This window comes from Chloracidobacterium validum, assembly GCF_018304825.1.
Taxonomy (GTDB): domain Bacteria; phylum Acidobacteriota; class Blastocatellia; order Chloracidobacteriales; family Chloracidobacteriaceae; genus Chloracidobacterium; species Chloracidobacterium validum.
Genome location: NZ_CP072648.1, coordinates 107501 through 568873 on the forward strand (window position 1 = coordinate 107501; position 461373 = coordinate 568873).

The following is a 461373-nucleotide window of genomic DNA, read 5'->3' on the forward strand; positions in this document are numbered from 1 at the left end:
AGAGTGTAAAGGCATAAGCCAGCTTGACTGTGAGACAGACAAGTCGAACAGAGACGAAAGTCGGGCTTAGTGATCCGGCGGTTCCGAATGGAAGGGCCGTCGCTCAAAGGATAAAAGGTACGCCGGGGATAACAGGCTGATCGCCGCCAAGAGTCCACATCGACGCGGCGGTTTGGCACCTCGATGTCGGCTCATCGCATCCTGGGGCTGAAGAAGGTCCCAAGGGTTCGGCTGTTCGCCGATTAAAGCGGTACGTGAGCTGGGTTTAGAACGTCGCGAGACAGTTCGGTCCCTATCTGGTGTGGGCGTTGGAAGTTTGACGGAGGCTGACCCTAGTACGAGAGGACCGGGTTGGACCAACCTCTGGTGTACCTGTTGTTGCGCCTAGCAGCACCGCAGGGTAGCTAAGTTGGGTATAGATAAGCGCTGAAAGCATATAAGTGCGAAGCTAGTCCGGAGATGAGACTTCCCAATCAGGTTGGTAGAAGACTACTACGTTGATAGGCGAGAGGTGTAAGTGCAGTAATGCATTCAGCTGACTCGTACTAATAACCGATCGGCTTAACCACAAAATTTGTCGAATATGAACTAACCCCGATGGGGTCAACACTTTCGGTGGCCATATCGCGGAGGACACACCCGTTCCCATTCCGAACACGGAAGTTAAGCTCCGTAGAGTTGATGATACTGCGTGGGCAACTGCGTGGGAAAGTAGATAGCTGCCGGATCCATGGGCGAGGCCTAACCAGCCTCGCCCTCTTTGCATTTGGCTAGCAAAGAAAGCATCAAATGTATCTGATGCTGGTTGCCTTGCCTGCGAACCTTGACGTGCGCCGTCATGCGCGTGGCAACCTTCTCGCCCTCTACAATTTGGTCATTGACTTCAAATGAGTCCTCGTCATAAATGAAAGGGTTGTGAAAGTGCAGGATGCTCTGTCGGAATCCTTCAAGGTCGCGGTCACCTGCGGATGCGTGACCGACGTAGTTCGGAGCGAGCACCTCATCCAGCGCGGATAAGTTGCCGGCTGCATAGATATTGACCAACCTACGAAACACCGCCTTCTTGGACTTGGGTGTGTCGTTCGCTGCTTGAGTGCTCACGGATCGCTCCTTGGAGAGTGCCCGCACATCGTAACGTTGGTAACACACGCTCATCGCCAATTCGCGCAGCATATGCCAATTCCAGACTACCAAGCCATAATGCTCCCATTGCTCCGGTTTGCCGGTGACGGCATAGAGCATTCGTTGCGCGACGCCATCGAGTCGCTGGCTGCCGAGTTCAAGCTTTCAGACGGGGAGCGACGCGAGCTGCTTACCAGCGACCAGCAAGAGGTTTTCGCCAATCGTGTAGGCTGGGCGCGCACCTACATGAAGAAGGCTGGTCTTTTGCGCTCGACGCGGCGAGGATTTTTCCAGATTACCGAGCGTGGACAAGCTGCCCTCGTACAGAAAGCAGCCCGGATAGACAGCAGGTTTCTCAACCAGTATCAGGAATTCAGAGCTTTTAGGGCATTGCGGAAGCTGCCCACCAACGGCGAGCCGGAAGATGATGAGCAGACGCGAACGCCGGAGGAGGCATTGGAGCGGGCCTACCAGAGTTTGCGCACTGACTTGGCCGCTGACCTCCTCACGCAAATCAAGCAGAATCCTCCGGCACTTTTCGAGCGTCTGGTCGTCGAGCTTCTCGTCAAGATGGGCTACGGCGGCAGCCGGAAGGATGCCGGACGGGCCATCGGGAAGAGCGGCGATGAGGGGATTGATGGCATCATCAAAGAGGACAAGCTCGGCTTGGACGTCATTTACATTCAGGCCAAGCGCTGGGAACATACGGTCGGCAGGCCCGAAATTCAGAAGTTTGCCGGAGCACTTCAGGGACAGCGAGCGCGGAAGGGCATTTTCATCACCACTTCCGATTTCTCGCGGGATGCACACGACTACGCTTCACGGATTGACAGCAAGATTGTGCTGATTGACGGCGAGCAACTTGCTCAGATGTTGATTGACCACAACGTCGGCGTCGCCGTCATCGCCAATTACGAGATCAAGCGAGTGGACTTAGATTACTTCACCGAACCCTGAGGCCTAACAAGCGTGCTGCACGAACCAGGGCCACGCCAGTTGCCACCTCGGGCGCGATTGGGTGCCCGCGTCGGTGAGCTTGGTCGTTCGGCCCCATAGAGTGGAGCGTTGTATGACATCTTCCGCTGCAACGCTGCCATCGCTGTACTCACAACATCGAGTCCAGTAGTCGCAAAAAACGCCCCTATGATCCGCGCTGTTTGAACAATCCGTAGTGCCAGTCATCCCGATAGCCGATGGCTTGATGAAGAAGCAAACCTCCCACGGCCGGTCTTTCAAGCCTTGTGATCGGTAGGATATAAACAATCGCCGCGCCTCGTCCCATCGTTGTTTTGGTTTTGCTCGGAACATCTCACTGCGCTGATTGCCTACCGTGGGTTCCCTCCACAAGTTCGACCTGCACACGCACATTTTGCCGCCGCGCTGGGAAAACCTGCGTGACAAGTATGGCTACCCTGGCTTCCCGCGACTGGAATATGTCAACTCGACCTGTGCGCGGATCATGATTGATGATCGCTTTTTCCGTGAAGTGCAGGAAAATTGCTGGAACCCAGAGGCCCGTATCAAGGACTGCCAGGCGCAGGGCGTCACGATGCAGGCGCTCTCAACCGTTCCCGTGATGTTCAGTTACTGGGCCAAGCCCGCCGATGCCTACGATCTGGCGCGCTTTCTCAACGACCACATTGCCGAAGTCGTCGCCCGTCACCCGGCGTACTTTGTGGGGTTGGGGACGCTCCCGATGCAGTCGCCCGAACTCGCTATCCGGGAACTGGAACGGTGCACGCAAGACCTTGGTTTTGCCGGCGTCGAGATCGGTACGCACATCAACGATTGGAATCTGGACGCCGCCGAGCTATTTCCCTTCTTCCAACGCGCCGCCGAACTCGGCGCAGCCCTGTTTGTCCATCCCTGGGAAATGGTCGGCCGCGAACGCATGCCAAACTACTTTTTGCCCTGGCTTGTCGGGATGCCAGCCGAAACATCACTGGCGATCTGTTCGATGATCTTCGGCGGCGTGCTGGAGCGCCTGCCCCGGCTGCGCTGCTGTTTTGCCCATGGCGGCGGCGCGTTCCCTTTTACGTTGGGGCGCATCACGAAAGGATGGGCCGCGCGACCGGATTTGTGCCAGCTCAACATTACGCAGCCGCCACGTACCTACCTGCCGCAAATGTACGTGGATTCACTCGTTCACGATGCCGATGCCCTGCGCTACATCATCAAGGTCTTCGGCATGACGCGCGTCGTGCTCGGCAGTGATTATCCCTTTCCACTCGGAGAAGATGAACCCGGACAGCTCATCTGCGCGATTGATGAGTTCTCCGATGATGATCGGATGCGCCTGCTGTGGAAGAATGCCGTTGAGTTTCTTGGGTTGGAGTCCGGCCACGACTGGGGCGATGACGCCGCACTCGCCTGAAACCGCGCCTGAAACGGTGACACCGACCTGTCCGGGCAGCGTCACCGATCCAGGACTGGCAATAGTAACGACGCCGGCTTCAAGCGGACTGGTTCAGACCCAACCAGTCCTGGGGTGTAAAAAAGGTCATGGCCTCGGCTTCACGCGAGCCGGGCAATGGGCGATGGTCATAAACCCACTTTGCCAGCGGCGGCAGTGACATCAAGATTGATTCGGTGCGTCCGCGAGTTTCAAGTCCAAAGACTGTCCCGCGGTCATACACAAGGTTGAACTCGACGTACCGCCCGCGCCGAATGAGTTGGAATTCGCGCTCGGCATCGCCGTACGGTTCTGCCTGCCGCCGCTCAACAATCGGTAGGTAGGCCGGCAGAAACGCCTTTCCGGCCGTCTGGACGAAGGCAAAGACAGTCTCCAGGTCGGTTTGCTCGTCGGCCTTGAGGTAGTCGAAGAAAATTCCACTCACACCACGGGTCTCATTCCGGTGCGGGAGAAAGAAGTATTCATCGCACCACTGCTTGAAGCGCGGATAGTAGTCTGGATGATGCTGGTCACAGGCGGCCTTGAGCGTCTGGTGGAAGTGAACGGCGTCTTCCCGGTACGGGTAGTAGGGCGTCAGGTCCGCGCCGCCGCCAAACCAGGCGCTGCTGCCTTGTTCAAGGTAGCGAAAGTTGGCATGCACGGTTGGCACCATCGGGCTCCGTGGATGAATAACCAGCGAAATACCGGTTGCGTAAAACGTTCGCTCTTCACCCGGCATCATCCGGGCTGCCAATTTTTCAGGCATGAGTCCGTGAACAGACGAAAAGTTGACGCCGCCCTTTTCAAAAATCCGGCCGTCCGCCATCACGCGGGTACGTCCGCCACCACCGCCTTCCCGTTCCCAGAGGTCTTCGTGAAACTTGGCGGCACCGTCGAGCTGGTCGAGTGCCGCGCAAATGTCATCCTGTAGGGACTTGAAGAAAGCTTCTGCCCGCTCGCGTAAGGTGGCGCTTGCGGTTACGGGCGCGCCACTTGGTTTCAACTCCGTAGCTATCATTCCAAATCAATCCTTTCCCCGTTGAGGTGCGACTCCTTCTTTTGCCAAGCTACACCACGCGCTAGGCTTACGTCAGACGAAAATCACGCGCCGAACAGGTTTTACGACAACCCCTTATGTTTGACCTTGAAACACAAGCTGCCGCCCCACCCACCACCGCCCGCCGAACCATGCTGCTCATCGTGGCCGTGACGTTCTGTCTGGTGTCCGTGGCCGTCGGATTGGTGATGTGGTGGGAAAAAAACAGCCGTGAAACGGCTGCCATCAAAATGGCCGAGGGCATGCTGCGAGCCGGAGCACCGGAATTTGATGACTACCTCCGGCGCGAAGGCGTCAGCCTGGTGACATTGGATCGCCTGGTGATCAATGGCGAAACCAGTGACCGCTACGAATATGTCTGCCGCATCGAAAATCGCGGTGACCGGACCCTTACCGGCCTTGAGCTACGGGTGTATTTGATTGATATGGAAGAAAAAACCATCGCGGAAAAGCTTGCCTATCCGCTGGCCGCTCAAAACGTCAAGCAACTTGCGCCAGGGCAATCCATCACGGCTCGCCCAACCATGACTGGCGTCAAAACGCCGGAGAGTGAAGTCCGCGACTTCTTCTGCGTCATCAACGGACTGCGCTTCGCCAAGCCATGATGATGCCACACACTGATAGCTGGCAGCCGGAAGTCGTGGTGATTGGCTCTGGGATTGGCGGTCTTGCCACGGCGGCGCGCTTGGCGCGGCAGGGCGTCCGGGTCTTGGTGCTGGAGCAGCACAGCGTACCGGGCGGCAGCGCATCGTACTTCACCCGCGCCGGGTACCGTTTCGACGTTGGCGCGTCATTGCTTTATGGGCTGGGCACGGAAGGCACCATCAACTTCGTGGCGGAAGCCTTGGCCGAAGTCGGAGAAGCCGTCGAGACGCAGCGCGATGACGTGCAGATTCACTACCACCTGCCGGATGGGATGGAAATTCGTGCGCACTATGACCGTGAGCAGTTTCTTGATGAGTTGACCGGCTATTTCCCACACGAACGCGCCGGCATCCGCGCTTTCTATGACGCCGCCATGGCGGCGTACCGAGTCATGGCCCGGGTGCCGCTGATCGCGCTCGATGACGTGCCGGGGCTTGTCCGGGGCGTGGCCACGGCCCCGTTTGACGCCCTGCGCATGAGCCAGGCAGCGTTGACCACGCTTGGCGATCTGGCGCGCCGGCATATCCGGGATGTGCGTCTGCGGCGGTTCATTGACATCGAGACCTTTTGCTGGGCGCTGACCGGCGCGAGCGCAACGCCGCTGGTGAATGCCGCGCTGGTCTTCGGCGACCGTCATGTGAACGGCGTGCGCTACCCGATGGGCGGGTGTAGCGTCATTGCGGAGAAACTGGCCGCCGGCATCGAGCGCCACGGTGGACGGGTTCGCTACGGGAGCCGCGTGAGCGCCGGCATCCTCGACCGTGGGCGCGTCCACGGCGTCAAGCTGGCGACCGGCGAAGACATCACAGCCCGCGCCGTCGTCTCAAACGCAACGCTGTGGGATACCTTCGGACGACTTTTCCGCCAGCATCCACTGGCCGGCGTGACGTTTCGAGAGCAGTCGTTGCGTTATGCCCAGGCCGATAGCTTCACGAGCTTGTTTGGCGGCGTCGCGGTGGCAAACCTGCCATGCGAAACGGTTGTCCACCACATTGTCGTCAATGACTGGGAAGCCTACGACCGGCCGCGTGGCATGCTGTTTGTCTCGCTGCCATCACTACACGATGCAAGTCTTGCTCCGCCGGGCTACCATAATGTCCATGCTTTCATGGTGGATCGCTATGATGACTGGTCGGCGCTGACGCAGGCCGGCGCCAATGGCGGTGGCCTGCGCCGGACGCCGGCCTACCGCGCTGCGAAGGAAACCGCTGCACAGCACATGCTCCAGATGCTTGAGCGGGTCATTCCAAATGCTGTGGAAACAGTGAATGTCGTGTCGGTTGGGACGCCACTGACCAATGAACGCTACTTGGCGCGTTCCCGTGGCACGTACGGCCCGCTTTTGCGGCGGGGTCCAGACGTGCTGCTCAAGCCGCAGGGTGGCTCGCTGATTCGCGGACTGTACTGCGCCGGCGATAGCTGTTTTCCAGGGCAAGGGGTGCCCTCGGTGGCGGCGTCGGGCTTGAGTTGCGCCAGCCGCATCCTCCGAGCGTGGTAAAACCTGAGCATCGGTTTGATTGTGTCCGACCGGATGAAGCGATAATGTGCGCGCTTGGAAGTTGCTTCGCGCCTCGAATTTTTCAACGAAAGCCATGCCGCCATGAAATTCGGTGTTGTCGTTTTCCCCGGTTCCAACTGCGACCACGACACCTATCACGTCATCAGCAAGCTCATCGGGCAGCCGGTGCGCTTTGTGTGGCACGCCGAAACCTCGGTTGCCGACTGTGATGTGGTGATTTTGCCCGGCGGATTTTCCTACGGTGACTATTTGCGCTGTGGAGCGATCGCAAGCTGCTCGCCGGTGATGCGTGCCGTGCGAGAGCATGCGGCTGGGGGGGGGTACGTGATTGGTATCTGCAACGGCTTTCAAATCCTGTGTGAAACCGGACTCCTGCCGGGCGTCTTGCTGCGCAATGTCAGCTTGCGCTTTTGCTGCGACTTGGTGCGCGTGCGGGTGGAACGTGCTGACACCGCGTTTACGCGCGCCTACGCCGCCGGTGAAGTCGTTACCCTGCCCATCGCGCACGGCGAGGGAAACTACTATTGCACGCCGGAGGACCTGGCCCAACTGGAGGCCGATGGGCGAGTACTGTTTCGATACGTGGACGCCCACGGCGCGCCAACTACGGCCGCCAATCCCAACGGGTCGCTGCACAATATCGCCGGTATCCTCAACGCCGAAGGCAACGTCCTGGGCTTGATGCCCCACCCTGAACGAGCCTGTGAAGAATCGCTCGGCAGCGGTGATGGCTTGCGGTTCTTCCAGTCGCTGATGCTCACGCTGCACGATGCCGAACGGCGACGCCGGGCCGGGGCTATGGCGACAATTTCAAGCTGATGTCCGCCGCTTTGACGCTGTGGGTCAACGCCCCGACTGAAATGAGGTTAGCTCCGGCTTCGGCATAGGCGCGAACGGTGTCGAGCGCCATGTTGCCGGATACCTCGATGAGGGTTTGGCGTCCGGGTGGCTCAAGTTCGCGGACGAGCGCTACGCACTCGCGCACTTGGTCCACGGTCATGTTGTCAAGCAAGATAACGTCCGCCCCTTCCGAAACGGCTTCGCGGGCTTGGTCGAGCGTACTGACCTCGACTTCAATTTTGAGCAAGTGTGAGGCGTTTTTCTTCGCCCGGCGCAACGCCGGCTCGATGCCGCCGGCCAGCGCAATGTGGTTGTCCTTGATGAGAATCCCATCATCGAGGCCAAAGCGGTGGTTGTGGCCGCCACCGACGTGAACGGCATATTTGTCGAGCAGGCGCAGCCCCGGCGCGGTTTTGCGCGTGTCGGCAATGACGGCTTCCGTTCCCTCGATGGCCTGGACGAAAGCGCGGGTCAGGGTGGCAATCCCGGACATCCGCTGGAGCAGATTCAGCGCCACCCGCTCTCCGGCCAGCAGCATGTGCGCCGGCCCGACAATGCGCGCAATCTCCTTGCCGGCGGGTACGGTGTCGCCATCCAGGTAGAAGGTCTGGATTTGAATTTCAGGGTCAAACCACTGAAACACCATTTCAGCGACTTCAAGGCCCGCAAGCGTCAGGTCTTGCTTGGCCAGAAAACGCCCACGGGCTTTGACGTCCTGGGTCAAAATGGCGTCAGTCGTGACGTCGCCGCGTCCCAGGTCTTCAGCGAGAAACTGCGAAATCAGGTTTTCAATAGCAATTGGGTCAAGTCGCATCGTGTCTTCTATGGGAATCTGTGGGATAGTCACGGGACAGCCAGGCGACGGTTGCTTGCGATAGCCTGCCCGCGCATAATTGCGCACTTCGCCTGAAAATCAAATGGAAGTGGAGGCAATGTGACGTGGAATTCTCGGTCGCTAAAGCTGATTTACTCAAGGAACTCGCCTTTCTCAACAATGTCGTCGAAAAGAAAACCACCATCCCGATCTTATCCAACCTGCTAATTACTGGGGCGTCAGGGGGGCAGCTTTCCCTGGCCGGGACAGACCTCGATGCGACACTCAAGACTTCCTGCCCGGCAACGATCAAGCAGGGTGGTACGATCCTTCTCCCGGCCCGGCGGTTGTTTGACATCGCGCGCAATCTCCCCGATGCCGACATTCATTTCAAGAGCGACGGCAGCGGCAACATGAACCTTACCTGTGAACGCTCGCGGTTTCGACTTTTCAGCCCCACACCGGAAAACTACCCATCGCTGCCTGAAACACCGCCGTTGCCACTGGCGGTGTCAGCCGGGATTTTGCGGACGATGATTCCGCGCGTGCTCTTTGCGACCTCACAGGAAGAATCGCGCTACCAGCTCAACGGCGTCCAGGTTGCGGTCAATGGCCGGCTCCTCCGCATGGTAGCAACGGACGGCCACCGCTTGGCTTTCATCGAGAAACCAGACAGCCTTTCGGTGGGGGAAGCTGGCAAGCCCGTCAACCTCCTCATTCCAAAAAAGACCTTGGCTGAAGTCGCGCGGCTCGCCGCGGATGCTACCGATGCCGACATTGCCTTTGGTCAGGATGACCACCACGTGTTCTTCCAGGTTGGCGCGCGAACCTTTGCTTCGCGGCTACTGGCCGGGCAGTTTCCAAACTACGAAGGCGTCATGCCTAAAAGCAATGACAAGAGCATCGTCTTTGAAACCGACCGGCTGGTGGCGGCATTCAAGCGGGTTGGCGTTGTCGCGGACGAGACGACGCATGCGGTCAAGCTCCACACGGCGGAAGGCCGGGTCGAGATTACAGCGCAGTCGCCAGAATCGGGTGAAGCGGTTGAGACCCTCAGTGTGGATTATCCAGGCCCATCCATGACGATTGCGTTCAATGTGAGCTACATGATGGATTTCCTCACGGCTGCGCACAGCACCCAAACGCGGTTTGAGTTCAAGGATGAAATTTCACAGATCGAACTGCGCCCGGTGGATGGGGATGGCTATACCTACCGGTATGTGGTCATGCCGATGCGGGCCTGAGTTTGCCGCCGGCTAATCATCCACGCTGAGCAACAGGCTTTTCAGGTAACTTCCCTCTGGATGAAAAATGCTGACCGGGTGATCGAACGCTTGCCGGTGACGGTGCAGCACGCGGACTTGCCGCCCAGTCTCGCCAGCCGCTTGAAAGACAATCTGCCCGAACAGTTTTTCATCCACGAAATGGGAGCAAGAGCAGGTCAGAACGAGTCCGCCGGGCGCAACGTTGGCGATGGCGAGTCGGTTGAGGTCTTTGTAGGCCCGTCCGGCGCGCAGCACATCCTCTTTTTTGCGCGCAAAAGCGGGTGGGTCGAGAATGATGACATCAAAGGCCCCAGTATCCGTTGTCCGCAGATAAGCAAACATATCAGCCTCGATGAAGTCGTCCAGTGCGGTGGAAAAGCCGTTCAGGGAAACGTTGGCCTGTGCCAGCTTGAGCGCCCCATCTGAGCTATCCACGGAAACTACCTGCCTTGCCCCGCCGCGCCGCGCGTAAACCGAAAACCCACCGGTGTAAGCAAATCCATTGAGAATGCGCCGGCCCGCCGACAGTGTTTCAAGCAGGGCGCGCATGTCCCGCTGGTCGAGAAACAGCCCGGTTTTCTGCCCACGCTTGATGTCAACGTGAAAGCGTAGTCCGTTTTCAGTGACAATCAGGGGACCGAAGTCGCGTCCGTGAAGCAGTCCGACAACATCGGTCAATCCCTCTTCGTAACGCGCGGCCACGTCGGATTTTTCGTAAACGGCGCGTGGCTTGACCAGTTCAACCAGGGTTTCGAGCACGAGCGGCTTGAGACGCTCCATGCCGAGCGTCGAAATTTGAACCACCAGCACATCGGCATACTGATCCACGATGAGGCCCGGCAGGTTATCACCTTCGCTGTTGACGAGCCGGACGGCGTTGGTTTGGTCTGGGTTGAAGTGCCGGTGACGGAGCGCAACGGCGCGCGCGAGGTGTTCCCGAATGGCAGCGTGCGGCTCGGTATCTCCAAACGAGACCATGCGCGCTGCCAGTGAGCACCGGCGATTGACGTAAGCATAGCCAAGGTGATCGCCGTTGTCCGCGACGACGGCCGCGAGTCCACCGGCTTCAAGGCAGTTGGGCCAGTCCGCGATGGCCCCGGAGAAAATCCAGGGGTGACGGTTGCGGACGGATTTATCCCGATTGACGCGCAATCGAAGGGCTGGGAACAGGGTGGTTTGGGTACGCTGGGTTGGTTGGTTGACGTTCGGCATTCGGGCGCGCTCCACGGGAACTGCTGGTTAGATTCGGCGTTTCTCAGTTAGCATACTTGGGCCGTTACGCCTTGTGGACCAACCCGTGCAAGCGCAAGGCGAGGAAGCCTCGACTAGAATGTACCTGTTGGGAGGGAAGTTATGAACGATTATCGCTATGATCAGTTCGACCGGCAGTCGCCACCAGCTTATGGTTTTGGCAGCACGCTGGCCGCGGCCGATGCCACCCTGGCCGCGCGCATGGGCTTTATCCGCAAGGTGTATGCGCTGTTTCTCGGCGGTATCTTCTGCGCCATCGCTGGCGTGGTGACCGCCATCGTGACCGGAATCTGGATGGCGATTGTCCAGTACTACTGGCTGGCGCTGCTTTTGCTCATTGGCTCGGTGTTCGCGGTAAGTGCCGTTCGCCGCGTCCGGGGCGTCAACTTGGCGGCGCTCTTTGCTTTTACCTTCTTTGAGGGCTTACTGATCTCGCCGCTCATCCTGTTTGCGCTCGGACGCAATCCGCTGTCGCTTCTGGCGGCGGGCGGGCTGGCGGTGGCGGCCTTTGGTGGGCTGACGGCGTACACGTTCGTCACTCGCAAGGATTTCAGCTTCCTGGGCGGTTTTCTTTTCACCGGTCTGATCGTCATTCTGATTGCTTCACTCATCGGTATTTTCGTTGGGTCAAGCGTGCTGTCACTGGCGATTTCTTCAGGCGCGGTGCTGCTGTTTGCCGGCTATGTGCTCTATGACACATCAAGCATCATGCGCGACCTGCCGACGGATGAATATGTAGCTGGTGCGTTGAGCTTGTTCCTGGATTTCTTTGGCATGTTCATTCACCTGCTCAACATCTTCAACATCCTGGGTGGGGACGAATAGTCCCGCCAGTTGCTGCTGCTGGTGAAACCGAGGCTGCCCTTCGGCGGCCTCGGTTTTCTTTTTTGGGCGTGCGCGGGGGATGGCGCTGTTTGGTGTGGGCACAGGCTTGCGTGCCACGGTCGGCCGGACATAAAACTTCAAATCAACCTGGCCAACACTTCAGCTCTCCACCCCGCGGAACGTCTATGCGCGACTTACTCACCGATTTTGAACGCGAGGAAATCGTCTTTGAGCGGCTCGATGCCTGGGCCCACACCTCACCGGATGCCGTGTACTTCTATTACGGTGAAGATGACCGCGCGCTGACCTTTGGCGAAGTGGCGGACATCACCGACCGGATTGCCGGAAACCTGACCCGCCTGGGCATCGGACGGGGCAGCCGGGTATCAGTACTCCTGCACAATCCGCTGGTAACGACGCTGGCGATGTTTGGCATCTGGAAAGCCGGCGCGGTCTTTTGTCCGATCAACTATACCTTCACCGGAAAGCTGCTTGCCTACACGCTCAACGATACGCAACCGGACTTGTTGCTGACCGAGCCAGGAATAATCCCGCGCTTGGCGGAAATCACCGCCGAACTGGCGCGGCCGCCGCGGGCCGTGGTGTATGACGCGCCGGACACCGCTCACGACCACGTGCCACCGTCCGAGCGTGTGCCGCTGCCGTCCGAGTTTCCGGCCTTGGACTGGGCGGAATTACTGGCCCCGGCCCCGCGCCCGGACCTAACCGTTCGGTACACCGATCCGGCCAGCATCGTCTATACCTCGGGAACCACTGGGCCGTCCAAGGGGGTCATCCTGCCCTTCCGCTGTCTGAACCAGTATTGCTTCCTGGCGCGCAAGTTGTTGACCCGCGAGGATGTCATCTACTGCGACCTGCCGATGTATCACATTGCCGGGGCTTTTGCGCTCATCGCGCGCGCTGCGTGGGTTGGGTGCGAAGTTGCCGTGTGGAATCGTTTCAGCCCACAGGAGTTCTGGGCGCGAATCGCAAAGCGCGGCGCAACGACGGCCATCTTGCTCGATGTCATGACGCCCTGGTTGATGAAGGCCCCACCACGCGCTGACGACCGCGCCACGCCGTTGGCGAAGGTGCATCTCCAGCCGTTGCCACTCAATCATCAGGAAATCGCGCGCCGCTTCGGATTTGACATTGTCACGACCGGCTTCGGCCAGACGGAGTCTGGCTTGGGGTTGTGCCTGGTCATCGAGGAAATGCCGGAAGGTGAAGGAACGCCACCCGAACACTGGAAAGGCGCGACCCGCGCCCACATCCGCCAAGTCGCCGAACGGTTTGGCGTGCCGGTGGTCGCGGGCGCGGCCGTGACGACCAAAGGGGCCATGGGCCACCCGATGCCCTTTCATGAGGTTGCCATTCTGGACGCCAACGGCTATCCCTGCGCGCCGGGCGAGCTGGGGGAACTCTGTTTTCGTCCCAAAATTCCGGGACTCCTGTTTGACGGCTATCTGGGCAAACCGGAGGCCACCCTCAGAGCCTTTCGCAACCTGTGGTTCCACACGGGCGATGCGGCCTACGTGAGTGCCGACGGTGAATACTTCTTCGTTGACCGACTGGGCGACCGACTCCGGCGACGTGGGGAAAACTTCTCCAGCTATGTTGTCGAAGACCTGCTGCATCAGCACCCAGAGATTGCCTTGTGCGCCGTGTTCCCGATTCCTGCCGTGGAAGGCGATGAGGACGATATTGTGGCGTTTGTCGTCCCAAAGTCGGATGGTGCGCTCACCGAGGCACAGCTTCTGGCGTGGGCGAATGAGCACTTGCCCAAGTTTATGCAACCGCAGTATGTGCGCCTGGTAACGGAGCTACCGCGCACGCTGACCAATAAGGTGGAAAAGTACAAACTGCGCGCAGCCGTCCTGCGTGAGCTAGGGCGAGCGTAAAACACTTTGTTTCCTACTTGGCGACTGTGTTACGAACGAACCGCCGCCAAGGCGCAGCTTGTCCCAGGAAGGTTCATCACATGCCGCAGTCGGATGTTATTGATTACCGTATTGTTGGGGATGATTTGCAGGGCGTGATCATCACCCTTGACCCAAATGAGCAAGTGCTTGCCGAAGCCGGCGTGATGCTCTACATGACGGACGGCATTCAAATGCAGACGACCATGGCGACGGATAGCTCCAAGGGCTTCTTCGGCAATCTGGCCAAGGCCGTTGGGCGCGTATTTTCCGGCGCAGGCTTTTTTATCACGACCTTTACCAACTACGGTCAGGCGCGGGCCGACGTAGCCTTTGCCGCGCCCTATCCCGGCAAGATCATCCCCATCGATCTGGCCAAGTTTGGCGGCGAAGTGCTGTGCCAGAAGGACTCGTTTCTCTGCGCCGCGCGGGGGACGGACATCAGCGTTGGCTTTCAGCAGCGACTTGGCGCAGGCTTTTTTGGCGGTGAAGGCTTTATTCTCCAGCGCCTGCAAGGTGACGGATTAGCCTTCATTCACGCCGGCGGGGCCATTATCTCCCACACGTTACGGCCAGGCGAAACCCTGCGCGTGGATACCGGCTGCGTCGTGGCTTTCCAGCCGTCGGTGCAGTTCAATATCCAGTTTGTGGGTGGCTTCAAAAATGCCCTGTTCGGCGGTGAAGGGTTGTTTTTGGCGTCATTGACAGGTCCCGGCTACGTCATGCTCCAGACGCTACCGTTTAGCCGACTCGTCGGACGAATTGCCACGACCTTGCCACGCGCTGGCAGCACGTCGAGCAGCCTGTTTGGCGACGACAACTAAGGACGCCAACGAAGTTAGCGCGCCTTTCAGGACTGAGTGCTGGTTGACTGGGGAGCCGGGGTCTCGGCAGCTTGGGCCGGAGTCTGGTCGAGCGGCTTCAGGTTCTGGTCGTCAAATGCCGCCGGCAGCAGCGCCGCCAGCGACCACTCGCCCGTTACACCCTGTGGGTTGGTGCTGACGATGCGGATGTCGCCGCAGAATTCCCACAAGACCTGTCGGCAGGCGCCGCACGGCGGCGTTGGGGTCGCGGCATCAGCGGCAATGACAACCGCGCGGAAAGCCCGCTCGCCTTCGGAAAGCGCCTTGAACAGCGCCACGCGCTCGGCGCAGACCGTGAGTCCAAACGAGGCGTTTTCAATGTTGCAGCCGGTGTAAAAGCGTCCGTCGCGCGTTTGAATGACCGCCCCAACGGAAAACTTTGAATAAGGCGCATGCGCGTGCCGCCGCGCTGCCTGTGCGGCGGCAATCAGTGCCGCATCGCTGAGGTTCGTTTTCGGCTCTGGCTTGACCGGGTCGGTCGTGGCTGATTCAGTCATGATGGTGGGCGCAGGAGCTTGCTGGCGATTACCTCGCGCACGGCGCGGGCAGCCTCAGCCGTTACTTCCTTCAAATCGCGGTCATTGGCTGAAAAGTACATTGGCGGGTGAAAGTGAACCCTGATTTTGCCTGGCCGGGGGAGCTTGCGGTACATGCTCCACGCTTCAAATCCGCCGTTGAGCGTGACCGGCACAATCGGCACCTGCATTTTGACAGCAATTCGAAAGGCCCCGGCTTTGAAATCCTGTAGGTCGCCGTGGGGTGTCCGTCCGCCTTCGGGGAAAATCATGACAATCTGGCCAGCGCGAAGCAGGTCTTGTGTGATCTTGAGCGCGCGTTTGTCGAATGGCTTGTCGTGGTCAACTGGAAAGCACTGGAAATAGCGCAGGAACGGACGTAAGTACGACACCCGAAAGACACGGCTCCAGGTCATGAAATGAATCGGACGGCGAATCGGCAGCCCAATCCAAAACGGGTCGGCGTAAGCCTGATGATTCGGCGCTAACAGCACGGGGCCGGTCTTCGGCACATGCTCGACGCCGGCGTACGTCATCCGAAAGAATGGGTGGAGCGCCAACCGCAAGGCCGGACGGGTCATATAGACGATAGTGCGCTGATGGAAATTCATGGCTTGTTTGGAGCCAGCAGTCATCCACCGCAACGGCATGCGCAACGCCCCCGCCAAGCTCGGCGAGGGCGTGAGCAATAATCCGACGCTGTGAACAGGCAGTGCTGCGGAAACCGTGTAAGCGTCTATTCACCTCGGACGCCCAGCGCCCGCGCGATGTTGAGGCGTCCACCCGTTACCAGTCGCCCGTCGAGTGCAGCAACCGGTGTTACCGAGCGGAGCAGTTGGGCTTTGAGCTGCTTGACCGACTGCTTTGGGTCCCGCGCCAGCACCAGGGCCGCTGCCCCGGCGACGTAGGGCGTTGCCATCGAAGTGCCTGAGAAGTGCTTGTAGCCTTGCCCGAAGATGTGGACGGGGACCGTGCTGTACACATCCACACCCGGCGCGGCCAGGTGAACCGTTTTCGTGCCATAACAGGAAAACGACGCCAGTGTGTCATTGGGCGCGAGTGCTGCAACCGAAAGCACATTGGCGACGTTGTAGGAAGCTGGGTAGTGTGGCACTCGGTCATTGTTGGTCCCGCTGTTGCCGGCGGCTGCCACGAAGAGGATGTCGTTCGCATTCGCCGTGCGGATGGCGTCTTCCAGTGCCCGCGAGTAGCCGCCGCCACCCCAGCTATTCGAGAGCACGCGCAGGTTGACACCACGCTGCTTCATTGCAATCGCGTAATCAATGCACTCCAGGGCGTCGTTGAGCGTGCCGCGCCCATTGGCATCAAGAAACTTCAGCGCCATGATGCGGACATCCCAGTTGACGCCGGCAATCCCGGCCCCGTTGTCACCTTTTGCGCCGATGACGCCCGCGCAGTGTGTGCCATGACCGTTGTCATCCATGGGATTGCCGCTGTTACCCACGGCGCTATAGCCATAGTAATCGTCCACGATGCCATTGCCGTCATCGTCAATCCCGTTGTTGGGGATTTCACGCTCGTTGACCCACATGTTGTCGGCAAGGTCTTCGTGCAGGTAGTCAACGCCTGTGTCAATCACCGCCACGACGACATCACGGTTGCCGGTGGTGACATCCCAGGCCGCGAGCACGGCCGAGTCCACGCCAGGAATCCCCGGACGCCCACCTTTGATGGGCTGCCCATCGTTGAAGTGTCCCCATTGCTCGGCGAAGCCGGGATCGTCGGGCCGCGTGTCGCCAATTTTGTACACGTAGTTCGGTTCGACATACTCCACGCCCGGATGCTTCCGTAGGCGCTCCAGAAAAGCGTCGGTCGCGCCGGCTTCGCTTTCCGGGTACATGCCAAAGGCGAACTGAGGGAGATTGGGGTAGCGATATGGATTGCGAACGTTCATCTGCTCAAGCATCTGCATGATCAGGCTGGGCTTGGCGGTTCGCTTGTATTTGACGATGAAGCCATAGCTTTCGGGGCGTTCCGCAACGGTTGCCGCCGAAGGCGGCTGGCTCGGCTTGACTTCGACTCGGCAAGATTTTATGCCACGCGGCTTCGGCGCTGGCAGGCGGCGCATCAGGCCAATCCCGCCAGCCGCTGCAATGACCGCGCAGCCAAGGGCAAGATGCTTGAGTGTAGATGGACGCATGACGTGATCTCCCATGGCGGAATGACAGCCGCGTAGCATCGAACGCAGCCCGTAATGGTAGAAAAAACGCTACACCTTCGTCGGCGCGACGGCAAGCGGGTCGTGGTAAGCCTCGGCGGATTGGCCGGCGTGAAAGCAGGTGCGGCCAGGCTTGTCAGACACCGCGCATCTCAGCCGGCCAAATGAGCTTGTGTAACTGCGCCTGAAACCGAACCTGAAGACCGTCGGCTAACAGACGCTCAACGATGGGTTGCCGCTCGACGCCATGCACTGTTGAAAACAGGACGTTCGTCCGCTGCTCCAGCCGGTAAATGCGGAGGATTTCGCGTGCCCAAAAGTAATCCGACAGGTCGGCGAGCACAAACTTGACCTCGTCGCGCCGGGTGATGTAGTCCAGATTTGACCACAGGTTTTTTTCCACCATGCCGCTGCCGGGGCACTTGATGTCGAGGATTTTGACGATCCGTGGGTCAAGTGCGGAGACATCCCGGTGTCCGCCGGTTTCAATCAGCACCGTGTAGCCTTCGTCGAGTAACTTTTCGGCAAGTTCGTGAATGTCTTTTTGCAGCAGTGGCTCACCGCCGGTGAGTTCGACGAGGCGGGTCGGGTAGGCATGCACCCGTTCCAGAATCGCTTCGACCGACATGTGCGTTCCGCCGGTGAAGGTGTATTCCGAGTCACACCACGTACACCGGAGGTCGCAGCCGGTCGTGCGCACAAACGCGCAGGGCAGTCCGGCATAGCTGGATTCCCCTTGGATGCTGAAGAAAATCTCGGTAACGCGCATGGGGAAAACGGCTCACTCCGAAAGCAAAGCTGACTCAGACAATCGGCTACTTCAGCACTATCGTTTCACGGATTGAGCTTCCTGAAATGTACGCCAGCATGCCACGTAGGTGCGCCAGTCCCATCATCCACCGGAAGCCAACGGCATGCTTGACTGCGGCGAGCACCAAGCGAAGTATCTCTGCCGTTGAACGACGGCGACGATTGGAGGCTTCGTCACAGAGGATGGCGCACAGGCCATCCGCCAGCCCGATGGCGACAAACAGCACCAGGAGCGCCACGAGTTCGCTGAAGGTGAAGCCCCCGGCAAGGGCCGCAATGTCCACCAACAGGATGGCGAACCATTCCCAGATAGGCGCGGCGATAGATGCGACAATAAAAATCGGTAGCGCCACCCGCGCGCGCCAGTCACCCTGCCCGCCAAATGTCAGGCCCAGATGGCGGACGATGACGCCAAAGGTTTCCCGCGTGGCAACGGCCCGTGCCGTCATGGCGCTATCCAGGGAGCTGGCAGGTGGAATGCGGGCCATGACTTCCGGCAAAAACAAGACCCTCCGCGTTTCTTCCTGTTTGCGCGCGGCGTAAGCCGTCAACAACAGGTCGAGCGTATCGGCTGCGCGTCCGGTTCGGTAGCCACCCGCTGCCACAATCTCAGTTTTCTTCAGGAGCGACACCACACCGGGCAGCAGCGCCATGTTTCCAACCCCGGCGCGGAGAAACCACTGGGCGTGAAACTGGGCCGCCCGGTCAACGCGTTGCAGGTCATCGAGCGGACGCGACGCCGGCGCGGTGCTCACCAACCGCTGCGTCATCACGTAAGACGGCGCGATACCATCGGCCGATAAACGGATGTCGGAGCTGCTTGGCGTCGAGGTGTCGCCTGGAAACTCGGCCAGGCAGCTCACCGCGACGGTTTGCGCTACCTCCTCGATAAAGCCTCTGGCAAGTTCAATGAGGGCGTCGGGGTCAAGGGTAACTTGCGCGTCGAGTGCGCAGATGAGCGGGTAGCGTGAGAGGTTGAGTCCGCAGTTGAGGGAATCTTCCCGTCCGGTTTCCGGTTTGGCGACAACTGTCAGATTGGCATGCTTGGCCGAGGCGTAAAGCGTCGGCTCGGCCTTCATGGGGACGCTTTGCTGAATGATGCGTGAGGTTGGGTGGAGTAAAAATGCTTCTTGCAGGCAAGCCTGCGTGCCATCCGTCACCCCATCGTTGACGACAATCACCTCGAAGCGTGGGTAGTCCAGCACCAGCAGGCGATCAATGGTTTCAACGGCTTGTTCCCGCCCTCCGGACAGCCACAGCACAATCGAAATCGGTCGAATCCGTTCGGAATTTGGTAGCGTCCACTCCATTTCAACGGCGCGCCGTTTCCGCCGCCGCCAGATTTCAACCAGCGAGCTGCCCATCGCCACGAGGCGAAGCCCCAGCGCCACCAAACTGGCTAGCACCAGTGCGGTCGCTCCACTTTTGAAACCGAGTTGAAACTCGAATCCAATCCCGCCCGGCGCGGCAACCACGAAGAAGGCCAGAAATGGCAGTATCCACCAAGTGAGGAGTAAGATGGCGAGCGCCTGCCCCAGCCGGGTTGGTGACGTGGTGGATGCCGTGGATGGACGTGTGACCGAGGAAACTGGCGGAGCGTCAAAAATCACAAGGTAACTCCTGCCGGCGCGGGAAACACCTGGCCAACGGCTTCTTCGCTCACTTGCCATAAGCGCGTCTGCGCCACTTGGTCTGTTGCGGCGGCGCTGGCGGGCGTGACGCGGCAGCGTTCAAAGTACTTGCCACTGACCCCTTCCACGTCGGTCGAGGTTGCCAAGTACAGCGAGGTCTCGGCGCCGCGCGCCGGAGAAATTCCCACCGCCCATTTGAGTGCTTTGGCCGTCAGCCGAAACCATCCGGTCGTGTTATCGGCAAAGTTTGACGCCACACCGCCCGGATGCAGGCTATTGGAAGTCACGCCCGTGCCTTCCAACCGCCGAGCTAGCATGTGGCTGAACAAAATGTTCATGAGCTTTGATTGCCCATAGGCCGTCATGGCGGCGTAGGGCTTCCTCTCAAACTGAAGATCAGCGAAATCTACCCCGGAAACAAAGCGGTGCGCGGTTGAGCTGACATTGACAATCCGGGCGGGTGCGCTGGCGGTCAGGCGGTCGAGAAGCAGGTTGGTCAGCAAAAAATACGACAGGTGGTTGAGCGCAAAGGTTTGCTCGAATCCGTCGGGCGTGACGCGCCGCGTGTCAAAGATCGCCCCAGCATTGTTGACCAGAACATCCAGCCGGGCATGGCGCGCGCAAAACTCCGCCGCCACGCGCCGGATGTCATCCAGGCGCGACAGATCGGCCGTCAGGGCTGTGATGTCGGGGTTGCCGGTGTCGGCGCAGAGTTCCTGGGCAACATCCGCACACTTTTGATGGTTGCGTCCGACCAAAACAACGGCGAGTCCGGCCCGCGCCAACCCGCGCACCGTTTCCTTGCCGATGCCAGCCGTGCCCCCGGTCACAAGCGCAATTCGTTTCATGTTTCAGTTGATGGCAACAAATTTAGTATGGTTAGGTTATCTAAGAAACTCCATCCGTCGTCAATTATTCTGTGTTTTTTAGACTGAAAACAAACGTCATTGGCGGCTGGCAGGTCGTGAGTGATGGTTAGGTCAGCAGGATCAGTCCCATGCGTTTGGTTGCGCGTCCGTGGACACTGGAACTCAAAGCGCCGTTTACCCTGGCGGTTGGCAGCCGGACGACCACCCCGGCCGTGCTCGTGGAGCTGCACCATGGCGGGTTGATTGGCTACGGTGAAGTTGCCCTGCCGCCGTACTTGGGATGGACACCATCCGGCGTCTGCGAGGCGTTGAGCCGGATTGACTGGGCAGACGATGCCGACCCCCTAAACCTGGATGCCCGGCTGGCGACGGCTGCCGCCGCAGTGGGCGAGCTGCCGCCCGCGCTGGCTGCGGTGGACATCGCGCTCCATGACTTGTTTGGCAAGGTCATCGGACGGCCGCTCTACGTGCTCTGGGGATTTGATCTGGCGCGGATTCCGGCGACGTCGTTGACCCTGGGACTGGATACGCCCGAAGCCCTTCGACGCAAGGCATCACAGGCAACTGACTATCGAATTCTCAAGCTCAAGCTGGGTGGGGCTGATGACCGGGCGCTGGTGCAGGCTGTGCGCGACGTGACTGACCGACCGCTTTCCGTGGATGCCAATCAGGGTTGGCAGGACCGCGTGGCGGCGCTGGATTTCATCGGCTGGTTGGCTGAACAAAACGTCCTGTTCGTTGAACAGCCGTTTTCGGCCGCGCGGGTCGCCGATCATGCCTGGCTGACCGAGCGCAGCCCACTGCCGATTATTGGCGATGAGGCCATTCGGACGCTGTCGGATGTCGTTCGCGCGCCGGGGGTTTACCACGGTGTCAATGTCAAGCTGGCCAAGTGCGGCGGGTTACGCGCCGCCCAGGCCATATTGACGACGGCGCGGGCGCTTGGGCTGCGAACCCTCCTGGGGTGCATGACTGAAACATCCTGCGCGATTTCCGCTGCCGTCCAGCTTTCGCCGCTTGCCGACTGGGCTGATTTGGATGGCGCGGCGCTCATTGCCCACGATCCCTTTGAAGGCGCGCGGTTGGTCAATGGGCGGATGCTGCCCCAGCCCGATCCGGGGATCGGCGCGCATCCCAGAACCAGTCAGTGAGCTCAGTCTGGGTCAGGAAGGCGCGCTGGGCCGCGCGATAGCGCGGAGCATGTCCACATCAATCTCGGCGTCGAGGCTGAGTTCGGTGCCATTGACCGATTGCCCGGCCAGCGACCAGCGTTCATTGGCTTCATAGTCCCGCAGGTCGCCCACGTCCATCACCCGCCCGCGCGTAATATCCGCCGGCGACGCCTGCCAACTGTCGTTGAGGTTGATGGCAATGTCGGCGGTGATTGGCGGAATGCCATTGCCGAAGTCAAGCTTGGCGGACTCAAAAATCAGGTCATAGAAGTGGTTCGTATTGGTGGGAAGCGCTTCATAGGCCGATACTTCTATCTCGTCACATTCGTCGCCGGCAATGGCGTGAAGCGCGCCTAGCAGCAGAATTGTGTTGAGCTTCCGCAGAAAAGCCTTTTCCGGATCATTGCGCCAGCCACCTGATTCGACCAGGACGACGCTCGTTCCCCAGCCTTGCATGGCATCGCCAAAGCTACGCGGCTCATGGGTATCGTCAAAGCGGGCCATGTGGCCGGAAATGTAAGGCGTCAAAAGCTGGACCAGCGCCGCTGCCAGCCGTTTGGCGCGGCGACGGGCGACGTTGTCCTTGCCGGAAGCATCGTGCGCGGGCGCGAGAAACGCCATGGCGGTCAAGCGGCGACTCTCCCCAACTGTGTAGCGTGGGTTTTGGTCGTGTAGGTTGAAGGCGTAGTCCGGGACGAAGGTATCGTGCGTCCGCTTGAGGGTTTGCGCTTCGACCGTCCGCAAGCAACGGGCATCCCGGTTGAGATCAATGCCCTGGGCTGTCCGCCGTTGGAAAACCTCTGCCCCGTCTGGGTTGAGCATTGGAAGGATGCAGACCTGGACTTCCCTGAGCGTCGTATCCAGTGCCGGGTCCTGTCCGAAGTAGTTGAGGGCGCTCAGGATGTCGAGCACGGCCAGGGTGGCGGTCGGTTCGTCGCCGTGCATCTGCGTCCACATCAGAACGCGCCGCCGGCCCTGCCCAACCATCACCCGGTGAATCGGCCGCCCGACGGCTGACCGACCCGCAACATCAACCTTGATGCGCCCGTCTTGAGCCGCGAGGTCTTGCAAGTGAGCCGCCAGCGCCGCCGCCGTCAGGCGGGGCGTGGCTCCCTGAACGACATAACGGTCATAGTGCGCGGCAAGCCGCTCGACAAAGGCGAGGGTTGCCCCGGATAAGCCCGGCATGGCAAGCGCGCTCCAGTCTGGCGCGACCTAGTGTCCCACTATCGGCTAGCGTTCCGCCATGGGGATGTAGTTCGCCTTTTCCGCTCCGGTGTAAAGCGCAAGTGGACGGATGAGCCGGTTGTCACGCAACTGCTCGACCGTATGGGCTACCCAGCCCGCGATGCGGCTGCACGCAAAAATTGGCGTGAACAGGTCTACTGGGATATTGAGCGTGTAAAAGACCGGCGCGGAGAAAAAGTCCACATTGGGATAGAGCTTCTTGCGGTCAAAAGCGAGTTGCTCAATCCGTTCGGCCATTTCGTACCACTTCGTGTTACCAACGTCTTCACCCAACTGCTTGGCAAACTTGCGCAGGACGGTCGCGCGTGGGTCCATCGTGCGATATACCCGATGCCCAAAGCCCATGATCTTCTTCTTATTGGCAAAGAGGTTGTCCACGTAAGCTTCGACTCGGTCGAGTTCCCCAATTTCGAGCAGCATTTCCAGCACGCGCTGGTTGGCCCCGCCGTGGAGCGAGCCGGCCAGTGCGCCAATCGCGCCAGTAACGGCCGCATGGACATCCGACAACGTTGACGCAATCACCCGGGCGGCGAAGGTCGAAGCGTTCAGCTCATGGTCGGCGTGCAGGATCAGGCATACGTCAAACACGCGGGCACTGGACGGATGGGGTTTTTCGCCCGTGAGTCCATAGAGGAAGCTTTCTGCCGTGGAAAGCGATGGGTCTGGTTGGATTGGGTCCAGTCCGCGCCGGATGCGGTCATACGCCGTGGTGAGCGTCGTCATCTGGGCGATGAGGCGCACCGCCTTGCGAACATTGGCCGCATCACTATTGTCGTGTCCGTCCGGATCGTAGGCCGAGAGCGCAGACGTTGCCGTGCGCAGCACTTCCATCGGCGTCGCCGTGGACGGCAACGTTCGCAGCAAGGTGTAGATTTCGGCCGGAACTTCCCGTTCGGTTTGCAGTTGCTTGATAAAGGCGTCCAGTTCAGTTTGCTGGGGTAAAGTGCCGAACAATAAAAAATACGCCGTTTCCTCGAACGTCGAGTTTTCAGCCAAGTCCTGAATATCAATCCCGCGATATGTCAGGCGACCCGCCGCGCCATCAATAAAACAAATGGATGATTGCGCTGCCAACACGCCCTCCAAACCTTTGACAAAGTCCTCGTGCGCCATGTCCGCTCCTTTGGAGATTGAGATTGTAATCTATTCGGCAACCCTGCCGTCATATCTCGAAACTCAACCCGGCCGAAGGGGGATTCCTGTATAAATAAACGTTTCTGGTGGCGGGCTGGTACCGAAGTGTACGAACCATAACAAAGCCTCATGCCGCCGGTCAACGCGCCGGTGGGAGCGCCGAGGTGGCTTGCCCGGCAAGCACTTCTTCCGGTCGGGCGGTCGCCGTGCCCAGTTTGCCTACCACCACACCGGCGGCGCGGTTGGCGATGTGGGCGGATTGGGGCAGGGTGAGTCCGGCACTCAGCCCAAGGGCGAGCGCCGCCAGAACCGTGTCGCCGGCACCGGTCACATCATAGACTTCGCGCGCGGCGGCCGGGATGTGCTGCATCTGCCCCGTGGCTTCATAGAGCGTCATGCCCGCTTCGCCACGTGTAACGAGCACATGAGCTGCGCCAATCATGGCGGAAAGGCATCGGCAGGCCGCTTCCAGTGACGCCTCGTCCGTGATCGGTAGTTGAGCAATGGCCGCGGCTTCGAGGTGGTTGGGCGTCACGACCGTGACCGGTTGATAAGCGGTGAAGCGGGCCGGCTTCGGATCAAGTGCCACCGGCAGACCACGCTGGCGCGCGCGCGTCAGCACCTGCCGCAAAAGATTCGGCGTGAGCGCGCCTTTATCGTAATCTGATACGGCGACGGCGCTCACCTGTGGCAACCAGTCATCAATCCTGGCCAGAAGGTCGGCTTCGATGGCGGTGGAAATGGGTTGCCGGGATTCGCGGTCGAAGCGGGCCAGTTGGTGGGCGTTGACCATCACGCGGGTCTTGCGCGTCGTCGGGCGGCTGGCATCCACGACCAGCCCCTGCCATTCCAGGTGCCAGCGCAGCATGGCGTCGCGGAGGTGCTCGGCGGCAAGGTCGTCGCCAACGACGCCAATCACAAACGGTAGTCCCCCCAGTGAACGGATGTTGGCTGCGACATTTGCCGCGCCACCCAGCGCGTAGCTCTCACGCTCAACTTCGACCACCGGCACGGGCGCTTCTGGCGCGATGCGGTTGGCGCGTCCCCAAAAGAACTCGTCGAGCATCACGTCCCCTAGGACGAGGATGCGCTGCCCATTCAGCGCGGCTAGGGCTGATTCATATTCAGGGTAGGTCGGCCAAGGTGGTTTCGGGAGCATCTGGGAAGTCGGCGAGCGCAAGCGGTTGATGTGACGCCGGCAGCGCCGGTACGCTCAATGGCTTAGTGTGACGAAGACCGCGAAGGGTCGTCAATGGTGGCGTTTGTAGAGTTCACGCGCCGTTTGACCGAGTCCACCGGCCTATTTGGTGGCGCAGACCCGGTTCTTGTCGTTCGCAGGTGGCTTGGGTAGTCTCTGCGGGCGAAATTTCTAAAGGTGGGAAGGTCTGATGAAACCGTTTGCGTTGCCGCGGTTTTCACGGCGGCATTTTCTACACGTTTTGGCGACCTGCTCGCCGTTCCTGGCATTGGCGCGCTCAGTGGCTGGACGCCCGGTTGCCGGTAAGGTCGTCGTGATTGGCGCGGGCATGGCCGGTCTCGCCGCGGGCCGCGCGCTGGCGGATGCCGGAGTTGAGGTCAAGGTGCTCGAAGCGCGGGACTATATCGGCGGACGCATTCACACCGATCGGTCGCTGGGCTTCCCATTTGATTTGGGCGCGGCTTGGATTCACGGCCCGGAGGGCAACCCGATTACCGAGTTGGCAACCAAGGCCAAGGGACGGATGTTTGTGACCGATGATGAAAGCGTTTTGATGTATGACAGCCGTGGCCAGGTTGTGGATGGTCCGTCCATGACCAAGGGCGAGCGGCGCTACCGCGATTTGGTCAAGCGACTCGAAGCTGACGCGCCAAAGCAAACTCGTGATGAGAGCGTCGCGCTGGCGCTGCGCCGAATCGCGCCGGAAGCCCTGGCTGATCCGCTGATGCGGTACTTTCTATCGGCCTACATGGAGTTTGACAGTGGCGGGAGCATCGAACGCCTTTCCGCTGCCGAATGGCAGAATGATGAGAAATATCCCGGCAAGGATGTCTTGATGATTGACGGCTACGATGCCGTGACGAACTGGCTGGCCCAGGGTCTTGATATCCAAACCGAAACAATAGTGGCGAGTATCGCCTACGACGACGAGCACGTGAGCGTGACCGACACGCATGGCGAAACCTATGAAGCCGACGCTGCCATTGTGACATTGCCGTTGGGCGTCTTGCAGTCCGGCGGCGTCACGTTTTCACCCGGCCTCCCGGCCCGCAAGCGTGAGGCGATAGCCCGGGTCAGGGTCGGCGTCGTCAACAAGGTTTGTCTGGTGTTTGGCCAGCCCCACTGGGATGTGAAAACCCAATACTTTGGCTTTCAGTCGAGCGTGATGGGAAAGTATAACTACTTCCTCAACACCCGTACGTTCTGCGATGTCAACGCCCTTGTCACCTTTGCCTTTGACAGCTACGGGCGGACCTTTGAGCAGCAATCAGACGCCCAGATTACGGACGACGTGATGGCGACGCTACGGACGATGTTTGGCGATGTGCCAGCGCCGGAGCGGGTTCTCGTCACGCGCTGGGGAAGCGATGCGTTTGCGCGTGGGGCCTATTCGTTTGCTTCCGTTGGAGCGACGCGCCAGGACTTCGAGTCCTTGGCCGCGCCGGTTGGCAAGCGCTTGCGCTTTGCCGGAGAGCACACGTCGGCGGCCTATCGCGGGACGGTTCATGGGGCCTATCTCTCCGGCTTGCGTGAAGCCACCCGCATCAAACAGTTGTTGAGCGCCTGAGCAGTTGTTGAGCGCCTGAGTGGTCGCAACGGGCTTACCGGTCGGCCTCGCCGTTGGTCACCAAGCGTTCGAGGCTGGCAACGCCAGAAACATTACGGATGGCGCGCATGACGCGCGACAGGTGCTTGGCGTCATGCACGTCGAGCGTGATGGTAATGCGCCCAAATCCATCCGAGCCAACATGCGCATGGGATTCGCGGATGTTGGTTTTGATTTCCGCCACGGCGGTGATCACGTTGGCGAGGATACCGGGACGGTTTTCCGTGGTGGCCGACAAGGTGACGGGATAGGTGGTCGTTCCTTCAGTTTCGATGACCCAGTCCACATCAATCATGCGTTCCCGGTTGATCATCAGGTTGGCCGCATTGGTACAGTCAGCCCGATGAATGGCTACCCCCTTGCCGCGGGTAATGTAGCCGATGATCTTTTCGCCCCGAATGGGCGAGCAACAGCGCGCCCGAAACACGAGCACTTCATCAATCCCACGCACTTGAATGCGGTCTGGGCCAAGACGCAGGTACTTCTTGACGAGGCGACTGACTTTGGCGAGTCCGTTGGCGGGGGTACGGGCGTCGAGTTCGGTCAGTTTGGACGGCGGCACGAATTTGACCAGCACATGCCGCGCTTCGAGCTTCCCGTAACCAACGGCGGCAATGAGGTCTTCGTCGCGCTGGTAGCCATGATCCTGGGCAACCCGATTGAGTTCGCCAGCTTCAAGTAACTTCCGCAGGTTGAGCTTGAGGCGGTCGGCTTCGCGTTCGAGCGACTTGCGGCCAATTTCGAGTGACCGCTGGCGTTCGGTTTCAACCAAATAGCGCCGGATTTTGTTGCGCGCGCGGGCCGTTTTGACCAGCTTGAGCCAGTCGCGGTTCGGTTTGCCATTTGGCGAAGTCAAGATCTCGACGACATCGCCGTTTTTGAGTTCGTATGAGAGCTTGACGATATTGCCGTTGACCTTGGCGCCGACACATTGTTGTCCGACATCGCTGTGGATGGCATAGGCGAAATCAATCGGACACGAGCCACGCGGCAACTCGAGTACTTTGCCCCTGGGCGTGTAGGTGTAAACCTCATTGGGGTAAAGGTTGATTTTCAGCTCGTCGAGAAACTCGCGTGAGTCAGAAACTTCCTGCTGCCACTCGACTAGGCGTTTGAGCCAGGCGTAGGCTTCGTGATCCTCCTTGACGGCAGAGCGCCCTTCTTTGTAGCGCCAGTGCGCCGCAATGCCTTCTTCGGCGATTTTGTGCATTTCGGCCGTCCGAATTTGCACCTCGAAAGCGTGCCCAATATCGCCGACAACCGAGGTGTGGAGCGATTGGTACAGGTTATTGCGTGGAATGCCAATCCAGTCCTTGAATCGCCCAGGAACGGGTTTCCAGATGTTGTGAACCACGCCGACGGCCGCGTAGCAGTCAGCAATATCCTGCGTGATGACCCGCACGGCCATCAGGTCATAGACTTGGTCAATCGAGATCGCTTGCTGCTTGAGTTTGCGGTAAAGGCTGTAAAGCCGCTTGATGCGCCCCTGGATTTCGACGACCTTGACGTTGTGTTCGGGGAGCTTTTCCTGGAGCGTGGCACGGACGTGCGCTAGGTCGGCTTCGAGCGCCGGACGCCGCTGATCCACGATGGATTTCAGGTGACGGTAGTCATCCGGGTAAAGATATTGAAAGCTGAGGTCTTCGAGTTCGCCACGGATCTTCCCCATCCCCAGGCGGTGGGCAATCGGAGCGTAGATGTCGAGCGTTTCCTGGGCTTTCGCCGCACGTTTTTCCGGCGGCATGTGGTCGAGCGTCCGCATGTTGTGCAGACGGTCAGCCAACTTGACCAGCACGACCCGGATGTCATCCACCATCGCCAGGAGCATCTTGCGGACGGTTTCAGCCTGGCGGTCTTCGCGCGAGGTGTACTCGATGTTGGAAATTTTGGTGAGCCCGTCCACCAGATGCGCAATTTCAGAACCGAACTGAGCCTTGAGTTCATCCAGTGTGACGTGGGTATCTTCGACGACATCATGAAGCAGTCCCGTCGTCACGCAGATGACATCCAGGCGCATTTCAGCCAGGATATAAGCCACGGTGAGGGGGTGCATGAGGTATGGCTCGCCGGACTTACGCACTTGGCCCTTGTGCATTTGCGCCGACAGCAAGTAGGCCCGGCGTAGCAGGTCGAGGTCGGCGTTTGGGTGGTAGCGCTCGATTTTTTCGGCAATGTCTTCAAATCGAATCACGGTCGTGCGCCTCGCGGAGTGTCTCAGCACTCGGCAACAATTGGGGACATCACTATAACGCGCCGCGCAAAAATTAGCTGTATGATTTACCTATCAACTTGGGAGATCGCGGATGGCTGGCAGAGCGATACGATACTGGATGGTCTGGGTTGGTTTTCTTCTGGTTGGCGGCAGTGGTCTGGCTGGACTTCCAGTTGGTGTCCAGGCCCAGGAAGACATTGTCCTGCGAAGCAACCTCGTGACCGTCGAAGTCACCGTTACGGATCCCCAAGGTCGCCCCATTGCCGGCCTGCGCCCGGATGACTTTCTGCTCTACGAAGATGATCAGCCACGCCGGATTGAGTTTTTTCAAGCCAACGGCGAGCGGGCCCTGCGACCACTCGCCGTGGTTTTTGCCTTCGATGTCTCTGGGAGCGTGACGCCCGAAGAAGCCGCACTCCAGCGGCGGGCGCTCGAAGCCTTCCTGGTGGAACGCCATCCCGACTCGATGTTCGCGCTGGTGACCTTCAACAACGAGGTGCGGGTTCTCGAAGGTTTTACCAAGGACACCTCCAAACTGTTGTCCAAGCTGGACCGCTTCAAGAATTTTGGCGGCTCGACCCGCCTGTTTGACGCGCTGGATCGGTCGGTCACGCTCTTGAGAAAAGTTCCCAGGCAACGCAACGGACGTCTGCTGCGGCGGTTGATCGTCGTGTTGACGGATGGTTTCGACAGCGCCAGTAACGTCAATCTGGATGACTTGCTGCGCCGGGTCAATGAACAGGAAGTGACTGTTTACAGCGTCACCGCGCCGTCCTACACCTTGACCGTGGCCGGCCGCATGCGCGTGCCGACGCCGCTCGACGCCACCCGTCTCATTTCGCTGACGGGCGGCCGAGACTTTCCCATGACGCCAGGAAAAGATTACAGTGACTCGTTTCGCGCCATCGCCAAGGACGCCGCAACCAGCTACACCCTGGCCTATGAGCCAGGCGATACCCCGGCCGGGCGAACTGGCTTTCGTCGGATTTCAGTCCGGTTGCGCCAGTTGGAAGCCAGGGTCCGCACCAGCCGTGAAGGCTACTACGTGCAGCCATGAGCTGGTGTGGCACTCCAGTTTTTTTCGGTCGCGGAAACTTGGCCTGCCGAAGGTGACACTAGACAAAAAGCGGACGAGTGTTGCCACCCGTCCGCTGCGATTTAGAGTCGTTAGGAAAATCCCAACGGTTCAGCGAAATTCGCCGTTCCAGTCACCCACGATGGGTTGGTCGCCGGCAGATCCAAAGTTGACCAAAAAGTCTGCATTGCCGCTTGTGTTTGAGTTGCGCAGGAAAAAGGCCCCGTTGCGGAAAACACCCACGGAGTCAAACCCTTTGCCGGTCCAATCGCCGGCGACGGGGCGGTCACCAGGCAGGCCATACCTGAACGCGAAATCGGCAACGCCAGAGGTGTTGGTGTTTTTCAGGAAAAACTCACCGTTACGGAACACGCCAACGCTGGTTTTCCCGTCACCATCCCAGTCGCCGACGACAGGCAGGTCTGTCGCTTGACCATAGTTGACGGCGCGGTCAGCTGGGCCGGCCGTGTTGCTATCTCTTAGGAAAAACACGCCGTTGCGGAAGACGCCCACGGAGTCGAAGCCTTTGCCCGTCCAATCCCCAACGACGGGGAGATCACCGGGTGCACCATAGTTGAACGCGACATCGGCGGGGCCGGGTGTGTTGGTGTTTTTGAGGAGGAACTGTGCCGTGGATGGACGGAAAACGCCGATAGTGTCCACTCCGTCGCCGTCCCAATCGCCAGCGATTGGAATATCACCGGGAAGCCCATATGCAAAGGCAGCGTCGGCAGGGCCGGACGTGTTGGTGTTGCGCACGAAAGCAGTCGCTGTCGTTGATCTGTAAACACCAATTTTGGTGACATCGGTGACCAACCGGCTCGCCACAGTCCCCCCGGCTAGCCCAGGAACATCGGGCGAGAACTGCGCCAGCAAGTTCGCGCGGCCGGTCACGAGATCCAAGCTGTAAATCTCGCTTCTCTCGCCTGTGCTCGTAAAGAGCAGTCCACTTCCGCCAAGGACCGGCACATTGCTGGACCGCGTGCGCACGTTCGGTGAAATGTCGAAGCCGTTGATGAAATCAACCGCCAACGGCAGGTTGTTGCTGGTGATGTTGGCCACAAAAAGTTGCGTCCCGGAATTGGGCGGGCTTTGGATGTAAAGGGCGCGACTGACGGCATCGATTGTGTACTGGGTCGTGGCCGTAGCACCACCAAAGGAGTTGGTGTAAGCCGTGGCTGACACCCCGGTTGAACCGGTTGGGAGTCCGTTGATGTTGGCATCGGTTTGCGTGCCAAGTGCGCTCCCATTGCCGTCAATGGGCAATCCATTGTCGGGATTCAGTCGGAAATTAAGTCCACTGTTGGTTGTGACGCGCACGCGATCCACAACCGGATTGAAGTCCATCCCATAACGCCCCGATGGAAGACTGACTGGCGTCGCCCCGTCATCCTGCACGAACGCGACAGCCGATGGGGCGATGGGACTGCAGGCGCCGGTCTTAGGGTCAGCCAAGTACAGCGTACCGTTGTTGGCGCTGCTATTGATGCCTAGCGCATAAAACTGTCCAGTGGCTGGGCGATAGTCAATCCCGACGAGCTGTTCACCGCCAATGACGCCAGAAATCAGGACTTCTTGGGCGAAGGGACTGCCCTGGCTGAATTGAATCAGGCTGGTCCCAGCTTGACTGAGCAAGACGGCAAATTCACCCCCGTCAATCGGCCTGGTCTGAATGGCCAGGCCCTGAACCGGGGTCATCCCGTTACCAACCGGACCGATGAGCCGTGCTGCGCCGGACGGAAGGGCTATTGCATACAGCTGATTGACGCCGTCCACCTGAAGAACAGCAAAAGCCAGGCCGGAGGTAACCGGTGTGCCCGATGAGCTTGTATTGACCCCGTCTGGAACATCGAAACCACCGACGCGGGTGAAGTCGAGAGGGCTTGCATCCACTGTCACAGGAAGCCCAAGGACCTGGGTTCCGCTGTTGGGCGGATTTTGGATGAACATCTGGTCAGTGCCAGGGTCAAGCGTGTATTGCGTGGTGACGGTTGCCAATCCTGCATTGTTGGTGTAGAGCGTGGAATCCACACTCGTCGTGCCGCCATTGATGTTGGCATCGGGCTGGACACCCGGCGCCATCGAGTCGCCATCAATCAACAGCCCCGTATTGGGGTTCATGCGAAAGTTTAGGCCAGTACTGGTCACGATGCGCAGCCGGTCCACCGCCGGGTTGATGTCAATGCCAACCGTTCCGCTCACCGGACGGGGCGTTATCCCGTCGGTGTCAACGAGGCCCTGCGCCGGAGCCAGTGGGGTCGCCACACCGTTTCGGTGACTGATGCAGTAAAGCCGAACCTGTCCGCTGGCATTGACGGCCAAGCCATACATCAGCCCGTTGATTGGGCGGAAATCAATGTCAACCAAGTTCTCACCCATCGCCAACCCAGTAATGGGGATTGGCACGCTCGGGCTGGATGGATTATCGAGACTAAGGGGAATGAGTTGGTTATTTGACAAGGCAAATGCGCCTTTGAGTCCGGTAACGTTGAATGTTCCGGCTGATGCGACGCGCGCGCCAGGTACGGCACGTTCGAGCATCACTTGCGGCGCAAGCGCCCAGCCCAGTAAGGCAATGGCGCTCACAACCAGCAATAGTCTTTGGTTTACGCGCATGTACTACGTCTCCTTATGTAAGATGGAAATGGGAGTTGGCTTGACCTGTCCACAATGTGCCGAGTTCTTCTCGGCAAACCTCTACCTGTCAGAGGTGCAGAAGAGACCCTTACAAGGTTGCGTAGGTGAAACTTTGGCGAACCAATCGTTCACTTTGGCTAAGAGATAATGAACCAAGCTACTTGTCCCGACATTCACTCAATTCAAACCCTAAGTCAAGTGATTCCCTAGCACAGGTTGGGTTTGGTGGCTTGTTTCCACTGGGTTTTCGAGGCCTATGTTGGGTGAGTCAAGTGTTGTTTAGAACAACGTTGCCTGAGCACGGCAATAATGCTCGGCCGTTGCTTCGGAAAAGCAGACGAGCGTGACCTGAAGTGTTGGGTAGGTCTTGGTGAGGTCCGTCCAAAGTGTTTGGACGGCAATCCGGCTGGCGCGCTCGACGGGAAACCCATAAGCCCCAGTGGAAATAGCCGGGAATGCTAGGGTTTGGAGGCCATGCTGAGCCGCCAGCGCCAAGCTGTTGCGGTGGCAGTCGGCCAGGAGTTCCTCTTCATGATGCTGGCCGCCGCGCCAGATTGGTCCAACCGTGTGGATGATCCACCGGGCCGGCAGGCGATAGCCACGGGTGATTTTGGCTTGTCCGGGTAAGCAGCCGCCAAGGGTGCGGCATTCGGCGAGGAGTTCGGGGCCAGCCGCGCGGTGAATGGCCCCGTCTACCCCACCGCCGCCAAGCAGGGAGGGGTTGGCGGCATTCACAATGGCGTCACCGACAAAGCACGTAATGTCACCAACGGTGACAAGCAAACGGTCGCGGTCCATCTTGGCGTCAGACTCCCAGAATGGTGAGCTTGTGGCGGTTGGCCAGGGCGACTGCCGCCTCGCGGTCAAACATCAACGTTTTTCCGGCTGTCACCGCCAGTGCCGTTGCCCCAGCGGCCAGCATCGTTTCAATCGTCGGCAGTCCGACAACCGGTACATCGAAACGCATATCCTGTTGTGGCTTGGCGACTTTGATGACGGTCAGTTCACGGCGGTGGGCAAGGTCACCAGCGCGAAGGATGGCGGCGTCAGTGCCCTCCATGGCTTCAACGGCCACCACGGCTCGGTTGCGTACGACAATGGTCTGCCCAAGGTCAAGCCCGCTGATGACTTGGGCAACTTCCAGCCCATAGTCGATGTCAGCTTGTTCACGGGCGTTTGGCCGCCGTTTGGTAAGGACTGCCTGAGGAACTAACAAGTGTGGGACGAACAGCGTCGAGTCCACCAGTTCAATGCCATCGGCGGCGAGTTCGGCAACAACAGCCCCGAGTAGCGAATCGGTGTTATTCCGTGCCAGCTTGAGCAGCATGGTCGCCATGCGCCAGTCGGGCAGTGCCCCACTAAAAATCTGGCGGTGTTTGACCTGTCCGGCCATGATGGCACGTCGAACGCCTTCCCGCCGAAAAAAGCGAATCATTTTGCCGAGTTGGCCAAGTCCACACCATTCAACCTTGACCCCGGACTGGGCAATGGCCGGCGAGGTCTCTTCCCGAATGGCCGCCACCACCAAGCGGACACCTGCCGCGCGCGCGCCATCCACGACGTAGAACGGAAACTGCCCATTACCGGCAATGAGTCCGTAGGTTTCCTGGCTAGCTACCGGCAACGCAAGCGAATCTGACATAACAGCCGCCGTTGTCTTCGGATTGAGTTTTCACCGGCTTCCCTCGGCTGGCTTGGTTTCCGCTGGTTTGGTTTCGGCTGGTTTGGTTTCGGCTGGCTTGTCCGCGCTGGAGTTGGCCTCCGGCGGTGCAGGGGCCGTCTCCGGCTTGGGAAGCAGGGCCGAACCAGCCGGACGGGCCGAGCCAAAGTTGACCGGGTTGTCCAGAATGCGCTGGGCGAGGTAGTTTTCGATGCGCGCATCATTCGTTGCCGAGGCCTGGAGCGCAGCCACCAGGATTTGTTCCCGTTGCTGGCGAATGAGGTCAACGATGCGTTTCCGAATTTCAGGATTGTCCAGCTTGGGTTCGATGGTCTCCGTCCGTTTTCCGGTCAGTTTGAAAATGTAGAGCCGGCCGTTCGAGCCGGGGATTGGTTCGGTAACTTGTCCTTCAGTCATCCCAAAGAAGCGTTTGGCCAAGGCTTCGCCAAAGGTTTGACGCAGGACGTCTTCCGGGAAAAAGCCGGCGTCGCCGCTGTTCTGAGCCGTCTGAATATCTTCTGAGACCGTCCGTGCAACAGTTGCAAAGTCATCACCCGCTTTGAGGCGTTCGGCGATTTTGGCAATTTTTTCTTTGGCCTGGGCTTCACCGATGGCGTCATTCTTCAGCCCGTTATCCGCTGGGTCCACGGCGATGATGCCCAGCGAAACCCCGCGGTCAAGGCGAAACTGTTCTTTGTTCTGGTTGAAAAACTCTTCGATTTCCTTGTCGGAAGGGGCCGGAACCTTGGCCTTGAGCTTTTCCTGAAGCTTGCTGACCAAGAGCGCCTGCCGGGTTTCAACCCGAAATTCTTCCTCGGTCAACCCAGCTTCCTTGAGCTTTTTACGGTAGTCTTCCTCCGACAGCCCTTCATCCGCAATCTGCCGCTTGACGGCCTGGTCAACTTCGGCATCCGTGACCTGGATTTGCTCGCGCTGCGCGCGCTGAAGCAGGATTTCTTCCCCGATGAGCGCGTCAAGGGCTTTGAGTTGGGCTGCCGCCAGTTCGATTGGGCTGAGATCGCTGAGTTTGGCGTTGGGTTGTTGTTGCTTGATGCCTTGCTCGATGCGGCGGTTGACTTTTGAAAGCGGAATGACAACCGCATTAACTTTGGCAGCAATCTCCGCCGTTCCGCCAGTTGCGCCATCAGTTTTATCGCAACCGGCCAGTAGTCCGGCGCTCCCGCCGGCAAGGGCGAAGGTCAGAATAAATGGGGCTAAACGCTTCACGAATGACTCCTTGGAAAGGCAACACAGGTTTGACTCGCCTGACCCAATTCTGGTACAAGAACGAGTTTCGCATACTAAAGGAAGACGAATCGAAGAGCAATCTACCAACCATCTGGCGCTCCCGTTCGTTTTGCCCGCATCGTTTTGGAGGGGACATATTCGTGGCACTCAGCGTAGAAGCTAAAAGCAGTATTTTGCAGGAATATGGGCGACATGCGACCGACACCGGCTCGTCGGAAGTGCAGATTGCCCTGTTGACCAAACGAATTGAAGAGTTGACACTTCATTTCAAAACGCACGTCAAGGATAACCACTCACGGCGCGGTCTGCTCAAACTGGTCAGCCAGCGGCGGCGGCTCCTCAACTACCTCAAGCGTCAGGACGCCGAACGTTACCAACAGGTTATTTCAAAACTTGGTATTCGGAAGTAGGTCTACTGGCTTCCGGCCGTTGGTGTGGCGTGCTGTGGCAGGTGCGCCACGGGCGTCTGGAAGTAGATTGTCAGGGGCGGTTCCGGCCGAGCCCGTCACCCGTCGAGCGTTCATACGCGCGACGTAGGTGGCGGGCTTGTCTTTTGGCGGTGTTACCGAGCCGGCCCACACGGGGTTATATCTGGGTTGTCGCTGATTTGATGGATGCAAGCCGTGAGGTGTTGCCATAGGAATTTTTAGGAATAGCACTAGCGTTTTCTCATGGGAGAAGGGAGATAAAAGGTTTATGTATGTCAAGCAAAGCATAAAAGTCGGTGGGCGCGAACTCTCGCTCGAAACTGGAAAAATCGCAAAACAGGCGGATGGCGCAGTTGTCATGACGTGTGGCGAAACCGTCGTTCTGGTCACGGCGGTTGCCGCCAAGGAAGCGAGCGCGCGGGGCTTCTTTCCACTGACGGTTGATTATCGAGAGTATGGATATGCTTCGGGACGCATTCCAGGCGGCTACTTCAAGCGCGAAGGTCGTCCGACGGAACGTGAGATTCTGACGTGCCGCCTGATTGACCGCCCACTTCGTCCATTGTTTACCGAAGGTTACGACAGCGAAACCCAGGTTATCGCGCTGGTCATGTCGGCTGACAAACAAAACGATCCAGATGTGCTGGCGATTACCGGCGCTTCAGCGGCGCTCTACATTTCTGACATCCCCTTTGAAACACCGATTGCTGGCGTTCGGGTTGGGATGGTGGACGGTAAACTGGTCATCAATCCAACCTACCAGGAGATGCGTGGATCGAACCTCAACTTGACCGTTGCCGGCAGTGAGGATGCAATTGTCATGGTTGAAGCTGGCGCGAAAGAAGTCAGTGAAGAAACCATGGTTGAGGCGCTGCTCTTCGGTCATAGCGAAATCAAGCGCCTGTGCGCGCTCCAGCACGAGCTGCGCGCCAAGGTTGGGAAACCCAAACGGGTGGTTGCTCCGGTTGTGCTGGATGAAGCCATGCTGCAATCGCTCACCGCCGACTACACCGACCGCCTGCGGGCAGCGCTCGACGTGCGCGGACGTGACAAGTTGGCGAGCTATGCCGAAGTGGATGCGCTTGAAAAAGAGGTCGTCGAGCGTTATCCGGCCGAGGCGCCAGACCAGCGCGCCATGGCGCGGCGGGTGTTTGAGTATCTAAAAGAGAAAATCTTTCGGGATGACATCTTGCTGAATCGGCGGCGTCCTGACGGGCGCAAGTTTTCTGAAATTCGGCCCATCGAGATTGAGGTGGGCGTTTTGCCGCGCGCCCATGGCAGCGCCTTGTTCACGCGCGGCGAAACCCAGGCCATCGTCACCGCAACGCTCGGCACGAGCCAGGATGTTCAATATCTGGACGACCTCGAGTCTGGCGAGGTCAAGCGCGACTTCATGCTGAACTATAACTTCCTACCGTTTAGCGTTGGTGAAGTTGGGCGCATGGGGAGTCCGGGGCGGCGGGAAGTCGGCCATGGCGCGTTGGCCCACCGGGCGTTGCAGGCCGTCTTACCGACCGAAGATTTTCCCTATGTCACGCGCGTCGTCTCTGACATTACAGAATCAAACGGCTCATCCTCAATGGCAACGGTCTGCGGTGGGGCGTTGGCCCTGATGGATGCCGGCGTGCCGATCAAAGCGCCGGTGGCTGGCGTCGCCATGGGGCTGGTGATGAGCGAGAAGCGATACGCTGTCCTGACCGATATTGCCGGCGCGGAAGATCACTACGGCGACATGGATTTCAAGGTTGCCGGGACGCGGCATGGCATCACGGCATTGCAGATGGACATCAAGGTCAAGGGCCTCAATGCCCAAATCCTTGCCGACGCCCTCCAGCAGGCCAAGCAGGGACGGCTTTACATTCTGGACAAGATGCAAGCCGCGTTGGCTGCCCCACGCCCGCAAATCAACGCGCTGGCCCCGCGTATCCTGACGCTGCAAATCCCGGTGGCCAAAATTCGGGATGTCATCGGCAGCGGTGGCAAGGTCGTGCGTGGGATTGTCGAAAAAACCGGGTGCAAAATTGATATTGAAGACTCCGGGCGCGTCATCATTGCCGCGGCTGACCAAGACGCCGGCCAGCGCGCGCGGGCAATGATCGAAGCCATCATCGAGGAAGCCGAACCTGGGAAGACCTACCTTGGCACAGTGACGCGCATTGCGGACTTTGGCGCGTTTGTCGAAATTTTCCCCGGCACGGAAGGGCTGCTTCACATTTCGGAAATTGCCAACTACCGGGTTCGTTCGGTGGCTGATGAGTTGCGGGAAGGGCAGCAATTGATGGTGAAGTGCCTCAGTACGGACCCGAGCGGAAAAATTCGGCTCAGTCGGCGGGCGTTGCTCGATGAGAATGCATCGGGCAATGGCGAAGTTGACCCATCGGCGGAACGTTCCTCGACGCCAGAGCGTTCAGCTTCGCCGGAACGGGAAGGCGACCGTCGTCCACGGCGTCGCTGACGTCACCGTCGCACAAGTCGCCACAGCGGGAAAAAGCCTGGCCTGACTCCAGGCTTTTTCTGTGAACTGGTTTCTGTAAACTGAACGTTTTGGAAGACTTGCCGAAGCTTCACGACTCTGCTAGCGTCTTGGCTATAAGGCGTATTTTTGAATCCTGAAGTATTTCATCCACAACACTGATTCCCACGTTCAAGGGCTGGAAGAGGCTGACCATGACGAAAGCCGAACTGGTGGAAGCGGTGGCGCGTGCTGCCGACCTGACGAAAAAGGACGCCGAAGTCGTCGTGGACGAGGTCTTCGCTGCCATTATCGAGTCCTTGAACCGCGGTGAAAAAATTGAATTGCGCGGTTTTGGTTCGTTTCGCATCCGGCAGCGCAACTCACGGCGTGGGCGCAATCCCAAAACTGGTGACGCGGTGGACATTCCAGCCAAAGCGGTTCCTTATTTCAAGCCAGGCAAGGAGTTGCGGGAACTGATCAACCACGAAGCGCATTAACCCTGAGCTGCCCTGGTGCTGGTCATCCGCTCTGGGCGGGGGACTGGTTTGGGTCTGGATGTTCGGCGCGGGGGCATTGGAGGCTGGCGTAGAAGCCCAATCCCTGGTCAGCCCTAGCCAAGGAGACATCTTGTGGACGTACTATGGAGTCCGTGGCGTTACCGGTACATTGCGGGCCTTGATCGCCAGGATGATCTCGTTGTGCCGCCTGACTGTCCCTTTTGTCGTATTCCGGCTGAGTCACGGGATGTGGATAACTTCGTGCTGTATCGTGGGCGACATAACTTTGTCATTCTCAACATCCACCCGTACATCAATGGTCACACGATGGTGGTACCCTATGCGCATGTCGCCACACTCGGCGCGTTGCCGACCGAAGCCGGTTATGAAATGTTTGATTTGACGCGGCATCTGACGGAAATTCTCACCAAAGAGTACCGTGCCATGGGGTGCAATGTGGGCATGAATCTCGGTCAAGCCGCCGGGGCCGGGATTGCCGACCACCTGCACATGCACATCATGCCGCGCTGGCTTGGCGATGTGAACTTCATTACGACCATTGGCGAAACGCGGGTGCTCCCAGAGGAGCTGGCGACGACCTACGCCCGCCTCCGTCCGTACTTCGACCACTACGTACCTGCTGACCAGTCGCCAAATGCAAGTTAGGTTTGGTTTCTCCGAAAGGCAGGGCCTCGCGCCTGTGAGCCTTTCGAGTCCTGATTGAGCTAGCCGCCATGCGCGAGATTCTTGAACCGATTGCCCATCAGCTTCAAAGCCCACAAGACCTGGATCGGGTGCTCTCTTCGATTGTGCAGCGGGCGGCGGAAAGCGTCACCGCTGTTTGTGCGCGGCTCTGGCTCATCCGGCGCGGCGATCTGTGCCAAACATGTCGGTGGGCAAATGACTGCCCAGACAAGCGGCGCTGCCTGCATTTGAAAGCCAACTTTGGCATTCCCGTGGACGCTCCCTACCGGCGCGCGCCGTTGACGGTGCTGTCCGGCGAACAGTTGGCACGGGGTGGGGTCGTGGCCTGGACGCCACCGCCTTCGGCCGCGGCCATGCTCCTTGATCCGCGGTTGGCCGACGAGCAGGGGGTGGTGTCATTTATGGCGCATCCGTTGCGAGTTGAAAATCGCGTGCTTGGACTCCTTGCCGTGTTCGGGGCGCGAATGTTTACGGCCGTGGACTTTGAGACCTGTGCTGTACAGGCGGCGGCGGCCTCAGCGGCCATACGGGTTGCCGAGCTGGCCAATCGCGTTCAGCGAGCTGATGCCACCGTCCGCGATAAAGCCCGCGAATCCGAGCAGCAGTCGCGGCTGCTCACCGCCGTTCTGACGCATTCATCCGACCGGGCAATTGTCATTGAAGACCTGGATGGCAACATTTTGGCCTTCAATGAAGGCGCGCGGCGTGCCTATGGCTACGAGCCTGAAGAGGTCATTGGACGGGCGACAGCAGAAAAGCTCCATGCGCCGGATGATTGGCGGCGTGGCGAGGTTTCAAAAATCTATCAACACGCGCTCGAACAAGGAACCTACACCGGGGACATTCGCCGGCGGCGGCACGATGGCCAAGTCTTTGTGGAGCGCACGACGCTAACCACCTTGCGTGATGAAGAGGGCGATCCGGCTGGCTTCATTGCTATTGCTCCTGTGGCGCCAGAGCCGGCGGCGGCGGTGCTGGCCGCGCTCGACGAGGTCGCTGCGGTCCGGCGGTTAGAAGACTTCGCCCCAGAAACTCTGGCGCAGATGTGTCAGTTGAGTCAGGCGGCGGGCGCAGCGCTGTTCGCGCTCGACGGAGGGGCCCTGTCCGCCCGTAGCCTTCACGGTGAGTCAGCTTTCGCGCCCGGTTTGCTTGGACAGAAATTGTTTCCAAGTGATGCGCCAGAATTATTCCGGTCGTTGGAGCAAGGGCAGGTCGAGTCGGTGGGCGCCACGGTGGGGCGGCTTCTCGCTGATGCTTCAGGCGGGGCCTTGGTGATTCCAATGCTGCGCCAACAAGTGCAAGCGGTGGTCGTGGTGGCGTCTCCACGTCCGGGTTTTGAAATGCCGCTACTCCGTTTGGCGCGTGGCGCTTCGGCGTTGCTGCGGTGGCAACTGCTTTCGGCGGACCTGAGCGCGCGTGAGCAGTCCCTAGCGGAGGCGGAGGCCGCCCAAACCGCCCGCTATGAGGCGCTTGTGCGCGACCGTGACATGGCTTTGGCAAAAGTGGCTGACCTAGAACAGCAGGTGCAGTCTGCGCAAGTGGCTGTCCAGCAAGCAGCCACGGCGCGACAGATCACTGAGGAACGGGCGGTGCAGCTCGAATCGAAGGTAGCTGAACTCGAGGCCGAGTATGGGCGACTGCAAGAAGTTTGCCGGCAGTCTGAGGTGGCGGCTGAACAGGCGCGCCAGGCAACCACTGAAGCGCTTGCTCGCTGTGAGGCGCTGAATGCTGGACAGGTGACGGCCCTACGCGAGCGTGACCTGTTCAAGGCGCGCGTCGAGTTGCTTGAAGCAGATTTGCGCCAAACCCGCCAGCGGGCGGAGCGTTCAGCGCACCAGCATGCCGAGGCGCTTGTGCGCATTCATGAGCTTGAAGGCCAGCTAGCAGAGCTTGCCCAGAAACGCCACGAGGATGAGCAGACCCTGGCGGAGGCGCAACATCACTATGAGGCGGCCCATCGCCAAATGATGGAGCGTTCGCTGCAACTCGAAGCCATGCTGGCTGAGTCACAACAGGTGCAGTCGGCGCACGAAGCCGAGATCGCACAGTTGGCAACTCGCTTGACTTCGCTCGCAACCGAGGTGACGGCTGCCCAGCAGGAGCGCCTCGATGCTCAACACCAGGCCGAGGCGCTGCGCCAGGACCTGGAAGCAACCCAGCAGTTGCTCACCGAAGCCATGGCTCTGCGTCAGGCGGCCGAGCGCGCTGTGGCTGAAATTGAAGAGCGGGCCGCGAAGCTGTTATCCGAGGTCATCGTCTCACAAGAAGAGCAAGCTCGACTCATCAAAGAGTATGAGCACTTGGAAGCCGAGCTGGCATCTGCCAAGTCCGGGATGGAGCAGCAAGCTCAAGCCATGGCGATGTTGGAAGGGCACATAGACCTGCTTGAACGCTCACTGGCGACCAGCGAAGTGGCGCGCGCTGCCCTGTCACAGCGCATCGAAACCCTTCTAGAAGAGCGGACGGCCTGGCGTCAGGTGATTGATGGACTGGAGGCTCGTCTTACGGCACTATCCACCACAGACCGGTCGGTCGAACACGGAACGCCCTCCACTGTGTCGGAAGCGATGGCGGCTCAGCTCACAGCGCTGCAAGCAACGCTTACCCAGCGTGAGGCTGAAAACGCCTCTCTGCGCCAGCGGCTGGCGCTGCTACAGGGCACCTATCGGGAAACGGTTGAAGTCCTGCAATCGCGCCTTGACGATCTCACCAAACTCTCTGCCATCACAGGCGCGCATCGCAAGCTCGAAGATGTTTTGCTGGGCACTTCGTCCGCGATGGAAGCTTCACCGGTCATTATCGTGGCGTGTGACGACGAACCATTTCGCGCGACCTTGAGTGGCTGGTGCCAGCAGTCTGGTTATCGGGCAAGTCCGGTGAGCGACGGAGACGCGGCCTTGGCGGCGCTCATGCTTGATCTGCCCCACGGTATCGTTCTGGCCGGCGATCCAGTCCATATCAGCGAGACGTACCGCCGGGTACGCCGCAACCCAGACTGGCGTAACCTGCCGATTGTCGTTGTAACGCCGGAGTCCTTTACCGGCGTTTCGGCTTCGCCTTCGACAACGACATTGGCGCAACACTCTGCTTCACCGACTGCCTTGCACAAAGCGTTACGTATGCTGGTCACTGAGCGAACGCGCCATCCATCAGTGCCCGGCTGATCCAAGGGTGCGGATGAGTCGAATGGCCATGGTCGGTCGAATACCATGGGGAAGCGTTCGCTCAACGCCAAGCCCAAATTGAAACGAGTACCGCCGCCATTCAACGTGGGTTTGGGGGAGAACCACCCAGTCGGCTCGGCGTCTGGCACCCAGCGCCAGGTTGGTCTCCAGTCCAAGCACGAGCCGGTCTGACACTTCCCGAAAGACCGTTGGGTTGAAAACGCCTTTTACGGCGCGTTGTTGTGCGGTCCGCTTGAACCGCGCGCCCTGCATGGTGAAAACCGACCAGCGTTGGCCGATGCGGTGCCCTGCCAAGTGCAGCATATCGAGCTGGAGGTCTCTGCCCAGCCGCGCCCGCTCAACAAGTGCCTGCCAGCCATGGATGGAGCGATGCTGGCGGAAGGTGCCAAGTGTGCCTTGAAGCCCAAATTTGAAAGCTTCCAACTGTCCGTCCTCAAACGGCAATTCAAATTCCACGGTGTGGCCGGGGGCGAAGGCAAACTCGATTTCTGGTGCCCAAGTCACGCTTTGTCCACGGCGTCCGACCGGTGGGCGCAGGAGCGTGTTGACTTCCAGCTCGCCGCGCTCCGCGCCAAGCGGGCGCATCAGGTCAAAGAGCAGTGGCTCTGGCATCCTGGGGATGTGGCTTGGCTTAACGGTCACTTTCTCTTGGTAGCGGCTTGGGGCACTATCCAGGTCGCTATCCGGCGTGCTTTCATCCCCGTTGCTCCGGAGATTGGTTTCGGAGGCGTCGTCCTGCGGCCCACTCGTCCGCGCGTCTCGGTGGCGCTGTCCGGTGATGGTGGGCGGCTCGGCTACAAGTGGAAGGTGTTGTCCGTGACTGATGGCCGGTGCGGCGTACAGCCCGCCGTACACAGTGAGCACGGCTGTGAGTCGTAAACCAAGACGAGTCAGTTGCGGCGTCAATTTCGGCATGGCGACATCCTTCAGGAACTGCGTTGCAGTCAAAGCTGGCTCGGACAAGCTCCGCCGAGCTAGGTGGGTGGACCGGCGGTGAAGCCGGGCCAGACCATCGGCAAGGTGATTTGGACAGGTTGAAAATGCGCGACTGCGTTCCGGCTAGCGCTTGAAGGGAGGGCCGCGAGAGGGCAGGGGAGCGAACAGGCCGCACTTCGCTTCAGCTCGATACTGGAGGTACTGGCAGGCTGGAAAAGCTGTTGCCGAAGCTACCAGGGCGGCAAGCTGGTAGTTCAAAACAATGTCTGGTTGAGGGGGGCGGGTTGCCTTGCTTGAAAGACTCACCGCCGCGACCGTTTCCTCTGGAACCGGTCCTGACCAGTGGGTTGGCTCGACATCAACGCGCGAGATGAACTGCCCGCGCCCATTGTTTTCGAGCTTGGTGAACGAACCGCCAAGCCCCTCCGCGACGAGGATGTCTGGAATATCGTCGGCGTTGACATCCTGAACGGCAAAACCAATGCCGTTGGCTTCGATAATGAGTTTGCTTGGTCGGCTGCTCAGGCAAACTTCAATACGGTAGCGTCCGTTGGCAACGGCTCGTCCCGCCGCGTAGTCTGGCAGGTGGTCTTCATCAAAGTGAGCGACAATTCGCCCCACTGGACCGGTAGGTTTGGATTGGCGTGCCGTGATGTCACGCCCCAGCGTTTCCGCGTAGTCCGCTGTTACTGGTAGGGGAGCCGGGTTGGGCGTCCCACCCCAGCCGACGCAAGTCCAGCCGACGAGCGCTAGACAGAGCAGCAAAACCAGCGAGCGTTGACGGAAGGAAAGCATGATTCGCTCAGTGCAGCGCAGGCGTATCAGTAAAACTTGACGGCACTTGACCAACAGCAATCATCGGCCATAGTGGGCCTTGATGTTTGTTAGGTTTTTCACATCTCCCCAGACTAGCGTCCGGGGATTTCAGTTGTGGACTGTTCCTCCGGCCCTTAGTACTTGTCTGAAAAGTCCCAACGTGGCACAGGCCTGCCTCCGAGCAGGTGGACGGCTGGCTTGGGCTGTTCCAATGGTCGCGTTTCTCGCATCCGATGTGTCGCGTTTCTCGCAGCTCGCCGCAACGGTGGGTAACGGTCCTCTCCGCTAGCTGTGGAAACATGGTTAGAAAAGGGCTTTTTCCTCGTTAGACCACGTGAGGGGCACGGATGTTGGCTCGAAAGCACTTGCTGATTTGCTCGGTTGCGCTATGCTTGGAACTTTTCCAAATCCCGCAGTGCATCGGAAGTTCACGACATGCGCGAAAATGTTCTCCAACGGGCCATTGTCATTCTGGTTGTGACGTTAGGGTGTTTGTATGTCACGCTGATTGGCTGGCGTTCCCCACGCCTCGATGACTTCAAGTCGTTTGATCAAATCAAACAGAACCTTGCGAACAACATCAAACTAGGTTTGGACCTCAAGGGCGGTTCCCATCTTGTGATGCAGGTGATGGTGGATGAGGCGCTCAAAAAACTAACGGATGACAATGCCGAGAAAGCCAAGAACCTTCTGGAGGGCATCGGCATCTCGGTCAAGGAAACCAAGACCCTCTCTCCGACTCAGCTTGCCATCACGGTGGCGGACGCCGGGCGCATTGGTGAGGCGCGTGACAAAGTACTGGAAGATTTTGGAAAGTCGGAGTGGGTCGCCACCCTGAGTGGCGATACCGTGACATTCTCGCTCGTTGAGCGGGTTGCCCAGGAGTATCGGCAGCGGGCGGTCGAGCAAGCCATGCTCATCATCGAGAACCGCATCAACGCTTTTGGCGTGGCCGAGCCGACGCTCCAGCGGTATGGTGGCGAGCAAAATCACCAAATCTTGCTCCAGTTACCTGGTGTGGATGATCCAGAGCGCGTCAAGAAGACCCTTGTTCTGGAGTCGAACTTGGAGTTGCGTCCGGTGGATGGCACATACCGGACATACGCGACGCTCGAAGAGGCGCGCCTGGCCGTGGGTGGCCGGACCGATGTTGAAGCTTTGCCGCTGGATGAGCGCGATGACGATGAAATGCTGGATGAGGAAGGCAATCCGGTCGCACAGCGTAAGTCGCGACCCAAGGCGGATGCGCCAACGCAGTATTTGCTCGTCCTGAAAACGCCAATCATCGTTGGGCGTGACCTGCGTGATGCGTTTGCTTCGTCAGGCAGTTTGGACGGTGAGGGCGACTACCGCATTGTCTTCAAGCTCAAAGATGAAGGAGCGAAAAAGTTTGCAGACTGGACCGGTCAAAACATTGGCAAAGGTTTGGCGATTGTTCTGAACGGTCGGGTTAAGTCAGCCCCAACCATTCGTGGTCAAATCCGGGAAACCGGTGAGATAACCGGGAACTTCACCAAGGCTTCAGCCGAGGACCTCGCCCTGGTGTTGCGCTCCGGTGCACTGCCGGCACGGATTGTTTACTTGGAAGAGCGAACGGTTGGCCCGTCCCTGGGGGCGGACTCGATTCGGCAGGGCGTGGCGGCGTCAATCGCCGGACTGATTTTCATCATGGTCTTTATGGTCGTGTACTACCGGTTGTCGGGCGTCAACGCCATCATTTCCCTTATTCTCAACTTGGTGATGTTGTTGGCGGTGATGGTGATGTTTGGTGCGGTGCTCACGCTCCCTGGCATTGCCGGCGTCATCCTCACGATTGGCATGGCGGTGGATTCGAATGTGCTTATCTTCGAGCGGATTCGTGAGGAACTACGGTTGGATAAACCAGTTCTCACTGCCGTTGAGCTGGGTTTCGACAAAGCGTTTGTGACCATTCTGGATACGCATGTCACAACGGTTGTGTCGTCATTGATTCTGTTTGTTTTCGGTACGGGACCGATTCGGGGTTTCGCCGTCACACTCTTAGCCGGGCTGTTGGCGAATATCTTCACGGCCACCTTTGTATCGAAGACGATGTTTGGGTATGTGTTGTCGCGTTCAGAGCGTCCATCTGAGCTCAGCATCTAGCGATTTCTCGGTTCTACCCGGGTGGAATGAACTTACCGGTCGGTTTCTCACTACAGCGTCATCATGATTGAACTATTTCGCAATCCTAGTTACGACTTCCTTGGCAAGGCCAAGTACTTCATCATCTTTTCGGCGATCGTTCTGGTCGCTGGGTGTATCTCGATGGTGGTGCGTGGCTTCAACCTCGGCGTGGACTTCGCCGGCGGCACAAAGCTCACCGTGCGCTTCGTCTCGCCACCTGATGAGAACCAGATTCGTGACGCCCTCCGCAAAGGCGGTTATTCGCCGGACAAAGTCGTGATTCAGCGAACGGGCAAGCAGTTGAGCCAGTCTGATCGCAATGAGGTCTTTATCAATACGCCCCAAACCGAGGCAGACGTGGATGGCGATAAGCGCAAAATCACCGAGGCGTTACAGCAGCACTATGGGACGCCGGTTCCGGCTGACAAGCTTGACCTCAACTTGGTTGGGGCGTCTACGTTGGCGGCCCGTTTGACTGAGCAAGACTTGCTAGAACTGAAGAAAACCCTGCCGCCCGGCGAAGCCGAAAAGGAATATCAGCGGTTTGCCGAGCAGGTAATTCAGCAGCGGGACGCGGCCGGCGGAACGCTGTCTGACATCAAGCGGATTTCACTTGCCAGCTTTGATCCGAAAATGGCCGAAGCCCTCGAACAGGTCGCCGCGATCGGTAGTTTCAATGTCGTCAGCGCCGAGATTGTTGGTCCACAAGTCGGCAAAGACCTGCGCAATCGCGCCATCATTGTAACCATCATCGCCTGCTTTGGGATGCTGCTTTTCATTGCTTTCCGGTTTGAGTGGGTTTACGGCGTAGCTGCCGTGATTGCGGTCGTTCACGATGTCCTGATTACCTTGGGACTCTTTTCGCTGTTCCAATGGGAGATTTCGTTGACGTTCATTGCGGCGATGCTGACGCTGGTCGGCTACTCGATGAATGACACGATAGTCATCTTTGACCGAATCCGCGAACAACTCGCCCAGCGACGACGCGAGGATTTTGCGGCGGTCACCAATGACGCCATCAATCAGACCCTCTCGCGGACGGTTATTACTTCTGGTTTGACTCTCCTCTCCGTTCTGGCCCTGGTGCTTTTCGGTGGTGAAGTGCTCAAGAGCTTCTCGTTGGCACTGCTGGTGGGCATTTTGTTTGGAACCTACTCATCCATTGCGATTGCCAGCCCGGTTCTGCTCTGGTGGAAGCGTTATTTCGAGCAGCGCCAGCCGATAGCGGCGCCGGCCGAGTCACCCTCATCCTCCGCCAGCAGCAAGAAGTCCGCCAGTCCGCGGGCAAAGTCAGCGCCGACTCGCTAATGACAAGCCAGGGCGACTAGCCAAGCTACGAACCAGGCGGAAAATGCCTAAGCCCGCCGGAACTTTCCTACGCCACACGTGTCAAAGACATGGAGAGAACAATTCAACGTGGCCAGTCCGCCTTGCTTGTCGTGCCTGGTGGTGGGATGGGCTGGCCGCTCGATGTGGTTTTGGTCGGGAAAAGCAGTACGAGGAAATGCTTGATGTTGTGGCGTGAGAGCTGAGGAACGGAAAGTTCTTGACTTAATCCCGCACTCGAAAGTAATGTCTGGCGCACTCACTACACGCCAAAAAGCGATGTGATAGTACTGCCGACAGGTTCGCTATTTCGGTTTAGCATGTCGAGACAATTGACTGAATGCTGATGCCGAGGCAATGCTACGGGGTTGCTCACACGCCTGATATTTAGATCGTACAATCTTCAACTATGCTTTACGGCCGACTCCGTCACTTGGGAACAAGCCGCCTGGTCACAGGGGGTATGTTTCTGGTTGCCTGTGGAAAATGAGGTAAAACATGTTCGACACGATGGTTGAATCCACTTCGCAAGTCAAAGATGCTGGTCGGCGCTCGGCCTTTATGGCTGTAACTTTCGTCATCTGGGTCGTTGGCTTTACCGGCCTAGTCATTTGGCAGGTTTGGACGGCGGCGGCTGAGTTGAGCCAATCTGCCAATGATGTCACCCTGCTCGCCCCGCCACCGCCACCACCGCCGCCGCCACCACCACCACCGGCCGCGACGACATCGGTGCCGCAGACCAAAGCGCCGGTCGTGGATGACACGTTTACGGCACCAAAGGAAGTGCCGAAGGAAATCAAGGAAATTCCCAAGCAGGCGCAACTTCGCTCACGGGTTGGTGATGCCAGCAGCAGTGATGCGGCTGGGATGGTTGGTGGTGTCCCAGGTGGTGTGCCGGGTGGTGTGCCGGGTGGTGTGCCGGGTGGTGTGCCGGGGAGCACTGGCGAGGCTGCCCCGCCACCGCCGCCAGACCCCCCGAAGGATGCTCAGGTGCCAACTGGCCCCGTACGCAAGAGTGAAGGGGTTCTCAAGGGGAATGCCATCAACCGTGTCCAACCCGATTATCCTCCGGTTGCCAAGTCGGCCCGGATTCAGGGCGCAGTGGTGGTTGAAATCGTCATAGACGAGAAGGGAAATGTCACGAGCGCACGTGCTGTGAGCGGCCCGGCCCTCCTACAGCAAGCGGCCGTCAGCGCTGCGCGCCGGTGGACATTCAAACCAACGGTTCTCAACGGTCAGCCAGTGAAAGTGGCCGGAGCGATTACATTCAACTTTGTACTCAACTAAGCTGATTGAAGTTGCCGTAGAGTCTAGTAAAGATTTTTTGGCGACAAGGTCACTCTGATGAGATTGATGGAATGGAGCGGGAGGTACTTGATTGCCTCCTGCCTGCCCAGTTCGGCGAATGTAAACCCCCGGACAATATCTTCGAAGCTCTCTCTCTATCTGGAGGATGACATCTCATGACGTTGCTTTTGACAAAATTCGGCTTGCTGGCAATGCAGGCGCTCATCACGTTTGCCCAGGAAGGCGGCAAGGCCGAAACGGAAGACTTCACCTTGCTCGGCATGATTCGGAAGATGGGTCCAACGGCGCTGGCTGTTGCCATCATCTTGTTTCTCATGTCGGTCTATTCCATCGCCATCATGGTTGAGCGGTTTCTGACCTACACCCAAGCCAAGACCCAGTCCCGTGAGTTTGCGCCAAAGGTGGCGCAAGCACTGAAGAATGACCGCATTGAAGAGGCGATCAACATTGCTGATCAGCATCGCAAGAGCCACCTGGCCGTTGTCGTCAACGCTGGGTTGCAGGAGTTTCGCGCTCACCAAAATGATACCCAACTTTCAGGCGATGTCATTGAAGCTTCCAAGCGGGCCCTCCAGCGTGCAGTCGCCGTTAAGATGGCTGAATTCAAGAAGGGGCTTTCAGGATTGGCCACAATTGGTTCAACGGCGCCCTTTGTCGGCTTGTTTGGTACGGTCATCGGTATCATCAACGCCTTCCAGGGTATGAAAGAAGCCGAAGGGGCTGGGATTGGAGCTGTGGCTGGTGGTATCTCCGAAGCCCTCATCGAAACCGCCTTTGGGTTGCTCGTGGCGGTTCCGGCTGTGTGGATGTTTAACTACTTTACCAGCAAGATTGAAGCCTACAACGTCGAGATGGAAAACTCATCGTCTGAGTTGATTGATTATTTCCTCAAGCGGCGAGGAGCGCGCTAAGCCATGGGAATGTCTGCTGGTGGTGGTGGTGGATATAACAGCGATATTAACGTGACGCCGATGGTGGATGTCATGTTGGTGCTGTTGATTATCTTCATTGTTGTGACCCCTCTGCTGTCTCAGGGTGTCAACGTCAACCTGCCGGAAAATGACAACCCGGATGAAGACCCGAATATCACCAAAGACACTTCGGTTGTGGTCTCGATTCCTGGGGCCGGACAGTACTTTGTTGGACGCGACGCTGTTCCCCGTACTGAGTTGGTTGAGCGCATCAAACGCTTGATGCGTGAAAAAGCCAAGAAAGAAGACCATGTGGTTTACATCCGGGCGGAAAAGACAGTTCCCTATGGTGAGGTCGTCATGACGGTTGATGCCATTCGCAATGCTGGTGTTGACCGAATTGGTCTAGTCACTGAAAAACGTAAGAAGAAGTGAAGCACTAAAACCCTGTCGCTGCTCGGTGTGGAGATGGGGTCATTGTGCCTTGAGCCTTATGGAGGGTATGCGCCATGGCTATGTCAACCGGCGGCGGACCAAGTGGTAGCGACACCAGCGGTCCACGTCCTGATGTCAATATTACGCCGCTTATAGACGTCTTGTTGGTGATGATCATTATCTTCATGGTCATCAAGCACAAGGATCCACACCGCTTTGAAAGCAAAATTCCAGAAAAACCTAAGGAGCAGCAGCAAACGCCGAGCGATACCATCTTTCCGGTACTGACGATTGATCGCCAGGGGGTCATCAAGTGGAACTCGCAAGAAAAAACTGAAGACCAACTCAAGCGCGAGCTAAAAGAGTTTATGGAGAAACGTCCATCAGACTTACGAGCTGCTTTCATCAAAGGGCCGCGGGATGTTCAGTATGAGCGCGTCATCAAACTCATTGACATTGCAAAGGGGGCGGGCGCGGCTCCGATTGGGTTACAAATTGATAATCTCGACTGAGTAACTTCACTATGACAATGCCGACACAGCCTGGCTATTCACATTGGTTCACTTCAGCCCTCCGGAAAGCACTACCGCTCGGTGGTGCACTTGTTTTGTCAGTTGGGATGGCGGGGTGCAATAAACTCATTGCTAAAGATTTACTGAACCAAGGGGCGCGTGAGTACAACAAGGGGCGCTATGAAAAGGCTGAAGCAATTTTCAAAGAAGCCATGGAGCGCGATCCGGATTTCTTGCAGGCAAAACTGTTCTATGCCACGGCCATTCGCTCCCGTGTCAGTAATGAAGACGGTGAAGAGCAAATCAAGACTGCCAAAATGGCGATTGAGGCCTACAAAGAATTGCTCAAGCCTGAGAATGAGCCACGGCTCAAGGAACGTGATCGTGACCAAACCTATGCTTTTATTGCTGACCTCTACAAAACGCTGGATGATCAAAAAAGCTATCAGGAATGGTTACAGAAGCGAGCTAACCTTCCAAATCAAAGTCCAACCACCAAGGCAGAGTGTTTATACTCAATTGGCGTGACCTATTGGAACGAGGCCACAAAGGTCTCGAAGAAATATGAAACCCAAGTTCCAGGCAAACTCCCGGAAGTCGCCAAGCCAGACAAGTGGAAGAAAGAAGATATAGACGCCCTGATTCAGGCCGCCCAGACTGGGCTGAAGTACATCGAGCAGGCCATTGCCGCCGATCCTAAGTATGCAAACGCATATAGTTACAAGTCTCTTTTGCTCAAGGAGCAGGCCAAGGCGACTGCCGATGCGCAGCTTGTCAGCCAACTCGAAAAGGATGCGCAGCTTGCGGTCGAGAAGTTTCAGGAGCTGAACCGCGAGGCAGCCGCGGAATTATCAGGTGGTAGTTAGGCACTTGCTTTGGCGCTACGTGGCGGTTTAGATCGTCGTTGACCGTAGCTACTACTGGCTACGGTCAATCTTTTTCCCTCATTCTCAACATTTTCTCAGCTCGCTTTTTTTCCGAATGCTCACTGGGGCCGCTTGGCTAAAGCTTCGCGTATGGAATCGTTCTTTGATCGGCAAGAACGTCTCGGTTGGTGGCGGCAGGATGTGCTTCGGTCAGCTCGTATTCTGGTAGTTGGCGCTGGCGCACTGGGTAATGAAACGCTCAAAAATTTGGCGTTGCTTGGCGCACGCTGGATGCTGGTTGTTGACCACGATGACATTGCGCCTTCCAACCTCAGTCGGACTGTGTTTTTTCAGCCAACTGACATCGGCCGTCGCAAGGCGGTGGTTGCTGCGGAGCGGACGCAGGCACTTTGCCGTGAAACATCGAGCACCGTCCGTGCGCTTGATGCTGACTTCGTTTGGGATATTGGGCTGGGCGTCTTTCGGCGACTTGACCTCATCCTGGGTTGCGTGGACAACGATGAGGCGCGGCTAGCCATCAATCGCGTAGCGCGCGCGGCTGGCGTGCCATGGATTAACGCTGGACTCTATGAGCTGACCGGGAGTGTGACTGCTTTCTCGTCGGATGAGGGGCCATGCTTTGAGTGCACGATAACACCGGATCAGGTGGCCGATGCTCAGTCGCGTTATGATTCCTGTGAGCAGGTGCGCCGCCGCTACTTGATCGAAGAACGCTTGCCGACCATTCAGGTAACATCGGCACTGACATCGGCGCTGCAAGTTCAGGAAGCGCTCAAAGTCCTGCATGGTGAGCCGGTCGCCTTTGGGGTTCGGCTTATCTATAACGGTCAAACCCACGGTTTTCATGCCATCCAACTACCCTATGATCCACACTGTTTAGCGCATGGTCGCCTTGGGGAAGTCGTTGAGCTACCAATTGGCGTGGACGCCTCGCTGGGGCAAGCCCTAGACGTGCTCGAGGCGCAGCTTGGTAGTGGTGTGACGGTACATCTCGGTCGGCGCTACATCCGCCGCCTCGCTTGTCGTCAGTGTAGTCGCCCGCTCACGGTTGAGCGGCCGGCCCATGCCCTTTACGAGGATGAGCTGAGATGTACATATTGTTCACCCTTAGCCTCTTTGGCGACCCAGGCGACCCTCCCAAGCCACGCTGTCACCGAAGGCTATATTGAAGTCGTGACTCAATTTTCACGAGCCCGATTTGGAGATGCACCCATGACGTGCGAAGATGAAAAGCGAACGTTGCGTCAGCTTGGGTTGCCGCCGTTGCATATCATGAGTGTGGAAGATCGCCATGGGCGTAGCTGGTCGTGTGAGCTGACTGGCGATCTGGCGCTCGTCCTTGGTGACTGGGGGATGGCATGAGACCACACCACCGCACTGGGCGGATGAGCCGCTAACGTACCAGTCTTTGAGCGTTTTTTTGAATATGATAAGGCAGCTTAGTCAAATTTCGGCTGAGGAAGGGGGCGAGCTTTATGGAAGGTGTGGCGGTTATGGGTTCGCTCCTATTCATGCTGATTTTGATTGTGTCTTGTGGTTTTGAATTCTATGAGCTCTACCTAGGGCGTCGGGAGCAGGAAGAGCGCGGTCGCTCTAGTGAGAGCTTGCTGTTCCCGCGTCGCTATTATGCTGACCTGCATCGGCGTAATTATGAAGCCCCCCTTCCACTTGATACGGGCAGCACATTTTTGGTCAAGCGCTCGGAGCGACCAGTCCGGTGCGAAGTGTGTCACCAGGATGATTGCTTTGAGATAAACACCGGACGTTGTGCCCGCTGCGACCATTACACCCTGTAATCTCACGTTACAAATTAGGAGTCGAGGTTGTTCCCATGTCGGATGTTGACATTACCTTTCGCAATGAAAACAACGGGAAGGAAGTGGAAGTCACAGTTTCTGACGACATGACCGCAGACGCCATCTTGCGAAACCTTGTTGAAGCAGGTGTGATCCCGAACATACCGGGCACGACGCTGGTATTTCGGAATATACAGCTACGTCCCGGTCAAACATTGGCTCAGGCTGGCGTTGTTTCTGGGGATGTAGTTGGGATTTTTCTCAATACACGCGGCGGGCAGAAGCTGTTTTCGCTATCCAGGGCGCTTGTTTAGGGCAATCGCCTTTACTGCACAGCCACCGCCGGGTCGGCTTGCGGTAGCACACGTAGCTCCTGCCGGATGTAATGCTCTTGGATGCTATTGCGAATAGCATCAATATACTCATCCCGATAAGTCCAAAATCCTTCGAAACGCCGCCTTCCATTGGTGTGTCCATTTTTGCCTGGAACTATCGGGGGTGGTCCCGGGTGCGGCCGCTCGCGGGCGAACAAGGCAATGCGGAATCGCGGGTCATCGCTCAGGACGATCCAGTAATCCCGGCACGCTTGGTCAGCGGGGCGGAAAAACTGGACGCTGTCAGCCAAAAAGGGTGGTAGGACGTCTGGCTCACCAATAATCCAGACGTCTTTTGAAGTTTTGGCAACGGCTGCGTAGCGCTCTTGCTGCGGTATGAACAGCGAAAGCTTCTGAAACGATGCAATAAATAGCCCAGAGAGCCGTTTTTCGATGAAGCGGTCTTCAATGTAGTGTGAAATACTGAGCATCAGTGAAAAGTTGAGCGTCCGAAACGTATCAGTCTCGGTAACCGGTAACCCTCCCCCATTCTGCTCCGCGCGCGCATCGAGGTGGTTTACAATGTTGTCGAATGTTGTGGCGATGGGTGCTGACATGGCGAAACTCCCATGGCAACCGCGCCCCCATCGGCGACCGGCGGGATAGGCTGCCGGGGACGTAACTCGTCGGAGCAAGCTTGGCATCTGCGACGGTTAAGTTTATTTTCGTACACTTTTCGATACAACACAACCCCTGTTCGTCAAAAAGTGTGCTTTTCTTCACGTTAGTATGATCGAGGGTGTGATCAAGGCTGGTGCCTAGTTGCCGAATCATGCAAAAGGCTTGACAAATTGGTCAGTGGGTACCATTATCCCGAATACCCGTAGGTTGCTTGGGGGCGATTGCGGGAGTAACTCAGTGGTAGAGTGCAACCTTGCCAAGGTTGAAGTCGCGAGTTCAAATCTCGTCTCCCGCTCCAAGTAAAGCACTGAAAAGACGACGAATGTAGTCTGATTCGTCGTCTTTTTGTTTATGATGCTCATGACTGCTTGACATCTATGAGGTGCGAGATGTAGAGTCACAGGCTTCCACAAGCACAACTTTAAAAAAGAGATTTCTGAACCCATGGCAGATAATGTGCAGCCGTCCGGCCCTGAAGGCGTGACCATCACGCCGCTTCGTGCGCCGGTCGTTACTTCTTCACCAGCACCGGAAGAATCCATCCCCGATGCGGAATCCACCGTTGCATCGGCCGGAGAAGCTTCGGATGACTCCGATTTTGCTTCAATGCTCGATGACTACGAGCAGACTTCGGCCACGGTTTCGCCGGGCGACATCGTGGTTGGGCAAGTCGTATCAATCACCGAGCGTGGTGTCGTCGTGGACATTGGCTTCAAATCCGAAGGACTGGTTCCGAAGGAAGAGTTCACTGGGCCGGATGGCGAGTTGACCATTGCCCGTGGGGCTTCGGTTGAGGTGATGGTCAAGCAAATCGAGGGTGGCGATGGGTATGTCGAGCTTTCCCATGCCGATGCGCGTCGCCATCACATGTGGGAAGTTATCGAGAAAGCCTTTACTGACAATCAAACGGTTTCTGGCAAGATAACGGAGCGAACCAAGGGGGGGCTACAGGTCGATTTGGGCGGCATCACCGCTTTTTTGCCCGGCAGCCAGGCTGACATTCGCCCACTGCGCAATTTGGATGCGCTCCTGGGCCGTGAGATGACCTTCCGCATTTTGAAACTCAACAAGAAGCGCAACAATATCGTCCTGTCGCGCAAAGTTCTGCTTGAGGAAGAGACATCAGCGCGGAAGGCTGAGACCCTACGCTTACTTGATGAGAATGTCATCGTTTCGGGGCAGGTAAAGAATCTGACGGATTATGGGGCATTTATTGACCTTGGTGGGATTGACGGGCTGCTGCACGTGACGGATATGTCGTGGGGGCGGCTGCCAAAGCCTTCCGACTTGTTCAGCGTCGGCGATACCGTCCAGGTCAAGGTGCTCAAGTTTGACCGTGAGCGTGAGCGCGTCAGCCTTGGTTATAAGCAGCTTCTCCCTGATCCCTGGGACACGGTCAACGAGCGCTTCCGTCGCAACGACATTGTCAAGGGGCGAGTGGTTTCCGTGACCGATTATGGCGCTTTTGTTGAGCTTGAAGATGGGATTGAAGGCCTTGTCCATGTATCTGAAATGACGTGGTCGAAGCGCATCAAGCATCCATCCAAGCTGGTATCGGTTGGTGATGAGGTCGAGGCGATGGTTCTGGAAGTGGATCAGTCCAATCGCCGGGTCAGCCTGGGGATGAAGCAAATCCAGCCCAACCCCTGGGACTCAGTTGCCCAGCGCTACTCAGTTGGCTCACGGGTTTCTGGAAAAGTTCGCAACTTGACCGACTTTGGTGCTTTCGTCGAAATCGAAGACGGGATCGATGGCTTGATTCATGTCTCCGATTTGTCCTGGACCAAGCGCGTCAAGCATCCTTCGGATGTCCTCAAGAAAGGACAGATCATCGAAGCCATTATTACGAGCATTGATACTGTCAACCGGCGGCTCAGCCTCTCTATCAAAGACCTTGAGCCGAATGCTTGGGAGCGATTCTTCCAAAATCACCGGTTGGGAGATGTCGTAACGGGCAAGGTCGTGCGGATTGCTGGATTTGGTGTCTTTGTGGAGATCGAGGAAGGCATTGAGGGGCTTTGCCACATTTCCGAGCTATCCGATCAACGGATTGATCGGGCCGAGTCAGTTGTCTCCGTCGGACAAGTTTTACCATTCAAGATACTCAAGCTTGACGAAGCCAATCGGAAAATAGGTCTGTCGGCGCGAGCGGTCGGCAAGGAAAATGACCCAGAGGATGTCAGCAACTACCTCAGTAGCGAGACTATGACCAGCCTGGGTGAACTGGCGCGTTTTGTGCGCAATGAGAAGGAATCACGCTAGGCGTAATCCAGCAAGGGTGCGGCCCTGCTTGGCGGCGCTCATCTGATCAGCATCGGTGCCAAGGCACGCGCTGTGTTGTTTCCCAGCCCATCGTTTTCTCTGGTGTATCAGCATGGGAAAGCACCGAGTCTTGATTTTGGGGGGTGGGTTCGGAGGCTTGTACACAGCCCGCGCCCTGTGCCGTTCAGCAGCAGCACCGGCCGTGGAGGTGACGCTTGTCAGTCGGACGCCGAACTTTCTTTTCCTGCCGCTTTTGTATGAGATTCTGACCGACGAAGTCACCGACTGGCAGATTGCGCCTCCGCTCACGGAAGTCCTGCCGTCCAACTGCCGTTTCATTCATGGGGATGTGGTTGGCGGGGAGTTCAGTGCGGGCCAGTGTCGGGTCCGCGTCCACCAGTCAGACAGTGATCTGCTGCTCGAAGCCGACACACTGGTGTTGGCGCTTGGTAATGTCTCGGACGACTTCGGGCTGCCTGGCGTCAAGACGCATACCCGTCCTTTTCGGTCGCTGGCCGATGCTCACGCGCTCAAGTCGGCGGTGGAGGAAGCTGTCCGGCGCGCAACCGGATCGCGTGAAACGGCGGCATTCGCCATCATTGGTGCCGGTCCAAGCGGCGTGGAACTAGCGGCCGTTGTGGCGGACAAGCTGCATGCCGAGTTACGAAAGGTTGGGTTGCCACCAACCCAGGTACACCTGCATTTGGTCGATCGTCTGTCTGAAATCTTGCCGCAGTATGCTTCGGCACTACGCCACTTTGCCGAGCGGGAACTGGCCCGGCGGGGGGTTCACCTGCACCTGGGTGTTGGTGTCGCTGCCTGTTCGGCCTCTGGAGTCGAGCTGGAAAACGGAGCGCACGTTGCGGCCGATACCATCGTGTGGACGGCCGGCAGTCGTCCGACACCGGTTCTTGCGGAGTTCCCATTTGTCCGCGACCGGCGGGGGCGGATTCCAGTTGCCCGGACGCTTGAGGTTCCCGGTTTTCCCGGTGTCTATGCGTTGGGGGATATTGCGGCGAGCGCCGCCGCGCCGGCAACGGCGCAGGTCGCCGTCAGGCAAGCGTTGGTAGTGGCTGACAATATCGCTGCTCGTTTGCGGGGTGCGCCGTTGCGGGAATACCACTATGAATCGCTCGGAGAAATGATGACACTCGGTCGTGGCACCGGCGCGGCAAATATCTTGGGACTCGCCTTTGATGGCGTCACCGGCTACTTGACCCGTCGTCTCGTGTATTTGCTCGCCATGCCTGACACCTGGCATGCGACACGGGTTGGACTAAGTTGGCTGGGACAATCCATTGAGGAAGTTTGGCAGGCTTGGTCGGTGCCGGCTGCGACGGATTGAGCCGATGTTGCGCTGGCAGCCAGCTTGACAAAGCCGGACTTGCCAGCTTATATCTAGAGTCAGTTTGCGGGTCGTTAGCTCAGTTGGTAGAGCAGCTGACTCTTAATCAGCGGGTCGTAGGTTCGAGCCCTACACGACCCACCACAAGCTCGAAAAAGGCAGGCAGCTCATTGAGCTTGCCTGTTCGCTTTTTAGGAAGCAAAATCCGCCAACGCTTTTCAGTCTTGTCTCAAAGGCTTACAGGTTATAGCCGGGCATGATTGCTTATCTTGTTGCGTGGCTTGGCTTGTCAATCCTGTGCGTGATGATTGGCACTTCGGTGGTGCGGCTTTTCGGTTGTCCGACAAGCATCGCGCGTCCAGCCGATCGACTAATCGCCTCACTTTGGGTCGGTTTGTTGACGTTGGCCAGTGCCCTACTGGCTACGTCACTGGTTGTTCCTCTTCGCCCAGCTTGGTGTTTGCTCGTTGCCTTTGGACTTTCCCTGCCAGCTCTATGTTCAAAAGACTCGACGGATACTCTATGGGACTACGCGCAGTTCCTGACGTTGCCTTTGATGTTGAGTGGCGTGGCCTTGGCTTTAGCGATGGCTTGGTTTGTCTTGCGTGGCACGCTCTTGGAAGATGCGCATATTTATCATATTCCTCGAATTCGTTGGTATAGCGAATATGGCACTGTCCCAGGTTTAGCTCTTCTGGAACCACATTTAGGCTATGCCAGTAGCTGGCACGCACTGACCGCCCCTTTTGATGCTGGTTTTTTGTGTGGGCGTGCTTATGCGCTTATCAATGGATTTCTTTGCACGCTATTTTCAGCCAATTTCATTCTTGTTGGCTGGAGATTATATCGAGCAAAGATGCAAGTTTCAGACTGGTTTTTGGCAACCGCATCTGTTATTTATTTTAGCACATGCTTTAGGCAATGGACTCAAATTATTTTTTCGCCTTCACCAGATATTGCTGTCATACTCGTGACCGTCATGATCGGCTGGATGTTGCTGGTTGAAGGTAAGCGGTCAGAACCTAGGCCACGAGCTGCCTTGTTTTGTAGTCTGGGTGCACTGAGCCTGAAACTTTCACTCGCCCCAGTCGTTGCCATCGTTACACTAGTTGAGTTATGGCAGCTTCACGTGTCGCCGCGGCAGCTCGTCCGCTTGTCGTTCGTGGCGGTTGGCTACGCGCTTCCTTTCTTGCTGGCACAGTTTATATCAAGCGGATTTCCACTTTATCCGATAACAGTTCCCAATCTTCAAGTTGATTGGGGAATTGATTTGATGACTGCTGAACTTGAGGCCAAATTGCCAGCACTTACTGTCCCTTACGGGTTTCATCCAACCTCTCCTTCAAACGCACCATCAGATTGGTCTGAAATGTTTTCAAATCTTTTTCACAATCAATCTTACTTGATGCTTTTCTCTACCGTAAATTTGATGATTTGCGGGGCGCTTGCATTTTCAACTCAAAAATTGAGCTCGATTAAAACATTGGCATGTATTGGACTGATTGGAAATATATTTATACTTTCCTCAGCTCCTGATATCCGTTATGGGCTTTGCTATGTTCACGTGGGACTCTCAACACTTGTCGCTTTGTTTGCATCTGAATGGCTCGGGAAAAAATTGCTCCTTGCCAACAAAGGTCTGCGTGTCAGAGTGTTTTACATATACTTGCTGGCCATTGCTCTGGCCTTCTTCCCCTTGAGAATTTCCGTGACGGTGCTCTTGCTGGCCTGGGTCGGGAGTATGGCACTCCTGTTTCGGGCAAGTCGCTTGGAAGCCCGGTTACGAGCGCTGAATTTACCGCTCCGGTGGACGCCGGCAGCGGCGGCGTTGACCGTCGCCGGTTGTCTGACGGCTACGTCCTATGCCAAAGATGCAACGGAGATGGTCATGGCATCTTACGCTGGCGCCGGCCTCTTCAGACTGCCGGATAATTCTGTTCCGAAGTGGTTGCTCCCACCTCCGACGGTACGTTACCGTTTGACTGTCAAGGGTCCAGAAGCCATTGTCCCGGTCAACGCCCGGTATGAGACCAAAATTGTCGGCGGGCATCGCTACCTATATCCCATAGTCGGGTTTTGCAGCGACGCTGAACTGCCATGCGGCTCGTATGGTATTCGTTCCGATATTCGGTGGCGTGATCCCCGGCGGGGATTGGCCGGTGGATTCTCACGCTCCAGATAGCGCACGGCTGGCGTGTGAGTGTCGTGCCTTGCCCTGAGTGCGCACTCCATTTGCCAGGATGAGCTGCCTATGCGTCTTGCCTACCTTCGCCATGCCTTGCGCCCCTCACCTTTCACGGCGGTGGTGGTGAATGACCTTGCTGTGGATGTCAGCCACACGCTGGCGACGCCAGTAGATAGCTTTGCCCTGGACCAACCCGCTCGCCAGGACTTGATGGAGCGCGCGAACGAAGCAGCCTGCCACCGGGAGGACGGGGTCGTACCGTTAGCGGAAACAGTCTTCTTACCACCCGTCCCGCGTCCGGGCAAAATCGTCGCCGTTGGGTTGAACTACCGCGACCACGCCGCCGAGCAAGGCAAAACGCCGCCAGCGGCGCCGGTGGTCTTTGCCAAGTACGCCAGTGCGTTGACGGGCCACGAGTCGCCCATTGTCTTGCCGCCCAACAGCCGCGAGGTGGATTACGAAGCCGAGTTGGCGGTCGTCATTGGGCGTCCAGCCCGACAGATCGCCCGCGAAGCAGCTTATGACTACGTTGGTGGCTACACCCTGCTCAATGACGTGAGCGCCCGCGACATGCAGCGCCAAGATAAGCAGTTTACCCGCGCCAAGTCCTGCGACACCTTTGCCCCGATGGGTCCGTGGTTGGTCACGGCCGACGAAATACCCGCTCCTCACGCGCTTGACATTCGCTTGACGCTCAATGGACAGGTGATGCAGTCCTCCAGCACGCGCGAGATGATCTTTGACATTCCCTACCTCATTTGGTTTTTGTCGCAGTCCATGACGCTCGAGCCAGGGGATGTCATTTCCACCGGCACGCCGGGCGGCGTCGGTGTTTTTCGCCAACCTCCGGTTTTCCTGAAACCCGGCGATGAAGTCGCTGTGACCATCGAGGCGTTGGGTACGTTGAAGAACCATGTCGTTGCCGCAGCGGTTGCCTGAGCGTGCGCGCCGGCTGCGCGCCCTGCCGTCTGTCGAACGCTTAGCGCAGACGCTCGATGCCGAGACCTCACTGGCAGGATTCACCGCCGCCGAGCGCCGCGCGGCCGCCCGTCAGGCCATTGCTCAACTGCGTACTGAACTGCAAAACCAGGCGCTTGAACGAAGCGCTGCCGACCTGTTCGCCCAGAGCCTTGCCGCGGCCCGTGCTTGGTTGGCAGCCCGTGGGGGCATGCGTCCGGTCATCAACGCAACCGGCGTTATCCTACATACCAATCTGGGACGTGCTCCCCTAGCGCGTGCGGCGCTCGAAGCACTGACAATGATTGCTGGCGGCTACTGCAACCTTGAGTACGACTTGGCTACGGGCCGACGCGACCGGCGCGACCGGCATGGCGAAGCTCACTGGCAGATGCTGCTGGGCTGTGAGGCGGCACTGGTGGTCAACAACTGCGCCGCGGCCGTCTGGCTGGTGCTCGATACCTTTGGCCGTGGGCAGACGGCGCTCATCTCGCGGGGTGAGTTAGTCGAAATCGGCGGTGGGTTTCGGATTCCCGACATCATGGCCAAAAGCGGCGTGACGCTGTGCGAAGTCGGGACGACGAATCGTACCCGCCTGGCAGACTACGCAGCCGCCTTGGAAACACTTTCCGATGCACGGCTCATCGTGCGCGTTCACCAGTCAAACTTCCGCCTACTGGGCTTTACCGAACGCCCGTCCCTAGCGGCGCTGGCCGTGCTGGCACGCCAGCGCGGCCTCCTGCTTTTTGATGATATTGGCAGCGGACAACTGACTGACTTGAGTGCCTATGGCGTGTTGGATGAGCCATCCCCAGCGCGGTCGTTGGCGGACGGCGCCGATCTCGTTACCTTCAGCGCCGACAAGCTCCTGGGCGGACCCCAGGCCGGCGTCATTGCCGGTCGCCGTGACCTCATTGAACAGCTCCGCCGCAACCCGCTTCTGCGCGCGCTGCGTGCCGATAAACTGACCTACGCGGCGCTCGAAGCCACGCTCAAGCTGTACTGCACCCGTGCGCCGGAGGCAATTCCGACCGTGGCCATGATTCGGCAAACCCCGGATGCCATCCGGCGGCGTGCCCGGCGATTGCGCCTTCAAATCCAACGCCGGTGTCCGGCTGAAACCCTGGCGGTACACCTGTCGCCAGGGCATTCCGTCATTGGCGGCGGCTGTGCCCCACAGGTACAACTGCCGACAACGCTTGTCCGGCTGACCTCGACCACCGTCGCCGCCGATGAACTGGCCACCCGGCTGCGGCAGCGGTCGCCGGCCATTGTGACACGCATCGAAAATGGTTGTGTCGTGCTTGATCCGCGGACGATTCTACCGGCACAAGAGCGCGCTCTGCTCCAGGGTATTGTCGAAAGCCTGGCATGAAGCGCCAGCGCGGGCTATCCACGGCGACGGCCAAGCCCATTTCGGCTATGCTCGCCACACCATCAAATTGTCCCGCTGTGACTTGCCATGCGCCTCGTTTTACCCGAACGCTTTGCGCCACTTTTCTCGTCCACGGTGATTGTCTCGGCCCTTGGCTACTTCGTGGATATTTATGACCTGCTGCTCTTTGGCATTGTGCGCGTGCCGAGCTTGCAGGCCCTTGGGCTGACCGGACAACGCCTGCTGGACGATGGCATCTTGCTGCTCGATGTTCAGATGGTCGGACTGCTCCTGGGTGGGATTCTGTGGGGCATCATCGGCGATAAGCGCGGGCGACGTTCGGTGCTGTTTGGCTCGATTCTGCTCTACTCCACGGCCAATTTTGCCAATGCCTTCATCATCGAACTGGCTGCCCTGCTGCCCGGCGGCGTCACCCCTTTTCAGCTGTATGTCATCCTGCGGTTTCTGGCCGGCGTCGGGCTGGCCGGCGAACTCGGCGCAGCCGTGACACTCGTCAGCGAAAGCCTTCCCAAGGAACTGCGCGGCTACGGAACGGCCATCGTCGCCGGGGTTGGCGTGTCGGGCGCGGTCGTCGCGGCGACGGTCGGTAAGTACTTCTCGTGGCAGGTGGCTTACATGACCGGCGGCATCCTGGGATTTTTGCTCCTGGCGACCCGCGCAACGCTGCTAGAGTCACGCATGTTCCACGCCCTTGAGCGCCAGGATGTTTCCCGTGGCAACTTCTTCGCGCTGTTCACCAACGGCGACCGTTTTCGGCGGTTTTTGTGTTCGATTCTCATTGGCGTACCGCTGTGGTTTGCCATTGGTATTCTCATCACCCTCTCGCCGGAGCTGACCCGTGAACTGGGGATTCCAGGGATTACGGCCGGCGAGTCCATCAAGTATGCCTACGCCGGGTTGGTGGTTGGCGATCTAGCAAGCGGAATCCTCAGTCAGTACCTGCGCAGTCGGCGGCGAGTCGTGTTTGCCTTTCAGACCATGACGCTCATCTTGACGTTCGTGTATGTCAGCGCGCGGGGCATCTCGCCGACGTATTTTTACGTCCTCTGCTTCCTGCTCGGTGTTGCCGCCGGATACTGGGCGGTGTTCATTACGATTGCGGCTGAGCAGTTCGGGACGAACCTGCGGGCCACCGTGGCGACCAGCGCACCGAATTTTGTCCGGGCCTCGGTTGTGCCGCTGACGCTGGCGCTCCAGTGGCTGACGCATCACACGGCGCTTGGGCTACTCTACAGCGCGCTTGCCGTGGGGATTGGCTGCACCGTGCTGGCCTATCTTGCCCTAGCGCTCCTGGAGGAATCCCACGGCAAGGCCTTAGATTTTGTTGAGGCGACGTAAATGACCAAACCAAAACGTTTTCTTTCGGGGATTCAACCGTCGGGCAAGCTGCACTTGGGGAATTATTTTGGCGCGATTGCCCAGCACATCGCGCTTCAGGAGGAAGGCGAAGCCTTTTACTTCATAGCTAACTACCATGCGCTGACGACCATCAACGACGCAACCCGCCTGCGCGAACTCACACGCGAGGTGGCGGCAACCTATTTGGCGCTGGGTCTCGATCCACAGCGCGCTGTGCTGTTTCGCCAGTCGGATATTCCTGAGTTGCATGAACTGGCCTGGCTACTGGCAACCGTTACCGGGATGGGCCTTCTGGAACGCGCCCATGCTTACAAAGACAAGGTGGCGCGTGGCCTTGCCCCGAAGGTTGGGCTGTTTTACTACCCGGTACTGATGGCGGCCGACATTCTCGCCTATCAGTCGGACGTCGTTCCGGTTGGGGCCGACCAAGCGCAGCACGTCGAAATGACACGCGACATGGCCGGTTTCTTCAACCACACCTATGGTGAGGTGTTTGTCTTGCCGGAAGCGCGCGTCAGTGAAGCGGCCGGCCTCGTGCCAGGAACCGATGGGCAAAAGATGAGCAAGTCGTATGGGAATGTCATCGAGCTGTTTGCCGACGACGCTACGCTCAAAAAAGCCGTCATGGGGATTGTGACCGATTCCGCGCCGGTTGAAGCTCCCAAGGACCCAGAACGGAACACCATCTTTCAGCTCTATGCCCTTGTGGCTTCACCTGAAGAAAAGGCAGCGATGGCAGAGGCTTTTCGGGCCGGCGGGTTTGGCTATGGAGAAGCCAAGAAGTTGCTTCTGGCCAAGTTGAAGACGCAGTTTGGGCCGGCGCGAGAGCGCTACCTCGCGCTGCTGGCGCGCCCCGACGAGATCGAGGATGTGCTTTTAGCCGGCGCGAAGCGTGCCCGCGCCGAGGCGCTGGCCACGATTCAGGCGGCGCGCACCGCCTGCGGACTGGCATGACACACCCGGCACCACCGGCGGCAACGTTGGCGGCCAAGTGGCAGGGACGCGCCCAGCGTCTGCGCGTTCCGCTCGGGTTCGTCACGGCCACGCTGTTTTTGGTCCTGGCGCGCCCAACACCGCTTGGCCTGACGGTCGGCGCCGGCATCAGCCTGCTTGGTCTTGGCTGGCGGGCGTGGGCGGCCGGCCATATCCGCAAGGATGAAGTACTGACGGTGCTTGGCCCCTATCGCCTGACGCGCAACCCGCTGTACTTAGGAAGCGCACTCATGATGCTCGGCTGTTTGGTCGCTGGTGCGCCCTGGCCGGCCGCATTGGCGCTTGCCACCTTGTTTGTCGGCATTTACTGGCCCGTCATGCAGGCTGAAGCCAAGCATCTAGCCAAGCTCTTCCCTGATGATTACCCGGCTTATGCGGCACAAACACCCCTTTTCGTGCCGGACTTGCGGCGATTTGGCGCGGCCTGGCGCGACGGTTTTGACTGGACTCGCTACCGACATCACCGTGAGTACCAAGCCGCGCTCGGATTACTGATGGTGTTTGTCCTCCTGGCGGTCAAGCTCTGGCGACAGGGCTGAAGGGGAAGGTTGGCGGGTATTCGGGCGCAAAACCATCAATCGAGTTCTGGGCAATTGGGTTCCGGGCGTCCAGATGATGGAAAGAAAAAACGAGCCGAGAACAAAGAATAGGCCGTAGTGACCAAGGCCTGGCGCGCCAATGGCGTATCCGCAGATGCCACCGTATGCGCGCAAACCAAGTGTGCTACTTTCCCACTGATGACCGACGCCGCCCACCACAACGCTTACGACCAGGCGTTCAAGTATCTCGCCGACGCCGATCCCTATGCCCTCCTCGTCTTGCTTGGCGTGCTCCCGGTCAATGTCCCAGCCACCATCACCCCGCTTGCCAAGGAACTCATCACCTCAACCCGTATCCCGGACGAAATCTACCTGATTGAATCCGGCCAGGACCGCTGGATTGCCCACATCGAGGTCCAAACCCGCTATGACCCGGAAATGCCGCGGCGGTTGGTGGATTACGCCGACCGGCTGCGAATCGTCCACGACGACTTGCCGGTGCGGGCCTTTCTGGTGTTGCTGACGGCGCGGGGCGCGCCAGACCCGGTGCCAACGGAAGCGACGCTGGAGCTTGGGCGGCTGCGGTTGAGCTTTGGGTACACGGTGGTGAAGTTGTGGGAGTTGGCGGCGGAGGCGGCGTTGGCGACAGAGCAGGTGGCGTTGCTGCCGCTGGTGCCGCTGATGCGTGGGGAGCGGTCGGCATTGGCACAGGCCGCAGAGCGATTGCAGGCAGTTTCAGACGAAGCGCAGCGACAGGAGCTACAGTTGCACTTTTTGGTGTTAGGTGGACTTCGGTATGATGTTGGAGAGTTGATTGGGGCGTTGGGAGGAACGGCAATGATTCGATTGGAGCAGCTTCGGGAGTCGAGCGTGTATCAGATGATTTGGCAAGAGGGTCAAGCCAAAGGACTGGCCCAAGGGTTAGAGCAAGGGTTAGAGCAAGGGTTAGAGCAGGGTTTGGAGCAGGGTTTGGAGCAGGGGTTAGAGCAGGGGTTAGAGCAGGGGTTAGAACAAGGCCTGGAGCGCGGGCTGGAGCATGAACGCCTATTGATGACGCGCTTGTTGCAGCGCAAGTTTGGCGTTTTGCCACCAGAAGTCATAGCTCGCGTGCAGACGCTGGGGTGGGAAGCACTCGAACAGCTAGCCGACGCTCTTTTTGACCTTGCCGATCCGAATGCCCTCACGGCTTGGCTCAACCGCACTGAATAGGTTGCCAATGACGCGGTGCATGTGGAGCGCCGCCAACTGTCAGGGCTTGAAGCGGGTAGTTCCGGGGGTCAGGACTTTTCAGATGCGCACTCGGAAAGGACCAACTCGAATAGGTCGCTCGGCTGTCGCACGCATCTTCCGGCCCGTCCTGTATAAGTTCTGGGGCTGATTAGCGTGGGGCTAGAAGATCAATGCCATTGGCTTGGGTGTATTCGCGCAACGCCACCGGCCCTTGCTGGGTCAGCACGAAGCTTTCGTATTCCGTCAGCGGAATGACGTAAAGGAGCTTGATCGAGCCATCCACGTCTTCAAGCGTATCGGGGTCGTCATCGGCAAACGCCGGATGCAACCATACTTCCTGGCAGCGGGCAAAACCGGGGACGCCCGCTGCCACTTGCGCGCGCGTTTGCCAGTCGAAGGCCGCGGCCGGCTGCGCGGCAGCGGCGGCCAACTCAGCTAAAAACGCAGCGGCCAGGGCCTGTTCGCCGGTGGAGAGCGCTTGCTTGACCAACCAGTGGAGTTCAAAGGGGCGTCCGTCGGCCGCGCGGGCAACCTCCGACAACCCAAGAGTGTTGAACGCCGTGGCTCCGCCGGCTGGGTCTTCCCAAACGGCAACGTGCAGCGCCGCCTGGACGTGCGCCGGTGCCGCCACGCGGGTCGGTGTCCCCCACCGCTCGGTAAGCTTGAAAAACAACCGGCGCATCCGGGGCGTTGGGCTGTTGGGCGTAGCAGGCGACATCAGGCGTTATGACTTCGGTTGGGGCAGGACGGCTTCAACGACGCCACTCCGAATGACGACCGAGCAGGTGGCGCCAATGCGAAATTGCGAAAACAGGTCGGCTGAGACAGAATGCTCATACACTTTGGCACTTTTGGACGACCGAACGCGCACGACATAGCGTTCGGTGCGCTTGCCGGCACGGTAGTCCGGCCCAGGTGGTAGTTCGGGCCAGCGCGGGTTTGGCGTCGCATCGGCTTCAGTCAGTTCACGGACCGCCACCCACCGTTCACCGGTTTCACCGGGCAGCAGCGGTTGGCGTTGTTCAAGCTGAATCGTTCGCTCCCATTCAAGGCCAACGACCGTCATGGGCATGGTCTGTGGGCGCGTAGCGTAATAGAGCAGGCCGGAAAAGACGACGACAATCAGCAATGTCACGCCGCCCACGGCGAGCAGGAATGACTTGAGTGGAAAACCGGCATCGGTTTGGGCTACCGGCGGCAGGGTTGAATCAGGTTGTGTCATGAGTCGTTTTTTGGTCAATGTCCACATCTGCCGAGGTCCACGGTTGACGTTCTGACAGAGCAGGCGCTTTCGATTTTGTGTGAACATGGTGTCCTAGGTCAAAAGCCGCTCCCTCACCTTGCCGAACGGCGCGTTGACGCTGACGGCTGGGGCGGACTATCGTCCGGTGTAGCGTTGCGTTTTTTGGTTTTATGGCTCATCCAGCACAGCGACTCCATCAGCTTACACACCACGAACTCGTTGAGATTTTCACACGCTGGCAGCAGTTCATTGCGCCGCGCGCGCGGCTGCCACGTGCCATTCAGGTGGTGTTTTACCCTTACGTGGGGATCAACAACACCATTCGTCTGCGGGATGGCGTGATGCACGTCCGGCTGTCGGACATGCTCACCCAGGCGCCAACACCGATTATCGAAGCGGTTGCCGGCATCCTGCTGGCGCGCTTGTTTCGCAAAGCCGTCCCGGCGCGCTGCACTGAGCTGTTCCGCGAGTACGTGCGCTCAAAGCCCGTGATGCGCATGGCAGAACAGCGCCGCCGTGAACGGGGTTTCAAGTTGGTTTCTGGCGCGCGTGGGCGGCACTATGACCTCGAACGGCTGTTTCAGTATCTCAACCGGCGTTACTTCGACGGACGCTTGGCGCACCCGGCGCTGACGTGGAGCCAACGCCGCACGCGCCGGACATTTGGCCATTACGACGCCGCGCATCACACCATTGTCATCAGTCGGACGCTTGATGACGGGCGTGTACCCCAGATGGTCGTTGAATATGTGCTGTATCACGAGATGCTTCACATCAAGCACGGCGTCACCCACATCAACGGACGGCGCTGTGTTCACACCCCGGCCTTTCAGGAAGATGAACGGCAGTTTGAAAGCTATGATCTGGCGTCAGCCTGGTTATGCAGATTGGCGGAGGCGTTGAGCGTCACCCGCCGCTCGTCCAAACCAAGAACGCGCAGCCGCCTCCCAGACTAGCATCTGCCCTGAGTCTGGCGGTCGCCCTGAGAAGGAACGATGATGACTGTGGACGAAAACGTAACTGGCGATAATGGACTGCTGTCAATGATCGGTTTGCTCTGCTGCGTGGTGTGTCGGGTTCAAGTTGGCTTGACGCCCGACCGGCAAGGGGTTCAGTGTCGGCGCTGCGACCGGGTGTACCCGATTGAGGATGGAATTCCCCAAATGCTCATCGAAAAGGCCAAGCTGATTGCTGAAGCGGCGACCGATGGGACGCCGCCCGCAACCACCTAACACGCCCCGCGCCTGATGGGCGTCAACGCATCCTGGAGTGCAAGCGAGGAGGTTAGACCATGGGATTCGCCACAGACGTTATTCACGCCGGTCAAGCTCCGGACCCGTCCACCGGCGCGGTCACCGTGCCGATTTACCAAACCTCGACCTACGTCCAGGATGGGCTGGGGCGCCACAAAGGGTATGAATACGCGCGCACCCACAATCCGACACGCGCCGCGCTTGAAGCCAACTTGGCGGTTTTGGAAGGTGGCGTTGCTGGGTTTGCCTTCGCCTCAGGCATGGCGGCCATTCACGCTGTCATGACCGCGTGCTTGAAGGCTGGTGATCACGTTGTCGTCTCTGACAACACCTACGGAGGTACCTACCGGCTTTTCGAGCGGGTTCTGACGGATTTCGGCTTGACGTTCGATTATGTGGACGCCAGTGAACCGGCCCAGGTCACGGCGGCACTGCGTCCGACGACGCGCATGGTGTTTCTCGAAACCCCAACCAATCCCGTCATGCGCCTGTGCGACATCGCAGCCATTGCACAGGTCGCGCGACCGCGCGGCATCCATGTGGTGGTGGACAACACCTTCATGTCGCCTTACTTTCAGCGTCCGCTGGCGTTGGGCGCCAACATCGTCGTTCACTCGACGACGAAGTACCTCAACGGCCACAGCGATAGCGTCGGCGGGGTGGTGGTCGTCACGGAACCGGCACTGGCCGAGCGGCTGGCTTTCGTCCAAAATGCGGCTGGCGCGATTCTGTCGCCCATGGATGCGTGGCTGACCTTACGCGGCATCAAGACGCTCGTCGTCAGAATGCAGGCCCATGACGCCAACGGACGCGCCATTGCCCAGTTCCTGCAAGAGCACCCTCGCGTTGAGCGCGTTTACTACCCTGGCTTGGCCGAACATCCCCACCATGCGCTAGCAAAGCGCCAGATGTCTGGCTTTGGTGGTATGCTGGCCTTTGACGTCGGCCGGCTTGAGGCAGCCCGCAAAGTGCTTGAAACGTTGAGCATATTTGCTCTGGCCGAGTCATTGGGCGGCGTGGAAAGTTTAGCCTGCCACCCAGCGACGATGACTCACGCCAGCGTTCCGCCGGATGAGCGGCAGCGCTTGGGGATTACCGATGGGCTTGTCCGCTTGTCCGTGGGCATTGAGGACCTAACGGACCTGCTTGCCGATGTTGATCGCGCACTGGCGCAAGTGTGAACCCTGCCCAGTCCGCCCCAAGCCACGGACAGACGTCGTCTAGACTCGTTTGTTACGTGGATTTACCCCCTAGTCGCCCTGCCCAGGTTAACTTATACTGCTGTATCCGTTCTTGCGATGAGCAAAACTATTTGGACTGACCGAGCCTATGTCGTCAGCTCGTACCGCAGGCTTACAACGTCGCCAATGGATAGTCACTGGCAGAGGCCGGCATCACGTTCTTGGCGTTGCCCTGGTGTCGGTGGCAACTTATGCTTGCGGCACGCGCTGGAAAGAAATGGTTGTGATTGAGACGATGATGACTCATGCGTTACGGTTCGGCGCCTACACTTTATGGAAACGATCCATTACGGGAATGAAAAATCCTTGTCACATCACGATGCTATGACCACTGCGACGACCGCCAATGGCTTGAGAAGAATCGAAGTCTATGCGCTAACCGATGTTGGTGTGGTGCGCCCGCACAACGAAGACAACTTTTTGATTGTCAATCTAGAAGATGGGCAGAGCTGGACGGCCGAAAGCCAGTTGCCAGACCATCCGTTGGTCGTGGAATTACGCCCACCTGATCAGGGTGTGCTCCTGGCAGTCTCAGATGGTATGGGGGGCGCGCTGGCGGGCGAAGTGGCCAGTCACCTGGCGGTGACGCAAGTTTGCGATAGCATGATGCGTCTTCAGAAAGCCGAGGAGTTCAAGCGCTTCGGTTTCCATGAGCACCTGCGCTTTGCCATCGAACGCGCCAATTTGTTTATCAATAGCCAGAGTCAGCGCAGTCCAGAATATGCCGGCATGGGCGCGACCTTCACGGGTGCTGGTTTGGATGGCACCATGCTGTACTTGGCTCAAGTGGGGGATTCACGCGCTTATCTATTCCGCCATGACCTCGCCGTCCAAATCACGACTGACCAGTCGCTCGTTGAGCAGTTGATTCAATCCGGGCACATTACCCGCGAGGAAGCGGAAACCCATCCCTACAAAAACGTCATCCTTCAGGCGCTGGGCGCCACGCCCAGTGTGACGGTCACGGTTGATAGCCTCCCGGTGTGCCGGGATGACGTCTTGCTACTCTGTAGCGACGGCCTATCTGGAAAGATCAATAGTGAAGACATGCGCAATATCCTGGCCGCCGCGGAGGGCAACCTGCGCGCTGCCTGTCAGCGCATGGTAGAACTTGCCAATGAACGGGGCGGTGAGGACAACATCACGGTTGTGCTACTGCGATTCACGGGCGATGGCTTCCCGGCACGCGGTGAAGTCGCGGGCGATGATCGTATCACCCCAATTGACCGGGACGATGAACTGCCCCACCCAACCGAGAGTAGTCTTGGGCTGGGTGACGAGCCAACCCAGGATGAGCCGGAGTCTTCGCCCACCATGGAACTTACGTCGGAAGGTGAGCCGGCTCGGGGGCCAACCCCAGCCGAACTCGCCATTACGGGGGGACTTGGGCTGACTCGTCAATTTTCGGCTGTCAGTTCACCACCAGCGGACTCGCCCGCGTTGTCTATTTCCAACGGGACCCCCACTGTCCCGCCGTCCCAATCCCCCACGGCGCACTGGTCTGGCGGCGGGACATCTGACGATGGGTTACGCACGTACCGCTTGGTCGCGGCGAGCCTGCTCGTAATTTTGTCAGTTTGCGCGCTCATTTGGACATTCTTCAATCGCAAGGCTGGCGTGCCGCCTGACGGGCCGGATCCGCCGCGCAACCAAACCCACGTCGCCGCCCGTCCTCCCTCCTGCTAGACTTTGCCTAAATCTGCTGCCGTTCATGTCCACTGCTTCACCCGAAGCTTCTACTACCGAACTCACGATTGTCATGCCGTGCCTCAACGAGGCCGAAACGCTTGAAACCTGTATTCGCAAGGCCCAGGGGTTTCTCGAACGATACGGCATTGCTGGTGAAGTCATCGTTGGAGATAACGGCTCAACTGATGGTTCACAGGCAATTGCCCAGCGGCTTGGTGCGCGCGTCGTCAACATCCCGACCCGTGGCTATGGCGCGGCCTTGTATGGGGCCACGCTGGCAGCACGTGGGCGCTACGTCATTATGGGTGACTCGGACGACAGCTATGATTTCTCCAATTTGATGCCTTTTCTTGAGAAGCTTCGGGCCGGTTATGACCTTGTCATGGGCAACCGCTTTCGGGGCGGTATTCGACCGGGCGCAATGCCCTGGAAAAATCGCTACATTGGCAATCCGGTGCTGACTGGAATTGGGCGCTTGCTATTTCGGTGTCCGGCTGGTGACTTTCACTGTGGTTTGCGTGGCTATTCGCTGACTGCCTTCAGGCGTCTGGACCTGCGGACGACGGGCATGGAATTTGCCTCTGAGATGGTCATCAAAGCCACGTTGATGGGGCTGCGAATTACGGAAGTTCCAACCACATTGTCGCCCGATGGGCGGTCGCGTCCGCCACACCTTCGGCCGTGGCGTGACGGTTGGCGGCATCTCCGGTTCATGCTGCTGTACAGCCCGCGGTGGCTTTTTCTCTATCCGGGCTTGCTGTTGATGGCGATTGGGTTGGTCGTCGGGGCGTGGCTCCTGCCCGGCCCACAGCGTTTGGCGGGCATCGTCTTTGACATCCACACCTTGCTTTATGCGGCGCTGGCCGTCCTGATTGGTTTTCAGTGCGTGACGTTTGCCCTGCTGGCGAAAGTGTTTGCCATCAACGAGGGTTTGCTACCTGAGGACTCGCGCCTCAATCACCTGTTTCGCTACGTCACGCTTGAAACCGGACTCGTTCTAGGCACACTTTTGGTACTGGGCGGGCTGGTTGGGTCTATCGTGGCGGTGGCTTCCTGGAATGAAGTGGACTATGGCCCACTCGATGCCAGCCGGACGCTTCGCTTGGTGATTCCCGCCATGCTGTGCCTGATGCTTGGCTGCGAAACTATCCTGGCCAGTCTTTTTCTGAGTATTCTCGGCTTGCGGATACGGCGGATGTGAACACTTTTTGGCTGCGCAATGAAACCCCTTGACTACCATCTCCAAAACTGGCGCATTGCCGTCGTGCGCCCGCATCTTTCCGCCACGGATCGTATCCTCGACATTGGCGCATTCGATGGCGCGCTGGCACGGCAGGTGCGGGAGTTCAGGGCGTATGTTGGGATTGATCCGGAGGCCGACCCGGCGCAGTCCACGGCGCGGATGCATTTCGTGCGAGGTCGCTTTCCACAGGATTTGCCGCCCAGTGAAGAGCCTTTTGACGCCGTGACCCTGCTGGCGCTGCTAGAGCATATCCCGGACACCGAGCTGGGCGCGTTTGCACGGGCATGCGCCGACGCCTTACGACCCGGTGGAAAGCTGCTCATCACCGTGCCGCATCCGTTCGTTGACCGTATTCTTGACATCCTGATGGCATTGCGCCTACTCGATGGCATGGAAACCGACGCGCACCACGGCTTCGACGTGGCACGCACCCGCGACATCTTTGAGCAGGCCGGGTTTGAACTCACCCTGCATCGCCGCTTCCAGCTTGGCCTCAACAACTTCTTTGCCTTCCGCAAAATCTGACCTTGCATTCTGCAAAACCTGACGCACAGCGGCGATGGTCGTCGGATTTTTTCGTCGTGCTTGGGCGCGGCCCGATATAGGCTAGTCTAGTAGTATTTGTAACTTTTCACACGGTTGACGCTCGCATGAATCTGACCGTTCCCACTACTCGACTCGATGCCGATCTCATCATTGGTTCCCGTGGCAGTGCTCTGGCGCTTTGGCAGTCTGAATGGGTGAAATCCCAGCTTGAGCAGGCGGTACCAACCCGCCGCGTCGCCATTCAGATCATCAAAACCACGGGTGACGCCATACTTGACGCGCCACTCTCCAAGATTGGCGGCAAGGGCGTTTTTACCAAGGAAATTGAAGAAGCGCTGCTGGCTGGTGTTGTGGATTTGGCCGTTCATAGTTTGAAGGACCTCCCGACGCGCCTTCCAGCGGGGCTAACCCTGGGATGTGTCACCCGCCGGGAGGACGTGCGGGATGCCCTGGTCGCGCGCGAGGGGGTTCAATCACTGGACGATCTCCCACCCAAGGCCGTGATTGGGACGAGCAGTCTTCGGCGGCAGGCGCAGCTTCTGGCGCGGCGTCCTGACCTCGAACTTGCCGACTTGCGCGGCAACGTTGGCACCCGGCTGCAGCGCGTTGCCGAAGGCCGCTATGACGCCATCATTCTGGCCTCGGCTGGACTGGTTCGCCTGGGCTTTGAGTCGCGGATCGCGCAGCGCATCCCGACCGACGTCCTGCTGCCGGCCGTTGGGCAGGGGGCGCTTGGGATTGAGATTCGGGAACACGATTCGGCAACGCAGGAAGCCGTACAAGTCATGGCTCACCAGACGACCTGGCGTGCCTGCGAAGCTGAACGAGCGTTTCTGCACGGGTTGGGCGGTGGTTGTCAGGTGCCGATTGCGGCCCATGCCGTGGTGGATAACGAAGGTCGCTTGCGGTTGCGCGGCCTCGTGGCCCGTACGGATGGGACGCGCATCATTCAAGACGAACTGACCGGTGACGCGCGCTTTGCTGAGGATATTGGCAAGGAACTCGCCGAGCAGGTGCTTGGGCAGGGCGCGGACGAACTTTTGGCGGAACTCGACGCCCACCCGCACTGAAAATCTGCCCTAAAACAGTAACGCCGTTTCGTTGTTGTCCAGCAACGCTTGACGGAGGCGCGCGGCCTTTCGCACGATACTGGCCTGGGCGGTCGTTCAAGCCGCTCGATGGAAGGAGTGTTCACTATCATGCACCTGTGCCGCCATGTTTTCTGGGCAAGCAGCTTGTTAAGCGCCTGCCTTGCGCTTTCATCCACGCCTGGCTGGGCGCAGACTGGAGCTGGTACGCCCAAGTCGGTCAAATCCAGGCCGGCGAAAAAACCAGCCAAAACCCCCTCGTCCACGGCTGCGGAGACCCCCACGCCGATCAACCCAAATGAGCTGCCGCTCGGTGTTCAGGACAATCTCGCTGAAGCCAAGCGGTTGCAGGAACAATATCAGCGTGAGGCGGCGGCGCGGCGGCGCGCGGAAGCTGAAGCTCGCAAGAAGGGGTTGCCCTGGCCGCCGCCAGAGGAAGTGAACCCAGAAAACCAGTCGCCACCAGCCGCGCCGGCGAGTTTACCAGCGTCGCAGCCAGCACCACCGCCTCAAGACACTTCGCCGCCACCGGCTGACCCACCAATGGAAAGTCAAACAGGAACACCCCGAAACACCTCAACTGGTGAGAATACTCAACCTGTAACTGAGCCGCCGCCTCCCCCGGCTGGTGGAAAAACAATCATTCGGACGTGGCCACAGGCGAAGAAGCCCAACCAGTCAAAATCGCCACAGTAAACAGTCCTGTAATACCCCGCGCGTATAACTGTGTAGCTCGGTTATCGGCGAGGCTACGGCGCGTCGCCACCAAGATGAATGGGCTTTGAACGATGGAAAAAGGAGTACGACCATGAGAGCTTTGAAGTATGGCATTTGGGGGTTCACCTTTGGCGCATGCCTGGTGTTCACCACGACCGATGGCCTGGCGCAACGGTTGCGGGTCGGACAGCAGCCTTCAAGCCGTGTCACCCCGTCCGCGAGCGCGCCAAAGCCGGCACCAACGGATGTCAGCGACTTGCCGATTGGCGTGCAGCAGGGGTTGTCTGATGCCAAGCGTTATCAGGAACTGCTCCAGCAAGCGCTCCGCCAAGGCCAGGCACCGCCGCCATTGCCTTATGCAATGCCACCTGTCCTCCCGCTGATGGTTCCCGGCTATCCACCACCGCAAGCGTCGGGTTCACCGGCGGGTGCGGCCCAGCCCTGGCTCATCTTGCCGCCAGGTGCCCCGTTTCCGGCAGAGACGCCACAGCCAATGCAACCGCTTCAGTCACCAACCTCTGGCCCGGTCAGCTCAAGCCTTACCCTCCGTCAGGTATCCCCGCCGCCACAAACTCCGGCATTGTCACCGTCCCTTCGGCAGCTACAAGAGTTGCAGCAGTACTTGGATGCACTGATGAATGGGCATGCCGACAGTGGCATGTGTGGAGATGGACAAGTGGTGGTGCCGAGCCAGCCCCTGCAACAGCCGCCACAGGGCGGAGGCATTCGGATGTCACCTCCAGCGCCGCAAGGGGTTCGACTTGGCACCCGTCCATAATGTTTTTAGACATAGATAGGGCACAAGTTTTGGGAGCGTGGGTATGCTACCCGCGCTCCCAGGCATTATGGCCGAAAAACCTTATGGCACGGAGACCGGCGGCGGTTTGGGTTGCCCATCCCAGTTCCCGATCAACGGCACATCTCCAGGCACGCCGTAGTTCACGCGAATGTCCGGCGGTCCGCTCGTGTTCGATGTCCGCAACTGGAACTGAATCGTCCCGTTCAGGTTCACCACCACCCCGACCGCCGCGAAACCCTGCCGCGTCCAATCTCCAGCTACCGGACGCACCACTGTCCCACTCGTTGTCACCGTGAAGGTCGCATCCGCTGGGCCGCTCACGTTGGCATTCTTCAGGAAAAACTGCCCCGTCCCCGGACGGTACAACCCTAGCCCGGTCACGTTGCTCGATACCGTCCACTGCCCGGCAATCGGCACGTCCATCGCCTGCGCACCCGTGATCACCACCGTCAGGTCGGGATTCCCCGCCGTGTTCGTGTTTCGCAGGAAAAACGTCTGCGCGCTCGGACGATACACCCCGCACGTCACCGTCCCGTTCCCGTCCCAGTCTCCCGCAATCGGCACATCCCCGACCCCACCAAACGCGAATGACACATCCGCGAACCCGCCCGTGTTGTTGTTGATGAGGAAAAACGTCATCGTTCCATTGACATTCCGGTAAATCCCCGGTGTGTCAACCCCGTCGCCGTTCCAGTCACCAGCAATCGGCGTATCCCCGGCCAGCCCATAAAAGAAGTCGTTGTCCGCGAAGTCTGAAATCAGCCGATTTTTCAGGTACATATACCCGTTCGACGGTCGAAACATCGCCATCGTCGAGCCGATGGGCGCACCCGGCCCGCTCGACCCAGCCTGCGTCACCGTCACGAACTGCCCGGCGACGAAGAACGTCCCCGCGCGTGGCGTCGCGCCGGGATTGCGCCCTACAGCAAAGGTTAACGTCGCATTGCCGATTCCAGAAATCGCCAGCCGTCGCGCTTCATCGCCAAGGTTGGCAACCATCCGGGGCGTGATGACTTGTCCACTGGCCAGTTGAGCAGAAATGAGCTTGATCCACGGCGCGTCAATGTTGCGGACGCGCGCCTCCCAAGCGCAGGTTGGGCCAGTTGTAATCGTCAAGGTTGCATTTGAAACGGCATCCCCACCAACGTTGATGCTGGTCGGTGTCACGGTAAAGGCACAAGCGCCTGCCTGAACCGTCACGGTCAGCGTTTGATTGGCAACGCCGGTGCCGTTGGTGGCTTGAATGGAGAGCAAAAACACGCCGGTCGTTCCGGCTGGTGGTGTCCCCACGAGCACCGCGCTGCCATCGCCACCGGTGAAGGTGATACCTGGCGGCAGTGTTCCCCCAACCAACGTGATAGTTGGGGTCGGCACGCCGCTGGCCGTAATCAAGAAGCTGGAGGGCTGCCCAGGCGTGAGTGTGACGTTTGGCGAACTGGTAATCGTCGGAGCCACATCGGCTGATCCGCTCTGCGTGATCGTGAACGTGTTGCCGCCAGGACTGAGCGTCAGCGTCGCCGTACGCTGTGCGCCCGGGTTCGCCGCCACCTGAAAACTCACTGTCGTCAATAAGTTGCCGGCTGCTGGAAAGCCCGTCACCCAATCGGGAATCCCCGATACTGTCCACGCCCCGGTTGCATTGATGGTAACGGACTGTGGCATGCCGGAGCCACTGGCCGGTAGGCCTACCCCTGGAGCTGAGAAAATCGGGTTGACCGTCCAACCGATGTCACGAAAGAGATTGAGCGTAAGGTCTTGCGTTCGCGGCAGGCGCGGCGTAATAGCCGGTTCCATGAGCAGCCGCGGTCGCACGGTGCTATCCCAGTGCGACACTGATGACCCCGCCTGGCGTGGATTCGGCGCAAACATCCGAATCCGCCCGTTGGTGGTGCCGGCCGGGCGCGTCGGATCAAGCAATAGCGTTGCCGTCACGCTTCCACTTGATAAAAAGTTGCGCAGTGTTGCGCCATCCGCCTGCGAAATGCCGACCACCGGAATGGTGATGTTGGGCGCCGTGCCACCTGGACTGAAGCCACCGGCGATGTTGTTGGCAATGATGAGACCTTGCGCGCCGGCCTGTTGCGCATTGGCGGCTTTGTCCACGAATGGGCAATCGCCCCGATCCACCAACGCGAAGTTCGTATTGACCGCGCCCGGATTGGATAGCGGCCCACAGGCCAGTGGCGGTTGGGCCGCCACGAGCGGGCGCGTCAATCCGCCTAGCGTAATCGCCCCCCCAAAGCTTGCCTGGTTGACTGCAATGAACTCCGGCGGCGTGCGCTCGACGCGCAGTACCGGGGCCGGGTCCAGGGTAAGCGGCAGTGCGCTCTGGGTCGTTGACCCGGTCCAGGTGAGGTTGCCGGTGTTGATAGCCGACGCTTGTCGCTGGTCGGCAGTCATTTGATTCCAGTTCAGGTTGAGATTTTCATCCCGTAGCAGGCGCGCATAGCAATCCGTAAAGCCACCGTTTGGGTCGGTGTCGGATGCGCCGTTGTTCCGTCCGTTGGCCGTATTGACAAAGGTGCTGAAGCCTAAGCCGTGGGAGAACTCATGCAGGACGACGGTCAACAAATCTACCTGGTCGGGCGGGGCATTGTTGTCCAAGCCAAGGTAAAAATTGGAGTTTGTGCTGAAGTTGGTGTTGATCTGCGAACGCGGAGGGTCTTGTACGGATAAATCCTGGCTCGCCAGTGCATTGGCGAGCGCATAGTGATACCACGTGTCCGTGAAGGGGGCATTGGGAAAGTTCCTGAAAATCACCGTTGTTCCGGCCGAACCAAGCACACCGCTGGGCAGCGACGTAAATTGACCGGCAATCACAATCGGCACATTGCTCCGCAGGGTAGCGCCCCAAATTTCAGCCGCGCGCTGAAAGACATTGAGCCGCTGCTGTCCAAGCGTTGTCCCGGGGTTGCCGCCGACCGGCGCAGTCGGTGTGGGATCGTTGAATCCGACACCGGGTTCGTTGGTGTTGCGAATGACAAAGGTCGAACCCTGGGCGTTCTCGCGGCTGGCGGCTGGGCCGGTGGCAGCGCCGACCTGCATGCGGTCCGGTGGCAGGACGAGGTCACGACCAGGGGACAGCTCCCGGTCAAAGGGATGGTCATGGTCAGCCGGATCGTCATGGGTTCCGTTACGTTCACCGCGCAAGAAGGCCTCCGCTTCGGGCAAGCTTCCAACGCAAGCGACCGTCACGCGACCATCTGGTTCCGTCCGCGCCAGCGCCACGTGCTGAAAACCATCTCCCAAATCCATCATCACCGTTCCATTTTTGAGTTGGCGAATGGGCTGGCCGTCTGCCTGCCGCCGCGTCACGTGCGCCACGAAGTCAAGCGTTTCACGGTATGGGTCGTCAGTGCGGCCGGCTGTGGCCTGGGTTGTCCCAAATGAAAAGGCTGAAGGCAGCCCACAGAGGGTCAGGAGACCAATCACAAAGAACACCCCAATCCGTGGGGCACGCGATGGCGTATGGGATTGCTGACGCATAATAGACTCCAGCGATGTCAAACCATCAGACGTTGATGGTTAGCCATGGTGATGCAAAGGCTCAATCAGAGGCATAACATAATGAGACCAAGCCATTTCAACAAGTGCGTCCGTGGACGAAAGAACGCCATTGCAGTCAAGTGAAGTCAGGTTCAAGCCAAAGTCCAGAGGCTTGACAGAAACCCCTGCTCGTCACTAGACTCCGGGCTTTGCCTAAAAGGTCGGGACTTCCGTGTTTGTCGGCGACGATTATAGGTTTATTGGAAAGCAGGAGATATGTCATGCCTTACGCCATTGTGACTACAGGTGGGAAGCAGTTTCGGGTTGCTGAAGGGGATGTCGTCCAAGTGCCAAGCTTGGAGGCTGAACCTGGGAAAACGGTAAGCCTCGAAGTGCTCGCCATGCACACCGGTTCGGAATTCAAAGTGGGCGCGCCCCGCTTGACAGGGGCAAGCGTGACAGCCTCGGTCATCGGGCATGGACGCGCCAAAAAAATCATCGTCTTCAAGTTCAAGCGGCGGAAGCAATACCGACGCAAGCGTGGCCATCGCCAGAACTTCACGGCGTTGCACATTCAGAAAATTGAACTGGCTGCCTAGTGGCGTCTCAATCGAATTTATACGCGAGGTTAACGGGTCATGGCTCATAAGAAAGGCGTTGGGAGTTCTCGGAATGGACGCGATTCACACTCAAAGCGACTGGGCGTCAAGCGCTTTGGCAATCAGTTTGTCAAGGCGGGGGAAATTCTCGTTCGGCAGCGCGGCACACGCTTCAAGCCCGGCCAGAATGTTGGCATCGGGCGGGACCATACGCTCTTTGCCTTGAAGTCAGGTCACTTGCGTTTCCGTGACCGTGGGCAGCTTGGTCGTTACATAGAGGTCATTCCGGTGGAAGCGCCGGTTTCCGCAGCCACGGCCGCGGCCTAGGCCGTAGTTAGCAACCGGATACAGTTCGGCTTCACGGCGGTGATACGTCGTTCCAAAGCCCAAGGTCGGTGGCCTTGGGCTTTGTGTTTTGCCTATGTTTGTTGATGAAGCCATCATTTACGTCGCTGGTGGTCAGGGCGGCAATGGGTGTATGGCGTTTCGCCGTGAAAAATTCGTGCCACGGGGTGGCCCGTCCGGCGGCGATGGCGGCGATGGCGGCACGGTCTATCTGCGGGCGAGCCATCACCTGAACACGCTGCTGGCGTTTCGTTACAACCCGCGCTATGCCGCCGAACGCGGCGGCCATGGTGAAGGCAGCAATCGCCACGGCCGCAATGGCGCGGATTGCACGGTTGACGTTCCGGTGGGGACGCTCGTCTATGATGCCGCCACCGGCGAGCCACTTGCCGACCTCACCACGCACGGGCAAACCGTCGCCGTTGCCCGCGGTGGACGCGGCGGGCGCGGCAACGCGCGTTTTGCCAGTTCGGTCAACCGTGCGCCGCGTCGCCACGAGCCAGGCCGTCCCGGCGAACAGCGCACGCTGCGCCTCGAACTCAAACTCCTCGCGGATGTCGGCCTGCTTGGCTACCCTAATGCGGGCAAGTCCACATTGATTTCAGCCGTCTCGGCCGCGCGTCCCAAGATCGCTGACTATCCGTTCACAACGCTTGTGCCGAACCTGGGCGTCGTTGGGCTGGACGACTACCGGAGCTTTGTGGTGGCCGACATTCCCGGCATCATCGAGGGGGCGCATGAGGGGCGCGGCCTTGGCTTGCAGTTCCTGCGGCATGTTGAACGCACGCGCTTGTTGCTTCACTTGGTGGATGTTTCAGTCCTTGCTGAACGCGACCCGGTTGCTGCTTATGACGCAATCGAGCGTGAGCTGGCGCTCTACGACCCGGAGCTGGCGGCGCGTCCCCGTCTCGCCGTTGCCACCAAGCAGGATGTCGCCGACCCCGACCGCGCGGCCGCACTCACTGCCCACTGCGCGCGGCTGGGCGTGGACTGTTTTCCGGTTTCGTCCGTCACCGGCGAAGGCCTCAAACCGCTCATTCGGCGCATTGCTCAACTGTTGTTCGACGAGCCATGAGCTGTGTCCGCAAGCACCGCCTGCGCCGCTGCCACGCCGGCGACGTAGCCGCTGGACCAGGCCCATTGAAAATTGAAGCCGCCGATGCGGCCGTCCACGTCGCAGATTTCCCCGCACAGGTACAGTCCCGGACAGCGCCGTGAGGCCATGCGCGCCAAGTCAAGCTCGCGCAGCGGAACACCGCCGGCCGTCGTCTCCGCGTAGGTAAATCCACGGTCGCCGATGACCGGCGCAACCCACTGCGTCAAGACACTGACAAGGGCCCGGCGTTCAGCGCGGGTGAGCTGCGCTCCGGTTCGGGTCGGCATGACTTCCGCCAGCAAAAGGAGGCTTCGCGCCAGACGTTCCGGGAGGCGCTCACTCAAAAAGCGCAGCACCGTTGACCGCCCCAGCGTCTGGAGCGACTGCTCCACATCGGCGTCTGGCAGAGCCGGTAGCCAGTTGATGACCAAATGCGCGGCTGGATCCGCGAGGCGTGCTGCCAGCCAGTGGCGACTCATATCGAGCGCGACCGGACCGGATAGCCCGAAGTGGGTACACAGCAGCGAGCCGGTCGCCGACGCCAGCGTTTTGCCCGGTCCAGACCTGACCCGTAGCGTGGCTGGTGTGGTGATACCGCCGAGTGCGCACAGGGGATGGTCTGGCGGCAGGACGAGCGGAACCAACGCCGGAAAGGTGGACGTTACGGTATGCCCCAAGGCTGCTGCCAGCCGGTAGCCGTGGCCATCCGAGCCGGACTTCGGCAGGCTTTTCCCACCCGTCGCCAGGATGACGTGCCGGGCCGTGAGCGCGCCCCAGTTGCCACACACGAGAAAACCATCGTCGGCACGCCGGATGGCTTCAACACGGCGTGGATGGGAGCAATCCACACCAGCGTCAGCCGCAGCTTTCAGCAGGGCATCGCGGATGGTGCGCGCTTGGTCGGTCGCTGGAAACAGCTTGCCGCTGGCTTCGCGTTTGAGCCGTACGCCCAGCGCCTCGAAAAAGGCAACGACCGCTGCTACATCAAAGCGCCTCAGCACGCGGCGAATGGCTTCCGGAGGCGAGCCGGCAAAATCCGTGGCCGTTACCCGTTCGTGAGTCACGTTGCAGCGCCCCCCACCGGCAACCAGAATCTTCGCGCCAAGGCGCTGGGCGCCATCGAGGGCGACAATCCGGGTGCGTGGTGCCGTTCGTCCGGCCCAGATGCCGGCCATGAGTCCGGCCGCGCCGGCCCCGACAATCACAATGTCGGCATCCCACCTTGCCATGGTGAGCTACGTATCCATCCGGGGCGCGGGCCGCAGGTCACGCAGCGTGTCCAGGGCCAGCAGGATGGCCCCCAGCGTGATGCAGCTATCCGCGAGGTTGAACGTTGGGAAGTGCCAGCTCCCCCAGTGGAAATCGAGAAAGTCAACTACCGCGCCGTGAACGACCCGGTCAACCGCGTTGCCCACGATCCCGCCAAGCAGGCAGACCAGCGTGAGGCGCAGGAGGCGGCGCTCGCCGGGTGTCCACCACAGATACAGCCCGACGCCCAGTGCGGCGCACAGGGCAATTGCCAGCAATGTGAGTCGCATTGTGGGCGTGCCACTGTCGAACAGGCTGAAGGCAATGCCGGGGTTTTCAGCGTAGCGCAAATGAAAAAAACCCGGCAGGACACGCACCACCGTGTCTTCTGGCCGCAGCGCCCAGTAAACCCACCACTTGCTCAACTGATCGAGTAGAACCAGCCCACCGGCTGCCAGAAAATCGCGGTAGGGCGGCCTGGCACCGCGTGCCGAAGGGGTCGTCACGCCACCCGGCGCTTGTAGTAGTAGTCATCCAGCGCCCGAACCGTAAAGTTCAGAATTTGGGCAACGTTGCCGTCTTCACGTCCGCCTTCCTTCGGATCGGTGTTGAGGGTTGCCACGATTTCGCCTTGGTCATTGGCCTGGCAGTCCACATTACCCAGCTTGGTTTTGACTTCAACCAGCGCCCCAAGCACATCCTGGTTGACGACGACAACACAGTCGAGATTTCCGAAGGCGTAAACAAGTTCGTCCCCGGCGCGGGTCGGGGAGGTTCGGTGTTCTTGCCACAGACGCTCGATGAGTTTGTAAAGCTGTTCGAGCACTTGGGCATGTTCGCCGCCAAACCGGCAGCTCGCAGCAGATTCAACGACAGGCACGATGGCTTAGGCTCCTTGCAAGACAAGCATTCCACATCGGTTCGGGATTATGGGAAGCCCTCGGCTTCACGACAAGGCCGGAATGGCGGCTCAGTCCGTTTTGGATCAGTGAAGCCAGTCAATCGGCAGGCTGAACACGCGCTACCCCACGCGCCAACGAGACAAAAAAAACGGTCGGACTCGCTCAAGTCCGACCGTGAGGTTGTGGATGATGCGGTTGTGGATCAGATGCTCCAGGCGGAGCATCTGATCCGTGTGGCGTTTGCCAGGCGAAGCTTTAGCGCCGGCCTGGGCCGGTCGCTCCGCGCGGCTTGGCTGCCGTATCCGGTTTGACGCGCGGCGCTTTTGGCTGGGCTGGGTCGAGTTCGAGTTCCAGCGGCTGCATCGCCAGGGCCGGCGTTTGCTTCGTCATCACTTCTGAGCCGCCGGTAACGCAGCCCAGAACGTTGACGAAGAAGCGGAAGCGCCGGACCGATGGCATGGCAATGCGGAAGGTGACATTGATGCTCTGGCCAGGCGTCAGGATGACGCTTTGCGGCAACGACTGGACAGAACCAACCAAGCCACCGCTGGTGCAGGTTGCCCCATCGGCGGTGAGGAGCCGGAATGGCACCGGTGGCACCGGCCCGCCCGATTCCTGCAATTCAGCGACCTGGAAGCCTGCCAACGACACCGTCTGCGTGCTGATGTTTTGGAACACCGCATTGATGAGGAAGTCGTTGGCGTAGCCTTCGGGCGCGCAGCTTGGCGCAACCACCGTGCTCGACGTGACATTGAGCGACACGCTGGAGTTGATGACCGCCGGCGTGCAGGCCGGTGTCGCCGTGCCGCAGATGACAAACGGCAGGTCCACCGGCAAGCCGGCTCCGGTATCCACCACGGTTGCCCACGCTGTGCCATTGCGCTGGCGCGCGTTTTCCGTGCCGTTGAAGACCGCGCGCGGTGGATAGAAGAGGCTGCCAGATGGTGGTGTCAGCGACCATTCGAGCCAGTACGTCCCTGGCGCGAGCGTGGCCGGGAAGGACGCCGGCCAGTTCGCCGTGACGGCAAAAAGCGGGCGTTGATTGTTGGTTGGCGTTGACTCCAACACCCGATAGACGCCGCTGAAGACGTTGGTTGTGATGGTCGCCGGCGTCAGCGCGGCAATCACGTTCCCACCCGCGCCGGGCGGGCCATCCCAAAGCTGGAGGCTTACGGCGCTAATGGGCGAGATCATAATCCCGGAGTTGGTTTGATAGGCATAGAGTGTGACCGCCGAGGGCGTCCAGGTCGAGCCACCAGGAACCGTGAAGTTGTCTGCCAGCGAGAAGGTGGGCGCTGTGACCGTAAAGCCAAAGACCGAGAATGGCGGTGCCAGCACGCTAATCGGCGCGCCGCCAAAGCCACCGGTGGGCAGGCTTTCGATTCCACCGTTTGTGAAGATTGGGGTCGTACAGGCCTGCGGCGGCACCGGCGGCACTGCGCCGGCAATGACCTGAATCACGTAGCTCCGGTCGGTAATGCAGCCACCGGCATCGGTGACCCGAACCGTGAAGCTATACAGCCCCAAAGCGGTTGGCGTGCCGGAAATGACGCCTGTGGTTGGATTCAGTGTCAGTCCTGGCGGGAGCAGGCCGGTTGTGACCGCAAACGTGTAGGGCCCGGTTGTCCCACTGGCGCTAATCGTTTGGGTGTAAGCCGAACCGATGACCGCGTTGGCCACCGTCGGTGGGTTCACGGTTGGATTCGTACAGCAGCAGACAAAACCATTGTCGGTGGTGGTCGTAATCGCCAGCGACCAACCGCCGGCAATCGTGCCACTGTCGCCGCCCACAAAGTCCTGAACAAACAGTTCCCAGGTGCCGTTCGGACTGGTGCCGTTGAACGTGGTCAGGAGGCTGTTGTACGGCGGCGCCGGCAGACTCGTGAAGGCGCGGGTTCCACCGTTATTGTTCGGCCGATAGGTGCCACTCGGTGGGAAGCCGGTCGTCGGCAGTACCGTCGGGGCATCCTGGTCAAAGGTGTAGGTGCGTCCCGTCACGCCGCCAGAGCCGCCAATGGCGGCGTTGAACAAGACGCAAATCTGCCCGCCTGGTCCGCGCAGCAGCACGCCGACATCGCTGGGCCAGGTATGGCTGAAGTTGTTGATGGTCACCGTTACTTTCGTGATCGTTCCGGTCAAGCCGGATACGGCGACGTTGGATGGATACGGTGTCGCGGTGCCCGAAGCCGGAATGGAGATACTGGCTGGATTGCTAAAGGTGGGCGGGTTGAAGAGGCCGAGGCGGAAGGTGTATGGGATTGGCCCATAGGTATTCACACCATCGGTCAGCGTCAGGTTGAGGGTGAGCAGATCGCCACAGCTTGCCGAAACGGTGAAGCTGAAATCAACCGTGCCGGTGCCACCCGGCGCAATCGAAGGCACGCTCTGGCTGGATGGCGTAATGCCTGTGGCGCCGCTGCTGGTCAGTGTCGCTGTGAGCGCTCCCGACGCTGCGCCACCACCGTTTTCAACAACGAACCGCACGGTCGCCGTTTCACCTGGGACCAGAATACCGTTGGCTGGCGTGCAGCTTTCCGCCAAAATCGTCGCGCCGCCGTTGCCGAGGATAGGCACCCCGGCTGTCGTCGTCGCATTGTAGATAACCAGCGCGTAATCCTGGTCGAGCGGGTCACTGTCACCCGGCACGCCGTCACCGGCGATGTTGAAAGCCCGGACCTGAATTGTCACCGGTGTGCCAGGCGGGTAGGTGCCGGCCGGAATGAAGACACTTTCCGCATTGTTGAGGCGATCAAAGGAACCGCCGGTAGTCGAGTTGGCGCCGGAGAAGTTATTGCCACGGTAGATGTCGCTCACCGCGGCCACCTGCAAGTCAAGGTCATTGACCAAACGCGGTCCGCTACCGGTGGTCGCGCCGGGTACATCAGTCCAGGCAAGGGTGACACGCAACGGCCCGGAAGCCGGGAACGCCACCGTTTGCACTCGAATCTGCCCGCTGGCCGTGAACTTGTCGGCAGGAACCTGGTCGCGGAGCACCCGCGGCGCGCTGTCAAACGCCCGGTTGAGCGCCATCCGTCCCATGCCTTGGTTGTTTGACCAGAGGGTATCGCCCGCGCCCGTGCCGGTCATGTACTGGGCGGAGTTCATCAAATAGGCCTTGGTCATGGCCGGGCTGGGCGCCGTGCCGTTGAAAGGCGCGCCCGTGTTGTCGAGGAAGTATTGACGCAACAGCGCCGCGCCGCCCGATACGGCCGGGCAAGCAAAGCTCGTCCCGGTGGAGGAGCGGTAGTAGCCGGTTGTCCCAGCCAGGAGTGGGCTGGTCACACACGGGTCGGCGCTGCCCGGTCCGGTTGGATTTGGCGTGCCAATCTGAAGTACGCCACCGGAGACGGATGTCGCTGGAGCCAGGACTTCCGGTTTCCGTCGCCCATCGGCGCACGGTCCGCGACTGGAGCTGCCATACATGTTTTCGGCGTTTTCACCACCAATGCGGGTGTTTTGGTTGCCGCCAACGCAGATGACATTTTTGCCGCTGGCCGGTGCGCCAACCGTGCCGGCGCCAGGCCCACTGTTGCCGGCTGCAAAGACAATCACCATTTCCTGATTGCCAGGGGTGGGAAAGACGGAGGTGGCGCTTTGGGCATCGCGCACGAGGAAGTCATAGGCTTGGGCATCCGGCGTGTAGGCGCCGCTCACCGGCGCGCCCCAACTGTTTGAGCTGATGCGTGCGCCATATTGATAGGACCGCGCCAGCATGTCGTTATAATTCGGGTTGGTAAAACCACTGGTCACGCCGTTGTTACCGAAAATAGCGGAGCTACCAATCCGCACGAAGGGCGCGACCCCCAAGCCGTAATAAAAGTTAGGTGACGCGCTTTCCGCATGGGGTAGCGCGCGTGACAGCGACGACGGCACGTTGCCGCCGATGATGTGGGCGCAGAGCGTCCCGTGACCGATGCGGCAGCCGCGTACGTCAACCGCCAGCGGCGTTGGGAAGGTGGTACTTTCCCACTTGGCATAGACCAAACGGCTTGGTTGGAGGATGTCACCGGCGCGGTAGAGCGCAAAGTGCGTCGTGTTGAGTCCGCTGTTGGTATGGTTGGGCGGCCCACCTGGCGGCGCCGTGGTTGAGCCGGCAACGGTGTTGCCGATGTCCACCATTTCATCGCCGACATCCACGACGAAGTCCGAGGTAAATGTTGAGTTGAGCGCCGGGAAGCCGGCCGCCGTCAAAAACGTTGCATAGGGCGTCGAGAGGTTCGGAATGCCCCCGGTCAGGCTGTTGATGAGAATTTGGTTTTGCCGTTCATCGAGCAGTGTCGGCTCGGTGTAGGGCATGATCGAAATGACGTCTTCCTGTGCCGCCAACGTCTGCAATGCACTGGGGGGGAGTTCGACGATGAAGTTCACAAAGTCGGCAATCTGGTATTTCTGGACGGCCGGTTTGCGGCTAAAGCTTTCAGCTAGCGACACCGTCGCATCATTCGTTCCGGGGTCGGCGACAAGCTGCACGGCATAGCGCTGGGATGGTTTGTCCGCTACATCGGCCGTGCTTGGGTCAAGCTTGAACGCGCCAAGATAAGGACCGTCCCACTGCTTGAAGCTACCGCTGCCGGTCGTGGTGTCCGCCGTCTGGGGTGTGTCTTGTCCAAGCCGGCTCACGCGCTCGATAACCGTGGCATCGCCATAAACGAGATAGGCGTTGTTCGGTAGGTAGTTGATAACCCGAACGCCCGTGCGCTGTAGAGCCTCAAACCATTCACGCCGCACCGGCCCGGCAAACTGGACGACATGCAAATGTTTGCCACTTCCGCGCAGGCGTTGCTGGGCAAGCTCCCGCGCGCCACGCGAGGTCGTGTTGATTGGAACATTCAAGTGGACGACGTTGAAATCGTCGGCCAGTTCGAGTCCATCAACCTTGGTCAATGCCGAAACGTCGGAACGGTTCGTACTGTAGAGCCGAAAGGTGCCGTAGTCGGCCACCAACGTCGCCCCGAGTCGCTCGGCTTCCTGGTGTGCACCGGTAGTGCGGGTGATGAACTTGTGACCATGGGTATCAGTGGCGAAGTCATACGGCGCGGCAAGTTGGAAGCGCCGTCCTTTGTCAGTTTCAGTCGAGCGGTTACCGCCGGCTTGCACCAACGGTAGCGCCGTGAGTCCGGCTAGCGCCGTTGTGGCGACCAGTCCGGCCAGCCAACGCGTGCGCCTGGGACGCCGTGGTGGAACTGAGGCAGGTGAAGGTAAGGACATGTTTGATGCTCCATAAAAGTGATTGGGTTGAGGGTTGGTCCGCCACGCATCGCTTGAACTCGGCGACAAGGGGCAGCGGTAAAACCAGGTCTGTTTCCACGATTTCACCAAGTCGCTGACGCGCCGTGACAGGGGTGTAATGCGAAACTCAGGTAGAAATGAACTTGATGGTTCAGACCAGACTATTGAAACAAAGCTTTATTGTTCATGCAACTGACTGGGCTGTAAAATCAAAGGTAGCACAGGCATTCCGGCCTGTAGCACGCTGGTGTCATACCCAAGGGGTAGCACAGGCATTCCTGCCTGTGGTGCGCCGTGGGGTTGGCTAGACGCCTAGGCGGCTAGCAAAGCGTAACCGATTACCGTCAGGGTCGGTGATAACCATCTCGCGCATGCCCCACGGCATGGCTTCCGGCGGGCAGGTGGTGATACCGTTTGCCGTGAAGCTCCGGTAGCAAGCGTCAACATCGGCGACCTGGAAGTACACTGCCCCGCCGACTTGGCAGTCGTCGGCGTGCTCGGTGAGAAAGATGGTTTGTCCGTCACGGGTGAGTTGGCAAAACAGCGGGGAGCCCGGCTCAAACTGATGCTGCCAGTCAATCTGGAAGCCCAGCCCCTGCGTGTAAAACAGAAGCGACCGCTGGGCGCTCAGCATACGAAGTTGTGGAATGACCGTTTGTGTCATCTGGATGCCTCTTGACTAGATGCCTTTTGATCTGGACGCCACCTGAGTGTGACCGGCAGGCGAGTGCCTGAAACGCCGCGCGGGAACAAACGCTTACAGGTACTACCTGACACGAACGGCGGCCGGTGAGTTTCCACTCGACCGGATCGCTGTGGCCGACGGCACAGGTAACGGTTGCCCAAGTCCACACCACCGCGTTTTGTCAGCGCGGTGAGTATCGCCTTGAGCCAAGCTGTACCAGTACGCATTGGGGCTGAATTTTTGCTACACTCTCTTTGCAGGTTGCGAAGTGAGTGTAGTTGTCACGCTGCGCGGTTTGGCGCACAATAGGACGCTCTCCCGCACAAGCTAGAGCAGTTTCGTGGAGACACCAGACCTTGACAACGATCCCCGATCCCTTCATCGGTGTCACCCTCGACGGCAAGTATCGCCTCGATGCCAAGATCGGCGTCGGTGGCTTCGGCGTGGTGTATCGCGCAACGCACCTGAACCTCAACCGCCCCGTCGCGGTCAAGGTGCTGCACAACAACGTCCACAACACCACGCCGGAAAATCTCGAGCGGTTTCGCCAGGAAGGCGTATCCGCTTGCTCGGTCTCCCATCCCAACGCCGTCGCCATTTTGGATTTCAGTATTACGCAGGATGGCTACGCCTACCTAGTCATGGAACTGCTCGATGGGCGGCCACTCAGCGATGAGCTTCAGGAGCGGTTCGTTCTGCCCCTTGAACGCTGCGTGGAAATCATCGTCCCCGTTTGTGACGTGCTGACCGAGGCGCACGCTTCCGGTATCGTCCACCGCGACATCAAGCCCGACAACATTTTCTTGCACAAAACCCGCCGCGGCGAGATTGTCAAGGTGCTTGATTTTGGGATTGCCAAGCTGGCCCGTCCGCCCAAAGAACCGGGCCAGCGCAACCTGACGGCAACCGGCATCCTAATGGGCACGCCGGAATACATGTCGCCGGAGCGCATGCGGAACAAGCCTTATGACGGTAAGGCCGATGTCTATAGCCTGGGCATCATGATGTATCAAATGCTCTCTGGAAAACTGCCCTTCGAGTCAGCCGACAACGACTTTGTCGCTGTCATGTGGATGCAGGTCAACGATCCGCCGCCGCCCATCCGGGCCTACAACGCGGCGATTCCAATCGAGGTCGAGCGCGTGATTTTGCACGCGCTCGAAAAAGACCCGGCAAACCGACCGACGGCTGAGGAACTCTCCCAGGAGTTGCTTGCCGCCATGGGAGAATCGTCATTTGGCTATTCGTCAGGAAAGTTTACGCTGGGAAGCGCCACGCCCACATCGCCCGCCTCCGCGATGAAGCTGCCGGCCCTGACCGCGGAGGGTTCATATACCCCGCTGCTGTTTGATTTGACCTCGACGCTCGAAATCGTTACCTCACCGCTCGCCGAAGTTTCTCCGGCAGTCACGAATGGTGCTGACCGGGATGCGCCACTGGAAGCCAAGTTATTGCCAGCCCCAGCGCGAGTTGCCGAGAAAGTCGGCGAGATTGCGGTCTTCACGGGGCATGCCTATCCCAACAGCATTGCTTTCTCGCGTGATGGGCGGTTTTTCCACTCGGCGCGGCGCGACCAAACCATTGGCATGTTTTCAACCGAAGATGGGCGAGAGATCACCCGTTTCGCTGCCGGGCGCATGTTTCCGGTGCGGTCTGTGGCGCTCAGTCCTGACAATCGAGTTGCCGTGTTCAGTGGTGCGGATGACAGTCTGCGTCTGCGTGATGCCCAGAGTGGGGGAGAACTGCGGCGGCTGTTTGGCCATGCGCATGTCACGACGCTAGCCTTCTCGCCGGACGGAAGGTGGATTGTGACGGGCGGCCAAGACAAAACGGTACGGCTCTGGGAAGCCGCATCGGGACGTGAGCTACGCCGTTTCACCGGACATGCCGATGAGATTGCTTGCGCGAACTTTTCCCCAGATGGGCAATCGGTCATCGTCCTCACGGTTCGGGGAGATATTCACCTCTGGGACGCGCAGGTGGGCCGCCAACTGCTTTATTTGCCGCCGGACGAGACGACGTACGACGCCCTCAGCGTCGCCATTTCCGATGACCGCCAACGTTTGGTGGGAAGCGAGTTCAAGCAGGTGAAAGCCACTGAAAACGAAGCGCGCCGCCGGATCAAACGCCTCGATGTGGGGCAAATTCCCTACGGGTCGTCGCAGTTCGTCTTTACGCCGGATGGACGGCAGGTGGCCTCGGTCAATCTCGATTCCACCATCCGGCTCTGGCAAGTGGACGACGGCAAGCCCCTCCAGGTGTTTGTCGGGCATGGCAACTACGTCAACAGCCTGGCGCTTTCGGCTGACGGCAAACGCCTGTTGTCCGGCAGCGATGACCGGACGATTCGGCTCTGGGATGTTGAAAGCGGTCACGAGATTATGTGCTTTACGGGTCACACGGATCGTGTCCACCATGTGATGCTGCACCCAGACGGTGTCCATGCCCTGTCTTGCGGGCCCGATGGCACGGTGCGTCGCTGGGGACTGCCGCCGGCGTAATCTTCCCCTACCCTGAGAGATAAGGCTGGCTTGTGTTCACCAGTTGATGAGTTTGGCGTTGTCGCCATCCAGTTCACGGGTGAACTCTTTTTCGAGTCCGTAGCGGCGGCGCTTGAGGATGAGTCCCTGCCGGGTGAGGCCTAGTTCGCGCGCGGCATGGGTGACGTTACCGTGGTGGCGCTCGAGGGCGCGGCTGATCATCTTGCGCTCAAGGGCTTCTACTGCTTCGGAGAGCGTCTGTCCGGCAGCAGCCGGCGGCTCCGGCATCGGGGCCACGGCACGGTGGCTTCCGCTTGGCATTGGCGGCGCGGAAAGCCACAACTCTGGTGAGAAGTGATCCGGGGTCAGGATGTCGTTCGGTTCGGCCAACGCCACCGCCCGCTCGACTTCGTTTTTGAGCTGCCGGACGTTGCCCGGCCACGGCAGCCGACTGAGGCGCTCAAGCGCTGCTTCAGAAAGGGAGACCGTCTTCCCTTCGCGCTTGGCGCACTCCCGGAGCAGGTGGCGGGTCAGGGCCGCGATGTCTTCCCGCCGTGCGCGGAGTGGTGGGACGTGCAACCGGACGACGTTGAGTCGGTGGAACAAGTCTTCCCGAAATCGGCCGTGGGCAACTTCGGCTTCGAGATCGCGGTTGGTCGCCGCAATCACCCGAACGTCCACGCGGATGGGCTGTTCGTCCCCAACGGGGTGAATCTCACGCTCCTGTAAAAACCGCAGGAGCTTGGGTTGAACGTGTAGGGCAAGCTCGCCAATCTCATCCAGAAACAGTGTGCCTCCGGCCGCTGCGCGAATGATGCCCAGGGCGTTTTTGTTCGCCCCGGTGAACGCGCCTTGGCGGTGTCCAAACAGTCGGCTCTCGACCAGTTCAACCGGAATGGCCGCGCAGTTGAACGGCAAAAAGACCCGGTCGCGGCGGCGGCTGGTGGTGTGCAGGGCGCGCGCCACCAATTCCTTGCCAACCCCCGATTCACCGGTGATGAGCACGGTGACATCCGATGAGCGAATTTTTTCGATGCGCTCCAGCACGGCCAGCATCGCCGGTGATTCCGCCACCAATCCGAGGTGGGCAAACCGATTGGTGGCTGAGTCGCTACTGACGACCGACCGTGTGGCACGCACCGTATTTCGCAGGCGGTGGTTCTCGAGGATGAACTCCACGACGTGGACGAGCGCCTCGAGGGTGGTGACCACATTGGGCGGCATCCGGCCCGCAACACAGAGAAAAAAGCGCCGCATGGGGGACAGTTCCGCACCGGGGCGCACGTCGTTGAACAGGCGCACCGTCAGGTCGTCTGGGAAGGAGCGCTCGTCATGCAGGCTGCTTTCCAGCGCGCGCCGCATCCGTTCTGCCTGGGGCGCGCTGCCGGCGTGCAGCCGGATGCCATCGGGCGTCTGCTCGAAAATCGCGGCGCTCAGGCGCAGCTCATCGCGGAGTAGAATCGCCAACTCGCGCAGAAGTAAGTCTGGCGAGCTGGACGCGGCAACCAGGCTCTCGATGAGCAGGGCATCCAGGCTGGGCGCTGCCGATGGAGAGGCAAGTGCGGCCGCAACCGGTGGGGTTTCAGCGAGGAGCTTTGCCGCCTGCGCTTCCCACCGCGCCGCACCAAGCTCGGCAAAGATCCGCTGTGCTGACTCCAGGTGCATCCGCGCCCGCGTTCCATTGGCCAGGGCCAAAAATGCCCGTCCTGCCCCCAGGTGACTACAGGCGGCATCATAGACGAATCCGGCGGACTCGAAGATGGACAAGCTTTGGGTGAAAGCCGCCACCGCTTCACTTGGGTTGTTGCGGGTGAGGTGCAGTTCACCGTCCAGCCGGCAAGCAAAACCCGTGGCATGCAGCTTGGGTGAATCGCCAAAGAGTTCGCGCGCGCGGCGCAGGTGTGCTTCGGCGCGGGTGGCATCGCCGGCTGCCAGGCAGGCTTCGGCCAGACGCAAGTGGCTGACCGGCAAGCGCGCAATCCGATTGATCTTGGCATTGATCCGCGTGGACTGCTCAAAGAGTGAGATGGCCTCCTCACTGCGCCCCTGCGCGAGCAGCACTTCGGCTAACGCCTCCCAGCCACCGGCCTCGGCTGCCGGCCGCCCGGCTGCCAAGGCCCGCTCAATAGCCAGCCGCGCCTGCCGTTCGGCTGCCTCGAGGTCGCCTTGCCAAAGGCGGAGCCGGCTCGCGGTGCGCCGCACCAGGCTTTCCGCTGCTTGGTCGGCCGCGACCAGGGACATGGCTTGCCCCAGGGCCTCTTGCGCTTCCCGCCACTTGCCGGCATACATCCGCACGTCGGCCACCAAGTCATAGGCGCGGCCCAACGCCAGTTTGTCTTCGGTTTGCGCCCAGTGCGCGATGGCTTTTTCCAACAGCGTCAAAGCTGCTGCCAGCTCACCTGACTCAAAGGCGACGAACGCCTGATGGTCAAGCAACTGTCCGATGAGTCCAATTGTTTGGGCTGGCAATCCACCGGGGAGGGCTTCCAGCAGCGCCAGGGCCTGCGCCGCCGCTTCGCGTGACTCAACGCCGCGCCCTTCGTGCTGGTTGATGACCGCAAGCTGCCAGTGACATTCGGCGACCCCGTGGATGTCACGCAGGCGTTCGAGCCGGCGCAAGCCCCGCCCTAAATGCTCACGGGCGATAGCGTACTCATCAATTGCGGCATAGATGCGCCCCAGTAGGGCTTCAGCCCGACCCATCAGGGCATCCGAACCCCGTGACTCCCCCAGCTTGAGCGCCAGGTTGGCTTCGTGGATGGCGCGTGGGATGTTGTGTTGTCGAAGGCACAGGTCTCCCCGTTGGAGGTTCACTCGCCCCACCAACTCAGTCTCCGGGGCGCGTTCCACGATGGCGTCCAGCACCTGCGCCGCTTCCTCAAAGCGTTGGTTATCGGCCAGCACCTCGGCCAACTCGAAGCGCCGTTCGAGTGCAAGCGGCGAACCCTGTTGGTCAAGCGCCTTGATTTCAAGCTGAAGTCGCGTCGCCAGCCACTCCTGGCGACCAAGGTGGGATGGCTTCACCGGGGTAAAATCAGGCATCGCGGCGACAGGGCAGCCTCCGAAACCATTGTGAAGATACTTGCTGTCAATGACGTTGACGGCAAGTCGTTTGACACGTTAGTGGCCATTGACGGGTTGGCGTGAGAGCGTATGAAGGTAATGTTAAGTCGCTTTTTTCTCAAGCCCGCGCCTCGTCCATTCCCATCGGGCCGGAGAAAATCTTTGAAAACACAAGGGTTCCGTTTGGTCGTGGATGCCCTGCGCGACGCTTGGCGGCACGGTTGGCAGGCGCTGCGCCGAGAAACGTCAGGTTTGGCACGCAACTTGTCTTAGGGTCAGAATGCGCACAGTGCATTCATCCACCTGCGCACCACAGATATTTCCGCTCAAATCATACGGAGGAATCCCGGTCGTGAAGAAGTCTCTCGTTTATGCGTTTGCCCTACTGTTTGCTGGAAGCTTGACGGCGACCACCTTTAGCCAAATCAACCGGCCACTGCCCCCTTCGGCAGGTGGCAGCACTGGCGATGAGTATCCGGTAGATGTGGAAGGCGAGCCGCGCTATGTCGCCAATCAAATCATCGTTCAATACTATGAAGATGCTGATGAGCGCAGCCGGATGCAGGTGCGGGCCTTGGTTGGCGCATCGCGGGCAAACACGCTGCTTTCGGCTGAGAATCGCCGCACGCTCGAAGCCGGGACGCCGCTGCGTAACGGCGGGCGCGCGGCTGGTGAAGTTGAACTCGACACCTTGCCACCAGGCCTGAGTGTCAAAAAGGCCTGTGAAATCCTCAAAGACAACCCGGCTGTCAAATCGGTTGAACCAAACTGGATTTACACGAAGCTGCAAGCGGCGCGCCCGAACGATCCCCTGTTTTTGAACGGTTCACTGTGGGGCATGTACGGCTTCAACACTGGCTCGGGCACGAGCAACCAGTTTGGCAGCGAAGCGGCGGCCGTCTGGTCAACCTCCGTTACGAACGGCACCGGCTCGCGCAATATCTTCATTGGCGTGATTGATGAAGGCATCCAGGTCAATCACCCAGACCTACAGGCCAACATGTGGGTCAACCCGTTTGATCCGGTTGACGGGCGTGACAACGATGGCAACGGCTACGTGGATGACACGCATGGCTGGGACTTCGCCAACAACGACCGGACGGTTTATGACGGCCCGGCCTCTGGTTCAACCAACGTTGACTCGCATGGGACGCACGTTGCCGGCACCATTGGCGCCGTTGGCAACAACGGGATTGGCGTGGTTGGCGTCAACTGGCGTGTGACGATGATTTCCGGCAAGTTCCTTGGCACGCAAGGTGGTACCACGGCCAATGCGATTCGCGCCATTGACTACTTTACCGACCTGCGCGTGCGGCACGGCCTCGACATCGTTGCCACGAACAACTCCTGGGGCGGTGGCGGCTATTCACAGGCGCTGTTTGATGCGATTTCGCGGGCGCAGGCGCGGAACATTCTGTTCGTCGCCGCGGCCGGCAACTCATCGAATAACAATGACACCCGCCCGTCGTATCCGGCCAGCTACTCGCACAGCCACATTATCGCTGTAGCCTCGATTACGAGCACCGGTGCGCTGTCATCCTTCTCGAACTACGGTCGCACCAGTGTTGATCTGGGTGCGCCAGGCTCCAACATTCAATCCACGCTGCCGGCCAGCCGTTACGGCTCACTGAGCGGCACATCAATGGCAACCCCGCACGTCACAGGCGTCGTGGCGCTTTACGCGGCTCGGCGTTCAGCCCGTGGCTTGACCATCAAAAACAACATCATGAGCAGCGTCTATCGGATTTCCTCGCTCAACGGGCGTTGCGTGAGCAATGGGACGCTGGACGCCAACGCGCTGTTTCGCAACTTCTAAACCAGCTTGTTCTAGACAAGCCGACGCATAAGCGCACTTCACGTAAGGCAACGAGGCGGACAAGCCTGTCCGCCTCGTTTCGTTTTGCTTTGACTTTTCAGATTGGCTCGATGTGGAGCGGGCGATGGGACTCGAACCCACAACACCCAGCTTGGGAAGCTGGTACTCTACCATTGAGCTACGCCCGCGCAGCCTTGTTGGACAGAGCAGAACATACGCTGCCATCCACCGCCTGTCAACGCCGTTCACAGGTCGTAGAGAAACTCGACCTTCGCCTCGATGTCGGGATGCAGGCTGTGGTGGACCGGGCAGGTCAGGGCCGCCCGTTCGAGCTTTGGACGGGCTGCAGTCGGGATGTGTCCCGGCAAGTGGAACGTAATCGGCAGGGCCGCCACTCGGCGCGGTGAAGTGGTTTGCATGTGCTTGACAACGCGGAAGTGCGCGCCGGAAAGATCAAGGCTGTCGCGCTGGGCGACAATGCCCATCAGGGTCATCATGCACGAGCCAAGGGCTGCGGCCACCAAGTCGGTGGGCGAAAAGCTGCTTCCATCGCCCTGGTTATCCGTTGGGGCAACGGTTTGAAGCACGGCTCCCGACGGTCCGTGGGTCATTTCGACGCGCAGTGCGCCAAGGTATTTGCCGGTGATTTCAACAGACATGAACGCTCTCCTCTATACAACGAATTCATCAGTCAATGCGACAAGCAACACCAAGCTTGGCCCGCCAATCGCCTGGTAGTCGGCAACCAATTCCCAATCGGGGGAAGGACTGGTATCGTGCCGCCCAATACCTAGTTTTGCACACAAGGGACTGCTTCAAAGGATATGCCTCTCACACTTGACATCGTTACGCCCGAACGGGCCTTCCCCTCGCAGGTGGTGGACGAAGTTGTATTACCTGCCCTGGATGGTGAAATCGGCGTCCTCCCCGGTCATGCGGCGCTGATGTCGCAACTTGGCGTGGCCGGTTTGTTGACGTACCGGCAGCAGGGCAAGGAAACGCTGGCCTTTGTCGCCCAGGGATTTGTCGAAGTCTTGAGCGACCGGGTGACGGTGCTGACCGAACGGGCCGAACTTGCCGAAGACATTGACATCGAAGATGCCCGCGCGCACTTGCGGGAAGCCGAGTTGGCGCTCAAGCAGGCTGAGTCGGAGCGTCCCAATGAAGACCTTTCGCGCCTGCGCGCCGAACTTGAATCTGCGCTGGTGCGGGTCAAAACGGCTGAGCGTTACCTGTCGCGTTAGCCTGAATGACGCCCCATGAGCTTCCCTTACGACATTCGGTTGCCGTGGGGCACCATCCCAATCCACCTTGTCTTTGAACTGTTGGCCTACGCCATTGGGTTTCGGCTGTACCTGCGCGCGCGTCGTCGCGCGCCGAGCGAGCTGACGACCGAGCAAGCGGTTTGGATCCTGGTGGGCTGTCTGGCCGGCGCCTGGCTTGGCTCAAAGCTGGTGGCCTGGTTGGAGCTGCCGACGCTGTACTGGCGCTTCCGTGCCGAGCCGCTGGTGTGGTTGCAGGGAAAATCCATCGTGGGTGGGCTGCTGGGCGGGTGGGTTGGCGTCGAGGTGGCGAAGACCCTGACCGGCGTTCGGCAGGCAACCGGCGATGCCTATGTCGTGCCGCTCATCGTCGGCATGGCCATCGGACGCCTTGGCTGTTTCTTCACCGGACTACCCGACGGCACCTGCGGCATTGCCACCAGCCTGCCGTGGGGCGTGGATTTCGGCGACGGGCTGCGCCGCCATCCGACGCAGCTCTACGAGATTGCCTATCTTGTCTTGCTGGGCCTCGCGCTCGAACATCACCCATCGCGCCCAGCGCCGGCCGGCGCACGTTTTCGCTGGTTTTTGCTGGGTTATTTGGCCTTTCGGTTCGTCGTAGAGTTCATCAAGCCCCGGCCGTTCCTGTATCCCTTTGGACTGACAGGAATCCAGACCGTGGCGTTGATGGGGATGGCGGCGGCAGCCGTCAGCCTGTGGCGGCAACCGCATCGTGCTCAGGCCACGCCGACTGTGGCCGTCGAAGGAGGCTCACCCCGTGGCTGATCGTCCGTACCTGTTCTATGAACTGACCAACGCCATCTGCTCGACGTGCTACCGCAAGGTCGAAGCCAAGATTGTCATCGAAGGCGAGCGCGTCTTCATGCACAAGTTCTGTCCCACGCACGGACGCGAACGGGTGCTGATTTCAACCGACGCCGCCTTCTACAAGCAGCAGCGCCACTTTTTGAAACCCGGCCAGCTCGTCAAGCAGTTCAACACGCCGATTCGCTACGGCTGTCCCTACGACTGCGGCATCTGCCCCGACCACGAACAGCATGGCTGCCTGACGATTGTGGAGATCACCGACCACTGCAACTTGACCTGTCCGGTGTGCTATGCCGACTCCGGGCCGCACCGGCCGGCCTACCGCAGCCTGGAGCAGGTGGCGTTCATGCTCGATTGTGTCGTCCGCAACGAAGGCGAGCCGGACATCGTGCAAATCAGCGGCGGCGAGCCAACGCTCCACCCGGCGTTCTTTGAGATTCTCGATGCCGCCCGCCGCCGTCCCATCAAGCACCTGATGGTCAACACCAACGGCATTCGCCTCGCCCAGGATGAAGCCTTTGTCGAACGGCTGGCCGGCTACATGCCGGGTTTTGAGGTGTACTTGCAGTTCGACTCGCTGCGCCCAGAGGTCCTGCGTGACTTGCGCGGCATGGATTTGCGGACCGTCCATGACCGCGCGCTCGAACGCCTCGACCGGTTCAACATTTCCACCACGCTGGTCGTCACGCTCAAAAAAGGCCTCAACGACGATGAAATCGGCGCGATCGTCAACGTTGCCCTACAGTACAAGTGCGTCCGGGGCGTGACCTTGCAGCCCATCCAGGTTGCCGGGCGAACCGAACGGGTTGACCCAGCCCGCGACCGCCTCACGCTGGGCGAAGTGCGCCAGCAACTGCTCCGGCAGGTGCCGTGGCTCAAGCCGGCGGATGTCCTGCCCGTGCCGTGCCATCCTGACTGTCTGGCGATGGCCTACGCGCTCAAGCTCGGCGGCGAAGTCATTCCGCTGACCGGCCTGATTGATCCCCAACTGCTGCTCGATGGCGAAGGCAACACGATTACCTACGAGCGCCAACCGGCGTTTCGGGAGCACTTGTTCAAGACCTTCTCAACCGGGCATGCGCCGGCATCGCAGGCGCTTTCGCTGAAACAGTTGCTGTGCTGCCTGCCGTTGGTCGGCGTCCCGGAAACACTCACCTATGAAAATGTTTTCCGGTTGCTTATCGTGCAGTTCATGGATGCCTACAACCTCGACATCCGCTCGGTGAAGCGGTCGTGCGTCCACATCGTTCACCCGGACGGGCGGATCATCCCGTTCGATACCTTCAACCTGTTTTACCGCGATGAACGGGAAGCACGGCTGGTGGCGCTGCGCCGCGGCGTGCTTCCCGACGCGGCAGCACTGCCGGATACCCCATCAGCCGAATATGTCTAGTGTCCGTGGCTTGCCGATGCCTGAAGACGCGGCGGCGGTCGTGTCGCCCGTTCGCGTCCGATACGCTGAAACCGACCAGATGGGCGTGGTCTATCACGCCAACTACTTGGTTTGGATGGAAATCGGTCGCACCGATTACTGCCGCGCCTGCGGAGCCGCCTACCGCGAGCTGGAAGCTGCCGGGTTGCGGCTCGTGGTCGCCGCAGCGCAGGTGCGCTACCACGCGCCCGCCCGCTACGATGACGACCTCTGCGTTGTCACGCGCCTGGTGGCGCTGCGCTCGCGGCAGGTAACTTTTGCCTACGAAATTTGGCGAACTGCCGACGGCACGCGCCTGGTGACAGGTGAAACCACGCACTTGCCAACCGATCCCCACGGACGCATCATCCGCTTGCCGCCAAGCGTGCAAGCCGCCTTGGCGTCCAAACTCGCGCCCGGCCATGGAGGCGACTAGTTTACTGCGATGCTCAGCGAACGCTACGACGAAGCTCTCCTGTTTGCCCACCACCTTCACCGGCAACAGAAACGCAAAGGCGGCACGACGCCGTACATTGCGCACCTGCTTTCGGTTTCGGCCCTTGTGCTGGAACACGGGGGAACGGAAGACCAGGCCATTGCCGCGCTGCTGCACGATGCCGTGGAAGACCAGGGCGGCGATGCGACCCGCCAGGAAATCCGGCGGCGCTTTGGCGCACAGGTGGCCGCCATCGTGGATGACTGCACCGACAGCGACCAAATCCCCAAGCCGCCGTGGCGCGCGCGCAAGGAAGCCTATCTGGCACACCTCCGTACTCGTCCGGCCACCTCACGCCTGGTGTCGCTAGCCGACAAGGTTCACAACGCGCGCGCCATTCTGGCCGACTACCGGGTGGTCGGTGAAGCCCTGTGGTCGCGCTTTGAGGGACGGCGCGACGGCACGTTGTGGTACTACCGGACGCTGGTCGAAGTCTTTGCCGGCAGTCAGCCAGCGGCGCTGGTCAATGAACTCGAACGCACGGTCAGGGAACTGGAACATCTGGCATCGTCCACAGCGCCCCAAGCCGAACCTCGGCCCTGAGAACACACCATGGCTGCTCCCGCTCCACAACCAGAAACCCGGCGTTGGAACCGCGACGACTGGGTACGCGGCTACACGTCGCTCACCGAAGAACGCGATTACTGGATTGACGACATCGAAGGAACGCTGCCGCCTGATCTGCGCGGCACGCTCTACCGAAACGGCCCAGGACTGCTCGAACGGGGTGGACAGTCTGTCCAGCACCCTTTCGACGGCGACGGCATGGTCTGCGTGTTTGACTTCACCGGCGATGGGCGCGTGCGGTTTCGGAACCGGTACGTCCAGACCAAGGGTTTCGTTGCCGAGTCCAAGGCCGGACGGTTCTTGCAGCGGGGCGTGTTTGGGACGCAAAAACCCGGCGGCTGGCTGGCCAATGCGTTTGACCTTCAGGCCAAAAACATTGCCAACACGAATGTCGCCTACGCGCCCAAAAAGCTGCTGGCGCTTTGGGAAGGCGGTAAGCCATACGCGCTGGATCCACAAACCTTGGAGACGCTTGGTGAAGATGACTTGGGTGGTGCTCTGGCTGGCAGCGCCAACTTTGCGGCGCACCCACGCTACGACCGCCGAACGGGGCAGATGGTCAACTTTGGCATCCAGCCGGGGCTTTCTTCCACGGTGACGCTCTACACGCTCGATGCCGACCTGGAGGTGACGGCACAGCATCGGTGGGAAGTGCCGGGCTTTGCGTTCATCCACGATTTTGCGCTGACCGATGACTACGCCGTGTTTTTTCAGAACCCGGTCACGGTCAATCCCCTGCCGTACTGGTTCGGCTTCCGGGGCGCGGCTGAATGCCTGGTCTTTCAAGCCAGTCGCCCGACGAAGATTCACCTGCTGCCGCGCGCCGGCGGGCGGATGCGCACCTATGAAACCGACGCCTGTTTTGTGTTCCACCACGTCAACGCGCACCTGGCGGATGACATCCTGACCGTGGATTCGATTGCCTATGAAACCTTCCCGTCGCTTGAGCCGGGGACAATGTATCGGCAGGTTGAGATTGAAAAGATCGCGGCTTCGCAGCTTTTCCGCTTCACAGTCAACCTGGCGACTGGTGAAACCAAGCGCGAACGTTTGATGGAACGCGCCGTGGAGTTTCCGAGCGTCCATCCCAAGCGCGTGGGGCAGCCGCATCGGTGGGCCTTTATGGCCATGGCGGACGCGCCGACCGGCAATGCGCCGCTCCAGGGCGTTTTGGCCTACGACACGAAGACCGGCACAGCTCAGACCTACAGCTTTGCGCCGAAGGGGTATGTCGGCGAACCAGTCTTCGTCCCGAAGCCCGGCGTGGCGGAAGACCAAGTAGAAGAAAATGCCGGTTACTTGCTCCAGATGGTGTTCGATGCGCCGCGCGCGACCAGCAGCCTGGCCGTCTTCGATGCCCAGAACCTTGCCAACGGGCCGCTGGCGCGACTGCATCTGCGGGACATCGTCCCCTATGGCCTGCACGGTCAGTTTGTCCCGGCACGCAACCCCTGACGAGTCCAGAACGACCGTCACGCTTCGTCGTCGCCCTCCAGGAACTGGCGTAGCGCGCGACTGCGAGCCGGGTGCCGTAGTTTGCGCATGGCGTCTGCCTCGATGCGCCGGACGCTGTCCCGCGGGAGCGCAAAAAACTGGGCGACTTCTTCAAGGGTGTAAGCTCTCCCATCCCGGTCTAGCCCAAAGCGCATCCGCAGCACCTTTTCTTCACGGGCATTGAGGGATTGGAGCGCCGCGTCGAGGTCTTGCCGGAGCTGTCTCCGCGCCGCATCGTCGAGCGGATTGGCCGCATGGGCGTCCGCGATGAAATCGCCAAGGGTGGTCTCTTCCTCGTCGCCAACCGGTGTTTCAAGGCTCACCGGTGGCTGCGCCAGCCGAAGCAGAGACTGGACTTTTTCGAGCGAAAACCCCAGCGCCTGGGCCAGTTCGGTCTGGTTGGGTTCACGGTGAAGCTGGAGCGTCAAACGGTGCATGGCCTCCAGCATTTGGGTGAGTTCGGCGCGAACGGCGGCTGGCAAGCGGATGAGGCGCGGCTGTTCACTGAGCGCCTGCGCCATGGCGCGCCGAATCCACCAGGTGGCATAGGAAGCGAAGCGTTCATTCCGTTGCCCGGTAAACCGCTCGGCCGCGCGCAACAGGCCCAGATTGCCCTCTTGAATCAAATCGGTCAGGTTCAATCCCCGGTGGTTATAGTGCCTGGCGACGGACACGACCAGCCGCAGGTTGGTTTCGACCAGCCGTTGGCGTGCCGCAGTTGCCCGGTCGAAGGCTTGCCGCGCGCCCTGCAACCACTGTCTGACGACCTCTGGCGTTGCCGCGACGACCAACCAGGGGGAAGCGGCGCGGTGCGCTTGTTCAAGCTTTTCGAGCAGCGCAACGTAGCCCACGCGCGACAGGGGCAGCCGTTGAACCAGGCGCGCCAAGTCAATTCGCGCCCGCGCCAAGCGCCGCCGCTGCCAAGCCGCCGCCGCTGGAACGTCCTGCACGGCGGCCAAACTGGCGTGCTCCTGCTGTACGGTTTCAAGGGCTGCGCGAAGCTGCGCTACCGCGTCTGGCCAGGCCACGAGTGGCGCGGTTTCAGTTGCCGGCGCACTGTCGGTCTGTGAGTCCTTGTCAGTCGGCGGCGTCCGCGGATCAAACCACACGGACGCACTGCCCGTTGAATCCTCGGCTTCGGCTTGCTGGAGAACCTGTCCGGCCGCGGCGGGAATGCGCGTCAGAAGCTTGCGAAACCTGGCATCGGCGCGCTTCAGCCCGGCGAGCAGCGCCGCTTCGTCTTCGGCGGACAGCTTGGCAATGCGGCCCATGTCTTGCAGGTATGGGCGCAACGGGTCTTCAAAAAACGCCGTTGGCGAAGCCGGCCCAGGTGGCGCCGGCGGGGCTTCACGCGCCGGTGAGGCAGCGGTTCGTGATGGGCGTTCGTGTTCTTCTCCGACGCGGACGCCACGCTGTTCCAAGGTCGCCAGCAGGTCTTCAATCAGCGCCACATCGGTGATGCGCGGCGGCAAGAGCGCGTTGAGTTCATCGAACGATAGAAAGGCCTTGCCGCGCGCTGCCCCGGCGATCCGTGCCAGAATGTCGTCGGTGTTGCCGTCCATCATCTTTGCTGCCGCTCCCGGAAGGCCGCCAACTGCGCGCGCTTGAGCTGCAATCGCTCGTGGGCATGGCGCAGGGCCAAGTCTCCATCATTCGGTTCAGTCTCTCGGACGCGCTGGTGGAGCGCGGCGCTCTGTCGCTCGATGTGCTGCTGCCGAAGCATGAGCAGCCCATCGTCCAACACGGCCCGGTAGCGGGCGGCCCTTTCTTCATCTTCCGGCGGCTCGGCGCGCAAGAGCAGTTCCGCCACGTAGTTTTCCATCTCCAGGTCGAGCGGCGTGGCGACGGTTGGCCCATCGGCAAAAAAAACGAATTGCCCGTGCGGGTCGGCCTGGGTTTCGGCCCGCTGCCACCGGGCGACGGCCGTGGCCAGGGCGGCATAGGTGAACGGCTCGCCGCGCTGGTAAACTTCCCGCACCGCCCGAAAAAACACGCGCCCCGGCAAGCCATCTATCAAGTCATCGCTCAACGCCGCAAAGGCCACGGCGCACAGTGGTGGATGCGCCAGCACCGCGCACAGCACGTCACGTTCGATCAGGGTGAGTTTGCCGGTGACTTCGATGGTTTCGGGCTGGATTTCCGCCCGTCGCTCACGGGCCGAGCGCCGCAGTTCATCCCGAATCAGCGCGGCGTCGAGCCGCAGCCGATCTGCCAGCCGTTCTGCCGCTAGGTCGCGCTCGATGGCATCGTTGATTTTGCTGATGTAGGGCAGCACAGCGTTGACTGCCTGCGCCTGCCCGGCCGGACGTGACACATCGTACTCAAACCGCGCCAAGTCGGTCAGGTACTCGATGAGCGGCTGCGACTGCTTGAGCCGTTCGCGGTATTCGTCCGCGCCACGCACGCGGATGAAATCGTCCGGGTCTTTGCCTTCAGGGAGATACAGCACGTTGACGCGAAAGCCTTGTTCCAGGAACAGCTCGAAGCTGCGGCGGGTCGCGGCCTGGCCAGCGCGGTCGCTGTCGAAGTTGATGACGACCTTGGGCGTTTCGAGATAGCGCCGCAACTGGCGTACTTGGGCTTCGGTGAGCGCCGTGCCGAGGGTCGCCACGACGTTGCGCACGCCGGATTGATACAGCCGCAGGAAGTCCATGTAGCCTTCTACGACGATGGCAAAACCGGCGCGCCGGATGGCTTCCTTGGTCAAGTGCAGCCCGAAGAGGTGCTTGCCTTTGACGTACAGCGGCGTTTCGGGCGAGTTGAGGTACTTTGGCTCGCCATCCCCAAGCACGCGACCGCCAAAGGCGATGATGCGTCCCTGGGCGTCGGCAATGGGGAACATGATCCGTCCACGGAAACGGTCATAATGGCCGGGGCTACCTTCCTTGAGCGTGACGAGTCCGCTGCGTTCGAGGTCTCCGGTGGTGGCGCCGTGTTCGCGCAGGAACCGGCTGAGTGATTCCCACCGATCAGGCGCGTAGCCGATGCCCAGGGCCGCAGTGGTGGATTCGTAAACCTCGCGCTGGGCAAGGTAGTCACGGGCGGCATAGTGCTCTGGCAAGGCGAGTTGGTTCTGGAAAAACTGGGCGGCCAGGTCGTGCAGGCGCAGCAACCGCTCCCGCTCTTCAGCCTCCCGCGCGGTATCCGGCGCGACGGCGCGGGCTTCCGGTGGCGGCAAGCCGCAGGCTTCGGCCACCAGGCGGACGGCTTCGGCGAAGCTGACGCTTTCCATGCGCATGACAAACGAAAACACGTTGCCTCCCACGCCACACCCAAAGCACTTGAAGACCTGCTTGCCGGGATGCACGTTGAAGCTCGGCGTTTTTTCGTGATGAAATGGGCAGCAGGCCAGGTAGTTCGCACCGCGCTTGCGTAGCGTGACATAGTTCGAGATCACGCGCACGATGTCGGCTTGAGCGCGAATATCATCTACGGTTTGACGGTCGAGCGGCATGGCAGTGCGATCGGTTTGAGCTGCCCATGGCTACTCCGCCAGTGGCGGAGATGCAAGCCTCTCCGTCCGGTTCCGGCAACCGGTTGGTGGGCCGGATTGACCGGCGCGCGCGGGCTTGCCCTTGTCAGATGGATTGGGCTTGGCTACAAGGCACAACGTCATGAAGGACCTCACGCTCACGGTCACTGAAAACCGCACTTTTGGCAGCTATGGTCACTTGACACTGGTGACGGAGGAAAAAATTGCCTTTACGCCAGGGCAATTCGCCATGCTCAAGCCGGCCGGCGCGCTCGAACCTCTCTGGCGGCGCGCCATGGCCATCTATCGCGTCCGCGCAACGACCCAAGCTGCCGTGTCAGGCAGTCAACTCGAGTTCATGTACCAAGTTTTCGGGCGCGGCACGCAGTCCCTACAACGCTTGCACGCCGGCGATGCGGTGCGCGCCCTGCTCCCGCTCGGCAAAGCGTTCGACACGGCGCCGGTGGCCGTCGGGGGACGCGAGGCCTTGCTGGTCGCCGGCGGTGTGGGCAGCGCCGCCTTGCTAGCCCTGGCCGAACGACTCAAGCGGGAACAGGTACCAACCCGGCTTTTTCTCGGTGGGCGCTCGCGGGTGGATTTGATCGGGCTGGAAGATTTCACGGCGCTGGGGGTGCCGGTTCATGTGGCGACGAATGACGGCTCGCAGGGCGTGACCGGGTTCGTCACCGTGCCGTTTGAGCGGTTTTTGCGCGAGCATCAGGCGGACGTTCGCGCCGGAAAGTTCGTGGTCTATGCCTGTGGACCGCATCCGATGTTGGCCCGGGTGGCAGCGCTGACGGCCGGGGCCTGCCTTCTCACCTACGTTTCCGTTGAAGAGCGGATGGCCTGTGGCTTTGGCGTCTGTGTTGGTTGCGTGGTGGCCGTGCAAAGCCAGGCGGGCGACGGCGATTACCGGCGGGCCTGTGTCGAGGGCCCGGTCTTTCGGGCCGATGAACTCAACTGGACGGCGTAGGGCGTCCGCCTGGTGGCTTACCCGGCGCGTTCATCCGGTCCTATGGTCTCCAAAAAGAGTGTCTCCAGCGATGGGCGTTGGACGCTTGCGCTGTGCACGCTCGCGCCCTGATTGACCAGCCAACGGATGATCTCCGGGACGCGGGACTCATCCGCAATCCGCATCCACACGTCGCGTTCGGTGGCATTGAGCACCGTTCCAAGGGTTGTCAGACCCTGGATCAGGTCATCCGAGACGCCGTCGAGCGTGAGGCGTAACTCTGGGGCAACGCCATCACGCAGTGATGTTTCATGGATGACGCGGCCGCGCTTGAGAAAAACGACCCGGTCGCAGACGGCTTCCACATCGCCCAGGATATGCGAGTTGAAGAAGACCGTGACGCCCTCGCTGCGGAGGCGCAAAATGAGGTCCCGCACGAGGATGCGTCCGATTGGGTCAAGGCCCGAAGTCGGCTCATCAAGAAAAACCAGCTTCGGCCGGTGGATGAGCGCTTGCGCCAGGCCAAGCCGCTGTTGCATGCCCTTGCTGTAGGTATGCAGGGGGCGGTCGGCGGCATCGGTCAAATCGACGTCGGCAAGGAGCTGGGTCAGGCGCTGGGCGCGGGTTGGGGCGTCGAGGCCGTACAACTGGCCGTGAAAGTCGAGCAGCTCGCGGCCAGTCATCCACTCGTGAAAACGGAAGTGCTCGGGCAAAAACCCAACCTCCCGGCGCGACTCGCGTGAGCCGACCGGGTGGCCCATGACACGCCCCGATCCACCGGTCGGGTGGACAAGACCTAGAAGCATCTTCATGGAGGTGGTTTTGCCGGCTCCATTCGGTCCCAGGAAGCCAAACACCTCACCAGCGGCCACTTGGAGCGAAAGATCGGCGACGGCAACTTTGCTTCCAAAGGCCTTACGCAGCCCTTCGGTTTCGATGACCCACGTGTCGTTCAAGCCACTCACGCACAGTCCGTTTGGACGCTACTGCAAGGCATTGGCAATGGCCAGGGCGTCCGACTCGGTCAGTCCACCAAGGAGGATCAAGACCTGGTTGCCTTCGGTCCACATCACGTTGATGACTTCATCATCCGGCCGCCGGCGCCGTCCACGGCGCGGTTGCTCCTCGTCCGTACTCAGGGAACGCGCCGACGAGGAGAACAGGAAGCCAGGTTGGCCGCGCACGATGACCTGCCGGATTTGTTGCGCCTCCGCCGGAAAGGGAACGACTAGGGTCGAACGCCAGTCGGTCGTGGCAGCGATTTGGTGAGCCTGCGCCGTGTCGAGGCCCAACATTCGCAAGTAGGCGTAGCCAATGGGGGTCAGGGACGCGCCTTCCGGGAGGGTGACTTCGGGCAACTGCCCCTGTAACAGTAAAATACGGTGCTTCCCACGGGCGATGGACGTTTCCACGCGGCTGCCCAGCTTGACTGCCACCGTTTGGCCGTCCATGGAGGTGGGTAGCAGGGCATCGTGGAGTCCCAGAAAATCCAGCACTTGGTTGGCAAAAGCCACATTGGCCTTGAACTGCACGGCTCCGCCGTCCGCCTTGACGGTGAGGTGCTCGACCGTCGCGCCATCGGGCAGCCACGTCGGCGTGCGAACGTGCACGCCCGCCAGGCGCTCGGCCTCGCTCGACGAAGCAACCTTGACGGACTGCGCCGCCGATGCCTGGACGGTCACGTTTTCGCCGATGAGTGCCGCCAGATCGAACTTGGACTCTATCTGGTTGAGACGCGCGTGCAGCCCTGTGAGCTGCTGGTTAGTGAGTCCAATCGCCGTCACGCGGGGCGCCCGAAAAGCCTCGAGAAACGATTGACCAACGGCACGCACGGTTGGCGAGAAGAAAACGGTCGTGACCAGCAGTCCGCCGCCCAGTGCGGCGGCCAACCGGAGGCGGTGGCGGGCTGAAGGATTGGCTTCTGACATGGCTCAAAGGCTCCTGACGGCGCAGAGAATGGATAGAACTGCAAAAAATAATAAGGATTTATGACACAGCCTGCGCTTTGTGGCAAGCGTCAACCGGGCCGGCCGGTGAGCCGGGCAACGGCATCGGCATACAGGTCGCTGATGGACCGGCGCCCGCGCAGCGCCAGCGTGAAGCCTTCGCGCCGACGTTCCCAAACCGCTTCCCGTAAGGCGTCCATCCGTTCGGTGAGACGCGCTTGCAGGTGGTGGGTCAGGGTCGTGATGTCCCGCGCGGCCAGGTCACGCCCCGCCTCGCCCGCGCCAAAATCAAGGAACACTTCCGGGCGCGGCTGGTCGTCAAACTCGTAGCGAATAGCTGCCGGAATGGCGATGCAGTCCGGCGCGCGCCGGACAACATGGGCGACACCGGGAAAGAAGGCGACCGGGCGCTTATCAGGGGGCACGATTGCTCCCTGGGGAAACATCCAAAGCGCCGTTGCCGGGCCGTCCAGCCGTTCGCTGGCATAGCGGATGGACTGCGCGACATCGCGGGCGTTGGTGCGGTCCACCGAAAAGCCCCCCATCCATCGAAAGAAGCGAAAGGTGCGCAGCGTCTTTTCCTCGCCCATCATGTAGCCATCCCGCTCCGTTCGCCGGACGACGAAGAAGGCGAGCAGTGGGTCCCACCATCCCGGATGATTGGCATAGATGAGCAGTGGGCGATGCGGTCGTGTGGTGAACGCCTCGATGCCGCGCCACCACACGGCATGGAAAGCGCGGCGCAACAGGCGTCCGTTGTAGTAGTGGGCTACCCGTTGAAACAGGGGCGATGGCTGCGCCGGAAGCACGACCGAAAGGAACTATGCCTCGTTCAGCGGACGATTGGCAGCATCCACCTTGACCACCCTGGGCGTGAGACCGCGCGCTTCCTCGTCCGTGAACAACCCATAGGAAATGATGATGACCAGGTCGCCGGGCGTTCCCAGCCGGGCCGCCGCGCCGTTGAGGCAAATGACCCCCGACCCGCGCGGCCCGGAAATGGCATAGGTTTCAAACCGTGCGCCGGTATTGATGTTGACGACCGATACTTTCTCGTTGGGCAGGATGTCGGCCGCGTCGAGCAAATTCTGGTCAACCGTCAAGCTGCCCGTATAGTTGAGATTGGCTTCCGTCACCGTTGCGCGGTGAATTTTCGATTTGTGCATCAAGCGAAACATAGGCAATCACATCACTGAGCCGGCGTCCGCCCGGTCGCCGCTCGGCGTCAATGGTCAACGCAGGAAAATATCAACGTAATCGGTTGCTGTGTCGCAGGGGTTTTGCATTTGCTGGAGTCGCCAGTAGCGGCGCTTGCCGGTGATGGCAAAGGTCATGTCGCCCTCGCGCGTACAGGGGTTGCCGCCGTTGATGTAGCTGACACGAGTCACGATTTTCCCCTGAAAGTCAAAGGTTCGGTCTTCTACGCGGGTCACGATGCCGTCAATTTCGATGTAATCTCCGGTCTTGCGATCACTGTACGCTCCCTTGATGACGAGCTGTCCGGCTTGGTTGGTAACTGTCAAGTCCCCAAACGTTTTCCATTCACCCCAACTGATCCAGTGCAACTGAAACTTGTGACGCCCCAGGAGTTGTTGGTGGCCGACCGGACTGTTGACCACTGTGCGGCTGCGGTCGTCCACGGCTTGGGCGTAAGTCCCCGCTGCCAACAGCGCCGTGACCAGGAGCGCCGACGCGCCAAGTTTTGACCAAGCTGCCTGAAGTGCGGAGTTCGGCATCGTTTTACCTTTCGTGGTGGCCGGTGGTTCGATGTGGCACATCCGAAATATCGAGTGGCTCGGACGCGGGCGGTTCGGGCTCCGATTGGGGCGGGGTCAGTACGACGCTGTCAATGAGGCGCGTGTCGCCAAGCCGGGCCGCGATGGCGACCAGCGCCGGTTGAACGATGTCGGCAATCGGTTCGAGCGTTTGCGCGTCAACGACCTCGACGTATTCAATCGAAGCCAACGGCTCGCTGAGGAGACAGTCCCGCACACGCGCTTGAATGGCGGCCGGGTTCGTTTCTCCGGCGGCGAACTGTGCCTGCGCCAGCTCCAAGGCGCGCGGCAGGATGCTGGCGGCGCGGCGTTCCTCCGGGGAAAGCCGAACGTTACGTGAACTCATCGCCAGGCCATCGGCTTCCCGAACCGTGGGGCAAAACACCAAGTCGGGCGGAAAGTAGAGGTCACGCGCCATTTGCGCCACGACCCGGCACTGCTGGTAGTCCTTCAGCCCAAAGTACACCCGGCGCGGCAGCGTAATCATCAAGAGCTTGGCCACGACGGTCGCCACGCCGCGAAAGTGTCCGGGCCGGTTGCCGCCGCACAGCGGTTGGGAAACCCGCGTGACTTCAACGAAGGTCTGGGCGTCAGGCGGATACATGGCCGCGACACTCGGCATGAAAAGGATGTCCACCCCAACGGAGCGGGCGATCTCCAGGTCGGCGGCTTCGTTGCGTGGGTAGCGTTCCAAATCCGCCGGGTCATTGAACTGGAGCGGATTGACGAACAACGACACCACGCACACATCGTTTTCGTGCTTGGCGCGGCGCATCAGGGAAACGTGACCGTCGTGGAACGCGCCCATGGTCGGCACGAGTCCGATCCGGATGGCTTTGTCTCGCAGCGTGAGCGCGGTCTGTTGCATTTCGTGTGGCTCACGAATGATTTTCATGCCTGACCAAACGCCTCCCAAGCCGTGACCTGCGCCAGGCGCGGCGCGTCCACGTTTCAAGGATAAAGGCGAGACATTACGCGCTGTGTCACGCCAGCGCAAATGTTTTCCACGTTGTTATCACCGAACCGACCTCAACGAAAAGCGTGACTTGGCTATGTTTGGCTATGTCAAGCGTTTGCCGCAATTGCTGCACCGCAAGTAGTCCTCACGAACCAGTAGTCCAATCCAAAACAGCGGCCAGCAAAGCAGCAACAGAATCGCCATAGTGATCCAGCCACCAGGAGCCACCCGGCTTCGCATGTGCGGCGGTGAGTTTGTCTGGCAATGGGGGCAGATGACGCTGCCGCCGACCCCCACTGTGGGGACAATCAACATAGGTTGTAGCACTACCGGCGGAGTGGCCTGGAAGGGCTGGGATAGCGGGTCAGTCGGTTGTGGAGTGTGTGCCGGCGGTGGCGCGGCGGGCGCTACCTGGGAAGGAGGGGGCACTTGAATGCGCGTCGGCGGATCAGTTGGCGGCGGGCTGACCGGCCGTGCATCTGACGGGTTGAGGTAACTCGGAAGCTCAAAAATGGATGCTCCGCAGCGCAGGCAGCGACTGGCCGCCGTTTCGTTCATCTGCCCGCAGTTGACACAAACAATCATGCTCCCTCACCCCGTCAAGATGCGCGACCAGCTCACGATGCGGTGGATGCCGTCCGCAGTTCATCAAACGAAATCTTTGCGACGACAGCGCCGGAGGCGGGTTGTCCATTCCAGGCGAAGACAACTTCGGGAGACGCCTCGCGCACCATCCGCCGTCGTCGCTCCGGTGCTTCCTTGCCATCCGCCACCCCATCGCCTGGCTCAATGACGGCCAGCAGACGCAGCATGTCGTGGGTGTGACGCGGCGTATTGCCAAACTCCGTGGTCGCGTTGGGCGTCACGAGGCGCACCAGTGTCCCGGACTTCGCCAGCCGGGTAACCAGTGACGCTGCCTGCGCGACCCCGGCTTCAAACGCCGCGCGGTCATCGGCAGTAAGCTCCCGCCCCGGACACGGATCAAACCGAATCGTCACGCGCCGGTCATCTTCGCGCATGCGGTCCCGCACCATCAGCTTGCGGGTCTTCGCCGTGGCTTTCCAGTCAATGTCACGCCGCCGGTCGCCATCGCGGTACTGCCGAATGGCGTACAGGTCAGCGCCCAGTCCCCGCTGGTTCGTCTCGCGCGCGCCAAGCGCGTCGGAGAGTCCAGCCGGCAGCGGAACGGCGGCGTCCACGGCTGGATAGACCGTAATGACGCCCGACGCCGCGAAGCGGCGCGTCTTTTGCAGGAAACCAAACGGGAACTTCGTCGTGATGGTAAAGCCGACAATATCGTACTGTCCACGCGCCGGAAAAGTATGCTCAACGGTCTGCCGGACCTTCGCCCGCGGCCCGGCAATGACAAAGTGCGCGAGGTTGTCCAGCTTGCTTGGCGCGGCCTTGGGTTTGCCCCACCACCGGCGCTGCCCGCGCTTGTCCGTCGCGGCGACTGGCGCGCCGGCTTTTTGCGTCAGGCGCATGCCGACCGTCAGTGACATCGAAGGCACGAGGTACTTTTCATTGGCCACGCTCACATCGAGCAACGTTGCCTGTCCGGCGTAGATATGCTCCGGGAAGCGCAATCCGACGCTCAGGCCGCGCAGCATGCTTTCAGAGACAATGCCCGAAGCAACAATGACGCTGATGAGCACGGCAAAGATCAGATAGAGCAGGTTGTTGCCGGTGTTGAAGGCCGACAGCGCCACGATGACCGTAATCAGGACGAAAAATGCCGTCTCCTGGGTTGGGGCGTAGCTAATGTCCAGCCGGGATAGTTCCATGCGTACGCGGCGGGCAAGCTTTGGAACGATGTAGAGTCCGCCGAGCAGCGCCAACACCAGCGACGCAATGAAAAGTGCCTGCGCGATTTCGTAAACCCAGAGGAACTGAGCCGTGAAGGCCAGAAACAACGACAGGAACGAACCGCCGAACAGCAGGCTGGTGATGACAAAGGCAACCGCCGCCTGCTTGAGTTCGGCGCGAAAGCTTGGCGTAGCAAGACGGTCACGAAGTCGGTGCAACATGCGAGCGGGGATGCCTGACCGGCTGTCAATCACGGAAACCGTGGCGTTGAGCGGATTCACCGCCGCCACGCAACAATACGGGCGACCATAACCCTGCCGGCCCGGCGCCGGCGCGCTAGGCCGCCTGTGAGCCTCCAGCTTCTGGAAGCAGCGCGCGAATGGCCCGGACAACCCGCTGCACTTCGGCTTCGTCCTCGAACGCCAGCATCACGAGTTCATAGCCGGTGTAGATGCACATCAGTCCATTGCCAAACAGCCAAACGGTTTCGAGGACCGGATTGCCGCCCAGCACGATGCTGATGGGAAAGCCAACGATGCGTCCGGGTGAAAGGATTTCCGCCCAGAGGGTCGCGCCCAAGGCGATGTTGAACGCGCCGAGCAACGGCGCGCCAACGTAGCGCGCGGCTTGGCGTTGGAACGTCACCCGCGCTTGGGCGGCTTCGTCGAGCTTACCTTCCGCCATCAACGATTCCTGCTCACGAAGGAACGCCACATAGTGTTCGGCCAGCCGCTTGGCCCCATAGGCGGCAAGCCCGCTGTGGAAGAGCCAGTGCCGTGATTGCCCCAGTACGATGCGGTCGAGTCCGGGAAAGGCCGCGCCCAGCCGGAAGCCCACCAGCGCCGAAAGCCCCATGAGCGCGGACGTGCCGGGATTGGCGAGCACCCAGGCGCGCGCCTTGCGGTAGCCGTCCCGGGTTTCCACCGTCGCGTGAAAGACGCGCGCGCCGAAGTCGTAGGCCTCCTCGGCGCGCGCATAGTACTCACGCGCCGTCTCCCGGACGGCCTCGAACGCCTCGCCGGCCCGCCCCACCACTTCCGAGGCTTTTTCACTGCCGCCACGAATGGCGTCCGACCCGACTTCGGCAACCTTGCCGGCGACCTTCTCGGCGGCCTGCTTGAGGTTTTCCGTGACGTGATGCTTTTCGTCGAGGTGCTTGAACTCATCGCGGACGGTCTCAACCACGTGGGAGACGGTGCTCGTCACCTCGCGCGCGTCCGGCAGCCGGTCGGTAACGTCCTCGATGACCTCCGTGACTTCCTGGACAACCTCCCGTACCACGTCCGGCGTGCTTTCCGCCGCGCGCTGGACATTGGAAGATAGCCGGCTCGTCGTCCGGCGCACTTCCTCGGCGAGTTTTCCGGTTTGCTCAACGGTTTTCTCGACCGTCTTCTCGATGGTTTCGGATAGCCCCAACTGTTCGTCAACTTCCTGGGCTTTTTTCTGAATCTTGCGCCGCCACTCACTGAATCGGTCGAAATAATCTGCCATGACGCGCCTCCCTGAAACCTGCCTCGTGAAACGGTCGCCCCGGTCAGCGCCGGAACATGACGGCGGTGACTTGTAACGCCACGGCCTGATTTTCCGCGCCCCGCAACTCAACCTTGTCGTCGGTGATTTTGAGTGAAAATCCATTCGCTGCCGCGATGGTCATTTCGTTGCCGGCCGGCAGTCGAACGGTGAGCGAAGGCGTGCCCTCACAGCCAAACGTGCAGGCGAGCGTGTCGCCGCCCTTGGCGATGAGCGCCTTGCGGTCACCGCAGGGCATGTCCAGCTTGTTCTTGCGATACTTGACGCGCGCTCGCGTCGGCTCGACGGTTGCCGTCAGGTCGTCGCGCAGCACTGGCTGAAAAGCCGTGTGGAAATACTTTTCCCGATAGTCGGAGTGGCTAAAAATGAGTTCAAAATTGCGTAGCTCGCGCCCAGCCGCCACTTGAATGGTGTAGTAGCCCTGGGCGTCGGTCAGGGTTTTGTAATTGTCATACTCGGTGCGCACATGGACTTGCACGTTGGTCAGCGGGCGTTTGGTTTGAGCTTCGAGCACCTGCCCGCGCACGGTCATCGAACTGGCCGTGACCGAGAACTGCGCCTGCGCTTCTGGCGCGCCCAGACCGTCCACCCCTAACCCTAACCCAACCATCAAGCCAAAGCGGAGCATCAAGCCAAAACGTGGGTGGTTCATAAAATCCAGTTACTCCTCCAGCGATGGGGACGTTACCATATCCGCTGCCGGCAGTTCGATGCGTGTGATGCGCCGTTGCCCGGTCAACCGGATGTCAACGTCGAGGGTCAGATCGCCCACCGGCTGACCCTGCCGGGCACGCGGTATCTCAAAAAAGAGAAATCCCTCCGCCTGCCCTCCGGCCGGCAGTCCGCCCGTCGTCGGAAAGCCTGAGCCATCGTAGCGCGCGCGGAACGTCCGGTAGCCATCCACGCTGTAGGCGCGGATGCCATACGACTTCATCAACCGCTTTTCAGACTGCCGGACTGACAACTGCCGCCAAGGCTGCCCACTTCGATCGCGCAGCCGAAAGCGAACCAGCTTCAGGTCAATGGGGATGGCGCGGGCATCCAGCCACACATAGACCGGCAGCATGCCGGCCGTGAGATGGTTGGCGTCAAAGCGATCCACCAGCGCGTTGCCATCGCGCATGGCGCGGGCGCGCACTTCGTAGTCGGCTTCGGCCACCACACTGGCCGGCGCCGCCGACACCGGCGGATCGGTCTTGGGGCGAACCCGAAACGGCTCACGCGCGCAAGCCGCCAGCGCCAGCGCCAGGATGACCACCGCAGTCAGTCGGCGGCCGGCCGCGCCGGTTGTCGGCTGACTTGGTTCAGGGCTGAAACGTAACCCAAACGCCATAGGCCATAATCTCACAGGTCTGGCTGACCGCCCCCAGGGCATCGCCGGTGATGCCCCCAAGCTGCCGCCGAAAATACCATCCGGCCAGCAACGTCAGTGTCGCGGCGAGCGCCAGCAACAAACTACCGAGCCGGCCACCGATGCCCAGGACAATCGCGCTGCCGATGAGCGCCGCGCCGAGCACATGTCCACCGTGGAGAAACATCACGAACCGCCCCTTGCCGCCCTCTGCGCGGGCATAGGGCAGTTGCCAGGCCAACCACACGATGGTCAGGCGGGCCAGGCAAGGCGCGACGATGAGCGCCCGGCACAGGGATTCAACCTGCTGAAAGCTTTTGAGCGCCACGAACTGTGCCAGCCCGGCAAGCACCAACGCCAGGACGCCGAACGTCCCGATATGCGGATCCTTCATGATTGCCAGGCGTTGCTCCCGCGACCAGCCGCCACCGAGCGCATCCACGGTATCGGCCAACCCATCGTAGTGCAGCGCGCCGGTGACGAGGACACTCGACGCGATGAGCAAGACGGCCAGCGCCTCCGGCGAAAGCAGCGGCCAGAGCGCCAGTGCGCAGCCGGCTTGTCCAAGCCCCAACCCGGCTCCAACCAGCGGAAAGCACGCCATGGCCGCCGCCAGCGTCTTTGGATCGGGGTGCGCCCAGGCCGGCACGGGAAGGCGCGTGAGAAACGCCACCGCCGCCAGAAACAAGCGTAGTCCCATCATGGATGCAAGCTCACGATGGTCGCGCCGTCCCCACCCTGTCGCCGGTCAGCTCGCGCAAACCGCTCGACATGCGGGTGATGGGTTAGGAACGCTTCTACGGCCTTGCGTAGCGCGCCGGTGCCAATGCCGTGGATGACGCGCACCTCGGTGAGTCCGGCGAGCGTCGCGCGGTCGAGGTAGCGGTCGAGGGCTTCGGTGGCTTCATCGGTTGTCAGTCCAATCAGGTTGATTTCAGGCGTGACGTGGGCGCTTGGCGCGACATCGTGCATGGCCACCAGGGTTTGCCGGGCGGGCGGCGCGGCTGGCGTGGCTTTCGACGGCGACGGCGGAAGCTTGCCGAGGGTCGTGGCATGCACCCTGAGCCGTAGCGCGCCACTGGTCACGGTCACTTCGTCGCCGGAAATGGCCTCGACCTGCCCCAGCGTGCCAAAACTCGTTCGCACGCGGTCCCCCGGACACAGCTCGGAAGCCGATGTCACCGGCTGCGCGACAGCCGTCTCCGGGAGCGGCGCGCGACCGGACGACTTGGGCTTTGACGGACGTGATTCGGTCTGGGCTGGGGACACCGCGCGCTGAAGGTCGGCAGTTGCCGCAGCCAAGTCGCGCATGGCTTCCCGGCGGAGCCGTTCGCGGTTTTCGGTCAGCTCGATTCGTTCCAGCCGGGCCGACAGGCGCGCCTCGAAATCAGCCGCCAGTTGGCGCGCGCGCGCTTCAAAGTCAGCTTGCCGCGCCGCGTCGCGGGCCGCGAACTCCCGTTCAAGCTGGGCATAGCGGTGGGCCAGGGCCGCGCGCTCCTCGTCGAGCGCCGCGGCTGCGTCGCGGGCTTCGGTGACCCGCCGTTCGAGTTCGGCCACGTACCGCGCCAGCGCGACGTCCCGTTCGCCGAGATATGCCTTGGCTTGCTCAATCAGTGACTCCGGCAACCCAAGCCGCCGGGCGATGACCAGGCCGCTGGAGCTTCCCATCGTGTCGAGGCAGAGCTGGTAGGTTGGGGTCAGGGTTTCCAGATCGAAGGACACCGCCGCGCTGACGACGCCTGGCGTCGTGTCGGCGTAAATTTTCAGCGCGTTGAAATGGGTCGTGGCCATGACGTAGGCCCCGCGCCCTCGAAAGTACTCGATGAGTGCCTGCGCCAGCGCCGCGCCTTCGTCCGGGTCGGTTCCCGTGCCGACTTCGTCGAGCAGCACCAGCGCCGGCGGCGTCAACGTGGCGGCGATACCCGCCAGCTTGGTGATGTGGGAAGAAAAGGTCGAGAGGTTGGCGGCCAACGACTGCTGATCGCCAATGTCGGCGCGGACTTGGGCCAGTGCGGGTAGTTCGGCGGCCTGAGCCGGAACGAGCAACCCCGCTTGCATCATCAGCACGCAGAGGCCGGCGGTTTTGAGCACGACCGTCTTGCCGCCCGCGTTCGCGCCACTGATGATGAGCGCCCGCCGCGCTTCATCGAGGGTGAAACTCAACGGAACAACCTCGCGCCCCTGTGCCTGAAGCGCGAGCATGAGCAGCGGATGGCGCGCGGCGACCAAGTGAAAGCGTCCCTGTTCGGAAACGATGGGTTCGACGGCCTGCAACCGTTCGGCAAGGCGGGCTTTGGCGGCGACGAAGTCAAGCTCGGCAATGGCTGTGACTAGCCGCGTGATGGCTTCCCGTTGGTCGCGCAGGTAGCCCGAAGCCGTTTGCAGCAGGCGCGTGACTTCGGCCTCGGCCAGCTCTTGCAGCCGCGTGAGTTCATTGTTGAGCGGGATGGCTTCCAATGGCTCGACAAAAGCTGTCATGCCACTGCTGGAAAGCCCGTGCACGACGCCTGCGACCTTGCCCCGGTTGTCATCGCGCACCGGGACGACAAACCGGCCGTGGCGCTGGGTGACGATCTCATCGGAGAACGCGCCTTCCAGGTCGCGCCGTTGCAGCAGGCGTTCGAGCATCCGCCGCAAGCGGGCATGCTGGATGCGTTGTTCGGAGCGCAGCCGCTGTAGCTCTGGACTGGCGCTTTCGTCGAGCTGTCCATCCGGCGTGACGATGCGGCGTACCCGCGCCAGGGTATCCCGGAGGTCGGGCATGGCGTCGGCGATCGCGCCAAGTCGTGGAAACCGCTCACGCTGCGGACGAAGCGTGGCACGAACGTGCAAGCCAGCGTCCAGCGTCCGGGCCAGCGCCTGGAGTTCGTCAACCGTAAGGGTGGCGTGCTCCGGCTTGAGGCGGTCGAGCAAGGGGCGCACATCGGGCAAGTCGCCAATCCCAAAGCCGCCCTGCTCGGTGAAAAACTGGCGGGTCTCGGTCGTTAGCCGCAGTCGCCGCCGAATCTCGGCCGGGTTGGCGCTGGGCAAGAGTTCGCTCGCCAACTCACGTCCATAGGGCGTGCGGGCTTCACGCGCCAGATGGGCGCGGATCGCGTCAAACTCCAGTGTCTCGAAATCAGCAACGAACGTCGGTTCAGGCATCACGGTGAGGTTCTCACGGGCCAGGACTGGCGGCAATGCGACTTCTGACCAAACCAGGGCCGTCTGTCAACCGTTTGGCGTGAAAGCTGAAGGGACCGGGCGCGCTGCCGCGCGGCGAACACCCACTGGCGCGCCCAAAGCGGCGCGACCTGCCATGACCGAAACCCAGGAAGCGAACTCAGGCGTTGAGGTAGGTCTCGGCGCAGGCCTCGACGGCGCGGGCCGTATCGAGCGTCAGCGCCCGTGCCACGAACTGTTCGGCGTCGCGTGCCGACAGTCGGCGCAACGTGGATTTGAAGCCCGGCAAGGCTGCCGGCGAGAGACTGAAGCGGCGAATTCCGAGTCCCAGAAGAGCAAAGGCGCAGGCCGGTTGAGCTGCCATCTCGCCACACATCGTCAGCGGCTTGTTGGCTGCGCCGGCCGCGGCGACGATGACTTTCAAGCTTGCCAGCACGGCCGGATGGAGCGATTGCTGCAAATAACTCACCCGTTCGTTGCCCCGGTCGCTCGCCAGCAGGTATTGGACTAGGTCATTGCTCCCAATGGAGAGAAAGTCGCTTTCCCGCGCCAACCGGTCAGCAATGAAAACGGCCGCGGGGGTTTCGATCATGGCGCCAAGCTCGATGTGTTTGGTCGGCAGGCCGACCATGCCGAGCGACGCGAGCGCCTCGTCGAGGAGTTGGCGCGCGGCTTGCAGTTCGCTCAAGCAGGTCACGCGAGGGAGGAGAATTCGTACCCGCCCAGTTTCGGCTGCGCGGATGATGGCCCGCAGTTGGGTGCGGGCCGTTGCCTGATGAGCAAGCCACCACCGGACGCCATGCAAGCCCAGAGCCGGATTTGGCTCAACCTCCCGGATGTCACTTGGCAAGGTGTCGCTGCTGAAGTCAAAGGTTCGAATCGTAACGATGTGGTCTGGCGATGCCGCCATGACTGCTTGGTACGCGGCGCATTGGGTGTCTTCATCCGGCAGGGCGTCGGCGTCGCTCGGCACGATGAATTCCGAGCGAAACAGCCCAATGCTCTGGGCCCCACAGCGTTCGATGCCGGGCAGTTCCGATTGAATTTCGATGTTGGCGAGTAAGTGGCAGGTGACGCCGTCGCGCGTGACGGCCGGCAAGCGGGCCGCGGTCAGTCCGTCCCGGCGCAGGCGCTGCTCGACCGCGCGGCGGCCAAGGTAAATGGTTTGGGTTGCGCGCCGGGGGTTGAGAATGACCTCGCCCTGCGAGCCATCCACGATGCAGGGCGTTCCGGGAACGCCATGATCGAGCGCCTCGCGCGCGCCGAAGACGGCCGGAATGCCAAGGCTCCGGGCAATGATGGCCGCATGCGTCATCACGCCGCCAGCATCCGTGACAATGCCGCTCAGGTTCGTCGGATCAAGCTCGGCCAGCATGGTCGGGAGCAAGTCCTCCGTAAAGAGGACGGATGGCACATCGAGGCTTGGCATCCGCATTGGCTGACCCGATAGAATCCCGATCAAGCGTTGTCCGACATCCCGGATGTCATCCCGCCGCTGACGGAGATAGCCGTCCTGAACCTTTTCAAAAGAAGCGAGCAAGTCCTCCACGGCCCGTTTGACCGCCCATTCAGCGTTGATCCGGTGGTGGCGGATGTTGTCTTCAATCGCCTGCGTCAAAACTGCGTCATCGAGCATGAGAATGTAGGGATCGAGCAAGTAGGCCGAACTTTGGCCGGCTTGCTCCCGAAAGTGCTGCTTGACGCTTTCCAGATGGCGCCTGGCGCGCTGCATGGCGCGCTTGACGCGCTCGATTTCCAGGGCGACCCGATGTGGTAAGACGTTGATAAAGAGCGGGGGACGATGCTGTGGCACAAGCCGCGTGACTTGTCCAAAGCCGACGCCAGGCGCGGCCGGCGATCCCGTAAATTGGAGTTCGGCGTCAGTTAGCGGACTAGAAGACATGGGATGACTCCTGGGTTTCCGTAAACAGCGCCACCACGGCCGCCAGCGCCGCCCGTTCATCTTCCCCTTCGGCGCGGATGACGAGCCGTGTTCCGTGGGACGCGGCCAGGAACATGACGCTCAGAATGCTACTGGCGTCCACAAACGACAGATCATCCATGCGCCGAATGAGGATGCGGCTTTTGAACTGACTGGCGACTGTCACGAGCCGGGCTGACGGACGCGCGTGCAGTCCAAGCGGATTGCTGACGGTGACAAGGCATTCGAGGGACATTGGGGCGATCCAGACGCGGCCGCAGGTGGGGACGCAACGATGCAGGGAATGAAGTGGCAATCAACTGGCGAAGCGGAACCTAGTTGGCCTGTGCCTTGACCAACTCACTCGCCAAGTGGATGTTTTTGCGTCCTTGTTCGGTGACGCAGCGGGCAATGTCGAGCAGCCCCCAGTCAGAGGGAGAGGTTGCCAGCTTGATCACCATCGGTAAGTTGACGCCGGTGACGATTTCGACCCGCGTCGCTCCGGTATAGGTCATGACCAAGTTCGTTGGCGTGCCGCCGAAAAGGTCGGTCAGCAGCAGCACTCCGCTGCCTTGGTCGGCTTCTGCAATGGCGCGTTCAATGACGCCGCGGGCCGTGTCAACGTCATCATGCCAGTCAATGGAAACGGCGCGGACGTGACTGATGTCGCCAACAATCATTTCCGCCGCGTGAAGCAGCTCGGTGGCGAGTTGTCCGTGGGTAATGATGACACCGCCGACACGGGGCATGGCAAAACCATCCTATGTTGTTCAGGAAATATCGCGGCCCGGAAAATAGCAGCCGGTAAAACCCATGACGCGGGCCACGCTCAGTAACGACGCGCCACGAAGAAGGCTTTATATAGCATAGCTTCACCGCCTTGACGAGTCCGTTGCCGTGTCGCTGGTTTCAAGGCAGGGTTTCTGGCATCGCGCGTAGGGCCTGCGCGGCGCGGTCGTCTGACTGGCGCTCCAGTCCCAGTCGGGCGGCCCGGCGCACGACTGGGGAGGCGTCACGGATGGCATCCAGTAACAGCGGCAACACATCCGGGTTGCCGTCTTCGCCAAGCCGCTGAAGCAACACGGCCCGGACGGCCGCATCACTCCGCGTCACGGCCTGACGCAACAGGTTCCGGCCCGGATCGCCGCACGCCAGCAGCGCGTCGGCTAGCTCGTCCAGGGTGACGGTGAACTCACCTGCCTGGCGCGCCAGCAGGGGCGCCAGCGCCGCGACATCGCCAAGTCGTCCAAGGGCTTCGACGGCGGCCGACCGCACCTGCGCGTCGGCATCGGCCAGCGCCTCACGTAAGACGGTTCGGCTTTCGGGATTGGGTGGCAGCCAACCCAGAACCCGCATGGCGTCCGCGCGCAGCCGGGGCTGCTTTGAGCGGGCGCGTTTCACGGCACTTTCCCGTGCCGTCTCGCCAAACGTGCCAATCGCGCGCGCCAGCCACCACCGGGCTGAAAAACGGTTTTCGCTGTCCAGTCGCCGCAAGAGCGCGTCAAGCGTTGGTTGATCCTGGTAAGCTGGCAGTAGCGCGGCCGCCAGGGCGCGCGCGCTGGGATCGGGCGCATCGAGCTGCCGGAGGAGTGCCTCGCGCGCCGCCTCTGGGGCTAGCTGCTGCAAGACCTCGTAGGCCCCATACCAACCGCGCGGCTCCCGCCGTTCAACCAGCCTCAGCAGCGCATCGGTTGGTGCGGCAGCCAACTTCAGGAGCGACTGCCGCGCATAAAACCGAACGAGTGCCGAGGCGTCCCGGAGCGCTAGGGCCAGCGCCGGTGGAATGCGTGCATCATTGCAATCCCCAAGCGACCGGGCCGCCGCCGCCCTAACCCGCCAGTCCGGGTGCTCCAGCGTCGTCAGCAACGGTGCCATCGCCGCCGTTGACTGTGTCTTGGCCAGTGCGGTGACGACCTCGCTCACAAGCAGGGCATCCCGCTCACGGAGCAGCGGCAGCAGCGCGGCTGCCGCCCGTTCATCGCCAACCTCACCCAGCGCGGTCGCTGCTTGCAACCGCAGGGCCGGCTCCCGGTCTTGCAACAGTCCGGCCAGGAACGGCACCGCTTCCGCCCGACGCATTCGCCCCAGCGCTGCCGCGGCCGCCAACCGCACCACGAGCGGTTCGGTATGCCGGAGGCGGGCCGCCACCGGGTCCAGGGCCGAGGCATGGCCAAGGCGTCCCAAGAGGCGCAGGGACTCGACGCGCAGCCCGATGTTCGGCGAATCCAGGTTGGCCAGGAGTCGCGCCGGCGTTACCCCAAGGCGCTCCAGCGTGGTTGCCGCCGCCGCCTGGATGGATGGCGTATCGTCATCGAGCGCCTCAAAAAGCAGTTCGACGGCGCGCGCGTCGCCAAGTTGACCAAAAGCGGCCATGACGGCGTGCTGGGTTGGTTGGTCGCCGGAAGCAAACAACTGCCGCAGGGTTTCAAAGGCCTTGGCGTCGCCCAACTGTCCCAGCCGAAGCGCCACGTCCACCCGTGCCAGCGGACTGAGTCCGGGGTCAGCGAGCTGGGCGTTGAGCGCGTCGGTCGTCAGACCGAGTTTTTCCAGTGCTGGCTCGATGGCCGGGACGCGCGCCTGCCGTGCCGCCAACAACAAGGGCGCGACCTGATCGCGGTCAAGCGACGCCAGAACCTCCACGTAGGCCGCCCGCGCAGCAGCCGGCGGGTCACCTTTCAGCCGCTCGATGATGGCTTCCACCGTTTCACGGGTTGGGCGCGCGCGCAGGGTCGCCGTGAAAAAGGGCTGAATTTCGGCATCCAGGAGCGGCAGCGCATCGAGGGTCTCTGCCAGTGGGGCCTGCGCACCATAGGCCGCCCAGGCCTCGGCTGCCGCCAGCCGGTGCAGCGGCGATGCCGACTGCACCATCGTCAGGAGAACGGCGCTTGCCCGCGTTTCTGGCACTTGTGCCCAGTCCTGCAAAAGCCGCAACTGCGTTGGCGCATCAAAGCGTGCGAAGTCTTCAATGACGCGCGCGCCAAACGACTGGTCGCCGGTGCGATACCAGGCTAGGGCAAGGCTACGGTCAAGTTCTGCGTCCTGCCCAAACCAGCCCGCCAGCTTGGAAACCAGTGTTTCCAGCCGCAAGCGCCCCACGTGCCTGGCCACCAGCCGTTTTTCATCGAGCGTCAGGGGCTTTTCGATGAGCTGCGTCAGAACCGGCGCAACCAGCGTGTCATCGAAGCCCTCCAGCGCACCGAGCGCAACGGCGCGGAGGACGCTGGGTTCAGCTTCGGTTGCCCGTGCCACGAGCGGAAAGCCGGCCGCATCACCGACTTGCCCAAGGGCAACGATGATCCGGGCCTGGTTATCCCAGTCTTCGCGGTCGAAACGCGCCACGAGCGCCGGAACGGCCGCAGAACAACGCTGTTGCCCAAGCCTCTGAATGGCGCGCGCGCGAACGTACCAGTGCGGGTCATCCAGGGCAGCGGGCAGCGCTGGAGCACATGGCTCGGTGTCCGCCAGGGCGGCTGCCCGCTTCGGCCAATCATCTAGGTCGGATGCGACCTGGGCCGTCACCGGACCGGCAAGCCCAGCGGTGAGTCCGAGCAGACCCCAGGCAAGTACCCATCGGCTACGCATGGCGCAATCCATCCACCGGATGCAGCGTGGCCGCCCGCCAGGCTGGATAGATGGTTGCCAGCAGGCTCATGCCAAGCGCCACGCCGAGCACGGTCAAGGTATCCCATACCGAGAAACGAAACGGCACGGATGAAATGGAATAAATCCGCTCATCGAGCTGAATGAGGGCATAGTGATCGCAAACAAGCGCCGTCGCTGCACCGAATGTTCCCCCCAGCAGCGCGCCGGCCAGCCCTAGGGCGAGTCCCTGGGCGACGAAGATGAGCAGCACGGCGCGCGGCGTCGCCCCCATCGCCCGCAGAATGGCGATGTCGCGGCGCTTTTCCGTGACCAGCAGGACCAGCGTCGTCACGATATTGAGCGCAGCAACCAGAATGACCAGCCCGATGACCACGGCAAAGGCCAGGCGTTGGAGGTTGAGTGCTGCGAAGGCGGTCCGGTTCAGCGTCGCCCAGTCTTCAATGACGTAATCCGCGCCAAGCTGGGCTTGCAGGGCGGCGGAAACCTGGCGGTACGTCTGGAGGTCGTCCAGCATCACCTGGAGCACGGTGCCTGGTGACGCTTCACCGGTGAGCCGCTGGGCGGCGTCGAGGGAGATGTAGGCCCACGCGGAATCGTATTCATACAACCCAGACTCAAACAATCCGACGACGCGGAAGGTGTAGGCGGTGGGCAGTCGTCCAAATGGCGAAAGCTCGCCACGGGACTGCGGAAGCAGTGCCTCGACCACATCGCCCACGTGCAGGTTGGCTTCTTGCGCCAGGCGCTTGCCCAGAATGACGCCATCCAGTTCGGTGCCGTCCGGGCCGCGGGTCGGGGCAAGGTCAGCCAGTCGGCTGCCGTCGCGCAGCGTCCGCGTCAGCTCGAGTGCGTCGGGCGACTCCGTGAGGTCAACCGCCTTGAGCACGCTGGCGGCTGACCGTGACCCGCTCGAAAGCAGCGCCTCGCGGTAGGTGGTCACCGTGGCCGACCGCACTCCCGGTAAGCGCGTCACCTGGATTTTCAAGTCGCCCGGGTTTTCGAGCGGCCGTCCACCGCGCCGCAGCACGTTGAGGTGGGCGGTGCCGGCCAGGATTTTGGCCTGTAGTTCGGCTTCCATCCCACTTTGAAAGGCCAGCACGGCCGTGAGCGCCCACACGCCAACCGTGATGCCAATCACGGCCAGCCCAGCCACGATGGAAAGCGCAGCTCGCCGCCGTGCGCGGGTGTAGCGCCACGCGATGAACCACACATAACCCATGGGACGCCCCTCGTGTGCCGCCCTTACTTTGTCTCCGCCGTTTGATCGCGCTGGAGCTTCGCATCAATCCGGTTGATTTCTTCGGGGTCGGTCGCCAGGCTGCGCGCCAGCTTCCACTGCCGCCGCGCGCCTTCCAAGTCGCCCATGCGTTCCAGCACATCGCCTAGGTGGTCGTTCAGGGTGGCGTTGCGCCGGTCGTAGCCAAGCGCCTGTTCGATATACTGCTTGGCGAGGTCAAGCCGGTTCTGCTTGAAATAGACCCAGCCCAGGCTGTCGAGAAAAGAACTGTTGGTCGGCTCGATGTTGACGGCGCGCTGCACGAGTGTCAGGGCTTCATCCAGGCGCTCGTTGCGCTCGGCCAGAAAGTAGCCCAGGTTGTTGAGCGCCGTTGGGTTGTCCGGGTCGAGGGAGAGCGCCGTCCGCAACAGTTGCTCGGATTCGGCGTATTGCTTACGGCGTTCGAGAATGGAACTCAACGTGACCAAGTAGGCAATGTTTTTCTCATCGTAGCGAACGGCCTGCCGCGCGGATTGCTCGGCATCCTCGAAGCGGTTGGCGTCACTGAGGACGATGGCTTTCATCTGCGCGACTTCGCCGGAGTCCTCGACTTCTTCGGAGAGCTTTTTCAGCTCCTTCATCGCTTGGTCAACCTGTCCTAGACGGGAGAGTACCTGGGCTTCGAGGTAAGCAAACTGCCGCTCGCTGGGAAATCGCTGCCGAGCGCGACGCACGGCCTTGAGCGCATCTTCGTGCTTGCCTTCATTGCGCAGCCCCTCGATGACGAGGAGATCGGCGAGTGTGCTCTCCGGTCCCAGCAGTCGCCGCATGCGCTCATACGTGGCGTTTTCCTGGTCGGGCTTGCCGGCCGCTTTGTGGGCCGCCGCAATACGCATCAGAATAAGCTCGGCACGCTCACGCTGGCTCTCGCTCACCGAGTTGTCGGGGTTGGAAACACTGCGCAGCGCCGCCTCATAGGCGTCAACGGCTTCACTCATGCGACCTAGTTCAACCAGTGTTTCAGCGAGCGCGTACTGTTGGGCAAGTGTCTCGGTGACATCTTGACCGGCCAGCGCCTGGCGCAGGGTCTTGACCGCTTCCTCGCGGCGGCCACTGCGCCGCTGCACCTGAGCCAGAATCGAAAGCGCTTCTGGATGGTTGGGGCGCTCAGACAAAATTCGCCGCACCTGTTGTTCGGCGTCAGCATAGCGCCCGCCACGCATCAACGCCTCGGCATAGCTGAGAATGAGCCGAAGGTTGTTACCGTTTTCTTCGAGCAACTCCTTGAGGACTTCAATGGCTTCCGTCGTTTGCCCGGAATAGAGCAGGGCCTGGGAAAGCTGGTAGCCCCACTGGGGATTTTCACCGCTCAGGATGTAGGCCTGCCGGGCCGTGCTGGCGGCGTCCCGGTAGCGGCGTTTGCGAAAGTAGAGCTCCGTTGCTGCGGCAAACTCCTCCGGCCCACCCTGATTGGCCCCGATCAACTTGGCATAGGATGAAAGCGCGTTTTCCGTATCATTCAAGTCCCGGTAAAGCCGTCCCAGCAGGCGGTGCACATCCAAGTTGAGTGCATCCAGCTTGGCGACGGTTTCAAAGGCAGCGACCGCTTCACGTGCTTTTTCTGGATTGAGCGAAGCGCCCAGCGCCTGAGCATAGAGCAAGCGCCCAAGCAACCAGTGCGCCATGGCGTCCTCTGGATCGAGCGCCACGGCCTGCCGGGCGTGGACTTCGGCTTCACGCAAATTTCGCCCTTCAAGGTAAAGATTCCCTAACTCGACATGGGCGGCAGCCGCGCCAGGGTCAAGCTTCAGCACCTCTTTGAATGCCTCAATTGCGTTGAGCGGGTCTGCCTGCGCAATGTAGCGCCGCGCCTGCAAAAATTTCTCATAGGCCTGAATCCGCTGCTCGCGCGTTACCTCCGTCCCTGACTGGTCTGCCGTCCGCGACTTCTCCACCGGTGGCTTGGGTGACGGTTTGGGAGACTGTTGGGGCGCGGCCAGCACGGTCATCGAACCGGCCGTAATCAAGCAGCTCGAAAGCAATCTGGTGATAAATAGAACGGGCATGGCAGTGAAGCTCCGAGAAAAGTGGAGAGAAAACAGGGGCGAACAAAACCGTGAGTCCGTTGACTCCGTAACGCCATACGGCGGCGTGCCGTTGCGGTTTATAAATCTAACCGACTTGCCGAAGCATGGGAATGACTCAACGTGGGCTTGGCCGAAGAACTGCTCAACGGCGTCGCCCGCATCCCGAACAGGTCATGACGCCCAAAGCGGTCGGTGGTTCAGTTTTCACGGTCTCGACGATTTTCCGAAAAGCGATGACCGTCCAGGTCTAGGCGCGGGGGGCTAGTCAGGTCCTTGGCACGAGGCCAGGCGGACACTTCACGACTGCGTATCAGATATGCGTATCATCAGATATGCGTATCAGATAGCGGAAACATCAGATGGCGGAAACTCGCGCCGAATATACTCAAGAAAGTCCGCTAACCCCAGAGCGTGAAAGTCGTGGGTAAAAATGTCGTGAACCTGGGGGTCGGCAAAGGCCGCGCCGCCAATAACGATACGTGCCGCATGCTGGCGCGCCACACGGTAAAAATGCCCGTAGTCGCGACGCAGCCGCTCCAAGTCGTGAACGATGGTCGCTGAAATACAGACCAGTTGGGGCGAAAACCGCTGTACGGCATCGGTAAAAGAAAACAACGGTGTGTTCGGGCCAAGCGAGAGGACGCGCCAGCCCTCGGTCTCAAGCACTTCAACCACCAAGTGCAGGGCGATTTGGTGCAAATCGCCCTCTGGACACCCGCACAGCGCCAGTCTCCCGTGACTGGGGGCGCGTGGTAACTGCCGGTGTAAATGTTCGGTGGCGGCAAGGGTCACTTGCGAAGCCAAGTGTTCTTCCCAGATGTTGAGTTCGCCACGCCGCCAACGCTCCCCAATCAGGTGCAAGACCGGCGTCAGGATGCGCTCGCTTAGCTCGATGGTGGAAATCCCGCTCTGGTAAGCCTGCTCCAACAACGCCACCCCGGCGGCTTCGTCCCCGGATACCGCCGCGTCATAGTAGAGGGTCTGCAATGCCGGCCAATCGCGTCCGGCCAGGGCTTGCGCGAGCTGGGTCAGTCCGGCCGTCGCTTGACTCCGACCTGCGCCGTCCGCGTTCTGGAGCAGTCCGCCGGCTCGTTGGAAGTCGAGCAGGGCTTGCAGGGTAAAGCGCCGGTGGCCGCCAGGGGTGCGCACACAAGACAGTAGCCCACTGTCGCTCCACCGTTTGACCGACGACTCGCTGACCGCCCACATCTTGGCGACCTCTGCGGTGGAGTACGTCTGGCTCTGACTCAAGGTCGGCTCAGTAGCGCGTTTTGGACGAGGCACGAATAACTCCCTGATCTTGACAAGATGGGCGTTTTGAGCGTTTCAGGGGAAGTGGCTATACTGTAAGTTACTTGGAGAACTTTGGTCAAGTCATCGCTAGTATTTAGCTTTTATTTTACAAATCACTTGTTTTGTTAGTTTTAGCTTTGAGAGTCGCGGTCTTGTAGGTTTGTCTCGGTAAAATTTTCATCAATTGGCTTGACTGTTTTGGTCGTTTTTCTGTATGCTTCCGATTGTAAGCCAAACCACGGCGCTTGACGCCGGCAGGAATGGCTCAGGTATTTGAGAGCTTGGCGCGCATCGCTCTTGTTTGGAGGCTTGGAACGACGACTCCGGGGGGAGTTTTCAGGTCTCTCGACGCTTGGGGGGTTGCGGTGCGCGTCAAAACTTAGGGAGTCAGCCAAAGGCTGACTTGGCAAGCTAGGGTTATCCAGACGACATAGCCCTAGCGGCGCGGAAGCAAGCCGCTCGTTCGTCGTAGCTACACTTGGTTTGGTGAGCTTGCTTCATGTAGGATGGCACAACAGGTTCCCGTACGGCCAGTCTCCAAAGGCATGCTCATGACATCACTCAAGCTTCGGGCGGCAGCCGCCGCGACGCGCTTTGCTCTGCGGTATCCACGCTTGACTTGGTGGGCCGCGCGGCGGATTGCGCCGCTGGCAGCCTGGTTGTTACGCCGCTTTCGGCGGTTTCGCCCAGCGCCAGAGGCACACTTGGTGGCCGAACTCACGCAGGAACTCAAACAAGCCACGGTGGGGGGCGACATTGATTGGCAGGACGTGCATACGCTCGGTGAGTTGTGTATTCGCCAGCGCGACTATGCGGGCGCTGCTCAACACTTTCAGCGCATTGCGGCCGCGGCCGCCGTGGATCGTGAACTCGTGGACCGTGAGCTTCAGCGTTCAGCCGCGTCCTGGCTTGGGCGAGCACTGGAGTACGCAGGCGACACCCAGGGCGCGCGCGTCGCTTATTACAACTACCTACGCGACTTTCCTGAGATAAGTAGCTTTGAGCGACAGCGGTTGGAACGTCGCTTGGCTGACTTGAGCGCGCTGCCACGCGCTCTTGATGCAGGCGCGGTCAATGACCGACTCCCCCTGGCGACGGCGTCGACATCGGACGACCGTCCAAGCCGAATTTCTGTCGGGAGACGTACATCATGATATCAGCGCCCGCCAATCTGGCGACCGCCAACGGCCTTTCCATCGCCTCAACCGGAACCACCATACCGGTGGCTTTTGCGCCACTCGTGGAGCGGGTTCACGCTATCGCTCAAGTCATTGACGCAGCAATTGCGGACGACCTGGAAGAAGTCACCCAGCCGGAGCTGCGGCAGGCAGTCACCTATCTCTTCGAGGGTAAGGGCAAGCGCCTACGCCCATTTTTGGTCATCACGACGGCCGAGGCCGCTGGGGGGCGGTTTGAAGACGCGATTCCTCCGGCGCTGGCGGTCGAGTACCTTCACAATCTTTCCCTCATCCATGACGACATGATGGATGGCAGTACCGAGCGGCATGCGCAGTCCACACTGCACACGCGCTTCGGACTCAATCTTTCACTCTTGGTGGGCGATCTGCTCTATGCCAAGGCGGTCGAGCAGTCGGCGCGGATTCGCCGTCACGCGCTGCGGATGGTTCACGTGCTAGGGCAGACGGCCAAGCAGATGTGCTACGGGCAGTTTGATGACTTGAACTTCGAGCGACGGCTTGACCTCGATGTGGAAGATTACCTTCGGATGGCATCCCGGAAAACGTCTGCGCTGTATCGCGCGAGTTGTCTTTTCGGCATGCTGACCGCCGACGCTGACGAGGCAGACCTGCTCGCCATGGCTACCTTCGGAGAAAAAATCGGTACCGCGTTCCAAATTTGGGATGACGTGCTCGATTTACAGGCTGACCCACTGCGTTTGGGGAAGCCCATCGGACTTGATATTCGGGACGGTAAAAAGACCCTCATTGTCATTCACTTTCTCAAGCATGCCAGCCCAGCCGCGCGTGGGCGGTTCCTGAAACTGCTCGGGAAGCGCGATCTCAACGGTGAACTGGCCGAAGCCATTAGCTTGCTTGAGGAAACCGGCTCGATTGACTTTGCCCGCAAGCTGGCAATTGACCATCTTATCGAGGCCAAACAGCACCTTGCCGTCCTGCCAGACAGTCCGCATCGGGTGTTGCTCAACCTGTATGCCGATTTCATGTTGCAGCGCCGGCACTAGCGCGGACTGAGCCAATCATCACCTAAACCAAGGCGGGGCTTACTTGGGTGCCAGTCCAGGTAAGCCCCGCCTTCTAGGTTATAGACCAAAGCCGGCACATGCCTAGGCCGGCGTTGCGTTGAGCCGTGTTGGGCGATACAGCCCCAGCAGGGCCCGGGTCAGGTGATAGAAGTTCTTGCTCATGATGCGGACGCCATCCAGCATCGGCATGCGCACCAGTGTCTTGTACATGTAGGACTGGAAGGTAAGGTCCTGCACGCCACGGTCGCGGCAAATGGCAACGAAGGCTTCCCGGCGAGCGTCGTTCTTATAGTAGATGTTTTGCATCAGCTCCAAAAACCGGAACGTTGCCCCATACTTTTTCAGAAACGCTTTTTGATACGCTCGGTAGAGTTTCGCCGCCCGCAAGTCGGACCGGCATTCGAGCAGTGCCTGGGCCGCCATCTCGCCGCTTTTCATGGCGTAAAAAATGCCCTCGCCTGAGCTTGAAGCGACCAGCCCGGCTGCGTCGCCGACCAGTGCGACGCGGTTCGTAACCCACCGGTCATAGGGCCGCAGTGGAATGGGTGCGCCTTCACGCAGCGTTGGACGCTCTGCAATGCCGAGGTGACGCTTGAATGCTTCAAGGTGGCCCTTGAGGTTGGCGCTGCGAATTGCCGTGCCGGTACCAATCGCCACGTGATCAGCCTTGGGAAAGACCCAGCCGTAGAAATCGGGCGAATACTGTCCATCGTAGTAGATTTCGCACCGTTCATTGAGACGGCGCGCCGTTTCTGTATCGAGCGCAAATCGCTCTTGGACGGCTGCCGCCACGAGTCCGCCGCGGTGCAGGTCGAATGTTCGGGCGACGAAGGAATTGGCTCCATCCGCGCCGATGATGGCATCGGCAACCAAGGTTTGGCGGGTTCCCCCGGTCGTGGTGCAGACGACGGTTGCGCCGCGCTCGGTCGCGTCCACGTTTTCGACGCGGCCTTCGATAACCAGCGCGCCATGGTTTCCGGCGCGTTGGCGGAGGAAAGCGTCAAACGCTTCGCGGCAGACCATACCAACGTAACCATTCTGGATGTCCATGGTCACGGCGCGCCCGGATGGCGCATAGACGGCAACGGCTGAAACTCGGCGCTGGATGAGTCGCTCAGGGATGTCGAAATCTCTCACCAACACCGGGGGGATAGCTCCGCCACAGGGCTTGATGCGGGAAAAGCTCTTTTCGATAAGGACGGTTTCGACCCCGGCGCGGGCCAGGGTGTCTGCCGCTGTCGCTCCGCCCGGGCCCCCTCCGCACACAATCACTCGCATAGTTGCTTCCCCCAGACCTTGGAGATATGAGCTGACCGCCGCCGCCGGATGCGTCTCCCGGTTCGGCAAAACAGCGCCGCGGAGACGACTCAACGTGTGTAACGCCACAGAGAAAAGCGGTTGAAAGGCGCAACGTACATTTGCTCGTTCCCACTCAACTCGGACACGTCATCGCTCCCAAAACAAGTCAGACGCTTTCTCGTTTCACAGCTTCATCCAATTTGCAGGGAAGGAAGCGTCTGCTTGCTGCGTCCCCACTCAACAAGGACACGCTCCTCCCTGCAAACCCGGCCGCACTTGCACGCTCTTTGAGCCAAGTGCGGCTGTTTTCCGCAAGTCAATTTGCAGGGAAGGAAACGTCTGCTTGCTGCGTCCCCACTCAACAAGGACACGCTCCTCCCTGCAAACTCGGCCGTATCGGGTGCGCTCAACCAGCGCGATACGGACTTCATCTCATTGTCAACGCGCGCGCTTTCGTTAGCTTGCGCTGACAGCGTCAGCCAGATGCTCGACGCCGTGGCGGTCATCCCGCCGTTTTTGATTTCGCTGAGGCGTCGCCCGCCCCATCAACAACAATAGGCAGGCGGTGGCCACCAAAGCCAAGGCTTCGAGTGCGAAAACGCCTTGGTACGCTAATCCGATTTTCCCAGTGATGAGTTCCAGTCCGGCGCGGCCTACACCGGCGGTCAACCCGGCCACCCCTTGCGCGACAGCCTGGGCAATGCCCCAGACCCCAAGGTAGGTCGCGGCTTGTCCAGGGCGGGTCATGTCCATCATCATGGAGAGCGCCCCAACCGCAAAAATGCCGTTTCCCATCCCTAGGGTGAAGACCCCTATGCGCAGCATCCCGGTGCCCAGATCGGCGGCGGCGATCACCAGTCCCAGTCCCAGCGTACTCAACACCGCGCCAATCAATGCCATGTTTTTCTGCGAGAGTTGGTGGGCCAGGATAAAGCCAGCCAAGAGCATCGAGATGAGGGTTGCCCCACCCCACATGGGCTGCAAGCGGGTGGTGTCGGCCAGCGACATCTGAAGCACTTGCGCGCCATAGGGTTCGAGCAGCACGTCCTGGGCGTTGACCCCAAAAATGCCAAGCGTGATGACGGCAAAGAACAGCTTCGAGTCACGGTCAGCGGTCATGATGGCGATGGTTTCGCGCAGCGTTGGCGGTGTTTCGTCGTCCGTCGCCGCTTGGTGGTGGCGCGGCTCCATGCCAATGATGGCGACCGCTGCCAGCACGATGGAAATGCCAACAACGGTGTAAAATAGCCTTCCAAGCACTTGGTCAAGGGCCGCCGCGTCCAGGGTCGTCACATCCGTGGAAAGCTTCGACAGGTTCAGATCAAAGTACTTGGCAATGACGATACCGGTGGTCACGATCCCAAAGGCCACCATCATGAACCAGGCAACCGAAATCGTCCGCGCGCGGTATGGACCAGAAAGGTCGCTCATCAGCGCCAAGTACGGGACAGACGCGGTGTTGAGTCCCAGTCCCCAGAGCGCAAACGCCACCGCGCACGCGAGGCTGCCCCAGACCGGCTGGGTGCGAATCCACTGCGCGCTGTGCAAGATAAGGATGAGTGAGCCAAACGCAACGGCCATGCCCCCGACAATGTAGGGTGTCCGCCGGTATCCCCAGAGCGGCTTGGTGTCTGACGCATACCCGGCGAGTGTTCGCATCGGGCAGACGACATAGTGCATGCACACAAACAGGCCAACCAGCGCCGCATTGATCTGCCACTCACTAATCAGCACCCGGTTGAGTACGCCAAAGACAAGTAGGGCGTTCATGCCAACGGTGACATTGAGGAGTCCCAGTCGAATCGTAGCCAGTAACGACAATGGTGGTCTAGCCGGAGATGACATTCGTTCTCTGCTCAGCCCTTTTGTTCGGTGGAGGAAACATCAACCATCTGCTACCAACCTACTTTCAACTTGGCATAAGTCAAAATGAAAGTGTGTTCTTACGCACAAAGCTTTTCAGCGGCGACGTTCGAGCTGGTTTCTTACTGGCTGGGGTTTCTGGAGCAAGTGTCTGCCTACGCACTTGAGTTATGGAAGGCCTTGGCGTAAGAAAAAAGCAACTGGATTGTCTCCAGTGGTTGCTGCGTCCTCGACATTTTCTGAAGTCCTGCCTGGGATGTTCTGACCTATGGCCGTTACGATTGAACTTTCATCCGTGTATCTCCCCTTGACTGAAAACAACCGTGCTGTTCCGGTTGAAGCGACGACGGTGGGCGAGGCACTCCGAAAACTGACCGACAAGTACACCAAGCTCGGCAAAGAGATTTACACCGGACGCGGGCTTCGTCAGCCGACCGTCAGCATTTATGTCAATAGCCGTGACATCAACACCCTGGAAGACATCAACACGCGCCTCGAAAACGGTGATGTCGTTACGGTTGTGCCTTCGGTAGGGTGGAAGCGCCCCTACGGCACAATTTGAGGTGTGAAGTCACCGGAAGTGCGTGCCGGGTGGCGTGACGCCCTGAGATCACACCTGAGATCAGAGTTGGGCAATGCGCTCAAGGAAGCTTTGGTCAGCAAGCCTGCTGGTTGGGCTGTTGGGTTGCGTGACAAATGGTTGCGCAACCAACGCCCCACGCCCTGTGGTGTCTTCTCCGCCGTCGCCGGTGGGCGCGCCGTCGCCCACTTCGCTGCCCGCAAATCCGCTTGACGATCCGGCGGCGCCGGTCGAGGTCGTCGCGCGTGCCGTGGTCGCGCAGCGGCAAATGAAAGACCGGGCTTTCAAGGAAGACGAAGATTCTCCGGTGCCGGCTGACCAGCGCGCAACCTTCACCGGCTTGGCCTATTTTCCCTTCGATGCCAAGTACCGCTTCGTCGCAACCCTTGAACCGTGTCCCCAGCCCGAGGTGATTGAAACGGAAACGACGCGCCCGGATGACACGCGGCGCTACCGCTGTGCCGGGGTATTTCGCTTTACCGTGGATGGCGTGGCGTGTCGGTTGGTGGCCCTGACACCAGACTTGGGCGTTTCAGATGCCGCGACGGACCTGTTCATTCCCTTTCGGGATACGACGGCCGGCACGCAGACCTACCCGGCCGGGCGCTACCTGCAACTCAAGCGACGCGGTGACAATGCGTACGTGCTTGACTTCAACCAGGCGTTCAACCCCTATTGCGCATATGGCGGCAACTACAGTTGTCCGCTTCCGCCGCCAGAAAATCACCTCACGGTTGCCATTCGCGCCGGTGAGATGCGCTGGAAGTAGGCCGGGCCGCACTACGCCTCATCCGCTCCTGCGGCTACTGCCAAGACTTCGGGCAGGTGTTCCCGGATGGCAGCGATACAGGGTGACAGGGGCGCATCCTGTTCGAGTGGCGGCACAAGCGTATGCAGGAAGTCCTCGACCCGCTGAAGCACCGGACTGGTCCGGCGCGGACGCAAGAAGGGGAGCGCCTGCGCGGCGGCCAACAGTTCGATGGCCAGGATATTGGCGACGTTTTCGGCAACCGTGCGGAGCTTGAGCGCGGCCGTCATGCCCATCGAAACAACATCCTCCTTCGCTGCGCCAGTCGGTAGCGACCCAACCGAGGCCGGGTGCGCCAGCCCCATGTTTTCATTGCACAGCGCGGCGGCCGTGACCTGCGCCATCATCAGCCCGGATTGGGTTCCGGGCTGGCGGGAGAGAAAGGCCGGCAGCTCGGACAAGTCTGGGTTGAGGAGGCGTTCGATGCGGCGTTCGGCGATGCCACCCAGCGTGGCCGCGGCCATGGCGCAAGCATCCAGCGCCAAGGCAACCGGTGCGCCGTGAAAGTTGCCGCCGGAAAGAACGTCGTTGTGGTCGGTGAACACCAGCGGGTTGTCGGTCGCGCTGTTGAATTCGGTTTCGAGTGTCTGGCGCGCGAAGTTGAAAACATCCCGGACGGCGCCATGCACCTGCGGCATGCACCGTAAACTGTAGGCGTCCTGGACACGTGGACAATCGCGGTGCGACGCCATGATTTCACTTCCGTTCAGGAGTCCGCGCAGGTGTGCGGCCACGGCACGTTGTCCGGCATGGGGGCGCGCCGCGTGGATTCGCGCATCAAAAGCGGTAGCCGTTCCGTGCAGCGCGTCGAGCGAAAGCGCCCCGGCCACATCGGCAAGTTGGGCCAGTTGAAGCAGCCGGGCCAGGGCCAGCCCTCCGACGGCGCTCATGGCTTGCGTCCCGTTGAGTAGCGCCAGCCCCTCCTTGGCTTCAAGGGCAATGGGGTACAGGCCGGCGCGGCGCAGCGCAGCTTGTCCCGGAAGACGTTCGCTGCCGAAGTAGGCTTCGCCTTCGCCAATGAGAACGAGCGCCAGATGCGCCAGTGGGGCGAGGTCGCCGCTTGCGCCGACCGACCCTTTTTCGGGAATGACCGGGTGGACGCCGGCATTGAGCATGGCTACGAGCTGCTCAAGGACGACCGGCCGCGCGCCGGAAAGTCCGTGCGCAAGCACATTGGCGCGCAGCAGCAGCATGGCGCGGGTTTCAGCTTCGGAAAGCGGATTGCCAACCCCGCACGCATGGGAGCGGACGAGGTTGACCTGAAGCTCGGCCAGGGACGTCGCCGGAATCGTAACCGACGACAGCTTGCCAAACCCGGTGTTGACGCCGTACACGATGCGCCCTTGGGCGATGATGTCGGTCACAACGGCCCGTGCCGCGACCAATCGGGCTGGCACGTCTGGCGCGATTTCGACCACCGATCGGCGGTCATGCGCGACCGCCGTCAGGTCGTCCAATGTCAAATCATAACCGGTCAGTTGCATGGGCGAGTTGCTCCTCAGGGCCAAGAAATCAAGTTCAGCGATTGAGCCGGACGGCATAGGCAAGGCTGGTGGTCGTGAGCGCCAAATTGGCGTGAATGCCAAATTGACGAAGGCGCAAGCAACCGGCTACCGTCACGTAGCTTGTGGCGGCGCGAGCCGCCAAACACCATCCCGCCTTTGCGACACAACCGTGGCAACTCTACTCGATTTCGACATTGACCGCTTGCATGTGGCTTTTCAGGCACGCGACTGTTCCGCGACGGAAATTTGTCAATCCGCCTTGGATACGATTGAACGCCGCAATCCAGAACTCAACGCCCTGCTGTCAACGCTCCCGGAGCAAGCGCTTCGCCAAGCGGCGGAAACCGACGCCCGCCTGGCGGCCGGCGAGCCACTGCGTCCCCTCGATGGCGTTCCGGTCGTCATCAAGGACAATCAGTGCCTGGCTGGGACGCGCACGACCTGCGCTTCAAAGATACTGGCCAACTACACGGCGACCTACACCGCGACGGCCGTTGCCAGGCTCGCGGCCGCTGGGGCCGTCATCGTGGGCAAGGCAAACCTCGACGAATTCGCCATGGGGTCATCAAACGAAAACTCGGCGTTTGGCCCGGTGCGCCATCCACTTGACCCGACGCGCGTTCCGGGTGGTTCGAGCGGCGGCAGTGCGGCCGCGGTTGCGGCCGGGATGTGTTTGGCGGCAACCGGCAGCGACACCGGCGGTTCGATTCGTCAACCGGCCAGCTTCTGCGGCATCGTCGGTGTCAAGCCGACCTATGGACGTGTATCACGCTATGGGTTGGTTGCCTTCGGGTCGTCGCTCGATCAAATCGGGCCCATGACGCGCACGGTGCGCGATGCGGCGCGGATGCTTGGCGTCATGGCCGGTCACGACAGCCATGACGCAACAAGCTCACTGCATCCAGTCCCGGATTACCTGGCCGAACTCGATGCCGACCTGCGCGGCTGGCGGATTGGAATTGTCCGCGAAGCGTTTGGTGACGGACTCGATGCCGAGGTCAGCGCCGCGGCGCGGGCAGCCCTGAAAATCTATGAGAACCTTGGGGCGACGCTGGTCGAAGTCTCACTGCCGCACTTGAGCTACGCGATTGCCGATTACTACATCATCGCCACGGCTGAGGCGAGCGCCAATCTGGCGCGTTTTGACGGCGTTCGGTATGGCTATCGCGCGCCGGAAGCGACGACGGTCCACGACCTGTATGCCCTGAGCCGCGAGCAGGGTTTTGGGCCGGAGGTCAAGCGGCGCATTTTGCTGGGAACCTATGCCCTGTCGTCCGGCTACTATGATGCCTACTACCTGAAGGCCCAAAAAGTGCGCACGCTGTTGCGCCGGGACTTCGAGCAAGCCTTTGAGCAGTGCGAGGTTCTGGTGACGCCCACATCGCCGACTCCGGCTTTCAAACTTGGCGAGAAAACGGATGACCCGCTCCAGATGTACCTTTCCGACATCTACACTGTCACGCTCAACTTGGCCGGTGTCCCTGGGTTGAGCCTGCCCTGTGGTAAAACCCGTGACGGGCTGCCGATTGGGCTTCAGGTCATTGCGCCGATGTTTGAGGAAAGCCGAATGTTTCAGGCCGGCCGGGCGCTGGAGCAGTCGCTGGCCCAGGCGGCGGTGTGACCCGTTTTTTCAATGAACGGGTCCAGCGGGGGGCGTGCTGCCGCGCCACCGGCAAGCACGTTCGGTGATGCCTTGGCGCGCCGGGCGTCACGCCAGTGGGTTCGGGAGAGATTCGTAGAAGGTTAGGTCTTTGCCATGCTGATACCCTTTTTTTTGAGAAACCGGCTGGTGGCTGGCATCCTCACGGCGGCAGTGGGGCTTTCGCCGACAGTGGTGGCGCCGTCAATCCAGGTAGCGCATGCGTCGGCGGGTGTCTCGTCGCCGCTCGTTCGGGTGCTTGCGTCAGGTAATGACGAGCGCCAGGCCAACCTGGAAGCGGCCCGAATGATTCTGGAACAGGGCCTTACTGAAAGAAACCCCGACCGGCGGAGTGAGGCCGCGATGGCCCTGAGCCTCACGCGGGTCGAGAATAATCCCTTCCCGCTGCTCGAAACGGCCATTGCCGACAAGGATATGTACGTTCAGATCGCCACCTGCGCAACACTGGCCGGGTTGCGCGATCCGCGGGCTTTGCCATTGCTCAAGCAGGCGCTCGCCAGCGAGACCCCCGAAGTTGCCTTTGCCGCTGCCAAAGCGCTGTATCTGCAGGGCGACCAGGAAGGAAAACTCGCTTTGCTCGACATTGCCACCGGTGAACGTAAGGCCAAGTCTAGCTATTTCTCGGCACAGCGCCGCACGATGTTTCGTGCTATGAAGACGCCCGGCGGATTTTTCCGCCTGGCATTTCGCTACGGTATTGGTTTCGCGCCCGTGCCGGGTTTGGGCATGGGACTCTCCTCCCTGGCCGGATTGCTGGCGGACGCCAATCTTTCCGGGCGTGCCCAAGCCATTGCCGCGTTGCCCCCCGTGAAGGATGACGATACCGTAGTCATGCTGCGGGAGGCGCTGACGGATGAAGACTGGACGGTACGCGCCGCGGCCGTTCATGCCCTGGCGATGAGTGACCAGACGGATGTGCTGGGCGACCTCGTGCCCTTGTTTCAAGATAAAAAGGAAGCTGTCCGGTATCGGGCCGCCGCCGCCTACCTCCGTTTGGCAGTTGAGCCAGCCAAACCACCCCGGCAGCGGGATAGAAAGCCGTCCACACCTCGGCGCCGGAGAGATTGACCAAGCTTTGTTGAGGACAAGCCACAGTATAGCCGCGCCCCAAGTTGCTCACCGGCGCGGCTTTTCCGATTCTCCACTGGAGATTCGGGGGTTTGGCCTACGCCAGATTTGCCTAGGTCAGATCGGCAGGGCACGTTATGGTCACGGATGAAACAACCAGTGCTAAGAGCATGATGGGCGACACAGGGTCTATGAGGCGGGCATTGCTCTCTGCTTTGATTGGCGACACAATGGTGACCAAGCCCTTGCGTAAGTGCTTAGCCGAGCGGCGGTGGACGGGTGACTAACCATGGCGGTGGAAACAACCAAAACGCAAAAAATTCGTGACTGTCTGAATCTGGCCGAATTTACCCCGGTGGATTTTGCCGCACTAGGCTGGGAACGTGAACTGCTTCAGCGCGCGCTGCTGACCTATGAGTTTGGGGATATTCTCCAACGCTTGAGTGAGCGCCTGGTCGAGCCAACGCCAGACGGTCACCGCGCTTCGCTGTTGGTCGGGCCGCCTGGGAGTGGAAAGTCGTACCTCCTGCGACTGGTGTGCGCGCTAGCCCAGGCGGCTGGCAAACCGTTTGGGCAAGGTTCGCGGCGGCTGCAAGACATTCATGCCCAGCTTGGGCCGCGGCGGTGGCAGGTTGTGAGCCTGTATGGTGACCAAGTCAACGTGTCTGATCCATCCCTCGCGCCACTTGATTACCTGGGGCGTTTCATCAACTACGCCTTGAAGTCGGACCTGTCATCTTCGGCGAAGGCCACCCCCTCGGCGGATGACCTGTTGTCGGCTTGCCGCTCCATTCCCCAAAGCGATGGCATTGTCATACTCATTGACGGGCTTGATGACATATTGCAGTCCAGGACGCCCCGAACGGCCGGGCTGGTGGTGGAAACACTCGTGCTGTTGAGCCAGCTTTCGTGTCAATTACCGTTGAGTGTTTATGTTTCAGCGACTGACATTTTGCTTGATAGTGTCAAGGGGCGTCGGCTGTCGGCCGACCAGATTGCCGAACTTCTGAAGCACTATCAGATTCAATACCTTGGCGAAAACGCCATTCCAGCCCTCATTGGCGCACACCTGCTGACCAAAAACGCCCGGCAGCGGCATGCCGTGACGCAGGTTCGCGAGCAGCTTCAGGCAAAGTTGCCTGAGCTTCAGCTCGATGAACCACGGCTCATCAACCTGTATCCGCTCCACCCAATGGCCTGGGATATTGGCGCGCGATTGCGGCGCTACCTGAGCGGCTTTTCTTTTCCGGCCTTTGCACTCAAAGCTGCTGAACGCATTCGGAACCGCCCGGCGGAAAGCCTCTTCACGGTGGACGAAATGTTCGATGCGCTTGAGCCGTTGCTGCGCGCTGCGCCTCCGCTCGCCTATGCTTTTGAAAACTACGACCAGGCGATAGCGGCTGTCATTCCACGCATCAGTCAAGGGCAGCGCCTGCACACACGCATGCTGCTCAAAGCAGTATTGATGCACTCGCTCGCCGGCATTCCAGCGACGGTCCGCGACCTGACCAACGGGATTCTCTTTTATGACCTCTATGGTCAGAAACCCACCTACAAACTATCGGCCGCGCTGCTTCAACAAATCAAGGCGTTGACCAAGTCGGTCATTACCATCGGCGATGACCCGAATGAGCGCGAATATCGTTTCGCGTTGCAGCCTGGCGAGGCGCTCGACAATCTCGTTGATGCTCAAGCCAGCACGATAACTGACAACGATCCCCGGATTAACCTGGCTTTGCTGGCCTCCGGCGGCCAGCTCTTCGATGACTTCCCATTTGGACTGGGTGATGGAGGCGACAAGCTCTGGAGTATTCGCTGCGCCCACCTCTGGCATATCATCCGGCAGGATGCGCTAGGGGTTGTGTGGGAGCCGGCGCAAGCCCACCGCGGCAGCGACTACCAGATGCGCGTTCACTTTCCGCGGCGGGTTGGGCAGGCCGACTTTGACCTCGACAACTTACGCGCCGATGAACCTGGGGTGCATTGGCTGCCCGGCGCGCTCGATAATGATGACGTCTGGACACTCAAGCGGCTGGTTTGCCTGTCTGATCCAACGCTGCTTGGCGGCGGTGTTCCGACCGACGACATTGCGCAACAAGTCTCTGATGCCACCCGCCAAGCGGGTGTCGCGCTGTTCCGTCGCAAGTATCTATCCGAAGGCCGTTTTGTCTTCCGAAGCGGCACGGTCAGTGATGTTCCACCACCAACCATGCCGGCACCGTGGCAAATGTGGGAGTGGCTGCTCCCACTCACGTCACCCATTTCGCCGGAAGGCGTACCGGAGGCGCTATCGCTCGATGCGGCCCTGTGGATCGGCCACCTCGTGGCGCCGACGCGCCAGCGCGTCGAGATGTGCATTCCAGAAGACGTGGACCGGGCGCTTTCAGAACTGGGCGCTTATTATCAAGCCTGGCGGCAGCGCGATCTTTCAAAAGCTGTCGAAGCCCTGTCACAAGCGCCTGAGCAAGAGACCGAGATTTGGGAGGCAATCGAAACCATCCGGCGGTTTGACCGGGTTGCGTCCCATGTGCGCCACGCCTTGCTGCGAAAGTCCATTGCGGAAGAGATGGAAGAGGTCATGTTCCTGTTTGACAGCGACCTCGATGCGCTGTGGCGCGACCGCGCCAGGCTGGAGGCGGTCTATAGTTACCGTCAGGCGCAGGCCAGTAGCGAAGCCAAGCTCCGCTACCTCAATGAAAGCTTCCCAACCAATAACCCTGTTGCCGAACGGATTCGTTCAACTTTCAAACTGCGGGGAGCGCCGGCTTGGCAGTTGTTTTACCCAAACCATCGCAAGCAGGTGGACTTGGCCTTCGGGGCTTTTCAGCCGGTTTATGCCGAGTATTACACCTTGCTTCACGCCGGCGCGACGCAATCCAATGTCATCGAGCCACTGTGCACGCGCCTGGTTTCAAGCCCAGAGTGGCGCAACATGGAAATGCTCACCCAGTTGAGCATGAGTCGGCAGGACTTTCTGGTGGATGCGATCAATGAAATTTCCAACCTCTACCAAATGGTCTGCACCGAGCCGGTTGAGGAAATTCTCCTGACGCAGCCCAAATGCCGCTGCGGTTTCGCCCCAGAGGAAGCCGGCCGGCTGAAAGCTGCCGAAGAGCGGGCGCTCGGCCTGGTGCGCCGCGGCCTCGACATTCACCGTGATATTCTTCGAGGACTACGGGATGACATCCGTGAGCGCCTCAAGCGGCGGCGGCAGCAAGTTTCGCCGGAGACGATTCACAAGATTGCGGCTCTTGTTGGGAACGATGAGATGCCACTGCTCGACGACGAGACGATTCGAGTTCTGAATGAAGTGCTCACCGAGTGACGCCCCCGGTCACCCTCGGCGTTGCGCTTGGTGGACGGCTCACCATGGTCAAAACGGAACGCACCTATCTCGGCAAGCTCGGTATGATTTTCAACTCCCGCTATCTTACTCAGACTGATGACGACCGGGTGGAGTATCGCTACATTGCCGCGTGCGGCGAGAGCTATCTGTTTGAAGTCGTCGGGGATGATGTGTACGTCGTGGCGGAACAGGGCACCTTTGATGAGTTCGAGGCCTATGCTCGTCACCTGGCCGAAGAAGTGTACCCAGCTCAGCGGGCGACTTGGGAGACCGTTGCGGCGGAACCCCTGCCGAAGCTGGTAGATGATGGAGAGCCAACGGTATGAAGCTGATTACAGCAATCATTCGCCCAGAGCGGCTGGCGGATGTCAAATCGGCCCTTTTCCGGGTCGGCGTAACCGGTCTGTCGGTGAGTGGGATTCGCGGCCACGGCGGAGAACCAGAGATTGTCGAACACGTCCGCGGTCAACGCATCGTGGTTGAGTTTACGGAAAAGGTTGAGTTACGAATGGCGGTATCTGAACCATTCGTTGAGCCGGCTATCAACGCGATTCTGTCCGCGGCCAGAACCGGATCGGTTGGCGACGGGAAAATCTTTGTCCAGCCCCTGGAGCGCGTGATTCGTATCCGTACCGGCGAGGAAAATGAAGCGGCGCTGACGCCGCTCACGGCAGATGAAGTTCAAGCGCGAGCTTTGCAAGAAACGCCCGGCAAAACGACCGGCAAGCTTGGGAAGACACCATGAACGAAACGGGTATTTCGGCTGGCGACACGGCGTGGCTCCTGGTTTCAGCCGCCTTGGTTTTTTTGATGACGCCTGGTCTGGCGTTTTTTTATGGCGGACTCGTCAACCGCCGGCACGTTCTCAACACCCTGATGATGGCCTTTGGCGCGCTCTGCGTGGCGGCAGTCATGTGGGTGCTGGTTGGCTATTCGTTGGCCTTTGCGCCGGGCGGCGCGCTGGTGGGTGGGTTGACGTGGGCTGGCTTTCAGACCGTGGGGGATGCCCCGCAGTCCGACTATGCGGCTACCGTACCGCATCTGGCCTTCGCGGCTTTTCAGGGGATGTTCGCTGTGATTACCCCGGCCCTGATTGCCGGCGCGGTCGTGGGACGCATGGACTTTCGGGCCTATTTGCTCTTCGTTGCGCTGTGGTGCGTTGGGGTCTATGCCCCGGTCGCCCACTGGGTGTGGGGCCTCGGTGGATGGATTCGTGCATCTGGGGCGCTGGATTTTGCTGGTGGGACAGTGGTGCATATTACCGCCGGAAGCGCAGCGCTGGTTGCAGCGGCCCTGGTCGGCGCGCGCGCGGATGTCACGCGGTCGCCCCTGCGTCCGCACAACGTCCCATTCGTGCTGCTTGGGGCGGGGCTGCTGTGGTTTGGGTGGTTTGGATTCAACGCCGGCTCGGCGCTCACGGCCGGGGGGCTGGCCAGTCTGGCGTTGGTGACGACGCACCTGAGCGCCGCCGCCGCGGTTTTGGTGTGGCTAGGCCTTGAGACGATCCGTACCGGCAAGGCCACCGCCGTTGGAGCAGCGACGGCAGCCGTTGTTGGGTTGGTGGGCATCACACCCGCCGCCGGCTTCGTGTCGCCGCTGGCCGCGCTTGCCATTGGCGGACTCACCGCCGCCATCTGCTACGCAGCCATCCAGTGGCGGTCCCGCCTCGCCCTGGATGATACCCTCGATGTCTTTGCCTGCCATGGTGTTGGCGGCATCTGTGGGGCGCTGCTGACCGGCATCTTTGCCCAGCAGTCGCTCAACGCGGGCGGGGCTGACGGCTTGCTGGCGGGCAACCCAAAACTCCTGCTCACGCAGTTGATTGCCGTGGTGGCGACGCTTGGCTACACCCTGGTGGCGACGTTCATGTTGTTGAAGCTGGTGGGACTCATTCTGCCATTGCGTTTGTCACTCGCCCATGAGATGGAAGGTATTGACCGACATGCCCATGGCGAAACGGCCTACCATGAGACAACCGGCGACGATGTATTCGGACTAGGCGCGCCATCCGATGGACTTGACCCAGCCGTGATGTAGCCGTCTCCGGTGAAACGTTGTGCCTGATGTTGCCGTTCACCCAGGCACGTTGACTCGTTTTGTTGATTGACTTTGGTGCAACTGTGGAAAGTATCGCCCGACTCATTCCTGACGTAGTCAAGTTCGCCGACGGGCAAGACGATGTGCTGGCCGCGGCCTGTGGCGCGGCCTGGGCGCTTGCCGTCGGGGATGCCACGCTCAAGGCGAGCCGGGTGGTGAGCCTCACCGGGCGGACGCTCACCGTGGCGACCCATGACGCCCGGTGGAAACGCCAACTCGAAGCAATTGCGCCGCAAATTCTCTTCCAGCTCAACCACATCCTGCGTCAAACGCTGGTGACTCGCATTCACCTCACCGTGGATGAAAAGTTTGTCGCCCTAGCCCGGTACAAGCCACCATCTCCACCGCTGCCGGTTGCCGTGCTGCCAGAAGACCTTGTCTCCAGCGCCAGCGTGATTACGGATGAGTCCATGCGCGCTCAGTTCCTGCGCTTGGCGGCGGCTTGTCTGGCCCGTGACCGCCAAATGGAGTCCGCCAGTCGCCACCCTGAACCGCGGAAGACGTAGAACGGCGGAAGAAGCAGGTGCGCGCCCGAGGCTCACGCAGTAGATTGGCGGCACAACGCTTGAGTGAGTCTTTCGCCGCCTGGCTTTTCGCGCATATTCCACCGTCAGCGGCAAGGCATCAGCATGGCTATGTTCGTTTGCGCTGTTTGTCACTACGCGCTTGACGACGATCTGCGTATCTCTGCTTCGGGAATGTCGCGTTTGTCCCGCGATCTGCTGCATCTCAACCTGCCGCACTGGGATGAACGGGACGCTGTGTGTCGGGACTGCCTCGACCGGTTCACCCACGCCCGTTCGCGGGTTGGCTTGTATCTTCCCTCGCCAAGCAGCACGCCCCCACCGAAGTTCAAGATTTTACCGACCCCTTTACGGCTTGGGGCGAGTCCACGCTACACGGGGCGGGGCATCACCATCGCGTTCTTGGATTCCGGTTTTTATCCCCACCCAGACATCACTCAGCCGGTTAACCGGATTCTGCACTACCACAATGTCCTGACGCGCCGAACCGACCCGGCCGAGTTGGAAGCCCCAGATGATTCGAGCTGGCACGGTTTGATGACTTCGGTCGTTGCGGCCGGCAACGGCTTTCAGTCCAAGGGGCTATACCGTGGGATTGCTTCGAGCGCCAGGCTGGTGTTGATCAAGGTCGGCACGACGCGCCGGATTTACCACGATGACATTCGGCGCGGATTGGATTGGGTGTATCGGCACCACAGGCGATTTGGCATCCGGGTTGTCAACATTTCCTGCGGCGGCGACTACGAAGCTTCCTACCTCACGGATGCCCTCTCGCAATCGGCCGAGCGTCTGGTCAAGGCCGGGGTGGTGGTCATCGCGGCCAGTGGGAACGCCGGACATCAGGCAGCTCACCCGGTTCTGCCACCGGCGAGCGCGCCATCGGTCATTGCCGTCGGTGGCTTTGACGACAAAAACACGCTCGACCCAAACGAACACGATGTGTACCACTCTAGCTATGGCGTGACGATGGACGGCCTTCAGAAGCCGGAGATCATTGCGCCGAGCATCTGGATTGCCGCTCCGATCCTGCCCGGAACCCCGACGGCACAGCAGGCCGCGCTGTACGAACAGCTTACCCGTGTGCCGGATAGCGAACTCAAGTCTGTGCTGGCCCAGCAGCCGGGCATTGACCCAGAGCTGGATACCGCATCCCACCTTGAGCCGTATCAACTCCGCTTGCTCGTCGAAGGCAAAATGCGGAATGAGAACGTGATTTCGGGACACTACAAACACGTGGACGGCACTTCCTTTGCCGCGCCCATCGTCTCGTCCATCGTGGCCCAGATGCTGGAAGTCAACCCGCGGCTGACGCCACAGCAGATCAAGCGCATTCTCATTCGCACCGCGCGCCGACTGCCCAACATCGAGCCTGACCGACAAGGTTGGGGTGTGGTCAATGCGCGCCAGGCAGTGGCGGCCGCCCTCAACGGCGGCGACGTATTCCCGTCAGGGAATGACCTCAACCTCAACGGGCAATGACCGCTCGCTTTCATTCCCGAACACATCCACTGCCGTGACGAAGTAGCGGTAGGTCTTGCCGCTGACGCCGGTTTGGTCCTGAAACGTCGTGCGCTGGATGGGCGTTGGGGTCAGCTTGACCAGGCTTTCATCCGCGCCCCGTTCGCTGCGGTAGATGACATAGCCCCGCAGGTCGCGTTCCGGGTTGGCAGGGAAAAACAGGTTGACCAGCCCGGCGGCTGAAGCCCCGGTCAGGTTGCTTGGGGCGGCTGGCGGGAAGGTATCCACCGGACGCACCTGGAGCGCCGGCGATGGTTGGCTTTCAATGGGCTCCCCGCGCACCAGGCTCACGGCCCGAATGGTGTACACGTATTCCGTCTCGAACACGAAATCCGTGTCGGCAAACTGTGGCGTGGCGAGGGGGGCGTCATTGCGCCGTGTTTCCACCGAGCTGCCGACAACGCGCCGATAGACGTTGAACCGGACTTCCGTCGCCGGCGAAGCGTCAAGATTTTTTTCCGGCGGCTGCCATCTGAGCTGAATCGCTGCCTGGGTCACGTCCGCCCGTACGTCGCCGGGAGCTTGCGCCACAGCCGCGGCCGGATAGGCGACCGCATAGCTCGACAGTGGTGACGGCCGGCCGCGGTCATCCACCAAGCGGACGGCGTAGCGGATGCGCTTGTCGTTCCAGCTTGCGTCCGCCGGGTCAAACCGGTCGGCATAGGCTGGCGTGGTGGGCGTTGCCAGTTCGGCGCCGGTCAGCGAGCCGATGAGCCGCGCTTCGCGCAGGAATGTATCTTCGGGCAACGCCAGCGGGGCGTCGCGTGGTTCGACGCGGCGCAGGACATCGGCCCGCGCTGCCCGCTTGGATGCGGTCTGGTTGGTGGTCGTGAAGCGCACGATGAGCTGGTCGCCGTACTGCGTAACCGTGAGGTCATCGGCCGCGCTCAGGGTGAAGCGTGGCGGCGGGACGGGCGGCCCGACTTTGGCGCAACCAAGCCCACTTGCCGCCACGAACAGAACCCCCACCATCACCCCCAGCCAGCGCCAGGGATGGGCCAGGTTCGGCAAATCTGGCTGCTGTCGCCGCCGCTGACGTGAGAAGCTGCCCCGGCTAGAGGATGTACTTGCTGAGGTCTTCATTCTGGACGATGTCGGCCAGCACCTGACGGACATATTCCGCGTCCACCCGAAAGTGCTTCAGCTCCATGTCGGGCGCGGCAAACGATACTTCGTCGAGGACTTTCTCCATGACCGTATGCAGCCGGCGGGCGCCGATGTTCTCGGTGTTCTGGTTGACGGTGAAGGCAAAATCGGCCACGGCCTCGATGGCGTCTTCGGTGATCTCCAGCGTCAGTCCCTCGGTTTCAAGGAGCGCCACATACTGCCGAATGAGCGAGTTGCGCGGCTCGGTCAGAATGCGCTTGAAGTCTTCCTTGGTAAGCGGGTCGAGGTTGACGCGAATGGGAAACCGTCCCTGGAGTTCCGGGATGAGATCGGATGGCTTGGAAACATGAAACGCCCCAGCCGCAATGAACAGGATGTGGTCGGTGCGCACCATGCCGTAGCGGGTGTTGACCGTCGTGCCCTCGATGATCGGGAGGATGTCGCGCTGGACACCTTCACGTGAGACATCCGGCCCGCTGCTGTTTTCGCGTCCGGCGATTTTGTCAATTTCGTCGAGGAAAACAATGCCGGATTCTTCGACGCGCTCGACAGCGAGTCGGGCAACCTGGTCCATATCCACGAGTTTTTGTTCTTCCTCTTGGACGAGATACTCAATGGCTTCGCTGACCGACATCTTGCGGAGTTTTGTCCGCGCGCCGGGAAACATCCCAGGCAGCATGTCGCGGAGGTTGATGTCCATTTCCTCGATGCCTTGGGGCGTGATGATTTCGATGCCGGAAGGGAAGCCGCGTTCCTTGACTTCGATTTCAACAATGCGGTTGTCAAGCTTGCCTTCGCGCAACTGCTGGCGGAGCTTTTCCCGTGTGCGTTGAAAAGCCGCTTCGTCTTCCGGCGAGACGGTTTCGCCTTCGCGCCGTGCCGGAAGGAGCAGGTCAAGCAGCCGCTCCTCGGCGTTTTGACGGGCCTTTTCCTCCACTTCGGCAATTTTTTCTTCCCGGACGAGATCAATGGCAATGTCCACGAGGTCGCGGATCATAGACTCCACATCCCGCCCGACGTAACCCACTTCTGTGAACTTCGAGGCTTCGACCTTGAGGAAGGGCGAGTTGGCCAGGCGCGCCAGGCGGCGGGCAATCTCCGTTTTGCCGACCCCGGTCGAGCCAATCATGATGATGTTTTTGGGAATCACGTCTTGCGCCAAGTCTGCCGGTAGCTTCTGCCGACGGACGCGATTACGAAGGGCAATGGCCACGGCGCGCTTTGCAGCGGCTTGGCCAACAACGTGCTTGTCCAGTTCTTGGACGATTTGACGTGGTGTGAGGTCGTCAAGGTGCGGCGTGTCTTCGACGGTGCCGGGAAGATAAATGACCATGGAAGTGATGGCGGGGATGCCTCGGAGTGAAGGTATGACGTTTCCGCCGGATTGGCGGCCGCGTGGGTGGACAAGCCACCCAACGTGCACATAATCCGATTGCGATGGCTTGTCAACGGACGAACGGCAGGCGGCGGCACGAGCCAGCGCGGGTGACATTCCGCTTTGCCTGAATGGCCGCCCTTGCCGCCATCGCTGATGCCAAAGGCAACGCTTCACGCGCCTGTCATGGTGGGTTGTTTCCTGTGCCACCGGACAAAACGCGGTGTTCGGCAAAACGTGTGGGCATCCAGCGCGGGGGTTGTCCCCTGGGGCACGGGACAAACTGCCCACGGAATACGGATTGCGACGGATCACTGATTTGGCGTTGGCGGCCGGATGGTTGGCGCTGGTTTGGGCTTGAGTCCGGCGAGGATGGGTTCTGGAAAGACGCCGATGTAGAGCGCAGCGGCAAGGGTCACCGACAGCGCCGTGGTCAGCGCCCAGGGTAATTCCGGCAGTTCGTCCTCGGATGACAGGCGTTCCTGGAAAAACATCGTCACCACCGGACGCAGGTAGTAGTAAAGCGAGGCCGCGCTGTTGAGGACGGCCACGACCACCAGCCACGCATAGCCCGCCTGCCAGACCTCCCGAAAGAGCACAAATTTGCCCATGAAGCCGGCCGTCAACGGCAATCCGCCCAAGCCGAGCAGGAAGACCACCATGGCCACGGCTGCCCCCGGTGCCTGGCTGCCAAGCCCGGCGTAGTCGCTGATCAGGGTTCGGTCGTCATCGTCCCGCGCCATGTAGGCCACGACGGTAAATGCGCCGAGCGTCATCACGGCATAGCTCGCCAGATAAAACAGCGTGGCTCGCCAGTCGCTGATGATGACGCCCATCAGGGCATACCCGGCGTGCGCAATCGAGGAATAGGCGAGCATCCGCTTGATGTCATCCTGGACGATCGCAACGGCATTCCCGATCACCATGGACAGTACGGCGACCGTCACCAGAATGAGCGTCCAAGTTTGGTGAATTGAACCGGCTTCGGCTGGGAACATGCCCACAAACACGCGCAGCATCGCCACGAAAGCCGCGGCTTTCGGCCCCGCTGCCATGAAAGCCGTCACCGGCGTCGGCGCGCCTTGGTACACATCCGGGGCCCAGAGGTGAAACGGCGCCGCCGCCGCCTTGAAGCACAGCCCGACGAGCATCAACGCGGCTCCGGTCAACAGAAGGGGTTGCGAGACAAGCGTTCCGTTTTGAACCACGAGCTGCATGGTGGTCAGATTTGTCGTCCGCGTCGCGCCATAAACCAGAGCCATCCCATAGAGAAGGAAACCGGTTGAGAACGACCCAAGGAGGAAATACTTGATCGCCGCCTCATTCGAGCGGAGGTCATGGCGTCGAAAACCCGCCATGGCGTATGAGGCAATCGAGAGAATTTCAATGCCCAAAAACAACAGGGCAAGGTCGCCAGCGCCGCCGATGAGCAGCATGCCAACCACGCCAAACGTCAGCAGTGCAAAATACTCGCCGCCGCCGGTAGCTTTACCGCCAAAGGTGGGCATGGCCAGAAAAACCGAGAGCGCGGCGACGAAAAGAAACACAAAGGCAAAGGCCGTGCGCATGGCGTCGGTGACGAGCATGCCGTTGAAGCTGGCTCCGGGCGATAGACCAGTCCAGCCCCATACGCCATAGGCCGCCGCCAGAATACCGCCTAGCACCAGCCATCCAGCCCAGTGACGGCTCTCCTTGGCAAAGGCGTCATAGAGCATGACGGCCAGTCCGGTAACAGCTAAACAGATTTCGGGAAAAACTGCGGTATAGTTGATGTCTGGGTTGACGGGCATCGTCGGTACATCGGAAAAGAAATGGGCTTATGCGCGGTCTCACCATAATCACCCACGTTGAGAACGGCAAGCCACAAGCCGTCATGCTTTGTATGTTTCGTTACAGGCAGTGACCTTGCAATCACCTTTTCCTAAGTCTTGACCGGGAAACGTTGCGCCGGTGGTGATTGCAAGGCTTCTTTTGGTTAGCTCTTCGGTTTCGGCCAAAGTCATGACCGCAAAGATTGGCGTGAAGGTTGGTATGACACTGGGGCGCGCCCTGCTTGGCTTATGCCTTCTCTGGCTGACGGCCGGCGGTGGTTATGGTCAGGGCCGCGCGCATACGGTTCAAGTGGCATCCGTCAACGATGAAACCGTTGCCCGCGAAACCGTTGCCGGCTATCGCGGGCGCGGTGTCACCGCGTATTACGTCAAGGTTGAGCTGCCCCAGGGGACGTATTACCGCATTCGGGTTGGACGCTTCACGACAGCGGCTGAAGCGCAACGCTATGCCCGGGCCATTGGCGTCCGTGATGCCTTCATCACGATGTATGACGGGCCGCCAGACGCGCCTGTGACGCGCGCGCCGGAAACGTCGCCCAAAGCCACGGCGTCCAAGTCAACCAATGTCGCTGCGGCCGGGTCCACGCCCTCCAGTCCGACGCTGCCGCCCCCGGTGATGGTCATCAAGCCAAAAGGCCAGCCTGCGCCACTGCCGCCCGCCACCACCCTGCCGGGGCCGGATTCACCCACTGGCCAGGTCGTCAGCCCCGCCGACGCCGCGCCGCCAGCCGCGCCAGGACGCCAACTACCCTGGCGGGCCGAACGCCCAGCCCTGCTGTTTGGCGATTTGACGGCCCCTGCCGCGCCAGCCGGGATGGAGTTTCGCACTGATCCTTCGCCCTGGACCCGTTTGAGCACGCCAACCCGCGCCGATTTGCACTGCGCTCATTTTGTGAATCCACAAATTGGTTGGGTTGGTGGTCGGCGTGGTGTCATCTTGCACACGGAAGACAGCGGCCAACGCTGGATTGAACAAGTCACCGGAACCACCGCCAACGTCACCGGCTTGTTTTTTCTGGATGCCGACACGGGTTGGGCAGCAGTTGGCGGCACGTATGGCCTTGACCCACGGGTGGCAGGGATCGAGCCGGCGATTCTGCATACCAATGACGGTGGCCGGGTTTGGCGTCCGCTGGCTGAACTGGATGTCCGCGCGCTGTGGTTCGTCAATAAACAGGTTGGATTTGCCGTTGGGAACTACAGTTCCGTTTTCCGCACGACGGATGGCGGCGCAACCTGGACGCCCTGTGAGGGAATAGCGCGGGCCATCGAGCGCCCGGAAGGGCTACCCGACGCCGTCTTGACCTTTACCCAAGTGCAGTTTCTCGACGAACGCCGGGGCTGGGTTGCCGGTAACTTTCTCGGGCGTGGTGTCACCCGCCCCGGCGGCGTATTTTTCACCTCCGACGGTGGCACGACCTGGACACGCTGTCCCATTCCATTTGCCGCCACCAGCGCCGACATTACTTCGATGCGGTTCATCGGCGCCCGGCGGGGCTTTGTTGTTTCAGAACTGTACCGAGGCGATGCCCGCTTTGTAACGTTACACTTCACCAACGATGGCGGCGCGACGTGGAGTGAGCGCCGCACGGCCGTGCCCGGCTTTCACGTCACGCACTTTCTGGACGAGCGCACCGGCTGGACGATGGGGGCGCTCCTGACCCGCGAGGGGTCGGCGCCACCCTACGAAGTTGGCATCTGGGTGACGCGCGATGGCGGCCGCACTTGGCGCGAAGAAAAAACCCTGGCCGGCACGCAAATTTATGGCGCGTTTTTCCTTGATGACCAAACCGGCTGGGCCGTTGGGCAGGGTGGAACCGTACTGCGTTACCGGCCGTGAATCCCTCTGGAGTTGCACCCGTCGCCTTGCACTTACTACTTGAAAACATCTGGCTGGCGCTCATCAATGTCTGGGCCAACAAACTGCGCTCGCTGCTCACCGTGCTAGGGGTTCTCGTTGGAACGGCAACCGTGATTGCCGTCTCGTCGGTTCTCACTGGGGTCAAGGACCGCACCGCGAAACTGGCGGCCCAAGTCGGCCCCGAAGTGCTTTACGTGAGCCGGTTTGACTCGATTGGCCCACGCTTTTCCCGTCCAAGCGCCGAAGAACGCCAGCGCAAGCCCCTAACCGAAGAAGACGCCGAGGCCGTCAACCGGCTTCCTACCGTGAGGGCGGCCACGCCGCAGCTCGTGGTGGGCAGCTTTGGCCCGAGCGCCACCCAGTATCGGCTCAAATTCAAAGGGCGTGAGGCCACCCGTCCGATTGCCTTCGGCGTCTGGGCCAACTACCCGGAAGTGCGCTGGCTGAATTTGCGTGCCGGCCGGTTCTTCACCCCCGAAGAACACAACCGCAAGTTGGATGTTGCCGTGCTCGGGCCGGTCGCGGCCGAGCAGCTCTTTGGCCAGCAGAACCCACTGGGTGAAATGGTGGAATTTGAAGGACGCTCGTACCGGGTGATTGGGGTCGTCGAGAAAGGGCCGACCGGCATCTTTGGGGATACACCGGAAGACCGCCAAATCATCATTCCTTACGCCAACCTTGCCCAACGCTACCCAGAGCTGGTGCGCGACCGTGGCGTCACCATCATTGCCCACGCGCAGGCCGGCCGGCTCGAAGCCATGCGCGATGAAATTACCGAACTCCTGCGCCGCCGCCGCCGGGTGCGCGCCGACCAACCGGACAACTTCGGCATCAGCACGCCAGACGCCATCTTTGCGACGTTCGACAGCATCACCTCGACGCTGGGCGTGATTGCGATTTCGCTGGCTTCGGTCAGCCTTCTGGTCGGCGGCATCGGCGTGATGAACATCATGCTCGTGTCGGTCACGGAGCGCACCAAGGAAATCGGCACTCGGCGCGCCGTTGGGGCGCGACGACGGGATGTGCTCACGCAGTTTCTGATTGAAGCCGTGGTGCTGTCGCTGATCGGCGGGGCGCTTGGGATCGGGATCGGCATGGGCCTGAGCGCCGGACTCAACGCCTTTGTTCCGAGCGTGCCGTCACTCGTTCCGCTCTGGTCGGTGGGAATTGGCTTTGGGATTTCGGTGGCGGTTGGGTTGCTGTCGGGCTTCCTCCCGGCGCTTCGGGCGTCCCAACTCGACCCAGCCGAGGCGCTGCGGTACGAGTAACGGCTTCTCTCAAGAACTAAAATCTTCGACTCGTTGGCTTGACCGACAGGCCTTGCTCACAAAGTGTGATACAATTTGGCGCATTTACAAAACAGCGACCTGCATCCCACACGCCACTCAAAGATGTTACTTGTTGCTTTATTCCATCAAGTGAGTAACAGACTGCGCCTATGCCAACCAGTGAGCAGGATTATGAACAAACTTACGCAACAGCCTTGACGGCCTGGCTAGAGGGACAATCGGTCGCCATCAATCCGTTTGCCGATGTCCACGAAGCTGCCTGGCCGCCGTCGGCCGAGGTTGTCCGCCTACATCACCGCTTTATGGATGCCCGCCGCCGGCAGGGACCGCTCGCAGCCGAGGTCGAAGCCCGCGCCGCCGAGTTTCTTGCCGTGACGCTTCAGGCCTATGACACCCGCTACGGTCAGCTCAAAGGCGAAATAGCAGAAACCGAAACTGCATCAGGTATTGCTACCTGGCGCTACGACGTTGCCCAGCAGCGCCTCTTTTGGTCGCCGTATGCATTGGCGCAGATGGGTTTTGACGCCGCTACCGCGCCGCGCACCCCCCAGGAAGCGATTGCGCACTTCGTTCATCCTGCCGACCGTGACTATGTGTCGAAAATGCTTGGGCTGATACAGGCGGATGGCCAGCCCCGCGAGCTACGGTACCGCTTTTTGCATCCGCAGCACGGCGTGACGTGGCGACTCTGCAAGGCAACGGCCCACCGGGATGCCCAGGGGCGTGTGACCGATCTTCTCATTTTCTCGCGCAACATCACCGAGCTGGTTGAGTTGGAGGAACGCCAGCATCTCTACCAGGCTATTTTCGACCATATCGAGGATGTCGTTCTCGTGACCGAGGCCGAGCCGATTGATTTGCCCGGTCCACGCATTGTCTATGTCAACAAGGCCTTTGAACGGATGACCGGTTACACCGCGGAAGAGGTGATCGGACAGTCACCACGCATTCTTCAGGGGCCAGGCACGTCGCCCGAAACCCGCGCCCAGATTCGCCATGCGCTTCAAACTTGGCAGCCGATTACAGTTGACATCCTCAACTATCGCAAGGATGGCAGTGAGTTCTGGGCGGAGCTTGCCATCACGCCGGTCACTCAGCCAAATGGTTGGGTGACGTACTGGGTCGCCGTCCAGCGCGACATCACGGAGCGCCGGCGCCAGTCCGCGCGCCAACAACACCTTCAGAAAATGCAGGCCGTCGGTGAACTGACCGCCGGCATCGCCCACAACTTCAACAATCTGCTGGCGATCATTCAGGGGTACAGCGAAATTCTCAAGCGTAACGCCCAAGATCAGCCGCAAAGTCAACGTCAAATCGAGACCATCCTTCGCGCGGCGCGGCGGGGTGCGCAACTCGTTCAACAACTCAGCCTGTTTTGCCGCCAGGAACGGTCAACCCCGGTGGTTGTGGACGTGCAGGCGATGGCCGAAGAAACCCTCACGCTGGTCAGGCAGTTGCTGCCGGCTGAAATCAGGGTGGATGAAATCGCCGATTCGGCGGCCACCTTGAAAGACGCCCGCCCGCTGCTGATTGAGGTGGATCGGAGCCAGCTATCGCAGGCATTGCTGAATCTGATCATCAATGCGCGGGACGCAATGCTGCCCGATGGAGGGCAGCTCACGGTGGCCGTTGGACGGCAGCGGATCACGACCGGTACGCTCAACCACCTGGCGGAGCGGGTTTTCTATGACGCTCCACCCGAAGCCGGCGAGTATGTGTGGGTAAGCGTGCGGGATACCGGCATCGGGATGGATGCGTCCACCCAACGGCGCATCTTTGAACCCTTTTTCACAACCAAGCCGCCTGGCCAAGGAACGGGGCTGGGCTTGGCCATGGTTTATGGCTTTGTGGCCGAACATCGCGGGCTGATCACCGTCGCTTCTGCCCCCGGTGAAGGAACGACGCTCACGCTTTATTTCCCGGCTGTGGCGGCGGCGGCTTCTAACGAGGAGTTTTCAGGCGAGTACCGGTACTTGCCATTGTCATTGCCACCCGGAGCCACAGCGCTGGTGGTCGAGGATGAACGCGACCTCTGCGACCTGATCGCGGAGATGCTGACCAAACTCGGATTTGCCACTGTGCATCGCGCTTATGATGGCGCCGCAGCACTCGACTGTTTACGGACACTCGACCAGCCGCTTGAACTGGTGGTGACGGACTATTCGATGCCGCTGGCATCCGGCAAACAGGTGGTTGATGAACTAGCCGCGCGTGGACTGGGCCACCGGGTGCTGCTCACCAGCGGTTTGCCGCTCCTCGACAAGCTGTCATCCTTACCGCCGACCGTCCAGGTCATTCATCTACCGAAACCGGTATCGCTCTCGAAGTTATCCAAAGCGGTCCGTCAGTTACTCGACGACGCGGGCAAAACTGCTTCTGATGGAACGGCAACGCGCAAGCCGTCATAGGCCAGCTCGACCCCGGCCGGTAGCTGTGGGGCGAGTTCGGCATGGCGGATGTCATGGGCCATGTGCGTCAGGTACGCCCGCTTGGGCTGGAGGCGGGCAATGTAGGCAAGGGCGGCCTCCAGGTGCAGGTGGGTCGGATGGGGTTTGTAGCGGACGCAATCCAGCACGAGGGTGTCCAGTCCGAGCAGGCGCTCACAGGCGGCGTCGGGCAGGGCGCAGCAATCGGTCACATAAGCGAAGTCGTTGAGCCGAAAGCCAAGCGTGGTCATGTCCCCATGCGGCAACTCAATCGGCGTGACGTGCAGCCCACAGAGCGTACAGTCGCCGCCAATCGTGTGCGGAACGAGGCGCGGACGACTTGACGGCCCAGGCGGGCCAAAGGCGTAACTAAACATGCGGTAGAGGTTTTGCCAGGTTTCGGCGCTGGCAAAGCAGGGCATGGCTCCCTGCCGATAGTTGAGCGCCCGGAGGTCGTCAATGCCGAACACATGATCGGCATGAGCGTGGGTAATCAACACCGCGTCGAGGGTTTTCAGCCCGGCGCGCAGGGCCTGCTGGCGAAAATCAATCGAGGGATCAATCAGGATGTGCGCGCCGCGATACCGGATCAGCAGCGAGACGCGCAGGCGGCGGTCGCGGGGATCGTCCGACGTGCAGGTTGGGCAGTCACAGCCGATCATGGGAACGCCCACCGATGTTCCCGTGCCGAGAAATTCAATCTCCATGACCTTTTGACAACTGACCTTATCTGCGACACCGCGCGCGGAAGCCCTGAGTCAGCAAAAAGTTTGGCGGCCGGTTGTCCGGCCGCCAAGTCAGTTTTCCGGTTACGCCGCGCTTATTCAACAACTGGACTTTGGGTTCTGGTTGAGCCATCGCCACCGGAGCGGGCAGGTGGACCCTGGCGCATGCCACCGCCTGGACTTGGGCTGATGCCGGGGCCGGCATCGCCGCCGTAGCCCCCACGCATGGGCGCGCCGCCGTAATCCGGTGTCAGACCGCCACGTGTCAAGCCGCCGCGCATGGGCGGTTCGTACCCGGGTTTGCCGAAGCCGCCGTCATCAAATGATGGACGAGCAGTAGGTGAAGGGAGTTCCCGCCGCGGGAGCGCGGGGAGATGGTCGTCATCGGCCATCCCGGCCGCTGAACGCAGCCCTGGATCAAAACGCGGCGGCGTCGGCATCGGACGCGCCGTTGGCATTGGGCGCTGGCGGCCACTCATTTCACCGAGTGGTTCATGTCCGGGCTGGTGTGGGTCGGGATCGGCAGCCGGCGGCGGAGCTGGCGCTGCGGCCGGCGCTTGGCGCGTTCCGGCAGCCAGTGGCCCACTTGGGTTCATTGGGTTGAACAGCAGCGTCGGACGGTAGAAATCCCAGGGCAGTCCCCAGGATGTGCCGTAGGCAAATCCATAGGGCGAGTTCCAGAAGCCATAAAACGGAAAGAAGGTGTAGCCACCCAGTCGCATGTCAAACAGCCAGAGTCCGAAGAACGGCGCGTAGCCAAAGCCGTAGGCCCCGCTTTGCCGCCAGCCGTTGAAGGCCGTCAGCACATCCCGGTCCTTCAAGCGGGCGTTGGCGTCACGAAGCGTCTTGGCGCGGTTGCGGCTCCAGGCGTCAAAGTCATCCTGCGCTTTTTTATCGAGTTTGGCGACGGTCACGGTTGAGGCTTCGAGCGTGACCAGTTGCTTGTCCTTGACCGGGGTGAGGCGTCCGGCCTGGTCAACGGCGATGCGGCCCTTGGCAATGGCAACGGTGGGTGCGCCGTCGGGCGGGACGGTGATCCGGTAGAGGCCATTGCGCGCCAGGTTGACCGTGCCGTTGGGCGTCAGGATGCGCAGGAAGAGTTCCGTCCCATCCGTGCCGGTCACTTCAAACAGCGCGCTCCCGCGCGTGATTTCAATCGCCAGCGCGTCGAGATTGGGATTGGTCAGGACGATTTCCGCTTCGTGGTCGAGCCGCAAGTACGAACCTGGATTGAGCAGTAGTTCGGCACGGCCGGTGGGTCCGGTGCGCAGTCGGTCGCCGGTTTTGAGGCGGTTACCCGTTGTGACGGACTGCCAGGCATCGGTTTGTCGAGCGCGGCAGCTCAGGACTTCCCCTTCAACAAAGTTGATTGTGCCGGCTTTGGCGGAAACGATGAACTGTTCGGGCAAATTGACGGTGTTCGCTCCGCGAATGGGAACTTCGGTCGTTGGTGGCTGGGAAATCGTTTGGGCCGTGACCGGCGCGACACTCAGGGCGCAGGCCCCTGCCAAGAAAGTCACAGTGAGAATAGAACGCTGCATACTCAGAACCTCCGTGGGGTGGGGTTGAGTCTCCCGGAAACCGATGCGCTTTCCAGAGAAAGGTTGCGAGCGACACTCCGAACAAGGTTTTCGGAATATTGAAAGCGGAAGGCCTGAAGTCATGCCACAGAAAACGTCCTAACTCAAGCCAATTTGCCTGGGCGACTTGTCGGGCCTCACTGGTAACGCGCGTTGCCGCCGACCGGCCCGTTGGAGCCACCCTACCCACATCAACGGGATTTGCCCCGGATCGGTTCCTTCCGTTTGGCCAATCCCGCGGCGCGTTGGTCGTCGTCAGACGGCACGCCCCGGCAGGTGAGGCTTGCGGGCGACGAGATCAATTAACGCCGACATCCCCTGGTGGGCAGTGCCTTCGGTGAGGACAGCATCGTAAGAAGCTAGGTGGAGCAGCTCGAAATCGGCAAACGTCTCACGTAACCAAGCTTCCGTGTAGAGGTTCTCAAGGTGTGGCGGTCCACCTGTCCGGTACTGCAATTGCTCTGTCCGGTAGCCTTCCACCAGGAACAACCCGCCCGGCTTGAGCGTCTGTTTGAGGTTGGCGAAAAGGTGGTCGCGGGCCGGCGATCCAACAAACTGGATGAAAATCGCCACGACGACATCAAACTGGTCGGGTGGAAAGGGCGTGGTGAGCAGATCGACCGTTTTGAACGTCACGGTGACACCACGCTGGGCAGCACGTTGGCGCGCTCTAGACTGCGCAACCGGCGATACGTCCACCGAGAGGACTTCAAGCCCCTGTTCCGCTAGCCAGATACCATTGCGTCCTTCCCCGTCGGCAACCGCCAGCGCCTTCCACCCAGGGCGCAACCGGTCGGACTGCGACACGAGAAAGCTGTTTGGCGCTTCGCCAAGTTGGTAGCCACCTTGGTACTTGGCATCCCATTCGGCTTGGTAATCAGATGGCATGACACGCTTCGGTAAGTGCTGGTGGGTTGGGCAAGTCGGCCTAGCGAGCCAGCAACCCGCCGTCCACCGCGAGGTTGACTCCGGTGACCCAGCCCGCTTCACCAGACGCCAGATAGAGCGCCGCATAGGCAATGTCTTCGGGACGGCCGAGGCGTCCCAGCGGATAGCCCACTTCAAAGTCCCGCCGTCGGGCGGCCGGATCGGGTGCGTCGTCAATGAGGTGGCGATTGCTTTCGGTCGGCACGAAGCCCGGTGAGATGCAGTTGACTCGGATGCCATCGCGCCCATAGCGAACTGCCAAGGATTTGGTCAACGTCACTAGGGCACCCTTGGAAGCCGCAAATGCCGGCGACGTTCCCGCCCCACCTTTGACGCCAAGCAGCCCGGCAATGTTGATGATGCAGCCACGGCGTTGCTCCTGAAAGTGCGGCATGGCGTGCTTGGCATAGAGAAACGCGCCACGAAGGTTGGCATCGAAGGTTTCCCGCCAGACTTCTTCGGTTGTGGCTTCGAGCGTCAGGCGGTGGTTGACGCCGGCGTTGTTGACCAGGATATCGAGCCGGCCGTAACGGTCGAGCGTCGCGTCCAGGCTGCGCTTGACGTCGGCTTCGTTGGTGACATCCGCTTGAATGTGAATGGCCTGCCCACCCATGAGCGTCAGATGGGCCACGGTTTCCTGTCCGGCCGACAGCCGCCGCGAGACAATGGCGACCCGTGCGCCAACTTCGGCAAAGAGTTCGGCGATGGCGCGACCGATGCCCTGTGAGCCACCGGTGATGAGCGCCACATTGCCATCCAATCGAAACATGGCTTATGGACGCGACCCAATCAGTCCATCCAGTGGGCTGCTGGCGCTGGCATACAGGCGACGTGGCATCCGCCCGGCGAGGTATGCCAGGCGTCCGGCCTCGATGGCTTGCTTCATAGCGGCCGCCATCAGTGGGGGGTGTTTTGCCGTCGCCACCGCCGTGTTGAGGAGCACGCCATCCATCCCCATTTCCATGGCAATGGCGACATCGGAGGCGGTTCCGACGCCGGCATCCACAATGATGGGGACTTCGGTGATCATTTCGCGCAGAATGCGGAGTGTGGTGAAGTTCTGAATGCCGAGCCCAGAGCCAATCGGGGCCGCCAGGGGCATAATCGCGGCTGCTCCGGCGTCAATGAGCCGCCGCGCCACGACCAGATCATCGTTGAAGTAAGGCAGGACAATGAAGCCTTCCTTGGCCAACACGCGCGTCGCTTCAATCAAACCTGCATTGTCTGGAAACAGGGTTTTTTCATCGCCGATGACCTCGACCTTGACCCACGGCGTGTCGAGTAGCTCCCGCGCCAGGCGTGCCGTCCGAATGGCGTCTTCGGCCGTGTAGCACGCCGCCGTATTCGGCAGGATCAGCATGCGGTCGAGATCGAGATAATCCATCAGCGACCCAGCCGAGCGGTCGGCCAGATTGACGCGCCGGACTGCAACAGTGACGACTTCCGCCCCGGAAGCGCGATGCGCCGCGCGCATGGTTTCAAAGTCGGGATACTTGCCCGTGCCGATCATGAGCCGTGATTGGAATGTCCGACCGGCAATGACCAGCGCATCAGATGTGATGTCAGACATAGTTTACGTGCAGGTGTCTCGGTGAGGTTGACCAGGGCATCATCCGCCACCGACCAAGTGAACAATCTCCAGCCGGTCGCCGTCGGTCAAGGTGACTTCCGCCCAGGTCGAGCGAGCGGACAGTTCACCATTGTACTCGATGGCAATCCGCCGAGCATCTGTCAAGTTGAGCCGGTCAACCAAGTCTGCCAAGGTCAGTGGTTCTGGAACGGTGTGGTGCTCCCCATTGATGATGATGGTCATAGCCAAGACGCGACCAAGCTGAAGAAACAAGTCAAAGAAAACGGTTTCAGCGCACTAACCATACGCTGAAACCGCTGTTGTTTTCAAACCGGTCAACCACGTTCCCCCAGCCGCACGGTGTGTGGCGTCAGGACTGGGGCGCAGCTTCGCCACCCTCTTCTTTCTTCTTTTTGGCCGGTGCTTTGCGCTTCGGCAGCCCCATTTTCTCGCGGGTTTCATTGTTGAGTGTTCCGGTTACTTTCAAACCATTCTGCTCCTGATACTTACGAATGGCTTCTGTCGTTTCGGCATTCTTGTAACCGGTGACTTCACCCTGGTACAGACCAGCTTCCTTGAGTGTGGTTTGAGCTTTGCCGTAGTCGGTGTTGGGGTTGTTGGTACGTGGTTTCTTTTTCTTGGGCGCTGCGCCCGTTTCAGCGGCCGGCGCATCTTGGGCGAAGGTGAATGTCGGGCCGCCAAAACTGACCAACATCAGCGCAACCACCAGGGCGAGCAAGGTACGTTTGTTTGACATGTAACGATGTCCTCCTTGGGTTTAGGAAATCAGAAATGGTGGAGTTCCTCGGTGGCCGAAGCCTCAAGGATTGAAAGGTTGGTAGGCTGACTCTGGTGGCGAAGCTTCAGTCGGTGGAGCCACCAGGATCATCCCAGTCTGCCGACGAGAAACCGTCGAGCGCAACCGATAGCGAAAGCGCCGACAGCGCCGCGCGTAGGTTGGGACGGGATCGGCGTCAAGCACGAACCCGGCCGCATCGGCTTCAAAGCGAAAACTGTAGCCATACCAGCCGTCGCCGATGACTTCACTGGCTGCCACCCCGGCCAGGCGGCGCTCGAACCCATCCAGAAAACCCATGCGGTCAATGAGCTGCTCCCACGTGCCAAACCGCCCATGCGTGGCATGGTAAGCCGTTTGAGCCGTCACCATCGCGTGGACATGCTTGACGGCGCGGCGTTCGGCAACGACAACCATCACCCATCGGTAAGCCAGAGCAGACAGCGCCAGCAAGCTGCCAAGGATCAGCAGGGCAAGCAGGACTTCAACCAAGCTTGCGCCGCGCCCGTGTCCCAGGCCACACAACCGGAGATGTGGGTGGAGCGTTGGGTATCGCATGGCAACAATTTGGCACAGGCCTCGTCAAACAAGGTGTTCAGGCAACAAAAAGTCCGGGCAAAAAGGCTGGAAAGAAGCTTTGGTGATGCAACCTTACTCAAGAATGATTGCACGAACAAGACGAGCTTGTGTTTTTGTAATGGATCGAGAGCGTGGCTTGCGTTTCAGTCGCGTTCAAGCGAATGCTGCGTCCGCTGGCTCACCGGGAGAACAAACGTCAGGCTGCGCCGGCGTAGGTCAAAACGGATCCGAAACGGCCGCAGGGCGGCGCGGCCGAGCAGGGGCGGGGCTGTCGTGTCCGCGCCATGAAGCAGATCGGTCGGAATCTTTTCAAGATACAAGCTTTCCAACCACACGCTGGTTGGCGCAACGCGCGCAACCCAAAAGGCGTTTCCGGCCACATCCTGTACGCTGCGGGACGGCGCACGGCGCGCGTCTTGGATGCCGAAGGTCGCCGCTTTTGAAGCTGGAATGGCAAGGCCAAAACTCGAACCCGTGTCAATCAGGGCTGCCTCATGACGGCCAACCCGCACAAACGGCCGCCGCCCGTTGGATTCCGGCAGCCACCGTAACGGTATGCCGTCCACCTGCGCTTGGCGGTTGAGCGGTGACAGGGTTTGGTTCGGAAAGTCAATTTCGTAGCCTACATCGGCAAAAACTTCGGTTGGGTCGAGAACGCCATCCACATCCGAAGGTAGCCTATCAGCGATGACCATGCGCCCGGTTCGGGGGAGCCGGTTGTCGGGTGTGCCGATGGCAAGTGTTCGGGCCGTGACAAGTGGTTGGGGGATACCCAAGCCGCGCCCGGTGCCCTGGAGCACCAAGATTTGTCCGGTGTCGGTAACGCCAGCACGGCGCGCCACACGCGGGGACAAGAGCGTGACGCCCGCGCCCGTATCTATCACAAAGTTGAACGGCCCGGCGTCATTCACCCAAGCCGTCAGGCACAGTCCCCGCCGGTCCTCGCGCCAGGCGACCGTTGCCGGGAGCGGTGCCGGTTGCGTTGTTGCGCGAGGTTTGGCGGGCTGCCGGTGTGCGGCGAAAGGCGCGGCGCTTGTGGAAGCCAGCGCCGCCAGGAGCGTCGCCACGAGCCATGCGCCAAACATAACCCAAGTGCGTATGAAGGGGAACCCAGACTTCACGCGCACCACCTCCTTTTGGCTGGTCTTTCGCGTTACCGAATTTGGAGGTTCGGTCAGGTTAGTTACGCCGTCGGAGTCCGTACGTGTAGAGCGCCGTTCCGCCACCACCGGCGAGCGCGCCAATCCCCGCACCTTTTTTGCCACCGGCGAGTGCGCCGATGCCGGCACCAAGACCAGTTCCAGCCGCGATGGTCAACACATCACGCCGGTTGCGCTGCCACCAGGAGCCACGCCGCCGAGCAACCGGGGCGTCGTCATAGTTGTAATAGGCGCGCTGAGTCGTAGTTCGGGCGCGTGGCGCGCGTGAGTTCCGGTTTTGGCGAACTTGGGTGACGGGAAGGGTGTCTGTCGCTGGCTGAACCGGAGACGTGACTGGCTGCCCCTCTGGAACCAAGCGATAGGTTTGCCCCTGAATCTGAACCGTGCCCTCGGATAGCGGCACTGGCTGAACCAGCTCTCCGGGTTGAGCCAGTGGCGTTGCCACCTGCGCCGCCGGTGCCGGCGGGGAGGCTGGAGCAGAAGAGGAGGCTGGAGCAGAAGCGGCTGGAGAAGAAGTCGGTGAAGAACTGGAACGTGTCGCAAATGCCCCAATCCCACTGCCCAAAAGCAAAAGCGTTAGCCCGCCGGCAATCAACTTGGGTGTGTGTGGATGCTTCATCAAAGCCTGTGGTGTCATCGTCGTCATCCTCCGTAAGAAATATGCAAGCCACGGTGTGACTCACCCCCGACGACTGACTTCCGTGACAAATACTGTGCCAATCTCGGAAGCTGGTCTGGAAAAAAGTGAGTACATCTGAGAAGAACTTGACTAGAAAATCATTGGTTTTGGTTTTTCTGCTGTTTTTCTAGCCTGGCTAGTGGATGGTGTGGAGGTTGAGCTTCAACCATTTGGTGTAAGGTTTCACGCGCCTACCGGCCTGGTACACGATTTCGTGTAGCTGGTTGGCAAACCACAGGCTGGTATCGGCAGGAGACCGTGAGGCGAAATCTCGGCATGAAGCAGCTACCGTTCTCGGTCAGTGTCGTCATTCCCACGTACGAAGGCCAAGCGTTGCTGGCGCGGTTTCTGCCCTCGGTGATCGTCGCGCTCCAGAACTACACGGCGGCAACCGGCGCGCCGGTTGAAATCCTCGTGGTGGATGATGGTAGCCAGGACGCGACGGTGGGCTGGCTGGCTGCCCAAGCCTTTGCTTTCGTGCGGGTTTTGCCGCAGCCGGTCAATCAGGGCTTTGCTCCGACGTGCAATGTCGGTTTCGCCGCGGCGCGGCATGACCTGATCTGGTTGCTCAACAATGACATCGAAGTGACACCCCAGGCGCTCTTTCCCCTCGTCGGCCACTTCACAACGCCGACAGTGTTTGCCGTTTCCTCGCGCGCGCTGCGTCTGGGGAGCGATGCGATTGACGGCGCCGGACGCCTGGGACGCTGTGTTCGCGGCTACTGGAAGGTCTTTGAAGGATACGACGTACTGATGCAGCAGATGCCGGCCGAGGCCGTCCTGCCGACGATGACGGCCAGCGGTGGCTACAGCTTGTTTGACGCGGCCAAGCTGCGCGAGCTTGGCGGCTTTGATGAGCTGCTCGCGCCGTTTTACTGGGAAGATGTCGAGTTATGTTACCGCGCCTGGAAACGGGGCTGGGAAGTCCGCTACGAGCCGCGCAGTCTGGTGTTTCACCAATCGAGCGCCACCATCAAGGCGCGCTTCACGGCGCAGACGGTCAACGTGGTGGCTACGCGCAACCGCTTGCTCATGCACTGGATTCATCTCCATGACGCGCGCTGGTGGCTGGCGCATCTCGCCATGACGGCATTGCTGGTGCTGGGGGATCTGGTCGCGCGGCGCGGCTACCGCGAGGCTTTTCAGCAGGCGTACAAGCATCGGCAGCAGGTGCTCCAACGCCGAAAACAGGAAAAAGCGCGCCGCCAACGAACTGATCGTGAACTTGCCGCCATCTTTGCGGCGGTACGCCGTCGGCCTTACGTCAGAACATTCCGCAACCCGCAGGAAGAAGCCTTGTTTCGTGCCGCGCAGGCGTGGGATTCAAGCCTCGGCGAGGCATTGACGAATGATGAACCGACAGCATGACGCGCCTTCTGACAGGGCGCACTGGCGGGTCACTTCGGCGTCGAGCGACTCGGAAGCAATGACACAATCGCCATCGCACACCTCTGGGAAGTCGCGCGCAATCAGCAAGACCGGGCAGTGGTGCATGACGACGATGTATTCTTCTGCCGATCCAGTTTCGACCCGAACGAGATAGCCCATTTCCTCGAAGGAGCGAGCAAATGCCTCGACTCGTTTTTTGAGCGGCTTCCCACTCAGGCGGGGCTTGATCCTGGCGGTAATCGTATCGGCGCGGCTGCGCAGAATGGACGTGACGACTTCGCGGCCAAAGCGCTGTTCGATTTGCTGGAGAATCTCGACGCTCAACACGTCATAGGCCTGGGGAAACAGTTCGTCGGCGCGTCTGGTCAAGCGGTAAAGGTGCACCGGGCGTCCGCGCTCACGCCGCTGGATCGTGGATTCAACCAAACCATCCCGGTCGAGCACTTCAAGGTAGCGCCGAACATTGACGCCGGACGTGGAAAGTTCGGTTGCCAAGTCCTCAACGCTCAGGGGCGCGCGCGTTTTGAGTAGAAAAACGATTTTTTCGCGCGTATCTTTTCCGCTTATGGGGTTCGTTTTCATGGCGGCATTTTGCCACACTTGCCCGCTCTGAGAAACCCTGCCCAACCCGGCCTGTCCGCCTGCGATGGTGGCAACCGGCAAACAAGCACCTGGAGTCTCGCCCGATGTATCAAGCCAAGGGACACATCACCAAACAAGCCCACGTTGACATTCCGGCCGGCACGTATGAAGAACAGCATGGACGTGAAGGCTTTTTCGGCCCGGTTTCCCACCTGTATCACCGTCATCCACCAACCGGTTGGACGCGCATTGAAGGGGATTGCCGCCCGCAGGCGTTCCATGCCGACCGTGTGGAAACCACCGGCGACGCGCCAACCACATTGCTCGAAAATGCCGACGTGACCCTTGGCGTCGCCCGGCGACGTGGGACGCCACCCTACTTTGAACGCAATGCCGATGGCGATGAACTGTGGTTCACGCATCGCGGCGCCGGCGTCCTGGAAACCGATTACGGACAGTTACGCTTTGGCGTTGGCGACTATCTGGTGATTCCACGGGGCACCACCTACCGTTTTGCCTGCGCCGATGAATGCTTCTTTCTGGTCATTCAGAGTCTGGGCACGCGCCTGCGCCAGCCGGAGCGGGGCCTGCTGGGCCAGTATTCACTCTATGACGCGACAACCATTCGAACCCCTGACCTGCTCGCCCTGACACGGACGGAAGGTGAATACGAAGTGCGTGTGCGGCGGGAAGGAAAGCTGACCCGCATCTTTTATCCCTTTCATCCGCTCGATGTCGCTGGCTGGAAAGGCGATCTCTACCCGTGGGCGTTGAGCATCCATGATTTTTGCCCGGTGATGAGTCACCGGGCGCACCTGCCGCCGAGCGTGCATGTGACGCTGGTTGGGGAGGGTTTTGTCGTGTGCTCGTTCGTGCCGCGCCCGCTCGAAGAAACGCCCGGCGCGCAGCGGGTGCCCTTTTATCACCGCAACATTGACTTTGACGAAGTGCTTTTCTACCACGCCGGAGATTTCTTCAGTCGTGACAACATCAGCGCCGGCATGGTGACGCTCCACCCGCACGGCGTTCATCACGGACCGCACCCCAAGGCGATTGAAAAGAGCTGGTCACCCGGCAAAACCCATACGGATGAGTATGCCGTGATGCTCGACACCCGCCGACCGCTCCACGCGACCGACGCCGCGCGCCAAGTTGAATGGAAGGAATACTACCTGTCCTGGCAATAAACCACGGCGCTGGTCACGCGAACGTTACATCCGCGACCTAGCGTGCCGGTGGCCGCCACATTGTCTAGTTCTTGCTGATTCTGGCTGAAAGGAACTTTTTTTCCGGTGAGCGATTCTTCTTCGGCAGACTACGGTATTGACGCCATCCGCGAGGCGCTCGAACGGCTCTATCCAGGCGCAGAACCAATCCACTTTGGCACGATCATGCGCTACAGCCTGGGTGGCCCAGACCCGCTCGATGGCATTTCTTTTTACGAACGCGCCACCCCGCTTCCGCATTGGCACTGTATTTCCTTCGGCATGAGTGAGCTATATGCCAAGACGCCCGGCAGTGATCCCAACCTGAGCGGCTGGGGCTTTGAGTTTACCTTTCGGTTGGCGCGCGCCGCTGGCGACACCAACCTTCCAACCTGGGTCATCCCGTTCCTGAACAATCTGGCTCGCTATGTCTTCAACTCCGGCAACCCGTTCCGCCCTGGCCATCACATGGACTTGCGCGACCCGCTGACGCCGGATGTCCCAACGACCTTGCTTTCGGCCATTGCCTTCGTGGACGACCCCGAACTCGCGCCCATTGAAACGCCGAACGGCCGCCTGCACTTTCTGCAAATCGTCGGACTCACCAGGGATGAACTACAGGCCGTCAAGCGGTGGAACACACGCGGCGTGCTGGGACTGCTCGAAGAACGCTGTCCGCTGTGGATTACCGACCTGGAACGCGCTTCCATAACCGACCAAGCCGATGTCGTGGCGCGCATTCGGGATGGCATCGCCGCCGAGGGATCATCGTTGCAGGGGGAATATGTCGAAGTGGCCCGTTGGCGACTGGCCGACCCACCCCGCCGAGAAGTTGAGATTGAACTCGACGCGGACGGGCTGCGTGACTTCGCCGAACTGTTCCCTGCGCGCCTGAAGTTTGACCGCGAGTTTCTCATCTGGGGCGCCAAGCAGACGCTTGTCTTTCGCCCGGCAACCACCGCCGGTTTCCAGGATGCCGGAAGTGGGGTGCTCGTTTTGGACATCACGCCCGACCTGATTGACCAGTTGGCGCAGGCGCTCCGTCCCACGCCTGCCACCCACCGTTTCAATATCGGTGGCGAGGTCGTCGTGACGGTGGTGCCGACCGAAGATGCCGGGTGACGCGCGCCCGATAGGGATTTTCGATTCTGGCGTTGGTGGGCTGACGGTGTACCGCGCGCTCCGCGCTCGGCTGCCCCAGGAATCATTCATTTACCTGGGGGACACGGCGCGCATTCCCTACGGTACGCGCTCGCCGGAAACCATCCGCCGGTATGCCCGCGAAGATGCGGCTTTTCTGCTCGCCTGCGGCGTCAAGCTCATTGTCGTGGCCTGTAATACGGCATCCTCCCTGGCGCTGGCGCAGCTCCAGGCTGAAGCGCCGGTGCCCGTCATCGGGATGATTGAGCCAGGCGCGCAGCAGGCGGCCGCCACGACCCGCACGCGCCGGGTCGGCGTGATCGGGACTGAAGCGACCGTTGCCAGTGCCGCTTATCCGCTGGCCATTCACCGGATCGCGCCTGAAATCGAGGTGGTGGCCCAGTGTTGTCCGTTGTTTGTGCCACTGGTTGAGGAAGGGTGGGCCGCCCATCCGGTGACCGCAACCGTGGCGGCTGAGTACCTTGCGCCGCTGCGGCAGTCCGGCGTGGACACGCTGGTGCTGGGTTGCACGCACTATCCCTTGCTGGCCGAGGTCATCCAGCCGGTGATGGGGGATGCCGTGACGCTTGTGGATTCTGGGTCCTGTGCGGCTCAAGAGGTTGCGACCGTCCTCAGCCGGCGCGGTTGCCTTGCGCCACCCACCGCCACGCCCTGGACTCGCTTTTGTGTCACCGACGCCGGCGACCGCTTTCGTCGCGTTGCCGAACTCTGCCTTCAGGAAACGCTCCCTACGCTAGAAAGCGTGCGCGTCGAAACCTAGACGCCGGCCCCCGGCGGTTACTTCAGCACCCGCTGGACGACATAATCCGCCAGTGTGTAGGGGTCGAGTTCGCGGTTGGCAATGCGCGCGACGGCGTCCTTGAGCAGTCCGTCGCCAAGGACACGTTGCCAGGCATGGCGCAAAAGCTGGTCACGGATGAGTTCAACGAGGCGCTGCTCCAAAATCTGCTGGCGTCGCCTGGCACGGGCGTCGGGATGCTGGGCGACAAACGTCAGGTAGCTATCCAGAGCTTCGGCTAGGGCTTCGAGACCGACCGGCGGCGTCGCTGTCGCAATGGTGCGCACGATGGGCGGATGCCAGCCGTCAGGGCGGACGGCAAGTTCGAGCAGCGCTTCGAGTTCCAGTTGTGTCCGCTCAACGCCGTCGCGGTCGGCCTTGTTGATGACAAAGACATCGCCAATCTCCATGATGCCGGCCTTGATGGATTGCACGTCGTCGCCCATCCCCGGCACGACGACAACCGCCGTGACATCGGCCGTCTTGACAATGTCCACTTCGTCTTGTCCGACACCGACGGTTTCAACGATGACGACATCGTAGCCGGCGGCATCCAGCAAAAGCACGGCTTCGGTCGTTGCCCGCGCCAGTCCGCCCAGGTTGCCGCGGGTTGCCATGCTGCGAATGAACACCCTGGGGTGGGTGGCGAGCTTGGGCATGCGAATGCGGTCGCCCAGGATCGCGCCTCCGGAAAACGGACTCGACGGGTCCACGGCGACGATGCCGACGCGCTGGCCACGGTCCACATAGACTTGCGCCAGCTTGTCGGTCAGTGAGCTTTTTCCGGCCCCCGGTGCGCCGGTCAGACCGATGACGCGCGCCCGTCCCGTGTGTGGGAACATGCGCTTGAGAAGGTCGGTCGCTTCGGGAGCGTTATTTTCGACCAGCGAGATGCCGCGCGCGATGGCGCGTGGATGACCGGCCAGGATGGCATCGGCAAGTGTGGTGGCAGTGTGCGGAGCGGCGTTGGGCATACCGGTACAAAGTGCCTCAGGTGAGGAAAGGGGTTAGCGGCGGTTGGCGAGTTGCGCCAGTTTATGTTCGGCTTCCTGGCGCGCCGCCGCATCAGAATCAACCTCCACTACTTTACGATAGCAGCGCCGGGCCGTCTCTATGTTCCCCGCCGCAACGTAGAGATCGCCCAGCGCCATCCACCACCTCGGCTGGGTCGGGAACTGCTGTAAGGCCACGCCATAGTGATGAATGGCTTCCGGCAAGCGTCCCTGACGACGGCGGATGACAGCGAGTTGGGCATGGAGCTTGCCGTCGGCTGGGGCCAGTCCAAGCGCCGCCTCAAACTCGGCCGCGGCTTCATCTGTCCGTCCGGCTTCAAACAGCAGAATGCCGAACAGCTCACGGTAGGGCATCCAGACTGGGTCGAGTCTCGCGGCCATCCGGGCGGCAGCCAGCGCCGCCGGCGAGTCGCCTTTCGCCAAGTAGGCTTTGGCAAGCACGGCGTGCGTTTCGGCCAGCGGCAGAATGGCGCGGGCGCGGTCAAGCGCCCGAATGGCCTCGTCTGGGTGTCCGGCATTGAGTTGTTCCGTGCCATACGCCTGCCACAACCAGACACTCCGCTGATTGCCGACCGCCAAGGAGCGCGCCAAAACCGTCTGACTGTCACGGTAAAACCCGACTTCCTGCCGGGTTTGCCAGGCGAGACTGCCGATGAGCAGCGCCACCGCGCCGGCCAGCGCCCAGCGCCAGAGCGGGCGGGGCAGGGCCTGCCAGCCGACGCGGAAGCCGGCGGCAAGCGCCAAACCGTAACCCAGGCTCGGCAGGTACATCACCCGTTCGGCAAAGACAAAGCCCAGCGGCCGGATGAAATGCGAAAACAGCGCGGCGCTCCCCAGAAGAAACAGCAATCCAACCCAGGCCGGGGATCGGCGGCGGTAAGCCAGTCCTACGCCGGCGAGAAAAAACGCCAGTCCCAGGCCTGCGCTCCACAACCGCCGATCCCGCCAGTCAACGACCAGCGGCAGACTGTCGAATGAATAGTCCACTTGCAGGGGAAACGGCCAGAGGTGCATCCCAACGTACTTCATCAGCAGCACCACCCCGGTTGCCCAGCGTTCGAGGAGTCCGGCGTAAGCCAGTGGGTTCATTGGAAAGTCAATCGGCGCGAGTGGAACGCCTGATTGAATCCGCTGGTGACAGAACCAGAACCCCAAGCTGGCCAGACCACAGGCCACGCCGGTTCGCCAACCGGCGGCAACCAGCGCGCGCTGCCAAGGTACGGATGCTGTTTGGCCGTTTGCCCAGAGTATGAGCAGCCACAGGGGAAAAAACAGCACGGCCGATTCCTTGGCCAGCCAACCAACGAGCAGACACAGCCCGGCCCCGGCCGCGAGTAACCAGCGCTGCCCACCGGCGGTCGCGTCGGTCAGCGCCAACTTCGCTTCGGCAAGGGCAAACGCCAGCGCGCCGAGCGCGCCGAGCGCGGCCAGCAACTCCGCGCGTCCGACCAGCATGGCCACCGCCTCCGTATGCAGTGGGTGCGCCACGAAGCACAGCCCGGCCAAGCCGGCCATCACGGTATCTTGCAGCCAGACATACATCAGCCAGCAACCAAGCCAGGCGACCACGATGTGCAGGCCGACGTTCACCGCATGCTGGGCGGCCGGCCCAGGCCCAAAACGACGCGCAACGAGTGCGTAGGAGGCTATGGTCAGCGGGCGGTAGTGGAAGTTGCGGTTGAGTTTTTCCGTGGCCTGGACATCTTGCCAGTAGTGTTTTTTGAATAATTGGCGCAAGTCGGTCGTGGCTGCGGCATTGGGGTTGTCGCGCACGATGCCAACGTCATCAACGACATAGCCGTGTTTGATGGTGTTGCCGAAGATCCACCACCCCAGGCCGCCAATCAGGCAACTCCAGATGAGCATCATCTGAACCGGCGACCATGTCCAGGCAATGACAACCGGCTGGTGAGCGGGCATAACTAAGCTCGGAAGTGACGGGAATGCTCGGCGGGAACCTGCCCAAGCCGTAACGAGGGCGCTGGTTCCAGCGACCAGTCGTGACGCTCGCCACGCGCGAGGCGGGCATAGCCGGCGGCAGCAATCATGGCGGCATTGTCGGTGGTGTACTTGGGGTGCGGAACTCGAATCTCAATGCCTTTCCGGTGGGCCAGGTCGGCCAGCGCCTGCCGCAGTCCCGTATTGCAGACCACCCCGCCGCCCGTCACGACCAGGCGTGGATGATAGGCGTCAATGGCGCGTTCCAGGACGCCAACCAGCGTATTGACCACGGCGCGTTGGAAACTGGCCGCCAAATTGCGAATGCTGTCGGGGGCTTGCGCGGAAATGTCTTCTGGATGAATGCCTTCTGGCAGCGGCGCAACCTGGTGCTCGCGGATGTAACGCAACACGGCGGTTTTGAGACCGCTGAAAGAGAAGTCGTATGGCGCATCGGGAATGAGCGGCGGGCGATACACCAGCGGCGCGTGGTCGGGCTGTCCGGCGCGCGCCAACCGGTCGAGGATCGGTCCGCCGGGGTAGCCCAGCCCCAGCCGGCGGGCTGTTTTGTCATAGGCCTCACCCGCCGCGTCATCACGGGTGTGCCCGATCCGTTCATAGGCAAACGGCGCGGCAATGTGAAACAGGTCGGTATGTCCGCCAGAGACAATGAGCGCCAGCGCGGGGTAATCCCAAGCTCCATACTCAAAAGTGGTGGAGAACATGTGTCCTTCGATGTGATGGACGCCGACGAACGGCACGCCGAGCGTCAACGCCAGGGCCTTGGCGTACGACAACCCGACCAGCAAGGCGCCGACCAAGCCTGGCCCGTAGGTGACGGCAATCCCATCGAGTCCCCGAAAGCCATCGTCCAACGGCTCCACGGCACGGGCGACGACGTCCGCAATGGCGTCTAAGTGCTGCCGTGAAGCAATTTCTGGAACTACGCCCCCATAAGCCTGGTGTAATGTCATCTGGGAGGCAACGATGTTGGACAACGCGCTTCGTCCATCCACGACGACGGCCGCGGCGGTTTCATCACAGGAAGTTTCGATCCCCAGAACGGTGCGCATGCTCGAAACGATACTAGGAATCAAAACGGCGGCACAAGGCGACGAAATTCCAATGGTCGTGCTAGGGTGAACGCATGACAGCATGCCGTCTGGCGCGCCCGGCTCGCTTTGCGTTGGCGCACTGACGTATGATTTTCTCCCGTGGAGGACTAACCCCCGATGATGTATGGATTTGACATGGAGCGCGCGCTGCGCGCGATGCGCGCGGAGTTGACTGACCATGGCGTGCAGGAACTCCGCACGCCAGAGGAGGTGGATGCCGTTTTGTCCAAGAAAGAAGGCACGGCGCTGGTTGTTGTCAACTCGGTATGTGGCTGTGCGGCCGGCGCGGCGCGGCCCGGCGTCGTGGAAGCGCTCAAGACGAGTCCGACGTTGCCTGATCACATCACGACGGTCTTTGCCGGACAGGACAAGGACGCAACCGCCCGCGCGCGCGAGTACTTCAAAGGCTTTGCCCCTTCTTCACCTTCCGTTTGGCTGCTCAAGGATGGTGATGTCGTGTTCAAGTTGGAGCGGCATCAGATTGAGCACCGCAGCGCGGCTGACATCGCGGCTGATATTCGCAATGCGCTTCAGAAGCACTGCGCCCAGACCAGCGCGGCAGCGGTCTAACTTGCAAACCTTTCATAGCCCACAAGACGTATGAGTCACTTCCCGGCGCCCGACTTGGTTGCGCCCGTCTCAGGCATTTCCGACGCTGACGCTTCGGCGTCAGCGTCACGTTACGCTTGGTACGTTCTGTTCATCCTGACCTTGGTACAGGTCGTCAACTATGTTGACCGGCAGATCATTCCGCCGCTGCTCAAGCCCATTCAAGATGAGTTGAATCTCAGCAACACGGCGGCCGGGTTTCTGGGGACGGCGTTCATGCTGGTGCATTCACTCGCCGCGGTTCCGCTGGGCATCCTGGCTGACCGGATTGCGCGGCGAAAAATCATCGCCGCCGGCATTGGTTTCTGGAGTCTGGCCACGGCGGGCGCCGGTTTTGCCAATTCGTATGTCCACTTGTTGCTGGCGCGTGGGGCGGTTGGCGTTGGAGAAGCGGCCTATGCCCCGGCGGCCACATCGCTGCTCAGCGACATGTTCCCGGCGCGGATGTGGGCCAAGGTGATCGGTATTTTCAACCTTGGGTTGGTCGTAGGCGCTGCCTTGGGGCTGGTGCTCGGCGGCGTTCTGAGCGAAAAGATCGGCTGGCGCTATTGCTTTCTCGTCGTCGGACTGCCGGGGTTGTTGCTCACGATTGTCGTCTGGCTGTTTCGGGAACCGGCGCGCAGCCACGCCACCGAACCAGCCAAATGGAACGACATTCTACAGTTGCTCCACATCAGATCGCTGTGGCTGGTCATTGCCGGCGCGGCCAGTGTGACGTTTGCGGCCGGAGCGCTCATCCATTTTCTACCAAAGCTCGTCACCGAGCTTTACGGGATTGAGTCGTCCAAGGCGGCTATCCGGTTGACGCCGATTGTGATTGCGGCCTTTTTGGGCGTGATTACCGGCGGCTTCACCGCGGATTGGCTCCAGCAACGACTGGCGGCCGGGCGTGCGCTCACCATGGCGGTGGCGTTTCTGCTTGGCGCACCGTTCTTGTACTGGGGACTCTACGCGCCAACGCTCAATCAGTTTATCTTTGCTGGCTGCATGGCAACTTTTTTCATGAGCTTCTACCACGGACCGGTCGCTGCTATCGTTACCGACCTTGTCCCATCGTCGTTGCGTGCCACGGCCATTGCCTTTTACATGTTTGCCATCCACATTCTGGGCGATATGCCGTCGCCAGTGGTGGTTGGCTTTCTGTCGGATGTAATTGCCGGTGACAACGCCGCGCCGTCAGCCGCGACAGATGCTCTCCGGCAGGCCATGGTGCTGTGTGTGGCGGCAACAGCGCTGAGTGGTGTGATTTTTCTGGCGGTTTTACCTGTGTTGCGCCGCCGGCCGTCGCCAGCCAGTCCGCTGCCCGCTTAGTTCCCCGTCACTGAACCGCTGTGCTGTGCTGTCTGTTATTCGGGGCTATTGGGCAAGTCAACGGTTGTGCCGAATGCCTTGCTAAGACGGGGCAGAGTTTTCTAACGTACGAGTCTTGCCAACGCCGCGCAGCACTGCCGGGAGAGGCTTTAGCTACAACCGATAAGAGCGGTCTAGGAGGTTTTGCCCGCTTATGACGATGCCGTACATGCACAGCGCATGCATCACTCGCCTTTGGCGCGCCGCCTGGCACGCCAGTCTGGCGCTCGGTTTTGGGATCGCTACGGTGCTAACGCCGGCGCTGGGCTATGCGCAGGATGACGCGCAACCCAAGAAGAAAAAACCGCGCAAGATTGAACTCGACAAGATTTATCAGCGTTGGGTCAATGAAGACGTTGATTACATCATTACGCCCGAGGAGCGCGCCGCGTTCAAGAAGCTCCAAACGGACGAAGAACGAGAAGAGTTTATTGAGCAGTTTTGGTTGCGGCGCGACCCTGATCCAGACACGCCGGAAAATGAGTACCGCGAAGAATACTACCGGCGCATTGCCTACGCGAATGAAAAGTTCACGTCCGGTATTCCGGGCTGGAAAACTGACCGGGGGCGGATTTACATCACGTGGGGGCCGCCCGATAGCGTCGAGTCACGTCCGGCCGGGGGGCCATACGAACGCCCAATCTATGAAGGTGGCGGAACAACGTCAACCTATCCATTTGAAACGTGGTTCTATCGCTATCTGGAAGGGGTAGGCTCCGGGATTGAGATTGAGTTTGTTGACCCAACGGGCAGCGGTGAATACCGCATTGCGCGCAATGCCGACGAAAAAGACGCGCTCCTCTTCGTGCCAAACGCCGGGCTGACGCTTGCCGAGCAACTTGGCTTGGCCTCGAAGGTGGATCGTCCGTTTTTCAGTCCGGGCAACCGGAACGGCAACAACCCACTCTACCCAATGCGGACGCAGGACATGCCTTTTGAGCGCCTGGCAATTCTGACCAATTTGCAGCGCGCGCCGTCGGTCCGCTACCGCCAGTTGGCGGAACGGGTTGACCAGCAGGTTGAGTTCGACGTGCTGCCCTTCGATGTGCGAACCGATTTCCTCCGCGCCGGGGAATCGGCCATCGTGACCACCTTCACGCTGATGTTCAACAACGGTGACCTAGGCTTCAAGGATGAAGGTGGAATCCAGAAAGCGCAGCTCAATATCTATGCGCGTGTGTCAGCGTTGACCGGCAAACGGGTGGGCATTTTTGAAGAAGCGCCGATCATCACCTATCAGCAGTCACAGTTTGAGGTTGGGCGCAAGCTCAGCTCGGTCTATCAAAAGAGCCTGATTCTGCCACCGGGGAACTACAAGATTGATTTCGTTGTCCGCGATGTGACGAGTGGTCACACCGGGATTGTGCGGCAGGGCTTTGAGGTTCCCCGCTACTCGCCCGAAGCCCTTTCGACCAGTTCGCTCATTCTAGCCGATCTGGTCGAGCCGGTGACGCGCGTCTCCGGCAGCCAGTTCATCATTGGGGCCAACAAAGTTCGTCCCAGCGTGACCCAGCGCTTCAAGCAAAGTCAGAGTCTGGGGGTGTACATGCAGGTGTACAACGTCCAGATTGACCAGGCCTCGCTGCGGCCGGCTATCGAGGTTGACTATGTCATCACCAATACGAAGACCGGACAGGAAGTGAAGCGGATTCGTGAGGATGGAAAGAATGGCATTTCCGACCTGAGCGGCTACGGGCAGCAAATCGTGCTTGGGCGACTCATTCCCCTTGCCGAACTTGAGCCAGGGAGCTACGAAGTCACGGTGGTCATCACGGACAAAGTTGCTCGGCGCACCTTGTCCCCCAAGACCTTCTTCACGGTTGAGCCGTCCAGGTCATAGCGCGCTGCGCTTCCACCCATGACCGGCGCGATGGGTGGAAGCCGGCTGCGTTTACGCTTCACGCTCCATGCGGCTCATTGATCGCTACCTCATCCGAGAAATCGTCCCGTACGTCGCCACGGTCTTCTTTTTGCTGACGGCCGTGATTTTTCTCCATGAGGCGGGACGTTTCTCCGAGCTTTTCGTTGTTTTTTCGCGGCGCGGGCTGTCGAGCACGCCGCTGCTCATGCTTGTCCTGTCACTCCTGCCCGGCATCGTCATTTTCACGCTGCCGATTGCGTTTCTGGTTGGCGTGACGATGGCGATGGGCCGGCTGTCGGGTGATAGCGAAATCGTGGTGCTGCAAGCGAGCGGGGCTGGGCACTGGGCGCTGCTCCGACCAGTGTTGATGGTTGGCATCGTGGTGATGGGGGTGACGGGATATCACACGTTTTACCTCCTCCCAATTGCCGTCAACTCGCTCAATCAGCTCAAGAAGACACGTTCCGAACTGCTCCTGCGAAGCATCGAGACCTACATCAAGCCAGGCACCTTCACGGAAGACCTGCCGGGCCGGATTCTCTATGTTGACCGCAGCGATGGCGACAACGTCTGGCAGCGGATCTTTATCGCTGAAATGGCGGATCGTCCCGACCAGGAACCAAAAATTTACTCGGCCGAGTCGGGGCAACTGGTCTTGGGCAAAACACTGCAAGAAAGCGAGTTGCGGCTTGAAAAGGCCCGGATTTACAGCCAGGAATCGCGCCAGCCAGATGAGGCGGCAAGCTATTTCATGAACGCTTCCGGGAAGCTGACAGCCAGTTTTTCGCTCGGTCGCGGTGATGAGGCCAACCCGGACCTTCAGGCGCGCCCACCCGGGCCAGAGCTACTGACCTTCCCGGAGCTTTGGGTTTTCAAGCCGACCACGCCGAGCCAGGCACGGGCCGTCGCCACCGAGTTGCATCGCCGGTTGGCTTTGCCGGCGGCTTGCTTGCTGTTCGCGCTCTTCGGGGTTGTTTTGGGCGTGACGACGCTCCGGAGTGGGCGGTCGGCTGGCCTCTTCGTCGGCATTGCGCTGGCGCTGGCTTTTTACCTACTCACGTTGGGCGGCGAGCGCTCGGCCCGAAGCGGTGCCATCCCAGTGGTCGTTGGGGTATGGCTACCCAACCTACTGTTTTTGGGACTTGCGCTGGGCATGCTGGGCGGCATCGGCCGCCGGCTGGGAGCCTGGGCCGGCTGGGGTTGGCTTTGGCGTGGCTGGGCGTGGTGCCGGGGCTTGGTCAGGCGCTTTGCCCTCCCGCTTTGGCAGGCGCGGCCCAGCAAGGAAAAGCCCCGCTGGCTGACGGAGGAAGCTTCTTCCGTGACGAGCCTGACGCCACCGAGACGGCTTGGGTTTCCGCGGATCATTGACGGCTTACTGTTCCGCGAAGCCCTTCGCTACTTTCTGCTGGTGCTGCTTGGGTTGGTGGGTATTTTTCAGGTGTTCACACTTTTTGAGCTGATCAACCCCATCGTTCAGAATCGCATCGGTGCAAGCGTTGTCGTTGGGTATCTGCTGTTCCTTACGCCGCAAATCGTGAACTACATGACGCCGTTTGCGGTCTTGGTCGCCACCTTGATCACCTTCGGATTGCTGGCCAAGTCGGCCCAACTGGTGGTGCTGTATGCCAGTGGGCAGAGTTTATACCGGCTGTCGGTTCCGTTTTTACTTGGGGCGGGATTGGTTGCCATGTTCATGGCGGCGACGCAGGAACTGGTTCTGCCGATGTCGAATCAGCGCCAGGACTACCTGCGTTACCAGATTCGTGGTGGGACGTTGCCGCCACAAACCTTCCACCAACGAAATCGTAAGTGGTTCCGTGGGCGTGAGCACCGAATGTTCAATTTCGCGGTGTTTGACACCGAGCGGAATGAGTTTGCGAGTTTTGGGGTGTATGAACTGCATCCCACGACGGCCATGTTGGTGTCGCGGACCTATGCCGCCAAAGCGCGTTGGGACGCCCTCACTGAAGAATGGGTCCTGACAAATGGCTGGCGACGAACCTTTTCAGCCGACGGACTGGAAACCCGCCGCCAACCCATTCAGGAGTTGCGCTTGAAGTTGAGCGAAACGCCGGATTACTTCAAGCAAAGCGCGACCGACATTGCCAAGATGAGCGTGGGACAGTTGCAGCAGCAGGTCGCGGAACTCACCGCCCAGGGGCTGGATGTCGAAAATCTGGAGCGGGCGATTCAAACTAAAATCGCCGCGCCACTTGCTTGTTTTGTCATGGTGCTCGTTGGGCTGCCGTTTGCCCTGACGATTGGCAAACGGGGAGCGATGGTTGGGATTGCGGTTGGCGTCGGACTGGCCGTGCTTTTTTGGGGCACCGTGAGCCTGTTTGAGCAGTTCGGCAACTACCGGACTCTCCCGTTGTTTTGGTCTGCCTGGGGGCCAAACCTGTTGTTTGGCAGCGGCGGCCTCTACCTTTTACTCTCGGCCAAGACCTGACGCTGACTGGTTGGCGGGCGACTCCCTGGCTTGGTTCGGAAATTTTCCAGAAGTTCAGCAAGACAACCTGGCTTGTCAAGTGTTACGCTTGATACACTCCAGCAGTTGAAGTCACGGACTGCAACGGAAACTTAACTCATCCCCCAATGCTCGGTTCACGTCTCGTCGGGGATTGTGTGGCGAGACGACTGAATGAATCGTCATTCACTACTTGGGAGTGCGCGCGCTTGCCCTATGACCATCAAAAACGCCATCTTCATTGTCTTCTTCTTCGCCGCGGTTGGTTACTTTCTGTTCAATGCCTGGCGACTCATCGAGTACATCCGGGTTGGTAAGCCGGAAAACCGTTTCGACAACCTGCCGCGCCGATTCTGGGATTTGCTTGTCATTGGCTTTGCCCAAACGAAAATCATGCGCCACTGGTGGGCGGGCGCGCTGCACGTCGCCGTGTTCTGGGGTTTTTGTGTCTTGACGCTGGCTTCGTTCGAGGTTGTCCTGGAGGGCTTTCATCCCCAGGCTTCGCTGTATTTCCTGCCCGGCTACGGGCCCTTGACGTTGCTGCAAGACGTGTTTGGGGTGCTCGTGCTGGCCGCTTCCCTGACATTTCTCTTCAGGCGCTATGTCACCAAGCCCAAGCGGTTTTCGGGCGCGGAGATGAAGCCTGAAAGCCGAATGGACGCCACGCTCATCCTGGCCATGATCATCGCGCTCATGGTGACGATGTTTGTTGCCAATGGGACGCATCCGGCGACAAACAGCGTGATTTTCGGCAACCGTCCTATCTCAGAGGTGGTTGGCTTTTATCTCGGCGGCAATCAAAACGAAGTCCTGTTTGAAGTTGCCTGGTGGTCTCATGCGGTCGTGCTGTTTGTCTTCCTCAACTACCTGCCGTTCTCAAAGCACTTGCATGTGATTGCCTCGCTCCCGAATGTGTTTTTCGCATCGCATCAGTCATCGGGCGTTCTCCCCAAAATGGACTTGGAAGCCGAAGACATCGAAACCTTTGGCGCATCAGATGTTGAGCACTTCACCTGGAAGCAGTTGTTCGATAGCTACACCTGCACCGAGTGTGGGCGTTGCACGGCCGTATGTCCGGCCAACAACACCGGCAAGCCCCTTTCGCCACGTAAAATCATGATGGACATCCGCCATCGTGTTGAGGAGAAAGGCGAACTGACCATCGGCAAGCTTGGGGCTTTCACAAAGGGCGTGGCCGCCAATGGTCACGGCAATGGTCACGGTGAAGTCGCGGAGAGCGTCAAGCATGCGCTCGCGCAAAAGATCATCGGTGAAGGCTTCATCACACCCGAAGAACTCTGGGCCTGCACGACCTGTCAGGCTTGTATGCAGGAATGCCCGGTCAGCATCGAGCACGTCCCGACCATTGTGGACATGCGGCGCAACCTCGTTCTGCAAGAAGCTGACTTCCCAGGCGAACTCAATACCCTCTTTACCAATCTCGAAAACAAATACTCGCCGTGGGCGTTCAGCCACGATGGGCGCGCGGATTGGGCGGAAGGCCTGGACATTCCGTTGATGTCCATGATTGAAGCCGACCAGAAGCAGGTCGAGGTGCTGTTTTGGGTTGGTTGTGCCGGCTCTTACGATGATCGTTACCGCCGGGTCGTCCAGTCGGTGGCGCGGTTGCTCAAACGGGCCGGAATCGCCTTTGCCATCCTCGGCAAGGAAGAAAAGTGCACCGGCGACCCCGCGCGGCGGGCCGGTAATGAGTATCTCGCCCAAACGCTCATCCAGGAAAACGTCGAAACCCTCAATAACTACAAGTCGCGCTTCAAGACGGTGCTTACCTCCTGTCCGCACTGCTTCAATGCCATCAAAAATGAATGGTCGCAGTTTGGCGGCACCTTTGAGGTCATGCACCATAGCCAGTATCTGTCGAAGTTGGTCGCTGAGGGGCGTATCACGCCGACGCAGAAAATCGAAGCCACGGCGGTCTATCATGATTCGTGCTACCTGGGGCGCTCCAACCATATCTATGACGAGCCGCGCCAAACGCTGGTTCAGATTGGCGCAAAGCTGACGGAAATGGAGCGTTCCCGCGACAAGGGCATGTGCTGCGGCGCGGGCGGGGCGCGGATGTGGATGGAAGAAGCCGGGGAACGGGTCAACGTCGAGCGCACACGGCAGGCGTTGGAAACCAAACCCGATGTCGTAGCTGCGGCCTGTCCTTTCTGCATGACGATGCTGACGGACGGCCTCAAGGCCCACAACGAGGAGCGGGTCAAGGTCTTCGATATTGCCGAGCTGCTCGAACAGGCTACCGGCGGCGACAAGCGTATCTAGGGCGTGATGGTTTTGGGGAAGGCAATACCCGTGGCTTGCTTCCCCAGCTCACCCGGCCGGGACGGGATCGAAATCGGCAACCTGTCGCGCCGTCCAGCTTTGCGGCGGGCATTCACCCGCCGCTTGAACCAGCCGGAGGATGGTGTCACCGAGCGCCCGATCCGGCGTGGATGCGCCGGACGTTAGTCCGATGTTGAGGCGTCCCGGTGGCAGCCACCCGCTGGATTCAATTTCCTGGGCCTGGAATGCCGGCTTGTGGCGGATCAACTCGGCCGACACGATGCAGTCCGGGGTGGCAATGTGGTAGGTCGGACACACGGCCGCGGCCATTTCACAGAGGTGTCCGGTGTTGCTGCTGTTGTAGCCACCGACAACCACCAGCAAGTCCAGGGGACGCTTGAGCAGTTCGGCTACGGCATCTTGCCGCACTTGGGTGGCACTGCAAATGGTGTCGAAGGAGCGGAAGCGGAAAGGTGTTTCATCCTCGCCATACCGAACCGTCATCGCCGCGCGAAGCCGCTCGGCAATGGCCAGCGACTCGCTGGCCAGCATGGTCGTTTGATTGGCAAGTCCGATCTTGCCGAGATCGCGCGTCGGGTTGAAGCCTGGCGAAGCCGCGCGCGCGAAAAAATCCCGTAGCGTTGCCGCCGGTTGCAGGCCGGTGATGACCGATGCAAGCTGTTCAGTTTCCTGGAGGTCGCGGACGACGACATACCGCCCACCCGGTATCGCCAGCACCTGTGAGCGAGTCGCCGTAGTTTCTTCATGGTCGTGCTTGCCGTGGATGATGGTGGTGAAGCCATCGCGGGCATAGCGCTCGACCCGCTTCCAAACATGAACGACCGAGCCACAGGTCGTATCAACCAGTGTGCAGCCCACGTTGCGCAGTTGCTCCAGGTCGGAGGCCGGCAGCCCAAAGGCCGGAATGACAACGACATCCTGCGGCGTCACGTCGGCGATGTTTTCGAGCTGGTGAATACCCAGCGCCGCAAGTCGGGCGTTGACCGTCGGATTATGAATGATTTCGCCGGTGAGATAGATCGTCCGCCCGGCGAACCGGCGGCGAGCTTCGTAGGCCAAGTCCAAGGCGTCATCCACGCCATAGCAAAAGCCAAACTCACGCGCCAAATGAAAGGTGAGTCGCCCAACCCGCAGCACATAGCCTTGCTGCCGGATGGTTTCGATGACGGGACTGCCAAAGTCGCAGTCCACTGCGCGTCGCGTCGCGGCTTGGACAGGCAGCCGTGCCCGAGACATGGCGACTTCTGATGACCTGACCGCAACCTGACTTACCATGGCCGAACGTCCTTGTCTTGCAGGATGGCTTGGGGGCAAGACCGACGCGATCGCGCCTGGCGGTCACGACGTAACCAGAAATCTAACCGTCCACACCAGGCCCGCCAAGCCAAAAAGACGGAAGCCTTCCGTGGTGGCCGGCATTGCCACCCAGGAGCTTTTTAGGATGCCAGACCCACCACTTGGTCTGAAGCCGGTGGTTCAAATGACTGTCTGAACAGTCAGGTTGGGCCAGTGGCGCAGACAGGAATGCCTATGCCAGGTTTCAAGCCTGCGCCAAGGCTATGGCGCGGCGCTTGACAATTCAGGTGTTTCCAGTTGGGAGGTGGACTGCTCCGTGACCTTCGGGCCGTAGGCAATGGCCAGAGGCGGACGCGGTGCGCCATCGTCCGTAACCGGTGGGCTGCTGTCTTTGGCAAAGCTGACCTTCACGGCCGTTCGGCGGGCCGCCGCCGCGCCCGCCATCTGTCCAGTGCCGTCCACCGTGGCTGGCTCGGTCGGTGGTGCTGGCGAAGGGGCTGGGGTGGCCGGAGTAGGAGCTGGTTTGCCGGCGTTTTGGATAAACGCCAGAAGTTGCTTGAATGGGCTGCCTTGTTCGACCATACGATCAATGGCCTGGAGGAGAAATGCTCTGGCGGCCGGGTTCTCGCTCACGGTGATGAGCAGCTTGTTGAGCGCCTCGATGAGCGCCGTAATTTGCCCGATGTCTTCGACTTTGGGGATCCGGTCCACCAGCTTTGAGAGTGTTTCATCAAGCCCAATGGACTTGCCTAGGTCGGTTGGAAACGTTCCGATGGCGTCTTTGGCCGCCTGCGCTACGCGATACACGGCATAGCTCGTGTTTGAAACAGGGCGTCCGGTGCCAAACGGCGAGTCAAGCGACGGTTCTTTGGTTGCCGCTTCCTGGGGTGGGACTGGGTGTGCCGTTGGCGCCGGGGTCGGCGCTTTGAATGGCGTGCCCCGCTTGGCGTGCGCCTCCTGGACGATGGCTCGGATGCGTTCAATGCGCGCGACGATTTCATCTGGCAAGGTGACTGGGCCGGCGGCCGTGGCGGAAGCCCCAAGCGGCTGGGCTGCCTTCGGCTTGTCAGACTGTCCGGCGTTCCAGGTGGCTAGGGCTTTCGTCAACTCAAACAGCTCCCCAAGGGCGGGGAGGTCCATGATCGGCAGCAAGTCAACCCGCGCCGTGAGTGCCTTGGGAACGGCCGGCGGCGTAAACTCCAGCGCCAACTCACCGTGCAGCGTATCGGCTGCCTTGGCGCTCAGACGCACGCCGCGATAGTCCAGGCGGTCGAGAACATCCGACTGCAAGCCGCGCGCCCAAAGAATAAAGTGCTGGTCGGTCAGAATGACATAATCGTGCAGCGTCAACCCACCGACCCGCTTGCCGTCACCGTCAAAGACGATGCCATCGAAGAGCGCAATCACGACCTCATCTGGTTCACGATGGTAGCGAAAAAACTCTTCGACATGTTTCCGTTCGACGTTTTTGCCGATATAAGGGACAGGCAACTCCAATGCGACGTTGGCCATCGTCGTTTCTCCTCAAACCGCTAGGTCGGGCCGCTGGGTCTGGATGAACGCGGCTCGTGAACGTGGTGGATGGGGGGAGTTTGACGGCGCTGCCAGCCAAGGCCGCGCGCCAAGCTCCCTTGCCCGCGGTTATCCTTCCGCCGTGAAGCGGGAGGCGGTGGTCTTGCTCGCTGCCGGAGCGCCTACGCTGCGCCGTGCGCCGCCGCCGTCATAGAGGTTGTCAAACATGCGGCCCTGAATGCGGTCGAAGTTATAGGCAATGGCGCGGTAAATGTCGCCAACGAGGTTGATGTGACCCTCGAGGTTGATCTCGCCGATTTCGACGATGGAGTCCACGACTTTTTTGAACTGACCCATAGCAACAAGTCCTCCGAAGTTCGGATGGAAAGGAAGTGAGCTGAACTTTGGGGACGTAAAACCTGTGCGCCATCAACCGGCCGTGAGGCCCGTTCAGTCCTCGCCGCCAACCGAACTGGAAGGTGTCCGGTCGGTCAGCATCCCGGTATGACGATTCCCAGGCCGTGCTTCAGCCAACACCGACCGGGGCTTCAAAACAAATACTTAGCCACTCGTTCTGATACTCGGCATGACTTGGCTCCAAGCCAATCATCGAGGTTGGCAAGCCGACCATGCGGCGCTGATTGCCAATCTGGATGACGAGTTCATCTCCAGCAATCCACGTTTCGAGCCGGTCTGGCTCCAGAAACGGCAGCCGGATGCGGATGCGGCAGTCATGCTCCGATTTACACATCTCAAAGGGACGCTCGCCGTAAAGCCGCGCGGCGGGGTCGGTGTCTCCAAACAAGTCTTGGGCGAGCACCCGCAGCCGATCCAGCCCGACGACTTCTGAACCGTACATCGGCGCCCGCAGAATTGGCAACGGCTGAAACGAGTCTTCAATCTCGGACAGATACCGCTGCTGCACCGCTTTCCACCCTTCCAAAAAGCCACTGTTTTCGTTCACGGGCAAGAGCCGGTTGACCACGATGCCGTCCGAAAGCAAGCCGTAGAGGTTCAGGTAGGTCAGCGCACGCTTGGACTCCTTGATGGCCATTTTCTCGGCATTCATCACGAGCCGCACCGTCGTGGTTGTGCCGTCGCACAGAATGTCGTGCATGGCTTCGAGGTTGCGAAACATGCGATCGACTTCTGAAAACACCTTTTCCGAAGCCATGTATTTGCGCAGCCCAGGCGTGGCGTTGGCCAGCGGACGGACAATCGGGCGCACGATTGAAGATTCCAGCCCGCGGACAAGTCGGATGACCCAGCTCATCGTCTGCGGCATCGAGAGCAGACGCAAGGTCTCGCCGGTGGGCGCGGCGTCCACGATGAGCAGGTCATACTCGCCGCTTTCGCGGTATTTGCGGATGCGCGTCAGGCTAAATAGCTCCTCCATGCCGGGGAGAATGGCGGATTCATCTGCCAGGACGCCATCCACGCCTTGACCGGCCAGGATTTCGGCAAAGTGGGTACGGACGACGCCCCAGTTTTCTTCCAGGTCTTGATAGACATTCGTTTCGAGCGCATCGAGTCGGTCCAGAATGCGGAGTGGTTCTGGTCCGAGTGGAATGTCAAGCGAATCCGAAAGGCTGTGGGCCGGGTCGGTACTCATCACCAGCGTTCGCAGTCCGCGCTCGGCTGCCAAGAGCGCCGTCGCGGCGGCAACACTGGTTTTTCCAACTCCGCCCTTACCTGTGTAAATGATGATTCTCATACGTTCCGTGTTCTCATTGCGTGCAAATCGGCGCTCAAAAAGTTTGTGTCAAGCGCGCGTCAGGGGCGTCGTCTGCGCCAGGCAGTTCAGCGAATCGCAATCGCATAGGCCATCATGCCCAGCACGTAGAGGGTTGTTCCCGTTGCGTTGTACCATGGCGCGCGGGCTTCGGGGTCGCGGATGAGCTTGACCTGCAACGGAAGCTGCGCCACCAGCAATCCCATCAGGACGGCGGCCCACAGCCAAGCCCCATACCACGCCAACAAGCCGACGCACAGCAGTTGCGGAATGTTCATCACATAACACGCCACCCGCGCGGCGCGTGGAATGCCAAGCTGAACCGGTACTGAGCGAATGCCCAGCGCCGTATCACCAGGCACGCTCTTGAAGTCATTCAGGGTCATGATTCCGTGCGCCCCGATGCTGTAGAGCACCGCCCCGGCAATGCTGGCCGGAGGAAACGCGCCCGATACCGCAAGGCAGCCGGTTGCCCAGGCGACGCCTTCATAGGCAAAGCTGACGAGTCCATTCCCGAACCAGCCGTTGCGCTTGCCGCGCACCGGCGGCGCGCTGTACAGCAGCGACATGACAAAGGCGGCGACCGTGATGAGCAGCACCGGCCACGCTCCAACCACCCACGCCATGGCAAACGAGGCCACCGTCAGCAATGCGCAGATCAGGATGCCCTGCGTCTCCGTGATGCGCCCCGAAGGAAAGGGACGCTGGGGTTCATTGAGGCGGTCCACCTCGCGGTCGCAGTAGTCGTTCATGACCTGCGACATCGAACACATCAGCGGCCCGGCCAGGATCGCGCCCAAGAAAAGTTGCCAGAGAAAGTCGCCAGTTGGGGCTGCCCCGCTACTGATCGCGCCGCAGAGAAACGCCCACATCGGAGCAAACCACGTGAGCGGCTTCATGAGTTCCAGCACCGCCCGCCAGAAGTCAGCCCGCGAGTTTAGGAGTGGCACGGAATAGGCTTGTGGTGCGTATTGATTGTCCATTGGCGTCAGCAGCCGGTTCTTCATAGGCTGACCGGGAGCGGTGAAGGGTTGAGGTGAGCAGCGTGGTGGGACGTTTCCCTTCCAACTTCGCTCATGGTCGGGCTGACCGCAACGGAAACTTTGCCGGTCGAAAGGTTTTCGCCCGACATGCTAACGTTATTCGTCCGGCGGGCCCGGACCGCGCCTGGGCTAGCCGGGCGTAATCTTGAAATCATTGTGAAGACTTGAGATGCCTAACCAAGCACCGTGGCTGAGGATTGTGGTGGGATTGGCGCTGGCCGTCGGGAGCGGGCTGGCGGCAGGGTTTCCGGCCGAGGCTCAGCGGTCGGGACGCGCGCCGGCGCGTCCGGCGCCGCAACGCGCGGCCCAACCCAAGCCGCCGCCGATTCCGGTGGTGGGTGCTTCCTCGCTTCAGGCGGTGGTCGAGCGCCTGTCGGCCCGTCCGGCTCTCCAGGGCGCGCGGCTCGGCGTACGGATTGAAGACGCGGAAACCGGAGAAGTGCTGGCGGATGTGGCCGGTGAAAAACGGTTCCTTCCGGCCTCCAATATGAAGCTCCTGACGACGGCGGCGGCGCTCGACGTGCTCGGGCCGGACTTTCGGGTGCGGACTTCGGTTTACGTCCCGGCGCTGGACGGCAACGGCACGGTTCCCGGCGACCTCATCCTGGTTGGACGCGGCGACCCAACGCTTTCCGACCGCTACAACAGCGACAAGAAAGACACCCGTTTGACGCCGCTCGAAACCTTGGCCGACCAGGTTGTGGCGGCAGGCGTCAAGGACATCACCGGCGATATTGTCGGGGATGAAAGCTATTTCCGCGCCGCGCCGTTGGGCGATGGTTGGGGATGGGATGACTTGCAGTGGTACTACGGCGCGGAGGTCAGCGCCCTGTCCGCAGCAGATAACCATGTGACCCTGACGGTCGCTCCGACGCGGCCCGGTGAAAAGGTGGCCGTGACGTTCACACCGGCCACGAACTACGTCACCATTCGCAATGAAGCCGTCACCTCGGCCGGCAAGGAAACCGATACCTTTGGCATTCACCGCGGCTTGGCGGACAATGTCATCGAGCTGTATGGGGCGCTGCCGCCGAACGGCGGACGCGAGCTGGGCGTGGCGATTCACGATCCGGCCCGCTTCACAGCCCACCTCTTTCGGGAGATGCTGACCCGCCGGGGCGTGGTCGTGCGGGGTGGTGTCCGGCGCGCCGATGCCAACTTCCGGCAGCGACAGCCACTTGCCACCGAAACCCTCAAAGAAATTGCTTCCATCGAGTCGCCACCCTTGGCGGCCTGGGTGCGGACGACGAACAAAATCAGTTCCAACCTGTTTGCCGAAATGCTGCTGCGGCATCTGGGCAAGGCACGCGGCGCGAGCGACAAAGATACGGATGCTGCCGGCTGTGAGGTCGTGGCCGAGTTTCTGTCCCGTGCCGGAGCGCCGGTCGCCGAGCTGAAGGTTCGGGATGGTTCGGGGCTATCACGCCTCGACAATGTCACCCCGGCGGCGCTGACGGCGCTGCTGCGTTACATGCGAAAGCATCCGGCGTGGGAAGTGTTTTACGATTCGCTCCCGATTGCCGGGCAGGACGGCACGCTCCGCCACCGGATGAAGGGAACGCGCGCGGCGGAAAATCTCCGGGCAAAGACTGGGACGCTGGACGATGTCAGCGCCCTGGCCGGTTATGTCACGGCCGCCAATGGGCGGGTTTTGGTCTTTAGTTTTGTGGCCAATTACCTCAACACCGCCCGGACGGCCGGCGTCACTGCCGGGGATGATTTAGGTCAGGCCATGGCCGAATATACCGGCGCGGCGGCGCCCAAGCCCGCGGCCGAGACCCCTACGGAGCAACCATGAGCAAGCGCTACACTATCGTCCTGCTGGCCGGGTTGGCCTTGCTAGGGATCGGCGGCGGGGCTTTTGCGGCGGGCGTGCTGGCCGGTCGGGAACTTTCGGCCCGCGAGGCCCAACGCGGCATCCAGCAGGCGCTGGGCGGCCGCTATGCCCGGAACAGCATTCATATCCGGCGCGTCTTGCCCGGCTTCTCTTCCAGCGATGCCATTGTCGAGGCCCAGGTCGAGGCGACATTCAAGTTTACCCGGACGGCGCAGGGCTGGCAGGCGACGGAAGTTCGGCTCGCCGACCGTGACTGGCGGAAGTTGGATGTGCTGACCCGTACCTTGGTCGAAAACCAGCCCGGAGAACCCTGAGCATGGCGCACTATCACCTGATTGGGATTTGTGGGACGGCAATGGCCTCGCTGGCTGGGATGCTCCGGGCGCGTGGTCACGACGTCACCGGCTCGGATGCCAACGTGTATCCGCCGATGTCGGACGTGCTGGCTGGGCTGGGGATTCCGGTCTGTCTGGGCTATGCCCCCTCCAACTTCACCCGTCGCCCAGATGTGGTCGTGATTGGCAATGCCATCGCCCGTGGCAACCCGGAAGTCGAACATGTTTTGGAACACCGCTGGCGCTATGCGTCGTTGCCGGAAGTCCTTCGGCAGGAGTTTCTATGGGGTAAGCGCGTCCTGGTTGTGACCGGGACGCATGGCAAAACCACGACCACGGCTTTGGCGGCACACGTGCTGACCGTTGGTGGTCTCGAACCGACATTTCTGATCGGCGGCGTGGCCGAAAACTTCGGCGTGAGTTTCCGGGTGACAGACAGCGACTTCGTGGTTCTGGAAGGGGATGAGTATGACACGGCCTACTTCGACAAAGGGCCGAAGTTCATGCATTACCTGCCGGAAATCGGCGTTGTGAATAACGTTGAATTCGACCACGCCGACATCTACCCAAACCTTGATGCGGTCAAGCTGGCCTTTCGGCGTTTCGTCAATCTCATTCCGCGGACCGGCGTGTGTATCGTGGGCTTCGATTCACCTCATGCCCGTGAGGTTGTGACGCGCTCACCGGCCCCGGTAGAGGGATTTGCACTTGACACCCCTGATGCCCACTGGCGCGCCGCTGACATCGCCTATACCGAGACCGGGATGCGCTTTACCGTTCGGCGCGGTGAGGTTGAGCTTGGGACGTTTACGTTGCCGACGTTTGGCGACTTCAACGTGCGCAATGCGTTGGCGGTGATGGCCGCCGCGACCTTCTGGGGACTGACCCCGGAGCGCATCGCCACCGGGCTGTCCACGTTTCAAGCCGTCAAGCGCCGCATGGAGGTGCGCGGTGAGGTTGGCGGCGTGACGGTGATTGATGATTTCGCCCATCATCCCACGGCGGTGAAAGCGACGCTGGCGGCACTGGCACATCGCTTTCCGGGTCGCCCGTTGACGGCCGTCTTTGAGCCGCGTTCCTGGTCTTCCCGCAAGCGGGTTTTTCAAATCGCTTATGCCGAGGCCTTCGACGCCGCTCGGCAAGTTGTCATTGCGCCGGTATTTGAGCGTGAAAAGGTCGCCGATGACGACTGTTTTTCACCGGAACAGCTTGCCGCCGACCTGATGGCGCGTGGCAAGTCGGCGGCAGTCGTCAGCGGAGCCGCAGCCATTGTGGATTACTTGCTGCCGCGGCTTGGCCCTGGCGAGGTCGTCGCAGTGCTGTCCAATGGCGGTTTTGGAGGCTTGCACGACAAGCTCCTGGCGGGGCTGCGCGCTGTGACCGGCACGCCGGCCTGATGCACGCCAGCTCGATTGTCACGCTGGCCCAATTGCCGTGACGCTGGCCGAGGGTCAGTTCAGTCTGACCAGCCCTGTCCGGTGCCCGCGGTATCGCGCTGGAGCAGGGATTGCGGTATCGTCAGGCATCCGGTGAAATGCTTCCGGGAACGTGAGACGCTTCCGGGAAAGGATGCGGATGGAACGCTTGGCTCAAACTGAACCTCGACCGCGCCGCCACCCAGCCAGTCGCCACTGGCGACGGTGGCTTTTGGGGGGCGCGGTGCTAGTCGGCGTTGGGAGTAGCCTGTGGTTTTGGAGCCGCGCCCCAGTGGAAAACCACGCCGAAGCCACGCTGCGGCAGATTGCCACGACAACCGGTTTGGTGCTCAACGGACGCCTTGCCAACCTGCCATCATCCAAAATGGCGCCGATCCACCGGGGCGACGATCAGGACAACCAGGCGCAGCTTCAGCTCAAGGCAACGCGCCAAGACTTGGAGCAGCGCCTCATCCGTACCCCAACCCCGGCCGGCCACCGTGCGCTGGGGCGGTTCTACCTGGCCGAAGGCAAGCCACTGGCCGCGTTTGCCCACCTCCAACTGGCGGTTCAGGCGTTTCCCTGGGATGCCGGGTTGCAAAGCGATTTTGGGCTGGCCCTGCTTGAAGCCGCGCGAACCTCGCCCGAAGCCGCCACGGAAGCACTGGAAGCCTTTGATGAAGCGTTGCGGCTCCAACCGGATTTGCTAGAAGCTCACTACAATCGGGCCCGCGCGCTCGAAATCCTCGGCCGTCCAACTGAGGCGCTTGCCGCTTGGCGGGCCTATGCCGCGCGCGATGCTCAGTCGGCCTGGGGTGCGGCGGCGCGTGACCGGGCGGCCTTTCTTGAGCGTTATGGCAATGCTCCGGCTCACCCTTGACAGCGCCTGGCGCTTTCCGCGCAAAAGCATGAAGACACTCATTTCACTTGGTTGGTTTGACCGTCTGGCCGGCGCCGGGCCGTTTCTCATTCGGTTGGCCGTTGGCGGCGCGATGGTCATTCACGGTTCGCAGAAGCTTTTTGGCGATCCGGGACGCTTTATCGGCTTCGTCGAAAAACTCGGCTTTCCACTGCCGACCATCTTTGGTTGGGCGGCGATCTTGGCTGAGTTTTTGGGTGGCATCGCCCTGTTGCTCGGCCTCGTCACCCGGTGGTCGGCTATCTTCGTAGCCTTTACCATGGGCGTCGCCGCTTTCGTTGCCCACGCCAACGATGGCTTCAACAAGCAGGAGTACCCGCTCGTGCTAATGCTGGGGGCCTTGTCGTTGTTGGCGTCGGGCGGCGGCCGGTTGTCACTCGATGCCTGGCTCTTTTCCAAGTCCGCCGGCGATGAACGGCTTTGACGGACCGGCGCAGAGCCGGTGGTCTCAAGCTCACCTACTTCACGACTACTTCGCCGTGCTTTGCTCAGTTGAGCGTCGCCTTGCAGGTCATGCCTTCGGTCACCGGCGTTCCCGGCGGAATGGATTGCGTCCGCACTGTGCCAAATCCACTGGCATCCAGGCGAATGCCAACCTTGGCGCACGCCATCAGCGCGGAGCGAACCCCCAGCCCACGCAAGTCTGGCATCCGAAGGCTGTTGTTGATGGTAACGACCGTGGTTGGTTCCGAGCTACGCGGTTGGGCAAGAACGATGTCCGCCGTGCGGGACGCCGCCGGACGGAATGCGCCCCCAGCGTCGCCCCCATCTGGTGTGGCTTCCCGTGGGATGGGCGTGCCGGTGGCCCAGGCGGGGTCTATGTCGGGCGAGATGTCCGGTGGAATTTGGAGCAGGGGAAGCAAGGTTTCGACCACGCGCGCAAAGACTGGCGCGGCAGCATCTCCGCCATGATGGCGGCCGTAAGGCGGTTCATCGAGCATGACGGCAATGGCCAGGGCTGGGCGAGTGGCCGGCGCAAAGCCGACAAAGGAAGCCACATAACGGGTTTCTGAGTATCGCCCACGCTCGACTTTCTTGGCTGTCCCGGTCTTGCCGGCCGTGCTGTAGCCCCGCACGGAAGCGCGTTTGCCGGTGCCTTTTTCGACCACCGCCCGCATCAGTTCGGTCAGGTCGCGGGCCGTCTCCTGGCTGACCACCCGGCGCGTCTTCGGCTTGATGTCGAGCAGCGTGTCACCGGTGGTGGAAACAATGCGTCGGGCAGCGTGTGGCTGCACCCAAACCCCACCGTTGGCAATTGTTGCCGCTGCGGCACACAACTGGAGTGGGGTCACGTTGACGCTGTAGCCCATCGGGACAGCGCCAAGGAGGGCATCACTCAAGTGGCCGACGCCACCGGCTGTTTCACCGGCCAGGCCGACTTCGGTGAGTTGCCCAAAGCCAAAACGTTCGACGTAGCGCAGTAGCCGGTCGCGGCCGAGCCGGATTCCGGTTTTGATGGCAGCCACATTGGACGACTTGGCAAAGGCCTCTTCGGCGGTGAGTGCACCATAGCGTCCGCCGTCGAGAATAGTATGCCCATTCATCTGAATCGAGCCGCCCTGGCAATCAATCCTCTGCTGGCGGGTCAGAAGCTTTTCCTCAAATGCGCCGGCGTAGGTGATGATCTTGAACACCGAACCCGGTTCGTAGTGGTCCATCACAGCTCGGTTGCGGTAACGACGCAGGAGGGATTCGGCGTCCTTGGGTGGGTCATGGATTGGTTCGCCAAAGGAGGAAGCCAGCGCCAGGACGTCGCCGGTGGACGGTTCCAGCACGGCAATGGCGCCGCCTTTGCAACCTTGTTCGCGGATGGCTTCGCTCAAAATCCGCTCGACTTGGAGCTGAATCTGTATGTCAAGCGTGAGCACGAGGCTCTGCCCGACCTCCGGCGATTCTTCAAGGACGTTGAACACCTTGCGGCGCGCATCCTGTTCCACGATAACCCGCCCTGGCTTACCGATGAGATGCTTTTCAAACGCGCGCTCGACGCCGGCCTTGCCGCGCTCTTCGGTGTCATCTTCGCTCAGTCCGACAAACCCGACGACCGATGCGCCCACCAATCCCTGGGGATAATGGCGCTGCATTTCAGTCACCAACTCCACGCCCCGCATCTCAAGCTGTTGGACCGCCTTTTCTTCTTCTGGTGAAACTTTGCGCTTGAGCGCGACAAAGGCACTTGAACTCCTGAGTTTCCGCCAGACGGTCTCACGGTCGAGTCCGAGGATGGCTGCCAACTGGTCTGCCTTTTGGAGGTCTTCACCCGTGAGGTTTTTGGGTGCGACGTAAACCGAAGCCGCTTTGAGGCTGGTCGCCAGCTCACGCCCCTGGCGGTCGAGAATTTTTCCGCGGCAGGGTGGCGTTTGGAAGGTCTTTTGCTGTTGCTGTTCGGCTTTTTCGCGCAGGGCGTCCGCCTGATAGACCTGGAGCTGAACCAGCCGTCCCACGACGATGAGGAGCCATAACCCAAGCAGTCCGCCAATCGAGAAGAGCCGCCACACTGACACCTGGGCCGTGGCGGCCGGCGCGACGGCACGGCGGCGCGTCACCGGCGGCACGACATTGCGCACCGGGGTAGCGATTCGTGTGGTCATGGTTCGGCTCAGGGGCATCAGCGGCGAACCTCCGCGCGTATGATCTGATTCGACCTCGGCAGTGAAAGGTCACGTGGTCGCGCCAGTTCACCCAGGTACATCGGCGAAAGTTTCTGTTGCCGCTCGTTTTCAAGCCGCTCGCGCTCACGGTTCAGCTCACTGAGCTGTTTGCGGAGCAGATTGGTTTCGTAGTTGAGCCGGAGGGCTTCCAGTTGTTGCCAGGCGGCAACACTGAACCCAAGGGCGAGCGCCAGACCAATGAGGCCAGCCAGCGACCACCGGCACAGGGCGCGCCGGTCGAGGGGGCGGCGAACCCGCCGGTTCATCACCGGAGAGACATAGCGGTAGCGGGACATAAAACCTCCCCACTTGCAACTTGAGACTCCCCCCCGGTTCGATGGTTGATTCACCGACTTGCGCGTGTGTGGCTAAAGTCGTTCGGCGCTGCGGAGCTTGGCGCTGCGCGCGCGTGGATTGGATGCCGCTTCAGCCTCGGTCGGGACGATCGGCCGGCGATGCAGCAGCCGTAACCGCGGCGTCGGTGTCAGGCGGCGGCCCCAGAAATCCACCGGAGCGTCTTCGTCCGGCAGTCCGGCTTCCCGCCGCAGCGCATGCTTGATCGGACGATCCTCAAGCGAGTGAAACGTGATCACTGCCAATCGTCCGCCCGGCGCAAGGACGTCAACCGCATCCGATACAAACGCTTCCAGTCCGTCCAGCTCTCGATTGACGGCAATCCGCAGCGCCTGGAAGGTACGGGTTGCCGGGTCAATGCGTTGCGGCCCACGGGTTGGAATCGCTTGCCGCACCAGTGCCGCCAAGTGGTGGGTCGTCGTAATCGGCGCTGTCCGGCGGGTGTTGACAATCGAGCGCGCCACGCGGCGGGCGTAACGTTCTTCACCCCACTGCTGGATGGCTTCGGCTAGTTCGGCTTCGGTCCAGGTGTTCACGATGTCGGCCGCCGTCAGCGATGCGGTGGCATCCATGCGCATGTCGAGCGGGCCATCGTGGCGAAAACTGAAGCCGCGCGTCGGGTCGTCGAGCTGCCAGGATGAAATGCCCAAATCCACCAGCACGCCGTTGACCTGCGACCATCCCATCTCCATCAGCATCCTTTTCAAGGAACGAAAGTCACCGTGCACGAACCGCACCCGGTCGCCGTAACCAGCCAATCGCTCGGCCGCAGAACGGAGCGCGCCGGGGTCACGGTCAATCGCAATCACCCCCCTGGCCCCAGCCCTGAGGATGGCCGCGGTGTGTCCGCCAAGCCCAATGGTGCCGTCCACAAACCACCCCCCGCGTGCCGGTTCGAGGGCGGCTAACGTCTCGGCCAGCAAGACCGGTGTGTGTTGTGGCTCCACGTCGCGCATACCAAGAGCTTCACGCCGTTGCGCCATAGTAGGCAGCCCCAGGGCTTGGCGTCAAGCTGGAGATGAGTTTTTTGCTTGGAATAACTATTCTTTATAGAAAGGTTTAGTCGCTTGAAAGAAGATTTCGGTTGATAGTTTGCCGTGACCCACCCGAAGGTTGCTCAGGACTGCCCCAAGCCAGTTGGACCACGACTTCGACGTGCGCCGTCTGTGGGAATAAATCCAACCCGACCAACTTGGTGAGTTGATAGCCATGCGCCAGTAAAAACTTGAGGTCACGGGCCAGCGTCGCCGGATGGCACGAGACGTAGGTCATTCGGCGTGGGCGAATGGTGACAATCCCTTTCCGGACAGTATTATCCAGCCCGGCGCGGGGTGGGTCCACAACCAGCCAGTCCACGCGCCCGGTAAAGGCCGCTGCCCGCCTCTGAAGCCACCGCCCGCAGTCGTCAGTCATCACCTGGACATTGGTGATGTTGTTGCGTGTGAGGTTCTCGCGCGCGAAGGCTGCCGCATTGGGCGAAGCTTCGATGGCCAAAACTTGTGCGAACCAGCGGGAAAGCGGCAGTGTAAATAATCCAACCCCGGCATAGAGGTCGAGCGCCAGGCCGCCAGGCAGTGGTCCGGTTGGCACGACCTCACGCACAAGCGCGGCTACGAGGTTCGAGTTGACTTGAAAGAAGCAGCGCGCATCGTAGGCATAGACGAAATCACCGATCCGTTGCGTGATCGGAGAGGTTGGGAGTGCGGCGACCGGGGCGGAGGCAGAAAGGGCGTTATCCTCGCCAAGCGCAATGTCGAGCGTTTTGCTGGGGAACGGTGGTGTGGCGCGTTGGCGCAGGATACCGGGAAGTGCGGCTAGCGGTGGCGCCAGGAGCAGGCACGTCTCGATGTCGCAGAGATCATTGGTTCCGCCGGCATAGAAACCTACCCGTATGCGCTCCCCAGTGGGCAGTAGCTTGAACTGTACCCGGCCGCGGTAGGCCCACTCATCGCCAGTAATGATGGGGATGGCTTCGCGCCAGTTGATATGTCCGAGCCGGAGCAGGGCTTCACGGATAACGTCTTGTTTAGCCTCGACTTGCGCTGCATAGTGGAGATGTTGCAACTGGCAGCCGCCGCAATCACCATAGTGTGGACAGGGCGCGCTCCGGCGCGCGGTTGAGGCTTCGATCACCTCAATCAACTGACCCCGGGCAAAGGTTGGTTTTTCCTCAACGATGCGCACGCGCACCAGTTCGCCCGGCGCGACCTGGGGGACGAAAACGGCTCGCCCATCTGGGAGATGGGCGAGGCCTTCGCCCCCAGCGACGAGACGTTCAATCCGAAGTTCAAGGGATTCGACCATGGCGCACACCCCAGGCAAGGTCTGGCTTGAGGTTTTGCGCACCGATTTTAGTCTGATTTGCCGACCGCCATCTGTTCGGCAAGTTGCACAATCGTCCGCACCCCAAACCCAGTTGGGCCTTTTGCTAGGTCGGCTTTGTCGCCGTCCAGCCAGGCGACTCCGGCAATATCTAGGTGCACCCAGGGCGTATCCTCGACGAATTCACGCAGAAACCAGGCAGCCGTGATGGAGCCGGCATAGCGATTGCCCAGATTTTTGATGTCGGCAATATCGCTCTTCATCAGTTCGCCATACTCTTCATCCAGTGGCAACTGCCAAACTTTCTCGCCGGCAGCGCTGGCGGCTTGCGCAACGCTTTCAATAAAGGCTGGCTCGGTGCCCATCAGTCCGGCCCGTTCCTGACCGAGCGCCACCATGACCGCGCCGGTGAGCGTGGCCAAGTCAACGATATGCGTTGCACCCCCATCCTTGCGCGCGTAAGCCAGGGCATCGCACAACACGAGGCGGCCTTCGGCGTCGGTGTCAATGACTTCAATGGTTTTGCCGCTGTAGGCATGGAGCACGTCGCCTGGTTTGTACGATGTGGCCGATGGCATGTTTTCAGCCGCCGCGACGTAGCCATCCACAGCAATCGGCGGCTTGAGTCGGGCAATGGCCTGCATGGCACCGATTACCGCCGCGCCGCCGGACATGTCGTATTTCATTTCCCACATCGCATCGCGTGGCTTGATGCAAATGCCACCGGTGTCAAAGGTAATGCCCTTGCCGACCAAGGCAAGCCGGATGTCACCCGGCGCGGCTTCCGCGGCCGGACGGTAGCTGAGTCGAATGAGCTGAGGTTCTTGGGCGCTGCCCTGTCCGACTGCCAAGAGTGCGCCCATGCCAAGCTCCGTCAGTTGGTCGCGTCCGAAGACGCTGCACGTCAGACCTTCGCGCTCGGCCATGGCTTGCGCGCGGCGCGCCATTTCGAGTGGCGTGAGCTTGTTACTTGGTTCTTGGGCGAGGGTGCGGGCGAAATTGACCGCTTCACCCAGGATCACGCCCCGGTCAATGCCCGGCCGAACCGCCGCTTCATCGGACGGAGCAATGCACAAGGTAACGGTTTCGATGGTTTTCACGTCATCTTTTGGCTTGCGATAAAGCGCCGGGTCGTACAGTCCGGTCAAGATGCCATCCGCCGCCGCCGCCGCGGCCACCGCTGGTTCAAGCTCACCACGAAGCGCAATGGCCAACGTCGTCAACCCTTTCTTGACGGTGACCCGTGCCGCCTGGGCACTGCGCTGGCGCAGGGCGCGCGCATTGAACTGGGCGGATGGCCCAGCCCCGATCAGGATGAGGCGTTTCGCTGAAAGTCCGTTCGGGGTATGGATGACCGCGACTTCACCCACTTTGCCACGTATTTCCGTGCCAAATACGCTGGATAGCAAGTCCGGGAGCGCCTCGTCAAACGGTGATAGGGCTGGGCTGGTAAGGGAATCCTCTTCAAAAACGAATACAGCCAATGCATCGGCGGACACTGTGCGCGGATCGCGCGTCCAAGTTTCAAAGTTCATGCCGTACAAGAGACTCCTTGGCGTGTGGAATGCCTGAAGCTGACCACAGGATGAGTTCGTTATAGTACTTGGCAACGTCTGAGAAAAAAACCATGTTCTGTGAGGATTGCCTTCTACAAACACTTGCGCCAAACACTTGCGCCGCAATCGTGGCGCAAAAACAAATATGGGAGCCGAAGCTCCCATATCATTTTTCTCTGCGTAGGATACGCCGTTGATTAGAACTGGCTGGTCATCACCGCGCCGCTTGGAGGAGTCTCAGCTTTCTTTTTGCGACGACGACGTTTCTTCTTCATAGTCTTCGTGCCAGTCCCACTGTTGGCGGCTGGTTGCTCCTGAGCATAAGCCGTCTCGATGACGCCAAAGGTGGTTACGCCCATGACGAGCGCAACGAACAGCGAAAGTGCAACTTTCTTCATCGTCCTAGAGTCCTTCGTCTGGAATGGGGTTCAGGTAAAAGCGTTCATTGGTGATGAACACTTACCTGAGCACCTATGGGTGCAACCTGCGTGCCAGGGCTTTCGAGATCGTTAGTCAGTCTCCTAAATTCTTGAAAAAAAGCTAGTTGCTCTCCATGAGCGGGAGCTTTGCAACTTTTGACCAAAACTGGATGGGGCAAGCTGGTGAGGCGCTTTGGTCCGAAATGACCAAATTGCCCCAGCGATACCGTGACATCGCCACCGTTAGGTTTGAAAAAACCGACTTTTTGGCCGGTGCCGGCGTCCTATGCCGTGCGTTAGAGACTGACGCGCACGCGATGACTGACCAACGTAGCTGGCCGGGAGAAGACCAACCTGTGGTGGAAGCCTCTGACCTAGAATTGGTTGAACGGACACTAGGCGGTGAAAACCATGCCTTTGAGATGCTGGTTCGGCGCTGGGAGCGTCCGATTTTTAGCCTGGCGTATCGCCTAGTCGGCTCAGACGAAGACGCGCGTGATGTGTGCCAGGAGACGTTTCTGGCAGCCTTTCGTCACCTGAAATCATTTCGCGGCGAGGCTAAGTTTTCATCCTGGCTCTACCGGATTGCGCTCAATGCTTGTCATTCCCGGCAGCGCCGGCAGCCGGCCGAACAACTTTCTTTGGAAGAGCAGGCTGAGGCGCGCGGCTTTGACCCACTTGATGCGTCCGCGTCCGTGGATGAGCGACTCCTGCATGACGAGCGGGCACAACTGGTTCGGCGGGCGCTGGCTGCGCTTCCGCCGGAGATGCGACAGGTCATCGTCATGAAGGAATACGAGGGGCTGAAGTTTCATGAAATTGCCGACGTGTTGGGCCTTCCGGTCAGCACGGTCAAGACGCGGCTTTACACCGGACTCAATATCTTACGGCGGCGTTTGGAAGGGCTTGGCTTGGCGCGTCCGTCTCGGTAAGGAGGAAGTTATGCCGACGAACCATTCGTCATCGGCCGCTTGCGACCGCGGCCCGGACTTAATGGCGTATCTCTATGGCGAGGCGTCACCGGCTGAGCGTGCTGACATCGAGCGCCACCTCCAGACCTGCGCGACGTGTCGCGCTGAACTGGAAGGTTTTCAAGCCGTGCGGACAGCGCTCCAGAGCTGGGAAATGGATGCTATTGCCCCACGGCTTCAACTGACGCTTGCGCCATCGCCGTGGCAGGCCTGGCGCGAGTTTTGGGCAACGCTCCCGCGCTGGAGCCGGCTGGCGGCTGGCGCAGCGGCGATGCTCGTCGTGTGTTCGCTGGTCAACGTACGGGTGACCATTGGCGCACAGGGGGTTACCGTGGCGACCGGTTGGTTTGGCAGGTCTGAGGTGTTGCCGACCGGAGCTGCGGACGTGGCGATACCTACCGTTGAGGCACAACGGACGGCTGCTGCCCCACCATCCAGCCTGGACGAAGCCGCGTTCCGGCGCATTGCCGCGCAAGTGGTTGCGGAGTCAGTCGCCGAGCAGTCCTCCCGGCGAGATGCTGAAGTGGACGCCCGGCTGAAAACCGTACTGGATGCACGCCTCAAGCAGCAACGCGCTGAACTGTTGCGCCTCATTGGTCAGCTCAACCGTGAGCAGCGATTGCAAGTCGCGGCCTGGATACAGGAGAGCGAGCGGCGGACAAGTCCTGACCTGCTCGACTTGGTGAGTACGTTTCCGAGCGCCGAGGCCGAGGGTGACGAATAACGATGCCGGGCGCTGCCAGCGAATGCGGCGTCAGAGCGAATGGCCGGTGACGCGCACGCGCCGGTGTCGTTCGGACTGGGCGGCGGTTGACCAGCCCGAAACGCGACTGTAGCGATTGGTCAGCATCGCCAGGGTCTCGACTTGCGGAGCGCCGCAGGCCGCGCACGCCCGCGCACTGCCCACGGCGACGTGACCGCAGACGCTACAGGCCGTGAATTCTGGCGATGCCATCAGCCCGGTGGTCAGGCCGTTGAACCGGACCTTGTCCACCAATGTGGCAAGTTGTTCCGGCGTCGGCAGTGCGTCGCCCAACCAGACATCCGTGGTGGCGTTGAGCAAACTGCCCTGCTGCACTTCACCTTCCCACTGGGCGCGCTGCCATGGACTGAGATCGGCCGCCGGCGAGAGTTTGGCCCCGTTGACGTAGTTTTCAACGGGATATGCATCATCGAGCGGATAACCATCGGCAGCAGTTCGGGGAAAAAAACGGGCGTCCATGTGGGCAAAGCGTTCCGTCATGCCTTCGGCATGGGATTCAGCCAGAACGAAATGCGTTTTGTGGCGCGACGACAGGCGCGTGGCCTCGGCGGCGAGGTGTGCAATCACCCGCGCTCCAAAGTCACGGGCAACCGACGATTCATGAAGTTGGTGTCCGGTGACGGCTTGCGTCAGGTCATTGAGTCCCACCGGGCACACGCGGTGCGTTGTCCGGCTCAGTTTCAAAAAAGGGCGTCCGCCGCGCCGTGCTGCCAGCAGTGCCAGCGGGCCATCTTCGCCGCGCGCCAGTAACTTTTCCAGAAACACCCGTTTTTCGAGGTGTGACTGTGCGGCAATGTCCATCAGCCGCGTCAGTTCTTCAAACACTTCGACTACCTTCCCTGGAGCTGCACGGTGGGCGGCGCGTGGAAGGTTGATGGCGACGGCCTGGAACGCCGCCGCGCACCATTCATCGGTTGCTGCCTCGGCAAAGCTGGCCGCGTAAGGCAACCCAAACCGACTGAGAAACGCCCGGTCTGGCGTGTGGTCGAAGGCAAACCAAACATTGCCCCGTTCAAGCGATGCCCGACAGGCCTTGACGACCAGCGTCTGCCATTCGGGGTCGGCGTCTTGGGGCGTTGCGTGGAGCACCAGGCGAATGCCAGAAAACGGTAGCTTTTGTCCATCCCCGTCGCGGTAGGCGGCAAACAGCGCCCAGAGAAAGCGCCGGGCAACCGACCGATAGTCTTGGTAGGTCCGCCCAGTGAAGTTACCACCGGGCCCAATGGCCGGGCGCTCGGCAAGGTACGGCGGCACTTGCCAGTCGAGGTGAATGACGCAGGTCGGCAAGTTGCCACCACGCCCAACCGCCGTGGCCGACAACTCGAACATCAATGCCTCAGCAACTTGCAGGAGTTCGCGCTCCCCAAGTCCGTCCAGATAAGGCGCAAGGCTGAAGTTGACGGCGTCCCACTCGACCGCACCGTTGACATAACCCTGGAGCGCGGCCGAGGACTTGACCAAGTGGGCAACGAGGACTTCGGGATGCCGTGCCGGACGCGACGCGGCGAACCGATTCGGCAGGGTGAAGCCGTGACGCTTGACGACATCCGGCGACTGGACGATTGCGTATGGACGGTCAATCGCGCCCAGGTCTTGAATAAAAATGTCACCAACGAGGTGGGCCTCGGCGACCGGCGCCGAAAAGACCGCCAAGAGAGCGTATTCGCGCTTGATAGCTGCCGCAATTTCGAGTCCGGTGCCCTCTGGTGTCAGTGGCAACGGTGTCGTCCGCTGATTGGCTTGTTTGATGATCCGGTCAATGTCGGTAATCGGCAGCCCAAGGCGGGAATGGGCGCGATACTCGGCGTCAAGACCGTACTCGATGAGCTTGGCGTCAATGAGTGTCCGCAGCAGCGACGATGTCACGCGGCGCAGTGCCGATTGCCGGACAATGGCTTCAATGTCTTGCGCAATGCGCTGGGCAAGTTCGGGTCGTAGCCCGGTCTCCAGGCGCAGTGACTCCACAATGCGCCGCGCGTCAAACCCAACGATACTGTCGTCCGAGCGCCGAACAACAATCTCTGTGTCTGTTGCCGGAAGCGGTTCAGTAAGTGGTCCAATGGGCGACGTTTCATTCATGCGCCCCTCTCTAGCCTGGCAGATAACATGCTGCTGGGAAAGACTGCGACATCCTGAAACCTTGCCAAATGGTGATGGGAGCAAAGCCTGTGGCCGGCTCGCCGACAGCTAGGCTAAAACTTTGATAATCCTAGCACATTAGACCACTTGTCTCAAAAAACTGAAGCCTGTGAGCTGGTTCTGAACCGGGCCTGGGTAGCGGCTGGTTGTTCTACCCGCAGACTAGTAAGATTGTGCCAGCCAAACTTCATGATGCCTTTGGTTTATCCGGTGACACAATTGTGGCCTACGATCCGCATCGCCACCATCGCCGTTCTATTCGTCTGAAGGGGTACGATTACACCCGGCCTGGGCTGTATTTCGTCACGCTGTGCACGTTGGACCGGGCGTGTCTTTTTGGCGAGGTGGTGAATGGGGCCATGCGGTTGAACGCCTTTGGCGAAGTTGTGCGTGATGAGTGGTTCAAAACCGCCGAAGTGCGCGGGTACGTGCGATTGGACGAAAGGGAATTCGTGGTCATGCCCAATCACATACACGGGGTGATCGAGATCGTGGGTGGTCGTGGCAACGGTGGTGATGATGGCGTCGGGTCGTCGGTAGGGTCGTCGGCGGGGTCGCCGGTGGGGTCGTCGGTGGGGTCGTCGGCGGGGTCGTCGGTAGGGTTGTCGGTGGGGTCGTCGGCGGGGTCTTCGGCGGGGTCGTCGGTGGGGTCGTCGGCGGGGTCGTCGGCGGGGTCGTCGGCGGGGTCGTCGGCGGGGTCGCCGGTGGGGTCGTCGGTGGGGTCGTCGGTGGGGTCGTCGGTGGGGTCGTCGGCGGGGTCGTCGGTGGGGTCGTCGGCGGGGTCGTCGGCGGGGTCGTCGGTAGGGTTGTCGGTGGGGTCGTCGGTGGGGTCGTCGGTAGGGTCGTCGGCGGGGTCGCCGGTGGGGTCGTCGGCGGGGTCGTCGGTGGGGTCGTCGGCGGGGTCGTCGGCGGGGTCGTCGGTGGGGTCGTCGGTGGGGTCGTCGGTGGGGTCGTCGGCGGGGTCGTCGGTGGGGTCGTCGGTAGGGGCGCAGCGGCGCTGCGCCCCTACAAATACCGTGGATACCGTGGATACCGCGGGTGTCACGAATACCGCGGGTGCCGTGGATGGCACGAATACCGTGGATACCGCGGGTGTCACGAATACCGCGGGTGCCGTGGATGGCACGAATACCGCGGATACCGTGGACGCCACGAATACCGCGGGTGCCGTGGATGGCACGAATACCGTGGATACCGCGGGTGTCACGAATACCGCGGATACCGTGGACGCCACGAATACCGCGGGTGCCGTGGATGGCACGAATACCGTGGATACCGCGGGTGTCACGAATACCGCGGATACCGTGGACGCCACGAATACCGCGGGTGCCGTGGATGGCACAAATACCGCGGATACCGTGGACGCCACAAATACCGCGGGTGCCATGGATGGCACGAATACCGCGGATGCCGTGGATGGCACGAATACCGCGGATACCGTGGACACCACGAATACCGCGGATGCCGCGCGTCCACGGGTCAATCCTGGTTCGATTGGTGCCATCGTCCGCGCATTCAAATCGGCCACAACCAAACGCATCAATGCTTTGCGTGGAATGCCCGGCGCGCCGGTCTGGCAACGCAACTACTACGAACGTATCATCCGCACCGCTAACGCGCGGCACCACATCCGTCAATACATCGTGACGAACCCCGCGCGCTGGCTCCACGACCGCGATAACCCACTTGTGACCCTGTCTGACTTGCAGGACACTTGACGCTGCATTTGATTATCGGCACTTGGCCGACGATACAAGTCACCAGGCGGTTGATGGGATAAGCGGGCGCAATTGGCGCTGTGAATCTAACGGGGGGTTGAACCCCCGTTGGTCGTCAAGCGGTTGATAATGGCTTGACCGTCAGCCGTCGGCGGCAATCCTTCTAGAATCAACACATCCACGCCGCGTCGTTCAATCCGCACGCCGTCGCCAACCATGATCCCGGGTTCCGGCTGCGCAAGGGCGTGGCTTGGGAAACGGCGCATGGTTCGTGCCACGTACGCATCGAAAAACGCCTGGCTGTAGGCTGGCGCATCCCAGCGGGTCACTTGGATCAGGCATAAGTCACCCGTTTTGCGGTGCTCATAAAGCGCCGAGCGGTCGCCACCCCACCCCTGCGCGGCGCGTTTCGCCTGCTTTTCGTCAAGGAATTCACCCAGGATCAACCGATAGCCAAACTCTCCTTGGACGTCGTCCGTCACAAAACGCCAGTCTGCGCCAAGTTCGGCGCCCAAATCCGGTATCGTCACAGGTAGGGGATGTTCCTGAGCAAAATACTTTTCGGGATGCAGCACTTGCTCGGTGCTTTCTGGCAGGTCGGTAAACGTCTGTGAAACGCGCAGCCAGCCGCCCCGGCGTAGCACGGCTTGAACGAAGTCCGCTCCGCCAGCATAGGGAAAGAGCAGCGACTGCTTGAGTGCCTTGGGCGCGGCCGCCAGCGCCGGTGATTGTTTAGGGTCGTCGCTCATAGCACCGAAATTTTCAAGCAGCGTGCCAATGGAGATGGGCAGTTTGCGGATGTCCATACGACCGTCGAAGGCGTAAGCCAACATCGCCACCGTCGCATCCCCTTCAATCAGCGCCCGAATCGCCAGGTCACGGTCGCTGTTGCCCTTGGTTGGTTTCTCGAAGCGGCGCAGATCAAAGTGCTGGTCCTGCAGCGCATGGGTTAGTTCGTGCGCAATAGCGATGCGCTGGTTATCGGGGTCATCGCTCACAAGACTTTCAGTCAAAACAAATTCACCCGTCTTAGGCTGGTAAAAACCGGCGATTTGTTCGGTCAACAGGCGAATCATTTCCTCGCGAAGCTTGTAGTCGCGCGGAATCAGCCCCAAGGCGACGAGCATTTTGTTTTGCGCAGCAAATTCTTCAGGGGTTTGCGACGACTCGAAATCCTGGATGACGACCTTTTCAACTTCCTTGCGCGAGCGATAGCCCGATTTGACCGGGCGCTTGATGGGCAACTCCCGCAAGCGCGAAACATCGCGCAGGATCGTGTTCGTTTCGGCCAGGGCCGCGGCCACCTTGGGGGGCAAGGAGCGGCGCTGGGCAGGTGTCATCCCGACCGGCGTCAAGAGCAGGCAAACGACCAAAGACCACCGAAACCACTGGAGCGCAAACCCCGACGACTTGACCATGACGCAACAGCCCCCTGAAAAAACTCGCCAGACGATAATCGCACCTGCGTGAAAACGCCATGCAAACATTGCGGGAAGCTCGCAGGGTGGCCGGAAAAAGTTTTTTTGCGCAGGTTGGCCGTACAAAGTACGTTTTAATACCTACGCTTTTCACCGCCCAGCCCAATCGGGCGGTATGCCGTGGCCATCGCTCGATTCCAGTAGTGCGTCATGTCCGCCCTGACGCGCGGATGATTGGCGCACTCCACTTCCAACCGCTTCAGACTGGAAAGGAGTTTTGCGGCATGAACGTTTTCGCCACACCTCACCTACGCAACGTCGCGCTTGTCGGCCATGGACACGCCGGCAAGACCTCACTGGTGGCCGCCTTGCTCTACACCACGGGCGCGACGCCTCGACTTGGCAAAGTCGCCGATGGCACAACCATAACGGATTTTGACGAAGTGGCGATTGCCCACCAACTTTCAACGCATAGCAGCGTCGCCCACGGGGTCTGGCGCAACCATAAGCTCAACTTGCTTGATACGCCTGGAGCAACGGCTTTCCTCCCAGATAGTCGTCTTGCGCTGCGCGCTGCCGAGACGGCACTGATCGTCCTAGATGCCCACAACGGCGTTGAGATCGGCACAGAGACGGTTTGCCAGTACGCTGCCGAGTTCAACCTGCCGTGCTTTGTTTTCATCAACAAGCTCGATAAAGAACAAACCGATATTGACACCAGCTTGCAGGCACTGGCCGAGCAATGTGACCTGCGCCCAACCCTGTTCCAGCTTCCAATCGGAACCGAGAAGCAGTTTCGCGGGGTTGTGGATGTCGTGCATCAGCGCGCATTTCTTTACCAAACGGATGGCAGTGGCGCCTTTGTCGAGGCGGATGTCCCAGCCACCCTGCGGGATGCCGTCGCCAAAGCGCGGGAAGTGCTCATCGAACGGGTCGCCGAAACGAATGACCAGTTGCTCGAAGCCTTCTTTGAGCAAGGCACGCTGACCGACGAGCAGTTGTTGGCGGCGCTGCCGGCCGCTATTCAGGCGCAAGCGCTGACACCGGTTTTCCTTGGCTCGGCGACGCTCAACATCGGGGTTGCCCAGTTGCTGGATGCGCTCGTGGACCTTGCCCCAGACCCGGCGCATGTCGGCGGTTGGCTGGGAACGTCGCCACTGGATGCCGACCTAGTATCTCCGCGTCATGTCACGGATGATGAACCGTTCGCCGGTTATGTCTTCAAGACGCTGGACGAGCAGTTCAACCGCATCTCGCTGTGCAAGGTCGTTTCGGGCGTGGTGCGCCCGGACACGCTCGTGGCCAATGGTGGACGCGGCACATTGGAAAAACTGGCCGCGCTCCATGCGCCACAGGGCCGCCAACTCGATAAAATTGCCGAAGCCCATGCCGGCGACATCATTGCGTTGACCAAGCTCAAGGATACGCACACCGGCGACACGCTGTGTGACAAAACCGCGCCGGTTCGTTTCGCGCCGGTGAGTCTTCCCGAACCGGCTATTGCCTTTGCCATCGAGCCGAAGTCACGCGCTGACGAAGACCGACTTTCTGGGGCAATCCTTCGACTCATTGAACAAGATGGGACACTGCGCTACGCGCGCGACCACCAGACCAAGGAATTCATCCTTTCCGGCGTCAACCAGCAGCACATTGAACTGACCGTCGAGCGGCTCAAGGTGCGTTATGGCGTGGAAGTCGCCTTGCATGCTCCGAAAGTGCCTTATCTGGAAACCTTCAAGGGACGGGCGGAAGTCCACGCGCGTCACAAGAAACAGACGGGCGGACGCGGTCAATTCGGTGACTGCAAGTGTGTGTTCGAGGCGCTACCACATGGCGCTGGATTCAAGTTCGTGGACAAGATCGTTGGGGGCGTCATTCCGCAGCAGTTTCGTCCGGCCGTCGAAAAGGGAATCGTGGAAGCGGCCGAACACGGCGCACTGGCCGGCTACCCGGTCGTGGATTTTCAGGTTGAGCTGGTGGATGGTTCCTACCATACCGTTGACTCGGATGAGCTTTCGTTCAAGCTGGCCGGTCGCAAGGCCTTTCGGGCAGCCATGGAAAAAGTCAAACTGGTGTTGCTCGAGCCGATCATGCACGCCGTCGTCAGCGTCCCAAACGAGATGGCCGGCGATGCCATGAGCGACCTTTCAACCCGGCGCGGCCGGATTCTGGGCATCACGGCCAAGGGAAACAAGCAGGTCATCGAGGCGCACGTCCCGCTTGGCGAAATGCTGAGTTACGCCACGGCGCTCAACTCACTGACGAGTGGACGCGGGAGCTACACCATGCGTTTTGCCCATTACGACGAAGCGCCATCCCAGGTCGTGCAGCGGGTCGTTGCCGAAGCGCAGGCTTCTGGGCGCGTGAAGGCCCTGGAAGAAGTTTGACCGACCGGCTTTACTAGCGGGTGATTGGACGGCGCCATGCGCCGTCCAATTTTTTGCCGACACGGCCGAGATGCGCCGGTCGCCCTATGGGCGGGGCGGTTTTGTTGCGTGGAGCGGGGCTTCGGTCGGGTTTGGCGTCAGGGCAGGGAGTCCGAGCTTGTTGCGAATGAAGGCTTCAGCTTCGGCTTCAATCAGTTCGCCATTGGCAACCGTGACCCGTTCGGCCAGCACATCCCCGCTGGCCGTCAGGCCAGATGGCTCAAGAAAAACGTTGTAGGGTGAGCCATACGTCCGAAAGTCGCCGGTCATCCGGCGATACAGCGCATGGGGTGTGTCGCCAACCTTGCTGCGGTCTTCGGATTCGATCACCACCGGATAGGGCGGGCCGGCTTCGCCAAAGAAGGCTTTGGTTTCGGCCGTAGAGCCATATTCATTGACCGCGATAATGCCCAGCCCATGGTGATGATACTTGGCGTGCAAGCGCGTCAGTACCTCGGATTCGTAGCGCCAATTGCCGCACCACGGCGCAAAATACACAACCAAAACAAGCTTTTTATCCCTGGCCCATGTTCGCAAGTTGATCGGTTCGCCGTCGAGCGCCGGGTAGGTCCAGTCTTTGTAGTTGAGCTTGACGGATTGGAGCGGTGCATATTCATGACCGTCTGAAACCGCAGAGCGATGCCCGGCAAGGACGTTCGTCCAGCCCAGCGTGATGAGCCAGACGAGGATGACCACGTAAAGTCGGCTGCGCATAGTGAAACCTCTGTCAGCAAGTAGCTATTGTGGGTTGCCGAAGCGAAAACATCGGGCGCGCACCATAGCAGATGGGGTTGCGCGGTTGAAGTTAGAGCTGGCAGCCGGCGCTCTTCGAGCCTAAGCCACGGGCGTACTGGTCTCGCCCGTAAGCTTGCAAGTGAAATGGGTCATTTCGAGTCCCTACGATTTGCCGTTTTTGGCAGGTGCATGCTTTGCTGGTTTGCCGAGCGCCGTAGCCAGGACTTCACTCACCTCGCGGACGTACACAAACTTCAAGCCTTTGATCAGGTCGGCCGCAATGTCTTCGACATCCGGCCGGTTCTTGACCGGAAGGATGATGACCTTGATCCCGGCACGGCGCGCGGCAAGGACTTTTTCACGAATGCCGCCGACCGGCAGCACATCGCCGCGTAAGGTAATTTCACCGGTCATGGCCACCGCGCGCTTGACTGGACGGCGGGCCAGCGCCGAGACCATGGCCGTTGCGAGCGTGATTCCGGCGGATGGTCCATCCTTGGGAATCGCGCCTTCGGGAATGTGAATGTGCAGGTCGTGCTGGGAGAAGACATCGGGTTCGATGCCCAGCTCGCGGGCGCGCGACTTGGCATACGATAGCGCCGCGTGGGCGGACTCCTTCATCACGTCTCCAAGCTTGCCGGTGAGGAGCAGGCTGCCTTTTCCGCGCAGCAGCAGCGATTCAACGTGCATAACGTCACCGCCCACGCTGGTCCAGGCGAGGCCGGCCGCAACGCCAATTCGATCCTGGTCCAAAATGGCATCCATCGTGAACTTGGGAATACCCAGGTAATCGGGCAATGTCGTCGCCGTAATGACCATCTTTTGGGTTTCTCCCTCGGCGACGCGCCGGGCGACTTTGCGGCAGACTTTGCCAATCTCGCGCTCGAGTTGGCGGACGCCTGCCTCGCGGGTGTACTGGGCGATGAGCCGGCGCAGGGCGCTGTTGGTCAGATTGATGTGCTGGCTGGTAAGCCCAGTTTCGGCCATTTGCTTTTTGACCAGATGGCGACGGGCAATGGCGAGCTTTTCTTCCTGGGTGTAGCCCGGCAGTCGAACGATTTCGAGCCGGTCGCGGAGCGCCGGTTGAATGGTGTCCGTGACATTGGCCGTCAGCATGAACATCACTTTTGACAAGTCGAACGGCACGCCAAGGTAGTTGTCCCGAAAGGCGTGGTTTTGTTCGGGGTCAAGCACCTCCAGCAAGGCTGACGCGGGATCGCCGCGAAAATCGTGACCGAGCTTGTCCACCTCATCGAGCAGCATCAGCGGGTTGTTGGCCCCGGCCTGTTGCAGCCCCATGATGATGCGGCCCGGCATCGCGCCCACGTAGGTTCGGCGATGCCCGCGAATTTCAGCTTCATCATGGACGCCGCCAAGCGAAATATGGACGAATTTCCGTCCAATCGCTCTGGCGACCGAGCGCCCGAGCGAGGTCTTGCCGACGCCCGGTGGTCCAACTAAACAAAGCAGAAGCCCCTTGGCATCCGGCTTGAGGCGACGCACGGCCAAGGCTTCGAGAATACGCTCCTTGACGGTTTCAAGGCCGTGGTGGTCGGCATCGAGGACTGCTTTGACTTGTGACAGGTCAATGTGGTCTTCCGAGCTGATACCCCACGGAAGCGCCAGTAGCGTATCGAGGTAGGTACGCAATAGCCCGGCCTCGGCCGCGTCTGGGTGGAGACGTTCAAGCCGCTTGAGCTGCCGTACGGCTTCTTCGCGGGCGCGGGCCGGGAGCTGACCTTCCGCAATTTTTTCCTGATAGCTGGCAACTTCGTCGCCCAGATCGGAAATTTCCCCCAGCTCTTGCTGGATGGCCTTGAGCTGCTGCCGCAGGTAAAACTCCCGCTGGGAGCGGTCCATCTCGCCCTTGGCCTGGCTACTGATTTCCTGCTGAACCGTCAGGACCCCAACTTCCCGCGCCATGAGGTCATGAACACGTCGCAAACGCGCAACCGGATCGGTTTCTTCGAGAATGGCTTGGGCGTCGTCAATTTTGGCTTCGAGGTTGGACGCACACAAGTCAGCCAAGCGCCCTGGGTCGTCGAGCGAGGCCGCAATGGCGAGGACCTCCGCCGAGATTTGCTTGCCGAGCGTGACGATGCGCTCAAGCAGTCCTTTGACCGCGCGGATGAGCGCCTCGACTTCAAGGCTCATCTCGACGGGTGTTTCCACAATCGGGTGGACTTCCGCCTGCAAGTAGCCCGCCTCGTCGGTCACGTTCACAAGGGCGGCGCGAGCTAATCCCTGAACCAGGACACGCACCCGCCCATCGCCCATCTTGAGCAACCGCATAACGGCCGCAATCGTGCCAACCCGATGTAAATCGGCGTCCGTCGGGTCTTCATGATTTGGGTCACGCTGGGTGGCGAGCACGATCAGCCTTTGGTTTGGCAACACGCTTTCGACGGCCCGTTGTGACTTCTCGCGCTGCACGAAAAGCGGCACGATGATGAACGGAAAAATGACAATGTCGCGCAGTGGGAGAAGTGGCAGCTTATCGGGAATTTCTAGTGTCCCCTCGCCGGTTAGCGGGAGATCGCTGGATAGCTCCTGTGTGATTGGTGTTGCCAAATTGGCGCCTAGAATTTTTGATACCATAGTCGTTGCTCCTGCACCGGCCAGAGCAAGTAAAAGTATCGTGTTTTACCCAGGATGTGAAAGTGTATCACCTGGTTTTCCGGCTAGGGTTTTCGCTCTAAGCGCCCTCCAGTCGGAGACGCGAAGCTTGGTGTGGACACATTCAGTCATTAAACAATGATGTCACATCGGCTGCGTACTTCGGTTGTAAGATGAGAAACAACCGAGTTGCCGTTCCTCTATCTGTGACTACGCTGCCCCGGCGTCCCCATCCTTCCACGCCACTAGGCTTCGCGCCTGGAGACACACGGGAGATACACCTATGAGTACTTACTTAGTGAACCCATCAAAAGCCTATCCATCTCAGCCTGCAAACCAACCTTCCGCACAGCAGCCCAACCAGTGGGTAGCGTGGCTCCTCGGCACGGCGTGGCTGGTGCTACTGGGGTGCTTCACCTACGTCATCATCAAGTTGCCCAAGACGGACTTTCTCTGGGGCTACTTGCTATCCTGTCTCGGCGTGATTGGAACACTGTACTTCTTGCGGTACGTGTCAGAACCGGTCGAGGACCTGCCAAAGCTTGATACATCCGACCCATACCGTCTGGCCTATCTGCGCGGGCGGGCGAATGAAGCCTTACGGGTGGCGGCGGCCCTGCTGATCGAGCGCCAGGCGCTGGTGGTTATCCGTGACCAGAATGGCAGCGTGACCGAACTTGTCAAGGCACCTGACTGTGACCCGAAGCAGTTCGAGTTCCCTATTGAGCGCGCCGTGTTGGACTTTTTCACCGTACCACGTCCCTCAGAAGAGATGTTTCAAAAGGACGGACTCAAAGCGCGGGTGGATGATCTCTACAAGGAAGACCTCGTCAACAGAGGCTTCCTCCCGACTGAAGCGCAGGAAACGCGCCGCACGTGGCGTGTGTGCTTTGCGTGGTGTTTCATCGCCGTGGTTGGGCTGACCAAGATTGTGGTCGCGCTGCTTGCCGGGCGTTACACTATCGGCTTCACGATAGTCATTTTCCTGGCGGCTTTCTTCTGGGCGGCTGCGTTTATCGGCGACTATCGGACGCGCCTTGGCGACTACGTTCTGGAGTCGTTGGCTTCGCTCTATGAAGGCTTGCGGCAACAGTCCACGGCGCTCAAAACCCGCGGCGCGGCGGCGCAGCTTGCGTTGGTGGCCGGCGTCTATGGCTTGAGCGCCATGCCGGCCGAGGCATTTCCCGACGTGAGAGAAACCTTCCGGCAGGCATCCTCTGGCTCTTCCTGCGGTAGCTCCTGCGGTAGTAGCTGCGGTGGTGACGGTGGCGGCGGCGATGGCGGTGGTTGCGGAGGGGGCTGTGGTGGGTGCAGCTAACCTCAGCCAACCGACGCCTAGCCGTGATGGGAGATAGTTCATGCGACCGATGGCGCCTGTAACCGACCGGGTTGGTCTTGGATGGCGCGCGCTGCTCGCGGCCGACATCCTGGCCAACCTCGACCGCATAGACGTTGTGGAAGTCATCGCCGACGACTACTTCGATGCGCCTCAGCGCGACCGCCAGGCCCTGCGTCTGCTTGGGCGACAAGTGCCGCTGGTACTGCACGGCGTGTCATTGGGTTTGGCTTCAACCGTTCCGGTGGATGTGGTTCGACTCGATCACATGGCGCGGCTCATCGAGGATGTCGAACCGTGGTTTTGGTCGGAACACTTGGCCTTTGTCCGTGGCGGTGGCGTCGAAATCGGTCATCTGGCCGCTCCGCCACGGACGGCGGCGACCATCGAAGGAACAGCCCGCAATCTGGCAACGACGCGAACCATTGTAGGTAGTGCGCCACTAGTCGAGAACGTATCCACCCTGTTTGAGCCGCCCGGCAGTACGCTGGATGAAGCCACATGGTTGCGCGGTGTCTTGGCCGCAACCGAAAACGATCTCCTGCTGGATTTGCACAACCTCTACACCAATGGGTGTAACTGTGACTTTGACCCGTATGACGTCATTGCCAACCTGCCGCTTGAGCGGGTGGGGTGCATACACATTGCCGGCGGCAAGTGGGTTCAGGCCACGCGCTTTCCAGGACGGCGGCGGCTGGACGATCATCGGCATGCCACACCGCCGCCTGTGTTTGATTTGCTGACCGAAGTTGCGCGTCGCGCCCGGCAACCGCTGGTCGTGATTCTGGAGCGGGACGGCGACTACCCAGCGTTTGACGAACTCCTTGCCGAACTGGATGCCGCCCGCGCTGCCCTGGCTCACGGACGCGCGGCACAATTGGCTAAACCCGATGTCGTCGCCACAATTTGAAGCTTTCTTAGCCCGCCTGTATGCCGATGCTTCCTTCCGTGAGGAGTTCCTGGCGGCGCCTGAAACGGTAGCCAAGGCCTTTGGTCTCTCGGCGCAGGAGTGCGCGGCGGTGGCCACCATTGACTTGACCGGCCTCGAACTTGCCGCGCGCGTCTTCGCCAAAAAATTGGATTACAAGGCAGAGCACCAGCGCCAGCAGGGTTGGCGGACGCGGCTGCGGCGCTGGTGGCGCGACCGGTGGGCAGCCGCGCGGCACTACAAAGGTCGCGCTTGACCACCGGAAGCCACAGCTTGACGCGCTCCACTCAGAAAGGCTTACTCCACAAGGATGGCTTCAGGGCTGAACGCCGCTGCCGGGTCTGTGGGCACATCCGCGAAGAAGTCGGTCAAACGCTGATAGGCCGACCGGCGCCCAATCGCCTGATTGACCAATTCCGTGATCGTTTGTGCACCCTGTGACAAAAACAGCGGCCGCGAAGCAAAAATGTTGGTGAAGTACATGCTTGGGATACCGCGCTCCTTGGCATGGGCGGCCAGCGCCGTGGTGCCCAGCACCAGGTCAGGCTTGAGTTCATCCACGGCAATCACGTCTTGATCGAACGTTTTGCGAAAGACAATGGTCGTCCCCCGCGCTTCCAGCCAGGCTTCATCTTCCTTCGTGAAGGGCGTTTGCCCGATGTTGGTCGAGACATAGGGGACTTCGGCACCGGCTTCAATGAGCAAGCGCGCGACCATGAGTTCGCTCCCTTCATAACCGGCGACAATGATCCGTCCCCGGACCGGCGTTCGGGCAAAGACCTCTGCCACGGCCTGGGATTCGCGTTCGGCGAGTTCTTCGATCAGACTCGGCCGGATGTTAAACGCCTTGCCAATGCGTTCAATCCAAGTGCGCGTGCCTTCTACACCGACCGGTGTGCAACCCATGGAGGGAATCTTATATTTTGCCAACAGCGCACAAGTTTTGGTGTAAAACGGATGGAGCGTCACGTTGACGCCGACACTGAGCACCTTGCGAAAATCACCAATCGTGCGCGCCGGAATATGGGCCACCAGCCGAACCCCAAGCTTGGCCAGCAGTTGCTCCAGATAAAGCGGATCCGCCGGAAACACTTCTCCAATGGTCGAAGCTGTGTCGGTTTGCCGCGGCGGCAGCCCATCCCGTTCCACCAAGCACTTCAAAAGCTGCGAGGTTGCAATGTCCTTGGCTTCGGCATGCGATTTGACGCCATAACCGGGGACATGCATGGGCACCACCAACGGAAACGTCGGGTCATCCTTGGCGCGCGCGGCATAGTCCTTGGCAATGGCATCAATGGCCAACCCGACGGTTTCTTCATTGCACAGGGTGATGAGCGCGATGATCCGGGGGTTGAATTGGGCAATGGTTTCGGCAACGGCAGCGCGCGTCCGATCTTCAATTCGGCCGTTGGTGAGATCGGCGGCAGTGTAAACCGGCGTGAGCACTGACTTTCGCGCCGCATAAAAGTGTGACACGAAGTCGAGTCCATAGACGCAGCCGGCGTTGCCGACCAAAATGGGAACAATCCCCTCGACGCGCATCATGACACGCAGGCTACCAAAAGCCTGACACATCGAAAGTGGGGCGTGCTTGGAGCTACAGGCGTTGATACGCTGAAGAACGTTGAGTTGCATCCGCTTCACATGGCGGGGACGGTGAGCAAGTCTGTGGGGCGCCACCGGCGACCTCTCTTCCAACCTACAGCGCCATCCACGCCAAGCGAAGGGTGACTTTTGGCGTTTTGCCGAAGCTCGCGCCAAGGGCTGTCCACCGGCTTACCAGCCCAGGATGTAGGCAAACATCAATGGCGCGACAATCGAAGCGTCCGACTCAACGATAAACTTCGGTGTTTCAACCCCCAGCTTACCCCAGGTGATTTTCTCGTTGGGAACCGCCCCGGAGTAGGAGCCATACGAAGTCGTTGAGTCGCTGATCTGGCAGAAATAGCCCCAGACCGGCACATTTTCGCGGCGTAGGTCCTGGTGCAACATCGGAACGACGCAAATAGGAAAGTCACCGGCGATGCCGCCGCCAATCTGGAAGAAGCCGATTGAAGCCGCCGCGCTGGTTTCGGTGTACCAGTTGGCGAGTTCAATCATGTACTCAATGCCCGTCCGGACTGTATGGACGTGCTTGACATCGCCGCTGATGCAGTGTCCGGCGTACATATTGCCCAGGGTCGAGTCTTCCCAGCCCGGCACGAACATCGGTAGCTTCTTGGCCTTGGCCGCCAGCAGCCAACTGTGCTTGGGGTCAATCTGATAGTTGGCTTGCAGTCTGGGGTTGTCGAGAATGCGCCAGAAAAACTCATGCGGAAACAGGCGTTCGCCGCGCGCGTCGCAGGCCATCCACTCTTCAAGTATGAATGACTCGATTCGCCGCATGGCTTCGCCTTCGGGAATACAGGTGTCGGTCACGCGATTGAGGTGCCGCTCCAGCAGCGCTTGTTCGTCCTGTGGCGTCAGATCGCGGTAGTGCGGGATGCGTTCGTAGAAGTTGTGCGCGACGAGATTGAAGACATCTTCCTCCAGGTTGGCGCCGGTGCACGAAATGGCGTGAACCTTGTCCTGCCGAATCATTTCAGCCAACGACAATCCCAGTTCCGCCGTGCTCATCGCCCCCGCCAGCGTCACCAGCATTTTCCCGCCAGCCTCGAGGTGACGGCAGTAGGCCTCGGCCGCCTCGACCAGTGCCGCGGCGTTGAAGTGCCGAAAATGATGTTTGATGAACGTCGTGATTGGTTGCTGTGTCTGCATGTAGAACCCTCCCCTGCCATCGCCACGCCCACCGCGGGACTGGCTGCGGTGGGCGGCGTGGTTGCCCGCCGTGACGGGGGCAATGACTCACTACGCGCGAAATCTAGATAAACGCGAAATCAAAACGCTCCTGGTGAATGTTGGGATCGCTATGCAGGGTGACGGGAGTTCCGAAATTCATCTCGATTTCCCGTAACACGCGCTGCTCCGTCCCACGTAGGGCTTCCGCCACCTGTGGGCTTACCCGCAATGTCACCTCGCTGACCACTTGCCCGGATGCCGCTTTCTCTTTGGCCAGGTGCTTGGCATCCGACAGAATTTCATAGCACATGGTTTGCGTGGACTTGATCATACCGCTGCCGCCACAGTAGTGGCAGGGTTCACTGAGAATGCGTTCGAGGCTCTGGCGAACCCGTTTGCGCGTGATGGCCACCAGTCCAAAGTCATTGAAGGCCGTAATCTTCGAGGGCGACCGGTCAGATTTCATGGCTTGTTCGAGAACCTGCATCACCTTTTGGCGATTGCGGCGGTCTTCCATGTCAATGAAGTCCAGGACGATGATGCCGCCCAGGTCCCGTAACCGGATTTGCCGGACAATCTCCGCCGCGGCTTCGAGGTTGGTGCGGGTGATCGTGTCTTCCAACCGGTTGGATTTGCCGACAAACTTGCCCGTGTTGACATCAATTGCCACCAGCGCTTCCGTCTGGTTGATCACGATAAAGCCGCCTGACCGCAGCCAGACCCGTGGCTTGAGTGCCGCCTCGATTTCAGGCTGGATGTTGTATTCCTCGAAAATCGGACGACTCCGTGTGTAGAGCCGAACCCGATCAACGAGCTTGGGCTGGAAGCGGTTGATAAACTCCACGATGTTGGCGTATTCGGCTGCATCGTCCACGCGAATGACTGAAAAGTCACTCGACATGTGGTCGCGCAGCAGGCGCTGCACCAAGTCAAGCTCACGACAAAGAACCGTTCCCGAACGAGCCTGATCGGCGCGACGGCGGATGTCACGCCAGGTTCGCGCCAGATAGAGCATGTCGTCGCACAGGTCTTGCTCCGAACGTCCTTCGCAAGCAGTGCGGACGATGAACCCGCCCGTAATCCCTTCGCGCTCCCGGAGCATGGTGAGTGTCCGCTTGAGCCGCAACCGTTCCTGTTCGGTTGAAATCTTGCGCGATACGCCAATGTGACTGATGGTCGGAAGATAGACGAGGTATCGCCCTGGTAGTGACACATACGAAGTGATGCGCGCGCCCTTGAGTCCGATGGGTTCTTTGGCAATCTGGACGATGATTTCTTGTCCCTCGCGGAGCAACTCGGTAATGACCGGCTGCCGACGGGGTACGTCGAGATCACGGCGTTCCTCCTTGCGTGGTTCATCGCGGCGTGGTTCATCGCGGCGCTCTTCCCGCCCGTGCCGTGCGGCCGGGCGTCCGTCCCGCGGCGCTGGCGTTCGGGATTCAGGGCGTGGGTCTGGCGTCGTTGGGGTCTCGATGAGCGCGAGTGACTCTGGATTGACCGAAATCTCACGCACGACTATCGCCGGCTCCTCGCTGGCGACCACGTCACGGACGTTCTCGACCGCGCCGCCCGTGTCGGCTTCCGTCGCTACATCCGACTCCAGAGCCACCCTTTCCGGTGTCTCATCGTCGGGGCTGTCACTGCGGTCATCTGTGTCGGAAGCTTCATCACCAGATGCGTTGGCGTTGCGTCCACCCCGGCGGCGACTGCGACGACCACGTCGCGGAGGAAACTCGGCCTGCGGTGGACGAACCTGAAGTTGCGCGGTATCGGGGAGTGGGTCGTCGTCCGTGGATGCTGCCACGACTTCATCGGCGCTTTCAGGTTCTGACCTCTGGTTGGCGTTTTCTTCGTGTTCAGGTTCTTTGTGTTCAGGCTTGGGCGTTGCACTGCTTTCAGTCTCGACCGGCTCGGCGTCGCTGGTTTCCGTCAACCCATCCACATCTTCGACGGGCGTGCCCACGGCTGCCTCCGCCGGAGGATGGGGCACGGCTTCAACCACCTCATCAGAGGCCAGGTCGTCCGGTTGGTCATCCGCAATCCGCTCATAGCCAAGCGTCAGGGGTTCAACCGCTGGGGTGTCATCCACGTCGGTGACAGGCGGAATGGGCGCTGGCGCCTCTGGTTTCGTGGCAATTTCGTCAATGCGAGTCTGGGCGATGATTTTTTGCTGGATGAGGGCATCCTTGAGAAAGTCACCCGCTTCTTCGCCATAATCTTCATCGAGCACCCGCTCGAAGTGGGCGTCGGCCGCTGACGGAGACGCCGATGGCTCATCTGTGGCGGACAACAAAGCAACGTCTTCGTCCGTTTTCTTGCCACGGCGGCGCGAAGGTTTTTTCTTTTCCTCACCGATGACTTCTTTCCGTCGTCCGCGGCGCCGGTCGCGCGCCGGTGCTGGTTCGGACTCTTCACCTAACGCATCGCGCTCGATTTCGAGACTATCGTCGGTTGCGGACGTATGGCTATCCGCCGGGGTTTCTCGCTGATGTTCAGGAAGGCGCTGATGTTCAGGAACGCGCGGCGCGTCTTGACTGGCCGGGGCGTCTTCCCAGTCATCGCTAACTCGCTCAAACTTAGATTCCCCACCCTGTTCCAAGAGGGACATCAGCAGCGGTGTTGCTATCGCCGATTCTGTCACAGGTTCTGCGCGCTCTTCGCCGACTGATTCAATGTCGCTTTCAACGTCGCTGGCAGTGTATGGCGTGGGCAGTGCGGTCGTTACCGTGTCAGATTCCCGCTCCGCGTCAGCCGTTACCGTATCGGTGGGGTCGAGCGCAACCGGACGCTCGACGACGGATGGCTCAGGGCGGCGTTCCCGTCCAGTACGTTTTCCATCCGGCTCGCGCCCTGATTCGCGTCGCGGCGGTTCAATCGGTCGCTCGGCGCGCTCACTTCGTTCAGGTCGCGGCCGCGCCACGCTTTCGGCCGTATCCAGGTCTTCCTCGGTTTCCTCGAAGAAGTCGCCAACGTAGAGAAAAGCGTCTCGCTCCAGGCCAATATCCACAAAAGCCGACTGCATGCCCGGCAGAACCTTGCGAACTTTTCCCTTATAGATATTGCCAACGACGGCTTTTGATTCATCGGCGCGCTCGACGTAAAACTCGACAACGACGCCGTCTTCCAGGATCGCAACGCGCTTTTCATAGGCGTTGACGCTAATGATCATTTCTTTGTTCATGTTCGGAGCTATTCCTCAAGTTTTTCCGATACGACCGGTGGATGACCCGGCGCAAAGCTGACGGGTAGGGCAATCGCCCTGCAGGCCGGATCGCTTACGGCTGACGCCGGCAACCAGCCCCTTGTCAAGCCTGGGACAGTCCATACCGAGCGGCTGCGGATATGTATTGCGGATAGCAACGAGAACCGATCAACCCATGTGACAAGCGCCAGAACGCAACCAGAAGCGCCAAAAACCAAGTCGGTCATTATCGTTGGGAGCGCCGACAAGGCAACCGGGGTAGCCCAGTTCACCGCGCGCCATATCCTTGGCGTCTGCAAGATGGTTGGAGGCTAGAGCCAACCCTGGTGTGTCCAGTTATCCAGTCTGGGGGTATCGCGTTTCAATTTGAGAAGCGCCTTCCGTGCACGTTTGCAACTAGGCCCAAGCTTACGAACGTCATCAGCAGCGATGAACCACCGGCGCTCAACAGCGGCAACGGAATACCCATAATCGGGACAAGCCCAACCACCATGCCAAAGTTGATGATGACGTGAAATGCCAGGAGAGCCATATAGCCGGCTAGAACAAGCATTGAAAACCGTTCTCGTGAACGTCCCGCAACGTTTGCAGAGTGTAATATGATGAAAAGAAGCAACGCAAGGACGCTCAGAGAACCCACCAGTCCAAACTCTTCGGCGATGACCGAAGCGATGAAGTCCGAGTGGTGTTCCGGTACAAATCCGCCTTGACTCTGCGTTCCTCCCCGAAATCCCTTCCCCAAGATGCCGCCTGATCCGACGGCAATCATGGACTGTAATGTTTGATAGCCAAAGCCTTCACGTGTTTGACGATCCTGTAATCGCTCTGGATAAAAAATCGCGTTCCAGGTGACGTTGATGCGATCCCGCTGGTACTGCTTCAGGCGCGGCTCGATCACGAACACAAACAGGAGTGGCCCGAGCACGAGGCCGACGATGGCGGAAGCCGTTACCCACCGCCAGGAAAGTCCGCTCAGAAAGATCAGCACGGCGATGGGTGGAAAGAAAGTCAGCGCGGTTCCGGCGTCTGGTTGCCGGAGGATCAGCCCAACTGGCAACAGGACGACCGCGGCCAGCAGCGCAAGTTGCCGCCAAGTCAGGCCATCGGCGCCAATCGGCCGCAATATCCGTGCCGCCAGCAAGATGGTGGCCAGCTTGGCAAACTCGGATGGCTGAAGCGTGCCGAGCGGACCGAGGCGAATCCAGCACCGCTGGCCATTGATCTTGACGCCAACGATCAAGACCGCAATGAGCAGAAGAATCGTCACGCCATACACATAGGGCGCCGCATCGAAAACGCGCTGGAAGTTCAGGCGCGCCACCCAAAAGAAAGCCACGTAACCAATGCCACACCAGGCTAGTTGCTTGACCCAAAACTTCTGATGCCATTCCGTGGCGCCCCCCGGCGCGGCATTGGTGCTGTAAAGCGCCACGATGCTCGCCACGCACAAGAGCGTCAGAGCCGCCAGAAGGGGCCAGTCAAAGTCACGCCACGGACGCTCCTGCATATTGTCTCCTTACGTGCCTGTCTCGACCAAGTCTGCTACGTTCCAAACTAGTCACCGGTTGTTGGTCGCCGCGCCGGATGGGAAGGCTTTGGCGCTTCCGCCCCTGGCGACTCAACTGTCACCGGCAGCCCTTTTTTCTTTCTGAGCCAGGCTTCAAAGACGGCGCGCACATTCGGCGCCGACGCTTTGGCTCCGAAACCGCCATGTTCCACCAGCGAGATGGCGGCGATTTCAGGGTGCTGGCGCGGGCCAAATCCGACAAACCACGAGTGGTCACGCTCTTCGAGCTTCGAGGCCTTGAGCTTGCTCACGACTTGCGCCGTGCCGGTTTTTCCGCACATCTCAAAGCCGGTCTCCGGGTCGCGGATGGCTGAACTGGCTGCCGTCCCCCCGGCATTGACCGCGCCCCACATGCCTTCGATAACGGCATCCCAATACTCGTCCGGCAGCTCGATACGCTTGACCCGCCGTTCAAATGTGACGCGCGGAAGGTCATGCGTTGGGCGTGCTTCACGTAAAAAATGTGGGGTTTGAAACTCCCCCCGCATGGCGATGCCAGCTACCGACCGGAGCATCTGCAAGGGGGTCGGCCGCACCATGGCCTGCCCGATGGAAGCATAAACCGAATCAGCGTCAGTCCACCGATACTGAGCCGGTGTGGCATTGGGCATGGTTCGCCGTACGGTTGCGGCTTTGAGTTCGAGGCTGGGAATATAACCCTTGAACTCATTCGGAAGGTCAATCCCGGTGTACTCGCCCGCGCCTAGCTCCGATGCGTAGGTGCGGAGGTTGTCTAGACCAAGTTTGATACCAAGCCGGTAAAACCACCCATCACAGGACTTGGTGATGGCATAGGAGAGCGGGGGCGATCCGTGGCTACCCATGCAGCGGACATGCCGGCCGCCAACATTGATGCCTCCACCACAGAGGAAGCGGTCCGTCGGTTTGAGAACGCCGGCCCGCATGGCGGCTACCGACATAATGATTTTCCAGGTGGAGCCAGGCGGGTAAATGTCCTGAATCGCGCGATTACGCAGTGGTTTGTGCTTGTCGTTGGCGTAACGCGCATAATCAGACCGGGAAATGCCGGCCGCAAAGAGATTGGGATCGTAACCAGGCATCGAAGCCAGCGCCAGCATTTCGCCGTTGCGTGGGTCCATAACGGCAATCGTCCCATCCAACTTCAATGCCTTGAGCCGGGCTTCGGCAACCCGCTGCAAGTCCAGGTCGAGGGTGGTGACAATGTCCTGTCCTGGCACCGGCGGCACGGTTTCAATTTCGCGGACGAACCGCCCGCGGCTATCCACGATGATCCGGCGGTAGCCGTCCCGCCCCATCAAAATACGGTTATAGGTTCGCTCCAGACCAGCTTGCCCAACTTTGTCGCCAGGGCGGCAGTATTCAAACTCGGGCCGTTTGAGCTGCGACTCGCTGACTTCAGTAACGTAACCCAAGATGTGACAGGCCAATTCGCCATGCGGATACTTGCGCTGCGGGCGTAGCTCAACAAGCAGTTCTGGGTGCTCGTAGTCCAGCACGGCAACTTTGGCGCGGTCCGCGTCGCTGATATTGGACTTGACTTCAACCGGGCGAGTCCTGGCAGCCGGTGACCGCAGTTGCTGGCGGGCATAGTCTGGCGCGACGCCAAACTCTTCAGTCAAGATGCGCAGCGTTTCGGCTTCATCCTGAATATCTTCGCGGTTCACCATAAGGCTGAACGTGGGGCGACTATCCACCAGCACGTTCCCGTCGCGATCGAGGATGTTACCGCGTGGCGCAACGATGGGAATTTTGCGCTCGCGGTTGTTTTCGGCTTGCTTGACATAACTTTCGTGATGGACAACCTGCATGCTCCACAGGCGCAGGGCTAACACCGCAAAAGCCAGGGCCACGCCGGCCTGTAGTGCCAGCAACCGGAGCCGCGGATTGAAGGATGACGGTGGACCAGGAGCGGGAAAGCGTGGCGTCATCGTGAGGCCTACGGTTATGGGTATTCCCTAAAAGGCGCGGGGCGCGATTGGCGCGTCGGTACTGCGGACGGTAATCCACTTGCCTAACCAGCGGTCGGCTAAGGGAAACAACACCAGCCCGGCGAGACTGTTTCCAAGCAGGGACAGCATCCCAACCCGGACGACATCACGAAAGGTAGCGCCCGGCGGCAGTAGGGAAAAGAAATACAAAAAGAACGTAAACACGCCGGTGTTGGTAACGGAAGCGAGCGGCAGGACCAGGAGGCGCGTAGCTTTGCTGTCGAGTGAGAACTTGACGCTGGTGACGGCCAGCGTGTAGCCAATCAGCATCTTCGTGAATCCACTCGCGCCATACAGCACTCCGAGTATCAGGTCTTGCAACAGTCCGCCGGCCATGCCAACCATTGCCGCGCGCAGCGCTCGGGGCTGAACGCCGACGAAGACGGTCAATATCAAGATAAAATCAACGTACTCAAACAGAAAGCCAACCCGTGGCAGACGAACCAGAATGGTTTGCAACGCCGCCATGAGAAAGACCGCAATGGTCACGCGCGCCGTCGGTCCGAGATCAAGCGAGATGAGCTTGGCGCTTAGGCGGCGCTGGGGAAGTGACTGACGCATGGCGTATGGCGAGAGCATGGCGTTTGAATCGTTCTACTCCGTTGCTTGTTTCGCATCTATTTCGCGGGCGATTTCGTCGGGGGCGTTGGCCGCGGCACGTCAGACACCATCATCCGAACGGTTGGGGGAAGCACCGCCACTTCTTCCAGTCGCTCCAATGGCGCGGCTGGACGCACCAAGATGCGGTGCAGTCCGGCCCCGGAACCGCGCTCAACCGACTCGACCGTGCCGACAATCAACCCCTTGGGATAAACGCCGTCGAGTCCGCTGGTCAACACCATTTCACCTTCATTGACTTCCGTGAGTCCTGAGATGTTATCCAGCCGACACAGCCGCGCGTTTTGACCACGCAGCTCGCCGTTGACCCGTGACCCCGCCAGGGTGACACCCATCCCGGCTTGCCCATCGGCAATGGTTTGGACGATGGCCGCGGTCGGCCCAACGGCGATGACTCGTCCGACGATGCCCTGTGGCGTCATGACCGGCGCGTTGATGAGCACGCCGTCCACGGAACCCTTATCTAAGGTGACTTGCCGAAACCAGGGGGTTCCGTCTCCGCCAATCACATTCGCTACGACCGTTGGTGCCGGCGAGGCTTGCTTGAGCGCCAGCAGCTCGCGCAGCCGTTGACCATCCAGCGCTTCGCGCTCCCGTTCGACCAACGCCAGGCGCAGTCGGTCGTTTTCGGCCTGGAGGCGCTGATTGGCGACATACACACCACGCAAGTCAATGTAGCCAGACCAAATGGCGACGACGGTGGTCACCACCGCATCGGCTGCTTTTTGCAGGGGTTGGAGCAGGGTGATGACCGCCGTCCGGGGCAGGCTCTGCCCCAGCGCGCGGGCGCGGGCGTGAAGTGACATCAGCAGAAACTGCGCCAGCAGTAGCCCCCCAACCAGTAGGGCAACGCGGCGCGCCGGCTCAAGCTTTTGGAGGGGCGAAGGCAAGGTCAGCATCCTTCCCTCCGTTTCAGTTGGCGATGATGTGCTTAGCGTATGCGCCGCCCAGGCTCACGCGCTTGAGAAGCTCAAAGTCACCCAGCATCTTGCCCGTGCCAAGCACGACCGATGACAACGGGTTTTCCGCCAGCGTCACCGGCACGCGCGTTTCTTTCATCAAGAGCTTATCCAGCCCCTTGAGCAGCGCGCCGCCACCGGTAAGGACGATGCCACGGTCGGCAATGTCGGCGGATAGTTCTGGTGGCGTTCGTTCAAGCGCAACCCGGACCGCATTGACAATCGTGGCGATCGGCTCGGCCATGGCTTCACGAACTTCCTCGTCCGATATGGTGATCGTCTTTGGAATGCCTTCAATGAGGTCGCGCCCACGAATTTCCATGGTGAGCCGTTCTTCCAGCCGATGTGCCGAACCAAGCTCAATTTTGACCTGCTCGGCCGTCCGCTCGCCGATGAGCAGGTTGTACTTGCGCTTGATGAACTGTGAGATGGACTCGTCCAACTCGTTGCCGGCCACCCGAACCGCGCGGGAATAGACGATGCCCGAAAGGGAAATAACCGCAATGTCGGTCGTGCCGCCGCCAATGTCCACAATCATGTTGCCGTACGGCTCGGTAATGGGGAGTCCTGCGCCAATGGCGGCCGCCATGGCTTCTTCGACCAAGTAAACTTCAGCCGCGCGTGCGCGATAGGCAGCGTCCTCGACGGCGCGCAACTCAACCTGCGTGATTTCACCCGGGACGCCAATGACGACGCGCGGTGACACCCAGGACTTACCATTGTGGGCGCGCCGGATGAAGTGCTGGAGCATTTTCTCCGTCACCTCAAAGTCGGCAATGACGCCATCCTTCATCGGGCGAATGGCCACGATGTTGCCCGGTGTCCGCCCGATCATTTCCTTGGCTTCCTTGCCGACGGCTTCGACTTGGTGCGTAATTTTGTTGATAGCGACAATGGATGGCTCACTGACCACGACGCCACGTCCCTTGGCATACACCAGGGTGTTGGCCGTCCCAAGGTCAATGGCCAAATCATTGGAGAAATAGTTGAAGATAGAACGCAGTTTCATTGACAAAAGAAAGTATAAGTCCCAACAGGCTAGTTCACAGGCAGACGACACGGCTGCCCAATGGCAGTTATCGGCATGTGTTAGAGGCTCAACCCTGACCGAAAAAACTGCTGGTGAAACGTTGTTCACTTTTTACGTGTTGTCAAGAAATGCCGTATCAAGCCACGGAATTTTTCCGATCCGCCGCGGGTAACCCGCCCATTGGGCTGGACTAAACTCGCGAAGCGCCCCATTCGCCGCCCAAAGGCATCGGCGCGTGTGAGGCTATGGTTCAATTCGTGACGATTTTTTCACCGTGCCGTCCGCGGGCGTCCGAGGCTGCGATCCGGAAGGTTTGCCCCGGAAGGACGAGCGAAAATCGCCCGTCGCTATCCACCGGAACCGCACGTCCGTTGATTCGGATTTCCGCGCCTGGCTCGGTTTCCCCGGAAACATTGTGGATGCCAGCCGCCACCCGCGAAACCCGTACATTGCCGATGTAGATGGGGGTATCCGTCAGCCCTGGTTGGCGGGGAACGAAGGTCAACCGAAATTCCTCGCTCCAGACGCCTGGCCGTCCGTCGCGGGCCACAGCGCGCACGCGCCACCAATACGTCCCGCTCTGCGAGTTGACCTGCCAAGCAAATTCGGAGCTATCCGTATCCTTCTCAAAAATCAACGCCCGGTCGAGAAAGTATTGTGAGTCAGCCACTTGTAATTGATACCGCGCGGCTTCCGACACCGTTCCCCAGGAAAACATAACCGGCAGGGGCTTGCCATACTCTAGCGGGAAGACGCGGGCATTGGTGGGGGACGATAAGCGCGGTGGGGCCAGCAGGGTGTACTGCGCAGTTTTTTGATCCCGCTCGTACTCGACGCTCGTGTTGGTGCGAATACTTTCCGTAACGCCCCGGTCAGTCGTGCTGCGGATTTCCCCGCGCTCAACATTGACGCGCACCCGCTCGCCGGCCACGTTGACTTCGGCGCTGGTGTTTTGCGTCACATTGAACTTGATGTTTTTCGAGGCCAGTTCGTTGACATCGTCAGAAGTCCGAATGACGCCCGTGCTGATGTTGACCGTCCCCCCCTCGACACGGTTGCGCACGACTTGTTGGTCAGTTTTTGTGTTTTTGGCGTTTTCCTGAATGAGCACGCTTGAATCGGGTTTCAGTTTGAGAACGCTGCGGTCAACGTACTGAATGACTGCCGAGCCGTCTGAGGCAGTAATGATGATGTCGCCCGGTTCGAGAAGGGCGTTCGGTGTAGCCTGCTCCAGTTGGTTGGTGCGCGCGCGCTTGATCGAGACACTGCCAAGCACTTGCACCAGCCGCGCTGATTGGGCTTCAAACTGTCCGGCCAGGGCGTCTTGGTGGCGTTTCCAGAGGTATAACCCGACAATTGCGGCAACGAGCAGTAAAAACCCAGCTATCACTTGATAGAACGTCCGTCGGGAAATGAGGTACCAATCCAGAAGCGGACGCTTGAATTTGGTTGACGCAGCGTTTTTATTGCCCGGTTGGACGTACATTGAGCATTGTTGCTTGGTTGAACGAATCCTGACAGTTCTGAGACCGTACATGGCGGCCTCTCCACCTGCTATCGCTATAGCACACCCGACTGTGCAAAATCAAAAATCGCTTACCATATTTTGCCTATTCACTCACCTGGAGCCACGCAGTGCCATGACCTTTCGCAACCGTTGTCAGCCTTTTGCTCAGGACACGCTAGACGCGCTCATCATGCCAGTTTTTACCGAGGATGTTACCAACCCCGGTGCGCTGGTTGACTTGCTCCCCATTGCCCGCGAGTGGATGCCTGCCGTGTTGGGAACGGCTGAAATGCGCGGTAATCCGGGGCAACTCCTCACCCTGCACGCTTCGGCCGGGTCCGTTGCCCGTAAGGTGGTGCTCGTGGGGCTTGGGTCGGCCGGAAAGCTCACGACGCAAGCCATCCGCGAGAGTGTCGCCGCCGCCGTTCGGAGCGCCGGGACACAAGGGGCGCGGCACTTTGGGATTGCACCGCGTACTGGTGCGCTGAGTGCGCAGGCCTTTGCTCAAGCGGCAACCCTTGGCGCGCATCTGGCGACCCTTGCGGTGGATAGCTACCGCACCGAGGACACGAAACTGGTTCAGATTGAAACCTTGACATTTCTGGCCACGAATGACGACACCGAGGATTACAACCTGGGGATTCAGCGCGGAACGATTCTCGGAGAGGCGGTCAACTTCGCGCGATTTCTCGTCAACGAGCCGGGCAATCGGATGACCCCCACGACCCTGGCCCATCATGCCCAAGAAATGGCGAATGAAGTCGGTCTGCGAACCGAGATTCTCAACGAAGACAAAATGCGCGACCTAGGGATGGAAGCCCTGCTCGCCGTCGCCCGTGGTTCGGTCGAGGAACCACGTTTGATTACCGTCCACTACAAGCCACGCAACGGAACGAACCAGGAAACGATTGCGCTGATTGGCAAAGGCATCACCTTTGACACCGGCGGTATTTCGCTCAAGCCGGCCGAAAACATGGAAAAAATGAAGTACGACATGGCTGGCGGCGCGGCGGTTCTGGGCGCGATGCGCGCAATCGGCCAACTGCGGCCAAACATCAATGTCATCGGCATCATTCCCAGTTGTGAAAACATGCCCTCCGGCAAGGCGACCCGCCCCGGTGATGTCGTTCGCACCATGCTCGGCAAAACGGTCGAAATCATCAATACCGATGCCGAAGGGCGGCTGATTCTCTGTGATGCCATGGCCTATGCCCGCCAGTTGGGGGCCACCTGTCTGGTTGACCTCGCCACGCTCACCGGCGCGATCGCAGTTGCCCTTGGCCTGCGCTATGCCGGACTCTTCAGCCACCATCCCAAGCTCGCATCAGACCTCCGGGCTGCGGCTCAGGCGGCTGACGAGCGCATCTGGCCGCTGCCGCTCGATGAGGAGTACCGCGAGCTGATCAAGAGTGACATTGCCGACCTCAAGAACGTCGGCGGCAAGTACGCCGGCAGCATCACGGCGGCGTGGTTCCTGCGTGAGTTTGCCGGGGATACGCCCTGGGCCCACCTGGACATTGCCAACGTTGCCTGGAACACCGAAAACAAGCCCCACCTGCCAAAAGGTCCGACCGGCTTTGGTGTCGGCACGCTGGTGGAATTCGTCCTGGCACGCGCCACGGCCCAAGGCGCGGAAGCGTCACCGGCGGGAAACTGACGGTGACCTACAGTCCGAAGTATTTCGCGTAGAACGCCCGCGCTTGGTCAGGGCTGGACGTGCCTTTGATGATTGCCCGTCCGTCCCGGAACAGGGTCGCGTCCAGTCCGTCGGCGGCAAAGCGCAGCACATCGGCGTTATGGCGCGCATCTCCAATGGCAACCAGCCGGGCGGCCAGCGCCACGAAATCCGGCGCGGCCGACCTATCCCGGCCGGGGCTGACCTGGACGGCTTGGCGTCCACATAAAACGGCCGTGAAGGACGCGCGTTCGGCCGTCAGGAACGCGAAGCGTCGCTGCCCACAGCACGGACAATCCGCGCGCCGGCGTTCGGCGGGGAGGGGCAGCCGGGCCTGCCGGTTGGTCCAGACATCCACTTGCCAGAAATCGCGGCGGCAAAGGGCGGCCTGTCCGGTCAGGAGTTTGAGGGCTTCGACGATTTGGGCGGCTGCGATGGTTTGGATGACCGGCAGAATGATCCCGGCCGTTTCGCAGGTCGGCGTGGTTGCGGCATCCGGTGGCTCGTCAAACACGCAGCGCAGGCACGGTGTCTCGCCTGGCAGAATCGTCATCGTCGCGCCCTGGCTCCCGACGGCAGCCCCATAAATCCAGGGTTTCCCATGCTTGACGCAGGCATCGTTGAGGAGGTAGCGGGTCTCGAAGTTGTCCGTGCCGTCGAGCACGACATCGGCCGTGACGACCAGCGACTCGACCGTATCCGGCGTGACATCGGCAATGATGCCTTCCACCGTGATGGCGCTGTTGATGGCCCGCAGCCGTGCCTCGGCGGCGCGCGCCTTGGGGCGGCGCTCGCGGGCGTCAGTTTCATCAAACAGGACTTGCCGATTGAGGTTAGACCATTCGACGAAATCCCGATCCACGAGGCGCACCTGCCCGACGCCCGCCCGGACGAGCATTTCCGCCAACGTACAGCCCAGCGCCCCACACCCGACAACGAGCGCACTTTTGCCTGCCAACCGCGCTTGCCCATCCGCGCCGATGCCGGCAAATAGCCTCTGGCGCGAATAACGTTCGGTCATGCCTTGCTGAGAAACCTGGCAATCCCGGCGCGACAGTCGGCTGTGTGGCGCGCCAGCACGTTGATGTCCGCGCCGCTGCGCAGCGCCGCCTCGAAGCTCAGGCCGTCCATGTGGTAGAGCAAGCGCTTGGTCAAGTGCAGGGCCGAGCTGCTGCGCGCCGCGAGCTGGGCGACGTACGCCTGAAAGCGTTCGTCAAACGTGTCACTTGGCAGCACGCGATTCACCAGCCCCCAGTCCTGAGCGCGTTGGGCAGAAATGATTTCCCCCGTCAAGACCCATTCCAGCGCGCGTTTTTCTCCGAGGTTGCGCCGCAGAATGGCCATGACCATGGCCGGCACGAAACCAATGCCGACTTCCGGGTACCCAAACTGGGCCTGTTCGTCGGCCACGATGAGGTCGCAGGCGGAAGCCAGCCCACAGCCGCCGGCCAGCGCGCGCCCACGCACCCGCGCCACGATTGGCTTGGGGCAGTCGCGCATGGCGGTAAACAGATGCACGAGCCTTTCGGCATCGCCCAAATGCGCCATGACATCCTGCGCGGCCATGGCTTCAAGGGCCGACAAGTCGGCTCCGGCGCAGAAGTCCTTGCCGGCTCCGGTCACGACCAGGACCCGCGCGGTGGCGTCCTGAGCAGCCGACTGGATGGCGGCCCGCAACCCGTCAAGCAAGGTGGCGTCCAGCGCGTTGCGCTTTTCCGGCCGATTGAGCGTCGCGGTGGCGATGCCCTCGGCAACTTCATAGAGAACGGCGTTAGGTAGTTCACTCATGATGTACGGTTTCAAACCACGCCGACAGTCAAGGCCGTGGTCGCTCCTCTGGTTTGTTTCACTGTCCGCCAAATCGGACTTTAGCTAGAGTACTCATCGTGAGCGCATCCTTCCAATCCTCAAAAAGTGATTCCCATACGATGTCAACTTGGTTATTTCTGCGCCGCGCCGGACGGCGCTCGGCACACCTACTGCTTGGTTGTTGCTGGTTCGGCATCTTTGCCTTTTCGCTCGCCGCGCGCGCCCAAACCTCCAAACCGATGATTGAATACAATCTGACGCCGCAAGCGCCGAATTCGCATCTGATTACCGTCACCATCCGTTACAAGCCGATGGAGACGACCAAAGTGGTTGACTTTGCGTTGCCGGCCTGGCGCCCGGGACGGTATCAGATTCAAAACTACGCCCGAAACGTGCGCGACTTCACGGCTACCGACCAATCCGGGCGGACTCTGGCCTGGGAAAAGGTTGATAAATCCACATGGCGCGTGCCATGCGGCGGCGTCCGGGAGGTGCGGGTGGCCTATGCCTACTATGCCAATACCCTTGACGCCGGTTCGACGCTCTGGAACGACGAAGAACTGTACTGGAACGGCACGAACCTGCTGATGTACGTCGTCGGGCAAAAGGACCGTCCGGCGCGGCTGTCGTTGACGATTCCCCAGAGCTGGCAGTGCGCGTATCCGCTCAAGAAGGTTGGTGAGCCGTTTGTCTATGAAGCCCCAGACTACGACACGCTGGCGGATGCGCCGGGGATAGCCAGTCCAACCCTCAACCTAGTCAGATTTGACCACGCCGGCACGACCTATCACCTGGCGTTTCAGGGGCCGGTCAGCCTGCCGTTGAACGAACTGGCCGGGCAGGTCGAGCGGATCGTCGCGGCGACCGTGGCCATGTTTGGGGGCAAGGCCCCGTTTGCCGATTACTGGTTTTTGTATCACTCGCTGCCGGGCGGGCGCTTTCACGGTGTCGAACACTTGAACTCCACCAGCATCACCTTTCCATCGAGCGTTTTCGATGAGCGCCCGCAGCGTTTTTATGCCATCACGGCCCATGAGTTTTTCCATGCGTGGAATGTCAAGCGGATTCGCCCGCAGGGGCTCGGTCCGTTTGACTACAGCCGCGAAGTCCACACGCGCAATCTATGGGTGGCGGAAGGAGTCACGAGCTACTACGACGATCTGCTCTGCCGGCGGGCGGGGGTCATCTCGGTTGAGGATTACCTGCGCGCCGTGGCGACGACCATTGCCTCCCAACAGCGCACACCGGGGCGGTTGGTGACCCCGGTGACGGCCGCCAGCTTTGATGCGTGGTTGACCCCGGATGACAGCAACGTGCGGGTGGACTTTTACACGAAAGGCGCGCTGGTGGCGCTCCTGCTCGACCTGGACATCCGCCGGCGAACAGGTGGGGCCAAATCCCTGGACGATGCCATGCGCTGGCTCTCCGCCACCTATGCCGAACGTGGCGTCGGCTACCCGGAAAACGGCATGCAGCTAGCGGTCGAAGCCGTCACCGGCGCCAGTTATGCGGATTTCTTTGCGCGCTACGTGGACGGCACGGATGAGCTACCGTACGGTGACTACCTGGAGGTTGTCGGCGTCGAGTTGATTGAGTCGCGCCCAGCCAAGCAGCCGAAGGTTTCACTGGGCATCGAGCTGGCCGGCGACGAAAGGCAAACCGTGATTGCCAATGTGTTGCCAACCGAAGCCGGTTTTCAGGCTGGACTGGACCGTGGCGATATTCTGGTGGCGCTTGATGGCGAACAGGCTACGATGGCGACGCTTCCGGCGCTGTTGATGAAGCGGCAGCCGGGCGAGGTCGTCAAGGTGCTGGTGTTTCGGCGCGGCAAGCTCCGGGAATTTTCCGTCACGCTGCAACCAGAAACGCGAACCGATATCCAGTTGCGTCCAGTTGCCGCGCCCAGCCCGACGCAAGCCCGATTGTACCGGGAGTGGCTTGGCTTGATTCAGCCTGAGCCATGAGGTTGAAGAAGCGTTGCCACCCAAACCGGCAACGCCAAGTGACAAAAGTCACAAGGCCAGGTGACAAAAGTCACAAGCCGCTGCCGGGCGGCTTCTGGCGCTAGGCAAAGTATAGCGCCAGGGCTGTGCGGGCGAGGTTCCAGACGCGCGTCCAGTTGAGCCGGCCATTGCGGGCATCGTGCAGACTGGCCCAGACTTTTTCGCGCAGTTGCGCGCTTTCCCGCCGGAACAGGAAATCACGGGCATAAGGCATGGCGACTTCAAGGAAGTTGAAGCGTGGATTCATCGTGATGCTGATGCCTTCCAGCGTCATCAGCGCACGAATGATGAACGTAAATGAGGCCGGCGTTGAAAACGGATAGCGGTAAATGATGTCGCCCAAATCGTAGGTCAGGTCTTTGAAGCGGACTTCGGAAAGGTTGACATCGAGCTTGCGCCGGAAGAGGTCTTCAACCACACGCGCGAAGTCCTCCATGTCGGCTTCGGGCGACAGAAAGCCGAGTCCGACCAAGTCCTGCACGATGCCCGGCGCGTCGCGGTCAATGAGGTGAAAAAAGGCGCTGACCATTTGGCTCTGGAGTTTGGGCGAAATGTGTCCCACCATGCCAAAGTCGAAGAACGCCAGGCGTCCGTCGCGCAGGATGAGGATGTTGCCGGGATGTGGGTCGGCGTGAAAAAAACCGTCCTCAAGCAACTGCTTGAAATAGGTCCGGTACATCAGCTCATTGGCTTCCTTGGCGTCAATCCCGGCTGCCGCCAGCCCATCGAGGTCTGTGACGCAAATACCACGCAGAAACTCCATCGTGATGACCCGCGAGGTCGTTTGCTCCCAGAAAATGGTTGGGACATGAACGCGCGGCCAGTCGGCGAAGTTCTGGCGGAACCGGTCAGCATTCCGCCCTTCGTTACGGTAATCGAGCTCGGCATAGACTGTCCGCTCGAACTCATCAATCATGCCCACCCAGTCGTTACCCTTGAAAAGACGTTGTGAGCGAGCCATCCACCGGGCAATGCGGCGTAGAATGACGACGTCCTCGCTGATGCGCGCCGGGAGATTTGGCCGCTGAACCTTGATGGCAACTTCCTGACCGTCATGCCGGACACCGCGATAGACCTGCCCTAGGCTGGCCGCGGCCACGGGCTGCGGGTCAATTGCGCGAAAGAGTTTCGTGACCGGTTGGCCTAACTCGCGCTCGATGATGGCAAACGCCTCGGTGTTGGGGAACGGCGGAACGCGATTTTGAAGCTTGGCTAGTTCCTGAATGAAAGCTACGGGCAGTAAGTCAGCGCGCGTTGCCAAAGCTTGGCCAATCTTGATGAAGGTTGGTCCAAGCCGGATAAGTTGCTCACGGAGGCGGGATGCCTGCGCTTCAAGCTGCTTTTCGGGCAAGTCCGCCAAGTTGCCACCCGAATGGGTTCGCGCTCGGCGCAGATCGCGGTACAGCATCCAGGCAAAGCGACCGAGCACCCAGAGCACAAAGCAGGTGCGTTGCCAGTGGCGGACCCACGCCCATGCGCCCCGCTTTATGGGAACGACTGGTGGTTGAACAACAGGTGGAATGGAGAAGTCGGCTGGCAAGCTACGGTTCATGGGCGTCTGGCGCTGCCGGCGCGGGGCAACGCCAGGTCAGCTAAGGCCTCAGCCGTTATAGCAAACCCAGGTCAACGGCAAAAGCGACAAAAACCGGTGTGTTCCGTCACAGACAAGCCACTCCGCTTCACTGGAGTCAAGATGTGTGGTCATAGACGATACGCCAGCCGGCTGGAAACCGTCGCGCGAGCAGCGTAAACCGCCCGGCCATAACCTGGTCGGGAAGCGTCACGCGCCAGGCGCCCCGAATGAGGGCCGCGCGCGGTCCGACCGGCTCGATAACCAAGTCGTCGAAGCGGAGTGTTCCCATGGCGCGTCCTTCCGATTGGTAACGCTGGCGATAGCGGGTCAAGGTGGCTTCCCACCCCTTGGTCACCGTCGTGCCTGAAACGAAGGTGAGTTCGGGCGAGCGCCAATAGCCTTCCATGAAGCCTTCCAGGTCGCCGCGGTTCCAGGCGGTGACTTGCGCCTCGAGCAGCGCGCGCACGGCCACCACGGTCGGATGCGGTCGCTCCGAACCAAGACCGCCCCCGGCCAGCAACCAAAGTAAGCAGCCACTCCACAGCACATGCCGGAAAAGGATGGTTTTCATTCGATGATTTTGATGTCGCCTTCAAATTTTCGATAATTTCTGAACTCGCTGATGTTGCGAAATGCCTGACGGTAAGCATCGCTCACCTGGATCGTCTCGGCAGTAAGCGGCAGCCAATAGCGCTGGCCGAGGATCGTCACCCAATCGTAGTCCACAGCCGATTCAACCTGTGACATGGGAAACCCCGGCGGAATGTCGGTGGCAACGTGCTCAATCCGAACGATGCGCTTGGTTTCTTCATCCACCCACATACTGCCCTGATAGCCAACTTGAATGCGTTGGGGGCGACCATCGGAAAGCTTGACGGTCAGGGTATAGCCAGAACTGGCCTGGGGAACCAGGAAGTCATAGACCCAGCAGTTGCGACCACGGTAACGCTCACGTTTGACTTCACTGAAGCGGGTGTTGGTGTTTGGGAGAAAGGGCGCCGAAAGCTGACCAGAAAAATCTCCGACGGACGTTGCTCCCCCAAGCTCTTCAAATCGCCGGTTGGTAGGGCGTCCGTTGATTTTGAGCAGTTCGACGCGCTCGCGGCCGCCTTCGACACGCACCTCCGTTTCGAGCAGGTCGCGCGTCTGCCAGCGACCGCTGTCATCACGGACCAGTCGCCGGATGGTTTGGGTGACGATAAAGTCAGGTAGGTCATCGGCGCTTTGCAGGGCGTAGAACCGGGCCTGCTCAATGAGCGGCATTTGTCTTAGGCGGGCCGGCTCATCCTCGGTTTCGTTTTCTTCTGGGCGGACGTTGGGTTCGACGGCGGACGGCCTGGGTCGGGGCGGGAACGGACCAGACGGCACCGTATCGGTTCGCCTCGGGCGCACGGTCGGGCGTGGTGTATCACGCTGCAAATCGAGTTCAATCAGCGCCGTGATAAAGGCGCTCGGCGCACCCAGTTGGCGCGTGCGCGCCAGGATTTCATCCGTAACCTCAAAGGCGATGCCGCGTTGGCGCAGCTCACGAATGGCGGCTTCGGTAGTCATCTGTTGCTGGCGGAGACGCTGAACTAGGCGATACATCCCTACCTCTGACAAGGGCCCGGTTTGTTCCTCGGTCGTCGCTGGCGGCCGCGCCCGCTGAGGGCTTCCCCCAACCGCTACGCCACCCGGGCCGGAAACCATCAGAAACAGGCTGAAAACGTTGAAAAATTGCTTGAGTAAGGGAGGACTGGCTGCCATATCATTGGGTTCCGGTGTAACGTAGTTGAGCAAAGTCTGGATGCGTCGTGGAAACTACCTGTGATTAAGTCTGACAAATGGATCCTTCGCATGTGCGAAGAATATCATCTGATTTCTCCCTTCGAGCGGCAACTCATTCGCCAAGTCGAGGATCGCCGCATCATTAGTTGTGGGCTATCGAGCTATGGCTATGATTGTCGGTTGGCCAAGGATGAGTTCAAGGTCTTCTCGCCGATTCAGGGGACAGAAGTGGACCCAAAAAACTTCAACCCCAACAATTTGCTTGACATCCCGCTGCGCACGGCTGCTGATGGCAGCCAGTACTGGTTGTTGCCGCCGCATTCTTACGCGCTGGGGGTGACGATTGAGCAGTTCCAGATGCCGCGCAACGTCACGGCGATTGCGCTTGGAAAAAGCACCTATGCCCGCTGCGGCCTCATTCAAAACACCACGCCACTCGAAGCCGACTGGAAGGGGCGGCTGGTCATTGAACTATACAATGCGGCGAACTTGCCCGTGCGGCTCTATGCGGAGGAGGGTTTCGTTCAGATCATTTTCTTTGAGTCGGACGAAGACTGCGCCGTGTCGTATCGTGACCGCGCCGGCAAGTACCAAGGTCAGTCGGGTTTGACGTTGGCAAAGGTCTAGTCGCGCCATGTCGCTTCTCATTCGTAACGGCCGAGTCTGCGACCCTTCCCAGAACCTGGATGCCGCGCGGGATATTTTGGTGACGGACGGCTGCATTGCCGCGATTGGCGATGGGCTAGAAGTACCACCCAATACCGACGTCCTGGACGCGGCGGGATTGGTCATCGCGCCGGGGTTCATTGACGTTCACGTTCACCTGCGCGAACCCGGCTTCACGGCGAAAGAAACCATTGCCACCGGAACGCGGGCGGCCGCGGCCGGAGGCTTTACGGCGGTGTGCTGCATGGCAAATACGTCGCCGGTCAACGACTCGCCGCTGGTCACGCGCTACATTTTAGACCGCGTCCGCGAGTCGGCCGCGTGCCGGGTGTATCCGGTCGGCGCTGTCACCAAGGGCTTGCAGGGCGAAGTGTTGTCCGACATCGGAGGCATGGCCGCCGCCGGAGTTGTAGCGTTGTCGGATGACGGCCACGGGATTGCCAATGCCAACCTCCTGCGCCGGGCGCTGGAGTATGCCAGCGATTTTGGGTTGCCGATCATTGACCACTGCGAAAATCGCGATCTGGCAGCCGGGGGCGTTGTCAATGAAGGGGCCGTCTCCACCCAGTTGGGGGTGCGCGGCATGACCCGCGCCGCCGAGGAAGTTGATGTTGCCCGCGATGTCGTGTTGGCAAGTCTGACTGGCGCGCACATTCACATTGCGCATTTGAGTACGTCCGGGTCGCTGGAAATCGTGCGGCGCGCCCAGTCTGAAGGCTTGCCGCTGACCTGTGAAGTCACGCCGCACCATCTCACACTGGATGAATCCGCCCTGTTGACACTGGGCGCGGCGGCCAAGATGAATCCACCGCTGCGGGAGCCAGCGGATGTCGAGGCCCTGCTCGAAGGCGTCGCCGATGGTACGGTGACGTGCATTGCCACCGACCATGCTCCCCACACGGCGCTTGAAAAAGATCAAGTGCTCGCCCACGCGCCCTTTGGGGTCGTTGGCTTGGAGTGCGCTGTGAGCCTGATGCTCGACCAGCTTCACTGGCGGCATGGCCTGCCGCTGATGCGCATCATCGAGCTGTTTTCAACCGGTCCAGCACGCGCATTCAAGTTGCCCGGCGGGACATTGCAAATTGGCCAGCCGGCGGATATGACACTGCTGGACATTCACGGCGAAGTGACCGTGGACGTGGGACGGTGGCAGTCGAAAGCACGGAACTGTCCCTTTGATGGCTGGCGACTCAGGGGGCGACCGGTCATGACGTTTATCGCCGGGAAACGCTTATGCACTGCCGCACCAGCCGTGGAACCACACACGGAAACGGTTGCGGTAGCGCACCGGACAAGTTAACGTGCGCCGATTTTTCTTGTAGTGGGGTATGTTTGACACATGCCCGTACTCGTCAAATACACAGAGAGAGGATCCATTCGCTCATGGCAGAGCAATCAGTTGAAGAGAAAGTCAGAGCCATCATCGTCGAGGAACTTGGCGTGGATGAAAGCGAAGTGACGTTGGAAGCGAAGTTCATCGAAGACTTGGGCGCCGATTCACTTGATACGGTGGAACTCGTCATGCGCTTCGAGGAGGATTTCGGTCTCGAAATTCCAGACGAGGATGCCGAAAAAATCCTGAGCGTGAAAGATGCGGTTAGCTACATCCAAGCCAAGCTTGGCTAATCAAGCCCTTGGTTTGTTGTATCTAGCAGTTGATTGTATCCAGTTGAACGATGATTGCGGAGGTTTCCCATGATGAAACGTCGTGTCGTCGTCACCGGAGTTGGGATGGTTAGCCCGCTTGGGCTGGATGTTCCCAAAAGCTGGGAGGCACTGCTGGGTGGGGTAAGCGGCATCGGCCCGATTACGCGCTTTGACGCCTCGGATTTTGCCGCCCGGATCGCCGGTGAAGTGAGGGGCTTCGATCCAGCGACATTCATTGAGAAAAAAGAAATCAAAAAGATGGACCCGTTTATCCACTACGCCATTGCGGCCGCCCAGGAAGCCGTGGATGCCAGTGGATTGAGCATTCGGGATGACAACGCAACCCGCGTCGGGGTAAACATTGGGTCGGCATTAGGTGGGCTAACCATCATCGAGCGTGAGCACGCCAAGCTACACCGCGAGGGTCCGCATCGGGTCTCTCCGTTTTTCATTCCGTCGTCCATCATCAACCTGGCCAGTGGGCAAGTCTCGATTCGCTTTGGCGCGAAAGGTCCGAACTTAGCTCCGGCGACAGCCTGTGCTTCCGGGGCGCATGCCATTGGCGAGGCTTTCCGCTTGATTCAGACCGGTGGCGCTGACGCCATGCTGTGCGGAGGCGCGGAGGCGGCTGTAACTCCAACCGGGATTGGGGGCTTTGCTGCCATACGCGCCCTTTCGACGCGCAACGACGAACCAACGCGGGCCAGTCGCCCATTTGACAAGCAACGCGATGGTTTCGTCATGGGCGAGGGGGCGGCGATTCTCGTCCTTGAAGAGCGAGAACAGGCTTTGGCGCGAGGCTGTGTGCCGCTGGCGGAGATGGTCGGCTTTGGGCAGTCGGCGGATGCCTTCCATTTGACACACCCGCGCGACGTTGGCGACGGTGCGGCGCGGGCGATGCAGCAGGCGCTGGCGGATGCGGGCATTGCTCCGGCGGAAGTTGGCTACCTCAACGCCCATGCCACCAGCACTCCGGCCGGCGACGCGGCGGAAGCCAGAGCAATTCGGCAGGTGTTTGGCGACGCTGTATCGTCGTTGGCCGTGAGTTCGACAAAATCCATGACCGGTCATTTGTTGGGTGCGGCCGGGGCGCTCGAAGCCGCCATTACCGTACTGGCGCTGCGGGACGGGCGAATTCCGCCCACCATCAACCTCGATGAGCCAGATGTTGACCTGGATTGCGTTCCGCAGATGGCCCGCGAACGTTCGCTCAACTATGCCATGAGCAATGCTTTTGGCTTTGGCGGCACGAATGTTTCACTGGTGTTCCGCCGGGTGGCGAACGGGTAGCTGCTCATAGGGGGATGAAAAAAGATGAAATGTGTTGAGCTTGCCAATCAGTTTGGCATTGACCAGCTTACGCTGACCGAGCGCCCACACCCAGAGCTAGGGGCCGGCGAAGTCTTGGTGCGGGTACGGGCGACCTCACTCAACTTCCGTGACCTGATGACGGTGACGGGCGTCTACAATCCCAAGCAACCGTTGCCGCTCATTCCGCTTTCGGATGGCGTTGGAGAAGTCGTCGCCGTCGGGGAAGGTGTGACGCGGGTTGCCGTTGGCGACCGGGTGGCCGGAATCTTCGCACAGGGGTGGATCGCGGGTGAGCCTGCCGTTGAGAAGGTGCGAACCACGACCTTGGGTGGGCCGCTCGACGGCATGCTGACCGAATACCGCGCGTTGTCACAGGACGGAGTCATCAAAGTCCCGGCGTATCTCAATGATGAGGAAGCCGCGACCCTCCCCTGTGCGGCGCTGACGGCGTGGAGTGCGCTCATTGTCCATGGGCAACTCAAGCCGGGCGATACGGTGCTGGTGCAGGGCACCGGCGGCGTATCCATCTTCGCGCTCCAGTTTGCCAAAGCCGCCGGGGCGCGGGTCATCATTACGTCCGGCAGCGATGAGAAGCTCGAACGCGCCAAGGCCCTGGGTGCGGACGAAATCATCAACTACAAGCAAGCGCCCGATTGGGACAAAGCCGCGCGGGAAATGACCGGTGGGCGCGGCGTGGATCACGTCGTCGAGGTCGGCGGCGCTGGAACCCTAACGAGGGCCATTCGTTCTGTGCGCTTTGGTGGCCACATCAGCCTGATCGGCGTTTTGTCTGGACGTACCGGAGAGGTGGATATCGCTCCGATTTTGATGCAAAACATCCGCGTTCAAGGGATTATCGTTGGTTCGCGGGAAATGTTTGAGGCGATGAATCGCGCACTGGAGCACCACCAGATTCGCCCGGTGGTGGATAAAATCTTCACGCTCGATGAGACGCGGCAGGCGTTTCAGATGATGGCCCACGGTGGACACTTCGGCAAAATCTGCATCCGACTCGACTGAGGCAACCCCATCGCAGTCTGCGGATATTGGCTGGCGGCAAGCTGCTCCGTGGCTTGCCGCTTGGCTTGTGGCCGGCGGGGCAGGGGTTGTACATCAGTGGCAAACGACGCGGATTGGCGCGCTGGGCGATTACGCCTACATCATGGACACGGCGTGGCGGATTGCGCAGGGCGAGGTGATGTACCGGGATTTCGTTCTGCCGCACTCGCCACTGACGTTTCACGTTCAGGCGACGCTGATCAAGCTCTTTGGTTTTAGCTACCAAGTGACGGCGTGGTACTGCACAGTAGTGAACGTGCTGTACGTGCTGCTGACCTACCGGCTGATACGGGTTTTGGTGTCGGCGTGGTTGGCGGTGGGATTGTGTTTGCCATTGGTGTGGCTGGCGCCGCATTCGATTTACCCACATCCGTTCTACGATCCGGATGCGGCTTTGCTCATTTTATTGAATCTGAACTTGCTTCATTGGGTGGTGATGCGTCCGGTAAGCCCGGCAGTTGCCATGTTGTGTGGGGCGACAACTGTGCTCCCGGCGCTGGCCAAGCAAAATGTGGGATACCCATACTTGGGGCTTGTGCTGGTTGGGGTGGCATGGTGGGGGTGGTGGCAAAAACGCTGGAATGAAGCTGCCGGTGTTGAGCCTGTGGGGAATCCGGGTGGCGTGAGGTGGTTTGGCGTTGGAGTTGTCGGCGGGATTGTCGGGGCTGTGACTTGGCTTGGAATGACCTGTGGGCTGGAGAACTATTGGTTTTGGGTGTTTGTCTCGGCAAGTGGCCGGTTGAACCTTGTCACCATCCAGGAAACCTATGGGGATTGGTCGGTATGGAGCGTTGGAGCGGTTCTCATACTAGGCTGGTGGCTGTGGTTGCGCTATCAAAAGCGGACTGGTCCGTCCTGGGTGATGACAGTGAGCTGGGCATTGCTCCTTGGTCCCTTTGTCGTCGTGCTTGCCCTGTCGTTTCTTGTCGGCCATCTCTTTGTCTGGTTCGACTACCCGCTTTTGTCCTTGTGGGTGCCGGTGATGATGCTGACACTGGTTGCCGGACTATGGCAGTTGCCGTCTGTCGCCCGGCGCGCCACGTCTATGGTCGGTGAAAGCTTGCCCTGGATAGGCCTCACCGTGGTGTTCTTTTCATTTTTGTCACAAGGTCATGCTCGGTCATCCTATGGAATTTGGGCTTTTTTTGTCGTCATGGTGGCGTATGCCCTACGTCCATTGGTTGGCGAGCGGCGCCAGGCACTGGTGGGGTGGGGAATGGCAAGCCTGCTGATGCTGTCTGCCCTGCCGTACATCCAACGTAACGTGCGGATGCGTTACGTTGGGCTGGTCGAGGGGCCGCGACAAACGGTTTCTGTGGGTCCGCTTCGCGGGTTTACGGCTTTTAGTCCTCAGCTCAGTAACTTCGGCGAGCTGCTTGGCTTTGTGGCTAATTACATTCCTGAAGATGAGCCAGTTGTGTGCGTTCCACACGAGGATCCCTTCTATGTGGTAACCGGGCGGCGCGACCCGTTGCCAATCACCGTGTTTGATCGAACGGCCAGTCCATTCTCGCCAGAGGAGGTCCTAAAAGAAGTTGAACGGCGTCGGGTAACGTGGGTGATCGTCAAGAGAAGACTGCAAATGGACTGGATTCTGGCGCGTGAAATCAAAGGTCTGCGGGAACTCTTCATGGGTCGCTATCAGGTCGCCGCCCAGTTCGACGGTTATGTTGTTTTGCATCGGCCGGCACGAGAGGAAACCAGCGCACGTTGATGAAGCAAGGTCAGCGGTGGCGTGTCATCGTGCTAAGCAAGACGACAAGGGATAGGTTAGGGACGGCGCACGGATGGTTCGGCGGTAGACAATGCACTCTTCTTTAGCTGAGACGCGGCAGGCGTTTCAGGTGATGGCCCACGGTGGACACTTCGGCACAATCTGCATCCGACTCGACTCAAGGAACGCCATCGCGGTCTGCGGGTAACCGCTGGCGGCAAGCTGCCCCGTGGGTGGCGGCTTGTCTGGTGGCCGCTGGGGCCGGGGTTGTCCACCAGTGGCAGACAACGCGCATCGGGGTGCTGGGCGATTACGCCTACATCATGGACACGGCGTGGCGGATTGCGCAGGGCGAGGTGATGTACCGGGATTTCGTTCTGCCACACTCGCCGCTGACGTTTCACATCCAGGCGACGCTGATCAAGCTCTTTGGTTTTAGCTACCAGATGACGGCGTGGTACTGCACGGTCGTGAATGTGCTGTACGTACTGCTAACTTACCGCCTGATGCGGGTTTTGGTGTCGGCGTGGTCGGCAGTAGGGCTGTGTTTGCCATTGGCCTGGCTAGCGCCGCATTCGATTTACCCTCATCCGTTTTACGATCACGATGCGGCGTTACTGATCCTATTGAATCTGAACGTACTGCACTGGGTGATGACGACGCCGGTACGGCCGGTCGTGGTGTTTTCATGCGGCATGACGACAGTGTTGCCGGCGCTGGCCAAGCAGAACATGGGCTATCCGTATCTGGGCTTGATAACGCTTGCGATAGTGTGGATAGGCTTTTGGAGTGGGCGGAAGTCTGGTGGGCAAATGCCAGGGGAGGCAAGAAGTGAGCAAGCCATAAGGTGGTTCCTCTATGGCATCTTGGGTGGCGGCGCTGCGGCGCTGGGGTGGATCGCGGCGACTTGCGGTATCGAGAATTACCTGTTTTGGGTGTTTGTGTCGGCCAGCCGGCGGCTGGCGCGGCCAACGCTAAGTCAAACCTATGGCACTTGGTCACGTTGGGTAAATGGCGTCGCGCTCGTTCTTGGGTGGTGGTTGTGGCAACAGGTCGCGGGTGAAAAAACGCCCGGTTGGAAGGCTTCAGCCGGCTTGGCGTCGTTGCTTGGACCGTTCATTGTCGTGATTGGCATGACCCTGCTCGCCGGCCACGTTTTTGTTGATTTCAACTACCCACTGCTGTCGCTTTGGGTGCCGGTCATGTTGCTGGCCTTAGTAACCGGAACCTGGTCGCTTCGATTGTTGACATGCGCCGAAGGTCTCGTGCCGGCGCTTCTGCCTTGGTTGTGCCCGATGGTGGCGTTTTTCTCGTTTCTGTCACAGGGTCACGTCCGCTCCTCATACGGCATATGGGCTTTATTTTTCTTGATGCTGGGCAGTGCGCTCAACGTCTTTCCAAGCGGCCGGGGCCGACTGGGCATCAGTTGGGCGCTTGGCCTCATGATGACGGTGGCGGCTGTTCCCTATATTCAGAAGAATGTCCGTTTGCGTTATGTTGATCAGAGTGGTGACAGGACTCAGACGGCAACCAGTGGTCCCTTGCGCGGGCTAACGACACATGCCCCGTATTTGAGCGACTTTAGTGAATTGCTTGGATTTGTGGAGGCAACCATCCCGCCTGATGCATCCATCATCTGTCTTCCGCAAGAGGAACCGTTTTATGTCACGACCGGGCGATACAACCCACTACCGGTTGTCATTTTCGACCGAACGGCCAATCCGTTGTCTCCAGGTGATTTGTTTGCGGAGGCGCAACGTCGGCAGGTGACTTGGGTCATTCTCAAAAAACGTCCTCAAATGAAAGAAGTCATTCTCAGTGAGATTGAGGGTGTGCCAGCGTTATTTTTGTCTAAGTATAAAGTCTTTGCCGAGCTTGATGGCTATCTCATTCTGCACCGTCCATCGTCCGTGACATCGAATTCCCCGTAAGCCAGCAAACGGCTATGCTGTCGCCTCAGTCGGCGTTGCAGCTTGGCCGGACTTTTCTTTTGTGCGAGGAAACAACCATGAAGTTACCCGGTTTGGATCGTTTGCCTGGCTTCGAACGTGCCATGGAGCAGATGCAGCAGAAACAAGAAGAAATCAAGCGCGCCCTGGAAAGTGCACGCTGCGAAGGCACTTCCGGGGGCGGAATGGTGCGCGTCACGGTCAACGGACTCAAGCAAGTTATGTCAGTCAAGATTGACCCTGAAGTCCTCACTGATAAGGAAATGCTTGAGGCGCTGATCGTATCCGCCGTCAACGAAGCCGGTCGCCGGGCCGATGAAGTAACCCAACAGCAGATGCAGCAACAGATGTCGGGACTCCTGGGCAACCTGAAAATTCCCGGCATGTCCTGATGCGTCCTGACAGTGGCATAGCATGCCGGAGTTTGCCGAACCGATTGCCCGTCTGATTGACGAATTGAGGCGGTTGCCGGGTATTGGCCATAAATCAGCCCAGCGGCTGGCTTTTCACATCCTGCGGAGCACGCCGGAAGATGTTGACCGCTTGGCGCAAGCCATTGCCGAGATCAAGTTACGGGTGACGTTCTGTTCAGTGTGTCACAACTTGACGGATCTGGCGCGCGACCCCTGCGAATACTGTACGGATCCAGGGCGTGACCGGCGCGTACTGTGTGTTGTCGAAGAACCCCACAACGTGTTCGCCATCGAGCGGACCGGTGAATTCAAAGGTCTCTACCATGTCCTCCACGGGGTCTTGTCCCCGCTGCGCGGGATTGGCCCAGATGACATTCGCATTCGCTCACTCCTTGAACGTCTCCGCGCCCTAGACATCACCGAAGTCATTTTAGCCACCAACCCGACGACCGAAGGCGAGGCCACGGCCAACTACATCGGGCGGTTGCTCAAACCCATTGGCGTCCGCACGACGCGCTTGGCGATGGGGTTGCCGGTGGGCGGCGACCTGGAATACGCCGATGAGGTCACGCTGCACAAGGCACTCACTTATCGGCGCGAGCTGTGAACGTATCAGGGAACTTGTCGCGGAATGGGAAGTGCCTGTCCGCGCTTCCGCGCCCGCGCTTCACCGCGCCGCCGCTCCTTGTCCAGATCGGCCAGGTAGTCGTCGAAATCCACCTGCATGGTGTGCCGCTTTGACTTGACGTAGCGCGCGAACATCCGCGCCCGTTCGCGTTCCATGTCAGCTTCCATGTCGGCACGGGATGGTAAGGCGTATTCACCCTTCAAATAACTTGCCACCCACTGTCCCTGGGCCTCTGCCAGCGGCATGATCGCACCCAGCGGTTGGAGCAAGCCAATGAAGAAAACATTTGGAATGTCCGGTTTGAACACCCGGCGGAACAACGGCAGGTCGTTGTCTGGGGCGGAAATGAAGTCTTCATCAAAGAAGGGAAACGTCACCTTGTAGCCTGTGCAATACACGATGACATCTACATCCTCGATGCTGCCGTCAGTGAAGCGAACCTGGCTGCCGAGGAGTTCCGCAATGTTCGGTTTGGGGGTGATGACGCCGTGGGTGATCCGGTCGAGAATGCGGCCGGAAATCGTTGGGTGCGCTTCGCCGAAGCGGTGGTCGGGCTTGGGCAATCCATAATCTTCCATGCGCCCCACGGTCAGCCGTAACGTCCACTCAAACATGCGCTGCCGCACTGACCAGGGAATTTTGGCGGTGGTCACGATCTGGTCGAGCGGCTTGCCAAAAATGTACTTAGGGATGATGTACGCCCCACGTCGCGCCGCCAGAAAGGTTTGCTTGGCAACTTCGCTGGACTCACAGGCGATGTCCATGGCGCTGTTGCCCATGCCCAGAATGACTACGTTTTTGTCACGAAAGATGTCGTTGTCAATGTAGTGGTGGGAATGGAGCGTCAACCCTTGAAACTCACCAGGGAATGGCGGCTCTGGGTAGCGTGGATTCCAGTGGTGACCGTTGGCCACAATGAGCGCGTCATAGCGTGACGTACGGCCGTCATCGAGCGTGATGACCCATGTGCCATCACTGACCTGCTCCGCGCGCCTAACGCCGGTTTCAAACTGGATGCGCGACCGAAACCCAAAATGGTCAACGTAGGCGTCAAAGTATTCAGCGACTTGTGAGTGGTGCGGGAAGGTTGGATAGTGCTTCGGCATCGGGAAGTCGGAATACTGCATCCGCTCGCGGGAGGTGTTGATGAAGAGCCGGCGGTAGGCCGAAGACATCCCGTTCTTGTTGCCAAAAACCCAGTTGCCGCCAACCCGGTCACTTTTTTCATAGCAGTCAAAATCAAAGCCGTGCTCGTAGAGGGCTTTGGCTGCGGTAATGCCAGAGCAGCCGGCGCCGATGATGCAAACTTTTGGAAGTTCAGCCGTTGTGCGTGCCATGGGTGTGAACGGTCTCAAAAAATCAGCGGCTTGGGGAGCGACAGGCAATGAGTGTAGAACATGATTCCACCCAAGCAACAAGTGAATGCTCCGAAACTGTCTGACTGGAAGTCGAGTTGGTGTAAGCATTGCGCTTGTTGGCCGGCTATGTCATCCATGCGCCTATGACCGACCGCCGATTCTACGTCACCACGCCGATTTACTACGTCAATGCGCGTCCGCACTTGGGCCACCTCTACACAACCCTGCTGGCCGACACCTTGGCGCGGCATTACCGGCAGCGCCGCTTTGAAACCTTCTTTCTCACGGGGACAGACGAACACGGTCTCAACATCGAACGTGCGGCGGCGGCGGCCAACCGCCCGGTCAAAGCGCATGTGGATGCCATCGTCACCGAATTTCAGACGACCTTCGCGGCCTTTGGGCTTCAAGCCGACCGTTGGATTCGCACGACTGACCCGGCCCACATTGCCGGCGCGCAGGCGCTGTGGCGGCAGGTGCGTGACCGCGGCTACATCTACAAGGGGCATTACGAAGGTTGGTACTGCTCAAGCTGTAACGAGTTCAAGGACGAAATAACGCCGGGTGAAGCGCCGGTCTGTGACATCCATTTGCGCCCGACCGAGCGCGTTGCGGAAGAAAGTTACTTTTTCAAGCTCTCGGCTTTTCGTGAGCGGCTGCTGGCTTTCTACGACACCCAACCCGATGCCGTGCAGCCCGATACCCGGCGCAATGAGGTGCGCAGCTTCGTTTCCGCCAACTTGCGCGACCTCTCCATCAGTCGCGTCTCGGTCAAGTGGGGCATCCCGGTGCCTGACGATCCGGCGCACACGATGTATGTCTGGTTTGATGCGCTCTCGAACTACATCACGGCGCTTGGGTATGGCAACGCGGTCTGGGCGGAGTTTGACCGCTTCTGGCCGCATGTACTGCATTTGGTAGGGAAGGACATTTTGCGTTTTCACGCCGTGTACTGGCCGGCATTTTTGATGGCGGCAGAATTGCCTTTGCCGCAGCGCGTCTTTTCACACGGGATGTGGCTTTCCGGGGGGCGCAAGATGTCGAAAACGCCGGATGCCAGCGGTCGCTCCAATGCCATTGATTTGAGCGTGCTGCGGCGTCATTTCGCCAATGACGTGGTGCGGTATTTTTGCTTGCGCGAGATGGCCTATGGGCAGGATGGAGACTTCACCTATGAGGCTCTCATTGACCGCGCCAACGGTGATTTGGCTTCCGGGTTGGGCAATCTGGCCAGCCGCGTGCTGACGCTCATTCGCAAGGCCTTTGACGGGATAGTGCCGAATGTGCCGCTCGATGCCCCGGAAGACGCTCGCGCCGCTGCCGCCGCCATCGCCGAACGATTTGCCGCGCAGCCGCCAGTGTTTCTTGCCCACATCGAGCGCCTGGCTCTCAACCGAGCGCTGGAGGCAGCCTGGGAACTCGTCGCTTTGCTGGACAAGTACCTGAGCGATACGACGCCGTGGAAGTTGACCGGCGACCCGGCAGCGCGGCCGCGCCTGGCAACCATTTTGCACACGGTGGCCGAAGGGCTACGCCACCTGGCCGTTTGGCTCTACCCCTTCCTGCCCGATGCCACCACTGCGCTCTGGCATCGGTTGGGGCTGCCGGGCCAACCGGCGGCAGTTGCTCCCGAAGACCTCTCATGGCAGCGTTTCGAGAACGCGGTCGTCACCGACGGCCCCGGACTTTTCCCACGTTTGGATAAAACAGCCATCATGAGTGATATTGAAGCCACCACCCAACCGGCCCCGGCGGCTGCGCCGCCAGCCCCAGACACTGGACAACCAACCACCGAAACGAACTACATCGCAATAGACGACTTTGCGAAGGTCGAACTGCGGGTGGGGCAGGTGATTGAAGCCGAGCGGGTGCCCAAAGCGGATAAGCTCCTGCGCTTGCAAGTGGATGTCGGTGAAGCGACCCCACGCCAGATTCTGGCCGGGATTGCGCAGTACTACGCCCCGGAAACGCTCATCGGGCGGAAAATTGTCGTTGTGGCAAATCTGGCTCCGCGTAAGCTCCGTGGGTTTGAATCCAACGGCATGTTGTTGGCCGCTTCGGTCGGCGAGCAAGGACAACCGGTCATTGCCACGTTCACGGAAGACGTGCCAAACGGCGCGCGGCTCAAGTAATCATTCGCCTGCCCCCAGCGTATTTCTCAAGTCTTGACGACGGCGGAGGACCACAGGCCACCATGCAGACCAAACTCCTGACCAAGCGATTTGAAACGCCTAACTCCCGCAGCATCGAAACGTACCTTGCCGACGGTGGCTACACTGGGCTGAGAAAGGCCCTGACGACGATGCAGCCGGCAGAAGTGATTGAGGAAGTCAAAAAATCCTCCCTGCGGGGGCGCGGGGGCGCCGGCTTTCCCACCGGGATGAAGTGGGGGTTCGTTCCCGTCAACTCACCCAAGCCGAAGTACGTCGTCTGCAATGCCGATGAAAGCGAGCCGGGCACGTGCAAAGACCGCGAACTGATGGAAAAAGACCCACACCAGCTTGTTGAGGGGTTGCTGATTGCGGCCTACGCGCTGCTGTCCAGGCAAGTCTTCATCTACATTCGTGGCGAGTACTGGTACTTAATCGCGATCCTCGAGCAAGCAATTGCCGAGGCGCGCGCGCAGGGGTTTGTCGGAAAAAGCATCTGCGGCACGGATTTTGACTGCGAGATTGTCGTTCACCCAGGAGCTGGAGCCTACATTTGCGGCGAGGAAACGGCGCTGCTCAACTCACTGGAGGGCTACCGCGGGCATCCACGCATCAAGCCACCGTTTCCGGCCGTCGCCGGGCTATACGGCTGTCCGACGGTGGTCAACAACGTCGAGACGTTTTGCGCCGTGCCGCACATCGTCGTCAACGGCGGCGATTGGTACCGTGGCTTGGGGACGGAAAAATCCGGTGGGACGAAAATTTTCTCGGTCAGCGGTCACGTCAATCGTCCGGGCAACTATGAAGTCCGTATGGGCTATCCGCTCAAGCAACTGATTGAAGAAGACTGCGGTGGCATACGCGGCGGGCGCAAGCTCAAGGCCGTCATTCCGGGCGGGTCGTCAGTGCCGATTATGACGGCCGAGGAAGTTGAGCAAGCCACGCTGGACTACGAAGGGATGGTCAAGGCCGGTTCGATGCTCGGTTCCGGGGGCGTGATCGTCATGGATGAGACAACGGACATCTTCATGACGACCTACAACTTGATCCATTTTTACAATCACGAATCCTGCGGCTGGTGTACGCCCTGTCGGGAGGGCACGGATTGGTTGCTCAAGCTCTTCAAGAAAATCGCGCGCGGCGAAGGCACGACGGCCGACCTGGACACCATCAAGCGCCTGTGCCCAAACATCGAGGGACGGTCGCATTGTCCCCTGGGTGATGCGGCAGTGTGGCCGATTACAAGCGCGATGAAAAAATTCCCGGAAGACTTTCTCAAGCACGTCAAACCGGTTGCCGCTCCGGCAGCCGCCTAACGTGTCATGCCGGAAGCACCGCGCCGGGCCATCTTTTTCGACCGCGATGGCACGCTGAATGAAGAGGTTGGCTACATTAACCACCTGTCGCGCTTTCGGCTGTTGCCGATGGCGGCCGCGGCCGTCCGTGCCGTCAAGGCTGCCGGCTGGCGGGCAATTGTCGTTACCAACCAGGCCGGCGCGGCACGGGGATACTTTCCCGGCTGGATGATTGATGCCGTCCACGAACGGTTACGGGAAGATTTGGCTGCCGCCGGGGCCGAACTCGACGCTGTCTATGTTTGTCCGCATCACCCGACGGTTGGCGAGCCGCCGTACCGCTTGGATTGTGCGTGTCGAAAGCCAAAGCCTGGCTTGCTGCTCCAGGCGGCACAGGATTTTGGGTTGGACCTGACGCAGTGTGTGGTGATTGGCGACCGCTACAGCGATGTGCAGTTGGCGCATCGCGTTGGCGCACGCGGCGTGTTAGTGCTAACCGGCTATGGACGTGGTGAGTATGAGCATTACCGCGATGGCTGGCTGCGTCAGCCGGACTTCATTGCCGAAGACGCCTTGGCCGCCGTCGTCTGGGCGCTCGCGTAATGGGCAACGGCCCAACAGTTACGCCGAGCTGACGTTGAAAGGGCAGGGGGATGACAGGTGGCACGCCAGGCAACCTTCACCGCCGCAAAGCACGCCTTGATGAGGTTTTAGGCTCATCGGGGTTTGGGGTGATGGGGGCGCGTGTACTGGGTCCGACACGCCCCCGGCGACTTCCCAGGCGGGACACAGCGCTTTGGCTGGGCGAACCCGCGCCTAGAATCGGATGATCAGTCCGGTGCTAACTCGAACGCCATTCTGGCTGTCAGCAATCCGGTTGTCTCTGATGAACTGGTAGTCAACCGAAACTAGACGAAAGGCGACGCGCTTGCTCTGTGTGAGGTTGACGTCGAGTCCTCCGCCACCAATGAAGGTAAATGAGGTGGCATCGTCTTCAATTCGTGGAACCGCCGGTACATTTGTCGAGAACCGAGTGCTCACGCGCGTTGCACCGAACAGGGCGCGGACAAACGGCTCCACCCGACCATCTGGGTTGAAGCGATACACTGGGCCGGCCACAAAGGTGTTGTAGCGCGCGCGCAAATCAGCCGTGACCGTGGTGGGTGGCGTCCCGACCGTCAGGCTCGCGTCGCGGTTGCCCGTACCAAAGGTGTATTCACCATTGATGCCAAAGCTTTTGGTCAACCAGAGATTCGTTCCTACGCTAAAACCATTGGCATTGAGGCTATCACCGTTGGAACGATTGTTTTGAAAGGTGTACGTACCGTACACGTCGGCTCGACCACTTGGTGTAGATTGCGCATAAGACACCGCGCTAAAGCAAAAAGCGGCAAAAGCAAGCCAGATCAGTTTTTTCATGTTTTGAAACTCCTTGGTTTTTTTGAAGTGACGCGCGTGCCAGACGCCACTTGGCGCACCGCGTGACTGGAGCGTGGATACGAACGAAGCGGTTGGATGGTTCGCTTTTTTTCCTGGCGCTGGCAGGCGTTGGGCCGTCGCGTGTTTCGAGACCGCTCGCAGATGGCCTCATTGCTGATTTGCCAAGTTTTGCTCGCTTGCTTACTATCCGGCGTCGGCTGTGGGCTATGGATGCGTAACAACGAACAGGCTGAACGACGATGAACACCATTGAATGGACACCGGCTGGGCTGTGCCTGCTTGATCAGCGCGTGCTACCAGCCGAAGAGGTTTACCGCACCTACACAACCTACGAGGCAGTTGCGGAGGCTATTCGGAGCATGGTCGTGCGCGGCGCGCCGGCCATTGGGGTAGCAGCGGCTTTTGGGATTGCGTTGGGGGTTCAGTCGAGTGTTGCGGCGGGTGAGAACCTTCCGGCAGCTTTTGAGCGCATTTGCCAGACCCTTGCCGCCACGCGCCCGACAGCGGTCAACCTGTTTTGGGCAATTGACCGTATGCGACGCAAATTTGAACAGGCCGTGGCGGACCGTCTGGCCGGTGACGAACTGGCGCAGGCGCTGGTTGCTGAGGCCCAGGCCATCCAGGCGGAAGACGTTGCGGTCTGCCGTCAGATCGGTCGCCATGGGGCGGCATTGGTTCCAGACGGCGCGACCGTCCTGACGCACTGCAACGCCGGCGCCCTGGCAACGGCCGGCTACGGTACGGCGCTTGGCGTCATTCGCGCCGCCGTTGAAGCAGGCAAGCAAGTCGCCGTTTATGCTGACGAGACGCGCCCGTTCCTCCAGGGGGCGCGGCTCACCGCCTGGGAACTCATGCGCGATGGCATCCCCGTAACACTGATTTGCGATAACATGGCCGGCCATTTTATGAAGTTAGGTCGCATTAGCTGCGTCGTCGTGGGCGCTGACCGGATTGCCGCCAATGGCGATACGGCTAACAAGATCGGCACGTATATGGTTGCGGCGCTGGCGCACCGCCATCGCCTCCCGTTTTATGTGGCCGCGCCCATTTCGACGTTTGACCTGACGCTTGAAACCGGCGCTGGCATTCCTATCGAAGACCGCGCTGCCCAGGAAGTGACCCACATCGGTAGCCACTGCATTGCTCCCCCGAACGTTGCGGTGGCAAACCCGGCATTTGATGTGACTCCACACGAACTCATCACAGCTATCATCACCGAGCGTGGGGTAGCCTATCCACCTTTCACGGCAACGCTGCGCCAGCTTGTTGCCAACGCCTGAGATCGCCTGAATACACATGTTCCCGCTTGAACAAAAAATTGGGCAACTGCTGTTTATTGGATTACCCGGTCCGACGCTCGACGCTGACTCACAGCAACTGATCAAGGCAATTCAGCCAGGGGGCGTCATTCTGTTTGCGCGCAACCTCGAATCACCTCAGCAAACCGCCGAACTCAATGCCGACATCCGCCGTTTTAGTCGGGTGATGCCGCTCGTCTCGATTGATCAGGAAGGTGGACGGGTGGACCGTCTCCGCCAGATGGCAGGGCCAATGCCCTCAGCCAAGCAAATTGCCAAGGCTGACGATGCCAAGCTGGCTTTCGAGTTGGGGGTTGTGACGGCCGACTTACTCCGTCCGCTCGGCTTCAACATGAATTTCGCGCCGGTCCTCGATCTCGACGTTGCCGGTGACCGACCGAATGGTTTGGAAGAGCGGTGTTGGGGCATGAGTCCGTTGACGGTGATTCGCTTTGCCGGCACATACCTCGAGGGGCTGCAAAATCACGGCATTCTGGGTTGCGGCAAACACTTCCCAGGATTGGGCGATACGACGGTAGATTCGCATCATGTGCTGCCGACTGTCGAGCGTTCCGAAAAGCAACTCTTGGCTGAAGACTTGCGCGTGTATTCAGATTTATTTGGCACACTCTACACCCGCGTTCCGGCAGTCATGATTGCCCATGCCAGCTATCCGGCGTTTGATGGTCATGGTGGCATCCCGGCGTCGCTGTCGCGCAACATCGTGACCGACCTGCTACGCAAACGGATGGAATTCTCTGGCATCGCCATTTGTGATGACCTGGAGATGGGCGCAATTCAAAAGACCATCGAGTTTTCTGAAGCCGTGGTGCGGGCTATCGAAGCCGGCAATGACATGCTGCTCGTTTGCAGTCGTCCCGATTTGATCCGCGAGGCGCAATCGGCGCTCGTGCGGGCGGTCGAATCGGGACGTATTCCGCGTCCCAGGTTGGAGGCTTCGATTGACCGGATTGCCAAGATCAAGGCTATGGTCATGGCTCCGCAGCCCTACAGTGCCGAAGCCTTTCGCCGCGCAACGGAGCGATTGGCGGCCATCCATCGCGCGGTGGGTGAAGCTTCGACGCTGCAAGAAAGTTTTTTATGACCCCTACCGCCCAACGCTGGCTGCGATTTCTTGCACTGACCGGCGTCCTGGTCATGACGGCCTACTTGGTATCGTACTTCGTGACGCGCCGGACGCCGCCGAAGCGTCCGAGTGAAGCGCGCCAGAACCTCACGCCGGATATTGAGGTCGTCTCAAGTGATTTTCAGTACGTTCACAAAGAAGGCAACGTGACCCGGCTGATTCTGCAAGCGAAACGGGATACCGCGTTTGTGGATGGGCGACACAAACTCGAAGGTATCGAGTTGCAATCCTTTGATGCGCAGGGGCAAGCAACGGGCAAGCTGACCGCTGACGCCTGTGATTATGACCCGACGGCGCGGGTGTCTGACTTTCGGGGCCATGTCGTCATCACGACAGCGCAGGGGTTGGACGTCAGGACCGAGACATTGCGTTACGACCGCGAAGCCGAAACTGCCACGACATCAGACCCGGTGCAGTTTGTTCGCGGGCGGATTCGTGGCGAAGCCACTGGCGCGCAACTCGATGGCAAGGCGGATCGGCTGGTGTTAGAGAAAGCCGTACGGCTGACCATCGCGCCTGAAAAGCCAGACCAACCGACTTCGGTCATCACGTCAGGCCGGGGCGAGTATTTGGCCCCAGACAAGCGGATTGTGCTGAGTGGTGGCGCAAGTGTCACACAACGCGGCGATGCCCTTTCCGCCCAAACCTTGACGGCGCAGCTCGACGAAGCGCAGCGCCTGCGCCGCGTCGAAGCGCAGACGGCGGCTACCTTGCGAAGCACGGAGAAGAACTTCAGCCTGACGGCGCAGACGCTCACGTTTGATTTCGAGCCGACGGGTGGGCTGACCCGCGCAACCGGCCTTGGGCAGGCGCTCCTGCGTCAGCAAGGTGAGACTGAGCGCCGTGAAGTGTCTGGTGACCGCATGGAAGCGACGTTTACCCGTGGCGCAAGCGCTAGTGACATCACCACCGCACAAGCGACAGGCAATGCCCGTCTGCGCATCGAGTCACTGGCTGCGACAGCTTCGGCCGAGCAAAAGGTGCTTGAAGCCGGCCGCTTGGACGTGACCTTTGCACCGGGTGGACAGGTGATGCAATCGGCGTCGGCCGATGGCGGGGCTAAGTTGGTGACGACGCCGCTTGCAGCAACGCCCCAGAGCGAGCGGAAGACCATTCGCGCCCCACGTTTCGATGCGACCTTTTACCCGGACGGCAAGGTACAAACCTATGTGGCGACAGGTGGGGTCGAAGTGCTGGTCGAGCCGATGCAAGCCGGGACGAACCGTCTGTCGCGCAAGACGACCAGTGACCGCGCGGAAGCCAACTTTGACCCTACTCGCGGCGACCTGACCCGCATCGTTCAAACCGGAAACGTCGCGTTTGAGGAAGGTCCGCGCCAGGCAACGGCCGAGCGGGCGACGTTCATTCGTGAGCGCAACGTCATCGAGTTGCGCGGCGAGACGAAGCGCCCTGCGGTCTGGGACGACACCGCGCGCGCTGAAGCCCGCGAACTCGACCTTTCAACCTCCGCGCGCGAGCATGTGGCGCGTGGGGATGTCCGAACGACCTACTACGACGCCCGTCAAGCCGGGAGCGCCGGGATGTTTGGGCAGCCCAGCGCCCCAGTTTTTGTGACTTCCCGCGAGGCTCGCGCCGAACCACAGCGCGCCATGTTCACGGGCGATGCGCGTTGTTGGCAGGGCGATAGTTTCGTGCGTGGGGATCGGCTGGAGTTGTTCAAAAGCGACCGCCGATTGACGGCGACCGGGAACGTTTCGACAGCTTTTTACCGGGTGGCCCGCTCAACGGCGAGCAGGCCCGAAGCCAATCGTTCAGCATCGGTGGAGGGTCAGTCGCCGGTCTTTGGCACGGCACAAACCTTTACGTACAGCGATGTTGAGCGCCGGGCGCGGTACACCGAACAGGTCAAGCTCGTGCAGGGTGATGCCACATTGACGGCGGATGCCGTGGATGTTGAACTCGCCGCCCGTGAAAATCGGCTCGAACGAATGACCGCCACCGGCAGTGTGGTCATCGTCCAGCCAGGACGCCGCGCCGTTGGCGATCTGGCGCGTTACACGGCGGCCGACGACCGCTATGTGGTGACCGGCAATCTGGCGCGGGTTGAGGATGCCGAACGCGGCGTATCAACCGCGCCAGAAGTCTCCTTCGCCAAGTCAGATGGCATTGTCCGCGCTTCGGGTGGTGGACGCCCACAGCGTGTCCGCACGACCTATCAGTCAAAACCATAGGTGGGTCGGGGATGCCCCAGGTTTTGAGCTTGCTAGGTTTCAATCGGAATGCGTGCCGCGCCATGCTGGTTGAAGTCTGATGCTTATCAATGGTGATGGTGAAACAATGTTCAAAAGTGTGGTGTGTATGTTGTTTTGAAATCGGCATTTGGGCTTTTGATTGTTCCAACAATGCGCCCCAGTTGCGTTTCACGCCCGATTTCCTTGGTACTGCCGTTCTCTGGCTATCGCCAGGTGATGATCTTCAAGTGAGATAGGAAGGCGGCTTTCAAAACGGAAGACTTGGTGAACTAGTTATTCGGCGACGTGTCAGCCTCTCGCATTGTGGTTTTTGGGGGAGGGTTGGCAGGAGTCAGCTCTGCCGGTGAGCGAAACTGTAGTCAGCCGGGCTTCGCCCCCCATGCACACAGGTATCACGGAGTATAATGGTCAAGTAATGATTTCGCAGGTGGTCGCCCAATGCCTAATGTGTTAGCTACATTGCACCCTTTTGAGCGCAGCTTATCGGTGTCAATGGAAGATATTTCCATGACACTTCAATCTATAAGTAGCATTCCTTGGGCTGACTTTCTGCTCAATCCTCGCCGTCTCCGAGGTAGCGACTTTCTCATGCGTTGGTCTCAAGGTGTGTGGAGTGAAAAACTTCTAACTCAATCCGTGAATGCGACGGGAAGGTATTTCGCTTTGCCCTACGGGCCGAGTGGAACTGCACCGGCCAATGATGTCCAGGCGTTTGAACAGTACTTTGAGCAGCTTGAGAAAGCTGGATTGGGCAGGGTCAAACGTCCTGACCTCCTAATCTACCGAGTTGAGGAAAAGGGAAATGTAGAATCAGCGGTTGAAAGACTCGGCGGAATTAGCAAGTTGCCCTTTACGCCTGAAGACAATAAGAATATGAAAAACCTGTTAGCAACTGCCGTTATTGCAGTGGAATGTGAGAACAGCCTTTGGCGAGCTAAACAAATGCCAGATTATTGTTCGGAACTCAAACCGCAGAAACGGCTTAACCAGCGTCTTGGGCTCAAGAAGACGGCAGTGGTTCCAACGATAATCATTAAGAATGAAGATAGGAAACCACTGGGCGATTGGCAGATGAATACAAACATCCCGATTCACATTTGGCATGCATTTTTTGACAAGGCCTATGGAATATCCTTTGACAAGGCAAACCGACTTATTAATGAGGGGAGCATTGAGCCTACTAAACAAGTGTTTCAAGCGCCTGGTGGTGCCATAACCGAGAAAATCATCTACAAGATATATCACCACTATGCCTATCCATTGGGGAAGACCGTCGAGGAACCAACATTGGTTGCCAAGTCCATTACGGACAAGAATGGACACATTCTTCCATACGTGCACTTTGAGGGCGGGAAGTTCGAACTGAGTAACGAGGCGTTGCAAGTTTTGGAAATCTCGCAGAGGCAACATGAGACCAATCTGCCACCAGAGGCTTCCGAAGGATAGATGTGAACGGGAGGCGCTTCGCCAAACCGGGCAGTTTTGGACTCCGGATTGGGTTGCGGAGTTCATGGTCGCTTACGCGCTGCAAGACCGGCCAACTTGGCTGCTCGATCCCTCCGTCGGCACGGGCGTCTTTTTCCGCGCGGCAAAGCGCTACGCCGCCGTGAACCGTCTGGAGCTCACGCTCTTCGGACGAGACGTTGACCCGGACATGCTTGCGCATGCGCAGACATCAGGATTGGACGCCACCGACTTACGACATGTGGAAATCGGAGACTTCGTGCTCAATCCGCCATCTGAGAAGTTTCCGGCCATCGTTGCCAACCCGCCTTACATACGTCACCATCGCCTTTCGGCATCACAAAAGGCTTCCTTGCGTGACTTCGCGCGCGCGACCATCGGCAGAGACATTGATGGACGCGCCGGATTCCATGTCTATTTTCTCCTCAGATCCCTGTGCGCGCTCAAGTCTGGAGGGCGACTTGCTTACATTGTGTCCGCTGACATTTGTGAAGGTGTGTTTGCTGATACGTTGTGGAAATGGATAACCTCCCAATACAAGCTTGATGCTGTAATTACATTTTCCACGGATGCAACGCCGTTCCCCGGCGTGGACACCAACGCGCTCGTTTTCTGCATTCAAAACGAGCGACCGGCGGAACGCTTCGCTTGGGTAACGTGTACCTGTCCTGATGCTGCGGAATTGGTCTCTCTGCTGTCAGGACGGAAATTGCAGGAATACAAAACGGTGGAAGTGTATGAACGAACGCTCGTCGAGGCCCTTTCCACTGGACTGTCACGCGCGCCCGCTCAGGCTGTGACCAATCGGTACACGCTTGGCGACTTCGCCTCGGTTATGCGGGGCATTGCGACGGGCGACAATGATTTTTTCTTCCTGACGCGGCGGCGCGCGAAAGAACTTGGAATCCCTGAATCGCTGTTGGTCAAGGCGGTGGGGCGGATGCGGGACATTGTGGGGGAAGACTTCTCAAATGAAGATGTTGAGCGCCTTGAAGACCGCGGACGGCCGACCCGGCTGCTCAATGTCAACGGGTTATCCTTTGATCAGCTCCCCGTCGCTGTTCAGAAGTATTTGAAGGAAGGCGAGGCCCGCGGTCTGGATAAAAAAACGTTGATTCGGACCCGGAAGCCTTGGTACCGAATGGAGACCCGAAAAAGTCCCCCGATCCTGTTTGCCTATCTTGGAAGACGAAACGCACGCTTCATTAGAAACCGCGCCGGTGTCGTCCCGCTGACCTGCCTCTTGTGCGTCTATCCTAAACAAGCGGATACGGCGTTTGTTGACCGTTTGTGGAAGGTGCTGTCCCACCCGCAGACAATCGGCAATCTCCGTGCGGTGGGCAAGTCCTACGGAGGCGGCGCTATTAAGGTCGAACCTCGCGCGCTGGAGCGTCTGCCGTTGCCGGATGAACTGGTTCGCGCGGCAGGACTCGATGACTATGCAAAAACGGTGAAGCCGCCGACACTATTCGACTAAGGTTCAAGCCATGCCGATCGTGTCATCTCCGCTCTTTGTTTGTACGGCATTGTTGCAAGCGCCTCATGAGGTTTGCTTCATCAGGTTTGCTCCTGCCGCGGGGCATCGGAGATGCCCGACGCGCGACGCCTGGCGGCACAGGTCGTTGGCTATGACACGCCCAATGGCGAATGGCAAAATCGGGCAAGCCCGTGGCTTGGCAATGAGCGTCGGCCACCAGCGCATCCGCTCTTTCGATTGTGACGTCCGTCGCTACAGGTTCGGCAGGGCTATGCTGACCATCGGCCTTCTCCGCAACGTGCGGATGCCGAAGCCGTGCGGCGACGGTGATTTCCACCAGTTCAGATTTGTTTCACCATCGTTGGCGTCCGCCAGAATGCGCAACCGTGAAACGTGCCTGTGCCTTCCCAACCCAAGACCGGGCGGTAATCACTTGGGCATGACATAGCCGCGCCGCGTCCGTACGACGGCCCCTTCCCTCCGCACCTTGACTTGAATGCGCCGGAAGGTTCCATCGCGGCGCGCATCCCTGGGGTAATACCCAAAGCTGTAAACCGAGCGCAGTTCTGCCGCGACCGCCGCGTAGCAGTCCTCTAAATCCTCAACGGTTTTGGCATAGAACATACGCCCGCCGGTCAAGGTCGCCAATTCACGCAACTGCGTCCGGGCAATGGCATAGCCCGCTCGCGCCCGCGGGCCGTACCGCTCAACCGTCTCGGCCTCGGTGTCGAGGTAGATGGGAAGCAGCATCGCATCGCATTCCTGAGCCAAGGCGCGCAGCTCCTCGTAGGTCGTGCGTGAGCCGTAATCCGGGCCGCCTGGTGGCAGCACGTTGTCCAGTCCGTCCGTCACCATCACGATGGCGTTGCGCTCGCCGCGCACGTCGCGCAACACGGAGTTCATCGTCCCAGCCAGCGCGTCGTAAAAGTTCGTTCCCCCTTCGGGCCGGCGAATCTCGTCCAAGCGTTCGCGCAACTTACGGCGGTCGTTGGTGAGCGGACAAATCAAACGTGCCGTGTCGGAAAATGTCACCACCGCCATGCGATCTTCCGGGCGCAGGGCCGCCAAAAAGCCAAGCGCGGCCCGCCGAATGACCGCCAGCTTCTCGCGCGTGCTGCCGCTCAGGTCAAGCAGCAGCACCAGATTGAAAGGTGTCTCCAACGTGCCGAAATAGGTGACTTCCTGCGGCTCGCCGTTTTCCAAAACGACGAAATCGGCCGGTTGCAAGCCGCGAACCGGTGTCCCGTTGGGGGTGGTAATCACCGCGTTGAGCAGGACCAACGTGGATTCCAAAACCACATCACTGCCCTCGGTAGCGCTGAATGGCTCATCAGCGGCGGCTACTGTCGGACGCTCTAGCGCCGGAGGCTCCTGCCGCTTGCCCTCTAGAGACAGGGGACGAACCACAATATCGCCACGGTCGGTTTGCGCGACCAAAATGGCTCCGCCCCGTCCCATCTGCCCGTGCAGCGAACGTTCGTCGGGCGTTCCGAATCGCCGCAGCGGCAACTCGGCGCGGACGACCCCATGGGCGCTCGTCCAGGTCACATCGGCGTCTGCATCCGGTGGCAGGCACAGCTCAATGTTGCCTTGGTAGGCCGTGGCAATGAGTCCGGCCGGGAGTCCCTCCACGCGCAACGTTCCAACCTCGCTCATCAGGCGCAGGTAGGTGTCCTCCGGCACGAGCACCTCCAAATCTACGCCCGTGACGGTCGGCGGTGGGTCGGTGACGATGTTGAGCTGCTGGGGCAGTTCTTCGAGGGTGACTTCCTCGGCGCGCACTGGCGGACCCGGCGCGGCGTGGCGCGTCGCCGTGATGACGACATCGGGCCGGGCAACAATCTGGACCCGAATGTTGCCCCGCGGGTTCCGAATGCGAATCGTGCTTTTCGGCGGTAGCAGGGTACGGGTGTCGTCAAAGTAGCGTTTCACCGGCCGGCGCGGCTCAAAGTCCTGCTGGGTCCAGCCCGAAAGTTCACCGACCCACCCAAGCAGCGCCAAACCAACCAGGAGTGAGCGCAACCGGCGCGCAGACCACATAGGCTCTTCTCGTTACGGCGCGGGCGTTGCCGAAAGAATGACATCCGCGATGGATTGCCGCTCGCCGTCAGGCTCAAATGCCAGACTGGCCGCGACCAGCCGCAGGTTGACAATCGTCATGTCAAAGACATCCCGATGTGAAATCTCGGCTTCGCCATCGGTGAAATTCAGCGGGCAAACATCGAGCAGTCCGCCGTCTTCCGTCGTCTCGTCGAGGTAGAGCAGCGGAAAGCCGTGGGTGCGACAGAGCACCGGCCGCGCCGGATAGACTGCGCAGGCCTCATTCACCAGCGCCGGACACGGCACGTTCCGCTCCGGATCCGGCGGAAACGTCAGCGTACCGTTGGGCGTGACGGTTGACGCCAAGTCAGCTTCACGGTGGCGTGTCGCCTGCGCCTGCTCACGCAACCGCGCTTGGGTCGGCGCGTCCAGCGCGGCGACATGCTCCCGCAGCCGCGCCGCCTCGATGGGCAAAATTGTCAAGTGCTGCTGGCAACATCCTGTGCAACCCAGGCGACAGGTAATCGCCGTGGGAAAGCGCGACCGGAGCGTTGCCGCGAAACGCTCGATATCGGCTAGGAGTTGGTCATAGGCCGCGCGGGCGGCCTCCGGCGTCGGTCGTTCGGACATGGCGCAACGTTCTCGCTAGTCACCAACCAGCTAGTCACCAACCAGTCGGTGGTAAGCCTCCCAGTACCGCCGGCGCGTCGCCTCAGTGATGTCGTCTGGGAGCGGGGGCGCGGGGGGCTGCTTGTTCCAATCCAGGGTTTCGAGATAATCCCGCACGAACTGTTTGTCAAACGAAGCTGGACTGCGCCCAGGGGCATAGCTGGCCGCGTCCCAGTAGCGAGATGAGTCCGGCGTCAGGGCCTCGTCAATCCATACGAGCTGGCCGTCAGGGTCGAGACCGAACTCAAACTTGGTGTCACAGAGGATGAGTCCCCGCGTGCGAGCGTACGCTGCCGCCGCCGCGTAAAGCTCAAGCGTCACTGCCTTGAGCCGCTGCGTCAACTCGATTCCGATGCGGTCAGCCATTTGTTCCAGTGAAATGTTTTCATCGTGACCGGTTTCAGCCTTGGTGGCCGGTGTAAACAGCGGTTCGGGCAGTTGGTCAGCCTCCCGCAATCCCGGCGGCAATGCCAGTCCACAGACGCGCCCGGTGCGTTGGTAGTCTTTCCAGCCGGACCCGGCCAAGTATCCGCGCGCCACGCATTCAACCGGCAACGGCGTGGTTTTGCGCACGAGCATGGTTCGGCCAGCCAAATGGTCGCGGTACGGCTGGACGACGGCCGGGAAATCATCTGGATTACAGGACAAGACATGGTGCGGCGCAATGTGACCCAGGTGGTTGAACCAAAAAGCCGATAGGGCCGTGAGGACGCGCCCTTTGTCAGGAATTGGCGTCGGCAAGATGCAATCAAAAGCTGAAATCCGGTCGGTGGCCACCATGAGCAAGGCATGGCCTAGGTCATAGACCTCACGCACCTTACCCGACCGAAAGCGCGGTAGGTCAAGAAACGTCGTCTCGGTGAGGGCTGGCAACCTACTCGGCATCATGGCGTTTCGGGGAAATCAGGCGCTGATTTGCGCGCTCGAACCTTGGCAAAGAGTGGACGTCGCCACCGGATGCGTGGGCGAATGCGCCAGCGCTCGCGGAGCGGCAAGCGGGGTGAGGTGTCAATCCGGTCGCGTACGGCAACGTAGAAGTCCTTGAAGTAGTTCCACATGGACCACAGGGCGGAAATCACGACGATCCATAGAACGAGTCGCCCGGTGCCATAGGCAATGATTCGCAGCGCCTCGATGCCAAACGTCCCCTGCCAAAGTGTGAGGACTGCCTCGCGCACCGCGGCGACCGAGGATGTGCCCACCGGAAGCGGTGGCTTTCCTTCGTGACTGCCCAGCATCAGGCAAGTAATCGCCACGACTTGCGACAACATCTTGAACTTGGCCATCCGCGAAGCGGCAATCGTGACCCCCTGCTGGGCGGCAATGCTACGCAGGCCAGAAACGGCAAACTCCCGGCCGATGATGATGACGACGGCCCACCCCGGCGCCAGCTTGTTTTCGACCAGCGAAATCAGCGCGGCCGAAATCAGGAGTTTGTCGGCGATGGGGTCAAGCAGCGTTCCGAGCGTCGTCACCTGTCCCCGGCGGCGCGCCAGGTAGCCATCGAGTAAGTCCGTCAGGGATGCGCCCAAAAAAAGCGTGACGGCCAGCAACTGGCGCGGCAGCCCAAAGACCGACTCTGAGACGCTTGTCATCAGAACGACGACCATGAGCGGCACGACGAAGATACGTGAAACCGTCAGTGTGTTTGGCAAATTCACGATAGACGCCCCCAAACCAACATCCAACTAAAACAACACCGGAAACAAGAACCACGACCGAACGCGGCCGCCAGGCCCACATCAGAAAAGCTTGAGGCGAATGGTGAGATACTTTTTCGGGTCTTGTCGAAAATCAACCAAGAGTTGATTTGCCTGGGCAGAAGTTGCCGTCAGATTATCGTAAAGCTGGGGGTCGCGCAGCAGTTTTCCAGCCGAGCCATCCCCCCGTTCCAGTCCGGCCAGGAGATTGTTGAGGCTCGTGAGGGTTTGCTCCGCATCGCGGTAGAGCTTGTCTTCACGCAGGAGACGGCCGACGGTGCCTTCACCACGTTCGAGGCGCGTCATCGCGTCTTCGAGTTTGGCCGATGTCCGGTCGAGCCGTTCCAAAACGGCGACGACTTCCTGATAGGCCCGGTCGTCGGTCGCCAGTTTGCCCAGTGTGCCGCGCCCGTCGCTAATGTCAGCGATGAGCTTTTCGACACGGCGCACCGAGGCGTCGAGGTCGTCATACAGCCGTGGATCGTTGATGAGCTTCGCGGCCGTCCCTTGCCCGCTGCGAACCTCCTGCACGAGACGCGCCGCTTCAGCCGCCGTGCGCGTCAGGTTTTCGTAAAGGTCGGCATCGGAGACCAGGCGTCCGACCGTGCCTTCGCCCCGATTGATCTTGTCGGCGATTTGCTTGAGCGAGTCGGACAGCGTCGTGAAGTTGGCCAGAATGTCGTCCGCGCCAGAGATGATCTGGCGGATTGTGGTTTCTGACGCCCCACCAATCAAGTCACCACTGCTGACGGGCGCAGCCGCCAGCGTGCCGGGCGTGATATCCACAACTTTGTCGCCGAGCAAGCCCACCGAGCCTAAAATCACTTGCGAGTCCTGCCGGATACGCTCGCCGGCCGGCTTGCCATCAATCACGGGGTCAATGGCCAACTCAAGCTCGACGGTCTGGGCCGCTCCCTGATCCTGGGGCACCGGCAGGAGGATGATCCGCTGCACCTTGCCCACTTTGACGCCGGCCAGCCGCACTTCGGCTCCTGGACGCAGCCCATCCACACTGGCCAACCGGGTGCGAACCACCATGTCCCGCCGAAATGGGTTGAGGTCGCCGCTGATGGTCAGAATCGTGGCAATCAGGACGCCGATGGAGACCAGCGTCATGAGTCCAACCCGCAAATCGAGAATGGAGAGTTTTTTCTTCGCCATACGCGCGTCCTCTGCCTAGTCCAGCTCTAAAAACGTCCGAATGTAGGGGTCGGATGAATTCCAAAAGGTGTCGGCGTCGCCCTCCAACATGACCTTCCCGTGGCGCAGCATGACGAAGGTGGTGGTGGTTCCGCTGCCGCGCGCATTCTTCTGGATGGCGACCTCGCCATTGTCGCCAATGGTCGCGTGGTGGTCCGCCAGCATGACGGCGTCTTGAATGCGGTGGGTCACAAACAGCGAACTGACGCCTTCCAGGTCACGCAACTTGATGGCGAGTTCACAGATGGTGCGCGCCGTCGGCGGGTCAAGTCCGGCGGTTGGTTCATCATAAAGAATGATCTTCGGACTCCCCACCAGCGCCCGCGCAATCCCGACACGGCGCCGCATTCCACCTGATAGCTCTGACGGCATCTTATTGATGGCCTCTTCCAGGTTGACGAAACGCAGCATGCGGCGCACGGTTTCTTCAATTTCTTCTTCATCGGCCCCCTGCTCGAACAGGCGGTAGCCGACGTTCTCATAGACTGACAAGCTGTCGAAAAGCGCTCCTTCTTGAAAGATCATGCCAATCTTCTGCCGCCGCGTTGTCAACTGGGATTCGCCAAAGTCGGTAATGTCTTCGTTATCCACGATGATGCGCCCACTGTCGGGCTTGAGCAGTCCGAGGACAAGTTTCAAAACGGTGGACTTGCCCGTTCCAGACCCACCCATCAGGATTTTGGTTTCGCCGGGATGGACGCCAAAACTCACGCCGTCGAGCACTTTCTGCGCTCCAAACGCCAGGTGAACGTCTTGAAACTCGATGGCGTATTCGCTCATCGTGACTTTGGAAAGCGGTCTGGGCACACTGTCGTTCAGGCCATGCCGCTCAGGGTCAAAATTAATCGGGTCAGGAAAAAATCTGACACCAGAATCAACACAATCGACACTACCACGGACGTCGTCGTGGATTGCCCAACGCCAACCGTCCCCCCACGAGTTCGGAGTCCGCACCGACAGCCAACGACCGCCACAATCAAGCCAAAGACACCAGTCTTGAGAAAGGTTCCCCAGATGTCGTCATAATTGAGCGCTTCTCGTGCCGATGACAAATACACCGACGACGGGATTTGTAAAAGCGTAATGGCCACAATCAGCCCACCGATAATGCCCACGACATTGGCAAACACCGTGAGAATCGGCGCCATCGTTAGCAGGGCCAGCAAGCGTGGCCGCACAAGTTTGCGAAAGGGATCGGTGCCGAGCGCGCGCATGGCGTCAATCTGCTCGCTGACACACATCGCGCCCAGTTCAGCCGCAATGCCCGAACCGGCCCGCCCGGCCAGCAAAATGCAGGTCAGGACTGGACCTAGCTCGCGGAGCAACGACGTTGCCACCAGGCGTCCCGTGTAGTTTTGTGCGCCAAACGACCGAAGTGTGCCGGCTGTTTGCAACGCCAGCACGGCGCCAATGAAAAAACCGGCCAGCAGGACAATCGGCAACGTGCCAAAGCCAATTGAGTCCATTTGCGCGACCGTCTCCCGCCAGTACACGGGCCGGCGAAACGGATACCGTAAAGCTCGCCAGACGAGTAGCGTGCTTTCCTGAAGCTCGGTCAACAAGACAAGGAAGAAGTTCACAAGCGGTGGAACAAAACCAAGAAATCGTCGGCCCGCGACGGGTTTCGCTCAGAGACACCGCCGACCACGGCACTTTTATGGAGTCTAAGCAATCGGTGTCAAGCCTTTGGACGTACAAATCCTTGAGCGCCAGATGCTTTTTGCTACCGTGCCGCTTGGCGCGGAGCGTCGCCATTGGACATCACCCGGCCATCACCTGAGATGGAGCTGTCACACGCGACTTGCCAGCATGGTAATCCTGCAAACGACCAACCACAAACTGGTCGTGCTGGAGGGCCTGAATGGCGCTGGTGGCGGCAATCGCGCCCGTGATCGTCGTAATGCAGGGGATATTGTACTGAATGGCGGCCGCCCGAATCGCTTTCTCATCAAAGTGGGACGCCTTGCCAAGCGGTGTGTTTACGATCAAGTCCACGCGGCGGCTGCGCACCAAGTCCACGATGTTCGGACGCCCTTCGTTGACCTTGAACACGACCTCAACCGGCAATCCGGCTTCGGACAGCAGTTCTTGGGTGCCGCGCGTCGCCACCAAGTGGAAGCCGAGTCGGTGCAACCGTTGCGCGACCTTCAGCGCGGTTGGTTTGTCGCGGTCATTGACACTCAGAAAGACGGTTCCGGTGCGTGGCAGCGGCGTGCCCGCGCCGAGCTGGGCCTTCCAGTACGCCAGTCCAAAGCTGTCTGCCACCCCCATGACTTCGCCAATCGAGCGCATTTCTGGCCCGAGCACCGGGTCCACGCCCGGAAACTTGATGAACGGAAAGACCGGCGCCTTGATGAAGAACCGTCCCACCGGAAGCATCGGCGGCAAGTTGAAGTCGGCAAGCCGCCGGCCAACCATCAGCCAGGCCGCGATTTTGGCAACCGGGACGCCCGTGGCTTTGCTGACGAAGGGCACCGTCCGGGAAGCGCGGGGGTTGACCTCCAGGACGTACACGATGTCGTCCTTGACCGCAAACTGAATGTTCATCAGTCCGATGACGCGCAGCGCGCGGGCCAGTTGCCGGGTGTAGCGCCGCATGACATCCAAGTGCCACGGTTCAATCAGGTAGGTCGGCAGGACGCTCGAACTGTCGCCCGAATGGACGCCGGCCTCTTCGATATGTTCCTGAATGCCGGCGATGCACACTTCCTCGCCATCGGACAGAGCATCTACGTCTACCTCAACGGCTGACTCCAAAAAATGGTCAATCAGCACCGACCGCCCTGGCGAAGCGCCGATGGCTTCCACGACATAGCTGGCCAGACTCGGTTCGTCATAGGCAATCATCATCGCCCGTCCGCCTAACACGTAGCTTGGGCGAACCAGCACCGGATAGCCGACCGAGCGGGCGACGGCGCAGGCATCCTCCACGGTCGAAGCCACGCCGGACGGCGGCTGCGGAATGTCGAGCGCGCGCAGGAGTGCGCCAAAGCGCTCCCGGTCTTCGGCCAGATCGATGTTTTCAGGTGAGGTGCCAAGAATGGGGACGCCGGCCTGCCGCAGCCCATAGGCCAGATTGAGCGGCGTTTGTCCGCCAAACTGCACGATGACGCCTTCGGGCTGTTCGCGTTCGATGATGTGCATGACATCCTCGAACGTGACCGGCTCGAAATACAGCCGATCCGAGGTGTCATAGTCCGTCGAAACCGTTTCGGGATTGCAGTTGACCATGATGGTTTCGTAGCCGGCCTCGCGCAGTGCAAAACTGGCATGGCAACAGCAATAATCAAACTCGATCCCCTGCCCGATCCGGTTTGGGCCACTTCCCAAAATGAGAATTTTGCGCCGGTTGGTCGGGTCAGCCTCACATTCTTCGGCATAGGTCGAGTAAAGGTAGGGCGTGTATGACGCGAACTCCGCAGCGCAGGTATCAATCCGCTTGAAGACCGGGCGGATGCCGCGCTGCAAGCGGTGGTGGCGCACCTCAGCTTCGGTGCAACCAATCGTGCGCGCGATGCGACGGTCGGAAAAGCCCATCCGCTTGACCTTGCGCAGTTCGGCATCGGGGATGTCGGCGAGCGCCCGTCCGACAAGTTGATTCTGGGCGTCGGCAATTTCCTTGAGTTGATACAAAAACCACGGATCAATGGCCGTGAGTTCGTGCAGCTCGGTACAGGTCCAGCCCCGTTCGAGTGCCATTTGCAGGTAGCGCACCCGTTCGGGGTTGGGCGTGATGAGGTGCCGGCGGAGGTCGTCGTCGGTGGTGTAGGTGGGGAGCCGCGCCGCATGGGCTTCGAGCGACCGGAGCGCCTTCATGAAGGCTTCCTTGAAGGTCCGGCCAATCGCCATAGCTTCGCCCACGGATTTCATCTGCGTCCCCAGGACCGGCTCGGCTGCCTGGAACTTCTCAAACGCCCACTTTGGAATCTTGACCACCACGTAGTCGAGCGTCGGCTCGAAACTCGCCGGTGTTTGGCGTGTGATGTCATTTGGGATTTCATCGAGGGTGTAGCCAACGGCGAGCTTGGCCGCGATCTTGGCAATCGGAAACCCGGTGGCCTTTGAAGCCAACGCCGACGAGCGTGAAACACGCGGGTTCATCTCGATGACCCGCACCCGTCCGTCCCGCGGGTTGACGGCGAACTGAATGTTCGAGCCGCCGGTTTCCACCCCGATGCGGCGGATGATCTTGAGGCTGGCGTCGCGCAGGGCCTGGTATTCACGGTCGGTGAGGGTTTGCGCCGGCGCGACGGTGATGGAGTCGCCGGTGTGAACGCCCATCGGGTCGAAGTTTTCAATCGAGCAGACAATCACGATGTTGTCGGCGTGGTCGCGCATGACTTCGAGTTCGTACTCCTTCCAGCCGAGTACGGATTCCTCGACAACGACTTCCTGAACGGGGCTGAGTGCCAGTCCGCGCTCGACAATCTGGTAAAACTCCTCGTCATTGTAGGCAATGCCGCCCCCGGCCCCGCCCAACGTAAAACTCGGTCGCACGATGGCCGGATAGCCAATCGTCGCCCTGACGTCATCCAAGTTGGTTTCGGGTGTCACGAAGACCGCCTTGGTCATCTCAAGGCCGATCTCTTCCATGGCGGCTTTGAACTGCTTGCGCGACTCGGCCAGCTCGATTGCCTTGATGTTGGCTCCGATCAACTGGATGCCAAGCCGTTCAAGCACCCCAGCTTGCGCCAGTTGCATGGCCAGGTTGAGGGCGGTTTGACCACCGACCGTCGGCAGGAGGGCGTCGGGTCGCTCGCGCTCCAGGACGGCCGTCACCGCCTCCAGCGTCAGTGGTTCGATGTAGGTGCCATCAGCTAGTTCCGGGTCGGTCATGATGGTGGCCGGATTGGAGTTGATGAGAACCACCTCATACCCTTCTGCGCGCAGGGCTTTACAGGCCTGGGTGCCGGAATAGTCGAACTCACAGGCCTGCCCAATGACAATCGGCCCGGAGCCAATGACGAGAATTTTGCGTAAATCAGTGCGTTTAGGCATGGACGCCGCCAAGTTAGGGCTGGGTTAGAGCCATTTTTTGCGCCGGAAGAACAAGAGCATGCCGACTACGATACCAATCATCACCACCCAGACGAAGGGGTAAAACCACCATACTTTGAGTTCTGGCATGTAGTCGAAGTTCATGCCGTAAATGCCGACGATGAAGGTCAGTGGCATCCAGATGGTGGAAAAAATCGTGAGAAACTTCATGACTTCATTGATCCGACGCGAGGCCACGGCCAGGTGGGCTTCTGCCACGTTGGTCGCCAGTTCGATGAGGATGGCACAGTTTTCCTCAAGGCGGATCGCGTGATCATAGACATCCCGAAAGTAAATGGCCGTCTTCGGTTCGATGAACGGGAGGTCTTCCCGCCGGCTGAGGCGGAGCAACATCTCGCGTTGGAGGCCCATGAGTCGCCGCAGTGTCATGAGTTCGCGCTTGGTCTTGAGGACGGTCGGAAGCACGTCCTGGTCGGATTCGGTGAAGATACGCGCTTCGACTTCCTGAATCTGGTCTTCGACATCGGCCAGGACTGGAAACACCTGATCGATCATCCGGTCCACGATGGCGTGCAGGACCAAATCGAGATGCTGGTCCATGGTCGTGTCGCGGGCGTCCACAATTTCGGCGACTTCCTCGGCCGGAGCAAAGCCCCGGTCGTGAATCGTCACCAGGAAGCCAACGCCGAGATAGACTGCCAGCCGATTCGTGGTGCAGTGTCCGACGCCCAGTGTCGGCAGAACCGTTTCGTCGCTGATGCCGGCCACGCTTTGAAAGACCATGAAGAGGTAGTCTTCGTGTTCGTCTATTTTCGGGCGATGCTCTGGGCTGAGGGCATCCTCGACCGTCAGCGGGTGAAAGCCAAAGAGGTTGGCGATGGACTGTACCATCGCCTGGGATGGCGCCGACAGATCGAGCCAGAACGACCGTTGCCGCCGGGACTGCCAGCAGTCACGTAGGACGGTTTCCGTCAACTCTGGGAGCGGACGGAGTCCGGCTCCATTGTGGATGCGCAAGGTTGCCGACCGCTGGAGGTCCGCCAGCGGTGGCGGCGGCGGCGGTACGACGTTCTCGATGAGGGAGAGCCGTCCGGTTGCGTGTTGTTCCATGGGCGCATTCACCCTTCGTCGCTGGTTGCCCGGCGTGATTCAAGCGTTGGTGTGGATTCGTCATCAATCAGCGTTTCCCAGCCAATTGCTGTGACGGCGGCTTCCATGGCCAGCCGCGCGGTAATCTCTTCGAGCCGTCGGGTTTCTTCCGTAGCCTGTCCGTCACCGCTGATGGTTGCTTCCAGGCGAACTTTATCCGAGCCGAGTAAATCCACACTCCGGAGCGATTGCAACTTGAACTGGCTGCGGGCAATTTCCTGAATCAACAGCGGTCGGATGTGGGCTTCTTGTGGTTCGCCACAGGTGACTTCCAAGCGATAGCGGGTTTCCAGATCAGCTTGGTCAATTGGCTGGCGGTTGATGCGCCGCGCCAATGGACGGAGCGCCAGATGGGTAACCACGACAAATGCTGTCAGCAGGATGGCTTCTGGTGCAAGTCCTGACCCGGCGAGGACACCAATGGCCGAAGAGCACCAGAGCGTCGCGGCGGTGTTCAGCCCACGGACCGTCGCCCCTTCCTTCAAGATCACGCCACCGGCGAGAAAACCAATCCCCGACACGACTTGTGCCGCGACACGGGTCGGGCTGGTATCCACTTTGTCAACCAGTGCTGGCAACGCCACGTAAGCCGCCGAGCCGATAGCCACCAGCGCGTTCGTCCGCAGACCGGCTTGGCGTTGCCGCCACTGGCGCTCAAGTCCGACGGCCGCGCCGCAGAGCGCCGCCAGAAGTAGTTGGGCGGCAAAGGCCATCCAGGTCACAACCGGGCTCCCGTGCTTGCCTTGAGTTTAGCCATCACCTGTTTCATGTCGTCCCAAACTTCGCGTTTCTTGTCAGGCGAGCGCAGTAAGTAGGCAGGGTGGAAGGTTGGCATGAGTGGTATGCCACGGTAATCGTGGAACTGTCCACGGATTTTGGAAATACTGCTCAACTTTGGATCACCAAGGAGGGCGCTGGCGGCTGATGCGCCGAGAGCAACGATGACATCTGGACCGATGACGGCAAGCTGCCGGTGCAGAAAGCCGACACAGGCCGCGACCTCATCGCGTTCTGGCGTCCGGTTTTCTGGGGGACGACACTTGACGACATTGCAGATATAGACCGCCTCGCGGCGCAAGCCCATCGCGGCGATGATTTTGTCAAGCAACTGACCGGCGCGGCCAACGAACGGACGACCTGTAGCGTCCTCGTCCGCGCCCGGACCTTCACCCACAAAGACGAGCCGGGCCTGTGGTGAGCCCTCGCCGAAGACGATATGCCGACGGTGCTTGGCGAGTTTGCAGCGTTGGCAATCACCTAAATCGGTCTGGATTTCCTCCAGCGTCTTGTCAGTGGGGGGCGGGCTTGGCAAGCTGAACGCCTCTCCAAAGAGCGAATCCTGTCGTTGTCCCGGCAAAGTCATCGCGGCTTGGTTGCAGTCCATCGTCATTCTAGGTACAGTGGAGGGCATAGCTTCCGAGTTGACCTGGCAAGTTGACTGACCGAATGCTGAATGGTCCGTGGGCTGCTCAGGTTTGTCATCGTTGGGTCTGGGTGTCTGGTGATCCGGTTCGGTGTTCACTGCTTCCGGTGTGGTTAGTGTCTGTGCCGCGGTCGGCGTGGTGCGGATGAGCAACGGAGAAGCGGCCTGGCCGGTTGCCGCGAAAAACGTCACGCCACTCTCGCGCAGAAATTGAACATGGCGGGTTAGGTCCTCGATGAGGGGACGCGCGGCTTCGCGGATCGTTTCCTGGCTCATAGTTTGCTGTCCTAGGGGTGAGTATTGCTGATAAGCAAAGTTTGGCGCAGCCGTTTGCGACACTTCTGGTGATGTAAGACGGCGTACTGATTCCAGCCTAGCCTTGGGTAACATTGGCGTATCGTGGTCAACGTATGGTAGTCCAGTTTGATAGCGTTCACCAGAACATTGCGGCGCTCTGCACTTTTCTATGGTCTTTTGCCCGGTAAGTTGTATATAAACCACCCACCCACTCACCGGCTTTTATTGACAAGTACCATGCGCGCTGTCGTCACAAGCACGGGTCATCGTCTTACAGATACCCGACTGCGTGTTCGCGGTGAGGGCATCCGAAGGTCTTGGTATGGAGGACAGTCCTGGTGCTAACTGGCATGGGGCACCCTTGATTCGGTGCCGGCCGGCAAGGGTAAGACCAAGGGTACGACTATGGGTTTTTTCGACCGCTTTTTTGGCAAGAAAAAAGAAGAACCACCCCGCACACCAACCCCCGCCTACGTCCCGCCGGAGCCGCCCCCGCTTCCTACGGGAGGGCGGACTTGGTCAGGACCGACGGACGTCGCGCCAGAACCGGCTGCGCCACCACCACCAGAGCAGACCTTTGAAACTCGCCCGCTTACCGACGCGCCGCCAGCCGAGCCTGCGGTCACGGCGGTTGCCGAGCCGGAGGCGCAAAGAAACCTAGTCGCCGCGGTCGAAGCCGAGGACGCATCAGCGTTGCTTGGGGATGACGCTGATTTTTCAATGCCAGACCTGATCGAGCCGTCAGCGGCGACTGCTTCAGCGGCGTCGGCGCTGGCACCCTTGCCGGCGGGCGATACCACGCAAGATCAAGCCGTTGTTGGTGTTGTCGGAGAAGTCGTGGTTGGCGCGACACGACTGGAAACGCCGTCGTCTGGAATGGATGTGGCGGACTTGAGCGCCGATGAGGCTGATTTTGACCTCCCCACCGCCACTCCGGCTGAATCTGCATCCGCGGCTGAAGCTACTACGGATGGCATCTTCGCGGGTTTTGACGGTGAAGATGACTTGGAGGGCTTCGACGACGCCTTCGAAAGTATCCTGACGCGCGGAGAAGCGGATGACTTTGGCGAAGACGCTGCGCCGGCCGTCACCACTGACCAGTCTGAGGTACGGACGCTATTTTCTGAGATTGCGGCCAACTACATTCGCCCGGTCAAAGCCTTTATGATCGAGTTGCGGGCGGGTGCGGCCCGTAAGGAATGGCTAGAAATGTGCCAGCCGGCGATCAGCAGTCTGGGCAAGTCGGCATTGGGCATGGGCATGGAAGATGTCAGTGATGCTGTCCAGGACTTTGAATCGCTACTATCCGAGGCGCGGGCCTCGCGGGAGGGGATGGTTAGTGGTGAGCTGCGCGAGCGCATCCTGGACAATTATCAACTGTTGACGGAAATGCTCCCGGCCACTTTTGTGATTGATGACAACACGCTTCAGTCCGAAGGCATGATTGTCAACTCGCTACTCAAGCAAATTCCTGAAGTTGGCAAGGTCACGATAGATAAGCTCTATCGCGCCGGGTTGATCACCATCGAGAGCTTCCTCGTGGGAGCCAAGGAAGACTTGGCCGTGGCGACTGGACTGCCAATTTGGCTAGCCGAAAAGATTGTCGAAAAGTTCAAGTCTTACCAGCAGGAACTAGAAAGCGGCACGGTGCAATCTGGACGCGATGGGCTCCTGAAGCGCCTTGAACAGCTCACGCGCGATCTCCAGGACGCTCACGAAGCCTATGAGATTGCCACCGCGGAAGAGTCGAATAACCCGTCGGCGACTGAAGACCGGCGCTTTTATCGCCAGGCGCGCCAAGAAACGCAGCTTCAAATCAACGTGCTCCTGGCGGAGTTGGGCGCTGTTGAGTTGGCGAATGAAATCCAGCGCCTTTCGTTTGAGAAACGGATTGAGCGATTACGGCGCTATGTAGCGGACGAGCGGCCATAATGACATTTCTGGTGGCGGTTCCACACGTAGTTTCAAGACTACCCGGCGTGATGTGCTGGAGCGCAAGGATGATGTGTCAGATTGAGCGGCATTGCCCACCATATTTGAAAAAACGGCGAAAGGGGTTCCTCCATGCCTGAGTTCACCTTGGAAGAAGTTATTGAACGAGTCACACGCGGCGAATCGCTGGAGCGGGCAGATTTGCGCGACCTCGACTTGGCAAAAGCCAATCTCAACAATGCGAACTTACGTCGAGCCGACCTCGAGGGGGCCAACCTGGAAGAAGCTACCTTGAAGCGCGCAAACTTGGCGAGCGTGAGTTTGCGCGACGCCTTCCTGGTCCGGGCTGACCTGGAAGGGGCTAACTTGCGCGGGGCGGACCTGGAAAGCGCCAACTTGGAAGGGGCCAACTTGCGCGGAGCTGACTTGTCGCGGGCCAATCTCGAAGGCGCGAATCTTGAGGGCGCTGACCTGACCGATGCGCGGCTTCCGTCGGCCCAGTTGATTGACGCCAAGCTTGGCGTCGCTACGCTGGAAAACGCGAGCTTCGCCAATGCCGATTTGCGAAATGCCTATCTGGGCGGGGCAAACCTGACATCCGCGGACTTCCAGAATGCCATCCTGGAGTCGGCTAACTTTGAAGAAGCCCTGCTGACTGGCGCAAACCTGCGTGATGCCGTGCTCCGGCGGGCAACCTTGCCCGGCGCTGACCTCTCTGGCGCCAAGCTAGAACGTGCCATCCTCGAAGGCGCTGATCTCTCGCAGGTCAGCTTGCAGGATGCGGATTGCCGGTACGCAAAGTTTCAGGGGGCGCGCCTGAAGGGCGCTCGGTTCAATCGAACCCGCCTCTACGGGAGTGATTTCTCGGTTGAAGTGGCCGACGGCGCCCAGGTTGATGAGGTGGACTTCAGCGCCGCAGGCGATGGTTCCCAACTGATTCCGCTTTCAGGACTGGCTGCCTTCCTCAATGGTAAAACCGATGGCGGCACGGCCTCGCCACAGGCGGCCGTGGCCGTTGCTCCGGCACCGACCAATCGGCGCTACTTTGGCCACGGCGACGTGCTGCGTGACGCCTCATTGGAATTTGATGCCGATTCGATTGTCGAAGTGGACGGCCGGTTCTTGAAATGCAACATCACGTTAGGGCAGGGCGCGCAGCTCATCATTGGCCGCGAAGGCTTGCTGGATGGCTGCCAAGTTCACGGCAGTGGTGTCTTGGTCGTCCACGGACGGTTCACTTCGGAGGCCGCTCCCGGTATTGACGGCGCGCGCCGGATCATCGTTGGTTCGACCGGGTCGGTCCGTGCGACTGTCAAGCAACCGGCTGGTCATACGCACTTTGCCTTTGAGCCAGGTTGTGTCCTCCGGCTCAAAACGGAACGGGCTTAGTCGAGCCAGTGCGCCCTGATGGCACACCCTGACTGTTAGATTGTTCGATTTTTTCACCCCCATAAGCGAGGAAGTGTTCATGGCGGAGAAACTGACAACCGTCGAAGAAGGCAGCGAAGTGACCGGCACGTTGAAATCCACCTGTGGGGTCACGGTGAGTGGTAAAGTGAGCGGCGAACTGCATGCGCCGGCATTGGTCATTGCCACGACTGGCGCTGTTCACGGCACCGTCAAAGTGGATAAGCTCCATTCCGAAGGTGAACTCTCAGGTCGAATTGACGCCGACACGATTGAGCTGTCGGGCCGGATCAATGACCAAACCACCATCACCGCCCGTTCGCTTGAAGTCAAAAGCTCAAATGGCGATCAGCCAACTGCAATCTTTGGCAATTGTGTCATCGAGGTCGGGGTTGACCCGAACGAGCCAGCAGCTCAAGCTCCAGCCCCGGTGAAAGAGGGCAAAGGCAAGAAGGGGCAGTCCGCGCCTGAACCGGCTGGCGAGTGATTCAGTCCGACACAAAGCTATCTTCCTGACGAAAAGCTGCGGGTTAGAACAAACCAAGCAGATTGATGGGCCAAGCGGCACCCGAGTCTGCTTGGTTTGTTGGGAAGGCTTATCTGGAAGATGTCCGTTTGGCTTGCGCCTGCTTGTTCTTAAGCGCGCGGATATACTTACGTGGGTTTTTGTCGAACTTCGGCTTGCAGGCCGGACAACAGAAATAATAACGCTTGCCTTGGTAAGCACTGTAGGCAGCGTCGGACGGGTCTTCGACCTCCTCCAACATCACGGGACAAATTGGCTTTTCTGCCGATGCGGCACCTGCCGCTGGGGATTGTCCACTGACCGCGAAGGCTTCCACCGTAAGCCCTGGGGAAACCAGACTGAGGCTGAGAAGACAACCTAAGGCACAAACGAAACGAAGCATCTTCAAAAACTCCAAAAGCTGATGGAGCACAAGACAGGCGCCGTTTGAACCGCGCCCAGCTTGTAGGCTTTAATCGGCTTGATAGTCTTTGAGTTGGAATTTATCTGTGGGCTTGGCCACGTAGGGTCGTCCAGCCTAGCGCCAGTCCGTGCGCAGCGGTTTCCCCAAGCAACAAACCAAGCGCGCCGCACAAGATGCTGGCGGTCAGATAGCCGACCGACCAGAGCGCCCCATGTTCACGCCAGATGGTCACCGTTTCATACTCGAAGGTTGAAAACGTCGTAAATGCTCCCAGGAAACCTGTTGTCAGAGCCAGGCGCAGCCACGCCGGGATGCCAATGCGATCAGTCAGCAGGGCAACGATGAAGCCAAAGCAAAATGAACCGCTGACATTGATGACAAACGTTGGAAAGGGAAACCGCAGTGACCAGCCTCCAAGCGCCGAGAGGCTAATCGCATAACGCAGCATCGCGCCGCAGGCACCACCAATTGCTACAACGGCATAATTGACGACAAGAGACATAAAACACCGTGGCGTGGCCCGTCAGGTGATCTTGCCATTGCCACGCTTGGTGGCTACACCGATTGATGAAATGCTGGTGGGCAAGGTGAACAAGCCTTGGTCAACTGTCAGCCTGGAGCCTAGTTTGTGACTGGCTGGACGGCATATTTTCCGCCTTCAGTTGCGACAATATACCCCCATGGACAAGCGTGGTCATGCTCAAAGATATTGAGCCATCGTTCCGCTGCCGACTGTGGGATCAATCGCTTTTTATTTTCCAGAAGCTCAACCGGATACAAATCGTATCCCATCACCCAGGCAAAGGGCAGATGCGCCGTGGTGGGTAAAATGTCCGCCCAGTAAAACGCTGTTTGGCCACCTGACGAAACCCGCACGCACTGGGTGAAGTCATTATGCCCGCGAACTGGCACCACCCACACACCGGGTGAAACCTCGACTTCGCCTTCAACCAGGACGAACTGGCCCGCCGCGGCGACCGGCTCCCAGTCTTCCCGGAGATAACTGGCGCGATCCCGTTCGTGTGGATGTTGGGCGTGCTCATATTCGGCGCGCTGAATCACATAACGCGCCTTGGGAAAGGTTGGGCGTACTGTGCCTTGTTCGGTCCGATAGGTGTTGCCACCCGCATGGTCAAAATGCAGATGGGTATTGATGACCAGCGTCACGTCCTCCGGTGTCAAACCCAGCGCCGCCAGCGACTGGGGAACGGTCGTTTCGTGGGCAATGCCATACATGTCAATGTGTTTGGCGCTCCATTTCGTGCCGATGCCGGTATCCACGAGAATCGTGTCGTGGGGCGTTCGAACAAGCAATGTGTTCAGGCCGAGCACGATTCGGTGCTTTTCATCTGGTGGCGCGACTCGCTCCCACAGCACCCGTGGCACGACGCCGAACATCGCGCCGCCATCCAGGCGAAATGTTCCGTCCGAAACAATGTCAAGCTCAACATCACCAAGCGTCAACCCCATCCCTATGTCCTCTCTCTTGGCGAATCGTTGGCTAATAGCTGCTTGCGCCAAGCGATCCCAAGAAAAAGATGGTGCAAGCGCCAACGAGCAATACGGGCACTAGAACCGCCAGCAATGCACCTGCCAGGAAACCATACCAACGAAAGTACACGGTTATGAACAGCACGAACGCAATCCCCAACCCCATCCCGCCGAAGAAGACTAGGTTGGGGATAATCGGCGGCAACCCATAGTTCATCGCGGTGAAAATCAAGAGAAAAAACATGACTGTGCCATACGCCAGTGTCCCAAAAAAGCCAAGCAGTGCCTGCAAAATGAATGGGATAGCAACGTTCGGCCGCGGTGGGGTTGGATAGGGAGATGGTCCATAAGCCGGTGGCTGATTGTAGGATGACATGGCGTCCTTCTCACGCAGACCGCGCGAAGAGCTTTGAAATCAGTTCCATGACTTCAGCGTGGCCACAGGGCTTGCCGGCCGTCTGTTCGACGGCTTTGAGCTTGCGCGCCATCTGAAGAATTGGGGCTTCGAGTTCGCCAAACGCTACCTGAAGCGCCGTATGCCGCGCCGCTTTTTCCTCTGGCGAAAGCTGATTCACCCGGTCGTTGAGATAGTTGACAAACAGGCTCAACATGGCGGCCGCCATTTCAGCAGTGGCCTGAAGCGTCTGTTGCTGCTGCTTGAGTAGATCGGCCAGTTGTCGCGTCCGTCGCCGGTAAATATCGGCTTCGGCGGCAATTTCCGGCGCCGCGTAGGTGTTTTGCTCAAAGTTGACCGGCGACAGTTCCTGCGTAATGCGCCGATACTTTCCAGAGACATATTCCTTGAGAATTGCGTCTGATTCGCTTGTCCCACGGATTTGGAGCTGTTCCTGTAGCTCGTGCCGGTAGCCGAAGACGCTGCGCAGGTAATCCTGCAAGTCCGGACGCTCCATCGCGCCTAGCTCCATGATCAGCAAGCGGAGGAAATCCTTGTCTTCAACCAAACGCGCCAGCCGTTCGAGACGCTGGCGATACTCGCCAACCAGAAAGCGGGTCAGTTTTTCACCGAGTTCCGGCTGGAAGTGAGCAATGCGCTGACTCTGCTCGAAGGCCAGGAGCAGCTCCATGTCGTTGATGAGTGAGATGAGGAGTTCGCCGGCGATGGTATCTGTATCAGGAGCCGGCGGCAGTGGCTCGTGGTTTCCCATAGACATCACACAGGGGGCTTTTACACAGGCGGCTTTTCGACCAGGTGGCTGCTGTTCAGCGCGTGGCAGTTATTTGGATTTGATGACCGTCCAATAGTAGTCGTATCGCGGTAAAATTGCACCGACATCTTCAATGACCGTGCACTTTTGAAGAAGATGCTCCGGCGGGAAAACATAGGGATTTTCAGCCCAAGTGGGCGGTAACAGCGCCCGCGCTGTCCGATTGGGGGTGCCATAGCCGGTGACTTGAACGATTTCCGCCGAGGCCTGGGGTTCGAGAATGTAATCCATGAACCGCTCGGCCAGTTCCGGGTGCGCTGCATTGGCCGGGATGGCCAGGCAATCCACGGCCCGCGTGCCACCTTCCCTGGGCACCACAAAGGCGATGTTCGGGTTCTGCCGCGCTGCTTTGGCAATCTGACCGTTGAAGCCCTGAACCAACCAAGCTTCGCCGTTGAGCAAGAGTTGCTCGAACGTCGCGCTGTCGTAGGTCAAAACCAGTGATTTCTGGGCGGTGAGGTCAGCGGCCGCCTGCTGAAGCTCCGCTTCGTCACGGCTATTGGGGGAGGCTCCCCGCCGGCGCAAAGCCGCGCCAAAGCATTCCCGAATATCATCGAGCATGGCGATGCGCCCGCGGTACCGCGCATCCCAGAGGGCATCCCAGCTTGCCACGGGTTCGCTGACTTTGTCGCGGCGGTAACCAATCCCCGTGATGACGAAGGTGTACGGGACGGTGTAGCGATTTTCAGGGTCATAGGATGCGCCAAGAAAGGCTGGATCGAGATGGTGCCAGTTGGTCAGTCGTGACCGGTCAATCGGTCGGAGCAGTCCCTCGCGCACCAGGATGCCAACCAAGTAATCACTCGGCGCAATGAGGTCATACCGCGCCACGCCGGTCTGCAACTTGGCAAGCAAGGCTTCGTTGGAATCGTAGGTCTCAACCACCACGCGGCAGCGATAGCGTTGTTCAAAGTCGCGGAGCAGCCGTTCGGATGTGTAGTTTGACCAAATGTAGATATGAAGCGTCGTCTCACTTGCCATGTGGGGAGGTGGTCCCAGGGCAACGGCCGTTAGTCCCAGAAAGCCGGCCCCCACACTGAGCCGTCCCCAGCGCGGCAGTCGCCGGAGGCGTTGCGCAACCTGGGCTAAACCAACCAACACGACTGTGGATATCAGCAACAGGCTGGTCGCCGCATTGATTTCAGGCGAAACGCCCGTCTTCATTTTTGAGTAGAGCAGCACCGGGAACGTCGTCACACCGTCGCCTGACACCAGGCTGGTTATGACGCAATCGTCAAGCGAGAGGGCAAAACAGAGCAGTCCACTGCCGGTCAGCGCCGGCGCCAGCCACGGGAGGGTCACGTTCCAAAATGCGGCGACTGGCGTTGCGCCTAGGTCGCGGGCGGCCTCCAGCCATCGCTCATCAAAGCTGGCCAGTCGCGCCCGGACAATGAACACCACATACGAAGTGCAAAATGCCACGTGCGCCAGTAAGACCGACCAGAAGCCCAGCGCCAGTCCCACCTGGGCAAACAGGGCCACCGACGCAAAACCAATGACAACCTCCGGCAGGAGTACCGGCAGATAAAATAAACGCTCCAGCCACGATTGCCCAGGAAGGCGATGCTTGCCCAGCGCCAGCCCGGCCAGTGTGCCTATAACCAACGCCGTTACCGTGGTGGCGAGGGCGACTCGTAAGCTGGTTTGAATGGCGGTGAGCAGGGACGGATTGGAAGCCGCCTTGACATACCACGCGCCAACGAACCCAGCCTTGAAATCAGCCGTCGGCTGTGCCGTCAGCGATACCCAAATGAGGGTCAGCAGTGGCGCGTAAAGGTAGATATAAACCAGACTGGTCAGCGTGACGAGCTTCCATGGCGCACGCGCGCGCCCTGTCCAGTCCGGCATCCCTACCCCTACTCCTCAGGTCGTTCCGGCAGGACGCTCGGCGGCCGAAGGGCCGAGGTAGTCGGTTGGTTCTCGATGACCCCAATCTTTTCCAGCAACTTGCGTTTCACCATGGCATCATAGATTTTCCACTTTGAACGCATGAAGTCCTCGTCATACGTGCCCGACAAAAAGCCGATGGGGATTTCAAAGCCACCCGCTTCGTGCTTGCCGCCGCCGTAGTAGTGTCCCGCCGTATCTCGCCCAAGGGCGGATTTCAGAAACTGGTCAGGGTTGAGCGTGACTTTCGAGGTTCGGAGGCTGCCGATAATGACTTCGCGTTCGCCTTCCTTGGTGATGATGCCATACACCACGGCCGTGTGGATGTTTTCCTCGGTCAAGAGGAAGTCGGCCGCCTGGGGAATGGCATCCCGGTCTTCGTAGCGCACGTAGCCAACGCCGGCAATGCTGTAATTGTCTCGAACAATCCGCTTTTCAAGCGCCAAGTTGATGATGTCAATGGCGCGTTTTGACCGCTTGACGTTGAGGATTTCGTTGAGCAGCGTTGGGTCTATAAACTGCGACAAGTAACCAGCCGACTGGAAGTCGCTTTCCCGCGCCCGAATCATCCCATTGGTTTCCGTGCGGATGGCGTGCATAAGCGCGGTTGCCAGCCGGACGTGCTGTGGATTGGACTTCTCAAGTGGGAAAGCATCGCGCAGGTATTCAGCGTAAATCGTTGCCGTCGCGCCAACCTTGCGAATATCGGTGAAAACCGCCTCAATCAATCCCTGTCGCTCGTGGTGATCGACGATGACCAGTGGTTTGACACCGGCCTCCCGCAGCTTGCTGGTCAGGGTGGTGGTTGTCCCCTGGTTGTCAATGAAAATACTGGCTTGGTATTGGCTCAGATCAATGGTCGGGTCGTAGTGCAGCAACTCGATTTGCAGCAGTTGTACCAGCGCAAGGTTTTCCTGGTGACTAATAAACCCGTCATAGACGATGTCCACCGTGATGTTGAAGTTGGAGGCAATCATCTGGTGGGCCAGCGCCGAGGCAATGGCGTCCGGGTCGGGGAAGTTCTGAATGGCGACGATGTGCCGCTCACCCCGATGGGCGTCGAGCGTTGCCTTCAGCTCCACCACGGGCCGGCTGTCGGGCACGAGACGACCGTCTGGGCTGCTACCTAATCCGTTCGTGTGCTCTTTGGCTTCGCGCTGCGCGACCGTGGATTCAGCGACCGACACGGTGGGCATGCCGGTCATTGAACCCTCGGCCGGTGTCCCTTTGTCAAGTGCAGTTTTGTCGCGTCCAGCCGCGGCGCTTTTCTCGCGTGACATAATTCAAGAACCTTTCAAAGTCCTGCCGAGTCATTGATTTTTACCGACTCGCGGCCAGAAGTATAACGCACCCACTGCCCCCTGGCGCATGGCCTCGCAGCAGGTAGGGTCGTCGTGGGTTATCCGTGCTGAACCGGCGCGCTGGGCTCCATAACGCCCTGAACCGTTTCGGCGATGAGGTTGTCAACGACGGCGTGTAAATCACCATTCGTTTCGTTGAAGATGCGGATTTGCCGGTCGGCGCTGGTGCCTTCCTTGAGTATGGTGTGAACGTAGTCAAGTTCAGCCCGACTCCCCAAGCCGTCAACGACATCATCCACGAACTCAAGGAGTTCCAGAATAAGATCGCGCACAGGAACTTCAGCCTGCTTGCCGAGGTCGAGGAGCTTGCCGTCCAGCCCATAGCGAACCGCCCGCCACTTGTTTTCTTCGATCAGCATGCGCCGATAGAGCCGGAAGCCCATATTCTGGCGCAGGAGCTTGTAGAGCTTGGCGACGACTGCCTGAAAAAGGGCGGCAATCGCAATGACTTCATCCACCTTGGAGGGAAGGTCACAAATGCGAAACTCGAGCGTGGGGAAGACTGGATGCGGGCGCAAGTCCCACCAAATCTTTTTGCCGTTGTCAATACATCCAGTTTTGACGAGGAGCTTGACGTAGTTGTCGAATTCACTCGCTGAACCAAAGTAATCTGGAATACCTGTCCGGGGAAACTGCTTGAAGACTTCGGAGCGGTACGACTTCAACCCCGTGTTGCGGCCGATCCAAAAGGGCGAACTGGTCGTGAGCGCGAGGATGTGGGGCAGGAAGTAACGGGCGGCATTCATGATGTGGATGGCATCATCGCGGCTTTCAATACCCACGTGAACATGGAGGCCATAGATGGACAGCGCGCGTGCCAACTGCTGCATTTCCTCGATGAGCTGAAAGTAGCGTTCATTTGGCGTGATTTCCTGGTCTTTCCAGTGCGAAAAAGGGTGGGTTGACGCCGCCACGATCCGAAGGTCTTTTTTCTGCGCCAAGGTGGCGACCGTGCGCCGCAGTTTGACGACATCGGCGCGGGCTTCCTGAATGTTGCGACAAATGCCGGTTCCGACTTCCACCATGGACTGGTGCATTTCAGGCTTGAGCTGCTCCCCCAACAGCATCATGCCCTCGTCTAGGATTTCGGCCACCCGTGAGCGAAGTTCCCGTGTGTTGGGGTCAACGATCTGGAACTCTTCTTCAATACCCAGTGTGAACTCTTGAGCCATAGATGTCCTCTGACAAAACAAACTAGCGAAAATGTGAACCGACAGCGGGAACGCCAGATTCAGAAAAAAGCCAACCTCACGCTTTGAGGACGAACGTCGGCACCATGCCGCCGCCCGAGGTGACATTGCAGAGCGCCGTGCTCGACAGCCGGGTAAACGCGCCGCCGACCTTGCCGTGAAACAACAGTGGGTCGAGGTCCACGAGTTGTTCGATGAAGGTGATGTCACCCTCCGGCGTGAAGTGCGGGAACACCTCGTGAGCCGTCGGCACTTTTTCCTGCACCAGGCAATCACCGGCAAGGCCGTCGGCAATCGCCGCGTCCCATTCGGCCGGCGTTGCCTCCCACCCGACAACAACCCCCTTGCCGCCATATTCATCGTTCGGCTTGATGACCAGCCGTGACTGGTTGGCGCGGATAAAGTCCAGAAGGGCGATTGGTTCGCCGGCATAGGTCGTCGGTCCGTCAGCCAGCCGCCGCGTCCAGGGGATATGCGCTCGAATGGCCGCGTGCTGCTCTGGCGTAAACAGCGATGCGTAACGCTCATCGGTGAGGATGCCAAAAAACATCTTCTTGTGGACGAACTTCGTACGGAACCCGTTGACGACGCAGACGGCACGGTCGCGGTAAGCATTCACCAGCGCCCTGCACTCGTCTGGGCGTTCGAGGATGTCGTTGGTCAACACGCGCCGGTAAACCAAGTCGATGGCAAAGTCGCCCTGCCGCAACTTGCCGTTGTGATAGTCCAGCTTTTCAGGCGGGGCAATGATGCATTCAAAGCCTTCGTCATGGAAGTAGGCCTGGAACTGCTCAAACTCGCACTGCGTTGGGAGGCCTTCCCAGTCCACGATGGCGATCCGGGGCTTGTCCGAGCCGTTGCTCCACTCCCGATAAGCGGTCAGGAGCGTTTCCAGAAGCAAGTGCCGGGCATAGAGCGGCGTCACCGGATACGTTGCGGTAAACTGCTGCATGACTGGCAGTTCCATGAAAATGCGGGCCATGACTTCGCAATAGGAGATCCCGGCCGGATTTTCGGCGTTGAGTTCAACGAAAGAAAACGTGTCTTCGGTGAGAAACGAGTCGAGCCGCGACGTAATGGAGATGCCCGTGTAGCCTGGCTCGATTTCGATCAGGCGGGCTTCGCCATCCGTGATGCCCAAGTCGTCGTACATCCGGCGGTCGGTGAGCGCCGCGCGCCCGACTGTCTCGACGCATTCCCAAATGCGAGCGCACTCCGCGCAGAGGTAACGCCAGCGTTCGGCTGTGACGAAGTGTGGGCGAAGGTAAGGGGAGAGCGGCCGCCCACCGAAAATCATTTTTTCTTCGGCGCTGCGCGCGGCCAGAAAATCGCGCGCTTCCGTCAATGTGGTGGGCGAGGCCTGAAGCAGCGCATCATAGTGCGCCGTGGCGGCTTTCAAGTAAGGGTGGCTTTCCATGGCTTCTCCGGGAAAGGGCGCTGGTCTAGCGCGGGCTGGTCTCGGCGCGTTCAGCAAGAAGTTCTTGCCACCGGAAGCTATGCGTCCGTTCGTGCGGGCGACCGGTTTGCGCGAAGCGAATGAGCATCTGGCTGACGGTCGAGACCATCCACTCGAAGTTGACCGGACCGACCGAGAATGAATCAGCGTCCGGGGCCGGGTTCATGAAGTCAATGGCGTAGGGGATGCCATCCCGAATGGCGAACTCAATGGTATTGATGTCATAGCCAAGCGCCTCACACAACAGGCGACACTCCCGCACGATGCGCGCATGCAGGTCGGGTTCAAGGTAGTCCTCTGGGGTAATGTCGAGGTACTGCGTGGGATACGGGCGCGCCGGATCGTAGGGCATGATCAGCACATGCTGCTTGCCAATACAATAGCACCGCACGTAACGGTCAAACTTCACGAACTCCTGAAGCGTCATGCAGAGCTGCCCGGTTCGGTCATAGACCTGAATCAGCTCGTCAAGTGAGTTGATCCGATAGACATCCCGCCAGCCGCCGCCATCATGTGGCTTGAGGATGGCCGGCAAGCCGACATAATCCACAATGGACTGCCAGTCGAGCGGAAACTGGAGGTTGCGGAGCGACTGGGACGTAATGCGCTCCATGTATTCCTTCTGCGGGAGCAGGGCCGTCTTGGGAATCGCCACGCCCAGTTTGTCGGCCATGGCGTAGTTGAAAAACTTGTCGTCAGCCGACCACCAGAACGGGTTGTTGACAATGATGGTCCCTGACAGGTAGGCGTTTTTCAGGTACGCCCGATAGAACGGAATCTCGTGGGAAATACGGTCAATGATAACCGCATAGGGACAGGGCGCATCCATTTGGACGCCGCCAATGGTGACATACTCAGCCGTAACGCCGGTTTCATTCGACTGCATGTTGATGCGCTCGATGAGCGCTGGTGGGAAGGTGTTTTCGCGTCCAACCAAAACGCCAACTTTTTTCATACGTATTGACGAATCCTTTAGAGTTTGGCCGCCAACGACCTCTCGTCGTTTGTTCAGCCGCCGCGAGATGAACTTGGATGGTGAAACGGTGCGATGCGCTCGCGCCGTTGTCAAGCGCTAGCGCGCAAGTCGCGGCTTGCGGCTATGGACGGTCGCCCTTTAGGATGACCAACTACGAAAGCTTCCTGGTTTGGATTTGAAGGGAACGGCTCGGATTTCAAGGAAATCATAAAAAACAGCATGAACCTAACGCCTGCTGAAATTGCAGCTTCAGTTGTTGAGCGCGCGCGCCGGCTAGGGGCGACGGCGGCAGAAGTCCTGCTGCGTGAGAGCGTCGAATTCTCGGCTTCGGTGCGCTTGGGTGAGGTTGAAACCGTCAAGGAAGCTGCCAGCCGTGGCTTGGGGCTGCGGGTGTTGCTCGACGGACGGCAGGCCTCGGTTTCCACCTCCGATTTGTCACCGACCGCCTTGGATGAGTTGGCGGAGACGGCGCTGGCGCTGGCGCGGGCCACCTCGGTGGATGATACGGCTGGTATTCCAGACCCATCTGACCTGGCCACCGAAACGCCCGATCTGGACCTCTACGACGCCGCCATCTTGGCGTTGTCATCCGACGAAAAAATTCGCCTGGCGCTGACTGCCGAGGAAGCGGCCCGCGCCTATGATGCGCGGGTCGTCAACTTCGAGGGCGGCGGCGTGGACAGTGGCGCCGGCCACACCGTACTGGTAAACTCGCTGGGGTTCGTGGGCGAATACCGCAGCGCATCGCTGTCGCTGGCAACCGTTCCAGTCGCGCGCGACGCTGACGGACGGCTGCAACGGGACTACTGGTACGACACACGACGCAAGGTCGCGGCGCTTGAAAGCCCAACGAGTATTGGTCGCCGCGCGGCCGAACGCGCGATTCGCAAGCTGGGTGCGCGCCGTGTCCCGACCCAACGGTGTCCGGTCGTGTTTGCCCCGGAAGTGGCGGCAAGTCTGGTCGGCCACATCTTTGGGGCGGTTTCCGGGGATGCCATTTTTCGCAAGGCATCGTTTTTGGTTGGCAAGCTCGGTGAAACGATAGCTTCGCCACTCGTCACGGTGATTGATGACGGACGCCTGCCGCAGGGCCTCGGTTCGCGTCCGTTTGACGGCGAGGGCGTGCCGACGCGCCAGACCGTCGTGATTCGGGCCGGAACGTTGGAAAGCTACCTGCACAACACCTACACGGCGCGCAAGCTCGGCGAGCGCACAACCGGCAATGCGTCCCGCGGTTTGACCGGAGCGCCCACGGTCGGAGCCAACAACATGTATCTCGTCGCCGGCCCACACCCACCGGAAGCCATCCTCGCCTCGGTCAAAAACGGCTTCTATGTCACCGAACTCATCGGCTTTGGGGTCAATGGTGTCACGGGTGACTATTCCCGCGGCGCGGCCGGGCAGTGGATTCAAGACGGTGAACTTGCCTTTCCGGTCGAAGAAGTCACCATTGCGGGCAACCTGCTGACCATGCTCAAACAAATCGAAATGGTTGGGAACGACCTCGATTTTCGCGGGCGCATGGCAGCGCCGACGCTCAAGATTGGCGAACTGATGATCAGTGGTGACTAACGTCTCGAAAAGACCACCGACTAAAACCTGAAAGGAAAGACAAATCAATGCCTTGCGCAAAAACATTTCTCGCGATGTTGCTGGGGTTTGGGCTGAGCTTTTTCCCAGGGGCATCGCATCCATCGGCCGCAGGGCCGGTCCAGGGCAACATGCTCTGCACCGGCACCGAAAAGCTGATCTTCGGGGCGACGACAACGAGCGGAAAGATGGTTTGCCTGTGTGCCTCGGCTGACTTCACCAACAAGAAAGGCTACCTACAGTATCGCTTTGGGCGGCCTGGGCGAGTCGAGTTGGAATATCCCGCCGACCAAAGTGTTGGTTCTCAGCGGTTGTTCTACTATGCGCATTACACGCGCTATCAACGCGAGTGGGCTTCCGTCCGCTTCAAGAACAAGGAATACAACTACCGAATCTACTACAGCTACGACGGCGAAGCTGGGCGACCGACGGTTGAGTACGGTTTGAATGTCTATCTCGGCGAAGGCGACAAGGGCACCAATTTCACACTACGGCGCAATAGCGTGGTCGGTGCACTCCAGGAACTCGAAGGGGCTATCCAGTGTGACCGTGAGGACGCGCTGGCCGACTGTCCGTGATGTGGAACGGTGCTTGGAATAGACTGCACGCCGTAGGCTGAGGGGGGCGGCAACGTCAGCCCGGCGGGAGTGCCTGCAAAAATCGTTGCCAAGCTGGCTGTCGCCGGAAACGTAAGCGACTGCGACAGATGCCGCCTTGGGGACACCGGAAAGCATTTGGATTGGCGCAATGTTTCGCCACGCAGGGGACATCGGCTGGCGCATGCTGGAAGCGGGGTGGGACACCGCCTGGCTTCTCCTGGCGCCGCAGCGGTGTCGGTGCTGCGGTGACTTGGTTGAACGGTACCGGGATGGTGTCGTTTGCCAATCCTGCTGGGAACGATGGCTCACCGAGCAAAAGCAGCGCCCGATGATTTGTGAGCGTTGTGGTCGGTGGGCAGACGCAACCGTGACGGTCGGCATGGCACGGCGCGAGTGCGAGCAGTGCGCGCCGTGGGTGCTGACTTGGGCGCGGTCCGCCGGCGCCTACACCGGCGCGCTGCGCGTGACGTTACTGGCTCTGAAACGTGCCCCGCCGTTGCCCGTGCCGCTCCGCCGGTTGCTTCAGCAGATTTGGCAGCATGAAAGCCTGCTGCATACGAGTGACCTGATTGTACCGATTCCCCTTGCGCAGGAACGGCAAGCGCGCCGTGGCTACAATCAGGCGGAGTTGCTGGCCCGTGAGGTTGCGCGCGCTGCCCAGCGGCCGCTGGTGCTCGGCGTGGTGGAGCGCGTCAGGGAGACCATCCCGCATCGCGCCGGACTCGATGAACAAGCACGTCGGGCTGGACTGAAAGGCGCGTTTTGCGTGGCGCGCCCACGCCTGGTTCGCAATCGGCGGGTCTTGTTGGTGGATGATGTGCTGACTTCAGGCGCTACGCTCGATCTGGCTGCCCAGGCCCTGCTTGCTGCCGGGGCGCTGGACGTCAGCGCGCTGACCGCTGCGCGCACGCTTCGGCGCGCGCGCCCAGTAATCCGATGATCAGACGCCAAGCGGCACACCAAGAGCGGCAGGTATGCCTTGTGGCCGGATTGACGGCCGTGGCGTTTTCAGCCTTGGTGGTTGTCCATCCGCAGCCACTGGCCTGGGAAATTGCCTTCACGCGCTGGGTTCAGCAGTGGACGCTGCTTTACCTACCGCTGGCAGCGGTGTCCTGGCCCGGCAATTCGGTCGCCATACAGGGGCTGGGGCTGGTACTGATTTGCTGGCTGCTGGCACGTCACGGGTGGCGGCGGGAGGCGCGGACGTTGGCCTGGGTAGGCGTTGGCGTCTTTCTGCTGAACCTGGGCCTCAAGGCACTGGTTGGGCGGCCACGTCCAACGGCGGAGGTCGTGACACTGTACGCGGCGGCCCATGGATGGAGCTTTCCATCCGGTCATGTGATGTTCTACACGGCGTTCTACGGTGGCTTGGTCGGCTTTGCCGGCGGTAAGCTGTCGCCGGGCATCAGCCGGACGGTTATCATGGCGCTGGGCGCGCTCCTGGTTGGCTTGGTTGGATGGTCGCGGATTTTCTTGGGCGCGCACTGGTTGACCGATGTCATAGCCGGCTACGGCTTCGGAATCGTCTGGCTGCTTCTCATTGGACGGCCGTTGTGGCGCCCGTCACTTTTGGAAACCAGACCTGCCACGGCAAGTCCTGACCACTCGCCGTCTAAACCGTAATGCGCAGAGGAATCTGCCCGTATCACCGAGATTCCCAACCACCACCCGCTTGATCAGCAAAGGAAAATCACAATGTCTGACCTTTGGATTCCACCGTGGCTGTTACCCTGGCTGCCAGGCATTCCCTGGATGCGTATCTGGACCTACCTGATTGTTTTTTACCTGATCTACTCACTCTTCACGTTGTGGTCCTACCGGTTTTCGATTCAGGCAACCGGAATGCGCGAAGCAACCTTCCAGCAGGCAGCCATCGTGCGGGCCGTGGATATTGGGCTGCTGATTCTGGCGTTCTTCCTGCCGATTTCCTGGCTTGTCAAGCTGCCACTGCTCTTCGTGGGGCAGATTGTCGCCTTTGCGCTGGTTTTTGAAGCGCCTGCCGGACGCGCCATCATTGGCGCGATGCTTTCGTGGATCATGGCCGGGATGTTCACGGCCATCTACATTGGGCTTTTGGCGCTCTACATTTGGTTGTTCCGCAGCTTGCCGTATGGCTATGGCATGGCGTGATGACTCGGCGCGGCGGTGTGCCGCGCCGTGGCTCGTAGGTACATGTTCTTGAGTTCGATGTAGTGCTGGACGCCTTCGGCAATGCGCTGGCGCTCCGCGTCGGTGACGGGACGCTTCACCTTGGCCGGCACGCCCGCGACGAGTGAGCCGTCCGGCACCACCATGCCTTCGGGAACGACTGCGCCGGCCGCCACGATGCTGCCTTCGCCAACCACGGCGCCATCCAGGACGATGGCCCCCATGCCGATGAGGCAGTGGTCGCCAATCGTGCAGCCATGGGCGATGACGCGGTGCCCGACGAGAACGCGGCAACCAATGTGAAGCGCAAACCGCCCGCCAGTGACGTGAAGCACACTGTTGTCTTGAATGTTTGTTTCAGCGCCGATGCGAATGTGGTTGACATCACCGCGCACGGTGCAGTTGAACCAAATGCTGGCATCCCGGCCAACCTCGACCGCACCGATGACATCCGCCGACGGTGCGATATAAACCCCAGCCTCCAGCTTTGGAAATGCCTGCTCAAACGCTAGAACTGCCATCGCCCCTGACGCTCCTTGTTGTGACTTTTCTGAAGCCTAGCGATGACTGAACCCGACTTCAAAGATGTTGTTGGCTGGACCCTGCCCGACGCGCAAGCCCGGCTCGGTGGGCTGGGCTGGCAACGGGAAGTCCGCCCTGAAATGTTTCGTTCTGCCCGCTTTGACGCGGGGAGCAAATCGCTTCTGGTTACGGCCGATGGCTGGCAAATGGCCGATGGCAAGCTGTGCGGACGCTACGCTCGAATCCAGACCGCCGCGGCCGATGTAGCGACGCTGATGATCTATCCGACTGCCAGCCCGGATGTCCTCCCGGTCTTTGCCTGTGAATGGGTAGTGATTGGCGCGCGCGCACATGTGCTGGTTCTGGATGTCGAGTGTCTAGGCGATGATAACGCCGCGCGTCAACGCGCGCGCGCGGCGCTTGCTCCACTCTTTGCGCGCTATGCGCCATCCCTGCCTCCGGTGGATGACCCGCCACAGTGGTTTGTGGACATTCGGGAAGACTGGGCGTTGTTGACGTCGGGCGACCTGGCCTGTTTGTCCGTCGCGCGTCAAGCTTTTCAGGACTACCTGGAGATGACGGCCCGGGCGCTCTACGAGCCGTGGCTGGCGACGGCCCGTGCCGGAGATGACCATCCAGTGGTTCGGGCGTACAAAGAACACCACGCTGCACACTCTCCAGCTCCGGCGCTGCTCAGCGCCAAAGCCGGTGAACAGTGGACACGCACCTTCCTGCACGCTTGGCATTTCGGCCCGGTGCAGCCGACAACTGCCTCACAAGGCAACGAATCATCGAACTAAGCTTGGTTTCTACCCCAGCGGGTGTGGTAGGCTTCGGCATCCCGATTTCACGGTACAGTTTCCACGGATTGCATCGTCTGTTGAGCTGCTCCAGCCGCTACGTCACCGCCTTATGACTGCGCCCGCTGCCGCGCCATTACTGGCCAGCGACCGCCACCCCGCATGGTGGCCGGCCGACTTGATCATTGCCATTCATGTCGAGCTGGCACGGCTCCTGCCGGATGACATGGCGCGGGTGCTCTACCGGCTCGGACGGCGCACCGGCGCGCGTTTTCTCCAGGCGCATCACGTGACTGCTGCGGCCGACACGGCAGTGCTCCCGGTCGCCTCCGGTGGATTGTTACGGGAATGCGACGAATGGTTTGCTGATGCTGGTTGGGGGCGGTTTGACGTCGTTCGGCTTGGATCCGTCCTGGTTGTCAACCATTATGATTCACCGGTCGCCACCGCCCTGCGTTCGCTCCGCCCAGCCAACGGCCCGGTGGATGACTTCTTTGCCGGGCTTTTTGCCGAGGTGCTGACCCAGGCGCATGGGCAGGCTCTGGAAGGCGTGGAAATCAGTTGTCTGGCGGCCCAGGCACACTATTGCCGCTTTGTAGTCGGCGAGGCGAGTATCATTCGCAAGGTCTATGCCTGGCTCACCTACCACCTGGATGCGCAAGCCATCCTCAAGCGTCTCGCTGATGAAGCCGTTCTGTAAACAAGGTTATGGCGCGTTTTACGGAAACTGATCAAGCTGCCCGGCTGTTACAGCAAATCGTGACCATGCCGGCAGCGCTGCAACCGGTCTCATACCCAGAAACGCCACCGCCGCCCACCCGGACACCCTGGGCTGAAACTGCTGAGCCGGTGGCGACGGATCCCCTTCCGCCAACGACTTTGGAAGCACACGAATCCGCGCCGGTGCCGCCGCCAAGCATGAGCACAAGCATGAGCAGTGGCGAAGCCGTCGTGCGCGAATTGGTTGTCACACGCGCCGGGCAAGTGCAGCTCACCCTCCATGTGCCACCCGGCCAACCAGCGCCTTTCAATGGAGAGACGGTTGGGCAGTTCTTTCAGCGCGTTGTCCGTCCGCTGCCACCCTCTGACCAGTCCACCACGTGAGCTTGCCATGCCGAAGACCCTGGCCGTTGTGAGTCTCAAAGGAGGCGTTGGGAAAACGACGACCTGTACGAATCTGGCTGCCTATGTCGCCGCCATGGGCGTTCCAACCTTGCTCGTGGACCTCGACGTGCAAAATGGCGTGCGCTTCGGGGTTGGGTTGGATGGCTACCGTGGCGTGACCCTGGAAGATATTCTGCTCGGCAGACACCATCCGGCCGAGGCGCTGGTCATGACCAATCGGGCTGAGCTGGCGGTCGTGCTCTCCGGGCATTTCACCAGCGACCAGTCACTCAGCGCTTACGAGCAGGCCTTTGAACAAGATGTCACGTGGCTGGCCCGCTGCCTGCCGCATATCGAACTACCGGATTTCTCCCCCCAGCTCATCCTGCTGGATACGCCGGCCGGCCTCGGCGCAATTACCACCAGCGCCCTGGTGGCCGCGGATGGCCTGATTGTACCCATCCAGTGCGAGCCGTTGAGTTTGCGGACGCTGCCCCCGATGCTCCGGCGCGTGCTTGAAATCAAGGCGCGCTACAACCCCAAGCTGAGTGTCGAGGGGATTTTGCTCACGATGTACGATGAACGCCAAGCCGCATCGGCCGATGTCGTGCGGCAGGTGCGCGAATCGTTCCCCAACGGACTGGTTTTTGACACCGTCATCCCCCGTCATGAGGAGTTGTCGGTGTCGTTTGCGGTTGGCACGCCGGCCGTGACGCTCAAAGCGCGTGCCTCCGGCGCGCAGGCTTACATTCAACTTGGACGGGAAGTCATCATGCGGCTCCCGGAAGAAGTCAGCTATCCGGTGCCCGGTTAGGGCCATTCGGTCAAGCATCGTTGAACCGATGGCTAGCCCGGAGATTGGCTTTTCATTTCCCTCACCATTGCGTCCCGGCAGTTGGGACAAATCCCATGCGTGAACTGGAAGTTGCACATCCGCTGGAAGTAGGTTTCAAACCGCACCGTTACCGTTACATTGTCGGCATTGCGTTCCATGATGTCTCGACAGTAGGCGCAGACGCGAATGTACTCCGGTAGCGACTGGTAAGCCGGCGCGGCCTGGACCGGGTGGAGCATCACAATGACGTCAACGTTGTGGCGCGCCTCCGGCCCACCGGCACCCTGCGCGTTCGGAATGGGGATCGCCTCCACCTGAACGTGGACCCGCTTGCCGGCCCGAGATTGGCACCACACCGACTCGACGCGGACTTCCTGTCCCTGGGCGAGACACTGGGCAACCGGATCAATACTTTCTCCAGCTTCGCCGAGAAAGACCAAAACTTCGTCATCCCGCGCGCAATCAGACCCATCGCTGCCGGTCAATTCCACGGCGGCCGGATTGAGATAGATGGGCCGCCGGGTAGCATCCAACACGAGTACGGCATCCGTCAGCTTGGCAAGCGTGGATAGGTAGTGCCGTTCACGCCGGCGGTAGTTCTGTTCCTCCGCGTGTTTCTGGAGAGCGATGCTAATGGCCGATTGAAAAGAGGCGTCATGAATGGGCTTGGCTACGTAGCCAGCCGCGTGGCCCGACAGGACTTGTTTGAGTGTTTTTTGATTGGTATTGGCCGTGAGATACACAATTGGAATCCCAAAGCGGTCATGGATTTGCTGGCCAACCGTAACGCCGTCCAGGTGGTCGGCGAGGCGGATGTCCATCAGAACCAAATCGGGCGGCGCAGCCGTAATCAGGGCGATGGCATCTTCACCACGGGTAGCCGTGCCGGTCACCGTGTAGCCGAGGTTTTCGAGCCGGAGCCGCAGCGCTTCGGCCACAATGGTTTCGTCCTCGACAATGAAAATACGCTTACGGTCTGCATCCATAACCAACCCACAACCTTTCAGCGCCCTTGGTTCAGAGCTGAGTCTTGGTGAGCGGGAATGCCAACGCAGCACGAAACTGGCCTGGCTGCGGGTCGAACGCGATTGTCCCGGCAATCTGTCGGGTTAGCAAGTCCACCAGGCGGAGCCCAAGGCGCTTCGAGCTGCGCAACCGGTCCTTCACATCGGATGGGTGACAGGTGCCGTCATCAATGACCTCAAGGGTGACGGTATCGGCTGATTGATGCAACTGGATGCCTATCGTCCGTGCTCCGGCCGCCGCGCCATGCTTGAAGGCGTTGGTGAGTAACTCATGGGCAATCAACGCAACCGGTACGGCTAGGTCAAGCGGAATTCCCAGTTGGCTTGGGTGCAGTGTCACTTGAATCGCTGAGTCAGCAAAGATGGTCTGGATGTTGGCAGTCAGTGAAGACAGCAATTCGTCAAGCTGGATCCGGCTGAAATCCTGCTGGATATACAGTTGCTCGTGGATTAGCGCGATTGCTCTGATGCGCGACTGAACGCGAGGGAGCAAGGGCGCCAGGTTGTGACCGTTTGGCTCGGCCGCATGCAACTCCAGAAGGCTCAGCACGGTTTGAAGGTTGTTTTTGACACGGTGGTGAACTTCCTTGAGCAGCACCGAACGCTCTTCGAGCGCATCGTTGAGAATGGCAATCATCGCTTTTTCCCTGGTGACGTCCCGTTGGAGCACCACCCAGTAAAGCACGCGCCCCGAGGCGTCGGCGAACGGGGAAATGCTGATGTCCGCGATGAACTCTTGTCCATCCTTGCGGTAGTTGACCAGCTCAACCCGGACCGGTTCCCACCGCTCCAGTGCCGACCGGAGCTGGTCGAGCCGGTCGCGCTGGGTTTTCGGACCCTGAAGAATGCGCGGTGTTTGTCCGATGACTTCGGCGCGCGTGTAACCGGTGGCCCGTTCAAACGCCTCGTTGACGTAAACGATCCGCGGCCCGCCTTCGGCCGCGTCAATGGGCCAAGCTTCGGTGATCAAGACCATATCCTGCATCTGCTCGAGCACGAATCTCAGCAGTTGCAAAGCATCCTGGTTTTGCTTCTGAGCCGCGACATCCCGCCCCCAGGCCAGTGTGCCGATCACCGTTCCGTCGGCATCACGGACGGGCTGCCAGTGAATCTCACAGGTTTGAGCTTCCTGACCGAAGTTGATTTCGTAAGAACCCTTGTATGGCAAGTCCCTACGTGCTTGTCGCCAGTTGGTTTCGACTTGTTTTTGAAGGTCAGGGTTCACAAGCCAGTCGCTCAGGCGCTCGCCGATTTGCGGACGGCGGCCGGAAAGTCGCTCAAAAAACTGCGCGTAGGACTCATTGAAAAAGCGCAACCGGAAGTCCGGGTCGTGGTAGCACAGAGCACCCGGAGTGAGGTTGATCACGGCTTGCAGGATAGACTCCAGCCAGTCACTTGGCAGCGATTTCTGTTCCATCGGCTTGCTTCGCAATGGCTACAAGTTTCGGATTCGGTTCCCGGCGTTTTGATCGGGTTGGGTCCCAAACGTACCTAAGCCGCGCAGTCCAAAGGTAAACGTCAGGCGTCCGGCGCTCGCCACACCCAAGTTGACGCTCGCGTAGTTGACCTGGATGGACGCGCAACGAAAGGCGTAGCCAAGTGAAAACGACGTGAAGATCAACCCTTTTTGCTGAAGACGGCCAGTGGTTGGGCTTGGAGATCGGGAGAAATCATAAGCCACCGCCGCACTTCCGAAAAGCCCCTGGGTCGGGTCGCCTAGGGCGAGATTGGTGAAAGACTGGCTGCCGGTAAACGTGCCCGGTTCTGGCTGCCCGTCAGCCAGGCGACGCGGCTGGCTGTAATACCAGGTTTGGCTAAGCTGAAAGCGCCGCCGATACAACCCACCCGTGAGTCCAAAGCTCCGCACACCGCCGAGCACCGGATCGAAGTCCACGCGCACATCGGCCGCGAATGACCGCTGGGGTGTCACGCGCAGCTTGACATTGATGGGGGAAAAGCGGCGTCCGATGCCGCCGTAGGCAAATCCGCTGAACGTCAGGAGCGGCGCAATCTGGTTCCGTTGCCCCGGTATCAGCGCCCCGCCGAACGTCGGATCAAAAAAATACTTCTGGCTGACCGTCAAACTGAGGACTTCCCGTGCCTGCCGCGTTTGCCCACTGTCATCCCGAACCGGCACGAGGAGGCGATTGACGAGCGAGTACTCAAACTCATTGGTGTTGGCAAACACGTCGAGCGCGTCAAAGCGCAGAATCCGGGGAAAGTCGTCAATGCCGGCCACCCGGCGGTAGGTAATGGACGACTCGATGATGTGCTTGAAGCGCGGTTGCCCGTCCTTGGCGCGAAAGGTCCGCCCCAGTGCCGGTGGGCGCACCTCGAGCGCAAAGTCCACAAACCGGCGGAACAGTGACTCGCCTGCCGTACCCAGGCGCGTCCCAATCGGCAGAACCGCAGGCGGCGGCGTCAAGCCAAACGCCAGTGGCGGACGGGGCGTGAGCGCCGTCTCCGGGTCGAAGGTTGCCCCATAGTAGGTCGCCCGGACGCCCAGCGTGGGCGTGATGCTCCAGCCGCCAAGGTCTGGCAGGCGGGCCGTCAAGCGGGGCGCGGCGTCAAGACGCTGCACGAACTCAGGCGTGGTGAAGGTTTGCCGGTTCGTATCCACGCGCGCTTCCGTGCGGCGCAAACCGGCGAAGCTGGCTTCGCCGCCCAAGTACCAGGTTGCGCCGGCAAAGTTGCCGAGTCGGGTTGGGAGCCAGTCGAAATTGAGCGATGGACTTTTGCGAATCGAGAACTCGACCAGCGTCGAGCCTTGCGCACCTTGGGGAATGTTCACCCGTGTCGTCCGGTTCTCGTACAGCGCGCGGAAGCCGAACGTGGGAGTCTGTCTGGTCAGGTGCAGGACGATCTTCGACTCCGGGTTGAAGACATCGTCAATGGTGTTGCCAAAAATGGCCCGGAAGTCAAAGCTCGAAGTGTAGTTGACATCGGCCACGCCAATGAAGCCGTTAGCGAAGTGGTTGATGGCTTTGGCAAAAAAGAGCGTGCCACCCTGGTTGACGCCGGGGCGGCCAAACAACCGGTCGGCCACGGTATAGGTTCCCAACCGGACAAACGAATCTTCGGCCAGCGCCACCCGCAAGGTCGCTCCAAAGCCCAGCCCCCGTGCGCTATAGAGATCGCCCTGCACGGTCAGGTCGGCGCTATCGCCCAGCGTCTGGTAGTACCCAATACCGATTACCCGCCCCTGCAACGTGTTGTTGCCAGTCGTCGGCAGGAGAAAGCCCGACTTGCGCTCGCGCCGGTCAATGGGCAAGGCCACATAGGGCAGCGGCAGAATCGGCCTGCCTTTGATGCGAAAGGCCGCGTTGCGCGCCGTGGCGTAGTCATTGACGCGAATCCGCGCCTGCCGTGCCGTCACCGTCCAGAGCGGGACGGTGTCTTCGCAGCATGAGGTCAGCTTGGCTTCATAGAGAATGTAGGTATCACGCCCGGTTCGTTCCACCCGCGCGGCCGAAAACTCCAACAGCCCTCCGTCAGCCGTTTGGTCCGTGTAGCCAGTAACGTCATAAAACGTGCCGATCTTGCTCCGCACATTGAGTTCCGCGCGGCGCGCCGTCAGGCGCTGATTGGGCTGTGGGTCGTAAATGACATTGCCTTCGGCGCGGGCGGCTCCGCTTTTTTCGTCGTACACGACGTGATCGGCCTGGAGCCGCGCCCCGTCATACGTAATGACGACATAGCCATCGGCATACAGCGTATCACCAACGCGCCGCTGTTCATCGGCGTCAATCTGTACCGTCGCCCCCGGACGCGCCTGCCCGGTGGACGGTTGGCCAGTGGGCTGTTGCGGCGGCGGGAGCGGCAGCGCCTGCGGCGACGTGGGCGTTCCCGGCGGCCCAACGACCAGCACCGAGGCCCGTTCATCGGTTGGCGGAAGTGGCGGCGGGGTGGGGATGTACTGGGCCGCGACCGACAGGGTCAACCCCAACCAGAGCAGACCAACCCAGCAGAGAAGGCGAGGCAACATCATGACATCAGTTGCATAGGCGTCAGAGTAAGCCGCGACTCTATGCCAAAGCCACGCAAACTTTGAAGCGTAAAGTTCAGTCCGACCGGTCGGTGATGGCAGGCTGGCAGGGTAAGTCCGGGCAAGGATTTCTACCGCCCTCCCTGGCCGGCTTGGAAGTCGCCCGATTAGCCTGGGTGGTCGAGTTCAGTCCCCAAAGCGCGCCGGTCCGTTGCCGTGCGCTGGGTGTAGCGAACTTTCAGCGCCAGAATGAGGGCGACCAAGACCAGCGTCAGCGCATTCCACACGATGAGCGCCACGTCATGGCGCAGCATCCCATAGACCAGCCACAGGATGACACCGGTCGAAAAGACGACGTACATGCTGGCAGAGACGTCTTTGACGGATTTCGTGCGCCAGCTTCGCCAAACTTGGAGCGCAAATGAAAAGCTGGTGAGCGCCCCGGCGATGAGGCCTAAGGTGGTCAGTGTGGTCGAAGGAAGCATAAACATTCAAAATGAACGAAAAACCGTAGCCTGTCACGGTGTAAGCCAACTGCCTTGCCAGCGGCTCGCGTCGGCGTCCCAGACGAAAGCCGCCCGTTGGTGGCCGCGCGCGGCAAGCTTGAGCCATTCCAAGCGGGTGACGGTCGTGACACAGACGGCAAAGTTGGCAAATCCGGGTTCGCTTTCCGGCGCCGTTGGTGACCGCTCGATAAATGCTGCCGGCAGTCCGCTGGTTGGCTCGTCCACCGGCGTGCTCGGCGCCAGTTCTGCCAAATAACAACGCCGCGACATGAGCTTGGTGCGCGCCCACGCCTGAGCGGCAACCGCGTCGTCCCGGTGAACCGCGGTTTCCCCCTTGGCGCGAATCTGAACTTTGCCGGCCGGGTCATAAAACACCCATGCCGTTGTGTGACAAGCCTGTAACAGGGGCACCTTGGGCGCACGCGCATCCGTATGGAAGGCAAGTTCCCGGTGGTCGGGCGTGGCGCGCCGTAGCACCACCACGCGCGCGTCACAATCACCCATCCTGGCCGTGGCGACGACCGGGGTATGGAATGGATGCCGAGCGTCCTGCGCTCCGGTGACAAGACCTGCCCAGATCGCTTCGAGAATGGTTGTCAAATCGTTTGGCACGGATAGTCCTTCAGCGAAAGCGGCTCACGCTCGGTTCGTCGGGGATGTAGAACCGCCAGAGTAAATCGCGTCCCTTGGTGATGCCAATGCGCGGCGAACAAGCCATGGCGGGCGGGCGGTGCCGAGGAAGGAGGCGTACCCGTTCTCCCACGACCTCGCCGTTGTGTTCACGTCCAATGCCAAACGCCCGGCAGAGCCGTCCTGGGCCGCGCGCCAGTTCGTGAAGCGGCATCGGACGCGGCGTGCGGGCCTGCATGGCTTCGATGCCATGGGTTGGAGCGACGGCGCGGATGAGCACCGCGCCGGGTCCGTGCCGATTCGTGGTGAAGTTCAGGCAGTAGTACATGCCGTAGATCAGATATACGTACAATCGCCCATGCGTTTCGCGCATCAGGTGCCCACGCGGTCCCTGCGCCACGGCATGCGAAGCTGGGTCATCGGCATAGGCTTCGGTCTCCACGATGACGCCCCCGGCCTCGCCGTGCCACAGCATACAGCCCAACAGGTCTTGCGCGACCACGACTGCGTCGCGGTCAAAGAAGTCAGCTTCCACCATGGCCGGTCAGTCTCCTGGCCAGGTTTGCCGCTGCCCGGCGATGGCTTGGAAGTAATCCGAGAGCGGTTCGTTGGCCAGCTCGGCTGCCCGGAGGTCAACGGTCAGTAAGTCCGCCCCGGCTACGACGCTACCAACCGGCACGGCAACGCCTTCGTCGGGCTGCCAATCCCGGCTCAGGAACTTCTGGGTGAGGTCCACCACGGCGCCGTCAAAGCGCACGCCCAGGGTGAAATACACATCCACGAGGACGCGCTGCACGTCGGGCAGGTGGAGTTGCCCGCGGGCATGCGGACTGCGGGCGTGATACACGGCGCGGGGAAAGAGGCCGTAGAGGTTCTTGATCGAGGCGCTCAAGAGCGGTCGTGCCTTGAGCGTCGTGCGTTTGAAAGCTGCCACTGACAACCGGCAATCGGCTTCATCCAACAGGGCCGGGGCGTGCATCTCCGTGAACCGCTGCGGGTGCGCTGCCGTGTTGCGATAGGGCTTTGCGGGCAAGGTATCGGCATCCACCAGGCGCACATTGGCATCGGCCAGTTCGGCCAGCATCTGGTTGACACCCAACCGCGCCATGACTTCGGCAAAGGGGGTCTTGGTGCAGACGCCCTCCAGAAGGATGATCTCGGCCTGCGGAGCAACGCGCCGAACGCCAAGCACGACCTCGCGCAGGACGGGCAGTCCGACCGTCACCGGAGCTGCGACTGGATAACCGAGATTGGGCTTGATGATGACGCGCCGCGCACCATGCGCGGCTGCCGGTGGCGTGTAATGAAAGGCTTCGCTGGCGGCTACGGCGGGCGGCGTCATGGGCGACCGTTGCCCAAGTCGCGCTCGATGGCTGCGGCCACCTGTGCGGCGAGAGCGCCGATGTCAATGCCGTTGGCCGCTTCGAGCATCACACGCGCCATGTTTTCCGTGCCGGAGTAACGCAGCAGAAGTCGTCCGCGTCCGGCAAGTTGTGCTTCGACTTCCCGGACTGTGGCCGCGACACTGGGCAACGCCTCGAAGGGACGTTTTTCACGCACGGGAATGTTGACCAGCGTTTGTGGGAAGCGTGTCAGTTCCCGGGTGGCGTCGTGCAGCGACAGGTTTCGTTCCGTCAGCAGGCGGAGGACGTTGAGTGCCGTAATCAAGCCGTCTCCGGCCAGGCTCTGGCGCGCGAAGATGATGTGGCCGGACTGCTCGCCCCCGAACAACGCCCCGTGCTCGAGCATGGCCGCCAATACGGCCCGATCACCAACCGGCGTCCGAATGAGTTCGATGCCGCGTTGCTGAAGAGCAACCTCCAGCCCCATGTTGCTCATGACGGTCGCCACGACACAGCGGGGCGTCAGTTCGCCGCGTTCATCCGCCGCCGTCGCCAGGGCGTAAAGAATGGCGTCGCCGTCCACCACCTCGCCGTGGTCGTCCACGAAAAGGCAACGGTCGGCATCGCCATCGAAGGCAATCCCAAGGTGCGCTCCGACCGAACGGGTAAAAGCCGCCAGATGCTGGATGTGAACCGTGCCGCACTGGTCATTGATGTTGCGTCCGTTGGCAGCGGCGCCGGTCACAAAGGTTTTCGCGCCAAGCGCCTGGAACACGATGTTGGCGTAGGGGGCAGCCGCGCCGTGCGCGCAGTCGAGCGCCACCACCCAGTCGGAGAGATCGAGATTATCTCCGATGTGCTGTGTGAGAAATTCCAGGTAGCTCAACGCATGGGTTGGGTCTTCCCACAGCGTCGTTTCACCCGGGGTTGTGGTCGGCGGGGCCGGCGTCAGGCGGTTGAGCGCGGCTTCGATGGCGGCTTCCAGGGCATCGTCGCGCTTTTCGCCGGAAGCGAGAAAAAACTTTATCCCGTTGTCCTGAAACGGGTTGTGTGAAGCTGAAACGACAATGCCCGCATCGAAGCCCTCAGCCCGCGTCAAGTAGGCAATGCCGGCGGTGGGTATGATGCCGGCACAACTGACGGTTCCACCGGCGCGCGTGATCCCGTCGGCAAGGGCCGCTGCCATCCACGGGCTGGATTCCCGCGTATCGCCACCAATGACAAAACGTGGCGTGCGTCCAGCGCGACCGAGAAACACGTCGGTCAGCGTCGCGCCGATTGTTCTCAGTGCGTCTGGTTGGAGCGGGAAGTCACCCGCTCGCCCGCGGATGCCATCGGTTCCGAAAAAACGTTTCATGCCCACTTTGTCATGGTACTTGCTAAGTTACAGCCCACCCGCCACGCGGCCATAGCTTTGGTCTTTTCCAAGAATTTATAGTCTGGCGGCCGAATCCGCACTAGCCAAGAATTGTGTTGAGGAGTCATCAATTTGTCTATTCCTGTTTCCGTTGTCATTTTGGCGGCCGGCGAAGGCACGCGCATGCGGTCGCGCCGTCCGAAGGTATTGCATGAAGTCGCTGGGGATTCGCTCATTGGCCACGTCGGTCGAACGGCTGCCACGCTTGATCCCCAACGAGTCGTGGTGGTGGTCGGTCATGCGGCAGATGCCGTGCGTGACATCTTCACCCCGCGCTGGGCGGCGCTGGCCCCGCAGATTCCCTTGACCATGGTCGTGCAAGCCGAACGGCGTGGCACGGCCCACGCCTTGCGAATGGCTGCCCCAAGCTTGGAATCCGCCAGCGGGACGTTGGTGGTGCTCTCCGGCGATGTCCCACTATTGCAGGCCGAAACCCTGCGCGCACTGCTGGCAACGCACCTCGAAGCCGGGGCGGCCGCGACGGTTCTATCCACGGTCACGGCCGCTCCGACCGGTTACGGGCGTATCCTGCGCCGTCCAGATGGCGCATTTGACCGGATTGTGGAGGAGCGCGACGCTACACCGGCTGAAAAAGCCGTGACGGAAATCAATGCCGGCGTGTACGCCTTTCAACTGGATGGCTTGTTTGAGGTGTTGGCCCGGATTTCCAATGACAATGCCCAAGGCGAGTATTACTTACCCGACGCCCTGGCCCTGCTGCGCGCCGATGGTCGGTCCGTCTGTGTGGCGCGGCATGCCGACGCCGAGGAGGTACGCGGCGTCAACACCCGCGCCGAGCTGGCTGCCGTCGCAGCCGCCTTTCGCCGACGCACTGTCGCAGCGTTGATGGCCGAGGGCGTGACGTTTCTTGACCCAAGCACGGCGTATGTTGACGTTGACGTCGAAATAGGGATGGATACGGTCGTGTATCCCAATGTTTACATTGAGGGCCGTACGCGCATTGGTGAAAACTGCCGAATCCACACCGGCGCGCGATTGGTCAATGCCCAGGTTGGCGATGAAGTGATGGTGCGGGATTACTCGCTGGTCTTTGACAGCCGGCTCGATGCCCGTGTAACAGTCGGCCCCTTTGCACACCTACGCATGAACGCCCATCTGCATGAAGGTGCGGTCGTCGGGAACTTCGTCGAAGTCAAGCAGTCGTCACTCGGAACCGGCACGAAAGCCATGCACCTCAGCTACCTGGGGGATGCAACACTGGGGGCGCGGGTCAACGTCGGGGCAGGGACAATCACCTGCAACTACGACGGAAAACAGAAGCACCAGACCATCATCGAGGATGGCGTGAAGATCGGCAGCGATACGATGCTGGTGGCGCCTGTCCGCATCGGTGAACAAGCCATGACCGGCGCCGGAGCGGTGGTGACGGAGGACGTTCCACCGTCCACGTTGGTCGTGGGTGTGCCCGCCAAAGTCAAAAAAGTACTTTCCTGAATTCTTTGTGAAACATGGCGTTAACGTCTTCCCGGCAACCTTCTGCTTAAAAATTCAGCTTCATTCCTAGAGGAAATCCGACCTGTATGGACGCATTGTTTGGCGAGGCGCTCCCGTTTGGCACCCTCGTGCTGCTCCTCGTGTCGCTGGCGGTGGCCTTTGGCTTTGAGTTCGTCAACGGCTTTCACGACACGGCCAATGCCGTTGCCACGGTGATTTACACAAAGTCCCTTCGCCCGTGGACGGCCGTGGTGTGGTCGGGTATCTGCAACTTCTGTGGCGTCTTTTTCGGCGGCATCGCCGTTGCCATGGGGATTGTTTATCTGTTGCCGGTGGAGTTGCTGATTTCAAAAAGTACCGGCGCCGGACTCGCCATGGTGCTGGCGCTGCTGTTGGGGGCAATCATTTGGAACCTGGGCACCTGGTACTTTGGGCTGCCGGCTTCAAGCTCCCACACCTTGATTGGCGCGATTGTGGGCGTCGGACTGGCCAACTCGATGCTGCCCGGACATACCCTGGGGGACGGCGTCAACTGGGGCAAGGTATCGGAAACCGGCTTGGCGCTCCTGCTGTCGCCGCTCATCGGCTTTTCCTTGGCGGCGATATTGGTCTTGTTGTCAAAGAACCTGATTCCCGACAAGCGGCTGTACGAAAAGCCAGACGAGCACAATCCGCCACCGCTGTGGATTCGCGCCATTCTGGTTCTGACTTGTACCGGCGTGAGTTTTGCCCACGGCTCGAATGACGGACAGAAAGGCATCGGCCTGGTCATGCTCATCCTGACGGGCGTCGTGCCGGCGTCGTTTGCATTGGACATGTCGGTCAACGTGGCGCAAATGGAGGCCGCGCAACAATCGTTAGCGCGCCTGGACGGGGCTGCGGCCCGGCTTGCGCCAGCCGAAGCCGATGCGCTCCGGGCCGCCGTGGCGCGGGTGTGGGGGATGGTGGACGGTCGCGCAACCCTCAGCGAAATTCCCCGCGAGCAACGCAAGGATGTTCGTTCCGACATCATCAAGCTGGAAGCCCTGGTGAAGAAAAATCTCAAGTCCGACGTGGCCAAATTCTCTCCGGTCGAAGTCGATGCGCTCAAAAAGGACGCTGCCACCCTCAAAACGCTGACCGATTTCGCGCCTTTCTGGGTCAAGGTCGCCATTGCGCTTTCACTCGGCATCGGCACGATGGTTGGGTGGAAGCGCATTGTCATCACCATCGGCGAAAAAATTGGCAAGGACCACCTCACCTACGGGCAGGGCGCATCCGCCGAACTCGTCGCCATGTCGAGCATCGGGATGGCGTCGTATTTGGGGCTTCCGGTCAGCACGACGCATGTGCTGTCATCCGGCGTCGCCGGGACGATGGTGGCAAAAGGGTCAGGCTTGCAGTCGGCTACGGTCATCAAGATTGCTTCGGCCTGGGTACTGACCTTGCCGGCCTCAATTTTTCTCTCCGGCGGGCTGTTTCTGCTCTTCACCTGGCTTTTCGTCTGAGCTGGACAGCCTGAGCGAGTTGCCTATCAGGGCTTGAATTCCCACCCACCGTTGCGCATGGTCCAGCCTGGCGGAGCCGTTGCCCGCATTCGAGCGATGATCTTGGGGACGTACATTTCGTTGTAACGCAGTCGAGACAGGGCGTTCGGGCGGGTCGGGTCTCCATTCCAGCAATGTTCGGCCCGGTCGCCATACTGCACCTCACCTTGGTACGGTGGGTCGGTCGTGGACTTGAGGAAGTCTTCGACAAGGTACACCGCATTGTTGAGGTAGTAGTTGTCCATATCGCCGCAGTAGATATGAAGCTTGCCCTGTAGCTTCGGTCCCAGGGTCTTCCAGTTGCGGCGCAGGATGTCGCCCAAGTCGTAATGCTCGCGCCAGTATGCTGCCACCGACTTGTCAATCACACCGGTGCGCCTGTCCCAGATCGGCTTGGGGTAGCCATCCGGGCCGACGGGTGAATACACGGCCTGCCAGATGTCCCACTGCCCACCAGAGCGCCCGTTTGAGCCAAGCGCCAGCTCCAACTGGTGCATTTGCTCGATGGTGGATTGAAGATGGCCGAGGTAGTCCCGCTTGCCCGGACGCCGTACCGTTTTCCAGGGACCGTTGAACGTGTAGGCGTTCTCATCTTCATAGATGTTGACGGTGGTGTAGGCGCGAAAGTCAATCGGGTCGGGACAAGCAGCAAAGCACCCGTTGAAGTCATCCGGGTAGAACACCTGCGCCGCCAGGGCTTCCCAGCCACCGGTCGAGCCGCCATAGGTGAAGCGCGCCCAACCCTGCCCAATGCACCGAAAGCGTTTTTCGACTTCAGGAATCAGCTCGCGCATGATGGCGTCACCATAAGGACCGAGGTTGGCCGAGTTGACCGCATAGGAGTCGTCGTAATAGGGGTTGGCGTGCTGGATTTCGACAATCACCAGGCGCGGAAAGTCCGGGCTGGTCCAGGTTTTGTAAAAGTCATAGGCCGCCTGCTGCTGAATCCGGTTGTAGCCTTCCAACTTGAACCGCTTGCTGTAGTCCGGCTTCAGGTCAGGGTCGGGCGGCGTTTCCCGAAATCCATCGAAGGTGTACGGGAAGTGGCCGTGAAACACGCAGAGGGGGTAGCGCAAGTCTGGGTTTTCATCGAAACCTTCTGGCAACAAGACACAGGCTCCAAGCTCCATGGGACGCCCCCAAAACCTTGAGAGCAGTTCGCTGCGGATTTTGAAGTGCTTGATGTACTTCGTGTCCGGTGGCGGCGGAATCGGGGGAATTTCCTGGTCGAGCGTCAGCGCCAGCGTTCCACCCTGGCGCGGGTCAAGGCGAACCCGCTGGGGTTGGCTGTGCAGGTTGCCCGGCGCGCGATTCCACTGCTGCCCTTCGCCGCGGTCCATGGGTAGTTTCACGACATGGCCATCACTGCGCCGGAACGTTTCGTAGCGGTGAAACAACGCCTGAACGTAGTACTCGCCAGGTGGAATGTCCGCCAGACGCAGCGTGGGGTAGCCATCCGCCAGCGGGTCGAACGTCACGACCTGGCCGGGTTCGATGTGGTTGACATCCATGCCAAACACCTGCTGGGTGTCGAGGTCTTCGCTGATTTGGAAACGCGGTTCGGCGCTGGGGTCGGTTGAGATCAGCAACAGCAAGCGCCCATCGCAAGGAGCGCTCAGCCGGGGCTTGGGAAACGTGATGCGAATGGCGAGCGGGCGGGCAGAGCCTTTTTGGCGGCGTTCAGCCATACCGGCCCCTGCCCACGGCAAGCCGATGCAGAGCAGAATCAAAACAGACTGACGCAGGGCAACCAACATGGTGCGCTGACTCCTCGGTACTGAATTTTCACTGAATTTTCAGGCATCAGCCGGGAAAGCTGTGGCGAACGCCGGGGGCGTCGCTTTCGCTTCTTCGGGGGTGGCGCGTTGACGCCGGATGATCATGAGATACGCCGCCAAGTAGAGTGCCAGCGCCAGTAGTGTCATCTTGCCAAGTCCGGCATACATCGAGAGATACTCCAGGCAGCCACCGACCACAGCACCCAGGATATTCGAGCCAAGCGCGGCTGACGCCTGACTGGTTTGCTTGAGGAGATTGGACACAACGACACCGGCAAAAAACACCGGAAGGGCAAAGAGACATCCACCCAAAATGCCCCGTGTCACCAGGGGAAATTGGTTGAGCAGTCCGGCCCCAAACCACCAAATCGCCACCAACGAGAGCGACAGCGGCAAGAACCAAAGCCGCACATCCGGCGCTGGACGAACCAGGACAAAGGTGTTGGCGGCAAGGGCCATGACGAGCACGCCGGCAAAGACCGAAGCGTTGACGACCCAGGTCGAGCCGAAAAGCAAGCTCAGTTCCGTGACCATACGGGTTTCAAGCAAGAGAAATGCCGCGCCCATCAGAAAGAGCGGCCAATCAAAGCGTTGGCCGGTGAGCAGTTCCTTACCGAAAACGCGGCGGATGCCATAGGCGGCGGTGACCAGGAGCAGCCCAATCACGACCAAGTAGGCGTAGGGTGTCGCTCCGGGCCGCAGATAGAGAAACGGCCAGTCATCGGTTGGCGTCCGAATGGCTGGGTTGGGAGCGAAAGCGTAGGTCGGGAACACCAATCGTGACTGGACGCCGGCCTGGGTTACGTTTGGCCCAACGAGAAAAGTCACCCCATGGTTGTAACCGTGCGCAATCACAACCGGCGCGAGACCGGTGGCTTCGGTCATGAGGTTGTTGAGGCGTTCGACAATCCACGGCCCGGCGGCGGCGGAGAATGACACCGATAAGATGCCGCCCGGCGCCACATGCTGCCAACCCGAACGCAGACCTTCGACGGTGTAAAGATAATTGTCTAGGCGCAGCGTGGACATGGCCGAAAACATGGCGTGCGAGTCCACCAGTCCGTAACAGACCACGTCGTACTGGTCAGATGTGTTTTGCTCGAAGTAAGCCCGCGCGTCATTGTTGATGAGTCGGACCCGCGGGTTGGCGTAGGGTTGTTCGGGGTGCAAGGCGCGTCCCAAGTGGAGAATCACTGGGTCAATTTCGACACAGGTGACATGGCTGAAACCGACGCGCAGCGCCGCCGCCACGTCATTGCCGGTGCCGGCGCCAAGCACCAGCGCCCGTTGCGCGCTAGGGGCGAGCCGGAATGGAATCTCATACGCGGCCTGTACGGCGGGGCGTGTTGAATGCTCTGGCGATGCGTCCACCGCCGAGTCGGAGAGGTTGAGCAAGTACTGATGGAAGTCACGGTTGACGCTGAGACGATACTCTGGCGCACCGGGTTGCGCCGGCAACTCCTCCGGCAGTTCCAAGTCGCTTTTGACATCAATCCGGTTGTAGGGCGAGAAATAAGCCCCCTGGTGCGACCATCCGGCCAACGCCACGGCGGCGAAGCCAGCGATCAGCCACCGACTTCGCTCAATGTATGCCAGTGGCAAGACGCCCAGCGCCAGCCAAGCCAATGGTGGCAAATGCCAGGCTGCCACGGCCGTCATGGCCACGACGCCAAGTAACGATCCAATCAAGTCAATGGCATAGGCCCGCAGCGGCGGCATCGTCTCAAACCACCAGCCGACCGGTATCGCCGCAAACAAAAAGACCAACGCGATGAGCCAAAACAGCCCAAGCACGACGCTGACCGCAAATGTGAACCCAAGGAGGTTTCTCGTTCCAAACTCGGCGCCCCACAAACTAATCGCCGGATCGGGGAAGCTCAGGTGCATCAGCCCAATGTGTTCAGCCAAAGTCAAGAGTCCGGCCAGGACAAACAGCGTCGGGAAAAACCACTTGAACAACGCTGGATGCTTTCGCCCCAGCGCCACGCCAAGCCCCATGCCAAGAAAAGCGGCAATCAAGACTAGGTTGGCGAAGTAAGCAAAGATACGTATTTGCGAGCCAGTCCAGCGAATGATCGCCAGCTCGAGCGCGAGTATGGCAAAGGTAGCCACCCCCAGCGTCAGCGGCGACCGTCCCGCGGCCCAACTGGGAACTGGGTTGTGAGCGCGCGTCATGGATGCAGATTGCCTCCAAAGTGAGTAGCCAGCGCAAAGGTATGGTCGGCGCGGCTTCGGTGCCACCGGCTGGCAGGTGTCTTGTTAGCGCAGCGCCTCAAACACTTCCAGCGCATAGGCGACACGCCCAAATGGCGCGCTCACCTGGACCCCCTGCACGATGTCGCGGACTTCGGCCAGCATTTCACGAGCTATGGCCAGCCCCTCGCGCTGTCCGGCTTCCGGGGATGTGTTGGCGCAGCGCATGCGTTCCAGAATCTCCGGCGAAACCACGACGCCGGGGACTTCGTTGCTGAGAAACTCCGCGTTTCGATAACTCGTCAGCGGCCAGATACCGGCAATAATTGGAATCCGGCAGTGCTCGATGCGCTTGAGGAAGGCGCGAAACATCGCCACGTCGAAAATCGGCTGGGTAATGGCGAACTCCGCGCCAGCTTCGACCTTGTACTCAAAGCGCCGGATTTCGTAATCCAGATCAACCGCGCAGGGGTTGACGCCGACGCCGATAAAGTACGATGTCGGCTGACCAATCGCATTGCCGCCCAAGTCAAGGCCAAGGTTGAGCCGTTTGACCATGTTGGTCAGCCCGATGGAATCAATGTCGAAGACGGCGGTGGCGTCTGGATAGGGTCCCATTTTGGGAGGGTCGCCGGTGATGATGAGGATGTTCCGCAGTCCGAGTCCGGCCGCGCCGAGCAGGTCCGAGGTCATGCCGAGCAGATTGCGGTCGCGGCAGCAGTAGTGCGTTACGGTTTCGATGCCGACTTGTTGCTCGATGATGAGCGACGTGGCAATGGCGCCCATGCGCGACTGCGCGCGCGGACCATCCGGGACATTGACCGCGTCAACCCCGGCTTCCTTGAGCAATCGCACGCCTTCCAGCATTTTCGTTGGGTCGCACCCACGCGGTGGGACGATTTCCACACTGGTGACGAACTCACGCTGGACAATCTTTCGCGCGAAGCGAGATTTTTCCTCCGGCGGAGTGATGCGCACGTCCGGGAGCTTGGTTTCGGCAACGCTGATGACGGGTTCGACACGCTTGGCCGGCGACAGCGCCCGCACTGCCGCCGTCAAGGTCTTGATGTGTTCGGGCGTCGTCCCACAGCAGCCACCGATCAACCGGACACCGGCCTGAATCAAGCGCCGGGCATATTTCGCCATGTATTCTGGCGAGCAAAGGTAAATTTTGCGTCCGTGCAAGTCCTGCGGCATCCCGGCGTTGGGCTGGGCTGACAGCGGTTTTTCCGTCAGCGCCGCCATGCGCTCGATGGCTTCGAGCATGGGCTTGGGCCCGACGCTACAGTTCAGCCCGATGACATCCGCGCCCCATTCATCCAGCCGTTTCGTGAAGGTTTCTGGAGCCGTCCCATAACCGGTCATGCCATCTTCGCCAACGGTCATTTGGGCAACCACCGGGAGGTCTGGCGCGAGTTCGCGTACGGCAGCCAGCGCCTGGCGGATTTCGGTGAGATCAGTAAACGTTTCGAGAACGATGAGGTCCACGCCACCGTCTAGCAAGGCTTCTGCTTGTTCCCGGAAAAAGGCCTTGGCTTCATCAAACGACGTCGGTCCCCACGGCTCGATCCGAATGCCGAGCGGCCCAATCGAACCGGCGACATAAACGCTTGCTCCAACGGCTTCCCGCGCCAGCTTGGCCGACTTGTAGTTGATTTCCTGAATGCGATCCTGAAAGCCATGGGCTTCCAGCTTCGGACGGTTGGCCCCAAACGTATTGGTCTGGACGATTTCTGCGCCGGCTTTGGCGTATTCACGGTGAACTTCCTGCACCAGGGATGGATTGGAAAGCGAGATCTCGTCATAGCAGCGATTGACATAGACACCCTTGGCATACAGCAGCGTGCCCATCGCCCCGTCAAAGACATGGATGCCACCGGCAGCAAGGAGTTCACGGAAGGGTTTCAGAGCTTTCATGAGCGTGAAAACAGAAATGGCCAATGAGAGTCGGGCAAGGGTTTGGTCTGGGCTTGAGACCTCGATTGTCGGGAATTAGGGCGGGCAATGCAACCAATCGGCGAACTTGACCTACCTGCCAGCGCGTACTAGGTTAGCAACAGTGAAAGGAACGCGATGGTCATGCGGGCGCACGACTTCTGGCTTCAGTTGACCCGTCTTGGTTGGCGACAAAGCTTTGGCTGGCTCTTTCTGGGTTGGCTCTTCCTTGATTTGTGTGTCGTGCATTTGCTCTGCCCGCAGTATGCCGCCGGTGAACTCTTTGGTTGCGCCGTGCCGGCCGTGGTCGCCGTCCCGTCTGAAGCGCCGCTTGATGCCTCGCTAGTCGTTGCTTTGCCGTCCACGCCGGACAGCCTCGCCGACAAATCCGCCCTTGCTCATTCCTGTTTTTGGAATACGTCATCGCTGCTCAAGCCGGCTCCTTTTGCCCTTCCGCCGCGCCAATCGCACCCGCTGTGGGTGGTTCGGACACACGCACTTCCCTCGCCCTACACGCGCCTCTCCATCGGAGCCATCTTTCATCCGCCACGACTGACCTGACCACTTGCGAATGTCATCGGTCGCGTGCCCAGAAACGGGCGCGCAGCCTTGCCATGTATCAACAGATTGGTCAGGAGCGTGGTTATGACAGTCGAAGCCAAGCCGGACGTCTTGCCGGCTCAGAATGAAGTTGAATTGGTGGTTCCGCCGCCCAGCGTTGCGCCACGTGGCGTTGGCGGCCGGAAAGCTTGGGCCGTGACGGTTGGGATATTGGTTGTCATCGCCGCTGCCGGTGGACTCTGGCTGCGCGCCCGCCGTTCAACCGACGTCGCATCGCCGCCGGCAACGTCCACGCCACCAGCGGCGGTTACCAAGGCCGTGGTTGAGCTGGCGTCACTTGACGATATTGCCCTCGAACCGGTTCGCCAGGAGGCACTCACAACCAGCCTTCAGGTGACGGGAACGGTCGAACTCAACCCCCAGACCATCGTCACCGTGACACCGTTGGTTTCTGGGCGCGTAAAACAAGTTTTGGTTCAGCAGGGAACGCGCGTTCGCGCCGGACAACCGGTGGCCGTGCTCGATAGCCCGGAGATCGCCGAGTTGCACGTGCGTCTGCACGACGCCGAAACCCGCCGCGATATTGCTGCTCGCCAAGTCCAACGGGTCGAGCGCGAGGAAAGCCGTGTGGCCTTGGTTCAGTCCCGTACGCGCCTCAACCAAACGGAAGCCGCGTTTGAGCGGTTGAAGCAGTTGTTTGAGGCTGGGGTCATTTCGCGGCAGGAGCTGCAGGATGCTGAAGCCGCCTATGCCGCGGCCAAGGCCGAGTATGACTTTCAGCGCGTCGTCGGATTGGAGCGCGATCTGCGCGAAGCCCGTGCGGCCCTGGAGACTGCAACCGTTGAGGTCAAGCATCTGAGTGAGCAACTTGCAGCGCTTGGCGGGAAGGCGAGCCCAACAGATGACACGGTACACCCGGCCGGAGAAATCCAGCTCGTTGCCCCGCTGGCCGGGCTAGTGACGGAACGGACGATCAACGTCGGTGCCTTTGTTCCGGCCGGCACGGCGCTGCTGACCGTTGCCGATTTGCGGACGGTTTGGGTGATGGCGGCCGTACCCGAAGCCCAGCTTGGGCAAATTCGGATTGGACAGGCCGTGACGGTACGCGCTCCGGCGCTCGGCGAACAGACGTTGCGCGGACAGGTCGCGTTTGTCGAAGCGCAAGTCAACGCCGATACCCGTACGGCCCGGGTGCGCATCGAAGTGCCAAATCCAGGCGAACGGCTGCGCTCTGGGATGTTTGTCGAGGTGGCTTTTTTGTCCTCCACCCCCACGCCGCAACTCGTCGTGCCGGTGGCTGCCGTTCAGCGGATCGGGGCGCACACGGTCGTGTTTGTCGCCGGAGACAATCCCCACCAGTTCACGGTTCGTGAAGTTGAGCTTGGCGACGCGCAGGGAGAGTCCGTCCTGGTTCGCAGCGGGCTGACCCTTGGCGAGCGCGTGGTGGTCAAAGGTGGGCTGGCGCTCAAAACGCAACTGGCGGGCCTGGCGGCCGAAGGAGACTAGCCATGCTCGACCGCATACTCCGCTTCTCAGCGAAGCATCCACTGCTGATGCTCATCGGCGTCGGCTTGTTAGTTGTCGCCGGACTGGATGCGTTCCGGCGGTTGCCGATTGACGCGGTGCCCGATGTCACCAACAACCAAGTGCAAGTGCTCACGTCCGCCCCGGCGCTGACCCCGCTGGAAATCGAACGCCAAGTCACATTTCCAGTTGAGACGGCCCTGGCCGGACTGGTCGGCGTCGAGGAAGTTCGCTCACTGTCAAAGTTTGGACTGTCGGCCGTCACGGTCGTCTTCGATGACGACGTGGACATTTACCGCGCGCGCCAGTTGGTGTTTGAGCGACTGGCAGCGGCCCGGGAGCAAATCCCGCCCGGCAGCGGAACTCCGCTGCTGGGTCCAATTACGACCGGACTCGGCGAGGTGTACCAGTACGAGTTACGCGGCGCCCCTGACAGCGGACACGACGCCATGAGTTTACGCGCCATTCAGGACTGGATTGTGCGTCGGCAACTCCTCGGAACGCCCGGCGTGGCCGAGGTCAACAGTTATGGCGGGCTGGCCAAGCAGTACCAAGTTCGTCTTGATCCGGTCAAGCTTCAGGCCTACAGGCTGACGCTGCGCGAAGTCATGGATGCCGTTGCCGCCGGCAATGCCAATGTCAGCGGCGGGGCGATTGTGCGCGCCCAGGAGCAGTACCTGCTGCGGGGACTGGGCTTGGCGCAGTCGGTCGAGGATTTGGAGCAGACCGTCGTGACGACGGGGCGGGATGGCGTCCCGGTCTTTGTCCGTGACTTGGGGGAGGTCGTCTGCGCCCCACCGGCCGTGCGCCAAGGAGCGGTCACGGCCGACGGCCAGGGCGAAACCGTGTGCGGGATTGTGCTCATGCTCAAGGGCGCAAATGCGCGAACCGTCACCCAGGCCGTCGCCGAACGGTTGGATGACATTGCCGCCACCCTGCCGCCGGGCGTTCACATCGTGCCGTTTTACGACCGCGCCGAACTCGTGGGGCGGACGATCCGCACTGTGATCTGGAATCTGACCGAAGGGGCGCTGATTGTCATTGGCATCCTCGTGCTGCTCCTCGGTCATTGGCCGTCGGCGCTGCTGGTCGCCACGGTCATTCCGCTCTCGATGCTGGGTGCGGCGATCGGCATGCAGGCGTTGGGTCTCTCCGGCAATCTCATGAGCCTGGGCGCGATTGATTTCGGTCTCATCGTGGACGGCGCGGTGATTTTGACCGAAAGCAGCATCCGGCGCGTGGCCGAGCGACAGCACGACGTGGGGCGGGTCTTGACGCTGACCGAACGGCAACAAGTCGTTGTTGCTGCCTGTAGTGAAGTCCGCCGGGCGACGATGTTTGGCGAAATCATCATTGCCCTGGTGTACGTGCCGCTGCTGGTGCTGCGTGGGATTGAGGGCAAGATGTTCGCGCCCATGGCGTTGACGGTCATGTGCGCGTTGGGAAGCGCCGCCGTCCTGTCGCTGACCTATGTGCCGGCCATGCTGGTCTTTGTGTTGCGCGGGCGAGTGCGGGAACGCGAGGCGTGGCTGATTCGGCAGGCCAAGCGAATCTATGTTCCCGCGTTTGACGTTGTCCGACGGCAGCGCCCCCAAGCCACGGCGCTGTCCGGTGGGCTGGTCGTGCTGGCGGGCGTGGGCGTTTTTGCCCTAGGGGCCGAGTTCATTCCACGCTTGGAGGAAGGCGCACTGGCCGTTCAGATTCAGCGCCTGCCGAGTGTGTCGGTGGCCGAAGCGGTGCGCACGGCGACCGAAGCCGAGCAAGTGCTGCTGACGTTCCCTGAAGTGACGAAAGTCGTCACCAAAAATGGCAGCGCCGAGATTGCCACCGACCCAATGGGGATCGAGCTGGGCGACATGTACATTGGGCTGAAGCCGCCAGGCGAGTGGAAGACGGCGCGCACCCGCGAAGCGCTGATTGCCGCCATGGATGCCGCGCTCAGGGCGAAGATTCCAGAAGCGCGGTTCAGTTTCAGTCAGCCGATTGAACTGCGCGTCTCAGAACTGATCTCCGGGGCCAAATCGGATGTGGCCGTCAAGATTTTTGGCGATGACCTGGACATCCTGCGCAGCCGCGCCGAGCAAGTCGCCCAAGCGCTCGCGCGTGTTCCAGGCGCGGCCGATGTCAAACTGGAAACGATTGCCGGGACGCCTCAGATTCAGGTTCGTCCCGATCGTGCGGCGCTGGCGCGGTACGGCCTGCGGGTGGAAGACATCAACTTGCTGGTCGAGACCCTGGTGGTTGGGCGCGAGGTGGGTCTCGTTTACGAAGGCGAAAGGCGATTTCCGTTGGTGGTTCGGTTGGATGAGGCAAGCGGACGCAGCCTGGAGATGCTCAAGGCGCTGCCGTTGCTGACGCCGACGGGTGTTCGCGTGCCGTTGACTGCCGTGGCCGACGTGACCGTTGTGGAAGGCCCGGCCCAGGTGTCGCGTGAGCACGGACGGCGACGCATCGTGGTCGAGTGCAACGTGCGCGGCCGCGACTTGGGAGGCTTCGTCGCCGAGGCCCAGACACACCTGCGGCAACATGTCGCGCTCCCGCCCGGCTACCAAATGGTGTTTGGCGGGCAGTTCGAGAATCTACAGCGCGCGGCGGCGCGGCTGGCGGTGGTCGTTCCGGTTGTTCTGCTGTTGATTTACGCGCTGCTTTACGCCTCGTTTGGGCAAGTTCGCGCGGCGGCGGTGGTGTTTACCGGCGTGCCATTTGCGGCCGTGGGCGGCGTGGCAGCCTTGGCGCTGCGCGGAATGCCCTTCTCGATTTCGGCCGGGGTGGGCTTCATTGCGCTCTTCGGAGTAGCCGTCCTCAACGGGTTGGTGTTGGTTTCGGCCATCATGAACCTGCGCCGGGAAGGCCTGCCGGTTGCGCAGGCGGTACGCCAGGGAGCGCTGACGCGCGTCCGTCCGGTGTTGACGACGGCGCTTGTCGCCAGTCTTGGGTTTCTGCCGATGGCGACGGCCACCTCGGCCGGAGCGGAAGTGCAGCGACCGCTTGCCACGGTCGTCATTGGCGGGTTAGTGACAGCTACCGTGTTGACCCTGCTCATCCTCCCGTCCCTGTACGAGTGGATGGAGACGAGGAACACGAATGCTACTTAGGAAGGCTGATAACCGTGGCTGAACTGCCAATCTACAACGATTCTTACCGTCCATCCTCAAACTGGGCCAAGCAGCTCGAAACCGCCCAACGCGCCCACCCGGCCGAAGTCATCCAGGTTGCCGGTGAGCGATTGCTACCTATGTGGGTGGAAGCGTTGCTGGCCTATGAACCGCCACCCCCGCCGGTGGTGGCGGTGGAAGACGTTGCGCGGTGGCTCCTGGCGCGGGCAACGGCAGTAGCGAAAGAGGAGCGCGATGCGCTCACCCGCGCTGATCTAACCCATGCCTACCAAACGTTGGTGGGCGGTGCAGCGGAGGCTCCGGTGTGGCGCGTGGAGGCAGGTTGCCCGCAGGTCGAAAGCCACCAGCCAGCCGCCCCGACCGCCGTGCCGCTGTTGCTGGATATGACGCTCGACTGGTTCACGACGGATGCCTTTGCCGAACTCCATCCAGTTGAGCAAGCCGGACTGTTTCACCTGCGCTTGTTGGACTTACAGCCTTTTGCCGCGCACAGTAATTTGCTTGTACGTCTGCTGTCGAGTTTTTATGTTTTGCGCGCTGGGTTGCCGCCGCTGATACCAGTCGCTCAGGAGCAAGCCGCTTACCAGGCCGCCATTGGGTATGCTTTTCAAATGATTACACAGCCGAGCTTGGAACTTTTTGCGCGGTGGCTGCTAGCGACCTATGCCCAGATTGAAGCCAAGCAGGAGGAGCATCCGTGAGATTTTTTCACGTAACGACCGGAGCGTTTCAGGCGCATACCTACTTTTTGATTTGCGAGCAGACCCGCCAAACGCTGGTAATTGATCCGGGAGAAGAATTCGAGGTCATCGCCGATGCCATTCGCGCGGAGCGGTTGGAGGTCGTGCGCATTGTCGTCTCACACGCTCACCTTGACCATTTCTGGAGTGCCGGGGCGCTCAAAGCCATGACCGGAGCGCCGATTCATCTGCATCCAGCGGATGACTTCCTCTACACGCAGTTACCGGAACAGGGTTCTTGGTTTGGCTTTGATCTGGAAGACGCGCCACCAGTGGATGTGTTTTTGAAAGATGGCGATGTGCTGACCTTTGGACGGGAACAAGTCAACGTACGGCACGTGCCCGGACATTCGCCCGGACACGTGATGCTTTATAACGAAGCCGATGCTTGGGTGGGCGATTGTTTGTTTGCTTCATCGGTTGGGCGGGTGGACTTACCAGGTGGTGATGGACCAACGCTCATCCGCTCAATTGAAGACCGCATTGTGACACTCGGTGAACACTATCGCATTCACCCAGGCCACGGGCCGTCAACCACCGTCGCCCGTGAGTTGAACGACAACCCATTCCTGGGCGGACGCATCCCGTGGAGGCCGTCCCTGTGAGTCATCGCTCGCTACGCTGGCAGCGGACTAGAATTTCGTAATGCTGATATCTTCAGCGCGCTCCTCCGGTTTGGTCAGGAAGAAGCCCAACACTGATCCACCAGCGGCAACGAAGCAGGCAACAGCAATCCAAAACTTGTAGGTTTCGGTTGACGAGGCCTGGCTCATATAAAGCCAAGCACCAACAATGGCCAGAAGAATCGCAACACTGAGTAATCCAATCCGAAGAGGGGACATAGGCTCAGCCTCCAAGGTGTAACGTCGTGAGGGTTGATGGTGTGGCAACTGAAGAACGCGCCGGTTCAGCCGCCAAGTGGTCAGGTTTCGCAAAGTGTTAACATTATTACATGATTAGAGAGGACTAGACAAGTCAGCCCGGCGCATGGGAAAAGAAAGTCATTGCGCTTTGTGAAGCCTGTGCTATCATCCGTGCTTTTCTGGGAAATTATGGTGCAGGGCACCGAGGAGGTTTATGCCGGCGTAGCTCAGTTGGTAGAGCAACTGACTTGTAATCAGTAGGTCGCGGGTTCGAGTCCCATCGCCGGCTCTTCAGAAAGGATCGTTGCAGGGGTGGCCGAGCGGTCAATGGCAGCAGACTGTAAATCTGCCCTCCGAGTGAGTTCACAGGTTCGAATCCTGTCCCCTGCACCAGCTTGGACCTGAGCGGGAGTAACTCAGTGGTAGAGTCACGGCCTTCCAAGCCGTTGGTCGCGAGTTCGAATCTCGTCTCCCGCTCCATCCACGCCCATATAGCTCAGTCGGTAGAGCACTTCCTTGGTAAGGAAGAGGTCACCGGTTCAAGTCCGGTTATGGGCTCTTGTGATTTTCGCGCGCCGTCCACCTCGCTGGTGGACGACGCACTATTTTTCGCGGCAACTCGCGCGGTTATTCATTGAGGTCTTGACATGTCAAAGGAGAAATTCGATCGGAGTAAAACGCACGTCAACATTGGGACGATTGGACACGTGGATCACGGGAAGACGACGTTGACGGCAGCGATTACGACGGTGTTGGCGAAGCGGAATCCGAAGGTGCAGAAGAAGAGCTACGACCAGATAGATGCGGCGCCGGAGGAGAAAGCGCGTGGGATTACGATCAACACGGCGCACGTGGAGTATGAGACGGCGACGCGGCACTATGCGCACGTGGACTGCCCTGGGCATGCGGACTACATCAAGAACATGATCACGGGGGCGGCGCAGATGGATGGGGCGATTTTGGTGGTGGCGGCGACGGACGGGCCGATGCCCCAGACGCGGGAACACATTTTGCTGGCGCGGCAGGTTGGGGTGCCGGCGATGGTGGTGTTCATGAACAAGTGCGACATGGTGGATGACGCGGAGTTGCTGGACTTGGTGGAGTTGGAAGTGCGGGAGTTGTTGTCGAAGTATGACTTTCCTGGGGATGACATTCCGGTGATTCGGGGGAGCGCCCTGGGTGGACTGAACGGGGAAGCGAAGTGGGAGGAAAAGATTGAGGAGCTGATGGCGGCGGTGGACAACTACATTCCGACGCCGGTGCGGGACATTGACAAGCCGTTTTTGATGCCTGTGGAGGATGTGTTTTCGATATCTGGGCGTGGGACGGTGGCGACGGGGCGCGTGGAGCGCGGGGTCGTGAAGGTGTCGGACGAGGTTGAGGTGGTTGGGATTCGGGAGACGCGCAAGACGGTGGTGACCGGGGTGGAGATGTTCCGGAAGCTGCTGGATCAGGGGCAGGCCGGGGACAACGTAGGGTTGCTGCTGCGGGGCGTGGATCGGCGGGACATCGAGCGGGGGCAGGTGATAGCGAAGCCTGGGACGATTACGCCGCACACGAAGTTCAAGGCAGAGGTGTACGTGTTGACGAAGGAGGAAGGTGGGCGGCACACGCCATTTTTCAAGGGGTATCGGCCACAGTTTTACTTTCGGACGACGGACGTGACTGGGGTGGCGGAGCTGCCGGATGGGGTGGAGATGGTGATGCCGGGGGACAACGTGGCGTTGGCGGTGGAGTTGATAACGCCGATTGCGATGGAGAAGGGGCTGCGGTTTGCGATTCGGGAAGGAAGCCGGACGGTGGGCGCTGGCACGATTTCCGAAATCATCGAATAGGCTGTTTGGGTTCTGTAGGGGTATGGTGTCAATGGTTAGCACGTCGGTCTCCAAAACCGAAAGTACGGGTTCGAGTCCTGTTACCCCTGCCAATCCAGTTTGAATGAACACTGAAGTCAAGCAGTGTTCGGGGTACTTCATGGAACGAGCTTCCGAAACAGTGACTGCGCCGGCGGACAAGCCAACTGCCTCGGTTTCAAAGCTAACTGGCTGGTGGTCGTCTTCGGTGCAGTTTCTGCGCGATACACGAGACGAGCTGAAGCAGGTGACCTGGCCGACGCGGAAAGAGGTCTATGATACGACACTGGTCGTGATCGGCATCGTCACATTCTTTGGTTTCTTTTTATGGGGCGTGGATGTCGTGGTGGCACGCATCCTCGACGCCTTTTTGAAGTGGTTGGCCTAGGGATGCGCAACCCAAAGCGTGTGACCCAAGCGCGCGATGGCTGAGACGGTTTATGGCAAAACGCTGGTACATCATTCACACATACTCAGGCCATGAGAAAAAAGTGCGCGAAAGCCTCCAGACGCGCCTCAGAGCCTATGGTATGGAAGACGAAGTGACGGAAGTCCTCATTCCATCTGAAACGGTCGTCGAAATGCGTGGCAATAAGCGCGTTGAAACTTCGCGGATGATTTTCCCGGGCTATGTTCTTGTCCAGATCGAAACCGACGACACGACAGGGGAGATGTCCGAGCGGGTGTGGCATACCATCAAAAACACCCCCAAAGTCACAAGTTTCATCGGTGGACAGAAGCCAACCGCGCTCACTGAGGAAGAAGTCAATCAAATCATCAACCACGTTACCGAAACCACCGATCACCCTAAGCCAAAGGTCCTGTTTTCGACCGGTGAGACGGTGCGCATCATCAGTGGCCCTTTTACGGGTTTTACGGGTGTGGTTGAAGAAATCAACGTCGAGCGCAACACGCTAAAAGTTATGGTGACGATCTTCGGCCGGGCGACACCGGTTGAACTCGACTTTCTCGGCGTTGAGAAACCCAACTTCACAGAATCCTAGACACTTGTTGAGCTGCAAGGGCGTTGTGCTGCCGACAGCTACACCAAGTCGTCCCGTAGGCGAAAGATATGGCAAAGAAAGTTACGGCATATATCAAGCTTCAAGTGCAGGCCGGAAAAGCGAACCCGGCCCCGCCGATTGGTCCCGCGCTAGGTCAGCACGGGGTCAACATCATGGAGTTCTGCAAGCAGTTCAATGCTCGGACGACCGACATGGGTGATCTCAAAATCCCAGTCGTTATTACCGTCTATGCCGACAAATCATTCACATTTGTGACCAAGACACCCCCGGTGCCAGACCTCATCAAAAAGACACTGGGGATTACCAGCGGCGCGGCGCGTCCAGGGCGTGAGCGGATTGGAAAGTTGACGATGGCGCAAGTGCGCCAGATTGCGGAAACAAAAATGCCGGACATGAACTGCGCTTCGCTGGAGTCCGCTATCCAGTCGGTCAAAGGTACGGCCCGCAGCATGGGGCTTGAGGTGGTGGAATAGGCGCTACCAAGGCGTCAACGGCATTCGGGGAGCGACCGGCCTGTCGCGTTTGCACCTGAAAGGAGACACACATGGGACGAATGGGGAAGAAGTATCGGGCAGCACTGGCCCAGATCGAGCCAGAGCGCCTCTACACCTTGGTTGAGGCAGTGCCGCTCATCAAGCGGATGGCCTTCGCAAAGTTTGACGAGACGGTTGAGGTTACGATGGTGCTGGGCGTTGATCCGCGCAAAGCGGACCAGATGGTGCGCGGAACCGTCGTTCTGCCAAACGGTCTTGGGAAAACGAAGCGGGTCGTCGTGATCGCCTCTGGTGAAAAGCAGGCGGAGGCGCGTGGGGTTGGTGCCGACGAAGTCGGCGGCGAGGAGTTTGTGGAGCGCATCAAAGGCGGTTGGCTCGACTTTGATGTTCTGATTGCCACGCCGGATATGATGAAGTCAGTCGGGACGCTGGGCAAGGTGCTCGGTCCGCGTGGGCTGATGCCGAATCCAAAGACCGGAACGGTAACGTTTGAAGTGGGCAAGGCAGTGCAGGAAGTCAAGGCCGGCAAGGTCGAGTTCCGGGTGGATAAAACCGGCGTGGTGCATGTTCCGGTTGGGCGCGTCTCCTTCTCTGAAGAAAAACTCATCGAAAACATTCGCACCCTGATTGATGCCGTGCTGCGCGCCAAGCCCTCGGCAAGCAAGGGAAGGTATGTGCGAGCGGCTTACTGTGGTTCGACGATGGGTCCCGCCGTGCCGCTCGCCCCGACAGAGTATCAGGGCTAACCAAACTACTTTGAATGAACGCTCTTGGCGCTGCCCTGAAGCAAGTGTGGCCTGCCGGGCGTGAGAGTTGAGTTGAGGAAAAGATGACGCGACAAGAGAAAATGTCGGAAGTAGAACAGTTGGCAGTGGCCTTCCAAGGGACTCGCCATGCGTTTCTCGTTGGCTTTCAGGGGATGACCGTGCAGGCTGACACGGCGCTGCGGAATGAGTTGCGTCGCGCTGGGGTGGGCTACCACGTCGTCAAAAACACCCTGGCTCGCCGGGCCGCCAAGGGAACCGTCCTGGAACAGTTAGGCGACAAGTTTAGGGGGCCAACCGCCGTGGCGCTTGCGCCCGAAGACCCGGTCGGCGCGGCGAAATTGCTCGTCAAGCTATTCAAGGACTATCAACAGTTTGCTTTCAAGGCAGGCGTTGTGGATGGGAGCGCCATCGCGGAGGGCGATGTCGAGGCCTTGGCCAACATGCCGTCTCGTGAGGAGTTGCTCTCCCGGATCATGTTCTTGGTCAACTCCGGGGCACAGCGGATTGCCTCTGTGACGAGCGGCGTCGCTCGGAATGTGGCAGTGGTGACGGCTCAGGTGCGCGACCAAAAGGCCGAGTGATATTCACGGTTGCGTTGCGCCGTGAGCGTTACTCTCAGTGCGCGAGCCGTTGACGCAAGCGTGAGGCCCTGATGCCAACCAGTGCTGAGTGGTGAGCAGGCAAAGGCTCGGCGGAAAACAAATACATCTTGTGATTTCACGTTCTAGTTCAGAAAGGTAGGAACGACCATGTCGGAGAAGTTGACGGCCATTGTTGATCAAATTGGCTCACTGACCTTGTTGGAAGCGGCTGAGCTTGTCAAGCTGATGGAAGCGAAGTTCGGCGTGTCAGCCGCCGCTGCGGCCGTGGCCATGCCGGCGGCCGGCGGCGCGGCGGCCGGCGCGCCAGCCGCCCCAGCCGAGGAAGCCAAAGACGAGTTTGATGTGATTCTCACCGCGGCCGGTGGAAACAAGATCAATGTCATCAAGGTGGTTAGAGAAATTACCTCGCTTGGTCTCAAGGAAGCCAAAGACCTCGTGGATGGCGCGCCCAAGCCAGTCAAGAGTGGCATTCCAAAGGCCGAAGCCGAAGCCATCAAGGCCAAATTGACCGATGCCGGTGCGTCGGTTGAAATCAAGTAGGTGGGCGATCACTACTGTCCGGGTGATACAAGTCTTCACCATCCTCAAGCTGAGTCTGGGCGGATGGTGAACCTTTTATCTACGAATCGCCAGAGGTCGAAACGTAGTTTCGACCTCTTTGGCTAGCTTGGTTTTCCACCAGCCGGGTGTGCTTTGGCCAGTTAAGGGCGCTACCTAGCTTACTTTGCTGAATACACACGAGTGACATTGTCTTGTCATTTGAGTATCGTGTTGTCACTTGCTTGTATGAGCATACAAGCCAGCCCTCGTCGTAGTTTACCCTCTCCCCGGATCTCTTCGCTGAACAAGTCTCTTTTTGGCTCCCCTCTATCTCACTCGTATCAGGTGGACGCATTGGTGGCGGGCAAGGTGTTACGTGCCCGCTGGCATCGTTTTCATTCCTGATGCGGAAAGGCTCGTCTCTGGCTTATGTCGTCGCGTAATGGTAAGGAGACGCAAGCGCGTCACGATTTCTCAAAGATCAAGACGGCGATTCGCATTCCGAACCTGATTGAGGTTCAACGCGAGTCTTACTATCGCTTCTTACAAATGGACAAGTTGCCCGAAGAGCGTGAAAACATCGGTCTTCAGGCGGTTTTCAAATCAGTATTTCCCATCAAGGATTTCCGCGATACGGCCCAGTTGAGCTTCGTCGAATACTCGATCGGTGAGTGGAAGTGCAAGTGCGGTAAAAACGAAGGTTTGCAGTTTCTTCGCTCAAACTGTCATAACTGTGGTGCGGTGATTCAAGTCGATCCGCTGTCAGGTGAGGATGTGATTTGTCACGCCTGCGGCGCCGCCAACAAAAATATCGTCACGACTTGTGACGTGTGCGGCGAGCCCGTTGGACTCAAGCACAAATATGAAGTGCGTGAGTGCCAAGAGCGCGGCATGACCTATGCCGTTCCGCTCAAGGTCAAGATCCGCCTGACGCTCTGGGACAAAGACGAGGAAACTGGACAACGCAGCTTGCGTAACTTCCTCGATGAAGATGTCTATTTTGGCGACATTCCGCTCATGACCGACAACGGAACGTTCATCATCAACGGGACCGAGCGTGTCATCGTTTCGCAGCTTCACCGCAGCCCAGGCGTATTTTTTGAAAAATCACCGACCTATTTGGCAAAAGTCATCCCATACCGCGGGTCGTGGGTTGAGTTTGAGTATGACCAGAAAAATCTGCTTTACGTTCGGATTGACCGAAAGCGGAAGTTTCTAGCGACCATCTTTCTGCGCGCGCTGGCGCTCATTCAGAAGCTCGACTTGGAAGGCATCGAGCGGGGCGATTATACCGACGCGCAAATTGAAGAACGTATCAAGGCGACGACCTGCGCCGATGTAGAAATCCTCCGGCAGTTTTACAACGTGGCCAATATCGAAATTCGGGATGGCGTGCTGTGGTTCCCGGTGAATCCGCTCCTGCTGGACCTGCGCCTGACGAACGGCGTCAAGCATCCCGAAACCGGCGAGGTATTGCTGCGTCCAGGGCAGAAGGTTCTCCCGAAGCACCTGAGCACGTTCCGTGAAGCCGGCGTGACAATGATTCCAGTGAACACGCCAGACTTGCCCGGCGCGGTGGCCCTGTCTGATGTAGTGGACGCCGCGACTGGCGAGGTTGTGATTGAGTCCGGCACGGAGCTGACCGCGCGCGAGTACGAGAAGCTGTTTGCCGCGAACGTCGAAAGCTTTGAGATGTACTTCCCAGAGCGCGACGACATTGGGACAATTCTCCAGCAAACGCTCAAGAAAGACACCATTCGCCGGCCCGTGGACGCACTTCTAGAAATTTATCGCAAGATGCGTCCGGGTGATCCGCCCACTGTCATCACGGCGTGGAATCTGTTCCACGGGATGTTCTTTGACGCTCGAAAATTCGACTTCTCGCGCGTGGGTCGCCTCAAGTTCAACATCAAGATGGGGCATCCCGAACGGGCCAACCTGGATCAGCAAACCCTTTCGTCAAAGGATTTTGTGGATGTCATCACCTATTTGCTCAAGCTCCGCAAGGGGCGTGCCATTGGCCCAGATGGACGCGAGATGAACTACGACGCCGATGACATTGACCACTTGGGCAATCGGCGGGTGCGCGCCGTGGGCGAGCTGCTCGAGAACCAGTTTCGTTTGGGGTTGGTGCGCATGGAGCGGGCGATCAAGGAAAAGATGTCCATTCACCAGGAAATGCAACAAGCCATGCCGCGCGACCTAGTCAATGCCAAGCCCGTCATGGCGGCGGTACGCGAGTTTTTTGGCTCATCGCAGCTTTCGCAGTTCATGGACCAGACCAACCCGCTGTCAGAAATCACACACAAGCGGCGGCTTTCGGCGCTTGGCCCCGGTGGGCTGTCGCGCGAGCGGGCGGGCTTCGAGGTACGGGACGTTCACCCGACGCACTACGGCCGCATTTGCCCGATTGAAACGCCGGAAGGTCCCAACATCGGCTTGATTTCATCGCTATCGTGTTTTGCGCGGATCAATGAGTTTGGCTTTATCGAGTCGCCCTACCGCAAGGTGGAAAATGGGCGGGTGATTGAGTACGTCCGCATTACCAATGGCGGGGATACGGCGCTGCGGCCCGGGACGCACCTGCCGCTGGCCGACGCCGAGGCCGCCAACGCGGCGCTGGCGCCCGGTCAAAAGCCGGCCGAGTATGAAGCCTATCCCTTCTACCTGTCGGCCTGGGAAGAAGATAAACATACGATTGGGCAGGCGAATATCCACCTGAACGACAAGCTCGAAATCGTGGATGAGCGAGTATCATCCCGCAAGACCGGGGATTTCCGGGAAGTGTCACGTCACGATATCCAGTTCATGGATGTGTCGCCCAAACAGCTTGTGTCGGTGGCTGCCGCGCTCGTGCCTTTTTTGGAGCATGACGACGCCAACCGGGCGCTGATGGGGGCAAACATGCAGCGGCAGGCCGTGCCCCTCCTGCGCGCTGAAGCCCCGCTCATCGGCACCGGCATGGAGCGTGTGACGGCGCAGGATTCCGGGGCGGTGGTCATTGCGCGCCGGGATGGCATCGTGGATAGCGTTGATTCTGAGCGCATCATCATTCGCGTGGATACCAAGCAGCCGGGCACGCTCTCCCGTGAAGTGACCGCCGATATTTACCAGTTGGTCAAGTTCCGCCGTTCCAACCAGAGCACCTGCATCAACCAGAAACCAATCGTCCGCGTTGGGCAGCGGGTCAAAAAAGGCGATGTGCTGGCAGACGGGCCGTGCACTGACCAGGGGGAACTGGCGCTGGGGCGCAACGTCCTGGTGGCCTTCATGCCCTGGCGTGGATACAACTTTGAAGACGCCATCCTGATTTCACAAAAGCTCGTCCAGGAAGACGCCTACACCTCGATCCACATCGAAGAGCTTGAGATTGAAGCTCGTGACACAAAACTCGGTCCTGAAGAAATCACCCGCGATATTCCCAATGTCTCAGAGTCCAGCCTGCGTGACTTGGATGAGTCTGGGATCATTCGCATTGGGGCGCGCGTCAAGCCGGGTTCGATTCTGGTCGGCAAGGTCACGCCCAAGGGCGAAACGCAGCTTACGGCTGAGGAAAAGCTTCTTCGCGCCATTTTTGGTGAAAAGGCCGGCGACGTGCGCGATGCGTCACTGACCTGCCCGCCGGGCATCGAGGGGACGGTTGTTGACGTCAAGATTTTTACCCGCAAGGGACAGGAAAAGTGCAAACGGTCGCTCGCCATCGAAGAAGAAGAAGAAAGTCGCCTGCGCAAAAACCTCGATGACGAACGGCGCATTCTTGAAGACGAACGCAACAAGCGGATTTATGAAATCCTCGAGGGGCAAAAAGTCGCCAAGGATGTGCTCGTCAACAAGCGCGCGGTGCTGGGCAAAGGGGAAGTGCTGACGCTCGACTTTCTGAAGACGCTTGACTTGGCGACGCTCAAAAAAATCGAGCTTCAGAATCCGAAGATTGATGTCGCGGCCGAAATCAAGGAACTCGAAGACTTCACCAAGCGGCAGTTCAGCATCTTGCAGAAGCTTCACGAGGAAAAAGTTGAAAAGCTCAAGCGCGGCGACGAGTTGCCGCCGGGCGTCATCAAGATGGTCAAGGTCTTCGTCGCCATGAAGCGCAAGCTCTCAGTGGGTGACAAGATGGCCGGCCGGCACGGCAACAAGGGCGTCATTGCGCAGATTCTGGCCGAAGAGGATATGCCCTACCTCCCGGATGGGCGGCCGGTGGAAATCGTGCTCAATCCGCTGGGCGTGCCATCGCGGATGAACGTCGGGCAGATTCTCGAAACGCACCTAGGTTGGGCGGCGCATGTGCTGGGCGTGCGATTTGCCACGCCGGTCTTTGATGGCGCGTCCGAAGCCGAAGTCAAGCAAAAGCTGGCCGAGGCGGCGGCGCTGCGGGAGTCGCGCGGCGAGCTGCCGATGATCAACCAGTCGGGCAAGACGGTGCTTTACGATGGGATGACCGGTGAGCCGTTCGAACAGTTGGTCACGGTTGGCTACATCTACATGCTCAAGTTGTCCCACCTCGTGGACGACAAGATTCATGCTCGCTCGATTGGGCCATATTCGCTCATCACCCAGCAACCGCTGGGTGGCAAGGCGCAGTTTGGCGGTCAGCGGTTTGGAGAAATGGAAGTCTGGGCGCTTGAAGCCTATGGCGCGGCGCACATTCTCCAGGAACTCCTCACGGCGAAGTCCGATGACGTGGCCGGGCGCTCGAAGAGCTATGAGGCCATCGTCAAAGGGGAAACCGATTTCGATCCTGGCGTTCCAGAATCCTTCAACGTGTTGGTTCGTGAGCTACAGTCGCTGTGTCTGGACGTTGAACTCGTCAAGCGCTCGGACGAGTCAGACGGGACTTCTGCTGAGTCAGGCGCGGCGGTATCGCATCGCTGAGGACGGTCAACCCGTGGCGGTGCGGATGCGTTCTGGCACCGCCACCTTTGCTCACTTTGGAGGTCATCCATGTTCAGATATCAGGACAAGCAAACCGTCGCGCCCGACTTTGAAGCCATTCGGATTTCGCTCGCCTCGCCAGACAAGATACGGTCGTGGTCGCGTGGCGAAGTAACCAAGCCAGAGACCATCAACTATCGGACGTTCAAGCCGGAACGGGACGGTTTGTTCTGCGCGCGGATTTTTGGACCCATCACCGACTGGGAATGCTTGTGCGGCAAGTACAAGCGGATGAAGTACCGCGGGGTGGTCTGCGACAAGTGCGGTGTGGAAGTGACCCTCTCGCGGGTTCGGCGGGAACGGCTGGGGCATATCGAGCTGGCCTCGCCCTGCTCGCACGTCTGGTTTTTCAAGGGACTCCCCAGCCGGATCGGCCACTTGCTTGACATTCCGCTGCGCGACTTGGAGAAGGTGCTGTATTACGAGTCCTACATCGTGGTGGATGCGGGCGATATGCCGGACATCAAAGAGAAGGACCTCCTGACGGATGAGCAGTATCGCAAGCTCTTTGACGCCTATCCGGGGCAGTTCATCGCGCGGATGGGGGCGGAGGCGATCAAAACGCTCCTGGAGCGCGTGGACTGTGATGCCTTGGCTGAGGAACTGCGCCAGAAGATGCGCGAAGAGACCTCACAGCAGAAGAAGCTCAAGCTGGCGAAGCGGCTCAAGGTCGTAGATGCCTTCCGGCGTTCGGGCAACCGTCCAGAATGGATGATTCTCGATGTCATTCCGGTCATCCCGCCTGAGCTGCGTCCCCTGGTGCCGCTCGACGGCGGACGCTTCGCCACCTCGGATTTGAACGACCTCTACCGGCGCGTCATCAACCGCAACAACCGCCTGCGCAAGCTGCTTGACCTCAAAGCGCCGGAAGTCATCGTCCGCAATGAGAAGCGCATGCTCCAGGAAGCCGTGGACGCACTTTTTGACAACGGCCGCCGGGGGCGCGTCCTGCGTGGCGCCAACAACCGTCCGCTCAAGTCGCTTTCCGACACACTCAAAGGGAAAACCGGACGCTTTCGGCAGAACTTGCTGGGCAAGCGGGTGGATTATTCCGGTCGCTCGGTTATTGTCGTTGGGCCGGAACTCAAGCTGCATCAGTGCGGGCTTCCAAAGAAAATGGCGCTGGAGCTGTTCAAGCCATTCATTTACCACCAGCTCGAGAAGCAAAAGCACGCCCAGACGATCAAGCAGGCCAAGGAAATGGTGGATCGCCAAGCGCCAGAGGTCTGGGACATCCTGGAGGAAGTCATTCGGGAACATCCGGTGCTACTCAACCGTGCGCCGACGCTCCACCGGCTCGGTATTCAAGCCTTTGAGCCGGTGCTGGTCGAGGGCAAGGCCATCAAGATTCACCCCTTGGTGTGCACGGCGTTCAACGCCGATTTTGATGGCGACCAGATGGCGGTTCACATCCCGCTGTCGCACGAAGCCCAGATCGAAGCCGCTGTCCTGATGCGAGCGGACAACAACATCCTGTCGCCGGCCAATGGGCAGCCGATTGCCGTGCCCACCCAGGATGTCGTGCTTGGGTGTTACTATCTGACCTACGAGCGAAAGGACGATCCGAAAGGCGGACGCGCCTTTGCCAGTCTCGATGATGTGGTCATCGCCCACGATGCTGGCGTGGTCAATACCCAGTCACCCATCAAGCTCCACTACGAGGGGCTGCTCATTGATCTGGAACAAGAGCGCAACCAACAAGACTTGCTCCGGGCAACCCCGCGCCATGTACGACAGGTCATTAGCACCACGGTTGGCCGGGTTATCTTCAATCAGTCTCTGCCGGAGGGGATGCCGTTTGTCAATGGTGTCCTCAAGAAGAAAGGTCTCCAGTCGTTGGTGAGTTACTGTCAGCTCAACCACGGCTTGGAAACGACGGTGAAGATGCTCGATTCGCTCAAGTCAATGGGCTTCCTCTATGCGATGAAGGCGGGTATCTCGATTGGAATTGACGACCTCGTGACGCCGCCGCGCAAGGCGGAACTCATTGCTGCAGCCGACCGTGAAGTGGCGCGTTTCCAAAAGGAGTATGAGGAAGGTAGCATCACCGACGGAGAGCGCTACAACAAGGTCGTGGCCACTTGGTCGCAGACGACGGAAGCTGTCGCCAAGGAAATGAGCGAAGCCATGAAGTCGTCTGAAAAAAACAACAACGAACTCAATCCCATCATGGTCATGGCGGATTCCGGGGCGCGTGGCTCGGCCCAGCAAATTCGTCAGTTGGCCGGAATGCGCGGGCTGATGGCCAAGCCGTCGGGCGCCATCATTGAAAAGCCCATTCGCGCCAACTTCCGCGAAGGCTTGGACGTTTTGGAGTACTTCATCTCGACGCACGGGGCGCGCAAGGGACTCGCTGACACCGCGCTCAAAACAGCCGATTCAGGTTATTTGACGCGGCGGCTCGTGGATGTCGCGCAGGATGTCATCGTGTCGGAAGAAGATTGCGGCACGATTCGTGGCATCTGGGTCGAAGCCATCAGTGAGGGGGGCGAAATCATCGAACCCCTGCGCGACCGCATCATCGGGCGGGTGGCGCTTGACGACATCGTTGACCCGGTGACAGGGGACGTGCTGGTGCAGGCCAACCAGGAAATCACCGAAAAGCTGGCGGCCGAAATTCAGGATGCCGGCGGCATCGAGCGCGTCAAGCTCCGTTCGGTACTAACCTGTGAAGCGCGTCGGGGCGTATGCATCAAGTGCTACGGCCGAAACCTGGCAACCGGGCGCATGGTCGAGTTGGGCGAGGCCGTTGGCGTCATTGCCGCTCAATCCATCGGCGAGCCGGGGACGCAGCTCACCATGCGCACCTTCCACTTGGGTGGCGCCGTGAGTGGTTCTTCCGAGCAGTCTTCCCACGAGGCCCGCAAGGCCGGGCGCGTGAAGTTTGAAGACCTGCGCACGGTGACTGGGCGCGATGGAAAGCTGGTGGCGATGAACCGCACCGGATACATCGTGCTGATTGATGAAAACCGAAGCAATCGAGAGATTGGGCGGTATCAAGTCGTCTATGGCGCGCGACTTGCCGTGACCGACGGCCAGCTCGTCGAAGATGGAGATACCTTGGCGACGTGGGACCCGTACACCTTTTCAATCCTGACCGAGGTGGAAGGCACGGTGCGGTATCACGATCTCATCGAGGGCATCACGATTCAGGAAGACATTGATGCCAACACCGGCAACCGCAGCATGATTGTCCGTGAGGCGACGGATGAGAAGCGACAGCCGCGCATCGAAGTCCTGGCTGATGATGGCAAGACCGTCCTCAAGGCCTATCAGATGCCGGTTCGGGCAAACCTGAGTGTGCGTGATGGGGATCGGGTGTTGCCGGGCGATGTCATCGCCAAGATTCCCCGCGAGTCAACCCGCGCCAAGGACATCACCGGCGGTTTGCCCCGCATCACGGAGCTGTTCGAGGCCCGGAAACCACGCGAAACGGCTGTGATGGCTGAAATCGATGGCGTGGTCAAGTTCGGCAACATCGTCAAGGGCCAGCGCAAGGTGCAAATCATTGGCGATGACGGTGAAACGCGCGAGTACTCAATCCCGAAAGGCGTCAACATGTTTATCCAGGAAGGCGACCGCGTCAAAGCCGGTGAGCCGCTCGTGGATGGACCACTCAACCCGCATGACATCCTGGCCATTCAGGGCATGGATGCGCTCCAGCGGTATCTCGTCAATGAAATTCAGGAAGTCTATCGCCTGCAAGGCGTAAACATTGCCGACAAGCACATCGAGGTCATTGTTCGCCAGATGCTGCGGTGGGTGCGCGTCAAAGATGTCGGCGACACCGATTTTCTCATTGACGAACAAGTGGATCGCTTCCGCTTCGAAGATGAAAACAACCGGGTGATGGAAGCTGGGGGACAACGAGCAACGGCAGAGCCACTCTTGCTAGGAATCACCAAGGCTTCACTGTCAACGGAAAGCTTTATCTCGGCGGCGAGTTTCCAAGAGACGACCCGCGTATTGACGGAAGCTGCCATCTCTGGTCGCGTGGATTACCTGCGCGGTCTCAAGGAAAACGTCATCATGGGACGCCTCATTCCAGCCGGCACCGGGATGGAGTATTACCGCCGGGTACGCCTCTACGAAGAAAAGCGCTTTGACATGGATGACAACCGGTCTGATTCTGAAGCCTATCACTTCGACGATGCCATGACGCAGATGGTCGAAGAGGATATTCAGATTCGGAAGGCAGCGAAAGCGAGCGAATAGCTTCTCGGACGTTTCGAGAGCGGCAACCTGATGGGCGCGCGTCCTGGGAGCACTCCCGGCGCGCGCCTTTCACGTTGGTCCGTGGCTAGGTAGTCCAAGTTGACTGACCAGGAGAAGCCCAATGGCAGTAGATGAAAAGGTCCGCCTTGCCCAAGCCTTGCGCCAAAGCCGCGCTCCGATGCTTGACCGACCATCCATCGGCAGTTGGTTGCAAGCCTGGGCCGCGCAGCGGCCAACGGCGCCGGCGCTGGTTGCCTATGACGCGCAGGGAACACGGAGCGAAGTCAGCTATGCCACCTTATGGGAAGCTGTCCAAGCCGGGGCGGCCGCGTTGCAGGCACAGGGCATTGCTCCAGGTGACCGCGTAGCGACGCTTGCCCACAATGACGGCGAGACGGTCATTGCGTATCTCTCCATCTGGACCCTTGGCGCCTGTGTGGTTCCGGTCAATATGACCGAAGAGGCCGAGCGGCGGCGGTTCATCGTTGAAAATTCTGAAGCGCGGCTGATCCTGGCCCTTGACGACTATCTTGATGAAGCGGAGGCATTGGCCGCCACGCTACCGACGGTGTGTGGAGCGCTCCCACTTGAATCCAAGCAGTGGCGTGCGGTGACCGTCAGCTCCGCTTACTGCCCGGACGCGGAGCCAAACCGCGAGGCCCTGATTGTGTACACGTCTGGCACGACTGGCCCACCAAAAGGCGTGGTCTTGACGCAGGCCAACTTGCTGCTTGACGCGCAGGCGTTACGTGACTGGCACCGCGTCATGCCAGATGACGCGCTGATGTGCGTTCTGCCCATTCACCATGTCAACGGCATCGTCGTCACCTTGTTGACCCCGCTGGTCGCAGGCGCGCGCACGGTGCTGAATCACAAATTTTCGCCGATGACGTTTTGGCAGCGGATTGCCCGCGAACGGGTGCGGATCGTGAGCGTCGTTCCAACGCTGCTCGCCTTTTTGCTGGAGCGGCCGGCTGGGCTTGCTTCCGAGAATGTCACCGGGCTGTCGCACCTCATCTGTGGTGCCGGCCCGCTGACGGTCGAGTTGGCGCGCCAATTTGAGGAGACCTTTGGCATTCGCATCGTCCATGGCTATGGACTGAGTGAAACAACCTGTTACTCGACGATGCTTCCACTGGATTTGACGCCGGAAGAGCATCGGCACTGGATGCGGGACTTTGGTTTTCCATCCATCGGGGTGGCACTGCCGGTTTGTGACGTGGCCATTCACGACGCCGATGGCAATGCCTTGCCGCCCGGTCAGCGCGGTGAAATCGTGGTCTGTGGGCCGAGCGTCATGGCGGGGTATTTCAAGCGCCCCGACGCCAATGCCGATGCCTTCACGCATGGCTGGTTTCGGACCGGAGACGAAGGCTTTTACGAGCGGGACGAGCAGGGGCGAGCTTTTTTCTTCATCACCGGGCGCATCAAAGAACTCATCATTCGCGGGGGTGTCAACCTTTCACCCTTCGAGATTGACGAAGCGCTATCGCACATTCCCGGCGTCAAGTGCGGCTTGGCCGTTGGTTTTGAAAATCGCTGGTACGGCGAGGAAGTTGGAGCCTACGTGGTGCTGGAAGATGGCGTCACACTCAACGCCGAAACCGTTCTCCAGGCGGCACGTCAGCGTCTGCCCTTTCACAAAGCGCCCAAGGTGGTGGTTTTTGGCACCGAAATACCGGTGACGTCGACCGGCAAGTACCAGCGCAACAAGCTCAAGCCCTATTTTGCAACCTGGCGTGAAACCCAGTTTACGGCATCCTGAGCCGGCTCTGGCTGGAGCCGCTTCGGCAAAAGCTGGTTGTCTGTTGGATGATGATAGGGGCAATGTCGGCAGCCCGATCCACAGCACTGCCCACGCACCAGCAGGTAGTGCGCCGTAAACACATAGCGCCCCTGCTCGATGTAGTAGTCGCGACCTTCCAGAAGTGCCATCCCGGTTGACCAATCCGCGCGCCAGCGCGGTCACTGGTTTATGGGGACGGTGGCGGTGTTCGCCAAAGGATTTCCGTGCGCTGGGCAGACACAAGCCGATACGCAATGCCACGCCAGACCACAACCCGGTGAAAGAGCGAAACGACCGTATTGGCAGCATACAGCATCGCCGTCGGAATGTGGAGCAAACAGAAGATAAGGCGCTGCCACCAACGACCGATGGGTTGCGGCCCGAGCGCCTGGCGCACGGCCGTGAGCGACAGTGCGTCGTCAAGCGCCCCAAGTGCGAGCAGCAGGACCAAGCCAAGGTGGGCCGTCGAGACAACGCCTGCCAGTCCATCGCCAAGGGCTTCGAGCGCCAGTCCGCTGACGACGACGGTGAACAACCCGTACCACAGCAAGGCAATGCGCCACATGGTGGGATGATAGACCCGCGTGATGACAATCTGACGAATGGTAAACTCCCACAGCTCACGCCAACTGACGCGATCTGGCGAGCAAACGAGACAGGTTGGGACGAAGACCATGCGGCGACGGGACGCACGCAGTGCTGCACTGGCGGCGTAGTCATCGCTGAGTGTGCCCTGCCAGCGTTCGGCTAGGCGTAACTGCTCAAATGCCACCCGCCGGATCGCCATCGAGCCACCCCAGATGAAGCTTGAGCCGGCCGGCTTGAGGTTGGTCAGGATGACGGTATTCCAGTTTGACCGCCACAGGCTTGGCAAGTCTGCGCCGTCGAGCGAGTACCAGCGCATCCCGGTGGTCGCCCCAACCTGTTCGTCGGCTAGTGGCGCGACCAGTTCCCGCAACCAGTCGGCAGCGATTTCAACATCGGAGTCGAGAAACGCGAACACTTCACTTTCGGCGCACGCAGCAGCGACACCGGCCAGCAGATTATGGACTTTTTGTCCGCTATCGGTGGCGCGGCCGGCGACCACGACCCGCCGGCGCTGTGGGGCTTGCTGGGCAAACGCGGAAAGCCTGGGAAACGCCGCATCCGTTTCACTTTCGACTACAAAGACGACCTCGTAGTGCGGGAAGTCAAGCGCGGCCAACGTTGGCAAGCTGCGGCGCAGACCCTCATCGTCACCTTTGCACGGGACAATCACCGTCGCGCACGGCGCGTAGGCTTTGAACTGCGCGCGCGACGCCACGAACTGCCGCGCATAGCAAACCAGCCTCCACCCTTCCCACAGCCGCAGGAGTCCCCGGCCAAGCAGTGGGCAGAGCAGGGCATCAAACCAGTGCGCGGCAACCATGGGTTATATCGTCCATGAGCGTAGGTTGGTCATCGCCTCGGCGGCACAGGCCGAGAGCGCCCGTCCGGCTTGATTGAGGGGGTGCGGCGGCAGCTCCTGAACTGCCGTAAAGCCGGCTTCCTGCCATTCGTCCGCTGTCAAGGTCACGCGACCGGCAAAGGCGACGACCGGTATGTTGCGCGACCGCCCCAATGCCGCGAGAACCCCAGTGGTTTTGCCGTTGAGGGACTGGCGATCGAGTTGCCCTTCCCCGGTGAAGATCGCGGTGGCCCTGTCCAACACCGCTTGAAACGCCGGCAACTGGGTCAACCACTGGGTGCCTGAAACAAGCTCGGCCCCGGCCCAGGCGGACAGCGCGAAGGCGACGCCGCCGGCCGCGCCAGCGCCCGGTAGTTGACTGGCCTGGCGACCGGTTGTCGCTTCGAGAAACGCGGCCCAGTGGCGCATGTTCGCTTCCAGTTCGGGTAGTTCTTCGGGTTTCGCACCTTTTTGCAGCGCAAAGGTATGTACTGCACCATCTGGGCCCAGGAGCGGATTGCGCACATCGCACGCGCCAATGAGGCGGCCACCGCGCGCACGAAACGCTTGCCAGTAGTGGCTCAGTTCGGTCAGGTCAAGCTTGGAGACTTGACCCAGCCCCACATTGCCTGGGGCAACGGCAGTGCCATCCGACGCGAGAAGCTTGACCCCCAGCCCGTGCAGGAGACCGGCCCCGCCATCCATAGTCGCCGTGTCGCCCAAGCCAAGAACAATCGTTCTGATGTGTGGCTCAGCCGCAAGCTTGTGCAGCAACTCGCCGACCGGACGGCTGGAAAGGTGAGCCGGCTGCCGAGCTGCTTCGGGAATGAGATGGAGTCCGGCGACCGTTGCCATTTCCGCATAGGCTGTACCGGCTTCCGACTCGAGGAAGCGAACCGTCACACGCTTTCCAACCAGCGGCCGGACATTGGTTTGGCGGCGGCGCAGACCGGTCTGAAGACGCCGCAGAACAGTAAGAAAGCAGCATCCGCCATCACTGAGGGGCAGAAGTTCTACCGCCAGGCCGGGACTGGCACGACGCAATCCATTCGCTATCGCTTGCGTGGCTCGAACGGATGACAGCGTTCCTTTGAAGGGATTGGATGCAACAAGAATCACCTGGGAAAGCCCCTTTCAAGCAGAGACTAGGTGGTTAGCGCTTGCTTGACGGCGTGAAGGAGTTCATTTTCGCTGAATGGCTTGCTGAGGAAGACGGCTTGCGCCCTCAGTTCTGCTGACCGCTCACGCGCGCCAAAGGATCCGCTCATAAGAACGCATCGGCAGTTTGGGTGCTCCTTCAGGACGATGTCCAGCACCCGTTGTCCACCGCCTTCCGGCACGATGTCATCGGTAACGAGCAAGTGGATGGGTTTGCCCTGCTGCGCTGCAACCTGGTGGAGCGCCTCTTCCGCCGTCTTAGCGGCAAGGACCATGAAGCCGGCGTCGGTCAGCCACTCACAGACCAGTTCGAGTAAATCGGCTTCATCTTCGACGACCAAGGCGGTCAATCCGGTGTACCGACTGCTCGGCCGCCACGCATGGCTTGGTTTGGGAAGGAGGTCTGGACTGACTTCAACAATCGGCAAGAACAGAAAAAACGTCGTTCCGCCGCCAAGGACTGACTCGACTTCGATAAAACCGCCACACCCGGTAATGCAGCCGTAGGCTGTGGAAAGCCCCAGTCCGGTTCCCTTGCCACTGGGCTTGGTGGTAAAAAACGGCTCGAAGAGCCGCTGGCGAGTTTCCTGGCTCATGCCGATGCCCGTATCTGACACCGTAATCAAGGCATAGTTGCCCGGCTGGGGCGGTAACGTGCAGGCGCGGATACGTCCCGGGGCAGGCTGGAGGTTGGCATCCGTCAGGGTAAAGAGGCGCGTTGCTACCGTCAGTGTGCCACCTTCCGGCATGGCATCTCGCGCATTGACGATCAAGTTGAGCACGGACTGCGAAAGTTGACCGGCATCCACTGAGGCATACAACGGCTCGCGATGAATAATCTTGGTAAATGTCACCCGCGCTGACAGCAGGCGCTCGGCAAGCAAAACTACCTCGGCGATGATGGGGTTGATGTCCTGCGCGAGGGCGACTAGGTCGCTTTTGCGGCTAAAAATCATGAGTTGACGCACCAACTCCGCGCCACGCTTGGCGGCGGTCAGAATCGCTGCCCGTTGTTTGGCCAACCGCACATCGAGTTGACTCGACCGCGCCCCAATCATTTCGGCATAGCCCTGGATGACCGACAGGATGTTGTTAAAGTTGTGCGCAACGCCAGACGTCAGTTGGCCGATGGCTTCCAATCGTTGCATTCGCTGAAACTGCTCTTCACGTTGCTGTCGGCCAAAAACATCTTCAACTAAAACGACACAAGCGGTTTCCGATCCGAGTTTCAAGCGCACCAGGGATAAGTGAACGCTGACCGGCGCGCCATCCTTGGTTTGATGCCGCCAAATGGCTGATGCCTTGGGCATGTTGGCGTATTTTGGTACGCCTGGCTCACTGGCGAGATATTCCCGCCAGTCCTCTGCCGTGTCGGTCGTTGCCAGCTTGTGCGCATCGAGTCCGACCCACTCATCGGCTGTGTAGCCATAGAGCGCAAGGGCCGCCGGGTTGCCATAGGTGATCGTCCGCGTATCGGGACTCATGAGCCACAGCGGCAGTGGAAGTCCGTCGAACACAGCGCGCCACGTGCGGGCAACGGCCGCTTGTTCAATGGATTGTTCATAGCTTGCTTGCAGGGCAGCCAAGAAGTCAGCGGCGAGCGCCAGGTCCTGCGGGGATAAGTCTCCGGCAGCGAGTAAGCCGGCTAACGCCTGGTGATGGATGGCGGTGAGCTGCGCTGAGTGTTCGAGTCCGGCGGCGATGAGGTTGGCAACGAGTGAGGCTTGCGCGCTGGCAAGGTCAGCCGGCTGCTCAAGGTAAGCGTTTAGCGCATTGGCGTAGATCGTCAGCAGGTCGCTTGGAGTCGACATAGAACGTGATGTTATAGCTGGAGTTTGCAAAATTACAACTTGGGCTTTCTACCTTGTGAACGACCCATCAACAGTTCTCATGCCTGCGGACAGAACAGTGCACTTGCCTTGCCGGCCCACTATTCATCATGCCGAGCGTGCCTGAAAAGTCCCAAAGGCGGCAAAGTTGTTTGGCTGGTTGAGTGCGTGGCCAGTCTCAAATCCAAACCGCTTGTCATGACGTTGGGTCAGAAAACGGCTGTTCGGTGGACTGATCGCAATTTCGTGGACTGATCGCAATTTCATTGACCGAGGGGAACCCTGCCGGGTGGCGATGACGGTGTTGTTCTACGGCGTGTTTGGCGCACATTATTCCTCAGTCTTTGCGCGTAATCCGTAGGTAAGCAGTCCGCATCCGATGGCCCCAGCCGTCAGCGTACCGAACAGCCACCAGCGGATCGGAATTGGCTGGCGTTCACGCGGCTGGCGCGGCATCCAAATGATCCATGGCCGCCCGACGTAAAACACCTCGAAGTTGAGCGCCCACAGGGGCGAGTCGTCCGCCCACTCCGGCGCCAACCCAAACAAGCAATAGGTGTTCGTATCGTCATAGGGCCCGGGTCGAAACCAGCAGGCTTTGTCCCGCGCCGAAGGGTTGACCGGATCAAGTAGCTCAAACGGTCGCGCCAGCAGCGCGCTTTCCCGGAAGTTGAAGCCCGGATCGGTCGCCCAGAAGTGTGGCGGCAAGCAGCGCTCCAGAAAAAATCGCTGGTGATCGAGGCTCAGGCCCAGCCCCTGGACGCCGAGTCCGGCAACGACGACCACCGCCGTGGCCCAGCGCGCAAAGGTATGCCGTGGCAAAAAAGCCAGGGTCAGTGACCAGAGTGGCAGCACCGGGAGCAAGTACCGCGGCCCCCAGCACCAATCCCCGCCATAAAATGAAATACATCCGACAAAGCCGACCAGCACGACCGACGCCAGCAGGGTCAGGCGCGCCACCAGCGGCGCTCGGTTGCGAAGTCCTGCATAGCCAAAGATAGCCAGTATGATGGGTGGGCTGTACCACAAAACGCCCTTGCCCGGACTTAGGAGCAGCCCCGGTATGCCATAGAGTGGATTGCCCCAAAACGATGGATGGCCTGGGATGGCAAACTTGCCGGTGTTGAGCGGATGCCCAAAGCGGAGCAGGTTGTACAGTCCGAAGATGAGTAGGCCAACCCCGCAGGCCGCGCTGAACGCTACGATGCGTTGCAACGAGGCCCGCCCAGCCGTTGTCCTCCAAAACGCCGTCCAGAGTTGCGCCAGCCACGGACGTACATCACCGACCAACGGCGGCCAAGTGATGCTCACCCGTGAGCACATCAGTGCCAGGCAGGGCCAGAGCAGAATCAGGTGCTCGACGAAATTCACGAGCCAGCCGGCACAGAGTCCCCCGGCCACGGCATAGCCGAGCGACTGCCGCTGGGCGCTGCGATAGGCCAGCCAGGCCGCACCGAGCACGAAAAAGGCTTGCTGGATATTGTCAAACGTCGTGGTCGCGCCAATGAATGTCAGCGTCGCAAAGGCGTTGACCAGCGTCCAGAGGACGGCGCGTCCGGGCGATACGCCAAGATCGAGAAAGAACAAAAACAAAACGCTCGCCAGCCCGGCGCCAAACACCGCCGAAGTCAGCGAGAAAAGGAATCGCTGCTGTTCGCCTTTCCAGTCATTGCCAAGCTTGCCCAGCGCGACGAGCGGCGCGCCGGTGGCTGAAGCGCCAAGTCCGTAGTGACTATAGGGCCGCCCGTCACGGCCACGGACGGCAATCCACTGAAGCATCGGATCCCGCAGCGTGGGCTGTCCAATTTCGACCAGGCTGCGCGCCACTTCATAGCGGCACTGGCCGTCAATCATGTCAATCCGGCCGGGACTGGCTAGGACGTACACTGCGCCCACGAGCAAAAACAATCCAACGGCTATCCACCCTAAGCCATGCTTCACGCGAAAAACCATCAAGGGGACAGTGGAATCGGTTTGCATCAACACATCGGGCGCAAGTATATGCACGGCTATGAACTTTGCCCATGCTTGGTTTCATACGCTTTGGCAGCGGAACGCGCGCCGGACAATCGCCGTCGGTTGCGCGCTGGCGGCTGTGCTGCCCATCCTGACCACGCCATTTCCACCGGCGACCGACCTGCCACAACATGTGGCGCAGGTCCGACTTTGGTTTGAAACCTGGGCCGGAGTGTCGCAGCCGAACGGCGTTCGCTATGTGGTTCAATGGTGGACGCCCTACAGCCTCGCCTATCTGGTCATGGGTGGGTTGTGGCAGCTCTTGCCGCCGGTTCGGGTTGGGCAGGCCATGCTGGTGGTTCTGGCCGTAGCCTGGACACTGACCGTTCACTGGGTAGCGGCGCGCCGGTCCCGGTCGGCCGCCGCGGCGGCGCTGGCAACGACGCTGTTTTTCAATCACACGCTCTACTGGGGATTTGTGAGCTTTGCGGCCGGCATGCCGCTGTTTTTGCTATGGCTCCACACCACCACAACCGACGCCCCCCTGACCCGGCGGCGGCAGGCCTGGCTGGTGGGACTGGCGGCTGCGCTCTATGCAGCCCATGCCCTGTGGTTTGCGCTGGCCCTGGTCTGGTTTGGACTGGCCGGGGTGGCGCTGCGGCGTCCGTGGCGAACGCTGGTTTACGAAGGCATCTGGTTGCTGCCGCTCATTGCCCTGGCAGGTCTGATGTATAGCCAAATCGGTCAGGCGACAACGCTCGTCGAACACAAAACCATTTGGCTGTCACCGGTCGGTTGGCGGTTGTTCACGCCTTGGCTGCCGGCGTCAGTGTATGGCGGGCTGCGCGGCTGGCTCGAACCGGTGGCGCTCGGCATCCTGGGGGCATGGATGGCCGCCGGATGGCTATACCACCGGCACCAGGTATCGGCTGCGACTGATCCCGCCCTGCTGCTGGGCGGAGGCTTGTGCCTGGCAGCCGGGCTGGTGCTCCCCTACCAGTATCAATACACCATCGAGCTGGCGGAACGCTGGATGCCAATGGCCGCGACCGGCTGGCTGCTGGGGAGTCCGGGACTAGACGCGCCGACCAAAGGCAGACTGTTCGGGATGTGGCGGCTGCCGGTGTGGCGACTACAAGCCGTAGCCGTGGCAGGCTGCGTGGCGTTCTGTGGCTGGACGGCACTCGTTTGGCAGGCATTTCATCGGTCGTATCTGCCCGGACTGCCCGATGCTCTGTCCGCGCTTCCGCCCCGGCCGCGCGTAGTTGGCCTGGATTTCGTCAAGGAAATCCCAGCCTTTACCCGGCGGCCGCTGATGCAGATGCCGGCTTATGCCCAAGTCGTGCAGGGTGGCGGGTATAGCCTTTCCTTTGCCAAGTTTCCGCAGAGCTTTGTCCGCTATGAGACGGATACCGCCGTGCGCTGGACGGATGGACTGGAGTGGTCGCCAGAGCGGTTGACCGAGCTGGATTTGGCGTACTTCGATTTCGCCCTGGTCGTCGGCGACCGGTGGGCGCACGAGCGCCTGCAAGTCCGCTTTCCACGGCTCCAGCTCGTGACTGGCGACGGTCAGCCTTGGCGGCTTTACCGCGTGACCAGACCGGCATCGCCAGATCGGTGAACGGTAGCCACTTTACTCGTACTGCTTTACTCGTACTGCTCGCGACGGGGCGGCCCCTGAAAAGGCTCTGGATAGTTCGTGCTTTCAATCAGGTTGAGGCCAGACAGGGCCGGGGCCGATTCTTCCAAGATTTGCTTGGTGATTTCGATGTTGGCCAGCAGTTCATCAAAATTGAGGTCGGTGGCCGCCGTGCCATCCAGCGCCGTCATCGTTACGATGTTGTCATTGATGAGGCTAAACCGATTTTCAATGGCTTGAAGCTGCGCTTCGACACGCCGGACGCTGCGCTCGATTTCTTCAAAGGTTTTGAGGCGACGCCGGAGCACGTCCAGATTGTGCTCCAAAAGCGGTCGGGTGGCCGCATCCGCCGTGGCAATTTGGCGTTCCACCTGGATGATTTGATTCTGAATGGCCGTTCGATTCACCGACCGCAGGTGGGTCTTCCGCCGCCGGTACACATCGAGCAAGTCCACGAACTGCTCCCACATCGTGTCGAGGCACTGAATGGATTCAGGGAGTTGCTCAAGCTTGGTGAACTTCAGGTAGTTTTCGTAAATTTTGGTCTTTTGAAAGCGTAGATATTCGACCATCTCGCGGTCTCGCGGCTCGAGCGTGCGGATGAGTTCCTCACGCTGCCGTCGCCGCAGCATTTGCCGGTGCCGCGCTGCGCGCCGCTCGACCAGTCGCCGGTAAGCATTCATCGCGGGAACGACCGTCAAGTAAGCCGCTTCGAGGGCCGCGCCGGCCGCCAGTGGTGTCCAGTCTTGCGTGTAAGCGGCAGCAGATAAAAAGAGGACCATCGTCCAGATGTTGTAAGGTTCGCCTGCGGCTTCCTTGACGTAGTTGATTCTGGAGGTAGCAGAGGTAAACCGGCTCATGGCGCTCGAACTCAGGTGCGGTCGGCGATTCGCTCGGAGAGAGCGCTTGAGTGTCGCACCATCGAACTAGCATTTCAAGGCATTCTCACATTGGCGCGCCTAGGCGGCCACCCTGGAGCAAAGGTGGCTCAACGTGGGTTTCGGGGTGCTTTGAAAGCGCAAATCAGCTACATGGTGCTATCTGCCATGTTGCGACGTGACCTGTGCCAGCGTTTCCGTTACTTCCGCCAATGACCGCACCGCACCTCATCCCATCTGCGCCACCGCCAGCACCTGTGGGGAAGAACCTCAAGTTGATTGGGACTGGCTGGGCAATGCTGTTGTCACTGGTGGTCATCGTGTTTTGCAGCGGTCGGGTGTACTCGCCGCCCATGGCGCGGTTGACCGAACACCAGGCCCGCGCGCGGGCTGAACAACTCTTGCAGCAGTTGCAGTCCGTGGCGCTCTCCGGCCAGCCGGTGTCTGCCTACCAAGTTGCCTGGCAATGCCTGCCCGACCCCATTGACCAGTCCCGCTGGGAGTTTGGGTTTCTGGCGCCTGACGAGCGTCATTACTACCGCCTGACCTTGGCCGGAACAGGCGCGTTTCGTGCCTTCGCGCTGTATCAGCGCGCAAAACCGGCAACTACCTCGGAAGCCCCTAGTGACGCTACCTTGCGGTCACTGGCTGAAACCTGGCGAGATTTTCTGATGAAGGAAGCCCAGGTGACGCCCGTACCGGCCGCCGAAGCGCCTCCAGTCGTTCGGCAAAGCCCACTGCCTGGCCATGTTCGAGATGTCATCCGCCGGTGGAAGACAAATGATGCCGCGTGGCCCTTTGTAGAAGTAGCGTTTGAGGGGCAAGCCCTCCAGTCCCTAGCGTTGGCTCAGGCTGAGTCGCCTACCCCACCGTCGCTTGATAGGACTGGTCGTGGATTGCTGGTTTTGCTGCTTGGGAGTGCGCTGTGGCTCCCCTGGTTCATCGTGTTTTTCCGAGGAGTTATCCGGCGCGAGATGGGGTCGCTGACCATGCTCTCCGTAAGCGGCGTGTTGGCCGCGCTCCTGCTGGTCTGGCTGGTCAGCCTGTTTGCGTTTGCCTTCCTGAGTCCGTTTGCCTGGCGGGGGGCCTCCCTATCGGAAAGTGAATTTGTCGCTTTGCCCGATCTCACCTTTCGGATATTTCTGTTTATCATCCTGTTGCTCGTCTCCGGTACGATAACGCTGATCGTGACTGGGGCAGGGTTTGTCTCGCTGTCTGTGACGGAGTCTTACGACTGGAAGCGGCGGCGGCAGCTTTTGGAAGATGTATATCGTCTTTCGCGGCGGGGTGATGTGCCGCCGGGCCGGGTTGCGCGATTGTATCTGGGGGGACTCGCGCTGGCGCTCTGGGTGCTGGCCGTTGAGTCCGGCGTCGAGTGGCAGAGTGGGCAGCCAGTTCTGCCTTGGCACGAGTTTTCGGCCTGGACTCGGTCTCTGGCCGTTGGCAACTATCCGGGTTGGAAGCTATGGGGTGAATGTCTCTTTGACATCTGGCTGGTGATTATCTGGCTTTTGCCAATGCTGGCTTTCGCCCGTAATCGCCTGCAGGACCGTTCTGCGGCGCTGGCCATCGTTGGTCTGTTTGGGTTGATCGGTTTTCCGCTCATATCGCAGTCCTGGATGGTTGTGGTTGGGTATGGGCTGTTGTTGGGTGGGCTGCTGTGGACGCTTGTGCACTATGGCTGGATGTCAGTCGGCTTTGCGTCGCTCTTCATCGGCGGACTGTTCCCCGTGCTGTGGGTTCTGCGCTTCCCAAGTGGATTTGAACTGACCTTTTTGGCTGGCAGCGGGGTGGTGGCCCTGCCCCTGGTGCTGGTGATGTGGTCTCGCCGTCGGCTGCGTCCCGCGCGCAACGAAGCTTTTGCGCTCGCGCCTAACTATGTTCGGGAGCGGTTGCGCCTCGAGCGCTGGCGCGAAGAGCGCGATGTCCGATGGCTCATTCACTGCAACTTGCTTCCGCCCTCCGGTTTTCGGGATGAGCGGCAGCGGGTGGTCGCCGAATACGCCCACCTACCAGAGCACGGGCGTGAGTGGTTTATGGTGTTGCCACTGGGTGATGACCGCGTTGGGATTGCCATCGGCGAAGTCAGTGGGCAAGAACTGCAAGCCTCCCTGCTGATGGCGACGATGCTTGCGGCTATCAAATCCAAGGCAGCGCGCTATCCAACCTGTCCGGTGCGGGTCGTCGAGCGGTTGAATGATTTTCTGTCGCCCCGGTTAGGGAGTATTGATTCACAGGTGCGCATGCTGTACGGCATTGCCAATTTTCGCACGGGTGAGTTCACCTACTGCAATGCCGGCTATGTGGCCCCGGTCGCGTTGCGTGTAATGCCAGATGGCACGCGGCAGTCCGAAAGTCTCGCGCTGACAGCGAATCCACCGCTGGATGGTCGGACCGACCTGCGGTTTGCCGGGCAGACGGTTCACCTCGAACGTGGCAGTTATTTGGTTCTGATGAGTGACTGGGTTGGCGAACTCTCCGGTCTGCCCACCGATGCCACTGCCTTGGCGCAGCGCAATGCTAACCTGCTGGCAAATTTTGGCGACCTGTCTTGCCAGGACTTGCCTGCGGCCGTGATCCGTCATGGACGCGAGCGCTTGCTGAAGCTGCCTGGCGCGTCGCCCCCTGAGACCGATTCCAAAGTTGAAATTACCGTCGTGTGCGTTGAGTTCTGACGGTGGCTTTCGGCAGGTCATCACGGCATTGGCTTGCCGTCGGCGCGTTGAACAAGTACCTTGCAGGCTTAGGCGCTGCGTCCTTGGTGGCCGGCGCTTGGACTTTCTCCTGGAGATGTCGCCCCATGTCATTTCTCGATCAAATGACGAAAGAACTCCTCAAGCGCTACGGACGCCTGGCATTGGGCAAGCCCTTCGCTCCCGTTTTCCTCAACATTCTGGCCACTTCAGTTTGTGACATGCGCTGCGTTCACTGCTTTTTCACCGATGAGCTGGACGACAAGGAGCGCAAAAAGTCTCAGATGAAGACGGAAAACATCGTCCGGGTCAGCGAAACCCTTGGTGGAAACCTCTCCGTGCTCGTGATTGCCGGCGGCGAGCCGTTCACGCGCCTCGATATGCCAGACATTGCGCGGGCGTTTTATGAAAACAATCGGTTGGAATCGCTCTACTTGATGTCGAATGGGCAAATTCAGAAGCGCATCTTGCCCGATGTGGAACGCATTCTGACCGAATGCCCGAACTTGCACGTCACCGTCGCGCTTGGATTGGATGGTCTCGAAGCCGAGCATGACAAAATCCGCCAGAAGCCCGGTAGTTGGGCGCGCGCGATTGATACGGCGCGACAGCTTCAGAAACTCAAGAAAAGCTTTGGCCGGCTTGACATCCAGACCTGCACCTGCGTGATGAACTCAAACCAGGACCGCCTGTTTGAGTGGTATGACTTTCTCAAGTCTGATCTCAAGCCAGACAAAATCAACCTCAACTACATCCGCCCACCAGCCGCCCGGCCAGAAGAACTCAACATTGACCTGGAGCGGTACCGGCAGCTTTCCGAGCTGATTCTCGAAGACTCGCGCAGTGGGCAGACCAAAAATGTGTACGGTGGCCCAAGCGGCGCGTTCAAGGCAGCGGTGGATATCTACATGCACGAGCTGATCGCCAAAACCCAGGAAGAGAAAAAAGCCCAACTGCGGTGCTTTGCCGGCACGGCCGGCGGCGTCATCTATGACGAAGGCACGGTGTCGAGCTGTGAGAACCTGCCGCCCATTGGCAACCTGCGTGACTACGATTGGAACTTTTCGGCGCTGTGGTATTCCGAAGCGATGAAGCTGCGGCGCGCGCGCGTCAAGGACGGCTGCTTCTGTACGCACGAAAGCAACTGTTACTACCCGTCACTGGCGTTCAACCCAGGGCACTTGGTCAAAATCAAGCGGCTCGAACGCGACATCATCGCGGCACGGAAGCGCGTCGAGGCCGTCGAGGCAACTCCAACGGCCATCACGGCTTCGTAGCGCGCCCAGCGACATGTCACCAGAGAAGCCGGTCGCCCGTGATGCGGGCCGACCGGCTATGTTTTTGCCAGCCAGGGGACGGAAGCCGCTTCGTCTGCGTGACGCCGGTGAAGACGCCGGTGAAGACGCTGGTGAAGACGCCGGTGAACTGGATGCCTTAGAAGTTGATGCGCAGCGAGAACTGGAGCTGGCGATTCGCCCCCAGGCCGACGGCCCGGCCCACCGTTGCGGTGACGACCCCGAACAGGTTCGAGTTTGCCGGATTGAAGGGCGTGCCCGGTTGGAAGGTGGCGCTAAACGACGCCGGCAATGATACCGGCGGGTTGGCAACGTTGGCGCGGTTGAACAGGTTGTAAACTTCAGCCCGAAACTCGATGTTGAAGGACTCCGCGATGGCAAAGCGCTTCTGAAGGGTGAAGTCAAACTGGTGGAAACTTGGCCCATAAAATGCGTTGCGCGCCAGGTTGCCATGCGTGCCAGGGCGCGGTGTTGTGAACGCTCCCGGGTTGATGAAGAGAAGGTTATTCGAGGTTCGCCGGAAAGGGTTTCCGCCCGGCACCACGTCTGGACGCCGGGCATTCCGGCTGGCCCCGCCGCCAGGGGTATTGATGACGGCAAAAAAACCGGCCGGGAGTGGCGTCGTGGCATTGATGGTTGCGGGAAGTGTCCGAACCTCGCCAGTCGTGAGATGTTGGATGACCACGTCGGGACGCGAGATACGAATGTCGAGCGGGACACCGGAGCGGCCGTTGTAAACGCCACCGAGCTGAAAACCACCCAGCAGCGTGTTTGCCAGACCGTCCAAATCAATCAGCCGTCCTTTGCCAATCGGCAGCTCATAGAGCGCCGAGATGTTGACGCTATGCCGAATGTCGAAGGTATTGTTCCCACGCTCGCCGCGGTAGTCGAAGGGATTCTGAGCCGTTTGGGCTTCGTTGGAACCCTGCGTGTTTCCGATGCTGTGCGACCAAGTATATTGTCCGCCCAGCATCAATCCCTTTGTCAGGCGGCGACTGGCGGCGATCTGAAGCGCATTGTAGTTGTCGTTGCCCCCACTGGTTTTGATGTCCACTTCGCCAAACGGATTCACAACTGAGCGGTTATTGACCACGAACTGCCCGGTTGCGGTCTCAAAAGCGCGGTTGATGATTGAAAACTGGCGGATGACGTTGACCCCAACCACCCGACCGGTCGCGTCAACCCGATTGACAATACCGACGCCGGCCGGGATGGGGCTTCCATCAGGAATGGTTGCCGTTCCTGGAAGGATGAGATTGCCAATGGTACGCAAAAAGAGATGGCGCCCCTGGCTTCCGACATAACCGACCGTCAACACCGTCTTGCCGGGCACTTCCCGCTGAATGGAAAAACCATACTGCGCGACGCGCTCGGGCACACGGTAGCCACCGAGGTCATACACCCGCGGCGTGAAGCTCCCGACCGGCACGCTTGTGTTGGAGACCAAGCCAACTGTCGTGGGACTGATGCCTTCGGCAAGGTTTTGCGACGCGCGATAGACATTGCTTTCGATGGGCTGGATGAGGTCTTCAAACTGGCCCGGCCCGAAAAAGAGGCCGCCGCCAAGGCGGAAGACCGTCTTACCCTTGAACCGGGCCGGCGCCCAGGTTACGCCGAGGCGTGGGGCGAAATTGGTTTTCAACGCCTGATAGAGCGCGGTATCGCGTGGATTGCGTATCTGACCGGTGGCCGGGTCAAGCAGGATGGCGCGGTCGTTCGCCTCGCGGACCGGTGAATAGTACTCATAGCGCAGACCATAGTTGAGCGTGACATGCTGGCGAACCCGCCACTCGTCCTGGGCAAAGCCGATGATGAAGAACTGTCGAGCGCGCGCAGGACCGCTGCTTGGACGGGAAAACGTCGTCAGCGGTTCGGTCAGGATGCGGAAGTCACCGGGCTGACTCAAATCGCCGATGAAGGCCACGGCTACATTCTGGTTACGGATGAAGTCATTGAGGTTGCTGAAGGTGAATTGTGTGCCGCCCAGTTGGTCAAAGCTCACCTGCTGAATACGGATTTCGCCCCCAAACTTCATCGTGTGGCTGCCGCGGACGTAGGTCACGGTATCCAGGATGCTAACGCTACGCGGATCGATGGGCTGCGCGCGTCCGTTGCCGGCTGAAGATTGGCGCGTCAGTCCGCCTGGCGACACCAGCCCGGTTGAAGCGCCACCGTTGACGCCGGGCGATACGACGTTGCCGCCAAAGCTGATGAGGACGTGAGAGAGCGGGAAGCCCGTCACCCCTGACACGTTTGGAATCGAGGCGCGCAGGTCGGTTTTCGGACGATTCACACCGACCTTTGTTTCGTTGACGAGCGACCCGCCAGAGACCCAGGTGAGCGAGCCGACGACGTTGAAAAACGCCTGGCTGGCCCGAAGGAAACGACCGGAAGCCCCGTCTGGCGAAGCCAAGTCGCCGGCGTTGCGGTTGAAGCGGACAAATCCGTTGAGATTGCCGTTGAGCTGTCCATCCACTCGGACGCTGAAAGCGTTTTCATCCAAACGCGCCACCGGAGCAACCTGAATGAGCTGTCCACCGTTGGTCACGCCACCTAGGTCGAGCAGTGGTCCTGACCCGACCGGAAACGCCTGCATGGCACCTGTCAGGCGCAGGTTGTTGATGCGCGCAATGTCGGCGGCAGTGAGTGTGTCCGGGTTGATGCCAAGCGTGATGGCCGCGGCCGTCCAGCTTGGGGTTTGATCGGCCGTCGTTCCTGGGCGAATCAGGTTGACGAAGTCACGGGCTGGCATGGATGGCGTCAGTTCGGTGAGGTTGAACCCAGCGCGCTGGCGCAGCCCCTCAAAGCTCGTAAAAAAGAAAAGCCGGTCTTTGATCATCCGGCCGCCCAAACTCCCTCCAAACTGGTTGAGACGAAGCCGGGACTTGTTCCTGCCGTCGAAGAAGTTGCGCGCGTCCAGGGCGTCGTTGCGTAGGTAGTGAAAGACTGCACCATGGAACTCGTTCGTGCCGCTCTTCCCGATGACGTTGATCTGCCCGCCCGTGCCCGTGCCGTATTCGGCCGGGTAGTTGGATGATTCCACGCGGAACTCCTGGACGGTTTCCAAAGATGTCTGCAACCGGAACTGTGAGCCCTGGACCGTCAGGTAGCCAGGTGAGTTGTCAAAGATGGCCGTGGCGTCAACACCGTCGAGGCGTGTTTGGTTCTGCTGGTTTGAGCGTCCGTTGAAGCGAACTTCGTTGAAATTACCAACCCCGATGTTGGTGGCGCCGGGTGTCAGTAACTGAAGCTGTGAGAAGTTGCGTCCGTTGACCGGAAGCTCCTTGACTTCGCGGGCGGTGACATTGACGCCAAGCCGGTTGGATGACAGGTCAATCGTGGCCGAACCCTCGATTGACGCGGTGACGTTGACGACCTCTTCGCTTCCGCCGACCTCCAGCTTGAACTCAACCGACCGGACTTGTCCAACGGCCAACTCAACCCTGGCTTCTGCCGGCCTGAAACCGGCCTGGGTGACCCGGATGCGGTAAACTGCCGGACGCAATGGCGAAACTGAGAAATAGCCAGCCTCGTTGGTGACGACGCGCCGCTCGAATCCGACACCAGCATCCTGGATGGAAATCGTTGCGCCGCCAATCACGGCGCCGGATGTGTCCAGCACCGTGCCACTGATTTGCGCGGCATTCGTTTGCGCCCACCCGGTCAGGGTTGAGAGCCAGAGGAACAAAGCGGCGCAAGCCGCTTGGGCAAGTCCCAGCCTGTACACTTGCTATCCCCTTCGAGTAAAGGTTCACTGCGGCCGTTGTCGTGACGAGTTGCATGCTCACCGGTCGGTTGCCATAATCAATATACGAAAGTAATGGCTCCCTGGCTTCCTCAGGATACGCCTTCAGGTTTTCATAGTATGCCGATGCTCCGTCGCTATGCTCCATCGCTTCGTCTGCGCGTTGCGCTGACCTGCCTCCCGTTGCGGCGGCGAGCTGACCTCTTTGCCGACTAGATCAACCCTTGGTGACAGCCAACACATCGCGCGCGTTGAGCGCGTCCGGGTTTGTTTTCTTCATTAAAAGGAGTGTCTATGTCGGCCACCATACCTGCGCTTACCAAATTCCCACAACTCGTCACTGAACTTCCCGGCCCAAAGGCCAAGGCCATTGTTGAAAAAGATCATCGCTACGTATCGCCGAGCTACACCCGTGCTTATCCGTTGGTCATCGAGCGTGGGTGGGGGGCTATGATTCAGGATGTGGACGGGAACGTTTTTCTGGATTTCAATGCTGGCGTCGCCGTGCTGGCCACCGGGCATGCGCATCCAGAAATCGTTGCTGCCATCTCGAAACAGGCGGCGGAGTTTGTCCACATTGCTGGCGCGGATTACTACTACCCACAGCTTTCGGAAATTGCCGAACGACTCCAGCATGAAACGCCGGGTGATTTTCCCAAGCGGGTTCACTTTGGCAATTCGGGCGCGGAAGCCGTCGAATGCGCGCTGAAAGTCGCCATGTACGCCACCCGGCGGACGAAGTTCATTGCTTTCTTCAACAGCTTCCACGGGCGGACGATGGGCGCGTTGTCGTTGACCTCCTCGCGCGCAGCGCAGCGGCTGGGCTTCGGCCGCGCGGCGCTCGACGTGACGCATATCCCGTACGCCAACTGTCTGCGGTGCGCCTACGGCAAGACGCCGGATAGCTGCAACGTCGAGTGCGTCAAGGTCATTGAGGAGCGGTTGTTCAAAACCACCTGCCCGAAGGAAGAAGTCGCCGCGATTGTGGTTGAAGCGGTGCAGGGTGAGGGTGGCTATGTCGTCCCGCCGGCGAAGTTCCACCAGGAACTACGTCGGGTGTGCGATGACAACGACATCGTGCTGATTGTGGATGAGGTGCAGTCGGGGATGGGGCGTACCGGCAAGATGTTTGCCATTGAGCATTTTGGGGTTGTCCCGGATGTGCTGTGCGCGGCGAAGGGCATTGCCTCGGGGGTGCCGTTGAGCGCGACCGTCGCCCGCGCCGACCTCATGAACTGGCACGTCGGCGCCCATGCCTCGACCTTTGGTGGCAATCCGGTGGCCATTGCCGCTTCGCTCAAGACCTTCGAGTTGCTGCACAATGGATTGCTCAAAAACGCTGCCGAGATGGGCGAGCGAATGCTCGGCGGCTTGCGGATGGTGCAGGCCAAGTACGCCGACCATATCGCCGATGTGCGGGGTGTCGGTTTGATGATTGGCGTTGAGTTTGTTGCCGACCGTCAGACCCTGCGGCCCGATGTCGAGCTGCGTAACCGCATCGAGCAAGAATGCTTCCGGCGCGGGCTGATCGTTCTCGGCGCGGGTGAGTCCACCATCCGCTTTTCGCCACCGCTGGTGATTGATGCCGAACAGGTGGACTGCGCCGTGGAAATTTTTTCTGAAGCCATTGGCGCGGCTCTCAACCGGTGAGTCAGGGTGCGGGCCGGCGGCGGTGACGCCTGGCCAGCCCGCGCCTCGCTTCGCGGTGGATTTTGTTTTATAAGTCTGTCCTTGGTTTCCGTGCGAATATGCTTCCCGTGCCTTGTGCAACCAGTGAAAGGACAGTTTACTCTCTATGCAACCGATGCCTTACGCGCCGCCGCCACCGGCTAAAAAAAGTAATGTCTGGCTATGGGTACTCGGTGGCTGTGGTGCCATCGCCGTAATTGGGATCATTGCGACTGGGGCTTTTCTCTACTTTGCATACTACGCGGCCTCGCGGGCAATTGATGAAGTATCGAAAAATCCGGTTCGCACCGCTGCAAAACTCATCGAAAACATAAACCCGGATATCGAAGTCGTCTCGGTGGATGAAGAAAAAAAGCTGGTCACTTTTCGTGACAAGGCGACTGGCACAACGACGACCGTTTCACTGGATGAGTTTGAAAAACAGGCCGGCCGTGGCAACGCGAGCCGCGACGACAGCGCCGCGCAAGGTGGTGACAAGTCAACGAAGTCGCCGGAGTCAGATGTTGGTATCAGCGACAAGGACAACATCCCGGCTTGGGTGGTGCTGTATCCGGGGGCAAAAGTCATCGCCAAGGTAATATCTGGAAGCGCGGACAAGGCCTCTGGTTCACTCACGCTCAAAACGAGCGACAAGGTGGACGCCGTTTTCAAGTTCTATGAAGGCAAGCTCGATGGCACTGGCTTTACGGTTACACGCGCGGCGGCCGGCGGCTACCGAGCCATCAGCGCCAAGCGCGATTCTGGTGAAAGCCTAACCGTCATGGCTACTGCTGCCGAAGCTGACGATGATGACAGTGAAACCAATATCATCTTGACGTACAGTACGCAGTAAGCCGACCGGGGCGTGGCAACGTCCGGTCGGCTTGTTGAGGTGCGCAAAGCCTCTGTTGCTGGTGTCTGCGCGGAGCGCGTCCGGCTTCACGCTTGCAAGGCGTACATCAACAGCCCAGAGCGCAGTTTTGGCTCAAACCAAGTTGACTTGGGTGGCATGACCAAGCCTTGGTCGGAAACGGCAAACAGGTCATCTAGCCCGGTTGGGTAGAGCGAAAACGCCGCGGCTGCCCGGCCTTCGTTGACCCGGCGTTCCAGCTCGGCCGTGCCGCGAATGCCACCCACAAAGTCCAGCCGCTTGTCCGTTCGCGGGTCGGCAATGCCCAGCAGCGGCTGTAAGACCTGATACTGCAAGCGGCTGACATCGAGTCCGGCTAGGGGATCGGCGCCGTCCACCGGATGGAAGTGAAAGCTATGCCATGCCCCGGCGCAATACACTGAAAACTTGCCCTGCGTTGTTGGGTTTGGCGTTGCCGGGCAGGACGCGAATGTTGCGCGGAGCGTTGCCAGAAAGGCGTCCGGCGTATGGTGCGCTAGGTCGGTGACCACGCGATGGTAGGGCAAGATCTGGAGCTGGCTGGCCGGGAACAGCACAGCCAGGAAAAAGTTGTAGGGCGCATCATCGGTTGGGTTGGCATCCTGGTTGCGCAAGGCTGCCCGCGCGCGACTCGCGCTGGCCGACCGGTGGTGCCCATCGGCAACATAGAGCGCCGGTATGTCGGCAAAAGCCGCGCTGACCGCCGCCGTGTCGGTCATCCGCCAAATCGTATGTTGAATACCATCCGGCGCCATGAAGTCATAGAGTGGCACATCGGCGCTGGCGCGCGCCACGAGTTCGTCTAGCGCCGGTGCATCACGGTAGGCCAAAAACACCGGTTCGACCTGGACGCCAAGCGCCAGCAAGTGACGAGTGCGGTCATCCTCTTTGTCAGGGCGCGTTTTTTCGTGCTTGCGAATCACGTCCCGGTCGTAGTCGTCCACGGCGCACACCCCGACGATGCCGGTTTGCGCCCGTCCCTGCATCACCAGCCGATAGACAAAAAAGCTTGCCTGGGGGTCGGTCGTGAGTGGAGCTTCGTGGATGAGCCGCTCAAGGTTGGTTCGGGCTGTCTGGTACTGGAGGTCGGCGTCGGGTGGCGTGTCATCTGGTAAGTCAATGTCGGGGCGGGTGATGTGCAGCAGGCTGTACGGATTGCCGGCCGCCAGCGCGCGCGCTTCAGCCGTGTTCACCACGTCGTAGGGAACGGACGCAACGGCGGAAACCTTACCTGCATCGGGGCGAAGTGCGCGAAATGGACGAACGATGGCCATTTTGAAAAACTCCTGGTTGGCGGTTTTGGGTGGCTCGCACCTTACTCTAGCGGCGGACCCTGCTGATACAGGGCGGCTTCGGCCACGAAATGCTTGAAAAGCGCCTGTGAAAACGGGTCGTTTTCGGCATTGATTTCGGGATGCCACTGGACGCCAAGGACGAAGTGGTTGGGACGGGTTCCGATGACGGCCTCGATGACGCCATCCGCTGCCCAGGCAATTGGGCGTAAGTCGCGCCCAAGTTCGTCAATTGCCTGGTGGTGGTGGCTGTTGACGCGGGCTGTGATGCCACCGGCCAACTTGGCCAGGAGACTGTCGCGGTCAATCTGAATACCGTGCGCCACCCGCCGGAAGCTCCCGCGCTGCTGGTGCTGCATGACGTTTTCAACCTGTGCGGTCAAATCCTGGAAGAGCGTCCCCCCACGGTGAACATTGAGCATTTGCATGCCATAGCAAATGGCCAGCACGGGCAGCCGCTTGGCATCGGCCAATTCAAGCAGATGGGCGTCTGTTTCATCGCGTTCGGGATGGACTGGCCCGAGTGCCACGTGCGGCGCTTGGCCGTAGCGCATTGGGTCAACGTCGCCCGGATTGCCGGTCAGCAGCAAGCCGTCGAGCAAGTTGGCGACGGTATCCAGGTAGCTCGCTTCGGTGAGCAGGGGGAGCAACAGCGGCGTGCCGCCAGCGTGGAGAATGGCGTGTGGGTAGGTGGTGCGCAAATGGTACGTGTCTTTATCTGGGTCAATGCGAACCGTGATGCCGATGATGGGGCGTTTCGTGTATGGTGTGGGCATGTGGCAGGCTTCTAGGGGATCAAGCGTAAAGCAGTGGAGGTTTTCCTGGAATCTGACGCCAGACCAGAAACGTTCACGGCGCTTTGTTTACGTCGCTGCAACGGTATCGAACCTCAAGGATGATGACAACGTGGCAAACCTTGGCATGGATGACCTTCAGATGGGAACGGGCGCGCTGGCTGAAAACGGCAAGGTCGTGGCCGTTCATTACACCGGCTGGCTGCTCGATGGGACAAAGTTTGACAGCTCGCACGACCGCCGGCAGCCATTCGAGTTTGTGCTGGGCTTAGGGGAAGTCATTCGCGGCTGGGACCTGGGCGTGGCGGGCATGCGCGTCGGTGGCAAGCGCCAGCTCACCATTCCGCCGGAGTTGGCCTATGGCAGTCGTGGCATCGGCCCGATTCCACCCAATGCAACCTTGCGTTTCGAGGTCGAGCTGTTGTCGGTCCGCCCGTGACAGATGTGGTACTCGTTCCGGGGCATGCCGTCTGTCTGAGGCCGGACACGCCAGATTTGGCAGATGACGAGGCGTGGTGGCTGGAGCCGTACCAGCGCGGCGAAGGGAGCTGCTATGTGGCGCACATCGCGCAGGGCGTCCGGCTGACGGCTGAAGTCCCACAGCGGTGGTTGGTGTTCTCCGGTGGCTACACGCGCCAGACGCACCCACCGCAGAGCGAAGCTGAAAGCTACCGACAGGTCGCCCAAGCTCAGGGTTGGTGGGGGCACCTGGACGTTGCGGCGCGGACGCTGGTGGAGGATTTTGCGCGCGATTCGTACGAAAATCTGCGCTTCGGGCTGTATTGCTTCCGCGACGCGGTTGGCGCCTGGCCGGAGCAGGTTTACGTCATCGGCTGGCGGTTCAAACAACGCCGGTTCGAGCTACACGCTGCCGCGTTGGGCTGGCCGCTGGAGCGGTTACATTACATCGGTGTCAACGATCCGCCGGACGTGGTTGCCGCCCAAGGTGGCGAAGCCCAAACCCTAGAGGCCTTTCGAGCCGACCCCCACGGCCTGGGTGAGCGACTGGCGGCAAAGCGCGCCACGCGCAACCCCTTCCGGCGCTTTCCACCGGCGCACTGGCAAGCTATGCCGGTTCTGCCAGTAACGCCTTGACCTTTTGTTCAAAGGCGGACTCGCTCATCCCGCCGGTCACCTTGTCGCGGATGTTGCCCTGGCGGTCAATGAAGACGGTGTAGGGGATGCCGTTACCGATGCCGAAGCGCGTAGCAAGCGTGCTGTCACCCATGGCAATCGGATAACTGATCGGACGCTTGGCGAGAAACGCCTTGACGACGCTAGGGCCTTCCTGGTCAAGCGACAGTCCCACGATTTCAAGTCCATCACCTTTCAGGCGGCGGTAGGTCGCGTCAAATCCCGGCATCTCTGCCACGCAGGGCGGACACCACGTCGCCCAGAAGTTGACGACGACAACCTTGCCCCGGTGATTGCTCAAATCGAAGGCGCCAGTATTGAAGGTTTCGACCGTGAACGTCGGCGCTGGGTTGGCCGCGCGGGGTGGTGAGGTCGCCGGCGTGGAGGGTGGGGTGTTTGCCGGAGGACTCGCTGGTGACTCAGTTGAGGCGGGCTGACAGGCCGCGCCCAAGAGACCGCCGAGTGAGAGAAGGCTTGCGAGAAAGAGACGTGAAACGATCATGAAGTCCCCCGAATTAGTGAAATGCTCAGAGTGATTATGCGCTGGCTTGCTGGTCAAGTCCAACAAGCTTGCGACGCCTAGGGGCTTTGTGTAGCGTCCAGAAACAGCCAGCCTGGTTGTAACTGCTCTGAGGAGGCGCGCCGTATGGGGTTTGTTCCACTCATATTGGTTGGGATCATCCTGCTGCCGCTGGTTTGGCTCGAAGTCAAACGCTATACGACTGCGCGTTTGGCGGGCAAGGTCTCGGATGCGATGCGGGCGCGTCTCGGGCGTCGCCTCCTCAGCGCCGGGTTGCTTTTGAGTGTCACGGCTCTGGTAGGATTGGGACTTGAGTTTCGTGAGCTGTTCGGGCCGGCCCAACTGGTGGGTTACTTTCTGATTTGCGCACTGCTGCTCTGCGTATCAATGGCGACGATGGTTTATGACATCCGCGCCGTCATTCGCCAGTCGTTGCGTGACTTTCATGATCGTGATGCCGAGGCTCAGCGCTTCCAGGCTTTCATGGCGCGTGAAGCGAGTCCGTCACGGGAACTGTCGAATGGCGCAGGAGGAGCGCCAGAGCGCAAACCTTTACGCTGAACATCGTTTGTTGCGTCGTTCGTTTTGAGTGAGCCGTCATGACTGAAACCATCGCCATGATTCCGCAGCCTGCGTCGGGCGGCGACCCATTGATCGGACGAACCATCGCCGGCCGCTTTCGCGTCGTCAGCAAGCTGGGTGAGGGCGGCATGGGCGCGGTGTACAAGGCTGAACAGCTCAAGGTCAACCGCCTCTGCGCAGTCAAAATCCTGAGTGCCGCCTTTGCCGCCGACCCGGACGCGCTTGCCCGCTTCAATCGTGAGGCACAGATGTCGAGCGCCTTTAGTCATCCCCATGCGGTGACGATTTATGACTTTGGCGACGACGACGGGTTGCACTATCTGGCCATGGAGTTTGTCGAGGGAGAAACGCTGTCGTCGGTGCTGCGACGCGAGGTCACGCTATCGTTGCCGCGGACGCTCGGCATTGCCCGCCAGGCGTGCGCCGCGCTGGATGCCGCCCATCGCCTGAACATCGTTCACCGCGATCTCAAACCCGACAACATGATGATCTGCCAGCGCGATGGGGGGGATTGGGTCAAGGTTCTGGATTTTGGGATTGCCAAGATTGCCGGTGATGCGCCGCAGCGCGGTCAGGACTTGACCCAGGCCGGGCTTGTCGTGGGCACACCCATTTACATGTCGCCTGAACAGTTGGCGGGCGAGCGCCTGGATGCCCGCTCTGACATCTACAGTTTAGCCATTATCATCTACCAAATGTTGACGGGGCAGTTGCCATTCGCCGGCGATAACATGCAGGCGATCATGGTCAAGCGGCTAACTGAAGCCCCACTGCCAATGCGAACCGCCAACCCGGCCGTCACTGTGCCACCGGGCGTTGAGGCGGCCCTGATGCGCGCCCTGACCCGTCACCGTGACCAGCGTACGCCGACAGTTCGAGATTTTATTGGCGAGTTAGAGTCTGGGCACAGCGCAACGCAGGGAGTCACCGTGATGCCAGGACGAACGCAAGCCCAGCCGGCCGCCAGCAGCACGTCGCCTCTCATGCCAGCCACTTCGTCTTTTCCAGGCGAGGAAGCGTATCGCACCACCCCAAGCTTATCACCGGGGATGTCCACACCGCCCCCATTGTCGCCGTCCACGGGTGCGCCGGCGCCGGCGCCAACTGTGGCGGCTCCACGGCCACTGGCGACTGGTGGAACGCCGATGCTGCCAAGTAGTTCAATGCCAGCTAATCAAGCCTTTGTGGCCGGCTCGGTTGCCGCCGGAGCGAACCCAGACATGCATAGCCCCCCTCCAATGGGGCAACCGCCTCCGATTGGTTTCCCTCCGTCACCGCTACCGGCGACGGCCCCGGCCAAATCAGGCAGCGGAACGGGCATCATCCTGGCTATTCTGGCGTTTGTGGTGGTCTTCGTCGTAGGGGCCGGTGCGCTCGGCCTGTACTTCTTCTGGCCGCGTGATGGCGAACAACCTGTCAGCCGTGACAAGCCACCACCTGACAAGCCAAAAAACACTGACAATGGCTCACCGACCGCACCCTCCAACACCAGTCCATCCAATGCGCCCAAGGAAGCTTTTGACCGCGGCATTCGGGCGTTGGCGCAGAAAGACTACGTGACAGCCGAGCGTCACTTCCGAGACGCGCTGGACACTGCCCCCGGTTTTGGCAAAGCGCAACTCAACCTTGGTATTGCGCTCTATCACCAGCGGAAACTGAGCGACGCGCTGGACCGCTTTGCTGAAGCGGCACGCATCTGCGAGGACGAAGCCTGCAAAAACTTCGCCTATAACTACCGGGGACGTGTTCACTGGGAGCAACGCGAGTACGCTTTAGCGGAAGAGGACTTTCGACAGGCAGTCGCGCACGACGCGAATGACCTTTCGTCCCTAGCCTTTCGTGGTTTCATGCTGCGGCTGGGCGGACAAGCTGCTGCCGCCAATCAACTCTTTGACCAAGTGCTGGCGCGGAGTCGGGATGAAACCCTGAAATCGGTTGTTCGGCAGTGCAAAGGCGAGGCGCTCCCACCTGCCACAGCCTCCGATGCCGGTATTGGCCCTGGGCAGTAGCCTTGCATCGAAGGGGTGTTGAGGTCACATCCCCTGCTGTGAGTTCCATGACCAGCCTCATTACCATTCTGGATGATGAGAGTTCGGCGGCTTTCAACGTCGCCCACGCTATCGCTGCCCTCGGCTGGATGCCCGAGGTTCGCCCGCTGGCACGCGCCGGACTAACGGCATCTGAGGCGTCATCCCCAGCGCACTTGGTGCTGGTGACTGGGAGCGCCCCGGCTACGATGCAGGCTACGATTGATGAACTCGTTGCCGCGCAACTCGGACATGCCGCATTGGTGGGCATTGGCAATGGCGCGCTGGCGCTGGCGCTGGCGCTTGGCGTGCGCTTGCCTGAAGAACGTCCGGTTGGGCCGGGCATTGTTGAGGTTTGCCACGACGGTTGTTTGGCGTTTGGCAATCTCAACTACCGCTTTCGGGCGCGGATACCACGCTTGCCGCACCTGGGGCGCGAAGCCTTGCCGGAGTTTTTAGAGATGACGGCAACGACGCCGTCCGGGGCGCTGCTCGCCTTTCGGCATCAGACCCATCCCTGCGAAGGGGTGTTGTTTCATCCCGAATCAAGCGGCACGCCGGAGGGCTTGCGCTGGTTTGCGAATGTCTTCGGCGTTAGGGCTAGCAGTTAGGGCAGAACAAGTTGCGCGGCGGCGCGGTGGGCGTCCGCAAGCGCCTGTTTGATGGTCTGCCCCGCATAGCCGGTGAGCGCCCAGTCCGATCCCGCCGGCTCGGCCGTGACCTCTGCCAAGTCGAGGGTATCGTTCAGTGTCGCCGCGCCACATCCGCCGATGGCGCTCAGGGACGTGGCCCCCCCAATGATGCGCGGCGCAATGAACCAAGTGACTTTATCAACGAGGCGGTGATCCACAAACGTCCCGGCCAACGCGCTTCCGCCCTCGACAAGGAGGCTGGCTATACCCTCTGAAAAGAGTCCGGCAAGCGATTGGTCGAGGTGTGGGCGACCCTGAGCATCAGCTTCCACCCGCAGGAGGCGAACCCCCAATTCCTCAAGTTCAGCCAAGTCTGCCGTATTGCCTGCCGAGTTCACCGTAACCAACCAAGTTGGAATCTGGCGTGCTGTCTGGGCAAGTCGCCCCGTCAGTGGCAGGCGCGCGCGCGCCGAGCCGAACACGACCCGCGCCAGTGGCCGGTGGCGGTACTGTCCGGTTCGGTCAGTCAGTTGGGGATCGTCGGCGAGAACCGTGCCCATGCCGACCGCGATGGCATCGTAGCGGTGGCGGAGGTTCTGCCCGGCCAAACGTGCTGCCGCACCGGTCAGCCACTGGGACTGTCCTGTGCACGTAGCAATTTTCCCATCCAGGCTCACGGCGAGCTTGAGATGGACAAAGGGTCGGTGCTCAAGCTGATTGACGATGAAAACCTCATTCAGTTTGACGCCTTCCACCGCCAGGACATCCGTCAAAACTTCAATTCCAGCCGCGCGCAACTGCTCAAATCCGCGTCCGTTGACCTGTGGATTGGGGTCCCGAATGCTGGCCACGACCCGGTGAATGCCGGCCGCAATGATGGCTTCGGTGCAGGGAGGCGTCCGGCCGTGGTGGGAACAGGGTTCGAGATTGACATACAGTGTTGCGCCGCGCGCACGCGCGCCGGCTTCGCGCAGCGCCCACACTTCGGCATGGGCTGGCTCTGGTTCATGATAGAAGCCACGCCCCACGATGACACCCTGCTGGACGACCAGTGACCCCACCAATGGACGTGGGCTGACCCGACCGTATCCTTGTTCGGCAAGGCGCAGCGTTTCACGCATCAGGATGTCATGTTGTGACGGCATCATAGGAACTTTGCCGAGAGAAGCTCAGTCTGCTTGGCCGTTTTTCTCAAAGCCAAGCAGGGAAGCCACGTATGGAAGCACAAGCGCGCGCTGGATGCATCCTTCTGCACCCCGTTGTGGCTCACGCCAAGCATCCTAGCAACAGCTTGCGACGGACGACACTACCGGATAGCCGCTATGGTATAGTGCAACTAGTTTTCACCCCGGCAAGCTACGTAGTGGATGCGCGTAGTGGTTAATGCCCTAATCAAAGCTCCTGCCACAGAGACTAAGGTTTATGTCGCAAACGCAGCCACCCGTTGACCCTAGTTTGAACAGTTTGCTTGCGACGCTATCGCCACTCAACCTTCTCCGTAGCCTGTCACATGAGCTGCGCGCCCCGCTTGCCGCCATTTTGGGTTGGACGGAATGGCTCCTGGAAGGCACCACCGAGGCGCACCAACCGGCGGAAGGCATTCGGCATATTCGGTCGGCGGCGGAAAAGATGCTGCAACTTCTGGATGATTACTACGACTTGGCGCGATTTGGTGATGAGGAAGCCACCGCAACGGCCGCGACGGACCTCCTGGTTACACTTCGTCGGATTTGCCATGGACTGGATTTAGTCGCCCAGCAACGCCGCCAGACCCTTCGGATTGAAGCCGAAGACCGAATCCCTTCCCTGGCGGTGTCCCCAACCCTTCGGCGGGCGCTCTGGTTGGTCGTTCGCTATCTGCTCCGCGCGGCCCCAGAGGGCGCGACGGTAACACTTTCTCCAGACTTGGCAGCGAGTCCGCTGCGGTTGTTGGTAAGCAGCGATCAGGGGCTAAGCGAGACGGCCGATCCAGGTGGGCTAAACTTGGCCCGGTTGTTTATCACCCGTGAAGGTGGCACGTTGGCGGTTGAACGACTCCAGGATACCTGGAGATTGATTATCCAGTTGCCGACGGTTCACCCGACAAGCGCGACCGACTTGCCAAGCTTTACTGAATCACCGCAACTTTTGAATCCCATCCCTTCGACCATCTCGGATACCAAGAAAGTCCTGGTCATTGACGATGATGAGAATCTGCTAAAACTGCTTGGCGCGGTGGTCAGCGCGGCGGGGTATCGCCCTTACTTGGCAGCAAGCGGGGTGCGCGGCGTTGAAGCTGCCCGTGCCACCGCGCCGGATGTCGTCCTGTTAGACATCGGTATGCCCGGCATGGATGGCTTCGCCACCTTTAATGCCCTGCGCACCGAGCCTTGTCTTGCGAAGTCGAAAATCGTGGCATTGACGGCTTACACCAGCGTGTCGGAACGCGAGCGCATTGCCCGTCACGGTTTTGATGGTTTCATTCCAAAGCCATTCCGACGCGAACAGTTGATTCAAGTGCTTTCTGAACTTTCAGTCTGAGGGCTACACACTGGTATGTCTAAAACCCGCCCCATGTTACTCGACGAAAGCGATCTCGAAGCGAGATTGCGTGAGCTTCCCGCCTGGCAGCGCCAAGACCAGCGGTTGACGCGAACGCTGACCTTTCGCAACTTTGCCGACGCACTGGACTTCGTCAACCGCGTCGGCAAGCTGGCTGAAGAGGCTGATCATCATCCCGACATCCTGCTGCACAACTGGAATCAAGTCACGCTGACACTCTGGACACACGATGCCGGTGGGCTGACCATGCTGGATGTGAGTTTGGCTCACAAAATCAATGCTATTACCGGTTAGCCCTCCCGTTTCGGTGGGCAACCTGGCTCACGCCGACCCGCCTGTGGGGGATACGACTCAGCTCGTCCTAATCTCAATCTGGTCTGCCTCAAGCGGCAAGTAGTAGCAGCTATACGTGGCGTCGTTCCGCTTACCGGAGCGAGCAATGACGTACCGGTTGGCAGCTTTTTTCCCAAGAGCTTCCTCAAAGGCCTTTTTGAGACGCGACTTGTGCGGTCCAAAGTACTTGGCCCGCTCATTATCATCTTTGCAGCTTTCAAGAGCCTGCTTCATCCGCTCATAGTCGCCCCCGTAAGGATTCAGGATGCGCTGTCCATAGGTGAGAAATTCGTTGGCTGCCTCGACGTTGCGCCACTCGACTTCCGGCTTGCCTTGCTGGACACGCTCGGCCAGCCACAGCAAGAGCGCAAGCTCGGTCGGTTTTACGTCAATGTTGAGGTCATCGGCCCAAACCTCTTCCTTCAGGAGGTCGAGAACAAGCCGAGGTGGTTGCAGGCTGCGATTGGCGGCTGCCACGGCCGCGCTCATGGTCACTTGACCTTTCAGCAATGCTGGCGGCAAGCCATCACGCAGGCGCACAAAGGGAATCTCGGCCAGCATGACTTGCGCCGTGGCGCAATCGGCCAGCTTTCCATCTTTCGTCTCGATGATGCGCTCATACGGTGTTGGATAAAAAAATGACCAGCTCGACTCGAATGGTTCGCTGACCAGCACATGCGACAACCGATCTTGCGGACGCCCGAACAACGACAGCGCATAGCCAAGGTAGTAACCCATCGTTTTACGGCCACCGGCCAACGAGACATGGAGTGCCGCCGCTTCGTCAGTTGTTAAGTCACGCACCAGCCTAGTGAGCTGGTCAGCCGCTCGCTCATTATCCTCAGGTGTCCGAATGTCGCTCAGTGGAGTCCCGGACTGATCCTGCAAGATGTGAATGTGGCTTGCGTCAAACTGGATTGGTGGCAGTCTGTAATCCTGGCACAGCCGACGAAACCAGCCGGGATCATCAGAAAGCAGTGACAAGCGAGCACGCTCTGCTCCCTCCAGCGTCGTTGCCAAGTGAACCTCGGTCGGGATGAATGGCGGATGCTGGTGACAGAGCGCGTAAAGCGTTTCCGTGACGACTTGGGGCGTCATCCCGGTGACAAGCAAAAGAATCCGGCGTTCGTAATCAGCCGGTGCACGGTCTGGCATCGGTTTCGCTCTCCTTGAAAGCACAGGTTGGATTGATGGCAAGTGGGATTGTAATGAGGCAATTGCGGCCAACCAGGCTCGCAAGCTTGCGAACGCCAGCCTGACGTTGCTCGTTGGCGTCACCTCGGCCTAGGCTGTGGGCATCTGGTCCGCGCCACCGGACGTAGAGCTGGCGACGCTGCGCGCTTCATCATTCGGCGCGATCATTCGGCGCGACAGTGCATCAGGGTTGCCACCTACGGGAGCGACGTTCTCGGCCGTGGCGCTTGCGCTTACAGGGCAGCTTCCATGAGCAGCCCGTCTTCGGTAGGGTTGGCATAGAATCCACGTTTATGGGCGATTTGGGTAAAGCCCAACGACGTGTAGAGGGCCTTGGCGCCCGTATTCGACTGACGCACTTCAAGGAAGGCCGTTGTCGCCCCGTACAGTCGCCCGGTGTAAAAGGCTTCCTTCAACAGCCGCCGCCCCAGTCCCTGCCGCTGGACTTCAGGATGAACCGCCACATTGGCAATATGTAGTTCCCGTCCATCATGACGGGCTGAAAGCTGAACCCGTCCGGCCAGGAATCCATAAATGGGACGAGTCACAAACGGCGCTCGTCCACGCGCCACCAGCATGACCGCCAGTGGATTGTGGCGTAACTCTGAGCGATACCCATCATAGCCCCACGGATTCAAGCGTGTGACTTGCTCCAGTTCCACCACCGCCGCCAAATCGCTTTCCAACATTGGCGCAATATAAAAACTGGCGTTGTAGAAACTAGGGTCAAAAAAATCCTTCATGGCCATACGCCGAAGACAGGAGCGAATAACCTTGGCTTGATTCGTTCGGCGGGGGCAGCCGCAGTTGGCGGCGATTATGAGCTATCCACTACCCTTGACAAGCGCGCTCGGCGTAAGCCCGCTCGGCGGCGACTACCGTATTGCGCATAAGCATCGCAATCGTGAGTGGTCCAACGCCGCCCGGCACAGGGGTGACATAGCGTGCCCGTTCGGCGGCGTGGCGCGGGTGAACGTCCCCAATCAGCGTGTAGCCTTTCTTTTCAAGATCGGCCAGTCGCTCCGCGTTGTCGCCAAAGTATTCCAGGACTTGCTCACGGGTGGTAATGCGATTGATCCCGACATCCACCACCACGGCGCCAGGTTTGATGAAGTCTTCCGTGACAAAAGCCGTCTTCCCAATTGCCGCAATCAGGACATCCGCCGAGCGGGCGATGGCAGCCACCTCCTTGGTGTGAGAATGGCATACCGTCACCGTTGCATCCTGGTGCAGCAGGAGCAACGACAGCGGCAACCCAACGATGTTGCTGCGGCCCAACACGACGACCCGTTGCCCGCGCAGCGGGATGCAGTAGAGCTTGAGCAGCTCAAGAATGCCGGCCGGCGTACAGGGCACGAAGCCCGCTTGCTTCAGCGCCAAGCGCCCCACACTGACCGGGTGGAAGCCATCCACATCTTTTGCCGGGTCAATGGCTTCGATGACGGTTGGCACGTCAATCTGCGGCGGGAGCGGCATCTGGACGAGAATGCCATGAATGTTGGTCCGCACGTTGAGCGTCTTGATCACCCCCAGGAGGTCAAGCGTTGTCGCATGTTCTGGCAACGACAACACTTCGGTGCGTAATCCGAGCCGGACGCACATCTTGGACTTGCTCGTGACATAGGTGCGTGACGCCGGGTTATCACCGACCAGGACGGCGGCTAGTCCTGGCTGAACGCCGGCCTGGGTCAAGGCGGCACACCGGTCCACGGTCTCTCCATTGAGCTTCAGAGAAAGCCCTACGCCATCCAGAATACGAGCCGTCACCTTAGTCATCCTCCACAGCAATTCAGGGATCAATGCCCTGAAACGGTAAATGAGTGGCCGATGTGGCGACAAGGGGAGAAGCTCATAACGGATGAATAAATCGTGTGCCGCGGCGCGCTTCGGTGAGCAAGTGGAGCGCGGAGCAGCCGAGAGATGCCCGTCACGTTCAAAACCTTTCACGCCTGCTTTGGTTTCCATCGAAACGCGAACGTGAAGGATGAACGTCGGCAGATGTGAAAGTATCAAAGCTCACAAAACGAAACTTGGCTTGGCTGGCGCGGCAATGTAGGGTGGAAGAGTAAGGTGCGCGACGGATTCCTGTGTCGTACCTGAGACTCGCGTCGCGCCGGACCTTTCTCGTGAGCGAGATGCACGATGACAGACGGAGTACAACTGCTGTTCTTTTCAGTGCTAGGGCTAGCCGGGCAAGTCGTGGCCGTGGGCGGGGCACTCTTGGCATTCCGTCTCGGCGCGCAAATGGAACGTCGCCGTGACCGGTCTCGGCGCTTGCTGCTTCCAACGGCCGATCCGTCTTCGCGCCCGCGCCTCAACGAAGGTTCCTCGCCAGAGGCGACACCGCTTCTGGATGCCAAGTCGGCGGCGCTGCTCCGTCAGCTTCGTCTGCCGCCCGTCACCGATCAAGCCGCCCTGTTTGCGTGGTACAGCCGACTTCAGCTTGAAGGCATGGCTTTAGCGACCGACCTTGCGCCCGTTATCCAAGTCAACTTTCGACAGGCGCTGGGCGCGATCCGTGACATTCTCGAGACGCAGAATCTCGATGACCGGTATGAGTTGCTCGCGGCAGCCCTGCTTCCGGTTTATGAAAGTCTCCACGTTGAACCAGCCGCTCCCAAGCCAGAAACACCGGTCTCCTTCACGCCAAGTCCCGTGAGCCGCTTCACGGCTAACGGGCATCAGGCAGCGTCGGCTGCCTACCGTGAAACACCGCCACGGGCTTCTGAAAAGTCAAGCTTGGCCAGTTTATTTGAACAGGTTGAAGCCGCCGCGCGGGCGCGCGACGCGCTCACCACCAACCCATCCGGCACTCACCATGGCGAGGAAATCCACCCCGGACAGGATCAGTCCGCCTTTGGAAAAACGATGCTGGAGGCAGACAGTGCCGCCCCAGGTTCACACCTCGACACATCGCGGCTCTCGCGGCGATTGGCTGAAATTCTCAAAACTGCCGACCGGAATGATCACCTTGGTGACCCGGCGGACAGCTCCCAGCGCGCGTCAGAACCAGGTGGGGCAGACCATGGTGCTCCAGACTTGCATCTGGTGATGCCACCGCTCAAGTCGCGGCTCAAGCGAAACGGCACGCTCACGCCGGAACAGGATGTTGCGCGCAAGGCGGCCTATGTCGTCGGACAGGCGCGGGAATGGTATGGTCGTCCTGACATTACACTCCGTGAGGTACAGTCAGCCTGCGCCGCCTTCGGATTAGAGTTCAATGAAGTTGCCGCGCGGACTGAGCTGGCAAAGCCGCTTGCTGAAGAAGTTTCCTGAGACCATCTCGCATACAGACGGCCATGTGCCGATCTTGGATCTGGAATCGCAGTATCAGTCCCTCCGTCCGGCGCTCCAGGCAGCGTTCGAGCGCGTGTGTACTTCGCGGCAGTTCGTTCTGGGCGAAGAGGTTGCTGCCTTTGAGTCGGAAGCGGCCAGTTACTTGGGTGTCGCCCATGCCGTTGGCGTCAACTCCGGCACGGACGCCCTCGTGATTGCCCTGCGCGCCCTGGACATCGGCCCCGGCGATGAGGTCATCACCACGCCGTTTTCATTTTTCGCCACGGCTGAAGCCATCAGCCTCGTCGGGGCCAAGCCGGTCTTCGTGGACATCGAGGCCGAAAGCTTCAACCTCGATCCACGCGGCATTGCAAACCATATCACCCCGCGCACGCGCGCGCTGATGCCCGTTCACCTCTTCGGCCGTCCGGCTGCGATGGGGGCGGTGCTTGAAGCCGCCGAGCGCCATGGTTTGGCTGTTATCGAAGACGCGGCCCAGGCCTTCGGCGCGCGATACCTTCCGCCCTGTGCCGAGTGCAACGGTCAGCGCTGCACGTCCGCTACGCAGACACGACTACGCGGACGCTTCGTTGGGACGCTCGGAACGCTGGGCGCATTTTCGTTCTACCCATCCAAAAACCTCGGCGCGTACGGCGATGGCGGTTTGATCGTCACGCATGATGCCCAACTGGCCGAACGCGCCCGCAAACTGCGGTCGCATGGGTCGCTGGTGGCTTATCAAAATGAAATGCTGGGCTACAACTCCCGGCTCGATGCCATTCAGGCGGCAATTCTGCGCGTCAAGCTGCCGTACGTCGAGGCCTGGAACAGCGCGCGGCGACGCATTGCGGAGCAATATAACGCCGCGCTTGCCCGACTGCCGGGACTGGTAACGCCGGACATCTCGCCAGGTCATGTCTTCCACCAATATACAGTGCGAATTTTGGGTGCGCGCCGCGACATCGTGCGTCAATTACTGACGGCGCAGGGCATCGGGACGATGGTTTACTACCCAACCCCGATTCACCGCCTGCCGGTCTATGCTGGTCAGTTCCCCCCGCAGCCCGTCAGCGAAGCCGTCGCTGGTGACGTGTTGAGCCTGCCCATCTGGCCGGAGCTGACCGATGCGGCGCGTGGTCGTGTGGTTGACGCGCTTGAGCAAGCGCTGGCCGCGGCGTAGAGTGCATTTTTACCGAAAGCCATAACGAGAACGTAACTGGAAGCGAGGCAACATGCGAAGTGGTGGGCGAGCCGTCAACGCGCTGCGAACCGTACAGCTAACACCAAATGTGAACAAATATGCCGAAGGTTCCGTGCAGGTCGAGTTCGGCGATACACGAGTGATTTGCCTTGCCACCGTCGAAGACAAGGTTCCGCCGTTTCTCAAAGGCAAGGGAACGGGCTGGGTGACGGCGGAGTACGCCATGCTGCCGCGCGCTACCGACCAGCGTACCCCGCGTGAAGTCACCCGCGGCAACCCCTCCGGCCGAACGCACGAAATCCAACGCCTGATCGGTCGTAGCCTGCGCGCGGTGGTGGACTTTGCCAAGCTCGGCGAGCGCACGGTTTACCTTGACTGTGATGTTACGCAGGCGGATGGCGGGACGCGCACGGCGGCCATCACGGGCGCGTTTGTCGCGCTGGTGCTCGCCGTGCGCAAGCTTCAGATGGCCGGCGTCGTGACGCACATGCCGGTGACGGACTACCTGGCCGCCGTCAGTGTCGGCATGGTCAACGGCCTGCCCATGCTCGACCTGGACTACCGTGAAGACTCAAAGGCCGAAGTCGATATGAATGTCGTTGGCACCGGCGATGGTCGTTTGGTTGAAGTTCAGGGCACCGCCGAACAACGTCCTTTCACCCGCGAACAAATGAATACCCTGCTTGATCTTGCCACCCACGGAATTCGGGAGTTAATTACGCGCCAGCGCCAACTGCTAGGGCTTTTGGAATAATGAGCGCAGCCTCCAGGCGGCGGTTTTCGTGCTAGGCGGTTCAGCTTACCCAAGGCTTCCTAACGTCCCGGTCGCTAAGACGGGAAGGTATCAAATCTATCCACACCGGTTTCTTTATCTCGGCACCGGCAGGCGTGCCTGCCAAAGGAGTAACGACATCATGGGTCTCGCTGAACGTCGCGCCATCAAGGATTTTCGTGATAACACCTTTCCCAAGATCAAAGCCGCCCTGGATGCGGCCGCCGGATTTGAAGTCAATCTGGAGATTGACTGGGAAAACCTTGGTCAAGAAGGACTTGCCGAGCTGGATTACCACCCCTTGCTTGAACGGGGTTACTTCAAGCCACTGATTGAGGCTTTCAAAGCCATTACGATTGACGACCTGGGACGCGACGCGCTCCGCGACGGTCTCAAAAAAGTCACCATTGGCTATTCGCGGTCGTCTGGTGAATTTTCCTTCAAAGGTGGGGAGTTGAAGTTCGACTATGACCTTCACTATGCCAATGACGACTGGCTGTATCGCAAAACGCAGTTGCAACAAGTGCTTGAAAAAGGTCTATGACCAGTCCGGTTCAGCAACTACGGCGCTTGCCGGCCCGCCCGGTTGGCGTGGTGTTGGAAGCGATTGAGCAGATTCGACAAGCCAGGCGCGATGACTGGACATTGCCGTTGGTGAGTCTGTTCCTGACCAATGGCGCGACCATCCGGGGCGAGTACCTGTCCGGCCACGAACTCGGCACGGCGCAGGCAAGCATCCTGCTCCGAACTGTCCAGGTGGCCCAGTCCGATGCGTCGTCGCCGGGCTTCAATGCCGAGCCGAATGACGCCAGGCCGAATGACGTGAGATGGAACCTAGGGCTGGACGTCACCTACATTCCGGTGGCGAACATTTCAGCCCTGACCCTTCACCACACGCCTGACACGATTGCCCGGCTCTCTTTTGGGGCGGTGCGTGAACGCTCTGGTGAAGCGCCATCCCGGCTTGAACTCGAACGTCGTCTCCGCGCACTGACCGACTGGGTGCGGGCCGAGGTTGGCTGTGATGTGACGGCAACCATTGCCTGGGAAGCGTTTCCGCGCGGGGATACCGCTTTGCTCGATCTTGGCGCTCTGATTGCCGACCTCCGCCTGGTGCTTGGTGGTTTTGCGGCGGATGACCTTGGACGGGCAGCGCTTCGGGAAAGCCTTCAGTCAATCGTCGTCAACGTGGGTGAGGCGGCGGCGGTCACGCTTCAGTCTGGTGAGTTACGTTACACGGTCGGGCTGGATGGGATGGAAACCAGGCTGTTCGACAGCCAGGAACTCCGCCGCGTCCTTGCCGCGCGACTCTAAACAGGAAATCCAATGCCGCTGTCTCGTCGGTTGCGTTTCATGTGGGTCTGGGTGGCGATGCTCGCCCTGGCCTGGGTCAGCGCCTGTGAACGCAGAGAAGCCGTTGCCGTTGGCGACGGCCTCCCCCCCGTGCTCAAAATTGGCGTGTACATGCCAATGACCGGCGACACCGCGACGTTTGGAACATCGTCCATGGGCGGGATTCGCCTGGCGACGGAACAACGCAATGCCGCCGGCGGCATTCGCGGTTCGCGCATCGAACTCATCCTTGAAGACGACCGCGGCCAGCCCGAAGAAGCCAAAACCGTCGTGACCCGGCTCGTGACCCGCGACAAGGTCATCGCGGTGCTTGGTGAAGTTGGTTCGGCGCGCAGCATCGTTGCCGCGGCCGTGTGCCAGCAAAAGCGCGTGCCCATGCTGACGCCTTCCTCGACGAATGAAAAGGTGACGCGCAAGGGCGATTACATCTTTCGCGTCTGTTTTATTGACCCATTTCAGGGCGAAGCCGCGGCGAAGTTTGCCGCCACAGTGCTCAACCTGACTCGCGCGGCGATCATGACCGACGTGAAAAATGATTACAGCGTTGGTTTGACCAAGTCGTTTCGGGAGAGCTTTACCCGGCAGGGTGGAACGGTCGTGATGGAGAAGAACTATCAGGCCGGTGACGCAAGCTTCAACGCGCAACTCACCAGCATTCGGGAAGCTGGCGTGGATTTCATCTATGCGCCGGGCTACTACGGCGACGTCGGGCAAATCATCAAGCAGGCCCGTGAACTTGGCATCCGCGTCCCCTTCATTGGCGGCGATGGTTGGGATTCCCCCGATTTATGGCGGGGCGGCAAGGCCGCGCTGGATGGCTGCTTCATTACCAACCATTACTCGGTGGACAACCCCGACCCGCGGGTGCAGTCCTTCATTGCGGCTTATCGGGAACGTCACGGCGACACGCCCGACGCCTTGGCGGCGCTTGCCTACGACGGCGCGCAGGTGCTTTATGACGCGATTGAGCGGGCCAACAGTGTCAGTGGGGAAAAAATCCGTGACGCTTTGGCCGCGACGCGCGATTTTCCTGGCGTGACCGGAACGATTACGCTGGACGCCAACCGCAATGCGGTCAAACCGGCGGTCATTCTCGAACTCCGGGATGGCGCCTATCATTACCGAACTACCATCACCCCATCATGAGTCCTTGGGCGGCGTCTCCAGGCACAGGCCAGAGACCCCGCCCAAGAAGCACTAGAAGCCATGAACAAAACTGATGCTTCAGGCGCGGAAACGCCAATTACGAACCAGCCAAATGCTTCCCGGCGGGCGTTTCTGGCGACGACTACGGCGGCACTGGCTGCTGGGAGCGTGACCGTATCCGGCGCACCACAAAAGCCGGCTTCCGCCAAGCGACGCCCTGGCGCTTCCCCGTCGGGTCAGACCTTCCCGGCCGGTTTCCAGTGGGGGGCGGCGACGGCGGCTTACCAAATCGAAGGCGCGATTGACGCGGACGGCAAGAGCCAGTCCATCTGGGATATGTTTGTCCGAAAGCCCAATGCCATTTGGCGCGGTCACACGGGCGAGATGGCCTGTGACCATTACCGGCGCTACAGGGAAGATGTCGCCTTGATGAAGCAGATCGGTCTGAAAGCGTATCGCTTCAGCCTGGCCTGGACGCGCATCCTGCCGGAAGGGACCGGAACGGTCAACGCCAAGGGCCTCGACTTTTATGACCGCCTGGTTGACGAGTTGCTCGCTGCCGGGATCACGCCGTTTTGCACCCTCTATCACTGGGACTTGCCACTCGCGCTGCACCAGCGCGGGGGGTGGACGAAGCGCGAGAGCGCCGACTGGTTTGCCGAGTACACGACGGTGGCGGCCCGACGGCTTGGCGACCGCATCACCTACTGGATGACGCTCAATGAGCCGCAGGTATTCATTACGCTGGGCTACCAGGCCGGGCGGCATGCGCCGGGTCTGCTTCTCCCGATCAAGGATGTCCTGCAAGCGGGCCACCACGCGCTGCTGGCGCATGGCAAGGGCGTGCAGGCCTTGCGCGCCAACACCAGGAACGCCCAGATTGGTTTTGCGCCGGCCACGCCCATCGCCTATCCGGCCACCGAGCAGCCTGACGATGTAGCCGCCGCGCGGGCCTTCAACTTCGGCATCCAGGGCTATGGTTTTCTATTCAACGCTTCGGTTGGGTTGCCGCTCAAGAACCCGTTCAACAATGCCTGGTGGATGGACCCGGTGTTCCTCGGCGAGTACCCGGCTGAGGGACTTGCCCTGTACAAAAACGATGCCCCAACCATCGAGGCCGACGATCTGAAGGTTATTTCGACACCCGTGGATTTCTGTGGCGTCAACATCTACTTCGGTTTCAAGATTCAGTCGGATGGGCGTGGCGGCCCGAAGGTCGTGCTTCCGACTCCGGCGGCCCCGCTGACGGCCTTCGACTGGCCCGTTACGCCGGAGGCGCTCCGGTGGGGACCAAAATTTTTCCACGAACGTTACAAGCAACCGATATACATCACGGAAAACGGTCTCGCGCTCCGCGACTGGGTGGCACTCGATGGCAAGGTTCACGACCCGCAACGGATTGACTTCACGACGCGCTACCTGCGTGAATTACGCCGCGCGGTGGAAGATGGCGTGCCGGTGCGGGGTTACTTTCACTGGTCAATCATGGATAATTTCGAGTGGGCGGAAGGGTACAAGCAGCGGTTCGGGCTGGTGTATGTGGACTATGACACGCAAGTGCGAACACCCAAAGCCTCAGCGGCGTGGTATGCTCGTGTTATCGCCACCAACGGAGCCGTCCTGGGGTAGCATCCAGGGCAGGGGAGTGAGGACCGTGACAGCTTTTATTTGTCACTGCTTGACCATTTGTCACCGCTTGCCACCTCGTCTTATAGTCCGCGCCTTGATTAGTCCGCGCCTCGATACGTTCGTTTCGGTCAACGGCTACCCAGCGGCGCGATGGACGTGGCGTGGCGCGCCAGCCCCCGGCGCGCTCGGCTGCCATTCCTCCCTCCACCGATGGATGCTGTCTGATGCCTAGGTAATACCCGTAGAGTTACGCTCATGAAATCCTGTCCGAAATGTGGTGCGACCTATCCTGACGAATACAATGTCTGTCCCCAGGACGGTGCGCCGCTGGCTTCCGATAAGCCATCGGCCGTGGCGCGGGTGGTGGACGGGAAGTACCAAATCGTGCGCATGGTCGGACGCGGTGGCATGGGCGCGGTCTATGAAGCCATTCATTCCACGATGCAGCGGCGGGTGGCGCTCAAGATTCTCAATGCCGATTTGGTGTCCAATCCAGCGGCGCTCGAACGCTTTCGGCGGGAAGCCCTTCTCTCCGGCCGCCTCAAGCACCCGAATGCCATCACCATTTATGACTACGGCATGAGCGCGATAGGCGAAGCCTACATCGTCATGGAGTTCCTCGAAGGCCACAGCCTGGGGCAGGAACTCCAGCAAGCCAAAACGCTTTCGCCGTTGCGCGTGGTGTCGGTGCTGGCGCCAGTGTGTGACGCTGTTCACGCGGCCCATGCCGAAGGGATTATTCACCGCGACCTCAAGCCCGCCAACATCATGCTGGAGAAGCTACGGACCGGTGAGACCGTCAAGGTGCTCGATTTTGGGATCGCCAAGCTGGCGATGAACAACCCCAGCCTGATGAATCTGACCGGCACGGGCATCATCGGCACGCCACAGTACATGTCACCGGAACAGTGCCAGGCGCACCGGATTGATGGACGCTCGGATGTGTACAGCATTGGCGTGATTGCCTACGAGATGCTCACCGGCAAGCTGCCGTTTGACGAACCCACGCCGCTGGCAACGGTCATCGCCCAGGTCAAGCAGAAACCCAAGCCGGTGCGCGAGTTGCGTCCAGACATTCCGCCCGCGCTCGAGGCGGTGGTGATGCGGGCGCTCGAAAAATCACCGGCCAATCGCCACCAAACCGCCGAAGAACTGTCTGAAGCTTTCCGCACCGTGCAGCGTCAGTTGTCACCGGGTGGAGCGGTCATTTCAACCCCCCCGGCGCTTGTGGCCTTGGCGTCGGAGTCACCACCGGCACAGGAGCCATTCACCCGAATCGTGCCCGGCGAGCTGCCTCCCCCGGTTGGAGCCGGCGCCGCCGGACCAGATACCGTTCGCCCCCCAACCGGCATGAGTGGCGGTGAGTTCATCGGGCGCACCCCAGAACTTGGGGTCCTGATTGCCGCTTGGCAATCGGTCGCCACCCGGCGCGGACGGCCCGTAGTCATCTTTGGAGAAGCCGGGATTGGCAAGACCCGACTCATCGAGCAATTCCTTATCCGGTTGGAAGATGTGGGTGAAGGCCAGCCGATGTTACTGCGGGTGCGCTGCCCAGACCCAGCGCGCGCCACCGTCGGGCAACTGCCACTATCGGACCTTCGCGCTGCGGCCATGGCCTACTTCAACCCGGAGCTGCGCGCGGTGCGGTCGCTTTCGCCGGCGGATGAGCAGTTTCTCGACGGCACGTTTTTTGCCAACCTATGTGATGAAACCTATGCGACGAAACTGGCCGCGCGGTTAGCGGCAGACCGCCATAGCTTTTTCGGTGACTTGACCTATCTGTGCCGACTCCTCGCACGGGAACGTGGCGCCGTCTTCTTTGTTGACGATGCCCACCATGCGGATGCGCTCCTGCTGGATTTCGTCAGCCATCTCATGCGTCAGAGTCGGGGCGACCGCCTGCTGGTCATTGTCGCCAGTCGTCCCCTGACAAGCCTGCTCGATGGCGCGCCGCCCCTGCGCAACTGGTTGCAGTCACTCGATGAGATGGGCGGCCACGATCAGATCAAATTGTCCGCGCTCTCCAATAGCGAAATCCGCCTGATGGTCGAGGGGTTGCTTGGAGCGCAGGTGCAACTGCCGGTGAGTGTCGCGCTGATGCTGGCCGAAGAAACCAAGGGCAACCCCTATTACGTCTGTGAAGTCGTCAACACGATGATTGCCAATGGGCAAATCTCCCATGGCGAGGAAACCGGCTGGGTCTGCCAGGACGTGGACGAGTTTGACCTTCCAGAGTCCATTGCCACGCTGGTCAAGCCGCTTCTGGCGCGTTTGGAGGATAAGACGGCCGACGTTCTCGCCCATGCGGCGGTGATTGGCGAAGAGTTTACCTTCGATTTGCTTCAGTTTTTGACCGAGGCGACCGAAGAAGACCTGCTCGGAACGGTCGAAAACGCGCTCAAGCTGGGCTTTATCCGCGAGATGGCCGGATGGCGTGAAGACCGCTACAGCTTTGTCAACTCGATGTTGCACCGGGTGCTGTATCGGCGCATGACGCGGCGGCGGCGGAAACGGCTTCACGCGCGAATCGCCGAGCGGCTTGAGCAACAGTTGGCTTCGCCACGCGCCTCGGCGGCCGGACTGGGGCGGCAGGATTTCACCGCCGGCGATCTGGCCTATCACTACTTTCGCGCTGAAGAGTGGCGCAAGGCGATTGAATATGCCATCGAGGCCGGTTACGCCCGCTGGAGTGTCTATGCCTTTGCCGATGCCGGAAAGTTTTTCGGATGGGTGGCCCAAGCCCTCAGTCGGTTGCAGGGCGACGATACTGGGCCGCTGAGTCCAAGTGACGAAGCGCGCTATCGGCTGACCTATGGCACGCTGCTGATCGAGTGCGCGCAACCCGATGACGCCCGCCACGAGTTGGAACGAGCCTTGGCGCTCTGTCAAGAACACAACCTAAATTGGTTAGGTCGGACGCAGGTCGGCATGGCGCGGCTGTATAACCTGACTGGCGATGCTGATGGCGCGCTCAAGCTGGCGACGGCGGCGCTTCCCGTCCTACGCGCACAGGATGATGCCGCCGGACTCTGTTTGGCGTTGCTGACCGTCGCTGCCGCGCAAGTTGAGCGGGGGCGCCCGACAGCCGCGCTCGAAGCGGTTGATGAAGCCATGTATATCGCCGAGCGCGCGGGAGATCGCAGCAGCCAAGCCGCGGCTCGGCTTGGCAACGCGATTGTCAACGCGCGCCGGGGAAAGCTTGCCGAAGCGGTGTCGGATGCCCGGCAATCGCTGGCCATCGCCCGCAACGCAGGCAACATCTTTGAGGAACGGCGCGCTCTGGCGCTGCTTGGCGAAGTCAATCTCCAGCTCGCGCACCTGGATGAAGCGCAGGAATGCTACGCCGGCGCGCTGCGCATTGCCTACGCGCTTGGTCATCGCCAGGGTGAGTCGGTGGCGCTCAATGGTTTGGGCGAAGTCTTCATGCGGCGCGGCAGCGACACCGAAGCGCTGGAATACATCCAGCAAGCGGTGGATATTGCCCGCGACATCGGTGATGGAACCGCCGAAGCCCGCTACTTACTCAACGTAGGGCGCATTCGAAGGCGGCGCAGTGATGTCAAATCCGCCCTCAGCACGCTTCAGGCGGCGCTCCTGCTGGCTGAAACGATGGAAGTGCCACAAATCGAGGCAGAGATTTTGGCCGAAATTGGCGATGCCCAACGAGCCGAAGGTGACCTTGCCGCGGCTGAATCCTGCTATGTGCGGGCATGTGAGCTGGCACGCGAAGTGGAGTCCCCGCACGTGCGATGGAGTGCCGCCTATGGTTTGGCAGAGTGCCTCGTCCAGCGCCAGGACTTCGCCCAGGCGCAGGCCGCCCTTGAGGAAGCCCTGTCCGTGATTGCATCCCTTCAGTCGAACCTCCCAGACGACATCGTGGCGGCCACATTCCTGGAAAACAAACGCCCTGTTTTTGACCTCAAGGTTCGACTCGACCGCATGTTGGCTACCACGCCAGCCCAGTCTGAACCACCCAAGGCCGCGCCCACCAAGGCCCTGCCGGACAAAGCCGCGCCGACCAAGCTGATGAGTGAGGTCAGTGCCGCCGAAGGCTCGATGGTTGCCGGGGAGTTGCTGCCCCCGGCCGCGTCCTCGGTAGCCGCGGATGCACCACCCTCGACCAGCGCGAAGCCACGGGCCAGCGTGAAGCCACAGGTCGGCGAGACCAAAGTACTTGGCTCGACAGCGCCGCGTGGGGCGGTACCTTCGGCCGAAATGCCAAGCGATATAGACGCGCTTCGCATGGATGCCAAGCGGAATCCTGGACAGCCAGGCGAGATTAGCGAATTTTCACTTGAAGAGTTACTCAATGACGTTGCGGCGTTTGCCGAGAATCTTGGCATGGGTGAGCTTTTCAACAGCGGTCGCCTCGCCGATGCCATCGTGCCGGTTGAAGACCGAAGCCGGGCCCCAGACATCCGGCCGCATTCAGCTCGTCCGACGCAACCCCATTCGCTGCAAAGTGTCTTGCACAGCGTCGTGTCGCTGGAGTCCACTTGGCGTGAAATGCTCCAGACGGCGCGCGCAACCGGCGACCGCGACATCGAGCGCAAAGGTTTGATGCTGATGGCCTCAGCTTTTCACAGCCAGGGCGAAGTGGCGCGCGCGCGCGATTGCTACCAACGGGCAGTTCAGATCATGCGCGAAGTCAATGACCGCGCAAGCGAAGGGGCGATGCTCAACAACATTGGGGATACCTTTCGGCAAGAGGGACGTTATGCCGACGCTCTGGCTTACTACCGCTTGGCGATTCGGAGTGCGCGTGAAAACAAAAACCAGCGTGTGCTTGAAATGGCGCTGGTGAATGCGGCGCAGATGTATGCGCGAACCGGCAACCTCCGTGAGGCCAGCCAGATGTTGGATGAAGCCCAAGTCATCAACCGAACCACCAGTGACGCCCAAGTGCGCGCTGAAATGCTCCAAACCATGGGCGAAGTTCACCTCGTTCGCAAGGAACTCACCCTTGCCCTTGACCGCAGCGTGGCGGCGGCGGCGGCGGCACGAGAACTCGGCGATACCGACGTCGAGTGGCGCGCTCAGTGGGTCATTGCCCGTTGTCGCTGGGCGCGGGGAGAGCGGCTCGAAGCCCTGACGGCCGCCGACCTCACGTTGCAGGCGCTCGACCGCCTGCTCGGAGAAGCCAATCCCCACGACCAACGGCGACTGGCGCGTGAGCGCGGCGACATTGGCGCGGTCGTGGACGAATGGCGGCGAATCACCGATGACTTCCTGGTTTGAGCGCCATCTGCGTTCGCCCCTGTTTCCTGTTCGCGGATGCCCAACCCCCACACAATCCAAAGCCCGCGGGAGATGACACCTTGATAACGGCTTCCTCTCCGGCGACGGCGACTGGAGCGACCCGGCTGCTGCGCCGGCCCATCGTCATTGGGACGCTCATCTACCTGCTGGCCTTTATCGTCCGGCTGTCCAACTTGGGCGGCGTCTTCACCGATGTTGGCATTTTTCCAATTTCAACCGATTCATTTTACCACCTGCGCCGTATTCACTGGGCCGTGACGCATGGGTTGGAAGTGCCGGATTTTGATCACTATGTCAACTTCCCCGACGGTGCGAACGTCAACTGGCCGTTCGGCTTTGATTGGCTTTACGCGGCTGCCGCTCAGGGGTCCTATGCGCTTGTTCACGGGAGTGCGCAGCCCGATGAAGGTTGGATCACTGCCGTGGCGTGTCTGTTGACGCCGCTCATCGGTGCGTTCACGCCGTGCCTTGGCTACCTCGTGGCCGCGCGCTTGGCCCACGCCTGGGCTGGTATCGCGGCCGGATTCATCCTCATTTGGCTGCCTGCTCTGTGGGTCGTGTGTGCGGTTGGCTATGTTGACCACCACGTTTTTGAGTCCCTGTGTGTCGGGTTGTACCTATGGGCTGTCGCGCGCGCGCGTCCGACCTGGCGGCATGGTGTCTTGGCTGGAAGCGCCATGGCTGTCGGGCTACTGTGCGCCACGATTATGCCCTTGCTCATCGGTTTTCATGCGTTGGTCACGGCGACTTGGTGGGTAACGCACCGAAAAGAGCCAGCGACGCATCAATCCCACGTACGAGTCAGCCTTTGTGCCTGGTTCACGCTCTTGGTATGGGTAGCGCCGTTTGTTGCCACGCGGATTGCCGAACCCCATGGCGTCAATCCATCGTTGGCAACGGCCTGGGTGGTGGCGCTTGGCGCAGCCGGCGTGACCCTAGCCGCTGTCGGTTGGACTGCGGGCTTTACGCGCCAGAACGTTTGGTGGGGGCTGGCCTGGCTTGGGCTGGGCCTCGGTGTGTTGCCGCGGGTTGTTCTGGCCGATGTCTGGCGCTTTGCGCGCTATGGCGTGATGCATCTGGTGGCCGCTGACCCGTGGCTGGCCACCATCTTTGAGAGTCAACCGCTGCTCCGCTCTTCCTTTTTCGATACGACGAACAACTACACGGGATTTTTTTGGCTCTTGCCGGTCGCGTGGTTCAGTGTGGCCAGCCGGGCCTGGTTGAAGCCGATCCACGCCGCCAGCCGCTTGTGGGTGCTCCTGCTTTTTTCCATCACGACGACCGGACTGGCTCTGCTCCAACTCAAGTTCAGCGGTCTGTTTGCGGTTCCATTTGCGGTGGTGGTTGGGCTTGCGCTCGCCGAGCTGCCGAACCGGTTGGCGCGGTTGCCACAAGTCAGCCCACGTCTTCAGTTGGCATTGCCCCTTGCCCTGTGTATCGGGATGCTTGCGCCCACCATCCACTTCACGCTGGGTGCGCCGACCTACATCGTGTCACCAAGCGGCGCGTTTGTGGATGTCGAGCCAACCCTGCGCTGGCTGGCGACCCACACGCCGGCGACGAGCCTCCGGGGCGACCAGCCAGATGATTACGCCGTTTTGTGTGACTGGACGCCCGGCCACTGGGTGATTGGGGTAGCCGGCCGGCCGACCGTAGCTTCTCCACTGGGTCACACGACACCGCTCCGTGGTGGCATCCGGGATGCCGCCGCGATGTTTGTCCTTCCGCCAAGTGAGGCCTTCCAACTGATGGATGCTCGGCGGGTACGCTACGTCTTGGTGACGCCCTGCTCCCCCAAAGCACTGGCGCGAGATGCGGCATGGAACCCTGAAACCAGTACCTCCGCGCCCTGGGAAGATTGGAATGAACGCCTCAAAGGTTCACTCTATGCGCACTTAGTGGCCAAGGAAGGGGTGCCTCAGGGCGACACGGTCCTGACCCAACTCCGCCTGGTTTATGAAAGCGACTTTGAAACTGAGTACCCACTCTTCACCCAGTATCACGCTGCCGGGAAGGTCTTTGAGCGCGTGCCGGGCGCGGTGGTGACCGGGCGCACGAAGCCAGGCGCGCGCATTGAGATTAAGACGCGCATCCGAACCTACTTCCGGCGCGAGTTCGACTACAGGGATGAAGTCCAGGCTGACGAGCAGGGCTACTTTGCGCGGCGCGTGCCTTACGCGCAGCAAGTGTCACCGACGACAACCCTTGCCGCCAATGCGCCGTACCAGATTGTGACGCCGGACGGCATCTTTACGGCCACCGCCACGGAGGCCGATGTCCAGCAGGGGCGCGCGCTTCAGTTGAGGCGTCTGGATGGCGAGTGAATCACCCGGCGAAGACGCTCGGCCAAGGCTTTGGCGGTTGGGCGCTCGACCGGCTGTTTGGCCAGCGCCGCACCGATGGCCTCAACCAGCTCGCTGGGGGCATCGGGTCGCCAATCCCGAATCGCTGATGGCGTGGCATGCAAAATGGCGTCGAGAACTTCGTAATACGATTTCCCCTCGAAGGGAAGCCGCCCGGTGGTCATTTCATAGAGCACAATCCCCAGGGAAAACACATCACTGGCCAGGGTTGCCTGGGCGTCGTTGGCCGCTTGTTCCGGCGACATATACGTGACCGTTCCCACCAAGACGCCTGATTCGGTAATGTCCGATACTGCCTGCAAGTGCTCATCCGAAGCTGACAAGTGCGCCCATCCGGCTGAGGCATCCAGCTTCGCTAGACCAAAGTCAATGACGCGCACGTTACCTTGGGCGTCGAGTTGCAGATTGGAAGGTTTGATGTCGCGGTGGATCACCCCAATGGCATGAGCCGCGGCGAGTGCGTCGGCCGCCTGACTCCCAATTCGACAAACTTCGGCACAGTCAAAGCGCCCTTGCTCGGCAAGACACTGCGCGAGCGTTTTACCGCGGACATACTCCATGACGAGATACGGTACACCGTCCACTTCACCAATCTCGTAAAGCGTGGCGATGTTGGGGTGATTGAGGTTGGAAACCATCCGGGCTTCGCGCAGAAAACGCTGCCGTGTTTCAGACTGATGGGCGTAGCGCGATTTCAGTACCTTGACCGCAACCTTGCGCCCAAGCTCCGCATCCCGCGCCAGAAAAACATCACCCATGCCGCCGCCGCCCAGGTGTTCTATCACCTCAAAACGCCCAAACTGGGACGGCATGGCAGTTTGTCCGTCCGGCTGAGGATCGCGTCGGAGGGTTCGGGTATCGTCCTGTGAAACAGCGCGCCGCGGTGGAGCAATCTCAATGGTCGGTGGCACAGGGGCATGCTCTCCGGTGCCACCGCTGTTACGTCCTGGGCGTGATACCACCGGCAGGAAGCGATGGGAAAACCAGCGCGCTTTTCCCGCCCCTTCGACGATGACATAGCCGGCACGTTTGAAATCCTCAAACACGTAGGTGTGTTCCCGCATCACCGGCTCGCCAGACGCCAGCGCCCGGCATACGGCCCGCTCGTCCGCCGAAAAATGCTCCCAGAGATAGCGAAAGTGCCCGCGGACTTCATCATCAAAGGCTTCTTCAATGGCGGCGTGGTCCAGATGCCCACTTTCTTGCAGTTGCTCAAAATAGATGGAGCAGGCGATTTGCAAGTAAAAAGGGAAGTTGCCGCTCAACAGACGGATGTCTTCGGCGTAGGGCGCCAGCGGAATCCCGTTTGCCTCTGACGGACGAGCAATCAGTTCGTAGGCGTCATCATCTGGGAAGGCCCGCAGGTAAATGTTGGTGAAGATATTGAAGAAAGGGGAGTCAGCAATCTGATCGGCATGACAAAGTTCCTGGAGGTCACGCCCGGATGATGTGACATAGGCCACTTCGTAGTTGTTGGCCAGTGAGCGCAAAAAGGCAAAGAAATCAGCCGAGAACGCGCGGTTCGACGTGAGAATGTCAAACTCATCAAACACCGCGATCAGCTTGCAGTGCCGGACTCGCAGAGCATCCAGCGCCGCGTGAATGCCGTCGAAGCCATACTTGCCAGCCGCCGGCAGTCCGGCACCGCGCTGAATTTCAGCCAGCCAAATGTCCAGAAAATCATCGAGCGTCATGCGCCGCCGCTGCTGCAAGTCCAAAAACACAAACACGTATTCCTCATGCCGCGTCAGGTATTGCTGACGCACTTGCGGTGCGCACAAGTAGTTGAGGAGTGATGATTTGCCAATCCGGCGGTCGCCGACGACGGCAATGGACTGGGGCCGCCCGGCGCCCAAGCGTGAGAAAATACGGGCCACTTCCTTACGCCGACCGTAAAACTGGGCTGGGTCGTGAATGGCAACGCGGTTGAGGTAAGGGTTGGGCATGACTGTCAGTGGCGAGGGGAGCGGACGTCTAGGTTATCAGCCCTGGGTTGCCGTGTGGTTGTCCGGTACGGGTCCAGCGGCGACCGGTAGGGCTTCGACAATGCGCTCCTGGAGGATGCTGGCTGATTGGCGCATTGCCGCCAGTTCGTCTGCGTCTAGCTCAGGCAAGATGCTGCTTTCGAGGCCGTTCTCACTCACGATGCTCGGCAGGCTCAGGCAGACGCGGGTCAGTCCATATTCGCCCTGCAACCGGACGCTGACCGGCAAAACGCTGCGCTGTCTGTTGAGAATTGTCTGAACCAGCCGCGCGATGACCAAGCCAATCGCTAGGTTGGTGTAGCCTTTTCGTTCGATGATGTCGTAGGCACTGCGGCGCGTTTGCTCGAAGATGGCATCCAGTGCCGGGCGGTCATAGGGACGTCCGTTGATGACATTGCCCACCAACCGCAACCCACCGATCCGCGCATCACTCCAGACGGGGAACTCCGTATCGCCGTGCTCGCCCAGGATGTAGGCATGAACCGAGCGTGGATCGACGCCGTAGTGTTCACCTAGTAGGGCGCGGAAGCGCGCGGTGTCCAGCATGGTGCCTGTGCCGATGATGCGCTGGGCCGGGCGCGTCGAAAGCGCCTGCGCCACGTAGGTCAGCACGTCCACCGGGTTGGTGGCGATGACCAGCAAGGCATTGGGCGCGTGCTGGTCAAGTTCGCTCAAGATCGCGCGAAAAACAGCGACATTGCGCTCCATCAAATCGAGGCGGCTTTCGCCTGGTCGTTGGCTGACGCCGGCCGCAATGACGATGACCTGGGCTTCAGCGAGGTCTGGATAGTTACCGACGCGCACCCGCGCCGGCCCGGCAAACGTTTGCCCGTGCATGAGATCAAGCGCCTCCCCCTCGGCGCGGGACTGGTCTTTATCAAGCAGAATGATGTCGCTAGCCGTACGCTGAATAAACATCGCGTAGGCGGCTGCCACGCCGACATTTCCGGTACCGACAATGCCAATGGTGCGCTTCTGAATCGCCATATCAGGTCATAGACAAACAACGGAGGTGTATTGTACTTTAACTTACAGTGCTGCTATTGCCCCTGCGCCGCACTGATTTCCCTGCCCCTACCTACCTCAAGATGAATTTGCTATTGCGACTTTGGGTCGGTTTGGCCTTAGTCGTGGTTTGTACAGCGACCGCTTGGTCACAGCAAGCCATTGTCAACTTACCATCCGCCGACATTACCCCCAAGGGGAAACATTTCTTGATGCACGAAACGCAGTGGCGGCCACAGCGCCCTGGCCGCTACTGGTATGCCACGAATTTTTACTGCTACGGGCTTGGCAAAAACACTGAGTTGGCCGTAACGACGTACAATAGCGGGACGCCACAAGCGCCCAATGAAAACATTGGTGTGGGCTTCAAAACTGCCATCCCGCTCTGGTCGAAAACGCATCCCAACCTAGAACTGAAGTGGACATTTGGGCAGATGCTGACCTACAACTTGCGTGGCAAGGGGTTGGGTGGTTTTACGTACTCGCATGGAAGTGTCGTCCTACCAAAGATACACACGCGACTGACGGCTGGGGTCAGTTTTGGTACGCAAAATCTCTTCAAGAAAACCACCGTTCATCCGATTGCTGACTTTGAGCAGCCTCTCATCAAGCACCGACTCTACTTGCTCGGAGAGTGGTTTTACGGTCGCCATGACTTTGGGTTCTTCACACCGGGCGTGCTCTTTCATCCAGCCAAGAACCATATCATCGTGGTTGCTTACAAACTTCCCAATCACCCCAGCAACGGCAAGAGTGGGCTGGTGATTGAGTATGGGTTCTTCTTTGGTGGTCACGAACATCAGTCCTCCCCGGCACATGATCATCCGACGCCAGAAGATCACCATCCAGCGCCATCCCGGCCAGCATCCCACCCCGGCCCCGGTGACTGGCTTCCGGTGGAATTCATCCCGAAGCCTCACATAGACGAGAGCGACGCGGATTTCTTTTGACAGTCGTTGACCAGATGAGTATCGTTCAAGACTTACTGTCGCGTCGTCAGGCGAGTGCTCAAGCGCTTGCAGTCGCGTAGCTCAGGGGTAGAGCACTACCTTGACACGGTAGGGGTCCACGGTTCAAATCCGTGCGCGACTACCATGGTTTCACGCTTTGGAGCTTGGCTTGACGGCGCGTCGGTCATTTGTTTAGTCCGTCCCCACCCGAGCGGACTGATAGGGTAAGAGGTGGTTTTGCGGGCGAAGACTTCAGTGAAGTCAGCCGCCCGCTTCATTGTTGTCTGGCCATGGAGATGTCGTCTGCGCAACCTGTTTCTGCTTCGCCCCTGACGGCGTTTCGGATTCTCCAGTCCCGTGATCCCGAAACGGCCAAGCGGGCGATTGCTGTGCGCGTGAATGGCGAGCTGCGGGATACCACCTGCGAAGTCTCCGAGTCTGATACAGTTGAGCCCGTGCTTCCCGAAGACCCCGAGGCGCTCGAAATTTACCGTCATTCAACTGCGCACTTGCTGGCTGCCGCTGTTCTAGACCTGTTTCCCGATACCAAGCTAGGGGCCGGGCCGGCGCTCAAAGACGATCCCAAAGGCGGGTTTTATTACGACTTTTTGCAGGAAAAGCCCTTCACGCCGGACGATTTGGTTCGCATCGAAAAGCGAATGCGCGAAATCGCCAAGCGCAATACGCCATTTCGCCGGGTTGAAATGCCGCGGGAAGAGGCTCTACAAAAGTTTAGCGCCGATGAACTCAAATGCTACTTCATTGGCGAAAAGGGCGGTGAGAACCCAAGTTTTTACACCCTTGGCGACCAGTTCATTGACTTTTGCCGGGGGCCGCACGTTCCGAGTGCTGGACGGATAAAAGCTTTCAAGTTGCTCTCCGTCGCCGGGGCCTACTGGCTCGGTAATGAAAACAATCCACAGATGCAGCGCATTTACGGAACATCGTTCTTTACCCAGGAGGCGCTTGACGAGTGGCTTCAGCAGCGAGAAGAGGCTGCCAAGCGAGACCACCGTCGGTTGGGCAAAGAACTCGATCTGTTTAGCTTCACCGACGAGGTTGGGAGTGGCTTGGCCCTGTTTCACCCCAAGGGCGCGCTGATTTTGCACCTACTACAAGAGTTTCTGTACGAAGCGTTGTTGGCCAACGACTACAACCTCGTTCGGACGCCGCATGTGGCGTCAAGTCGGCTGTGGGAAACGTCAGGGCATACCGCCAAGTACCGTGGCGACATGTACCCAGCGATGCAGTTCGAGGATGAGCCGGTCGAATACCAGCTCAAACCGATGAACTGTCCGTTTCACATCCAGATTTACAAGTCGCAGCCGCGCAGCTATCGAGACTTGCCGATCCGCTATGCCGAAATGGGAACGGTGTACCGCTACGAGCGGTCTGGCGTTCAGCATGGACTGCTGCGGGTTCGCGGTTTCACGCAGGATGACGCGCACCTGTTCTGCACACCGGAAACCCTTGAAGCCGAAATCTTGGGCTGCCTGGCATTTGCTCAGAAAGTCTATGCCACGTTTGGCTTTGACTATAAGATTGAACTCTCGGTGCGCGATGCCCAGGATCATGCGAAGTACCTTGGTGACGATGAAGTTTGGACGCTGGCGGAAGCCGCGCTAACCAAGGCACTTGACAAGCTAGCCCTGCCTTACGTGCGCGTGGAAGGGGAGGCCGCCTTCTATGGGCCAAAAATTGACATCAAGGTGATTGATGCCATTCGGCGCACCTGGCAACTGGCCACGATTCAAGTGGACTTCAACCTGCCGCAGCGATTTGGGCTAGAGTATATTGGTGCAGATAATCGTCCACATCCGCCGATTATGGTTCACCGGGCGATTTTGGGTTCTCTCGAACGCTTTTTTGGCTTGCTGATTGAGCATTTTGGCGGCAAGTTTCCGGTATGGATTGCGCCTGTTCAGGCGGCTATCCTGCCAATTGCCGACCGCCTGAATGATCATGCGGCAAATGTTGCGCGGCGGTTGCGAATGGCTGGCTTGCGCGTTGAAGTGGATGCGCGAAGTGAAAAGATTGGCGCGAAAATTCGTCAGGCACAACTGCGCAAAGTCCCATACATGCTTGTCTTAGGCGACCGCGAAGCCGAAACTGGGGACGTGGCGGTGCGGACGCGAAGTGACGGTGACATTGGAACCCTTTCAATTGAGGCGTTTATTGAGCGCGTGACGGAAGAAGTGCGGCAGCGCGCCATAACCCCATAGAAGCGGTCGCGCACTGGGCGCGGCTAAGTTAGACTCGGCATGGTCCGCTTGTGGACGTTGCCCCAACAAAGGAGTTGTCGTATCGCCATCCCACCCAATCGGAGCGTCCGTGACCGTGGCCCACAAGTGCCGACGAATGAGCGGATTCGTCATCGTGAAGTGCGCGTCATTGATGAAGAGGGAAACCAGCTTGGCATCATGTCGCCTCAGCAGGCCCTGGCTATTGCCCAAGAACGTGGACTTGATCTCGTCGAGGTCGCTTCCCAGGCCAGCCCGCCAGTCTGTCGCATCATTGACTATGGCAAGTGGCAGTACGAGCAGAAGAAGAAGCAGCACGAAGCCAAGAAGAAGCAGACGGTGATTTCAGTCAAGGAGATCAAGCTGCGCCCTGCTATTGGTGATCACGATTATGAGTTCAAGAAAAACAATGCGCTTCGGGCGCTGGAGGAAGGCGACAAGGTGAAAGCCTCGGTGCGATTCATTGGGCGTGAGATTACCCACCGGGAGCTTGGAGAGCGCGTGTTATCCCGTTTGGAGAAAGACCTTGCCCATGTGGCGACGGTTGAAGTCCGTCCAAAGATGGAGGGCATGACGATGTTTGTTATTTTTACGCCCAAGAAATGACCTGGCAACCAAGCCGCTAGGCGTGAATAGTGTGGTCTCACAAAAGCCCAAGTTGAGATAGCCAGAGATTTTTTGTAGGGAAGCGCACTTGCAGAAAGAAGCATTCGGTAGAAGGAGACGAAACAATGCCTAAGCTGAAGACACATAAAGGAGCTGCCAAGCGATTTCGCTCAACGGCCAGCGGACGGTTCAAACGTGGGCACTCGCACTGTCGCCACATTCTAACGAAGAAGTCGTCGAAACGCCGCCGCCATCTGGATATTGATACCTATGTCTCACCGGCGGATGAGGGGGCCATTCGGCAGATGTTACCTTATGGGAGCTAACCCCTACGCCAGCCGCTTTTGGCTAGCGGTTGGGTTCACCAGTCCTGCGGCCAGTCCCACCTGTCAGACAAGGGTCTCAGGCCAGCCGCAAACTGAGTCGTTGTCGTAAACAAGTTGATACTTATAACTGTTTTTTGTTGCTTTTCGAGGAGTTGAGAACGTCATGCCCCGCGCAAAACGAGGAAATAAACGCCTACAGCGCCGTAAGAAGATTTTGAAGCTTGCCAAGGGCTACAAAATGACCAAGAGCAAGCTCTATCGTTCAGCGAAGGAGTCAGTTGAGCGAGCGTTGAAGTTTGCCTACATTGGCCGTCGGATCAAGAAACGTGACTACCGATCCTTGTGGATTGTACGGATTAATGCCGCGGCGCGACGGAGTGGGTTGAGTTATAGCCAATTCATGCACGGACTCAAGAAAGCCGGTATCCTGCTTGACCGCAAGGTATTGGCAAACTTGGCCGCAACCGATGAGTCCAGTTTTGCCAGCTTAGCGATCCAGGTCAAGCAAGTCCTTGCCTAACGTGGACGACTGAATATCGCGCCGGATGATTTCCGGTCTTTCCGGTGTCCTAAACTTGGCGCTGCCAGGAGGCAGCGCCTACTTCAACCACAAGCTGTCTCCACGGAAGCGGTTTCTCCAGGCTTTTGATCAAGACGAGTGTCTACTAGAGAGAACCGAATTGCCTTTTACTGCAAGCGGTGTGTTTGCTGCGCGCCCGTGCGCCGCGCGGACGGTCTGCCCGTTACGCAGTTCCGACCGCCGTGTTTGCTGCGCGCCCGTGCGCCGCGCTCCGGAAAGTAGCGTGGGCAGTCCTGATTTCAACCTGTACAAGGTGCTAAACCGAGCATAAATGGCCATGTTCAATCCGTAGGGGCGCCTGGGTGTGGTCTGAGCAGATGGCTTCATCAACGTTTCTGTATCAGAAACGTGTTTGATCTTTCTCCATGCGCTATTCCTGCCCAGCCGTCTTCTAAAACCTCTATTATTCTACAGTCTTCTTCGTCTGCGATACGGAAGATTTCCTTCTGAGGAAGGACATGCATTTCCATGTCCTCTCTTTTTATGTCGGATGACAGATATTCACGCAGAGAAAAACGATAGCCGAGGCGATATGTAGGAACTTGAAAAAAAGCTACACCTCCCGAATTCAGTGCCCTAAGCATTGCCCGTATTATGAATTGAATGATCGGTGGTGGATTGTGCTGAAGTACAATGACTGAGTAGACAACATCTGTTTTTGGAAGCCGTATGTCTTCGGGAGAACTCAGCAAAACGAATTCTACATTTTTTAGATTGCTTTGGCTTATGTATTCTCTCGCTATCCTCAGATGGGAGCTTGATATGTCATAGGCTGTTACTTTGGAAAATTTATTGGCTAATGCAGCCGTAATGCGGCCGACGCCGCAGCCATACTCAATGCAGGTTTCATAGTCTGCCGGCTTTATACCATTCCTGAGAAGTGTAGCAAAAAAAGTTTCGACGTTTTCTTTACCAGATGAGTAAAAATCATCTTGATTCGAGGTGATGTCTTCAGACTTAAATCTCTCACAGGTTAGTACTGACCAATATGGCTCAGTTTTGCCAAGTTTTTCCCATACAGTCTTAATGTGGGCGAAAATCTCCCGTAAGTCACTCGTAAACTCAATACTTAGTGGGGGTTCATTTCCTGACATCGGCAAATGGCATAAAGGCTGATTTTTGGATTTATATTCTTCAGAACTTAGAAACTCCGTCCTAATCTCGCGAGTCGTCAGTAGCTTTTTTCTTTTTTCTTCAACTACATAGTTGTTCTCTGGTTCTCTATCCAAAAAAAGCCTGTATGCCCATGTAACAGCAGCGTTGAGTTCATCTTCATCAACGATGTTTTTTTTCCAAATACTTAATAGCTTCTTAGGCATAAAAATGATCGGGATTAATAAAGCAAGGGTCATCCCCCAACCGGAGTTGGAAACAGGCTTTCCCGCTGCTTGTCTGGAATTGCTGGATTGTTAGTTGTCTTGGCGTGCGTTGGCAGCCAGGCGCTTAGTTATTGCCACAAACTGCATCCGCAATGATGCAACTGTCTCTTGCAGTTGGCGCTCTTCCGCAGGGGCAAGGTTCCCCTTCGTTTTCTCCGTCAGCATCGCCAGTACGTCAATGTAATGGCGTCCGCCTTCGATATCCGGGGGGAGTCGTCCATACTGTGGATGCTCGATCAAGCCAAGCATCATCATCGCATTCGTTGCCAGCTCAAGCACGAACTCACTAAACAGCGGGTCTGCCTTCGGCGGCGTTTGGTGGGTGTCTGCCGGGTGATCGAGCGACACGGCCGGAGTCCGGTCGCTTGTGGGCGGAGGAATCGTTGCTTCAGACTCATCCCGTTCCGTATCAGCACGGACCGTCCCATCGGGGTTGAACAGCCGACGGTCGCTAACTTTGAATGACGAAGGCGCTTCTTCACTCATGAGGGATTTCTCTCTGGCGCGAGCTGGTTTTTTGAATTTGCTGCGCCATGGTTGGTGATAGGTGTTTCTTTAGTGTGAAATCGGGAGAGCCGCGCTCACGCTAGCACACGGTGAGGACTACCGTGAGCGCGTTGTTGGTTATTGCTTTTCTTATTGGTTCGCGCTTTTGTCAGTACTTGACGCTACAACCGTAGGGCTTCGTGGTCGGTGTTGCGACTGGCTTCCCGGCCATGACCGCCTCCAGCGCCGCCTCGACGTAGTTGACCTTCGCCTTTTCATTGGCATCGGTTGACACTGAGTCGTCAATCGCGCCCTGGTAAACCAAGTTTCCGGCTTGGTCAATCACGTACATGTGCGGGGTGGTCTTCGCGCCATAGGCCTTGCCAATGGTGCCTTCCGTATCAATCAAATACGCCGTTGGCGCGGCATTGCGCTCCTTGATCTTGGCGTTGATTTCAGCCGGGGCAAAGTGTCCCTGCTTGCCAGCCGCAGATGAGTTAATGGAAAGCCAAACAACGCCTTTGGCTGTGTACTTCCGCTGAAGCGCTTGCATGTTGCCGCTCTTGTAGTGCCGCACGACAAAGGGACAATCAAAGTTGACCCACTCAAGGACGACGATCTTGCCCTTGAAGTCGCTGAGGGAATGCTTTTTGCCGTTGCTATCCACGGCCGTAAACGCCGGCGCCGGAGCGCCAGCCGGGGGGGCCGCCGTAGCGGTGTTGACGGCGGTGCAGGCCGCAACAAATAGGGCCGCTGCCAAAGCGCAGAAGACAGATGCACGTTTGAATGTACTTTTCATCGCTGTACCTCGAGGAATGTATGCCGCATTGAGCAGCAGGTTAAACCAATCACATCGCTGAGTAAACGAATGCTCGGTCGGGGTGTTCCGAAAAACAACACGGGCGCATTGTAGTTTGGCTCCGCTGAGCTGACGATGCTTTTTAGCAGGTCACTCGACCGTACGCCTTGAATGTCGGCCAAATCTTCGGCAACCTATGCCGGCCTTGTTCCAAGTGAGTCATGAACGCCGCTTTATCGTCCAGCCCTGCACCCGCCACACCTGCGTCGCCAGCCTCCTTTGGTTTTTTTTACCGCATTGGGCTGACGGCTCGCCGCATTTTTCCAGCCATTGCCGACTTGGCCAGCAATGAAGTTTATGTCCTGGCTTCGGCCATAGCCTTCAATGCCTTACTCGCACTCTATCCCTTTCTGCTGCTGGTCCTGTTGACCTGTCGGGAGGTACTGCACTGGAACGCCGGGGTTGAAACGACGCTGTTTTTGCTCAAGACGACCTACTTGCCGGTTGCCGAAGATTTCATTGTCCGCAACCTGCGCGCCGTCCTTGAAGAACACACAAATCGCGGGGTGGCACTGGTTTCGGTCGGAGCGCTGATTTTTACTAGCGCGGGTATTTTTACCCCACTGGAGTTGGCACTCAACCGTGCCTGGCGGGTCAAGCAGCCACGAACCGGTTGGAAAAGCCAGGTGTTGGCCATGGGGCTTGTGCCGGTTTGTGGGGTGTGCTTTCTGATGATTGTCGCGCTGACGGCCGGGATGCAATGGCTCGCGGCGCAGACGATTGGGGGCGTTGCCGGTCCACGCTTTGCCTCGATTATCACACTGATAGCCGCCAAAGTGCTTTCGCTCCCGATTACCATCGGCATGCTTTTTGGGCTTTACATGGTGTTGCCCAGCGAGCGCCCAGCCGCTCGGCGCGTGTTGCCGATGGCAGTCTGGGTTGGGTTGCTTTGGGAAGCCGCTCACTACGTGTTCGTGGCCTGCCTCCCGCTGATTGACTTTCGCAAGACCTACGGCCCGTTTTACGTCACGGTATCGCTTGTGATGTGGGCTTTTGTGTCTGCGCTTTTGCTTTTGCTTGGCGCGAATCTCGCGGCGCTCGATGCGGCGTCCTCAACGACACGCCAGAAGTAACACCAAATCTGAAAGGAAGAGCGTCATGCTACGCTTCATCACCGCTGGGGAGTCGCATGGTCCGGCGCTGGTCACGATTGTTGAAGGACTACCGGCCGGATTGCCGATTGATATCGCAGCCGTCAATGCTCAACTTCGGCGCCGCCAACTCGGCTATGGGCGTGGCGGCCGCATGAAGATCGAACAAGACCGGGCGGAGGTGCTTTCGGGTCTGCGTCACGGGCGTACCCTTGGCTCACCCGTTGCCTTGCTCATTCGGAATGCGGACTTTGAAAACTGGCAGACCGTCATGGCGAGCCAGCCAACACCAGACTGGGAGGCAATTGCCGATGATCCCAAGAAATCGCGCCGCCTGACGCGCCCACGGCCCGGCCATGCCGACCTGGCCGGCGGGCTGAAGTTCGCCACCCACGACCTGCGCGACATTCTGGAGCGCGCCAGCGCACGCGAAACGGCCGCGCGCGTCGCCGCCGGGGCGTTGGCCCGCCAGATGCTCGCGGTGTTCGGCGTTGAAGTGGTCAGTCACGTCATTCGCCTGGGCGGCATTCCGGCAGATGACTCCTTGGCGGAAGCGACGTGGGAACAGATTGTAGCCGTCCAGGAGAGCACCGTGCTCCGTTGCATAGACCCGGTCATCGAGGCTGAGATGGTCGCCGCCGTGGATGCGGCCCGTGAGCGGGGCGATACCCTGGGCGGCACGTTTGAGGTCGTTGTGCGCGGGCTGCCAGTCGGCCTTGGCACCCATACCCAGTGGGATTTACGGCTGGATGGGCGGCTGGCACAGGCGATGATGTCCATCCAGGCCGTCAAGGCCGTTGAGATTGGGGCTGGCGTAGCCGTCGCGCATCGTTCCGGGGCGCAACTTCACGATGAGATTGCCTATGACGGCCGTGGATTCACTCGCCCAACCAACCATGCCGGAGGCCTCGAAGGCGGAATAACGAACGGCCAGTTGCTCCGCCTACGCGGACACCTCAAACCGATTTCGACCCTGCGGCGCGCACTGCAAAGCGTGGATGTCGTCACGAAGGAAGCCCAGGCCGCTGCTTTTGAGCGTTCTGATACTACCGCCGTCCCGGCCGCCGGCGTCATTGCCGAAGCCATGACGGCCCTGGTTTTGGCCCAAGCGTGGTGTGAAAAGTTTGGCGGCGACTCGTTGGTTGAAATGCAGCGCAATGTTGAAGGCTATCGGGCGCAGACGGCCGCTTACTGAGTCGCCTTCAATCTTCGACGACAAAGGCCCCAAGTCGGCAATAGCGGGCGTAGCGTTGCTCCATGAGTTTTTCTGGCGGCAAACCACGCAACGCTTCGAGTTGCTTGGCCAAGTACGGTTTTAGGAGTTCCGCCGCCGCCGCATGGTCGGTGTGCGCGCCTTCGCCCGGTTCGGGAACGATTTCGTCCACGATACCAGCTTCCTTGAGCGGCTCTGGTGTGATTTTCATCGCGGCTGCCGCCTTGTCGGCCTGACTGGCATCGCGCCACAGGATCGAAGCGCAGCCTTCCGGGGAAATAACGGAATAGATTGTGTTTTCCAGCATAAGGATGCGGTCACAGGCGCCAACGGCCAGTGCGCCACCTGACCCTCCCTCGCCGATGATAATGCCAATGGTCGGGGACGCCAACCGCATCATTTCGATGATGTTGCGGGCGATGGCTTCGCCTTGCCCACGCTCCTCGGCCTCGATGCCAGGGTACGCGCCCGGCGTGTCAATGAACGAGACGATCGGTCGCCGAAACTTGGCCGCCATCTGCATCAGGCGGATGGCCTTGCGATAGCCTTCTGGCTTGGGCATGCCAAAGTTGCGGTACTTGCGGTCTTCCATCTTGCGCTGCTTGTAGTTCGCTTTTTGCTGCCCGACGATGAAGATCGGCTCCCCCTCAAAGCGGGCAAAGCCACAAACAATGGCCGGATCATCGGCAAAGCGTCGGTCGCCATGGAGTTCGTGGAAATCCGTGAACAGCAAGTGGATGAAATCCAGCGCATACGGGCGCTCTGGATGGCGGGCGAGTCTGACTCGGTCCATGGGCGTCATCTCGCCGCCGCCGTTCGTTGCGCCAAGGATTTCTTGCTGCAACTCACGCACACGAACCTGTAGCTTGCGAATCTCGGCGTCTTGTTCTGGCGTGTGCGGCGCAGAAGAAAGTTGTGTGAGCTGAGTTTCGAGAGCCTGAATCTGCGCGGTTTTTTCCGTTGACGACATGCTTTCGGCGATTGAAACGCAAGAGTGGGATGGGCGAACGTGTCTCAGTGGCGGTTGAATGTAGCTGGCCTTGAGCGCGGCGACAAGTGACGCACGATCTGCGCCGCCGCACGCCAACGACATCGTGTGCTGCGCGCTTGCCATCTGACGCAACCGGCGGATATAGCCGTACGGCTTGAGCTATGTTAGCCTGCGGTGGCGGCCAATCCTGAGACGTACACAAAGGACTTACGCAGCCACATGGTAGGTCACTCCCCCGACCGGACGACGACCTCTCACGTCCAGCTCGACCGTCTGGAGTTTGTCATTCCCAGCGTCATTGCGCGCATGCATGACCTGCTGAAAGACCTCATGGATTTGCTCGAAGCCCGCGGCATCGCCGAGCCAAACTCGAATATCATGGTGGCGCTTGACGAGGCCATTGCCAACGCCATCAAACATGGCAATCACGAGGATCCGACAAAAAACGTTCACGTGGTCGTTGAGTTTGCGGCCGACGAGGTTGTTTTCACCATCACCGACGAAGGAGACGGCTTTGACCTCAAGTCGCTACCCGATCCCACCGATCCGAGTTGCTTGATGCGTACCTGCGGGCGTGGGGTGATGCTCATTTACCACCTGATGGATGAAGTCGAATACAACGCGCGCGGCAACCAGGTTCGCATGAAGAAAAAGGCGGAACAATGACGGAATCGCCACTTCCTGGCCGCGCGGAAGAGCTGCCGAGTCTGCGCCAACTGGCCGACCTCGAACCGCTTTCAACCGGAGACCTGATTGATCGCGCCGTTCAGGTTTATCGGCGCAACTTCGCGCCGCTACTGTACTTGGCGATTCTGCCAGTTCTGGCGAGCTGCGTTGGGACACTTCTGATAGCCTACACGAGCACCGGATTACGGGAATCCGTCGCCACGCTCCCGGTAATCATTGCCGGACTGTCGCTAGGGTACTTCTTGACGTACATCATCAGTCCGCTTTTACTCATGCTCATCACCGGTGGACTGACCCGGACAGTTGCGGACTTCGTCATGCTCGATACGCCCATTAGCTTTCGCCGCACTTGGCGACTGATACGGAGCCGGCTCTGGGCGCTGATTTGGGCGCAAATTTTGGGGTCTGTGCTGTTTTGGATGGCGCTGGCAGGGCTGGTCCTGGTTGAATTTTTCTTGCTCTGGGTGATGATCCTCGTTGCCCTCCTGCTATTTGGGTACCTTCCTCCAATGGTAGCCAGCCCACTGTTAGTCTTGCTGATAATGGTGATTGTCGCGCTCGGTTTTGTCAGCTATTGCGCGGTGGTCGCCCAGGTTGCGCTCATTCCAAGTGTGGTCATGATCGAGGGACGCCGTGGCTGGGAGAGTATCGTCCGCTCCCTTCAGCTTGCGCGCGGCACCATCTGGCGAATCACCCAGATTACCCTCTTCGACATGGCCATTGCTTCATCGGTCATCTCGGCTATCGGGATTCCGATTGTGATATATGTCATTCTCAACGGCGATTTCGATGACCTCACGCGCACACCAACCTGGTTTATTCTAGCGGCCAACCTGGCTGACCAACTCGGCAAGCTCGTGACGCTGCCTATGTCCACGATTGCCTACTGCCTGCTGTACTTCGACATGCGAGTGCGGCGCGAGGGCTATGACGTCGAGCTACTTGGAGCGCGCCTTGAAAACGCTTCGGCGCGCGGGTCCGCTACGACCCAACCACCCATGACCCCACGTCCCAGTCCGCCGGTGGTTGGGCCACCCAAAACAGAAGCAGCCACCTTCTCCCCATAGGGACGGCGGCTGCAACCCTCGGTCGTCGGGTCTGTATCCAGAAAAAGTTAGGTGCCGTGCTCCCAGCTATTGATGTATTCGACCATCTCGGCCGTCAACACATCAATCTTGACGCCCATCGCTTCAAGCTTTAGCGAGGCAATCTCGATGTCAACTTCTTCTGGCAGGCGGTGAATCGTCTTTTCAAGTTGTTCCGCATGCTTTTTGAGGTACTCGGCAGAGAGCGCCTGATTGGCAAAGCTCATGTCCATCACACTGGCCGGGTGGCCTTCGGCGGCCGCCAGGTTGATGAGCCGTCCTTCACCGAGCACGATCACGCGGCGGCCGGTTTCAGCCAGTTCATATTCCTGAACGAATGGACGCACCTCGCGCACATCCCGTGACAGCTCCTTGAGCGCAACCAGGTTGAGTTCCAGATCAAAGTGACCGGAGTTGCAAACAACGGCCCCATCTTTCATCAGCGCGAAGTGTTCGCGGTCAATGACATGGCGATTGCCGGTGACGGTGATGAACACATCACCTTGAGCCGCGGCTTCGGCGATCGGCATGACCCGGAAGCCATCCATGACCGCCTCAATCGCTCGAATTGGGTTCACTTCGCAGACAATGACGTTGGCGCCCAGCCCACGACCGCGCATGGCGACACCCTTGCCGCACCAGCCATAGCCGATCACCACGAGGGCGCGTCCGGCCAGCAGCAGGTTGGTCGCCCGAATGACGCCATCCAGGGTGGATTGGCCGGTTCCGTACCGGTTGTCAAACATGTGCTTGGTTTGGGCATCGTTGACCGCGATGACCGGAAATGGTAGCACGCCACTGACCTGCATGGCTTTGAGCCGCTGAATCCCGGTGGTTGTTTCCTCGGTGCTGCCCAGGACATTCGGAACAAGCTCGCTTCGTTCCTTGACAAGGGTAGAAATCACATCCCCGCCGTCATCAATGATGAGGTGCGGATTGGTGTCGAGCGCCAGCAGTACGTGCTTGCGGTAGTCATCGGTTGACTCACCCTTGCGGGCAAAAACAGGAATGCCAAAATCGGCCACCAGCGAGGCCGCCACGTCATCCTGCGTCGAGAGTGGATTGGAGGCAATCAGGACGGCCTCGGCGCCACCGGCCTGGAGCGTCCGCGCCAGATTGGCCGTCTCGGTGGTTACATGGCAGCACGCCACCAGCCGCAGCCCCTCCAGGGGGCGTTCTTTGGCGAAACGCTCCCGAATTAGTCGTAGTACGGGCATTTCACGGTCGGCCCATTCAATCCGCTTGCGCCCCAGGGGCGCCAGCGCCAAATCAGCCACGTCGTAGTGCTTCACTTGTGCGACACTAGTACTCATTCGATGATGTCCTTGGAAGATTGAGGTTGTCAGAGCAAGGTTTAGGTTTCAGGGATGTCTTCACAGCCCAGCCTCTTTCCGCAAGATGTCGGCCTTGTCAGTGCGTTCCCAGGTAAAGCCTTCTTCGTTGCGCCCAAAGTGTCCATAGGCGGCGGTCGGCGAGTAAATCGGGCGCTGGAGATCAAGCGATTCGATGATACCGCGTGGTGTCATCTTGAAGTGAGACCGGATGAGTTCGACGATTGTGCTGGACGGAACCCGGCCTGTTCCAAAGGTTTCAACATAGACAGAAACTGGCTCTGCCACGCCGATGGCGTAGGCCAGTTGCACCTGGCATCGCTCAGCCAGCCCTGCCGCCACGACGTTTTTCGCCACATAGCGGGCCAAGTAGGCTGCTGACCGATCGACTTTCGTTGGGTCTTTGCCCGAAAAAGCCCCGCCACCATGTGGCGCATAGCCGCCGTAGGTATCCACGATAATCTTGCGGCCGGTCAAACCCGTATCGCCCATGGGGCCGCCCACCACGAAGCGCCCGGTTGGATTGATATGGAACTTGGTATCGGCGTCGAGGAGCCCATTGGTCATGACGTGGCGGATGACATGCCGCTCGATGTCACGCCGTAAATCATCCGTTTTGACTGACTCCGCATGCTGGGTTGAAACCACGACGGCTGCCACGCGATGGGGCTTGCCATCCCGATACTCGACCGACACTTGGGCTTTGCCATCCGGGCGCAGGTAATCCAGCGTGCCATCCCGGCGGACTTCGGCCAGGCGCTGCGTCAGGCGATGCGCCAGTTGAATGGGCAACGGCATGAGTTCCGGGGTTTCCGTGCAGGCGAAGCCAAACATGAGTCCCTGATCACCGGCCCCGCCGGTGTCCACCCCCATGGCAATATCCGGTGACTGGGCATTGATGGTCGAGATAACCGAACAGGTCTTGGCATCAAAGCCATATTCGGCATTGTCATAGCCGATCCGCCTGACCACCTCCCGCGCCACCGTTGGGAAGTCCACATAGGCCGTCGTCGTAATCTCTCCGGCAATGACCACGAGGCCGGTTGCCAGGAGCGTCTCACAGGCTACCCGACCGTTGGGATCGAGCCGCAAAACTTCATCGAGAATGGCATCGGAGATTTGGTCGGCCATCTTGTCTGGATGACCTTCGGTAACTGACTCAGAAGAAAACAGAAAATCACTGCTGTTCAAAGCATATCCTCCACGAACCGCGCGGGCTTTGGATGCAGGCCGCGTGGTTCGTCCCTGAACCAGTGAACACCGTGCGCGGCTGCATGTAACCAGAAACCATGACTAAAATCGGGCTGAGCAAAACTCAAAGTTGACAACCGTAACATGTGAAACAAAAAAAGCCAACCTATCCGACAGAGACCGCCCAAGCTGACGTCCGGCGACCACCGATGCTTCCACCTTACGCTGCGAAGTGATTTGAAATCATCACGGTTTTGTGGAGATTTACCAGCCTATGGGGGATTGGCTAAGGGGGTGAACGCGCCGCGTCGGTCTTGGCCAGCAAGTTCCGCCAAGCCACTTCAAGCACTGGGCTTCAACCACGTGAGAAACGCCTTTATGTCAAACGATATGCGTCGTTCCCTGAGCGGGGCGATCTGGAAACGTGCGATGCCATCGGAAACGGATGTTCACCGACTGGCAACAGAGCTGGGTATTTCCCCACTGGTCGCGGCCTGCCTGGTCAACCGGGGCATCACCACGCCGGAACGGGCAACGGCCTTTCTCGCCCCAGACCTAGCGCATATTCCCGACCCGCAACCGATGTGGAATCTGGACGAAGCCATTCGCGTCCTGACGGGTGCGCTTAGTCGCCGTGAACGGGTTCAAATTGTTGGGGACTACGACTGCGATGGCACGACCGGACTCATCACGCTCCGCAATGTGTTGCGCTTGCTTGGTTCGGAGGATGACTGCGTTTCGTACTATGTCCCGGACCGTGAGCGCGAAGGCTATGGACTCAACCCAGGCATCATTGAACGGGCCGCCGCCGCCGGGGTTCAAGTTCTGGTGTCGGTGGATATTGGCATCACTGCCCATCAGGAATGGGACATGGCGCGCGAGCGGGGCATAACCGGTGTGTGCCTCGATCATCACACGGCACTGGGCAGTCGCGTTCCGTCCAGCGCCATTGTGGTCTGCCCCAAGCAGGCAGGTGATCCCTACCCGGAAAAGGACCTCGCCGCCTGTGGCTTGGCCTGGCAAATGGCACGCGCCTTGCTCGACGAACGTCCCAACGGCGCAGCCATCTTGCGGTCGCTCACCAAGCTGGTGGCGATTGGCACCTATGCCGACCTCGTTCCGCTTTCGAGTTTGGCCAATCGGGCAATCGTGGCGGAAGGTCTCCGCGGCCTCAACCAAGGCTCGAAAAATCCCGGACTGGCAGCCTTGATGGAGGTTGCGCGGCTCGACCAACGGGTGATTGGCGCCAGCGATCTGGGCTTTCGGCTTGGCCCGCGCATCAATGCCGCCGGACGAATCGAAGGGACGACCCTGAGCGTGATCGAGCTATTTGATAGCCACACCCTGGAGGAAGCTCGCCCGCGCGCGCAGCAGATTGATGCGTGGAACACCGAACGCCAGGACGTCCAGCGGCGTCTCGTGGAGCAGCTCGAAAAACGAATCACCGATCAGGCCCAGGATGACTTCGTTTACGTTCTGGCCGGCGACCATGCGGACGGCTGGAAGCAAGGCGTGGTCGGCATTGCCGCCTCGAAGGTCGTGGAAACCTATCACCGCCCGGCGCTGGTGTGCAGCCTGCGGGATGGCATCGCCCATGGCTCTGGGCGGAGCATTCCGCAGTTCAACCTCATCGAGGCGCTCCAGTGGGTCGGTAGCGACGGCTTATTTCTTCGCTATGGCGGACATCCGGCCGCGGCCGGTTTTTGCCTGCCCGTCGAGCGCCTGCCCGAACTCCACCGTCGGCTGAATGAGTACGCGCGGCAGACACTCACCCCGGATGATCTCATACGCGCCTATACCTACGATGGCAACTTGCCGCTGGCTGACCTGACGGTTGCCTTCGTGGAAAGCCTGGCACGCCTTGAGCCACATGGCATCGGCAATCCGGCCCCGCGGTTTGTTGTGCGCGGACGGATTCTTGAACAGCGCGTTCTGAAAGACCTGCACCTCAAGCTCATTCTGGCGGATGACCAAGCCCGCATCGAAGTTCTCTGGTGGAACCAGCACGGATACGCCGGGCAGTTGCCAAAGCACACCTTGGTTGAGGTGCTGGGACGCCCTGACATCAATGTGTGGAATGGGAATCGGACAACCCAGTTTATCGCCACGGATATCCGACTGGCGTGAACGGTCCGCGCCGGCCCGCGATGGCGCTGACCGGCCGCTGCTCGCCAGCGTCGCTCAGTCTTTGCTCAAAAGATAGTTTCTGGGCTTTTTTGCGCGACGTTTCCCGACTCACCGGCTTCTCCGAGGTAAACCGGTAAGTGAAAGAAGAACCGTGTGCCAACGCCAATTTGGCTTTCAACCCGCACGTCGCCGCCATGGGCGGCAATAATGCTTTTGACGATTGATAGCCCCAAGCCAAAGCCGACGCCGGTTCGGTTGTTGCGGGACTGCCGATATACGTCGAAAACATAGGGGAGGTCTTCGGGCGGAATCCCCGTTCCGGTATCCAGGATCGATACTTCGACAAAATCCCGTCCGATATTGACGCCCTCACCATTCACGACGGCGACGCTCACCCGAATGCTCCCACCGGGTGGCGTGAATTTGATGGCATTCGAGAGCAGGTTGCTCATCGCGCGTTCGAGCTTGGATGCGTCTCCATAAACCAGTGGGAGTTCGGGGCTAGCGGTGTCAAAGGCGTAGTCAAGGGTTAGGTTGAGCCTCTTTCGTTGGGCTTCAATACAACTTGCCTCCCAGCACGGCCGAATGAAGGTCTGGGGTGTGACCGGTGCGCAGTTGAGTTTGAGCAACCCTTCTTCAGATTGATAGACGTGCTGAATGTTGCTGATCATATCGAGCGCCCGCTGTAGGCTGCTTTGTGAGACGGCGATCAACTGCCGGGAACTATCCTCGATGCTGGCATCGTCGAGGATTTCGAGCACGCTGTGAATGCACGTCAGCGGGGAGCGCAAGTCATGGATGAGCGTTGCCGCAAAGCGCGCTTTGAGCTTGTCCAGTTCACGAAGCTTGATATTCGCTTCGGAGATTTCTTCGTTGAGCCGCCGCAACTCGTCTGCTGCGCGTTTTTGGTCGGCAATGTCACGTAGGGTGATGAGGAACTCAGCCGCGGACTGGTTGAAGTGAATGCCTGCAATTCGCCCGGCACACCACTGGGGTTGCTCGGTTGAAAGCTGAATTCGGGCTTCAAAGCTTGGTCGCTGACTCGCTTTGGTCAGTGAGTCAGCCAGCGCCGCCCGAAGCTTGGGCTGGTCTTCCGGCACAAACCAGTCGAAGAAGTTGCGCGCCATCAGTTGCCCCTTCTCATAGCCAAAATCAACCCGGTTAAGGTCATACACGCGGCCGTCCTGACTGATGTGCGCCACCATGTCCGGCAGCCCCATGAACAACGCGCGGAAGCGCGCTTCACTATCCATGAGTTGAGACTGAAGGTGCTTGGCGCTCGTCACATCCTGGCACAGTAGGGCGATATAGCGTTGCTCTCCGACATCCACGGCCATGGCTGTCAACGCAATCTGGCACAGGTGGCCGTGTCGCACGCGCAGTGTTGTTTCAAGTTGCTCGCTATGGGGGCACTGGCGAAGTGACTGAACCATCAAATTGGGCAGCGTTTCGTCCAACCATAAGCCAAGGTCGTCTGGCCGCTGACCAATCAGCTCGTCGGCGCTGTAGCCTGTCATCTGAGCAAAGGCGGCATTGACTGCCGTGAAACGCAGGCTCCGCGCCGAAACCATGCAGCAGCCAATCGGGTTTTGGTCGAAAAACTTCTGGAAACGCTCCTCATTTTCCCGGCGGGTCAGCCCAAACAGCTTGTAGTACGTCACATCCCGCATGAAGCCAACGCCATACGTTATGCGTCCGGTCGCATCCCGGAGAACAAACGCCGTTTCGCGCACCCAGCGCAGTTCCTCGTTGGGGCGGATGATTCGGTACTCGATTTCCCAGTCGTAGCTCTCGACTGGCGACTGCCAGCGGGCAACTCGGATGGCGCGGTCAAGCGGATGCAGGCGGTCATGGAGTTGCTCTGGGTTTTCTGTCGCGGCTGCCAGCGAAATGCCCCACAGTGACTCAAAGCCATTCCCCAAAAAGGTCACGCCCCCATCGGGCAGCCCCCGGAGCCAAACGGCATCGTGGCTTTGGGTAAGGATTTGATACGGTAGGCTTGATTCGATTTCCCCCGATAACCACGTTGGCGGGGACGTTTGGGGTCTGGAATCGGGCATAGGCGTGACTCATGACAAAGCTGTTAGCTTTGGGCTGACGGAACGTTCTGCGACAGACCACACGCCTGGTCGGTAGAGGTAGTCAATTTCGCTTTTGGTACGGTATGTCTAGTGCGTTGGTAGGCATACAACCCTGACCCAACAAGCGGGATGGCAATTGCGAGACGCTGAAACAAGAACTACAAAGCGAACTTTACACCTTGAGTTGCCCCTCGCGTAAGCAGAAAGATGAAGAGGACTGGAATGGAACTCGCTTCCATTGAAGAAGCCATTGCTGAGTTACAGGCCGGGCGCACCATCATCGTCGTGGATGACGAAGACCGGGAGAACGAAGGCGATCTCGTCTGTGCCGCGGAAAAAGTCACCCCAGACATCATCAACTTCATGGCGAAGTATGGTCGGGGGCTGATTTGTCTTTCCCTGACCGAGGAGCGTTGCGACGCCCTTGACCTCCCCTTGCAGGTGACAAACAACACCTCCGGCTTTGGCACGGCCTTTACGGTTTCGATTGAAGCGAAGCGCGGGGTCACGACCGGGATTTCGGCCGCCGACCGCGCCACGACGATCCTCACCGCCGTCAACCCGGCCACGCGCCCGGCGGACCTCGCCCGACCGGGGCATGTTTTCCCCTTGCGTGCGCGGCGTGGCGGCGTCCTAGTGCGTCCGGGGCAAACCGAAGCCAGTGTGGATTTGGCCCGCATGGCCGGGCTGACACCGGCTGGCGTCATTTGTGAAATCATGAACGACGACGGGACGATGGCGAGACTGCCGCAGCTCATCGAATTTGCCCAACGACATGGGCTGAAAATCGTCTCGGTTGCCGATCTTATCCGCTACCGCCTGGCCAACGAAATTCACGTGCGCTGCACGGCTGAAGCCGACGTGACGCTTCCATGTGGAAAATTTCGCGCCATGACCTTTCGGAGCGATATTACTGACGAAGTTCACCTAGCGTTGGTCATGGGGCAACCAGCCAGCCTGGATTCAGCTCTGGTCCGGGTTCATTCGCAAACGCTGCTGGGGGATGTGTTTGAGGTAGCAGGCGATGAGGCTGGTCACTGGCTTCGGTTGGCGCTCGACAAAATCGCCTCGGAAGGCGCTGGCGTGCTGCTCTATTTGCGGCAAAAACAAGCTGGAACCCACCTCGAAGAACACCTGCGCGCCATTGCCCGCGGGGAATCCATCATTCATGGGAACGTCCGCGACTATGGCACCGGTGCGCAAATTCTGCGCGCGCTAGGGCTGCACCGAATCCGGCTTCTGACCAACCATCCCCGGCGGCTGACAGCGCTGGAAGGCTTTGGGCTGGTCTTTTTAGACACGGTGCCGCTCGATGATTGAGCGACGGCGGTTGGCAACCATCGCTGGGCTGGTTGGCCTGGCCTGCGCAGTGCGGTTGGGCGTCCGATTGGCGCGTGGCGAAGCCACATTCTGGGAACAGAGTTACGGCTTTTATTTCGAGCTGGCCCAGAAACTTGTCCGTGAGCAGAGTTTTTGCCTGGATGCGGTGACGTGCGCCTATTGGACGCCCCTGTATCCGGCATTTTTGGCGCTTGTTACCGCCGGCGAACGGAACTTTCTGGCAATTGCAATGGCGCAATCCCTGGTCGGTGGACTGACGACGTGGTGCGCCTACGAACTGGCGCGGCTGTGGTTCGACGCGCGGGCAGGCTGGATGGCCGCCGGGCTGACGGCGCTTTATCCCTACTTCGTTGTCCATGACACGGCGCTGCAGGAGACCGGACTCTATACGGCAGCAACCGCGGCGGCGACCTTGGCCCTAGCCCGGATTCCAATCGCGCAACACCGGTTTCGTCAGGCCGGGCTGGCCGGGGCCTTAACGGGCCTGGCCATCCTTGTGCGCCCATCTCTGACGCCTTTCGTGCCGTTGGCGCTGGTGTGGTTGGGTCTGAGCTGTCAGGAACAGGCATCGCGCCGCTGGAAGCTGGTTGGCGGGTACGCGCTGGCATTGGCGCTCGTTTTGCTGCCGTGGATTGTCCGCAACGCCTTCGTTGTGGGACGACCGACACTGACGACGCGCCTCGGGTATTCGCTGTGGGCTGCGCACAATCCCCACACGTTCACGCACTACCCAAGCGGGAGCATTGACCGCAGTACCGAAGCTGCCTGGGCCGCGATGACGTCGGATGAACTGGCCGCCGTCAGCCGGGCTGCCCTCCGTGAAACGTCCTTCGATGACTGGTTTCGGACACGGGCCTGGGCTTACATCCGCGCACACCCGGACGTCGCTGCCTGGGGAGCGTGCCGAAAACTGGGCGCGGCGTTTTGGTGGCGACTGAATCCGCTCAAGGGCCCACGTGAACAATGGGTGTACGGCTTGTCCTACGGGTCGGTGATGCTGCTGGCCGGGATGGGCGTCTGGCAACTCGGACGCCGTAAGCAATGGCTTCCCATTTGGCTGTGCGGCGCGCATGTCGCGGCGTTCTGCTTGGTGACGGCCGTCTTTTGGGCACATACCAGCCACCGGAGCTACCTGGACGTGTACTTTATTGTCTTGGCTGGGGGGGCGTTGGCATCAATCCGACGTGCTGTATCGCCCCGCTAAGTCTTGGTTTTCGATGGACTCCCGTTCACAGAATGTCAGTCAAGAAACGGCGGATGTTCTCCACAGCCTGCCGGCAAGCTTCAAACGGTGCGTCACGGTGCGTCACCAAGCGGACCGTCGTGGGTGAGGCTGGGCCAGCTAGGACACCATAGGGCTTTAGCCGTTCACAAAACGCAGTCGCTGTAAGTCCGGTTTGCGTTACGTCGCACATCACGATGTTGGTTTCAACGCGGGTAATGTCAACGTGCAGTCTGGGGAGGTTGGCTAGTTCGGCGGCAAGCCAAGTAGCGTTGGCGTGGTCGGCGGCCAGGTATGCCGGGCCTTCCTCGAGTGCGACCAGCCCGGCAGCGGCCAACACGCCGGCCTGCCGCATCCCGCCACCGAACATCTTACGGACAACCCGCGCCCGTTCGATGAAGGCCTGTGTCCCAAAAATGAGCGATCCGGCAGGCGCACCCAGGCCTTTGGAAAGGCACACCATCACACTTGAAAATCCCTGCGCCAGTTCGGCGACCGTCCGTCCCAAGGTGACGGCCGCATTGAACAGGCGCGCCCCATCCAGATGCACCGGGAGGTTGCGCGCGGCAGCTTCGCGCAGAATCCGAGTCATTTCAGGCAGGTCGGCGACGGTTCCCCCATGCATATTGTGGGTATTTTCAAGGCAGATCAGCGCCGTTTGGGTGCGGTAGTACACGTTGGGTTGGATGGCCGCCGCAATGGCTTCCCAAGTGGGAAGCCCGCGTTCGCTAGGCACGAGGCGCGGCACAAGCCCCGACACGGCTGCCAGCGCGCCAAGCTCCCACTCGTAAACATGAGCGCGTGACTCGACGATGATTTCGCTTCCCGGTGGAGCATGCAAGCGTAGGCAAATCTGGTTGCCCATAGTGCCGGTCGGAACAAACAGGGCTGCCTCGAAGCCAAGGAGCGCCGCCGCGCGCACCTGGAGTTCGTTGACAGTCGGGTCTTCGAGATATACGTCATCCCCAACGGCAGCACGGTACATCGCCTCGCGCATGGCGGGCGACGGACGTGTCACCGTATCACTGCGTAAGTCAACCAGAGCGTTGGAAGGTGCCATGAAGAGAAAGGCCTTACCGAGTTCAACGGATGAGATCAGCCCAACGTTACCACCGTTTGAGGCCGTTTATGCCGTGGTGCGGCAGATTCCACCCGGTCGTGTCCTGACCTATGGTCAAATCTCACACCTGATCGGAGAACGGCTTTCGGCGCAGGGCGTCGGGTGGGCGCTGCAAGCTTGCGCGGCGCATCCCACGGCTGTTCCGTGGCACCGCGTGGTCAATGCGCGAGGTGGCGTCAGCACCGGCAAGTTGTCACTTCACTTGGCTAATGAGCAAGTGGCGCGACTTGAAAGCGAGGGTGTCGTCTTTCGGCAAGATGGAACGCTCGATCTCTCTGTCTATGGCTGGCTGCCCCGCTAGGTGGCCGGCAAAGGCTGAACTGCGTCCAGGAGGCGTCTTTGCGAGACCAAGCTGACGGTGACGGCTACGTACACCGCTGGGTCGGAAGTTGGACTACCCAATCTCCGCGCGTTTTTTATGATGGGTGTAAGGCTTCACGTCGCCTTGGCTGGTCAGTCCGCGATGTGGCCAAGCTTTGCTTACGTTTTGAGACTCTGTTGCCATGCCGAAAATTTACGACATCGAGTACACCCCTAACCCGGCAGCCCGAAAGATCGTGCTCAAAGAACCCATCACGGCACCGGGTGTTTCGCTCAGTTTTTCAAATCCACAAGATGCCGCGGCCCATCCTTTGGCGGAGGCACTCTTTGCTATTCCACATGTGAAAAGCGTCTTCATGATGGACCGTTTCATTACCATCAACAAAGATAATGAAGTGGAATGGGATGATCTGCTGCGCCAGGTGGCTATCCCGATTCGGGCGGCCGAACCCGTCACGGCCGGAAGCGCTCCAGCGGCGCCATCGGCCAAACGCGGAGAAAACCCAGACATTGACCGTATCAATGACATACTTGATGCTCGGATTCGCCCTGGCCTCGCTGGCGATGGTGGCGGGTTGGAGGTGGTCAGTTACAGCGACAATACCTTGGCGGTGCGTTACCAGGGGGCCTGTGGGAGTTGCCCCAGTTCGATTTCGGGCACACTGTATGGCATTCAAAGCATCTTGCGTGACGAGTTCAACCCCGAACTAACGGTGATTGCTGTCTAGCGGACGGCTCGTATGAGCCGCCCGCTTGCTTGGCTGTTTGGCTTGAAGGGAGCTGCGTTAGCGTATTTGGTCGAGAACTTGGCAGACCAAACGGCTGCGCTCGGCGGACACACCGCCGCGGACGATGGTTGAAATCCGCCCCTGTCGGTCTATGACAATCATATTACAAACATCGCTTTGGCAGTGGTACATGTCGGCTACACTCCCGCCCCAGTCCAACAGAACGCTTTTCGGCGCACGACTCCGCAGTTGGCTACGGATGATCGGACGAATCGGGCTTGGCACGCCACGGAGAATTGCGATGCCTTGGATTTCGATGCTGTCGCCATATCGCTGGTATAGCTCACGAACCCACGGTTCGATTTGCTCCGAGCCGCCCCGGTCGCCAAGCATGAGCACCAGCGGCTTGGTGGTCGGAAAGGCGATGGTGCGCGGACGGTTGTACTGATCGGTAAGGGTAAAGGACTGTGCTTGGACGCCAACCAACCTATCGGCAGCTAGAACACCGATGTGTTGCCCAGGTAAGGGCGTGAGAAAAGAAGCCAAGGTGAAAAGTACAGTCAGAAGTGCCACGAGCCAAGGCCCGGCAGCCGCTCGGCGAATCATCGTAAAGCGTACCCTCCAATCTTTTTCTGGGATTAATGCCTAGGTTTCTGCTGACCTTGCGTGCCAGCATAGCGAAAACCTACGCCCAGACAGTGAGCGTAAGCTTACGAAGGCATCTTTCGGGCTGGCGTTGCCTAAAGACCCACGGCGACCTGCCTGCCCGCTGCCTTACTTGGCTGTAGCCGTGATCTCAGGAGAGATAGAAAGCAGGTCGCGCAACATGGCGGCGGCCGTCCCAACTGGCCCGTCCTCCATGCTGAAGGCCGTGGTACGTCCGAAGATGTCACTCTGATAGACGATACCGGCTTCCTGCATGCCGAGCCGGGCCAGTGGGTGAGACGCCGGTACGGTCGTTGGGCGGACGCTCAAGGCATACCGCCCCCCGGTGCTCCGTTCCGCTTTCGCCAACAAAATCAGGTTGCCCCCTGCGTGACGAGCGCGATGGATGTCATCTGGCGTGACATGTGTGATGCCTTCAACCGCAATATCAGAAAGTCGGGTTGGCTGACGCAGGACGGCATTGGCCAGAATGAGGAGTTTATTGGCGGCGTCCCAGCCCTCGACATCGAGTGTGGGGTCGGGTTCGGCAATCCCGATACGTTGGGCCTCGGCAAGGGCCTCCGCATAGGTTTTGCCTTCACCCATCATCGTGAGCATGACCTGGGTTGTGCCGTTGAGAACGGCCTCAATCGTCGCAATTTCGCCGCCGGCTAGGTCACGCCAACCAAGGTTGACACTGGGCAGCGCACCGGCCACCGCGCCGCTGAAGCGCAAGCGTGGCGCATGCCGGTCGCCTGACCAATCGCTGAGCCGAGCTAGTTCATCAAAGGCCACGACCAGCGCCCCCTTGCTGGCCATGACGACGTGCGTGCCACGTTGTAGCGCGGCGCGGATCACATCCAACCCAGGTTGTCCGGTGTGAATGTCCGTGGGGGTCGCTTCAAACAGTACATCGGCAGCAAGCTGCTCAATAGCCGCCAGCGTGTCACTGGACTGGATGTCGCCGCCGACCAGTTGAATGACACCTTGTTTGGCGCGTTTGCAAGCCACAATGGCTGCCGGGTCAAGGCCTTGCGCACAGGTGATGCACCCGGAGGCGTCGGCGACGGCGACAAACTGAAGGACAACGCCATACCGTTCGCGGAGCAACGCGGCTCGGTTGGGAAGTATCTCGAGAAACGTGCGACCGATATTGCCTAGTCCGGTCAACATGCAGCGAAGAATGCGTGTTTCCATAGGATTTCTGACAAGCTTGCGATCTGGCGCGGTTGACTTTGGGGTAGCCTAGAGAGGCAAGCCGTGAATTGACGTTTAGGATTTGGTTTGCTAGCTTACCTTGCCCTAATGATTTGGAAGAGGCAAGCGGGCGGTTAGTCTCAGTTGGTAGAGCACTCGCTTCACACGCGAGGGGTCACAGGTTCGAGTCCTGTACCGCCCACCATTTCTGTTACGTCTGACGATCCTCTGCCGGCCCCGGGATCAAGTATGTGAACCGTGGCCTTACCATAGCAGACCATCTCGGCCAGGAAAAAAGCAATAGAGCCGGGTGTTAGCCATTGCCCCATCTGAGCACGTCGCTGGGAATCCAAGTGAGCAAAGGCTTGTACGCGGTGTTATTGAGCGCCAGTCGGAACGACACCCCTCCGCGAGCCGGAACATAGAGGTTTCGTTTCTTCAGCGCATTGGCCCTGCTTACGGGGTTCCTCACCTAAGCCGGCTGACATCTTTGGAGAACTCGCGCTAACTGGAGCACTTGTGTTTGTTGTGCAAACCCGCTATGCCATGAACCGGCGCTTGCGGTGCGTCGGGTAGAGCGCCGACAAGTTGGCAGCGAGCTGAGACTGCGGTAATTCTGAAACCATTGGGAACTTTAGATGAACGAGCGCGTTTAACATGGTCAAACTGCGCCATTGTGCGTTGCCTTGTATCAAGTGGCGACCTTTCGCGCGAGGAAAGAGTGTCAATGTCTCGTCTGATGAGTAGCGCCCTAGACTATCCCTTGCCAATTGAGATTCAACGAGTCGTGACGGTAGATGCCGCCAGCGACCATGAACTGATTGCGGCAGTGCAGGCCGGGGATGAATATGCTTTTCAAGAAATCGTCCGACGCTACCGAAATCCCATCACGAACTTTATCTTTCGGATGCTCGATGACTATGACCGGGCCGTAGAGTTGGCGCAGGAAACCTTTCTGCGGGTGTATGCCAATGCGGCGCGCTATCGGGCGACGTTTCATTTTTCCACCTACATCTACCGGATTGCGACCAACTTGGCGATCAGCGAGTTGCGGCAACGTCGGCGTCGTAAGCTGGTTTCACTCTTTACACCCTGGGCGCGTCACGATGATGAGGAAGAGTCTCCACTTGATATTCCTGATGAGCGCCCCTTGCAGGATAGCGACCTGATTGAACGTGAACGTCGGACTGCTGTGGCGCGCGCCATTCAAACCTTGCCGGAGAAGTACCGCGCAGCACTCGTGCTGCGCGATGTCGAGGGGCTGAGCTATGACGAGATAGCCGGCATCTTGAAGATTTCCGAAGGAACCGTGAAGTCACGCATCAACCGGGCCCGTGGGTTGCTGCGTGATAAGTTGCGCGCCTACCTATGAGTTACGTGCCGGGCCGCCAGGAGTGATCGTTATGGCAAAGTGCCAAGTGATCCGTCGTCAACTAGAAGCCGTCGAACATGAACCTGATGCTCACTTGCCGGCCGAAGTCGGAGAACACCTCGACCAGTGTGTTCACTGCCGGGCCTATGTGGTGCAGATGCAAACCTTACGAACACTTTTGTCCGAGCAACCACGGGTGATGCCACCGGCGACGTTCGATGCTGAAATCCGCTTGCGCTTGGGCCGCGAAGCCCATCGTTTTCGGGAACCTTTTTTGGCGTGGATTCCAACGCCTGCCTTGGCTGTCTTGGCAGTGGCCGTTGTCGTGACCAGCGCACTGGCCGTTCGTTCATCCATGCAAATGGTTTTGCAGTCTCCACCCACCGTGGCCGAGGCGGTTGCCCTCCCGACCCTGCCTGAACGAGCGCTGGCCACCGCACTCAGCGTTCAGCTTGCCAGTAGCTTGCCTCCGGCACCGATATCCACTGCTACCCCCCGGATGACCTTGACGCCTTCCCGCTTGGGTCGGGCTACCTCCACGACGACCCGCCGGACCGGACCCGCGGCTGACGCGAATGGGGTGGTCGTCCTGTGGCGCGGACGCACGGGTGAGCGGGTCATGCGCTTGCCATCCGTCGTCTATGGCGTGCAACCGGTGCTGGAGCGCCGTTCCGCGGCCGAGGGAGAGTCATCTGACAACTCCGTGTTTTAGGGTGTCCCAAAACACTATGTCCTATTGTGTACGTGTGCTTGCCGTGAGTTCCTTGGTGGGTGCGCTGCTGGGGAGTGTCATTGGATACGCCCAAGTCGGCGAGCGCTCACGCGATGAATCACCATCATTTCGCAAGGCCGAACCGCCGGTTGTCGGGCGCTGGATGGTTATCGTCACGCACCATGTGACCATGGGCGAGTTGACCGCAACGGTGGAAGATGCTTCGACGGCCGCCGTTCTGGACGGGACTTGCGCGCCGACGGATGTCATCCTGACCAATGTCACCACGGGGATCGTGGTGGATGACGAAGGGCATGTCCTCACGCAACTGGTCAACTTGCCACCCGACCACGCCAATCCGACAATCATGGTCCAGACCCAGGACCACCAGGAACTTCGCGCCAAGTTTATTGGACGGGATGGCGCAACCGGCATGTGCGTCCTTCAGGTGCCAGGGTTGACGTTGCCGTCGCCGCCGATGCACTCGCTTATCCCGGCAAAAAAGAAAGCCCTGGCGCGGGATTCGCGCCTCTCGGTCAAACCCTCCATTCGTATCATGATGCCGCTGTTTCAGCGCATGTCTGAGCGCCCGGTTCGCGGTCGGCCAGACAGTGGCGCGCTGCAAATTGTGTGGGATGAGATTGCAGCGGACTCAGTAGATGACGCCCCCTTGGCGTTGCCTGTCGAAGCCAACTGTGGGGTTGCCGTTGATCAGCAAAATCGGCTGGTGGCAATAGTGCAGCCGAAGGGCAAGCGGCTACAGGTGTGGCCGATTGAAGATGCCAAGCGGGTCACGCGCCGCATCATCGCTGCCGGGCGAAGTGTGCCGCACGGCTGGCTGGGTATCGAAGGAAAAACCTTGACGACATTCCCAGCGCAGGAGCGTGCCAACCTCAAGGTCCGCGCAACCCACGGCGTTGTGGTGACGGCTGTTGTGCCGGGAAGTCCGGCTGAAGAAGCTGGACTGATCCCAGGAGATGTCATTCTGAAAGCTGACGGCCATCCACTTGAGTCACGACGTGAACTGAACGAAGCCGTGGTCAGCCATGCGGCCGGTGAAGTCTTGAATTTGCTTGTGGAGCGGGATGGTCAGCCACAGGTGTATAACGTCACCCTTGGGTCGCCCGAGGAAGTCCCAACCCTTAAGTCTCCACTGCCTGAGCACTTGGCGCTGGGGATCGTGTCCGTTGATCTGACCGCGCAGCTTGCGGCCTTTTTCGGCGTCACAGAGGGGCTTCTCGTTACGCACGTCTTCCCAGAAAGTCCAGCATCTGCCTCCGGCCTGCGCTCTGGTGATGTCATCATCGCGCTCGACGGCAAGGCCGTTCGGCGGGGTGAAGACCTGGCGACGGGGCTGCTACGGGTGGTCAGTCAGGGGGCTGGAGCCGCCGTCACGCTAGAAATCATCCGTGAACGGAAAGTGCAGCAGTTACCCCTGTCGCCGCTTGACCCGCTGCCAAAACTTTGAGACCCGGCTGCGATGGTGACGGGCTGATGGTCCAGGCGCTAGGTTCGCGCAAGAGTCGTCCAACCAGGGCTGAGTGCAAGCCATGCCCAGACCGCTCGGCCGTGATACGCCCTTGAATAGGCATGCCGAGCAGGGCAAAGTCGCCGAGAATATCGAGTACCTTGTGCCGGGCAAACTCATCAGGAAAGCGCAGTGGCTCTGGATTGAGCATCTTGTCAGCATCCAAAACGATGGCATTCGCTAGCGTCGCTCCCCGCACCAGACCGTGCTTGCGCAGCGCTTCGGCTTCTGCCAGAAAGCCGAAAGTTCGGGCCGGGGCGATAGCCTGGCAATAAGTTGCCGGCGTGACCTCGCAGATGAAGGTCTGGCGACCGATGCAGGGGTGGTCGAAGTCAATTGTGCTTTCAATGACGAAGCTGTCGTTCGGCTCGATGCTGATGCGCCGATTGCCTTCCGTCACTTCGATTCGCCGCTCAATGCGTAACACGTGCCGAGGAGCCGCGAGCGACAGGACACCGGCTGCCTCTATCGCCGCGACAAAGGGAAGCGCACTCCCGTCGAGGATGGGCACTTCACAGTTCGTGACATCCAAAATCGCATTGTCAATGCCACAGCCATAGAGCGCGGAAAGCACATGCTCAACGGTAGAAACCATGACGCCGGCCCGCATAAGGGTGGTGGCGTAGCTCACATGGGTGACATGGTGTGGCGCAGCCAGAACTTCAAATCCGTTGAGGTCCGCGCGGCGAAAAACATAACCGGTGTCAGGGGGAGCGGGACAAAGCGTGAGTTCGACTTCCTGTCCCGTGTGCAAGCCAATGCCACGGACTGAAACTGCTTGGCGGAGTGTCGTTTGATGGATCATGTAAGGGAAGGTGAATGATGACTGGGACAAATTCAGGTCTTTGGGCAACCTGCTATCCAGAGCTGGAGCAGCTTTCGTGCCACAGCCCAGAAACCGACCTGGTCGCGCTTGTCCTTTGAAATCAAGATGTTAGGCTAGGCTGTAAGCGGCGGTGGCGGGTGCTTGGTGGTCGGTTGTCTGCACTGGATGCGCATTGCGTGAACAATTGGCCACACTAGTTGTTTCGATGTTACCCACAGTGTCCGTTTGGGAGTGATCGCCAGTGGCCGTTCCAGTCAAACCATTCGAGCGCGGAGAAGCGCTTTTTGTAGTCATAGTGGGATGGTTCATGGTAGGCATAGCCGGGGTAATAAAACTTATCTCCGCGCGCCTGCGAATACTCAATCTCAAGCAACATGGTGAAAATCCCCAGACTGTGCTTGGCGTAGTCTGGATCAAAGATGCCATAGACGCTGGAACTCGCTTGTTTCCCTAGATCAAGGAAGCTTTTGGCCACGAGGCGTTCGCCATCATAGACGGCGATTTCCTGGTTGCGACAGGGAACGGAAGCCGGTTCCGATGACAGAAACGAATAGATCGAGGTTGGGATATTTTCAGTGAACCGTTGCTTGTGGCGCTCGAAAAGCAGCTCAGTAGTCGCGTCAATTACCGTTGGTTGAATGATGACACGGAGGTTTCGGTTGCGGCGGCGCACGCGGCGTTGACTTTCCGAGAGGGTGAAGTTCGCCAGCTCAATGCGTAGCGGAAGCACATGTCGAACGCCATCGTTGGTCAAATTGACCCAGTAACGATAGAAATAGGTGCCAAAGTGACGCCAGCCGTGCGCCCATAACACATCCAACTGAGCTGCCGGTACGTAGGATGCTTCAAAGTACTGTCCGTGGGACATAAGCCTCGGCTATGCGCCAACCGGCGGACACCGAACGTTTATTTGCGCTTGAAGACTCGCTTGATGTCAGGCGTGAACTCATTGATGAGATTCGCCACAAAGTTGAACCCAAGCGCTAGGTTGCCAAATCGAACGCCATCCCCGCGGATGGTGTAGCGGCTCGGATACCAGGCAATCTGCGCAAACGCCCCACCATAGTCCGCCGCCAGATTGGCGATGGCCGGACGCACCTTGCCATCGTCATTGTAGGTGACAAAGACAAACGCGAGGGCATGTCCGGTCCGCTTGAAGAAGCCTTTTTTGGCGCTCCGAACATAGCGCGGCTCATGTTTGATGAGCGCAGCCAGCCCTGACTGGATGCTGTTGGTGATGATATTGTTGCCGAACTCGGAGGCCAGGCGGCGGCTGTAACCTTTGATCCCGCCGCCCCACTCTGGAGGCGAATTTCCGGCTTGGGCACCAATTGCCGGACCAGCCGCGCCAAACACAGCCGCCGGGCTCCAGTACGTTGTTCGCAGGTAATACTGCCAGCGCTCTTTTCCACTCAGGGGGTGGTAATCGTCTTCGGAAACCGTGCCCCTGCCCGAAGCAAAGTTGACGCTCGTTCGGTCTTTTTTTTCAGATGGCGTGGCATCTGGGGGGGACGGGGTAGTTAGCGTCCCGCCCCCGTCCTGGACTGTTTCTGCCGGGCGTGGGGCCAGGTCGGTTGCGCGCGCGGGAATATACTGGGCAGCCGCTTGTGTCGTGCCCAAACTCATGAAAAGGGTCAGGGATGAGATGAAAACAATGGCACGCCAATCACTGTGTTGCCAATCACTGCGGTGGAGCATGAGGTTACACTCGCTCAATTGAGACTAGGGGAAGATACGTCGTTGCATTGTGCCGAAGCGCGCGCGAGGATACAAACTCACAACCACTTGGCGCGGTACCCTAGCCAACACCTTGTCTGGGAATCGGCATCAGACGGGTTGTGCCGATTGTTTCTTGAGAAAGGGTCTGGTTCTACAATGGTGAAATGGAGTGCAGGCGCTCAGGAGAAGCGCTCCCGCTGGCGCGGTGGCCGCCTCACCGCTGTCTTTGCGATGCTTCTGGGCTTGGTGGGAAGTGTCCCGTTTGGGATGGCGCAGCAGCGCCCACGAGTGGTTGGCCCGGTGGATACTGCCGCAAATGGCGGGTCCTCAGTTGCGCCGGTCGTTGCCCGTCACAAGTTTATTGTCGGGGAAAAACTCGTCTATGGCGTGCGGGTCAATGTGCCGAGCCTGGGCCTGCGGGACGCGCCGGTTGCCAAGTTCTCAACCGAAATCGTTGAGCGTGGGCAGTTTCATGGGCGTGAAGGGCTGCGTCTCGTCGTTCGCGCCGAAACCACCGGATTTGTCAAGGCAACGCTATTTGATCTCGATGACCGTTTTGTGACCTACCTTGATCCGGCGACTCGCTTGCCCTATCGGGCTGAGGCTGACATTAAGGAGGGGGGACGGGTTGAGCGTACCGTGACGGTTTTCGACCAAGTGAAGCGGACCGCTCAGCTTAGTGATGGCCGTCTCATCAGGTTGAAGAGTGATGTCTATGACCTGGCCGGTCTTTTGTGGACAACCCGCAATTTGGATTTTGATGGAGCGGCCAAGACTGTTCTATCAGCCCTGAATGATCGGAATGGCGCTGTGATCATGGTTGAAATCGAACGCCTTGGACGGGAAACTCTCAGGGTTGCCGGCCAGGAAGTGCCGGTTGTGCAGCTTGCGCTGCGTCCTGTGGACGCCACCGGTAAACCCTCTGATGAGCGTAAGATTCGGCTCTGGATTACAGACGACGCGCAACGCTATGCCGTACGTATTACGGGAGGCAACGAGATGGGCGAATTCAAGGCCGAACTCTCCCGCTTTCCCAACCAGTCACCGGTTGCCGAGTAGCTGGTGTCAGTGGTGGCAGGTCGTGCAAGTATGGACAAAGCGGTGGTTGGTTAGGTTTGCGCCGGCAACAAACAGGGCCCCAGTCACCATCCCGGATGTCTCCAGTGACGAGCCTTCATCCACCAGCCACTTGGTGCTGAGAATGAGTCCAAAGCCAAGTGCAAACAACGCCAGCGGTTGGAATCGCCGGTGGCGTTGGTAATAGCTTGGAAGTAGGGTCAAGAGTCCAATCGCTCCCGTAAAGCCGATGAGTGACCACTCAATCCACGGTTCGGTGAGCAGGCTCAGTCCAATCAGGGGCAGCACACCGATGAGCAGTGGCATGGCCAGGCAGTGAATGGCGCAGACAAATGAGGCAGTAGCGCCAATCCAGGTTAGCCGGTCTAACCAAGTCAAGCGGTTGAGCGGTTGACCTGGGCTGGCGGTTGACTTGGACATGTCGCCTCCAATAAGGAAAATTACTGTTTAGTCTGCGGCCACGATACCTATCCGGCGCATCAATCGCAACCGTCCGCGCCGTTTGCTGAGGTTCCTTTCGAGCTACCTTGACACAAGGTTGACGAAGTCCATCTAAGACTCTATGCTAACTAGCTCATTTTGAGTTTAAAGATTTCTGAGGAGATGAGCTAACGCATATGCCAAACAAGGCTTCTGCCATCAAGCGGGTTCGCCAAACGGAACGGCGTAACGTTGTCAACCGCCGTAATCGGAGCCGCTTACGGACCTTTATCAAAAAGTTTCGGGCGGCGCTCAGAAAGCCAACGACTGACGACTTGGCCTTGCTTGAGCCGCAAAAACTCGCTGGGGTCAAGCGGAAAACGGCGACCGGAATTCAGAAAGTCTATTTGGAAGCCATCTCGGTTATTGATAAGTCGGTGCAGAAAGGCGTTATTCACCACAATACGGCATCCCGTTACAAGTCCCGTCTGTGGCACCGCATTGAGTCGGTGTTGCTCCAGCACAAGGCAGGAAGCAGCGCCACTCCGGCTGCCAATGCCTGAGCGGATAGCGCCTTGTGTGGCCTATTGCCTAGCTGTTTGTTCAGCGGCACGGTGGGTCTGGCGAAGTGTTCTAGTGGTTGGGCTAGCCTGGACTTGGCTGCCGACCACCATCAACGCTCAGGAGCAAAGACACCAGTTTTTGTCCGGTGGCAGTGCCGCGACGAAGGTATCGCTTGCTGAAGCCAACTTGGCCCTTGCGGCTCGCTATGCCCCGATTTTCTATCAAGGGTTAGGGGAGACACCGCGTTTCGACTACATTACCAACTTTGATTTTGATGACGACTGGCAGGGGGATAACAACTGGCAAAACGCCGAAGACCCCCGTTTCCCACTCGCGGCGTGGGTGTATTTTTCAGTTTGCGAAACCACAACGCACTATTTCATCCACTACGCCGTGTTTCACCCGCGTGATTGGAAGGGTGGGAATCGGCGTGGGGTAGTGATGAGCGACCTTCTGCGTCTGGGTGCGCGCTACGGGCGGAACTACGATCCAACCGGCGTGGTAGATGACCTAGTGCTCGCCCATGAAAATGACCTAGAAGGCTGTTTGGTGGTGGTTGCCAAAGCGCGCGCCGGGCAGTCCGCAGGCGAGCGGGTTGTTTTTGTTGAGTCGCTCGCCCACAACAAATTCCTGCGCTACCGGCCCGGCTCAGGACAGTCACAGGATACCATTCGACTTGAGAACCAGCGCCCATTGCTCTTTATCGAGCCGCGCGGTCATGGCATCGAAGCCTACCGTGGCAGCCAGCGCCAGCTTCGTGCTTCGGTCAAGGGAACCGTGCGGTATGAATACACCGGACAGCCCGGCGTCCCCGGAGATGGCGACCCGCCGCCGCAGTTGGGCTATGCGTTAGTCCCCATCGAAACCACACTTTGGACCCGTGCGCAATCTGGCCGAAATGAGACCTATGGAGAGCAATTCAATTACGGCACGCGGCATATCACGGTTGGTGGCAGACGCCGCGGGATTTGGCTCGGTGTGCTCGGTTCGGCGTTTCTGGGAACGCATGGCGGGCGCAACATGGCGCGTCCACCCTGGGGGTGGTTTGACCGAAATGAGCGTCACCGTCCCCTTGGTGAGTGGTACTTTGATCCGGCCGTGACCATCAAGCGCCACTTCCAACTGGGCAATAGCTTCTCAACGAGTTATACCGCTCACCCACTGTTGCGGCCGGCAGCCAGCCGTTCTCAGCGCGACTGAAGCGACTGGTCAGCCGTCTGTCCCACCTGGCCCGGCTAAACTGCACCAAGGCTCAACCAGCATCGAGCGGTTGGCGGCTTTCCTGGTTTGGCAACAGCCATGCACCAGCGGGCGTCAAGAACTCAACCCCGGCAAGAAATCGCCCTTCTTCCTCGTCATCGGGCCGGATATTGCGCACCGTGGCTTCGATGGTTTCACTGGCGTCCCCGCGTGTGCCAAAAAGATGAACCCGTTCGCCTAGGGCAAACTCAGTCGCAACGCGCAGCCGCGCGCCAACCAGACTGGTGACTTCGACAACGGCCAGCTCTGCCCAGAGCTTGCGCCGCACGTCATTCGAGACCAGGATGACCGGGTGCGAGGCTGGAAAGCGTGGCGCGCGGCGTTTTCCATTTGGGTCAGGGTCAGGTTCGAGGGCCGGCAGTGGAGCTTTTGGCTTCCGCGAAAATGCCACTTCCTCAATGGCCCGTTGCAGCAGCTTTACGCGGCTTCGTTCGAGGCGCTGCGCTTCCAGAACGTCCCACAGCAGAAGGTGGACATTGGGGTCGGGTGGGTCGCTCCATAGCGCGGCGTAGATGCGCATCAGGGCATCTTCATACTCACCTCGCTGAAAAGCCTGTCGCGCTAACTCAAAGTTCGTTGGTTGCACACGCTCGACGGGGTTAGATGCTGTCGCCATGGGTGTTGTCAGGATTGTCAAGTCTGCGCCAAGCGAAAGTTTCCAGTTTGACATTGACTGATTTTTGCATTGTTACGCTCAATGAGAAAAGGCCAACGCTGTGGCCAGCCGAAGATTGGCATGAGCTTGCTCAGAAGAAGAATCAATCTTGATCGCCTCGGCGAATGCGTGTCGCGCCGCGACGTAATCACCTTGCTCGCCACAAACGCTCCCTAAATTCATCCAGCCGTCAGCTAGGTTGGGATCAAGCGTCACTGCCTGTTCGAGCGCCGCGCGGGCTTCTGCCATACGTCCGAGACGTAGCAGGGTGATGCCATAGCCTGCCCACGTTTGGCCGAGGAACGGGTCACGTCGTAGCGCATCTTCATAGACGGCACAGGCTTCGACGTATTGCCCTCCGCGGTAAAAGCCAGCCGCCGTCTTGGACAAAACGTCGCCAGGAGGAAGGTACTGTTGCTTTCCGGCGGCGTACCAGTCCAGCGCCTCGGCTGTTCGTCCCTGGCGCGCAAGTAAATTCGCCAGCGAAAAATAAGCCTGCCACCCTAGCGGATTACCCGCAATCGCGTCCCGAAACAGGGCTTCGGCTTCAGACAGCCGATCCAGCCGCATGTAAAGCTGACCAAGCGCGGTGCGCGGCGCGGCGCGATGCGCGCCAATTGCAATCGCTTGCTGGAGCGCTGCCTCCGCGGCGGCTAGATTGCCGGAATCTTCATAGACTTTGGCCATGGCCAACCAACTCTTCGGGTTGCCTGGCGCGTCGCGCAATAGCGCCCGGCTGTAGGCTTCGTTGTCCGTCCAGTCTGGATTGCGCGTGATGGTTCGCCAGGACATCAGCCCAAGGATGGTGACACAGGCCAAAATTGCCGCGCGACGACCAGTCGGCGACCGTTCGTAAAGAGTAGCCAGCCCAAGTCCACCCAGAAGGCAAATAGAGAGCGAAGGCAGGTAAAGCACCCGTTCAGCAATGACGAGTCCGGTTGGGACGATGATGTTAGAAACCAGTGAGATCGAAACGAAAAACATCAGGATGGCGAACGCGACCACCGGCTGTCGTCGCCAGGCCCAAATACCAAGACCAATAACGACCACGACGAGGGTTAGTGACGTCGCGACCCGCGGGGTAAGGGTGGCGACTTTCGGGAAAAAGCTGAAATCGTAGAAAGCACAGAGCTTGTAGGGAAAAATAAGCAAGCGGAAGTATTCCACTAGGCCCTGTGACATGGTGAGGATGCGGGTCAGCCAAGGGTCATTGTGAAAGTAGGTTTGGTCGCTTTGCACGCCGAAGCGTCCATTCACGAGCCAGCGCGTGACAATGTTGCTGCCAGCAACCGCCAAAAATCCACTCATCTCAAACAGCAAGCGCTGCCAGTCCTGGCGTGTTTGGAGTCGCCCGGCGCAGAGTTCAGCCAATCCAATAACGCCAATGAGCGTAATGGCACTTTCCTTGGCGTACATTCCCACGGCAAATGCGGCCCACGCCAGCCAGCGCCAGTGCCGACCTTCTCCGGTGCGCAAATAGGCGTGCCAACTGAGAAAACCAAAACTGGCTGCCAGTAACTCCGTGCGTCCCACCACCTGAGTGACGGCCTCAACATGCACTGGATGGGCTGCAAAAAGGAGCGCCGTAAACAGAGCAAGGTGTGACCAGCGCGTGTAGGTGTGAACCAACCCGTACACCAGACAACTGTTGATGGCGTGGAGTAGCAGGTTGACCAAGTGGTAGCCGAGTGGATGGAAGCCGTGAACAGCATAGTTGAGCGCCAGGCTCACGTTGACAATCGGACGGTACGTGGCCAATTCTTCGTAGCCAATGCCCCAGTACGGTTGAGCAAAGACCCGGTAAACATGTGGCAGGTCGCGGATGGCGCGATTGATTGTGACGACAAAGACATCATCTTGCGCGAAGCCACAGTTGAGGCTGTTCGCATAACCAATCACAACCACCAGGGTAATCAAGAGACAAGCCGCACGTGGCGACATCGCGGCTGGCCGACGGTCACGCACGGTGACTTGCACCTCCGTGATAGGTGAACAATTGCTTGCGGACATGGACCCCGTACCTAATGCATCCCCCAATATGCTTAACCGGACTGCCATGATGGCATATCTGTCTGGACTCGTCTTCACGACAGCGGTTTTTGTGGTGAGCTTGTGGTATCGCCCTCCCGATGTACCCACCCTGTCGCTGTGCACGCTCAAAGTGACGACCGGGATCGACTGCCCTACCTGCGGCTTGACCCGCGCATTTTGTGCCTTGGCAAAAGGTGAATGGCAGCGAGCGCTCCATTTTCACCCAATGTCGCCAGTGATTTTTGCCTTGTTTGGGTGGTGGTGGTTGCGCTCCCTGCTGCATCTGGTTGGAAAGCGTTCCTGGGTCAATCGAGTCGAAGCCTGGTTTCCCCCTTTCTTGACCATCCTCGTCGTAGTGACTGGGATACTGCTCAGTTGGGCGCTCAAGCTCTGGTTGTGGTGAGCGGAGATTCACCGTTGAACTTGCGTCTCTGGACGTGTAACTTACAGTTCCTCAAGGTTTGGGCGTGCTTTGGCGCCAGCCCGGAGCTTTCGCAACGCATGGGTAGGCGCTGGTTTGTAGCCAGGTTCGACTTTTCCCCAACCATCCCATGAGGATTCGCCATGCGCGACGCTTCCGTTTCCAGTGGCGCGTCGTCAGTCCCACCGGCTTTGCTCGCCGGTTTGACGATGCATTTGCCGTTGAATATGGCTCCAGAGCCGTCCCCAGTCAGTCCCTCTCAATCTGATCCATTTGTTGGACGGACGCTCGACGGCAAGTACAGCATTGAACGCCGCATTGGTCGCGGCGGCTCAGGGGCGGTGTATCGGGCGCGGCACTTGTTGATACACCGCACGGTCGCTGTCAAAGTGCTTTCCCGCGATCTCGTTGCCGATGAAGACGCTTTAGCGCGCTTCCGCCGCGAGGCCGCCATGGCTGGACGGCTCAAGCACCTCAACATCGTCTCCGTCATGGATTTCGGCATCACGCCCGACGGCGTGGCCTATCTCGTGATGGATTTCATCGAAGGCAAGAGCCTGCGCCGCATCCTCGACCAGCAGGGTCGGGTTGCGCTTGAAAAGCTCGTTCGCTGGATGAAGCCAATCTGTTCGGCCGTGCACGCCGCACACCGCAAGGGGATCATCCACCGTGACCTCAAGCCCGACAATGTGATGATCGAGGTCGTGGATGACGAAGAAATACCACGGGTGCTCGATTTCGGCATCGCCAAGCTGGCAGATGCCGTTGCCGTCAGCAGTGATTTCAATACCGAGACGGGCAGCGTCATGGGAACGCCCCACTACATGTCACCGGAGCAATGCGAAGGTAAGCCCCTTGACCCACGTTCTGACATCTACAGCTTGGGGACGCTAGCCTACGAATTACTCACCGGTAACGTCCCATTTCCGGGTAAGGTCACCACCACCGTCATGATGCAGCAAGTGACGGCGACGCCGCGTCCACTCCGCGACTTGCGCCCAGACTTGCCGGAGGCCGTCGAGCTATGCGTGATGCGGGCGTTGAGCAAAAACCCGGCAAAACGTCAGGCGACGGCGCTTGACCTCGCACTCGAACTCGAAACGGCACTGGCCTCGCTTGCATTCGAATTGCCATCCGCCGCCCCGGATGCCTGGCGGCCAGAAGCGTCAATCGCGCGCGTCACCGGGGATTTCCGCGCGCAATTGCGTGAAGCTGCTGCGGTCGCGCCACCGTTGCCAGTCGTGCGCTCGGCCCCATCTGTAAAAGTGTTGCCACCCACGCCAGTGGCACAAGAGGATGCCGTCATGGTTCACGAGGGCCGGGAGTGCCTCGCCGTGGCCGAGCAACGTGCCGCTACCGTCAAGCTTCCTGGAGCACACCCGTCGCCAGCATCGGCAGAGGTAGCGGATGACCAGCCGTTGCCAAGCTTTCAAGTGCTGCCAAGCCTTCAGACGGCGGATGCCCTGCCTTCCGAAGGCGACGCTGTTGGGACGGCGTTGCCGTCAGACAAGCCGCTAGGGAGACGGCTGGCAACGCCACCGCTCGAAGCCCCACCGCCCACTGAGCAAAAGGCGCGCCCATCATCACCTGCGCTGTCAGCAGACCGTGTCCGGCTGCGCCACGCCACGTCGCCAGTTGATTCACGACCGATGCCGCATCGTGTGTGGTCTGAACGGGTTGCTTGGTCAGCGCTTGGACGCTGGGGGCGCTTGGCTGTTGGACTGATGGGAATTGTATTAGTTAGTTACGCCCTCGTCATCTATGGTCTATACCGGCAAGCCAACACCGCACTTAGTCACCGCCTTGCCACACTCGCCCAAGACCGCCAGCAACCATTGGCAACACTACGCGACCGCGCCTTGGACCTGTGTGCGGCATTGAAGCTCCAAACCGAGCGCATCCGGGTACGACTTGATCCACCCAACCAGAAGGTGACGCTCCAGGTACATTACCGGCGTTCGATCTTGGGCATCCCACTGCACTTTCAGTCTGAAGTGGTAGCATCCAGGCCGATGACGCTCGATATGCTGGCTGGCGTCGCGCCGACGCAAGCTGAGTTGGTCAATGTCTCCGCGCGCGAGCTTGACCGGTATCGCGCCGAGCAGGCGGCGGCTGGGCGGAGGTAATCGGAAAGCCAGCCAGTGGCCACGCAGCCAGCCGGTTCCGGCAAGTCATAGTTGACAATTTCTTTTTTTAGACTTAGTCTAGTCCTCGTTATGAAACGACTCGCTGTTCAAAATGTGACTGACCTCATTCGCGCGCAGGGGCTGAAGCTGACGCCGCAACGCTTGGCCATTGTCGAATACTTACAGCAGTGCACCCATCATCCGACGGCCGATGAAGTGTGGTCGGCTGTGAATGCGAAGTTTCCAATGGCTTCGCGGGCAACGGTTTACAACACACTTAACTGGCTTTTGGAAAGCGGTCAGTTGGCTGAAATCCAGCAGGACGGGGTGATGCGTTTTGATCCAAACCTTGACCCACACCACCACTTTGTCTGTCGGCGGTGCGGGCGAGTCGAAGATGTGGACTACGATGTGATTGCACCCTGGCCGCAGTGCACGCTGCCTGGACGACACGTCATCGAGGGGTTCGAGCTGACGTTACGTGGCTTGTGCGCCACTTGCGTGCAGACCACATCAGACGTGACCTCGTGATTTTTTTTACTTCCTGATTTAGATGGAGTCTAAATCTAGGCACTTTCTATGCAATAAGGAGACACCGACCACCATGCGTGAACCAAAAACCAAAACCGAGCAGAACCTCCAGGCGGCTTTCGCCGGCGAAGCCATGGCAAACCGCCGTTACCTTTACTTTGGACAGTTGGCGCGTAAGCTGGGCAACGAGGAAGTCGCCCAGCTTTTCGAGCGGACGGCTGATGAAGAAACCGGGCATGCCTTTGCGCATCTCCAGTTGATGTATCCAGAATCCGAAATGACCGTCGAGAAACTGCTGCGGATTGCCTACGAGGGCGAAATGTACGAAACGGAGCAAATGTATCCGACCTTTGCCGAAGAAGCGCGGCAGGAAGGTGAAGCTGATGCCGTGGCGGAGTTCATCGAGCAAGGGGCCGAGTCGCTTGAACATGCAGAACGCTTCAAAGCCATGCTCAATCGGGCGGCCAAGCAATTCAAGGCTTTCGGGCGCGTCGAGGCGGCGCACGCGAAGCGTTACGCGGACGCGCTCGAAAAGGTCGCTGCCAATTGCGTGCAGCCGTGAGATGAACCGGCGCGCGGCGGGCGTCCGTTGGCACGGGCGACGCCGGGCGCTGCTCAATACCAGGAGCCTCGACATGGAATATCTTGTTTTGGCAACGTCCCTGCGGTCTGGCAGCCACAGCCGAATCATGGCCCAGCGCCTGGTTCAGTCTTATGCCCAACGCGGCGCGCGCGCCGCGTTGGTGGATTTGCGCGATTATCCGCTGCCGTTGTGTGATGGTGAGTCAGCCGGGGAACATCCCCAAGTGGCAAGCCTGGAAGCTTTGATTGCCAAGGCGCGCGTGGTGACACTGGCAGTTCCGATTTACAACTATGACGTCAACGCTGCCGCGAAAAATTTGATTGAGCTGACCGGCCAGGCCTGGGAAGACAAGATCGTTGCTTTTCTCTGCGCAGCCGGTGGACAGAGCAGCTATATGTCTGTGCTGGGATTGGCTAACTCTTTGATGCTGGACTTTCGAGCCGTGATCGTCCCACGCTTCGTCTATGCTACCTATGCGGACTTCGCCGATGGAAAACTCACTTCGCCCAAAGTCGAGACGCGAATCGAGCAACTGGCTGAAGCTTCGATGAAACTTCGCTATGCCTAACTCAGTCGTATCACTGGGTGATGGATTGAGTTGGAGCGCGTCCATTGTTCTGCCACGGTTCCACATTTTCACAGCTTTTTCCACAGGAGGAACGTTATGAGTGAACGACTTCACGCAACGCAAATTGACCTTCCAGAAGAGATTCGGGTTTCGGTCATTCGGCTGCTCAACCAGTCGTTGGCAACGGCACTCGATCTCAAAACCCAGGTCAAGCAAGCCCACTGGAATGTCAAGGGACCACAATTCTTCGCGCTCCACGAGCTATTTGATGACATGGCCGGCGAGTTGGACGGCTTTGTTGATGACCTTGCCGAGCGGGTGACGGCATTAGGTGGCACAGCCATGGGCACGGCCCGGATGGCCGCGGCCGGTTCGACGCTGCCGGAATATCCAACCGACATCCAGGATGGGCTGGATCACGTCAAGGCACTGGTGGAACGCTACGCGCCGTTTGCCAAACACGTTAGAGCGACCATTGCTGAAACGGATGCTTTAGGCGACGCCGATACGGCCGATCTCTATACCGGCATCTCCCGCGCTGTTGACAAGCGCTTGTGGCTGCTGGAGGCTCACTTGCAAGCGCCCCGCTGAATGGGCCTGCTTTTCATGCCTTCATCTCATGCCTTCATTGGTTGAATGCGTTCCAAACTTCAGCGAGGGGCGGCGGCCCGACGTGGTCGCCGCCATCGTCGCGCAGATCGAACGCGCTTTAGGGCAATCCGTCCTGGATGTTCATCGAGACGTTGACCACCACCGATCCGTCGTGACCTTTGTTGGGGCGCCGGAGATGGTTGAGCGGGCTGCCCTAGCCGGTGTCGCGGCCGCCGTGGCGCGGTTAACGCTTCAGACGCATGTTGGCGTCCATCCACGCATTGGCGTGGCCGATGTCGTGCCCTTTGTCCCGGTGTCAGGCGTCACGATGGCCGAGTGTGTCGCGCTGGCACACCGGGTCGGCCGCCGGGTGGCAGGCGAATATGGGCTTCCCGTGTTTTGTTATGGCGAAGCCGCATGCCAGCCAGCTTACCGGGATTTGGCAGCCATTCGCCGGGCTATTCGTACGTCACCAACCTTTCCGCGGCCTGACTTCGGTCCGGCTCAACCTCACCCAACCGCCGGTGCCGTTGCCATCGGGGCGCGGGATTACCTCATTGCTTTCAATGTGGAGCTGTTGACCGACGCGCTGGATGTCGCCAAAGCGATTGCGCGTGACCTGCGCGCGGCCCAGAGCGGCTTGCCGGGCGTCAAGGCGCTTGGTTTGCGGCTGGCTTCGCGTGGGACGGTGCAGGTTTCGATGAACCTGACGGACACGCGCCAAACTCGCCCGGTTGATGTCTTCAACGCGGTGGTCGCTGCGGCAAAACGCCATGCCGTGGCGGTTGGGCGTCCTGAATTGGTTGGTCTCATACCGACGGCGGCTTCCGCCGTCGGGTTTGATGGTAGCTGTTTCGAGGGGGCACTGGCCGGCGCTCTGTTCCCGGATGAAAAAATCCTGGAACGACGGCTGAAGCTCATAAGTGACGAAGAAGGGGTGGGAGGCAAGCATGACATTACTGGAAAATCTCCGGCGGCGGGCGGCTGAACTCAACAAGCACATTGTGTTACCGGAAGGCGACGACCCCCGCACGCTGCGGGCGGCAGCCATGTGCCTTGACCAGGGAACGGCTCGCGTGACCTTGTTGGGCGATGCTGCCCTGATTCGGTCCCGCGCCCGCGAGCTGGGACTTGAACCAGACCGTTTTCCAATCGTCGAACCAGGCACGGATCCGGCCCATGAGTCATTCGCCCAGGCGTTTTATGAACGCCGGCGATCCAAGGGACTGACCCTGGAGCAGGCGCGTGAGGTGATGCGCGATCCGCTGTATTTCGGGAATATGCTGGTTCACACCGGCCAAGCTGATGGTTCAGTCGCCGGAGCGACCCACTCGACGGCAAAAACAGTGCGGGCCGCGCTCCAGGTGATTGGGTTAGCCCCCGGCTTCAACATTGTTTCGAGCTTCATGCTGGTGACCGTCAAGGAGCCAGCCTTTGGCGCGAATGGCAGCTTTTTGTTTGCGGACTGCGCCATTGTAATCGAGCCGTCATCGGCTGAGTTGGCCGACATTGCCATTGCTGCTGCTGAAAACTGCCGTACGTTTCTAGGCGTGGAGCCACGGGTGGCCCTACTGTCGTTTTCCACCCGGCGCAGCGCGGATCATCCGCTGGTGGACAAGGTTGCGGAGGCTGTCCGCTTGGTGTCCGCGCGCCAGCCGAACCTCCTCGTGGATGGGGAAATCCAAGCGGATGCCGCTATTGTGCCGGTCGTTGGAGCCCGCAAAGCTCCCGGCAGCCCCGTTGCCGGGCAAGCAAACGTGCTTATTTTTCCGAGCCTTGAAGCCGCCAACATTGCCTACAAACTGGTTGAGCGGTTGGGGCAGGCGACTGCCATTGGCCCAATTTTGCAGGGACTTGCCAAGCCAGCCAATGACCTGTCGCGGGGCTGTGACGCCAGCGACATCCTGGATGCCATCGCCTTGACCGCGCTTCAGTCGGAGCAGTTGCGGGCTTCCTAGCATAGGGCCGCCGCTGGCTAGTTCCGACAGATAGGTTTGACACCCCTTTCACATTGGTGATAGAAGGCGGGCACTTCTGGTTGAGATTCCTGAGTGTTTCTTGTTTCCGTCCTAATCCGTTCTCACAGATTGTGCGCTCGGAATCTCGACGCCATTCAGACCGCGATTTTTTGGAGAAGCCATGACTTCATACATTAGTCTTTGGCGCGCGTCCGCATTCTGCGTGTTGACCGCTTGCGGAGCGTCCGTGACGTTGGCGCAGTCGCCCGTGCCAACCACGATTGCGCCGACTAGTTCGCCTGGACGTACGCTCATTGCGACCGCCGAGCGGCACTACAGGCAAGGTGAAGAAGCCTTCCGCAACGGAAACTTTGAGGCCGCTCAACGGTGTTTTGCCGCGGCTAAATCCGTGCTTGAACAAGCGCCAGAGCAACTTCGCGCTGAACAGGACGTTCAGGCTTACGCTTTTGAATTACAAGGGCGTATCGAACTCTTGCAAACTGGGTTGCGTCAATCGGCGCTGGTGGCAAGTGGTTCCTATCGGGATGAGCTGGCCGCGCTGGACGTGAGCCGCATTAGCACTCGCCCAACGAGCGAGCTTGATATGTCAAACTTTGACTTCAAGTTCACGGTGACAGCTCAGGTTTACCAGTTCATGAACTTCTACACGGTTGGGCGGGGACGCGCCACGATGGAGCGCGGACTGGTTCGCTCAGGCCGCTACCGTGAGATGGCCGAGCGCATCTTCGCCGAGGAAGGTGTGCCAAAAGACCTAATCTGGCTGGCGCAGGTCGAGTCGGTTTGGCAGCCCCGCGCGTTGTCCTTCGCCAAGGCGCGCGGTATTTGGCAGTTCATTCCAGGAACGGGTGCGCGTTTTGGTCTCCGCCAAGACGCTTACATGGATGAGCGGGTCGCGCCTGAAGCTTCAACCCGCGCTGCGGCGCGTTATCTCAAGTTTTTGCACAACTACTTTGCCGGTGACTGGTTGCTGGCAATGGCCGCCTATAACTGTGGTGAGCGGAATGTCGAGCGCGCGATTGAGCGGTGCGGCTATGCCGACTTCTGGGAACTACACCAGCGTGCACTGCTACCCCGTGAAACCCAGAATTATGTCCCGGCAATTCTGGCGGTGATTGCAATTGCTAAAAATCAGAAGCAGTATGGTTTCGATGTGACCCCTGAACCGCCCATGCGGTATGACACCTTCCCGCTTGACACACCAACCTCGCTAGCTGTGGCTGCTGAGGCGCTCCAGATGCCAATCAGTGAACTTTCAACGCTCAACCCGGAACTGCACCGGGGACTTGCGCCGACCGGTTTCAACCTCAAGATTCCCGCCGGTACACGCGAGCGGTTTGCCGTAGCCTATGCTGCGCTTACACCACAGGACCGGCTTGGTTCAGCGCCGGCTACCCCGACCTTGGCCGAAGGCCGGTCGGTGGCCCAGCCGCGTTATACCACGCGCAATGCCCGCACGACGGGTCGTCGTTATCGTACGCGGTACTAAGACCGATTTGGTTGCTCGACTGAAGGACTCTTCGGCCCCGTTGGCTGCGTTCCTAGCTGGGATGCTCCAAACGGGGCTTTTTCGTGCGCTGCATGACCAGCCCTGAGCTTTCGCCGGCCGCGCGGCTTTTCGTGGCGCTTGACACCCCAGACCCGGCTTTCGCCGAGCGGCTCGTTCATGGATTGTCGCCCTACGTTGGTGGGTTCAAGATCGGAAAAACGTTGTTTACGGCAGCCGGCCCGTCAATTGTGGCCTTGGCGCTGGCGACGGGCGCGCGCGTGTTTCTGGATTTGAAGTTCCATGACATCCCCAATACGGTTGCCGGTGCGGTGGTGTCAGCGGCACAGCTTGGCGTTCATCTGTGCACGGTACATACACTGGGTGGTCGGGCGATGCTTCAGGCGGCAAGCGCCGCCTTGGCAACCATGCCAGGGAACGCGCCGCCAATGCATGGCGCTCGTCCGGTCATTCTGGGGGTCACGCTGTTGACAAGTGCCGATCAGGCGACACTCGACGAGGTTGGCATCCTCGGAACGCCTGAACAAGTCGTGTCACGGTTGACGCGACTGGCTGTAGAGTGCGGCCTGGGCGGCATTGTTTGCTCGCCACATGAAATCCCCACCGTTCGGAGCCTGGTGCCCGATGACTTCGTCATCGTGACGCCGGGTATTCGCCCACGCAGCGCCCTCCCAGATGACCAGCGGCGCGTGGCAACGCCAAGCGACGCCCTGGCGGCCGGTGCAACGTACTTGGTGATTGGACGGCCAATCACGGCTGCGCCCGATCCCGCCGCGGCTGCCCAGCGACTCCTGGATGAGATGACCGCCACCTGACAACGCACCGGGCGGCGGCCGTGTGTTTTCTTTTCACGTACAGGAAGCAAATTGACTATGTTGGAAGCAGGTTACCTGACTGCTTTCCATCCGAGGTCTATGCCCATGCTTCCACTGCTGATGACGCCGAGCTTGGTTGTTTTTCTCCAAGATGCGCCAAGTTTCAATCAATTGCCGTTACCGATGCGCATTACGTTCACGGTGGTTGCGATTGGAACGATGTATGCCGTCTGGGTCTTTGTTTTTCGGGACTTGGTACGCCAGGCGACCCGAGTGGATACCCGTGACCGAGAGCGGTTGAGCAGCTTGGCGGAAGCCCATGATTTGGGTGCTGCGACCAGTGAGCCAGTCGTGCTCGATCGCATCAATATCGCAGATGTAGATGAGTCTGAACGCGCCTACAGCGCCATTCAGCTATTCGAGCGCGGACTTGCCCTGACGAGCCTGCACCATCAAGGGTGGCAGTCCGAAATGGTGATACCCTATATCGAGCTGGAAGCGGTGCGGAGTTATGGTGAATGGCAGTTGACGGGGTTTCGCGCCGCCGTGCTTGGTCCACTGGCTTATCTCGTTCAAAAGAAACGGTATTACCTTGGTGTGCTGGCAAGGAATAAGGAAGGTTCGACCCAGACGATATTGCTCCAGGGAAGCCGGCGTATAACGGAAAAACTGGGTGATTCAATCCGTTTGGCGCAAGCCGCCGCACTATCCCCGATCGCCGATCCAGACCCCCTGTTGTCAGTGGTCAGCTAAAGCAAGTCTAGAGAAAAAGTATTTCCCCTTTTTCCCTGGGTTCGTTTATAAACGGGTAGGTACTTTCAAGTCATTCTCGCCACTTGAAGTCATGACCAAAAATAGCCCACAAAGGGGAACGTAAAGCATATGCCAAACACAAAACAGTCATCCACGCCAGGTGAAACAAAAAAGCGCCGTGGAAGGGTGGCGCAAAGCCTTACCATTCCGGTGAGTCGTCAGACAATGGCCGTTCTGGAAACGTACGTCATGCTCGGACAAGCCACTTCAGCGAGCGCCGTAGCGGGCAAACTTCTTGCTCGCGCGGCTGATGAATTACGTGAAAATCTTGCTCGCCAGTTGAGTAGCAATCTTGGCCGCGAGCCGAAGGCTGAAGACTGACCATTAGCCCATACAAGTAACCAGTCAAGCGATGCTGCCCATGGCAGCACATAGTCTTACGGTAGGGCGATGAAACGTCGTCCTACCAGCCTCGTCGCCGACCTGACCTGCGTCCATCCCCCCGGTGGACGACTCCTTATCACGCCGCTATCGCTAGCCAGGTTTTTGGTCGGCTCGCCTGGCTACAGGCTTTGTACCTTTCATCAGGGCGTGCTCTATCTCCAGACTTGAAATTTCTCACTAGAACGCTTCGAGTTTCGGACTCAGGGGCATTCCCCCACCCACCACTGAAGTCCGCCTCGCCGCTGAAGTCCTCCGTAAGCGCCCGCTCATGGGGCGGTAACCTTGAAAAGCCAACCCTTGAAAATGATGCAGTGTCCCTTTCGGTACGAACGGAGTTCCTTTCATCGGCGCATAATCTGGATTAGGCTTGCTCACGGCGGCTTTCCTCTGGCTATCCGGCTGCGTCCTCATCAGGTAGCCAACGTTACATTGACCTATTTAGCTAGGAACTCACGTTATGTTCGAGCGATACACCGAAAAGGCCCGTCGGGTCGTTTTCTTTGCCCGGTATGAAGCCGGCCAGTTCGGGGCGTCATCCATTGATGCCGAGCACCTGTTACTGGGACTGATGCGCGAAGACAAGGTGCTGGCCAATCGGTTCTTTCTCAAGGCGCACCTGACACTCGATGGTGTACGGCGTGACATCGAAGCCCGCACGGTACGGCGTGAGCGCACGACCGTAGCGATGGATTTACCCTTATCTCCCGAAGCCAAGCGCATTTTGGTTCATGCCGCCGAGGAAGCGGAGCGCATGAACTTGCGCGCAATCGGCACGGAGCACTTGCTGTTGGCTTTGCTGCGGGAAGAAAACAGCCTCGCGGCACGCATCCTCTATGAACACGGCTTGCGTCCACACGCCATCCGTGAGGAGATTTTGCGAACCCTATCGCCGCCACCGCCAGCGACGCCAACCGGCAGCAACAAAAAGGAAACCAGTGGCATTGCCGAATACAGCCGCGATCTGACCGACATGGCGGCGCGTCGAATGCTCGATCCCCTCATCGGGCGGAGCGTCGAGATCGAGCGGGTGATTCAGATTCTCTGTCGTCGCAACAAAAACAATCCCCTACTGATTGGCGAACCAGGGGTGGGCAAAACCGCCATTGTCGAGGGACTCGCCCAGCGGATCGTCAGCGGTGAAGTACCCCGCTTTCTGGCCGATAAACGGATCGTCGCGCTTGACTTGAGCTTGATTGTGGCTGGAACGAAATACCGTGGGCAGTTTGAAGAACGCCTCAAAAACATCATGCGCGAGCTGGCCGAAGCGCGGAACATCATTGTGTTTATTGACGAGATTCACACCCTTGTTGGCGCTGGCTCGGCTGAAGGCTCACTGGATGCAGCGAATATCATGAAGCCGGCGCTGTCGCGTGGCGAGATTCAGTGCATCGGCGCGACGACTCCGGCCGATTTCCGGCGCAGTATTGAAAAGGATCGTTCCCTTGAGCGGCGGTTCCAGTCGGTTCCCGTCGCGCCGCCCAGTGAGGATGATGCTCTCGTCATCCTGGCTGGCTTGAAGGAAAAATACGAAGACTTCCATGGCGTGACGTACACGCCAGAGGCCCTGGCCGCGGCGGTTCATCAGTCGAATCGCTACATTGTGGATCGCTTCTTGCCAGACAAGGCGATTGACCTGATTGATGAAGCTGGCACGCAGGTTAAGCTTCGGGCGGCCCAGCTCCCGCCAGCGCCCCGGCGGACCGGCTACTTTACAAACTTTGGCAATGAGTCATCGCCAGCCCCGGAAGCCCCCGCGCCGGTGACGGTCGTTTCGCGCGCCGACGTGGAAGAAGTCATTGCCCGCTGGACGGGGATTCCGGTTGCCGCGCTCAAGGAAGACGATGTGCAGAAGCTTCTGCGCCTCGAAGACGAGCTGCACCGCCGGGTCATTAGTCAGGATCGAGCAATCTCAGCTCTTGCCCGCGCCATCCGGCGCTCGCGGGCCGGCGTCCGCAGTCCGAAGCGGCCGGTCGGCAGCTTCCTGTTCCTTGGGCCGACCGGTGTTGGCAAGACCGAGTCGGCGCGCACGCTGGCGGAACTGCTCTTTGGCACGGAGCGCGCACTCATCCGTTTCGACATGTCGGAATATATGGAGAAGCACGCCGTTGCCAAGTTAATCGGCTCCCCGCCCGGTTACGTCGGCCACGAAGAAGGCGGGCAGTTGACCGAGCGTGTCCGACGGCATCCCTACTCGGTGTTGCTTTTCGACGAAATCGAGAAAGCGCACCCAGACTTGTTCAACCTGCTGTTGCAGGTTCTCGAAGACGGACAGCTCACCGATAGCCTGGGCACTACCGTCAACTTCAAGAACTGCATCATCATTTTGACCTCGAATATCGGGGCCCGGCTGATTCAGAAACGCGGACGCCTCGGCTTCCATCCGAGCGGTCAGTCAGATGACGAGGCTTCGGTGATGAATGCCGTCCGGCAGACCTTCAGCCCGGAGTTCATCAATCGGTTGGATGACATCATCCTTTTTGAACCGCTCGTCGAAGCCGACCTCGAAGCCATCGTCGCCCTGTTGTTTGCCCACCTCAATGAAACGCTCGTCCACCGTGGGTTGGCGCTGACCGCCACCCCGGAAGCGCTCCGCTGGATTGTTCAGCAAACGGCATCCGAACGCCAATATGGGGCGCGGCCACTCCGGCGCGCATTGCAGCGCTTTGTCGAGGACCCGCTTTCCGATGCGGTCATTCGCGGTGATTTCAAGGATGTGACGCAGGTCGAAGTGTTCGTGGCGGATGATCAGCTTCAGTTCCGCGCCCTCGTGGTGGAGCCTACGGAGGTGTTGGCGGCCACCTAAAGGGGATGAGTTTGGTGTCAGCACTTCGGTGCGCTGGATGGCGTCGTTGGTATTGGGCAACGACGCCATCCTTGCTTTCCGTGCCATTTCTTGACCGTCCTGCCGCCGCCGACTAGACTGCCAAGGCTATGTGCGCTTTCGCACACTCTTCTTTGAGGTCATCGTTCTATGCCATTTCACATCACTGAGGACGGCAAAAAGCTCGTCACCCTGATTCCAGGGGACGGTATCGGGCCGGAATGCGTTGAGGCCACCCGCCGCATCATCGAGGCAACGGGGGCGGCGGTTGCGTGGGAAGAACGCGCGGCCGGCGCAAGTGTTTTCCAGCAAGGTGTACCGTCGGGCGTTTTGCCTGAAACGATTGAGTCGATTTCCAAGACGCGCGTCGTGTTGAAGGGGCCGCTTGAAACGCCGGTCGGCTTTGGCGAAAAGAGCGCCAACGTGACATTGCGCAAGCTCTTCGAGACCTACGGCAACATTCGTCCGGTGCGCGAGATGCCGGGCGTGCCGACGCCGTTTACCGGGCGGCGACTGGACATGGTGGTTGTCCGCGAAAACGTCGAAGACCTCTATGCCGGGATCGAACACATGCAGACGCCCGGCGTGGCGCAGTGCCTGAAGCTCATTTCGCGCAAGGGCTGCGAGAAAATCGTCCGGCTGGCGTTTGAGTTTGCGCGGTCAGAGGGACGGACCCGCGTTCACTGCGCCACCAAGTCCAACATCATGAAGCAAACCGAGGGCATGCTCAAACGCACCTTTGAAGCCATTGCGCCTGAGTATCCCGACATCGAAGCCAATCACATCATCATTGATAACTGCGCGCACCAGTTGGTGAAGCGTCCAGAGCAGTTTGATGTCATCGTCACGACAAACATGAACGGTGACATTCTCAGCGACCTGACCTCCGGGTTGATCGGCGGTTTGGGCTTCGCGCCTTCAGCCAACATCGGCAGCGAGGTGGCGATTTTCGAGGCCGTTCATGGGTCGGCGCCCAAGTACGCCGGTAAGGATGTCATCAATCCAACGGCCGTGCTGATGTCGGGTGTGATGATGCTGCGTCACTTGGGTGAGTTCGAGGCGGCCATCAAGATCGAGCATGCGCTTCTGGTGACGCTCGAACAGGGCATCCTCACCCGCGATATTGTTGGTGACGCCAAAGCGGTTGGGACGCGCGCCTTTACCGACGCCATCATCAACAACTTGGGCAAGCAATCTGAAAACTGGCGGGTCCGCGACTACAAGCCGATTGTCATGCCGACCTTTCCGGCCGCGCCGGACGTGGTCAAGGCCGAGACGCGGCGGACCATTGGCGCCGACATTTTCGTGGAAACGGGCCAACTCCCTGAACAGCTTGGGCCGGCGCTCGAAGCCCTGGCCGAGGGCAGCGCGCTCAAGCTCAAGATGATTTCCAACCGTGGAACGAAAGTCTATCCATCGGTTGGCGCGATGACCGACTGCGTGGATCACTACCGTTGCCGCTTTGTGGCGCGGGATGCTGCCGGCGACCTCACCGACGCGCAGATTCTGGATTTGGTTCAGCGCATCGGTAGCCAGTACCGCTGGATGCACATTGAAAAGCTGCCTGAGTTTGATGGGGAAGCCGGATACACGAAGGCGCAGGGTGAGGATTAGGCCCTGAAGCCGGATTGTCCATACGGCGCGCGAGCTAGGGTTTGCGCGCGGCAGCGCCGGCAAAGTCCCTGAAAACCACGACCGATTGCGAGCGGTCAAAACCAATGAGCACGTACCCCGTCCGCAAGGGCGGGGTTTGTTATTCCCGACCGGTCCCGAAGCCGCGCTGGCGACTGGTCAAGAGCTGGTCAGATGTTGCGGACGTGCGCGGAGGAGGGATTTCAACTGAATGACCGGACAGCCAGCGCCAGAAAGCAAAAACTTGCTTGACAAGCCAGGTGAAACAGGTTGCCTAATTGATGTGCCTTTGTAACAGTGAGTTTGGAAAAGGTAAGATACCTTTATCAAAGGAGTATAGTTATGACGCTGCCGTCACGCCGTCTGTCTGTCGCCAATCTGCTTGCCGTCCACGTGGTTGCTGCTCGCGTTGCCGCCGGCGTTGTTCTGTGCCTGGGCATGGCGGGCGTCTGGGGGTGGGCGGTCATCCAGAGTGAGTTGACGCCTGCTCACGCCCAGACTCAGGCGCCCCAGCCACCACCGACGGGCTGCGCTATGCCTGGCGGTTCGACTCAGGTGTTGACCTCGTCTTACTACTGGGTGGCGTCAGACGTGGAAACCACCTTGCTGCTCAACAACAAGAGTCCGCAGCCGTTGACCGTGCAGCCGACGCTGTTTGGGCTGGACGGGCAGCGGCATAGCGCCCCACCGCTGACCATCGCGGGGCAGTCGTTTCGGGTCGTGCCGTTGGCGGAGCTTGGGGCGCGGGAAGGGACGGCATTTGGGAGCGGGAGCGTGGCGTTGGCGTTTGAAGGGGCGCCGTTGGTGCTTGGGGCGCAAGTGGAGATGAAGGATCGGCGTGGACGGTTGGTGAGCGACCGGCTGTCGGATGCGCGGGTGAGTTTGGCGACGACCTGGTTGGCCGGGGTGTATCGGCTGCCGCGGGGTGGGGCGCTGAAGGTGGCGGTGACGAACGTGACAGAGCGACCGGTGGGGGTGCAGGTACGTGTGGATGGGAAAGGCGGGAAAGGCGTCCGGTTTGAACTTGGGGGGCGGGCGACACGGTTGGTAGATGTTGGGTTGGCGTTGGGGGAGGTGCCACGGTCTGGGGGTGTGGTGGTGGAGAGTGATGAGCGGGGCGCGGTGCGAGCGAATGGGTGGGTGTGGAACGCGGCTGGGTATGTGAGTGTGGTGTCGTTCATGGATTTAGGGCGTGCCAGGGATGGGGTCTGGCATGCGAATGGCGTCCGGGTGCGACCGCTGGTGAAAGGGAAGTTGACGCCATACGTGACAGTTCACAACTTTGGCGCTCGGGAGAGCGAGGTGAGGGGGTGGTTGGTTGGACGGGTTGGGGAGGCGATGGCGCGGCGGGAGTTGGAGACGGTGCGGTTAGGGGCGGGCGAGACGCGGACGCTGGCGGTGGTTCTGAGTGAGGAGGAGCGGCGTGGGATGCAGATAGCCGGGATCGAGTTGGCGTATGGGAGTGGGGCTGGGACGATTGGGGCTGCGGTAGATGTGGAGCGGGAAGATGGGGCGCGAGGGTATCGGGTGCCGGTGGTGGATCGGGAGATGATTCCGAGCGCGACGGGGAGTTATCCGGTGCGGTTGGGGATGGATGAGAACACGGTGGTGTATTTGAAGAACACGACGGACAAGGAGGTGCGGTATCACGCTTCGGTGCGGTTTGAGAGTGGGGAGGACTATGGGTTTGGGCAGGCGAAGCTGGGGCCTGGGGAAACGGTGATGATTGACTTGGGGAGGGCGAGATTGATGGGGCAGCCGGACGCGCGTGGGGAACGGATGCCGTTTCATGAGCGGGGGCAGTTTTTCTGGTCGGTGCAGGGTGTGGAGACGAAAGGGATAGTAGGGCGGGCGGAGTATCTAGACTACAGGACGGAGGCGAGCAGCACGTATGCTTGCTACAACTGCTGTGGGGATTTGTTTGGGAGTGGGTGGATTACCGGTCCTGGGGCGCTTGGGGTGACGCAGGTACGTCCCTACCGGGCTTTTGAGCAGTACCTGACGTGTTATGGTGGGCTTCACGTTCCGCAACTGGCGTGGGTACAGACGTGGGAGTACAGTTCGGCGAATGGGGCTGGCGCGGTGGTGCAACCTGGACAGTCGGAAGCAGAAGTTTCAGGAAACCACATTGGCGAGATGGCCTTGTTGGCGAGATGGACGGCGTATGACTGCAATCTAGGCAGTTTCTTGCACACTGCGTGGTTTCCGGTGCAAGTGAAACCGTTGGTGATACTTCATAGAGTCGGTCCCTTCAATCCGGCCACCATCACAGCAGATAATATCAACCATATCTCGGAGTGTGATGTCGTGATCGAGGTACATGGCTTCACAGAGAACTTGACATCACTTAATGTCCGCTTTCTGATTTACCCGCAAGAGATGACTGGATTTGGAAGGATAATTGTTCAACCAGTAGAACGCAAAGTTACGGTCTTCGCGAGTGATCCCACGAAGATTGAGAAGGTTGAGTTTAAAGCCCAATTTGACCCTAACATGACCGATGTAGTGACGGTACGGGGGCAGGTCAGGATTTTGCCAAGACCCGATGATTATGTTATTGAGCCGCCAGACGTAAGAGTCAGTACTGAACTTCTCACCGTCAACAAGCCGTAAAAATTCATTGGCAACGCTTAGCTCCGGTGACTGAAGAGAGATTTCAACTGAATGCCCGGACAGCTAGCGCCAGAAAGCAAAAACTTGCTTGACAAGCCAGGCGAAACAGGCTGCCTAATTGATGTGCCTTAGTAACAGCAGGTTTAGAAAAGGCAAGATACCTCCATCAAAGGAGTATGGCTATGCTGCTGCCGTCACGCCGTCTGTCTGTCGCCAATCTGCTTGCCGTCCACGTGGTTGCTGCTCGCGTTGCCGCTGGCGTTGTCTTGTGCCTGGGCATGGCGGGCGTCTGGGGGTGGGCGGTCATCCAGCGCGGGTTGACGCCTGCTCACGCCCAGACTCAGGCGCCCCAGCCACCACCGACGGGCTGCGCTATGCCTGGCGGTTCGACTCAGGTGTTGACCTCGTCTTACTACTGGGTGGCGTCAGACGTGGAAACCACCTTGCTGCTCAACAACAAGAGTCCGCAGCCGTTGACCGTGCAGCCGACGCTGTTTGCGCTGGATGGGCGGCGGCATAGCGCCCCACCGCTGACCATCGCGGGGCAGTCGTTTCGGGTCGTGCCGTTGGCGGAGCTTGGGGCGCGGGAAGGGACGGCATTTGGGAGCGGGAGCGTGGCGTTGGCATTTGAAGGGGCGCCGTTGGTGCTTGGGGCGCAAGTGGAGATGAAGGATCGGCGTGGACGGTTGGTGAGCGACCGGCTGTCGGATGCGCGGGTGAGTTTGGCGACGACTTGGTTGGCCGGGGTGTATCGGCTGCCGCGGGGTGGGGCGTTGAAGGTGGCGGTGACGAACGTGACAGAGCGGTCGGTGGGGGTGCGGGTACGTGTGGATGGGAAAGATGGGAAAGGCGTCCGGTTTGAACTTGGGGGGCGGGCGACACGGTTGGTAGATGTCGGGTTGGCGTTGGGGGAGGTGCCACGGTCTGGGGGTGTGGTGGTGGAGAGTGATGAGGTGGGTGCGGTGCGAGCGAATGGATGGGTGTGGAACGCGGCTGGGTATGTGAGTGTGGTGTCGTTCATGGATTTAGGGCGTGCCAGGGATGGGGTCTGGCATGCGAATGGCGTCCGGGTGCGACCGCTGGTGAAAGGGAAGTTGACGCCATACGTGACAGTTCACAACTTTGGCGCTCGGGAGAGCGAGGTGAGGGGGTGGTTGGTTGGACGGGTTGGGGAGGCGATGGCGCGGCGGGAGTTGGAGACGGTGCGGTTAGGGGCGGGCGAGACGCGGACGCTGGCGGTGGTTCTGAGTGAGGAGGAGCGGCGTGGGATGCAGATAGCCGGGATCGAGTTGGCGTATGGGAGTGGGGCTGGGACGATTGGGGCTGCGGTAGATGTGGAGCGGGAAGATGGGGCGCGAGGGTATCGGGTGCCGGTGGTGGATCGGGAGATGATGCCGAGCGCGGCGGGGAGTTATCCGGTGCGGTTGGGGATGGATGAGAACACGGTGGTGTATTTGAAGAACACGACGGACAAGGAGGTGCGGTATCACGCTTCGGTGCGGTTTGAGAGTGGGGAGGACTATGGGTTTGGGCAGGCGAAGCTTGGGCCTGGGGAAACGGTGATGATTGACTTGGGGAGGGAGAGATTGATGGAGCAGTCGGACACTCGTGGGGAACGGATGCCGTCGTGGTGTGAGCGGGGGCAGTTTTTCTGGTCGGTGCAGGGTGTGGAGACGAAAGGGATTGTAGGGCGGGCGGAGTATCTAGACTCCAGGACGGAGGCGAGCAGCACGTATGCTTGCTACAACTGCTGTGGGGATTTGTTTGGGAGTGGGTGGATTACTGGTCCTGGGGCGCTTGGGGTGACGCAGGTACGTCCCTACCGGGCTTTTGAGCAGTACCTGACGTGTTATGGGGTGCCCCACGTTCCACAACTGGCGCGGGTACAGACGTGGGAGCCCCGTTCGGCGAATGGGGCTGGCGTGGTGGTGCAAGCTGGACAGTCGGAAGCACAAGCCTCAGGAAACCACATTGGCGAGATGGCCTTGTCGGCAAGTTGGACGGCGTATGACAGCAATCTAGGCAGTGTCTTGCACACTGCGTGGTTTCCGGTGCAAGTGAAACCGTTGGTGACACTGGAAGGCCTGCCGTTTAATCCCAGCGAGATAAGGGCCGGCGACAGCTCGACGTGTGGCGTGATTATCAAGGTTGAAGGCTTAAACTTTAATGTGCCATCAGTTGACGTTAAGCTGCGATCGATTTCTGACAACATGAGAGGCGGCTTCGTTCAAGTCTCTGTTGAGAATTATCTGCGGGATGTCACAATATCCCTACCCAACACCAGTAAAATAGAAAAAATTCGGTTCACAACCCGGCAGGAAGGTATGCAGGGAGACAGGATTTTGGTGGGGGGAATCGCGCGCATTTTGCCGGATGATGCGTACGTCATTGAGACTCCAACGCGGACGCTTAACGACCTTGCCATTGTGAAGCCATAGCCCTGGTCAAGTGCCTAAATGAGAACATCCTGAGAGTTAAGGGGCATTGGTTGCCCAAGCCCACCTTCTCGAGGTGTGTTGAAAAGTCCTGACGGGTGACACAAGACGCTGGCAGGCGGCAGTCCGGTTTCAACCGCCAAGAATTCAACCGTCAAGAAGCCAGTGTCGGTGAAACGCCGAAGCCATCTGAACTGACTGTTCTCGTGGTGGCCTTCAAGGACAAACGGCTCACGCTAGATGACCTCTTCAAAACGTCGGAAGCCATTCTCAAGGAGTTTAGCTTTCTGCTCAAGCACGACAAGGAAGAAAAGTTGTCAGACGACTACGCGCTGGCGCTTGGAAGCCTGGTTGACAAGGACAATAAAAAGTACAAAGTGAAAATCCTTGTCGCCACGGATGTCACGGACAACTACATCATGATTGTTGGGACAACCGAGGAGGAGTTCAAAGCGCACGAGCAGGAAATTGACCAAATTTGGGGTAGCTTCACGATGTATAGCGGCGGCGCAAGCGGCAACAGCTAAATCGTGTTTGGTCAGGGGTTGAAGCTGCCGATGTCATCAGGCGTCGGCAGCTTTTTTCTTGCTGCCGGAACACCTGCTTGGCCGGCAGTCCACGGATGGCCACGATAGATAAGCCATGTTTTTGTTCACGCCGCCAACCACCCAGCAGTTGGAAGCCTTTCTGGAAGCCCAGGCCGAACAGGCGCTGACCTATGCGCCAGAAGGCGCAACGCGCGCCGCCGTTGCCCTGCCAAGTGGCTACACCGTGGATCGGACGCGCATTCGGCTCGGCCATGGTGCCGCGACCTTTCACCACGCCTGCGCCGCGCTTCGCCGGTGGGCAATGTTCGAATTGCCTTGGCTGCGCTGCTACCGTCCCATGACCCCCATCGAAGTCGGGCAAGTGGTCGCCGTTGTGCCGTGGCACTTTGGGTTCTGGTCGCTAAATGCTTGTCGGGTGGTGTACGTCATTGCCGAGGAACGCCGGTTCGGCTTTGGCTACGGCACCTTGCCGTCCCACGTTGAATCGGGCGAGGAGCGATTCCTGATTGAATGGGAGCCTTCCAGCGATGGCGTGTGGTATGACATTCTGGCGTTTTCACGTCCGGCCCATCCGCTGGCGCAACTGGCGTATCCGGTGACACGGCTGTTTCAGAAACGCTTTGCCGCCGATTCGTGTCAAGCGATGCGCGCCGCAGTGCGGCCTACTGGCGCGTAGCGGGACGGAGTAACTTTTAAGACTTGGTTCTAACCTATGCGACGAGCTGTATTGCTGACAGTGTGGTTGGCCGGCCTGGCGCTCACCTGTGGTTTGGTGGCGGCCCAGTCCGCGCCTGGGCCGGCGGGCCCGATTCGTTTTGCCGAAGGACGCTACGAGTTGGGGCGCCGCACGCGGGCGCTCGAACGCGCCTGGATGCAGTGCCAGGACGCGGAGCGGCGCGCGGCTGTGATCCCACGGGTGCAAACCGCCGTCCTGGGTTTCTTCTCCGGCAACACGGGCGTTGTGGCGCAGGCGCTCGACGACACGACGGCTGCCCTCCACAACCACACGCCGACGGCTGCCGAGCGGTGGGTCATGGCGTTAGCCGCAACGCCGGCGCGGGCGTTTCTCGACCTGCGTGAACTGGTGTTGGAAGTCGAGCTTTCGGCCCTTTATGAGGTGCCGTCACCGCGTCCACCCCTCACGCTCCGGTTGATGGTTGGGAAGCAAGTCACCCAGGTTCAACTGCCGTCCGAGGCGACCCTGCCGCATCGCGTGCGCGTGGCCTGTGAACCGACCCGGCAGGAGTCCGATACGGCGCTTGAGCTGGTGGTGGGGACGCCCGATGCGCCGAACCTGCGGACCTGGCGCATTGGACTGAGCCGGGCGCGCGATCTCGACCGGCGGCTGGCGGCCCTCAAGGCCGCCGTCACCGAGTTGAACCAGACACCACCAGCGCTGCCCATTGATGTGGCGACGCTCACCGCCCGTCTGGCAATGCTCGACACGCTACGCAAACGTGGGCCGGTGGAAACCGATCTGCCGGGCTTGCAACTCCTGCGAGACGCTGAAGCCATGGCGCAACAGCTTCGCGCCAAACCGCAGACCTCGACCCTGGCTGGACGAACCGGCGAACTGTTCCTCAGCCTGCCGACGACCAAGGGGACGCTCCCGGTTCGGGCCTTGGCCGCGCCGGAAGCGCCGGTGGTCGTCGTGGCTTTCCACGGCGCGGGCGGCAGTGAAAACATGTTTTTCGATAGCTATGGCGACGGCGAGATCGTTCGGCTGTGTCGCGCGCGGGGCTGGTCCCTGCTGTGCCCGCGGGTCACCAGTCCGCTGGACGACTACGGCCCTGTCATCGAGCAACTGCCGGCGCTGGTCGCGCCCAAGGCGAAGCGGATATTCATCGTCGGCCATTCGCTGGGCGCGGCAACCACACTGGTCGTGGCAGCCAAGTACGCCGACCGCCTGGCCGGCATTGCGCCAATCTCCGGGCGCGCGCCCGGCAGTGTGGTGGCGCTGCGCTCGCTTCCCACTTTTGTTGCGGCCGGCACGAAGGATTTCTCGCGTCCGGGGTCGGAACAACTCGCCGACCGACTTCGCGCCCAGGAAACGCCGCTGACGTTCAAACTGTATGAAGCCGAGCACCTGCTGGTTGTGCCAGATGCCCTCCCTGACATTTTCAAGTGGATGGATGGTTTCGTTGGCAAGTGACCACGGGCACGGAGCTGCCTGTCGAGCGTGGGCAACTAGGGTCGGCGCACCATGAGCCTTTCACCCGGCTGCTCCTGCCGCGACCGCCTGGGGTTGCGTCCCCGTATAACCAGGGATGAAGCGGAAGGGTGGTCCTCAGGTGTGATAATTTCCACTTCTGCTCCGACTTCAACGTCCGTGGTCTGAAGCTCGTTGCGAAAGGCGCGAAACTCAAATTCGACTTCCTGGATCGGTTGAGTAGCTGAAAGCGTGATGCTCTTGCCAATGTCCTTGACCCGAATATCCGCAAAGCCACGCTGTTGCCACGGGATGGCAACCAAGGGCACCTCATAGGTGAACCGGTCGCCGTCATTGAGATCAAGGCGCACAATCACCCGCAACCGCGCGAGCGTGCCGTACTCGGTCGCCGTAATCTCCGGCGGGTCGAACCGGAAACTCTGGATGCTGACCCGCGGCCGAACCTTGATCACGCGGCCGACTTGCGCCTGCCCATAGACAGAAGGCGGCTGGGATGCCGGAAGCAGCATCCCGATGGCAAACAGCGCCGCTGCTAAACCGACGCGGATGGTGCGTGACGACGGCATAGAGGTTTTCCCCGGACACAGGTGTGGCTTTCAAGGTGAGGGCAGCGTTACCGATTGCCAATGTCGCTGGCAACGGCCGCCGCCGCAAGCTTGCCCGACAACAGAACCAGTGGAATGCCCCCGCCAGGGTGCGTCCCCCCGCCGGTGAAGTACAGTCCGCGCACTTCCCGCGCCCGGATAGGCGGACGCCAGAAAGCGTTGCGCAGGCTGTTGGACGACAACCCATAAATCGAACCGCGATGCGCGTTGAACCACGTCGCAAAGCGCTTCGGCGTCAGCATGTCCTCAAAAACAATGCTGTCGGAAAGCCCGGTCAGACCAACGGACTCCAACTGGGCCACGATTTGGTTGCGGTAATCCCGCGCGACGTTGTCCCAGTCGTAGGCATCGCACACCGCCGGAGCATTGACCATCACGAACAGATTTTCACCGCCCGGCGGCGCTTGGGTTGGATCGGTACGGCTGGTGGCGCACACGTAGATGGTCGGATCGCGCGGCGGGGTCAGCGTATCGAAAATTTCAGCAAACTCGCCGGGATAATCACGCGAAAAAAAGATGTTGTGGTGGGCGAGCTGGTCGAACTTGCGTGCTGTCCCCAGCAAAAGAATGAACCCCGAGCAAGACGGCTCAATCCGGGCAAGTCGCTGGTCGCTGTAAGCGCGGCGGCGGACACTTGGCAATAACCTGGCATAGGTGTAGAGCGCGTCGGCGTTCGAGACGATGGCATCTGCGACCAGTACATCGCCATTGGCAAGCCGCACCCCTTTGACTCCTCCATGCTCGACTAGGATTTCGGCGACCGGAGCGTTCGTTTCGATGACGACACCCTGGGCCTCGGCGATCCGGGTCAGGGCTTCGGCAATCCGGTACAGGCCACCGGCGACGTACCAAGCTCCGAAGGCAAACTCAACATAAGGAATGAGACAAAAGGTAGCTTGTGCCCGGTAGGGTGATGAGCCGTTGTAGGTTGCGTAGCGGTTGAATAGCTGCCGCAGATACGGGCTGGCAAAAAACTCGGCCGTTCGGTCGGCAACGGTTTTGAGGGTTGCCAGGCGTGGAAGCTGGCGCAGCAAGTGACGGTCAAGCTGTCGCCAGAGTTGTCGCCAGTCCCGGAAGTCATTGAACAGAAACACCGGCGCTGTGGCCGTGTAGAGGTCGGCCCCGTAGCTCAGGAAGCGAAAAAAGGCGGCTTCGTCCTCTGGCGCAATCCGGCGCAGCGCGGTAACGGTTTTGGCCAGGTCAGACGATAGATCAAGACGCACGCCATCCGGCCACCGGTAGCGACAGATGGGGTCGAGCGGCTGAAGGGTCAGGTGGTCTTCAAGCCGCTCTCCGGCGACGGCAAAGGTGTTGCGGAGAATGTCCGGCATTGTGACCAGCGACGGACCCGTATCAAACGAATAGCCATCTGCCGTGATCCGGTTGAGTTTTCCGCCGACGGAAGGATTCTTTTCAAGCAGCCTGACCTGAAAGCCGCGGGCCGCAAGGTGGAGCGCAGCTGCCAACCCACCGAGTCCGGCGCCAATGACGATGACACGCGGTGTCGTCATACATCCACCCCGGCTTCCATGCCGGTTTACAGTTGGCCGTTGCGTGGCGGTGACGGGGGGCGAACCCGAGCGGACGGTTCGAGCGTCATTGATTCTGCTAGGACAATGTGCGTGGGAGGAACACGCATCAGTGCATTGGCGGACTGGGCTGCCAGATGCTCACGGACGTAATCGAGCAAGGCCATCATGTTGTGGTGCATTTCCTCCATCCGGTCGCGCATGCCCAAGATCACTTGGACGCCGGCCAAGTTAACGCCCATCTCGCGGGTCAGGTTGAGAATACACTGGAGCCGCTCCAGGTCGGCATCGGTGTAATAGCGTGTGTTCCGTGCCGAACGGGAAGGCACCAGCAACCCTTCTCGCTCATACATTCTGAGGGTTTGTTCATGAATGCCAAAGGTTTCAGCGACCATGCCAATCGAGTACCGGCGGGATTTGGCTTGCTTTTGTCCGCGTGTCGTCATGGTTTCGTCCCTTCGTTTTTGAAGCGAGGTCACTCAACGCCGAGCGACTTGCGTGGATTTTCCGGGTTCAGGCGTTCATACTTGCGCAAAAGTTCCTTGGTTTCCTCGCTGATCACCGACGGCAGAACAATCTTGACCTCCACAAATTGGTCACCCCGCTGGCCGGGGCTGCGTAACACCGGAAAGCCCTTCTCGCGCAGGCGGAACTTCTGTCCAGACTGCGTTCCGGGTGGAATCCGCAACTGGGCCTTCCCCCCAACGGTAGGGACTTCAATCCGGGCCCCAAGGGCGGCTTCTGGCACGGTGATCGGGACAGTGCAGTAAATGTTATCGCCCTTGCGGGTGAAGAACGGGTGTGCCCCGACATTGGTGACAAGGTACAAATCACCAGGCGGTCCGCCATTCACGCCAGGATAACCCTTACCGGCAAGCCGAACCTTTGAACCGTTGTCAACCCCGGCCGGAATCCGCGCCGTAATGGTTTCGCCCGGCCGCCCAGCCACCGGTGGGAGCGCAACCTTGACGGTCGTTCCCTCCATGGCCTGTTCAAATGTGATGGAAACCGTTTGCTCGATGTCGCGTCCGGCCTGCGGAAACGGCCCCCGGCTGCTGCTGCGTCCGCCGCCAAACATCTCGGCAAAGATGTCCCGAAACGACGCGCTACCGCCAAAGTCGAAGTTTGAAAAATCAAAGGGAATGCCGCCCCCACCCTTGGCCGCTTGGGCATGGGCTTCGGTGTAAACCCCAAAGCGGTCATACACCTTGCGTTTTTCCTCGTCACCCAGCACATCAAAAGCCTCAGAAATGGACTTGAACTTTTCCTCAGCCACTTTATCGCCAGGGTTGACATCTGGGTGGTACTTGCGCGCAAGCCGGCGGTAAGCCTTTTTGATTTCATCAGCGGAGGCGGTTTTGGAGACGCCGAGCGTTGCGTAATAATCCTGCTTGGTCATGGCTTGCCCCGCTACGAAGTTGAAGCTAATCGTAAGTCCAGCCAGCCTCCAGTCCGATGCGGACTAGAGGCTGGCGGTAGGGTTAGCGGTCAGGTTGGTGACTGGCCCTGGGTCATCGTTTGTCGTCCACGTCAACATATTCCGCGTCAATGACATTGTCGTCGCCTTTACCCGCGTCACCATTGCTCTTTCCGGCACCGGCGGCGCGTCCGGCCGCATCCTTGTACATGACCTCCGAAACCTTATAGGTGGCCTTGGTCAGGCGATCATGCAGGCTGTTGAGTTCAGACAGGGATGCTGTTTCAAGCTTCGACTTGGCTTCTGAAAGGATGCCTTCTATCTCTGAAAGCGTGGTTGACTCGATCTTTTCACGGTTATCAGCAATGAGCTTTTCCGTTGAGTAAATCATCGAGTCGAGCTTGTTCTTGGCTTCAATCCGCTCCCGTAGCTCACGATCCTGGGCGGCGTTGGCGTCGGCTTCCCGCACCATCCGGTCAATGTCTTCCTTGCTGAGACCCGAACCCGACGTGACCGTGATTTTTTGCTCGCGTCCTGTGCCGAGGTCTTTGGCGGTGACATTGACAATGCCGTTGGCATCAATATCAAACGTCACTTCGATTTGTGGCACGCCACGCGGCGCAGGTGGAATGTCCACCAAGCGGAACATGCCAAGTGTCCGGTTGTCGCGGGCCATGGGACGCTCACCCTGGAGGACGTGAACCTCAACTGACGTCTGGTTATCGCTGGCGGTTGAGAAAATCTCGCTCTTGCGGGTCGGAATCGTAGTGTTGCGCGGGATCATGACCGTGTTGACCCCACCCAGGGTTTCAATCCCCAGGCTCAATGGCGTTACGTCGAGCAAGAGCAAGTCCTTCACGTCACCGGCGAGCACCCCGGCCTGGACGGCCGCACCAATGGCCACGACTTCATCCGGGTTGACTGAGCGGTTCGGTTCCTTGCCAAAGAACTCCTTGACCATCTGTTGCACTTTGGGAATCCGCGTCGAGCCACCGACCAGGATGACTTCGTCAATCTGGGATGGCTTCAGTCCGGCGTCCTCAAGTGCCTTGCGGCAGGGTTCAAGCGTGCGGCGGAGAATATCGTCCACCAGTTGTTCAAACTTGGCCCGCGTCAACTTCATCACCAGGTGCTTCGGTCCAGAAGCGTCGGCCGTGATGAAGGGCAGGTTGATTTCAGTTTCCATGGCTGACGACAGCTCAATCTTGGCTTTTTCAGCGGCTTCTTTCAGGCGCTGAAGTGCCATCTTGTCGGCGGTCAAATCAATGCCCTGGTCCTTTTTAAACTCGCTGACGATCCAGTTGATCAGGCATTCATCCACGTCGTCGCCACCCAGGTGGGTGTCACCATTGGTGGATTTGACTTCAACCACGCCTTCGCCGACTTCTAGGATCGAGATGTCAAAGGTTCCACCACCAAAGTCAAAAACGGCGATGGTTTCGTCTTTCTTTTTGTCCAGTCCGTAGGCAAGCGCCGCCGCCGTGGGCTCATTGACAATACGCTTGACGTCGAGTCCCGCGATCTTGCCAGCATCTTTCGTGGCCTGCCGCTGGGCATCGTTGAAGTAGGCCGGGACGGTAATGACGGCCTCTGTGACTGGCTGACCCAGGTAGTCTTCCGCGGCGGTTTTGAGCTTTTGCAAAACCATGGCGGAAATCTCTGGGGGCGCCCATTCCTTGCCGCCGCCCATCAAGCGGACGTCGCCGTTGGGTCCCTCCATGACTTTGTAGGGAACTTGCTTGGTCTCGCCTTTGACTTCGTTGAAGCGGCGACCGATGAAGCGCTTGACCGAATAAAACGTGTTCTCTGGATTGGTTACGGCTTGACGCTTGGCCACTTGTCCCACCAGACGGCTGCCGTCCTTGGTGAACGCCACAACGGATGGCGTCGTCCGAGCGCCCTCGGAGTTGGTAATGACGATTGGCTCGCCGCCTTCCATTACTGCGACGACTGAGTTGGTCGTCCCTAAGTCAATGCCGATGATTTTCCCCATGGCTGTTCTGTTGCACTCCACACGTCGTTGAGATGAGGTTCACGAAACGTGGCTGGGTGGTGGCTGCTTGCCGGTTGGCCAACGTCGGAACTTCCATGTCGAGACTTTAATATATGAGTCTTTTATTGTCAACTTTTTCTTACTTTGATGCTGTGAGTCAGGGGTGACGTGGCGGGTGGCTTTTCTTGGCGCGAAGCATCATTTGCCCGTCGTTCGCAACCAAGTAGAGCCGTCGCGCCACCGTCGCGTCAGTCACCTGCGGTGCATAGCGCACACTAAACCAACGGCGTCGAACCTCATCCGTCAGAATGGCGGCGGCGTTGGGTTCATCGAGCTTGAAGGCGCGGCCGCCAGTGCCTTCGGTCAACTGCCGGATGGCTTCAAGCGGTTTGGGCCCGAGCCGCTTGGCGCGCGGCGCGCCATAGGTTCGGTCCTGGGCCTGGAGGACATAGACCACCACATCCGCTGATTGCAGCGCTGCCAAGGCCGCTTCAAAGGAGGTGCGTGAACCTTCGTCATAACCATCTGAAAGCAGCACGATGACCCGCTTGCTGACGGTGGTCGCCGGGCGAAAGACATCTTCCGTAACCGCCAGCAGCGCGTCGTAGAGGCACGGCGTCGAACGCTTACGGAAAAGCTTTGCGCCGGCCACGAGTTGCGCCGCATCCTCCGTCAAGTCGCATAGAATCTCAGGCTCTTTGGCGTAGCCGATGAGCATCAATCGGTCGCCGGTGAAGAGTTCCCGGATCAGTGACCGTGCCACCTGTTCCATGTCGCCCGTCTCAGCCTGGAACGTAGCGGAATTATCAGCTAAAAAGACGATGGTTGCGGCTGATGGGTCTGGCTCAACGCTTTCGAGGGTCTGCTCCAAGCCAGCATCGTAGAGCGTCAGATCGGTGACCCCAAGCTGCGTGGGGGGAGCGTCTGGAGTCGGGACTTGGGCGATCACGGTCAGACGTGTCCGGGATGTTTGGTTCTCACCCACGCGCCCCGACTGGGCCGCCGTGCCGCTACTGGACAACCCAACCATCAACCCAACCCCCGTCCGCGCCAGAAAGGTCCGGCGGCTCATCACCGGACTGTTCTTCGCCGGGGTAACCTCATCTGACGAATGGACGCGGCTAATCTTCTGACGCATAACCTCTGACACGCGGCAGGATGCTCTTGGTGGCGAGGGAATTCTCAAGTTGGTACATAACCCAGCCGTTGTTATGCTTGGTCTCTGGGGCGAGCCGAAGGGCATCTGGCGACTGAAGGGCCGCCTTCAACGTGGGGAATACTAGCACTATGCCAAACACATCCGACGAGCGTTTGTTGATTGGGATTGAATGCGCCGCGACGTTTCTGCGTGGCGTCGTTTGCGAGGCAAGCGGTGAAGTCGTCACCCAGCGTCAGCATGGACTCACCGGCCATGCGCCGACCGAGGCCGTGGCATCAGTCCGGGCGCTGGTTGCAGAGCTGCTATCGACTGAATCCGATGCCGCGCTCTTCGGTGGGGTTGGCATTGCCTTGCCAGGAAGCCTCAATCGGGCGACGGACCGCTGTGAGTCGCGCTCGCTGTGGTCAGCAGTGGCGCTGGACGACCTACGACCCTGCGGTTCGCTCGGGGCGGCGCAGCTTGTCTCACGGGCGGCGGCGGCGCTGATTGGCGAGTACCGGTGTGGTGTCGCGCGCGGTTGCCAGACCGTGGTGTACGTGGAAACCGGCTATGAGGTTTCCGCGGCCATGCTGCACAAAGGGCGCCTCTGGACCGGCGCCACCGGGATTGCCGGGATGATTGGCTACGACTCCGTAGATGTGGATGGCGAAGTCACGCTCCAGGAACGAATCGGTGGGGACGGCCTCATTCGTCGCGCTCAGGATCGGATGTACCGGGACCGCACCTCTTCGCTCTCACGGCGCGGGATTCCGCGTAATCGGGAGATTGGCCTCGAAGACCTGCTCAACATGGCGCGTCTCGGGGATGAACTAGCCCAGGTCATGATCACCCGGGCTGGGGTTCACGTCGGCATGGCGGCGGCGCGGCTGATCAACTTGCTCAACCCAGAGCTGCTCCTGATTGGCGGTGAACTGGCGGCGGCTGGGCAAATCCTCCTCGACCCGGTCCGTGAAGAAGTCGAGCGGCGCACCGCGTCGTCGGCGCTGGCCGTGTGCCGGATTCTCTTATCCACAGTTGATGCTGCCGTTGGCGCTGCCCAAGTTGCCGGCCAGGCGGCGCGAGACGCTGTAACCTAGCGCGCTGACCCGCGCCCTGACTCGTCGCCACGGGAGAGGACGTAATCCGCCAGCCGCTTGCCAAAAGCGCGCGGCTGAGTCGGCCCGCTACAGTTGAAGACCAAGCCATCGAGCGGCAGGGTTTGAAGCTGGGTGAACAGTTGCTCGCCGTTGACGCGAACCGGAATCGGTTCAAAATCCGCCGACGCCAGCACTTGGTCAAAGAACGCTGCCAGGGTGTCTTCGGCGGTGAACACTGCCGCGAGCATGCGGTCATCAGCATCGGGGGCCAGTACCAACTGGGCACTGTCCGCGCCGGTGCGCTTTAGAACCAGCACATAGGCATCATAGTCGCGGAGCAACCCGATGGGGGTTTCGCCGGCATCAATCGTTTCCAGGGCACTTTCAAGTTCGATAATCCGTGCCCATTGCTGTAGTAGTGGAATGTGTTGGCGTTGGTAGTGAACCCCTTCGGGCAGCCCCGGATTGATTTCGACACCGGCGAGTTCGGCATCAAGTGCGCCAAAGAGGTTGGCCCCATCCGTGACAAGGCACTGTCCGTCCAGTTCTTTCCCTTCCTGCGCAACCCAGGCTTCAACGGCGCTCAAGTCGGTGAAAACTTTGATCCATCGTTCCCCGGCAGCGTCAACAAACGTCAGAACCACAGCCTCACCTTCTGGGCTGGTGTGAACCGGCACGTGCCAGTCCACATGGGTCATGAGGCTGCGAAAAAGCGTGGCGTGGGTGATGCGTCCGGCCAGGTGCTCGCGTACGGCCGTCCGGGCGTCGGGCAAAGGCATAGCGGAACTTCTCCATGAGTAGCAGGGTCTGACCTCAAAGGACTACCACCAGTGTACTGGACACGTTGAAAAAGAAAACCTCTCCACGGCCGGGTTATCGCCGATAACCGCTCTTTTGCGTTATAATCCTAAGCCGCTTCGCTGCGCTCTCCGCGCCGAGTGACACTTTTTCCGATCAACCCAACGTGGCGCTATGGGGGATTTTTACGAGATACTCGGTGTGTCCCGTGAGGCTTCGCCGAACGAGATTCGGTCGGCCTTCCGCCGCCTGGCACGGCTCCACCATCCCGATGTGAGCCAGTCTCCAGATGCCGCCGAGCGCTTTGCTGAAATTACCGCCGCGTATCGGGTGCTTAGCCACCCAGACTTGCGGACACGGTATGATCGGGGCGAGACCGTTGAGCCGGCGCCCCCACCGCCACGGGAAAGTCGGCGGCGGCGCGCCGCTCGCGTCCGGGCCTATAAAATTCGGATTGAAAGCATCATCAACGACATGCTTGAAGCCGAGCGGCGCGAAGCCGAGTTTCGGGCCGAGGCGGTGCTGTTTGTGGTCGTCGGGTGGCTGTCAACGCTAGCCGCCACGGCCGCGCGTCCATCTGTTCTCTTCGGCGCAAACGATGGTTGGGTGTGGCTGGCCCTGTGGGGTGTTGGAATCTTCAGCCTATGGTATCTGGCGCGACGCCTCTGGGTGATGCTGGAACATTACACCTACCGGCAAACCTTGCTTTCGGTGACGGAACCCGCCGTCCCTACGCAGCCCTTCAGCCGGAGTGTCGTTGTGGCTGTTCTTTTGGCAGGCTATGCCACGGCTTTGGTGGCCGGTTATTGTCTCGGTGCCGTTGTCAGCGCTTGGGAGCATAGGTCCTTTCCAGCCTTTGGCGCGCTCCACGATGGCGTGTTGTTCCCGCCTATCGTGCTGTTGCTGCTGAGCCACCTTCATCGGTGGGAACAGGCCTTGCGCCGGGTCTGAGCCTGACGGTGATTGCGCGTTCCAGACTCAAGGCCAAATGTGCAAAATGTCACACTTGTGAAACCGTAGGCCCTTGACGCTTTGCTATAGTGGCGTTGGGTGTATTTGGACGTTCGTTTGGGGAGTCGGGCTTGCGTGACTTCTCGGGCGAGCGATTTCTTGGATACATGGGACGAGGTAGCGTCATGGAAATTCGTACATTAGGTGTATTGACGGGGGGCGGTGACGCCCCCGGCCTCAATGCCGCGCTGCGCGCTGTCGTCCGCCGCGCCATGCAAGATGGGATTCGCGTGCTCGGCATTCATCAAGGGTGGAATGGCCTCATCCACGGCCGAGTCGAACCACTGACGCGGTACTCTGTTTCGGGCATCCTGCCACGCGGTGGAACTATCCTCGGTACTTCGCGCACCAATCCCGTGGAGACCGATGAAGTCGCTGAGCGAGTCCGCGCCAACTGGCGCAAGTATGAACTTGACGCGCTCATCGTCATTGGTGGGGAAGGAACCTTGAGCGCGGCGCTGGAGATATACCAGCGGTATGGTTATCCGATTGTTGGCGTCCCCAAAACGATCGATAACGACTTGTGCGGAACCGACATGACGTTTGGTTTCGACACCGCGCTCTCGGTGGCTACCGAGGCGATTGACCGGCTGCATACCACGGCGGAGTCGCATGACCGGGTCATGGTGGTGGAAGTCATGGGGCGGCATGCCGGGTGGATTGCAGCCGGGTCCGGGATTGCTGGTGGAGCCGACATCATCCTTGTTCCAGAGCACCCGTTTCGCATCAGCGAGGTGTGTCAAATCCTGAACCACCGCAAGTCGCTAGGGCGATTTTTCTCGATCATCGTTGTTGCGGAAGACGCCCACCCTCACCCAGATGAAGATTTTCTCGCGCCAGAAGAGCGCGAGCGGGTGTTTCAACACACGCGCCTTGGGGGCATCGGACACTTGCTTGCCAAAAAGATTGAAGAACTGACCGGCATTGAAACTCGTGTGACGGTGCTCGGCTACACGCAACGGGGCGGCGTACCGACAGCTTATGACCGCCTGCTGGCGACACGGCTCGGTGTCAAGGCGGTCGAAATGGTATGCGCCGGCGAGTTTGGTTGCATGGCGGCATTGCAGGGCATGCGCCTCGTGTCGGTTCCGATTGAACGGGCCGTGGCCTGCATCAAACGTCTGGATGATGAGTTGTATGCGACAGCGCGCGTCTTTTTCGGCTAAGCTATCGGTTAAGCTAAATGGCATGCCAGGGGCATCATGGTGTTTAGCCACCTATTCGCCTGGTGCCTTGACCGTTTCTGGAGCGCGGCCGACTGATGAGACAATGCCCGACTTGTGGAACCACTTACCCTGATGACGCCAAGTTCTGCCCACGGGACGGCGCTACGTTGGTCAGCGCGGGTTCCGTTTCGGATGATCCCTTCATCGGGAAGGTCTTGGCTGGCCGTTATGAAATCCTCTCCAAACTGGGCGAAGGCGGCATGGGGAGCGTCTATTGTGCGCGCCACCGCCTGCTCGGCCGCGTGGATGCCGTCAAGGTTCTGCGTCCAGACACCTCAAATGCCGATGCCGGACGCCGTTTCCTGCGGGAAGCCAAGCTGGCCGCCAGCATCAATCATCCCAACGCGGTCGTTATTCACGATTTTGGCGAAGCTGAGTCGGGCGTAGCCTTTCTGGCCATGGAATACATCCAGGGCCAATCCCTTACCAAGCTTTTGCAAAAGCAGCGACCGCTTCCGTTGGGACGGGTGGTGCCCATGGTTCGGCAGATTGCTTCGGCGCTCGATGCCGCGCACCAGTTAGGCGTGATCCACCGCGATCTCAAGCCCGACAACATCATGGTTCTGGATGGCGACCGCATCAAAGTGGTGGATTTTGGAATC

The 461373-nt window shown here is 59.9% G+C and carries 383 protein-coding genes, 10 tRNA genes and 2 rRNA genes (2 of these 395 only partly in view); 215 read left to right on the forward strand and 180 right to left on the reverse strand.

Features of this window, described 5'->3' with window-relative positions; all coding sequences use genetic code 11:
• Window positions 1-569: ribosomal RNA gene (locus tag J8C06_RS00415) — 23S ribosomal RNA — on the forward strand (it extends 2314 nt beyond the left edge of the window).
• A gap of 42 nt (window positions 570-611) precedes the next feature.
• Window positions 612-728, forward strand: a 5S ribosomal RNA gene (gene rrf / locus J8C06_RS00420).
• Window positions 729-741: 13 nt separating this feature from the next.
• On the opposite strand, the gene J8C06_RS00425 is transcribed toward rrf, so the two are convergent.
• Window positions 742-1242: a nuclear transport factor 2 family protein gene (locus tag J8C06_RS00425; RefSeq protein ID WP_246602044.1), complete on the reverse strand. Its 501-nt coding sequence runs from the start codon at window positions 1240-1242 to the stop codon at window positions 742-744.
• A gap of 3 nt (window positions 1243-1245) precedes the next feature.
• Between J8C06_RS00425 and J8C06_RS00430 the strand changes: the two genes are divergently transcribed.
• Window positions 1246-2079, forward strand: coding sequence for a restriction endonuclease (locus tag J8C06_RS00430; RefSeq protein ID WP_455423703.1), 834 nt, complete (start codon window positions 1246-1248; stop codon window positions 2077-2079).
• Between the two features lie 373 nt (window positions 2080-2452).
• Window positions 2453-3496 (forward strand): amidohydrolase family protein, encoded by a 1044-nt coding sequence (locus J8C06_RS00435; protein ID WP_211428841.1) that lies wholly within the window; start codon window positions 2453-2455, stop codon window positions 3494-3496.
• 79 nt (window positions 3497-3575) lie between these two features.
• Here the strand turns inward: J8C06_RS00435 and hemF are convergent, their stop codons facing one another.
• Window positions 3576-4532 (reverse strand): oxygen-dependent coproporphyrinogen oxidase, encoded by a 957-nt coding sequence (gene hemF, locus J8C06_RS00440; protein ID WP_211428842.1) that lies wholly within the window; start codon window positions 4530-4532, stop codon window positions 3576-3578.
• A 116-nt stretch (window positions 4533-4648) separates the two neighbouring features.
• On the opposite strand from hemF, the gene J8C06_RS00445 reads away from it, so the two are divergent.
• Genes J8C06_RS00445 through purQ form a run of 3 tightly spaced genes read left to right on the forward strand, consistent with a single transcriptional unit; the run spans window position 4649 to window position 7554 of the window.
• Complete coding sequence (locus J8C06_RS00445) at window positions 4649-5176, forward strand: hypothetical protein (protein ID WP_211428843.1); 528 nt, start codon at window positions 4649-4651, stop codon at window positions 5174-5176.
• Window positions 5173-6714, forward strand: a complete 1542-nt coding sequence (locus J8C06_RS00450; protein ID WP_211428844.1) for an FAD-dependent oxidoreductase — start codon at window positions 5173-5175, stop codon at window positions 6712-6714. Before J8C06_RS00445 ends, J8C06_RS00450 begins: the two co-directional genes overlap by 4 nt.
• 54 nt (window positions 6715-6768) lie before the next feature.
• Window positions 6769-7554: a phosphoribosylformylglycinamidine synthase subunit PurQ gene (purQ, locus tag J8C06_RS00455; protein ID WP_455423704.1), complete on the forward strand. Its 786-nt coding sequence runs from the start codon at window positions 6769-6771 to the stop codon at window positions 7552-7554.
• On the opposite strand, the gene nadC is transcribed toward purQ, so the two are convergent.
• Window positions 7532-8389, reverse strand: a complete 858-nt coding sequence (gene nadC / locus J8C06_RS00460) for a carboxylating nicotinate-nucleotide diphosphorylase (RefSeq protein WP_211428845.1) — start codon at window positions 8387-8389, stop codon at window positions 7532-7534. The two genes, purQ and nadC, sit on opposite strands and share 23 nt — an antisense overlap.
• 125 nt (window positions 8390-8514) lie before the next feature.
• Between nadC and dnaN the strand changes: the two genes are divergently transcribed.
• Window positions 8515-9633, forward strand: a complete 1119-nt coding sequence (gene dnaN / locus J8C06_RS00465) for a DNA polymerase III subunit beta (RefSeq protein WP_211428846.1) — start codon at window positions 8515-8517, stop codon at window positions 9631-9633.
• A 12-nt stretch (window positions 9634-9645) separates the two neighbouring features.
• On the opposite strand, the gene J8C06_RS00470 is transcribed toward dnaN, so the two are convergent.
• The gene (locus J8C06_RS00470) at window positions 9646-10866 is read right to left on the reverse strand and encodes a class I SAM-dependent rRNA methyltransferase (RefSeq protein WP_211428847.1); all 1221 of its coding nucleotides are present in this window, start codon (window positions 10864-10866) and stop codon (window positions 9646-9648) included.
• Window positions 10867-11007: 141 nt separating this feature from the next.
• Here J8C06_RS00470 and J8C06_RS00475 point away from each other — a divergent pair, with 141 nt between their 5' ends.
• The 3 genes from J8C06_RS00475 (at window position 11008) to J8C06_RS00485 (ending at window position 14473) form a co-directional block, all read left to right on the forward strand.
• Entirely contained in the window at window positions 11008-11730 is a 723-nt protein-coding gene (locus J8C06_RS00475) for a Bax inhibitor-1/YccA family protein (RefSeq protein WP_211428848.1), read from the forward strand.
• A 185-nt stretch (window positions 11731-11915) separates the two neighbouring features.
• Entirely contained in the window at window positions 11916-13631 is a 1716-nt protein-coding gene (locus tag J8C06_RS00480) for an AMP-binding protein (protein WP_211428849.1), read from the forward strand.
• Between the two features lie 80 nt (window positions 13632-13711).
• Window positions 13712-14473 (forward strand): TIGR00266 family protein, encoded by a 762-nt coding sequence (locus J8C06_RS00485; RefSeq protein WP_211428850.1) that lies wholly within the window; start codon window positions 13712-13714, stop codon window positions 14471-14473.
• Window positions 14474-14499: 26 nt separating this feature from the next.
• On the opposite strand, the gene cdd is transcribed toward J8C06_RS00485, so the two are convergent.
• The 6 genes from cdd to J8C06_RS00515 form a co-directional block, all read right to left on the reverse strand.
• A complete protein-coding gene (gene cdd / locus J8C06_RS00490; protein ID WP_211428851.1) occupies window positions 14500-15009 on the reverse strand; it encodes a cytidine deaminase in 510 nt (169 codons plus the stop codon).
• Window positions 15006-15638 (reverse strand): lysophospholipid acyltransferase family protein, encoded by a 633-nt coding sequence (locus J8C06_RS00495; RefSeq protein ID WP_211428852.1) that lies wholly within the window; start codon window positions 15636-15638, stop codon window positions 15006-15008. Before J8C06_RS00495 ends, cdd begins: the two co-directional genes overlap by 4 nt.
• A gap of 125 nt (window positions 15639-15763) precedes the next feature.
• The gene (locus J8C06_RS00500) at window positions 15764-17188 is read right to left on the reverse strand and encodes a S8 family serine peptidase (protein WP_211428853.1); all 1425 of its coding nucleotides are present in this window, start codon (window positions 17186-17188) and stop codon (window positions 15764-15766) included.
• Window positions 17189-17342: 154 nt separating this feature from the next.
• A complete protein-coding gene (locus J8C06_RS00505; RefSeq protein WP_211428854.1) occupies window positions 17343-17975 on the reverse strand; it encodes a radical SAM protein in 633 nt (210 codons plus the stop codon).
• 46 nt (window positions 17976-18021) lie between these two features.
• Complete coding sequence (locus tag J8C06_RS00510) at window positions 18022-19626, reverse strand: glycosyltransferase (RefSeq protein ID WP_211428855.1); 1605 nt, start codon at window positions 19624-19626, stop codon at window positions 18022-18024.
• Entirely contained in the window at window positions 19623-20495 is an 873-nt protein-coding gene (locus tag J8C06_RS00515) for an SDR family oxidoreductase (protein ID WP_211428856.1), read from the reverse strand. Before J8C06_RS00515 ends, J8C06_RS00510 begins: the two co-directional genes overlap by 4 nt.
• Window positions 20496-20644: 149 nt before the next feature.
• On the opposite strand from J8C06_RS00515, the gene J8C06_RS00520 reads away from it, so the two are divergent.
• Entirely contained in the window at window positions 20645-21667 is a 1023-nt protein-coding gene (locus J8C06_RS00520) for a dipeptide epimerase (RefSeq protein ID WP_211428857.1), read from the forward strand.
• A 12-nt stretch (window positions 21668-21679) separates the two neighbouring features.
• Here the strand turns inward: J8C06_RS00520 and J8C06_RS00525 are convergent, their stop codons facing one another.
• The 3 genes from J8C06_RS00525 to rfaE1 form a co-directional block, all read right to left on the reverse strand.
• The gene (locus J8C06_RS00525) at window positions 21680-22876 is read right to left on the reverse strand and encodes a M14 family zinc carboxypeptidase (RefSeq protein ID WP_211428858.1); all 1197 of its coding nucleotides are present in this window, start codon (window positions 22874-22876) and stop codon (window positions 21680-21682) included.
• Window positions 22877-22921: 45 nt separating this feature from the next.
• A complete protein-coding gene (locus tag J8C06_RS00530) occupies window positions 22922-24049 on the reverse strand; it encodes a citrate synthase (RefSeq protein ID WP_211428859.1) in 1128 nt (375 codons plus the stop codon).
• A 160-nt stretch (window positions 24050-24209) separates the two neighbouring features.
• A complete protein-coding gene (rfaE1, locus tag J8C06_RS00535; protein ID WP_211428860.1) occupies window positions 24210-25229 on the reverse strand; it encodes a D-glycero-beta-D-manno-heptose-7-phosphate kinase in 1020 nt (339 codons plus the stop codon).
• Between the two features lie 229 nt (window positions 25230-25458).
• Between rfaE1 and J8C06_RS00540 the strand changes: the two genes are divergently transcribed.
• Entirely contained in the window at window positions 25459-26835 is a 1377-nt protein-coding gene (locus J8C06_RS00540; protein WP_211428861.1) for an FAD-dependent oxidoreductase, read from the forward strand.
• Between the two features lie 34 nt (window positions 26836-26869).
• Here the strand turns inward: J8C06_RS00540 and J8C06_RS00545 are convergent, their stop codons facing one another.
• Entirely contained in the window at window positions 26870-29065 is a 2196-nt protein-coding gene (locus tag J8C06_RS00545) for a RelA/SpoT family protein (RefSeq protein WP_211428862.1), read from the reverse strand.
• Between the two features lie 112 nt (window positions 29066-29177).
• Between J8C06_RS00545 and J8C06_RS00550 the strand changes: the two genes are divergently transcribed.
• Window positions 29178-30143, forward strand: coding sequence for a VWA domain-containing protein (locus J8C06_RS00550; protein WP_211428863.1), 966 nt, complete (start codon window positions 29178-29180; stop codon window positions 30141-30143).
• A gap of 129 nt (window positions 30144-30272) precedes the next feature.
• Here the strand turns inward: J8C06_RS00550 and J8C06_RS00555 are convergent, their stop codons facing one another.
• The 4 genes from J8C06_RS00555 to J8C06_RS00570 form a co-directional block, all read right to left on the reverse strand.
• Complete coding sequence (locus tag J8C06_RS00555; protein ID WP_211428864.1) at window positions 30273-32777, reverse strand: DUF4394 domain-containing protein; 2505 nt, start codon at window positions 32775-32777, stop codon at window positions 30273-30275.
• A 300-nt stretch (window positions 32778-33077) separates the two neighbouring features.
• Window positions 33078-33596 (reverse strand): O-acetyl-ADP-ribose deacetylase, encoded by a 519-nt coding sequence (locus tag J8C06_RS00560; protein ID WP_211428865.1) that lies wholly within the window; start codon window positions 33594-33596, stop codon window positions 33078-33080.
• A gap of 7 nt (window positions 33597-33603) precedes the next feature.
• On the reverse strand, window positions 33604-34440 hold the full coding sequence (locus J8C06_RS00565) for an LpxI family protein (protein ID WP_211428866.1): 837 nt from the start codon (window positions 34438-34440) through the stop codon (window positions 33604-33606).
• Window positions 34441-34470: 30 nt separating this feature from the next.
• On the reverse strand, window positions 34471-35685 hold the full coding sequence (locus tag J8C06_RS00570) for a SurA N-terminal domain-containing protein (RefSeq protein ID WP_211428867.1): 1215 nt from the start codon (window positions 35683-35685) through the stop codon (window positions 34471-34473).
• A 161-nt stretch (window positions 35686-35846) separates the two neighbouring features.
• Between J8C06_RS00570 and rpsO the strand changes: the two genes are divergently transcribed.
• The 5 genes from rpsO to J8C06_RS00595 all read left to right on the forward strand — a co-directional run bounded on the left by rpsO (window position 35847) and on the right by J8C06_RS00595 (window position 42955).
• Window positions 35847-36116 carry a 30S ribosomal protein S15 gene (gene rpsO / locus J8C06_RS00575; RefSeq protein ID WP_211428868.1) on the forward strand — a complete coding sequence of 90 codons (270 nt, stop codon included), beginning with the start codon at window positions 35847-35849 and terminating at the stop codon, window positions 36114-36116.
• 286 nt (window positions 36117-36402) lie between these two features.
• On the forward strand, window positions 36403-38589 hold the full coding sequence (gene pnp, locus J8C06_RS00580; protein WP_211428869.1) for a polyribonucleotide nucleotidyltransferase: 2187 nt from the start codon (window positions 36403-36405) through the stop codon (window positions 38587-38589).
• Window positions 38590-38801: 212 nt separating this feature from the next.
• Window positions 38802-39086, forward strand: coding sequence for an integration host factor subunit beta (locus tag J8C06_RS00585; protein ID WP_211428870.1), 285 nt, complete (start codon window positions 38802-38804; stop codon window positions 39084-39086).
• Between the two features lie 132 nt (window positions 39087-39218).
• Entirely contained in the window at window positions 39219-39752 is a 534-nt protein-coding gene (locus tag J8C06_RS00590; RefSeq protein ID WP_211428871.1) for an HIT family protein, read from the forward strand.
• Window positions 39753-39820: 68 nt separating this feature from the next.
• Window positions 39821-42955 carry a PAS domain S-box protein gene (locus J8C06_RS00595; protein ID WP_211428872.1) on the forward strand — a complete coding sequence of 1045 codons (3135 nt, stop codon included), beginning with the start codon at window positions 39821-39823 and terminating at the stop codon, window positions 42953-42955.
• Here J8C06_RS00595 and J8C06_RS00600 read toward each other — a convergent pair.
• Together J8C06_RS00600 and J8C06_RS00605 are read right to left on the reverse strand one after the other, a co-directional pair.
• The gene (locus J8C06_RS00600) at window positions 42941-43891 is read right to left on the reverse strand and encodes a hypothetical protein (RefSeq protein ID WP_211428873.1); all 951 of its coding nucleotides are present in this window, start codon (window positions 43889-43891) and stop codon (window positions 42941-42943) included. The genes J8C06_RS00595 and J8C06_RS00600 overlap by 15 nt on opposite strands.
• 144 nt (window positions 43892-44035) lie before the next feature.
• A complete protein-coding gene (locus J8C06_RS00605; RefSeq protein WP_211428874.1) occupies window positions 44036-44707 on the reverse strand; it encodes a hypothetical protein in 672 nt (223 codons plus the stop codon).
• Between the two features lie 456 nt (window positions 44708-45163).
• On the opposite strand from J8C06_RS00605, the gene secD reads away from it, so the two are divergent.
• From secD to J8C06_RS00650, 9 genes are all read left to right on the forward strand, one after another.
• Window positions 45164-46852 (forward strand): protein translocase subunit SecD, encoded by a 1689-nt coding sequence (gene secD, locus J8C06_RS00610; protein WP_211428875.1) that lies wholly within the window; start codon window positions 45164-45166, stop codon window positions 46850-46852.
• Between the two features lie 63 nt (window positions 46853-46915).
• On the forward strand, window positions 46916-48181 hold the full coding sequence (gene secF, locus J8C06_RS00615; protein ID WP_246602045.1) for a protein translocase subunit SecF: 1266 nt from the start codon (window positions 46916-46918) through the stop codon (window positions 48179-48181).
• 516 nt (window positions 48182-48697) lie between these two features.
• Window positions 48698-49486 (forward strand): energy transducer TonB, encoded by a 789-nt coding sequence (locus J8C06_RS00620; RefSeq protein WP_211428876.1) that lies wholly within the window; start codon window positions 48698-48700, stop codon window positions 49484-49486.
• A 176-nt stretch (window positions 49487-49662) separates the two neighbouring features.
• Entirely contained in the window at window positions 49663-50418 is a 756-nt protein-coding gene (locus J8C06_RS00625) for a MotA/TolQ/ExbB proton channel family protein (protein WP_211428877.1), read from the forward strand.
• Window positions 50419-50421: 3 nt separating this feature from the next.
• Window positions 50422-50853, forward strand: a complete 432-nt coding sequence (locus J8C06_RS00630; RefSeq protein WP_246602046.1) for an ExbD/TolR family protein — start codon at window positions 50422-50424, stop codon at window positions 50851-50853.
• Window positions 50854-50927: 74 nt separating this feature from the next.
• Entirely contained in the window at window positions 50928-51365 is a 438-nt protein-coding gene (locus J8C06_RS00635) for an ExbD/TolR family protein (RefSeq protein ID WP_211428878.1), read from the forward strand.
• A gap of 11 nt (window positions 51366-51376) precedes the next feature.
• Window positions 51377-52231 carry a tetratricopeptide repeat protein gene (locus tag J8C06_RS00640; RefSeq protein WP_211428879.1) on the forward strand — a complete coding sequence of 285 codons (855 nt, stop codon included), beginning with the start codon at window positions 51377-51379 and terminating at the stop codon, window positions 52229-52231.
• Window positions 52232-52381: 150 nt separating this feature from the next.
• Window positions 52382-53614, forward strand: coding sequence for a HesA/MoeB/ThiF family protein (locus tag J8C06_RS00645; protein WP_211428880.1), 1233 nt, complete (start codon window positions 52382-52384; stop codon window positions 53612-53614).
• 469 nt (window positions 53615-54083) lie between these two features.
• Entirely contained in the window at window positions 54084-54362 is a 279-nt protein-coding gene (locus tag J8C06_RS00650; RefSeq protein WP_211428881.1) for a hypothetical protein, read from the forward strand.
• Window positions 54363-54373: 11 nt separating this feature from the next.
• On the opposite strand, the gene J8C06_RS00655 is transcribed toward J8C06_RS00650, so the two are convergent.
• The gene (locus J8C06_RS00655; protein ID WP_211428882.1) at window positions 54374-54979 is read right to left on the reverse strand and encodes a DICT sensory domain-containing protein; all 606 of its coding nucleotides are present in this window, start codon (window positions 54977-54979) and stop codon (window positions 54374-54376) included.
• Between the two features lie 287 nt (window positions 54980-55266).
• Here J8C06_RS00655 and J8C06_RS00660 point away from each other — a divergent pair.
• The 11 genes from J8C06_RS00660 to J8C06_RS00710 all read left to right on the forward strand — a co-directional run bounded on the left by J8C06_RS00660 (window position 55267) and on the right by J8C06_RS00710 (window position 67288).
• Window positions 55267-55341, forward strand: a tRNA-Gly gene (locus J8C06_RS00660).
• Between the two features lie 146 nt (window positions 55342-55487).
• On the forward strand, window positions 55488-57305 hold the full coding sequence (locus tag J8C06_RS00665; RefSeq protein ID WP_246602047.1) for a 30S ribosomal protein S1: 1818 nt from the start codon (window positions 55488-55490) through the stop codon (window positions 57303-57305).
• 112 nt (window positions 57306-57417) lie between these two features.
• A complete protein-coding gene (locus tag J8C06_RS00670) occupies window positions 57418-58650 on the forward strand; it encodes an NAD(P)/FAD-dependent oxidoreductase (RefSeq protein ID WP_211428883.1) in 1233 nt (410 codons plus the stop codon).
• A gap of 68 nt (window positions 58651-58718) precedes the next feature.
• Window positions 58719-58794: transfer RNA gene (locus J8C06_RS00675), tRNA-Lys, on the forward strand.
• Window positions 58795-58906: 112 nt separating this feature from the next.
• Window positions 58907-60832, forward strand: coding sequence for an LIC_10190 family membrane protein (locus tag J8C06_RS00680; protein WP_211428884.1), 1926 nt, complete (start codon window positions 58907-58909; stop codon window positions 60830-60832).
• A gap of 69 nt (window positions 60833-60901) precedes the next feature.
• Entirely contained in the window at window positions 60902-61774 is an 873-nt protein-coding gene (locus J8C06_RS00685; protein ID WP_211428885.1) for a fumarylacetoacetate hydrolase family protein, read from the forward strand.
• Window positions 61749-63167, forward strand: coding sequence for an L-seryl-tRNA(Sec) selenium transferase (selA, locus tag J8C06_RS00690; RefSeq protein WP_211428886.1), 1419 nt, complete (start codon window positions 61749-61751; stop codon window positions 63165-63167). The genes J8C06_RS00685 and selA overlap by 26 nt, the downstream gene beginning before the upstream one ends.
• A gap of 87 nt (window positions 63168-63254) precedes the next feature.
• Window positions 63255-64526 (forward strand): MFS transporter, encoded by a 1272-nt coding sequence (locus J8C06_RS00695; RefSeq protein WP_211428887.1) that lies wholly within the window; start codon window positions 63255-63257, stop codon window positions 64524-64526.
• On the forward strand, window positions 64527-65501 hold the full coding sequence (gene trpS / locus J8C06_RS00700; RefSeq protein ID WP_211428888.1) for a tryptophan--tRNA ligase: 975 nt from the start codon (window positions 64527-64529) through the stop codon (window positions 65499-65501).
• Window positions 65498-66079, forward strand: coding sequence for a methyltransferase family protein (locus J8C06_RS00705; RefSeq protein ID WP_211428889.1), 582 nt, complete (start codon window positions 65498-65500; stop codon window positions 66077-66079). The genes trpS and J8C06_RS00705 overlap by 4 nt, the downstream gene beginning before the upstream one ends.
• 198 nt (window positions 66080-66277) lie before the next feature.
• A complete protein-coding gene (locus J8C06_RS00710) occupies window positions 66278-67288 on the forward strand; it encodes a DUF4351 domain-containing protein (protein WP_211428890.1) in 1011 nt (336 codons plus the stop codon).
• A gap of 169 nt (window positions 67289-67457) precedes the next feature.
• On the opposite strand, the gene J8C06_RS00715 is transcribed toward J8C06_RS00710, so the two are convergent.
• Together J8C06_RS00715 and J8C06_RS00720 are read right to left on the reverse strand one after the other, a co-directional pair.
• Window positions 67458-68027: a suppressor of fused domain protein gene (locus J8C06_RS00715; RefSeq protein ID WP_211428891.1), complete on the reverse strand. Its 570-nt coding sequence runs from the start codon at window positions 68025-68027 to the stop codon at window positions 67458-67460.
• 6 nt (window positions 68028-68033) lie between these two features.
• The gene (locus J8C06_RS00720) at window positions 68034-68531 is read right to left on the reverse strand and encodes a hypothetical protein (RefSeq protein ID WP_211428892.1); all 498 of its coding nucleotides are present in this window, start codon (window positions 68529-68531) and stop codon (window positions 68034-68036) included.
• A 191-nt stretch (window positions 68532-68722) separates the two neighbouring features.
• Here J8C06_RS00720 and J8C06_RS00725 point away from each other — a divergent pair, with 191 nt between their 5' ends.
• The 9 genes from J8C06_RS00725 (at window position 68723) to J8C06_RS00765 (ending at window position 77107) form a co-directional block, all read left to right on the forward strand.
• A complete protein-coding gene (locus J8C06_RS00725; RefSeq protein ID WP_211428893.1) occupies window positions 68723-69508 on the forward strand; it encodes a SprT-like domain-containing protein in 786 nt (261 codons plus the stop codon).
• 39 nt (window positions 69509-69547) lie between these two features.
• Entirely contained in the window at window positions 69548-69784 is a 237-nt protein-coding gene (locus J8C06_RS00730) for a Trm112 family protein (RefSeq protein WP_211428894.1), read from the forward strand.
• A gap of 59 nt (window positions 69785-69843) precedes the next feature.
• Window positions 69844-70986 carry a cystathionine gamma-synthase gene (locus J8C06_RS00735; protein ID WP_211428895.1) on the forward strand — a complete coding sequence of 381 codons (1143 nt, stop codon included), beginning with the start codon at window positions 69844-69846 and terminating at the stop codon, window positions 70984-70986.
• A gap of 333 nt (window positions 70987-71319) precedes the next feature.
• Entirely contained in the window at window positions 71320-72732 is a 1413-nt protein-coding gene (locus tag J8C06_RS00740) for a protein phosphatase 2C domain-containing protein (protein WP_211428896.1), read from the forward strand.
• Window positions 72733-72757: 25 nt separating this feature from the next.
• On the forward strand, window positions 72758-73936 hold the full coding sequence (locus tag J8C06_RS00745; protein ID WP_211428897.1) for a glycosyltransferase family 2 protein: 1179 nt from the start codon (window positions 72758-72760) through the stop codon (window positions 73934-73936).
• 18 nt (window positions 73937-73954) lie between these two features.
• Window positions 73955-74503 (forward strand): class I SAM-dependent methyltransferase, encoded by a 549-nt coding sequence (locus tag J8C06_RS00750; protein ID WP_211428898.1) that lies wholly within the window; start codon window positions 73955-73957, stop codon window positions 74501-74503.
• 125 nt (window positions 74504-74628) lie between these two features.
• Window positions 74629-75594, forward strand: coding sequence for a hydroxymethylbilane synthase (gene hemC, locus J8C06_RS00755; RefSeq protein WP_211428899.1), 966 nt, complete (start codon window positions 74629-74631; stop codon window positions 75592-75594).
• A gap of 129 nt (window positions 75595-75723) precedes the next feature.
• Window positions 75724-76308: a hypothetical protein gene (locus J8C06_RS00760; RefSeq protein ID WP_211428900.1), complete on the forward strand. Its 585-nt coding sequence runs from the start codon at window positions 75724-75726 to the stop codon at window positions 76306-76308.
• 112 nt (window positions 76309-76420) lie between these two features.
• Window positions 76421-77107: a hypothetical protein gene (locus J8C06_RS00765; RefSeq protein WP_211428901.1), complete on the forward strand. Its 687-nt coding sequence runs from the start codon at window positions 76421-76423 to the stop codon at window positions 77105-77107.
• Between the two features lie 81 nt (window positions 77108-77188).
• On the opposite strand, the gene J8C06_RS00770 is transcribed toward J8C06_RS00765, so the two are convergent.
• Entirely contained in the window at window positions 77189-80614 is a 3426-nt protein-coding gene (locus J8C06_RS00770) for a PA domain-containing protein (protein WP_211428902.1), read from the reverse strand.
• Window positions 80615-80895: 281 nt separating this feature from the next.
• Between J8C06_RS00770 and rplU the strand changes: the two genes are divergently transcribed.
• From rplU to obgE, 3 genes are all read left to right on the forward strand, one after another.
• Window positions 80896-81213: a 50S ribosomal protein L21 gene (gene rplU, locus J8C06_RS00775; protein WP_211428903.1), complete on the forward strand. Its 318-nt coding sequence runs from the start codon at window positions 80896-80898 to the stop codon at window positions 81211-81213.
• A 39-nt stretch (window positions 81214-81252) separates the two neighbouring features.
• On the forward strand, window positions 81253-81540 hold the full coding sequence (gene rpmA, locus J8C06_RS00780) for a 50S ribosomal protein L27 (protein WP_211428904.1): 288 nt from the start codon (window positions 81253-81255) through the stop codon (window positions 81538-81540).
• Between the two features lie 94 nt (window positions 81541-81634).
• Window positions 81635-82633, forward strand: coding sequence for a GTPase ObgE (gene obgE / locus J8C06_RS00785; RefSeq protein ID WP_211428905.1), 999 nt, complete (start codon window positions 81635-81637; stop codon window positions 82631-82633).
• On the opposite strand, the gene J8C06_RS00790 is transcribed toward obgE, so the two are convergent.
• The 5 genes from J8C06_RS00790 to J8C06_RS00810 all read right to left on the reverse strand — a co-directional run bounded on the left by J8C06_RS00790 (window position 82609) and on the right by J8C06_RS00810 (window position 90697).
• Window positions 82609-83883 carry an aminoacetone oxidase family FAD-binding enzyme gene (locus J8C06_RS00790; RefSeq protein WP_211428906.1) on the reverse strand — a complete coding sequence of 425 codons (1275 nt, stop codon included), beginning with the start codon at window positions 83881-83883 and terminating at the stop codon, window positions 82609-82611. The two genes, obgE and J8C06_RS00790, sit on opposite strands and share 25 nt — an antisense overlap.
• Window positions 83884-83889: 6 nt before the next feature.
• Window positions 83890-84408 carry a signal peptidase II gene (gene lspA / locus J8C06_RS00795; protein WP_211428907.1) on the reverse strand — a complete coding sequence of 173 codons (519 nt, stop codon included), beginning with the start codon at window positions 84406-84408 and terminating at the stop codon, window positions 83890-83892.
• Window positions 84405-84782 (reverse strand): hypothetical protein, encoded by a 378-nt coding sequence (locus tag J8C06_RS00800; protein WP_211428908.1) that lies wholly within the window; start codon window positions 84780-84782, stop codon window positions 84405-84407. The genes lspA and J8C06_RS00800 overlap by 4 nt, the downstream gene beginning before the upstream one ends.
• 277 nt (window positions 84783-85059) lie before the next feature.
• Complete coding sequence (locus J8C06_RS00805; protein ID WP_211428909.1) at window positions 85060-90012, reverse strand: S8 family serine peptidase; 4953 nt, start codon at window positions 90010-90012, stop codon at window positions 85060-85062.
• 325 nt (window positions 90013-90337) lie between these two features.
• Complete coding sequence (locus J8C06_RS00810; protein WP_211428910.1) at window positions 90338-90697, reverse strand: bleomycin resistance protein; 360 nt, start codon at window positions 90695-90697, stop codon at window positions 90338-90340.
• A gap of 377 nt (window positions 90698-91074) precedes the next feature.
• Here J8C06_RS00810 and J8C06_RS00815 point away from each other — a divergent pair, with 377 nt between their 5' ends.
• Window positions 91075-93219 (forward strand): serine/threonine-protein kinase, encoded by a 2145-nt coding sequence (locus J8C06_RS00815; protein WP_211428911.1) that lies wholly within the window; start codon window positions 91075-91077, stop codon window positions 93217-93219.
• 36 nt (window positions 93220-93255) lie between these two features.
• On the opposite strand, the gene J8C06_RS00820 is transcribed toward J8C06_RS00815, so the two are convergent.
• Window positions 93256-96240, reverse strand: a complete 2985-nt coding sequence (locus tag J8C06_RS00820; protein WP_211428912.1) for a sigma 54-interacting transcriptional regulator — start codon at window positions 96238-96240, stop codon at window positions 93256-93258.
• A 373-nt stretch (window positions 96241-96613) separates the two neighbouring features.
• Here J8C06_RS00820 and J8C06_RS00825 point away from each other — a divergent pair, with 373 nt between their 5' ends.
• A complete protein-coding gene (locus tag J8C06_RS00825; RefSeq protein ID WP_246602048.1) occupies window positions 96614-98077 on the forward strand; it encodes a S8 family peptidase in 1464 nt (487 codons plus the stop codon).
• A gap of 113 nt (window positions 98078-98190) precedes the next feature.
• Here J8C06_RS00825 and J8C06_RS00830 read toward each other — a convergent pair.
• Both J8C06_RS00830 and J8C06_RS00835 read right to left on the reverse strand, forming a co-directional pair.
• Window positions 98191-98265: transfer RNA gene (locus J8C06_RS00830), tRNA-Gly, on the reverse strand.
• Between the two features lie 57 nt (window positions 98266-98322).
• Window positions 98323-98736, reverse strand: coding sequence for an OsmC family protein (locus J8C06_RS00835; protein ID WP_211428914.1), 414 nt, complete (start codon window positions 98734-98736; stop codon window positions 98323-98325).
• A 165-nt stretch (window positions 98737-98901) separates the two neighbouring features.
• On the opposite strand from J8C06_RS00835, the gene atpC reads away from it, so the two are divergent.
• Genes atpC through J8C06_RS00865 form a run of 6 tightly spaced genes read left to right on the forward strand, consistent with a single transcriptional unit; the run spans window position 98902 to window position 104096 of the window.
• Window positions 98902-99321 carry an ATP synthase F1 subunit epsilon gene (gene atpC, locus J8C06_RS00840; RefSeq protein WP_211428915.1) on the forward strand — a complete coding sequence of 140 codons (420 nt, stop codon included), beginning with the start codon at window positions 98902-98904 and terminating at the stop codon, window positions 99319-99321.
• 15 nt (window positions 99322-99336) lie between these two features.
• The gene (locus J8C06_RS00845; RefSeq protein WP_211428916.1) at window positions 99337-100125 is read left to right on the forward strand and encodes a prolipoprotein diacylglyceryl transferase; all 789 of its coding nucleotides are present in this window, start codon (window positions 99337-99339) and stop codon (window positions 100123-100125) included.
• A complete protein-coding gene (locus J8C06_RS00850; RefSeq protein ID WP_211428917.1) occupies window positions 100118-101560 on the forward strand; it encodes a radical SAM protein in 1443 nt (480 codons plus the stop codon). Before J8C06_RS00845 ends, J8C06_RS00850 begins: the two co-directional genes overlap by 8 nt.
• Entirely contained in the window at window positions 101553-102014 is a 462-nt protein-coding gene (locus J8C06_RS00855) for an acyl-CoA thioesterase (protein ID WP_246602049.1), read from the forward strand. The genes J8C06_RS00850 and J8C06_RS00855 overlap by 8 nt, the downstream gene beginning before the upstream one ends.
• Before the next feature lie 9 nt (window positions 102015-102023).
• Window positions 102024-102617, forward strand: a complete 594-nt coding sequence (locus J8C06_RS00860; RefSeq protein ID WP_211428918.1) for an HD domain-containing protein — start codon at window positions 102024-102026, stop codon at window positions 102615-102617.
• 9 nt (window positions 102618-102626) lie between these two features.
• Window positions 102627-104096 (forward strand): carotenoid oxygenase family protein, encoded by a 1470-nt coding sequence (locus J8C06_RS00865; protein WP_211428919.1) that lies wholly within the window; start codon window positions 102627-102629, stop codon window positions 104094-104096.
• Window positions 104097-104113: 17 nt separating this feature from the next.
• On the opposite strand, the gene J8C06_RS00870 is transcribed toward J8C06_RS00865, so the two are convergent.
• Both J8C06_RS00870 and dnaG read right to left on the reverse strand, forming a co-directional pair.
• Window positions 104114-105700, reverse strand: a complete 1587-nt coding sequence (locus J8C06_RS00870; protein ID WP_211428920.1) for a sigma-70 family RNA polymerase sigma factor — start codon at window positions 105698-105700, stop codon at window positions 104114-104116.
• Window positions 105697-107589 (reverse strand): DNA primase, encoded by a 1893-nt coding sequence (gene dnaG, locus J8C06_RS00875; protein WP_211428921.1) that lies wholly within the window; start codon window positions 107587-107589, stop codon window positions 105697-105699. The genes J8C06_RS00870 and dnaG overlap by 4 nt, the downstream gene beginning before the upstream one ends.
• A gap of 160 nt (window positions 107590-107749) precedes the next feature.
• On the opposite strand from dnaG, the gene J8C06_RS00880 reads away from it, so the two are divergent.
• Window positions 107750-108580 (forward strand): iron-sulfur cluster-binding protein, encoded by an 831-nt coding sequence (locus J8C06_RS00880; protein ID WP_211428922.1) that lies wholly within the window; start codon window positions 107750-107752, stop codon window positions 108578-108580.
• Between the two features lie 17 nt (window positions 108581-108597).
• Here J8C06_RS00880 and J8C06_RS00885 read toward each other — a convergent pair whose 3' ends face one another.
• The 20 genes from J8C06_RS00885 to J8C06_RS00980 form a co-directional block, all read right to left on the reverse strand.
• Complete coding sequence (locus tag J8C06_RS00885) at window positions 108598-109524, reverse strand: ABC transporter ATP-binding protein (protein ID WP_246602050.1); 927 nt, start codon at window positions 109522-109524, stop codon at window positions 108598-108600.
• Window positions 109525-109542: 18 nt separating this feature from the next.
• Window positions 109543-110487 (reverse strand): hypothetical protein, encoded by a 945-nt coding sequence (locus J8C06_RS00890; protein ID WP_211428923.1) that lies wholly within the window; start codon window positions 110485-110487, stop codon window positions 109543-109545.
• Between the two features lie 89 nt (window positions 110488-110576).
• Complete coding sequence (locus J8C06_RS00895) at window positions 110577-111314, reverse strand: lysophospholipid acyltransferase family protein (RefSeq protein WP_211428924.1); 738 nt, start codon at window positions 111312-111314, stop codon at window positions 110577-110579.
• Between the two features lie 12 nt (window positions 111315-111326).
• On the reverse strand, window positions 111327-111683 hold the full coding sequence (gene panD / locus J8C06_RS00900; protein WP_211428925.1) for an aspartate 1-decarboxylase: 357 nt from the start codon (window positions 111681-111683) through the stop codon (window positions 111327-111329).
• 54 nt (window positions 111684-111737) lie between these two features.
• Window positions 111738-112241: a hypothetical protein gene (locus J8C06_RS00905; RefSeq protein ID WP_211428926.1), complete on the reverse strand. Its 504-nt coding sequence runs from the start codon at window positions 112239-112241 to the stop codon at window positions 111738-111740.
• Window positions 112242-112245: 4 nt separating this feature from the next.
• A complete protein-coding gene (panC, locus tag J8C06_RS00910; RefSeq protein WP_211428927.1) occupies window positions 112246-113175 on the reverse strand; it encodes a pantoate--beta-alanine ligase in 930 nt (309 codons plus the stop codon).
• A gap of 165 nt (window positions 113176-113340) precedes the next feature.
• Window positions 113341-113823 (reverse strand): LITAF-like zinc ribbon domain-containing protein, encoded by a 483-nt coding sequence (locus tag J8C06_RS15385; protein ID WP_211428928.1) that lies wholly within the window; start codon window positions 113821-113823, stop codon window positions 113341-113343.
• A 32-nt stretch (window positions 113824-113855) separates the two neighbouring features.
• On the reverse strand, window positions 113856-115265 hold the full coding sequence (locus tag J8C06_RS00920; protein ID WP_211428929.1) for a DUF58 domain-containing protein: 1410 nt from the start codon (window positions 115263-115265) through the stop codon (window positions 113856-113858).
• Between the two features lie 115 nt (window positions 115266-115380).
• Entirely contained in the window at window positions 115381-116535 is a 1155-nt protein-coding gene (locus tag J8C06_RS00925; RefSeq protein ID WP_211428930.1) for a hypothetical protein, read from the reverse strand.
• 43 nt (window positions 116536-116578) lie between these two features.
• Window positions 116579-117226 carry a peptidase associated/transthyretin-like domain-containing protein gene (locus J8C06_RS00930; protein WP_211428931.1) on the reverse strand — a complete coding sequence of 216 codons (648 nt, stop codon included), beginning with the start codon at window positions 117224-117226 and terminating at the stop codon, window positions 116579-116581.
• A 9-nt stretch (window positions 117227-117235) separates the two neighbouring features.
• Window positions 117236-117907 carry a hypothetical protein gene (locus J8C06_RS00935; protein WP_211428932.1) on the reverse strand — a complete coding sequence of 224 codons (672 nt, stop codon included), beginning with the start codon at window positions 117905-117907 and terminating at the stop codon, window positions 117236-117238.
• On the reverse strand, window positions 117879-118628 hold the full coding sequence (gene cobS, locus J8C06_RS00940) for an adenosylcobinamide-GDP ribazoletransferase (protein ID WP_211428933.1): 750 nt from the start codon (window positions 118626-118628) through the stop codon (window positions 117879-117881). The genes J8C06_RS00935 and cobS overlap by 29 nt, the downstream gene beginning before the upstream one ends.
• The gene (locus J8C06_RS00945; protein WP_211428934.1) at window positions 118625-121069 is read right to left on the reverse strand and encodes an endonuclease MutS2; all 2445 of its coding nucleotides are present in this window, start codon (window positions 121067-121069) and stop codon (window positions 118625-118627) included. Before J8C06_RS00945 ends, cobS begins: the two co-directional genes overlap by 4 nt.
• A gap of 178 nt (window positions 121070-121247) precedes the next feature.
• Entirely contained in the window at window positions 121248-122990 is a 1743-nt protein-coding gene (gene ptsP, locus J8C06_RS00950) for a phosphoenolpyruvate--protein phosphotransferase (protein WP_211428935.1), read from the reverse strand.
• On the reverse strand, window positions 122980-123264 hold the full coding sequence (locus J8C06_RS00955; protein ID WP_211428936.1) for an HPr family phosphocarrier protein: 285 nt from the start codon (window positions 123262-123264) through the stop codon (window positions 122980-122982). The genes ptsP and J8C06_RS00955 overlap by 11 nt, the downstream gene beginning before the upstream one ends.
• Before the next feature lie 79 nt (window positions 123265-123343).
• On the reverse strand, window positions 123344-123757 hold the full coding sequence (locus J8C06_RS00960; RefSeq protein WP_211428937.1) for a PTS sugar transporter subunit IIA: 414 nt from the start codon (window positions 123755-123757) through the stop codon (window positions 123344-123346).
• A 160-nt stretch (window positions 123758-123917) separates the two neighbouring features.
• On the reverse strand, window positions 123918-126590 hold the full coding sequence (locus tag J8C06_RS00965) for a HEAT repeat domain-containing protein (RefSeq protein ID WP_211428938.1): 2673 nt from the start codon (window positions 126588-126590) through the stop codon (window positions 123918-123920).
• The gene (locus J8C06_RS00970) at window positions 126583-127830 is read right to left on the reverse strand and encodes an ABC transporter permease (RefSeq protein WP_211428939.1); all 1248 of its coding nucleotides are present in this window, start codon (window positions 127828-127830) and stop codon (window positions 126583-126585) included. The genes J8C06_RS00965 and J8C06_RS00970 overlap by 8 nt, the downstream gene beginning before the upstream one ends.
• A gap of 23 nt (window positions 127831-127853) precedes the next feature.
• Window positions 127854-129893, reverse strand: coding sequence for a tetratricopeptide repeat protein (locus tag J8C06_RS00975; protein ID WP_211428940.1), 2040 nt, complete (start codon window positions 129891-129893; stop codon window positions 127854-127856).
• Between the two features lie 360 nt (window positions 129894-130253).
• Window positions 130254-131198, reverse strand: a complete 945-nt coding sequence (locus J8C06_RS00980) for a B12-binding domain-containing protein (protein ID WP_211428941.1) — start codon at window positions 131196-131198, stop codon at window positions 130254-130256.
• Between the two features lie 560 nt (window positions 131199-131758).
• On the opposite strand from J8C06_RS00980, the gene J8C06_RS00985 reads away from it, so the two are divergent.
• Window positions 131759-132361: a tetratricopeptide repeat protein gene (locus J8C06_RS00985; protein ID WP_211428942.1), complete on the forward strand. Its 603-nt coding sequence runs from the start codon at window positions 131759-131761 to the stop codon at window positions 132359-132361.
• Entirely contained in the window at window positions 132358-133410 is a 1053-nt protein-coding gene (locus J8C06_RS00990; protein ID WP_211428943.1) for a polyprenyl synthetase family protein, read from the forward strand. Before J8C06_RS00985 ends, J8C06_RS00990 begins: the two co-directional genes overlap by 4 nt.
• A 102-nt stretch (window positions 133411-133512) precedes the next feature.
• Here the strand turns inward: J8C06_RS00990 and J8C06_RS00995 are convergent, their stop codons facing one another.
• Window positions 133513-134709 carry a geranylgeranyl diphosphate reductase gene (locus J8C06_RS00995; RefSeq protein WP_211428944.1) on the reverse strand — a complete coding sequence of 399 codons (1197 nt, stop codon included), beginning with the start codon at window positions 134707-134709 and terminating at the stop codon, window positions 133513-133515.
• 477 nt (window positions 134710-135186) lie between these two features.
• Window positions 135187-136575: a BCD family MFS transporter gene (locus J8C06_RS01000; RefSeq protein ID WP_211428945.1), complete on the reverse strand. Its 1389-nt coding sequence runs from the start codon at window positions 136573-136575 to the stop codon at window positions 135187-135189.
• Window positions 136576-136861: 286 nt separating this feature from the next.
• Between J8C06_RS01000 and J8C06_RS01005 the strand changes: the two genes are divergently transcribed.
• A complete protein-coding gene (locus J8C06_RS01005) occupies window positions 136862-137155 on the forward strand; it encodes a MoaD/ThiS family protein (protein WP_211428946.1) in 294 nt (97 codons plus the stop codon).
• 127 nt (window positions 137156-137282) lie between these two features.
• A complete protein-coding gene (locus J8C06_RS01010) occupies window positions 137283-137942 on the forward strand; it encodes a DUF1684 domain-containing protein (RefSeq protein WP_246602051.1) in 660 nt (219 codons plus the stop codon).
• Window positions 137943-137953: 11 nt separating this feature from the next.
• Here the strand turns inward: J8C06_RS01010 and hutH are convergent, their stop codons facing one another.
• Together hutH and J8C06_RS15275 are read right to left on the reverse strand one after the other, a co-directional pair.
• The gene (gene hutH / locus J8C06_RS01015; RefSeq protein ID WP_211428948.1) at window positions 137954-139465 is read right to left on the reverse strand and encodes a histidine ammonia-lyase; all 1512 of its coding nucleotides are present in this window, start codon (window positions 139463-139465) and stop codon (window positions 137954-137956) included.
• A gap of 34 nt (window positions 139466-139499) precedes the next feature.
• Window positions 139500-139628, reverse strand: a complete 129-nt coding sequence (locus J8C06_RS15275; RefSeq protein WP_281423831.1) for a hypothetical protein — start codon at window positions 139626-139628, stop codon at window positions 139500-139502.
• A 27-nt stretch (window positions 139629-139655) separates the two neighbouring features.
• Here J8C06_RS15275 and gatA point away from each other — a divergent pair, with 27 nt between their 5' ends.
• The 8 genes from gatA (at window position 139656) to J8C06_RS01055 (ending at window position 149660) form a co-directional block, all read left to right on the forward strand.
• The gene (gene gatA, locus J8C06_RS01020; protein WP_246602052.1) at window positions 139656-141107 is read left to right on the forward strand and encodes an Asp-tRNA(Asn)/Glu-tRNA(Gln) amidotransferase subunit GatA; all 1452 of its coding nucleotides are present in this window, start codon (window positions 139656-139658) and stop codon (window positions 141105-141107) included.
• A 135-nt stretch (window positions 141108-141242) separates the two neighbouring features.
• Complete coding sequence (locus tag J8C06_RS01025) at window positions 141243-142214, forward strand: HEAT repeat domain-containing protein (protein ID WP_211428949.1); 972 nt, start codon at window positions 141243-141245, stop codon at window positions 142212-142214.
• 289 nt (window positions 142215-142503) lie between these two features.
• Complete coding sequence (locus J8C06_RS01030) at window positions 142504-145539, forward strand: DUF6079 family protein (protein ID WP_211428950.1); 3036 nt, start codon at window positions 142504-142506, stop codon at window positions 145537-145539.
• Window positions 145536-145886: a hypothetical protein gene (locus J8C06_RS01035; RefSeq protein WP_211428951.1), complete on the forward strand. Its 351-nt coding sequence runs from the start codon at window positions 145536-145538 to the stop codon at window positions 145884-145886. Before J8C06_RS01030 ends, J8C06_RS01035 begins: the two co-directional genes overlap by 4 nt.
• The gene (locus J8C06_RS01040) at window positions 145883-146305 is read left to right on the forward strand and encodes a P-II family nitrogen regulator (protein ID WP_211428952.1); all 423 of its coding nucleotides are present in this window, start codon (window positions 145883-145885) and stop codon (window positions 146303-146305) included. The genes J8C06_RS01035 and J8C06_RS01040 overlap by 4 nt, the downstream gene beginning before the upstream one ends.
• Entirely contained in the window at window positions 146302-147597 is a 1296-nt protein-coding gene (locus J8C06_RS01045) for an ammonium transporter (protein ID WP_211428953.1), read from the forward strand. Before J8C06_RS01040 ends, J8C06_RS01045 begins: the two co-directional genes overlap by 4 nt.
• A gap of 83 nt (window positions 147598-147680) precedes the next feature.
• Entirely contained in the window at window positions 147681-148163 is a 483-nt protein-coding gene (locus J8C06_RS01050) for a DciA family protein (RefSeq protein ID WP_211428954.1), read from the forward strand.
• 123 nt (window positions 148164-148286) lie between these two features.
• Window positions 148287-149660 (forward strand): S8 family serine peptidase, encoded by a 1374-nt coding sequence (locus J8C06_RS01055; RefSeq protein WP_246602053.1) that lies wholly within the window; start codon window positions 148287-148289, stop codon window positions 149658-149660.
• On the opposite strand, the gene J8C06_RS01060 is transcribed toward J8C06_RS01055, so the two are convergent.
• The 3 genes from J8C06_RS01060 to J8C06_RS01070 all read right to left on the reverse strand — a co-directional run bounded on the left by J8C06_RS01060 (window position 149628) and on the right by J8C06_RS01070 (window position 153971).
• The gene (locus J8C06_RS01060) at window positions 149628-150710 is read right to left on the reverse strand and encodes a fibronectin type III domain-containing protein (RefSeq protein WP_211428955.1); all 1083 of its coding nucleotides are present in this window, start codon (window positions 150708-150710) and stop codon (window positions 149628-149630) included. The genes J8C06_RS01055 and J8C06_RS01060 overlap by 33 nt on opposite strands.
• Window positions 150711-150753: 43 nt before the next feature.
• Complete coding sequence (gene hslU, locus J8C06_RS01065) at window positions 150754-152139, reverse strand: ATP-dependent protease ATPase subunit HslU (protein ID WP_211429792.1); 1386 nt, start codon at window positions 152137-152139, stop codon at window positions 150754-150756.
• 353 nt (window positions 152140-152492) lie between these two features.
• Window positions 152493-153971, reverse strand: coding sequence for an NADH-quinone oxidoreductase subunit N (locus tag J8C06_RS01070; RefSeq protein ID WP_211428956.1), 1479 nt, complete (start codon window positions 153969-153971; stop codon window positions 152493-152495).
• A 211-nt stretch (window positions 153972-154182) separates the two neighbouring features.
• Here J8C06_RS01070 and J8C06_RS01075 point away from each other — a divergent pair, with 211 nt between their 5' ends.
• From J8C06_RS01075 to J8C06_RS01085, 3 genes are all read left to right on the forward strand, one after another.
• Window positions 154183-155853 carry a YCF48-related protein gene (locus tag J8C06_RS01075; RefSeq protein ID WP_211428957.1) on the forward strand — a complete coding sequence of 557 codons (1671 nt, stop codon included), beginning with the start codon at window positions 154183-154185 and terminating at the stop codon, window positions 155851-155853.
• A gap of 26 nt (window positions 155854-155879) precedes the next feature.
• Complete coding sequence (locus J8C06_RS01080; protein ID WP_211428958.1) at window positions 155880-157142, forward strand: ABC transporter permease; 1263 nt, start codon at window positions 155880-155882, stop codon at window positions 157140-157142.
• Between the two features lie 170 nt (window positions 157143-157312).
• Window positions 157313-159571: a hybrid sensor histidine kinase/response regulator gene (locus J8C06_RS01085; RefSeq protein ID WP_211428959.1), complete on the forward strand. Its 2259-nt coding sequence runs from the start codon at window positions 157313-157315 to the stop codon at window positions 159569-159571.
• On the opposite strand, the gene J8C06_RS01090 is transcribed toward J8C06_RS01085, so the two are convergent.
• The 10 genes from J8C06_RS01090 to J8C06_RS01135 form a co-directional block, all read right to left on the reverse strand.
• The gene (locus J8C06_RS01090) at window positions 159508-160296 is read right to left on the reverse strand and encodes an MBL fold metallo-hydrolase (RefSeq protein WP_211428960.1); all 789 of its coding nucleotides are present in this window, start codon (window positions 160294-160296) and stop codon (window positions 159508-159510) included. The genes J8C06_RS01085 and J8C06_RS01090 overlap by 64 nt on opposite strands.
• A gap of 113 nt (window positions 160297-160409) precedes the next feature.
• Complete coding sequence (locus tag J8C06_RS01095; RefSeq protein WP_211428961.1) at window positions 160410-161855, reverse strand: FecR domain-containing protein; 1446 nt, start codon at window positions 161853-161855, stop codon at window positions 160410-160412.
• Between the two features lie 294 nt (window positions 161856-162149).
• Window positions 162150-162782, reverse strand: a complete 633-nt coding sequence (locus J8C06_RS01100; RefSeq protein ID WP_211428962.1) for an SAM-dependent methyltransferase — start codon at window positions 162780-162782, stop codon at window positions 162150-162152.
• A 40-nt stretch (window positions 162783-162822) separates the two neighbouring features.
• Window positions 162823-163590: an SDR family NAD(P)-dependent oxidoreductase gene (locus J8C06_RS01105; protein WP_211428963.1), complete on the reverse strand. Its 768-nt coding sequence runs from the start codon at window positions 163588-163590 to the stop codon at window positions 162823-162825.
• 3 nt (window positions 163591-163593) lie between these two features.
• A complete protein-coding gene (locus tag J8C06_RS01110; RefSeq protein WP_211428964.1) occupies window positions 163594-164391 on the reverse strand; it encodes a thiazole synthase in 798 nt (265 codons plus the stop codon).
• Window positions 164392-164430: 39 nt separating this feature from the next.
• A complete protein-coding gene (thiS, locus tag J8C06_RS01115; RefSeq protein ID WP_211428965.1) occupies window positions 164431-164634 on the reverse strand; it encodes a sulfur carrier protein ThiS in 204 nt (67 codons plus the stop codon).
• A 127-nt stretch (window positions 164635-164761) separates the two neighbouring features.
• Complete coding sequence (locus tag J8C06_RS01120; RefSeq protein WP_211428966.1) at window positions 164762-165148, reverse strand: peptidoglycan-binding domain-containing protein; 387 nt, start codon at window positions 165146-165148, stop codon at window positions 164762-164764.
• A gap of 63 nt (window positions 165149-165211) precedes the next feature.
• Complete coding sequence (locus J8C06_RS01125; RefSeq protein ID WP_211428967.1) at window positions 165212-165745, reverse strand: hypothetical protein; 534 nt, start codon at window positions 165743-165745, stop codon at window positions 165212-165214.
• 164 nt (window positions 165746-165909) lie between these two features.
• Window positions 165910-166887 (reverse strand): aspartyl protease family protein, encoded by a 978-nt coding sequence (locus J8C06_RS01130; protein WP_211428968.1) that lies wholly within the window; start codon window positions 166885-166887, stop codon window positions 165910-165912.
• Between the two features lie 58 nt (window positions 166888-166945).
• The gene (locus tag J8C06_RS01135) at window positions 166946-167563 is read right to left on the reverse strand and encodes a hypothetical protein (RefSeq protein WP_211428969.1); all 618 of its coding nucleotides are present in this window, start codon (window positions 167561-167563) and stop codon (window positions 166946-166948) included.
• A gap of 318 nt (window positions 167564-167881) precedes the next feature.
• Here J8C06_RS01135 and J8C06_RS01140 point away from each other — a divergent pair, with 318 nt between their 5' ends.
• Window positions 167882-168973, forward strand: a complete 1092-nt coding sequence (locus tag J8C06_RS01140) for a glycosyltransferase family 2 protein (RefSeq protein WP_211428970.1) — start codon at window positions 167882-167884, stop codon at window positions 168971-168973.
• On the opposite strand, the gene J8C06_RS01145 is transcribed toward J8C06_RS01140, so the two are convergent.
• Entirely contained in the window at window positions 168929-169576 is a 648-nt protein-coding gene (locus tag J8C06_RS01145; protein ID WP_211428971.1) for a helix-turn-helix transcriptional regulator, read from the reverse strand. The genes J8C06_RS01140 and J8C06_RS01145 overlap by 45 nt on opposite strands.
• 104 nt (window positions 169577-169680) lie before the next feature.
• Here J8C06_RS01145 and J8C06_RS01150 point away from each other — a divergent pair, with 104 nt between their 5' ends.
• The 3 genes from J8C06_RS01150 to murI all read left to right on the forward strand — a co-directional run bounded on the left by J8C06_RS01150 (window position 169681) and on the right by murI (window position 172702).
• Window positions 169681-170763 (forward strand): homogentisate 1,2-dioxygenase, encoded by a 1083-nt coding sequence (locus tag J8C06_RS01150; protein WP_211428972.1) that lies wholly within the window; start codon window positions 169681-169683, stop codon window positions 170761-170763.
• Between the two features lie 105 nt (window positions 170764-170868).
• Entirely contained in the window at window positions 170869-171903 is a 1035-nt protein-coding gene (locus J8C06_RS01155) for a suppressor of fused domain protein (protein WP_211428973.1), read from the forward strand.
• Window positions 171893-172702: a glutamate racemase gene (gene murI / locus J8C06_RS01160; protein WP_211428974.1), complete on the forward strand. Its 810-nt coding sequence runs from the start codon at window positions 171893-171895 to the stop codon at window positions 172700-172702. Before J8C06_RS01155 ends, murI begins: the two co-directional genes overlap by 11 nt.
• A gap of 17 nt (window positions 172703-172719) precedes the next feature.
• Here murI and meaB read toward each other — a convergent pair whose 3' ends face one another.
• From meaB to tsaD, 3 genes are read right to left on the reverse strand one after another with little or no spacing between them, the layout of a single operon-like run.
• A complete protein-coding gene (gene meaB / locus J8C06_RS01165; RefSeq protein WP_211428975.1) occupies window positions 172720-173694 on the reverse strand; it encodes a methylmalonyl Co-A mutase-associated GTPase MeaB in 975 nt (324 codons plus the stop codon).
• A 33-nt stretch (window positions 173695-173727) separates the two neighbouring features.
• On the reverse strand, window positions 173728-175653 hold the full coding sequence (locus J8C06_RS01170) for a tetratricopeptide repeat protein (RefSeq protein WP_211428976.1): 1926 nt from the start codon (window positions 175651-175653) through the stop codon (window positions 173728-173730).
• A gap of 2 nt (window positions 175654-175655) precedes the next feature.
• Window positions 175656-176744, reverse strand: a complete 1089-nt coding sequence (gene tsaD, locus J8C06_RS01175; protein ID WP_211428977.1) for a tRNA (adenosine(37)-N6)-threonylcarbamoyltransferase complex transferase subunit TsaD — start codon at window positions 176742-176744, stop codon at window positions 175656-175658.
• A 159-nt stretch (window positions 176745-176903) separates the two neighbouring features.
• Here tsaD and J8C06_RS01180 point away from each other — a divergent pair, with 159 nt between their 5' ends.
• From J8C06_RS01180 to J8C06_RS01200, 5 genes are all read left to right on the forward strand, one after another.
• Window positions 176904-177356: a BrxA/BrxB family bacilliredoxin gene (locus J8C06_RS01180; RefSeq protein ID WP_211428978.1), complete on the forward strand. Its 453-nt coding sequence runs from the start codon at window positions 176904-176906 to the stop codon at window positions 177354-177356.
• A gap of 30 nt (window positions 177357-177386) precedes the next feature.
• Entirely contained in the window at window positions 177387-178706 is a 1320-nt protein-coding gene (locus tag J8C06_RS01185) for a spinster family MFS transporter (protein ID WP_211428979.1), read from the forward strand.
• A gap of 193 nt (window positions 178707-178899) precedes the next feature.
• The gene (locus tag J8C06_RS01190; protein WP_211428980.1) at window positions 178900-180585 is read left to right on the forward strand and encodes a GWxTD domain-containing protein; all 1686 of its coding nucleotides are present in this window, start codon (window positions 178900-178902) and stop codon (window positions 180583-180585) included.
• Between the two features lie 67 nt (window positions 180586-180652).
• A complete protein-coding gene (locus J8C06_RS01195) occupies window positions 180653-183055 on the forward strand; it encodes an LptF/LptG family permease (RefSeq protein WP_211428981.1) in 2403 nt (800 codons plus the stop codon).
• A 234-nt stretch (window positions 183056-183289) separates the two neighbouring features.
• Window positions 183290-185359 (forward strand): (Fe-S)-binding protein, encoded by a 2070-nt coding sequence (locus J8C06_RS01200; RefSeq protein WP_211428982.1) that lies wholly within the window; start codon window positions 183290-183292, stop codon window positions 185357-185359.
• Window positions 185360-185407: 48 nt separating this feature from the next.
• On the opposite strand, the gene J8C06_RS01205 is transcribed toward J8C06_RS01200, so the two are convergent.
• The 5 genes from J8C06_RS01205 to chlG form a co-directional block, all read right to left on the reverse strand.
• Entirely contained in the window at window positions 185408-186655 is a 1248-nt protein-coding gene (locus J8C06_RS01205; protein ID WP_211428983.1) for a 4-hydroxy-3-methylbut-2-enyl diphosphate reductase, read from the reverse strand.
• A gap of 282 nt (window positions 186656-186937) precedes the next feature.
• Window positions 186938-188188: a hypothetical protein gene (locus tag J8C06_RS01210; RefSeq protein WP_211428984.1), complete on the reverse strand. Its 1251-nt coding sequence runs from the start codon at window positions 188186-188188 to the stop codon at window positions 186938-186940.
• A 129-nt stretch (window positions 188189-188317) separates the two neighbouring features.
• Window positions 188318-188545, reverse strand: coding sequence for a bacteriochlorophyll c-binding family protein (locus J8C06_RS01215; protein ID WP_211428985.1), 228 nt, complete (start codon window positions 188543-188545; stop codon window positions 188318-188320).
• Window positions 188546-188714: 169 nt separating this feature from the next.
• Window positions 188715-189902 (reverse strand): ArsA family ATPase, encoded by a 1188-nt coding sequence (locus tag J8C06_RS01220; protein WP_211428986.1) that lies wholly within the window; start codon window positions 189900-189902, stop codon window positions 188715-188717.
• Between the two features lie 86 nt (window positions 189903-189988).
• The gene (gene chlG, locus J8C06_RS01225) at window positions 189989-190927 is read right to left on the reverse strand and encodes a chlorophyll synthase ChlG (protein ID WP_246602054.1); all 939 of its coding nucleotides are present in this window, start codon (window positions 190925-190927) and stop codon (window positions 189989-189991) included.
• A 205-nt stretch (window positions 190928-191132) separates the two neighbouring features.
• Here chlG and dacB point away from each other — a divergent pair, with 205 nt between their 5' ends.
• The 5 genes from dacB to J8C06_RS01250 all read left to right on the forward strand — a co-directional run bounded on the left by dacB (window position 191133) and on the right by J8C06_RS01250 (window position 195893).
• A complete protein-coding gene (gene dacB / locus J8C06_RS01230) occupies window positions 191133-192761 on the forward strand; it encodes a D-alanyl-D-alanine carboxypeptidase/D-alanyl-D-alanine endopeptidase (protein ID WP_211428987.1) in 1629 nt (542 codons plus the stop codon).
• Complete coding sequence (locus J8C06_RS01235) at window positions 192758-193114, forward strand: hypothetical protein (protein ID WP_211428988.1); 357 nt, start codon at window positions 192758-192760, stop codon at window positions 193112-193114. Before dacB ends, J8C06_RS01235 begins: the two co-directional genes overlap by 4 nt.
• A 2-nt stretch (window positions 193115-193116) precedes the next feature.
• Window positions 193117-194532, forward strand: coding sequence for a UDP-N-acetylmuramate:L-alanyl-gamma-D-glutamyl-meso-diaminopimelate ligase (gene mpl / locus J8C06_RS01240; protein ID WP_211428989.1), 1416 nt, complete (start codon window positions 193117-193119; stop codon window positions 194530-194532).
• Window positions 194533-194710: 178 nt separating this feature from the next.
• Entirely contained in the window at window positions 194711-195430 is a 720-nt protein-coding gene (locus J8C06_RS01245) for a tetratricopeptide repeat protein (protein WP_211428990.1), read from the forward strand.
• Window positions 195431-195458: 28 nt separating this feature from the next.
• The gene (locus J8C06_RS01250) at window positions 195459-195893 is read left to right on the forward strand and encodes a DoxX family protein (RefSeq protein WP_211428991.1); all 435 of its coding nucleotides are present in this window, start codon (window positions 195459-195461) and stop codon (window positions 195891-195893) included.
• 64 nt (window positions 195894-195957) lie between these two features.
• On the opposite strand, the gene J8C06_RS01255 is transcribed toward J8C06_RS01250, so the two are convergent.
• The 6 genes from J8C06_RS01255 to J8C06_RS01280 all read right to left on the reverse strand — a co-directional run bounded on the left by J8C06_RS01255 (window position 195958) and on the right by J8C06_RS01280 (window position 202750).
• Window positions 195958-198060, reverse strand: coding sequence for a penicillin-binding protein (locus tag J8C06_RS01255; protein ID WP_211428992.1), 2103 nt, complete (start codon window positions 198058-198060; stop codon window positions 195958-195960).
• A gap of 17 nt (window positions 198061-198077) precedes the next feature.
• Window positions 198078-198416 carry a hypothetical protein gene (locus J8C06_RS01260; protein WP_211428993.1) on the reverse strand — a complete coding sequence of 113 codons (339 nt, stop codon included), beginning with the start codon at window positions 198414-198416 and terminating at the stop codon, window positions 198078-198080.
• A 72-nt stretch (window positions 198417-198488) separates the two neighbouring features.
• A complete protein-coding gene (gene rsmH / locus J8C06_RS01265) occupies window positions 198489-199430 on the reverse strand; it encodes a 16S rRNA (cytosine(1402)-N(4))-methyltransferase RsmH (protein WP_211428994.1) in 942 nt (313 codons plus the stop codon).
• A gap of 103 nt (window positions 199431-199533) precedes the next feature.
• On the reverse strand, window positions 199534-200778 hold the full coding sequence (locus J8C06_RS01270; RefSeq protein ID WP_211428995.1) for a class I SAM-dependent RNA methyltransferase: 1245 nt from the start codon (window positions 200776-200778) through the stop codon (window positions 199534-199536).
• A 47-nt stretch (window positions 200779-200825) separates the two neighbouring features.
• Window positions 200826-202331, reverse strand: coding sequence for a leucyl aminopeptidase (locus tag J8C06_RS01275; RefSeq protein WP_211428996.1), 1506 nt, complete (start codon window positions 202329-202331; stop codon window positions 200826-200828).
• A 218-nt stretch (window positions 202332-202549) separates the two neighbouring features.
• Window positions 202550-202750, reverse strand: a complete 201-nt coding sequence (locus tag J8C06_RS01280) for a hypothetical protein (protein WP_211428997.1) — start codon at window positions 202748-202750, stop codon at window positions 202550-202552.
• 224 nt (window positions 202751-202974) lie between these two features.
• On the opposite strand from J8C06_RS01280, the gene J8C06_RS01285 reads away from it, so the two are divergent.
• Window positions 202975-203703 (forward strand): RNA polymerase sigma factor, encoded by a 729-nt coding sequence (locus tag J8C06_RS01285; protein ID WP_211428998.1) that lies wholly within the window; start codon window positions 202975-202977, stop codon window positions 203701-203703.
• Window positions 203704-203713: 10 nt separating this feature from the next.
• A complete protein-coding gene (locus J8C06_RS01290) occupies window positions 203714-204466 on the forward strand; it encodes an anti-sigma factor family protein (RefSeq protein WP_211428999.1) in 753 nt (250 codons plus the stop codon).
• 30 nt (window positions 204467-204496) lie between these two features.
• Here J8C06_RS01290 and nrdD read toward each other — a convergent pair whose 3' ends face one another.
• Entirely contained in the window at window positions 204497-206584 is a 2088-nt protein-coding gene (gene nrdD, locus J8C06_RS01295) for an anaerobic ribonucleoside-triphosphate reductase (RefSeq protein ID WP_211429000.1), read from the reverse strand.
• A gap of 526 nt (window positions 206585-207110) precedes the next feature.
• On the reverse strand, window positions 207111-207689 hold the full coding sequence (locus J8C06_RS01300; RefSeq protein ID WP_211429001.1) for a hypothetical protein: 579 nt from the start codon (window positions 207687-207689) through the stop codon (window positions 207111-207113).
• Between J8C06_RS01300 and J8C06_RS01305 the strand changes: the two genes are divergently transcribed.
• On the forward strand, window positions 207670-208362 hold the full coding sequence (locus J8C06_RS01305; protein ID WP_211429002.1) for a transposase: 693 nt from the start codon (window positions 207670-207672) through the stop codon (window positions 208360-208362). The genes J8C06_RS01300 and J8C06_RS01305 overlap by 20 nt on opposite strands.
• A gap of 86 nt (window positions 208363-208448) precedes the next feature.
• On the opposite strand, the gene J8C06_RS01310 is transcribed toward J8C06_RS01305, so the two are convergent.
• A complete protein-coding gene (locus J8C06_RS01310; RefSeq protein ID WP_211429003.1) occupies window positions 208449-209780 on the reverse strand; it encodes a hypothetical protein in 1332 nt (443 codons plus the stop codon).
• Window positions 209781-210064: 284 nt separating this feature from the next.
• On the opposite strand from J8C06_RS01310, the gene J8C06_RS01315 reads away from it, so the two are divergent.
• On the forward strand, window positions 210065-212167 hold the full coding sequence (locus J8C06_RS01315) for an elongation factor G (RefSeq protein WP_211429004.1): 2103 nt from the start codon (window positions 210065-210067) through the stop codon (window positions 212165-212167).
• Between the two features lie 84 nt (window positions 212168-212251).
• On the opposite strand, the gene J8C06_RS01320 is transcribed toward J8C06_RS01315, so the two are convergent.
• Both J8C06_RS01320 and lon read right to left on the reverse strand, forming a co-directional pair.
• A complete protein-coding gene (locus tag J8C06_RS01320) occupies window positions 212252-212920 on the reverse strand; it encodes a TlpA family protein disulfide reductase (protein ID WP_211429005.1) in 669 nt (222 codons plus the stop codon).
• Between the two features lie 183 nt (window positions 212921-213103).
• Window positions 213104-215512 (reverse strand): endopeptidase La, encoded by a 2409-nt coding sequence (gene lon / locus J8C06_RS01325; protein ID WP_246602055.1) that lies wholly within the window; start codon window positions 215510-215512, stop codon window positions 213104-213106.
• Between the two features lie 328 nt (window positions 215513-215840).
• On the opposite strand from lon, the gene J8C06_RS01330 reads away from it, so the two are divergent.
• Genes J8C06_RS01330 through J8C06_RS01340 form a run of 3 tightly spaced genes read left to right on the forward strand, consistent with a single transcriptional unit; the run spans window position 215841 to window position 218077 of the window.
• Window positions 215841-216875: a TIGR04222 domain-containing membrane protein gene (locus J8C06_RS01330; protein ID WP_211429006.1), complete on the forward strand. Its 1035-nt coding sequence runs from the start codon at window positions 215841-215843 to the stop codon at window positions 216873-216875.
• Window positions 216876-216915: 40 nt separating this feature from the next.
• Window positions 216916-217803, forward strand: coding sequence for an MbnB/TglH/ChrH family RiPP precursor modification enzyme (locus tag J8C06_RS01335; RefSeq protein ID WP_211429007.1), 888 nt, complete (start codon window positions 216916-216918; stop codon window positions 217801-217803).
• The gene (locus J8C06_RS01340; RefSeq protein ID WP_211429008.1) at window positions 217784-218077 is read left to right on the forward strand and encodes a hypothetical protein; all 294 of its coding nucleotides are present in this window, start codon (window positions 217784-217786) and stop codon (window positions 218075-218077) included. Before J8C06_RS01335 ends, J8C06_RS01340 begins: the two co-directional genes overlap by 20 nt.
• Window positions 218078-218118: 41 nt before the next feature.
• Here J8C06_RS01340 and J8C06_RS01345 read toward each other — a convergent pair whose 3' ends face one another.
• The 9 genes from J8C06_RS01345 to J8C06_RS01385 all read right to left on the reverse strand — a co-directional run bounded on the left by J8C06_RS01345 (window position 218119) and on the right by J8C06_RS01385 (window position 231431).
• Entirely contained in the window at window positions 218119-219456 is a 1338-nt protein-coding gene (locus J8C06_RS01345; RefSeq protein WP_211429009.1) for a nitrogenase component 1, read from the reverse strand.
• Between the two features lie 141 nt (window positions 219457-219597).
• Window positions 219598-220578, reverse strand: a complete 981-nt coding sequence (locus J8C06_RS01350; protein WP_211429010.1) for a deoxyhypusine synthase family protein — start codon at window positions 220576-220578, stop codon at window positions 219598-219600.
• A gap of 103 nt (window positions 220579-220681) precedes the next feature.
• Complete coding sequence (locus J8C06_RS01355) at window positions 220682-223780, reverse strand: Rne/Rng family ribonuclease (RefSeq protein ID WP_211429011.1); 3099 nt, start codon at window positions 223778-223780, stop codon at window positions 220682-220684.
• Between the two features lie 382 nt (window positions 223781-224162).
• Entirely contained in the window at window positions 224163-225308 is a 1146-nt protein-coding gene (gene rodA / locus J8C06_RS01360; RefSeq protein ID WP_211429012.1) for a rod shape-determining protein RodA, read from the reverse strand.
• Between the two features lie 47 nt (window positions 225309-225355).
• A complete protein-coding gene (gene mrdA / locus J8C06_RS01365; RefSeq protein ID WP_211429013.1) occupies window positions 225356-227278 on the reverse strand; it encodes a penicillin-binding protein 2 in 1923 nt (640 codons plus the stop codon).
• Between the two features lie 27 nt (window positions 227279-227305).
• Window positions 227306-227917, reverse strand: coding sequence for a hypothetical protein (locus tag J8C06_RS01370; RefSeq protein WP_211429014.1), 612 nt, complete (start codon window positions 227915-227917; stop codon window positions 227306-227308).
• Between the two features lie 38 nt (window positions 227918-227955).
• Window positions 227956-228855 carry a rod shape-determining protein MreC gene (gene mreC / locus J8C06_RS01375; RefSeq protein ID WP_211429015.1) on the reverse strand — a complete coding sequence of 300 codons (900 nt, stop codon included), beginning with the start codon at window positions 228853-228855 and terminating at the stop codon, window positions 227956-227958.
• 13 nt (window positions 228856-228868) lie between these two features.
• Window positions 228869-229924: a rod shape-determining protein gene (locus J8C06_RS01380; RefSeq protein WP_211429016.1), complete on the reverse strand. Its 1056-nt coding sequence runs from the start codon at window positions 229922-229924 to the stop codon at window positions 228869-228871.
• A gap of 271 nt (window positions 229925-230195) precedes the next feature.
• Window positions 230196-231431, reverse strand: a complete 1236-nt coding sequence (locus tag J8C06_RS01385) for an Ig-like domain-containing protein (protein ID WP_211429017.1) — start codon at window positions 231429-231431, stop codon at window positions 230196-230198.
• A 154-nt stretch (window positions 231432-231585) separates the two neighbouring features.
• Between J8C06_RS01385 and J8C06_RS01390 the strand changes: the two genes are divergently transcribed.
• Entirely contained in the window at window positions 231586-233109 is a 1524-nt protein-coding gene (locus J8C06_RS01390) for a leucyl aminopeptidase (protein WP_211429018.1), read from the forward strand.
• A gap of 7 nt (window positions 233110-233116) precedes the next feature.
• Here the strand turns inward: J8C06_RS01390 and J8C06_RS01395 are convergent, their stop codons facing one another.
• Both J8C06_RS01395 and J8C06_RS01400 read right to left on the reverse strand, forming a co-directional pair.
• Window positions 233117-234148 (reverse strand): ThiF family adenylyltransferase, encoded by a 1032-nt coding sequence (locus J8C06_RS01395; RefSeq protein WP_211429019.1) that lies wholly within the window; start codon window positions 234146-234148, stop codon window positions 233117-233119.
• Window positions 234145-234915: an enoyl-CoA hydratase/isomerase family protein gene (locus J8C06_RS01400; RefSeq protein ID WP_211429020.1), complete on the reverse strand. Its 771-nt coding sequence runs from the start codon at window positions 234913-234915 to the stop codon at window positions 234145-234147. Before J8C06_RS01400 ends, J8C06_RS01395 begins: the two co-directional genes overlap by 4 nt.
• A 140-nt stretch (window positions 234916-235055) precedes the next feature.
• Here J8C06_RS01400 and J8C06_RS01405 point away from each other — a divergent pair, with 140 nt between their 5' ends.
• Window positions 235056-236900, forward strand: coding sequence for a M61 family metallopeptidase (locus tag J8C06_RS01405; RefSeq protein WP_211429021.1), 1845 nt, complete (start codon window positions 235056-235058; stop codon window positions 236898-236900).
• 100 nt (window positions 236901-237000) lie between these two features.
• On the opposite strand, the gene J8C06_RS01410 is transcribed toward J8C06_RS01405, so the two are convergent.
• The 3 genes from J8C06_RS01410 to J8C06_RS01420 all read right to left on the reverse strand — a co-directional run bounded on the left by J8C06_RS01410 (window position 237001) and on the right by J8C06_RS01420 (window position 240258).
• A complete protein-coding gene (locus J8C06_RS01410; RefSeq protein WP_211429022.1) occupies window positions 237001-238491 on the reverse strand; it encodes an ABC1 kinase family protein in 1491 nt (496 codons plus the stop codon).
• Between the two features lie 136 nt (window positions 238492-238627).
• On the reverse strand, window positions 238628-239083 hold the full coding sequence (locus J8C06_RS01415) for a YybH family protein (protein ID WP_211429023.1): 456 nt from the start codon (window positions 239081-239083) through the stop codon (window positions 238628-238630).
• Window positions 239080-240258 (reverse strand): hypothetical protein, encoded by a 1179-nt coding sequence (locus J8C06_RS01420; RefSeq protein ID WP_211429024.1) that lies wholly within the window; start codon window positions 240256-240258, stop codon window positions 239080-239082. Before J8C06_RS01420 ends, J8C06_RS01415 begins: the two co-directional genes overlap by 4 nt.
• A 60-nt stretch (window positions 240259-240318) precedes the next feature.
• Here J8C06_RS01420 and dcd point away from each other — a divergent pair, with 60 nt between their 5' ends.
• The 9 genes from dcd to recR all read left to right on the forward strand — a co-directional run bounded on the left by dcd (window position 240319) and on the right by recR (window position 249645).
• Window positions 240319-240906 carry a dCTP deaminase gene (gene dcd, locus J8C06_RS01425; protein WP_407064904.1) on the forward strand — a complete coding sequence of 196 codons (588 nt, stop codon included), beginning with the start codon at window positions 240319-240321 and terminating at the stop codon, window positions 240904-240906.
• A 7-nt stretch (window positions 240907-240913) separates the two neighbouring features.
• Window positions 240914-242245 carry a dihydroorotase gene (locus J8C06_RS01430; protein WP_211429026.1) on the forward strand — a complete coding sequence of 444 codons (1332 nt, stop codon included), beginning with the start codon at window positions 240914-240916 and terminating at the stop codon, window positions 242243-242245.
• A gap of 83 nt (window positions 242246-242328) precedes the next feature.
• The gene (locus tag J8C06_RS01435) at window positions 242329-242571 is read left to right on the forward strand and encodes an acyl carrier protein (RefSeq protein WP_211429027.1); all 243 of its coding nucleotides are present in this window, start codon (window positions 242329-242331) and stop codon (window positions 242569-242571) included.
• A 72-nt stretch (window positions 242572-242643) separates the two neighbouring features.
• On the forward strand, window positions 242644-243882 hold the full coding sequence (gene fabF, locus J8C06_RS01440; RefSeq protein WP_455423718.1) for a beta-ketoacyl-ACP synthase II: 1239 nt from the start codon (window positions 242644-242646) through the stop codon (window positions 243880-243882).
• A gap of 24 nt (window positions 243883-243906) precedes the next feature.
• Entirely contained in the window at window positions 243907-244923 is a 1017-nt protein-coding gene (locus J8C06_RS01445) for a zinc-dependent alcohol dehydrogenase family protein (RefSeq protein ID WP_211429029.1), read from the forward strand.
• Window positions 244886-246676, forward strand: coding sequence for a DUF3488 domain-containing protein (locus J8C06_RS01450; protein ID WP_246602056.1), 1791 nt, complete (start codon window positions 244886-244888; stop codon window positions 246674-246676). The genes J8C06_RS01445 and J8C06_RS01450 overlap by 38 nt, the downstream gene beginning before the upstream one ends.
• Before the next feature lie 233 nt (window positions 246677-246909).
• Window positions 246910-248607, forward strand: coding sequence for a hypothetical protein (locus J8C06_RS01455; RefSeq protein WP_211429030.1), 1698 nt, complete (start codon window positions 246910-246912; stop codon window positions 248605-248607).
• A 77-nt stretch (window positions 248608-248684) separates the two neighbouring features.
• The gene (locus J8C06_RS01460; protein ID WP_211429031.1) at window positions 248685-249017 is read left to right on the forward strand and encodes a YbaB/EbfC family nucleoid-associated protein; all 333 of its coding nucleotides are present in this window, start codon (window positions 248685-248687) and stop codon (window positions 249015-249017) included.
• A gap of 22 nt (window positions 249018-249039) precedes the next feature.
• Window positions 249040-249645: a recombination mediator RecR gene (recR, locus tag J8C06_RS01465; protein WP_211429032.1), complete on the forward strand. Its 606-nt coding sequence runs from the start codon at window positions 249040-249042 to the stop codon at window positions 249643-249645.
• A 5-nt stretch (window positions 249646-249650) separates the two neighbouring features.
• Here the strand turns inward: recR and J8C06_RS01470 are convergent, their stop codons facing one another.
• A complete protein-coding gene (locus J8C06_RS01470) occupies window positions 249651-251003 on the reverse strand; it encodes a flavin-containing monooxygenase (protein ID WP_211429033.1) in 1353 nt (450 codons plus the stop codon).
• A 164-nt stretch (window positions 251004-251167) separates the two neighbouring features.
• Here J8C06_RS01470 and metG point away from each other — a divergent pair, with 164 nt between their 5' ends.
• The 3 genes from metG (at window position 251168) to J8C06_RS01485 (ending at window position 255072) form a co-directional block, all read left to right on the forward strand.
• The gene (metG, locus tag J8C06_RS01475; protein WP_211429034.1) at window positions 251168-253156 is read left to right on the forward strand and encodes a methionine--tRNA ligase; all 1989 of its coding nucleotides are present in this window, start codon (window positions 251168-251170) and stop codon (window positions 253154-253156) included.
• Between the two features lie 62 nt (window positions 253157-253218).
• On the forward strand, window positions 253219-254490 hold the full coding sequence (gene nuoF / locus J8C06_RS01480) for an NADH-quinone oxidoreductase subunit NuoF (protein ID WP_211429035.1): 1272 nt from the start codon (window positions 253219-253221) through the stop codon (window positions 254488-254490).
• A 6-nt stretch (window positions 254491-254496) separates the two neighbouring features.
• Window positions 254497-255072: a D-glycero-alpha-D-manno-heptose-1,7-bisphosphate 7-phosphatase gene (locus J8C06_RS01485; RefSeq protein ID WP_211429036.1), complete on the forward strand. Its 576-nt coding sequence runs from the start codon at window positions 254497-254499 to the stop codon at window positions 255070-255072.
• Window positions 255073-255285: 213 nt separating this feature from the next.
• On the opposite strand, the gene J8C06_RS01490 is transcribed toward J8C06_RS01485, so the two are convergent.
• Window positions 255286-255888: an outer membrane beta-barrel protein gene (locus J8C06_RS01490; RefSeq protein ID WP_211429037.1), complete on the reverse strand. Its 603-nt coding sequence runs from the start codon at window positions 255886-255888 to the stop codon at window positions 255286-255288.
• Between the two features lie 260 nt (window positions 255889-256148).
• Here J8C06_RS01490 and mtnA point away from each other — a divergent pair, with 260 nt between their 5' ends.
• The 6 genes from mtnA (at window position 256149) to J8C06_RS15280 (ending at window position 263751) form a co-directional block, all read left to right on the forward strand.
• Window positions 256149-257189: an S-methyl-5-thioribose-1-phosphate isomerase gene (gene mtnA / locus J8C06_RS01495; protein ID WP_211429038.1), complete on the forward strand. Its 1041-nt coding sequence runs from the start codon at window positions 256149-256151 to the stop codon at window positions 257187-257189.
• Window positions 257190-257205: 16 nt separating this feature from the next.
• On the forward strand, window positions 257206-258312 hold the full coding sequence (gene nagZ / locus J8C06_RS01500; protein ID WP_211429039.1) for a beta-N-acetylhexosaminidase: 1107 nt from the start codon (window positions 257206-257208) through the stop codon (window positions 258310-258312).
• Entirely contained in the window at window positions 258309-260546 is a 2238-nt protein-coding gene (gene lptC / locus J8C06_RS01505) for an LPS export ABC transporter periplasmic protein LptC (RefSeq protein WP_211429040.1), read from the forward strand. The genes nagZ and lptC overlap by 4 nt, the downstream gene beginning before the upstream one ends.
• A 459-nt stretch (window positions 260547-261005) precedes the next feature.
• Window positions 261006-262013 (forward strand): AccI family restriction endonuclease, encoded by a 1008-nt coding sequence (locus J8C06_RS01510; protein ID WP_211429041.1) that lies wholly within the window; start codon window positions 261006-261008, stop codon window positions 262011-262013.
• On the forward strand, window positions 261976-263508 hold the full coding sequence (locus J8C06_RS01515; protein ID WP_211429042.1) for an N-6 DNA methylase: 1533 nt from the start codon (window positions 261976-261978) through the stop codon (window positions 263506-263508). Before J8C06_RS01510 ends, J8C06_RS01515 begins: the two co-directional genes overlap by 38 nt.
• 111 nt (window positions 263509-263619) lie before the next feature.
• Entirely contained in the window at window positions 263620-263751 is a 132-nt protein-coding gene (locus J8C06_RS15280; RefSeq protein ID WP_281423834.1) for a hypothetical protein, read from the forward strand.
• Between the two features lie 186 nt (window positions 263752-263937).
• Here the strand turns inward: J8C06_RS15280 and J8C06_RS01520 are convergent, their stop codons facing one another.
• The 11 genes from J8C06_RS01520 to J8C06_RS01570 all read right to left on the reverse strand — a co-directional run bounded on the left by J8C06_RS01520 (window position 263938) and on the right by J8C06_RS01570 (window position 276963).
• Window positions 263938-265548 (reverse strand): VWA domain-containing protein, encoded by a 1611-nt coding sequence (locus tag J8C06_RS01520; protein ID WP_211429043.1) that lies wholly within the window; start codon window positions 265546-265548, stop codon window positions 263938-263940.
• Window positions 265549-265560: 12 nt separating this feature from the next.
• Window positions 265561-266178: a YkgJ family cysteine cluster protein gene (locus J8C06_RS01525; RefSeq protein WP_211429044.1), complete on the reverse strand. Its 618-nt coding sequence runs from the start codon at window positions 266176-266178 to the stop codon at window positions 265561-265563.
• 30 nt (window positions 266179-266208) lie between these two features.
• Window positions 266209-267105, reverse strand: a complete 897-nt coding sequence (locus J8C06_RS01530) for a phosphoribosylaminoimidazolesuccinocarboxamide synthase (protein WP_211429045.1) — start codon at window positions 267103-267105, stop codon at window positions 266209-266211.
• Complete coding sequence (gene pgsA / locus J8C06_RS01535) at window positions 267102-267878, reverse strand: CDP-diacylglycerol--glycerol-3-phosphate 3-phosphatidyltransferase (RefSeq protein WP_211429046.1); 777 nt, start codon at window positions 267876-267878, stop codon at window positions 267102-267104. Before pgsA ends, J8C06_RS01530 begins: the two co-directional genes overlap by 4 nt.
• 81 nt (window positions 267879-267959) lie before the next feature.
• Window positions 267960-269078, reverse strand: coding sequence for an MlaD family protein (locus J8C06_RS01540; RefSeq protein ID WP_211429047.1), 1119 nt, complete (start codon window positions 269076-269078; stop codon window positions 267960-267962).
• Window positions 269079-269093: 15 nt separating this feature from the next.
• Window positions 269094-269924 carry an ABC transporter ATP-binding protein gene (locus J8C06_RS01545; RefSeq protein WP_246602058.1) on the reverse strand — a complete coding sequence of 277 codons (831 nt, stop codon included), beginning with the start codon at window positions 269922-269924 and terminating at the stop codon, window positions 269094-269096.
• Between the two features lie 8 nt (window positions 269925-269932).
• A complete protein-coding gene (locus J8C06_RS01550) occupies window positions 269933-270697 on the reverse strand; it encodes an MlaE family ABC transporter permease (protein ID WP_211429048.1) in 765 nt (254 codons plus the stop codon).
• Between the two features lie 181 nt (window positions 270698-270878).
• On the reverse strand, window positions 270879-274115 hold the full coding sequence (gene carB, locus J8C06_RS01555; RefSeq protein ID WP_211429049.1) for a carbamoyl-phosphate synthase large subunit: 3237 nt from the start codon (window positions 274113-274115) through the stop codon (window positions 270879-270881).
• Between the two features lie 24 nt (window positions 274116-274139).
• Window positions 274140-275225, reverse strand: a complete 1086-nt coding sequence (gene corA, locus J8C06_RS01560) for a magnesium/cobalt transporter CorA (protein WP_211429050.1) — start codon at window positions 275223-275225, stop codon at window positions 274140-274142.
• 8 nt (window positions 275226-275233) lie between these two features.
• Complete coding sequence (locus J8C06_RS01565; protein ID WP_211429797.1) at window positions 275234-275977, reverse strand: MgtC/SapB family protein; 744 nt, start codon at window positions 275975-275977, stop codon at window positions 275234-275236.
• 5 nt (window positions 275978-275982) lie between these two features.
• A complete protein-coding gene (locus tag J8C06_RS01570) occupies window positions 275983-276963 on the reverse strand; it encodes a uracil-DNA glycosylase (RefSeq protein WP_343216862.1) in 981 nt (326 codons plus the stop codon).
• A 426-nt stretch (window positions 276964-277389) separates the two neighbouring features.
• Between J8C06_RS01570 and J8C06_RS01575 the strand changes: the two genes are divergently transcribed.
• The 3 genes from J8C06_RS01575 to J8C06_RS01585 all read left to right on the forward strand — a co-directional run bounded on the left by J8C06_RS01575 (window position 277390) and on the right by J8C06_RS01585 (window position 280810).
• Window positions 277390-278916 carry a hypothetical protein gene (locus J8C06_RS01575; RefSeq protein ID WP_211429051.1) on the forward strand — a complete coding sequence of 509 codons (1527 nt, stop codon included), beginning with the start codon at window positions 277390-277392 and terminating at the stop codon, window positions 278914-278916.
• Between the two features lie 132 nt (window positions 278917-279048).
• A complete protein-coding gene (locus tag J8C06_RS01580) occupies window positions 279049-280305 on the forward strand; it encodes a pentapeptide repeat-containing protein (protein ID WP_211429052.1) in 1257 nt (418 codons plus the stop codon).
• A 79-nt stretch (window positions 280306-280384) separates the two neighbouring features.
• Entirely contained in the window at window positions 280385-280810 is a 426-nt protein-coding gene (locus J8C06_RS01585) for a bactofilin family protein (RefSeq protein ID WP_211429053.1), read from the forward strand.
• Window positions 280811-280919: 109 nt separating this feature from the next.
• Here J8C06_RS01585 and J8C06_RS15105 read toward each other — a convergent pair whose 3' ends face one another.
• The 10 genes from J8C06_RS15105 to J8C06_RS01635 all read right to left on the reverse strand — a co-directional run bounded on the left by J8C06_RS15105 (window position 280920) and on the right by J8C06_RS01635 (window position 290818).
• Complete coding sequence (locus J8C06_RS15105; RefSeq protein WP_246602060.1) at window positions 280920-281231, reverse strand: YHS domain-containing protein; 312 nt, start codon at window positions 281229-281231, stop codon at window positions 280920-280922.
• 100 nt (window positions 281232-281331) lie between these two features.
• Window positions 281332-281754, reverse strand: coding sequence for a fluoride efflux transporter CrcB (crcB, locus tag J8C06_RS01595; RefSeq protein WP_211429054.1), 423 nt, complete (start codon window positions 281752-281754; stop codon window positions 281332-281334).
• Window positions 281755-281873: 119 nt separating this feature from the next.
• Window positions 281874-282722: an MBL fold metallo-hydrolase gene (locus J8C06_RS01600; RefSeq protein ID WP_211429055.1), complete on the reverse strand. Its 849-nt coding sequence runs from the start codon at window positions 282720-282722 to the stop codon at window positions 281874-281876.
• Between the two features lie 31 nt (window positions 282723-282753).
• A complete protein-coding gene (locus J8C06_RS01605; protein ID WP_211429056.1) occupies window positions 282754-283119 on the reverse strand; it encodes a hypothetical protein in 366 nt (121 codons plus the stop codon).
• 10 nt (window positions 283120-283129) lie between these two features.
• On the reverse strand, window positions 283130-283909 hold the full coding sequence (locus tag J8C06_RS01610) for a hypothetical protein (RefSeq protein WP_211429057.1): 780 nt from the start codon (window positions 283907-283909) through the stop codon (window positions 283130-283132).
• Window positions 283910-283978: 69 nt separating this feature from the next.
• The gene (locus J8C06_RS01615) at window positions 283979-285817 is read right to left on the reverse strand and encodes an extracellular solute-binding protein (RefSeq protein ID WP_211429058.1); all 1839 of its coding nucleotides are present in this window, start codon (window positions 285815-285817) and stop codon (window positions 283979-283981) included.
• Window positions 285818-285825: 8 nt separating this feature from the next.
• Window positions 285826-287136 carry a DHH family phosphoesterase gene (locus tag J8C06_RS01620; protein WP_211429059.1) on the reverse strand — a complete coding sequence of 437 codons (1311 nt, stop codon included), beginning with the start codon at window positions 287134-287136 and terminating at the stop codon, window positions 285826-285828.
• A gap of 119 nt (window positions 287137-287255) precedes the next feature.
• Window positions 287256-288389, reverse strand: a complete 1134-nt coding sequence (locus tag J8C06_RS01625) for a carboxylate-amine ligase (RefSeq protein ID WP_211429060.1) — start codon at window positions 288387-288389, stop codon at window positions 287256-287258.
• 76 nt (window positions 288390-288465) lie between these two features.
• Complete coding sequence (locus J8C06_RS01630) at window positions 288466-289824, reverse strand: hypothetical protein (RefSeq protein ID WP_211429061.1); 1359 nt, start codon at window positions 289822-289824, stop codon at window positions 288466-288468.
• Between the two features lie 25 nt (window positions 289825-289849).
• A complete protein-coding gene (locus J8C06_RS01635) occupies window positions 289850-290818 on the reverse strand; it encodes an ATP-grasp domain-containing protein (RefSeq protein ID WP_211429062.1) in 969 nt (322 codons plus the stop codon).
• A 240-nt stretch (window positions 290819-291058) separates the two neighbouring features.
• Here J8C06_RS01635 and J8C06_RS01640 point away from each other — a divergent pair, with 240 nt between their 5' ends.
• From J8C06_RS01640 to J8C06_RS01660, 5 genes are all read left to right on the forward strand, one after another.
• Window positions 291059-292411 carry a TldD/PmbA family protein gene (locus J8C06_RS01640; protein WP_211429063.1) on the forward strand — a complete coding sequence of 451 codons (1353 nt, stop codon included), beginning with the start codon at window positions 291059-291061 and terminating at the stop codon, window positions 292409-292411.
• 47 nt (window positions 292412-292458) lie between these two features.
• Complete coding sequence (locus tag J8C06_RS01645; protein ID WP_211429064.1) at window positions 292459-293007, forward strand: hypothetical protein; 549 nt, start codon at window positions 292459-292461, stop codon at window positions 293005-293007.
• Window positions 293008-293176: 169 nt separating this feature from the next.
• Window positions 293177-293968, forward strand: coding sequence for a ComF family protein (locus tag J8C06_RS01650; protein ID WP_211429065.1), 792 nt, complete (start codon window positions 293177-293179; stop codon window positions 293966-293968).
• Complete coding sequence (locus tag J8C06_RS01655; protein ID WP_211429066.1) at window positions 293965-294651, forward strand: phosphatase PAP2 family protein; 687 nt, start codon at window positions 293965-293967, stop codon at window positions 294649-294651. Before J8C06_RS01650 ends, J8C06_RS01655 begins: the two co-directional genes overlap by 4 nt.
• Window positions 294652-294723: 72 nt before the next feature.
• Window positions 294724-295158, forward strand: a complete 435-nt coding sequence (locus J8C06_RS01660; protein WP_211429067.1) for a hypothetical protein — start codon at window positions 294724-294726, stop codon at window positions 295156-295158.
• Here the strand turns inward: J8C06_RS01660 and J8C06_RS01665 are convergent.
• On the reverse strand, window positions 295143-295697 hold the full coding sequence (locus J8C06_RS01665) for a gamma carbonic anhydrase family protein (protein WP_211429068.1): 555 nt from the start codon (window positions 295695-295697) through the stop codon (window positions 295143-295145). The genes J8C06_RS01660 and J8C06_RS01665 overlap by 16 nt on opposite strands.
• 42 nt (window positions 295698-295739) lie before the next feature.
• Between J8C06_RS01665 and J8C06_RS01670 the strand changes: the two genes are divergently transcribed.
• The 4 genes from J8C06_RS01670 to J8C06_RS01685 all read left to right on the forward strand — a co-directional run bounded on the left by J8C06_RS01670 (window position 295740) and on the right by J8C06_RS01685 (window position 298416).
• Entirely contained in the window at window positions 295740-296498 is a 759-nt protein-coding gene (locus tag J8C06_RS01670) for a hypothetical protein (protein WP_211429069.1), read from the forward strand.
• A 112-nt stretch (window positions 296499-296610) separates the two neighbouring features.
• Window positions 296611-297198 (forward strand): hypothetical protein, encoded by a 588-nt coding sequence (locus J8C06_RS01675; RefSeq protein WP_211429070.1) that lies wholly within the window; start codon window positions 296611-296613, stop codon window positions 297196-297198.
• An 8-nt stretch (window positions 297199-297206) separates the two neighbouring features.
• Window positions 297207-297602, forward strand: coding sequence for a hypothetical protein (locus J8C06_RS01680; protein WP_211429071.1), 396 nt, complete (start codon window positions 297207-297209; stop codon window positions 297600-297602).
• Between the two features lie 7 nt (window positions 297603-297609).
• Window positions 297610-298416 (forward strand): ParA family protein, encoded by an 807-nt coding sequence (locus tag J8C06_RS01685; protein WP_211429072.1) that lies wholly within the window; start codon window positions 297610-297612, stop codon window positions 298414-298416.
• A gap of 32 nt (window positions 298417-298448) precedes the next feature.
• On the opposite strand, the gene J8C06_RS01690 is transcribed toward J8C06_RS01685, so the two are convergent.
• The 8 genes from J8C06_RS01690 to glmM form a co-directional block, all read right to left on the reverse strand.
• Window positions 298449-299423: an ATP-binding response regulator gene (locus J8C06_RS01690; protein ID WP_211429073.1), complete on the reverse strand. Its 975-nt coding sequence runs from the start codon at window positions 299421-299423 to the stop codon at window positions 298449-298451.
• A 31-nt stretch (window positions 299424-299454) separates the two neighbouring features.
• Complete coding sequence (locus tag J8C06_RS01695; protein WP_211429074.1) at window positions 299455-300879, reverse strand: PAS domain-containing sensor histidine kinase; 1425 nt, start codon at window positions 300877-300879, stop codon at window positions 299455-299457.
• An 18-nt stretch (window positions 300880-300897) separates the two neighbouring features.
• Window positions 300898-303450, reverse strand: coding sequence for an LPS-assembly protein LptD (locus J8C06_RS01700; RefSeq protein ID WP_211429075.1), 2553 nt, complete (start codon window positions 303448-303450; stop codon window positions 300898-300900).
• 164 nt (window positions 303451-303614) lie between these two features.
• On the reverse strand, window positions 303615-303932 hold the full coding sequence (locus tag J8C06_RS01705; RefSeq protein ID WP_211429076.1) for a SemiSWEET family sugar transporter: 318 nt from the start codon (window positions 303930-303932) through the stop codon (window positions 303615-303617).
• A 33-nt stretch (window positions 303933-303965) separates the two neighbouring features.
• Window positions 303966-304565: a PNPOx family protein gene (locus tag J8C06_RS01710; RefSeq protein ID WP_211429077.1), complete on the reverse strand. Its 600-nt coding sequence runs from the start codon at window positions 304563-304565 to the stop codon at window positions 303966-303968.
• A gap of 10 nt (window positions 304566-304575) precedes the next feature.
• Complete coding sequence (locus J8C06_RS01715; RefSeq protein ID WP_211429078.1) at window positions 304576-305121, reverse strand: DNA-3-methyladenine glycosylase; 546 nt, start codon at window positions 305119-305121, stop codon at window positions 304576-304578.
• A 6-nt stretch (window positions 305122-305127) separates the two neighbouring features.
• Entirely contained in the window at window positions 305128-305925 is a 798-nt protein-coding gene (locus J8C06_RS01720) for a DUF362 domain-containing protein (RefSeq protein ID WP_211429079.1), read from the reverse strand.
• Window positions 305922-307283, reverse strand: a complete 1362-nt coding sequence (glmM, locus tag J8C06_RS01725) for a phosphoglucosamine mutase (protein WP_211429080.1) — start codon at window positions 307281-307283, stop codon at window positions 305922-305924. The genes J8C06_RS01720 and glmM overlap by 4 nt, the downstream gene beginning before the upstream one ends.
• A gap of 132 nt (window positions 307284-307415) precedes the next feature.
• Here glmM and glmU point away from each other — a divergent pair, with 132 nt between their 5' ends.
• Window positions 307416-308798 (forward strand): bifunctional UDP-N-acetylglucosamine diphosphorylase/glucosamine-1-phosphate N-acetyltransferase GlmU, encoded by a 1383-nt coding sequence (gene glmU, locus J8C06_RS01730; RefSeq protein WP_211429081.1) that lies wholly within the window; start codon window positions 307416-307418, stop codon window positions 308796-308798.
• 86 nt (window positions 308799-308884) lie between these two features.
• A complete protein-coding gene (locus J8C06_RS01735) occupies window positions 308885-310285 on the forward strand; it encodes an inorganic phosphate transporter (protein ID WP_211429082.1) in 1401 nt (466 codons plus the stop codon).
• A gap of 26 nt (window positions 310286-310311) precedes the next feature.
• Here J8C06_RS01735 and J8C06_RS01740 read toward each other — a convergent pair whose 3' ends face one another.
• The 3 genes from J8C06_RS01740 to J8C06_RS01750 form a co-directional block, all read right to left on the reverse strand.
• The gene (locus J8C06_RS01740; protein WP_211429083.1) at window positions 310312-312081 is read right to left on the reverse strand and encodes an alpha/beta hydrolase; all 1770 of its coding nucleotides are present in this window, start codon (window positions 312079-312081) and stop codon (window positions 310312-310314) included.
• A gap of 39 nt (window positions 312082-312120) precedes the next feature.
• Window positions 312121-314277, reverse strand: a complete 2157-nt coding sequence (locus J8C06_RS01745; RefSeq protein WP_211429084.1) for a spermidine synthase family protein — start codon at window positions 314275-314277, stop codon at window positions 312121-312123.
• 84 nt (window positions 314278-314361) lie between these two features.
• The gene (locus J8C06_RS01750) at window positions 314362-316212 is read right to left on the reverse strand and encodes a bifunctional homocysteine S-methyltransferase/methylenetetrahydrofolate reductase (protein WP_211429085.1); all 1851 of its coding nucleotides are present in this window, start codon (window positions 316210-316212) and stop codon (window positions 314362-314364) included.
• Between the two features lie 162 nt (window positions 316213-316374).
• On the opposite strand from J8C06_RS01750, the gene J8C06_RS01755 reads away from it, so the two are divergent.
• The 5 genes from J8C06_RS01755 (at window position 316375) to J8C06_RS01775 (ending at window position 322776) form a co-directional block, all read left to right on the forward strand.
• Window positions 316375-316791: a hypothetical protein gene (locus tag J8C06_RS01755; protein ID WP_211429086.1), complete on the forward strand. Its 417-nt coding sequence runs from the start codon at window positions 316375-316377 to the stop codon at window positions 316789-316791.
• An 84-nt stretch (window positions 316792-316875) separates the two neighbouring features.
• Window positions 316876-318297 (forward strand): efflux RND transporter periplasmic adaptor subunit, encoded by a 1422-nt coding sequence (locus J8C06_RS01760; protein ID WP_211429087.1) that lies wholly within the window; start codon window positions 316876-316878, stop codon window positions 318295-318297.
• Between the two features lie 2 nt (window positions 318298-318299).
• Window positions 318300-321410 (forward strand): efflux RND transporter permease subunit, encoded by a 3111-nt coding sequence (locus tag J8C06_RS01765; RefSeq protein WP_211429088.1) that lies wholly within the window; start codon window positions 318300-318302, stop codon window positions 321408-321410.
• 14 nt (window positions 321411-321424) lie between these two features.
• Entirely contained in the window at window positions 321425-322132 is a 708-nt protein-coding gene (locus J8C06_RS01770) for a Fic family protein (RefSeq protein WP_211429089.1), read from the forward strand.
• Entirely contained in the window at window positions 322129-322776 is a 648-nt protein-coding gene (locus J8C06_RS01775) for an MBL fold metallo-hydrolase (protein WP_211429090.1), read from the forward strand. Before J8C06_RS01770 ends, J8C06_RS01775 begins: the two co-directional genes overlap by 4 nt.
• Before the next feature lie 27 nt (window positions 322777-322803).
• Here J8C06_RS01775 and J8C06_RS01780 read toward each other — a convergent pair whose 3' ends face one another.
• The gene (locus J8C06_RS01780) at window positions 322804-323013 is read right to left on the reverse strand and encodes a hypothetical protein (RefSeq protein WP_211429091.1); all 210 of its coding nucleotides are present in this window, start codon (window positions 323011-323013) and stop codon (window positions 322804-322806) included.
• Window positions 323014-323250: 237 nt separating this feature from the next.
• Between J8C06_RS01780 and J8C06_RS01785 the strand changes: the two genes are divergently transcribed.
• The 15 genes from J8C06_RS01785 to J8C06_RS01855 all read left to right on the forward strand — a co-directional run bounded on the left by J8C06_RS01785 (window position 323251) and on the right by J8C06_RS01855 (window position 339227).
• Window positions 323251-323323: transfer RNA gene (locus J8C06_RS01785), tRNA-Thr, on the forward strand.
• Window positions 323324-323340: 17 nt separating this feature from the next.
• Window positions 323341-323427 (forward strand) — tRNA-Tyr (locus J8C06_RS01790).
• Between the two features lie 12 nt (window positions 323428-323439).
• Window positions 323440-323514, forward strand: a tRNA-Gly gene (locus tag J8C06_RS01795).
• 5 nt (window positions 323515-323519) lie between these two features.
• Window positions 323520-323592: transfer RNA gene (locus tag J8C06_RS01800), tRNA-Thr, on the forward strand.
• 89 nt (window positions 323593-323681) lie between these two features.
• Window positions 323682-324869 carry an elongation factor Tu gene (gene tuf, locus J8C06_RS01805; RefSeq protein WP_211429092.1) on the forward strand — a complete coding sequence of 396 codons (1188 nt, stop codon included), beginning with the start codon at window positions 323682-323684 and terminating at the stop codon, window positions 324867-324869.
• Window positions 324870-324885: 16 nt separating this feature from the next.
• Window positions 324886-324961: transfer RNA gene (locus tag J8C06_RS01810), tRNA-Trp, on the forward strand.
• 11 nt (window positions 324962-324972) lie between these two features.
• The gene (gene secE / locus J8C06_RS15110) at window positions 324973-325275 is read left to right on the forward strand and encodes a preprotein translocase subunit SecE (RefSeq protein ID WP_246602061.1); all 303 of its coding nucleotides are present in this window, start codon (window positions 324973-324975) and stop codon (window positions 325273-325275) included.
• Between the two features lie 52 nt (window positions 325276-325327).
• The gene (gene nusG / locus J8C06_RS01820) at window positions 325328-325891 is read left to right on the forward strand and encodes a transcription termination/antitermination protein NusG (RefSeq protein ID WP_211429093.1); all 564 of its coding nucleotides are present in this window, start codon (window positions 325328-325330) and stop codon (window positions 325889-325891) included.
• Between the two features lie 68 nt (window positions 325892-325959).
• Complete coding sequence (gene rplK, locus J8C06_RS01825; RefSeq protein WP_211429094.1) at window positions 325960-326385, forward strand: 50S ribosomal protein L11; 426 nt, start codon at window positions 325960-325962, stop codon at window positions 326383-326385.
• 71 nt (window positions 326386-326456) lie between these two features.
• Window positions 326457-327152: a 50S ribosomal protein L1 gene (gene rplA, locus J8C06_RS01830; RefSeq protein WP_211429095.1), complete on the forward strand. Its 696-nt coding sequence runs from the start codon at window positions 326457-326459 to the stop codon at window positions 327150-327152.
• 83 nt (window positions 327153-327235) lie between these two features.
• Window positions 327236-327754, forward strand: a complete 519-nt coding sequence (rplJ, locus tag J8C06_RS01835) for a 50S ribosomal protein L10 (RefSeq protein ID WP_211429096.1) — start codon at window positions 327236-327238, stop codon at window positions 327752-327754.
• 168 nt (window positions 327755-327922) lie between these two features.
• The gene (rplL, locus tag J8C06_RS01840; RefSeq protein WP_211429097.1) at window positions 327923-328315 is read left to right on the forward strand and encodes a 50S ribosomal protein L7/L12; all 393 of its coding nucleotides are present in this window, start codon (window positions 327923-327925) and stop codon (window positions 328313-328315) included.
• Window positions 328316-328744: 429 nt separating this feature from the next.
• Complete coding sequence (gene rpoB, locus J8C06_RS01845; RefSeq protein ID WP_211429098.1) at window positions 328745-333187, forward strand: DNA-directed RNA polymerase subunit beta; 4443 nt, start codon at window positions 328745-328747, stop codon at window positions 333185-333187.
• Window positions 333188-333256: 69 nt separating this feature from the next.
• Window positions 333257-337462: a DNA-directed RNA polymerase subunit beta' gene (rpoC, locus tag J8C06_RS01850; RefSeq protein ID WP_211429099.1), complete on the forward strand. Its 4206-nt coding sequence runs from the start codon at window positions 333257-333259 to the stop codon at window positions 337460-337462.
• A 121-nt stretch (window positions 337463-337583) separates the two neighbouring features.
• A complete protein-coding gene (locus J8C06_RS01855; protein ID WP_211429100.1) occupies window positions 337584-339227 on the forward strand; it encodes a class I adenylate-forming enzyme family protein in 1644 nt (547 codons plus the stop codon).
• Here the strand turns inward: J8C06_RS01855 and J8C06_RS01860 are convergent.
• From J8C06_RS01860 to J8C06_RS01880, 5 genes are all read right to left on the reverse strand, one after another.
• Entirely contained in the window at window positions 339185-339397 is a 213-nt protein-coding gene (locus J8C06_RS01860; RefSeq protein ID WP_211429101.1) for a DUF5522 domain-containing protein, read from the reverse strand. The two genes, J8C06_RS01855 and J8C06_RS01860, sit on opposite strands and share 43 nt — an antisense overlap.
• Window positions 339398-339435: 38 nt before the next feature.
• Complete coding sequence (locus J8C06_RS01865) at window positions 339436-340656, reverse strand: glycosyltransferase family 2 protein (protein ID WP_211429102.1); 1221 nt, start codon at window positions 340654-340656, stop codon at window positions 339436-339438.
• A 3-nt stretch (window positions 340657-340659) separates the two neighbouring features.
• Window positions 340660-341793 (reverse strand): glycerate kinase family protein, encoded by a 1134-nt coding sequence (locus J8C06_RS01870; RefSeq protein WP_211429103.1) that lies wholly within the window; start codon window positions 341791-341793, stop codon window positions 340660-340662.
• Window positions 341794-341819: 26 nt separating this feature from the next.
• Window positions 341820-343643 (reverse strand): ATP-binding protein, encoded by a 1824-nt coding sequence (locus tag J8C06_RS01875; protein WP_211429104.1) that lies wholly within the window; start codon window positions 343641-343643, stop codon window positions 341820-341822.
• A gap of 348 nt (window positions 343644-343991) precedes the next feature.
• Window positions 343992-345602 carry a hypothetical protein gene (locus tag J8C06_RS01880; protein WP_211429105.1) on the reverse strand — a complete coding sequence of 537 codons (1611 nt, stop codon included), beginning with the start codon at window positions 345600-345602 and terminating at the stop codon, window positions 343992-343994.
• Between the two features lie 70 nt (window positions 345603-345672).
• On the opposite strand from J8C06_RS01880, the gene J8C06_RS01885 reads away from it, so the two are divergent.
• Complete coding sequence (locus J8C06_RS01885; RefSeq protein ID WP_211429106.1) at window positions 345673-347238, forward strand: hypothetical protein; 1566 nt, start codon at window positions 345673-345675, stop codon at window positions 347236-347238.
• A gap of 26 nt (window positions 347239-347264) precedes the next feature.
• Here the strand turns inward: J8C06_RS01885 and J8C06_RS01890 are convergent, their stop codons facing one another.
• On the reverse strand, window positions 347265-348116 hold the full coding sequence (locus J8C06_RS01890) for a PRP40 family protein (RefSeq protein ID WP_211429107.1): 852 nt from the start codon (window positions 348114-348116) through the stop codon (window positions 347265-347267).
• A gap of 230 nt (window positions 348117-348346) precedes the next feature.
• Here J8C06_RS01890 and J8C06_RS01895 point away from each other — a divergent pair, with 230 nt between their 5' ends.
• Both J8C06_RS01895 and J8C06_RS01900 read left to right on the forward strand, forming a co-directional pair.
• Window positions 348347-350809: a PP2C family protein-serine/threonine phosphatase gene (locus J8C06_RS01895; RefSeq protein WP_211429108.1), complete on the forward strand. Its 2463-nt coding sequence runs from the start codon at window positions 348347-348349 to the stop codon at window positions 350807-350809.
• Window positions 350810-350934: 125 nt separating this feature from the next.
• A complete protein-coding gene (locus tag J8C06_RS01900; RefSeq protein ID WP_211429109.1) occupies window positions 350935-352104 on the forward strand; it encodes a radical SAM protein in 1170 nt (389 codons plus the stop codon).
• A 157-nt stretch (window positions 352105-352261) separates the two neighbouring features.
• On the opposite strand, the gene J8C06_RS01905 is transcribed toward J8C06_RS01900, so the two are convergent.
• Window positions 352262-355810 (reverse strand): TonB-dependent receptor, encoded by a 3549-nt coding sequence (locus J8C06_RS01905; protein ID WP_211429110.1) that lies wholly within the window; start codon window positions 355808-355810, stop codon window positions 352262-352264.
• 351 nt (window positions 355811-356161) lie between these two features.
• On the opposite strand from J8C06_RS01905, the gene J8C06_RS01910 reads away from it, so the two are divergent.
• Window positions 356162-357517 carry an acetyl ornithine aminotransferase family protein gene (locus tag J8C06_RS01910; protein WP_211429111.1) on the forward strand — a complete coding sequence of 452 codons (1356 nt, stop codon included), beginning with the start codon at window positions 356162-356164 and terminating at the stop codon, window positions 357515-357517.
• Window positions 357518-357662: 145 nt separating this feature from the next.
• Window positions 357663-358388, forward strand: a complete 726-nt coding sequence (locus J8C06_RS01915; protein ID WP_211429112.1) for a hypothetical protein — start codon at window positions 357663-357665, stop codon at window positions 358386-358388.
• An 86-nt stretch (window positions 358389-358474) separates the two neighbouring features.
• Here J8C06_RS01915 and J8C06_RS01920 read toward each other — a convergent pair whose 3' ends face one another.
• Complete coding sequence (locus J8C06_RS01920) at window positions 358475-359698, reverse strand: DUF1015 domain-containing protein (RefSeq protein ID WP_211429113.1); 1224 nt, start codon at window positions 359696-359698, stop codon at window positions 358475-358477.
• Between the two features lie 41 nt (window positions 359699-359739).
• On the reverse strand, window positions 359740-360492 hold the full coding sequence (locus J8C06_RS01925) for a gamma-glutamyl-gamma-aminobutyrate hydrolase family protein (RefSeq protein ID WP_211429114.1): 753 nt from the start codon (window positions 360490-360492) through the stop codon (window positions 359740-359742).
• Window positions 360493-360622: 130 nt separating this feature from the next.
• Here J8C06_RS01925 and J8C06_RS01930 point away from each other — a divergent pair, with 130 nt between their 5' ends.
• Entirely contained in the window at window positions 360623-360949 is a 327-nt protein-coding gene (locus J8C06_RS01930) for an FKBP-type peptidyl-prolyl cis-trans isomerase (protein ID WP_455423706.1), read from the forward strand.
• The gene (locus tag J8C06_RS01935) at window positions 360946-361605 is read left to right on the forward strand and encodes an ElyC/SanA/YdcF family protein (RefSeq protein ID WP_211429115.1); all 660 of its coding nucleotides are present in this window, start codon (window positions 360946-360948) and stop codon (window positions 361603-361605) included. Before J8C06_RS01930 ends, J8C06_RS01935 begins: the two co-directional genes overlap by 4 nt.
• Here J8C06_RS01935 and J8C06_RS01940 read toward each other — a convergent pair.
• A complete protein-coding gene (locus J8C06_RS01940; protein WP_211429116.1) occupies window positions 361577-362146 on the reverse strand; it encodes a TlpA family protein disulfide reductase in 570 nt (189 codons plus the stop codon). The two genes, J8C06_RS01935 and J8C06_RS01940, sit on opposite strands and share 29 nt — an antisense overlap.
• Before the next feature lie 144 nt (window positions 362147-362290).
• On the opposite strand from J8C06_RS01940, the gene J8C06_RS01945 reads away from it, so the two are divergent.
• The 3 genes from J8C06_RS01945 to J8C06_RS01955 are packed head-to-tail and all read left to right on the forward strand — an operon-like array spanning window position 362291 to window position 365384.
• On the forward strand, window positions 362291-362725 hold the full coding sequence (locus tag J8C06_RS01945; protein WP_211429117.1) for a hypothetical protein: 435 nt from the start codon (window positions 362291-362293) through the stop codon (window positions 362723-362725).
• 38 nt (window positions 362726-362763) lie between these two features.
• Window positions 362764-364755: a protein kinase domain-containing protein gene (locus J8C06_RS01950; protein WP_211429118.1), complete on the forward strand. Its 1992-nt coding sequence runs from the start codon at window positions 362764-362766 to the stop codon at window positions 364753-364755.
• Window positions 364756-364802: 47 nt separating this feature from the next.
• Window positions 364803-365384: a glutamine amidotransferase-related protein gene (locus J8C06_RS01955; RefSeq protein ID WP_211429119.1), complete on the forward strand. Its 582-nt coding sequence runs from the start codon at window positions 364803-364805 to the stop codon at window positions 365382-365384.
• Here the strand turns inward: J8C06_RS01955 and ribD are convergent.
• A complete protein-coding gene (gene ribD / locus J8C06_RS01960) occupies window positions 365381-366553 on the reverse strand; it encodes a bifunctional diaminohydroxyphosphoribosylaminopyrimidine deaminase/5-amino-6-(5-phosphoribosylamino)uracil reductase RibD (protein WP_211429120.1) in 1173 nt (390 codons plus the stop codon). The two genes, J8C06_RS01955 and ribD, sit on opposite strands and share 4 nt — an antisense overlap.
• Window positions 366554-366827: 274 nt before the next feature.
• On the opposite strand from ribD, the gene J8C06_RS01965 reads away from it, so the two are divergent.
• Window positions 366828-367925 (forward strand): ATP-binding response regulator, encoded by a 1098-nt coding sequence (locus J8C06_RS01965; RefSeq protein WP_211429121.1) that lies wholly within the window; start codon window positions 366828-366830, stop codon window positions 367923-367925.
• Between the two features lie 15 nt (window positions 367926-367940).
• Window positions 367941-368240 carry a 4a-hydroxytetrahydrobiopterin dehydratase gene (locus J8C06_RS01970; protein WP_246602062.1) on the forward strand — a complete coding sequence of 100 codons (300 nt, stop codon included), beginning with the start codon at window positions 367941-367943 and terminating at the stop codon, window positions 368238-368240.
• A gap of 57 nt (window positions 368241-368297) precedes the next feature.
• Here the strand turns inward: J8C06_RS01970 and csm6 are convergent, their stop codons facing one another.
• The 3 genes from csm6 to J8C06_RS01985 all read right to left on the reverse strand — a co-directional run bounded on the left by csm6 (window position 368298) and on the right by J8C06_RS01985 (window position 371249).
• Entirely contained in the window at window positions 368298-369434 is a 1137-nt protein-coding gene (gene csm6, locus J8C06_RS01975; protein ID WP_211429122.1) for a CRISPR-associated ring nuclease Csm6, read from the reverse strand.
• 272 nt (window positions 369435-369706) lie between these two features.
• The gene (locus tag J8C06_RS01980; protein ID WP_211429123.1) at window positions 369707-370216 is read right to left on the reverse strand and encodes a GNAT family N-acetyltransferase; all 510 of its coding nucleotides are present in this window, start codon (window positions 370214-370216) and stop codon (window positions 369707-369709) included.
• Between the two features lie 88 nt (window positions 370217-370304).
• Entirely contained in the window at window positions 370305-371249 is a 945-nt protein-coding gene (locus J8C06_RS01985) for a bifunctional 5,10-methylenetetrahydrofolate dehydrogenase/5,10-methenyltetrahydrofolate cyclohydrolase (protein ID WP_343216865.1), read from the reverse strand.
• A 366-nt stretch (window positions 371250-371615) separates the two neighbouring features.
• On the opposite strand from J8C06_RS01985, the gene J8C06_RS01990 reads away from it, so the two are divergent.
• From J8C06_RS01990 to J8C06_RS02030, 9 genes are all read left to right on the forward strand, one after another.
• Window positions 371616-372749 carry a hypothetical protein gene (locus tag J8C06_RS01990; RefSeq protein WP_211429125.1) on the forward strand — a complete coding sequence of 378 codons (1134 nt, stop codon included), beginning with the start codon at window positions 371616-371618 and terminating at the stop codon, window positions 372747-372749.
• Entirely contained in the window at window positions 372694-373929 is a 1236-nt protein-coding gene (locus J8C06_RS01995; RefSeq protein ID WP_211429126.1) for a DegT/DnrJ/EryC1/StrS family aminotransferase, read from the forward strand. The genes J8C06_RS01990 and J8C06_RS01995 overlap by 56 nt, the downstream gene beginning before the upstream one ends.
• A 52-nt stretch (window positions 373930-373981) precedes the next feature.
• Complete coding sequence (gene rph / locus J8C06_RS02000; RefSeq protein WP_211429127.1) at window positions 373982-374704, forward strand: ribonuclease PH; 723 nt, start codon at window positions 373982-373984, stop codon at window positions 374702-374704.
• Between the two features lie 160 nt (window positions 374705-374864).
• Complete coding sequence (locus tag J8C06_RS02005; protein WP_211429128.1) at window positions 374865-375266, forward strand: hypothetical protein; 402 nt, start codon at window positions 374865-374867, stop codon at window positions 375264-375266.
• Complete coding sequence (locus J8C06_RS02010) at window positions 375263-376036, forward strand: hypothetical protein (RefSeq protein ID WP_211429129.1); 774 nt, start codon at window positions 375263-375265, stop codon at window positions 376034-376036. Before J8C06_RS02005 ends, J8C06_RS02010 begins: the two co-directional genes overlap by 4 nt.
• 12 nt (window positions 376037-376048) lie before the next feature.
• Window positions 376049-377221 carry an ABC transporter substrate-binding protein gene (locus tag J8C06_RS02015; RefSeq protein ID WP_246602063.1) on the forward strand — a complete coding sequence of 391 codons (1173 nt, stop codon included), beginning with the start codon at window positions 376049-376051 and terminating at the stop codon, window positions 377219-377221.
• 60 nt (window positions 377222-377281) lie between these two features.
• A complete protein-coding gene (locus tag J8C06_RS02020; RefSeq protein WP_211429130.1) occupies window positions 377282-378850 on the forward strand; it encodes a glycoside hydrolase family 1 protein in 1569 nt (522 codons plus the stop codon).
• Between the two features lie 255 nt (window positions 378851-379105).
• Window positions 379106-384088, forward strand: a complete 4983-nt coding sequence (locus J8C06_RS02025; protein WP_211429131.1) for a protein kinase domain-containing protein — start codon at window positions 379106-379108, stop codon at window positions 384086-384088.
• A gap of 80 nt (window positions 384089-384168) precedes the next feature.
• Entirely contained in the window at window positions 384169-386433 is a 2265-nt protein-coding gene (locus J8C06_RS02030) for an STT3 domain-containing protein (protein ID WP_211429132.1), read from the forward strand.
• Here J8C06_RS02030 and J8C06_RS02035 read toward each other — a convergent pair.
• Both J8C06_RS02035 and J8C06_RS02040 read right to left on the reverse strand, forming a co-directional pair.
• Entirely contained in the window at window positions 386406-388418 is a 2013-nt protein-coding gene (locus tag J8C06_RS02035; protein WP_211429133.1) for a protein kinase domain-containing protein, read from the reverse strand. The genes J8C06_RS02030 and J8C06_RS02035 overlap by 28 nt on opposite strands.
• Window positions 388419-388454: 36 nt before the next feature.
• Entirely contained in the window at window positions 388455-389444 is a 990-nt protein-coding gene (locus tag J8C06_RS02040) for an L-lactate dehydrogenase (RefSeq protein ID WP_211429134.1), read from the reverse strand.
• Between the two features lie 227 nt (window positions 389445-389671).
• Between J8C06_RS02040 and J8C06_RS02045 the strand changes: the two genes are divergently transcribed.
• The 6 genes from J8C06_RS02045 to rplT all read left to right on the forward strand — a co-directional run bounded on the left by J8C06_RS02045 (window position 389672) and on the right by rplT (window position 394104).
• The gene (locus tag J8C06_RS02045; RefSeq protein ID WP_211429135.1) at window positions 389672-390412 is read left to right on the forward strand and encodes a hypothetical protein; all 741 of its coding nucleotides are present in this window, start codon (window positions 389672-389674) and stop codon (window positions 390410-390412) included.
• Between the two features lie 70 nt (window positions 390413-390482).
• A tRNA-Val gene (locus tag J8C06_RS02050) sits at window positions 390483-390557 on the forward strand.
• Between the two features lie 145 nt (window positions 390558-390702).
• Window positions 390703-392634, forward strand: coding sequence for a threonine--tRNA ligase (thrS, locus tag J8C06_RS02055; protein ID WP_211429136.1), 1932 nt, complete (start codon window positions 390703-390705; stop codon window positions 392632-392634).
• 39 nt (window positions 392635-392673) lie between these two features.
• Window positions 392674-393258: a translation initiation factor IF-3 gene (gene infC / locus J8C06_RS02060; protein ID WP_455423707.1), complete on the forward strand. Its 585-nt coding sequence runs from the start codon at window positions 392674-392676 to the stop codon at window positions 393256-393258.
• Window positions 393259-393383: 125 nt separating this feature from the next.
• Window positions 393384-393584: a 50S ribosomal protein L35 gene (gene rpmI, locus J8C06_RS02065; RefSeq protein ID WP_211429137.1), complete on the forward strand. Its 201-nt coding sequence runs from the start codon at window positions 393384-393386 to the stop codon at window positions 393582-393584.
• Between the two features lie 163 nt (window positions 393585-393747).
• Window positions 393748-394104: a 50S ribosomal protein L20 gene (rplT, locus tag J8C06_RS02070; protein WP_211429138.1), complete on the forward strand. Its 357-nt coding sequence runs from the start codon at window positions 393748-393750 to the stop codon at window positions 394102-394104.
• A gap of 386 nt (window positions 394105-394490) precedes the next feature.
• Here rplT and J8C06_RS02075 read toward each other — a convergent pair whose 3' ends face one another.
• The 3 genes from J8C06_RS02075 to J8C06_RS02085 form a co-directional block, all read right to left on the reverse strand.
• A complete protein-coding gene (locus tag J8C06_RS02075; protein WP_211429139.1) occupies window positions 394491-395516 on the reverse strand; it encodes a class I SAM-dependent methyltransferase in 1026 nt (341 codons plus the stop codon).
• Between the two features lie 57 nt (window positions 395517-395573).
• A complete protein-coding gene (locus tag J8C06_RS02080) occupies window positions 395574-396029 on the reverse strand; it encodes a DUF1844 domain-containing protein (RefSeq protein ID WP_211429140.1) in 456 nt (151 codons plus the stop codon).
• Window positions 396030-396198: 169 nt separating this feature from the next.
• Window positions 396199-396828 carry a thioredoxin family protein gene (locus J8C06_RS02085; RefSeq protein WP_211429141.1) on the reverse strand — a complete coding sequence of 210 codons (630 nt, stop codon included), beginning with the start codon at window positions 396826-396828 and terminating at the stop codon, window positions 396199-396201.
• Between the two features lie 221 nt (window positions 396829-397049).
• On the opposite strand from J8C06_RS02085, the gene J8C06_RS02090 reads away from it, so the two are divergent.
• Together J8C06_RS02090 and aroC are read left to right on the forward strand one after the other, a co-directional pair.
• A complete protein-coding gene (locus J8C06_RS02090) occupies window positions 397050-397961 on the forward strand; it encodes a YihY/virulence factor BrkB family protein (RefSeq protein WP_211429142.1) in 912 nt (303 codons plus the stop codon).
• 25 nt (window positions 397962-397986) lie between these two features.
• Window positions 397987-399174, forward strand: a complete 1188-nt coding sequence (gene aroC, locus J8C06_RS02095; protein WP_211429143.1) for a chorismate synthase — start codon at window positions 397987-397989, stop codon at window positions 399172-399174.
• Window positions 399175-399181: 7 nt separating this feature from the next.
• On the opposite strand, the gene J8C06_RS02100 is transcribed toward aroC, so the two are convergent.
• On the reverse strand, window positions 399182-400162 hold the full coding sequence (locus tag J8C06_RS02100) for an acetyl-CoA carboxylase carboxyltransferase subunit alpha (RefSeq protein ID WP_211429144.1): 981 nt from the start codon (window positions 400160-400162) through the stop codon (window positions 399182-399184).
• Window positions 400163-400402: 240 nt separating this feature from the next.
• Between J8C06_RS02100 and J8C06_RS02105 the strand changes: the two genes are divergently transcribed.
• Entirely contained in the window at window positions 400403-400849 is a 447-nt protein-coding gene (locus tag J8C06_RS02105; RefSeq protein ID WP_211429145.1) for an ATP-binding protein, read from the forward strand.
• Window positions 400846-401937 carry a hypothetical protein gene (locus J8C06_RS02110; RefSeq protein WP_211429146.1) on the forward strand — a complete coding sequence of 364 codons (1092 nt, stop codon included), beginning with the start codon at window positions 400846-400848 and terminating at the stop codon, window positions 401935-401937. The genes J8C06_RS02105 and J8C06_RS02110 overlap by 4 nt, the downstream gene beginning before the upstream one ends.
• 47 nt (window positions 401938-401984) lie before the next feature.
• Here J8C06_RS02110 and ahcY read toward each other — a convergent pair whose 3' ends face one another.
• Window positions 401985-403268, reverse strand: a complete 1284-nt coding sequence (gene ahcY / locus J8C06_RS02115) for an adenosylhomocysteinase (protein WP_211429147.1) — start codon at window positions 403266-403268, stop codon at window positions 401985-401987.
• A 60-nt stretch (window positions 403269-403328) separates the two neighbouring features.
• Window positions 403329-404477, reverse strand: a complete 1149-nt coding sequence (gene metK, locus J8C06_RS02120) for a methionine adenosyltransferase (protein WP_211429148.1) — start codon at window positions 404475-404477, stop codon at window positions 403329-403331.
• 378 nt (window positions 404478-404855) lie between these two features.
• On the opposite strand from metK, the gene recJ reads away from it, so the two are divergent.
• A complete protein-coding gene (gene recJ / locus J8C06_RS02125; protein ID WP_211429149.1) occupies window positions 404856-406604 on the forward strand; it encodes a single-stranded-DNA-specific exonuclease RecJ in 1749 nt (582 codons plus the stop codon).
• A gap of 65 nt (window positions 406605-406669) precedes the next feature.
• On the opposite strand, the gene J8C06_RS02130 is transcribed toward recJ, so the two are convergent.
• A complete protein-coding gene (locus tag J8C06_RS02130) occupies window positions 406670-408664 on the reverse strand; it encodes a sensor histidine kinase (protein ID WP_211429150.1) in 1995 nt (664 codons plus the stop codon).
• 243 nt (window positions 408665-408907) lie between these two features.
• On the opposite strand from J8C06_RS02130, the gene ribB reads away from it, so the two are divergent.
• Window positions 408908-410005 (forward strand): 3,4-dihydroxy-2-butanone-4-phosphate synthase, encoded by a 1098-nt coding sequence (ribB, locus tag J8C06_RS02135; RefSeq protein ID WP_211429151.1) that lies wholly within the window; start codon window positions 408908-408910, stop codon window positions 410003-410005.
• Window positions 409998-411230 carry a glycosyltransferase family 39 protein gene (locus J8C06_RS02140; RefSeq protein WP_211429152.1) on the forward strand — a complete coding sequence of 411 codons (1233 nt, stop codon included), beginning with the start codon at window positions 409998-410000 and terminating at the stop codon, window positions 411228-411230. Before ribB ends, J8C06_RS02140 begins: the two co-directional genes overlap by 8 nt.
• Before the next feature lie 25 nt (window positions 411231-411255).
• Here J8C06_RS02140 and J8C06_RS02145 read toward each other — a convergent pair whose 3' ends face one another.
• Window positions 411256-412308 carry a threonine aldolase family protein gene (locus J8C06_RS02145; protein ID WP_211429153.1) on the reverse strand — a complete coding sequence of 351 codons (1053 nt, stop codon included), beginning with the start codon at window positions 412306-412308 and terminating at the stop codon, window positions 411256-411258.
• Between J8C06_RS02145 and J8C06_RS02150 the strand changes: the two genes are divergently transcribed.
• Window positions 412307-412669, forward strand: a complete 363-nt coding sequence (locus J8C06_RS02150; RefSeq protein ID WP_211429154.1) for an MGMT family protein — start codon at window positions 412307-412309, stop codon at window positions 412667-412669. The two genes, J8C06_RS02145 and J8C06_RS02150, sit on opposite strands and share 2 nt — an antisense overlap.
• Window positions 412670-412871: 202 nt before the next feature.
• Window positions 412872-413417, forward strand: coding sequence for a NifU family protein (locus J8C06_RS02155; protein WP_211429155.1), 546 nt, complete (start codon window positions 412872-412874; stop codon window positions 413415-413417).
• A 57-nt stretch (window positions 413418-413474) separates the two neighbouring features.
• On the opposite strand, the gene J8C06_RS02160 is transcribed toward J8C06_RS02155, so the two are convergent.
• Together J8C06_RS02160 and J8C06_RS02165 are read right to left on the reverse strand one after the other, a co-directional pair.
• Window positions 413475-414023 carry a TlpA family protein disulfide reductase gene (locus J8C06_RS02160; protein ID WP_211429156.1) on the reverse strand — a complete coding sequence of 183 codons (549 nt, stop codon included), beginning with the start codon at window positions 414021-414023 and terminating at the stop codon, window positions 413475-413477.
• A gap of 168 nt (window positions 414024-414191) precedes the next feature.
• Window positions 414192-415259 carry a homoserine dehydrogenase gene (locus tag J8C06_RS02165; protein ID WP_211429157.1) on the reverse strand — a complete coding sequence of 356 codons (1068 nt, stop codon included), beginning with the start codon at window positions 415257-415259 and terminating at the stop codon, window positions 414192-414194.
• A gap of 128 nt (window positions 415260-415387) precedes the next feature.
• Here J8C06_RS02165 and J8C06_RS02170 point away from each other — a divergent pair.
• From J8C06_RS02170 to J8C06_RS02185, 4 genes are all read left to right on the forward strand, one after another.
• Window positions 415388-415464: transfer RNA gene (locus J8C06_RS02170), tRNA-Val, on the forward strand.
• A gap of 522 nt (window positions 415465-415986) precedes the next feature.
• Window positions 415987-416631: an RNA polymerase sigma factor gene (locus J8C06_RS02175; protein ID WP_211429158.1), complete on the forward strand. Its 645-nt coding sequence runs from the start codon at window positions 415987-415989 to the stop codon at window positions 416629-416631.
• Between the two features lie 31 nt (window positions 416632-416662).
• Window positions 416663-417343, forward strand: coding sequence for an anti-sigma factor (locus J8C06_RS02180; RefSeq protein ID WP_211429159.1), 681 nt, complete (start codon window positions 416663-416665; stop codon window positions 417341-417343).
• 16 nt (window positions 417344-417359) lie between these two features.
• A complete protein-coding gene (locus J8C06_RS02185) occupies window positions 417360-418811 on the forward strand; it encodes a PDZ domain-containing protein (protein ID WP_211429160.1) in 1452 nt (483 codons plus the stop codon).
• Here the strand turns inward: J8C06_RS02185 and lpxC are convergent.
• The 3 genes from lpxC to J8C06_RS02200 form a co-directional block, all read right to left on the reverse strand.
• Entirely contained in the window at window positions 418747-419706 is a 960-nt protein-coding gene (lpxC, locus tag J8C06_RS02190; protein ID WP_246602064.1) for a UDP-3-O-acyl-N-acetylglucosamine deacetylase, read from the reverse strand. The two genes, J8C06_RS02185 and lpxC, sit on opposite strands and share 65 nt — an antisense overlap.
• Window positions 419707-419905: 199 nt before the next feature.
• Window positions 419906-420565 (reverse strand): GNAT family N-acetyltransferase, encoded by a 660-nt coding sequence (locus J8C06_RS02195; protein WP_211429161.1) that lies wholly within the window; start codon window positions 420563-420565, stop codon window positions 419906-419908.
• Between the two features lie 38 nt (window positions 420566-420603).
• Entirely contained in the window at window positions 420604-421395 is a 792-nt protein-coding gene (locus J8C06_RS02200; protein WP_211429162.1) for a hypothetical protein, read from the reverse strand.
• Window positions 421396-421572: 177 nt separating this feature from the next.
• Between J8C06_RS02200 and J8C06_RS02205 the strand changes: the two genes are divergently transcribed.
• A complete protein-coding gene (locus J8C06_RS02205; protein ID WP_211429163.1) occupies window positions 421573-422475 on the forward strand; it encodes a DUF3108 domain-containing protein in 903 nt (300 codons plus the stop codon).
• 6 nt (window positions 422476-422481) lie between these two features.
• Here the strand turns inward: J8C06_RS02205 and J8C06_RS02210 are convergent, their stop codons facing one another.
• A complete protein-coding gene (locus J8C06_RS02210; protein WP_211429164.1) occupies window positions 422482-422913 on the reverse strand; it encodes a MerC domain-containing protein in 432 nt (143 codons plus the stop codon).
• A gap of 197 nt (window positions 422914-423110) precedes the next feature.
• Here J8C06_RS02210 and rpsT point away from each other — a divergent pair, with 197 nt between their 5' ends.
• Window positions 423111-423476, forward strand: coding sequence for a 30S ribosomal protein S20 (gene rpsT, locus J8C06_RS02215; RefSeq protein WP_211429165.1), 366 nt, complete (start codon window positions 423111-423113; stop codon window positions 423474-423476).
• Between the two features lie 139 nt (window positions 423477-423615).
• Window positions 423616-424677 carry a hypothetical protein gene (locus J8C06_RS02220; protein ID WP_211429166.1) on the forward strand — a complete coding sequence of 354 codons (1062 nt, stop codon included), beginning with the start codon at window positions 423616-423618 and terminating at the stop codon, window positions 424675-424677.
• A 52-nt stretch (window positions 424678-424729) separates the two neighbouring features.
• Here the strand turns inward: J8C06_RS02220 and J8C06_RS02225 are convergent, their stop codons facing one another.
• The gene (locus J8C06_RS02225) at window positions 424730-425407 is read right to left on the reverse strand and encodes a PilZ domain-containing protein (RefSeq protein WP_211429167.1); all 678 of its coding nucleotides are present in this window, start codon (window positions 425405-425407) and stop codon (window positions 424730-424732) included.
• Between the two features lie 24 nt (window positions 425408-425431).
• Window positions 425432-427357 carry a tetratricopeptide repeat protein gene (locus J8C06_RS02230; protein WP_211429168.1) on the reverse strand — a complete coding sequence of 642 codons (1926 nt, stop codon included), beginning with the start codon at window positions 427355-427357 and terminating at the stop codon, window positions 425432-425434.
• A gap of 73 nt (window positions 427358-427430) precedes the next feature.
• Here J8C06_RS02230 and J8C06_RS02235 point away from each other — a divergent pair, with 73 nt between their 5' ends.
• From J8C06_RS02235 to J8C06_RS02320, 18 genes are all read left to right on the forward strand, one after another.
• Window positions 427431-427826: a DUF2752 domain-containing protein gene (locus J8C06_RS02235; protein ID WP_211429169.1), complete on the forward strand. Its 396-nt coding sequence runs from the start codon at window positions 427431-427433 to the stop codon at window positions 427824-427826.
• Window positions 427827-427987: 161 nt separating this feature from the next.
• Window positions 427988-429970, forward strand: coding sequence for a serine/threonine-protein kinase (locus tag J8C06_RS02240; protein ID WP_211429170.1), 1983 nt, complete (start codon window positions 427988-427990; stop codon window positions 429968-429970).
• Window positions 429971-430060: 90 nt separating this feature from the next.
• Window positions 430061-430501: a Fur family transcriptional regulator gene (locus J8C06_RS02245; protein ID WP_211429171.1), complete on the forward strand. Its 441-nt coding sequence runs from the start codon at window positions 430061-430063 to the stop codon at window positions 430499-430501.
• Window positions 430502-430574: 73 nt separating this feature from the next.
• On the forward strand, window positions 430575-431063 hold the full coding sequence (locus J8C06_RS02250) for a rubrerythrin family protein (RefSeq protein WP_211429172.1): 489 nt from the start codon (window positions 430575-430577) through the stop codon (window positions 431061-431063).
• A 73-nt stretch (window positions 431064-431136) separates the two neighbouring features.
• The gene (locus tag J8C06_RS02255) at window positions 431137-431652 is read left to right on the forward strand and encodes an NADPH-dependent FMN reductase (RefSeq protein WP_211429173.1); all 516 of its coding nucleotides are present in this window, start codon (window positions 431137-431139) and stop codon (window positions 431650-431652) included.
• Window positions 431653-431748: 96 nt separating this feature from the next.
• A complete protein-coding gene (gene dps, locus J8C06_RS02260; RefSeq protein ID WP_211429174.1) occupies window positions 431749-432243 on the forward strand; it encodes a DNA starvation/stationary phase protection protein Dps in 495 nt (164 codons plus the stop codon).
• Between the two features lie 28 nt (window positions 432244-432271).
• Window positions 432272-433231 carry a glutamate formimidoyltransferase gene (ftcD, locus tag J8C06_RS02265; protein WP_211429175.1) on the forward strand — a complete coding sequence of 320 codons (960 nt, stop codon included), beginning with the start codon at window positions 432272-432274 and terminating at the stop codon, window positions 433229-433231.
• Complete coding sequence (gene pta / locus J8C06_RS02270) at window positions 433194-434201, forward strand: phosphate acetyltransferase (RefSeq protein ID WP_211429176.1); 1008 nt, start codon at window positions 433194-433196, stop codon at window positions 434199-434201. The genes ftcD and pta overlap by 38 nt, the downstream gene beginning before the upstream one ends.
• Window positions 434202-434382: 181 nt before the next feature.
• Window positions 434383-435708 carry a lytic transglycosylase domain-containing protein gene (locus J8C06_RS02275; RefSeq protein WP_211429177.1) on the forward strand — a complete coding sequence of 442 codons (1326 nt, stop codon included), beginning with the start codon at window positions 434383-434385 and terminating at the stop codon, window positions 435706-435708.
• Between the two features lie 92 nt (window positions 435709-435800).
• Window positions 435801-436541, forward strand: coding sequence for an orotidine-5'-phosphate decarboxylase (gene pyrF, locus J8C06_RS02280; RefSeq protein ID WP_211429178.1), 741 nt, complete (start codon window positions 435801-435803; stop codon window positions 436539-436541).
• Window positions 436542-436646: 105 nt separating this feature from the next.
• Window positions 436647-437294, forward strand: coding sequence for a hypothetical protein (locus J8C06_RS02285; RefSeq protein WP_211429179.1), 648 nt, complete (start codon window positions 436647-436649; stop codon window positions 437292-437294).
• A 901-nt stretch (window positions 437295-438195) separates the two neighbouring features.
• Window positions 438196-440541: an ATP-dependent Clp protease ATP-binding subunit gene (locus J8C06_RS02290; RefSeq protein WP_211429180.1), complete on the forward strand. Its 2346-nt coding sequence runs from the start codon at window positions 438196-438198 to the stop codon at window positions 440539-440541.
• Window positions 440542-440709: 168 nt separating this feature from the next.
• Window positions 440710-442173: an NADP-dependent isocitrate dehydrogenase gene (locus tag J8C06_RS02295; RefSeq protein WP_211429181.1), complete on the forward strand. Its 1464-nt coding sequence runs from the start codon at window positions 440710-440712 to the stop codon at window positions 442171-442173.
• A 360-nt stretch (window positions 442174-442533) separates the two neighbouring features.
• Entirely contained in the window at window positions 442534-444804 is a 2271-nt protein-coding gene (locus tag J8C06_RS02300; protein WP_211429182.1) for a YbbR-like domain-containing protein, read from the forward strand.
• A 182-nt stretch (window positions 444805-444986) separates the two neighbouring features.
• A complete protein-coding gene (locus J8C06_RS02305) occupies window positions 444987-447242 on the forward strand; it encodes a hypothetical protein (protein WP_211429183.1) in 2256 nt (751 codons plus the stop codon).
• A 95-nt stretch (window positions 447243-447337) separates the two neighbouring features.
• Window positions 447338-447766: a hypothetical protein gene (locus tag J8C06_RS02310; RefSeq protein WP_211429184.1), complete on the forward strand. Its 429-nt coding sequence runs from the start codon at window positions 447338-447340 to the stop codon at window positions 447764-447766.
• A 115-nt stretch (window positions 447767-447881) separates the two neighbouring features.
• The gene (locus J8C06_RS02315) at window positions 447882-448463 is read left to right on the forward strand and encodes a DUF1990 family protein (RefSeq protein WP_211429185.1); all 582 of its coding nucleotides are present in this window, start codon (window positions 447882-447884) and stop codon (window positions 448461-448463) included.
• 36 nt (window positions 448464-448499) lie between these two features.
• Window positions 448500-449939 (forward strand): alpha/beta hydrolase, encoded by a 1440-nt coding sequence (locus tag J8C06_RS02320; protein WP_211429186.1) that lies wholly within the window; start codon window positions 448500-448502, stop codon window positions 449937-449939.
• A gap of 35 nt (window positions 449940-449974) precedes the next feature.
• Here J8C06_RS02320 and J8C06_RS02325 read toward each other — a convergent pair whose 3' ends face one another.
• The 6 genes from J8C06_RS02325 to J8C06_RS02350 form a co-directional block, all read right to left on the reverse strand.
• On the reverse strand, window positions 449975-450523 hold the full coding sequence (locus tag J8C06_RS02325; protein WP_211429187.1) for a hypothetical protein: 549 nt from the start codon (window positions 450521-450523) through the stop codon (window positions 449975-449977).
• Between the two features lie 47 nt (window positions 450524-450570).
• Entirely contained in the window at window positions 450571-452073 is a 1503-nt protein-coding gene (locus J8C06_RS02330; protein WP_211429188.1) for a phytoene desaturase family protein, read from the reverse strand.
• 26 nt (window positions 452074-452099) lie between these two features.
• Window positions 452100-452537 (reverse strand): MerR family transcriptional regulator, encoded by a 438-nt coding sequence (locus tag J8C06_RS02335; protein ID WP_211429189.1) that lies wholly within the window; start codon window positions 452535-452537, stop codon window positions 452100-452102.
• 29 nt (window positions 452538-452566) lie between these two features.
• Window positions 452567-453490 carry a DnaJ C-terminal domain-containing protein gene (locus tag J8C06_RS02340; protein WP_211429190.1) on the reverse strand — a complete coding sequence of 308 codons (924 nt, stop codon included), beginning with the start codon at window positions 453488-453490 and terminating at the stop codon, window positions 452567-452569.
• Between the two features lie 112 nt (window positions 453491-453602).
• A complete protein-coding gene (dnaK, locus tag J8C06_RS02345; RefSeq protein ID WP_211429191.1) occupies window positions 453603-455501 on the reverse strand; it encodes a molecular chaperone DnaK in 1899 nt (632 codons plus the stop codon).
• 157 nt (window positions 455502-455658) lie between these two features.
• Window positions 455659-456639, reverse strand: coding sequence for a VWA domain-containing protein (locus J8C06_RS02350; RefSeq protein WP_211429192.1), 981 nt, complete (start codon window positions 456637-456639; stop codon window positions 455659-455661).
• Between the two features lie 149 nt (window positions 456640-456788).
• Here J8C06_RS02350 and J8C06_RS02355 point away from each other — a divergent pair, with 149 nt between their 5' ends.
• Complete coding sequence (locus J8C06_RS02355) at window positions 456789-457736, forward strand: ROK family protein (RefSeq protein ID WP_211429193.1); 948 nt, start codon at window positions 456789-456791, stop codon at window positions 457734-457736.
• On the opposite strand, the gene J8C06_RS02360 is transcribed toward J8C06_RS02355, so the two are convergent.
• Window positions 457733-458515 carry an SseB family protein gene (locus tag J8C06_RS02360; RefSeq protein ID WP_211429194.1) on the reverse strand — a complete coding sequence of 261 codons (783 nt, stop codon included), beginning with the start codon at window positions 458513-458515 and terminating at the stop codon, window positions 457733-457735. The genes J8C06_RS02355 and J8C06_RS02360 overlap by 4 nt on opposite strands.
• A gap of 193 nt (window positions 458516-458708) precedes the next feature.
• Between J8C06_RS02360 and J8C06_RS15335 the strand changes: the two genes are divergently transcribed.
• The 3 genes from J8C06_RS15335 to J8C06_RS02375 form a co-directional block, all read left to right on the forward strand.
• The gene (locus tag J8C06_RS15335; RefSeq protein ID WP_211429195.1) at window positions 458709-459485 is read left to right on the forward strand and encodes a J domain-containing protein; all 777 of its coding nucleotides are present in this window, start codon (window positions 458709-458711) and stop codon (window positions 459483-459485) included.
• 185 nt (window positions 459486-459670) lie between these two features.
• Entirely contained in the window at window positions 459671-460711 is a 1041-nt protein-coding gene (locus tag J8C06_RS02370) for a 6-phosphofructokinase (RefSeq protein ID WP_211429196.1), read from the forward strand.
• A gap of 95 nt (window positions 460712-460806) precedes the next feature.
• Window positions 460807-461373: the start of a protein kinase domain-containing protein gene (locus J8C06_RS02375; protein WP_211429197.1), read on the forward strand. It continues 1542 nt past the right edge of the window; the window shows 567 of its 2109 coding nt (coding positions 1-567); its start codon is at window positions 460807-460809; its stop codon lies off the right edge, out of view.

Bases quoted from the DNA above. Each gene is read 5' to 3' on its own strand.
- J8C06_RS00425 (WP_246602044.1), bottom strand. From the start codon at position 1,242: ATGCTCTATGCCGTCACCGGCAAACCGGAGCAATGGGAGCATTATGGC.
- hemF (WP_211428842.1), bottom strand. From the start codon at position 4,532: ATGATAGCTACGGAGTTGAAACCAAGTGGCGCGCCCGTAACCGCAAGC.
- J8C06_RS00445 (WP_211428843.1), top strand. From the start codon at position 4,649: ATGTTTGACCTTGAAACACAAGCTGCCGCCCCACCCACCACCGCCCGC.
- J8C06_RS00450 (WP_211428844.1), top strand. From the start codon at position 5,173: ATGATGATGCCACACACTGATAGCTGGCAGCCGGAAGTCGTGGTGATT.
- nadC (WP_211428845.1), bottom strand. From the start codon at position 8,389: ATGCGACTTGACCCAATTGCTATTGAAAACCTGATTTCGCAGTTTCTC.
- J8C06_RS00470 (WP_211428847.1), bottom strand. From the start codon at position 10,866: ATGCCGAACGTCAACCAACCAACCCAGCGTACCCAAACCACCCTGTTC.
- J8C06_RS00475 (WP_211428848.1), top strand. From the start codon at position 11,008: ATGAACGATTATCGCTATGATCAGTTCGACCGGCAGTCGCCACCAGCT.
- J8C06_RS00480 (WP_211428849.1), top strand. From the start codon at position 11,916: ATGCGCGACTTACTCACCGATTTTGAACGCGAGGAAATCGTCTTTGAG.
- J8C06_RS00485 (WP_211428850.1), top strand. From the start codon at position 13,712: ATGCCGCAGTCGGATGTTATTGATTACCGTATTGTTGGGGATGATTTG.
- cdd (WP_211428851.1), bottom strand. From the start codon at position 15,009: ATGACTGAATCAGCCACGACCGACCCGGTCAAGCCAGAGCCGAAAACG.
- J8C06_RS00495 (WP_211428852.1), bottom strand. From the start codon at position 15,638: ATGAATTTCCATCAGCGCACTATCGTCTATATGACCCGTCCGGCCTTG.
- J8C06_RS00500 (WP_211428853.1), bottom strand. From the start codon at position 17,188: ATGCGTCCATCTACACTCAAGCATCTTGCCCTTGGCTGCGCGGTCATT.
- J8C06_RS00505 (WP_211428854.1), bottom strand. From the start codon at position 17,975: ATGCGCGTTACCGAGATTTTCTTCAGCATCCAAGGGGAATCCAGCTAT.
- J8C06_RS00515 (WP_211428856.1), bottom strand. From the start codon at position 20,495: ATGAAACGAATTGCGCTTGTGACCGGGGGCACGGCTGGCATCGGCAAG.
- J8C06_RS00520 (WP_211428857.1), top strand. From the start codon at position 20,645: ATGCGTTTGGTTGCGCGTCCGTGGACACTGGAACTCAAAGCGCCGTTT.
- J8C06_RS00525 (WP_211428858.1), bottom strand. From the start codon at position 22,876: ATGCCGGGCTTATCCGGGGCAACCCTCGCCTTTGTCGAGCGGCTTGCC.
- J8C06_RS00530 (WP_211428859.1), bottom strand. From the start codon at position 24,049: ATGGCGCACGAGGACTTTGTCAAAGGTTTGGAGGGCGTGTTGGCAGCG.
- rfaE1 (WP_211428860.1), bottom strand. From the start codon at position 25,229: ATGCTCCCGAAACCACCTTGGCCGACCTACCCTGAATATGAATCAGCC.
- J8C06_RS00540 (WP_211428861.1), top strand. From the start codon at position 25,459: ATGAAACCGTTTGCGTTGCCGCGGTTTTCACGGCGGCATTTTCTACAC.
- J8C06_RS00550 (WP_211428863.1), top strand. From the start codon at position 29,178: ATGGCTGGCAGAGCGATACGATACTGGATGGTCTGGGTTGGTTTTCTT.
- J8C06_RS00555 (WP_211428864.1), bottom strand. From the start codon at position 32,777: ATGCGCGTAAACCAAAGACTATTGCTGGTTGTGAGCGCCATTGCCTTA.
- J8C06_RS00560 (WP_211428865.1), bottom strand. From the start codon at position 33,596: ATGGACCGCGACCGTTTGCTTGTCACCGTTGGTGACATTACGTGCTTT.
- J8C06_RS00565 (WP_211428866.1), bottom strand. From the start codon at position 34,440: ATGTCAGATTCGCTTGCGTTGCCGGTAGCTAGCCAGGAAACCTACGGA.
- pnp (WP_211428869.1), top strand. From the start codon at position 36,403: ATGTATGTCAAGCAAAGCATAAAAGTCGGTGGGCGCGAACTCTCGCTC.
- J8C06_RS00585 (WP_211428870.1), top strand. From the start codon at position 38,802: ATGACGAAAGCCGAACTGGTGGAAGCGGTGGCGCGTGCTGCCGACCTG.
- J8C06_RS00595 (WP_211428872.1), top strand. From the start codon at position 39,821: ATGCGCGAGATTCTTGAACCGATTGCCCATCAGCTTCAAAGCCCACAA.
- J8C06_RS00600 (WP_211428873.1), bottom strand. From the start codon at position 43,891: ATGCCGAAATTGACGCCGCAACTGACTCGTCTTGGTTTACGACTCACA.
- J8C06_RS00605 (WP_211428874.1), bottom strand. From the start codon at position 44,707: ATGCTTTCCTTCCGTCAACGCTCGCTGGTTTTGCTGCTCTGTCTAGCG.
- secD (WP_211428875.1), top strand. From the start codon at position 45,164: ATGCGCGAAAATGTTCTCCAACGGGCCATTGTCATTCTGGTTGTGACG.
- secF (WP_246602045.1), top strand. From the start codon at position 46,916: ATGATTGAACTATTTCGCAATCCTAGTTACGACTTCCTTGGCAAGGCC.
- J8C06_RS00620 (WP_211428876.1), top strand. From the start codon at position 48,698: ATGTTCGACACGATGGTTGAATCCACTTCGCAAGTCAAAGATGCTGGT.
- J8C06_RS00625 (WP_211428877.1), top strand. From the start codon at position 49,663: ATGACGTTGCTTTTGACAAAATTCGGCTTGCTGGCAATGCAGGCGCTC.
- J8C06_RS00630 (WP_246602046.1), top strand. From the start codon at position 50,422: ATGGGAATGTCTGCTGGTGGTGGTGGTGGATATAACAGCGATATTAAC.
- J8C06_RS00635 (WP_211428878.1), top strand. From the start codon at position 50,928: ATGGCTATGTCAACCGGCGGCGGACCAAGTGGTAGCGACACCAGCGGT.
- J8C06_RS00640 (WP_211428879.1), top strand. From the start codon at position 51,377: ATGACAATGCCGACACAGCCTGGCTATTCACATTGGTTCACTTCAGCC.
- J8C06_RS00645 (WP_211428880.1), top strand. From the start codon at position 52,382: ATGGAATCGTTCTTTGATCGGCAAGAACGTCTCGGTTGGTGGCGGCAG.
- J8C06_RS00650 (WP_211428881.1), top strand. From the start codon at position 54,084: ATGTCGGATGTTGACATTACCTTTCGCAATGAAAACAACGGGAAGGAA.
- J8C06_RS00655 (WP_211428882.1), bottom strand. From the start codon at position 54,979: ATGTCAGCACCCATCGCCACAACATTCGACAACATTGTAAACCACCTC.
- J8C06_RS00665 (WP_246602047.1), top strand. From the start codon at position 55,488: ATGGCAGATAATGTGCAGCCGTCCGGCCCTGAAGGCGTGACCATCACG.
- J8C06_RS00670 (WP_211428883.1), top strand. From the start codon at position 57,418: ATGGGAAAGCACCGAGTCTTGATTTTGGGGGGTGGGTTCGGAGGCTTG.
- J8C06_RS00680 (WP_211428884.1), top strand. From the start codon at position 58,907: ATGATTGCTTATCTTGTTGCGTGGCTTGGCTTGTCAATCCTGTGCGTG.
- J8C06_RS00685 (WP_211428885.1), top strand. From the start codon at position 60,902: ATGCGTCTTGCCTACCTTCGCCATGCCTTGCGCCCCTCACCTTTCACG.
- selA (WP_211428886.1), top strand. From the start codon at position 61,749: ATGTCGTTGCCGCAGCGGTTGCCTGAGCGTGCGCGCCGGCTGCGCGCC.
- J8C06_RS00695 (WP_211428887.1), top strand. From the start codon at position 63,255: ATGCGCCTCGTTTTACCCGAACGCTTTGCGCCACTTTTCTCGTCCACG.
- trpS (WP_211428888.1), top strand. From the start codon at position 64,527: ATGACCAAACCAAAACGTTTTCTTTCGGGGATTCAACCGTCGGGCAAG.
- J8C06_RS00705 (WP_211428889.1), top strand. From the start codon at position 65,498: ATGACACACCCGGCACCACCGGCGGCAACGTTGGCGGCCAAGTGGCAG.
- J8C06_RS00710 (WP_211428890.1), top strand. From the start codon at position 66,278: ATGACCGACGCCGCCCACCACAACGCTTACGACCAGGCGTTCAAGTAT.
- J8C06_RS00715 (WP_211428891.1), bottom strand. From the start codon at position 68,027: ATGTCGCCTGCTACGCCCAACAGCCCAACGCCCCGGATGCGCCGGTTG.
- J8C06_RS00720 (WP_211428892.1), bottom strand. From the start codon at position 68,531: ATGACACAACCTGATTCAACCCTGCCGCCGGTAGCCCAAACCGATGCC.
- J8C06_RS00725 (WP_211428893.1), top strand. From the start codon at position 68,723: ATGGCTCATCCAGCACAGCGACTCCATCAGCTTACACACCACGAACTC.
- J8C06_RS00730 (WP_211428894.1), top strand. From the start codon at position 69,548: ATGATGACTGTGGACGAAAACGTAACTGGCGATAATGGACTGCTGTCA.
- J8C06_RS00735 (WP_211428895.1), top strand. From the start codon at position 69,844: ATGGGATTCGCCACAGACGTTATTCACGCCGGTCAAGCTCCGGACCCG.
- J8C06_RS00740 (WP_211428896.1), top strand. From the start codon at position 71,320: ATGGAAACGATCCATTACGGGAATGAAAAATCCTTGTCACATCACGAT.
- J8C06_RS00745 (WP_211428897.1), top strand. From the start codon at position 72,758: ATGTCCACTGCTTCACCCGAAGCTTCTACTACCGAACTCACGATTGTC.
- J8C06_RS00750 (WP_211428898.1), top strand. From the start codon at position 73,955: ATGAAACCCCTTGACTACCATCTCCAAAACTGGCGCATTGCCGTCGTG.
- hemC (WP_211428899.1), top strand. From the start codon at position 74,629: ATGAATCTGACCGTTCCCACTACTCGACTCGATGCCGATCTCATCATT.
- J8C06_RS00760 (WP_211428900.1), top strand. From the start codon at position 75,724: ATGCACCTGTGCCGCCATGTTTTCTGGGCAAGCAGCTTGTTAAGCGCC.
- J8C06_RS00765 (WP_211428901.1), top strand. From the start codon at position 76,421: ATGAGAGCTTTGAAGTATGGCATTTGGGGGTTCACCTTTGGCGCATGC.
- J8C06_RS00770 (WP_211428902.1), bottom strand. From the start codon at position 80,614: ATGCGTCAGCAATCCCATACGCCATCGCGTGCCCCACGGATTGGGGTG.
- rplU (WP_211428903.1), top strand. From the start codon at position 80,896: ATGCCTTACGCCATTGTGACTACAGGTGGGAAGCAGTTTCGGGTTGCT.
- rpmA (WP_211428904.1), top strand. From the start codon at position 81,253: ATGGCTCATAAGAAAGGCGTTGGGAGTTCTCGGAATGGACGCGATTCA.
- obgE (WP_211428905.1), top strand. From the start codon at position 81,635: ATGTTTGTTGATGAAGCCATCATTTACGTCGCTGGTGGTCAGGGCGGC.
- J8C06_RS00790 (WP_211428906.1), bottom strand. From the start codon at position 83,883: ATGGCAAGGTGGGATGCCGACATTGTGATTGTCGGGGCCGGCGCGGCC.
- J8C06_RS00805 (WP_211428909.1), bottom strand. From the start codon at position 90,012: ATGTCCTTACCTTCACCTGCCTCAGTTCCACCACGGCGTCCCAGGCGC.
- J8C06_RS00810 (WP_211428910.1), bottom strand. From the start codon at position 90,697: ATGACACAAACGGTCATTCCACAACTTCGTATGCTGAGCGCCCAGCGG.
- J8C06_RS00820 (WP_211428912.1), bottom strand. From the start codon at position 96,240: ATGCCTGATTTTACCCCGGTGAAGCCATCCCACCTTGGTCGCCAGGAG.
- J8C06_RS00835 (WP_211428914.1), bottom strand. From the start codon at position 98,736: ATGTCTGTTGAAATCACCGGCAAATACCTTGGCGCACTGCGCGTCGAA.
- atpC (WP_211428915.1), top strand. From the start codon at position 98,902: ATGCCTCTCACACTTGACATCGTTACGCCCGAACGGGCCTTCCCCTCG.
- J8C06_RS00845 (WP_211428916.1), top strand. From the start codon at position 99,337: ATGAGCTTCCCTTACGACATTCGGTTGCCGTGGGGCACCATCCCAATC.
- J8C06_RS00855 (WP_246602049.1), top strand. From the start codon at position 101,553: ATGTCTAGTGTCCGTGGCTTGCCGATGCCTGAAGACGCGGCGGCGGTC.
- J8C06_RS00860 (WP_211428918.1), top strand. From the start codon at position 102,024: ATGCTCAGCGAACGCTACGACGAAGCTCTCCTGTTTGCCCACCACCTT.
- J8C06_RS00865 (WP_211428919.1), top strand. From the start codon at position 102,627: ATGGCTGCTCCCGCTCCACAACCAGAAACCCGGCGTTGGAACCGCGAC.
- J8C06_RS00870 (WP_211428920.1), bottom strand. From the start codon at position 105,700: ATGATGGACGGCAACACCGACGACATTCTGGCACGGATCGCCGGGGCA.
- dnaG (WP_211428921.1), bottom strand. From the start codon at position 107,589: ATGCCGCTCGACCGTCAAACCGTAGATGATATTCGCGCTCAAGCCGAC.
- J8C06_RS00880 (WP_211428922.1), top strand. From the start codon at position 107,750: ATGAAGGACCTCACGCTCACGGTCACTGAAAACCGCACTTTTGGCAGC.
- J8C06_RS00890 (WP_211428923.1), bottom strand. From the start codon at position 110,487: ATGTCAGAAGCCAATCCTTCAGCCCGCCACCGCCTCCGGTTGGCCGCC.
- panD (WP_211428925.1), bottom strand. From the start codon at position 111,683: ATGTTTCGCTTGATGCACAAATCGAAAATTCACCGCGCAACGGTGACG.
- J8C06_RS00905 (WP_211428926.1), bottom strand. From the start codon at position 112,241: ATGCCGAACTCCGCACTTCAGGCAGCTTGGTCAAAACTTGGCGCGTCG.
- panC (WP_211428927.1), bottom strand. From the start codon at position 113,175: ATGAAAATCATTCGTGAGCCACACGAAATGCAACAGACCGCGCTCACG.
- J8C06_RS15385 (WP_211428928.1), bottom strand. From the start codon at position 113,823: ATGATTGTTTGTGTCAACTGCGGGCAGATGAACGAAACGGCGGCCAGT.
- J8C06_RS00920 (WP_211428929.1), bottom strand. From the start codon at position 115,265: ATGTTGCACCGACTTCGTGACCGTCTTGCTACGCCAAGCTTTCGCGCC.
- J8C06_RS00925 (WP_211428930.1), bottom strand. From the start codon at position 116,535: ATGGCAGATTATTTCGACCGATTCAGTGAGTGGCGGCGCAAGATTCAG.
- J8C06_RS00930 (WP_211428931.1), bottom strand. From the start codon at position 117,226: ATGAACCACCCACGTTTTGGCTTGATGCTCCGCTTTGGCTTGATGGTT.
- J8C06_RS00935 (WP_211428932.1), bottom strand. From the start codon at position 117,907: ATGGCGTTTGGGTTACGTTTCAGCCCTGAACCAAGTCAGCCGACAACC.
- cobS (WP_211428933.1), bottom strand. From the start codon at position 118,628: ATGATGGGACTACGCTTGTTTCTGGCGGCGGTGGCGTTTCTCACGCGC.
- J8C06_RS00945 (WP_211428934.1), bottom strand. From the start codon at position 121,069: ATGCCTGAACCGACGTTCGTTGCTGATTTCGAGACACTGGAGTTTGAC.
- ptsP (WP_211428935.1), bottom strand. From the start codon at position 122,990: ATGTCTTCTAGTCCGCTAACTGACGCCGAACTCCAATTTACGGGATCG.
- J8C06_RS00955 (WP_211428936.1), bottom strand. From the start codon at position 123,264: ATGTCCCTCGAATGCCTTGTCACCGTCAGCAATCCGCTTGGACTGCAC.
- J8C06_RS00960 (WP_211428937.1), bottom strand. From the start codon at position 123,757: ATGCCCCGTGTCGGCGGTGTCATCATTACCCACGGACAACTCGCCACC.
- J8C06_RS00965 (WP_211428938.1), bottom strand. From the start codon at position 126,590: ATGCGTAGCCGATGGGTACTTGCCTGGGGTCTGCTCGGACTCACCGCT.
- J8C06_RS00970 (WP_211428939.1), bottom strand. From the start codon at position 127,830: ATGGGTTATGTGTGGTTCATCGCGTGGCGCTACACCCGCGCACGGCGG.
- J8C06_RS00975 (WP_211428940.1), bottom strand. From the start codon at position 129,893: ATGCCCGTTCTATTTATCACCAGATTGCTTTCGAGCTGCTTGATTACG.
- J8C06_RS00985 (WP_211428942.1), top strand. From the start codon at position 131,759: ATGACATCACTCAAGCTTCGGGCGGCAGCCGCCGCGACGCGCTTTGCT.
- J8C06_RS00990 (WP_211428943.1), top strand. From the start codon at position 132,358: ATGATATCAGCGCCCGCCAATCTGGCGACCGCCAACGGCCTTTCCATC.
- J8C06_RS00995 (WP_211428944.1), bottom strand. From the start codon at position 134,709: ATGCGAGTGATTGTGTGCGGAGGGGGCCCGGGCGGAGCGACAGCGGCA.
- J8C06_RS01000 (WP_211428945.1), bottom strand. From the start codon at position 136,575: ATGTCATCTCCGGCTAGACCACCATTGTCGTTACTGGCTACGATTCGA.
- J8C06_RS01005 (WP_211428946.1), top strand. From the start codon at position 136,862: ATGGCCGTTACGATTGAACTTTCATCCGTGTATCTCCCCTTGACTGAA.
- hutH (WP_211428948.1), bottom strand. From the start codon at position 139,465: ATGCAACTGACCGGTTATGATTTGACATTGGACGACCTGACGGCGGTC.
- J8C06_RS01025 (WP_211428949.1), top strand. From the start codon at position 141,243: ATGCTGATACCCTTTTTTTTGAGAAACCGGCTGGTGGCTGGCATCCTC.
- J8C06_RS01030 (WP_211428950.1), top strand. From the start codon at position 142,504: ATGGCGGTGGAAACAACCAAAACGCAAAAAATTCGTGACTGTCTGAAT.
- J8C06_RS01040 (WP_211428952.1), top strand. From the start codon at position 145,883: ATGAAGCTGATTACAGCAATCATTCGCCCAGAGCGGCTGGCGGATGTC.
- J8C06_RS01045 (WP_211428953.1), top strand. From the start codon at position 146,302: ATGAACGAAACGGGTATTTCGGCTGGCGACACGGCGTGGCTCCTGGTT.
- J8C06_RS01055 (WP_246602053.1), top strand. From the start codon at position 148,287: ATGGCTATGTTCGTTTGCGCTGTTTGTCACTACGCGCTTGACGACGAT.
- hslU (WP_211429792.1), bottom strand. From the start codon at position 152,139: ATGGTCATTTATCTTCCCGGCACCGTCGAAGACACGCCGCACCTTGAC.
- J8C06_RS01070 (WP_211428956.1), bottom strand. From the start codon at position 153,971: ATGCCCGTCAACCCAGACATCAACTATACCGCAGTTTTTCCCGAAATC.
- J8C06_RS01075 (WP_211428957.1), top strand. From the start codon at position 154,183: ATGACCGCAAAGATTGGCGTGAAGGTTGGTATGACACTGGGGCGCGCC.
- J8C06_RS01085 (WP_211428959.1), top strand. From the start codon at position 157,313: ATGCCAACCAGTGAGCAGGATTATGAACAAACTTACGCAACAGCCTTG.
- J8C06_RS01090 (WP_211428960.1), bottom strand. From the start codon at position 160,296: ATGGAGATTGAATTTCTCGGCACGGGAACATCGGTGGGCGTTCCCATG.
- J8C06_RS01095 (WP_211428961.1), bottom strand. From the start codon at position 161,855: ATGCAGCGTTCTATTCTCACTGTGACTTTCTTGGCAGGGGCCTGCGCC.
- J8C06_RS01100 (WP_211428962.1), bottom strand. From the start codon at position 162,782: ATGCCATCTGATTACCAAGCCGAATGGGATGCCAAGTACCAAGGTGGC.
- J8C06_RS01105 (WP_211428963.1), bottom strand. From the start codon at position 163,590: ATGTTTCGATTGGATGGCAATGTGGCGCTCATCACCGGTGGCTCACAG.
- J8C06_RS01110 (WP_211428964.1), bottom strand. From the start codon at position 164,391: ATGTCTGACATCACATCTGATGCGCTGGTCATTGCCGGTCGGACATTC.
- thiS (WP_211428965.1), bottom strand. From the start codon at position 164,634: ATGACCATCATCATCAATGGGGAGCACCACACCGTTCCAGAACCACTG.
- J8C06_RS01120 (WP_211428966.1), bottom strand. From the start codon at position 165,148: ATGTCAAACAAACGTACCTTGCTCGCCCTGGTGGTTGCGCTGATGTTG.
- J8C06_RS01125 (WP_211428967.1), bottom strand. From the start codon at position 165,745: ATGCGATACCCAACGCTCCACCCACATCTCCGGTTGTGTGGCCTGGGA.
- J8C06_RS01135 (WP_211428969.1), bottom strand. From the start codon at position 167,563: ATGACACCACAGGCTTTGATGAAGCATCCACACACACCCAAGTTGATT.
- J8C06_RS01140 (WP_211428970.1), top strand. From the start codon at position 167,882: ATGAAGCAGCTACCGTTCTCGGTCAGTGTCGTCATTCCCACGTACGAA.
- J8C06_RS01145 (WP_211428971.1), bottom strand. From the start codon at position 169,576: ATGAAAACGAACCCCATAAGCGGAAAAGATACGCGCGAAAAAATCGTT.
- J8C06_RS01150 (WP_211428972.1), top strand. From the start codon at position 169,681: ATGTATCAAGCCAAGGGACACATCACCAAACAAGCCCACGTTGACATT.
- murI (WP_211428974.1), top strand. From the start codon at position 171,893: ATGCCGGGTGACGCGCGCCCGATAGGGATTTTCGATTCTGGCGTTGGT.
- meaB (WP_211428975.1), bottom strand. From the start codon at position 173,694: ATGCCCAACGCCGCTCCGCACACTGCCACCACACTTGCCGATGCCATC.
- J8C06_RS01170 (WP_211428976.1), bottom strand. From the start codon at position 175,653: ATGCCCGCTCACCAGCCGGTTGTCATTGCCTGGACATGGTCGCCGGTT.
- tsaD (WP_211428977.1), bottom strand. From the start codon at position 176,744: ATGCGCACCGTTCTGGGGATCGAAACTTCCTGTGATGAAACCGCCGCG.
- J8C06_RS01180 (WP_211428978.1), top strand. From the start codon at position 176,904: ATGATGTATGGATTTGACATGGAGCGCGCGCTGCGCGCGATGCGCGCG.
- J8C06_RS01185 (WP_211428979.1), top strand. From the start codon at position 177,387: ATGAGTCACTTCCCGGCGCCCGACTTGGTTGCGCCCGTCTCAGGCATT.
- J8C06_RS01190 (WP_211428980.1), top strand. From the start codon at position 178,900: ATGACGATGCCGTACATGCACAGCGCATGCATCACTCGCCTTTGGCGC.
- J8C06_RS01195 (WP_211428981.1), top strand. From the start codon at position 180,653: ATGCGGCTCATTGATCGCTACCTCATCCGAGAAATCGTCCCGTACGTC.
- J8C06_RS01200 (WP_211428982.1), top strand. From the start codon at position 183,290: ATGACCATCAAAAACGCCATCTTCATTGTCTTCTTCTTCGCCGCGGTT.
- J8C06_RS01205 (WP_211428983.1), bottom strand. From the start codon at position 186,655: ATGGTAAGTCAGGTTGCGGTCAGGTCATCAGAAGTCGCCATGTCTCGG.
- J8C06_RS01210 (WP_211428984.1), bottom strand. From the start codon at position 188,188: ATGGCCAACGTCGCATTGGAGTTGCCTGTCCCTTATATCGGCAAAAAC.
- J8C06_RS01215 (WP_211428985.1), bottom strand. From the start codon at position 188,545: ATGGGTCAGTTCAAAAAAGTCGTGGACTCCATCGTCGAAATCGGCGAG.
- J8C06_RS01220 (WP_211428986.1), bottom strand. From the start codon at position 189,902: ATGAGAATCATCATTTACACAGGTAAGGGCGGAGTTGGAAAAACCAGT.
- chlG (WP_246602054.1), bottom strand. From the start codon at position 190,927: ATGAAGAACCGGCTGCTGACGCCAATGGACAATCAATACGCACCACAA.
- dacB (WP_211428987.1), top strand. From the start codon at position 191,133: ATGCCTAACCAAGCACCGTGGCTGAGGATTGTGGTGGGATTGGCGCTG.
- J8C06_RS01235 (WP_211428988.1), top strand. From the start codon at position 192,758: ATGAGCAAGCGCTACACTATCGTCCTGCTGGCCGGGTTGGCCTTGCTA.
- mpl (WP_211428989.1), top strand. From the start codon at position 193,117: ATGGCGCACTATCACCTGATTGGGATTTGTGGGACGGCAATGGCCTCG.
- J8C06_RS01245 (WP_211428990.1), top strand. From the start codon at position 194,711: ATGGAACGCTTGGCTCAAACTGAACCTCGACCGCGCCGCCACCCAGCC.
- J8C06_RS01250 (WP_211428991.1), top strand. From the start codon at position 195,459: ATGAAGACACTCATTTCACTTGGTTGGTTTGACCGTCTGGCCGGCGCC.
- J8C06_RS01255 (WP_211428992.1), bottom strand. From the start codon at position 198,060: ATGACCACACGAATCGCTACCCCGGTGCGCAATGTCGTGCCGCCGGTG.
- J8C06_RS01260 (WP_211428993.1), bottom strand. From the start codon at position 198,416: ATGTCCCGCTACCGCTATGTCTCTCCGGTGATGAACCGGCGGGTTCGC.
- rsmH (WP_211428994.1), bottom strand. From the start codon at position 199,430: ATGCGCGACGTGGAGCCACAACACACACCGGTCTTGCTGGCCGAGACG.
- J8C06_RS01270 (WP_211428995.1), bottom strand. From the start codon at position 200,778: ATGGTCGAATCCCTTGAACTTCGGATTGAACGTCTCGTCGCTGGGGGC.
- J8C06_RS01275 (WP_211428996.1), bottom strand. From the start codon at position 202,331: ATGAACTTTGAAACTTGGACGCGCGATCCGCGCACAGTGTCCGCCGAT.
- J8C06_RS01280 (WP_211428997.1), bottom strand. From the start codon at position 202,750: ATGAAGAAAGTTGCACTTTCGCTGTTCGTTGCGCTCGTCATGGGCGTA.
- J8C06_RS01285 (WP_211428998.1), top strand. From the start codon at position 202,975: ATGACCAAATTGCCCCAGCGATACCGTGACATCGCCACCGTTAGGTTT.
- J8C06_RS01290 (WP_211428999.1), top strand. From the start codon at position 203,714: ATGCCGACGAACCATTCGTCATCGGCCGCTTGCGACCGCGGCCCGGAC.
- nrdD (WP_211429000.1), bottom strand. From the start codon at position 206,584: ATGAATGAAACGTCGCCCATTGGACCACTTACTGAACCGCTTCCGGCA.
- J8C06_RS01310 (WP_211429003.1), bottom strand. From the start codon at position 209,780: ATGGTCAAGTCGTCGGGGTTTGCGCTCCAGTGGTTTCGGTGGTCTTTG.
- J8C06_RS01315 (WP_211429004.1), top strand. From the start codon at position 210,065: ATGAACGTTTTCGCCACACCTCACCTACGCAACGTCGCGCTTGTCGGC.
- J8C06_RS01320 (WP_211429005.1), bottom strand. From the start codon at position 212,920: ATGCGCAGCCGACTTTACGTGGTCATCCTCGTCTGGCTCATCACGCTG.
- J8C06_RS01330 (WP_211429006.1), top strand. From the start codon at position 215,841: ATGAGTACTTACTTAGTGAACCCATCAAAAGCCTATCCATCTCAGCCT.
- J8C06_RS01335 (WP_211429007.1), top strand. From the start codon at position 216,916: ATGCGACCGATGGCGCCTGTAACCGACCGGGTTGGTCTTGGATGGCGC.
- J8C06_RS01340 (WP_211429008.1), top strand. From the start codon at position 217,784: ATGTCGTCGCCACAATTTGAAGCTTTCTTAGCCCGCCTGTATGCCGAT.
- J8C06_RS01345 (WP_211429009.1), bottom strand. From the start codon at position 219,456: ATGCAACTCAACGTTCTTCAGCGTATCAACGCCTGTAGCTCCAAGCAC.
- J8C06_RS01350 (WP_211429010.1), bottom strand. From the start codon at position 220,578: ATGCAGACACAGCAACCAATCACGACGTTCATCAAACATCATTTTCGG.
- J8C06_RS01355 (WP_211429011.1), bottom strand. From the start codon at position 223,780: ATGAACAAAGAAATGATCATTAGCGTCAACGCCTATGAAAAGCGCGTT.
- rodA (WP_211429012.1), bottom strand. From the start codon at position 225,308: ATGCAGGAGCGTCCGTGGCGTGACTTTGACTGGCCCCTTCTGGCGGCT.
- mrdA (WP_211429013.1), bottom strand. From the start codon at position 227,278: ATGACGCCACGCTTTCCCGCTCCTGGTCCACCGTCATCCTTCAATCCG.
- J8C06_RS01370 (WP_211429014.1), bottom strand. From the start codon at position 227,917: ATGCTCTCGCCATACGCCATGCGTCAGTCACTTCCCCAGCGCCGCCTA.
- mreC (WP_211429015.1), bottom strand. From the start codon at position 228,855: ATGCTGACCTTGCCTTCGCCCCTCCAAAAGCTTGAGCCGGCGCGCCGC.
- J8C06_RS01380 (WP_211429016.1), bottom strand. From the start codon at position 229,924: ATGAAACTGCGTTCTATCTTCAACTATTTCTCCAATGATTTGGCCATT.
- J8C06_RS01385 (WP_211429017.1), bottom strand. From the start codon at position 231,431: ATGTACGTCCAACCGGGCAATAAAAACGCTGCGTCAACCAAATTCAAG.
- J8C06_RS01390 (WP_211429018.1), top strand. From the start codon at position 231,586: ATGACCTTTCGCAACCGTTGTCAGCCTTTTGCTCAGGACACGCTAGAC.
- J8C06_RS01395 (WP_211429019.1), bottom strand. From the start codon at position 234,148: ATGACCGAACGTTATTCGCGCCAGAGGCTATTTGCCGGCATCGGCGCG.
- J8C06_RS01400 (WP_211429020.1), bottom strand. From the start codon at position 234,915: ATGAGTGAACTACCTAACGCCGTTCTCTATGAAGTTGCCGAGGGCATC.
- J8C06_RS01405 (WP_211429021.1), top strand. From the start codon at position 235,056: ATGTCAACTTGGTTATTTCTGCGCCGCGCCGGACGGCGCTCGGCACAC.
- J8C06_RS01410 (WP_211429022.1), bottom strand. From the start codon at position 238,491: ATGAACCGTAGCTTGCCAGCCGACTTCTCCATTCCACCTGTTGTTCAA.
- J8C06_RS01415 (WP_211429023.1), bottom strand. From the start codon at position 239,083: ATGAAAACCATCCTTTTCCGGCATGTGCTGTGGAGTGGCTGCTTACTT.
- J8C06_RS01420 (WP_211429024.1), bottom strand. From the start codon at position 240,258: ATGGCAGCCAGTCCTCCCTTACTCAAGCAATTTTTCAACGTTTTCAGC.
- J8C06_RS01430 (WP_211429026.1), top strand. From the start codon at position 240,914: ATGTCGCTTCTCATTCGTAACGGCCGAGTCTGCGACCCTTCCCAGAAC.
- J8C06_RS01435 (WP_211429027.1), top strand. From the start codon at position 242,329: ATGGCAGAGCAATCAGTTGAAGAGAAAGTCAGAGCCATCATCGTCGAG.
- fabF (WP_455423718.1), top strand. From the start codon at position 242,644: ATGAAACGTCGTGTCGTCGTCACCGGAGTTGGGATGGTTAGCCCGCTT.
- J8C06_RS01445 (WP_211429029.1), top strand. From the start codon at position 243,907: ATGAAATGTGTTGAGCTTGCCAATCAGTTTGGCATTGACCAGCTTACG.
- J8C06_RS01460 (WP_211429031.1), top strand. From the start codon at position 248,685: ATGAAGTTACCCGGTTTGGATCGTTTGCCTGGCTTCGAACGTGCCATG.
- recR (WP_211429032.1), top strand. From the start codon at position 249,040: ATGCCGGAGTTTGCCGAACCGATTGCCCGTCTGATTGACGAATTGAGG.
- J8C06_RS01470 (WP_211429033.1), bottom strand. From the start codon at position 251,003: ATGGCACGCACAACGGCTGAACTTCCAAAAGTTTGCATCATCGGCGCC.
- metG (WP_211429034.1), top strand. From the start codon at position 251,168: ATGACCGACCGCCGATTCTACGTCACCACGCCGATTTACTACGTCAAT.
- nuoF (WP_211429035.1), top strand. From the start codon at position 253,219: ATGCAGACCAAACTCCTGACCAAGCGATTTGAAACGCCTAACTCCCGC.
- J8C06_RS01485 (WP_211429036.1), top strand. From the start codon at position 254,497: ATGCCGGAAGCACCGCGCCGGGCCATCTTTTTCGACCGCGATGGCACG.
- J8C06_RS01490 (WP_211429037.1), bottom strand. From the start codon at position 255,888: ATGAAAAAACTGATCTGGCTTGCTTTTGCCGCTTTTTGCTTTAGCGCG.
- mtnA (WP_211429038.1), top strand. From the start codon at position 256,149: ATGAACACCATTGAATGGACACCGGCTGGGCTGTGCCTGCTTGATCAG.
- nagZ (WP_211429039.1), top strand. From the start codon at position 257,206: ATGTTCCCGCTTGAACAAAAAATTGGGCAACTGCTGTTTATTGGATTA.
- lptC (WP_211429040.1), top strand. From the start codon at position 258,309: ATGACCCCTACCGCCCAACGCTGGCTGCGATTTCTTGCACTGACCGGC.
- J8C06_RS01510 (WP_211429041.1), top strand. From the start codon at position 261,006: ATGCCTAATGTGTTAGCTACATTGCACCCTTTTGAGCGCAGCTTATCG.
- J8C06_RS01515 (WP_211429042.1), top strand. From the start codon at position 261,976: ATGAGACCAATCTGCCACCAGAGGCTTCCGAAGGATAGATGTGAACGG.
- J8C06_RS15280 (WP_281423834.1), top strand. From the start codon at position 263,620: ATGCCCGACGCGCGACGCCTGGCGGCACAGGTCGTTGGCTATGACACG.
- J8C06_RS01520 (WP_211429043.1), bottom strand. From the start codon at position 265,548: ATGTGGTCTGCGCGCCGGTTGCGCTCACTCCTGGTTGGTTTGGCGCTG.
- J8C06_RS01525 (WP_211429044.1), bottom strand. From the start codon at position 266,178: ATGTCCGAACGACCGACGCCGGAGGCCGCCCGCGCGGCCTATGACCAA.
- J8C06_RS01530 (WP_211429045.1), bottom strand. From the start codon at position 267,105: ATGATGCCGAGTAGGTTGCCAGCCCTCACCGAGACGACGTTTCTTGAC.
- J8C06_RS01540 (WP_211429047.1), bottom strand. From the start codon at position 269,078: ATGGCGAAGAAAAAACTCTCCATTCTCGATTTGCGGGTTGGACTCATG.
- carB (WP_211429049.1), bottom strand. From the start codon at position 274,115: ATGCCTAAACGCACTGATTTACGCAAAATTCTCGTCATTGGCTCCGGG.
- corA (WP_211429050.1), bottom strand. From the start codon at position 275,225: ATGGAACAACACGCAACCGGACGGCTCTCCCTCATCGAGAACGTCGTA.
- J8C06_RS01565 (WP_211429797.1), bottom strand. From the start codon at position 275,977: ATGGCCTTTGCCGCCCAACTACTTCTGGCGGCGCTCTGCGGCGCGGCC.
- J8C06_RS01570 (WP_343216862.1), bottom strand. From the start codon at position 276,963: ATGAGCCAGGAAACGATCCGCGAAGCCGCGCGTCCCCTCATCGAGGAC.
- J8C06_RS01575 (WP_211429051.1), top strand. From the start codon at position 277,390: ATGGGTTTTTTCGACCGCTTTTTTGGCAAGAAAAAAGAAGAACCACCC.
- J8C06_RS01580 (WP_211429052.1), top strand. From the start codon at position 279,049: ATGCCTGAGTTCACCTTGGAAGAAGTTATTGAACGAGTCACACGCGGC.
- J8C06_RS01585 (WP_211429053.1), top strand. From the start codon at position 280,385: ATGGCGGAGAAACTGACAACCGTCGAAGAAGGCAGCGAAGTGACCGGC.
- J8C06_RS15105 (WP_246602060.1), bottom strand. From the start codon at position 281,231: ATGCTTCGTTTCGTTTGTGCCTTAGGTTGTCTTCTCAGCCTCAGTCTG.
- crcB (WP_211429054.1), bottom strand. From the start codon at position 281,754: ATGTCTCTTGTCGTCAATTATGCCGTTGTAGCAATTGGTGGTGCCTGC.
- J8C06_RS01600 (WP_211429055.1), bottom strand. From the start codon at position 282,722: ATGGGGTTGACGCTTGGTGATGTTGAGCTTGACATTGTTTCGGACGGA.
- J8C06_RS01605 (WP_211429056.1), bottom strand. From the start codon at position 283,119: ATGTCATCCTACAATCAGCCACCGGCTTATGGACCATCTCCCTATCCA.
- J8C06_RS01610 (WP_211429057.1), bottom strand. From the start codon at position 283,909: ATGGGAAACCACGAGCCACTGCCGCCGGCTCCTGATACAGATACCATC.
- J8C06_RS01615 (WP_211429058.1), bottom strand. From the start codon at position 285,817: ATGCCGGACTGGACAGGGCGCGCGCGTGCGCCATGGAAGCTCGTCACG.
- J8C06_RS01620 (WP_211429059.1), bottom strand. From the start codon at position 287,136: ATGTCACGCGAGAAAAGCGCCGCGGCTGGACGCGACAAAACTGCACTT.
- J8C06_RS01625 (WP_211429060.1), bottom strand. From the start codon at position 288,389: ATGGCTCAAGAGTTCACACTGGGTATTGAAGAAGAGTTCCAGATCGTT.
- J8C06_RS01630 (WP_211429061.1), bottom strand. From the start codon at position 289,824: ATGGAAAGCCACCCTTACTTGAAAGCCGCCACGGCGCACTATGATGCG.
- J8C06_RS01635 (WP_211429062.1), bottom strand. From the start codon at position 290,818: ATGAAAAAAGTTGGCGTTTTGGTTGGACGCGAAAACACCTTCCCACCA.
- J8C06_RS01640 (WP_211429063.1), top strand. From the start codon at position 291,059: ATGAACCTAACGCCTGCTGAAATTGCAGCTTCAGTTGTTGAGCGCGCG.
- J8C06_RS01645 (WP_211429064.1), top strand. From the start codon at position 292,459: ATGCCTTGCGCAAAAACATTTCTCGCGATGTTGCTGGGGTTTGGGCTG.
- J8C06_RS01650 (WP_211429065.1), top strand. From the start codon at position 293,177: ATGTTTCGCCACGCAGGGGACATCGGCTGGCGCATGCTGGAAGCGGGG.
- J8C06_RS01655 (WP_211429066.1), top strand. From the start codon at position 293,965: ATGATCAGACGCCAAGCGGCACACCAAGAGCGGCAGGTATGCCTTGTG.
- J8C06_RS01660 (WP_211429067.1), top strand. From the start codon at position 294,724: ATGTCTGACCTTTGGATTCCACCGTGGCTGTTACCCTGGCTGCCAGGC.
- J8C06_RS01665 (WP_211429068.1), bottom strand. From the start codon at position 295,697: ATGGCAGTTCTAGCGTTTGAGCAGGCATTTCCAAAGCTGGAGGCTGGG.
- J8C06_RS01670 (WP_211429069.1), top strand. From the start codon at position 295,740: ATGACTGAACCCGACTTCAAAGATGTTGTTGGCTGGACCCTGCCCGAC.
- J8C06_RS01675 (WP_211429070.1), top strand. From the start codon at position 296,611: ATGACTGCGCCCGCTGCCGCGCCATTACTGGCCAGCGACCGCCACCCC.
- J8C06_RS01680 (WP_211429071.1), top strand. From the start codon at position 297,207: ATGGCGCGTTTTACGGAAACTGATCAAGCTGCCCGGCTGTTACAGCAA.
- J8C06_RS01685 (WP_211429072.1), top strand. From the start codon at position 297,610: ATGCCGAAGACCCTGGCCGTTGTGAGTCTCAAAGGAGGCGTTGGGAAA.
- J8C06_RS01690 (WP_211429073.1), bottom strand. From the start codon at position 299,423: ATGGATGCAGACCGTAAGCGTATTTTCATTGTCGAGGACGAAACCATT.
- J8C06_RS01695 (WP_211429074.1), bottom strand. From the start codon at position 300,879: ATGGAACAGAAATCGCTGCCAAGTGACTGGCTGGAGTCTATCCTGCAA.
- J8C06_RS01700 (WP_211429075.1), bottom strand. From the start codon at position 303,450: ATGATGTTGCCTCGCCTTCTCTGCTGGGTTGGTCTGCTCTGGTTGGGG.
- J8C06_RS01705 (WP_211429076.1), bottom strand. From the start codon at position 303,932: ATGCTTCCTTCGACCACACTGACCACCTTAGGCCTCATCGCCGGGGCG.
- J8C06_RS01715 (WP_211429078.1), bottom strand. From the start codon at position 305,121: ATGGTGGAAGCTGACTTCTTTGACCGCGACGCAGTCGTGGTCGCGCAA.
- J8C06_RS01720 (WP_211429079.1), bottom strand. From the start codon at position 305,925: ATGACGCCGCCCGCCGTAGCCGCCAGCGAAGCCTTTCATTACACGCCA.
- glmM (WP_211429080.1), bottom strand. From the start codon at position 307,283: ATGAAACGTTTTTTCGGAACCGATGGCATCCGCGGGCGAGCGGGTGAC.
- J8C06_RS01735 (WP_211429082.1), top strand. From the start codon at position 308,885: ATGGACGCATTGTTTGGCGAGGCGCTCCCGTTTGGCACCCTCGTGCTG.
- J8C06_RS01740 (WP_211429083.1), bottom strand. From the start codon at position 312,081: ATGTTGGTTGCCCTGCGTCAGTCTGTTTTGATTCTGCTCTGCATCGGC.
- J8C06_RS01745 (WP_211429084.1), bottom strand. From the start codon at position 314,277: ATGACGCGCGCTCACAACCCAGTTCCCAGTTGGGCCGCGGGACGGTCG.
- J8C06_RS01750 (WP_211429085.1), bottom strand. From the start codon at position 316,212: ATGAAAGCTCTGAAACCCTTCCGTGAACTCCTTGCTGCCGGTGGCATC.
- J8C06_RS01755 (WP_211429086.1), top strand. From the start codon at position 316,375: ATGCGGGCGCACGACTTCTGGCTTCAGTTGACCCGTCTTGGTTGGCGA.
- J8C06_RS01760 (WP_211429087.1), top strand. From the start codon at position 316,876: ATGACAGTCGAAGCCAAGCCGGACGTCTTGCCGGCTCAGAATGAAGTT.
- J8C06_RS01765 (WP_211429088.1), top strand. From the start codon at position 318,300: ATGCTCGACCGCATACTCCGCTTCTCAGCGAAGCATCCACTGCTGATG.
- J8C06_RS01780 (WP_211429091.1), bottom strand. From the start codon at position 323,013: ATGTCCCCTCTTCGGATTGGATTACTCAGTGTTGCGATTCTTCTGGCC.
- tuf (WP_211429092.1), top strand. From the start codon at position 323,682: ATGTCAAAGGAGAAATTCGATCGGAGTAAAACGCACGTCAACATTGGG.
- secE (WP_246602061.1), top strand. From the start codon at position 324,973: ATGAACACTGAAGTCAAGCAGTGTTCGGGGTACTTCATGGAACGAGCT.
- nusG (WP_211429093.1), top strand. From the start codon at position 325,328: ATGGCAAAACGCTGGTACATCATTCACACATACTCAGGCCATGAGAAA.
- rplK (WP_211429094.1), top strand. From the start codon at position 325,960: ATGGCAAAGAAAGTTACGGCATATATCAAGCTTCAAGTGCAGGCCGGA.
- rplA (WP_211429095.1), top strand. From the start codon at position 326,457: ATGGGACGAATGGGGAAGAAGTATCGGGCAGCACTGGCCCAGATCGAG.
- rplJ (WP_211429096.1), top strand. From the start codon at position 327,236: ATGACGCGACAAGAGAAAATGTCGGAAGTAGAACAGTTGGCAGTGGCC.
- rplL (WP_211429097.1), top strand. From the start codon at position 327,923: ATGTCGGAGAAGTTGACGGCCATTGTTGATCAAATTGGCTCACTGACC.
- rpoB (WP_211429098.1), top strand. From the start codon at position 328,745: ATGTCGTCGCGTAATGGTAAGGAGACGCAAGCGCGTCACGATTTCTCA.
- rpoC (WP_211429099.1), top strand. From the start codon at position 333,257: ATGTTCAGATATCAGGACAAGCAAACCGTCGCGCCCGACTTTGAAGCC.
- J8C06_RS01855 (WP_211429100.1), top strand. From the start codon at position 337,584: ATGGCAGTAGATGAAAAGGTCCGCCTTGCCCAAGCCTTGCGCCAAAGC.
- J8C06_RS01860 (WP_211429101.1), bottom strand. From the start codon at position 339,397: ATGGCACTTCTGGAAGGTCGCGACTACTACATCGAGCAGGGGCGCTAT.
- J8C06_RS01865 (WP_211429102.1), bottom strand. From the start codon at position 340,656: ATGGTTGCCGCGCACTGGTTTGATGCCCTGCTCTGCCCACTGCTTGGC.
- J8C06_RS01875 (WP_211429104.1), bottom strand. From the start codon at position 343,643: ATGTCGACTCCAAGCGACCTGCTGACGATCTACGCCAATGCGCTAAAC.
- J8C06_RS01885 (WP_211429106.1), top strand. From the start codon at position 345,673: ATGAACTTTGCCCATGCTTGGTTTCATACGCTTTGGCAGCGGAACGCG.
- J8C06_RS01890 (WP_211429107.1), bottom strand. From the start codon at position 348,116: ATGAGCCGGTTTACCTCTGCTACCTCCAGAATCAACTACGTCAAGGAA.
- J8C06_RS01895 (WP_211429108.1), top strand. From the start codon at position 348,347: ATGACCGCACCGCACCTCATCCCATCTGCGCCACCGCCAGCACCTGTG.
- J8C06_RS01900 (WP_211429109.1), top strand. From the start codon at position 350,935: ATGTCATTTCTCGATCAAATGACGAAAGAACTCCTCAAGCGCTACGGA.
- J8C06_RS01910 (WP_211429111.1), top strand. From the start codon at position 356,162: ATGTCGGCCACCATACCTGCGCTTACCAAATTCCCACAACTCGTCACT.
- J8C06_RS01915 (WP_211429112.1), top strand. From the start codon at position 357,663: ATGCAACCGATGCCTTACGCGCCGCCGCCACCGGCTAAAAAAAGTAAT.
- J8C06_RS01920 (WP_211429113.1), bottom strand. From the start codon at position 359,698: ATGGCCATCGTTCGTCCATTTCGCGCACTTCGCCCCGATGCAGGTAAG.
- J8C06_RS01925 (WP_211429114.1), bottom strand. From the start codon at position 360,492: ATGCCCACACCATACACGAAACGCCCCATCATCGGCATCACGGTTCGC.
- J8C06_RS01940 (WP_211429116.1), bottom strand. From the start codon at position 362,146: ATGATCGTTTCACGTCTCTTTCTCGCAAGCCTTCTCTCACTCGGCGGT.
- J8C06_RS01945 (WP_211429117.1), top strand. From the start codon at position 362,291: ATGGGGTTTGTTCCACTCATATTGGTTGGGATCATCCTGCTGCCGCTG.
- J8C06_RS01950 (WP_211429118.1), top strand. From the start codon at position 362,764: ATGACTGAAACCATCGCCATGATTCCGCAGCCTGCGTCGGGCGGCGAC.
- J8C06_RS01955 (WP_211429119.1), top strand. From the start codon at position 364,803: ATGACCAGCCTCATTACCATTCTGGATGATGAGAGTTCGGCGGCTTTC.
- ribD (WP_211429120.1), bottom strand. From the start codon at position 366,553: ATGATGCCGTCACAACATGACATCCTGATGCGTGAAACGCTGCGCCTT.
- J8C06_RS01965 (WP_211429121.1), top strand. From the start codon at position 366,828: ATGTCGCAAACGCAGCCACCCGTTGACCCTAGTTTGAACAGTTTGCTT.
- J8C06_RS01970 (WP_246602062.1), top strand. From the start codon at position 367,941: ATGTCTAAAACCCGCCCCATGTTACTCGACGAAAGCGATCTCGAAGCG.
- csm6 (WP_211429122.1), bottom strand. From the start codon at position 369,434: ATGCCAGACCGTGCACCGGCTGATTACGAACGCCGGATTCTTTTGCTT.
- J8C06_RS01980 (WP_211429123.1), bottom strand. From the start codon at position 370,216: ATGAAGGATTTTTTTGACCCTAGTTTCTACAACGCCAGTTTTTATATT.
- J8C06_RS01985 (WP_343216865.1), bottom strand. From the start codon at position 371,249: ATGACTAAGGTGACGGCTCGTATTCTGGATGGCGTAGGGCTTTCTCTG.
- J8C06_RS01990 (WP_211429125.1), top strand. From the start codon at position 371,616: ATGACAGACGGAGTACAACTGCTGTTCTTTTCAGTGCTAGGGCTAGCC.
- J8C06_RS01995 (WP_211429126.1), top strand. From the start codon at position 372,694: ATGAAGTTGCCGCGCGGACTGAGCTGGCAAAGCCGCTTGCTGAAGAAG.
- rph (WP_211429127.1), top strand. From the start codon at position 373,982: ATGCGAAGTGGTGGGCGAGCCGTCAACGCGCTGCGAACCGTACAGCTA.
- J8C06_RS02005 (WP_211429128.1), top strand. From the start codon at position 374,865: ATGGGTCTCGCTGAACGTCGCGCCATCAAGGATTTTCGTGATAACACC.
- J8C06_RS02010 (WP_211429129.1), top strand. From the start codon at position 375,263: ATGACCAGTCCGGTTCAGCAACTACGGCGCTTGCCGGCCCGCCCGGTT.
- J8C06_RS02015 (WP_246602063.1), top strand. From the start codon at position 376,049: ATGCCGCTGTCTCGTCGGTTGCGTTTCATGTGGGTCTGGGTGGCGATG.
- J8C06_RS02020 (WP_211429130.1), top strand. From the start codon at position 377,282: ATGAACAAAACTGATGCTTCAGGCGCGGAAACGCCAATTACGAACCAG.
- J8C06_RS02025 (WP_211429131.1), top strand. From the start codon at position 379,106: ATGAAATCCTGTCCGAAATGTGGTGCGACCTATCCTGACGAATACAAT.
- J8C06_RS02035 (WP_211429133.1), bottom strand. From the start codon at position 388,418: ATGCCCAACCCTTACCTCAACCGCGTTGCCATTCACGACCCAGCCCAG.
- J8C06_RS02040 (WP_211429134.1), bottom strand. From the start codon at position 389,444: ATGGCGATTCAGAAGCGCACCATTGGCATTGTCGGTACCGGAAATGTC.
- thrS (WP_211429136.1), top strand. From the start codon at position 390,703: ATGGAGATGTCGTCTGCGCAACCTGTTTCTGCTTCGCCCCTGACGGCG.
- infC (WP_455423707.1), top strand. From the start codon at position 392,674: ATGGTCCGCTTGTGGACGTTGCCCCAACAAAGGAGTTGTCGTATCGCC.
- rpmI (WP_211429137.1), top strand. From the start codon at position 393,384: ATGCCTAAGCTGAAGACACATAAAGGAGCTGCCAAGCGATTTCGCTCA.
- rplT (WP_211429138.1), top strand. From the start codon at position 393,748: ATGCCCCGCGCAAAACGAGGAAATAAACGCCTACAGCGCCGTAAGAAG.
- J8C06_RS02075 (WP_211429139.1), bottom strand. From the start codon at position 395,516: ATGACCCTTGCTTTATTAATCCCGATCATTTTTATGCCTAAGAAGCTA.
- J8C06_RS02080 (WP_211429140.1), bottom strand. From the start codon at position 396,029: ATGAGTGAAGAAGCGCCTTCGTCATTCAAAGTTAGCGACCGTCGGCTG.
- J8C06_RS02085 (WP_211429141.1), bottom strand. From the start codon at position 396,828: ATGAAAAGTACATTCAAACGTGCATCTGTCTTCTGCGCTTTGGCAGCG.
- J8C06_RS02090 (WP_211429142.1), top strand. From the start codon at position 397,050: ATGAACGCCGCTTTATCGTCCAGCCCTGCACCCGCCACACCTGCGTCG.
- aroC (WP_211429143.1), top strand. From the start codon at position 397,987: ATGCTACGCTTCATCACCGCTGGGGAGTCGCATGGTCCGGCGCTGGTC.
- J8C06_RS02100 (WP_211429144.1), bottom strand. From the start codon at position 400,162: ATGTCGTCAACGGAAAAAACCGCGCAGATTCAGGCTCTCGAAACTCAG.
- J8C06_RS02105 (WP_211429145.1), top strand. From the start codon at position 400,403: ATGGTAGGTCACTCCCCCGACCGGACGACGACCTCTCACGTCCAGCTC.
- J8C06_RS02110 (WP_211429146.1), top strand. From the start codon at position 400,846: ATGACGGAATCGCCACTTCCTGGCCGCGCGGAAGAGCTGCCGAGTCTG.
- ahcY (WP_211429147.1), bottom strand. From the start codon at position 403,268: ATGAGTACTAGTGTCGCACAAGTGAAGCACTACGACGTGGCTGATTTG.
- recJ (WP_211429149.1), top strand. From the start codon at position 404,856: ATGTCAAACGATATGCGTCGTTCCCTGAGCGGGGCGATCTGGAAACGT.
- J8C06_RS02130 (WP_211429150.1), bottom strand. From the start codon at position 408,664: ATGCCCGATTCCAGACCCCAAACGTCCCCGCCAACGTGGTTATCGGGG.
- ribB (WP_211429151.1), top strand. From the start codon at position 408,908: ATGGAACTCGCTTCCATTGAAGAAGCCATTGCTGAGTTACAGGCCGGG.
- J8C06_RS02140 (WP_211429152.1), top strand. From the start codon at position 409,998: ATGATTGAGCGACGGCGGTTGGCAACCATCGCTGGGCTGGTTGGCCTG.
- J8C06_RS02150 (WP_211429154.1), top strand. From the start codon at position 412,307: ATGAAGAGAAAGGCCTTACCGAGTTCAACGGATGAGATCAGCCCAACG.
- J8C06_RS02145 (WP_211429153.1), bottom strand. From the start codon at position 412,308: ATGGCACCTTCCAACGCTCTGGTTGACTTACGCAGTGATACGGTGACA.
- J8C06_RS02155 (WP_211429155.1), top strand. From the start codon at position 412,872: ATGCCGAAAATTTACGACATCGAGTACACCCCTAACCCGGCAGCCCGA.
- J8C06_RS02160 (WP_211429156.1), bottom strand. From the start codon at position 414,023: ATGATTCGCCGAGCGGCTGCCGGGCCTTGGCTCGTGGCACTTCTGACT.
- J8C06_RS02165 (WP_211429157.1), bottom strand. From the start codon at position 415,259: ATGGAAACACGCATTCTTCGCTGCATGTTGACCGGACTAGGCAATATC.
- J8C06_RS02175 (WP_211429158.1), top strand. From the start codon at position 415,987: ATGTCTCGTCTGATGAGTAGCGCCCTAGACTATCCCTTGCCAATTGAG.
- J8C06_RS02180 (WP_211429159.1), top strand. From the start codon at position 416,663: ATGGCAAAGTGCCAAGTGATCCGTCGTCAACTAGAAGCCGTCGAACAT.
- J8C06_RS02185 (WP_211429160.1), top strand. From the start codon at position 417,360: ATGTCCTATTGTGTACGTGTGCTTGCCGTGAGTTCCTTGGTGGGTGCG.
- J8C06_RS02195 (WP_211429161.1), bottom strand. From the start codon at position 420,565: ATGTCCCACGGACAGTACTTTGAAGCATCCTACGTACCGGCAGCTCAG.
- J8C06_RS02200 (WP_211429162.1), bottom strand. From the start codon at position 421,395: ATGCTCCACCGCAGTGATTGGCAACACAGTGATTGGCGTGCCATTGTT.
- J8C06_RS02205 (WP_211429163.1), top strand. From the start codon at position 421,573: ATGGTGAAATGGAGTGCAGGCGCTCAGGAGAAGCGCTCCCGCTGGCGC.
- J8C06_RS02210 (WP_211429164.1), bottom strand. From the start codon at position 422,913: ATGTCCAAGTCAACCGCCAGCCCAGGTCAACCGCTCAACCGCTTGACT.
- rpsT (WP_211429165.1), top strand. From the start codon at position 423,111: ATGCCAAACAAGGCTTCTGCCATCAAGCGGGTTCGCCAAACGGAACGG.
- J8C06_RS02225 (WP_211429167.1), bottom strand. From the start codon at position 425,407: ATGTCAAACTGGAAACTTTCGCTTGGCGCAGACTTGACAATCCTGACA.
- J8C06_RS02235 (WP_211429169.1), top strand. From the start codon at position 427,431: ATGCTTAACCGGACTGCCATGATGGCATATCTGTCTGGACTCGTCTTC.
- J8C06_RS02240 (WP_211429170.1), top strand. From the start codon at position 427,988: ATGCGCGACGCTTCCGTTTCCAGTGGCGCGTCGTCAGTCCCACCGGCT.
- J8C06_RS02245 (WP_211429171.1), top strand. From the start codon at position 430,061: ATGAAACGACTCGCTGTTCAAAATGTGACTGACCTCATTCGCGCGCAG.
- J8C06_RS02250 (WP_211429172.1), top strand. From the start codon at position 430,575: ATGCGTGAACCAAAAACCAAAACCGAGCAGAACCTCCAGGCGGCTTTC.
- J8C06_RS02255 (WP_211429173.1), top strand. From the start codon at position 431,137: ATGGAATATCTTGTTTTGGCAACGTCCCTGCGGTCTGGCAGCCACAGC.
- dps (WP_211429174.1), top strand. From the start codon at position 431,749: ATGAGTGAACGACTTCACGCAACGCAAATTGACCTTCCAGAAGAGATT.
- ftcD (WP_211429175.1), top strand. From the start codon at position 432,272: ATGCCTTCATTGGTTGAATGCGTTCCAAACTTCAGCGAGGGGCGGCGG.
- pta (WP_211429176.1), top strand. From the start codon at position 433,194: ATGACATTACTGGAAAATCTCCGGCGGCGGGCGGCTGAACTCAACAAG.
- J8C06_RS02275 (WP_211429177.1), top strand. From the start codon at position 434,383: ATGACTTCATACATTAGTCTTTGGCGCGCGTCCGCATTCTGCGTGTTG.
- pyrF (WP_211429178.1), top strand. From the start codon at position 435,801: ATGACCAGCCCTGAGCTTTCGCCGGCCGCGCGGCTTTTCGTGGCGCTT.
- J8C06_RS02285 (WP_211429179.1), top strand. From the start codon at position 436,647: ATGCTTCCACTGCTGATGACGCCGAGCTTGGTTGTTTTTCTCCAAGAT.
- J8C06_RS02290 (WP_211429180.1), top strand. From the start codon at position 438,196: ATGTTCGAGCGATACACCGAAAAGGCCCGTCGGGTCGTTTTCTTTGCC.
- J8C06_RS02295 (WP_211429181.1), top strand. From the start codon at position 440,710: ATGCCATTTCACATCACTGAGGACGGCAAAAAGCTCGTCACCCTGATT.
- J8C06_RS02300 (WP_211429182.1), top strand. From the start codon at position 442,534: ATGACGCTGCCGTCACGCCGTCTGTCTGTCGCCAATCTGCTTGCCGTC.
- J8C06_RS02305 (WP_211429183.1), top strand. From the start codon at position 444,987: ATGCTGCTGCCGTCACGCCGTCTGTCTGTCGCCAATCTGCTTGCCGTC.
- J8C06_RS02315 (WP_211429185.1), top strand. From the start codon at position 447,882: ATGTTTTTGTTCACGCCGCCAACCACCCAGCAGTTGGAAGCCTTTCTG.
- J8C06_RS02320 (WP_211429186.1), top strand. From the start codon at position 448,500: ATGCGACGAGCTGTATTGCTGACAGTGTGGTTGGCCGGCCTGGCGCTC.
- J8C06_RS02325 (WP_211429187.1), bottom strand. From the start codon at position 450,523: ATGCCGTCGTCACGCACCATCCGCGTCGGTTTAGCAGCGGCGCTGTTT.
- J8C06_RS02330 (WP_211429188.1), bottom strand. From the start codon at position 452,073: ATGACGACACCGCGTGTCATCGTCATTGGCGCCGGACTCGGTGGGTTG.
- J8C06_RS02335 (WP_211429189.1), bottom strand. From the start codon at position 452,537: ATGACGACACGCGGACAAAAGCAAGCCAAATCCCGCCGGTACTCGATT.
- J8C06_RS02340 (WP_211429190.1), bottom strand. From the start codon at position 453,490: ATGACCAAGCAGGATTATTACGCAACGCTCGGCGTCTCCAAAACCGCC.
- dnaK (WP_211429191.1), bottom strand. From the start codon at position 455,501: ATGGGGAAAATCATCGGCATTGACTTAGGGACGACCAACTCAGTCGTC.
- J8C06_RS02350 (WP_211429192.1), bottom strand. From the start codon at position 456,639: ATGCGTCAGAAGATTAGCCGCGTCCATTCGTCAGATGAGGTTACCCCG.
- J8C06_RS02355 (WP_211429193.1), top strand. From the start codon at position 456,789: ATGCCAAACACATCCGACGAGCGTTTGTTGATTGGGATTGAATGCGCC.
- J8C06_RS02360 (WP_211429194.1), bottom strand. From the start codon at position 458,515: ATGCCTTTGCCCGACGCCCGGACGGCCGTACGCGAGCACCTGGCCGGA.
- J8C06_RS15335 (WP_211429195.1), top strand. From the start codon at position 458,709: ATGGGGGATTTTTACGAGATACTCGGTGTGTCCCGTGAGGCTTCGCCG.
- J8C06_RS02370 (WP_211429196.1), top strand. From the start codon at position 459,671: ATGGAAATTCGTACATTAGGTGTATTGACGGGGGGCGGTGACGCCCCC.